Here is a 453,301-nt window from a genome sequence, read left to right as displayed (position 1 = left end):
TCGCCCTCGAAGGCCATCAGCGGCATCCGATCGATGCTCGTGCGGTTCATCGCTCCGCCGGCGTCAAGGACCAGAAGCTCACGCACCTTCAGCCAGTCCGCGGTGGTGTTTACGTCCCAGTGACCTGACCAAAGCCACAGACCATGCCGGGTGGACCCCAAAAGATGGACATTCACGAGGTCCAGAGAACGGACAATATCGCCCGACGGGGAGATATGTATGGCCGTCGATTTCATCCGCAATGGGTTCCGTCGCGGTCCATCACCTCATCCGCCGTCGCCGGCGTGTAGAGAACCCATGCTCCACTGGAAGCGGCCGCGACCCTGACACGGGGGCTGATTGTGCCCATCGGAAGATCAGCCCAGGTCACCACCCGATCCGGCGCCCCTCGACGCCGGATCACCGCGACGGGCTCGGACACGCTCACCCAGATAAGGACACCCGCGACAGCCACTTCTTGCCACCCGGCCGACTCATGCACCATGGACAAAGTGTTGCAGAGGGAAACCGCGTAGCACGGGAGGGATTCCGTTTGGCTCTACCCGTTCTCACGTCCGGGAAGCGGAGCCCCAGCGAGGAAGGCCTCATACGCGTCGCGGGCCTCCTCTTCGACGGTGGGCGGCTGGGAGCTGTACCGACCGTCAGTCCGATCACGCTTGGGTCCGGACACCCAGTACTCATCGCCCGACTCGACGTCGTAGAAGTTTGAGTCGAAGTTCGCGCGGGAAGTTCCTGTCACACGGTGCAGGGTGCACCCGTGGAAGTGCGCGGTGCGCCAGGTCTTGCTGAAACGCACGCGGGAGATCCATGACGGCCCCCGGTCCGTGCCGTAGCCCGTCTTCAGTTGGACATACATGATGCGTTCATTCACCCGCTCAGCGTAATAACACCGAACGCCCGCGCGAAGGATGCCTACCCTGACACGGTGCACGGTCTCGCCCATGGGTGATCTCGCAGTAAGTTCTACTTAGGCCCGCCATCGTGCGGAGACACGAGGGACTCCCGATGAGAAGAGCTGACGCCGCGAAGCCTGTCTCCGTCGCGGCGACGATCCTGTTGACCAGCCTTGTGGGGGCCTGGTTCTGGATCAAAATCCATCAAGGTTTCGCGCTCGAGGTCGCCGCCGGAACCCAAAACCTCAGGCTTGCCGCTGCCGCTCTCCTCTTCGCCCCCTTCCTGATCCTCTTCTACCTATGCGTGAGGCCCGAAACGGTCTCAAGAACCACTCCTCGCAGGGAAGCCTCTTCTTCGCTGGCTTGGCGTTCATATGGTCTTTCTGCGCCGTGTTCCTCTCCCTCCTCGTGGGATTCGCCCCCTTCTAAAGGGGAGCATGCCAGCGAACGGCGGCCCGAACGCTAATTTGGAGCCCTGCATGGAGCTCCCCAGGTGGACGGGTTCAAGTATCTTGGCTCCCTGATCCTGCGGATGCGTTGTAGCTGGCATTGGATTACTTACTGCTTGTCGACGGTCTAGTCAAAGGATCCAAACTGCGACGTAGTAGCGGCTGGTCATGCGTTCTCGTTGTGCCGGGCAGCCCGGGGCGACTTTGCTAGGCGTGGAATCGGGTGTCGAGCTGCTCCGTACTATTTATGGAGTTTTTGGGCTGCGTCGTTGTCACCGGTCCGGGCGCGCGACCCACCCTAGAAAAGGGTCGTCTGCTGGCGCGCCGGTCTCGAGGGTTTCTCTGAGTCCTCGAATGATCACCTCTGCCCAGGTCGTGATCTCGGGTGACAACCCTTCGACGAGGGTCTCGTCGTGGGCGAAGTCGGCCGCTTGCTCGTCAGAGGATAGCGAGAGGTAGAAGATGGCCTGCCGCCACGCAATGGCAGCGTTCTTGCGGTGGCGCAGGTTCTTTGCCCCTGCTGTCTTGCTGAGATGGTCTTTCGCGGCGTTCCAAGCTTCACGTGCCTGCGTTTCCCAATCGAGCTGGACTCCAGCACTGACCAGCACGGCCAGGTTCTGCGCCGTCAGGATTTGTGCCTGCTCAATCAGTCTTCCGTTGTCGACGACATCAGTGGCCCAACGGGCCGGGCCTACACCCGCCCGGGATCGGACAAGAGCATCAAATTCCGGCACCGCGGCGCGAGGCGTAAAGCGTGCCCGCGAGGACCTTTCCTGCACGGCCCGCATGGTCATGATTCTGTCGTAGTCGATGCCGTAGTAATTCGCGTAGAGAGTACCGCCGACGACGGGGGCGGTGTCCTGCGCGGCGCGCTGGAAAACCGGGCTGAAGGAGCCCATGAAAATGTCCGACGCCAACTCGTACGTCAGAGGAACATCCTCGGAAGCAAGTCCGAAGAGTCGGGTGAGTTCCCGGATGAGGGAGTTGGGAAGCAACGTTCCCGGGAAGTGGCGCAGGGTGAGAGCGGCGAGGTCCACCGCCTGCGCGTGAGCGAGATCCGGTTCCTGGTCATGGACGCCTGCCTGTTCCAGCAGGGCGAACCAGGGAAGCGCCTGAATCGTCACCTGGGACTGGCGGTTGAGAAGCAGCGTGCTGCGCCGATTGGCGAAGGCCAGGTGGAGGCGTTTAGCGAGCAGCCCGGCCGGCGGGTTCGCGTAGCGGGACGCCACCGTCTCGGCGGTGATCTGCGGGGCCAGCTCGGCCACCATCTCCGCGGACCGCACGATGCCGTGGCGCAGAAGAGCTGGGAGGGGGGCCTGCGTGGCCTGACGCGTCGTTGCCCGCACCGAGCGGACAGCCTCGGCAGGAGTACCCCGGAGCAGTGCGACGGGATCTTCAACGGCGCCCCTCCGACCTGTCGCCTGCAACCGGGCGGCAGCGTCATGGGCCAGGGCTGCGTGAGATGGTTCAGCGGCAGTGCGGGCCTGTGCGGCGCGTAGCCCGGCGAGAGCTGATGAGCCTGGTTCGCCGCGTTTAGCCACCATGTTCGCTGCAGCCGTGCGCACCTGCCCCATCACCCGAGGACTCGGTTCTCCGGCCACGCACGCAGAAAGGCCGGCCAACAGGATCTGCAGATTCCCCTTCGGGTTGGCATGCCGTTTCGTGAGCGTGTTCTCCGCGGCAAGACCCCGGTACTCGGTGAGCAGGTCTTTCGCTCCATCGATCCAGTCAGGCGACATAACCGACCCGAGCGTTCCCTCGGACGACCGGGTTACCCACCAATGGTTCAAGACCTTGTCCGTAAAGGGGCTCCACACGGACAAAGCCTCACGTTCGGCCTCGACATGTCGCTGGGGCCGCTTCCTGGCTAGACGGCCCGCAACGACCGGCAAGGTTGCAACGTGCATGCCCGGAGCTTCGGGCTCAGTCAGTGCGTAGGGCCAGAACCGCACTCGCCCAGCCCAGGGCTCAAGTACGCGGACCAGCTCGGAGGCATCATCGGCCCGGCCATGCTGACGCAGCCACGCCACGCTGAGAAGTGCCCCATGTTCGGGCAGGTCCAAACGGTACAACCCTGACGTCAACCACGCATCCAGCTGCCGGAGTCCTGCCTCGGACAGGAACCATGCGAACAGGTCGGCGCGTCGCGGCTTCATCCCCAGACGCTCAGTCAGTGCGAGCTCATCCGCTTCCAAAGGCCCCGCGGCCGCGGGGGCCCCCGTAGCGAAACCTCCGCGAACGATCTCCGGTGTCAGCCATGCCGGGAAGCCCTTCACCGGTGTCGGGGACCCCACTCTGACCCGACCCGTCGCCATGCCGGTCAGGACCCGCAACCACGACATGGCACGCTTCTTCGCGCGGGCCCGCTCATCGGAGTCGAAAGCCGATTCAGCAGTAGCCTGCGATCTACGAAATTGATTCCACGCGTACCCGTACACCATCGGTCCTCTCCGGCACACGAATGCGACCGCTTAGCCGACGCGGCAGGTGCTGCCCCTGCTCCCTCCGGGTCCAGAGCCCAGCGCTCTCGCTGTTGAGCTACACGTCGATGGACTCAATGTAGCGCCTGTCCCTAATCACACAAGCGCTCGGTGCCGACTAGAGTCATAAAGGGCTTCCCCACTGACCACGAAATGCCGAATGAACCGCCCTTGAGTGGCTATGGCAGCTTTATTCGTACCCACCGGGGCAATCTAAGCGGAACCCACTTCGACAGTTCCGGTTCGTCGCCGGCATTCAACCAGGGATCGCGCCGTTTCAATCATTGGCCGATACGATGACCCGGGTGAAGATGAGCTGGTTCGACGCAGGTCGCGGAAAGCGTCAGCAGTTGGCCGATCGTTTCTACGCTTTGCCATTACTACGCCGCCGGATTTTGGCCGTCGGAGTTGCAGTGCTTATCGCTGCGGGTGCGCTAGTCGTGAGCATCATCGGGGACCTCGAATTCAGACACGCCCGCGACGCCGTGCTATCCGAACCGCACCGGACCGCTGTTCTCATCGACATCGACCACTACGCCAAGGGCGAGAACGAATACCTCATTGAGGTCGCCGGGGAGGAGCGCCTCCTCGATTTCGCACACTTTTTGCCGGACGACTCCATCGGCGCACGCGTCACCTACGTCGTGGACCCAAAGGACGAGTTTCACCTCATCGCGGTCGGTGAGCCTGATGACTGGGCCGACAACGTCTGGCGCCATGCGGGCGTATCTGTCGCGCTCAGTGTGATGACGATGATCTTCATGGCAGTGGTCGCTGGGCGGATCGTGCCGGAAGACGCAGAAGCAGTCGCGGGGCGAGTGTTCGACTACGTGGAGGGCAAGCTTCCCGTTCGTGAGCCGAAGAAGAAGCGCCGGCCGCGCCGACGCAAGCGAAGGAACGGCGGCACCGGCCGACACGCCTGGTAGACAAGTGCAGCCAGGGATCTATCAGCAGTAAGACTTCACCTAATTGACGCTGAGGTGTGCCACGGGTGGAAATTCGTGGACGGGCTCATCATCGTGAGGCGCCAGCTCGAGGTAACTCAAGCGCCCCCCATCGATGAACAACAGCACCGACGCGTTGGGAGCAGCAGCGGAAAGGACGACGCGCTGACCCGTCTCCGGCGTGATGCCGTCCTGATCCTCAATCACAATCGAGGGACAATCCCCACAAGCACAGCGCTCACCGGCCCGCGCGGAATGAAGATCTTGACGCAGTCGCTGGCGGATCTGACGTGATACCGGCTCGTCACCTTCCAAAGGGACAGCGGCGTCGAGCATGTACCGCATCACGTCACGTTCGCGCTCTGTCAGCTCTCGTCCCACACCGCCCCCCATCCTTCAAATCCTCGACGTCCCAGGCGTTGCTCTCCGGTCCGCCCACGGTAATCCACTGTTACGCGCCATGTCGCACGCGTGGTATCAGGTGACCGGGCGAAGCGCGGACAGCACGACCACGACGTCGGGCCCGTACTCGGCGTCCATCAGTGCTTGGAAGGACCCATCGTCGTACACCACGGTGACGACGACGAAACCGCTCTCCACGCCCGCGCTCACTGGGTAGTCACCGAAACCGATGTAGACGGCCTGCCGGATCCGGTCAAGCTCCTGCAGGGCCGTGGATCCCTGCCGACCAGCCAATGGGTCCTCGAAGGGCATGGCGTCGTAAAGTGACAACGGGATCGGCGTCATCGTGGGCGTGAAGACCGTGCCGTCCCAGGTTCCCGTGACCGCGTACGTACCCCAGGTCACACCCGACGCCGTCTCCGCCTGCGGCGCCAGGTCCCAGTCCCACCCGACAATGTCCGGCCCGGTGCACTGCGGCGGATAGGACTCCCGGACCCCGCCAAGGCAGAACCCGGGCAGTGCATCACCTGCCTGGAGGACAGTGCCCTGGCCCATGACTGGACCCTCCGCCGCAGGAGGGACGAATTCACTAGGGTTGGTGTCGGAGTCTGCGTCAGGTGAAGCGACCGGCCCGACGGCGGGTGCTCCGCTCGGGTTCTCCACCGGCTCGCTTCCTGGATTCCCCGGACTAGCACAGGCAGCGAGAAAAGCCGCCGTGAGGACCGCGATTCCCAACCGTGCCGACCATGTCATGCACCCATGATCAGCTGGAACCTTCCAGGACACTACTGCCCGGCGGGGATCAGCACCGAACTGCAACACGCGGGTTCAGACAAGAGGACACATCCCTACGCCGCGGGCGGGTTGAAGGAGAACCGAGGCGCTGGCAATCCTTGTCACCTGAGCTTGGTCTATCGCCGAATAATCCGAGTCGAAGTTCCGGAACATCCCGCTACGGGAACCCCATCGTGGATGCTCAATCACCTGATATTTCTCGGGGCGAGTCTCGGGGCGGGTCTCCGCGCTGGCCGGGTCGGGTTGGGTATGGCTGAATCGTGATCACCGACACGGGGATTGTCGGGCACCGCAGCGCCGCCGGGTTACTAGGCTGTGGCTTGACCGCCAGTGGTGTCTCAAAGGGTTTCACCCTTCACCACCGGTCCATTCTCGTCCTGCCGCTGGGCACCAGCGCTGGAGGACGAATCACTCGCACTTCAACTGGGAGAACAATCATGACTACCGCAGATACTGCCCGCACGGGCCATCGCACGAACGTCCAGAAAGCAGCACTCGCCGTCGGCGCCGTGTTCCTGCTCGTCGGAATCCTCGGCTTCATCCCCGGCATCACATCGAACTACGACACCATGATGTTCGCCGGACACGAATCAGAGGCCAAGCTCCTCGGCCTGTTCCAGGTGTCGATCCTGCACAACATCGTCCACCTGCTCTTCGGCGTGGCCGGGATTGCTATGGCACGCACCATCGGCGGCGCCCGCTCCTACCTGCTCTACGGCGGCATCATTTACCTCGTCCTGTGGGTCTACGGTCTGGTCATCGACCACGACTCGGCCGCCAACTTCGTCCCCCTCAACAACGCCGACAACTGGCTGCACCTGGTCCTGGGCATCGGCATGATCGCCCTCGCGTTGCTGCTCACACGCGATCACAAGCGCACAACGACGCACGCATAACCGGACAAATTGGATAAATGAACCCACCGGCGATACCGGCGGTAGTGGTGCGGTCCCGGAATTATCCGGGGCCGCACCGCTATTTTGGGCAACGAGTGACACCTGCGAACGGAACATGTCATCGGCCCGAGGCGCCAGCGCTTCACAAGCTCCAGTCGTCGTGCCGGCTACCGGAACAACAGACACAGCCAGCACTTATCGCAGGCCCGTAATGAAGCTCGTCCACAGAATCCTTCCCGTGGGGTGTGCGCGCGGCGGTCTCGCAGCATGGCCGGACGCCACGTCTGTGGCGCCAGGCTGGTCCGGGTCAGCCTTTGATTCCTACCTGGATAGGAAGGTGATCAAGGCCTGGTTCCATTCGCCGGGGTGGCTGACGTTGCATCCGTGGGGTGCGCCCTTGATGACGTGCAGGTCGCTGCCGGGCAGGGCTGCGTGGGTGCGCTGCCCTGAGCCTCCGAACGGGACCGTTGCGTCGCCGTCTCCATGCAGGATTAGGGAGGGGACGGTGACGTTGGGCAGATCATCCCGGAAGTCGGTGGAACCGAAGGCCTCCATGCACGCCAGGGCTGCTTTCTTGTCCGCCTGCTTGCAGAGGGCCAGCGCTTCCTGCCGCTGGGTTTCGGTGACCTTCAGTTCGCCGTCGACGGAGAAGAATTCACGGGTGAAACCGTCGTAGAAGAAATTTTCATCCTTAGTGAGGCCGGCGGTCATGTCGGCGGCCGCTTCCTTGGTCAGCGGGCCGTCCGGGTTGTCCTCGGTCTGCATCATGCAGGGCGGGACCGCGGACGCGAACACGACGCTGCGAAGACGTTCGTCCCCGTACTTACTGAAGTAGCGCGCGACTTCTCCCCCGCCCATCGAGAACCCGACCAGGGTGACGTCGGTCAGATCGAGCTGCTCGAGCAGAGCGTGCAGGTCGTCGGTGAGCGTGTCGTAGGTGTAACCCTTCGCGGGCTTGTCGCTGCGCCCGAAACCGCGCCGATCGTAGGTGATGACTCGGTAGCCGGTAGAGCGTAGTGCCGGGACCTGCGCATCGAATGCCTCACCCGAGAGTGGCCAACCGTGAATGAGGACCACAGGGCGACCGGCGCCTCCCGTGTCGTCGACGTGCAGGTTGGTCCTTGAACAGCCCGTGGTGGGCGATGATCTCCGTCATTACGTGACCTCCAGATTGTCGGCAGCAGTACGGCATGACTGCGGGAATGACTGGTCATTCCCCTCACCGTCACTTCAACCCTAGCGATGCGTCAGCACACTGTCTTTCGGATCGTTGAATCCGAGTGGATCTGTCCTGCGCCGGGTATACCAAGCTGATGGGCCACCTGTGACGAATGCACCACAAGCAAAGTGATGTTCGATATGGCCGGAATAACTTGTTGGAACCAGTCCGGTAGCCGTGCATCACGATCATGAATGCAAGATATTGGAGGATTTCTATGGGTTCGACGCAACGACGGAGGACAGGTCGTGTCCTGTCGGTCATCCTGTGCGCCCTGGTGACTGCTGGGTGTGGTTCGGCCGATGAGAACCCATTGAATGTGAACGGAGACCGGTCCTCGTCAGCGCCCGCCGGCACCTCAGATGCCGCTGGATCGGTTGCCGGTGGATCGGATGGTGCATCCGGTGACGCCGGCTCCGGTGATGTCGAATCCAGTTCGGGCACCACCTCGGAAGACAGCTCGGCCGGCGCAGCACCGGCAGGGGATATGTGGGGCGATGACCCGTTAGGGATCGCGAAGGACGGTGCCAAGTTGTGCGGGGTGCAACCGAAGCAGAGCTTCCAGCAGTACACGCTGCTGCTGCATAACCCGACCTTGGAAACCTTCACCTTCTCTGACATTGCGCTGGGCTCCCCTGAGGGCTTGAGTGTCGTGTCGGTCGAAGTCACACCTGCCAACAAGGAAGGCCACGGCAATCATGGTGCAGCCCCCGGATCAGCACCTCACGCCGAGCACGAAGCGGCCCCCTCCCCCGCCGTAACCGAGCCTGAGCCCAGCACCTTCGAGGTCGAGCCCGTGCCGGTCGAAGGGTTCGTTTTCAAACCCGACGCACACATCGACATCGTCGTGGAGGTCGCACTGGAGGAAACAGCCGACCGGGGCACCGCGGAGAACGTGGCCGTCCACTTCAGCTCCCCGGACCGCGAGTACTCGGTCGCGCACCCGCTGAACATCACCGTGGACCGGACCTCCTGCTCCCAGTAGAGCCGGCCTCCCCACCTCTAGCGCCAAGCTTCACTTCTCGGCATGCTCACAAACAGGGGCAATGCTCATCCCCGTCGGGTTTCACACCCGGTGCGTCGCCCGCTCCTCTCCCCTCTGTGCGGGCCGTCGGTTAGCTCACTGTCTCGGCTAGCGGGGTGACTTCCGGTGAAGGGTGTAGGCGGCAAGGGCCAGGATGAGGGCGAGGCCCTCGGCGACGGCTGTGATGGTCTTGGCGGTGTACCAGACGGGCTCATACATCGACGGTATGGGCCCGATGGCCGGGATCTGGATGTACCGGTAGGCGATGACAGCGACCAGAGAGGCCAGCGCCACTCCTGCGGCCAGCAGGAAGGACGGTTGTGTCCCCCGGACCAGGACATACAGTGCGGCGAGGACAGCGACGGCGCCCTGGATCCGGAACAGGTTACCGCCTCCTATCCCGGCTGGTGCTGCCTGCTGGAATCCTGCAGCCAACTGGAAATGGATGACAGCACTCACCACCAATGAGACCGCAATGAGAATCCGCAGCACCAGCATCACCGGTCGCCGATCGGCACTGTGACGACCGTCGCTCAAGGCGGTTCCGCGGAGGGTCATCCGATGACCAGCGTCCCGGACATCTCGGGATGGTACGTGCAGATGACCTCGTACTCCCCGGCCTCCTCCGGGGCCGTGAAGCTCACCGTTTCACCTGCACCTACTTCGACATCGAACTCTCCGTCACCGCCGGCGGTGACGGTATGAGGGGCACTATCTTCATTGATGATCGTCACCTCGGCGCCCGGGGCGATGCTTTCCGGCATCTGGTACTCGAAGTCGGCGATCGTAATCACTGCTTCCTCGGCCGGTGCAGCGTCAGCGGACCCGGACATTTCAGCACCGGCCGACGCCCCCGTGCTCGGGGATGGCGCGGCGGAGCTGGCGGTACCGGCTGCCGGTGTCTCCGCTGGCGTCTCAGGTGTTGGTGAGCAGGCGACAGATCCCATCACAACACCAGCAAGCACCAGTGCGGACAAAGCATGTTTCGTGGTTTTCATCATTTTTCTCCGAGGAATTTGTGGTGCTGACAGGACATCGGCCGATCGGGCCACTCAAGACCCGTCTCCGACAACATTCTGGGACGCGCTCTGACTGACGCCGGGATCGGTGAGATGTGGAACCCGGGGAAGGGAACCTTGCGTGAGCTGCAGAACCGGATGTGATGGTCCTACTGGCTTGTGGTGCGCCGGCGTACGGCGTACGTGCCGCCGGCGAGAGCCGCGAGGACCAGCCCCCCTCCAAGGAGCAAAGCATCCGAAGAACCATCCGTCGTCTGCACGGTCCCCGTGTCGGCGCCGCCGCGCGGAACTGCTCCCATCTGATCCATGCCCTCCATGCCACCGGAGTCCCCCGTGGCCGGCTGGGCGGCAGCAGGGGTAGGCGCAGGCGCCGGTGTTGTGGGGGCGGCCGGTGCCGGGGCCGCTGCTGCGGCGACGGTGAGGGAGCCTTTCATGTTGGCGTGGAATTTGCAGAAGAAGCTGTACGTACCGGCATCTGCCGGGGCAGCGAAGGTCACCGTTTCCCCGCCGGGAATGGTGACGTCGAACGCCCCGTTATCGGCGGTCACGGTGTGAACTTCGGTGTCCGTATTGGTGACGGTGATCTGTGATCCCGGAGAAACGGTGCCGGTCCCGGAGTACGCGAAATCGGTGATGGTGATGGTTATCTGCCCCATCGTCACCGTCGGAACCGACATGGAAGAAGCGGTCATCGGAGCCACCGCAGGAGCGGCTACCGCTGGTCCCGCCGCCACCAGTCCAGCGCCACTGATCAGAACACCGGCCATAGCCGTGTTGAGCATTTTTCCTCGGGTGATCATGATCGTTCCCTCCGCCGGGGCGACTAGGGAGGCACCAAACATGGGCGGCCGATCGAAGGTGAGCCACCGATACCAGAACCCCGACACATGACCTTCGTCACACAATCGAGAAGAGATTGGCGTGAAAACCTCATGTCGGTGTCATGCGTCGAACCCGCGGAGGGGTGAAAGCCCGGTCGTCACGAAGCCGGTCGCTGTGAGGGTCGCCGACTTGAGAGCGGTAACCAGATGTGTGGGCGGACAGGTTCCTTGGGTGCCGCTGGGCAAATGAAAGAGCGCCGACGAACTCCAGGGATGGAGGCCCCTGAATGTTCGCCGACGCTCAGACCCGGCGAACCGGGTCAATCCTCACTCGCACATGAAGGTAGGACGACTGTACAGCCCAGACCTGTGAAACACCCCCCAAGAATCAACACGGGCAACAATCCGCCCCGAGTGGGAACGGGATCCTCGCCGTCACGGACGCGAAACCGGACGCTCCGTCTGGCACTATCGCTTCTGACAACGGTCCTCTGTTTCGGTCGAGTGCCTGCGGAGCTCCTGCGGGCGGTTAACGGGTGTTTCCGATCAGTTCTTGTGCCCGTGCTCGAGTCAGCTGCCACGACGGGACCAACGCTTCGTGGTTCACGAGGTAGCCGTGAGCTCTCCGGCAGGGGCAGCGTGTGTCCCACCGGGCTGCATCAATCATTCACGCACACACCTCCAGGCCCGCCTAAGCTGTCGCAGCCAAGGTGCGCAAGTGCATACGCAGACTTCCCCTTGCGGCTTGCGCGTGCTTACGGTGGGCGGGCAGGAGGGCACAACGACGCGCCGGAATGATCCGGCAGGTATTAGTTTTCTGGGGGAAGCAATCCGTGCGGCATAGTGCTACGAATCACATCCAGTGCGCGTCCGGATCCGGACCCGTTCTCATCGCACAGTGAAGGATATTGATCTTATGAACAAGAAAATGCGTCTCCTGGCCGTACCGGCCCTCGCCATCAGCGCCGTCGCCATGGCAGGCTCCCCCGCCATGGCCGCACATGACGGCACCTACTCCTCGACCCTGGGCCAGCTCAGCGGCACCACCGGTTCCGGCACGATCACCCTCGACGTCGTAGGTGACAAGGCAAAGGTCAACCTGCAGGTCTCCGGTCTCGCCGAGACCTTCATGGACGCCCCGTACCCCCACGTCCAGCACATCCACGGCGGAGCGAAGGGCCAGTGCCCCACGGTCGCTGATGACGCCAACGGCGACGGTATCCTCAGCACCACCGACGGAGCCGCGTCCTACGGTGGCATCCTCACCACCCTCAGCACCTCCGGTGCCACCACGCCCGCGGAGGGCCTGAACCTGGCCCTCGGCGGCCAGGGTGGCAGCTACACCGTCGAGCGTGAGATCACCCTCGACATGGCCACCCAGGAAGCCCTCGCCGCCGGCACCGCCGTCGTCGTCGTCCACGGCCTGGACCCCGCCACGGTCACCGCCACGCCCGAGGCCTTCAACGCTCCCAGCGACCTGGAGCCCTCACTTCCCCTCGGCGCGACCTCGCCCGCACTGTGTGGAGTCCTCGTCGAGCAGCAGATGGGTGCCATGCCTAACGGTGGCGCCGACACCGGCGTTGCCCAGGAAACCGGCTCCAACGCCGGCGTCCTCGCCTTCGGTGGCGGCCTGGTCCTGGCAGCAGCAGCCGGCGGAACCTACATGGTCCGCCGCAACAACGCCTAACCCACCAGCACCATCGATCCGCCCCGTGACGGATAACCGCACGTAATGACAGTGCCAGCAGTACGAACTGATCGGACCACGGAAAATACTTCATGATCAGCTCACCCAGCGACCGCCGCAGACACCACCTGGTATCTGCGGCGGTCGCTCTGTTACTCCTTACCGGCTGCTCACCCCCAGCCGACACCAACACCGGCGCCTCAGCGGCACCAACGACAAGACCAGCGGCCACACAGTCGACAACAGTTAGCCCGCCCACTGGGTCCTCATCCCCTGCGGTCACACCGCCGGGGAGTTCCGCACCAGCTCCCGGGACGGTCGCGCCCACTCAACCGGCAATCCTGCCAGCCTCAGCACCCATATCGTTCTCCATCCCCTCCACCGGCGCCGAGTCAGAACTCCTCAGCACCGGGCTAAGGGACAACGGGTCCCTGGAAGTACCCCCCGACGGGCCCGGCGCGCCAGCGAGCTGGTACAACCAGTCCCCCACCCCCGGGGAACGCGGCCCCGCCGTCCTCCTCGGACACGTCAACGCCACCGACGGCGGACCCGGTATCTTCGCCGACCTCCGCTCCCTCACCATTGGCGACACCATCGAGGTGCTGCGCGAAGACGGCAGCACCGCGACGTTCACCTTCGACCGCGGCGAGCAATACCCCAAGAACGAGTTCCCCACCCAGACCGTGTACGGCAACACCGCAGGATCCGAACTACGCCTCATCACCTGCGACGGATACGACCCCGACACCGGCGAGTTCGACGACAACTACGTCGTCTATGCCACCCTCATCCCCTGACCGAGCCCGCCATCCAGCTGCAGCCCACCCTAAAGAGTCCGGAAGGAACCAGCCATGCGTCTTCACGCGGCATGGTCCACACCACTCATCCTCCTGGCAATGGCGCACATCCTCCTCCTCGGATCAGCACCAGCCCTCGGAGGAACCCTCAACCCCACACCTGCGCCGATCACAACCGGTCAGAGTCCCGGCCAAGCCACACCGGATCCCTCGCATGCCGCACTGCAGGACTCCGCACCACCGACACCACCAGCTGACCCACCAGCTGACCCACCGCCTGACCCGCCGGGCACGGCACCCACAGAACTGCCAACGGCACAACCGCCATACCCGGGTGCACCCACACCCGCTCCCGAACTACCCACCCCTGCCCCCACGCCAGCACCCGTACCCGCCCCGACAACTGAGTCACCGCCTGTAGTGCCCACCCCAGTGAGTCCGACCACTGACGCCGATATGGGACCGATCCCCTCCGCCACAGCCACAAATCCTGCGTCAGCAGATCGCCCGACGTCCGCCCCCGACGCCGGGATTCCTCCGAACCCAACTCAACCTGCGCCCGCACCACCGGCAGGCCTGGACGTCACGCCTGAAGATTCCCGCGCGGTACCACCGGGCGCGGCTCAGCGCGACCCAAGCCCTGACCGGCGCTATGTCTTCACCAATCCGACCCCCTTTAACGGGTCGCCGACGGAACAGAATCCTGCACCCACTGGCGGTGCCAACCAAGCTCAGCAGCCCCTGGGCGAAACAGCCTCGCTCGAACGAAGCCCTGACACGCGCGACGTGGTCATCGCTGCTTTAAGCATTCTCGCCATCATTATCGCTATCGCCATAGCCATCGTGAGCCGGGGACGCCGCCGAACAACGACGCCTTAACCGAACGCATAAGACACGGTCGAAGCAACCATTTTCCTGCCACCCCTCTACGCACCGGCAGCTACTGCCCATCCCTCAGATATGCACTAGACCCAGATGAGGAGGTCTACCCTGCCCATCCTGCCCTCTTACAACCGGCCTCTACCCGAATGCGTGCCTCGCTCAGCGACGGATTGTCATCTACCCCACACACCGTTTATCGGACAGTCCCAAGGCGGCTCCAAGCTTCCGGGATCGGGGGAGGTCGACACCAATACCTTCGAACAGTTCGGCGGATGCGGGTGGCTTGGCTTTATATCGGGCGTTGCCATGTCGGTGCCGGCCTTCCCGTGATCCTTGACCGTAAGGCCTGTTGCTCCGGGTAACGTGGTGGCAGTTCCAGCCGCTGGTTGCTCGACTTGGAGACGTCGGGAGGCGCGGCTTTCCGCGGCCACCTAGCGCCAGAGGGAGCAACCGCACCGGCCCGGAAGCGTTGTACCCCTGCAGAGGTCCTTTCAAGTGCTTACGCTGCAGCAGATGTGATCGGGCTGCGCGTTGACAGTTGAGTCGATGCTCGGCATGAGATACGGACGTACTGATCGGATGTGAGACGGCTCCCCATTCTGCTCGCGTGCCTGTTCCTCCTTCTCACGGCTGTATTTCCTGACTACTCAGGCCTTGCCGTTGCTGGTCTCGTCCGGGGTGTCTTCTTCCGGCTCGAAATTTGATGGTTCTTCTGTTGAGCTGACCGCGATGCCGTCCTCGCTGTCAGGGATGGTCCCCTCGGGTCCAACCCCTTCTGCCTGTTCATCGTCTTCCTGGCCGTCCTGCTTGGTCATTATTGGGTCCTCCGACGTAGTCACTTACCCGCCCAGCGGGCCGCTTCAATTTTAGGCTTCGTGCACGAATCCTGCTGCACGAGCCCGGGGAACCCCGTGACTGTGGCGCAGGCATCGTCAGCCTGCGCCACCTCCGGTTCTTCTTCCGTGGCCCGTTCATGCTGATACGCCGGAGGGTAGGGCGTTACCGCGTCGTTCTCAGGCCGGGACTGTAGATTACTGCGCCGGTTGCGTTCAGGGTTCGAAGGAGCTTCAACGGCAAGTAAATGGCCCGGAAAATCATCGACGGTACCTTCAAGGCCCACCCGCTGACTTGGTGAGCCCGGTAGGTCCGGTCGAAGCGATCGACGTAGTACCGGTAGCACTCGGGGGAGTTCTCCAGGCGGCGGGCAGAGACACCGGCGACCATGGTTGACAGATACGCGATTCTCAGCCCGTTGTCACTGAGGTGCAATGACAGGTCGATATCCTCATGCATTTCATCAGATGCGTCCCGGCACGTGTGGGACTGGATCTGTTGCCACGCTGATCGGCGGATCGCCATATTGGAGCCGAACAGGAACGGGTACCGGGGTGAGGCCCACCGCATCACCACTTTCCTCACCGCATTGTCTGCCTTCAGCCCCAATCGGCGCCATGGCATGTCGTAATAGATCACAGGACCGGTAACAGCGGCGATATCGGGATCCATGAAGGCTTGTTGGACTTGTTCCACCCAGTCCGGTTCCACCAGGGAATCCGCATCGATACGGCCCAACACCTCACCCCCCGCCTCCTGGAAGCCGAAGTCCCGAGTAGGAATTATTCCTTGCTCTGCGTTCTGCTGAAGCAACATGATCCCGGTACCGGGGTGGTCTTCCTGCATCCGGGCCACTACGGCGCCCGTGCCGTCCGTGGAACCGTTATCAACCACGATGATCTGCTTCGCCGGCACCGTTTGATGAATCGCCGCCAGCAAGCAACGTCTAATGGTGGCTTGTTCGTTGAATGCCGGGATTACCAACGAGACGTTCGGCAGACCAGCTTGGCCATCGACGGACACCCCGCCAACGGTCGCAGGCCTTCAAACTCTGTCATCGGCTCTCATCCAGCCTGAACCGAACCACGCCTGAGCGGTTTCGGCGTTCGTCTGGGTCATCAGGGTCGACGTTGACACCCTTTGGGAAGGACTCAGTTCAAGGACTCGGACTGAGTCCGGATGAACTTCCAGTCCTCGTCATCGAGGAAAGGTTCTTCGGCCGAGCCGACGCGCGAAGGCGTTGTGGTCGGCAGCAGTCTCCTTGCCGTTGTAGGACGTGAGTTGCTCAGCATTGTGCCCAGCCGGTTAGAACGTTCTCTCAGCAGCCAATTTGCTGCCCCTACCGGTCGTGTCGCTTACCCGGCAGGATATGGGGCGGTGGCGAGGAGACGGGCAAGATGGACGGCGTTACGGGCCGCGCTGGCGGTTGTGGCTGCGGTTTTCTCGGGAACGCTGTTCAGGTCCTGGTAATCCACTTTGTGCATGGCTTCCCCCACCCAGTAGGTTCCGCCTTGGGCCGGAACGGTGAACCCGACGTCGTTCAGAGCCTGCTGTGTGTCGGCAATGACTTTGTGCGCGCCGTCTTCGTTGCCCACCACGGCGATGACCGCAACCTTCCCGTAGGTGAGGGGCCGGCCCTCATCATCTGTTTCGGAAAGCTCAGCATCGAGCCGTTCGATGACTCGCTGGGCGACGCTGCAGGGGTGACCCATCCAGATAGGGGTGGCGAGGACCAAAATGTCAGCCGCGAGAATTTTCTCACGGATCTTCGGCCAATCGTCCCCAGCACCCATGTCTGTCTGCACTCCCGGCATCACGTTGTAATCGACGACCCTCAAGGAGGCGGCGCTTACGCCATAGCTTTCTAGTTCATCGAGCAGGTGACGGGCCAGCAACTCGCTGCTCGACGGTGCCGGTGAGGGCGTAAGAGAACAAGTTAGGGCAAAAGCACTCAGATCAGCCATCTTTGATCCTTCTCGATCGTTGAGATTGACGCTTCCAGTTACAGAAGCGCTAGGGGTAGCTAGGGCCTGTGGCATGAACCCCGGAGCAATGACTCACGAGGGTCCAGGCCCTTCCACTCGATCATCGGCAACGTTGACCGAAGTATCTGGCCCGTCACTCAGCGGGCAGCAATTCCTTGTCCTTGTTGAAGAGGTAGTCGTTGAGGATGCCGGTCGCTGCTGCCTGCACTGCTTTGTTTGTGAGGTCAACTGCCCATCCCTGGGCGGTCCAGGTGCCGGGCTTGTACAACCCGAGGACGGTGTTGAGGAGCACATCACCGGTGTACACGGCAGGAAACACGACCGCGAAAGCTTTGACTCCCCGAAGCCCAACATGGGTGGTGATCCCATACGCTGATCCCCACAAAGTGCCCAGAGCCATGTGGGTTCCCCAGTTCAAACGCTCGCGTCCCTGCTGGGTATGAGGATGAATGGGCAGGATTCGTTCGGCGAGATCGGCGGGCGCGTAGCTGGCTTTGCGCCCCGTGATCGGCATCTCGACGAACTGTTGAAATGCCGACATCACTGCTGTTCCGGCGATACCTGCCGCCATGCCACGCGGAATGGACCTGGCGAGTGAGGGATTGCCGGTGACTACCATGCAGCCGAGTATCGTCCTACCTTCCGCATGATGCCACCCTTTCAGCTCCTCAACTACTCCACCCCACGCGGACGGGTAGCACTCATTACCTTTAGGCCGGTGCTCCCCCACGGGCACGTTCCGTCGGGTACGACCCGCCAAAGACTAGTGAGGCGAGGAGTCCTGCTCAGGTTGATCGTCTGGCGTCGCCATGGACTGCTTTTTTCCTGGCTGCAGCACGGTCGCTGAGGTATCCAAGGAAAGTGAGGGCTGCGGTACCTGCTGCCATCCAGCGGCGTGGATGCTGCACACCAACGCTCCGAAGCTTCTCCTCGAGGCGGGCATCGATGACATCCCCGACATCGGCAAAGCGAAGGGTAGCCGCGGCCGTGGCTAGTCCAACAAGTGCTCGCAGCGGTAGCCGCTTACCGCCGACCGTGATGCCGATGTACAGGCCCGTGAAAACAGCGGTTGCGACGTGAACGGCGCGGCGCTGCTGGTCGTCCAGCTTGGATGCATCGATGAGGGGAAGAGCCCCCATGATTGCCGTCGATGTGATGCCAAAAGCTGGTGATGTCGGATTGGTGAGTACGTGCTGCTTTTTGGGAGTCACAGGAGGTCCTCTGCAGATCGGGTGCGTTCCATGCCGGGCTCGTCGACTATCCCTCGCTTAAATCAGGCGCCTCGTTTACTCGCGCCGAGCAGCACGAGGCGCTTTTCCTTCGCGTCCCAGCGCCGGACGATCCCCGCATCGAGCCGCTCCGGCGGTCGGTGCCGCAGGAGGTCGAGCGCGGACGCCAGCTGGTCCGCGGTGAGGCCGTGGCCGAGGGTGATGTGCGGCGTCCACGCACCGGGCACGGTGGTGGGCACGGCGTCCGGTACGCCGTCGAGGGCATGCCAGATGCGGAGGTGAAGGTCCGTCAGGGCGGCGTCGGCCACCACCTGGCGGGCGAGCACGAACTTCCGCCGCGTCGGGAACACGAGGAAGCCCGCCGTCACCAGCTCCAGCGCGTCCCCCTCCGCGGCGGACGCGAGGTCGACGTCGTAGCGGTCGTCGATGCGCGCCGCAGCCGCGAGCGTGATGTGCGGGGCGTTGCTGAAGGACTGGTGCTGCGACTGGTTGGGCAGGCCAGCGGCCTCCAGCGCAGCCCAGTCCTCGAGCAGGAACGCCTCCGAGGCCGGTGCCAACAGGAGTTCGACGTCATCGGCCACGCCGCACGCGCCTTCCTGCTGGTAGCCGGGTCAGCGCGGCCGCCGTCGGAAGTCGCCGACGCCGGCGGAGCCGTCCACCTCGGTGACACCGGTCCGCGGATTGCGCTGCGGGCGCTGGTAGGCGAGTTCGCCACCGCTGCGGCCACCGAACGGCCGCCCGTGGTCCGCGTACTCCTCGCGGAAGAACGCGAGCGCCCACTCCCCGAACTGGATGCGCGCCCCGGTGCGGAGCACGGACGGTTCCCTGCCGTTGACGCTGCCCGTGATGACGCCGTGCGGCACCAGCACGTACTCGTCGTCCTCCGTGTGGAGCACCTCCGCATGCAGGTCGTCGAGGCCGGTGAGGGTGAGCATCGTGTCCTCGCCGCTGCCGATCGTGGTGCGCTCGGCGACCAACTCGAACTCGCGCGGCACCTGGCCGGTCCATGTCGCGGAGTTCTGCACGAAGATGAGGCGGGGACGCCCCCCTCCCCGCAGGTAGTGCGTCGTCGTGATGGTCCGTCGGATCCGGCGGTTGACCGTCGGGACGAGCGGGAACGGCGTGGAGGGTGGGATGAGCGACGGCGCATCGCCCGTCTCGAGTGCGCGCCGGCCGATCCCGAGGAGGGGCGCGAGGGCACCCGGCGAGCCGAGGCGGATATGGGGAGAGCGCGTGATGAGCCGCTGCGCCAGGGAGGACTCCACGGCACCGATGCTCACCAGCAGGCCCTTGGGCCCGGAGACCGAGACCGACAGTCCGCGCTCCGCCAGCTGCCGGGCGACGCTCCGCACCTGCCCGAGGCCGGGGAGATTGTTCCCGCGGAAGGAGCCGGGGTCGTCGACGAAGATCTCGACGGCGGAGCCGGCCGCCTTCACGGTGCCGGACAGCCGTGCTTCCGGCTTGCCGTCGAGGGCCGGCTCCCCCAGCGAGAAATCGATGTCGATGTCTAACCTGAGTGATGACGCCATGATGCGTGCGTCGGATCAGGTGGCGTGCGGGTCGGAGCCGCCGGCTGCGTTGTCGCTGGTCGTGATCCGCAGCGTGCCGTCGAACTTCCAGGTGGCGCGCGGGGCGTCGGGGCCGATATCGCGCGGGACCTCGATGGTCATGTCCTGCAGCGTGTAGTTGATCGCGGCACCGCGGCCCGTCAGATAGGACCACATTTCTTCCGCGAGGTCCGTCCAGTCACGGATGGTGTGCGACTCGCCCGCGCTGGCGCCTGAGGTGTTTTCAGTCATGTCGATTCCTTCGTCGGTGATTCAACAATGACAGACGTCCTCTAACTCCGCCTGACGTGATACTGCCCACCATAGCCGAGCGTCCGGCCGCGCGGAACCCGCCCGTGGTGCGGGCGGGTTCCCGGCCGGCGGATCACCATCGCGGGTGCACGGCGTCCCTGAAACGGCGGTCGTAGATGTCGACGACGGCGGTGTTCAACTGCGCGCCGAGGTCCGTGCACCCGGCCGCCGCCGCGTTGGTCCTGGCCTGCTCGGGGTTGCGGGCACCCGGGATGACGGTGCTCACGCCCTGCTGGGCGATGATCCAGGCGAGGGCCGCCTGGGCGGTCGTGACGCCGTCGGGCACCAGCCCCGCGAACTCGCGGGCGGCCTCGACGCCGGTCGCGTAGTCGACGCCCGAGAAGGTCTCCCCGACATCGAACGCGGCGCCGTTCCGGTTGTAGGTGCGGTGGTCGTCCTCGGCGAAGGCGGTGTCCTTCGTGTACTTGCCGGACAGGAGTCCGGAGGCCAGGGGGACCCGCGCGATGATCCCGACGCCCGCGGCCCGCGCCGCGGGCAGGACGTCGTCGAGCGGTTTGAGACGGAACGCGTTCAGGATGATCTGCACGCTGGCGGTGTTGCCTCGTGCGATGGCCTCGAGCGCCTCGTCGGTGCGTTCCACGCTGACGCCGTAGTTCCTGATGACGCCGTCACTGACGAGGGTGTCGAGCGCGTCGTAGACCTCGTCGGAGCTGTAGACGGCGGTCGGCGGGCAGTGGAGCTGCACGAGGTCCAGGGCGTCGACGCCGAGGTTGGTCCGCGACCTGTCGATCCACTGGCGGAAGTTGGCCAGCGTGTAGTTCTCCGGGGTCTGATCGACACGGCGGCCCATCTTCGTGCCGACGAGGACGTCCAGGCCCGGGTTGTCCTTGAGGAAGGCCCCGATGGTCGATTCGCTGCGCCCGTCGCCGTAGACGTCCGCGGTGTCGAAGAAGGTCACGCCGGCGTCGACGGCCGCCTCGAGGACGGCGACGGCGTCCTTGTCCTCCACCTCGCCCCAGTCCGCGCCGAGCTGCCAGGTGCCGAGGCCGACGACGGAGACGGGACGGCCGGTTCTTCCAAGGGTTCTCTGTTCCATGATTCCGACTATAGGCCGGGAAGCGTGGCCGCCGTCGCCCCACCGGCCGGCGACACGTCCGCGGGCGGCACGGCCGTCGTCGCCCCGTCGCCCGGGAGCCACCGCGCCGCCTCCTCCCGCAGGGACGCCCGCCGCTCGGGATCCATGCGGTCGAGGAGCACCACCACCATGTTCGACCGCGGGTTGCGGGCGAACAGCTCCCGGTGGTCGCCGACGAACTCCCAGTAAAGCGCGTCCCAGCTGAACCGCCAGGGGCCGTCCTTGAAGTCGCTCATCTTCTTGATGTAGTTGCTGCCGCTGACGTACGGCTTGGTGGTGATCATGGTCCCGGCCGCGAACTGGCTCATCGCGTAGACGTTGGGCACCATCACCCAGTCGTAGGCGTCGATGAACATCTCCATGAACCACGCGTAGACGGCGTCCGGCTTCGCCCGCATCAGCAGGGCCGCGTTGCCCAGCACCATGAGCCGCTCGATGTGGTGCGCATAGGCGGTGTCGAGGACGCGGGTGATGACGGAGTCCACCGGCACGAGTCCCGTGTCCCCGGTCCACCAGCCCTCGTGGAGGTCCGCCGTGAACCCGAGCGTGTTGCCGGTCCGCATCTCCCGCCCGCGGAGCACGTAGGACGCCCGGATGTACTCCCGCCATCCGATGACCTGGCGGACGAAGCCCTCGACGCTGGCGATCGGCGTGTCGTGGCGGTCGGCGAAGTCCAGGGCGAGGTCCACCACCTCGGCGGGGCTGAGGAGGCCGGTGTTCATGCTGGAGCTCAGCGCCGAGTGGAAGAGGTAGGTCTGGCCCTCCGCGATCGAGTCCTCGTACGGTCCGAACAGCTCGAAGCGCTCGGTGAGGAATGCCTCGAGGGCATCGGAGGCCTGCCGGTGCGTGACGGGCCAGTTGAAGGACTCCGCGGTGCCGGGGTTGTCCGGGAACGCGCCCTGCACCCAGCGGATGGCGTCCTCGACCTCCGGCGGCCGCTCGAACCGGGGCAGGTCCGGCAGGTCGATCTTCTTCGGCAGCTTCTTGCGGTTGTCCGCGTCGAAACTCCACTTCCCGCCCGTCGGGGAGCCGCCGGCCTCCACCATGATGCCGAGCCGCTTGCGCTGCCACTCGTAGAAGGTCTGCATGCGCCAGTTGTGTGAGGAGAAGTAGGTCCCGAGGACGTCGCGCGACGTGAGGAACTGCGGGGTCTCGAGGACCCGCGCCGCCACGCCGGCGTCCGCGAGGGTCCGCGTGAGTCGCCGGTCCAGCCAGTCGTCGACGACGTCGTAGTAGGTCACGTGCGTGGCGTCGCGGTCCGCGAGCGCGGCCGCCAGCCGCTCCTGGCTGGTGGCCTCCGCGGAGGTCTCGACGTAGTCGACGCCGTAGCCCGCGTCCCGGAGCCGCCGCGCCAGGATGGTCATGGCCGCACGGTGCAGGACGAGCTTCTGCTGGTGGAACCGCAGGCTGCGGAACATCAGGTCGTCCTCGAGGAGGACGAAGTGCGTGTCCGGGGACGCCTCGAGATGCTCCTCGAACAGCTGGTGCGGAAGGACGAGCTGAACGTGCACGGGGGTGCCTTCCTGCAGGGGACGGTCGTCGGGCAACCCTAGCGCCCGCCGCCGACAGGCCCGGACCCTTGACTGTAAGCAGGCTTAGTGGTTCGGTGGGGACCACCGACCGGATCCGGAAGGGACCACCATGAGATCGCTCTGGCTCGATACCGCTCCGCACATCCCGGCGGACACCCTGCCGGCCGGCGCCGCCTACGACTCGGTCGTCGTCGGGGCAGGACTGACAGGGCTGACGACGGCGCTCCTGCTGTCCCGGGCGGGGCACCGGGTGGCGGTCCTGGAGGCCCGGACCACCGGAGCGGTGACCACGGGCAACACCACCGCGAAGCTCTCGCTCCTGCAGGGGACGAGCATCTCGGCGATCCTGAAGCACCACGACGTCGGGCTCGCCCGGGCCTACGTCCTCGGGAACCGCGAGGGGCAGAGCTGGCTGCTGCGCTTCTGCGACGAGAACGGCATCGACTATCAGACCCGGGACGCCGTCCAGTACGCCACCACGGACACCGGGGCACGGAAGCTGACCGACGAACACGAGGCGTGCGTCGCGGCCGGCCTCGCCACCGAGCTCGGCAGCGCGGCCGCCCTGCCCTTCCCCGTGCGGAAGACCCTGCGTCTGGAGGGCCAGGCCCAGTTCCACCCGCTGGAGGTGCTGGCCGGGCTGGCCGCCGAGTTCAGGCGGCACGGCGGCACGCTGGTCGAGGGCGTCCGCGTGCAGGGCGTCGCGAAGGCCCGCGAGGGGGCGGACGGCGTGGAGCTGAGGACCAGCGCGGGCCCGGTGGCGGCGTCGACCGTCGTCCTCGCCACGGGCATCCCCATCCTCGACCGCGGTGGCTACTTCGCCGTGCTGCAGCCCATGCGCTCGTACTGCGTGGCCCTGACCGTGGACGGCGACGTCCCGGAGGACATGTACCTCAGCGCGGACTCCCCCACCCGGTCCCTGCGCACCGCCGTCGTCGACGGCACCACCTACCTGATCGTCGGGGGCAACGGCCACAAGGTGGGCCACAGCTCCAACACCCGGGCCAGGGTGGACGGCCTCACGCGGTGGGCACGGGAGTACTTCCCGACGGCACGCCCCGCCTACGCCTGGTCGGCCCAGGACTACACGCCGGCCGCGGCGGTCCCCTACGTGGGCAAGGTGCCCGCCGGAGGTGGCCACCTCTACGCGGCCACCGGCTACAACAAGTGGGGCATGACCAACGCGGTGACGGCGTCGCTGGCCCTCGCGGGCGAGATCCTCGGCGGCAACATGCCGTGGGCCGAGACGCTGTACCGGACGCGGGTCAGCCCGGCGGACGCACTCCAGACGGCCCAGGCGAACGCCGTCGTCGGCATGGAGATGGTCACCGGCTGGCTGGGCGGCCTCGCGCGATCCTCGTCCTCCACGCCCGGCGAAGGGGAGGGTCGGGTGATCCGCGAGGGTGCGCGCCCCATCGGGGTGTGCATGGTCGACGGCGTGCAGCACCGCGTGTCGGCCGTCTGCCCGCACCTGAAGGGGATCCTCTCCTGGAACGACGCCGAGCGGTCCTGGGACTGCCCGCTCCACGGGTCTCGCTTCACGGCGGACGGGAAGCTGCTCGAGGGGCCGTCGACGTCGGACCTCGCCACTACGAGGCGCTAGCGCGCCACCACCCGGACGGCCGCGCGGAGCGGCGGGGCCTGCGGGCGGAGAGTGCGAAGACCCGCAGGCGCCCCGGTCACCGTCGGGTCTCCCTGGAGGCCAGATCCTTCAGCAGGTCCCGCATCTCCGTGAGGAGTGCGGTGTCGACCGGGATCGGCGCCTCTTCGGAGTCCTCCGGCGCGGCGAGCGCACGCAGCCGCTCACGGGCGCGGTTCATGGGTACGACGAACAGGAAGTAGACCACGGCCGCCGTGATGAGGAACGTGATGACGGCCGTGAGTACGGCGCCCACGTCGACGAAGGTGGCGTCATTGCCCGGCCGGATCCGGAAGCCGAGGCCGGCCGCGTCGATCCCGCCGGCGGAGGCGATGACCGGATTGATGATGTTCGCCGTGAAGGCGCTGACGAGGGCGGTGAACGCGCTGCCGATGACGACGGCGATCGCCAGTTCGATCACGTTGCCGCGCAGAACGAAGTCCCTGAAACCCTTGATCATCCACTGTCCCCTCGCTGAGTGCCCGGGCCGCTCGGCCCGGTCGGTCCTGTCTGCAGGCCTCACTCCAGTGAGGCCTTCCTCCCTCGGAACCGCCCCGACGCCGGAGGACGGGACGGGGCTCGTCAGGGCGCGGTGGCGCCGCGTCCGCTCCGACTGACGATGAGATCCACGACGCCGAGGAGCTCGTCGATCTCCGCGCCACTGGTGCTGCCGGTCCCGGCCGAGGCGAAGAAGGCCGCGTCGTAGTAGAGGCCGTCGCCGAGGAGCTTGACGGCGTGCGCCGTGGTGCGGTCGCCGAGTTGAGCATCGAGCGCGTCGAGCCATTGTTCCTGGATGTCGGCGAGGGAGGCCTTCGCCGTCGGGTGCCCCTGCTGGGCGAGGCGCGCCATGGACACGAGCGCGCGGTCGAGCGGGCTGTCCTCGAAGACGGACGTCCGGACGTAGTAGCGGGCCGCCCCGTCCGGTGCCGCCGTCATCATCTCGCGGTCCTTGTCGGCGAGGCCGCGGAGGCGGTCGGCCAGGCCGTCGACGAGCGCCTCCTTGGAGGGGAAGTGATAGAGCAGTCCGCCCTTGGAGACGTCGGCGGCCGCGGCCACCGCTTCCATGGTGGCGGCCCTCTCGCCGTCGCGGATCAGGGCGTTCTCGAAGCTGTCGAGGATGCGCTCGCGGGAACTGGACACCTACTGATGATACCGGTCACGATTGTTGTACTGTACCGGCTGGACGGTATAGCTTAGATGGATGACCATGACACCTTCCTCCTCCGCACGTGCATCCGGGGTGAACCCGCGTGCCGTTCACACCCCCGATCCCATGGCCGGCCGCCGCGAATGGTTCGCCCTCGCCGTGCTGATGCTGCCGGTGCTGCTGGTCTCGGTGGACAACACCGTGCTGAGCTTCGCCCTGCCCGAGATCTCCCGCCACTTCGCGACGAGCGGGACCACACTGCTCTGGATCGTCGACAGCTATCCCCTGGTGCTCGCCGGCCTGCTGGTGGCGATGGGCAGCTTCGGCGATCGCTTCGGCCGCCGCCGCCTGCTCATCATCGGCGCGGTGGGGTTCGCCGTCTTCTCGGTGGTCGCGGCGTTCGCCCCGACGGCGGCATTCCTCGTCGCCGCACGCGTGGGTCTCGGCGTCTTCGGCGCCATGCTCATGCCCTCGACCCTCTCGCTCATCCGCAACATCTTCCTGGATCGGAACCAGCGTCGGATCGCCATCGCGGTCTGGGCCGCGGGCTTCTCGGCCGGCGCAGCGCTCGGCCCCCTGCTCGGCGGCGCCCTGCTCGAGCACTTCTGGTGGGGCTCCGTCTTCCTCCTGGCGGTTCCCGTGCTGGTGCTCATGCTCGCGCTGACTCCCGTCCTGGTGCCCGAATCGAAGGACTCCCATCCGGGGCTCGTGGACTACGCGAGCATCGTGCTGTCGATCGGCACCATGCTGCCGGTGGTCTACGCCATCAAGAACCTCGCGAAGGGAGGCCCGTTGCTCATCTCCGTGACGGCAGCCTTCATCGGCATCGCGGCGGGCACCGTCTTCGTCGCCCGCCAGCTGCAACGCCGCAACCCCATGCTCGATGTCCGCCTCTTCACGGTGCGCGCGTTCAGCGGCGCCGTCCTGGTGAACCTCTTCGCGATCTTCTCGCTCGTGGGCTTCCTGTTCTTCGTCTCGCAGCACCTCCAGCTGGTGCTCGGGCTCAGCCCGCTCGACGCCGGACTGGTCCTGCTGCCGGGCCTCCTCGTGACGATCATCGCCGGCCTCGCCGTCGTGCCGCTGGCCCGCCGGGGTCGGCCGCACCTCGTCGTCTCGGTCGCCCTGATGTTCTCGGCCGTCGCCTACGCGATGATCGCCCTGCTCGGCGAAGGCGGGTCCGCGGGCTTCCTCATGGCCGCCTTCGTGATCCTCGGGATCGGCGTGGGCGCATCCGAGACCGTCTCCAACGACCTCATCCTGTCCTCCGTCCCCGCGGCCAAGGCGGGCGCGGCATCCGCCGTGTCCGAGACCGCCTACGAGGTCGGTTCCGTCCTGGGGACCGCCGTCCTCGGCAGCATCCTGCTGGCGTCCTACCAGCGGAACCTGCTGCTCCCCACGGGACTCAGCAGCGGCCAGGCGGGGACGTCCACCGAGACCCTCGGCGGCGCGGTCGAGGTGGCGACCCAGCTCGGTCCGACCAGCGCGGCCCTGCTCCGGGACTCGGCGTTCCACGCCTTCGACAGCGGCGTCACGCTGACATCCGGCATCGCGGCGCTGCTCATGGTCGGGGCGTCCGTCCTGGCCGCGTGGAGTCTGCGGAACACCACGGCGGAGCGCGTCGACCACTAGGCGCCCCCGGGAACACCATGAGGGCCCATTCCGGGAGGAATGGGCCCTCATGTCATCGGGCGGCCCTACGCTGCGGGCCGGCCGGGTGCCGGAACCTAGTGTCCGGTGCGGTTCGGGTCGTTGACGCTCGAGGCGCCGTTGGCACGGTGGTCGACGTGCTCCTTCTTGTTCTTCTTCAGCAGGCCGGCCAGGCCGAGGAGGCCGAGGAGGCCCCACAGGCCGTTGTCGCCGCTGTCGTCGCTCTCCTGGGTCTGGGTGGTGGGCGCCGGCTCTTCAGAGGCGATGGAAGGGGCTGCCATTCCCGTCAGGATGGCGAGGGAGAGGGCTGCGGTAGCTGCGGTCTTGCGAATCATGGCGCTCCTTAGGTTGGGAAGGGACCCTGCTTGGGACTCCTTTCATCAGCCTACTTAGCATTTGCCGACCCGTGGCCTTGGAATGAGTCTCGAAAGGGCTTGCCAGGCGCGGGGCCCACGGGGTACGCGGGCACCCTCCCGCGGCACCGTGGCCGTTGTCCGGCCGGGGCGCAGGTGGAACAGTGGGGTCATGGTGATCGAGGTGCGCCCGGCGACGACGTTCGAGGATGTGGCGACGATGGTGGGACCCCGACGCGTGGACGCGAATGTCTGCTGGTGCCTCAGCTACCGGCTCCCGGCCAAGCAGAATGCCGCACTGACAGGGCCGGATCGCGGCGACCTCGTGCAGCGCCTGTGCCATCAGGATCCGCCGCCCGGGGTGCTCGCCTACGACGGCGACGACGTCGTAGGGTGGGCTGCGGTCCACCCGCGCGCCGACACGGCATTCGCCCGCAGCCGCACGATTCCCCGCGTCGACGACGCCGACGTGTGGTCGGTGTGGTGCATCCGGGTGCGGCCGGGCCACCGCGGCCAGGGGATCTCGCATCGGCTCCTTGCAGGCGCGGTGGACTTCGCGGTCAGTCACGGAGCGCCGGCCGTCGAAGGGTATCCCGTGGACAACGCCGGCGGGAAGGTGGACACCACCATGGCCTATGTGGGCACGCGTCGGCTCTTCGAGGCCGCGGGCTTCAGGAAGGCGGCGGACACCGCGTCGGTGGTGAACGGGTTCCCGCGGATCCTCATGCGGCTCGAGCTGCCCTGACGCCGGGAACTCCGTCGGGATCCGCCGCCACAGGCCGTCCAGGGCGCCCGCACCCATGCGGACAGCGAACAGGTGCCTCCTCCGACGAGCTTCCCGCCGGCATCGGGGACAATGGAAGGGTGGCCCTGCTAACCGAATCCCCCGTCCTCGACGCCGACGCCGTCCGCCGCGAGGCCGGCCGCCGTCGTACCTTCGCCGTCATCTCGCACCCCGACGCCGGGAAGTCGACCCTCACGGAGGCGCTGGCGCTCCTCGCCCGGGCCATCCAGGACGCCGGCGTCACGCACGGCAAGTCGAGCCGTCACGCCACCGTCTCGGACTGGATGGGCATCGAGCAGGAGCGCGGCATCTCGATCAGCTCCGCGGCCCTCCAGCTGACCTACCGTGACACCATCCTCAACGTCGTCGACACCCCGGGCCACGCGGACTTCTCGGAGGACACCTACCGCGTCCTCGCCGCCGTCGACTCCGCGGTGATGCTGATCGACGCCGCCAAGGGCTTCGAACCGCAGACCGTCAAGCTGCTCGCCGTGTGCAAGGCCCGGAACATCCCGATCATCACCGTCATCAACAAGTGGGACCGGCCGGGCCTCGACGCCCTCGGCCTGATCGACGACGTCGGGGAGCGCACCGGGATGAACCCGGTCCCGCTCACCTGGCCGGCCGGGATCGCCGGGGAGTTCAAGGGACTCATCGACCTCCGGGCCGAGCGCGCGATCGCACTGACGGCCGTGGAAGCCGGCGCCCAGGCCGCCACGGAGACCGAGGTGGACATCGACGCCCTCGATCCGCGTGACGCCGGCGCCTGGCTCGATGCGCGCGAGGAGTCGGGTCTCGTCGAATCCTCGAACGGCTCCTTCGACCGCGAGGAGTTCGAGGCGGCCCGGCAGACGCCCGTCCTCTTCGCGGCCGCGGCCAAGAACTTCGGCGTCTCCCAGCTCCTCGACATCCTGGTGGACGTGGCCCCCTCCCCCTCCCCGCGGCCCTCCAAGGAGGACGAGCCGCGCCCCATCGACGCGCCGATGTCCGGCTTCGTGTTCAAGGTGCAGGCCGGCCAGGACAGCGCCCACCGCGACCACATCGCCTACCTGCGCATCTGCTCCGGCACGTTCGAGCGCGGCATGGTCATCACCAACCAGCGCACCGGGAAGCCCTTCGCCACCAAGTACGCGCACCGCGTCCTCGGACGCAGCCGCGAGGTGGTGGACACGGCGTGGCCGGGCGACGTCGTCGGACTCGTGAACGCGACGAGCCTCCGCGTCGGCGACAGCCTGTTCGCCGAGGAGCCCGTGCAGTTCCCCGACATCCCGCGCTTCTCCCCTGAGCTGTTCGCCGTCGCCCGCGCCAAGGATCCTGGACGGTACAAGCAGTTCCGCCGCGGGATCGAACAGCTCGAGCACGAGGGCGTGGTGCAGGTGCTGCGCTCGGACCTCCGCGGCGACCAGGCGCCCGTGCTCGCCGCCGTCGGGGCACTGCAGTTCGAGGTCGCCGCCGAGCGGCTCGGCACCGAGTTCAACGCGCCGACGTCGCTGGACAATCTCTCCTACACGCTCGCGATGCGGGTGGCGCCGGAGAGCGAGGGCGTCCCGGGGACCTTCCGCGGCGGCGAGATCCTCTTCCGGTCCGACGGCGAGATCGTGGCGGTGTTCGGGGACAAGTGGAAGGTGGGGCACTTCCGGAAGGACTTCCCCGATGTCGTGCTCGAACCGATCGGCGCAGCCGTCGATCAGTAGGGGCCGGCGCGTCCCCCTGCGGTCAGTAGCTGCCCGACGCCCCGCCGCCGCTGAACCCGCCGCCTCCGTTGAAGGAGGACCCCGAGGTGTCGCCCCCGCTGCCCCCGGAGTAGAGCGCAGGGTTGGCGAGATAGAGGGGGAGCCAGAGGGCCGGGTTGCTCACGGCGTCGTCGTTCCGGTGGTTGTACCGGTATTTCCGGTAGGCGTCGCGTTGCTGCTCGGTGAGGCGGAGGTCCGGGTCGGCGTCCTCCGCTGCCCGCAGCTCCTCGTTCGCGATGGAACGACGGCGGCGGGAGTCCGCGGCGAACAGCCACATGATGCCGCCGAGGAGGACGGCGAGGCCGCCCGCGACCCAGCCGAGGAGCACCCAGTCGAACGGCTCCTTCACCGGCTCCTGGCCCTGCGCGTAGGTGTAGATCCGGCCGACGGCCTCCGTCAGCCCCGCAGCGTACTCCTCGTCGGCGAATGCCGGTTCGAGGACGTCCCCGATGACCTGCGCGGCGTCGTCGTCGGAGAACGCCTCGCGTACGCCGTCGGCGGTCTCGATACGCAGTTCCCGCTCACCGGTGTCCGCGACGACGAGCACGCCGTTGTCGGCGCCGGCGTCCCCCACGCCCCAGGCGGTCGCGACGGAGCGGGCGTAGTCCTCGATGGACCCGCCGGCGTCCTCCACCGTCAGGACGGCCACGCGCGCGGCGTCGGTCCGGCCGTTGTGCCCGTCGATGAGCGCGTCGAGCTCCTGCTCCTCGGCGGACGTCAGGACATCGGCGGCGTCGAGCACGTTGCCCTCCGCCGGCGGTTCCGGCGCGGCGGCGGGTCCGGTCCCGTCGCAGCCCGTGAGGACGAGGAGCACCAGGGACGCCGTCGCCGTGATGACGCCCGGTCGACGATTCGTCATGATCCTCCCCCCTGTCTCGACGGTGCGGCGCCCTCCGCGGGGCCGCGGGCGGAATCCCACCAGTGGAGCACCCGCGCCGCGTGGAACGTCACCCAGGGGGACGGTACCCCCGCCGGCACGTCCACGTCGAACCAGGCCTCGCCGGGGTGGCGGCGCTGCTGCAGCCAGGTGCCGTCCGGCTGCCGGGCCGTGCGGACGAGCTCGACGGCGTCCTCGAGCCGGTGATCCGGCGCCGCGCCGTCATGCTCCGCTGCACGACGGAAGTAGTCCAGGGCGCGCAGTGCGCTGTAGTAGGACCGGAACGGGTAGGCGAATGCGCCGATCCAGGCCGCCACGGGTTCGCCCGTGCCCAGCCGGTACAGCAGCCGCCGGCGCAGCAGGTACTCCTCGGCCGCATGCCGGGCGGCGGTGAGCGGTGGGCTCCCGCCGGTGAGGATCTCGTAATCGAGCACGCCGTCCAGAGCACTGAGGGTGGACGGGAAGGACGCCCTCCGTAAGCCCTCCACCCACGCGCAGTTCCAGCCGCCCTCGTCGACCTGGTGGTCCACGAACCACTCCGCCAGCGCACCCATGTCCAGGCCGAGCCACGCTCCGTTGGCGAGCGTCATACCGTTGATGCAGGCGTCCACCTCGCCACCCCAGTAGGGCAGGTCGTCGTATTCCCAGCGGCTGTTGACCCGGAGCCGCTCCGCGGTGTCCCCCAGGGCGTCGGCGTCCAGACCCCATTGCCGCAGGCTCGTGAGGGACCAGGTGGTTGCCGTCCAGGGCTGGCCGTCCGACGCGGCGGCTTCGGGACCCTCCAGGTCGAACCCGGCGGGGAAGAACGCGCCACCGGCCCACTGCCCATCGGCGTCCTGATGGGCCAGGAGCCGTGCGCCGAAGCCCTCCGTGGCGACAAGGTCCCGCGTGTGCATCCAGGCCTCCTCCGGCGCACCGGCGAGGTCCCGCTCCACCTGCCATCGGAGCGCGGGATCCGAGGTCAGGAGCCAATCGATCAGGGAGCCGTCCAGCGCCATGGACCGCAGAGTACGGCGACTCCGCACGCGCCACAAGACCCGAACCTGTCAGGGATGCACTTGTGACGCGCCTGCGGTGACGTCAGTCGCGGCGGTCGCGGCGATCCTCGCGCCGGTCCCCGCGGTCGTCCCGTCGATCCTCCCTGCGGTCTCCGCGACGGTTGATCCCGTGGGCGACGACGATGGCGCCGCCGACGGCGGCGGCGGTCCTGCGCCTGCGTCGTGCTGCGAGTGGCATGTCAGACTCCTTCCTTCATTCCTTCGGCTGACCGGGATTCGGCCTCATCGGCCTGGAAGGCGGCGATGACGGCCTGGGTCGGGATCCGGCCGCTGGCAACGAGCTGGCCGCCGGCCTTCCGGACGGCCGCACCGAACGGGGCCGCCCACTGGTTCTCCCAGACGAGTACAGCGGCGGAATGGCCGGGCTCGATCGTCTCGGCCAGGTCCAGGATGTCCTGCTCGGAGAGCACCATGGCGAGCTCTGCCTCGGCCATGCGCACCCCGCCGAGCTCTGTCTCGTCGAGGTCGGAGATCTCCGCCGTCTCGAGGGCGCCATCCGCGTTCTTCCGCAGGAACGCCATGTCGAGGACCCTGACGAGTTCACGGTTGACCAGGTCGTCCAGGAACGGGGCGATCTGGCCTCTACCGAAGTCCGGTCCGGGGAACTCCACGACGAGCCAATCCACCGGCCCTAGTTCATCCAATGTCTCAGCCATGCTGAAGACCTCCGTTTCTCAGTGTCACGGGCGGTCCGACGGGCCACCGCAGTCTCATCCTGTGCGCCGGTCACAGGCGGCGCGTCACCCGCCCGGGGTGACCTCCCGGCGGGCGCCATCACGTCCGGCGGACGGATGCCGGAGATGTGTCAGACAGCTGCGGCGACCGGAAGCGCAGGGGCGAACGGGTACAGCTCCTGCTCGCCTCCGCGAACGACGACGCAGGTGGCGTCCGGCACTTCCCGCCATGCGCCACGGAGATCGCCCAATGGCGTGGATCAGGGGGTTGTCCGGGTACTGGGCGCGGAGGGTCGCGATGTCGTTGCTGTGGAACAGTGATCGCGAGTTGCCCTCGCTCGAGTACCGGAAGGCCCAGGTGGTGTCGCCGTCGGTGGTGGCGACCGTCATCTGGATGGGGTAGTCGATGCCGTGGCGCCGCCCGGTGTCCTCGATCAGGCCCACGGCCTCCGCGACCGCTGCGCGGGGGTTCCGCTCAAGCCCGAAGGTCAGGGCGAGGTAGAAGAACAGCTCCGAGTCCGTCGACCCTTCGATCTCGGGGTAGAGGCTGGGCTCGACCGCCATGGCCAGATCGCGCTTTACCTTCGGGAAGTCCAGGAGCACCCCGTTGTGCATCCAGAGCCACCGGCCGTGACGGAACGGGTGGCAGTTCGTCTGCTGGACGGCCGTGCCGGTCGTGGCACGGATGTGGGCGAAGACGCGGCCTGCCGAGGCGTGCCCTGCGAGCTCGCGCAGGTTGCGGTCATGCCAGGCAGGCTCCGTGCTGTGGTAGACCCCGGGGGTCGGCCCGGTCCCGTACCACCCGACGCCGAACCCGTCCCCGTTGGTGGTCTCGACGCCCATCCGTGAGTGCTTGCTCTGCATGACGAGGGAGTTGACGGGTCTGTAGAGGAGGTCGTCCAATCGCACGGGGGAACCTGAGTACGCTAGCCAACGACACATGTCGTCTCCTTCGGGTCGGTCCGGATCTGCACACCGGGCCGGAGCCAGTCCGCCGGCCCTCCTGGCCGTCTCAGCCATGCTGAAGACGTCCGTACTCATCCTGCGCACCGGCGATACGCGACACGTCACCCGCGCGGGGTGACCTCGCGCCCCGAAGCGCGACGATGGGGCTCCGCGCGGTCAGGGGACGAAGTGCGTCTCGGGGAGCTGCTGGCCGATCGAGGTGACCACGGCGGCGGCGACGTCCGCCAGCTTCATGTTCCGTCCGCTGGACGCGGCCTTGAGGATGGTGATGGCCGCCTCGTGGCTGCACCGGTTCTGACCCATGATGATGCCCGCCGCCACGTCGATCGTGGTCCGCGAGTTCATCGCGGCCCGCAGGTGCTCGCCCGTATCGGTGAGGTGGGCCACCCGGACCGCCAGGCGGAGGAACTTCGAGGCCTCGGTGGCGAGTTGCACGGCCTCGGCGATGGACTCGTCGTCGAAGGCGTGGGGCTGCGGCGAGTACAGGTTCAGGCCGGCCGCCGCGAGGCCGTCCAACGGGATGGGCACGCCGACGGCGGAGCGCATCCCGTGCTCCACGATGGCTGCCGTGTAGTCGCCGAAGCGCTTCTCCTCGAGGAAGTCCTCCACGTGGTAGACCTGACCGTCCCGGGCGGCCCGGATGCACGGTCCGTCGTCGAACGCGTACTGGACCTCGTCCATGAGTTTCGCCTGCTCGCTGCTGCTGGCCACCGTCCCCGTGGACCGGCGCCGCAGGAGCGTGACTCCGGACATCACTTCCCGGTCCGGGGTCGAGAGGGTGTCCGCAGCCAGTCTGGCGAGCCCGTCGAGGAACTCGTTGATGTCCGTGCTGTCCAGGACCAGGTCCTGCAGCATCCCGGGAAGGGACAGTTCTCCGAGAATCCGGTCGTCGGTCACGACGGGCACCTTCCGATCATCAGGGGCCGCCGATGTGCAGCCCTGACTAGCCACGGTACCGAAGTGTTCATCCGGGGAGACAACGAAGGCGCCGGGGACGGCGCCACGGCGGGTGGACGACGGCGGCGCGGCAGCCCATGGCGGGTCCTGCCGCGCCGTCGTCGGGATCGCCTAGGAGGCGAGGCCCGCGGGCGTGATGCCACCGGAGCAGGCCGCACCCGGTTCACGGGTCTGCTCGCCCTGGATGTACTTGGTGAGGAAGGTGGCGAGGCGGGGGTCGTCGGCGGAGTCCACCGTGAGCTGGATGCCCCAGGCGCTGGCGGCGACGGGTGACTCGAGGTCCGGGTAGGGGCTGAGCAGCACGTAGGAGCGCTCACCCACGAGCTCGGTCAGCGTGTCGATCTCCGCCTGGCCGATGTCCGGGTTGTACGCGATCCAGACGGCACCGTGCTCCAGCGAGTGGACGGAGTTCTCGTTCGGGATGGGTTCGGTGTAGACGCCGCAGTTGGTCCAGACGGGGTTGTGATCGCCCCCGACGGGCGGCGACTGCTCGTACTCCACGGGGCCGTCCACGTGCTCGAACGTCACGTCGGGGTATTCCTGGACACCCTCGATGGGCTGGGACGCCTGGGCCTCGCGCTCCCGGTTGTCCTGCACCTGGCTGACGATGACCAGGGTCACCGCGATGATGATCGCCAGGATGACGGCGCCGATCCCGCCGAAGATGAGGGCGTTGCGCTTGCGTTCACCCGCCCGCTGCTGGGCTTGGATGGCGGCCAGGCGCGCTTGGCGGTCCTGGTTCTCCTGAGACCGTTTCTTGTTCAACGAGGTGTCCTTCGGTGCTGGGGTGGCTGCGGCGGTCGCCGCGGTTCGGTTAGCGCCGGAACCCAATGTACCGGCGGGGGCCGTCCGTCCCTGAACCGCCCCGCGGGGCGGCGGCAGGGCAGGGCGGCGCTACAGGGCGTCGAGCATGGTCTGCATGAGGGTGATCTCGGCCTGCTGGCCGGACTGGATCTTCGTGGACAGCGTGCGGACCTGCTCCGTCTCGGCGAGCTCGGCCCCGGCCGCGGCCATGTCCACGCCCGCCTCATGATGGTCGATCATGAGCGTCAGGTACAGCCGCTCGGCCTCCTCGCCGCGCGCAGCGCGCAGCTCGTCGAGCTGCGCTGCGGTCGCCATGCCGGGCATGAGCCCGTCCGGCATGAGCATGGACCTGGCATCGGCCCCCGCCCCCATGTCCATCCCTGCGTGGTCACCCGAGCTCGCCATCCATTCCATGCGTGGCTGCGCGTCGCTCTGCGGCAGCCCCCACTCCTCGAGCCAGGCGTACATCTGCCCCGCCTGCTGCTGCTGGGTCAGTGCGATGTCGTACGCGATGGCACGGAGGGTCTCGTCGTCCACGTTGTCGCGCACGATCATGGACATCTCCACGGCCTGGTTGTGGTGCACCTGCATGTCCCGGGCGAACCCCGCATCAGCGCTGCCGGCGTCGGGGTAGGAGGGACCGGCGGAGACGCGGCCGGCGGTGAAGGCGAGAGCGAACAACGCGACGACGGCGATTGCGGCGAGGATCAGGAGGACTCGCTTCTGCCAGCCCGACAGCGAGAGGGTCATGGACGTCCTTGGGTCGAGAGTGTGCCGGTTAGCCAACGTACGGCATTCCGCTGGGTGTTCCCTCCACGCAGGAATAACCGTAGGGCTTGGCGGTTATACCCCCCAAGGGTATCGTGGACCGTATGCGAGGAGCCAAGTCATGACCACCGGGACCAATGCGGAGACCACCGTGCAGCACGGCTACACGGCGGACAAGGACGCCTATCTCAAACGGTTGCGGCGGGTCGAGGGCCAGGTCCGCGGCATTGCGCGGATGGTCGAGGAGGACAAGTACTGCATCGACATCCTGACGCAGGTCGCGGCCGTCAACAAGGCACTGCACGCCGTCTCGATGGGATTGCTCGAGGAGCACATCGCGCACTGCGTCGTCGGAGCCGCACAGGACGCGCAGACCTCCGGCGACAGCGATGCCGTGCAGGAGAAGGTCCAGGAAGCCACCGCCGCGATCGGCCGCCTCCTGCGCTAGCAGCAGACCCCGTCAGCACCCAGCCCGTCCCCCATCCCCGTACTGATCCATCCACCGAGGAGACCACCATGAGCACCACCACCGTCAACATCACCGGCATGACCTGCGGCCACTGCGTCAGCGCGGTCAAGAGCGAACTGTCGGAACTTCCCGGCGTCGAGACCGTCGACGTCGAACTCGTGAACGGCGGCACCTCCACCGCCACCATCTCCTCCTCCACGCCACTGGACGCCGCCTCGATCGACGGCGCCGTCGCCGAGGCCGGCTACACCGTGGTGCCCGCCGGGTCCTGACGTGGCCACCCAGCAGGTCCCGGTCCGGAGGACCGGGCAGGAGCACCGCGTCGTCCAACTCTCGATCCAGGGCATGACCTGCGCGTCGTGCGTCGGGCGGGTCGAGCGGAAGCTCGGCAAGCTCGACGGCGTCGAGGCGAGCGTCAATCTGCCGCTGGAGAGCGCCGTCGTCCGGGTGCCGGCCACCGTCAGCGACCAGGACCTGATCGACACCGTGGTGGCCACCGGCTACGGCGCCCATGTGGTGCACCCCGAGGACGGCGGGCACGACCACGCGCCGTCGCTCCTCCGGGCGCGCCTCATCCTCGCGGCCGTCCTGTCCGTGCCGGTGCTGCTGATCTCGATGGTGCCCGGCCTCCAGTTCGCGAACTGGGGCTGGGTGGTCTTCGCGCTGTCCGTCCCGGTGGTGACGTGGTCCGCGTGGCCGTTCCACCGCGCGGCGGCCATCAATGCACGCCACCTGTCCTCCACCATGGACACGCTCGTCTCCATCGGCGTCACGGCCGCCTTCCTGTTCTCGGCCGGGCAGCTCCTCGCCGATCCCGCCCTGACCCAGCACGCCGGGATGGCCGGCATGGACATGACGGAGCACTCCCTCTACTTCGAGGTGGCCGCCGTCGTCGTCACCTTCCTCCTGCTCGGCCGCTTCCTCGAGGCGTCCGCGAAACAGCGCGCCGGCGACGCCCTGAAGTCCCTCCTGAGCCTCGGCGCGAAGGAGGCGCGTGTGCTGCGCACCGTCGACGGCGAGCGCACCGAGGTCACGCTGCCCGCCGATGCGCTGATCCCCGGGGACGCGTTCGTCGTCCGTCCGGGCGAGAAGATCGCGACCGACGGCACGGTCACCGAAGGGCACAGTGCCGTGGACACCGCCCTGCTCACGGGCGAGAGCATCCCCGTCGAGGTGGGCCCCGGCGACACCGTGACGGGTGCGACCATCAACACGTCAGGCCGCCTCGTGGTGCAGGCCACCCGCGTTGGGTCGGACACCGTACTGTCCCAGATGGGCCGCCTCGTCAGCCAGGCGCAGAGCGGGAAGGCGCGCATCGCTCGGCTCGCCGACCGCATCAGCGCCGTCTTCGTCCCGGTGGTCCTCGTGCTCGCGATCCTGACGTTCGTGCTGTGGCTCGTGCTGACGGGCGACCTCGACGCGGCCTTCACGGCATCCGTGACGGTGCTGGTGATCGCCTGCCCGTGCGCGCTCGGCCTCGCCACGCCCACCGCACTCCTGACCGGCACCGGCCGCGGCGCCCAGCTGGGCATCCTCATCCGCGGCCCCCAGGTCCTCGAGGACACCCGCACCGTGGACACCATCGTGCTGGACAAGACCGGCACCGTCACCACGGGCACCATGGCCGTGGACGACGTCGTCGCGCTCGCCGCCGTTCCGGCACCCGACCTGCTGCGCCTCGCCGGAGCCGTGGAGGCCGCGAGCGAGCACCCCATCGCGCAGGCCATCGCGCAGCACGCCGCCGCCGCCGGCCGGCTGCCCGGGGCGCACGCCTTCTCGAGCGCGCCCGGGGGCGGCGTACGCGGGGAGGTCGACGGCGTCGTGGTCACCGTGGGGCGGGCCGGCTGGCTCGAGCGCCACGGGATCCGGCCGACCGACGGACAGGCGGCCACGTTCACGGCGGCCGAGGACGCCGGGCGGACGGCCATCTGGGTGGCGGTCGGGGACGACGTCGCAGGCCTCGTCACGCTCTCCGACACCGTCAAGGACGGCTCGGCGGCCGCCGTCCGGCGGCTGCGCGGCCTCGGGCTGCGGCCCGTCCTGCTCACCGGCGACAACCGGGCCGTCGCCCTGCAGGTGGCCGCCGTCGTCGGGATCGACGCCGCCGATGTGCGCGCCGGGGTCACACCCGAGGGCAAGGTGGATGCCATCCGGGAGCTGCAGGCCGCCGGGGCGACCGTCGCCATGGCGGGCGACGGCGTCAACGACGCCGCGGCGCTCGCGCAGGCGGACCTCGGGATCGCCATGGGTTCCGGCACTGACGTCGCCATCGAGGCAGCGGACCTCACCGTGATGGGCAACAGCCTGGAGCAGGTGGCGCAGGCCATCGAGCTGTCCCGCCGCACGCTCGGCACCATCAAGGGGAACCTGTTCTGGGCGTTCTTCTACAACGCCGTCGGCATCCCCGTCGCCGCGCTCGGCCTGCTCAACCCGATGCTGGCGGGGGCGGCGATGGCCGCGAGCTCGGTGCTCGTCGTCGCGAACTCGCTGCGCCTGCGGCGCTTCGGGCGGTGACCCTCCGGGCCGGTCGCGGCTCGGCAGGGACTGCCGGTCACGGTGCTTCGGCCGCCGGCGCTTCCTCCGCAGCCGCGCGGCCATAGGACGCCGAGACCCGGCGATAGACGGGCGTCAGGAAGGCCAGGACGGCGGCCACGATGATGACGATGCCCGCCACCAGGAACACGAGGGCGATGCCACGGGAGGTGCCCTCCCCCAGCAGCGGGGCCAGCTGGGCCGCGCCCTCCACCGAGCGCGCGTACGGGATGATCCAGAACTGCGCGATCGGCGCGATGAGGAACGCGGTGATCGGCGCGGCCGCGGACTCGAACGCCATGGCGAAGCCGAAGACACGCCCCTGCCGGGGCAAGGGGACCACCCGCTGAATGACGGTCTGCTCGGCAGCCTCGACGAACGGCACCAGGACCAGGTAGAGCCAGATACCGAGGACGTACAGCCACCCCCATTCCCGGAGGGTGAATGCCGCGCCGACGACCCCCATCATGATCACCGCGATGAGCATGGTACGGAGGGGATTCGGGCCGAGGCCGAATTTGCCGATCAGGGCGCCGCCGACGATGAACCCGCTGGCGCCGAGGGCGAAGTAGGTCCCCCACAGTTCCACCGGGAACAGCTCGAGGCCGTAGGGGTCCATCAGCGCCATGTAGACGCCGCCCACGAAGTTGTTGAACGTGGAGAACAGGATGAGCGCGAACAGCCCGGAGATCGCGAGGACCGCGGCGACGGAACCGCGCAGGTCGAACCCGCCCTGCGCATCGGTTGCCGCTGCGCGCACCTCCTCGGGCATGCGCAGCGTCAGCAGGTGCGCGAAGGCGAGCGCCGTCAGCACCAGGGCGACGACGATCGTCCAGCCCATGCCGATCAACCCGATCGACAGCCCGGAGAGCACCGACGTGATGATGAACATCAGTCCCTGCACCATGCCGACCAACCCGTTGGCATTGGCTCTCCGGTCCGGCTCGATGAGGATGGTCACGGTGGTGGACAGCGCGATGTTCCGCATGTTCTCCACGACGGCACCGATCAGGATGATCAGGGTGAAGACCCAGAACCACGGCTGCTGCAGATCGAGGAGACCGGCGGCGGGCGTCACCAGGAACATGACCCCGGCCAGCACGAACATCACCAGCGTGAAACCGGCCGCGAAGCGCATGACGGAGAGCTTGCGGTAACGGTCCACGAACGTGCCGAAGCTGATGCTGGAGAGGGCGATCAACAGCATGTACGCGCCCCCGATCACGCCGGTGGCGATCACGTTGCGCGTCTGCAGGTAGGCCCAGAAGGTCAGGGCGAACCAGAGGTAGCTGGTGGTGATGTTCGCAAGCCCGGTGTTCACGAGGATGCCGAGGAAGGTGCGGTTCCGCTCGGCCGGGGTGCGGAAGGAGGTTGCCTGCGGCGAGCGGCCGGCCGAGTCCCCGGAGGGAAGTGCGCCGCCCTGGGGAGCCGTGACGGCCCCGGGTGGGGCCGGATCCTGCCCGGTCATGCGCACCAGTGTAATGGGGGTCGGCGCCCGCCTGAAGGGGTGGCCGGCCCGCGTCCCGCGGGACTGCCTGACCCTTCGTGACGGGGTTGACAGACCACTGCAGGGCGCCCGCGCACTCCGTCAGGTGCCTCCGCGCAGCACGTCGACGTGCACGTGATCGAGGTGGCGCAGGATCTCGTTGGCCGGCTCGGGCGCCTCGTAGTCGCCCCACTGCGCCCTGGAGGAGTGGGCGCTCCAGAAACGGTCGTCGAAGATGACGTACTGGACGTCGAGGTCCTCGGCGTGCGCGACGAGCCAGTGGGCCACCAGCCACCCGGCGCGTCGGTTCTCCTCCGTCACGGGGCGGAAGAAGACATCGATGCCCCGACCGTCGTAGTGCGTGGACTCCGCACCGTGTCCCTACCCTACTCCGCCCGGAGCGAACCCGCCCAGGCTCTGGTCGCCGAACACCTCTGCCATCGCCATGCGGACCTGCTCGGCGCGCGGGGTCAGGCCGGTGGCCGTCAGGTCCTCCACCGGGAGGCCGTCGGCGGCAGAACCACGGCAGGCCAGGCCGGGACCGGCATCATCGGCCGGTCCCTCCGCGAGCCGCTGCAGGACCGCGTCGTCGATCCCGGCGGTGTCCGGAGCCGGTACCCCGCGGGCCGTGAGCGCCACCGCCGTCGTGGCCTGCTTCGCCTCGCTCCGGGTGAGTCCGATCTCCCCCTCGGAGGTCCGGACGGTGCACTCCGCACCCCCGAGCACCGGACCACCTGCGGTCCGCAAGCCGCTCAGCAGGCCGGCTCCGAGGAGCACGAGCACGGACGCGAGCATGCCGATCACGAGCAGACCCAGGAGCAGACGACGACGCCGGCCCGGGCGTCCTCGCGAGTGCCCGGTGATGCTGTCCATGGTTCGCGTGCCTTCCTGTCGGGGTGGCAGGGCCCGGAAGAGACGACGCTGCTGAAGGTTCAACCGATCACGGCGGGGTGGGAGTTCCCGTCGCCGACCTCAGGGACGTGGCAGCGGCTCCACGGGGTTGGGCTGGTCGAGCGCCGCCTCGAGGTCGCCGTCGGGCGTGGACCGCAGTTCGTCCACCCGGACGCACACCACGCCGGCCACGATCAGCAGCCCGCCGAGCAGCTGCACGGGACCTGGCAACTCGCCGAGGATCAGCCACGCCGCGAGCACGGCGAACATCACCTCGGTGAGGGCCACGAAACTCGCCACCTTCGAGCCGAGGCGCTGCGCGGCGAGGATGCCCGTCATGTAGGCGGCTACCGTCGCGACCAGGACGAGGACGGCCACCGGGACGATCCAGCTGTAGGTGCCCCCGGCCAGGCGGACGTCCGAGAACACGAACCGGAACGGCATGATGTTCGTCAGGCCGAGGACCGAGATGGTCACCGCCGCCACCACCATGCCCCCGCCGGCCATGACGATCGGCGGTAGGGTCTCGTCCACCCGCGCGGACATGAGGAAGAAGACCACGAGGCAGACTGCGGCCGCGAGACCGAACAGCACGCCGACGGGATCGAGCCGGGCGTCCCCCGTCAGGTCCAGGACCAGCAGGAGCCCGAGGATCGCCGTGACGGACCCGATGATCGTCAGCGTGTGCGGGGCAGTGCGCGAGCGCAGCCAGAGGAATCCTACGAGCAGCACGGGCGCCAGGTATTCGAGCAGCAACGACACCCCCACGGACATGCGCTGCACAGCGTTGAAGTAGAAGAGCTGGCAGAGCGCGATCGCCGTCGTCCCGTAGATCACGATGGTCAGCGCGTTGCCGCGCAGGGTGGACCAGCGGCCGCGGAGGGCGATCAGCGCCGGGACGAGCAGGACGACGGCGGCGCCCCCGATGCGCAGCCCGACGGCGGCGCCGGGGCTCCAGCCGATCTCGAGCAGGGACTTCGCGAACGGGCCGGAGACGCCGAACGTCGCGGCGGAGACGAGCGCTATCCAGAGGCCGGCGGTGGGGCGCAGGGACACGACCTCTCCCTTCGGATCGATGCTTGGTGTCAGGGGTGACAAATGGTTATGGTCGTGACACTAGACCGGCGCGATGTCAGGAGTCAACATGTCTTTCACCTATGACACAGAGGTGGCACTCTCGACCGTGGCAGCGCTGATCAACACCGCGAAGGATGACCTGGACCCCCTGACGACGCCGGAGGGGCTCGACCGCTTCCTCGAGGAGCAGCGGTTCAGCGGCTCCCGCACCCGCACCGACGCCGAGCTACGATCCGTGCGCGCGTTACGCACCGAACTGGAGTGCATCTGGTTCGCGGAGGAGGACACCGCCGTCGGGCTCGTCAATGCGATCCTCCGCCGCGCGAACGCACTCCCCCAACTGGTCCGCCATGACGAGTGGGACTGGCACTTCCACGCCACCGCACCCGAGGCTCCGCTCGGGGAACGGATGGCCACGGAGGCGGCCATGGCCCTCGCCGATGTCATCCGTGGACATGAGCTGGACCGCCTCCGCTCCTGCGCGGCCGACGACTGCGACGGGGTGGTGCTCGATCTCACCCGCAACCGCTCGAAGCGCTTCTGCGATACCGGCAACTGCGCGAACCGGACGCACGTGAAGGCGTACCGTGCCCGGAAGGCCCGGAGCGCCTGACCGGCACCCGGTGTGTCGCCTCCCGTCGCTACGGCCGGCCCCCGACGCCGCCGATTCCCTCCACGCCGTCATCCGGGAAGCCGTCCTCCGAGTAGCCACCGTCGGCGAAACCGGGGCCCGGGCCCTGCGCGGGTGAGTAGCCGGCGGAGTACGCCACCGCTCCGGGGCCCCACCCGAACGATGCTGCGGGTACCGCCGGGAGGTCGGCGGGCTCGGGACCGTTGCTGCCGAGCAGGCTCCGGGTCAGGGACGCGTCGTCGGCCATCAGCTCGTCCGCGGCGCCGAGCAGATGGGCGTCCGCCACCGGGACGCCCTCCAGCGCGGCGGCGAGGACGGCCCGCCGGACCAGCTCCCGCGTGAAGGACGCCGTGGTGCCGGCGGTGCTGCCCGCGGCGGTCCCGAGGGCGTCCGCGCCGAACGGCAGGCCCCGCGCGTACAGCCGCAGCAGTTCGGCGCGTTCGTGCTCGGCCGGCAGGGGCACCTCGACGGCCAGATCCACGCGACCGGGACGCTGCGCGAGAGCCCGTTCCAGCATGTCCACGCGGTTGGTGGTCAGGACGAACGTGACGTCGGCGTCGTCGTCGAGCCCGTCCATCGCATCGAGCACCTCGAACAGCAGGGGCTGCGGCCCGTGGCCGAAGCTGCGGTCCTCGGCGATGAGGTCGCAGTCCTCGAGGACGACGATCGACGGCTGAAGGGCGCGGGCCATCCGAGCCGCCTCCGCGATGTGGGCGAGGGTGCCGCCGGACAGGATGATCGCCGTGGTGCCCTCGCTCGCACTCAGCAGGTATCGGACCGTGTGGGTCTTGCCGGTACCCGGCGGGCCGTACAGCAGGATGCCGCGCTTGAGGTGCTGGCCGGCCCGCTGGAGCGCCTCCCGGTGCGATGCGATGCCGAGCGCGTGCTCGCTGACGCGCTCCAGCAGGCCGTCGGGGAGGATGACGTCGGCAGCCTCCAGCGTGGGCCGCCGATGGAAGGTGACGCCCGCGGCGCTCGGCCCGAAATCCTCGGTGGTCAGCGAGAGGACCTGCCCCTTCATCACGCTCTCGCGCTGCATCCGCCGTCGGAACTCCGCCAGGAGACCGGCGACGGCGTCGGCATCCGCGCACAGGACCTCGAGGGATGCGACCTGCCGTCCGTAGCGCGGCTCGGCCCTGCGCTGCAGGAGGGCGACGGGGACGCCGTCCCGGTGGAACAGGTGGAGGCCGAGCGCGACCGCCTGCCGCTGCTCGTCCGGGCCGACGGGCAGGTTCGCGTAGTCCGGCTGCGACAGGGGGAAGTTCGGGTACAGCTCCGACTGCTGGATCATGTCGCCGAGGGACATGTGGTGTCGCTGGTCGCCACCGCCGACCCCCACGCACCGTCCCTCCCGGGTCAGCGATGCGAGGAGGATGTCGGCGTCCACGAAGCGGTGGGCCGGGACGTCCTCGACCACCACCGGGAGGCTGCCCGGGTCCACACCGAGGTGCGCCGCAAGGGTCTCGACGAGTTCCCTACCGCGGGCGGAGTGCGGCTGCGCTTCCTGCGCGAGGCGCACCATCGTGCCGAAGTCCCTGATGAATGCCCGTAGCTCGTCGCCCATGGGGGCAGGCTAACAGCGCCGTCAAGGAGGCGAGGGGCGCATACCCGTCAGGAATCCTGCTCCGGGAGTCGCTCCCCGTAGCGGGGCTGGGCACCGTGCTCGGAAGCGGTCGGCGACGGCGCGGACGGACCCTGCGCGGTCGGACCCGATGCGGTGGAACCCTGCGCGGCCGGTCCCTTCGGGTCCGGCTTCGCCGAGGACCGGTTGATGCCGGATCCCTTGCTGAGGTGCTCGGCGTTCGGCGTCTCCGCCATCATGAGCATCGCGCAGATCACGAGGGAGACGATGAAGGCGATCCCCGCCGCGGTCAGGCCCAGATCGATGCGCAGCACCCTGGATCCGCCGCCCGTCGCGAAGATCGACGTCGCGACCCCGGCCACCACGGCCAGGACCGCCGAGAAGACGAGGGGCGCCTTGATGCCGTAGCGGAACCGTCCCTGGGTGGGTTTCCCCGGCTGGCGCTTGGCCACGGGCACTCCTTCCGGTGATGCGAATCTTCTACGAGGCGTAGAGCCTCTAGTTTACGGGGTCCGGATCGCCCGGAGCGCCGGACCCCCAGGGTGCGCTGAGCGCTGAATCATGCCGATAGCTCAGGGCTGCGATGCCGAGCACGACGGCGGTGAGCAGCGCGCCGCCGCCCGTCACGCCGAGCAGCGCGTGGGCGCCGAGCGGCTCGACGAACGGCAGGATGGCCCCCGTGGCGATGCCGACGACGCCGACGACGACGAGGTCCCGCGCCGCCGCGTGCCCTCGCGCCGCGAACCCACGGATCAGTTCGGCGGCTCCCGCGACGACGAGCGCGACGGCACCTGCGAACGCGAACGCGGCATCGGTCCCGAAGGCGAGGCCTGCGACGCCGGCCCCGAGCAGCAGTCCACCGCCGATATCCGTGAGCGCCCTCGCCCCGGCGCTCCAATGCGTCATGCGGTGCGTCCAGAGATACGTGGCACCGACCAGCAGGAGGTACAGCCCCCCGACGATGGACAGCACGAGGGTGGAGGGCTCGCGCCAGAAGATCGTGACGAGGCCGAAGACACCGCTGACGACGGCGCGGAGCAGGAACGGCTTCCACACCGTGAACTCGGCGAGGTCGGGCCCGGCGCCGGGGGCGGACGATGCGGCAGCCATCAAGGGCCTCTCTGGAAGGGTGCGCGGCCGGGCGATCTCCGGCAGGTCCAGTTTAGTCCGGCACGGTGCCGGCCCTCGTCCCACACAGGGGCCGGGCCCCGGCACGGGCTCCCGGGCGGCGCCCCGGCACGGGCTCCCGGGCGGCGCCCGTACCAGTTTCCCCGGGCGATGGACACAGCTGATCTTCAGGGGTGTACGGGGCCATGCCGCTCGTCGGGAGCCCATACTGAGACCACCGCAGAAGATGTCCCGGATTCGTCCGCGGGCTCAGCCGGATACACCGACGAGCCTCGTGCACGAACTGGGAGTCCCTCCGGTGGTCAAGCAGCCGGCCACCGGAGGGACACCGACAGTCCGCCGGCCCCAGTCCCGAACCCGTGTCCAGTGTCAAGTACTTCATCGACTGCCCCACCGGCACCGTGGAGCACTACTTCGCCGACGACACCTACAACTGGTCGGACGAGGTGTACCGGAAACACGGCTACGAACGCGGCGACGTGGTCCCCACCCTGGAACTCGGCATGTCCCACGTCGACCCCGCGGACCGGGACGCCGTCCAGGCGTTCTGGACCAAGGTCACCACCAGCGGCGGACCATCCTCGGTGTACGCGTCCCTCAGGGACCTCCACGGCACCACCCGCAAACTCCTCATCTCCGCCGATCTGATCGTCGAGGACACCGAGCCCGTCGGGGTCTGGGCGCTGGTCATGGACCTCACCCGGTCCATCCACATCGACCGGCACCAGCTCGCCAACGAAGCCCTCGCCGCGTCCGCCCTCCGCCGGGCCGTCATCGAGCAGGCCAAAGGAATCCTCATGGGCCGCGCCGGCCTCACCGCGACGGAAGCCTTCTCCCAGCTCAGCTCCCACAGCCAGCGGGTCAACCGCAAGGTCGTCGTCATCTCCCAGGAGATCCTCGACCGGGCCCTGACACCCACCCGCCAGGACCACGAACAAGATCAGGACCTGGCCCGCGATCGGGCTCTGCAGGAACTCTTGCGGGGACTCCGACCCGCTCGCGTCACCGCTCACCCGCCTCCGGCGCTCATCGCCCGAGCCGAGGGAGCCCGTCAGTCCCCTAGACCCAGTCATCCGCTTCTGGCAACTCCTGCCGTCGGAGAGCGAGCAGGGTTGTACGGACGGCTTTTCCGGAGAAGTGTGAGAGGCGGCGGCCTGTCGCCGCCCCTTTAGGAGGCTCTATGTTCTTCCATGTCCAGCAACTCATCAACGAGATCATTCCCGACGAGCCGGATCCGGCTGCGGCCAATGCCCTGCAGGAAGGCCTCGGCGGGCAGTTCGGCGAGATGCGCACCATGATGCAGTACCTGTTCCAGAGCATGAACTTCCGCGGTGCGGCCGCCAAGCCCTACCGCGACCTGATCCAGGGCATCGGCACCGAGGAGATCAGCCACGTCGAGCTGATCGGCACCACCATCTCCCGGCTCCTCGACGGCTCGCCCCGCTACCAGGGCAAGGTCGACGATCCGCTGGACACCCCCGGCGCCGGTGGTTCGATCCCCCTCAATCTCGCCCTGTCCGAGGGCAACATCCACCACTACCTCGTGGGCGCGCAAGGAGCCCTGCCGGTCGATTCGGCCGGCAACCCTTGGAGCGGCAGCTATGTCTACAACTCCGGCAACCTCCCACTGGATCTGCTGTACAACCTCATGCTCGAAGCCACAGGCCGCCTGCAGAAGTGTCGCATGTACGAGATGACGGACAACAAGACCGCGCGCTCCACCATCTCCTACCTGATCGTCCGCGACCAGGCCCACGAGAACGGATACGCCAAGGCCCTCGAGACCCTCGGGGTGAACTGGAAGTCACTCCTGCCCATCCCGAAGACCAATGCCGAGCAGTTCCCGGAGGTCAAGAAGCTCCTCGACCTCGGGCTGCAGAGCAAGCAGTACACCTTCGATCTCAAGGGCCAGTCGGAGGCCGGCAAGATCTACCAGGGGCTGTCGCCGTCGAAGGACGGCACCACGCTCGACGCCAGTGAGCAGGCCCCCGAGGGCGTGCCGTCGGTGATCGCACCGGAACGCCTGGAGGAGTTCGCGCCCGGACTGGATCCCGAGTTGCTCGAACTGATCCAGGCCACCGCTGACATGGAGATGGCGGATATCGACGCCATGTTCGGTCCGGTCGGGAAGTAGCGTCCCCTCCCAAGATGCACAGCAAGGGCGCCCGCTGCTGCGGGCGCCCTTGCTGTCTGACAGTGGCGCGTATGCCGGAAGGCGGGTGGTCCTAGTCGGTGTCGCCGACCCAGATCTCGACTTCGAGATCCAGCGCCATGCGCTGGAGGTCCAGGGCGTCGGCGTCACTGAAGGAACGCGGGCGGTCATCGATGATGCACAGCGTCCCGATCCGCCATCCGTCGGCGGTCGTGATCGGGTAGCCGGCATAGAAGCGGATGCGGGGGCCACCGACGACGAGGGGGTGGTCGCTGTACTCGGGGTCGGTCCTGGCGTCCGTGATGACCAGCACCCGGGAGGCTTCGATCGTGCGTGAACAGAGGGCCGTGTCACGGGGGAGGTCCTGCCCGATCGGGCCCACCACCGATTTGATGACCTGCCGGTCCTCGGTGATCAGGGCGATCGAGGACGAGCTCACGCCGAAGTGCTCGCGGGCCCGCTTCGTGTAGCGGTCGAAGCGGTCCTCCGCTCCCGTGTCCAGCAGTCCGGTCTCGTAGAGGGCGTAACACCGGCGGTACTCGGCGTCCTCCTCCTGCTCCATGGCACCATCGATCTCCTGGCCGTCAGCGGCGATCCCGTAGGGCGCCGTCGCGGCGGGCCGGTCGAAGCGGTGCCCGTCGGGGTCCAGGACCAGGACGCGGAGGTTGTCCCCGAAACCGGATCCGTCCGCGACGTCGTCGGTGCTGTAGTGGGCGCCGTCCACCGGGAGCCCGCTGTCGTCGATCATCTCGTTCAGCGCGTGCGCGACGAGATCCCGATCCAGGGTAGGCAGAGTACCCCGACCCTCGAGGTAGGTGATGACCTCGCGGTCGTCGCACGTGCCACCGAGACTCGCATACGTGGCCCACACCGACGACGCATCGAAGTTCGTGATCCGAAGAGTCTGAACGGCCATCCACTGCTGCACGTCCTGACTGATCATGATGCCGCTTCCTGGAAACCCGTGTGATGCCTGAATCGGCCCGACGGATGTCAGCCCACCAATCACGTTACCTCGTGCAACCAACCCCCGCGTGTAACGCTCGTCCTCCAGCCCGGGATGGACAAATGGGGAGAGTCGGGGATGGGCAGACGGAGAATCCCTCGGTCAACCCCTCAGCCACGGGAATCGGAGTCCCAGAACCACGGGCACCACGGCGGACCTGTGTCGGCTGCGCTGATCCAGTCTCACCGCTATGCCTCCCGCACCACCGCGTTGCGCGTCGCCCCGGTCACCATCCACCGATCATCCCGGATCCGCCACCCCAGAGTTGCCGCGCGCGCCAGCATGTAACCGCCGCCGAAAGCCAGCCACAGCCAGACGATCCCCTCGCCGCCCGTCAGGTCAGCCATCCCGACAAGGCCCAGCAGCGGGAGATACACAGCCAGGTTCACCACGCCGGCGATCGCCAGGTAGCGCGCGTCGCCCGCCCCGATCAGCACGCCGTCGAGCACGAAGACGAGACCGCAGATCGGCTGGAACGCGGCCAGGACCCACAGGCCGGCCGCGAACGCCGCCTGGACCGTCGGATCCGGGGTGAAGATCCACCCGACGAAGGGCGCCACCGCGGCCAGCACGCAGCCGGTGACAACACCGAACGCCACGCCCCAGGTGATCATGCGCCGTGTGAGCGCCGCCGCGAGCGGCCGGTTCCCGGACCCGAGTTCCTTGCCGATCAGGGCCTGCGCGGCGATGGCGAGGGCGTCGAGGGCGAAGGCGAGGAACGTGAAGACCGTCATGACGAGCTGGTGCGAAGCGAGGCTGAGGGGCCCCTGCGCGGTCGCGACGAAGACGGTCGCGAGGATCGCCACTCGCAGCGACAGCGTGCGCAGCATGAGCCAGGAGCCGACGCCGGCCGTGCGCCGGATGCCGCGCAGGGACGGCCTCAGGGGAACCCGCTGGCCCCTGGACGCGCGGACGATCATCACGAGGTAGACGGCCGCCATGCCGCACTGGGCGAGGCTCGTCCCGAGCGCGGATCCGGCCACGGACATCCCGGCGCCGTAGACGAGCAGGTAGTTGAGCACGATGTTGACACCGAACCCCGCACCCGCGACGATCAGCGGCGTACGCGTGTCCTGCAGCCCGCGCAGCACGCCGGTCGCCGCGAGCACCACCAGCATCGCGGTCAGCCCCGGCATCGACCAGCGCAGGTAGTCCACCGCGAAGGCGTGCACCGCCCCCTCGGCACCCATCAGCGACGCCAGCTGCGGAGCGGTAACCCACCCCAGGACGGACAGGAGGACCCCGAGCACGACGGCGAGGCCCACGCCGTCGCGCCCTGCCGCGAGCGCCTCGGGCAGGCGACCCGCACCGAGGAGGCGCGCGACGGCCGGCGTGGTGGAGTAGGCGAGGAAGACCATGAGCCCGACGGCGGTCTGCAGCACCGTGGACGCGAGCCCCACCCCGGCGAGCTCCTCCACACCGAGGTGTCCCACGATCGCCGAGTCGGCGAGCAGGAAGAGCGGCTCCGCGATCAGGGCGCCCAGGGCCGGGACGGCGAGCCGGAGGATACTGCGGCTGAGCCGGCGGTTGCTGGGCAGTGATTCACGCACCAGTCCAGCGTAGAGGTGCGGCGCCAGGGCCTAAGCTGGGATGAACCCCGAACCGACCGCAAGGACACCCAGGGAAGTCATGAAACTCGGCGTCAAGCAGTACCTGGCAGGTCTCGCCCTGCTGTTCGTCAGCACCCTCTTCGTTCCGCAGGCGGTGTCGGACTTCGCCCGGGCCGAGTCCACGGGCACGCCGGCGCCCGCGGAGGCACCGCTCCTCCTTGCCATCGGGTTGCTGATCATCCTCACTGCCGCGGCCTGCATCGGCTGGGGGTACTGGCTCACCCACCGCACGGGCGCACCCCGCGGGCCGCACCCCGAGGACGATCCCGACGAGCCGCTGCTGCGCCCCGGCTACGGCCCGGACACCTCCGACCGCCAGGACTGGCGTGAGAATCCGCTCCGCCGACGCGACCAGGGCACCGACGGCCGCTTCTGACGCGGCACGGTGCAGAGAGGACCTCCTCATGACGCGGAACACCGGGACCCGCGCACCGCTGATCGCCCTGATGTGCACCCTCCTGCCGGCCGTCACCGGCTGCACGGATACGGGAGGGGACGCCGCCGCGCCGCCGCAGGTGCCGGGCGGCACCGGCTCTCCCTCCCCCAGCGCCGGCGTCGGCACCGGTGCGGCCGCATCGGGCGCCGAAGAGGACGTGGGCATCCCGGACATCGTCGAGGCCGTGCAGCCCTCCGTTGTCACCATCTTCACCGAGGAGGGGCTCGGCAGCGGCGTGATCTACACGGAGGACGGGCTGATCCTCACCAACGAGCACGTGATCCGCGGCAACGATGATGTCGAAGTGGCCTTCGCCGACGGCCGGCGGGTGTCCGGGACGGTCCAGGCCGCGGACACCGTGTCCGACCTCGCCCTCGTACAGGCGGACCGGCGTGACCTCCCGGCCGCGACGTTCCAGCCGGACCTGCCCCGCATCGGCGAGCTCGCCGTCGTCATCGGGTCCCCGCTCGGCTTCGAGAGCACCGCGACCTCGGGCATCGTCTCGGGCCTGCACCGGGAGATCCCCGGCTCGGCGGCCACGAGCCAGTCCCTGGTGGACCTCATCCAGACGGATGCGGCCATCAGCCCCGGCAACTCCGGCGGCGCCGTCGTGAACGGTCAGGGCGAGATCATGGGCATCAGCGAGGCCTATATCCCGCCCTCGCAGGGCGCCGTCGCCCTCGGTTTCGCCATCCCCGCCTCCATCGCCACGGAAGTGGCCGAGGAGCTCCGGGAGGACGGCACCGCGGACCACGCGTTCATGGGACTGGCTCCCGGCCCGATCCCCCCCCCCCAGATCGCCGAGCAGCTGAACCTCGAGGATGCCACGGGAGTGGTGGTCCTGTCCGTATCGCAGGGCGGGCCGGCCGACGACGCCGGCATCCGCCCCGGGGACATCATCACCAGCATCGGGGACGAGGAGATCGCCACACCGGAGGATCTCCTGTCAGCACTGCGCCGGTACGATCCGGGCGAGACGGTCCCGGTCGGGATTCGGCGGGGCTCGGAGACACGGACAGTGGACGTGACGCTCGCGGACCATCCGGTGGAGCGCTGAGGGCCTCGTCCGCGCGGCTCAGTAGAGGCTCCAGGCTTTCCAGTCCGGATAGACCTCGTGCTGCATCTCCTGCGCGAGAGCCTCGAGGTCCTGGTGATCCGAAGGGGTGAACGGGCGGGGCGAGAGGGACATGACGCAGATCGTGCCGACCAGCCAGCCGCCGGGACCGCGCAGCGGAGCGCCGGCATAGAAGCGGATGTGCGGTGCGCCGGCCACGAAGGGGTGGTCCCGGAAACGCCCGTCCTCGAGGGTGTCGGGCAGGACCAGCGGACCGGAGGACCGGATGGTCGCGTTGCAGAACACCCGCGTCCGATCGAGGTCCTGGTGCGCCTCGCCCACCGCGGACTTGATGAACTGCCGGTTCCGGGCGATCAGGGCCAACGTCGCGATCTCGCAACCGAACCGCTCCGCCGCCCGGCGGGTGATCGCATCGAACCGCTCCTCGGGGGGCGTGTCGAGGAGGTGCAGCTGCTCCAGCGAATCGAGGCGACCGCGTTCTGCCGCCTCCGCGTCGAGGAAGGCGGAGCCGGCCGCGCCCAGGAGCCGGATGAAGTCCGGGGTCACGCCGCCGGCCCGGTGATCGGCCAGGGGCGGGTCGAGGTCCACGGCCTCCCGCGCCGCCTCGGGGGCGGACAGGCCCGATCGACGCACGGCGTCGACGACGGGTTCCCGCTGGTTCCGCTCGTTCACGTTCTTCCTCCCCTACCGTTGGCCGTACCGCCTACTGGAAGTGCAACTTCACCGGCCCCTGACCCAGGGACTCCAGGACGGACGCGGCGACGTCGCGCAGCTTGATGTTCCTGGCGCTGGACGCAGCCTTGAGGATGGACATCGCGGCATCCTGGGAGCACCGGTTCTGCCCCATGATCACGCCGACGGCGAGGTCGATCGTGGTCCGGCTCTGCATCGCGGCCCGCATGTCGGCGCTGGACTCGGTCAGTTCCGCGATGCGTACCGCGAGACGGAGCGATGTCGAGACCTCCTCGGCGAAGTGGCGCGCCGCCGCCACGGAGTCCTCATCGAAGGCGTCCACCAGGGGCGAATAGAAGTTGAGCGCCGCCGTCGCCTCGCCCTCGAGCGGGATGGGCACGCCCAGCGCGGACCTGATCCCGTTCCCGGCGATCGCCCGGCTGTACTCGGGGAAGCGTTCCTCGGCGTCGAAGTCGCAGACGTACTGGACGGAGCCCTCTCGTGCGGCGCGCAGGCACGGACCGTCGTCGTACTCGTACTGGACCTCGTCCAGTTTCTGAGCGTCCGGACCGTTGCTCGCGACCGTGGTCTTGGTCCGGGCCCGCAGCAGGGTGACGCCGCACAGGACCTCGTCGTCGGCCGACAGGCTGCGACCGGCGACGGTGACGAGCTTCGTCAGGAACTCCTCGACGTCGTCGCTGTCCAGGACCATGTCCTGCAGCATGCCCAATACTCCCGGACCGTTCTCTCTCTGGTAACCAACCAACAGGCAGACCTTTGCATCAACCCCCTGCCGGTCGCCGTGCTGCGGGCAGGGGGGAGGTGAGGGGCCGCCTGCTGCTAAACGACCAAGAGAATAGTACCCACAGAAATCGTGGCCGGGCGCCTGCCGCAACCGTGGACGATGTCGAGGTACGGGAGGGGCGATCCCGGTCGACGCGGACCACGAGGAGCGCGGGCGCTCTGGAGCTACGCAGCGGACGTCGAATGCAAGTGCATGCAGGACCGGGGCGGCAACAAGGTTCCCTGACCGGCGTGGCCGAGGACCAGGAGCTGCCGTGCCCCCGGCTCCTCGAGAGGGTGGGCTTCCGGGTCTGGCCCCGCCGCGTCCATGGGATCGTCGCGACCGTCGTGGTGGGGCAGGCGCCGTCAGCGGTCCCGACGGAGGGGCGGTAGCGGCGACAGCCCCTGGGGCCGACGCCCGGCGGGCGCGGCGGGTCGGCCCGGCGTGGTGATCGGCCGTCCCCATCGACCGCGTCCCGTGACCGTGCACGACGGGTAGGCCAGGGCGCCCCGCGCCGTCGTGTCGGGGTCGACGGCGCTGTAGGGCGCTCGGCAGCAGGCATGGTGGCCCGTCGCCTCCAGGTCGTCGAGCAGCTCGTTCACGGCCTGCGTCACGTCGTTGCGATCAGCGAGCGGCAGGGCCATCAGGCCGTGGAGGTAGGCGTCGACCTCGAGACGATCGATGCCGCCTCCCAGGTTCTGGAGGTGTTCCCAGACCAGAGGCAGGGGGAGATCCGCGTGTCTCATCGCAGTATGGGTGTGCAGACCTTGCATTGGCAGATTCCTTCGGGTGGCCCGGACGGGGGCTGGAAGCCGGTCGACCGCCACCGCCGGGACGGCGATGCGACGAGGCTCCCCGACGGCCGGCTTCCTGACTGCCCGGGAAGGTGCCGACGTGCGATGCCGGCCATCCTCGATCTCCTCATGGTGGCATCGGCCGGGCGGCCCGGGGAAGCAGTTTCCTCCCGTCGGGGCGGGGTTGCGTGAAGGATCGGAGCCCTGCTACGAGCCGGCGATCTCGAGGCTCCGGAGGCGGACGATCTCCCGGACCAGGTCCTCCGGGAGCGGATGGTCGGCCGTGAAGCGGATGGTCCCCTTCGACCGGGAGAAGCCCTCGAGCCGCGGCGCCACGGCGTCGATCACCCCCGAGGAGAATGGATACAGCGACAGATGCCCCGCGGTGGCGGCCACGGCAAGCAGGGGCTTCCCGGCGAGGACAAGTGCCGGCATGCCGTAGCTCACGCCGTCGATTGCGTCGGGCCGGGCGCCCCGGGCCGTGGCGACCACGGCACGCAGGCACTCCTGGTCAGGTTCCTCCAGCGCGGCGAGTGCGTCCTCCACGGATCCCATAGGGTGATCGTAGGGGTCACGCCGGACGCCGGACAGGGCCCATGGACCGGGTCACAACGACTCGAGTTCCTGGGCCAGGTTGCTGCGCGCCCGTCCCGCCCATTCGGCCTGCGCCGTGGTCGTCCGATACAGCGGGTCGAGTCCGAGGAGGCGCTTCAGGACGGCACGCCTCCCGTCGGTGAATGCCTGCCGGGGAACATGCCGGTACTCCGCGCGGATCGCTGCCACGTAGCGGGCATAGTCCTCCGGAGCGCCGGCGAGCACCGCGAGGTCCGCGTCGCACAGGAGGTGGCCGGCCCGGTCCTCGGGTGCCGGCTCGTGCGTCGCCGTGAGAAGGACCAGGCGCTCGACGTCCCGGACGACGGCGTCGGGCACGATGCCGTGAAGGCGCTGCACGGCGAGGGACGCGGACGCGCGCTCGTCCTGGCCGGCAACGCCCTCGTACACGGCGTCGTGGAACCAGGCCGCCAGGAGCACGGCGCCCCGCACGGGCTCATCGGCCGGTTCCAGCAGCACGTCCAGCGCCTCGAGGACCGCCAGCAGATGGGCGGGATTGTGGTACTCGCGGTGCCCCTCGGCCCAGCGGTCGAGCAGTTCCCGGCCGAGGCCGGGGACTGCCGGCAGGAGAGCGTCCCAGCGGGTCATCAGCGCGGCACGGAGCTTCGGCGCCCGACGTCGGGCCGGGACCCTGAGGCCGCTGGCGATCAGGGCGCGCACCAGCTCCACCCCGGCCACCTCCTGCGCACCCTGCGCCACGAGGTCGCGGTACCGCCGTTCCGGGACGTCATAGTGGTCCTCGTCGAAGGCGCGTCGCGGGATGCCTGCGGCCGCCGCGAAGGCATGGAGTTCCTCGAGGGACGACGTCGAGACCAGATGGGAGAACACGGTGCCGTGCGCGGGCCAGGTCGGTGGATCGATCAGGACGGCCATGGCCAGCAGTCTAGGCGCGTCCGGACGTCGTCAGGGGGAGGCCGCCTCCGGTTTCGTCGCCTTCCCGTCCAGCCACAGTTCGGTGGATTCGTCGCTGTGGGATCCACCGGTCGCCACGTGCCTGTCGCTGATGGTGGGCCCGTTCTTCAGGACGTGGACCAGCGCCATCGCGTGGCCGCGGCCGAGGCCGTAGTCCTCCTTGAGCCAGGCCACGACCTGCCCGGCCTTCGTCCCGGGCCCGTCGAGACCGCGCTCTTTCGCCTGATCGACCAGTTGCCTGGGCGTCAGACCGGTCTTGGCTTCGATGGCATCGAGATATGCCTGAAACGACATAACTATCCCTTCCTAGTCGTTGCGGAGGCCGTAGGTCGCGAGGACATTGCCCTTGCTGGTGATCGTGGTGTCCTGCAGCTCCAGCCGCGTGACGGGGTCCGACGGTTCGAACAGGCGGCGACCGGCACCGGCGACCACAGGGTGGGTCATGAGCATCAGCGAGTCCAGCAGCCCCGCGAACAGGAGCTGCCGGACCAGGGAGATGCTGGCGCAGACGGCGATATCCGCGCCGTCGGTCTCCTTCAGGTCGGCAACGAACTCCTCGAGGGGCGCGGTCATGAGGGAGGCATTGGTCCATCCCAGCTCGCCCCTGAGGGTGCGCGACGCCACGAACTTCTGCACCGGGGTGATGAAGCTGCCGAACGGGTCGGTCGCCTCGGCCTGCGGCCAGTAGGCCGCCCACTCCTCGTAGCCCTGCCGTCCCAGCAGCACGGTGTCCACCCGTTCGATCATCGCCTTCATGCCGGCGCCGAGTTCCGGGTCGAAGCTGTTGAACTGCCACAGGTGGGGGGATTCGACGACGCCGTCGACGGAGGAGAAGAGGCCTGCTGTGAGTCTGCGCATGGGTGCTCCCGATCTGAGGTTCACGGTGACGTTTCCACAGAGTAGACGCTGCGACCGGCCCGGACTCATCGGTCCGCGGAAGAATCCGGGGCCGCTCCCTCCCGCCCGTGGACCAGCGTGACTAGGCTCGGGGGATGCAGCAACCCACTTCTCCTGCCTTGCAGGATGCCGCCCCCGGATCGGCCTCGTTCGAGGAGCTCCTGGAATCCTCGCGACGCGACCTGACCGGATACTGCTACCGGATGCTCGGGGCGGCGTCCGAGGCTGAGGACGCCGTGCAGGAGACGATGCTCAAGGCCTGGTCGAAGAAGGATTCCTTCGCCGGGCAGTCGGCCCTGCGCACATGGCTCTTCCGGATCGCGCACAACGTCTGCGTCGACATGCTGCGCAGCCCGCAGCGCCGAGCCCGCCCCATGGACCTCGGCCCATCCACGCGCACGGCAGACGCTGTCCTCGGTGCTCCCCTCACGGAGGGCGTGTTCGTGCAGCCGATCCCCGACGAACGGGTGATCGACACCTCGGGTGATCCCGCCGCCGTCGCCGAGCTCCGCGACACCGTGCGCCTGGCCTTCGTGGCGGCCCTGCAGCACCTTCCACCCCTCCAGCGCAGCGCCCTGATCCTGTGCGAGGTGCTGCGGTGGTCGGCGGCCGAGGTCGCGGCTCTGCTCGAGGTCACCCCCGCGTCCGTCAACAGCGCCCTGCAGCGTGCGCGCAGGACGATGGCGGCCCAGACGCCCGCCCCGCGCATGCCCCTGGAGAATCCGGATCACAAGGTGCTGCTCGCCCGGTACCTGCGGGCCTTCGAGGCATACGACATGGACCTGCTCGTCTCACTGCTGCGGGAGGACGTGGTCCTCTCCATGCCGCCGTTCGACCTGTGGCTCTCCGGACCGGCGGACGTCCGCGCCTGGTTCGTCGGAAAGGGCAGCGTCTGCGAGGGCGGTCGCCTGATCCCCGTCGATGTCAACGGCGCCGGCGGATTCGCCAACTACCACGTCGTGGAACCCGGCCTGTGGAAGCCGTGGGCCATCCAGGTCATCGAGACCGACGGCGGGCGCATCGTCGGCCACCACAACTTCCTCTACCCGGAGCTGTTCGAAGCCTTCGGACTGCCGGCGGTCATCGACGAGCGCCCGGCTGCGGAGCAGTAGCCGGGCACCGGTGGACGATCACGGCATCCTGGATCAGGCGGAGCGCCGTCGGACTCCACACCATCTCCTATTCCAGCGGGGTGATCAGCCGGTCGGCGTGCGGGGCGTGGTATCGGTCGAGAGGGTCCCGGATGCCTGCTGGAGCGAGTGCCGCTTGAGCCGCTCGTATTCCTCCTGGGTGATGGCGCCCTGTCGCAGGAGTTCGTTCGCGGAGGCGACCTGCGCCGTCGGATCGCGGGGTGCGGGAACCGCTGCGGCTCCGGCATCGGGTCCGGATCCCCGGGCCGTACGCAATGCCATGGTCTGCCCGTGGGCGAACAGGTAGGCGAGGGAGGCCAGGAAGGGGAGCAGTACCAGCAGGACCACCCAGAGGGCGCGCGACCAGCCGGAGAAGGACTCGTTCCTGAAGATGTCGATGAGAACGATGAACAGGAAGGCCAGATAGGCGGCGAACAGGGCGGCGGCGAACACCACCCACACGATCTCCCAGAGGTTGATGTCCACGGCACGTCCTGTCCTCGGCCCCCGATGTCCCAGCATGGTATGCAGGGTCTCACCCGGCGTGCCGGGTCTCCCGACGGGCTCACCCCGCAGGGGTGAGGCCGGCGGTTCCACGCGCCGACGCGCTCCGCAGGACGCGCAGCGGCGCAGGGGTGGGCGCGAGGAGTCCGAGCCTGTCGGCCGCCGCGATGGCCTCCCTCCGCGTCCCGACCCCCAGCTTGCGATAGATGCCGCGCAGGTGTGTCTTGACCGTGTTCGTGGAGATCTGCAGATCCAGGGCCAGTTCGTCGACGGTCGCGAAGGTGGGGAGGAGAGCCACCAGTTCGATCTCCCGCGGCGTGAGCGGGGGGCCGGCGATCTCCCGGACCGGCCGGCGCCGCTGGTTCACGAGCAGGTCCACCTCCCGGGTGAAGCGCGGGTAATGGTGCCGGTCCCTCTCGAGCGCGTTCCTCACGGTCTCGCCGGCGAATCCGATCCCCCGCACCGACCCCCGCTCGGCAGCCAGGGCGAGGGCGCGGTCCAGCGCTTCCCTGGCCTTGAACGGGCGGTTCTCGAGCAGCTCGAGGCGCGCGAGCATCGCAAAGGCCGTCGTCATCCCGACCTTGCTCTGGCACTTCACGTACTCGGAGGTCACCTGGGTCAGCAGCTGCCGTGAGCGGTTCAGCTGGCCGGCCAGCAGGTGCTCCCAGACCGAGATCACCTGCAGTTCCCCGCTGATGCCCCGGTACCTGCGCAGGTCCACCTTCAGCATCGTCAGGTCGTCCACCCGGCGGAGGGACAGCATCATCTCGGCCACCTGCAGCGAGCACACGGCGATATCCCGCGGCTGCGCGCCGTGCGCGAGATCGAAGCGGATCCTGTCCAGGAGCGCCCCGGCCACCTCGACCGGTCTTTCCGAGGAGGCGAAGGACAGCATGAGCCGGAGCTTCGACGCGGAGTGCGCCACCATGGGCGGGGTCGACGTCGCCCTGAACACGAACGCGTTGTGGAACCGCGCGGCGGCGTCGTCGAGCTGGTGGTAGGCGCCCCAGGCGATGACGAGGTGGGCAGGCCGGAGCCGCGGGCTGTAACGCAGCCGTTGCTGCTCCCCTACCTGGATGGCGGCCCAGGCATCGCGTGCCGCGGGCGCGAAGTCCTCCATCGCCGCGGCGAGCACCGCACGGGTGGTGAGGGCGTCGACCCGGGCACCGGGGTTGTCCCGCTCGTCGGCGGTCGCGACGCAGGCCCTCGCGGCGTCGACGGCCTCGTCGAGGCGCGCGGCTGCGATCAGCGCGGCCGAGAGGACATTGGACACGAAGAGTCCGACGTCGGGCGGCAGTTCCGCGACGCGCACGCCCCGGAGATGCTCCAGCGCTTCCTCCGGGCGGCCCCGGCCGAGCATGAGATGTGCCTCGAGCCCGCTCCGCAGAGCGCTGAAGGGCATGTCGAGGCCGCCCTGGTCCTCTCCGTGGTCGACGTGCTCGAGCCTGAGGCGGGCGCCACCCGGGTCACCGTTGGCGAGGGAGAGGAGGCTGTCGAGCAGCCCGAGCTCCGCCGACTCGACGGATGCGAGGTCGCGCAGGATCCAGTCCAGGGCGGCGAGGTCGTTACTCCACAGCAGGTGCAGTCCCGAGACGGCGGCGACGTCACGCAGCAGGCCGGCGTCGCCGGCCCTCCCGGCATGGGCGAGCGCCTCCGCGTGCCGCGCCTGGCGGAGGCGACGGCGTGCCATCCGGGCGTGCACCACAGGACGGTCGATCGCGGCGGCGCCCGATCCCCCGCCCAGAAGCCACCGGGACAGCAGGCGATGCAGCCGGAAGGACCCGGGGGTGTCCGTGGGGAGGACGAGGCCCGAGGCCCGGACCGCAGCGTCGAACACGCGCGGCGCGTCCGTGCTGGCGAGCGCCGTGCACAGATCATCCACCGTGAAGGGTTCGATCAAGGCCATGACGGCGAGGGCGGTGCGGACCTCCTCGGGGAAGGACGGGAAGAGCTGCCCGCACAGCCGGTCGAGGTAGGCCGTCCCCCCCGTCACCGCGGCGGCCGGAGCGTCCCCCTCCCCCATCGCGTGCGCGAGGACGACGGCGGCGGGCCACCCTTCGGTCACCTCGAGAAGCAGGTCCATGTCGGAGCGCACAGGAGCGAACAGTCGTGCGATCTCCCGCCGCCGCAGCATCAACTCCTCCTGCCCGACCCGCCCCAGGGCGCCGTCGAGGTCCAGCCGGTAGAACGAGGGCAGCTCCGGCAGCTGCCTGCCGCAGAAGACCACAGTGAACCCCTGCGGCGCACGCTGGACCGCGTAGTCCACCTCGAGGAGCAATCCGGCGTCACGCAGGTGCTCGCAGTTGTCGAGGACCAGCACGGAGTTCACGGTTCCCCTGCCCGCATGATCCAGAAGGGCATCGAGCCACCCGATCCGCGCCGCCGCCGCCGGCGAGGGTGAGGTCCACCGGTCCGATGGCATGCCGTCCGACGGCTCCAGCGCTTCCGTCACGAGGCCCCAGAAACGCCCCGGGGCGTTGTCCGAGGGATCCAGGGAGACCCACGCGACGTGGTCCCCGGACGCCCGCCGTCTCCGTGTCCACTGGGCGGCGAGCGTCGTCTTCCCCGAGCCGGCAGCAGCGCCGATGGTGACGGCGCGGCACCCGGCCTGCTTGAGCGCGTCGAGGCGCGCCATCAGCCGGGGCCGGTCGAGTTCGTGCGCACCGATTCCCGGAACGGTCGTTTTCGCCCTGATGATGCTGTTCATGCCTACCACCTGTCCGGCGTTGCTCTCCTGCCGCGCACCCACCCGTGCAGGAGGTGAGGCATCGTCGACCTGATGGCGCCTTCCTCCAAGAGTTCACCCCGGGATTGATTCCGGCCTGAGTCCAAAGTCCTCCGTCTGGCCGGACGGTCACCCCACGCGGGTGACGATCCGCCACCCGCCCCGGCGGACGATTGCACCGTCTGCAGCAGCGACGAGCAGGCAATAGCCGGGCGGGAGGGGAGTCATGAGGGTTGGCCCCGTGGACGTCCTGGTCTTCTCGACACCTACCCTCGACGGCGGCTCCCGGGTGGTGGACGCCCTGCATGAAGCCCTCGACAGCGGCGCAGTGGCCCTGATCGACATCGTGCTGATCGCCCGCGCGACCGACGGCACCGTGTCCTTCGCCGACGTCGACGACGGCCTGCCTGCATCCCTGCAGAACCTGCTGGCCCACCCGTCGCCGATGACTCTGCTCAGCGACCGGGACGTCGCCTTCGCCTCCGCCTCCGTCGGCAACGGGGAGGTGGGCCTCCTGCTCGTCCTCGAGCACCGCTGGGCGCGCCGATTGGCCGAGCGTATCCAGGACGAGGGTGGCGTGACCCGGCTTCACGAACGTGTACCGCACGACGCGGTGGTCCGCGCGTTCGAGGCCGACGGCGCCGCAGCCACCTGATCCGCCCGGGTGAATAGCACACCGACGTCCGGGAGCCGTAATTCGCATTCCGCATTCGCGCCGGAATGGACAATGGGGAGATTTTTTCCGCCCGCACTGCTCACCGGGATAGAGTCGTATCAATGGGGCTGATTATTCGGACTTCGGACGTTACAGGAGAAAATGATGGCCCAGCGGGTACAGGTGCAATTGGTCGACGACCTCAGCGGCGAGGAAGCACAGGAGACCGTGCGGTTCGCCCTCGACGGCACCGATTACGAGATAGATCTCACGGCGCAGAATGCGGAGTCATTGCGTACGACTTTGTCCGCCTATGTGGACAAGGGGCGCAAGGCTTCGTCCGGCAGGCAACAGTCCGCCGGCCAGAAATCGTCGTCCTCCCGCTCGAAGCGCGAGGACACGCAGCAGATCCGCAAGTGGGCCCAGGAGCACGGGTTCAATCCCAGCTCGCGTGGGCGGATCACGCAGTCCATCATCGACGCCTATAACGAGAGCCGCTGAGGTAGTTACCCGGGTGATGCCGCCGGGCGGACCCGGGATATATTCGTCCCGCTCGGACGCTATCGGCGGATGTCCGTCCTTCCTCCTGATTCAAGGAAAAGAAGCCGACTAAGGCGACATCCCCGTCGCGGGCGATATGCGACGGGCCCAGGCTTCCGCGTCGGAGGCGCTCTCGAAGTAGTGCGTCTCCGACCGCGCGTATGCCAGGAAAGCGGCGATGACCTGATCCACCGGACCGGTGCCGACGAACGCGATGCGTGAGGTCAGGGAGCCCTCGAGGATGGCCATCCGGGCGGCGGGCGCAATCCCGCCCAGGCCCTGCAGATGCACGACCAGTGGCAGGACGTAGCCGTCGGACAGACTGCGGATCCCCTCATAGGCGGCCAGGACGTCGGCGAGGGTCAGGCGCGAGCCGGGTGCCCACCACAGAACGAGCAACCCGTCGCGTACGTCGACGCAGTGCTTGCCGACGCAGTGCCGCCGTGCGCGGGGTGCATGCCCGGGACCGGGACACAACCGCGACGGCGCGGTGTTCCCGAGTTCGGTCTGACGCAACGATGCCTCCAGGTGGACGTGATGTCCGCTCCCCAGCGATCGCACCGTCCCACTCTGGCACAGCGCTCCGGCCCATTCCGGGGATGCGGACAAAAGGGGGTAGCGGGCCCTGTACAAAACGAGTGGCCGGTGGCAGGGTCCCAAGTGATATGCATCACACGCGCGGCTCCTCGGCCGCTCCCATGCACGGGGGAAGACATGCCAACTCCAGCAACGACACTCCTGGCCATCGGCACGAAGAAGGGTCTGTGGCTCGCGTCGAGCACCGATCGGCAGGAGTGGACCCTCTCCGGCCCGAAGTTCCTCATGGAGGAGATCCCGAGTGTCGGGATCGACACCCGGGGTGGGCGTACCCGCCTGTTCGCGGGCCGGATGTCGTGGCACTTCGGTCCCTGCATCGCCCACTCCGACGACCTGGGTGAGACCTGGGCGGAACCCCGGGAGGGCGGGATCCGGTTCGGCGCGGACGACGGCGCCGCGCTGGAGCGGATCTGGCAGATCCAGCCCGACGCGGAGGACCGCCCCGGTGTGGTCTGGGCCGGATGCCAGCCGATCTCCGTGTGGAGGTCCACCGACCACGGTGAGACGTTCATCCTGAACCGCGGCCTGTGGGACCACCCCCATCGCGGCGAATGGGGCGCGGGCTTCGGTGGTGCGGCCGCCCACACCGTCCTGCCGAGCCCGGCCGACGACACCGTCCACGTGGCGATGAGCACGGGCGGCGTCTACCGGTCCGACGACGGCGGGGCGTCCTGGGAACCCCGCAACAAGGGCATCAGCGCGTATTTCATGCCGGATCCGGACCCGGAGTTCGGCCAGTGCGTACACAAGGTGGCCCGCGACGCCGTGGACCCCGACCGCCTGTTCGCCCAGAACCACCATGGCGTCTACGCGAGCACCGACCGCGGTGATTCCTGGCAGTCCATCGCCGAGGGCCTTCCGGCCGACTTCGGCTTCGTCATGCTCACGCACCCGCACCGCAGCGGCACGGCGTGGGTCATCCCCCTGAAGGCCGACGGCGAGCGCATCCCGCCCGACGGGCACCTCCAGGTGCACCGGACCGACGACGGCGGTGCCACCTGGGAGGGCAGCGGCGCCGGACTCCCGCAGGCGGAGTACAACGCGGTGCTGCGCGACGCCGCCTGCGTCGACACGGCGGAGGTCCCCGGCGTCTACTTCGGGACGCGCGGCGGGTCCGTCTATGCGAGCGCGGACGAGGGGCGGACCTTCCAGGAAGTGGCAAGCCACCTGCCGGACGTGCTCTCCGTGCGTGCCGCCGTCGTGCCCGGCTGAGCAGGTGGTCACCGTGCCCGAGACCTCGCCGCTGCCCTCGGTGATCGTCCTGATCCCCACGCTCCTGCGCCAGTACGTGGACGGACGCAGCGCGATCCGCCTGAGCATCGCCGACGACGCCGACGTGGCGTCGGTGCTCGACGGGCTGGGCGAGGGACGCCCCCTGCTGGACCAGCGGATCCGCGAGGAGACCGGCGTGCTGAGGCGGTACGTGAACATCTATGTCGACGGCGAGGACGTGCGCCGGCTGGACGGCCTGGCCACGGCTGTTCCCGCGGGTGCGACGATCATGATCATGCAGTCCGTCGCCGGTGGCTAGGGGTGGGACGCGGCGTTACCCAGAGTTCATCGGACCCGCCGGGACCTGAAACCTCGCACTGCCTACCATGACTCAGCGCGGCGTGCCATCCCGGGTCGACGCACACCAGCAGTGCGATCCGGGCCCAGTCCCGTCCGGTACGCCCAGGCGCTGTCACGGAAAGGACTCCCCATGGATTCTGGAAACGTCGCTTGGATTCTCGCCAGCACCGCGCTCGTCTGCCTGATGATCCCGGCCCTGGCCCTGTTCTACGGAGGAATGGTGGGGTCCCGCCGCATCCTCAACATGATGATGATGTGCTTCGGCGGGGCGAGCCTCGTCGCCGTGCTGTGGGCCCTGTTCGGCTACTCCATGGCCTTCGGCGACTCGATCGGAGGACTGGGGCTCATCGGGGACGTCACGGAGTACGCCGGACTGGGCCAGTTGCTCGCCGAGGACCCCTCCGCGCCCATCCCCCCGATCCTGTTCGCGGCCTTCCAGCTCTTCTTCGCCTGCGTGACGACGGCGCTGGTCGCCGGTGCGGCCGCCGGCCGCATGAAGTTCGGCGCCTGGATGATCTTCGCCGGCGTGTGGGCCACGCTGGTGTACTTCCCGATCGCCCACTGGGTCTTCGCCTTCAGCTCCGAGGACGGCTCGGTCGTGGGTGGGTGGATCGCGAACGGCCTCGGCGCGATCGACTTCGCCGGCGGCCTGGCCGTGCACATGAACGCCGGGATCGCAGCCCTCGCCCTGTCGATGGTGCTGGGCCGCAGCCACGGCTGGCCGACGGTGGATCATGCCAGGCCGCACAGCCGCCCGCTCGTCCTCGTGGGCGCGGGCCTGCTGTGGGTCGGCTGGTTCGGTTTCAACGCGGGCTCCGCCCTCTCCGCCGGACAGTCCGCGTCGGTGGTCTTCCTGAATACCGCCGTCGCGGCGTCGGCCGGCCTGCTGGCCTGGGCCGCCGTCGAGCGGGTCCGCAACGGTGCGGCGACCAGCATGGGGGCCGCCTCCGGCCTGGTCTCCGCGCTGGTCGCCATCACCCCCGCGTGCGGTGCGGTCAGCCCGATGGGCGCCCTCGCCATCGGTGCGATCGCCGGCGCGGTCTGCTCCCTCGCGATCGAGCTGAAGTTCCGCCTCGGCTTCGATGATTCGCTCGACGTCGTCGGTGTGCACCTGGTGGGTGGCGTCCTGGGAACGCTGCTGATCGGCCTGTTCGCGACGGCGGATGCCCCCAACGGCGTCTCGGGCCTGTTCTACGGCGGTGGCTTCGAGCTGCTGGGCGTCCAGGCGCTCGCGACCGTGGCGGTGTTGGCCTACTCCTTCGCCGTCACGTGGGTGATCGCCCAGGTCCTGCAGCGCACCATCGGCCTGCGGATCGAGGAGGCCGACGAACTGCGCGGGATCGACCTCACCGCGCACTCCGAGTTCGCCTACCTGACGGATGAGGATCCCGTGGATCTGGGCGCACCGCGCAAGTAGCCGTCGCAGGACCGAGCAGAGGGGGTGCGCCCGACGGGCGCACCCCCTCTGCTCGGTGATCCCCCTAGGGGCGCAGAATTCCTGGCCGTGTGAGGGAGCCCTCGGGACGGACGCCGTGCTCCAGCGCCCAGGAGGCCAGTGCCTCGGTGATGGCGTAGGACACTCCTGACCAACGCGCGTACGGGAGCACGTAGAGGTGCTCGACGCCCGTGCTTCCATCAGCGCCCCGCCGCAGGCCGCCGCAGCCGACCGGCGCTCCGGTGGCCCGTTCGTAGACGATCAGGAAGACGACGACACCCGCGCCGTCGTCCTCCGTCCCTGCGGAGGAGGATGACACCCGCCCGCGGTCGGTCTCCGCGCGTAAGGCCTCCCGCAGCCCCCGACCGACGGGATTGCTCCAGGGAACCTGTCTGATCCTCAGCGTCTGCACGGCGGCCTCCTGTGGAAGTGGTGTGCGGTCCAACGCTACGGGCCGGGGGTTTCACCTGGATTTCGTTCAGCGAAACTCCATGTGCAGGGGATTCCGTCAGTGGAACCTCCGGAAGCGGACCGGGGATCCCGGAGGGAGCTGCGCAGCCCGGTCCAGGTCCTCGGGGACGACGACGGCGATCACCGGGTAGCCGCCCGTGACCGGGTGGTCGGCGAGGAACAGCACCGGCAGCCCCGACGGCGGCACCTGCAGCGCACCACGCACGGTGCCTTCGCTCGGCAGCTCCCCCCCGAGACGCCGCGTCAGCGCGGGCCCGTCGAGGCGCAGGCCTATCCTGTTGGACCGGGCCGTCACCGTCCACGACGGGGCGCACAGGCCCGCGAGGCCGGCGTCGAACCAGTCGTCCCGCGGGCCGGACACCACCCGCAGGATCTCCGGTGTGACCGATCGACGGGGAACCTCCGGATTCCCGACCGTCGACCCTGGCACGGGGGTGTCCACCGGCAACCGTGTGCCCCGCGCGAGCGCGGGCGGCCCGAGGCCCGACATCGAGTCGGTCGACCGGCTGCCGAGGACCGCCTCGGCCCCGAACCCGCCCCGCACGGCGGTGTAGGCGTACAGGCCGGTCGCGGGCGCGGACTGCCGGAGCACCTCGCCCGCCCGCAGGAGGAAGGGCGCGCACAGGGCCGGCTCGCGCTCCCGTCCGTCCGGCGAGGAGATGAGCAGGCCGACGTCGGCGCCCGTGACGGCGAGCACGTGGTCCTCCCCCGCCTCGACCGCGAGTCCCCCATGGAGCGTCTCGACCCCGGCCGCTCCCGCCGGGTTGCCCACCAGCCTGTTCGCCTGGCGGAGCGCGGCGCGGTCCAGCGCTCCGGCCCCGGCGATCCCGAGGCCCATCAGCCCGGGCCGTCCCAGGTCCTGCAGCGTGCTGGAAAGGCCGGGGTCGACGACGGTCAGCCCCGCGGGCGCCTCCGCGCGGGGACGCATGCGCTCCTCCGCCGGCACCCGACTCCCCTGACTCCTGGCTCCGCCGGCCCTGCGGACGGCGCCCAGCTCGACCACTTCCCGGACCGCCGTGAAGCGGACCCGCGTGCCCTGGTTGAGGAGTGCGGGAGGGTCCCGATGCGTGTCCCACAGCACGGCGTCCGTGCGGCCGATCAGCTGCCAGCCGCCGGGGGACTCCCGCGGATACACGGCCGAGAACGTTCCGGCGAGCGCGACCGCGCCGGCCGGCACCACCGTCCGCGGCACGTCCCGCCGGGGGACCTCCAGCCTGGGGTCGCCTCCGGTGAGGTACGCGAAGCCGGGTGCGAAGCCCCCGAACGCCGCGAACCACGGCGTCCCCGTGTGGGCGGTGATCAGCGCGTCGACGCTCAAACCCGTCAGGGCAGCGACGCCGGCGAGGTCGGCGCCGTCGTACTGGACCTCGATGGTGACGAGCCCATCCTCCCGGGTGGCCGGAACGACCGGGCCGGGCGTGCGGAGCCGGGTCGTGAGGGCGTCCAGCTGCCGGGCCTCGCGCACGGTGACGAGCACGGTGCGCGCCGCGGCGACCACGTCCACCTGGCCCTCGACCGGGTGGTCCCGCAGGTGGGCCTGCAGGCTGAGGACCTCCGGCAGGCCCGGCAGTTCGGCGAGCACGGCGCGGTCGCCCACGGGCCTCAGGGTCAGGTCGGCCGGCCATCCGGGGCCGGCGGTGTCAGGCGAACGCACCGACCGTCACGCCGGCGGCATCAAGGGCCCGCCGGACCGCTGCGGCCATACTGGCGGCGCCCGGGGTGTCCCCGTGCACGCAAATGCTCTCCACGGTGATCGCGATCCGGCTGCCGTCCACGGCCACGGCCTCGCCGTCGGTGGCCAGGCGCAGGACATGCGCGACGACGTCGGCCTCCTCGTCCAGCACCGCTCCCGGTTCGCGCCGCGGCACCAGCTTGCCGTCGGGCGTGTAGGCGCGGTCCGCGAACGCCTCGGCGACCGTGCGGAGCCCTGCCGCGCGTGCCTCGGCCTCGATCACGCTGTTCGGCAGGACCAGCAGCGGCAGGGTGTCATCGACGTCACGGACGGCCCGGACCACGGCGCGGGCCTGGGGCTCGTGGACGGCGATCGTGGTGTAGAGGGCACCGTGTGGTTTGACGTAGCGCACGCTCGTCCCGGCGGCCCGTGCGAGGGCCTGCAGGGCCCCGATCTGGTAGACGACGTCGTCGGTCAGTTCACGAGGATCGACGTCCATGAAGCGGCGGCCGAAGCCGGCGAGATCCCGGTAACCGGGGTGCGCGCCCACCGTCACCCCGGCCCCGGCCGCCGACGCGCAGGTGGCACGGATCCCGATGGGGTCCCCGGCGTGGAAACCGCAGGCCACGTTCACGCTCGAGACCGACTCGATGATGCGCGCGTCGTCGCCCGACGACCAGTTGCCGAAGGATTCTCCGACGTCGCTGTTCAGGTCGATCGCCATGCCTGGCCCCTCTCGGTGTTCCCACCAGCATGCCGCACATGTCGGGATCGTCCATCCGCGGCGGCGCGCGGGACGGACGCGCATCAGGGCTCGGAGCGGAAGCCGATCAGCTTGTGGGAGCCGTCGCAGTAGGGTTTGAGCACGGAAGCACCGCACCGGCAGAGGGCCACGGTGCGCCGGGTCCGGGGCAGTTCCTCCCCGTCGGCGCCGAGGAGCGTGAAGTCGCCGCGGACGAGCAGCGGTCCGTCGGGACACGCCACGACGGACACGGGCGCGGCGGACCCCGAGTTCAGCGGGTGGCCGGCGCGTGCTTCCTGGGCGCCCTCGGTATCCTGCTGGTCCGCGACCCTGTCCACGCCCATCAGGCGGCCACGTCCGAGGCACGCAGCGAGGATCGCCCGGCTTCCCAGGACTCCATGATGTGCACCGTCATGAGGGTGTCGATCGCGAGACCCGCGGCAGCCCCGAACAGGACGTCCTCGAGCAGGCGCGGATCGGACTCGACGAGCCCGCCGGCCATGTCCCGCCCGGCGATCTGCTCGTGGACGGCGTCGGCCTCGACGTGCTCGTCGAAGTATTCCGTGACGTCGGGGCCGTACCCGTGGCGCTTGAAGCCCCGTGAGTACAGGCGGTTGGGCTGGGACGAGGTCATCTCGTAGGCGGCGAGGTGCCCCACGATCGCACCCCGGAGGCGGCGGTGGAGGCCGAACAGGGACATCAGGTTGTTGACGGCCAGCGTAATCGCCGGGACGGCGTCGAGGTAGCCACCGTAGGCGTCGTCCATGCCGAGTTCGCGCATCGTCCGGGCGTAGAGCGCGGAGTGCATCCGGGCCGGCAGTCCGTTGCCGTACTCGTCCGCCTGGATCTCCACCATCGCGGCCTTCGAGCGTCCGGACAGCCGCGGGATCGCGAAGGTGTGCGGATCTGCTTCCCTCAGCTGGTTGACGGACTTGTGCACGAGGAACTCCCGCAGCTGGTCGTCCGTCGCGGACTTCGCGACGAAACGGGACATGCTGGGCCCACCGTCCTCGCCGGTCAGCCGGAACAGCTCCGCGCAGACCGCTTCGCTCGTGGGCTCGGGCAAGGCGGGGACGACGGTCTCGTCGCGGACCCTCTGTTCGAAGGCGGCCTCGATGCGGTGCCGGATCCGCAGGAGGTCCGGGTCCCACTCCCAGTCGTCACCCGCCCCGTCGACGCCGCTGTAGTGCAGCTCGTACAGGCAGAAGAGTGCGAGCTGGAGGTCGTCGTCGTGCAGGATGTCCGGCGTCCGGGAGATCGACTCCCCGGTGAGCGCGTCGAGTCGGGGAAGGGCATCCTGTGCGGACGCCACGGATCCTGCGATGACGGACAGGAGGAGGGCGCTGAGTTCTCCGCGCGGGGAGGGCTGCTTCATGAAGGACCTCTTCTGTGGGCGGACGCGCCCACTGATCCGGGCCGCGATACTAAGCATACTTCGCGTCTGCGGTCGGGGGCACCCGCGGCACGTGCCACCGCACGACGACGCCGGGTCGGTCGGCGCCCGTAGGCACCCGCCGATCCGGTGTCGTCGGTCATTCACTCAGCGCGTGGGGCTCCTCCCCGTGGAAGAACCCGGTCAGGCGCGGTTCGCGCTCCTCGAGGTGTCGCGGCTGAGGATCAGCCCGAGGGCGATCATGCCGATCGCGAGCACGAGGTGGAGCCAGTTGTCGGCATCGTTCACCGGAACGAAGTTCGCTGCCGACTGCTGGTCGATGATCAGTCCGTAGATCCACAGGATCGCGTAGATCACGCCACCACCCAGCAGGTAGGCGCGGGCGCCCGAGACGGTCTTCGCCATCGCCAGGCCGGCGACACCGAAGAGCAGGTGGACGATGTTGTGGAGGATCGACACCTGGAAGATGCCGAGCAGCAGCGCCTCGGACTGGTGTCCTGCGAACGCCATGCTGCTGTAGTTGGAGGTGATCCCAGGGATGAAGCCCAGGATTCCGACCAACAGGAAGACGACGCCCACCGCCTGGGCGGCGCGCTGCAGGGTGGTACGACCACCATCCACCGTGCGGTTGTTCGTGTTCGTCATGAGACTGCCCTCTCTCGGTAGCCCGCGAAAGGCTATTCGCGGTTCAGTTTGTCCTGCAGGGTGCCCGCCATCTTCTCGACGGTATTCGGGATCTCGGTGGTCCCGTAGAACCGCGCATCGGGGTGGGTGGCCGGCGGCATGGGAGCACTCGTCGTCGGGCCGTCGTGGTAGGTGAACTCACCTTTGCCGTCCGGCGTGGGGCCGGAGGCCCAGCTGCCCGTGGATGCCGCCTTGCCGTCGGAGAAATTCAGGTACTGGTAGGCGACGCTCCGCTCTTCCTTCTTGAGGGGGAAGTTGCTCGGCACGGGCAGCTCCTCCATCTTGGACTCCTGCAGTTCCCGGGCCGCAGCCAGCCACTGGTTCTGGTGCATGGTGTCGCGGGCGAGCAGGAAGGACAGCATGTCCCGGATCCCGTGGTCGTCGGTCATGTGATACAGGCGCGCCACCTGGAGCCGGCCCTGCATCTCGGCGTTCGCGTTGGCCGTGAAATCGGCGAGCAGATTGCCGCTGGCGGTCACATAGCTCCCCTGCCACGGGTTGCCCATGCTGTCCACCGGCCGTGCCCCGGCGCCTGCGACGATGGCGTGCTGCATGTCCGTGCCACCGAGAACGGCCGCGACGGCCGGGTCGGACTGAACGGCGTCCTCGGTGATTCCGAGCGGCGCCTTCTCGAGGAGCTGGGCGATCATCGTGGCGAGCATCTCGACATGACCGAACTCCTCCGCGCCGATCCCGAACAGGAGGTCCCGGTACTTGCCGGGGATGTGCGCGTTCCAGGCCTGGAAGCTGTACTGCAGGGCCACGGTGATCTCGCCGTACTGGCCCCCGAGAACCTCCTGGAGCTTGCGGGCGTAGACCGCGTCGGGCTTGTCGGGGGTGGCTTTGTACTGGAGCTCTTGCTTGTGGAAGAACACTGGTGCTTTCCTCTCCGCGTCGGGACCCCGGGGGATTCCGCTCCTTCTGGAAGCGGCCGCTGGAGATCCTGTCGTGTCGACGCTAGCGGCAGGCCTGCTCGTTCCGTAAGATGCTAAGTCTACTTGTTTTTATCTTGCAGTTTCTGGAGAAAGAGCTTGCGAGATTGAAGCTAAGCATGCTTAGCTTTGGGAACAAGTCCAGCACGAACTGCCGGACCATCGCATCGAGAACACGATGGAGCATCCGCTTTAACGGCAATATCAACGTAAGGAACAACCATGACTACGCAGAATTGGCCGCAGGATCCCCTGGTTCCCTCCACCACCGGGCCTGAGTCGTCCACCGCGGACCTCAGCACCCATGAGCTCGGCAGCACAGAATTCTCCGGTGGCACCACCGGTTCCGACGACTCCAAGAAGTCAGCGGCCAAGGACCAGGCCAAGAAGGTAGGCCAGGACGGCAAGGAAGCGGCGAAGAACGTCGCAGGCACCGCCGCGGCCGACGCCAAGGATGTCGCCGGCACCGCCGCCACCGAAGCGAAGAACGTCGCGGCCGAGGTCGGCTCGCAGGCGAAGAACCTCCTCGGTACCGTGACCTCCGAGGTCAAGTCCCAGGCCGGGACCCAGCAGCAGAAGATCACCGAGGGCATTCGCGGCGTCTCGGACGAACTGCAGTCCATGGCCGACAAGTCGGACAACCACTTCGTGTCGGACCTCGTCAAGCAGGCATCGCAGCGCACGGGATCGGCGGCGAGCTGGCTCGAGAACCGCGACGCCTCCGACATCCTCGAGGACGTCAAGGCGTTCGCACGGCGCAAGCCGGGGACCTTCCTCGCCATCGCGGCAGGCACCGGCCTCGTCGTCGGCCGTCTGACCCGCGGCGCCAAGGGCAACAGCGGTTCGGCCGGCACCTCCGGCCGGGACTCCTCGTCCGCCGGTACCGCCACGACGGGTACATACTCCGGGTACACGCAGGTCGGCTCCGACGCCTACAGCGGCACCCCCGCCTCCGCGGGCTTCGCCGAGACCACGGGCGGACAGCACGTCGCCGGCTCCAACCCGGCCTTCGTGGACCCGACGGACGACTACCCCACCATCGCGCCCGGCACCCCTCCCGTGGGCACCCGGCCGAATGACGGGGGCCTGCGCTGATGAGTGAGGCATACACCGGTGGCGCCCATCAGGCCGCCGCACCCCTGCCGACCGAGGCCGAGCAGCGCTCCGCCAGTGCGTCGGTAGGAGAGCTGCTCGGGGAGGTGACGAAGGATCTCTCCAAGCTCATGCGCCAGGAGGTGGCCCTGGCCAAGGCCGAGGCCACCGAGTCGGCCAAGAAGGCCGGCAAGGGCGCAGGCATGTTCGCCGGCGCAGCCGTCGGAGGCCACTTCGTCCTCCTGTTCCTGTCCCTCGCCCTCATGTGGGGCCTCGGTGCCTTCATGCCGCTCGGCTGGGCCGCCGTGATCGTGGCCGTCCTCTGGGGCATCGTCGCCGCGGTGCTCGCCATGAAGGGCAAGAAGGAAATGCAGCAGGTCAAGGGTCTCCCCCAGACAGCGGAGACCGTCAAAGAGATTCCGCCGACACTGAAACCAGGTGAGCACACCCCATGAGCCAGACGCCAGATGAGATCCGCGCAGATATCGAACGCACCCGCCAGGAATTGGGGACGGACGTCGACGCCATCGCCGACAAGGTGAACCCCGCGAACATCGCGCAGCGCCAGACCGACAAGGTCAAGCACAGCTTCAGCAACGTGAAGGAGACCGTCATGGGCAAGGCCGAAGACGTCAAGGATTCCGTGCTCGGCAAGGCCGAGGACGTGACGGGGGCGGTCAAGGACAAGGCCGGACACGCCAAGGACAAGACCGGCAGCGGCTTCGACAGCGGACTCGGCAGCGCCCACTCAGCAGCCGGTTCCGCCCGGGACAAGCTCCAGCACGCCGGCCACACGGTCCAGGGAGCACCCGCCCAGATCTCGAACAAGGCAGCGGGCAACCCGCTCGCTGCGGGGCTGATCGCCTTCGGCGCCGGGCTCCTCGTGGGCTCGCTCATCCCTGCCAGCCAGAAGGAGCAGCAGGCCGCCGCCCAGCTCAAGGAGCAGGTTGCACCCCTGAAGGAGAAGGTCACCGAGGCGGCTAAGCAGGTCGTCGAGGAGGTCCGGGAGCCGGCGCAGGAAGCGGTCCAGTCCGTGAAGGAATCGGCCGCCGATTCCGTGCAGACCGTCAAGGACGAGGGCCAGCACGCCGTCAAGGACGTCAAGGGTGAGGGCCAGCGGGCCGCCAGTGACGTCAAGGGCAGCGCGCAGGATGCCAAGTCGAACGTCCAGCAGCGCTGATCCACCACGCATTGACGGCGGTCACCGGAGCTTCTCCGGTGACCGCCGTCGTCGTTCCACCCCGATGCCGCAGCTCGCGCATCACGCGAACAGCGACTCCGCCTCGACTCGGCCGAGGACGGACTGACGGTACCCCACGGAGATGATCTCCAGCATCGCGTCGGCGTACTGCTCGTTCGTGCTGCCGATCGCGTCGAGGGCGTAGCTGACCTGGAAGTCGTGGGCGAAGGCGTCGGCCCCCGTCTGCGCGATGCAACTGTGCGTCGAGACACCGGCGAGGACGAGGTGGTCCACGCCCAGAACGCGGAGCCGCAGCGCAAGATCGGTGCCGAAGAAAGCGCTGTCACGGGACTTCGTCACGACCTCGAGTCCGTCCACGCGCAGCCCTGCAACGGCGTCCGCCTGATGACTGCCGCGGAAGATGAAGCCCTGACCGTCGTCGAGCATCGACCGCGTCCACGTCGAGCCGTCCCGCAGGTGTTCGGTGCGCACCACGAGCGCGGGGGCCCCTCCGCGCCGCGCGGCACCGATCAGCCCGTTGCAGGCCGCGACAAGGCCCTCCTGCTGCCTGGCGAGGGTCTCGTCCTCGAAGAAGGCGTTCTGCATGTCGATGACCAGCAGGGCGATTCTGCCCTCGCCTCTTCCGGCCCCGGGACCCGCGTCAGCTGGCGGCATCCGGCCCCCCGGCCGCGCCCGCCGTCAGGTCGATGAACGCCCGTCCGCCGTCGTGGCGCAGCCCGCGTACGAGCGACGGGTCGAGGCTGATCAGCGAGGCTTCCTGGGCCTGGGCGGACCGGGCCGAGCCGGCCACGCCTCCGAGGACGTCAGGACCGTAGCCAGGAGCCTCCGCGAGGCGCCTGACCTCCACCTCCGGCAGATTGGCCGCCAGCCCTATCTCGGCGTGCGTGAGACCGGTGGACAGAGCCTGCCGGATCGCCTCGCCGCAGGCGATCACCAGGCGGTCGCGCTCGAACTCGGCGTTCTCGAGATCCGCGGCGGCGATCATGACCTCGTGGATGTACGGGGGACGTGGTGCTGACATGAGTACCCTTTCACGGGAGCTCGGCGAGTCGGCCGGCCGCGTGGCGATGGGGGCTCCGGATTCCGCCCTGTCGTCCGGCGTCCCCGAGTGACCTACCGGCGCTCGAAGCTGACGACTGCAGCGGATCCTTCGCATCAAGCGCACGCGTGGGGCGATTCGAAGGGTTTCAGGCCGGTGGCTGGACCTTCTGCCCATCATACGGACGCGACCGGCGCCGCGAAAGTTGCTGCGCCGCGACCACCGCGGAGGAACGGCCACGGTGCGGCTCGATCCGAGGAAAACGCTAAGCCTGCTTCCCATCCGGTACTAAGTATGCTTACTCTAGAGGCCGGTGGTCTCGGGGGCTCTAGCCCCCGGTGGAACCTCCCGGTGGAACACAGCCGAGAAATCCATACCCTCACAGTGAGATTACTCAGAAGGAGAAGGAAATGATTACTCAGGACAACATCGACACCATGCTCGGCAACGGCGGCAACGTGCTCGGTTCGGATGGAGAGAAGATCGGCTCGATCGGCCAGGTCTACCTCGACGACCAGACCGGCGAGCCCAGCTGGGTCACGGCGAAGACGGGCCTGTTCGGCACCTCCGAGTCCTTCATCCCGCTCCAGGGCGCCGACGTCGAAGGTCATGACGTCCGGGTTCCCTACAGCAAGCACCAGGTGAAGGATGCCCCGCGCATCGAGTCCGACGGCAACCTCAGCCCGGAGGAAGAGGATCGCCTCTACCGCCACTACGAGATCGGCGGCGGCACCAGCAACTACACGGACACGACCCGCACGACGACCGGGACCGGCACCGCCGGCCTGAACGACCGCGATGTCGACCTCGACACGAGCGGCCGCCGCGCGGACCTGACGGACACGGACCGCGGGACCGTGGGCCACGACACCTCCGGCCCCACCACGGACGATGCGATGACCCGCTCCGAGGAGCAGCTGCGCGTCGGAACGGAAAGCCGCGAGGCCGGCCGTGCCCGCATGCGCAAGTACGTCGTCACCGAGAACGTGACGAAGACCGTCCCTGTCAGCCGCGAGGAAGTCCGCGTGGAGCGCGAGCCCATCACGGACGCCAACCGTGGCGACGCGCTCGATGGCCCAGCCATCAGCGAGGAGGAGCACGAAGTGACCCTCCACGCCGAGCGCCCGGTCGTCGAGAAGGAAGCGGTCCCCGTCGAGCGCGTGCGCCTCGACAAGGAGACCGTCACCACCAACGAGACCGTCAGCGAAGAAGTCCGCAAGGAGCAGATCGACGTCGACGGCGACGAAGGCACGCGCCGGGGCAACAACCTCTAGCATGTGCTGATCCAGGAGGACCCGGGGCATCGCCCCGGGTCCTCCTGCCGTTGGAGGGGCAGCACCTAACGCTCACCGGAAGATGTGAGCAACCTTCTTGCCCGAGTGCAGGAATTATAATAAGCCTGCTGTCTATTTCGGGTATTGTTATCTAGAGTAAGTAGCAGGAACGAGCGGATTCACCCGCTGACGACCGAGGGGAAGGACACGCTATCGTGCCTGAGTTGAACGATTGGTCGACCAGCCGCCTGTTGACGACCGCGGCCCGCATTGTCGAGCATTCCTGGAACGAGAAGCTCCTGAGCATCGGCATCACGCACGCAGGTCTCACGACGCTGGGAGTGCTCGAACGTGAAGGTACCCTCACCGGCGTGCGACTCGCCCAGCTGGTTCACGTCCAGGCGCAGACGGTGGGGCGCACGCTCGATCGCCTCGAGAAGCGGGGCCTCGTGACCCGGCTCCGTAACTCCGCCGATCGGCGCAGCCAGCGCATCACGATCACGTCGGCCGGACTGAAGGCCCTGGAGCGGGCGAAGAACATCGAGAACGACCTGATGGCCGAGGACGGCCTCGCCTCTGAGGACCTGCGCGATCGCCTCAAGACGGTCATCCTCGAGCTCGGACCCAAGAAGGACTAGTAGCCCCCGCCGTCCGCGGCCATGTTGTTGAAGCGTGAGTAGTGGCCCTGGAACCCGACGACGAGCGTCTTGGTGGGACCGTTACGGTGCTTGGCGACGATGACGTCGGCCTCACCCGCGCGCGCCGACTCCTTGTCGTACACGTCGTCGCGGTGCAGCAGGATGACCATGTCGGCATCCTGCTCGATCGACCCCGACTCGCGCAGATCCGAGACCTGCGGCCGCTTGTCCGTCCGCTGCTCGGACCCACGATTCAGCTGCGACAGCGCCACCACCGGGACATTGAGCTCCTTCGCCAGCAACTTCAGGGCACGTGAGAACTCCGAGACCTCCTGCTGGCGGGATTCCACCCGCTTCCCGGAGGACATGAGCTGCAGGTAGTCCAGCACCACGAGCTTGAGGTCGTGACGCTGCTTCAGCCGCCTGCACTTGGCCCTGATCTCCATCAGCGACATGTTCGGGCTGTCATCGATGAACAGCGGGGCGTCGTTCATGCGCCCCATGGTGGTGGCGATCTTCCCCCACTGCTCGTCCTTGATCGTGCCCTTGCGGAGATCCTGCAGCCCGATGGTGGCCTCGGCGGAGAGGAGGCGCATGGCGATCTCGTTGCGGCCCATCTCGAGGGAGAAGAAGACCGTGGTCATGTTGTGCTTGATGGCTGCCGACCGGGCCCAGTCCAGGGCGAAGGTCGACTTACCCATCGCGGGGCGGGCGGCGACGACGATCATCTGGCCGCCGTGGAGTCCCTGCGTGAGCTCGTCCAGTTCGTAGAAACCGGTGGGCACGCCCGTCATGCCCTCGCCCTTGTGGCCGGCCGACTCGATCTCGTCGACCGTGCCCTCGATGATGTCCTTGAGCGCCACGTAGTCCTCGGCGGTGCGGCGTTCCGCCACCGCATACACCTCGGCCTGGGCCGCATTCACGAGGTCGTCCACCTCGCCGTCGTTGGAGTAGCCGAGCTGCACGATCTTGGTACCCGCGTCGACCAGCCTGCGCAGGACGGCCCGCTCCCGCACGATCTCGGCGTAGAAGCCCGCATTGGCCGCCGTCGGCACGGACTGGATCAGCGTGTGGAGGTAGGCAGGGCCGCCGATGCGGGAGATCTCACCGCGCTTGGTCAGTTCGTCGGACACCGTGACGGCGTCGGCCGGCTCGCCACGGCCGTAGAGGTCGATGATGGCCTCGTAGATGCTCTCGTGGGCGGGCCGGTAGAAGTCCACGCCGCGAAGGACCTCGACGCAGTCGGCGATCGCGTCCTTGGACAGCATCATGCCGCCGAGCACGGACTGCTCCGCCACGAGGTCCTGCGGCGGCGTACGCGAGAATTCGGGGCTCCGGGTGTCCGATGATGAGTCTGTATGTGCGAGGGACACTGAGGGGCCTTTCTCCTACTGTCGAAGCGGTTGCGCCGAGGCGTCAACCGGACACCCGGGGCGGGTCCGACAGGAACAGGCCTATCACCCGACACCCTCACTTTTGGGAATCCCCCGCAACGCTAGTCCCCTCTCGGGACACCGCCAAGCGCTGTGCCAACAGGGGCTGTGGGTAAGTGTCAATAAGCTGTGGATTGCACGGCATATCTTGTGCACAGGATGGGGACAACCCTGTGGACAAGGAAACATCTCGAGCACGAATCAGCGTCTGACCTGCGACGATATTGTCCACGGCCTGTGGACCGAGATTGGTGGTGAGACATCGGTCATCCACAGGACTGCTGTTGACAGGACCGCCGCGGGCGTTGTTTCAGTGGCGTGGCCGCATATATACCTGCAGTGCCACCCTCGGAAAACTCACAGATCCGGGAAGTTCCGCGCCGGCGCAGGGCATATACCCCGGAGTGTACTTTCCGAGCCGGTCCGGACCGGGTGGGTGGAGTCGCGGGCAGGCATGGATCCGGAGCCGGAACGGGAAACATGCTCTCGTGCGAATGGCCGGAAGAGACCCGAAACGGCAAGGAGCCCCCGCCGTGATGGCGGAGGCTCCCTGATGGATCCGGTAACGCTGGTGCGGCGCTGCTAGCGCTGGGCGGCCTTCCCCGAACTCGCTTCGCTCGTCCGGGGACCCCTGGCTGCCTAGCTTGCGACGACGTCCAGGTCGATGACTGCTGCGACGTCCTCGTGGAGACGGACATTGGCCTGGTACGAGCCGACCGACTTGATGTGCGCCGGGAGTTCGACCTTGCGCTTGTCGATCTTGCCGAGGCCTGCGGCCTCGACGGCCTTCGCGACGTCGTCGGCCTTGACCGTGCCGAACAGGCGGCCGGAGCCACCCGCCTTGACGGTCAGGGTGACGGGCTTCGCCGACAGTGCGGCGGCCTGACGCTGGGCGTCCTCGAGCGATGCGTGCTCGCGGGCGGAGCGGGCAGCCTTGATGGACTCGACCTGCTTCTCGCCACCCTTGCTCCACATCAGGGCGAAGCCGCGGGGCAGAAGGTAGTTACGTGCGTAACCGTTCTTCACCTCGACGACGTCGCCTGCGGCACCGAGTCCGGTGACTTCCTGGGTCAGAATGAGCTTCGACATAGTGTGTCCCTTTCCCTAGCCGCGGCCGGCGCCGGAGTACGGCAGGAGGGCGACTTCGCGGGCGTTCTTGATTGCCTGGGCGATCTTGCGCTGCTCCTGGACGGTCACACCGGTGACGCGACGGGCACGGATCTTTCCGCGATCGGAAATGAACTTACGCAGCAGGGCTACGTCCTTGTAGTCGATGACGGTAACGTCAGCGGCCTTCAAGGGGTTGGACTTTGGTTTGGGCTTACGGAGTTCAGCCTTAGCCATCGTGGTGCTCCTTTGGATGGTGGAGCCCGCAGAACGATTCTGCGGGATGGGACGTGCCAGTCACCTGTCGGTGACCGCGGCAGCAGTTCCGGGAACGGAACTGCTGCCTGGAGGTGCCTAGAAGGGAGGCTCGGAGTCGGGGCCGTTACCCCAGCCCTGCGAGTTTCCACCCGAGGGAGCGCCCGAAGGAGCACCCCAGGGGTCATCCGCGGGCTGCTGGGCCTGCTGGCCCCCGCCCCAACCTGATCCTGAGTTCGAACCGCCGGAGTTGCCCCCGGAATTGCCGCCGGAGTTGCCCCCGAAGCCGCCGCTGTTCCCGCCGCCGGAGCGCTGGGTACGGGTGACCTTCGCGGACGCATAGCGCAGGGATGGACCGATCTCGTCCACCTCCAGCTCCATGACGGTGCGCTTCTCGCCCTCTTTGGTGTCGTACGAACGTGACTTGAGTCGGCCCTGGGCAACCACACGGGTTCCCTTGGTCAGGGTCTCGGCGACGTTCTCCGCAGCCTCACGCCACACCGATGCCCGGAGGAACAGCGTTTCGCCGTCCTTCCAGTCGTTGGTCTGGCGGTCGAACGTGCGAGGAGTGGACGCGATGGTGAAGTTGGCCACCGCTGATCCCGACGGCGTGAACCGCAGCTCGGGGTCGTTGGTGAGGTTGCCGATCACCGTGATGACTGTTTCGCCTGCCATGGTGCCTCCTTGAGTCACTTCCTGCCGGAGCGGGATGAATGGATGAGGGATCTACCGAGATTACTCGGCGGAAACCTTCTGCTCCTCGGGGCGGATGATCTTGGTGCGCATGATCGTCTCGTTGAGGCTCAGCTGGCGGTCGAGCTCGGAAGCCACGGCCGGGGTCGCGGTGAAGTTGACGACGGCGTAGATGCCTTCGGTCTTCTTCTGGATCTCGTACGCAAGGCGCCGGCGTCCCCAGATATCCACTTTGTCCACGGTGCCGCCGCCGTTGCGGACGACATTCAGGAACTTCTCGAGTGTTGGGTCGATGGAGCGTTCCTCGACGTCGGGGTCGATGATTACCATCAATTCATATGCACGCATGTGTGAACCCACCTCCTCTGGGCTGAGCGGTCGCGGTCTTTCCGCAACAGGAGGTTCTTTTGCGTTGGTCCGGCCACCGTTCTCGGTACTGACCGACGAACGGCTGTGGCACAGACGTCTCAATGCTACCGGACGGACCGGCCGGGACGAACTCGGGGGGAGTCCCCTACTGCCCGCCGCGGAAGAACGCGCCGCTGACCTGTGCCAGGTACCCGGGATCGTCGACGCCGCAGAGTTCACGCGCCGAATGCATGGACAGCAGCGGCACCCCGACGTCGACCGTGCGGATGCCGAGCCGGGTGGCGGTGAGCGGTCCGATCGTGGAGCCGCACGGCATCACGTTGTTGGACACGAACTCCTGGTACGGCACGCCGGCGGCGCGGCAGAGTGCCGCCCAGTACGCGGCGCCGGGGGCGTCGGTGGTGTACCGCTGGTTGGCGTTGATCTTCAGCAGCGGACCACCGTTGAGGACCGGCAGGTTGGCGGGGTCGTGCCGCTCCGCGTAGTTGGGGTGCACGGCATGGCCGGCGTCGGCGGAGACGCAGAAGGACACCGCGAGGGCCCGCAGCCGCTCCTCCGTCCCGGCGCCGAGCCCCAGCGAGATCCGCAGGAGCATGTCCTCGAGGAAGGGCCCGCTGGCGCCGGACCGGGAGCCGCTGCCCACCTCCTCGTGGTCGAACGCCGCGAGGACGGCGATCGGTCCGTGCGCGGGCCCGTCCGACGACGCCCCGATGAGCGCCGTGAGCCCGGCATGGACGGAGGAGAGGTTGTCGAGCCGTCCGGAGGCGAAGAACTCCCCGTGTGCGCCGAAGACGCGCGGGTCCTGCGTGTCGGCCACGACGACGTCGAAGCCGCCGACTGCGCGCGGGTCGACGCCGGCGCCGGCGGCGAGGAGTCCGAGGAGGTCGGCACCCGCGGGCTCTCCGAGGCCCCAGACCGGGTTCATGTGGCGCTGCTTGTCGAGGGCCAGGCCGTCGTTGACGGCGCGGTCGAGGTGGATCGCGAGCTGGGGGAAACGCAGCATCGGCCCGGTGGACACGAGGTGTTCAGTGCCGTCGTGGAGGGTGAGCCGGCCGGCGAGTGCGAGTTCGCGGTCCAGCCAGGAGTTCAGGAGGGGACCGCCGTACACTTCCACGCCGGCCTGCAGCCAGCCGTACTTCCCGGTGGTGGGCCTGGGCTTGAGCTTGAACGACGGCGAATCGGTGTGCGCGCCGAGGATGTGGAACCCGGTCGTCGGACCCGCCGCCGACGGCACGGTCCACGCGATCAGGGCGCCGTCGCGGATGACGAAGAAGCTCCCGGCCCCTCCCTCCCAGGGGTCCTGTTCCGCCAGCTGCCGGAATCCTGCGGCCACCAGTCGCCGGCCGGCCTCCGCCACTGCGTGGAAGCTCGACGGCGACGCCGAGACATAGGCTCCGAGGTCCTGGATGTGCGCGGGTGCTGGGCTCATCCCCCGATTCAACCAGATGCCGTGAAGGGCGTGATCCGGACCCGCGCGCAGCAGGACCCGCTCGGACGCTCTCCCTCAGTGCGCAGGACCCGGCACCACGATGGCGTTCTCGTACGCGTACACCACGGCCTGCACGCGGTCCCTGAGGTCCAGCTTCGTCAGGATCCGCCGCACGTGCGTCTTGATGGTCGCTTCCGACAGGAAGAACCGGGCTGCGAGTTCGGCGTTGGACAGGCCCTCGGCGATCGCCTCCAGCACTTCCCGTTCGCGGGGCGTCAGCTCGGCGAGGCGCCGGTCCGGTGCCGCCGTCGTCCTCTGCACCGGTGGGAGGGACCGCACGTAGGTCTCGAGGAGCCGCTGCGTGACGCGGGGCGCGACGACGGCGTCCCCGCTCGCGACGACGCGCACCGCCTGCACCAGCCCCTCGGGCGCCACGTCCTTGAGCAGGAACGCCGAGGCGCCGGCCTGCAGCCCGGCGAAGGCGTACTCGTCCAGGTCGAAGGTCGTCAGGATGATGATCCGCGCGGACGATCCCGACGATGCGATCCGGCGCGTCGCCTCGATGCCGTCCCCCTGCGGCATCCGCACGTCCATCAGCACGACGTCGGGCGACAGGTCGGCGGTGAGCCGGACGGCCTCGGCCCCGGTGGACGCCTCCCCGACGATCTCCAGGTCGGGTTCGCCCTCGAGGATGAGCCGGAAGCCCATCCGCAGGAGCGGCTGGTCGTCAGCGAGCAGAACCCTGATGGGCGTGGTCGGTGTGTCGTGCTGCGTGGTCATCTTTCTCTTTCCCCCGTTGATTGCCCGGTCCGCCGGTGGCGTCGGGAACTGTCAGCCACACCTCGACGAGCCAGCCGCCCGAAGGACGGCCGCCGCACTCGACGGTGCCGGCATAGATGGCGGCACGCTCCCGCATGCCGGCGATGCCCTGGCCGGAGCCGAGCGAGGCGACGGGCCCCATGGCACCCCGTCCGTCGTCCGCCACGCGGAGCTCCACCGCGTCCCCGGTCCGGGCGATCACGACGTCGACCAGCGTGACGCCCTTGGCGTACCGCAGGACGTTGGTCAGGGACTCCTGCAGGATCCGGTACACCGTCAGCTGGAACGCGGGATCCTCCGGCAGCATCGGCCCCGTCGTGGTCACCCTCAGCGGCAGGCCTGCGGCGCGGAAGCCGTCCAGCAGTTGCGCCAGCGAACTCGACGCCGGCAACGGTTCGAGGGACCCGCTCACGGCCTCGGTCCGCAGGACCCCGAGGACGCGACGCATGTCGGCGATGGCCGTGCGGCCCGTGCCCGACAACTCGCCGAGCACCGCCGCCGCTCGCTCGGGATCGCGCTTCATGACGACGGCGGCGCCGTCGGACAATGCCACCATGACGGTCAGCGAATGCGCGACGACGTCGTGCATCTCCCGTGCGATCCGGTTGCGCTCCCCCGCGGACGCCAGCTCGGCGTTCCGGGCGGCCCACTCGCGCAGGACGCTCTCGTGCTGGCGATCCCGACGCACCGTGACCCCCACGCCGACGGCGACGGCGAGGAACATCACGATGAATCCGCTGAGGAGCCAGATCACGCCCGGCGCGTCGCCGAAGGTGCTGACCGGGATGAGGAACAGGGCGCTCACCGACAGGACCGTCGCCACCGCGGCGGCAACGAGCGCCTGCCGCAGCGGGTACGCCACGGCCACGGTGTAGAGGGCGAACATGGTGGCGACCCCGCTGCTCCCGGCGCCCTCGGTCAGGATGCTGACCGGGACGTCGAGGACCGCGACGAGCGCAAGGACGAGCAGTGGCCGGTCACGGCGGAACGCCAGCGCGGTGGCGGCCAGCACCACACCGGCCACGCCGAGCCAGTTGTCGTCGTCGAGGACGACGAGAACGGCGTTCGGGAAGGCGAACAGGACGAACACCAGGACGACGACGGCGTCCATGGCCCGCGGATGGCTGCGGAAGAACCGCCGGAAGGGCCCCAGCCGCCGGGCGTTGAGCTCGGTGAAGGAGACCGCAGCCGTTCGTTCCGCGGTCTCCCCCACCAAGGGTCGGTCAGTCATGGCTTCGCGTCACGGGCGCCGGCTGGAAGGCGTCCTAGACATCCCGCGTCCTGGTGACCAGCAGGGAGGCCACCAGGAGCACGAGCGCCCAGGCCCCCATGACGAGACCACCCTGGAACTGGGTCAGGGCGTCACTCTCGGTCGAGATGGCGATCAGCTGGTTACCGGCGTTCGTGGGGAGGAAGCGGGCGGCATCGGGGATCCAGTCGGCCAGCCCGGACAGCAGGTTCACGATGATCACGGGAACCACGAAGAACAGGGCGACCGCCGTGACCACGCCGCCCGCTGTGTTGCGGAGCAGCGTCCCGATGCCCATCGAGATGATGGCGATGAACGCCAGGTAGCTGCCGGAGTTCAGGATGCTGGGCAGGACGCCCTCGGTCGTGATGGCGAAGTCCAGGTCCTCCCCGGCGAGGATCGGCTGGGCCACGAGATAGGAAAGGAAGGCGGACACGGCGCCGACGACGAAGGCGATGATCGCGATGATCGCGTTCTTCGCCAGCAGGGCCGGGGCGCGCTTCGGGACGGCGACCATCGTGGACCGGATCATGCCGGTGGCCCACTCGGAGGCGATGAGGACCACGGCGAGGGAGGCGATCAGCAGTTGCCCGAAGATGAGCCCGGAGGACGGGATCTCCCAGGCCTGACTGGCCGGGTCGAAATCGGCGGGCGGCCCGCCCTGGCCGCCCTGGGGGGCACCGGAGGACCCGAGGTCCTGCTGCGTGATGGAGATGGCCCAGGCCGCGAGGGCAGCGAGCCCCACCATCACGACGACGGTCGAGACGATCAGGATGACGGTCGAGGGGACGGTGGTGACCTTGATCCACTCGGACTTCAGGACGCGGCCGAAGTTCACGCCGGGACCGGGTTCGGCCTGCTTGTGCGACTGCCGGGCGGGAGCGGGGGGTGTCGAGGTGGCCATGGTCAGCGTCCTTCCACGAGCGCGGGGGCCTCGCCGGCGGCGGGCAGGGCATGCGAGTGGTACTCGACTTCGGTCTGGGTGAGCTGCATGTAGGCGTCCTCGAGGGACACCTGCAACGGCGTGAGCTCGTACACCAGGACGCGCTCCCGGAGGGCGACCTCCGCGATACGGCGGGGCTCGACCCCGGTGATCTCGACCAGTTCGGGCTCGAGCACCTGGGAACTGACGCCCTCCCCGGCGAGGCCGCCGAGCAGGTCCTGGGGGCGGTCCGCCCGCACCCTGACCCGGGCCTTGCCCTGCCCGTCGATGATGGACTGGATGGGGGCGTCGGCGATGATCCGGCCGCGGCCGATCACGATCAGGTGATCCGCCGTCAACGCCATCTCCGACATCAGGTGCGAGGACAGGAAGACCGTGCGCCCCTCGGACGCGAGCCCCTTCGCCAGGTGACGCACCCACTGCACGCCCTCCGGGTCCAGACCGTTCACGGGCTCGTCGAGGATGACCGTGTGCGGGTCCCCCAGCAGCGCGGCCGCGATCCCGAGTCGCTGGCCCATGCCCAGGGAGAACCCGCCGACCCGCTTCTTCGCCACCGGGCCGAGTCCGGTGAGCTCGATGACCTCCCTGACCCGGCTGTTCGGGATGCCGTGGGTCGCCGCCATGGCCCGGAGATGGTTGTAGGCCGAACGCTTGGTATGGACGGCCTTGGCGTCCAGGAGCGCACCCACCTCCCGCAGCGGGGCCCTGTGCTGGGCATAGGGCCGCCCATTGACGGTCACGCGCCCGCCGGAGGGGTTGTCGAGCCCGACGATCATGCGCATCGTGGTGGACTTCCCGGCACCGTTCGGGCCGAGGAAACCGGTCACCTTACCGGGCTGCACGGTGAAGGAAACAGCATCGACCGCCACCTTGGCGCCATACCGCTTCGAGAGGGCCTGAGCCTCGATCATTAGAGTGTCCTTCGTGATGGTTCCACGTCCGGGATGCCGCGGGCGCGGCTCCCCTACCAACAGTAGGCGTGGGCCCGGTGCGGGTCACCGGCCCCAGGGATGATCGCGGAGAGTGCGGCAGTACCTCTTTCGGACGACGCCGGCGACGGACGGACGCAGCGTTCGTTAGCGGCTGCTGATGGACGCGAACTTCCGCACGCTGAGTGGCACGAAGACCACGAGCATGAGAGCCGCCCCGATCAGCACGGTCAAAAGGGCGTTCTGCATGGGCCACACGTCGGGCGTCGGGACGGTCCCCGTGTTGCCGAAGAGTTCACGGACCGCCTGCACCAGCGCTGAGACCGGATTCCAGTTGGCGAAGGTCTCCAGAGGCCCCGGGAGGTTCTGGGACTGGACGAAGGCGATGGAGATGAACGTGAGCGGGAACAGGATCATGAAGGAGGCGTTGTTGATGACCTCCGGGCTCTTCACCGACATGCCCAGCAGAGCCATGACCCAGCTGAAGGCGTAGGAGAAGAGCAGCAGCAGACCGATGCCGGCGAGCACGCTGGTCAGCGGGGTGTTGACGCGCCAGCCGACCAGGAAGCCCGTGCCCATCATGATCAACACGGAGAGCGTGTTGAGCACGAGGTCGCTGTTGGTCCGTCCGACGAGGACGGCCGACGAGCTCATGGGCAGGGTGCGGAAGCGGTCGATGATGCCGTCCTTGAGGTCCTGCGCCATCGCCGAGCCGGAGAACGTGGACCCGAAGATCACCGTCTGGGCGAAGATGCCGGCCATCAGGTACTGCGTGTAGTCGCTGCCCTCCACCTGGATGGAGCCGCCGTAGATCTGGCTGAAGAGCAGCACGAACATGATGGGCTGCAGGACGGCGAACACCAGCATGTCCGGCGAGCGCTTCAGTTTGATGAGGTTCCGCTTGGTGACGGTCCACCCGTCGGAGAACCACATGGCCAGCTCGGACGACCGGTCGGAGGGCGTGCCCTGCGGCGTGGATGGACCCTGGTTCTCGGGCTGCCGGTCCTCGGGGGCAAGGACGCTCATGCTGCCGCCTCCTTCTGGGGCGCTGGCTGGTCGGTGTCCTCGGCGCGGTGACCCGTCAGCTGCAGGAACACGTCGTCGAGGCTCGGACGCCGCATGCCGGCGTCGTGCAGCTGGATGCCACCCTCCCCGAGTTCGGACAGGATGTACTGGAGGGCCCGCGGGCCCTCGGTCACGGCCACCTCGATGCTGCGGCCGTCGGCACCGACCACGGGCACGCCCTCCCCGTGGCGAGCGAGGATCCCCGCCGCGGCGCCGGCGTCGGCTGCCTCGACGAGCGACACGACCACGCGATGCCCGCCGATCTGCGCCTTCAGCTGGTCCGAGGTGCCCTCGGCGATGGTCCTGCCGCCGTCGATCACCGCGATGTCGTCCGAGAGCTGGTCCGCCTCCTCGAGGTACTGCGTGGTCAGCAGCAGCGTGGTGCCGTCCTTGACGAGGTTCTGGATGATGCCCCACAGCGAGATCCGGCTGCGGGGATCGAGCCCCGTGGTCGGTTCGTCGAGGAAGAGGATCTTGGGGTTGATGACCAGCGCTCCGGCGAGGTCGATCCGGCGCCGCATGCCGCCGGAGAAGCCCTTGACGGGGCGGTTGCCGGCCTCCGTCAGCTCGAACTGGTCGATCAGCTCCTGCGCCCGGCGGCGCGCTTCACGGCCGCCGAGATGGTACAGCCGGCCCACCATCTCGAGGTTCTCGAGTCCGGTCAGGTTCTCGTCCACGGCTGCATACTGGCCGGAGACGCCGATGATGCGGCGTGCTGCCTTCGGATTCCGGCGGACGTCGATGCCGTCGATGTGGGCCGTGCCCGCCGTCGGTTGGATGAGTGTGGTGAGGATCTTGACCACGGTGGTCTTCCCTGCACCGTTGGGCCCCAGCAGGGCCTTGACTGTTCCCTGAGGAACGGAGAGATCCATGCCGTCGAGCGCATGCACGGGCCCGCTCTTCGATGAATAGGTTTTCTTCAGACCTTCTGCCTCGATAATCGCCATGAGGAAAAGGGTAGAACTTATCCTTCAGCGTGACCTAGGGAATTCGGTCAGGACTTGTCCGCAATGCCTCGGTGGCGGCGGTCCGCTCACGGGCGGCCGGCGCGACGAGGAAGGACGCCAGCACGGCCACCCCCACGGCGAGCAGCGCCGTGCGGATCCCGACGACGTCGCCGAGGAAACCGAGGAGCGGCGGGCCGGCGAGGAACGCCGTGTACCCGATGGTGGACACCACCGAGACCCGCGCCGCGGCGTGCTCGGGCTCGTCCGCTGCGGCGGACATGCCCATCGGGAAACCGAGGGCCGCTCCCGCACCCCAGAGGATGGCGCCGACGGCGGCCAGCGGTACGGAAGGGGCGACGACGAACAGCACGAGTCCCACGAGGGAGGAGCCCAGGCCGGCCTGGAGGACCCGCACGCGGCCGAACCGGTCGATCAGGGGACCGCCGACGAAGCGCAGCGCCGTCATGGCGGCGACGAAGACGGCGAACATGACGGCGCCGGTGCTCTCCGCGGTCCCCAGTCCGTCCACCGTGGCTTTCGCCACCCAGTCGTTCGCAGCGCCCTCGGTCAGCGCGGCGCCCAGTACCACGAGACCGATCAGCAGGGTCCGGGGCTCGCCCCACGCGCCGAGGCCACTCCCCCGGGATCGCCGCGGCGCATCGGAGGCGGCCTCGCCGCTCGCGGTGTCCGGCAGGAAGTACCGCGGCGTCCACAGCGACACGGCGAGGCTGAGGACGGCGACAGCGACGAGGTGCGTGGACAGCGGTACGTCGAGCGCCGACAGTCCCGCACCGATAAGGGCGCCCACGAAGGCTCCGCCGCTGAACGCGGCGTGGAAGCGCGGCATGATGGTCCGCCCGACCCGGCGTTCCACGTCGGCCCCCTCGATGTTCTGTCCCACGTCCCAGAGGGCGATGCCGCTCCCGAACAGGAACAGCCCGACCGCGACCACCGGCACCGAGACGGTCACGAGACCGAGCGCGACCGCGACCGCCGCCAGGCCCGCCGCGGTACCCCCGAGGCGGACGGTGTTGCCGGTGCCGAAGCGGGCGGCGGCGAGGCCGGCCAGCGGCAGGGACAGCACCGAGCCGATGGCCCCGATGAGCAGCAGGGTCCCCGTCTGGCCGGCGCCCAGACCCAGGGTGCTCGAGGCGGCGGGGATCCGGGCGGCCCAGCTGGCGAATACGAGACCGTTGAGCCCGAAGATCGCATAGGTGGCGAACATGGCTGCTCGGACGGAGGGCTTCATCCTGCAACCGTAGGGGGCGCTGCCGCGCACTTCAAACGCACGCCGTCCGCGCCTCCCCCTCGCCCCGTGCCACCCCGATGCACTTCACGTCCGATCACGCCGACGGCGCCGCCACTTATCCACCGGTTGGGGATAACCCTGTGGAAAGCGTGTGGAGGACGTGTGGACGAAGGGTCCTAACGGGCGCGGACGACCCTGCTCTCATCCCACACGGGCTCCTTCGTCTCGTACACCTTGCCGTCGGAGCCGAAGACCAGGAAGCGGTCGAAGCTCCTGGCGAACCAGCGGTCGTGCGTAACGGCGATGACGGTCCCCTCGAAGGCGTCGATGGCGTGCTCCAGGGCCTCCGCCGAATGAAGGTCCAGGTTGTCCGTCGGCTCGTCGAGCAGCAGGAGGGTGGCCCCGGAGAGTTCCAGCAGCAGGATCTGCAACCTCGCCTGCTGGCCGCCGGACAGGGAGTCGTACGGCTGCTCCGCCTGCGCGGCGAGCCCGTAGCGGTCCAGCACGGCGGACGCAGCCTCCCGACCCAGCCCCGACCGGTGCTCGTCGCCGCGGTGCAGGATGTCCACGAGGGTCCGGCCGAGGAGGTCCGGGCGGGAGTGCGTCTGCGCGAAGAACCCGGGGCGGATCCGCGCACCCAGCTTCACGGAGCCCTCGTGCGGCACGGCGGCGATGTCGACGTCGGACACGGGCTGGTGCTCCTTGTCCGGGTCGGACCCGCCGGCGGCGAGCAACCGCAGGAAGTGGGACTTGCCCGAGCCGTTGGAGCCGAGCACGCCCACGCGGTCCCCGAACCAGATCTCGGTGCTGAAGGGCTTCATGAGGCCCGTCAGTTCGAGCTTCCGGGCGACGACGGCGCGCTTGGCGGTCCGCCCTCCCGCCAGCCGCATCGACACGTTCTGCTCGAGGGGGATGGCCTCGGGCGGGCCGGCTTCGAGGAACTTCGCCAGCCGTGTCTGCGCCGCGTGGTACCGGTTCGCCATGTCCGAGCGGAACGCAGCCTTGTTCTTGTACATGTTGACGAGTTCCTTGAGCTTGAGGTGCTCCTCGTCCCAGCGCTTGCGGAGTTCCTCGAACCGCGCGTTGCGGTCCTCCCGCGCCTTCAGGTAGGTCTCGAACCCCCCGCCGTGGGTCCACGACGAGGCCCCGAGGACTCCGGGTTCCAGCGTCACGATGCGCGTGGCCGCATTGGCGAGCAGCTCGCGGTCGTGGCTGACGAACAGCACCGACTTCTTCGACTCCCGCAGCTTCCCCTCGAGCCAGCGCTTGCCGGGCACGTCCAGGTAGTTGTCGGGCTCGTCCAGGAGCAGGAGCTCGTCGGGACCCGAGAACAGGGCCTCCAGCACGAGCCGCTTCTGCTCTCCGCCCGAGAGGGAGGACGCCGCACGGTACTGGGCGCGGTCGAACGGCACACCGAGGGCGGCCATCGTGACCTCGTCCCAGGTGGTCTCCAGCTCGTAGCCGCCTGCGTCACCCCAGTCGGCGATCGCCTGCGCGTACGTCATCTGCGTCGGCTCGTCGTCGGCCTCCATCATCGCGAGTTCGGCGTCCTCGATCCGCTGCGCGGCCGCCGCGAGCAGGGGCGGCGCGGCGGAGACGAGGAGGTCGCGGACCGTCGAGTCGTCACGGACCTGACCGACGAACTGCCGCATGATGCCCATCGTCCCCGACCGGCTCACCGCCCCCTCGTCGGGCGACAGGTCCCCGGACACGATGCGCAGGAGGGTGGTCTTGCCCGTGCCGTTCGGGCCGATCAGGGCCGTCTTGTGGCCGTCGCCGACCTTGAAGGCGACGCCGTTGAGCAGCTGCCTGCCGTCGGAGAGGAAGTAGTCGATACCGGATACGTCGAGATGTGCCACGTTCCAAGTGTTCCATCCGGCGACAAGTCGACATCGCTCCGGGCGTCCTGGTACCGGGAGGCCGGCTGTCGGGACATGCGCAGCCGTGGCCCCGGTCGACGCCGGCGAGGCAACCGCCGGCGTCCTCCGGACACCATCTCCCTATCTGACGAAGTGTGAGAGAGCGCTCTCTTGACGGGTGTGACAAACAGCACATACAGTGATGCGACATCCCAGAGAGCGCTCTCACGCCGCCGGCGTCGGTCGCTCCGACACACACAAAGGAGTGATCGTGGAACTCTCGCGACTCAGGAAAATCACCGCCCTCGCCGGCGTCGCATCCCTGGCCATCGTGGCATCGGGCTGCAGCGGCGGCAGTGACGAGGCCGCCAGTGCCGACAACCCCATTACCCTGACCGTCACGACCTTCGGCCAGTTCGGCTACGACGATTTGTACGCCGAGTACGAGGAGCAGAATCCCGGCGTGACCATCGAGGCCAACAACATCGACGGCAGCGCCAACGCCCGCACCGACGCCTTCACCAAGCTCGCCGCCGGCTCGGGTCTGAGCGACGTCGTCGCCGTCGAGGAAGGCTGGCTCGGTTCGATCATGGAGGTCTCGGACCAGTTCGTGGACCTCAACGAGTACGGCGTCGCGGACGTCAAGGACAACTGGGTGGACTGGAAGTTCGAGCAGGGCACCGACCCCGACGGTCGCGTGATCGGCCTCGGCACGGACATCGGCCCGCAGGCCCTGTGCTTCAACAGGGAGCTGTTCGAGGCAGCAGGCTTCCCGACGGACCGCGAGGAGGTCGCCGAACTCTTCGGTGGCGACGACGCGACGTGGGAGACCTATTTCGATCTGGGCCGCCAGTACAACGAGACGACGGGCAAGGCCTGGTACGACCAGTCGGCGTTCGTCTGGAACTCCATGGTCAACCAGATGGAGGAGGGCTACTACACCGCTGACGGTGAGCTGAACGTCGAGGACAACGAGGCGATGCGCGCCCAGTTCGACCTCCTCGCCGCCGGCACGGCCGACGGCCTGTCAGCGAACCAGAAGCAGTTCGACTGGGGCAAGGGCAAGGCCTTCGTGGATGGTTCCTTCGCCGTGCACGTCTGCCCGGCCTGGATGCTCGGAACCATCAAGGAGCAGCTGGAAGCCGCCGGTGGCGGCCCCGAGACGGGCTGGGACGTCGCCGATGTCTTCCCGGGTGGTGCGTCCAACTGGGGCGGCGCCTTCCTCTCCGTCCCCGAGAGCTCCGAGCACCCCGCTGAAGCCGCGAAGCTGGCCACCTGGCTGACAGCTCCGGAACAGCAGGTGAAGCAGTCCGCGGCCGCGAACAACTTCCCGAGCACGCTCGAGGCCCAGCAGAAGATCGTCGAGGACGCAGTGCCCAACGAGCTCTTCAACGACGCTCCGTACGGGGAGATCTTCGCATCGCGCGCCGAAGGCGTCGTGGCTCAGTTCAAGGGCCCGCAGGACTCGGAGATCCAGGAGAACGTCTTCGCTCCGGCCCTGAAGATCCTCGACTCCGGTGAAGGCACAGCCGACGAGGCCTGGGATGAAGCCGTCTCCCTCCTCAACGACCGCGTCGTGAACAACTAGCAGCACCGGCCGCGGGGCCTCCGTCAGCACCGGAGGCCCCCCTGGAGTCTGGAACCTCATGACCACGACACTGAACCGCCCGGCAGCCGGCAGCCCTGCCCCTGCGAAACCCACCCTCACCTTCCGTCAGCGACTGAACGTCTTCGACATGAAGGCCTCGCCCTACCTGTACATCTCCCCGTTCTTCATCCTCTTCGCCCTGGTAGGCCTGTTCCCTCTCGGCTACACCTTCTTCGTCTCGCTCTTCGACTGGCACCTGCTCAAGGGGCAGGGCGAATTCGTGGGCCTGCGGAACTTCCAGGAAGTCCTCCAGGACCGCTTCTTCTGGAACTCGCTGTTCAACACGATGAGCATCTTCCTGCTCTCGACCATCCCGCAGCTGATCGTCGCCACTGCGATCGCGGCGGTGCTGGACCAGCACATCCGCGCCAAGACGTTCTGGCGCATGAGCATCCTGCTTCCCTACATCGTGACCCCCGTCGCCGTCGCCCTGATCTTCTCGAATCTGTTCGGTGAGCAGTACGGGCTGATCAACAACATCCTGGAGAGCTTCGGGATCGACCGGATCCTCTGGCTGAACGAGACGTTGCCGAGCCACATCGCGATCGCCACCATGGTGAACTGGCGCTGGACCGGCTACAACGCCCTGATCCTGCTGGCAGCCATGCAGTCCGTACCCCGCGACATCTACGAATCCGCTGCGATCGACGGAGCCGGAACATTCCGCCGCTTCTTCAGCATCACGCTGCCGAGCATCCGGCCCACCATGATCTTCGTGGTGATCACCGCCACGATCGGCGGGCTGCAGATCTTCACCGAGCCCCGCCTCTTCGATCCGCGGACGTACGGGGGAACGTCGGCGCAGTTCCAGACAACGGTGCTCTACCTCTACGAGATGGCATTCCAGCGGTCGAACTTCGGCAAGGCATCCACCATCGCGTGGCTCCTGTTCCTGATCATCGTCCTGTTCGGTCTCGTGAACTACCTGATCTCACGGAGGATCGCCACCACCGGCGACGACCGTGGATCGGGCAGGAGATCCCGCCGGCGTCGTAGGCGCTCCGCACCTCCGGCGCTGGTGCTACCCGCCGTCCGTCCGCAGCCACCGGCACCCGTTGCCGAGCCTGCACCGGAATCCACTGCATCGGCCGGTACATCACAAGGCAAGGACGAGAGGACCACGCGATGACGGCCATCGACACCAGGCAGCGCACGACGACGGCAGCACCCGAGCGCCGGGGACGTGGCCTGCGGCGCGGTCTGCTCGGCAACGGCCGCAGGCCGGGGTTCCTGACCTATGGACTGCTGATGGCCTTCTTCCTGGCCTCCGCCTACCCCCTCTGGTGGTCCGTGATCATCGGCAGCCGGTCCAACGAGGCGCTCGGCCAGACGTGGCCGCCCCTGCTCCCGGGCGGTAATTTCTGGACGAACGTCGGCGAGGTCTTCGACACCGTCCCGTTCTGGCTCGCGCTCGGCAACAGTGTGCTGATCTCGGGGATCATCACGGTGTCGGTGGTCGTGTTCTCGACCCTCGCCGGATATTCATTCGCCAAGCTCCGCTTCCGCGGCCGCAACGGGCTCATGGTCGCCGTGATCGCGACCATGGCGATCCCCACCCAGCTCGGGATCATCCCACTGTTCATGCTGATGCGGACGCTCGGCTGGACCGGTGAGATCGGCGCCGTCGTCATCCCCACGCTCGTCACGGCGTTCGGCGTGTTCTTCATGCGCCAGTACCTCGTGGACGTCATCCCCGACGAGCTCATCGAATCCGCCCGCATGGACGGCGCGTCCATGATCTCCACCTTCTGGCACGTTGCACTGCCTGCAGCACGCCCGGCGATGGCGATCCTCGGCCTGTTCACCTTCATGACGGCCTGGACCGACTTCCTCTGGCCGCTGCTGGTGCTCGGTCCTGGCAACCCCACCCTGCAGACGGCGCTCAGCCAGCTGCAATCGGCCCGCTACGTGGACTACTCCATCGTCCTCGCCGGCGCCGTCATGGCCACCCTCCCGCTCCTGGTGCTCTTCGTCATCGCGGGACGTCAACTCATATCCGGAATCATGCAAGGAGCAGTGAAGGGCTAATGCCACTCGACGCAACACACCACCAGCCGGTCCCACCCAGCGCAAGGACCTGGCCCGAGGGCTTCCTCTGGGGCTCGGCCACCGCCGCAGCCCAGGTCGAAGGCGCCAGCCACGAGGGCGGCAAGGAGGACTCCGTCTGGGACGCCTTCGCTCGCCTCCCGGGCGCCATCGCCAACGGCGAGACCCTGAAGGACGGCGTGCAGCACTATCACCGCATGCCGGAAGACGTGGCGATCATGAAGGAGATGGGCCTGGGCTCCTACCGGTTCTCGACGAGCTGGTCCCGCGTCCGGCCGGGTGATCGCGGGCCGAACGCCGAGGGCCTGGACTTCTACTCACGGTTGGTCGACGAACTCCTCACCGCCGGGATCCTTCCCTGGTTGACCCTCTATCACTGGGACCTGCCCCAGGCGCTCGAGGAGAAGGGCGGCTGGGCCGATCGCGATACCGCCTACCGTTTCGTCGAGTACGCGAACGACGTGTACTCGGTGCTCGGTGACCGCGTGCAGCACTGGACCACGTTCAACGAACCGTTCTGCTCGTCCCTGCTCGGTTACGCGGCCGGCGTGCACGCCCCGGGACGTCAGGAACCCCGGGCGGCCGTCGCCGCGATCCACCACCAGCACCTCGCCCACGGGCTCGCCGTCAACGAGCTGCGGGGGCGCGGTGCCCAGCAGCTCGGGATCACCCTCAATCTCAGCAATTCGATCCCCCGGGACCCGTCCGATCCCGTCGACCTCGATGCCGCGCGCCGGTTCGACTCGCTGCAGAACAGGATCTTCCTCGATCCGATCCTCCGCGGCGCCTACCCGGAGGACACTCTCGACGACCTCGAGCAGTTCGGCCTCCGGGACGTCATCCGGCCCGGTGACCTGGACATCATCGGCGCTCCGATCGATTTCCTGGGCGTCAACCACTATCACGACGACCTCATCAGCGGTCACCCCGCGACCGAGCACGATGACGGGCACTCCGGCGGTGCGACCCGCCCGACGTCGTCGTGCTGGATCGGGTCCGAGGACATCACGTTCCCGAGCCGTGGCCTGCCGCGCACGGCCATGAACTGGGAGGTCAACCCGGATGGGCTGCGCACACTCCTGGTGCGCCTCGGCGAGGAGTATCCGACCCTCCCGCCGCTGTACATCACGGAGAACGGCGCAGCGTACGACGACGTCGTGACCCCCGACGGAGCGGTCCACGACGCCGAGCGGACGCAGTTCGTCCTCGACCACATCACAGCCGTCGGCGAGGCCATCGACCAGGGCGCCGACGTGCGCGGCTACTTCGTCTGGTCGCTCCTCGACAACTTCGAGTGGTCCTGGGGGTACGGCAAGCGCTTCGGGGTGGTCCGCGTGGACTACGACACCTTCGAGCGGACGGTGAAGGACAGTGGACTGGCGTACGCCCGAGTCATCGCAGCGGCGAAGTACCCCGACCTTGCACCGGCGAACGCCTAAAGTAGCCCTCACGGCATACTTTTCGACGTTCCGGAGATGACGATGACGCAGGACGCAGGAAGGACCCGGCCGGCAGCCACCCTCGAAATGGTGGCTGCCCTGGCCGGGGTCTCGCGGGCGACCGTATCCCGTGTCGTCAATGAGAGCCCGAGCGTGGATCCGGAGCTGGCGCAGTCCGTGAAGAGAGCCATCCTCGCCCTCGACTACACGCCGAACCGTGCGGCGCGCTCACTTGCCAAGCGCCGGGCGAACGCCGTCACGCTGATCGTCCCCGAGTCGACGTCGAAGGTCTTCGCCGATCCTTTCTTCGCGTCGGTGGTCCAGGGGATCGCCCTGTATCTGGCTGATACCGACTACACGCTGAACATGGTGATCTCCTCGGAATCCAAGCCGGGAAAGACCCGCAGCTTCCTGCTCGGCGGCAACGTCGACGGTGTCCTGGTGGTGTCGCACCACAGCGGCGACCACTCCTGGACGCACCTCTCCGATTCGCTTCCCATGGTGTTCGCCGGACGGCCCCTGATCGGCGGCATGGAGAGCTACTACGTGGAAGTCGACAACGAACAGGCGGCGTACAGCGCCACCCGGCAGCTGACCGACAGCGGCCGGAAGCACGTGGCCACCGTTGCAGGACCACAGGACATGCCTCCGGGCCTGGACCGGCTCGCCGGCTGGCGCACCGCGGTCCGGGAGGCCGGCCTCGACGACAGCCTCGTGGAGGTCGGGGACTTCACGCTCGCCTCCGGCGCCCGGGCGATGCACCGGCTGCTGGACCGCGGGATGCCCATCGATGCCGTGTTCGCGGGCAACGATCAGATGGCGGCCGGCGCATACACCGCGATCCAGGGCAGGGGCCTGCGCATCCCGGAGGACATCGCCGTCGTCGGCTTCGACGATGATTCCTTCGCGACCTCCGTGACCCCAGCCCTGACGACGGTGCATCACCCCATCGTCGAACTCGGCAAGAAGATGGCGGAGACCCTGGTGAGCCTCATCGAGGGCAGGCCCACCGACCGCGTGACAGTGTTGCCCACCTCACTCGTGATCCGCGAGTCCGTCTAGTCCTTCCGAAGCACCTCCACCGTCCTACCGTGTGCATCGCGCGTGCCGCACGTGGGCTCCTGCCTCCATCACCTCCACGCCCATCAAGCACGTCCATCAAGCCCTGAAAGGCACTCCGATGCTTCCTGCTCCCGTCAGCACGATTGCCCCGTCCACCGCGACAGGACGTCCCATCCGCTGGGGCGTCATTGCCACCGGTTCCATCGCCGCCCGGGTGGTGCAGGACCTCGCCCTCCTCGACGACGCGGTCCTCCATGGGGTCAGCTCTCGCAGCGAAGCTTCCGCCCGTGCTTTCGCCCTCCGGTTCGGGTTCACGAAGGCCTACTCGGACACCGGTGACACTTCGGGCTACGAACGCCTGCTCGCCGACCCCGCCGTCGACGTGGTCTACATCGCCACGCCCCACGCCCAGCACCACAGCATCGCCCTGGCCGCGCTGACCGCCGGGAAGCACGTTCTCTGCGAGAAGCCCATCGCCATGGATGCCACGCAGGCCCGCGAACTCGCCGACCTCGCCCGGACCCGCGGACTCTTCCTCATGGAAGCCGTGTGGACACGGTTCCTGCCGAGCTTCCGCCGGGCCGTCAAGATCCTGCGGTCGGGTGAGATCGGCGAGCCCCGCTGGTTGCAGGCCGACGTCGGCTTCGCCCCCGCCTTCGACCCGGCGTCGCGGACGTGGGATCCGGCCGCCGGCGGCGGTGCACTCCTGGACCTCGCGGTGTATCCGCTGACCTGGGCACTCGGAGCCCTCGGTGAACCCCGCACCCTGAGGGCCACGGGCGTCCTGACCTCCGACGGCATCGACCTGCAGAACGCCGTCACCCTCACCTACGACGGCGGTGCGCAGGCCCAACTCATCACGTCCATCGGCGCCGAATGCCCAAGCATCGTCACCGTGGGAGGCACGGAAGGTTGGCTTCGATCCTCCGCGCCCCTGTTCAACCCCGCCGAGCTCATCATCCAACCCCGGCAGGGCACATTGCGGACGGAGCACTTCGAGACATTCGGGAACGGGTTCGGCTATGAGCTGCGGGAAGTGACCCGTTGCCTGCAGGCCGGGATGACCGAGAGCCCCCACATGACCCCCGCGGAGTCGGTGGCCATGATGGAACTGCTGGACGAGGCACGCCGTCAGATGGGTCTGCACTATCCCAGCGACCCCGAACTGGTATCCGCGCGTTCCTAGCACCAGCCGATGAAGGACCGTCCGGCCAGGACGAACCTCGCAACACTCAACGTCGCGCGTCCCCCGGCATCATCCGGTACCCGACGCCCCGGACGGTGCGGATGAAGCGGGGGTTGCTCATGTCCTCGCCCAGTTTCTTGCGCAGGTTGCGGATATGTACCTCGACGAGGTGGTGGTCCTGGCTCCAGCCGTCCCCCCAGACGCGGTTCAGGAGCGCCTCCCGCGTCCAGACGCGCTGCGCACCGCTGAGGAGGGTCTCGAGCAGGTCGAATTCGATCCGGGTCAATGCCAGCTCCCGGCCGGCCAGGGTCACCGTGCGCCCCTCCACGTCCATGGTGAGCTCCTCGTGCTGCAGCAGGTCGTTGCCCGGCACCTCGGGTTGCTGCGGCAGCGCGGTGCGGGGGCGGCGGAACATCGCCGAGACGCGCGCCGAGAACTCCCGCGGGCTGAAGGGCTTCCCGATGAAGTCGTCCGCACCGATCTCCAGGCCGATCAGCCGGTCGATCTCGTCCTGCCGGGCGGTCACCATCACGATGTACGCGTCGCTGAGGGACCGGCTCTGGCGGCAGACCTCGACACCGTCGAGGTCCGGCAGGTTCAGGTCGAGGGTGATGAGGTCCGGCCGGTGCTCCTTCAGGGCGGCCAGGCCCTCGAGCCCCGTGGACGCTTCGATGACCCTGAATCCGTTCATGCGAAGGGTCGTCGCCAGCAGTTCCCGGATATCCGGATCATCCTCGACGATGAGCGCGGAGCGCTGCGACGTGGAAACGGACATGGGACAAGACTTTCACACAATTCCGCCCGTCGGCGCGGACGAATTGATCGTCCCGTGAACAGACCGTGAGGAAACGTTGAGACGCGGCAGTAGCGTGCCGGGATACGACCGACCACGCTCCGGACCATTCAGGTGGGACACGTCACCCTCCCGGCTGCCCGGGATCCCGTCCTGCGCCCTGATGAGCCCAGGGGCGGGCCGGGTCGCCCCCGAGATCCCCGCTTTCAGCAGGCGCAAGCCTCGCCCCCTCGACTTTCTTGCCCGAAGCTTCGGACGGGGCGACGGGAAAACTTGAAGATCGAAGCGCATAGTTGACCTAAGGCAGTCGACCCCGTTCCCCGTTCCACCGGTCGGTTGCGATGACACCGCGCCCGCCGGCACTGCTCAGCACCGGAGGGGCGTCCCCAAATCTTCGGGAGGAGATCGCATGTCTGAATTGGAAGAGTGGTCGACCAGCCGCCTGCTCACCACCGCCGCCCGCCTCGTGGATCACGCGTGGAACGAGAGGCTGCTCGACATCGGAATCACCCATGCCGGCTACACCACCCTCGGCGTCCTGTCCCGAACGGGCACCATGACGGGCGCCAAGCTTGCGCTCGCGGTCCACGTCCAGGCCCAGACGATCGGCAAGACCATCGAGAAGCTCGAGCGCCAGGGGTTCATCTCCCGTATCCGCGACAGCATCGACCGCCGCAGCCAGCGCATCACGATCACCCCGGCCGGCGTCGAGGCACTCGCCAAGGCCGAGGATATCGAGCGCACACTGATGGTCGGCGAGGGGCTCGAGTCCTTCGAACTCCGCAAGCTTCTGCGCGGCATCATCGGGGAACTCGCTCCTCAGCGTCAGAAGCCGGCCGCGGCCGCCGTCTGACGCCCCAGCCAGGAAACGCACTCGGAGCGACCGCCTGAATGGGCGGTCGCTCTTCGCGTCCTCCCGACCGGGACGGCGTGACCGGAGAGAGACAGGTCGGCCTTACGGGGACTGCTGCCGACTCGGCAGGATCTTCGTTGCTGTCGACGGGGTGGAGCCGGGCTCAGGTCGGTACGACGTCCTCGTTCCAGTTGCCGAGGGCACTACGGTGGATCCCATGACGGGTGTACCGGCCCAACGGGTTCTGTTCCATGGTGTGACCGGCAGCGGGAAGAGCTCCGCCGCCCACGCCTATTCCGCCGTTACCGGCATCCCTGAGTTCTCGGCCGACGACGACCTCGGATGGCTCCCCGGCTGGGAGAACCGCCCCATCGAGGACCAGTACCGGATCGCGGCCGGCATCGCCGCCCAGAACCGATGGGTCCTGGACAGCGCCTACTCGTCCTGGCGGGACCTCATCCTCGCCCGCACCGAACTCATCGTGTTCCTCGACTACCCCCGGTGGCTCTCCCTCGGACGCCTCATCCGCCGGACCATCCGCCGCATCGTCCGCAGAGACCCGGTGTGCAACGGCAACACCGAAACCCTCCGCCGCGCCCTCGCGAAGGACTCCATCATCGGCTGGCACTTCAGGACCTTCACCCGGAAACGGGACGCCATCGGGAAGATCAGGGCCGACCCGTCGATGCCTCCCGTCCTGTCCTTCCAGCGACCACGTGACCTCGACGCCTGGATCGCAGCAGGCGCCCACGCGCCACCGGCTGTCCGACCGACGCGCCAGGGATGAGCGCCAACCCCACGACCGATGGATACAGCGCCAGCATCACCGTCGAGCCCTAGTCACCGGACCCGGGCGCACCAGTACCGGCTCGACAGCCATCCCTGGTCTGCCCGCCAAGCCCAGCAGGACGTCCTGGCCATCTCAGACGTCACGGCCGAGGAGTACCGGACCCCGGACCCCGGACACCGCCGCCTCCATGCCCGACCACTTCCTCCTCGAACACGGCCGGCCCTGACCATCACGCCAGTGGCGCTCGTGCCATGCCCGACCGCTCAAGCCCCGCGAGGTCGTTGAAGCTGTACACGTGGAGCCCCTCGTAGCCCGCGCCGTCGAGCGCCCCCACCAGGGGCGCCGGGTCGTAGGACGCCGAAGACAGTAGCTGCCGCACCACGGACCCGGTATCGACCCCACCGGCGGAGCGCCGGAGGAACCCGATCGACGATCCCACCCCGATCGTGCCGGCCAGCCGGAGCAGGCGGCTGATGCGGACCGGTCCGGGGACGCCGGCCCAGACCGGCACCGTGATTCCGTCACGCCGCAGCCGCGGCAGGTAGGCGCGTAGGGTGTCCGGGGAGAAGCAGAGCTGGGTGACGCACCAGGACGCGAACTCCTGCTTGGCGCGCAGCGTCCTCGCCAGCTCGTCCTCGGCCGTTCCCGGGTGGCCCTCCGGGTACACCGCGATCCCCATGCGGAGGGCGCCGCCGGAGAGATCCGCGATGTCCTCCATGAGTGCGCCGCTCCAGGCGTACGGGCCCGCCGCACGGGCGGCGTCCCCGCCGACCACGAAGACGTCCCGGATCCCCGCGTCCGTGCAGCGCTGGACGTGCCCGGCCAGCTCCGATCGGCCCGCCACGGAGCGCGCGGCGAGATGCGGGACGGCGGTGTATCCGGCTGCCGCGAGCCCCACGGCGGTGTCCACGGCCTCGCCGGGACCGTGGTGCGGCAGGCAGGTCACGGTGACGACGGCGGGGGCGGGCAGGTGCGCCCGGAGCCGTTGCTCCAGGCCGTCGCCGGGGATGACCTCGATGCGGACCGGGAGTTCAGGCACGCGCGCTCAGCACTCCACGACGTTCAGGGCCAATCCGCCGCGCGCTGTCTCCTTGTACTTATCCATCATGTCGGCGCCGGTGTCGCGCATGGTCTTGATGGCGACGTCGAGCGAGACGTGGTGCTGCCCGTCCCCCCGGACGGCCATCCGCGCGGCGGTGATGGCCTTCATCGCACCGACGGCGTTCCGCTCGATGCACGGGATCTGCACGAGCCCGCCCACGGGATCGCAGGTCAGCCCGAGGTTGTGCTCGATCCCGATCTCGGCGGCGTTCTCGACCTGCTCCGGAGTCCCGCCGAGCACCTCGGCCAGCGCTCCGGCGGCCATGGCACACGCCGAGCCGACCTCGCCCTGGCAACCCACCTCGGCGCCGGAGATCGACGCGTTCTTCTTGAACAGGGAGCCGATGGCCGTCGCCGCGAGCAGGAAGCGGACCACGCCGTCGTCGTCGGCTCCCGGGACGAAGTCCGTGTAGTACTTCAGGACGGCCGGGATGATGCCCGCCGCGCCGTTGGTCGGTGCCGTGACCACGCGCCCGCCGGCCGCGTTCTCCTCATTGACGGCCAGCGCGAAGAGCGTGACCCATTCCATCGTGCCGAGGCGGTCGGTCGGATCGTCGGCCTTCTCGAGCAGCTGCCGCTGCCGCTCCGCCCTGCGCCGGACGCTCAGCCCGCCGGGCAGGATGCCGCCCGTCGTCGTGCCGCGCCGGATGGTGTCCTGCATGACCGCCCAGATCGCGAGCAGCCCCTCCCTGACCTCGGCCTCGGACCGCCAGGACAGCTCGTTCGCGAGGACGACGTCCGAGAAGGAGGACCCGGTCCGCCGGCAGAGCTCCACCAGCTGGTCGGCCGTGTCGAACGGGTGGGACACCGGAACGGGCTCCACGGCCGCCGTCTCCGAGCCGATCTCGTCCTCGTCCAGGACGAACCCGCCTCCCACCGAGAAGTATTCCCTGGACAAAATGGGCTCGTCATCGGCAATATATGCCGAGAAGCGCATGCCATTGGTGTGATAGTCGAGCCGCTGTCCGCGGTGCAGCAGCACGTCCGTCTCGGGGTCGAAGGTGATCCGGCGCTCACCCGCGAGGTTGAGGGACCGGCACTCGCCGATGTAGGCGACCCGGGCGTCCGCCGACGTCGGGTCCACGAGATGCGGCTGGTCACCCTCCAGGCCGAGCAGCACGGCCTTCACCGTGCCGTGGCCGTGGCCCGTCACGCCGAGGGAACCGAAGAGATCCACCTGCACGCGCTGCACGTCGGTCAGCAGTCCCTGGGTGCGGAGCATCTCGGTGAAGCGGTAGGCGGCGGTCATCGGTCCACCGGTGTGCGAGCTGGAGGGGCCGATGCCGATCTTGAAGAGGTCGAAGGCGCTGATGGTCACTGCGGTGTACCGGCAGGCTTCTCGCGCCGGTAGAACGGCGTGGGGATCACGGTGAACGGTTCCGGGCGGCCCCGGAGGTCCACCTGCACCTCGGTGCCGATCGCGGCGAACGCGGCGTCCACGTACGCGAGCGCGATCGGGTAGCCGAGAGTGGGGCTCGGCAGCCCGGAGGTGACGGAGCCGACGGCGGTCCCGTCGACGACGACGTCGTACCCGGCGCGGGCGGAACGGCGCCCGACGGCGCGCAGCCCCACGAGGCGGCGGGCGGGCTCCGCGGCCTTGAGAGGTTCGAGCACGGCGCGTCCCACGAAGTCGTCGGCCTTCTTGGTGCTGACCACAGGGCCGAGGCCGGCCTCGAAGGGGCTGATGTCGAGGCCGAGTTCGTTGCCGTACAACGGCATGCCGGCCTCCAGCCGGAGCGAGTCCCGGGCCGCCAGGCCGCACGGCAGGAGCCCGTGGGCGCCCCCGGCCTGCAGGACGGCGTCCCAGAGGCGCACCGCGAAGCTGGTGCCGATGAAGATCTCGAAGCCGTCCTCCCCGGTGTAGCCCGTGCGGGCCAGCAGGACCGGGAGATCCGCGAGTTCCACCTCGACGGCCGCGTAGTACTTCAGCTCGCGGATGGTCGCCGCATCGTCCGGGCGTGCCAGCTCGAGGAGGACTGCCTCGGCGGTGGGACCCTGCACGGCGATGAGGGCCGTGGTGTCGGACTGGTCCTCGACGGTCACGTCGAAGCCTGCGGCGCGGTGCCGGAGCTCCTCGGCGACGACGCCCGCGTTGGAGGCGTTCGGCACCACGAGGAAGGAGTCCTCGGCGAGCCGGTACGTGATGAGGTCGTCGATCACCCCGCCGTCGGCGGTGCAGATCAGGGAGTACTTGGCCTTCCCGACGGCGATCACCGCGAGGTTGCTGACGAGGGCGTAGTTGAGGAACGCGGCGGCCTGGGGTCCGCTGACGAGGACCTCGCCCATGTGGGACAGGTCGAAGAGACCGGCGGCCCGGCGGACCGTGTGGTGCTCCTCGAGTTCGCTCCGGTACTTCAGGGGCATCTGCCACCCGCCGAAGTCGGTGAAGGACGCCCCGTGCGCCTCGTGCTGGGTGTACAGGGCCGTGTGTTTGCTCTGCTCGCTCATGGGGATTCCTAGTCTTCGAAGGCTTCGATGGGCGGGCAGGAGCAGACGAGGTTGCGGTCGCCGTGGGCGCCGTCGATCCTGCGCACCGGCGGGAAGTACTTGTCGTGGTGCAGCGAGCGCAGCGGGTACGCGGCGAGTTCGCGCGGGTAGGCCTGCGTCCACTCGTCGCTGACGAGGACGCGCGCGGTGTGGGGTGCCTGCCGGAGCGGGCTCTCCTCGATGCTGAAGTCGCCGGCCGCCACGCGGTCGATCTCGCCCCTGATCGCGATCATGGCATCGACGAAGCGGTCCAGTTCGGCGAGGTCCTCGGATTCCGTCGGCTCCACCATCAGGGTCCCGGCCACGGGGAAGGACAGCGTGGGTGCGTGGAACCCGTAGTCGATGAGGCGCTTGGCGACATCCTCGGCGGTGACGCCGGTGGCGGCCGTCAGCGGTCGGAGGTCCAAGATGCACTCGTGGGCCACGAGCCCCTGCGCCCCGGTGTAGAGCACGGGGAAGTGCTCGGTCAGGCGCGCCGCGACGTAGTTGGCGGCGAGCAGGGCATGCGCGGTGGCGCTGGTGAGACCCTCGGAGCCCATGAGGGCGATGTACGCCCAGGAGATGGGCAGGACGCCGGCGGAGCCGTACATCGACCCGGAGACCGGTGTGCCGCCCGCCGCGCCGGGCCCGCCGTCCGTGGCGATGTCGCGGTTCGCGTCGCCGGGCAGGAACGGCGCGAGGTGCGCGGCGACGGCCACGGGACCGACGCCGGGCCCGCCGCCGCCGTGCGGGATGCAGAACGTCTTGTGCAGGTTCAGGTGGGAGACGTCGCCGCCGAACTCACCGGGCTGTGCGAGCCCCACGAGCGCGTTGAGGTTGGCGCCGTCGATGTAGACCTGGCCGCCGGCCCCGTGCACCTTCTCGCAGACCCAGCGCACGTCCTCCTCGAACACGCCGTGGGTGGAGGGGTAGGTGATCATGATGGCCGAGAGGTTCTCGGCGTGCTGCTCGATCTTCGCGAGGAGGTCGTCGTGGTCGATGTTTCCGTTCGCCGCCGTGCCCACCACCACGACCTTCATGCCCGCCAGCACGGCCGATGCCGCGTTGGTGCCGTGGGCCGAGGACGGGATGAGGCAGATGGTGCGGTTCTCGTCGCCGCGCGAGCGGTGGTAACCGCGGATGGCCAGGAGACCCGCGAGCTCGCCCTGCGAGCCGGCGTTGGGCTGGAGGGAGACCTGCGCGTACCCGGTGATCTCCGCGAGCCGCTCCTCGAGGTCCGTGATCAGCTCACGCCAGCCCTCGGTCTGGCTCTCCGGGGCGAACGGGTGGATGGACGCGAACTCGGGCCAGGAGATGGATTCCATCTCGACCGTCGCGTTGAGCTTCATGGTGCAGGAGCCCAGCGGGATCATGGTGCGGTCCAGGGCGAGGTCCCGGTCCGAGAGCCGGCGCAGGTAGCGCAGCATCGCGGTCTCCGAGCGGTGCAGCGAGAAGACCGGGTGCGTCATGAACGCGGACGTGCGGTGCAGGTCCGCGGGGATCCGCCCGTCGTGCGCCGCAGCGGCGTCGGCCATCGTTCCGCCGAAGACGGCCGCGACGGCGGCGACGTGCTCCGGCGTCGTCGTCTCGTCGCAGGAGATGCCGAGGTGGTCGGCGTCGATGCGGCGGAGGTTGTAGCCGGCGGCCTCGGCCGTGTCCGCGTACTCCGCCGCCTTGCCCGGGACCCGGATCAGGAGGGTGTCGAAGAAGGCGTGGTGCACCACGGTGGCCTCGGAGCCCTTCAGGGCGTCGGCGAGAGCGACGGCGCGGCGGTGCGTGGTGCGCGCGATGGCCTTGAGCCCCTCGGGGCCGTGGTAGACGGCGTACATCGAGGCGACGATCGCCAGCAGCGCCTGCGCCGTGCAGATGTTGCTCGTGGCCTTCTCGCGGCGGATGTGCTGCTCGCGGGTCTGCAGGGCCAGGCGGTAGGCGGGGGCGCCGTCGGCATCCTTCGAGACGCCGACGAGGCGGCCGGGGAGCATACGCTCGAGGCCCTTGCGGACCGCCATGTACGCGGCATGCGGGCCGCCGAAGAAGAGGGGGACGCCGAAGCGCTGCGCGGACCCGACGGCGATGTCGGCACCCTGCTCGCCCGGGGCGGTGATGAGCGTCAGGGCCAGGAGGTCGGCGGCGACCGTGACGAGGGCGCCCCGCTCCTTGGCCGCGCTGATGACGGCCGCGTGGTCGCGCAGGGCGCCGGAGGCTCCGGGCTGCTGCAGGACGACGCCGTTGATGTCGCCGTCGGGCAGGCCCGCCGAGAGGTCCACCACCTCGACGTCGAACCCGAGCGCCTCGGCGCGGCCCCGGACCACGGCGACGGTCTGCGGAAGGGCGTCGGCGTCGATCACCGTGCGGCCCTTGTTCTTCCCGGAACGGCGCATGAGCAGGACGGCCTCCGCGACGGCGGACGCCTCGTCGAGCAGTGAGGCGTTGGCGATGTCGAGGGCCGTGAGGTCCTGAACCATGGTCTGGAAGTTGAGGAGGGCCTCGAGGCGGCCCTGGGAGATCTCGGGCTGGTACGGCGTGTAGGCGGTGTACCAGGCGGGCGATTCGAGGACGTTGCGGCGGATGACCGGCGGCGTGACGGTGTCGAAGTAGCCCTGCCCGATCATCTGCACGGCGGTCCTGTTCCGGCCCGCGATCCGGCGGAGCTGCGCCAGGACCTCGGTCTCGCTGAGGGCAGCCGGGAGGCTCAGCGCCCTGTCGAGGCGGATACTGGCGGGGACTGCCAGGTCCACGAGCTTGTCGAGGCTCGGGTAGCCGAGGACCTCGAGCATGTGCCCGGCGTCCGAGGTGCGTGGGCCGATATGGCGGTCGGCGAAGGTCGACGCGATGTCGGGGGAGGCAGTCATGGGAACTCCGTACGTCAGATAAGGGGCGCGGGCGCGCGGGCCTGGTCGGGTTCCTCCCCGCTCTGTAGGGGACCTGAGAGTTTCCGCAGGGCTCTACGCCTGCTTGCACCGTCGGTGAGCGCCGGACGCCGTCCGGGGCTGCTTTCCAGAGTTGCCTAGCCGCAGCGGTACTTTCGCCTGAGAGATTCCTGGGGAGGATTTGCTCCTACGGCGCCTGCCGGTGTGTGGGTCAACGGCAGAACTCTCCCGCTGCAGATCGATGGCGTATTCAGTTGGGTCGTGCGGCATGTGAGCCGTCCCACAGCGTACCGCGCGCCCCGGATCGGAGGCAAAGGCCGCAGCGACGACGGAACCCTACCCTGCCGCACCGGGTCCGCGGAAGGGTGGCGCCTCGGGCACCATGCCGGGCCTCCCGCCGTGACCGACGCGGGACTAGCGTGGCCACAACAGCCCCACCCGCACCAGGAGCATCAATGACGATCCCGCGCCTCCGTTCCGCCCTCGCCTCCCTGGCCCTGCTCGCCGCCGTTCTGGTGCCCGCGCCACCCGCGGCCGCAGCACCTGCCGCGTATGTCGCCCTCGGCGATTCGTACTCGTCGGGCACCGGGACGCGCAGCTACCTGGCGGACGGGACGAACTGCCAGCGGTCCGTCCACGCGTTCCCCGTCCTCATCGCGAGCGCCAGGGGGTACGCCCTGGACTTCCGCGCGTGCTCCGGCGCCACCATCCCCGACGTCGCGGCCGGTCAGCTCGGCGCACTGACGCCTGCGACGGCGTACGTGTCCGTGAGCGTCGGCGGTAACGACGCCGCGTTCGTCGCCGTCCTGACGGAGTGTGCGAAGCCGGCCTGGATGAGCAACTGCACCGCGGCGATCGACCGGGCCCAGGGCATCATCACCGGGCAGCTCCCCGGCCGCCTCGCGTCGCTGTACGGCCAGATCCGTGCCCGGGCACCCCAGGCGTCCGTCACCGTGGCGGGCTACCCGCGGATCTTCAACGGCGAGGACTGCAACGCGGCCACCTGGTTCTCGCCCACGGAGGAGGCACGCCTCAACGCGACGGCGGAGCTGCTCAACCGGACGACGGCGGCAGCGGCCGCCGCGGCCGGCTTCACCTTCCGGGATCCGTCCGCGGTGTTCGGGGGACACGCGGTGTGCGACGACGTCGAGTGGCTGAACGGTCTCGCGAACCCCGTCTCCGACTCCTACCATCCCAACCGCTCCGGCCATGCCGTCGGCTACGCGCCCCTGATCGGCCCGGCGCTTACGGGCGCCCCGGTGGCCGTCACCGCGGCCACGCTGCAGGCCGCCGAACTGTCAGCCCCCGCACTGGCGCGGGACCAGCGCACGCATGCCGCGCAGGATGCCCGGATCACCCCGGAGCGCTTCGTCCTGCCCGACCTGAAGGCCCCGGCCGCGCGGGCTGCCGCGGCACGTGCCGGCGTCGACCTCGGGGATCCGGCGAGCATCGCCCGGGCGGACCGCGCGGCAGAGGCCCTGCAAACCGGTCGCGGCGGGTCCAAGTAGATACATATGCATGGAATAACACCGGTGAAGAGCCTGTTCTACCAGCAGGCCCAGGGCGGGCCCGCACGCTGAGCACGGGAGCATCACCATGGCACGCGAACTGGAACTCGGACTCGACACCTTCGGGGACGTCACGCGCGGCGAGGACGGCACCCCCGTCCCGTACCCGCAGGTCATCCGCGACGTGATCGCGGAGGCCGTCCTCGCCGACCAGGTCGGCGTCGACTTCATCGGTCTCGGCGAGCACCACCGGGACGACTTCGCCATCTCCGCCCCCGAGACCGTCCTCGCGGCGATCGCCGGGCAGACGGAGCGCATCCGCCTCGGTTCGGCCGTGACGGTGCTCAGCTCCGACGACCCCGTGCGCGTCTACCAGCGCTTCGCCACCCTCGACGCCGCCTCGAACGGCCGCGCGGAGGTCATCCTCGGGCGGGGCTCCTTCACCGAGTCCTTCCCGCTCTTCGGCTACGAACTCTCCGACTACGAGCGATTGTTCGAGGAGAAGCTCGACCTGTTCTCGGAGCTCATCAAGGAAGGGCCGGTCACGTGGTCCGGCAGCACCCGCCCGGGCCTGAAGGACCACGAGGTCTACCCGAAGACCGAGGGTGGGCACCTGAAGACGTGGATCGGCGTCGGCGGGAGTCCCGAGTCCGTGGTGCGGGCGGCCCGCTACGGCATGCCGCTGATGCTCGCGATCATCGGCGGAGACCCCGCGCGCTTCGCCCCCTACGTGGACCTGTACCACCGCGCCCTGAACCAGCTCGGCCGGCCTACGCTGCCCATCGGTGTCCACTCACCCGGCTACATCGCCGACTCCGACGAGCAGGCCCGCGAGGAGCTCTGGCCGGACAACCGGATCATGCGCGACCGCATCGGCCGGGAGCGCGGCTGGGGTCCGACGACGCGCGAGGAGTTCGACCACGAGGCGGACTTCGGTTCCCTGTACGTCGGGTCGCCGGAGACCGTCGCGCGGAAGATCGCCGCGACCGCGCGGACCCTCGGCATCGACCGCTTCGACATGAAGTACAGCGCCGGACCACTGCCCCACGGGAAACTCATGCACAGCATCGAGCTCTACGGCACCAAGGTGATCCCGATGGTGCGGGAGATGCTGGCGTAGGCACGGCGCGGTCGGGGCCGACCGACCTTCGCCCTTTCTTCGGTCTTCTTTCGCACTTCCGGCACGGCGTGTTTGAGCGGCGAGGGCCAGAGTGGAACGCAGGAGCACAGGTCTCCACGATCCTCCCGCCGGTTCCGGTCCGTCCACCGGAACCGGCGGGCAGCCTCGATCGGGATCCGTTCCCCACCAGGCCCGGCGGCAGCGAGAAGGAGCAGGCGTGACCACGATCCACCTCCCGTCCCTTCCGGCCGCGGTCCGGACGACGTGTGACGCCACCACCTCCCGCCCAGCCACCGACAGGAGCGACGGGCCACAGCCTCCCGCGCTCGATCGGCGGACCCTCGAGAACCTCGGGGACGAACTCTCCGACCCGGCGGGCGCCATGGAATTCGCGCAGCTGTTCACGCAGATGCTCCCGCAGCGGATCGATGCCGTGGAGGCGGCCCTCTCTGCGCGCGCCACGGACGCGGCCGTCGTCGCCCTGCTCAGCCTCAAGGCGAGCGCGTCCATGGTGGGCGCGCGCCGGCTCGCGGAGGAATCATCCACGGCCCTGGAGGTCGTCGGGGAGCCCTCCGGGCACGAAGCGGCGGTCGCGCGGCTGCGAAGCCTCGCGGCGGACTTTCAGTCCGCGCTGGGCGGCATCATCCGATAGCCGACGCCGCGTACCGTCCGGATGAACCGGGGCGCCTTGGTGTCCTCGCCCAGCTTCTTCCGCAGGTTCCGGATATGCACTTCGACGAGGTGCTGGTCGTTGACCCACCCGTCACCCCAGATCCGTGCCAGCAGGGTCTCGCGCTGCCAGACCCGGCGGGGTCCGGAGACGAGCGTGGCCAGCAGGTCGAACTCGATCCGCGTGAGCGGGACCTCGACGCCGTCGAGCAGTGCGATCCGGCCCTCGGTGTCGATGCTGAGGGGTCCGTGGGCCAGCATCCCCGCCACCGGATCCGCTGGGACCGGGAACGCCGCCGCCGTCGGCTGCGGTTCCGCGTCCGTGCCCAGCAGCGGCTGGGCGGAATTCCGCACCGTGCTCCGCGGCCGCCGGAACATCGCATTGACCCGCGCCCCGACCTCACGGGGGCTGAACGGCTTCACCACGAAGTCGTCCGCGCCGATCTCGAGCCCGATGAGGCGGTCGATCTCATCCTGCCGCGCCGTGATCATGATGACGTAGGCGTCCGTCAGCGGCCGTATCTGCCGGCACACCTCGACGCCGTCGATGTCAGGGAGATTCAAGTCCAGCGTCACGAGGTCCGGCTGACGGTCACGGACGAGCGCGACACCCTGGCGCCCGTTCTCTGCCTCGATCGTGGTGAAGCCGTTCATGCCGAGCGTCATGACCAGCAACTGCCGCACATCGGCGTCGTCTTCGATGATGAGCGCGACACGCGCGTCGGGGTCAGGTGTCATGGCTAACACATTGCCAGATGTCGGCGCCCGGACCGAGTGCATCGGAACCGTTCTGCACAGTTTCTACCGGGCGCGTCCGCCGGCCCCCGAGGACCGCAGCCATCAGCGGCCCGCCGCCACTGTGCGGGCCGCGAGCCACGGTCCGATGTCGGACCCCGGGAGGGGCATGGCGAGGTGGAAGCCCTGCCCGGAATCGCATCCGCGGTTCAGCAGCTCCTCCCGGGTCTCCTCGCTGTTGACGCCCTCGGCGACCACGCGGAGGCCCAGGCTGTGCGCCATGTCGATGATCGACCCGACCAGCGCGCCTGCCCGCGCGTCGCCCCCCATCGCGGTGACGAACGAGCGGTCGAGTTTCAGTTCGTCGACGGGAAGGTCCCGCAGGTAGGCCAGGGAGCTGTAGCCGGTGCCGAAGTCGTCGATCGAGATCTGGACGCCCACGGCCCGCAGCTCCGCGAGGAGCCCGGCGGTCCCCGCGGGCGTGGACATCAGGACGTCCTCGGTGATCTCGAGCATGAGACAGGACGCCGGCACGCCGTGCTCCTCGAGCAGGTCAAGGATCTCGTGCGGGAGGCACGGCAGGATGCAGGAACCGGACATGTTCACGGCGACGACGACGTCCAGACCTTCCGCGCGCCAGCGGGCGACGCGCTGGACGGCCCTCCGAAGGACGAGCGAGGACAGCTGCGGCATCAGGCCGGCATCCTCGGCGAGCGACAGGAACGCGCTCGGTGGCAACTGCCCGCGGGTCGGGTGGTTCCACCGGACGAGGGCCTCCACGCCGATCACCTCCTGGTCGGCCAGGCGGACCTTCGGCTGATAGTGCAGCTCCAACTGATCCTCCGCGAGCGCCGTCCGGATCTCCTGGACGGTCCGCAGCCGCAGTTCGCCGTCGTCGTCGTCCGTGGCGTCGTACACGTGGCAGCCGCTGCGCTGCGCCTTCGCCCGGAACATGGCGATATCGGCCTTCCGCATGAGCAGGCTGATGTCGGTGCCGTGCCGGGGCGTCAGGGCGATCCCGATGCTGGCGCTCACCTGAAGGGCGGTGGTACCGATCTCCACAGGGCTGGAGAGTTCGGCGCCCAGCCTCTTCGCCGCGGCCACGGCGTCGTCCTCCGTCGCGCCACTGAGGAACACGGCGAACTCGTCGCCGCCGAGCCGCGCGAGCAGGTCCCCTGGGCGCAGCTGCTGACGGAACCGTCGGCTGACCTGCACGAGGAGCGCGTCCCCGACGTCGTGCCCGAGGGCGTCGTTCACGTGCTTGAAGCGGTCGAGATCGACGATGAACAGCGCACCGGTGCGGCCGTCGGCCAGCCGGTCGGGCACATCGGTCAGCAGGGCGCGACGGTTCGGCAGCTTGGTGAGCTCGTCCGTGCGTGCCAGCGCCATGAGCATCCGGTTCCGGAAGGCGAGGGGCACGGACGCCAGGCCCAGCGAGGCAGCCGCGAAGATCACCGCGAGCAGCGGGATGTCCAGCCGGGAACCGATGACGAGCACGGCGAGCGCCGCCGCCGTGGACACCAGGGGTGCCGCGAGCTCCGGGACGCCGCGGCTCCTGCGGGCCCGCCCGGTTCCTGCTGCGCCGTCGACCCAGGCAGCCACGGCCACCACCCCGGTCACCCAGCCGGCATCGATGAGCGAACCGGCGCTGTAGTCCTCGATGCCCAGCGCATAGGCGACGTCGGCCGCGGAGAAGAGGATCATCCCGGCGATCAGGACAGGCCAGCGCGGCCCGATGTCGAGGCCCCTTGACGCGAGGACCCCTCCCACGGCGGTGATCACCAGCAAATCGAGGAGCGGGTAGGCGACGGTGATGGCCACCTCGAAGGCCGTGCCGCCGGCAGTGCCGGTCTGCAGGATCGGCGCCAGCAGCAGCGCCACGAGCGAGGCTGCCGCGAGCGCTCCGACCAGGCTGTCCAGCAGGATGGGCCACATCAGGCCGCGCAGCTTCCGCACGAGCACGACCGCGAGAGCGCCGAGCATCAGCGGATAGAAGGCGAGGTACGGAACGTCCGCCAGGGAGATGAAGCCGAGCGAGTCGCCTCCGTCCAGCGATGCCAGGTAGTAGGCGTCGCCGGCGGTGTAGGCGAGGACCGCCCCGCCGCCGAGCAGGACCTGCGGTTCGGCGAATCGGGTCCGTACCGCAGCACTGATGCACAGGCCTACGGCGGAGAGTTCGGTGAGGATGCACAGCCAGCCGTCGGAGAGAGGCTCGAACGTCGTCGGATCCCCCAGCAGGAGGCTCACGGTATAGAGGACGAGCAGGCTCACCATCACGGCGGTCAGGACCCGGGTGTGACCCCACTGCTCGCGGCGGCGCACGACGGCGGCAAAGGGCGTGTCGCGCCGCATCAAGTCCCCATCCTCTGCGCTGGCCATGGCGTTCATGGCAAGGGCCAGCATAGGCAGGCCGCCACCCCGGCCGGACTCGATCCGGTGCGTCCTCGCCGCATCCTGTGGAAATCCTTGGTTGACCCTGTTGTGCGGGGACCGTCTGTACCCTCGACCTATGCTGCGAATCATCCGCCAACTCCTGATGATCCCCGAGGTCGCGCTCCTGGCGCGGCGCACTCCCCGGGACCCGGCGAGGGCGTGGGAAGGCTACTGGCACGGAGTCCGGGCAACCGGCACACAGGGCGAGGTGCTCTGGGACACGGACATCGGCCCCGAGGCGGAGCAGTACGCGCAGTCCATGGAGGCGTCCATGGACTGCGCGCTCCCGGTCCTCGACGTCGGATGCGGGAACGGACGCTGGACGCGCTGGCTCGCCCCCCGCTTCCCGGCCGCCGTCGGCGTGGACATCGCGGAGAGTGCCGTACAGCGGGCGCGGCAGGAGACCGGGGACGGGCATGCCATCACCTTCCGAGCCCTCGACCTCACCCTTCCCGGCAGCGGCCATATGCTCCATGAGGAATACGGGGACATGAACGTGTTCGTCCGTGGTGTCTTCCATGTCCTGAGGGGCCCGCAGCGCGACCAGCTGGCGCAGAACCTGCACGCACTGGTGGGCCGGCGCGGACGCGTCCTGCTCACGGAGACGAACTATCGCGGCAGCCCGCTCTCCTACATGCAGAGCCTCGGCGCGATGCCGGGCAGGATCCCGCTTCCGCTGCGCAAGGCCATCGGCGGCATTCCCGTGCCGGGCCGTTTCGGCCCGGAGGAACGCCGCGCAGCGTTCCCCGAGGCCGCCTGGCAGGTGGTGACCGATGGACCGGTGACCATCGAGGCGGTGCCGATGGGCGGCGACGGGACCACCGGCATCCCCGGATACTTCGCTACGATGAAGACTCGCTGATCCTCGGTCTCACGGGGTGAACCCAGGGCCGGCCCGGCCCGGAAGGCATCAGCGGTCTGCTCAGGAGGCCCCCTTGCCCGCACAGCGTATCGACGGCGACAAAGCCGGCCTGGAACTCCTGCCGAACGGCATCCTCCACCTGGAGTGGGATCGGGACTGCACCATCACCGCCACGGACGCCGAGGCCGCCATGCGGGCGGTCGACTCCCTCGCCGAGGCGGAGGGCCACCCGATGCTCGTGGACATGGAGACCACGCGAACGGTGACGCGCGACGCGCGGGCCGTCTTCGCCACCCCCTGCGCGGCGTCGCGGATCGCCCTCCTGGGCTCCTCCCCCGTCGACAGGATGATCGCCAATTTCTTCCTCGGGGTGAACTCCCCGCCCTGTCCCACGCGGTTCTTCACCTCCCGCCACCTGGCGGTGGCCTGGCTGCAGAGCGGAGCCGGGGAACAGGAGCACCCGGCGAGCGCCTGACCCGGCACCGGACTGCCTTCCGGCCTGGTGCCTCGCGGGCTTCCCGGGGGTTCGTTCGAGGGTTGCCTCAGAGGGGTACGGCGATGTCGGCCCCGCCTTCGTGGGTGAGCCGCGTGCGCACCTGCACCACCGACGGAGCGGCGATGAAGCCCCCCGCGACCAGGGCCTGGCCCTTCGTGAAATGCAGGGCGTCGTCGAGGTGCCCGGGCGAGACGTAACCGAAGACGGAGGCCAGTTCGGCAAGATCCCGCGGCGATGACATCTTCATGAGGACGAGGTTGTCGCACTGGCTCAGGACGTTGACAGGGAGTTTGGACGGTCGCTGGGTCGACAGAAGAAGCCAGAGCCCGAACTTACGCCCCTCCGCGGCGATCTGGGTGATCCGTTCGGTGAGCGCGCGCTGGACGGGCGTGATCGGGTCCGGGCTGCAGAGGTTGTGGGCCTCGTCGATCACGATGAGGATCGGGCGACGTTCCTCACGGTTCTTCCACAGGTGATCGAGCACGCTGAGCGCCGCGACCTGCGGTTCGGTCGGAAACCGGAAGCCGCCCAGATCGAGGACAGTCGCGCGTGGGCGTTCGTCGATGACGTCTTCAGCGGACCGGCCGCCCCATGCCCAGAGGTCCCATTCGAGGACGCCGAGATTCTCGATGCGCATCGCGAGATTCCGCCCCGAGGCGGAGTCCTTCGCCCGCAGCTGACCGACCAGATCGGTGCGATCCTTCACGTCCACCTCGCTCTCGAGGTGGACGAGGACGTTGTACTCCTCGCGGTCCAGGACCGGATCGAGACCCAGGACGGCGGCGCGCGACTCCAGCGACTGGTCCAGGAACCGCACCCGGACGTAGTCGGACCCGCTCCCCGTGGCGCGAAGGACGCGCACATCATCGAACGCGTCCGAACTCCCGTTGAGCGGCGCCTTGAGTTCTCCCAGGCGGACGAAGTCCGCGTTCGGATCGAGGACGAGGAGCGGCAGCCGGGTGCCCAGCAGCAGCTGTTCCAGGACGACACCCAGCGCGTAGGTCTTCCCCGACCCGCTCTGCCCGCACCAGAACGTGTGGCGGTTGAACCGCCGGGCATCGAGTTCAGCAGGCGCACGGCCGCCGTCGAGGGTGCCGATTCTCAACTGATGGGACATCTTCTCTCCAACGTTCGTCGGTTCCGGACCCGCCCATCCAACGCCCCCTCACCGACTACTGTCCTCCCACGAACCGGATGATCAAGGACCTTCCTCTTGGTTCTTGACAGGCAACCTGATGGTTACCTACCTTCGCGATATGAGTGATGCATTCCGGGCGATTGCAGATCCCACCCGCCGCGCCCTGATCGAAGCCCTCCACGAACGCAACGACCAGAGCCTGTTCGAACTGTGCACACGGCTGATGTCCGGCCGGGCCACGGTCGTCACCCGCCAGGCCGTCAGCAAGCACGTCGCCGTACTGGAAGAGGCGGGCGTGGTCAGCGTCCGCAAGATCGGGCGCACCAATATCCACCATCTCGACACCGCGCGGTTGACCGAGGTCGCTGCGTGGCTCGCGACCCACATCGATGATCAGGAGCAGGAATGAGCGACAGCGAGACGCGGAACGAAGAGGATGCCTCGGGGCGCCGCACCGGCCGCTGGGAGGAGCGTGATCCTCACGGAGGCATGATCGTCGGCACCTACGTCGAGGGTGAACGAGTCGGCGAGTGGACGCACTACTTCGCGGACGGGCGGATGCGGTCGGTGAGCCAGTACGCAGCAGGAAGCCTCACCGGACCGGTGACCTGGTACCGTGCGACCGGCGGGCTGCTGCAAAGAGGTGGGTTCGTCGACGGGGAGAAGCACGGCTTCTGGCAGCGCTGGAACGCGGCAGGGACGATCATCGACGAGGGTGAGTTCGACCTGGGCCGCAAGACTGGCCAGTGGACCTACTTCAACCCGGACGGAACGGTGAAGCGCACGACGCTGCACCGCGGTCGAGCGACCTAGCGAGGATCGGTGAGCGACAAGCCGAGGGGAACGCGTCACGAGATGTCGGGTTACCCAGAGCAACGGCACGGCTCATCGATCCGATGCGTCATGTCTGGACTCGTGCGCAGACGTGATGATCAGCACGCCGAGTCTGCGCGCCCGCAACACCGAGAAGCATCCGGCCTGGATGACCGTGCTTGAACCCCTCGTCGCCGATCGGCCGACGGGCAGGGCGAGAAACTGCACTGCAGGCCCAGTGCGCCTGTCGGTAGCATGCGAAGCATGACGATCAAATTGGAGAACGTCGGGATCGCCGTCCGCGACATCGACGCGACGATCGCGTTCTTCACCGATCTGGGCCTCGAAGTCGTTGGCCGCGACACGATCAGCGGCGACTGGGCCGATACCGCCGTCGGCCTCGACGGCAACCACGCCAAGATCGCCGTACTCAGAACGCCGGATGGTCACGGTCAGCTCGAGCTTTTCGAGTACCTTCACCCCGACGCGATCGAGACGAACCCCACCCTTCCCAACGAGATCGGCATGCACCGCATCGCGTTCTCCGTGGATGACATCGACGCAGCGCTCGAGGTAGCTGCGCGGCACGGCTGCCATCCGCTTCGGGGTGTGGCGACATATCGAGACGTCTACAAGCTCACGTACGTGCGTGGCCCGAGCGGCATCCTGGTGATGCTTGCTGAGGATCTGAAGAGGGACTGACGGTCGTTCGCCCGATGTACGGGTTACCGAACCACGCCCACAGCTCGTTCCCGATGCGACGGCAGGTCTGAACCTCGTGCTCGGCTCGGATTGTTCTCCTCCTCATAGGACATAAGCGACACCGAACGGTCAGGACGGACACTCGCCGTGCAGATCATGGTGAGGTGTTCATCATGTTGTTCGTCATCAAGGAGAAGGAGTTGTTGTGCGGATACTCGTCGTAGGGGCCGGAGCCACAGGAGGCGCCTTCGGGACCCTGTTGCAGGAAGCAGGGCGGGACGTCACCTATCTCGTCCGTGAACGGAAGGCAGAAGCCTTGCGCCGCGACGGATTGCGATTCGTGTCCCCTGATGCCGACCGAACTCACCCAGTGCAGGTCCTCACAACCGCCGACACGGCGCCCGTCTTCGATCTCGTGCTCATCACGGTCAAGGCGACAGCCTTCTCCTCCGCAGTCATCGACGTCCACCCGTTCATCGACGCGAACACGCGCATCCTCCCGATCCTCAACGGCATGGCGCACATCGACCAGCTCCAGGCGGCGTACCCGGGACAGGTACTGGGCGGTCTGGCCCGCATCGTGGCGACCCTCGACGGAGACATCGTCCACCAGAAGACGCCGATGAGCTCACTCACGGTGGGCTCCCTGACAGACGCTCCGGTCGCGGACGATATCCGGGACGCCCTTGACGTCCCGGGCATCGACTTCTCGGTCGCCGATGACGTGGTGGGCGCGCTGTGGGACAAATGGGCGTTCATCGCCGCTGCCAGCGTCATCAACTGCCTGTTCCATGCTCCCGTGGGCCGCATCCTTGATGCCGGCGGCGAAGGCGCGATACGCGCGGCAATGGAAGAACTAGAGGCCGTCGCCACACGGGCCGGGCACCCGGTGTCGGATCCGGCGCACCGACAGGCAGTGGCGCTCCTGACCGAACCCGGATCGTCCTTCACCACATCGCTGTACCGGGACCTCACCGCAGGACTGCCATCAGAGGTCGACCACATCCTCGGCGACTACGCACTCCGGGCCAAGGCACTGCAGCAATCCACTCCGCTCCTCGACCTGACCCTCATCGCAATCAGGGCAAACCTCTTGAACTGATCCACGACGGCTCTCGCCCGCGCCGTTGTCCGTATCGACCCCCACCTGAGAAAGTAACGACATGACCCTGGACATCGCGGCCTTCCGCGCGCACTTCCCCGCCCTGCTCACCGGCACCGCGTACTTCGACGGCCCCGGCGGAACGCAGGCCCCCACCGTCGTGGGAGCTGCGATAGCCGACGCCATCACCGGGCCGCTGTCCAACCGCGGCTTCGGTATGGGCTCGGAGAGCAACGCCGAATCGGCGGTCGGCGCATTCCGGGCGGCGATGGCTGACCTGCTGGGGGCGCATCCTCGCGGTGTCGTCTATGGGCGAAGCGCAACGCAGCTCGCCTATGACTTCTCCCGCCACCTCGCCAAGACCTGGCAGCCCGGCGACGAGGTCGTAGTGTCACGCCTGGATCATGACTCCAATATCCGCCCCTGGCTGCAAGCAGCAGCCGCGGTCGGCGCCACTGTGCGCTGGATCGATTTCGACCCGGACACCACGGAGATCGACGAAGCGTCCGTCGCAGCCGCGATCACCGAGCGCACGAAGCTGGTAGCGATCACCGCCGCGTCGAACCTGCTCGGCACCAAACCGCCGGTGCGCCGCATCGCCGATGCCGCTCACACTGTCGGCGCGCTGGTCTATGTGGACGGAGTGCACTACACCGCTCATGCGGCGGTCGACGTAAAGGCGTTGGGAGCTGACTTCTTCGCCTGTTCGCCCTACAAATTCCTCGGGCCTCATTGCGGTGTTCTCGTGGCCGACCCGGATCTGCTGGAATCACTGCAGCCGGACAAGCTCCTGCCGTCCACGAACGAGGTTCCTGAGCGGTTCGAGTTCGGTACCCTCCCGTACGAGATCATGGCCGGAGCCACGGCGGCCGTGGATTTCCTCGCCGGGATCGCCCCCGGTGCCGCAACCGGCCGCCGTGCACGCCTTCTCGCATCCGCTCACATGGTCGATGAGTACGAGCTCGCATTGCGCTCCCGGATCGAGGCAGGGCTGGCCGAACTGGGTGACGCCGTCACGCTGCACTCAAAAGCCCAGGATCGGACACCGACACTGCTGGTGACGTTCCCGGGCCGGTCCTCCACGGACGCCTACCGGTTCCTTGTGGAACGGGACATTCTCGCGCCGGCCGGCTCGTTCTACGCGTACGAAGCCTTCCGTCGCCTCGATCTCGAGGACAGCGCCGCCCTGCGGATCGGCTTGGCGCCGTACAACAACGACGATGACGTCGACCGCCTCCTGGCCGCGCTCGGCGAGTTCGTTGCTTCATAGCGCGGGGTGAGGGGCTTCGCGTTGCACGGATTGTGCGCCGGACCGGCGACGACGAGCAGGATGCCGCCGGTCCGGCTGTGTCGTATCAGGATGCGTCGGTGATTCCCATGCTGAGGTAGCGATACACGGTCGCCCGACTGGCACCGATGATCTTCCGCCAGCCAGGCCTCCGCCCGTGTTCCACGGCCGCGGCCATGCCCGCCCTGGTCCGCTCGGCGAGCTGTCGCACTCTCACAAGAATCCTGTAACGAGGTCCTGGCGCATCCGACGGAGACCCCGTTCCGAACCATCAACGCCAGGGTTCAGGGTCCCGCCGGCTTGCAAGTCACGTTCTTCGAGGAACTCGAAACGCTCGAGCAACGGACAGGCAGAGAGGGCTTTTCTATCGACGACAAGTGCGCACGCTAAAAGGATCGTCTTGCGGGACTGAGCGCGCGTCGACGTTCCTCACTGGGCACAGCTCTCGGACACGGCCCGTGAAACACGACGCGCCGTTCTCGCCGCTCATCGCGCATCGCTTTCCATGAACGGTCGTACTTAAGACTCCTGACAGTCAGGTGTTCTGAACACGGTGAGCGACCGACTCGCGAAACGTTTCTTTCGCCCGGTATTCAGACCGGGATCACAACTCGTCGGAGAGTTGTGACGACTTGTTGGACTGCGGTCCGGTGGAGAGCTTCCGGTCGGCAGAGGATGTCGACGCGCCTGGCGAGCGGTAGATCGTGGATGGGTTTGAGGACGATGCCGCTGCCGGGTGGTGGGGAGGCGGTGTGGCGGGGCATCAGCGCGACGGCCGGGCCGGCAGCTACGATCGCGGCCGCGATGAAGAACTCGTTGATCCGGTGCGTGACCTTGAGGGGCTGGCCGGCATGAACGGCGATCGCCTGCAAAGCCGGCACGAGCGGGAACCCGTCCTGAACAGACACCCATTCTTCATCGATCAGGTCGGCGACACTGACGCTTGGTGCGTCGGCGAGCCGGTGGCGGTCCGACATGGCGACGTCCAGGGGCTCGCGCATCAGCGGCAGAGCGGTAATCGTGTCGGGCCACGGCGCACTGTGCTCCAAGCGGTGCGCGATGACCAGATCGTAGTCAGCCGTCAGGGCCGGGAAGTGCTCCTGTCCCACATCCCGGTCATGGCAGATCAGCCCCGGGCGTCCCTCACCGGATAGGGCTTGAAGCAGGGGGCCGAAGTAGGTCAGGCCGGCACTGTTGAACGCGGCGATCCTCACCGTCGCGCAAGGGTCCTGGAGGTAGTGGCTGACCGCCTGCTCGGCGGAGCTCATCGCGACACTGATATCCACTGCAGCTTTGGCCAGGGCCCGACCGGCGCCGGTGAGGACAAGGTTCCGTCCGCGTCGTTCGGTCAGGGGAACGTCGACCCGACGCTGCAACGCCGAGAGTTGCTGCGACACCGCCGACGCAGAGACGTGGAGCGCGCGAGCGACGGCGGCGAGGCTGCCCCGCTCCCCCAACTCCCGAAGCAACCGCAACTGATGAGGATCCATAAGTAGAAACTAAACTAATAGTTCACCAAGTGGCCCCTCGTCTTACAGATGCGTTGCCATGAGACTCTAGGGGTGCCCTCCCCCGTACTGACTCCCCCAGCGCACCTGCGCGGTGAACGACGAAGCCCGTTCGTCTCTTTTGTTGCTGCGCGCAGGGTGGACGCGCTCCTGCTCCTGGTCGCTATCGTGTGGGGCAGCAGCTACCTGGCAGCGAAAACCCTCACCGACACGGTCGGCGTCACCGTCATTCTTTCGCTGCGTTTTCTGATCACCACGCTGGCGCTGGCGGTGATCTGGCTGATCTGGAACCGCCGCCGGCCCGGACGCCGCGAGACCATGGTCGGCGTCATCCTGGGCCTCACCCAGGCGGCGGTACTCATCCTCGAAACCCACGGAATCGCCGGGACCAGCGCCACGAACGCCGGACTGATCATCAGCCTCGTCATCATCTTCACCCCCGTCACCGAGAGCATCGTCCTCCGGGTGAGACTGCCGCGCACAGTGTTCGTCGCCGGTGTCATCGCGGTCGTAGGCGTCTGCCTCCTCGTCTCCGGTGACGGCTTCGCCACACCCACCCTTGGGGACATGCTCATGCTCGCCGCAGCGGTCGTCCGCTCCATCCACGTCACCGCGGTCTCCGCCCTTACCCGGGGACGCGGTTACAGTGCGCTGACTCTGACCCTGATCCAAAGCGCGGTCTGCGCTCTCTTCTACACCCTCTCCGATTACCACGGCGTGCTTCAGGCAGTGCGGAGCTTCGATACCGGTGAATGGGTCGGCGTGCTCTACCTCGGACTAGCGTGCAGTGTCTTCGCTTTCCTCGTCCAGACCTGGGCCATCCAACAGACATCAGCATCCAGGGCGAGCCTCCTCATGGGAACCGAACCCATCTGGGCTGTGCTCATCGGAATCACCATCGGCCAGGACACCCTCGCACCCCTTGGCGTCGTCGGGGCCGCCCTCATCATCACCGGCACCTACCTGGGACTCAGAGCCGAAACACGCCACCGAACCCCACCCATGCCCCCGACCCGCGACACATTCAGGAGGCTTCCTGAACTCCAACCCCCCGCCAGCAGCCACACTCCAACTGACCCCTCGCTGATAGATGTGCCTGCCGACACCCGTCGGCCATACACGCTGCGGAATCCACAGCACTGACTGCGGCCACCCCATTCCCGGACTGCTATCGGGCCCCACCACCGGTCCAAGCAAAGGATTCTTCGCCGAGGCTACTCGTCGAACCGAATGACGTCTCCACCATATGGAGTACCGCCTGGGAGATGCCCGACCCATCTTCGGTTACCCGCGGGTCGCCCGCGTGTATGACCCTGACCGCAGCGACCTGAATACCCACCCGAGTCTCGTTCATGAAAACCTAGGCGCCGGCGGGACAACCAGCACGGGCGCTGCCGCCGGAGGTCTACACGAATTGATTCCGCTACGAGCGGCACTCGGTGATCTCCTCGCCCGGACCCTACGGGACAATCCCCGACCTGAAAGGATCCCGGACGAGGGCTCCGCGGGGCCGGTCGGGAGCTGGTTCGGCCCCGACCGGGCTCCGCGGGTTCGCCGATGAGAGCAGCTAGTTCGCGTAGACGTCCACCAGGCGCAGGTCCGGCGTCCACAGCCCCAGCGAGTCGCCGGTGTTGTTGAGCACGGACGCCGGGATCGCGTTGAAATAGGCGGTCGGCGTGTTCGTGCCGGGGCCGGTGTGGATGCGCAGCTCACCGCCGGGCTGCAGGACGTAGCCCTCCCCCACGCGCAGGATGTTGTTCGCGGCGTCCCGGACGAAGTAGCCGCTGACATCGAGTGCGGAACCCGAGACGTTCCGCAGCGTCACGTACTCGCCCGCGTCCGGCAGGACGTCGTCGCCCGCCGGGTTGTTCACGGCCCCGCTGATCTCCAGGGCCGCACCCGGGAACACGGGAAGCCCGCGCAGGTAGCGGCTGTTCTGGATCGGGAAGTCGGTGGTCACGACGTCGACACCGAGGTCCACCACGGCCTGCACCGCTTCCGGCGAGTTCACGGTGTAGACGCCCATCACGAGGCCGGCGTCCTTGACCCGGGCGACGTCGGCGGCGGTGAGGCCGCGGTAGTTCGCGCCGACGGAATCCACGAAGGTGGCCCACTCGGCCAGTACCTCGGACCCCGGGACCACCCCGGTGAGCTGCTGCAACTCCACCTCCGGTGCCAGCGCCGCGAACGTGCGGTTGGAGGACTCGTCGAAGCCGAGCACCTGCACCTTGTTCGCGTTGACCAGCTTCTGCCAGGCGGGATCGGTGTTCAGTTCACCGGCCACCAGTGCCTCGATGCCGGGCGAGTTCCGGGGCGACTTGATCTCGATGTATACGCCGGTGTTGCGGGTGGCCACTGTGGCGGCGTCGTCGAGGTGCGGGATCTTCTCGCCGATGAAACGCCCGTCGAAGTACGAACCGACGTCGAGCTGCTGCAGCTCGGCCCACGTGAAGGACGTGATCGGGTCGCCGGCGCGGCCCGGGAAGACGTCCTCCACATTGGTGGTGCGGGCGGGGGTGTCGTCATGGAAGAGGAACGGGACACCGTCGGCACTGAGCTGCACATCGATCTCGATGAAGTCCGCGCCGGAGGCCCGGCCGTCCTTGAAGGCTGCCACGGTGTTCTCGGGTGCCGTACCCGCGGCACCGCGGTGCCCCACGAGGATCGGGCCCACCTGGCGCTTGGCATCGTTGTTGCCCTCGGACGCCTCGGCGACGGAACCGACCGGTACGGCATGAGCGGGAACAGCGAGGAACGAGAGTCCGACGGCGACGGCGGCAGCCGAGCGGATGGAACGGACGAGACGAGGCATGGGTGGATCCCTTCGGGTGGAGGATACGCGAGCGATGACCGCTCACATCGAGCCAACCCTCCCCACCCGGCCTGCCCGTCAATGGCGGGTGAACTGCCGGCGACGGGCACCGTTACCTCAGGTAACGGCCCGAGGGGATGCGCGGATCCACAGACATCGCGCGGTACTTATTCCGAGCCGACCCGGCTGCCTCAGAGCCCAAGAGAGGGAACGGCCAGCCCGAACTCACGTTTGAGCGCCAGCTTCGCCGCGTTGAGCCCGGCCATCCCGTGGACCCCGGGGCCGGGCGGCGTGGACTGAGAGCAGAGGTAGACCCCCTTGATCGGCGTGGCCCAGGGCTGCAGGGACGGCACCGGGCGGGCGACGATCTGGCGGAGGTTCACCGCCCCGCTGCTGAAGTCACCGCCCACGTAGTTGGCGTTGTAGACCTCGAGCTCGCTCGCCGTCGTCGTATGGCTCTGCACGACGACGTCACGGAAGCCGGGCGCGAACCGCTCGATCTGCGCGGTCACCGCCTCCGCCATGTCCCGCGTGGAACCCCGCGGCACGTGGCAGTAGGTCCAGAGCGTGTGCCGGCCCTCGGGCGCGCGGGTCGGATCGAACGACGACGGCTGGGAGAGCAGCACGTACGGGCTGTCCGGGTGGTCGCCCCGGTTGACCTGCTTCTCGCCGGCGGCGATCTCCTCCCTCGTCCCGCCCAGGTGCGCGGTCCCGGCGCGGTGCAGCTCGGGATGGGTCCAGGGCACGGGACCGGACAGGATGAAGTCCACCTTGCAGGCGGCATTGCCGTAGGTGAAGGCCTTCAGCGCCGTCTCGTACGCGGCCGGGAGGCGCCCCCGGGACATGGCCCGGAAGGTCGTCGGAGCGACGTCGAGCAGCACCACCCGCGAGTCGGACACCTCCGCGAGGGTCTCGATCCTGCTGTCCGTGACGATCTCTCCACCGTGCTGCCGCACGTCGAGCGCCAGGGCGTCGGCGATGGACTGCGATCCCCCGACCGGGATGGGCCAGCCCACGGTGTGCGCCAGGAGGTTCAGCACCAGGCCTGCGCCGGCACCGGTCAGGGAGGGCAGGGTGCCCACGGGGTGCGCCATGACGCCCGTGACGAGGGCCTTCGCCTCCTCGGTGCTGAAGCGGCGGTTCCACCACGGCAGTCCCTGGTCGAGGACCGCGAGGCCGAAGCGCACGGTGGCCTCCGGGCTCTTCGGGACACGCACCACGTGGTTGAGGGTGAACGCGAGGATGTCCTGTTCGCGGTCGCTGAGCGGCTGCAGGAGCTTCCGGTACGCCTCCCCGTCCGCCCCGAGGCCCTCGACCGTCCTGTCGAGGCTGCGGTAGGCGATGCCGGCCCGTCCGTCGTCGAGCGGGTGGGCGAAGGAGACCTCGGGGACGGCGAAGCCGATGCGGCGGCTCAGCTCGAAGGCCCGGAAGAACGGCGAGGCGAGGGCCATCGGGTGGACGGCCGAACAGAAGTCGTGGAGGTGGTCCTGCTGCATGAGCTCGAGGGACCGGGACCCGCCGCCGATGGTCGGCGCTGCCTCGTGGATCCGCACGGACAGGCCCGCGCGCGCCATGACGACGGCGGCCGCGAGTCCATTGGGACCGGCGCCGACGACCTCGACATCTACCATGGCTTCCTCTCTCCCGGGCGGGGTCGATCCCCGCCGGTCAGGTCTCCGAGCTCGTCCGGCTGCGCGCGCCGACCCGACCGGCCGCCTCCCGGAGGCGGCCGACGGTCCTGCGTGCTGCCGCCGGTCCGCTCCGCCGCGCGGCCAGCAGGAACGCCACCGCCGTGTACCGGCCCGCATCGAGCGGGACGTCGTACGTCGTGGGCACCACCACCACGTTCTTCGAGAAGTTCCGCTTGAACGTCGTGACGTTGGCCAGCGAGGGGTAGTTCTCGCTCTCGATACCGGTCAGTCCGCACGCCGTGTTCCCTGCAGCCTTGAGCGTCCTGAACGCCTCCCACAGGAGCAGGTAGGGGGCGAAGGTGGTGCGTGCCGCCTGCGTGCTGCCGGCGAAGTAGTACACGGCATGGCCGCGGTACTCGGTGGTGATGAGCCAGCTCAGCGGCTGCCCGTCACGATAGGCGACGAGCAGGCGGAGATGGTCGCCGAGGACGGTCAGCAGGGTCTCGTAGTAGGACGAGTCGAAGGACTGGAAGCCGTCGCGTTCCGCGGTCTCCCGCATGATCGGGTACAGCTCGCTCGCGAAGACCTGCTTCCATTCCTCCCGCGGAATATGCCTGATCTCGATGCCGTTGCGCTGGGCCCGCCGGATGCTGTTGCGGGCGTTCGGCCGGAAGCTCTTCAGGAGGTCCGCCTCGGACGGCGTGAGGTCGACGACGATCTCGCGCTCGTACCAGCCGTGCTCGATCGGGCCGGTGGCGGGGGCCTGCAGGGTGGCGACCTGCAGGCGGACGTAGAGCGGGTGCACCGTCGGATGGTCGCTGAACTGCCGGCGCACCGTCTCCAGCAGCAGGCGTTCCGCCGCGGGCGTCCGCTCCGCGAACCAGACCGGTCCGTTCACCACGACGACGGATTCCCGGAAGCGGCGCACTACGTGCACGTAGCTGGCGGTTGCGACGAGCGTGCCCGCGGCGTCCCGGTAGGCCCAGATGCCCAGCGGCGTGCGCCCGAGGGCCCGCTCGAAGTCCACCCAGTCGGGCGTCTGCTCGAGCGGGATCAGCACCGCGGGGTGCGCGGCGGCGAGGGCGTCGAACGCCTGCCGGTCGAGCGGGCTGTAGGTCAGGAGTGCTGCGTTCACTGGGGGTCTCTCACTGGGGGTCCTGCACTGGTCGATGATCGGGCACGCTGCGGACCTGCGGGCTCGCCGGGCCCGGCCCGTCACCGCCGGACGACAGGGTGACGGTCGGGTCCGCGCGGTCCTGCAAGCCTATCGGAGCGGCACTCACGGGTCCGCCCGCCTGCAGCCCTGCGACCGCCCGGCTCCGGGGCGGGAAGACGCGAGGTCCCAGGGCTCCCAGGGTGAAGCGGTCGCGCGCCCCGTCGAACGGGCCGCCCTGGGGGTCGTCGATACCGATGCGCCGCACCACGTCGCGGCGCGGCGCGAGGATGTCCGCGACGACCACCCCCATGACATATGCCGTAGCAAGCATGTGGGCGAGGACCGCCCAGGAGTACGTGCCGACCCCCAGATTGTTCGCCGCTGGGCCACCGCTCGTCATGCCCCCCAGGTACAGCCAGACCGCCGCCCAGTGGAGGATCTCCACGAGCTGCCACACGAAGACCACCCGCCAGCGGGGAACCGCGAGTGCCATGAGCGGCACCAGCCACAGGGCGTACTGCGGCGAGTACACCTTGTTGCAGAGGACGAACGCGCCGACGATGAGCAGTGCCAGCTGGGCCAGCCGGGGCCGGCGGTCCGCGCGCAGCGCGAGGACCGCGATGCCCGCGCAGGCGAGCACGAACAGGACGGCCGCACCCGCGTTGATGGCAGCCGGGGTGAGGGTGGCGACGCCTGCCTGGCGTGCCAGGGCGTTGTAGACGTACCAGCCCGAGGAGAATCCGGCGTCGCGCGTCTCCGAGAAGGTGAGGAAGTAGCCCCAGCCCGCCGGATCACGCAGCAGGAACGGCAGGTTCACCGCGAGCCAGGCCGCGAGCGTGCCCGCCAGGGCTCCGACGAGGGGCCGGTAGCGCCCCGTCCGGATCGCCAGCACCAGCACCGCCCCGAGCATCAGGACCGGGTAGAGCTTCACCGCGGCACCGAGCCCCCAGAGGATCCCCGCCAGGACCGGCCGGTCGCGTGCGAACGCCAGCATGCCCGCGGTCGCGAGCAGCACGGCCCAGAGATCCCAGTTGATGGTGCCCGCCAGGATGATCACCGGTGCCGTGGCCACGACGGCCGCATCCCAGGGACGCCGTCCGGCGAGGCGGAGGGTCGCCAGGACCGTCAGGATCCACACCCCGGCCAGGAGCACGGCGTTGACGTCGAAGTAGAGGCGGGAGGCCACCGCCACGTCCGCCCCTCCCGCGACCACCTCCACCAGCACGGCGGTTCCCGAGGCGAGCAGCCCGAGCAGCACCGGGTACTCGAAGAGTGCGCCGGGTGTGATGAACGGCAGGACGCCCTCCCCGAGACCCCGGCTCTGGTAGAGCTCGGTCCAGTCGGAGTAGCAGGCCCGGTAGAAGTAGTCCGGTGAGGACCACCCCTCGATCCGGCACGGGTTCTTGACGACGACGGCCAGGACGGCCGAGCAGACGGTCAGGAGGATCAGCACCCGCTCCACCGTGAACCATCCCGGTGTGACACGGCCGGGATCGGCGCGGCGCCCGAGCGGGCCCCCGACGCACTCGACCAGGGGCCGCAGCGCCGGGTCGGAGCGGCTCGGGACACTGATGCGGTAGGGGCCGCGCCTGCCCGTGCCCGAGGTCATTCCCCGAGCCTAACCGCCTCGCGTCCCCGGATGGGCAGCGTTCCCGGGCCCGTGACCGGGGAGGCCGACCCGCGCGAGGAATGAGGCGGCCTCCACCCGCGTTGGAAAGGGAACGTACACTGGCATTCCCTGCCAACCGCGCCCGGGGCGATGACGGCCGGGGCATATTCATCAGGCTTTCGAGGAGAACTGTGGGACAGAACCCCATTCGCGTGGCAATTATTGGAGTCGGCAACTGTGCCGCGTCGCTGGTCCAGGGCGTGCACTACTACCGCGACGCGGATGCGGCGGGCGCCATTCCCGGCCTGATGCACGTCGAGTTCGGCAAGTACCACGTGGGGGACGTGCAGTTCGTGGCGGCATTCGACGTCGACGGCAAGAAGGTCGGCCACGACCTCGCCGAGGCCATCGGTGCGAGCGAGAACAACACGATCAAGATCGCCGACGTGCCGCCGACCGGCGTCATCGTCCAGCGTGGACACACCCTGGACGGCCTCGGCAAGTACTACCGGGAGACGATCGTCGAATCGGACGAGGAGCCCGTCGACATCGTGGCGCAGCTCAAGGCCTCCAAGGCCGACGTCCTGGTCTGCTACCTGCCCGTCGGCTCGGAGCACGCCGCGAAGTACTACGCGCAGTGCGCCATCGACGCCGGCGTCGCGTTCGTCAACGCCCTCCCCGTCTTCATCGCGGGCACCAAGGAGTGGGCGGACAAGTTCACCGAGGCCGGTGTCCCGATCATCGGGGACGACATCAAGAGCCAGATCGGCGCCACGATCACCCACCGTGTCATGGCGAAGCTGTTCGAGGACCGCGGCGTCACGCTCGATCGCACCTACCAGCTGAACGTCGGCGGCAACATGGACTTCAAGAACATGCTCGAGCGCGACCGCCTCGAGTCGAAGAAGATCTCCAAGACCCAGGCCGTCACCTCCAACGTCAAGGCCGAACTGCGGGCCGATGACGTCCACATCGGCCCCTCGGACTACGTCGCCTGGCTCGACGACCGCAAGTGGGCCTTCGTCCGCCTCGAGGGCCGCAATTTCGGTGACGCCCCCGTGTCACTCGAGTACAAGCTCGAGGTCTGGGACTCGCCGAACTCGGCAGGCGTCATCATCGACGCGATCCGCGCGGCGAAGATCGCCCTGGACCGGGGTATCGGCGGACCGATTCTCTCGGCCTCGAGCTACTTCATGAAGTCGCCGCCGGAGCAGTACGCCGACGACATCGCCCACGAGAAGGTCGAGGCCTTCATCCGCGGCGACATCGAGCGCTAGGCAGCATCACAGGAGGCCGGGACGGATCGCCGTCCCGGCCTCCTGTGTGTCCCGACCGGTCCGGGCAGGGCGGGTGCTAGAACAGTCCGACGGCGTTGCCGTCGGCATCCACGTCCATGCGGAGCGCGGCCGGCTCCTGCGGCAGTCCGGGCATCGTCATCACGGAACCCGTGAGCGCGACGACGAATCCGGCGCCGGTCTTCGGGATGAGGTCCCGGACGTGGACGGTGAAGCCCTTGGGTGCGCCGAGCAGGCTCGGGTCGTCCGAGAACGAGTACTGGGTCTTCGCCATGCACACGGGCAGTCCCGACCACCCGTTCGCCTCGATCTCCTTCAGGCGACGCAGGGCCGGGACCGAGAAGTCGACGCCGTCCGCTCCGTACATCTCCTGCACGATGATGCGGATCTTTTCCTCCACGGGGAGGTCGAGCGGGTAGAGGTGGGAGAAGGCGACGGGCCGCTCGAGGGCCGCGAGGACCTCGGCCGCGAGTTCGTCCCCGCCCGGGCCACCCCCGCCCTGGCCCCACACGTCGGCGACGGCGGCGGCGATCCCCTCGCCGGCGCACCAGGAGAGCAGCCAGTCGAGCTCCTCCTGCGTGTCGGTACTGAACCTGTTGATGGCGACGACGGGCGAGATCCCGAACTTCTCGATGTTCCGCACGTGGCGGAGGAGGTTCGCCGTCCCGCCCCGGAGCGCCTCGGCGTCGGGCCGCGCGAGGTCGGCCTTGGCGACCCCGCCGTGCATCTTCAGGGCACGGACGGTCGCGACGATCACGACGGCGTCGGGTGCCAGATCCGCGACCCTCGCCTTGATGTCCATGAACTTCTCGGCCCCGAGGTCCGCGCCGAAGCCGGCCTCCGTGACGACGATGTCCGCGAGGCGGCGGGCCGTCCGGGTGGCGATGACGGAGTTGCAGCCGTGGGCGATGTTCGCGAAGGGACCACCGTGCACGAGGGCCGGCGTGCCGGCGATGGTCTGCACGAGGTTCGGCTTGAGGGCGTCCCTGAGCAGCAGGGCCAACGCCCCCTCCACCCCCAGGTCCCGGACGGTCAGCGGCCGGCGGTCGTAGGTGTAGCCGAAGGTGATGTCCGCCAGGCGTTCCTTCAAATCCGCGGGATCGGTGGCCAGGCAGAAGACGGCCATGATCTCGGAGGCCACGGTGATGTCGAAGCCGTCCTGGCGGGGGGTTCCCTGCATGGGCCCCCCGAGGCCGATGACCACCTCGCGCAGGGCGCGGTCGTTGACGTCCAGGACCCGCTTGAACGTGATGCGCCGCGGATCGATACCGAGCTCGTTGCCCTGGTGGATGTGGTTGTCGATGAGTGCGGCCAGCGCGTTGTTCGCGGAGGTGATGGCATGGAAGTCGCCGGTGAAGTGCAGGTTGATCTCGTCCATGGGCAGCACCTGCGAGTAGCCGCCACCGGTCGCGCCGCCCTTCATCCCCAGCACGGGCCCGAGGGAGGGCTCACGCAGGGCGATCATCACGCGCTGCCCTGCCCGGGCGAGGGAGTCCGCGAGCCCCACCGTGCAGGTGGACTTCCCCTCGCCCGCGGGGGTCGGGCTCATGGCGCTGACCAGGACCACCTTGCCGGGGGTGCGGCCGTCGTCGGGCAGCAGCCGCGGGTCGATCTTCGCCTTGTATCGGCCGTGGAACTCGAGGGCCTCCCGCGGGATCCCTGCCGCGTCGGAGATGTCCTCGATGGGCCTGACCGCGGCGGCGCGGGCAATCTCAAGATCGCTCATGCAGCCAACCTACCAGCGCCCCGGATCAAGCCCGCGGGAGCCCTGCCCGCCCGAGGACGTAATCGATGAGGGGTTCGTACAGTCCCGGGGTCACGTTGTCGTCGAGCGGGACGGCGACGTCGAGCTGGCCCTGCGCCTCCGAGACGAACAGCCCGGGGTCGTTGCAGTCCGCGAAGCCGACGGTCGGCAGTCCGGCATTCGCCGCATGGCCTGCCCACCCGTGGTCGGCCACGACGAGGTCCGGGAGGTCGTGTCCGGCGCGGGTGAGGGTCTCGAGGCTCAGGCGCATGGGCTCCGGGAAGTGCGTGTGCATGAGTCCACCGTGCTGATGCCATACGAGCACCCCGAAGACCTGGCGGATGTCCCCGGCACCGAAATGGCGCCCCTCGGGGACCCGCACCACGGTGGCACCCGCGGCGGTCACCGCCTGCGCGAAGGCAGCATGGACGGGGAGCAGGCCCGCGGGGTGGCCCGTCGCGAAGAGGATCCGCTCCTTCCGGCGGGCGGACGCCCCCAGCCGGTCGGCGAACCGGTCGAGGGCCGCGATGCACTTCACGGCGTCGATGGTGTCCTGGCCCTCGGTGTGGTTCCGGTCGGGGCTCGTCCCCACGCGTTCGTGCATGAGGTCGAAGACGTCGTCGTAGGTCCACTCCCTGGTGTGTTCCACCCCGAACTCGAGGTGTTCGTTGCGCTCGAGGAAGAGCCGCATGTGCTTCAGGTTGTCCTGCCGCGGCGTGGCCACGAGCCCGGTGATGCGGACGGAATCGAGGTAGGTGGCGAGCTCGGTGGGATTCACGCTTCCATCCTAGGGTGCGCGCACGGGGCGTCAGCGGGCGGGCGCCGTGGAGAAACGCTCGACGGCGGTGCGGTAGCTCTGGGCCGTCAGCAGGGCCGTGCGCTGCCAGCCGAATGCCAGCGCATGGGTGGCGGCCCCGCGGCCCAGCGTCTCCTTCAGGCGCGCGTCGTCATGCAGCCGTTCGAGCGCGTCCGCCCAGGCGGTCGCGGAGTGACCGTCCACGAGGAGGCCGCTGCGCCCGTCGCTGACGGCCTGCGGCAGCCCGCCGACGTTGGCGACGATCACAGGGGTACCGCACGCCTGTGCTTCCAGCGCCACGAGGCCGAAGGATTCACTGAAGGACGGCATCACCACCGCATCCGCGGACCGGAACCACTGGGCGAGGTGGGAGGCCGTGACAGGCGGGTAGAGGCGCACGTCCCGGGTGAGGCCGGCGTCGTCGATGAGGGGCTGAAGGGCCAGCGCCTCGGAGCCGCTTCCCGCGCCGAGGATGCTGACGGCGAGCGGGATGTCCGGCCGCCGGCGCCGGAGGTCCGCTGCCGCGGCGACGAGGACCTGCGGACCTTTCAGCTTCTGGATCCTCCCGGCGAACACCACGTGGAACTGCTCCGGAGGGAAGGCCAGCGCAGCCCGGGCAGCGGCGTGATCACCCGGGTTGAACGTCGACAGGTCCACGCCGGGAGCCACCACGTCGACGCGGTCCGGCTCGGCGCCGTAGAGCGAGATGAGCTCGGACGCCTCGGTGCTCGTGTTCGCGATCAGACGCGCTGCCCCCTCGACGACGGCCTCCTCGCCGGCGATCCGCTCGGCCGGTTCCGGAGCACTGAGGGCCTTCATGCGCAGGTTCTTGACCTTCGCCATCGTGTGCATGGAGTGGACCAGGGGCAGGTTCATCTCCCGGCTGAGCGTGAGACCCACCATTCCGGAGACCCAGTAGTGGGAATGCAGGACGTCGAAGTGGCCGTCCGCGAGGAGGTCGGCCACGTCCGTGATCGCGTCGGCGAAGGTGTCCGTCAACCCCGGCAGGTCTTCCTTCGGGATGCGGTGGCGGGGTCCCGCGTCGAGGTGGTGGACCACGACGCCGTCGGCGAGCACCTCACGCCGCGGGCGTCCCTCGCCGGCCTCGCGTGTGAAGATCTCGACGTCGATCCCGACGCCGGCGAGCTCGAGGGCGGTGCTCCTGACATAGACGTTCATGCCGCCGGCGTCACCCGTGCCGGGCTGCTCGAGGGGGGAGGTGTGCAGGGAGAGCATGGCCACGCGCCTGACGCCGGACACACCATCTCCCTTCCGACCGGAGCGGGAAGGCCGGTCGCGTAACCTCACGACCCTATAACGCCTCGTTCACGCCCCTCATTCCGTGAAGCAGCGCACTCCTGCCCGTCGGTGACCGTCGACCGCACCCGGGATCGCTGATCTGATCGCCGGCTGCGGTCGACGCCGCGGGGCCGGCCCGCAGGTCACTTGATGAACGTGGTGTGCTGGGGCAGCGTCAACCGCTGCGATGCCTCCCACGGGTCACGGGGCCGGCTCACCCAGTTCCGTCCCCACAGGGACAGGCTGTTCCTCCATCTCCTCAGCATGCGTTGCACCTCCTTCCTGCGGTGGAAACCGGGCATCGGGTGTGCTGGGACACCCGGGAGGTCCACCCCCGGCCGGGCGTCCGGGAGCGGAGTCAGCGATCCGCCCATGATGAATTCGCCGGAGGCAGGGAATGGTGCGGAGGGATTGTCGGTGAATTGGGCAGGAATGGGCCTGGAATCGGGCATGACGGACTTTCGGCGGGACGGAATTCGGCAGGGGCGAGCCACGAATGGCATTGCCGGGAAAGGAGAGGTGGGGAAGCCGCGCACGGGCACGGGGGACGGTGCTGGATCGGCCGGCTACCGCCGGTGCGCCGACTTCCTAGTGGAGACGGAGGACGAAGGCGGGATCGGTCGGGCGGGCAAAGGCTCCGCCGAGCATGGTATTCACGATCTCCACCTCCAATACGTCGAGTGACCTGCGGTCATGCGGCCACGGCTTCCCTCGCGGTTCGGGTCGGGAACTGTTCGAGTTGGAACGGTCCGAGTTGGGAAGACCCAATGGCACGTGAATAAAGCTACCGTATGGAATATGCACAGGCATAGCCCTTCTGGTGAATTCATCGGGATAATTTCGGGGAGAGGTGGGATCGGGTGCCGGGACCGGTGGGTGGGAACTCGCGCATCGCGCAGGTCGACGCCCTGAGGGGTTTCGCCCTCTTCGGGATCCTCATGGTCAATGTGTGGTTCTTCGCCGACTCGTCCCATCTGGCGGGAGGCCAGGTTCCGTCCAGCGCACCACGGACAGAACTCGGGATCCGCTTTGCCGTGGTGATGTTCTTCGAGGGCAAGTTCTACCTGCTGTTCTCGCTGCTGTTCGGCTACGGGTCCGTCGTGCTCGCTGCAGCAGCCGGCAGGGACGGGGCGAGCATCATGGCACGGCGCCTCGTCTTCCTCGGAGTCGTCGGCGTCGTTCACGGGCTGACCCTGTTCTACGGCGACATCCTCCTGACCTATGCGGTCGCAGGCGCGGTCCTGCTCGCCGCCGGGTCCATGGCGCCGCGTGCACGCCTCGCCCTCGCGATCGGTATCACGCTGGGGATGGCCCTGCTCCTCGTCGCCGCGGCGCTCCTGCTCCTCGGTGGCGCGGCAGGTACCGAGGTCTCCGCCGCGCAGACCACGCCGACGGCGTCCCCTGCCGCCGCACTCGCCGCCAACGCGGCGACCTACGGCGTCGTCCTTCCGTCCGTCATGTCCTTCCAGGGGCCACTCGCCCTCGCGGCCTTCCTCGCGGGTTCCGCACTGGCGATGCTGGGGGTCCTCCGACCGGCGGTGCCGCCACGCGCCGTGCTGTGGCGCGTCGTCGTCCTGACCCTCCCCCTCGGTCTGGCCGGCTCGGGGTACTCGGCCCACCTCGACGTGTGGGGTGGGGACAGTGCCGTGCCGCTCCTGGCCACCGGGATCTCGGTCGTGGTGTCTCCGCTCGTGACCGTGGGCTATGCCGCGTCCCTCCTGCTGGTGCTGGAATCACGCGCCGGACGCGTCGTCACGGCAGTGCTCGCTCCGACCGGTCGCCTGTCACTGAGCAACTACCTCGCCCAGTCCGCCGTGCTGTGCCTCGTCTTCACCGGCTACGGGTTCGGTCTGATGGACCGCCTCCCGCCCACCCTCGTGGTCGTGGTCGTCGTCGTGCTCTTCGCGGGACAGGCCGCCGCCAGTCACCTCATCCTCGCGAGGTACCGGACCGGTCCGCTCGAGTGGGCCCTCCGGCGCTTCGTCCGCAGGTCAGCGCAGCCGGCGTCGGGGTCCGACGGCGCCTAGAGGTTCCAGTGCACGATGGCAGGCGTGTGCTTGTCCCAGCCCAGCGCGCAGACCGCGGCGGTGCCGAGGACGAAGCGCCGTCCCTCGATGCCACCGAACTGGAGCCAGCGGGCCGCGACGATCCGCAGGAAGTGGCCGTGGGCGACGAGCAGCGCATTCTGCACGGGCGTCGCCCCCGGGTCGTTGTCGGCGGCAGTACCGCACCCCGCCTGGACCCGGGCGATGACGCGGTCCGCCCGCTCAGCCACCTGGTCCAGCGTCTCCCCGTGCGGCGCGCCGTCGTTCCAGATGAGGTAGTCGGGGTTCTCTGCACGGACCCTGGCACTGTTGAGCCCCTCGTTGTCGCCGTAGTCCCACTCGTGGGCGTAGGGCAGCACCTCGGCGTCGGGGAAACCCGCGAGTTCGGCCGTGCGGACGGCGCGCTGCAGGGGGGAGGTCACCACGAGGTCGAACTCGACGCCCTGGAGGTGCTCGCGCGCGGCGAGCGCCTGCTCCTCCCCGTAGCCGGTCAGGGGGAGATCCGTCAGCCCCGTGTAGCGGCCGTCCCTCGACCACTCCGTCTCGCCGTGCCGGAGCAGCCAGAGGCGGGGCAGGGGTGTCCCGGACGGGGTGAGGTCCGGTGCTGCGGCGCCTGACAACGGCTTCATGGGGTGCTCTCCTGGGATTCGGGTTGCTCGCTCCACCACTGCCGGAGCTTGGTCTGTGCGTCGGCGGGGTCCTGCGGCCCGTGTTCCATCCGCTCCTCGAGGAGGAACCGGTAGGCGCGGCCCACCACGGGGCCGGGGCGGACGCCGAGCAGCGCCATGATCTGCTCGCCGTCGAGGTCGGGGCGGATCGAGGCCAGCTCCTCCTGGTCGGCGAGCGCGGCGATCCTCGCCTCGAGATCGTCGTAGGCGAACGCCAGCCGTTCGGCCTTGCGCCGGTTCCGGGTGGTGACGTCGGAACGCGTGAGGCGGTGGAGCCGCTCGAGGAGGGGTCCGGCGTCGCTCACGTAGCGTCGGACGGCCGAATCGCTCCAGCCGGCCTCCCCGTAGCCGTAGAACCGCATGTGCAGTTCCACCAGACGGGCGACGGCCTTGATGGTGTCGTTGTCGAACCTCAGCGCCCGCAGCCTCTTCGCCGCGAGCTTCGCGCCGACGGCGTCGTGGTGCCGGAAGCTGACGGCGCCTCCGGGCTCGAACTTCCGGGTCGCGGGCTTTCCGATGTCGTGCAGGAGGGCGGCGAGCCGCAGGACGACGTCGGGCCCCGGGACCGGACCGTCGCCGCCCGACTCGAGGGAGCACGCCTGGCGCAGGACGGTGAGGGAATGCTGGTAGACGTCCTTGTGACGGTGGTGCTCGTCCGTCTCCAGCCGCAGGGCGGACACCTCCGGCATCACGTGCTCCGCGAGCCCGGTCTCCACCATCAGGTCGATCCCGGCGTCGGGCGCCGCGCCCTGGATGAGCTTGACCAGTTCGTCCCGCACGCGCTCGGCCGAGATGATGGAGATCCGCTCGGACATGTGCGTCATCGCTTCCGTCACCTCCGGGGCGAGAGCCACACCCAGCTGGGAGACGAAGCGGGCGGCACGCATCATGCGCAGCGGGTCGTCGGAGAACGACGACGACGGCGTGCCGGGAGTGCGGAGGACGCCCGCGTGCAGGTCCCTGACACCGCCGAACGGGTCGACCAGTTCGAGGGACGGCAACCGGAGCGCCATCGCGTTGATCGTGAAGTCGCGGCGCTCGAGGTCGTCCTCGAGGTTCGCGCCGAAGGCGACCGTCGGGTTCCTGGACGACGGGTCGTAGGCCTCCGCGCGGTACGTGGTGATCTCGATCTGGTAGCCGTCCTTGCGGAGGCCGATCGTGCCGAAGGCCCGGCCGATCTCCCAGTAGGCGTCCGCCCAGCGCCGGACGACCGCGAGTGTCTGGTCCGGGTCGGCGTCCGTGGTGAAGTCCAGATCGGGCGACACCCTGCCGAGGAAGAGATCGCGCACCGGCCCCCCGACGAGCGAGAGCTCATGGCCCGCGGCGTCGAAGAGTTCGCCGACCTCGAGGACAACGGGAGGAAGGGGTGCGGTGAGGGTGGAAGTGTCCAGCAGGTGCGCCATAGTCCCTTAAGGGTGCCAGATCAGCCCCCGTTTCCCACACCGTGGACCGGGCCGCATGATGCCGTGACGCTGCTGTGGGAACGGGCGGGCCGCGGCCCGGGTCGTCATCGTCCCGGGCCAAAGATCGTTAGAGTGGTCTGCATGGACCGACCCGTTCCAAGTGCTCCGAAGCGCACCCCATTGACAGTGTCAATGGGAACCACGGGTATGCCTGCCGTGCAGCACCAGCTGCCCACGGTGGAGGAGGTGTCCGCGGGCGGCATCGTCGTCGACGCGTCGAAGGACACCCTCGACGTCGCCATCATCGCCCGCCTCAACCGCGGCGGACGCCTGGAGTGGTGCCTGCCCAAGGGCCACCCGGAAGGCTCGGAGAACAACGAGGAAGCGGCCGTCCGGGAGATCGCCGAGGAGACGGGCATCGAGGGCAGGATCGTCTCCGCGCTCGGCAGCATCGACTACTGGTTCACGGTCAGCGGCCACCGCGTGCACAAGACCGTCCACCACTATCTCCTGATCAGTACCGGCGGTTACCTCACCATCGAGAACGATCCCGATCATGAGGCCGTCGACGTCGCGTGGGTGCCCCTGCAGGACCTCGGGCGCCGCCTGTCCTTCCCCAACGAACGGCGGATCGCCGATCTCGCCCGTGAGGTCCTGCCCGAGCACCTCTGAGCCCGGCGCGCGACCACCGCACCCGGGCGGCGGCGCGCCGCCGTCGTCCCATCGGTGAGACGATGGGGAGCGATGTCTGACACGAACACAGCCTCGGTACCCCTGCAGGACCCCGGTCACCCGGTCCGCGATGACCCCTCGGCGCCGCGCGGCGGCTCCATGGCCCGGGCGAGTGCGATCATGGCCGCCGGCACCCTCGTCTCGCGGATCCTCGGCCTCGTCCGTGTGGCCCTGCTGGCGACGGCGATCGGCGCGACGGGTCAGGTGTCGGACCTGTTCACCTCGGCCAACAACCTCCCCAACTTCCTCTACCTGATGCTGGCCGGAGGCGTGTTCAACGCCGTCCTGGTGCCCCAGATCATCCGCGCCAGCAAGCAGCCGGACCGGGGGGCGGACTTCGTCAGCCGGCTCCTGACCCTCACTGCCGCGGCGCTCCTCGTCCTGACCGTGCTCGTCACCCTCGCCGCGCCGGTCATCGTCGGCGTGACCACGAGCTTCACGGGGGCGAACCTCGCCCTCACCACGGCGTTCGCCTTCTGGTGCCTTCCGCAGATCTTCTTCTACGGGATCTACGCGGTGACCGGTCAGATCCTCAACGCCAACGGTTCGTTCGGTCCGTACATGTGGGCGCCCGTCGTCAACAACGTGGTGTCCATCGCCTTCCTGATCGTCTTCATCGCGCTGATGGGTGGCGAGCAGGCGGAACGGCACCAGCCGGATACCTGGACCATGGAGCAGACGGTACTGCTGGCCGGGGGGACCACGCTCGGCATCGTGATCCAGGCGCTCGTGATGTTCATCCCGCTGAAGCGCCTGAACCTGGGCCTGCGGCCGAAGTTCGGGATCCGCGGCACGGGCCTCGGGAGGACGGGCAAGCTCGCGTCGGTCACGATCCTCACGATGCTCATCGGCAACGGCCTCTATCTCGTGAACCTGCGCGTCGCCACCATCGCCTCGGACGCCCGGCAGGGCTTCCTCGCCCAGGACCCTCCCGTTCAGATCCCGGGCTCCACCAACCTCGAGTTCGGCGCGATGGTGTACCAGCTGCCGCACTCCGTCATCGCGCTGTCATTGGCCACGGTCATGTTCAACCAGCTCTCGTCCGCGCATGCGGACGGCGACATGCGGACCGTACGGGCCACCCTCTCGCGGGGCCTGCGCATGATCGGCGTGGCCACGGTCTTCGGCGCGGCGGCCCTGCTCAGCTTCGCCGGACCCCTCGGCGTCCTGTTCAGCGAATCCCCCGAAAGTGCTGCCATCAACGGCGTGATCATCGCGATCCTCGCCGTGGGCGCCCCGTTCCTCAGCGCCAACTTCTTCCTCAACCGTGTCTTCTATGCCAGCGAGGACGTCAGGACACCGCTCAAGATCCAGATCGTCCTGTCCGCCGTAGGGGTCGGCCTCGCCCTCATCGCGGGCACGTTCGATCCCCAGTTGATCGTGCCGATGCTGGCCGTCGCCTACTCGCTCGGCAACGCGATCGCCGTCGTCGTCAGCCACCTGTTCCTGACCCGCAAGATCGGGCCCTACGGCGCCGGACACGTCTTCGACGTCCATGTCCGCCTCACCCTGGCCGGGATCATTGCGGCGATCGCAGGGACCGCACTGTGCTGGGCGTTCGGAGGGTACAGCGCGGACGGCTTCCTCTGGCAGTCGAAAGTGAACGCCCTCGTCGTGCTCGCGATCGGCGGTGTCCTCATGTTCGCCGTGTACGTCGTCATGCTGAAAGTGCTGCGCGTCACCGAACTCACCGAGCTCGTGGGCCCGCTCCTCGGACGATTCCGCCGCAGCCGCGCCTGACCCTCCAGCCCGGGAATGGACCGACCGACCGGTAGCATGGGTAAAAATCAGCCAGGGTTTCCGGGGAGGAACACGTGCCAGAAGCAGTAGACGTCGGTTCAGTGCTGGGTGGCCGGTACAAGGTAACCGCCTACGTCCTGGCCTCTGCTGAGAAGGACCTCGTGCTCGACGGCGTCGACCAGGTCCTCAACCGGCCCGTCAGCATCCTCGTCGCCTCGGCCGGCAACGCATCCCAGGTGGCCACGAGCGCCCGGGAACTGGCCACGGGTGACCGGGACGGCAACATCCAGGTCCTCGATCTCGGTATCACCGACTCCGGTACCTATCTGGTGACCAACCGTGCGCCCGCCGCCGACATGCTCGACCTCATCGTCCAGCAGGACGCACCGGCCCACGAGGCGCCGTACATCGAACCCTTCTTCACCGACACGCTCGGTTCCGAGATCTTCGGCCGGCCGCGCTCCACGGAACCCGAGACCTACGACGACGACGACGAGGATTACGACGACCGCCCCCAGCGCCCCTCGCGGCTGTCGGGCCTGACACAGCGTTTCGGCCGGCGCTTCGGAGGTCCACGGGAGGACGACACCTCGGACCTTGCTCCCGTTCCTGCCGAGCCGGTCGCCGCGCAGCCCCTGTCCGAGCACCGGACGTCCTCCCATCGCGTGCCGCCGCCGCCGAACCGGCGGCCGGGCGGGTCCTCGCCCGCGGGCGCCCGGGAGGAGCCCGATGGCGGATCCCGCGCAGAGAACGGTCCGGGCCGCCTGAGCCCTGCCGCCGTCGCAGCCGGCGCAGCCGGCGCAGCCGGCGCAGCAGGAGCGGCATCGGTCGTGGGAGCCACGGGAGGCCAGAAACCCGCACGGGCTGCCTCGACGTTCCCGTTGTCCGCCTACAGCGACGACGAAGACACCCGAACCTCCAGTGACGATGATCCGGACGACTACGACACGGAGCAGGCGGACCGGGACGACGACAGCGACAGCGGTGGCCGGAAATTCACCCGGATCCTCGTCGGAGCGGTGCTCACCGTCGTCCTGGTGGTCGCGGTCGTCCTGGCGACGACGCATCTCGGGTCGGTGTTCAGCGGCAGCAGGCCCGTCGCCGAGGAGGATCCGGTCCAGTCCACGACCGCACCCGCCGAGACCCCGGCACCCGTTCCGGCCACGCCTTCGGCGGAGCCCACACCTGCGACGGTCGAGGTAGCGCCCGTGATCACGGGCATCACCCGCCTCGTTCCGGACAACCCCGGGCTCGACGCCGGCAACGACGGGACGCTGCCGCTCATCATCGATGGGAACCCCGCGACCTTCTGGGGCAATCAGGTCTACGCCAGCGACACCTTCGGAGGACTCGCCACGAACCTGGCGCTCGTCGTCGAACTGGAGCAGGAGTCCACCATCACCCAGGTCACCATCGACCAGTTGAACGCGGCGGGTGGCACCTTCTCCGTCCTGGTGAACGACCAGCCCACTCTCGAGGGCGCCGAGCAGATCGCCCAGGGCGGTTTCACCGCGCCGACGGCGAACCTCCCCATCCCCTCTGGCGCGGACGGTCCCGTCACCGGCCGGTACGTCATCATCAATTTCACCCAGCTGCCCCGGCTCTCCAACATCCAGGCCCAGTTCCCGTTCGGGCTCAGGATCGCCGAGATCGAGGTCGGCTGACCCTTCGGCACGTGGCGCGCGGTCCTGTCGATCGTGTGTCCAGGTGCGCCCGGCGCCGCTCCCTCGATGGAATAACCGCACCGGCGGCTCCGTTGTGGGAGGTGTCCGCGAGAAACGCCCGGTACGGCCGAATCAGCGCAGGAAAAACAGGAAGGTCTTCCGAGAACGTGACAATTCACACCGATGTCCAACTGGAAACACCCACGGCAGATCCCGCCGGTGGGGAGCAAAAGGTCCACGACGTCATCATCGTCGGTTCCGGGCCCTCCGGTTACACCGCGGCGGTCTACACCGCGCGGGCGAACCTCAAGCCCCTCATGATTGCGAGTTCGGTCAAGGCCGGCGGTGAGCTCATGAACACCACCGACGTCGAGAACTTCCCCGGATTCCCCGAAGGTGTCATGGGCCCTGAACTCATGGAGCAGTTCGAGCAGCAGGCCCGTCGGTTCGGCACCGAGATCCTCTATGAGGATGTGGTCTCGGCAGAGCTTTCCGGAGACATCAAGAAGCTCACCATCGCCACAGGCGAAGAATTCCTCGCACGAGCGGTCATCATCTCGACCGGCTCCGAGTACCGGGAGATCGGCCTAGACGACGAGAAGCGGCTGTCAGGGCACGGTGTCAGCTGGTGCGCCACCTGCGACGGATTCTTCTTCAGGGACCAGGACATCGCCGTCGTCGGCGGCGGTGACTCGGCCATGGAGGAGGCTCTGTTCCTGACGAAATTCGCGCGCTCCGTGACGGTCATCCACCGACGCGACAGCCTCCGTGCATCGAAGATCATGCAGGACCGCGCCTTCGCCCACGAGAAGATCCGCTTCCTCTGGAACTCGGAGGTCGTCGGGATCCACGGTGCCGACAAGGTCACCGGAGTGAAGATTGCGAGCACGGTCGACGGCTCCACCTCCGACGTGGACGTCACCGGCATCTTCGTTGCCATCGGCAATGACCCGCGAGTCGATCTCGTCAAGGACCAGCTCCAGCTGACCAGCGAAGGCACCATCGCTGTCCAGGGACGCACGTCCAAGACGTCGCGGCCGGGTGTGTTCGCCGCAGGAGACGTCATCGATCCGACCTATCGCCAGGCCATCACCGCCTCGGGCAGTGGCTGCGTCGCCGCCCTCGATGTGGAGCACTATCTGGCCGACACGGTCAGTACGAGCCTCACCGCGGCCCGCGTACCCACCCCGCCGGCCGAAGCAGTTTCCGAATCAGCCACCCTCTGATCGATCACCTACGCAAGGAGCAACACAATGAGCAACGCAAAGGATGTGACGGACGCGTCTTTCGACGCTGACGTCCTTCAGGCCAGCAAGCCCGTCATCGTGGACTTCTGGGCCGAATGGTGTGGCCCCTGCCGCATGCTGTCGCCGATCCTCGACGACATCGCCGCGGAGCACAGCGAGAAGGTCGACGTCGTGAAGGTGAACGTCGACGACAATCCCGGTATCGCTGCCAAGTACGGCATCACGTCGATTCCCGCCGTGTACGTCTTCAAGGGCGGAGAAGTCGCGGCGACCTCCATCGGTGCCAAGCCGAAGCAGGTCCTCGAGCAGGAGTTCGCTGCATTCATCAACTGATTGCACTGTTGGAAGAGGGGCTCGTCGGACTGATCCGGCGGGCCCTTCTTTTCTGCGCTCTGCTTTCCATGTCATTGATCGCGGGGGCGAGGCTTGTCGATCGCCACAGACCCGACAGGCCGCATCTTCCTTCGCACCACGCCGATCGTCGTCCGGGGGCCGGAGCCTGTGCACTTCTGATAGGCGAGCCCCTTTTCCCGGATCGCTGCAATAAGCACCCTGCTCGCGCAATGGCGAGGGGTCGGTATCCGGCACGGCCCGGAATCCGTCCGACGACCGAAGTGGACTCCTGGAGCTGGCCCCCTCCCGCCGCATTTCCTCCGAAGGTGCGGTTTCACGTGAAACGCACACCACGCTGCAGGAGTGGACAAAAATCACACGTTCTCAATTGTTTTCTTGTTTGACTACCCCTCTACGCCCGTCCAAAAATGTTCGTCGAACGTTGCCCCTAACCGTCCGTACATTGCCGGTACAGCAATTGCCTACCGAGACTCCCGCATTGGAGACGCACCCGTCGTGCGCGCTGTTCCTGCGCTATTCGGTTGCTGGTTCCGACTCGAGCCCGGCTCCGGCCGCGGCCCCTCCTGATCGCCGTCCGATATCCGGGCCTGTGCCGCCCAGCCGCCGGCGGCCGGGCGGCATAGTTACCGGGCCGCGGCTGCGTTTCACGTGAAACAGCGATCGAGGGGTGCACGAGCTCGCTTCGCATGTCCTCAGTCGAATGATCGGTGCTCAGTGGAACGTGCACCGTCGAATCCATGTAAACCTCCCGGAGGCGACACGACGGCGTACCGGCAGTCGAGCGATTCGTCCGCCGACGCTCGGCCCAACAACCTACTGCAGGTCCCAGGCGGACCCGTGCATCCCCGCGACATGATGTCCGCCATACCGCCGGATCGACGGAAGACAAGAACGCGATGTTGCAGGGGAGCCCCGGCGCGCACCGACTTCGTCCTCGTACAGGCCAATTGACCAAGCCGTAGTAGTCCGGCTTCCGACCCACCTCGTAAGAGGACTATCGAAATTCTCCTCCGAGCACTCCACGCTCCGTGCCGCGCCGGTTTGCAGACTCATGTTTCACGTGGAACCATGCCCTACAATTCAGAGCCCCGAAAGCTCCCAGTACATCGGTATAGGTCGACATGCGACATTGGTCCGACACCATCACCTCGACGACTGCTAGCCACACCGCCCGGCCTGGCGCGACACCATCGCCCACGACGTCGCACAATCCACAGTGGCGGTTCCGTACGCTCAGCCGCTCCTCCAACGTCTCGGCCTCGGACACTGGACACCGGCACGGGAGGACGAAGTCGCGCATGTGGGCCCGTTGCCGATCGCGGTTCCACCCCGCGTCCCATGGCAGATGGGTCAGCGCGTGCCCCTGCACCACACGCGCGGACCGGCACCGGCCACGCTTGGACCTCAGTAAGTATCACCGTCGAGTACATCGGCACGACGCCCGGTCGCGCGTGCTTCCCGCCCGCCCGCGTCGCTCCATCACCGTAGCCAGGAGAACCTGCGACGCTCATCCGGAGAGTGTTTCACGTGGAACCTCGATGTGATTCCAAAGGAGGCCGCCCATGGCAAGCATCACCACCGTTTCGGCCTCAATACGTCGCCACCAGCGATTCAGGCGTCCGTATGTCGGCATCACAGGGGTGACGGCCTCGAACCCGCATCGATCGAACGTCGAGCCGCTGCCGATGGAGTCATCCCGGCCAAGCGGCCAGTCGGTTCGGATCACAGGGCGGACAATCGCCCATTCCGCCTCACGCAGCGGCGGCCCTCAACTCACCTGGGAGCGGGGAATGGGCACCGCACGGATCAACCTCCTCGCGCCACCGCACAGCCCCCGGCCCGAACGAGATCCAGTCCGAGGGGGGTCGGGTTCCACCTGAGACCGAGCGCGATGTTCCACGTGAAACACGACCGGAGCAGCTCAGGCGCCGCTGATCGCGCTCCATGTGGCCGGAAGCCGGACAGCAGTACGCACCTTCACGCACTGAGCGATAGCTGGTGCGGACGCCGAGGGCCAGCAACGCACTTCCGCACCTCGAAAGCGTGCGACCAGCGGTGAGTGAGCCGCATGACGCGGTTGGTTCATCAGAACACATCACGCAACGCGTAGATTCGGATCGTGCGACAGCCGCTCGCTCCACATCCGGTACCGATGCGTTTCGGTCCAATTAACGTTTGGGGATCTTGTGAGAGGCAGCCGGATGGCAGCTGCTGGAAGGGAAGGCGGGAGGGGGCGTGTTTCACGTGAAACACGCCCCCTCCGGTTCTGCTAGTCCTTCGTGGGAGACAGGACCCCGATGATCCTGTTCAGATCGTCGACACTGGCGAACTCGATACTGACGCGACCCTTCTTCGCCCCCAGCGTAATCTTCACATTGGTGTCCAGGCGGTCCGACAGAGACGTCGCCAAATAGTCCAGGCGTTCGTGCCGTGCACCGTCCTTCGGCGTGGCCGGCTTGCTGGCTCGTCGCAGCCCGCCGCTGAGTGCCACGATCTCCTCCGTGGACCTGACGGACAGTCCCTCTGCCACGATCTTCTGCGCCAGCTTCTCCATCTCGGCGGGATCGGCGAGCCCGAGCAGGGCCCGCGCATGCCCAGCGGAGAGGATTCCCGCGGCGACGCGTCGCTGGACGAGCGGGGGCAGCTTCATCAACCGGAGGGTGTTGGATATCTGCGGTCGTGAGCGGCCGAGCCGTCCGGCCAGCTCGTCGTGCGAGCAGCCGAAGTCGTCGAGCAGCTGCTGGTAGGCGGCCGCCTCCTCCAGGGGATTCAGGGCACTTCTGTGAAGATTCTCCAGCAGAGCGTCCCGGAGGAGATCGTCGTCGAGCGTCGACCGGATGATCGCGGGGATGGTCTTCATGCCGGCCTCGCGCGACGCACGCAGGCGCCGCTCACCCATGACCAGCTCGTAAGGAGCATCCCCGGCTTCCTTGGACGGGCGCACGACCACCGGCTGCAACACCCCGATCTCACGGATCGAGTGGACCAGCTCAGCGAGCTCGTCCTCGTTGAATTCGACACGAGGCTGCTTACGGTTCGGGTGGATACTGTCCAGTGACAGGTCAGCAAAGGTAGCCCCCGGCACGTCGACGAGGACACCCTCTGCTCCCGCGGAAGTCCCGAGTGAGGGCGCGACCGGCGCGACCGTTTCACGTGAAACCTCCGTCGTCGCAGTCTCCACCGACGGATCGGGTGCAGTCCCGTCACTGACACCGGCAACCGACGGGCCCGGAGAATCCGCAGTACCACTTTGGTCCTGGCCCGTGACTCCGGGAAAATCCTCCGAGACCTCGACGCGCTGCTCAGCCTCGCCTGCTACTGACGGCTCGGTCCGTGCTCCGTCGGAAGACGGAGGCTCTACGGGCGAGTCCTTATCGACAGCCGCTGCGACAGGTGAACCTTCCTCGACGCCCAGGGTCGCATCGTCCGCGGATCCGACCGCGGCGGGTGGTTCTTTGCTGGTGGACCGCGCAGCGCTCCGGACTTCTGAACCTCCGGCCGTCTTCTTCGGTCCTCCCTTGGCAACCCGTTTCGTTTGAGCATCAAGAACGTTCTTGTTGATCCCGCTCCGCAGGGCCGACGAGTACGAGCGCGGCTGCTCCGCCACGTCGTCCTCGGTGACGCGCTCGAAGAAGAGGTCCACGGGTCGTCCCCCTTGCTTCCGGGAGGCAGGGCTCGGCGACTCACGAACTTCGCGCTTCTCTTGCTCCCGCTCGGGCTCGCTCGGTCGAGGGGCCTCTTCGGCCGGGCCGCTGGGGATCAAAGCTCCTAGTCCCCGGCCGAGGCCGCGCCGCTTTTCCGCCATGTCATTCCTTCCACGATTCGGAGCTGTGCTCCGGCTCTACGTCTTATGGACCCCACGGGCCGAGGGTGGGCCGCCGTCAGGACCGTGACGCGATTTCAGCGGCAGCTTCCTGATAGGACAGGGCTCCGCTGGATGAGGGATCGTACGTCATGACGGTCTGCTGGTAGCTCGGTGCCTCGGAGATCCTGACGGAGCGCGGAACCACTGCTTTCAGTACCTGCTGGGGGAAGTGCTCCCGCACTTCCGCCGCCACCTGGGCCGCGAGGTTCGTGCGGCCGTCGTACATGGTCAGGAGGATCGTGGAGACCGAGAGATCGGCGTTGAGGTGCTTCTGGATCATCTCGATGTTCTTCAGCAGCTGGCTGAGTCCTTCGAGCGCGTAGTACTCACACTGGATGGGGATGAGCACCTCCTTCGCGGCAACGAACGCATTGACCGTCAGGAGACCCAGGCTCGGCGGGCAGTCGATGAAGACGAAGTCCAGGCGGGGCTCGCCTTTCTCCTCGCGCTGCTTGGCGTAGACCTCGATCGCACGGCGCAGGCGCTGCTCGCGTGCCACGAGCGACACCAGTTCGATCTCGGCACCGGCCAGGTGGATCGTGGCCGGAGCGCAGATCAGGTTCGGCACATCCGGGCAGGCAGCGACGACGTCTCCCAGCGGGACATCATCGATGAGGACGTCGTAGATGGAGTCGACATCGGCGTGGTGGTCGATGTTCAGGGCTGTGGACGCATTGCCCTGCGGATCGATGTCGATGACCAGCACCTGCAGACCGGCGGTAGCGAGGGCGGCTGCGATATTGACCGTCGTCGTCGTCTTGCCCACCCCGCCCTTCTGGTTGCTGATGGTCATGATGCGCGTGCTCTTCGGCTTGGGGAGTTCCTTGCCGAGGAGCTTCTCGCGGCGTCGGGTCTCGCTCGCGAGTTCCCGTCCGAGAGGCGAGGAGTCGTCCATCGCCTCCATCACGCTCTTCCCCTTGACGGGCTTCTTCGTCGTCGGGGCATTGACGGAGTCAGGAGCAGCAGTGACGGTTTCACGTGAAACGATCCCCGTATTGCCCGGGTCTGAAAACACTCCCGGTTGTATTTCACGCAGTCCAACGGCAAGAGGGTTCCCGGCAGCCATCAATGGCTCGGGCTTCTTCGCGGGGGCGTCCTTGATGGTCACTCAGTAGCTCACTCTCACATGCCAGACGTCGTTATCTACAAGGGTAACGGGATAACCCGTGCCGCACGGGACGGTGACACCGCAGGGCTCGGCACCGCCTCAGGCGGGCCGGACCGGGATCCGGACCACCGTGGTGGGCTCCTCGAGGACGTCAGCGCCGACCGTGACGATCTCGGCCGTCCCCCCGCCGAGCTTCCGGATCACCTTGCGGGCCTTGTCGATCTCCTCGCCGGCGCTGCGTCCCTTGATCGCGAGGACCTGTCCACCCGCCCGGGTCAGGGGGATGGTCCACCCGGCGAGCGTGGAGAGGGCGGACACCGCTCGCGCCGTGACGTAGTCACCGTGAAGAGTGCCTACCATCTCCTCGGCGCGCGCCCGGTGCACGGTCACATTGTCGAGCGCGAGATCGTGGACGACCTCCTTCAGCCAGATGACGCGCCGCTCGAGCGGCTCCACGAGATCGAGGTGGAGATCGGGTCGAGCGATCGCGATCGCCAGGCCGGGCAGCCCTGCACCGCTTCCGACATCGACGACCGACGCGTCGGCGTCCATGAGCTCTGCCACGACGGCGCAGTTCAGCACATGACGTCCCCAGAGGCGGGGCACTTCTCGCGGCCCCAGCAACCCTCGTTCGATACCCGACGAGGCCAGATGGGTCACGAATCCGCGCGCCAGTCCGAGCCGGTCACCGAAGACGGCAGAAGCTGCCGTCAGTTCCTCGGCCGTCGGTTCAGGGGTACCGGGATCGAGGCGGGCAGAATCAGTCATCACTGGGGGAGATCACGATGTGCCGCGCCTGTCCCTCGCCCTCGGACTCACTCACGAACCCGAGATCGGCGACGACGTCGTGCACGATCTTCCGCTCGTACGCCGACATGGGCGCCAGTGCCATGTCCTCCCCGGTCTCCCTGACCGTCTCGACGGCGTCCTGCGCGATCTTCGTCAGCTCGCGACCGCGCCGGTCACGGTAGCCGTCGACGTCCAGGACCAGTCGCGACCGTGCGTCGGTGGCGGTCAGGACGCTGAGCCGGGTCAGCTCCTGCAGTGCCTCCAGCACCTCGCCGTCCCGTCCCACGAGCGAGCTGAGCCCGGTGTCGGATGCATCCTCGGACACGATCGAGATGTACGTGCGACCGCTGCGGACCTCGATATCGATGTCTCCGTCGATGTCCGCGATGTCGAGCAGTTCCTCGAGGTAATCCGCCGCGACGTCCCCCTCTTCGTCCAGCCGGGATGCCTTGCCCGCCGAAGGAGTCTCGACGTCGTCGTCGGGCTCCGGCTCGTGGCCGGCGATCTGCTCTTCGTTGTCGACCGTCATCGCCTCTTCCTCTTCTTGCGCTGGGGCTGAACACGCTGGCCTCGGGGCTCCGGCACCGTCTCCACGGCCGGCTCGGCCTTACGCTCTCCGAGCAGTGGCGCGACGGGCAGGCCCTTCTTGGCCCGCCGGTCCGCGAGAGCCTTGGCGGCGGGAGATCCCGGAGTCGGCATCCTGCGGATGACGTAGAACTGCTGCGCCATCGTCCATACGTTGGTGGTGGTCCAGTAGACCAAGACACCGATGGGGAAGTTGATCCCGCCGATGCCGAACACGAGCGGGAGGATGTACAGCATGATCTTCTGCTGACGCATGAACGGGCTCTGCATGGCCTCTTCGGACATGTTCTTCGCCATGATCTGCTTCTGCGTGATGAACTGCGACGCCGTCATGGCGATGATCATGACCACGGAGAGGATGATGACGCTGATGTTCCCGTCGGCGCCGAAGCTGCCGAGGAACGTCGAGGAGAGCGGAGCACCGAAGATCGTCGCATCGTCGAACTGCCGGACGGACTCCGGCGACAGGGCCCCGATCCCCTCGTTGTCCTCGCTGGCCCGCGAGATCCCGTTGAGCACGGTGAAGAGGGCGAAGAAGAACGGCATCTGGATCAGGATCGGCAGGCACGCGGCGAACGGGTTCGTCCCGTGCTTCTTGTACAGGGCCATCTGTTCCTGCGTCATCGCCTGACGCGAGAGCTGATCCGTCTTCCCCTTGTACTTCTGCTGCAGCTTGCGCAGGTCGGGCTGGAGCGCCTGCATGCCTCGCTGCGCCTTGATCTGCTTCACGAAGACGGGGATGAGTGCGGCACGGATGACGACGACGAGGCCGATGATGGACAGCACCCAGGTCCATCCGGATGCGGGATTCATTCCGAGGAACGTGAAGCCCTCGTGGAACATGAACATGATCCACGACACGAGCCACCTGAACGGTGTCAGGATCGTCTCAAAAAAACCCATAATCAGTCTGCTCCTCGGGCCGCGGGGCGGCTTTCGTCATCGGCCGGAATCACCGGGTGGTTCAACACAACTATCGCTGGCTCGTTCCCCTCGCGGAAACGCCGGCCACCCGGCGGGACGTGATCCACACCGCCCGGGTTCCAGGGGTGGCATCGCATCAGCCGCCTCGAAGCGAGCCAGCCGCCGCGCAGGAACCCGTGGACGGTCACGGCTTCGAGGGCGTACGCCGAACAACTCGGGTAGAACCGGCACACCGGCCCGTACAACGGAGAGACGACCTTCCGGTACGCGATCAGGAGTCCGATCACCGTCAGACGCGGGATCCCGATGACGAAGGCGAGCACTCTCCGAGCGACGTCACTCACGATACTCCGCCCTGCCTTCCGGGTGGTTCCGAGCCCCTCAGCTTCCGGGCGACCGCAGTCGTACAGGACGTGAAGTCCTTGGTGAGGGCGGGCCAGTCGCTCTCGGCGGCCGCCGGTAGAGCGCGGACGACGACGTCGAACCCGCAGGGATTCGCGCTGACCCACTCCGCCGCCAGGTGGCGCAGCCTCCGTTTAACGAGGTTGCGCATGACTGCGTTCCCGACGTTCTTGCCGACGATGAACCCGACCCGCGAGGGGGAGGACTCCGCCGTCACTGCGCCGTATAGCACAACGTTCCGGCGCCCTGACCGGGCACCGGAACGTACGGTACGTGCAAAATCCTTTGCCGTTCTCACCCGGTGGATCATCGGGAGCATGGGGGGAACCTGTTCCTCGCAGAGGGAGGGAAGCCCATGCCGACGCGATCATCCGCAGGATGCATGGCGAGGGAGGGACCGCTTATGCCGAGAGTTCGGTACGGCCCTTGCCGCGGCGCGCCGACAGGATGGCACGACCAGCGCGGGTGCGCATGCGAAGACGGAAACCGTGCTTCTTGGCACGACGGCGGTTATTCGGCTGAAAAGTCCGCTTGCTCACTGTAGTTACTCCAGAACGATCTTGAGATGCGTCCGGCCCATTGCAACAAGGGGGAAGAACAGACTGACGCGATGAAGGTGTACATCCGACATTCGCGAGAGAGCTGTCACATCCCGAGGCCTCTTAGTACCCGGGAACACCTGTGATGGCATGCGAAATGCAGACATGTTGGACTACACAACGGTAGGGGACAGCGCCGACGGGCGTCAAACCCGCGAGGGGGACGGCCTGTGGACGAATTGTCCACCGCCCTGTGGACAACTGGTACTGAAATCACCCTACACGCACCCCTAGCGGGCCCGTCCAACACCCCCTGCAGGGCCTCCGACCCCGCGTCAGTCCGCTATCTTCTCCACTTTTCATCCTCTAGTCTTGGCTCTGGTCCGTTTATCCACGACATGTGCACAAGTCTGTGGATGACGGACATTTTCGACTGGAAGCACAGCCAAGAGGGGTGTTCGTGGGTACAGATGAGGTAAACGACGTCGGGAGCTCCTGGCGTAAGGTCATCCGCACCCTCGAACAGGACGACCGCGTCACCCCCCGCCAGCGCGGCTTCATGGTCCTCGCCCAGGCGCAGGGACTCATCGGGACGACGATGCTCATCGCCGTCCCGAACGAACTGACACGCGAGGTGCTGCAGACCCAGCTCAAGGGAGCCCTCGACGAGGCGCTGCGCGATGTGTTCCGCGAGGACATCCAGTGCGCGTTCGTGATCGATCCCGAGCTGACCCCCGTCACCGAGGAGGTCCCGGAACCGGAGCCGGCGGAGCAACCGTCCCCGGAGCCGAAGGGTGAAGCGAAACCGTCCCCGACGCCGCCCAGCAACTCACACGAGTTCGGCCGGCTCAATCCGAAGTACATCTTCGACACCTTCGTGATCGGGTCCTCCAACCGTTTCGCCCACGCTGCCGCAGTGGCAGTGGCGGAAGCCCCGGCGAAGGCCTACAACCCGCTGTTCATCTACGGCGACTCGGGACTGGGCAAGACCCACCTTTTGCACGCGATCGGCCACTATGCGAGGCACCTCTACACCGGCATCCGCGTCCGTTACGTGAACTCCGAGGAGTTCACCAACGACTTCATCAATTCGATCCGCGACGACGAGGGCTCGAGCTTCAAGCAGACCTACCGCAACGTGGACATCCTGCTGATCGACGACATCCAGTTCCTCTCCGGCAAGGACCGGACCATGGAGGAGTTCTTCCACACCTTCAATGCCCTGCACAACCACAGCAAGCAGGTCGTCATCACCTCCGACCTGCCACCCAAGCAGCTCATCGGGTTCGAGGAACGCATGCGTTCCCGCTTCGAGTGGGGCCTCCTCACCGACATCCAGCCTCCCGAGCTGGAGACGCGCATCGCCATCCTCCGGAAGAAGGCGATCAGCGACAGCCTGAGCGCGCCCGACGACGTGCTCGAGTACATCGCCTCCAAGATCGCCACGAACATCCGTGAACTCGAGGGTGCACTCATCAGGGTGACGGCCTTCGCCAGCCTGAACCGCCAGCCCGTGGACGTGAACCTGGCGGAGATCGTCCTGAAGGACCTGATTTCCGCCGACGGCGCCCAGGAAATCACCTCCACGGTGATCATGGCGCAGACCGCCGACTACTTCCAGATCAGCATGGAGGAACTGTGCAGCAAGTCGCGGACCAGGACCCTCGTGACGGCACGGCAGATCGCGATGTACCTCTGCCGTGAGCTGACCGACATGTCCCTGCCGAAGATCGGGCAGGAGCTCGGTGGCCGCGACCACACGACCGTCATCCATGCCGATCGCAAGATCCGGGAACTCATGGCGGAACGCCGTGCGATCTTCAACCAGGTCACCGAACTCACCAACCGGATCAAGCACAAGCAGCGGGAAGCCTGACCCCGAGGGACCTCCTGGGGGCGACATCCGTAATTAACAGGTGTGGACACAGCTGTGGATAACCGGGGGAACATCCCGGTCCAACCTGAGGATAACCCCCCACCCGCCTGTGGATCCGCGGAATCACAAGAATTTTTCCCACACCCCTCCCCTGTGGGCCGTCGGCCCGACACACACCTTGTCCACAGGCAAAATCCGCGCCGCCGCCCCGCCCAGCGGGGTTATCCACAGAATCCACAGCAGTTATTAACACTACGAACCTTAAACTTCAAAAGCTCGTCAAATAACATTCCACGTCCCACACGCCCCGCACCCCTGCACGCCGAAGCCCGCTGCGCCGGCTCGCTATCCGGCTAAGCTTTGACCCAGTAGGGTTGTAGTTCCCGTGCCGTGGGGACATCCGTCCAGGCATCGGGCCCGACCATCCGCCGGCGATTCGCCGGTGGCTGTTTTTTTGATCTGGCGAAAGGCGGCACTGCTCCGTGAAATTCAGAGTTGAGCGGGATGTACTTGCGGAGGCAGTGTCCTGGACCGCTCGTTCCCTGTCACCGCGCCCACCGGTGCCCGTCCTCGCCGGTCTCCTGATCAAGGCCGAAGGCGGCATGCTCAGCCTCGCGAGCTTCGACTACGAGATCTCGGCCCGCCTCGAGATCCCTGCCGACGTCCTCGAAGAAGGCACCATCCTTGTCTCGGGACGTCTCCTCGCCGACATCTGTCGGAGCCTGCCCTCCGCGCCGGTCGAGGTGGCCACCGACGGTTCCAAGGTGACGCTCACCTGCCGCAACAGCCGCTTCAACCTCGCCACCATGCCCGAAGGGGAATATCCCGAGCTGCCGAAACTTCCCGACGTGAGCGGCGTCGTCGATGGAGACGCCTTCGCCCAGGCCGTGTCGCAGGTCATCATCGCCGCAAGCCGTGACGACACCCTGCCGATCCTCACCGGCGTGCGGATGGAGATCGAGGACGACCTCATCACGCTGCTCGCCACGGACCGCTACCGCCTGGCCCTTCGCGAAGTCGCCTGGAAACCGTCGACCCCCGGCATCTCCACCAGCGCCCTCGTGAAGGCTAAGACCCTCAGCGAAGTAGCGAAGACCCTCGGCGGGGCCGGCGAGCTGAACATCGCGTTGTCGGACAACTCGGAACTGATCGGCTTCGAATCCGGGGGGCGTCGCACCACCTCGCTGCTCGTGGACGGGGACTACCCCAAGATCAGGTCGCTGTTTCCCGCCACCACTCCGATCCACGCGACCGTGCAGACCAGCGCGCTCGTGGAAGCGGTACGCCGCGTCTCGCTCGTCGCCGAACGCAACACACCCGTCCGCCTGGCTTTCTCGGAGGGTCAGGTGACCCTGGACGCCGGAACGGGGGAGGATGCCCAGGCATCCGAGGCGATCGAGGCCACGCTCGACGGCGACGACATCACCGTCGCCTTCAACCCGCACTACCTCAGCGAGGGTCTCGGAGCCTTCAACAGCCCGTACGTGCGGTTCTCCTTCACCTCGCCGCCGAAACCCGCGGTGATCTCGGCCCAGGAGGACGCTTCCGGTGAGGACAGGGAAGACTACAGGTACCTGCTGATGCCTGTGCGGCTGCCCAATCTGTAGCCCTGCCAGCTGGTCCAAAGCCCGGTCGGCGGCCGGATGAACACATCATCAGAAAGAGAGCTCATGCACATCGGTCTCGTCGGTCTCGGCAAAATGGGTTTCAACATGAGGGAGCGGCTCCGGGCGAACGGGATCGAGGTCACCGGCTTCGACCGCGCTCCCGATCGCACGGACGTATCGAGCCTCGAAGAACTCGTGTCCTCCCTGCCTGCCCCCCGGATCATCTGGGTGATGGTCCCGGCCGGCGAGATCACGCACGCCGTGGTCACCGATCTGTCACAGCTCCTGTCCGAGGGCGACCTCGTGATCGACGGCGGCAACTCCAGATTCACCGATGACCAGATCCACGCGACGCTGTTCGCCCAGAAGGGCATCCGATTCCTCGACTGTGGGGTCTCGGGCGGCGTCTGGGGCCTGGAGAACGGCTACGGCCTGATGGCCGGCGGCAGCGACGAGGACATCGCGCTGGCCCTGCCGATCTTCGATGCACTGCGTCCCGAGGGCGATCGGGCGGAGAGCTTCGTACACGTCGGCGACGTCGGAGCCGGGCACTACGCCAAGATGGTCCACAACGGCATCGAGTACGGGCTCATGCAGTCCTATGCGGAAGGCTACGAACTCCTCGAGGCCAAGGACATCGTGAAGGACGTCCACGGCACCTTCGCGGCATGGCAGAAGGGCACCGTCGTCCGGTCCTGGTTGCTGGATCTGGTGGTCAAGGCCCTGCAGGAGGACCCCGGCCTGGCGACCATCGCCGGTTACGTCGAGGATTCAGGCGAGGGTCGATGGACCGTCGAGGAGGCCATCGCGAACTCGATTCCGGCTCCCGCGATCACCGCCGCGCTGTTCGCGCGGTTCAATTCGCGGCAGGAGGACTCCCCGTCCATGAAGATGGTCGCAGCGCTCCGCAATCAGTTCGGCGGCCACGCCGTCAGGCCTGCCCAGCCGAAGCCCGAGTAAGTGCGCTCCGGTGTACGTTGAGCACCTCTCGCTCACCGGGTTCCGGAGCTATGGGCAGCTCGACATCGACATCGAGCCGGGCATCACCGTCTTCGTCGGGCCCAACGGCGTGGGGAAGACGAACATCGTCGAGGCGATCGGATACCTCGCAACGCTGTCCTCCCACCGGGTGAGCACCGACAGGCCGCTCATCGCTTTCGACGAGGACCGGGCCATCATCCGGGGCCGGCTGGTCCGGGGAGTGCAGCGCACCAGCGTGGAAGTCGAGATCAACGCCGACACCGCGAACCGGGCACGGATCAACCGGTCCAACCCGGTCCGTGCCAGGGATGCCGCGGGGATCCTGAAGACGGTGCTCTTCGCACCGGAGGACCTCACTCTCGTCAAGGGCGACCCGTCCGTGCGGCGCCGGTACCTGGACGAGGTCATGGTGTCACTGCTGCCACACCAGTCCGCATTGCGGGCGGACTACGAGCGGGTGCTCAAGCAACGCAACGCCCTGCTGAAATCGGCCCGCGCGGCGGGCAGGTTCTCGACGGCACACGAGGCCACCCTCGATGTGTGGGACCAGCACCTGGCCGAGTCCGGAGCCCGCCTGCTGTCAGCCCGGCTGGTCCTCGTCGACAAGCTCCGTCCCCATGTGCAGCGCGCCTACCGGGAGCTGACGGACGGTTCCAAGCGCGCGGACATCACCTACAGCTCGAGCGTCTCGCCGTCGTCCGACCCCCTGACGGAGGACCACGGCATGGACCCGGGGCGCAGTGAGGCGGACGACGCCCTGGGCGACCTCGACCAGGGTGCACTGACCGAGCTGTTCATCGCCGGTCTCCTCCGACACCGCAGGAAGGAACTCGAGCGCGGCATCTCCCTGGTCGGCCCGCATCGCGACGAGCTCGCGCTGTTGCTCGGCGGGGTGCCCGTCAAGGGATACGCCTCGCACGGTGAGACCTGGTCGATGGCCCTGGCGCTGCGACTGGCGTCCTACTACCTTCTGCTGGAGGAGGACCGGACGCCGGGAGGGGACCCCGTGCTCATCCTCGACGACGTCTTCGCGGAACTCGATGCGCAACGGCGCACCCGGCTCGCTGCCATCGTGGGGTCCGCCGAGCAGGTCCTCGTCACCGCGGCCGTGGGTGACGACATCCCCACGGCGCTCGACGGACGGCAGCTCCGGGTGGTGCCCGGCGCCGTCGCCGCGAGCGGCGGCCCGGGTGGAGCCGCCGGCGTCCCACTGGAGATTCCCGACCAGCCCGCGGCCGCCGATAGAGATGCCTCGGGAGGAATAGATGTCTGACGGAGCTTCCGGGGACACTCCTCCCGCGGACGGAACGGATGCGCAGGGTTCCGGCGATCGATCGGGCAGGCGCGCGGCGGAGGGCGACGAGCCGTCGCGCACGCCCTCCCCGAAGGATGAGTTCCCGGAGCAGGATGCCCCGCAGGCCCTCCTCAACCGGCTGCGGAGCGCATCGCAGGCCAGGGGCACGCCCCGGGAGGCGGTATCAAAGCGTGCGGCGAAGACGACGCGCCGCCGGTACTCGCCCGAGCCGGTCTACGGCGGCAGGGATCCCGAGGGGGTGGGCAACGTCTTCTCGCGGATGCTCGCCGAGCGGGGATGGAAGTCGCCGGTCGCGATCGGATCGGTGCTGTCGCGCTGGAGCGAGATCGTCGGGACCGACATCGCAGCGCACTGCGTACCGGAGAGCTTCGACGCGGACACAGTCCTGGTCCGGTGTGATTCGACGGCCTGGGCCACGCAGCTGCGGCTCATCACCCCGCAGGTGCTCCAGCGGTTCGAGGCCGAGCTCGGCCCGGGAGTCGTCACACGGCTGTCGGTCATCGGGCCCGCCGCTCCGAGCTGGCGCAAGGGCGGACGCTCCGTCAAGGGCCGCGGGCCGCGGGACACGTACGGGTGATCCGGGAGCCCGGTCACGCCGTCCGCTGAGCGGCCTGTAGCGCAATCGGGGTCCCGGCCGCCGTATCCGGGCTCACGGATGGTACTGCCGTCCGGTCTGATGTGGGTTTATTGGCCAGTGAAGGGGTGTTCGCGCCGGACGTCGGCCCTCCGCAGGGTAGAATAGGGGAGATTGTTTTGGTCGATCCAGCTGAGGAGCCGTCTACGCCTGTGGCACACGAGAACGAGTTGAATGCAAGCGATGTGAAGATAGGCGACGGCGAGTCCCCGATCCTGGAGGCGGCCACCGAACACGCATACGGCGCCAGTGAGATCACGGTGCTCGAAGGCCTGGAAGCTGTCCGGAAACGCCCGGGCATGTACATCGGATCGACAGGGCCCCGGGGTCTGCACCACCTCGTCTACGAAGTCGTGGACAACTCGGTCGACGAGGCGCTGGCCGGCTACTGCGACCACATCGAGATCTCGCTCCAGTCCGACGGCGGCGTCAAGGTGGTCGACAACGGCCGCGGCATCCCCGTGGACATGCACCCTACCGAGGGCCGGCCGACCGTGGAAGTGGTCATGACCATCCTCCACGCCGGCGGCAAGTTCGGCGGCGGCGGCTATGCCGTATCCGGTGGCCTGCACGGCGTCGGTATCTCCGTGGTCAACGCCCTCTCCCAGCGCGTGGAGACGGAGGTGCGGCGCCAGGGCCACGTGTGGCGGCAGTCCTTCGCGGACGGCGGCAAGCCCGTCGGCGAGCTGCGGAAGGGTGAGCAGACGTCCGAGACGGGCACCACGCAGACGTTCTACCCCGACGATTCGATCTTCGAGAGCACCGAGTTCGACTTCGAGACACTCCGCGCACGCTTCCAGCAGATGGCGTTCCTCAACAAGGGACTGCGTATCACGCTGACGGACGAGCGCGCGGATGCCGTCGAAACGGACGAGGTCACGGAGGTCCAGAGCGCGCAGGACGCCGACGGGGAGCCGAAGCATCGGTCCGTGGTGTACCTCTACGAGAACGGGCTGCTCGACTACGTCCGCCACCTCAACTCGTCCAAGCGCGTGGATGTCATCCACCCCGACGTCATCGCCTTCGAGACCGAGGACACCGACCGCAGGATGGCCGTCGAAGTGGCCCTGCAGTGGACGTCGGCGTATTCGGAGAGCGTGCACACCTACGCGAACACGATCAACACGCACGAGGGCGGGACGCACGAGGAAGGTTTCCGTGCGGCCATGACCACCCTGATCAACAAGTACGCACGCGAGAAGAACATCATTAAGGAGAAGGACGACAACCTCACGGGTGACGACATCCGCGAGGGCCTGACCGCCGTCATCTCGGTCAAGCTGTCGGAGCCGCAGTTCGAGGGCCAGACGAAGACCAAGCTCGGCAACTCCGAGGCGAAGGGATTCGTCCAGCGGGTTGTCACCGACCAGCTCGGCGATTGGCTGGAGCGCAACCCCGGGCCGGCCCGCGACGTCATCCGCAAGTCGATCCAGGCATCGCAGGCGCGCCTCGCAGCCCGCAAGGCGAGGGAATCCACCCGCCGCAAGGGCCTGCTCGAATCCGGGGGCATGCCCGGCAAGCTCAAGGACTGTCAGTCGAAGGACCCCGCGCGGTCCGAGATCTACATCGTCGAGGGCGACTCCGCCGGCGGCTCCGCGGTCCGCGGACGGAATCCCGAGACCCAGGCCATCCTGCCGCTGCGCGGCAAGATCCTGAACGTGGAGCGTGCCCGTCTCGACCGCGCCCTCGGCAACAGCGAGGTCCAGGCCATGATCACCGCCTTCGGCGCGGGGATCGGCGAGGACTTCAACGTGGACAAGGCCAGGTACCACAAGATCGTGCTGATGGCCGATGCCGACGTGGACGGCCAGCACATCACGACGCTGCTGCTGACCCTGCTGTTCCGCTACATGCGGCCGCTCATCGAGAACGGCTTCGTGTACCTCGCGCAGCCGCCGCTCTACCGGATCAAGTGGTCCAATGCGAAGCACGACTACGTGTTCAGCGACCGGGAGCGCGACGAGGTCATCAAGATGGGTATGGCCAACAACCAGCGACTGCCCAAGGACAACGGGATCCAGCGCTACAAGGGCCTCGGTGAGATGGACTACACGGAACTGTGGGACACCACCATGGATCCGGACCACCGCACCCTGCTGCAGGTGACCATGGACGACGCCGCGGCCGCCGACCAGGTGTTCTCCGTCCTGATGGGCGAGGACGTCGAATCCCGCCGCAACTTCATCCAGCAGAACGCCAAGGACGTGCGGTTCCTCGACATCTGACGGGTAGCCCCGGCATTCTGCCGGCGCAACGAAAGTAAGAGCGGACTCAGGGTCCCTGCCCGAGCTTGCGAGGGAAAGGGCGACATCCGGTCGAGCGCCTGTACAGAACGCAGGGACCACCCTTGCTCGGATTCGCCAGTACTGCGGGGCAAAAATTGACGAACGGAACTGATTCATGAGTGACGACATCACCGGCAACGGACCCGACGAGCCCATCGAGGGCGAGGTCCTGACGGACCGCGTCGAGCAGGTCGACCTGCAGACGGAGATGCAGCGGTCCTACCTGGACTACGCGATGGCGGTCATCGTGGGCAGGGCGCTGCCCGACGTCCGCGACGGACTGAAGCCGGTGCACCGCCGTGTGCTCTACGCGATGTTCGACGGCGGCTACCGGCCCGACCGGTCGTTCAACAAGTGCGCCCGCGTGGTCGGCGAAGTCATGGGCCAGTACCACCCGCACGGCGACTCGGCGATCTACGACGCCCTGGTGCGCCTCATCCAGGACTGGACGATGCGCTACCCGCTGGCGCTCGGCCAGGGGAACTTCGGATCACCGGGCAACGACGGCGCCGCCGCCCCGCGATACACCGAGACGAAGATGGCCCCGCTCGCCATGGAGATGGTGCGGGACATCGACGAGGAGACCGTCGACTTCCAGGACAACTACGACGGCAAGAACCAGGAGCCGACGATCCTCCCGTCGCGCTTCCCGAACCTGCTCGTCAACGGATCCTCCGGCATCGCCGTCGGCATGGCCACGAACATCCCGCCGCACAACCTGCGCGAAGTGGCCGACGGGGTCCAGTGGTACCTCGAGAACCCGGACGCCACGAAGGAGGAGCTCCTCGAGGCACTGATCGTGCGCATCAAGGGACCCGACTTCCCCACCGGCGCCCAGATCCTCGGCCACAAGGGGATCGAGGACGCCTACCGGACGGGGCGCGGATCCGTCACGATGCGGGCCGTCGTCAACGTCGAGGAGATCCAGAACCGCACGTGCCTCGTCGTCACGGAACTGCCCTACCAGGCCAACCCTGACAACCTCGCGATCAAGATCGCGGAACTCGTCAAGGACGGCAAGGTCAGCGGCATCGCCGACCTCCGCGACGAGACGTCCGGCCGCACCGGCCAGCGCCTGGTGATCGTGCTGAAGCGCGACGCCGTCGCGAAGGTGGTTCTCAACAACCTGTACAAGCACACGCAGCTGCAGGACAACTTCAGTGCCAACATGCTGGCCATCGTCGACGACGTGCCCCGCACGCTCAGCCTCGACGCGTTCATCCGCCACTGGGTGACCCACCAGCTCGAGGTCATCGTGCGCCGCACGCGGTACCGGCTGCGCAAGGCGGAGGAGGAGGCCCACATCCTCCGCGGACTGCTGAAGGCCCTCGACGCCCTGGATGAGGTCATCGCGCTGATCCGCGCCTCGTCCACGACGGAGCAGGCCCGGGACGGTCTGATGGAGCTGCTCTCCATCGACGAGCTGCAGGCCACGGCCATCCTGAACATGCAGCTCCGGCGCCTCGCGGCCCTCGAGCGGCAGAAGATCCAGGACCGCCATGCCGAACTCGAGTCGATGATCACGGAGTTCAACCGGATCCTCGCCTCCGAGGACGTGCAGCGCGGCATCGTCAGCACCGAACTGGCGGAGATCGTCGCCAAGTTCGGCGACGACCGCCGCACCGAGATCCTCATGGGCTACGACGGCGACATGAGCATGGAGGACCTGATCCCCGAGGAGGAAATGGTCGTCACCATCACCCGCGGCGGATACGTCAAGCGCACGCGCAGTGACAACTACCGTCAGCAGGCGCGTGGCGGCAAGGGCATCCGGGGTGCGCAGCTGCGCGGCGACGACGTCGTCGAGCACTTCTTCGTCACCACCACCCACCACTGGCTCCTGTTCTTCACCAACCTGGGTCGGGTCTACCGCGCGAAGGCGTACGAACTCGTCGAGGCCGCGCGGGACGCCAAGGGCCAGCACGTGGCGAATCTCCTGGCCTTCCAACCCGACGAGACGATCGCCCAGGTCCTCGACCTGCGTGACTACCAGCAGTCGCCCTACCTGGTCCTCGCGACCAAGCGCGGCCTGGTGAAGAAGACCCGCCTCGAGGACTACGACACCAACCGCACCGCCGGCGTGATCGCGATCAACCTGCGCGACACCGACGAGCTCGTCTCCGCGCAGCTGGTGTCCGGCGACGACGACATCATGCTCGTCTCCCGCAAGGGCCAGTCGCTGCGGTTCACGGCCGACGACGACGCCCTGCGGCCCATGGGGCGCGCCACCTCGGGTGTGACCGGCATGAAGTTCCGCCCGGACGACGAGCTGCTGGCCGCCAACGTGGTCACGGACGCCTCCTACGTCTTCATCGTCACCGAGGGCGGCTTCGCGAAGCGCACCAAGGTGGACGACTACCGCGTGCAGGGCCGCGGAGGGCTCGGCATCAAGGTCGCGAAGCTGGCCGAGGAACGCGGGGACCTCGTCGGAGCGCTCGTGGTCCAGGAGGAGGACGAGGTCCTCGTGGTCATGGGCGGCGGGAAAGTGGTGCGCTCGGCGGTGGCGGGAGTCCCCGCCAAGGGTCGCGACACCATGGGCGTCATCTTCGCGAAGCCCGACAAGACCGACCGCATCATCGCCGTCGCCCGGAACAGTGAGCGCAGCGTCGCCGTCGAGGAGGGCCTCATCGATGATCCGACCGAAGCCAGCCCGGATGTCGACGTGATCGGCACGATCACCCCGCAGGAGGATCCTGCGGAGTTCACAGCCGATGAAGTACGGTTGTCGACAGAGGAAACGGCTGAGCCCGACGCTGAGTCGCCCGAACACGGAGGTAACGAGTGAGCTCGGCCAACACCAACCCGCGGTCGTCCAGCGGACAAGTGCGATCGTCCGGGGCAGCGCCGCGCGTGAATGCTCCTGCCCGGCCGCCGCAGCGGCCCGCGGCCGGTGGGCAGGCCGCCCGTCCGGGGCAGCGCCCCGGTCTCGTGAAGCCGGCGCCGAAGGCCAAGGCCCGCAAGGCGCGGCTGCTCGTCAGCAAGGTGGATCCCTGGTCGGTCCTGAAGATGTCGTTCCTGCTGTCCGTCGCGCTCGGGATCGTCACCGTCGTCGCGTCCTTCGTCATCTGGACCGTCCTCGACCTGACGGGCATCTTCGACGGAGTGAACGAACTGCTCCGCGAGATCGCAGGGTCCGAGAGCGGCGGGTTCGACCTTCGCCAGTTCGCCTCCCTGCCGCAGGTCCTCTCCTTCGCGACGATCATCGCCGTCGTGAACGTGGTGCTCCTGACCGCCCTGGCCATGCTCTCGGCCGTGCTGTACAACATCTCGTCCACCCTCGTCGGCGGTATCGGCGTCACGCTGACCGACGACTAGGAGACCGGCCCCTTCGGCGCCCCCGGGCGATTTGAAGAATGCCGAGACACTACTGTAAAGTCGTGTCTCGGCCCGAAGAGGTATCGGGGCGTATAGCTCAGGCGGTTAGAGCGCTTCGCTGATAACGAAGAGGTCCCAGGTTCAAGTCCTGGTACGCCCACGGATCCACCACTCGCAGGGAACTGCAAGGAGACTGTCGTGAAGAAGTTGCTCGTCGCAGCAGCGGCTGCCGCAAGTGTCCTCGTGTACAAGCGGTGGAAGGATTCCGAGAAGAGCAAGAGCGTCTGGAGCAGTGCGACGGACGAAGTAGTGTAGCTTCACGGAACGGCGTCCGGGACTCACCGGACAAGGTTCCTTTCGGGGGCATGGCGCAATTGGTAGCGCACCTGCTTTGCAAGCAGGGGGTTCGGGGTTCGAGTCCCCGTGCCTCCACCGAAGGAAAGCCCCGGCTACCGGCCGGGGCTTTTCGCGTTCATGGAGTGGATGATGGGCCGCCTGTGCCGTGCCCTACAGTTGCCGGGTGACTATCTTCCTCTCGATCCTCGGCGTCATCGGGGTATCGGCGTCCGGACCGATCATGGCGGCAACCGCCGCGCCGGTCCTGGCCATCGCTTTCTGGCGCAATCTGCTCGGGGCTGCCCTGATGGGAGGGCCAGCGCTCGTGTCCAAGAGGGCCGAGTTCGCCGCCCTGACGCGTGCAGAGTACCGGCGGCTCGGTATTGCCGCCGTGGCGCTCGCCCTCCACTTCGCATGCTTCATCACCGCGTTGAAACTGACGTCCGTTGCGGCTGCCACGGCTCTGGTGTGCCTCCAGGTCGCATGGATCGCACTCTTCAACGCCCTGCTGGGATCGCGACCGCAGGCGGCCGTGGTCGCGGGCCTCGGAGTCGCCTTCGTGGGAGTCGTCATCATCACCGGGTTCGATCTCTCGCTGTCGCGGGAGGCGCTCCTCGGCGACCTGCTGGCCCTCGCCGGCGGAGCCCTGGCCGCGGTCTACCAGATGGCCGGAGCTGCCGCCCGGCGGACCCTGTCCACGGGGACCTACACCACGCTCTGCTACGGCGCCTGTGCACTGATCCTGGTGGTCCTGTGTGCCGCTACCGGGCAGCCGATCGTCGGCTTCAGCCCTGCTGCCTGGGCGGGCATCCTCGCCGTGACACTGCTGGCGCAGATCATGGGACACTCCGTCTTCAACCACCTCCTGGCGGTCATGAGCCCGCTTGTCGTCTCCATGATCATCCTGCTCGAGATCCCGGGGGCTGCGATCCTTGCGGCAGTGTTCCTCGGCGAGCAGCTCCCGCTCGGGACCTACGGTGGGCTGATCCTCATCCTCGTCGGCCTCGCCGTCGTCATCCGCGGCCAGCAGCGGCGGAAGGCGCGCCTTTCCCCGGTCGACCCCGGGACCGCGACAGCGCCACCGCCCGGACTGGGTGGTCGGTAATAGTCCGTGGTGGTTATATGCGGTGCGCGTGATAGACGTTAAGTGAGGAAACCCCGGCCCATGGGCCGGGGTTTCCTCCGTGCGGTGCTGCGCTGTCAGGCTTTCGAGTCGCCGTCCGACGGCTTGGCGTGCTTGGCTGCCTCCGTGGCGTCCTTCGCCTTGTCGGCAACGGTCTGAGCCGCATCCGCTGCCGTGTTCTTGCTGTCATCCTTGGCACCGCTCACGGGGGTACTCTTGGTGGTGCCTTCCGAGGCGGCGGCACGATCAGCCGCTTCCTTGACGGACGTGACGACGTCCTTGGCCTCCTGGGTCTTGGCGCTCGATGCCGGAGCAGGAGCTGCCTTGATCGGAGCCGGCGTCTTCCAGGGGTCCTCGACGGGCTTCGATGCCCGCCAGACGGCGACGCCGGCCACGAGTGCGCTCAGGACGATGCCGACGATGAGCCAGCCCTTGCCCTTGCTGCGTCGCTGGCTCTTCTTCAGGTCCTTGGAGGCCTGCAGCGTGGCAGCTACCAGTCGCTTCTGGGCCTTCTTGACCGCCTTCTTGTCACCCGTGATCCGAATGACGGCCTTCTCGACCGCGGGCGGCACATGTGCGGAGGCGAGCGAGCGGGACGCGGTGTCCGCTGCCTCGCCCAACCTGATGGACAGCGTCGGCAGGTAGTCGTCGACCACCTTGACCTTCGCCGAGTTCAGTGCCGGCGCCGCCTTGTCGAGGGTGCCCTGGATTTTCGGCGTGGTGTCGTCGATGACCTGCGAGATGCGCGGACCGACCTTGTCGATACCGTCCTGGATCTTCGGCGCGACGACAGCGATACCACCGGCGATACCACCGGAGATTCCCTCCGTGGCCTTGCGGACTGTGACCTGCAGTGCGGGTCCGGCGGTCTCCCTGCCCTTCTCCCATCGTGGCTTCGCCCACTCGTACGCGGCGTCGACGCGTGGTGTGGCCCATTCGCGTGCGGCGGCCAGTCCGGCAGCTGCTGCCAGTCCGAGTGCGACGCCTTCTTCGAGTTCGTGGGTAGCGCGTACGTTCTTCTTCACAAAAACCTCCAAGGGGGGTGGTTACTCGTTTTGATCAGCCTACGTTGCATGGGCAGACGGTGCTATCCGGCCGGTAGGTCAGTGCTCGGCGACGGTGCCGTTTCACTGTGCGCGGAATGGCCCTGCTCCAGCTTATTGTCAGATGCCGCGTGGAAGAATGGCCTGATGACTGCTATTCCGACAGCAAAAGCGACCATCCACACCAACCAGGGCGACATCGAGGTGAACCTCTTCGGCAACCACGCGCCGAAGACGGTCAAGAACTTCGTGGGCCTCGCGACCGGTGAGATCGCCTGGACCCACCCGCAGACCGGCGAGGAGAGCACTGCTCCCCTCTACGACGGGACGATCTTCCACCGCATCATCAGGGACTTCATGATCCAGGGCGGGGATCCCCTGGGCCAGGGCACAGGCGGCCCCGGCTACAAGTTCGACGACGAGATCAACCCGGATCTCTCCTTCAAGGAGCCCTACAAGCTGGCGATGGCGAACGCCGGCACCCAGGGTGGGCGCGGTACCAACGGCTCGCAGTTCTTCATCACCTCCGTCCCCACCACATGGCTGCAGGGCAAGCACACCATCTTCGGCGACGTCACCGACGAGGGATCGCGTGCGGTGGTCGACAAGCTGAACTCGATCGCCACCGACATGAGGGACAAGCCCCTGGAGGACGTCGTCATCAAGAGCATCACCGTGGAACAGCTCTAACCCAGATGTCCTATGGTGTCCCCGCGCCCGACGCCGGAAGCCGGCAGGCCCCGGTCTGTCCACGCCACCCTGACCGCGTCAGCTATGTGAGATGCCAGAGGTGCGACCGGCCTGCGTGCGCAGAGTGCCAGAGGCCGGCGGCGGTCGGTTTCCAGTGCGTGGAGTGCGTACGGGAGCAGGCCGCCGGCGCCCCGGTCCACCGCAATGCTTTCGGTGGGGTCGTGCGCGGGGACACCAGCATCGTGACCTACACGCTGATCGGCATCTGCGTGGTGGTCTTCCTGCTGCAGCTGGTGCTGCCCGGGGTGACCAACGCTTTCATCTACGCGCCGTTCTTCACGGCCGGCGTCGAGGGGGCCGTGCCGGCCCAGCCCTGGCGCATGCTGACGGCTGCGTTCCTCCATTCACCGGGCTCGTTCCTCCACATCGCCTTCAACATGTACGCGCTCTACATCCTGGGGAAGGTCCTGGAGCCGGCGCTGGGACGGGCGAGGTTCCTCGCGCTGTACCTGATCTCCGCCCTGGGCGGATCCGTCGGCGTCCTGCTGTTGTCCGGGAACCCCGGACAGGGCGTCGTCGGCGCCTCCGGCGCGGTGTTCGGACTGTTCGGAGCGCTCTTCATCGTCCAGCGGAAGCGGGGCGGCGACGTACGGCAGATCGTCGTCCTGATCGCCATCAACGCCGCGCTGGGATTCCTGGTGCCATCGATCGCATGGCAGGCCCATCTGGGCGGGCTCGTTGCCGGCGCTGCGTGCGCCGCGGTGATCGCGTACGTCCCACGCGGTCCCCGCCAGGCACGGCTCCAGTGGCTGGGGCTGGGAGGCGTCGTCGTGCTCCTGCTCCTGCTGACCCTGCTGGGAGTCTCCCTCCTCCCGTTCTAGGGACGCACATCCAGGGGAACGAATTCGGGGAGGGTCGGCGCACATCGCGCCGGCCCTCCCCTAGTTGTCCACACCCTTTATCCACACGGGGGATAACTTACACACATGTAATTCCACAGCTGTGGATAAGCCTTGGACCGGATTTTCGGGCCCTTCCCCGGATCATCAACATTTCTGTGCACATCTGTGGATAACTTTCTACACACCATGTGTACAGAGCGTGGAGGGCGTTCCGCCGCCCATCGCCGACGTGCGTCTACCGCCAGCGCGTCGTCATGAGGAACCCGACGATCGCGATGCCGAATCCGGCAAGGATGTTCCACGACCCCCAGGCCTCGACCGGGAAGCGGGCTTCCGAGATGTAGAACGTGATGATCCAGAGCAGGCCGATGATCATGAGACCGAACATGACGGGCTTGTACCAGACAGGGTTCGGCTTCGGCTGTGAGGACTTCACGGCGGGAGCGGCGGACCTGGCTCTCTTACGGGGCTTCGACTCGGGCACGGTTTCTCCTCGGCAGGGCACGGCTGCGGTCAGCTGCGCCGGTGGTCGTACCGGCCGCCATTCCATGCCCGGACCCGCAGGCTATCCTGAAGGAGAACAACGTCGGGCGGCCCGGTTATCCCCACGATTCTAGCCAAGAACCGCCCGATACCCGTGCAACCGGAGGCAGGAGCGGCAGTGGTCAGGTCGGCCGTCGATGCTGCGTTGCGCAACCCGGCGGCCAGGGAGCGTCCGGAGCGCCGCCGTCGGTCCCCGCGGAGCCCGGAGCAGAGCGGTGGACCGGATCCTCACCCTGACGAGCTGCAATCCGAGGTTCGGCACGCAGGAGCGTAGTATTGCTTACTCGGTGCTGGAATCCTCGCGTCCCTCGGACGCTGTGCCCCCACCCGAGATCACCGAGCAGGTAGCCCGCGCGGCAGGACAGGGATAGTCACGATGTACGGATGGATCTTCCGGACCCTCCCCGGACCGCGATGGCTGCGCATCATCCTCTCCATGGTCCTGGCCCTCGTGGGCGTCGCGATGCTGATGCTCTTCGTGTTCCCCCGGGTCTCCCAGTTCACCCCGCTCACAGACTCAACGATTGGTTCCCCCTAGCTCATGGCTGACACCACCCGAATCCTCGTCGTCGACAACTACGACAGCTTCGTCTATACGCTGGTCGGCTATCTGCAGGAACTCGGCGCGGAGACGACAGTGGTCCGCAACGACGACCTCACACTCGCCGAAGTGCAGGAGATGGCAGCCTCCCGCGATGGGGTCCTGATCTCACCCGGCCCGGGGACACCCGCCGATGCGGGGGTGTGCGTCGACCTCATCAGGTGGTGCGGCGAGAACGCCAAGCCCATGCTCGGGGTCTGCCTCGGTCATCAGGCGCTCGCGGAGGCGTACGGCGGAACGGTCACCCATGCGCCCGAGCTGATGCACGGCAAGACCTCCCTGGTGGAACACGATGCCACCAGTGTGTTCGCAGGGCTCCCCTCACCGGTCACGGCGACGCGTTACCACTCGCTCGCGGCCGTCAGTGACGACGTCCCGGACGAGCTCTCGGTCACGGCCCGCACGGCCAGTGGCATCATCATGGGCCTGGAACACCGCAGCGCGCCGCTGTGCGGTGTCCAGTTCCATCCGGAATCGGTCCTGACCGAGGGCGGGTACCGAATGCTCGGCAACTGGCTCGAATCCCTGGGCCTCGAGGGTGCAGCCACCCTGTCGGCAGGACTCAGCCCGCTGATCGCCCGCTAGTCGCCGTCCTCCGTCGGCCGCGGTTCCGACTGCTCTCCCGTCGGCCGACCCTGCGGCTGGTCGGTCGGCGGGTCGGCGGGCACCGGGGTGGGTTCCTGGGTGGGTTCCGGGGTGGGTTCCTGGGTGGGTTCGGCCGGGGCTTTCGCGACGGTGAGGACGATCTCCGTGCCCTGCGGGACCTGGGACCGTGCGGGCTCCGACTGTGCCGTGATGACACCGGGCTGTACCACGCTGTTCTCGATCTCACGGACGCTGAAGGGCAGCTGTACCGCCGGGTCCTCGAGCAGGGCCTGTGCCTGCGCGATCGAGAGGTCGGTGAGCAGGGGAACCGTCACCCTGCCGCTGGAGAGTACGAGGTCCACCGCGCTGCCGACCGGCACGGACTGTCCGGGCTGTGGATTCGTGGTGATGACACGCCCCTGCGCGACGGTGGCACTGGTCTCCTCGGTGACGTTGCCACCCTTCAGGCGCAGGCCTTCGAGCGCATCGCGTGCAGAGGACTCCGTGAGGCCGGGGAGGGAATCGGGCAGCACCACATTCGCGGGGCCGAGGGACACCGTGATGTTCACGCGGGAGTCCGGCTCGACCGACGCCCCCGCCGCCGGGTCGGAGGCGACGACGTCCCCTGCGTCGACCGAGGCGTTGAACTCCTCGTCCGAGGACGGAACAAGGCCCGCATCCACGATGGCGTCCCGGGCGTCGCCCTCCGGCATACCGATCAGTTCGGGCACACTGACCGTCGCCACGTCCTCGACGGGCCGGTTGTTCATGGAGGTGATGACGAAGAAGCCGGCTGTCAGCACGAGCAACACCGCCACGAAGAACACGGTGCTCCAGGCAGCTCGGGAGGCCCGGCGCCGTCGATCCTTCCGCTCGTCCGCCTCGTCCCTGTCCCGCAGGATATCGAGCCGGTCGTCGGGGTCCTCGTCCGGGTGGTGATCCAGTGCCGCCGGTGGCTGGTCGCCCGGGACCCTGTCCATGGCGCGCGTACTCGGTCCGCCGGATGCGGACGCACCCAGGGTTGCAGGGTAGGTCCGCGACGCCGTGACGTCCATCATCTCCGTTGCGTCCGTCGCAGCAGCAGCGAGGACCACGCCGCGTCCGGCGTCGAGCAGTGCGCCCCGGAATGCGGCCGCGTCCCGGAACCGGTGGTCACGGTCCTTCTGGAGCGCCCTGGCGAGCACGGAGTCGAGCGCCGGGGTCACCTCGGGGTTCAGGCTGCTCGCGAGAGGTGGTGCCTCCCGCACGTGCTGGTAGGCGACGGAGACGGGACTGTCGCCGATGAACGGTGGTCGTCCGGTGAGCAGCTCGAACAGCAGGCAGCCGGTCGAGTACAGGTCGCTCCGCGCATCGACGGTCTCACCGCGCGCCTGTTCGGGCGAGAGGTACTGCGCCGTCCCCAGCACGGCCTGCGTCTGGGTCATGGTGGCCTGTGAATCAGCGATGGCGCGGGCGATCCCGAAATCCATGACCTTGACGGCGCCGGCGGGCGTGATCATCACGTTGGCGGGCTTGATGTCACGGTGGACGATGCCCGCCCGGTGGCTGTACTCGAGCGCGCGGAGGACGCCCGCCACATAGGTGACGGCGTTCTCCGGGGTGAGGTTGCCGGCCTTGACGTGATCGCGCAGGGTGAGCCCCTCCACGTACTCCATGACGATGAACGGGACCCGCACCTCGTGCTGCGGCCGATCGGGGATCTCCTCCTCACCCGTGTCGTACACCGCCACGATGCTCGGATTGTTCAGCCCGGCCACGGCCTGGGCCTCCCGCCTGAACCTCGCCTGGAAGAGCGGATCCCTCGCGAGGTCCTCGCGCAGCACCTTGATGGCGACCGACCGGCCGAGGCGCAGGTCGACGCCCCTGTACACATCGGCCATGCCGCCGCGGCCGATCAGCTCACGGACCTCGTAGCGCCCGTTCAGGATGCGCTCGGTGGTTGTCACGTCGCCTCCTTCCGGCGCCGTCTCGGGTCGCAGGTCACGGACCGGAACTGGCTGTCGGTGTCGGTGTGGGCGACGGGGTCACCGGCTGCTGGGCCGCGGCCGTCGCCGACGGCGTCGTCGGAGCCACCGGTGGCGGGGTCGGCGCAGGCGCCTGGGTCGGCGGAGGGCCGGACGAGACGACGTAGCTCACCTCGCTGTCGACCGGCACCTCGGCGCCGGGTCCCGGGTTCGTCCGCAGGACCGTTCCCTCGGGCTGCGTCGATTCCTCACTGCCCGCATTCACGGGCCGCAGTCCGAGTTCCACGAGGGCGGCCTCGACCTCCGCCACGGTCCGTCCCTGAAGTCCCGCCGGGACCGTGGCCTGCTCCGGTCCGGTCGACACGGTGAGGGTGACGGTCTCCCCCGGGCTCAGTGCTCCGACGGGGGCGACGCCGATCACCAACCCCTCGGCGTACTCGGCGGACGACTCCCGCTGCGCTTCCACGCGGAACCCGAGGCCTCCCAGTTCCGCCGAGACCTCTGCCTCGGGCCGGCCCAGGTACTGGCTCGGGGTGATGACCACCTGGTCGGCCTCCGTGGTGCTCGGAGACGGGGACGGTGACGCCGAGGTGGGCGACGGTGTTGACGAGGGCGTGCGGGACGTCGCCGGCGCCGCGGAGGTGCTCGTCTCCACCGGCGCGGGGTCCTCGCCCCCTGCCAGCAGGGGCTGCAGGACCAGGAAGGCGATGGCGCCGAGGGCCAGCAGGAGAAGCACGATCAGCGGGATCAGCCACGGGCTCCGGCGGTTCTCGTCCTCGTCGCGGTCCGGCGGTGCGGGCACCGCGTCGAGATCGTCCTCCGACCAGCCGCGCGAGGCAGCGAGGCCGGCCGCCGCACCGGCTGCGGCAGGTGCGGCGACCGTGGGCAGTGCCGACGTCGTCGGTGCCGGTACCGCCGTGGTCGCCTGCGTGTCCTGGCGGGGAATCGCCGCGGTCGCGCTGTCGTAGTCCGCCGCGAAGGACAGCAGCCCCGGGACGGCCGCCTCCGCCGCACGGATGTCACCGGCGCGGATGGCATCGACGGCGCGCGCGAGGGATTCGGCGTCGCGGGGTCGATCGGCAGGGTCCTTGGCCAGCATGGATCCGATGAGCGCCCGGACCGGACGTGGGATGGATTGCGGGAGCGGCGGCGGGGCGTCGTTGACCTGCGCGAGGGCGATCGCGATCTGCGACTCGCCGGAGAACGGGCGTCGTCCGGCCAGCAGTTCGTACCCGATCACGCCGAGTGCGTAGATGTCGGAGGAGCCCGTTGCCGGCTGGCCGGTCGCCTGCTCGGGCGCGAGGTACTGCGCCGTCCCCATGACCTGCCCCGTCGCGGTCAGCGGTACCTGATCAGCCAGCCGGGCGATACCGAAGTCGGTGATCTTGACGCGGCTGTCCGGCATCACGAGGATGTTGCCCGGCTTCACATCACGGTGCACCAGGCCCTGCCGGTGCGCGACGGCGAGAGCCGTGGCAGTCTGTCCGACGATGGAGAGCGTGCGGTCCGGGGAGAGCACCTGTTCCTTCTCGATGACGGCCGAGAGCGGCTGCCCGGGAACGAGCTCCATCACGAGGTACGCGGATCCGCCTTCCTCGCCGTAGTCGAAGACGTTCGCGATGCCCTCGTGGTTCAGCAGCGCCGTGTGGCGGGCCTCGGCCCGGAAGCGGTTGAGGAACGCGGGATCGCCGGAGTACTCCTCCTTGAGGATCTTGATCGCAACGACGCGGCCGAGGATCTGGTCCCGGGCCTTCCACACCTCGCCCATCCCGCCGATGGCGATCCGCTCGGTCAGTTCGAACCTGCCGCCCAGGGTGATGCCTGATGTGGGCCTCATCTGTTCAACACCGCCTCTATGAGTCTCTTGGCACTGGGTGAGGTCAATTGCTGACCAGTGGGGATGTCCACGTTCTCCATCACGATCGAAAGGGCCACCTGGGGATCGTCCGCGGGAGCGAAGCCCGTGAACCATGCGTTGTCACCGGTCGCGGAGACCTCCGCGGTCCCCGTCTTGCCGGCCACCCGGACACCCGGAACCTGTGCGCCTGTCGCCGTGCCGTTGTCCACCACGTTGACCATCCACTCCGTGAGCTGGTCCGCGGTGTCCCCGCTGACCGACTGGCGCAACGACTCCGGCTGGGGCGAGTCGATCAGCTCCAGATCCGCGGCCCGCACCGACTTCACGAGCTGCGGTTTCATCTGCTGGCCGTCGTTCGCGATGGCCGCGGACACCATCGCCATCTGGAGGGGTGTCACCCGCGTGTCGAACTGCCCGATGGCGGACTGCGCCAACTCGGGGTCCGTCAGGTCCGACGGGAAGATGCTCGCGACGACGTCGGTGGGGATGTCCATCGTCTCGCCGAAGCCGAATTTCGCGGCCTGCTCCTGGATGGCCTCCTCGCCGAGGTCCAGTGCGATCTGCGCGAAGGGCGTGTTGCACGACTGTTCCAGCGCGAACTCCAGGTCCGCCGTGGTCCTGCTCGCGCAGCCGCCCGAGACGAAGTTCGGCAGGGTGTACTCGATCCCGGGGAATTCCAGTGCCGGAGGGTTCGGGATCTGCGATTCGGCGTCGTACTCCCCGGACTCGAGGGCGGCGGCGGCGTCGATGAGTTTGAAGACGGATCCCGGCGAGACGAGGGACTCCGTGGCCGGGTTCGAGTAGATCGAGAGTCCCGGCTGCTCGGAGAGCATCGCCGCGCTCTGCTCGATGATCGCCGTGTCATGGCCCGACAGGAGATTGGGATCGTAGGAGGGTTTCGAGACCATCGCCAGGATGTTGCCGGTGGAGGGCTCCATCACGACGATCGAGCCGCGCTGACCGTCGGGGATGAGGTCGGAGGCGAGCTGCTGGATCTGCGGGTCGATCGTGAGCTCCACGGATGCGCCCTGCGGATCGACGCCGGAGAAGAGGGTGACCACGCGGTCGTAGAACAGGGAACTGCTGGTGCCCGCGAGGATGTCCGACTCCGTCTTCTCGAGCTGCGACGACCCGAGGGACAGGGAGTAGTACCCGGTGAGGTGCGCATACAGCTCCGGTTCGTTGTACACGCGCTGGTAGTTGAACTGGTCGTTCGAGGGCACGGACTCGGCGATGGCACGGCCGTCGACCAGGATCGCCCCACGCTGCCGGCCGAAGTCCTGGTACAGCTGGCGGCTGTTCCACGGGTTGTTCTTGAGCTCCTGCGCCTGGAAGAACTGCACGTAGGTGAGGGAGCCGAGGACGAGGGCGAACATGCTGATCGCCACGACCCATGCCCTGCGGATGGCCTGGTTCATCGGGTGGCCACCTTCGCGGTCCGCTTCTTCACGGGTTTGCCGCTGACCCCGAGCGCTTCGGGGAAGGAGTCCTTCATGGGTGCCGTCGGCACAGGACGGCGCGCGGTCTCGGAGATGAGCAGGATCAGGGCCACGATGAGCCAGTTTGCCAGCAGGGAGGAGCCACCGGCGGACATGAACGGCGTGGTGAGTCCGGTGAGGGGGATCAGGCGCGTGATGCCGCCGATCACCACGAAGCACTGGAGGGCGATCGTGAAGGAGAGCCCGCAGGCGAGGAGCTTGCCGAACCCGTCCTTCGTGCCGAGGGCCGCCCGGATCCCCCGGGAGACCAGGAGCACGTAGAGCATCACGATGGCGACGACGCCGATGAGCCCGAGCTCCTCTCCCAGCGCCGCGATGATCATGTCGCTGTTGGCGTACGTGACGAGATCGGGACGCCCGGCCCCGAAACCGGTGCCGGCCAGTCCGCCGTTGGCCAGACCGAACAGGCCCTGCACCACCTGGTGGCTGCCGCCCGGCGCGCGGTCGTAGACCTCCGGGGCGAAGGCGTTGATCCACGAATCGAACCGCAGCGCGACGTGGCTGAACAGTTCCAGGGCCACGAAGACGCCCACGCCGATCATGGCGAGCCCGATGAGCACCCAGCTGACACGGCTCGTCGCGACGTAGATCATGACCATGAACAGGCCGAAGAAGAGGATCGAGGACCCGAGGTCCCGCTGGAAGATCAGGACACCGATGCTCACGAGCCAGGCGGCCGCCATGGGCGCGAGGTCCCTGAAGCGGGGGAGCTGGAGCGGGCCGATCTTCTTGCCCGCCAGCAGGATGAGGTCGCGGTTCGTCGAGAGATACCCGGCGAAGAATATGGCGAGGGTGATCTTCGCGATCTCACCCGGCTGGAAGGTCCCGAATCCTACGGAGATCCAGATCCTCGCCCCGTTGATCTCCAGGCCGATCGGCGCCGGCGCGAGTGGCAGCAGGAGAAGGACGGCGCTGACGATCAGCGAGATGTACGTGAACCGGCGCAGCAGCCGGTGGTCCCTCAGCAGGATCAGGAGGGCGGCGGCGGCACCCATCGCGACAGCCGTCCACATCACCTGCTGCGACGCGACGGGATCGATGTCCGGATTGGACTGCATCGCCGAGAGGTCCAGCCGGTGGATCATGGCCAGGCCGATCCCGTTGAGTGCCACCACGATCGGAAGAATGAGCGGATCGGCATACTTTGCCCGGAGGCGCAGGACGATATGCAGGAAGAGGCTCATGAAGGTGAGCGTCAGTCCCTGGGTCCAGAAGAACTCACTGAACGCCTCCTCGCGATCGACGCCCGCCAGGTAGCTGGCGGTGATGGCGACGGCCAGCGCGAGGAGGAGCAGGAGCAGCTCGACGTTGCGCCGCGACCGGGGCGCGGTCAGGACATCACTCATCTGCTGCACCTTCACATTCGACGGCTGGGGATGACACGGCGGGGGAGGACTCCGTCGCCTGCGGTGATGCGGACGCAGCGGCAGGACCCGGCGAGGACGACGCGGACGCGGATGCGGACGCGGACGCGGATGAAGAGGGAGCGGCGGTCGGGGGCGACGGGGACCCGGACGGGCGGGGAGTGGCCGTCCCCGAGGGCGCGGGTCCGCCGGTGCCGGTGGTCGGGCCCGGTGATGCGGAGGCCGTCGAGGACGGCGCCGGGTCGCAGCTGACGGCCCGCAGTTCACTGCGCAGGTCCTTGACGATCCGTTCTGCTTCCTCCAGGCTCGCCGCCGGAAGCGTGTTCGAGAGCTGGGACCGCTGGTACTCGGGCAGGTTGGAGACGGGGATGTCGGTCATCTCGTACAGCTCGCTGAGGCTGATCGGCCCGATCCGCTGGGGAACCCCGGTGTAGATCGCGACGCGGTTCTCGGAGTCCGCCACGTAGTAGCGCGTCTGGGTCCACGTGTAGCCCAGACCGACGACGGCGATGAGGATGAGGGCCATGAGGGCGAGGATGGCGGGGAGGAACCAGCGCTTCTTCCTCGGCGAGGCCTCGTCCTCCGTGTCTTCCGCGATCTCCGGCTCCGCCTTGTGCGTCAGCATCATCGCGGCGCGGCGTTCCGTGGACCGCTGGGTCACGATCGGGATCTGGCCCGTCTCGGTCGCGAGGGCCGCGGAGCCCACGAGCACATGCGGTCTCGTGAGCAGGTCCTGGCGGATGACGTCGGCGCGGATCGCCGCACCGGGCAGGTCGCCGTTCCTGTCGATCTCGTGGGAGGCCGCATCGGGCTCGCCCGGCGTGTCGCGTTCACCCGCCGCCTGCCGGGCAGGGGGGATGAAGGCCGGCGGAGATGCGTCGTCGTCGTCCGCTTCGATGACCTCGACGACGGCGATGGTGATGTTGTCCGGGGAGCCGCCCGCGAGGGTCAGGTCGACGAGGGTGTCGACGCACTCGCGGACGCCCGTCGACTCGCGCATCACCCGCTCGACCGCGCGGTCCTGCAGGACGGCGTTCAGGCCGTCCGAGCACAGCAGCCAGCGTTCGCCGGGTTCGACGTCGAACTGGGCGAGGTCCAGTTCCGGGCTCGCGTCGACGTCGCCGAGGACCCTCATCAGGACGTTCTTGTGGGGGTGGGTCTCCGCTTCCTCGGGCCTGAGCCGTCCTTCCTCGATGAGGCGCTGGACGAACGTGTGATCCGTGGTGATCTGCTCGAAGACGCCGTCCTTGAGGCGGTAGGCGCGTGAGTCGCCGATATGGGCGAGCTGCAGCGTGCTGCCCTCGAGCAGGAGCGCCGTGACCGTGGTCCCCATGCCGGCGAGCTGGGGATTGGTGGCGACGAGTTCGGACAGGAGCGAGTTCGCGGTCTGGATCTCGTCGGCGAGGTGGGTCCCGGCGTCGCCGTCGTGCGCGCCGTGATCGAGGTGGACCAGGTCCAGGACGGTGGAGGCCGAGGCGACGTTGCCACCGGCGTGACCGCCCATGCCGTCGGCGACGACGGCGAGATAGCGGCCCACGTATGCGGAGTCGTCGTTCTTCGCCCGCACCATGCCCACGTCGGAGCGGGCAGCGAACCTCAGGGCGAGCCGCACGCCTATGGCCTCAATTCGATGACCGTCTTACCGATCCTGATGGGGACATTCGGTTCGACGGGCAGCGCGCGCGTCAGCTGGGTTCCCGCCAGGTAGGTGCCGTTGGTGGACCCGAGATCCTCGATGAACCAACGGCTGCCCTGCGGGAAGAGGCGGGCGTGACGGCCCGAGGCGTAGTCGTCCTCGAGCACCAGCGTGGCCTCCTGGGCGCGGCCCAGGAGGATGGGGCTCGCTGCGAGGTCGAGGCTGGTGCCGGTGAGAGGGCCCTCCGTGACGACCAGCCGGCGGGCGGCTGCGCGTGCGGGGGGTGGCTCCTCCATGAGCTCGGGATTCCTGCGGATCTCGCGCGCGCTGGGTGCGCCCACCCTGTTGCGACGTCCCACCGCGAGGTCGCGGCGCAGGGCACCGACCGTGCTGAGGACGAGGACCCACAGCAGGATCAGGAACCCGAAGCGGAACAGGGTGACGGTGAGTTCTCCGGCCTCGCTCATCGGTGGCTGGTCCCGTCCTGGGTCGGGACGAGGTGGAACGTCATGCGTGAGCGTCCCATGGTGATCGTGGAACCGTCGGTGAGTTCCGCCTGGCCGACCACCCGCTGCCCGTTGACGTAGCTGCCGTTGGTGGATCCCAGATCGACGGCGTAGATCCGGCCGCCCTGCGCCCGGATCTCCAGATGGCGCCGGGAGACCCCGGTGTCGTCGACGAGGATATCCGCCTCCGAGGAACGACCGAGGACGATGGAACCGGAATTGATCGAATAGCGCTGTCCGTCCATCTCGAGGATCGGCTGGAAGCGTGTGGGCTGGCGGCGGGGAGCCGTGGGAGCCAGCGGGCCCGGGGAGCGCCGCGCGGCGCTCTGCTTCTCGATGGAGGAATCGATCTCGAAGACCCCGGCCCTGAGTTCCGGATCGTGTTCGAAGGAGACGCGGACGGGCCCCTGGAGGCTGTACTGCTGACTGTTCACATGGGCGATGACGACGTCGCAGAGTTCTTCGGCGAGGGCCGAGCCCCACTGCTGCGCGAGGTCGAAATCGGAGTCGGACAACCGGGCGGTGAACACGTTGGGGGCGAGGGTGCGGCCCTGCGCCAGGACGAGGGAACGGTTGTCCAGTTCCTTGCGGAGGGCGCTGGCGATCTCGAGGGGCTGCACCTGGGAGCGTGCCCCCGTGGTGAAGGCTCCACGGACCAGCTTTTCGAGTCCCCGCTCCACGTTGTCGAGAATGCCCATCGTCCGCCTCCTCCCCTGTCGCACAGGTGTTCAGGGCCCGGTCAGCAGGGTGCTGAGGGGCATGGCCCGGTTCTGGTCATGGCAAGGTCCAGCCGGGCAGGTTCCCTCCGATACTACTGGGAGCCTCTGGTAATGGGCTCCAAGCCGTCGCGCCGAGGATTACTTTGTCCTAACGATCATCCGCAGTCGCGGCCCGTATCGGCCCTCCGCCGGGCCCGACCGGGGGCGGTTTAGGTAATTGCCGCCGGGCTCCGTTATGCTTGTCTCTGCTGTTCACAACACCTGCCGGGTGCAGATGTTGGAATCTCGAAATTGCGCGAGTGGCGGAACGGCAGACGCGCTGGCTTCAGGTGCCAGTATCCGAAAGGGTGTGGGGGTTCAAATCCCCCCTCGCGCACAAGGACGACTGCAGGACACGAAGGGCCTCCGCTCAGCGGGGGCCCTTCGTCGTTCCCCGACCCGTCAGCGGAAGTCGCGGGACTTCGTGGTCGCCCTGAGCTGCAGGACCTCGATGCGGTCCGCCACGACATTGACGATCCCCTCCGCAGACCGCTCGAGGACGCCCCTGACGATCACGCTGCTGGCCTCCCGGGCGACCCGGCGGTAGCGCTGCCACACCCCCACCGAGCAGATGACGTTCACCAGTCCTGTCTCGTCCTCCAGGTTCATGAAGGTGATCCCGCTCGCCGTCGCCGGCCGTTGCCGGTGTGTCACGACTCCCGCCACCTCGATCCGCCGGCCGGACTCGGACGTCCTGAGCTCCTGCGCGGTCAGGGCGCCGCGGCGCTTCAGCCTCGCCCGGGCGTGGCGCACGGGGTGATCATCGGGGGTGATGCCCGTGGACCACAGGTCGGAGCCCACCTTGTCGATGTCCGAGAGTTCGGGCATCAGGGGAGGCTGGATATAGACGGCCGTGCCCCTGATCTGGCCCTCGCGTTCGGTGGACGCCGGCCCGGCGTTCCAGAGTGCCTCGCGGCGGCTCAGACCCATCGAGTCGAACGCGCCGGAGGCGGCGAGGGCCTCGAGCTGGCCCGCGTTGGCCCCCGTGCGGCGCGCGAGGTCCGGCATGTCCTCGTAGGGCCCGTTGCGATCCCGGTCGGTGACGATCCTCTCGGCGAGTCCCACCCCGACGGACTCGACACTGGCCAGCCCGAGCCGCACGGCATAGTTGCCGTCGCGGCGGTGGGGTGTGGAGTCGAACGGCGTGCCCTGGTCGAAGTAACCGACCGGCGGCTGCTCGTCCTCCGTGCAGCAGTCCCTGCCGGTGGTGCGTTCCGCCGGATCGTCGGCAGGCTCGTAGCCCTCGAGCGGCTCGAGATCGGCGTGCACCCCGGAGTGCAGGATGTCGGGCCGCAGGACCACGGCTCCGTGCCGCCGGGCGTCGGCCACCAGCGTCTGGGGTGAGTAGAACCCCATGGGCTGTGCCCGCAGGAGCGCGGCGAGGAACGCCCCGGGATAGTGCAGGCGCAACCAGGCGCTGACGTAGACCAGCAGGGCGAAGCTGATCGAGTGGCTCTCCGCGAACCCGAAGTTCGCGAAGGCGTGGATCTTGTCGTAGATGGTGTCCGCGACGTCACCGGTGATCCCGTTGGCGGCCATGCCCTCGTACAGCGTGGCCTTGAGGGAGTCGATCCGCTCCTCGCCCCGCTTGGACCCCATGGCGCGGCGCAGGAGGTCGGCGTCCGCTCCCGAGCAACCGCCCACCACCATCGCCATCTGCATGAGCTGTTCCTGGAAGAGCGGGACGCCGAGGGTCCGCTCGAGGACCGGTTCGAGGTCGGGGTGGATGTACCGGACCTCCTCCTCGCCCATCTTCCGTTTGATGTAGGGGTGCACGGCCCCGCCCTGGATCGGTCCGGGCCGTACGAGGGCCACCTCGATGACGAGGTCGTAGAACTGCCGGGGCTGCAGCCGGGGGAGCATGCCCATCTGGGCGCGGCTCTCCACCTGGAAGACACCCACCGAGTCGGCGAAGCACAGCATGTCGTAGACGCCCTGCTCCTCCTTGGGGATGGTGTGCAGTTCCCACTTCTCCCCGAGATGCCGTTCCACGAGGTCGAAGTTGTACTGGATGGCTGCGAGGATGCCGAGGCCCAGCAGGTCGAACTTCACCAGCCCCATCCAGGCGCAGTCGTCCTTGTCCCACTGCAGGACCGTCCGCCCCTCCATCCTTCCATGCTCGATCGGGCATACCTCTCCCACGGGGCGATCGGTGAGCACCATGCCGCCGGAGTGGATCCCCATATGGCGGGGGAACGTCAGGACCTCCTGCGCCAGGCCGACCACGGACTCGGGGATGTCGTGGTCACTGCTGGAGACGAGCCCGCCCCACCGCTCGATCTGCCGGGACCAGGCGTCCTGCTGGCCGGGACTGTGGCCGAGGGCCTTCGCCATGTCCCGGACGGCGAACTTGGGACGGTAGGTGATGACATTGGCCACCTGGGCAGCGTTGAAGCGACCGTACTTCCGGTAGACGTACTGGATGACCTCCTCACGGCGGTCCGAATCGAAATCCACGTCGATGTCGGGCTCCTCGTCGCGCATGCTCGAGAGGAAGCGCTCGAAGGGAAGCCGGTACTTGATGGAATCGACGGCGGTGATCTCCAGCAGGTAGCACACCGCCGAATTGGCGGCCGATCCCCGCCCCTGGCACAGGATGCCGTTCCGGCGCGCATAGTGCACGAGGTCATGGACGATCAGGAAGTAGCCCGGGAAGTTCTTGCTCTCGATGACGTCCAGTTCGCGTTCGATGCGGTCGTGGACGTCGGTCCGGCCCCTGTAGAGCTTGTCCGCCCCCTGCCGGACGAGCTCGCGGAGATAGCTCATCTGGGTGTGTCCCTCGGGCAGGTCGATGGCCGGCAGCCCGGGCCTGACGCTGCGCAGGGTGAAGGAGAGATCCGCGGCGATATCCACCGTGCGCTCCACCGCCCCGGGATAGTCCAGGAACCGCCGCGCCATCTCCGCACCGCTGCGCAGGTGGGCGGCGCCGGCCGCGGGAAGCCAGCCGTCCATCTGGTCCAGGCTCCGGCGGGCCCTGACCGCGGCCAGGGCGGAGGCGAGCCGGTGCTGCTTCGGCGTCGCGTAGTGCACGTTGTTGGTGGCCACGGTGGGCAGCCCCACGCGGGCCGCGACGGCGCTCAGGGCGTCGTTGTGGGCCGTGTCCAGGGGGTTGCCCTGGTCGATGAGCTCGACGACGACCGACTCCCGGCCGAACAGGTCGACGAGCCTCCGGAGTTCGGCCTCGGCCGCGGATTGGCCCGTGGCGACGAGCGCGGAGCGGACGGCACCCTTCCGGCACCCCGTGAGGATCATCCACTGACCGGCGGCATGCCCTGCCAGGCGTTCGAGGTCGTAGCGGGGCTTCCCCTTCTCGGCGTCCGCGGCGAGCTGGGCCTCGGTGATGGCCGTGGCCAGGCGGTGGTAGCCGGCCGATCCACGGGCGAGGACCAGCAGGTGCTGCCCTTCCGGATCGGCCTCCCCGTTCTGCGGCCTGGACAGGCCGAGCGAGAGTTCGGTGCCGTACATGGTCGAGATCCCCGGGTACTTCTCGGCGGCCTCCGCGAAGCGCACCGCACCGTACAGCCCGTCATGGTCGGTGAGGGCCATGCCGGTGAGCCCGAGCCGCTGGGCTTCCTCGGCGAGGTGCTCGGGGCTGGAGGCGCCGTCGAGGAAACTGAAATTGGAGTGGGCATGCAGCTCCGCATACGGCACCACGGGTCCTTCGGGGACAGGGGCCTCGGCCGGGACGGTGTAGGGCTGCCGCTTGCGGGACCAGGCGGGGCTGTCGCCGCCGTCGGCGCCGACGGGCGGCGCGCCGGGCCGGGTGCCCGAGAGATTCCGTTCGAAGTCCGACCACGGGATGGGGGGATTGTTCCAGCCCATCAGTCGTAGCTCGCCTCGACCCACCACGCGTGGTCCTCGAGCAGCAGCAGCCAGGCCGATCCCGAGTGGTCCACCAGCTGGAAGCGGTTGAGCACGCGCCCCTCCGGGTCCCACCAGCGTTCGTTGATCGGCCACGGGCCGGCCCAGGAGTGCACGGGCCGCCGGTCGTCATGGGGGCCGGCGCTGAAGAAGGAGGGATCGGCGGTCAGGAGGCCCCGGGGATCGACGTCGACCGGGTTGCCCCGGGCATCGACGACGACGGCGGGCAGGGGGGCGGCGAACACCGTGGCCGGTGCCGGGCCGGGCAGGCGTCCGGGCCAGGGCTGCGTGCGGTCCCTGACCCGTGCTGTCGGGGCTTGCGCCGGCGTGTCCCCCCACGGGATGAGGACCCGGCGGTCCGCGAGGAGCCGGCCCCCGGCGATGATCCCGGTCAGCACGGCGCCGTGGCCCAGCATGCTCTGCACGCGGGCCAGTCCGTGGTGGATCCCCTCGTCCGGTCCCGTGCCCCACAGTCCGTCCGCATGGTCGGCGAGGTCCTCGACGATCTCGGGCACGAGGTGGACCCGCGTGATGCCGGAGGTCAGGCCGTGGTCCGAGGCGTTGGTCCCCTGGAGCTGCCAGCGCACGCGGTCCACGACGTCGTCGGCGTCGAACCAGCGCGGATGCCGCCACTGGCGCTCGGACACCTCTCCCGACTCCGTGTGCAGACGGACCTGCAGCGCCGTGCACACCAGTCCGGCCTCCCGCAGTTCGTCGACGAACTCGCCGGCCCGGGTGCGGAACGCGAAGGCCAGCTGGTCGATGCGCGCGAGGGACGGCTCGAAATCTGCGGTGGCGTCGAGGTGCGGCGGAGGTCTCCGGGCGACGACGTCCCGGTGGTCGAGTCCTCTCGCCCGGCGGTGTGCGAGGGCGCCCTCGACGCCGAAGCGGTTGCGGACGTCGGAGGCATCGAGGGCCGCGAAGTCGGCGAGGGAGCGGATGCCGAGACGCTTGAGCAGCACGGTGAGCTTCGGCTGTTCGAGGACTTCCAGGGGGTAGCTGCCGAGGAACCAGGGCGAGCCGCCCTCCGGGATGACGACCAGCTGCTCGACGTCGTCCTCCAGCTCGTCGGTGGCCCTGGCGGCCTGCTCGGCTGCGAACGGGCCGTCCGCGATGCCGATCCGCAGGTCGGTGAGGCCGATGGCCGCGAGGGTCCGGAAGACCACGCCCGCGGCTCCGCGCTCGCCGCCGTAGTAGCGCGCGGGGCCCTTGATCCTGATGGCGCACAGCCCGGGGCGGATGACCTGGACGCCGGGCATGATGGTCTCCACGGCCGCGGTGACCGGTTCGAACGTGCGCTCGTCCAGCGACGGGTCGTACGGGAGTGACACGAGTCCGGTGCTGCGGGCCTGGGCCTCCCGGATGCGCAACCCCCTCCTCACGCCGTCCTGCCGTGCTGCGGGTGAGCACGCGAAGACCTCCCCCCGGTCCACGAGGACGAGTGCCGTGTCGGCGGGCAACGCGTGCTCGCGCAGGGCCGCCGTGATGGGCCAGTCGGGGCACCAGAGCATCATGGTCCGGGTGGCGGGCGCGGTCCCCGCAGCTGCTTCGGTCGGCGGGGACGCTGCCGGCGGCGGAGTCGTCATGAGGACTTCATCAGCCGTGGTTCGAACAGGGTGGACGCCGGGCCGAAGGAGGTCTGTGCGAGGGCGGTGGACGCCGATGCCTCCGGAGAGGCGTCCTGCAGGTCCGCCAGTCCCACGTAGGCGTGGCGGAGCCGTCCGGAGGGCTGGGTCGCGGTGATCTTCAGGCGCCGGGCCCTCAGGTGGCCCGATCCCGAACCGAGGCCCTCCCAGGCGCTCTCCGCCACGCCGAGCGTGGAGTCGCTCTGCTTCCAGTTGCCGAGGGTGATGAGCGCCGTTCCGCGCTGCCGGAGGCGTGCCTTGAGCCGGGCCCATTCCGTGGGTGCCAGGTGGTCCGGGGCCCGGGTCAGGATGATGGAGACGACGTCCACGAGGGCCGCGGTGACCGTGAGCCACTGGGAGCCGGGATCGGGGACCAGGATGAGGCGGTCGAGGTTGATGCCGAAGCCCTGGGCCGCCTCCACGCTGAAGTCCGGCATCCCGATGACGCTGCACCACGCGCCGGTCGAGGAGGGGCCGGCGAGCAGGGCCATGGCCAGGGTGGTGGAGTTGCGGACGGTGTAGGAGCCCCCCGACTGGAGGCCGCCGCCCGGCAGGATGTGCGCCAGGGCCGGAACCGTGGGCAGGCGTCGGGAGTCCAGCGTGCCGGCCTGCATGCTGTTGATACGGGCCTGGAGGTCGAGGGTGGTGTCCGGGATTCCCCGACCGCCTGCCACCCCCGGACGCGTCGTCCCGGCATCGGGGGAGGGCTCCTCCCTGTCGGGGGCAGAGCCGGCAGCTGGAGGCGTCACTCGTCAATATTCGAACAGGCGTTCGAATAAGTCAATCGTCGCGTCTCAGCCCCGACCTGGGTCCTGTGTGACGGATGGGACTCTGTTCCGTGCAGTGTTCAGGCGTCGGACGCCTTGCGTGCGGCATCGCGTTCCTTCACCCGTGCCGCCTCCGCGCGGACGGCCGCCTGCGTGGCCCGCTCCGCGACCAGCCATGCGGGCGGGTCCTGCAGCAGGGCGGTGATCTGCTCGCTCGTCAGGGGATCCGTGAGGCCGCCCCGGGCCAGCCCGCCGTTGGAGATGCCGAGCTTCTGCGCGACGACGGGACGCGGGTGCGGGCCGGTGCGGCGCAGCTCTGCGAGCCACTCCGGCGGGGTCTGCTGCAGTTCGTTGAACTCCGCGCGCGTCAGCTCGGTCTCCTGGAAGTCCTGGGGGGCGGCGGGCAGGTAGATTCCCAGTTTCTTGGCCGCCGTGGCGGGCTTCAGGGTCTGGGGGGTTTTCGCGGGAGTCATGATCCCAGCTTAACCGTCCGCCTCGCCGTCGCCGGTAGGCGCTACTGTGATCAGATGCCCGCAGACCCGCCCAGAACCCTGTCCGTCGGCTTCGTGCCGGGCGTGACGCCGGGGAAGTGGGTGGCCCGCTGGCGTGAACGGCACCCCGACGTGAACCTCGCACTCCACCAGCACGACGACGCCCTGACGGCGCTGCTCGACGGATCCGACGACGTCGTCTTCGTCCGTCTGCCGGTGGAACGTACCGGGATCCACCTGATCCCCCTCTACGAGGAACAGCCCGTCGCGGTCATGTCACGCGACAACGAACTGTCCCTCTACGACGACGTGCCGCTCGGGGAACTCGAGGGCGAGCTCCTGCTCGACATCGAGGAGTGCGGGGGGCCGAAGACGGCCGTGGAGGTCGCCGCGACCGGCGCCGGCGTCGTCGTCCTGCCGATGTCCCTCGCCCGCCTGTACGCCCGCAAGGACGCCGTCCACCGCCCCGTCCCGGGGCTTCCCGTGACGACCATCGGGATCGCCTGGCGTGTGGAGGACGAGTCCGACGACGTCGAGGAGTTTATCGGCATCGTGCGCGGACGCACGGCCCGGAGTTCACGGCAGCCCTCGCAGCGTGAGGCCCCGAAGAAGACCGCGTCCCAGAAGGCCGCCGCGAAGAAGGCAGCGGCCGGCGGGAACACCAGGGAGCAGAAGGGGGGCGGGAAGGCGCAGCCGGGGAAGCCGGCGCGTCCCCCCGGGTCCCGCGGGAGACGGCGCTGACCTCCCCGTAGCAGCCGACCTCCCCGCGGCGGGGGCCTGCTCGGTGCGCGGCTGGAGCGCCAGGACCCGCCCTGCCCACGCAACGAAGCCCGGGAGGGAGGCGCCGACATCGTCAGGGCCGGCTCAGGCCTGTGCGGGCTGACCGTTGCTGGCCATGGTGCCGCCGTCCACCGGGAGGACCACCCCGGTGATGAAGCGTGCGTCGTCGCTCGCGAGGAAGGTGATCGCGGCCGCGACCTCGTCCGGCAGGCCTCCGCGTCCGAGCGCGATGCGCGCCGCGAACTCGTCGGAGAGTTCGTGCGGCTCGCCGTCCTCGCTCGTGAGGTCCGTCCAGATGAAGCCGGGCGCGACGGCGTTCACCCGCACGCCGTCCTTGCCGTGGTCCAGCGCGACGGCACGCGTGAAGTTGCTGACCCCGCCCTTGGCCGCGTTGTAGGCGCTCATGCGCCAGTCCGCCGCGACACCGGAGACGGAGGAGACGTTGACGATGCACCCCCTGCTCTCCAGCAAATACTCCAGGGCCGCCTTCGTCCCGTAGAACACCCCGGACAGATCGGTCTCGATGACGCGGTGCCACTCCTCGACGCTCGTGTCCTGGACGGTGCCCTTGGAGATGGTGCCCGCGTTGTTGACGAGGACGTCCAGGCGCCCGTACCGCTGCACGGTCTCCTGCACCATGAGGGCCACCTGCCCGGCGTCGGACGAGTCCGCGGTCACCGCCGTCGCGCGGTCCCCGGGCAGGGAGGCGACGACGGCGTCGATCTTGTCCGCGACGGAATCCGTCAGGACCACCCTCGCCCCTTCGGCGACGAAGCGCCGGGCCGTCGCCTCACCGATCCCCGAGCCGGCGCCCGTCACGATCACGACTTTGCCGTCGAACCTCTGCTCCATGCCGTGCTCCTCCTGGTCAGCCGGGCCGGCCCGTCGATTCGTCCGGGCCGTCCGATCCACCGTGTCACCGGGCGTCCCCGGCCGCAACGGCCGGATCCGGTACGCCGCCCGGCCCCCCACCTGCTACCGGGGACACCCAGAGGCCCGCCCCGCACGATGCGGGACGGGCCTCTGGGTGGTGCTGCCGCGCTGTCAGGCCGCGGAGGCGAGGGCGAAGACGGCGGTCGCGATGGCGAAGCCCATGACGCCGATCGTCGTCTCCATGACGGTCCACGTCTTCAGGGTGGTCTTGACGTCCATGTTGAAGAAGCGGCCCACGAGCCAGAACCCGGAGTCGTTGACATGGCTCGCCACCACGGAACCGCCGGCGACGGCCACCACGAGGGCCGCCAGCTGCAGGCCGTTGTAGTCACCGGCCAGGATCGCGGGGGAGATGAGGCCGGCGGCGGTGGTCAGTGCCACGGTCGCCGAGCCCTGGGCGATGCGCAGGATCGCGGCGATCAGGAAGCCGGCCAGGATGATGGGGATACCGAGATCGCCGAGGACCGCGGCGAGTGCGTCGCCGATGCCGCTCGCCCGGAGGACGCCGCCGAACATGCCGCCGGCGCCGGTGATGAGGATGACGGAGCAGACCGGGCCGAGCGCCGATTCCAGCGTGCTCTCCAGTGCGGTCTTCTCGATCCCGCGGCGGCGGCCGAGCACATAGGACGCCACGAGGAGGGTGATCAGCAGGGCCACGGGGGTCTCCCCGAGCATGCGCAGGAACTGGAACCACCCCTGCTCGGTCACGCTCTCGTCCACGGCACCCGAGCGGGCCAGGGTGTTCAGGCCCGTGTTGAGGAAGATCAGCGCGAGGGGCAGCAGCAGGATCCCGACGACGGTGCCGAACTTGGGCGGGTTCGCCTCGGCGTGCTCGTCGGCCGTGCCGAGCAGTTCGGGGACGGGCAGGACGTACTTCCTGCCGGCCCAGAGCCCGTACAGGTAGGAGGTCACGTACCAGGTGGGGATCGCGGCGAGGAGGCCGACCATGATGACGAGGCCGACGTTCGCGCCGAAGAACTCGGAGGCGGCAACCGGGCCCGGGTGCGGGGGCACGAAGATGTGCATGACGGAGAAGGCACCCGCGGCGGGGAGGCCGTAGCGCAGCACGCCGCCGCCGAGGCGGCGGGCGACGGAGAAGACGATGGGCAGCATGACCACGAGGCCGGCGTCGAAGAAGATGGGGAAGCCGAAGATCAGCGAGGCGACGCCGAGCGCGAAGGGCGCCCGGTTCTCGCCGAAGACCCGGATGAGGTAGTCCGCGAGTACCTTCGCGCCGCCGCTGGTCTCGACCAGGCGGCCGAGCATCGCGCCGAGGCCCACCAGCAGCGCCACGGCGCCGAGCGTCGATCCGAAACTGCTGACCATCACGGGGACGATCTGCGACGTGGGGATCCCGGTGGCGAAAGCGGTGGCGAGGCTGACGAGGATCAGCGAGACGAACGCGTGGACGCGGAGCTTGATGATCAGGAACAGCAGCGCGAGGATGGCGGCTGCGGCGATCAGGAGGAGCGGACCGGCGGTGAGGCTCTGGGTCCATCCTTCGATGGGCATGTTTTCTCCGTTGAAAGTAGTGCGGATCGGGGGTGGGGGGTCAGTTGCTGGGCAGGTCGAGCCGGTCGATGACGTCGGTCGTGACGTCGTCGGGCGTGCCGGTGTTCTGGATCCGGATGCCCAGCTCGTCGGGTTCCAGGGGTTCGAGCGTGCTGATCTGCGAGGGCAGGAGCGATTCCGGCATGAAGTGGCCGCTGCGGGTCTTCATGCGCTCGAGGATGAGATCGGTGTCGCCGAGCAGGTGCACGAACCGCACCCGGCCCTCTGCCCCGGTGAGGAGGTCCCGGTAGGAACGCTTCAGCGCCGAGCAGGTGACGACGGTGCTGCGGCCCGCCCGCGCCTGGAGGGTCATCCAGTCACGCATGGCCTCCAGCCAGGGCCAGCGGTCCTCGTCGGTGAGCGCGGTGCCGGCGGTCATCTTCGCGATGTTCGCGGCGGGGTGGAAGTCGTCCGCCTCGGCGAACACCCACCCGAGCCGTTCCGTGAGTCGGGTGGCGATGGTGGTCTTGCCGGATCCGGAGATACCCATGACGACCACATGGTGTGGCTGTGCATCCATGCTGACTCCCTTGTCGGTGCTGTGGAACGGTTCGCGATGTGAGTAAAGGTAACACCTTTCAGATCAAAGGTAGTACCTTTTCGGGTGTGCGTGATCGCTCTATCGTTAGGGAATCGGTCAAGTGGCCGCCGGCGCCTGGAGGAGGACGATGACGTCGCAGTCAGTACCCGCGGGATCACCGCCGGGAGCAGCCGCGGTGTTCCCCACGCGGATCATCGACGCGCTGGGCCAGGACATCGCGGACGGCGTGCTGCCCGAGGGTGCACGCCTGACGATCGAAGGCCTGCAGCAGCAGTTCGGGGTCTCGCGCACCGTGGTGCGGGACTGCATGCGCGTCCTGGAATCGATGAACCTGATCGTGCCCAAGCGCCGCATCGGGCTCGTGGTGCAGGGCCCCGAGCGGTGGAACGTCTACGATCCCCGCGTGATCAGGTGGCGGCTCCACGGCCCGGGGCGGGCGGACCAGTTCCGTTCCCTCACGCACCTGCGCCGCGCCGTCGAACCGGTCGCGGCGGCGCTCGCGGCCCGGCACGCCTCCGGGGCACAGCGCCTGCGGATCGCGGCGCTCGGCGAGGACCTGCGGCGGCTGGGCGAGGCCGGACTGCTCGAGGAGTTCCTGGACGTGGACATCGAGTTCCATACGCTCGTCCTCGAGGCGAGTGGCAACGAGATGTTCCTGGCCCTGCGCGAGGTCATCGCCGAGGTGCTCGCGGGCAGGACGCAGCAGGGACTCATGCCGCACAATCCGAAGGAACATGCGCTGCAGGCACACGAGCAGGTGGCGTTCGCCATCAGGGACGGCGACGCGGCGGCCGCCGAGGCATGCATGGAATCGCTCCTCGCCGAGGTCAGCGAGGCCATCGACTAGTAGGGCGAGCAGAGGCCCGAGGGTGCGGCAGTTCCACGCTTCCCGATCTATTCGAGGCAATACCACTCGGAGGAAAAGGTTCTCGTGATCTGGCTGCACAGGCGACATACGTGGGCACACAAGGGTCATGCCCAGCCTTCCCGCGGGATCCTGACCGCCGTACGCGTGTACGCAGTTGCGTGTGCCTGCTTACGGATGGCCTTCGAGGGGTAGCGGACCCACGCATGCACTCGGCGTGGCTCGGGGAAGTCGCTGGGCCGGCAGTTCTCTACGTCGAGCTCGGCCGCGGTGCGCGTGTACGCAGTCGCAGGACGAACTCCTCGATTCGCTCGTCCATCAGCCTGGCGTAATGCTTGCCGTACCTTTCGAGCCGCTCACAACCGCGTCACGCCCCGATCGTTGCCTGCCGCGGGTTCAGAACCCGTCGACGCCGATGACGCGGCGCAGCTGCCAATCCGTCGAGCGCGTGTCCGCGCTCATTTCGAACTCCAGCACCGGGGATGCGGGTCCGGTCTGCGCCTGAAACCGCCAGAACCGGGTGCCAGCCGTGCCACGAGCCTCGTAAAGGGGAGTAGGGGTAGAGGCGGGTCCTGGTCGGTTGTCCGGGCTGAACCCGGAGACGGGGGATCCGATGACCTGCCAAAGCCCGCCCCGCCAGCGCAACGCCAACGGGAGTCCCGAGGGGAGGAACCGGACGGCAGCAGTCTCATCGAGCACCAGATCGACGCCCTGCGCACCCTTCGTTGCACCCTTGGTTCCACTCTTTGCCCCATTACCCGTCCTGCCGCCGGCCTTGCCGCCCTGTGCGGGGGTGTGCTGGTGGGTCGTGTTCCTGCGGTGGGTGGCCGTGGTCGCCATGGGCTGTTTCTCCTGATCCTGCCTGCCGTTCTTCGGACAGGTTCCTTAAAATAGAACACAGGTTCGATTATTTGGAAAGCTGAACCCGACAGCCGAACTCGGTTGCTGACACATGGGGGTGTGGGGCATCCCCGTGGGGTCGGGTGGAGCCCGTGAGGGGCTCACTGCCGTCCACAGCGGGGGGGGTGCGCCGCACCCCCCCCCGCTCCGCGGGTCCTCTGGTCGCCCTCGACACCATGAACCGCACGAACAGTCCGGACCGTACAGGCCGGACGAGTCAAATAGTCCAGACGGACCAGCTGGACCGGATCGATGGACCGGGATCCGGCGGTCAGGAAGATGCGATGGATGAGCTTGCCGCGTTCATCCTGGCGCGGGTCGAGGATGATCTGGAGGTCCTCGCCGGGGTGGGGGTGGTGCCGGCTTTGGTGGGGGAGCGGCTGCTGGTGGAGTGTGAGGTCAAGCGCCGCCTGGTCGGACACGTCCAGAGCATCGATTGGGCGTATGAGCCGGCCGGGGATCAGGACTACATGCAGACAGTCCTCGAGCTGCTCGCCCTGCCCTGGGCCGCACACCCCACCTACAATCCGGACTGGGCGACCTGACACCCATGCAAACCCCCATCCAGGCCCCTGCTGACCCGAGGGAGACGTCGTCGGAACGCCGAGACGACGTGACCAAGGATCCTGTGCGCGTGGATGAGCCGACCTCGTCCGAAAACGAGGACCTGTGGGGGGCGTGTGAGAGCAGGCAGGAGTGGCTGCTCATGTACTCCCGCGGCGTACCCGTCCCGGTGATCGCCGCCTGGTGCAGGGTCAGCGTGAAGCGGGTGATCCGTGCCGTCGACCGGCAAATCGAACGGGACCCGGCGTGGTTTGATGCGTGCTGGCTGATCCATGACCAGCCGGCGTGGCCGTCCAACAAGCGCCACCGCCGGCGGACCCGGGAGCAGTCGTGGTGGGAACACTACGCCCGCCTCACAGCGCACGTGCGCGAGCACGGGAGAATCCCGGCGCAGAACGACAGCCAGGAGGCCCGGGTGCTGTATCGGTGGTTGGAGAACCAGCGCAGGAACCACGACGCCGGCACCCTCACCCCCGACAGGACCCAAGCCCTCAACACGTTGGGGGAGTGGGTCGGCACCAGGAGAGGTAACGCCGATGTGCTGTGGGATCGGCGCCTTGAGCAGACCCGACAGTTTCGGGCTGATACAGGCCGGTTCCCGATCTACGACCGCGACCGGCATCCGGACGAGACGGTCCTCGCCGTGTGGCTGGGTCGGCCACGCACCTGGCACCGCAAAAGCCGGCTCCGCCCCGACCGCCTCGAGCGACTCAATCAGATACTGCCTGGCTGGTGATTGTTCAACGACTCACGGGTCTTGGCTCTCCGAAGCTTGGGGTTGGTGCGGTGTCTGGAGGGGGTTTGCTCGTGTAACGGAGGTTCAGGACAATCAGTACCTGAGGGGCTAGAGAGGGTGTTCCGTAGCGTGTCGGACCAGGCGTTGCACTCAGTTGCCTGGTCGCTGTGGGGGATTGATTGGCTCCTGTCCCGGAAGTTGGCGGATAATTGAGTCACCGGAAGCGTTCGCATCGGTTGGAGCAACTACCTCTGCCCAACGGGTGCAGTGACGCCCGGTGCTCTTGATTGTGTGGCCCTTGTTGGGCACATATGTCCCTTGGGACGTGCGTAGCCGGTTGCTCTGGGCTGGATTGGGTTGTGTCCGGGAAGTTGAGCGGATAATTGAAACATCGGCTGCATTCGCTGTCCGGGGTGACTACCTTTGCCCCGACCAGTGCAGTAAGCCCTTCGATCTTGATTGTGTCCCGCTTAGTGGGCATATATATCCCTTAGAACGTGAGTAGCTAATAGAAGACCGCAGGGCCCCTCCGGGGGTCCTTTTTTGTACCCAAAATTAGGAAGGAACCATCATGACCATCGTCCTCACCTCCACCGCCAGTTGCACAAACCGTAGGATCACGACCCACCCAACGTCCGGATCTGCGGGCAGTGCCCGCCATAGGCGGCCGTGGGAGGTTGCCATGGACGCGGTGGCAGCACTGTTGGCTGACCCTCGAGCGCGATTGTCCTCACCGCAGGCGATCAGGGTTCTGCGGGAGCAGATCCGCCGGGTGGACGGATCCGTGGATGGCTCAGATGTCCGCTCCTGCCTCACGGACACCTGGAAGGCCCTGCTCGCGGTGGCCGAGGCGGGGGAGAGGGACGATGAGCTCCTGACCGCGGGTCGGCGTCTGGTGGTGGTACTGGCGGAAATGCTGCGCAGCCCGATCCAGCTGCCCCCTCGTCACCGCCAGTTCTACTGGGAGCTCCTGCAGGCTCACCTGCGGATACTCAGTCGCACGATCGACCATGAGGCGTCGCTGCAACGCATCGATCGCCGGTTCCCGGAGTAGATGGAGAGCCTCAACACGGTCGTATGGTGCGGCAGGATCCGCCCGGTTGTCGCTGCTTCGAAATTCCCGAGCCGTAATGTGCGCCGCAGCGCCGACGAGGAACTCGCCTACGCCTCACGCAATGCCACGCAGCGTGCTTCATGCTCGGCGCCGAACGAGGCGCAGTACCTCGGGAACCACGCGGACCACTGGCGGATGCACACCTCCCACCGGTAACAACCACCACCCCAGCACAACCCCAGCGTCCCGCCTCTTCGAAGGTGAGGGGCGCTTCCTTGTTTAAGCCTCCCGAAAGGACGATCCCCGTGCATCAACCATCGCCGTATCAGCCATCGCCGCCCTCGGACCCTGCCCTGTTCCTCTGGGCAGCACACCTCGGACGCACCACCCACACCACGAGTTCTTCCCCGTTCGACCGGCGGCTGGCCGAGGTCGGCCCCCTGATCGAGCAGTACCTCCGTGGCGGCTACCGGAGCGGTGAGGTCCTGCCGGTAATGACCACGCTCGGGATTCTGGAGCTTTCCCTGACCGCGGGATCAGCGCTGTCCCCGTCGGACGGGCGCAGGGCGTTGCTGCAGGTGTGGGAGAGTCTGGGTGACCTGTACGGGGTCCGCCACCACCCGCGTGTGATCGTGGTGTCCCGGGCTGCGTTGATCCTCGCCCTCAACGCGCTGCTGTTAACCGATGAGCCGCCGCCCGCGGTGGAGGCGTACGTTCCTGTCCTTGACGTGGAGTTGACTGTCCTGGACTGGAGGCTCCTTGGGCAGGTATCCCCTGAGCGTGCCTTACAGATCGAGCAGATCGAGGAAGATTGGCGCGCCTGCGAAGCCAACGAGGTGGAGGAGCCGGAAGGATCAATCAGTGATGCATTGGAGGAATGGCAGACGTGACGGACGGAACAGAGGAGTGCTGGTCGGCTCAGCTGGAGTCTCGCTGCACCGTCTGTCCTTTCGAAGACCAGATTCACGTTGATCACGGTTTGACCGTTACCGGTCGGGACGACCAGGCCTGCGCGAAGTACCGCCAGCTTGTCGGGCGGGATCACCTCGCCGTCTCTGTACCCATCGCGCTCGGCAGGGAACAGCCCAAACACTCCAAGCCCAGAGTGCCTCGGATTGGTGTACTCATCCTGTGGCCAGTAAGGTCGATCATGCGCCGCGGGGTGGAGCAGTTCGGTAGCTCGCTGGGCTCATAACCCAGAGGTCACAGGTTCGAATCTTGTCCCCGCAACACCAGGGCACCTACTGGCAATCTTGTTTTGTAGGCGCCGGAACTCAATAAGCCGGGTCTAGAGCGACACACGATCAGCGCTGTGCCACCCGCCGCACAGCCAATCAGGTCCTCCTCGAACCAACGCCGATAACAGCGCATATGTCACTTTTGGCGGTGCGGCGAGTTTCTTAGTGTGAGAGAGCAGTGAAGCTGAGGGACGGGCGGTGCCCTACCAGCGTGGCTTGCGCCCCAAGGGATACAAGATGCGGTAACTGATTTGCGCAGTCGTCAATCCTGCGCATGGAAACGACCTACAGTTTCCCGCTACGAACTCTTCGTGGTTGGCGGCGTGATGCTTGTTCTGGCGCGCGTGGGGACAGTACGAGGCGGCGCCGACAATCGGGTATCGACAGCTTCTTCTGTTTTAGTCCCTGCCCGCGCCCATGGAGGCTGTGCACGGCCACTGCTCGCTCGAGGTGAGCTACCCGTGTCGGTAACGCAGGTGGTTGTGTGCAGGCGGGCCGTTGGTCCCTGCTGTCCCCCTGTGTGCGGGACAAGCAGCGGAGCGTGGGGGAGCTTGTGCCGTGCACCTAGGGACAGGAGGCGCACCCGCCGAATCTGCACTGTCCAGTCCGTGTTGGAGCACTAAGGCACAATCAAGTCCATGTGTGGACGCTTCGTAATTGCCGGAAGAACAGGCATTATTACCGGCGCTACCAAGCCTTACCTGGGCCACCCGCGACTATATCCACGAACGGATGTCAGCTGACTTAGTGGACGTCGATGCCACGATTTCTAACCCGGATACGTACGAGTTCTGGCCCGACCCCACTAAGGCTGAGGACACCGAGGATAAGTGGCTTGTGACCGCGACGATCCTCACCCGGGCCGCGCATGACGCGCTTGGGCGCATTCACGATCGGACGCCGGTCATCATCCCGAAGGATCTGCAGGATCTGCAGGATCTGCAGGATCAGTGGCTGGACCCGACAATGACGGAGCGGGACCGGGTGCAGCACTTCAGCGACACCACCCCCGAACCCAAACTCTCGCCGCGCATCGTCGGCAAAGAGGTGGGATCAGTCTGCAACAACGGACCCAGCTCGTTCTCCCTGTCGACTAGCTTGCGGTGTCAGCCTGCCCAACTGTGGAGTAGTGTCTCGGCGTCAAGTAGCAGCGCGCTCGAGGCTGCTGTAATGGCAGCTACGACTGCAGCTGAGCCCCCGTCTTTCACGCACTCGACTACCCAGTCGTAAAACCTCCGGACACCTTCAGCAGTGGGCTCGCTACTCGTGATGTCCGCAATGGCTTCTTGTTCAACATCGTGGAGGTCGGCGTCTCGCCCTTCGGCCAGATTGAGTTCACGGAGTAGTTCACTAATACCTCGGATTACGAGCACGAGCTGGTCCGCGGTCTGGCCAACGTTCATCGTTTGCCGTGACCTATTGCCGGTGGCAAGCTGCACGTTGGTCGCGTGAACGTTGAAGACGTCGCCCTCACGAGTGTGCGATGTTTGGCGAGATGCAGGTTCGAACGTTGCCTCCGTGTGATCAAGGCGGCCACCGAAGGGACTCTGAAACACTGTGACGTCGGTTATGACGTAGGTAGCTGTCTTTCCATTGGGGAGACGCCTTTCGACGATGTCTCCCTCCTCGATGTCAGCATCGACCGGAACAGTGAGGCTTTCACGGTTGACCACGGCAAGGAGCTCATGGCGTTGTTCCTCGTTGCCTGTCTTTCTTACAAGGACGATCGGGACGTTGTAACGGATCATGGGGCGATCGTATCCCCGTCGGCTTGTCACTCCCGGCCCTGTGAGTACTTCCTCGGAACCAGGTGATCGGGGTGAACGAAGACTGTGTACGGTTCGACTCGAACCCCTGCTTCATTGATGTAGGAGACAGTGAGCGCCGCTCCGTCCCTTTTGCCTGTAGGGGACACATGGACGGGCACAGCTCCCATGGCGCCCTTTTCCCATCGCTCTTTGTCAGGGTCTGGTCCAGCATCAGGCTTGAGGCGTGGCACTCTGTTGCAAACGGTGATCTTGTCTGGTTCCAGTGAGTCGACAATCACTTCTGTTGTGGTTCCCCTGCCGTCGTTGTGAAGTACGAGATGATCCTCATGTTCAAGGTCGTGTCCCCATTTCTGCATACGGAAGCGCCAGGCAGGGCTATATGCAGCAGCTTGTTGAGCCCTGATGCGATCCTCAACCTCATCCCGGCCTTCTTGGCGGTACTGTTCTCGGCGCTCCGCCGATGTCCACCTTCCGTTCGCAACGAACTTGGGAAACCTCACCCAGATTGCTGTTCGCCAGACAGTGAGTGCTAGAACGATGACGACGAGGATCACGACGGCAACGATGGTAGGAGCAAAAATATGCGCCAGCTGAATGGCAGTTTTTCCTTGTAAGGGCGCTCCCTCGGCAAGAACTGTGTACTCGAAACCAAGTGAGATGCCGTCTTTCACCAAGTCGACAACGCCTAGGAGGAGAATGCCACCGATGGTCCGAACGGTGATACTGGCCTTTTTTTGGCGTCCCTCGTTACCTTCATCCAGACCTGCGCTCTCTGTATCCACTTGGCGATAGTACCGATGTATGCCGTCCCGAGGGTGCCTCCTGGGTTGTCCGCCGCCGCCGTGCGAGAAGGACCTTTTGAGCACGGGATAGTTTTGCATCCGGAGTGGCTGAGGAACCCTGGAGCGGCGGCGTTCGGCCAGCACTGGGGGAACGTGGTGGACGGGTTTTTCTCCATCCCCTCTGGTTGTCCCGTATGCGGATCGTCGCAAGGACTGCAACCACGAGGAAAGCTGTACTCATTGCCACACGATTTACCGCATTTTTTGACGCGAGACGCGCCCGTAAGCCGGTCCTTGAACGCGACTACCTCTCCAAAGAGTTCCTCTCCGGTGGGAACAAAACCGAGCTTGAGGTAGAAGCCTTCGGGACCATGATTGCCACGTTCCCACAGCACAGAGATCCTCTTTACGCCGCGAACACGCGCTCCGAAACTGCCATGCGGCCGACTCCGGCCGGGCCAGTTACAAGTTGCTGCTGTATCCGCTGGTCTCCCACAAGGTGAACCAGAGCCCAGAGAGGGTCATCGCAGACTGCGTCGCGAAGCAGCGCCTGGTCGCTCACGTGCAGAGTATCGACTGGGGCTACGAACCGGCCGGGGGGTCGGACTACATGCGCACGATTCTCGAGCTGCTGGCCCCTCTTGGCATGAGCACGTTGCCTACTCGCCTCACAAGGCTTGTTCGAGCATGCGTGCGGTGTTAGCCGGAACGAACCGAATGTCGGTTTGAGTTGCGGTTACATTGATGGCTTCGCTGAATTGAGCCAGTCATTTGGTCCTCTATAGCGCAACTGCACGGATCCGTAAGTACCGCTTACGGCGTGAAGAACGCCCTCGCGATGTATGTTCAAATCAACCTGGAGTGATCCGAGCCTGTCGAAGCCGGGCGACCACAGGGTTGCTGTGCCTGACCCGTTGTCACTCACGCGAAGCCACTCGCCGTCAGCTGGGGTCTCGTCGTCCCACTCGACTTTTTCCACGTTCACCACGTGTTGGCCCCATCGTCGTCGTCCACGAACTTGAAGGCGTCGGGTGAACTCGATCCATGCGGCTCTGCTGGACTCTGTCGGCCAGGTTGGGTCATCGGCGAAGGACGGGTCCAGGTTTTTGATCCAGTTGCGCATCTCGGCGGTGTCGTTGAAAACTGCTTCCGTGTCTTTGACCGCCTTGATGGCGGCCGACCGGTGATCGAACCCCGACCGGAGCAGAATCGCGGACGGAAAGCTCAATGTGCCGGCCTCTAATGCGGCTGAAGCTGTACCGGCCACTAGATCCGCGGCGAGATTCCCCTGCGCCTGCTCATACACGCGTGCTGCCTCGATGCCCCATACGAGCCGGTAGATGATGTCGGATTCGATGAACTGTGCCACGTCCATTTGCTTCTCATCCATCTCGCTCAGTAGGTCCCCGGCAATCCACTGCGCGAGGATTGCACGCCAGTCCTGTACTTGCACAGTCGGGGCGAACGTCGAGATGGTGAATACATGCTCCGCGAGCTGCGATAGCGTGAGGGCGGCGTCCTCGAGATCGCCGTCGGCAAGTGAGGCCTCAGCAGCGTTTGTTAGATCCACGATTGTGGGGGCGGCCGCCGCGAGCTCACCGCCTGCGTCTGCACCAAGCCCAGCCCGGTACCAACCTTGCCGCTGAGCTGGTGTTGAAGTGTTCCACAGGAACTGGGCACGCTGCTCGACCACGGTCCGGATGCGTGTCGCCTCGGTCTCGTTCAGACGGCGCAGTTGTCTCTCCCATAGGGAGTCGCGCATCGCGTCAGCGAGGATCTCGATGATGTCGGACGGTTCTGCTGCCTCGTTGCCAATGACGCTGAGGATCGCGGTGTCGAGCATCGCTACGGACGAACGCCAGCTGATGGCGGCAGCGTCACGATCCTTGGCTGCTTCGTCAGTCACGATTGGAAATGACCAGTCGGTGGTGCCGGTTAGGTACTGCACGAAGGGGGTGACGCTCGTCGGCCCTACGGCTTCAGTCATGCGTTCCAGCAGCATCTTCCCGATGATGATGAGTCCTGACTCGAGCGCACGTGAGCGTGCGCCATTAGTCAGTTGGGTCCAGTTGGTGCGCTTGTAGTGGGTTGGCTCGAACAGCGGGTACAGCACGAGCCCTTCGGTGTCGACGAAAGCTCGTCCTGCCCGCCCAATCACGTTCGCGAACTCCGACCCCTTCAGTAGGTTCTTGTAGCGGTGCAATGAGGAGAACAGCACCACCGACGCCGCCAAATTCAACCCTTGGGCCAGCGTGGGCGACGCGACGGTGACCTTCAGGATCCGCTGGTGCAGCAAAGCTTCGATTTCTCGGCGGAATGGTCCGGGCATCGCACCGTGATGGATCGCGACGCCGAGTCGCAGACACTTCAGGATGTCGTCATCGGCGCCGAACCACTCGGTCCCGACAGCTACGGCGTTCGAAATGTCCACTTCCTCAGGCATCACCGATTCGAGGAGCCCTTGCCCGTGAAGCTTGACGATCAGCGCCGCCAGGGCCGAGACCGATACCCTCAACGGGCAGAAGATTAGGACTGTCTCTCCTTCTTCGACCAGACGCCAGGCGGTCGCCAGCGTCATCTCGTTCTGGTCGGCCGGAAACTTCTTCCTCCGTGGTCTCATCGGCGTGATGGCCTCGAAGTATCGCGGGATAAACGTCGGTTCCTCGCCGACGGTAACGCTCAGACGTGCGTACCCGTTGCGCCATTCGACGAGTCCGAACTGTTGGCGCGTTGGACGCCAGTCTTCCTTATGAAGGCCGTCGCCAGTGTCGTCCGTGATCCAGGCGACGAAGTCGTCGAGCTCATTATTTTCGGGGAATACCGCGGATAGGCATATTATGCGGCGTGTATCTGCGTCGGTTCGTCTCAGTAGGCGCTGGATCTGGGCTTCATACCGGACTTCGCGCTCTCCAGCGCCGATCATATGGCCCTCGTCGAGAACAATGACGCCAATGTCATCTAGGACGGTCGGATCAGATCTTAGTGCGAAGTCCAGCTTCTCTGGTGTGGCGACTACTATGTCGCTTGCTCGAAGCGCATCACTGTCCAGGTCATTAGCGCCCATGCTTCCGTACAACGACGACACAGTCGCTCCTAGTGGCGCGAACGTCTCCTCTAGGATTCGTTCGGTCTGCGCGGACAGGGCACGCAGAGGGGTGACGTATACGGCACGGCGCTTTTGGGCCAGGCATCGCAAGATGCACAACTCAGCAATTCGTGTCTTCCCTGCGCTGGTGGGCAGGGCGACAACGAGGTCGTCGGTGTTACGGAAGATACGTTCGACGACGTGGAGCTGGGAGGGCCATAGGTCAATCTCGGACCGGTCCCGTGCCATGAGTGACGCGACGTAGGTGCGTCGTAGTCGCTGCCACAGGCTCTCGGCGCCAACTGCCGTATTTGCTGCCGAAGAGGACTCGACCCAGTCGCCAAGTATATCTTCCTTACCGTCAGACTCGTCCGGCGCGTGCAGGTCCACACTTGTGTCATCGGCATCATTGTTGCCAGGCGGAGTGGATGGGAGGTTAGCCCGGATGCTGGTCTGTTCGAGGTCAGAAATTATGTGTCGTGTTAGCCGGAAAACCCACCACGGACCCGACGCGGCGATGTCGTTGCTTGCGTCCTCACCGAGCTGCAGATCAGCGATCGACGCTCCAAGCAGCGCGGTGCGGTTGAATGCGATCGCGAACATCGCCGCCGAAACCGACGACAGGTAGTGCTCGCTCAATAGAAGCGTAATAGGGCCCAATTCGTTCAAGGCCTCTGGATCCTGCTCAGAGTTAAACGCCGAGTTGCTGTCGTTTAGCGCCGGGGCGTCATCTCCGCCATCTTCTACCCGCGAGAGGGAAGCGATTAGAGCGTCGTCAGTCAGTTCGGGCGAAGATCGAAGGCGCCTGGTTCGTTCCTCGATACTATCCAGGTCGCGCATAACTAGATCAGCGAGGGTAAGCTCCATCGGCGAGAGCCGACCGCTCGTCCGGCTAGCTTCGACAAGGGAAAATGCTCGGGCGGCGTAGCCAGCCATATGGCTGGCGGCCCCGGCGATGAGACGATGGAACGCGAGTTCAGGTGTGTCCGGGTCGGCGTTGCGGGTTGCTGCTTCCAGTGCGTAGGAGGCTTGAAGGAACGCGTCGCGGCTTGTCTCGAGTTGATCGACGATCGAGTCGTCGCCCGGGTCGCTCGTAATCGTCGCAGTAATACGATCAGGCCTCGTCAAGTCGCTAAGAATGTTCCCCTGACCGCGGGCAGCAGCAGCCTGACTGTAGGCCTCGAGGATCTGTAATGCGGTGGTCATCAGCGAGTAGCCGTAGTTGAGCAGATCTTGGTCGAGGTAAGTGCTGAAGTTCTGGGAGTCGTCGGGGAGCGCTCCGTCGCGGCGGATCATCGACTGTGCTTGGCCCCGGGCAAGAAGTCTAGTTCGGAACCCGACTTCGGTGGCTCGCGCCAGATGGGCTGCCAGGGCTGAGGCATCACGTGGCATGCTTCACGACCTTGTCATAGCTGTCGGCGATGAAGGCCTTATGAGCTTCGACGCGAACGGTTACGGTTGTCTGCTTCACTTTGCCCGAGTAAGCCCTGAGGTCGTCGCGGATGATGTCGCCTATTTTGCTGTCATTCTCGGTGAGAATGAACATGACATGAGAGAGGTGCCCGGCTCGCAGCCCGTCATCCAGGAGGACGATGTTGATCGCTCGGCCGAGATCTTCCTCCGTTTCGAGGAGGCGTTCGGCGAACTGTGCCAACGAATGTGGAGAGGCTAAGTCGTCATTTCGTAGAAGGCCACTTCGAGCCTGCTCGATCAAGGACTTCGGTGCATTGATAGCGCTCTTGGCTTCGACCTTAACGAGCTCAACCTTCTTGCCCCGCACGCGCCCGCCCAGAACATCGTCACCTCGGAGCGCCCACTCTTGGTGGTCGCGTTGAATTAGGCGACTTGGACCGGTGCTGTACCCAAGCGTTGACTTCACATACTCCGTACCGAGGATCTCGCCCATGTCGCCGGATCGGCCAGTCTTGGTCTTGGGTACCTTCATGCTAAGCAGCTTTGCGACGCCCTTCTTTTTGCGAAGCTCGGCGACCAGTTCGAGATTCTTCGTGGTGGCGTACGCCTGAGGAAGGATCGCTGCAACTGCAGCGACACCGATCGCGTCATCATTCGAGGCGAACACGCGGGCTGTGTGATCGCCGACTGCTTCGTCAGTCGGCGCGTTGCACCACGTGCTAAAGAAGTCAGTCATTGTGGAAGTTCCTTGCACTAGAACGGCAGTGACTGGTCAGCGGATGATCGGCACATTAGCGTCGGTCGCAGCCGCCTGGCTCACTTTTAAAACTCTAGTTGAAGGGATGGCTGACCTGCAGATCCTATGAAATCAGCTTTGCTGGTGCGAGGGGACCGTGTCGCCGGGGTATTTGACCCAGGCAGTGAATATGTACGTGCGGAGGCCCTATCCGTACATTCGGCCCACGTGGAAGGCGTTGTGTTGGGATGCACCTCAACGCCACGGCGCAGGGCCTACGCGTCGCTACCCCGCTTCTGCTGCTGCTGATCGGCCTCGGACTGGGCTTCATCCCGGATCTGCAGCCCGCTGGTGTGCGCTGGATGATCCATCGATAATCGTCCGCGTCCGTAGGAAGAGCTTTACTTCGACGGTCTCGATCATCAGACGTGATCAGGGAACGTTCCTGCGGAGCGCCATCCTTCACCGGTATCAATGACGGCGAGACCACAATTCTTGAGCCTGCCGATGAGGGTTCGTCTGCTCGAGATGTCGTCGGTCATCCAGACGTAGTTGAGTCCGTCAATATCGCTTAGAGGACGAACATCACCAACCCTCACAAGAATTACGCGTTCTTGATTGAGTGCCATCGCCCAGCCGGCTTCGAAGACTACGTTCTGGCGAGCCTGGCCACTGAGCTGTGCTTCCGCTGCTGTATCCCGGATGTCGTTAAACTCTGGTTTCACCTTGCCGAGATCATCTGGTGTCATCAGCACCACCACAGCGTCAGACATATCGATGCCAGCGCGAACTACGTCCAACGTGTGAGGGCTGCCGTGTCCGGTGCCGCGAACTGCGTCGTCCCATGTGACTATCCGAAGATCGAGAGAGGTGAGGAAGGCCTCGAGCGCGTTGTACGCATCTGCATCTCTTCCTCTGACGACAAACACATATCGATTGCCACCACCAACGGCAGGGTTGGGCGTAAAGCTCGTTGAGGCGGAGGTCCCTGGTCGTGTGAACTGACGCGGGGGCGTTCGATGAGTAGACGGGCGCGTTGGGGTCGGTGAGCTAGCTGCGAGATCTCGATCGTAGTTGCGGTACAAGTCATCCGATGCAGCAATGCCGCGGTGAAACTGCGGCATGTTCGCATGGGGCGAACCAACGTAAGTAATCAGATCCTGCAAGGCAGAACCGTCCCCACGTTCACTAAGAGTCTGCACGAGTGCCGTTGCTTTGCGGAGCTTGTTCGCTCCGGTTTCGGTAATTGGGTCGACTTCGAAGCGAAGGAACAAGTTTTCGATAATTGAGTGGGTGGCAGCTGCATCTAGTAGCTGCACCAAGGCCTGTTTTGTTGGCCCGCTGAAGGTTGGCATCGTTCTCCCCGGTAGGACACCTGAACACTAGCAAAAGCTTGGTGCGCAAAGAGCCGCAGACTGGGTCCGTGCTGCATCAGTCGTGTTCGAGTCGGTCTGTCGGCGACCGCCGCCATACTGGACGCATGCGCGAAGATCGTGGGCTGCTCGAGGAGATAGAGGACGATTTGCTGGCTGGGAAGCCACTGGCTGATCTGCTGCGGAAGACAATACTGTTTGGTGGTCGCACAGACTCCACAGAGCTGCGAGATTGGGCGGCCCGGGAGTTAAAGGGCTTCATCGGTACCAGCCAAGAGCATATGCCTCGCCATCGACTGATTCAGGCACCGTTACTCATGGACTCCATTAATGCTCGGGCGCAAGCAACTCACCAACCACTTCCGATACGTCTGCTACCCGAGTTCGCAAGAGAGATCACCCAGGAGTTTCCGGTGAGGCAAGGGATCGGCGAGTTAGAAGCCTGGGCCCAGAGGGGAGGGGAGATACGAATTTCGGTTCCCGGAGGTGATGTGATCGGTGCTGAGCTGGCTCGACGATCGGATGATCGCACTCTTCAGATTTACGCCGTGTATTGGTCGATCGATCCTCTGACCATCGCGGGCTTGCTGGATCAGGTGCGCACAAGCCTCACCGAACTTATCGGAGAACTACGGACGGTCACGCTAAGTGGTAACTCGCCCTCGTCGGAGCAGGTGTCTCAGGCCCTCACCTTCGTCATAAACGGCGCCAACCATCGACTCTCGGTAACCACCTCCCAGACTTCCGAGGGAGGTTCTACGACGATCACTTCCGGCAACGCGGAGGAGCAAGGTTGGTGGAATCGCAGTCGACGCATCGGTGCAACTCTTGCGGGGGCCGCAAGTATTGTCAGCGCTGTCGTTGCTGTAATCGTGTTGTGACTCTTGGTGAAGTCCGGTGAGTTGTGACATTCCCCGGACAGGGGGCATCCTCAGGACTAGCTGGAACCTTAAGGGCCGGTCGGCCCGCTATACGGGGGAGTGGGCGTTTAGCCGGGACGATTGCGACGGGCGCAAAGGTACCTCAAGCGGGACGCTCGTCTGGGCTGGGCGATTGTCGCGGCGTCTCGAAAATCTACAGGTTTACGAGAGATGGGACACGAGGAGCCAGTACTTAGAAGCTCCCCCGAGATTCCAGGGCTGTGACTGTCTTGAAAAGTCGTCTCACCATGAAGTGTCTTAGCACTAGTGTCGCCGGTACTTTGTGCGACATGGCATCCACGTCGGCGACCGGGACTGGTGCCAGGCTGGACCCGCTTCCCGCCGAGGGTTTCGAGCCCAGGTCAGGCTGCACGACCCGCGGCTCGGAGCTGCCCAACCGCCGAGCGGTGCGCACCGCCAGCCGCCGACGCGCTCACCGACAGCGGAGTGGAACAGGCGGATCCACACCCCTGCAGAGGCAGCATCGGCGCAGGACGAGGCCCACCTGATGCGAGCCGATCAGGGGGTAGTCGGAAAGTCCCCGGACACGCGGGAGGGGGAGGCGCCGATGCGCGTCCCCCTCCCGAACATCAGGGAATCAGGTCACATCGTCAGACGGTGGCCTTCTCGGTGCCAGCGGGGGTGACGACCTCCGCCGTGGGCTCCATGTTCTCGGCGTCCACCATCCACGCGTACTGCTCCAGCTTTGCGATGAAGCCGTGCAGCAGGTCCGCGGTGGTCGGGTCCTCCTCGTCGATCTGGTCGTGGACGTCCCGCATGGTCTTGACGGTGGCGTTCAGCATCCGGACCACGAGGCCCACTGTGTCCTTGGTCGAGACGAGGCCGGCCGGGAACGGATCGATCTTGGTGCCCTCGGCCACGGCCACGCTGCGGCCGTCGGGCACGGCGTGCAGTGCGCGCATCCGCTCCGCCATCTCGTCCGCGAAGGCGCGGGCGTCCTCGATGATCTCGTCCAGCTGCAGGTGAAGGTCACGGAAGTTTTTGCCGACCACGTTCCAGTGGGCCTGCTTTCCCTGCAGGTGCAGTTCGATGAGGTCGACGAGAACAGCCTGCATGTTGTCTGTGAGGGTGGGTGATGCCTTCATGGATCCTCCAGTGCTAGAGAGATTTTCTCCTCCCGGGCGGGCGCCGGAGGCGCTGATTCCTTCCGGAAGGACTTCTTTCACCCTAGCCCTGCGCGTTGGCCAATTCCAGCCGCTCTGCCTACGCTAAGGGGACTTACGGTTTCGTCGTGTCGCATGCCCTGCGAAGGGGTTCGGACGGCGCCGGAGTCCGACCAAGGAGGAACCGTTTTGGCTTCAGTGCAGGAATCCATCGACGTATCAGTACCGGTCAGCACCGCCTACAACCAGTGGACGCAGTTCGAGAGCTTCCCCCGGTTCATGGGTGGCGTGGAGTCGGTCACGCAGACCTCGGACACCTCCACGCACTGGGTGACCAGCATCGGGGGCGTGCATCGCGAGTTCGATGCCGAGATCACCGAGCAGCACCCCGACGAGCGTGTGGCCTGGACGAGCACCGACGGGAAATCCCATGCCGGAGTGGTCACCTTCCACCGCCTGGACGAGAACACCACGCGGCTCATGGTGCAGATCGACTGGCACCCGGAGACGTTCATCGAGAAGGTCGGGGCCGTCGTCAACGCCGATGCCTCACAGGTGAAGGGTGACCTCAAGCGGTTCAAGGCATTCATCGAGAAGAGCGGCGGGGAGACCGGCGCCTGGCGCGGCGACGTCGCGGCACCGCCCTCGGGTGTCACGTCCGAGGGGGAGCCGGCCAACGGCACCTGGCCCGACACCTCGGCGGACGATCCCGAGTCGGGCGGCCCGCGCGTCGGCTGACGGGCCCGGTGCGGCAGGAGGCGGATCCCCTGGGGGTCCGCCTCGTCTGCGTCTCAGGGATGCCCCTGACTCGATGGGCGGGTCAGGCGTGACGGAGGCGGTAGCCGTCCGCCCGATGGACGAGCCGCCGGCCGCCGCCGTCGTTCAGCAGGATCCACACCACGGAGGCGTCGTCGGTCCTCATGTCCAGGACACCGCCGAGCTGGGGGCCCGTGGCGTGGTGGAGGGTGACGTGCTGGCCGCGCTTGAAGCCCGACCAGTCCTGGACCTCGGAATCGGGGAGTGGAGGAAGAGCGTTCATGGTGGGCCTTTCGGAAGGTTCCGGGACTCCAACGCTAGCCACGCTTCCTGAACGGCGCGTGAATGGCTGCTGAAGGTTGAGGCCGCTTTCGTCGCGGCGAGGTCACAGGGTCCGCCAGTCCCCGCTCGTCAGGTGCGACCCCGCCTGGGGGCCCATGAGGAGCATGCCGCCGTCGACCACGAACGAGGCCCCGTTGACGTAGCTGGAGGCACCGGAGGCGAGGAATGCGACGACGTCCGCGACCTCCTCGGGCGCGCCGGGGCGTCCGAGCGGGATGCCGGGACGGTCCATGGAGTGGGGGTCCTGTTCCTCGGAGTCGTTCATGGGGGTGTTGATCTCGCCGGGCAGCACGGCGTTGGCGGTGATGCCCCGGTCCGCCAGTTCGAGGGCGATGGTCCGGATGAGACCGCCGAGGCCGTGCTTGGAGGCGTCGTACGCCGCCGATCCCACGCGGGGCTGCTCCTGGTGGACGCTGGTGACCGCGATGATGCGTCCACCGCGGCCGCCGTCGATCATGTGCCGTGCCGCGCGCTGGAGACAGACGAACGCACCGTCGAGGTTCGCGCCCATGGTGCCGCGCCACGTGTCCCAGTCCGTCTCCATGAACATGGTGCCGCCGTTGACGCCGGCGTTGTTGACGAAGACGTCGAGCCCGCCGAGTTCGTGAGCGAGCTGGTCGACGACGTCGCCGCAGGCCGGCGCGTCCGTGGTGTCGAGCCGCGCGACGGCGGCCCGCGCGCCCTTCTCCCGTACGAGCCGCGCGGTCTCCTCGGCTCCCTCCCGGTCGGAGTGCCAGGTGACGCCGACGTCGCAGCCCGCCGCGGCGAGGGCGATGGCCGTCGCGCGACCGATGCCGGAATCGGAACCCGTGACGATTGCTTTGCTCGGTGTGAAGTCCATGCCCCCATCCTTCGCACCCGGCCGCGCAGCATGCAAGGGGAACATGGGGAACGACGCCGAGTACCCCCGGGCGGTTGTCCGGGGGTACTCGGGTGGGCGGTCCTACGCGTCGACGGCGCCCTGGGGGGCCGAATCGGAGGCGGAGGACCGTACCGGCTCGGCGGATTCCCCGCTGACCACCTCGATCTTGCGGGGCCTCGCGCGCTCGATGACGGGGATTGTCACGCTGAGGACGCCGTTCTCGTAGCGGGCGGCGATACCCTCCGTGTCGACGCCCTGGCCGAGGTTGAGCTGGCGCAGGAACGAACCGCTCTCACGCTCGCGGGTCAGCCACTTGACGCCCTCGGCACTGCGCAGCGTGCGTTCGGCGCGGATCGTCAGGAGCTGGCCGTCGACGTCGATGTCGACCGATCCCGGGTCGATGCCCGGGAGGTCCGCGGAGAGGACGTAGTGGTCCTTCTCCCGGTAGAGGTCCATCGGCATGAGGCGCAGTCCGGGGCGGCCCTCCAACAGGGCGCCGGTCACGCGGTCCAGCTCGCGGAAAGGATCGAATTTCATGGCCACGGGAAACAACTCCTTCGCTGATGCCACCGGCAGGTGGTTGGTTCTTCAGGGTTGAGCGCCCTTCGCTCAACTACGAAAAATGTTAGCACTCGGACCCGGCGAGTGCTAAGAGGTGGTGTTCGCCCAGGACGAAAACCCCGGGACGCAGAGAAGGTCCGTACCAACGTATCGGTACGGACCTTCTCCGTGGTGCTGTCTCCAGCCGATCCTCGTGCCTGCGCGGGGCCTCGATCCCCGGGCCTTCCGCGTGTGAAGCGGATGCTCTACCAGACTGAGCTACACAGGCAACTGGTTCTCCCATAGCTTAGGCCATCCGGGCGCCGCGCCAAATTCCCCCGGTACGGCAGTGCGGGTGTGGCCGCGCCCGGATTCCCGCCGGTAACCGTACTGGTCATCGCTGTGCTGCCTCAGTAGCCTGAAGGAAAGCCTGCTGAGCGTTTTGGGCGCCTGCCGGGCACCACCGCACGAAGGGACAGCACCATGGACAACCAGGACATCCTGCAGCGCATCCAGACACTCGTCCAGGAAGAGCACGACCTCCGGGAGCAGCCCCAGGACGCCGGCGCGGGAGCGGAACAGCAGGACCACGCCACCCGCCTCAAGCGCGTCGAGGAGGATCTCGACCAGTGCTGGGACCTGCTGCGCCAGCGCCGGGCAAAGGCCGACGCCGGAGAGAACCCGGCCGATGCCGGCACCCGTCCCGTCAGCCAGGTGGAGGGGTACCGCCAGTAATGGCCCTGCCCCTCGTGCTGTTCGACGTCAACGAGACCCTCTCGGACATGGGGCGGATGTCCCAGCACTTCGAGGAGATCGGCGCTCCCCCGCAGCTGGCCGCGCTATGGTTCGCCTCGGTGCTCCGTGACGGGTTCGCCCTCACGGCCGCCGGGTACAACGTGCCCTTCGGCGAGGTCGCCGAGGATGCCCTCCGCACGGTCCTCGCGGGGCAGCCGCTCAACCGGGACGTCGAGGATGCGCTCGCGCACGTGATGACGAGCCTGCAGGGGCTGCCCCTCCACCCGGACGTCGTCGAGGGGTTCCGGGCCCTGACCGGCCGGGGCTTCGAGCTGGCAGCGCTCACCAACGGCGCTGCCGCGACCGCGGAGGCGCTCCTCGAGCGGGGAGGCGTCCGCGCCGACGTCGGCCCCGTCCTGTCCGTCGAGGACGCACCGCGATGGAAGCCGGCCCCGGAGTCCTATGCCTACGCCCTCCGGGCGGTACAGCGGGCGGCGGACGACGTCGTGCTCGTCGCGGTCCACCCGTGGGACATCGACGGGGCCGCGCGCGCGGGGCTCCGCACGGTCTGGCTCAACCGCTCCGGGGGACCCTACCCGGCCGTCATGACACGCCCGGACCACGAGGTGCCGACGATCGCCGATCTGCCGGACCTCCTCGTCCGGGCCTGACGCGCAGCCCGTCAGAGAGGAAACCACGGGCAGCGCAAGGTCCATGCTGCGGCGTCCTTTTTCACGGTCCGCTCCGCCCGCGCGCTACGCTGGAGGTCTTGGTGAGCCGGGAAGTCTGGTCGGCGCTCATCCGAGCGAGCCCGATCCCAGGAACCCATGACCTCCAGTCACGCACCGTCCAGTCCGCCCGGACCACCCCGCGGCGCCACCGTCTTCAGCCGCAGCAGCTACCCGGAACACCTGCGCATCTCCGGCATCCTGCGCAAGGAGACCGTCGGTGGAGGCCTGCTCCTCCTCGCCACCGTCCTGGCGCTCGTCCTCGCGAACACCGCCGCGGCGGACACCTACTTCGCGGTCCGTGACTTCAGGTTCGGCTACGAGCCCTGGCACCTCGAGCTGAGTATCGGGGCCTGGGCCGCGGACGGCCTGCTCGCCATCTTCTTCTTCCTCGCGGGCCTGGAGCTGAAGCGCGAGTTCGTCGCCGGTGACCTGCGCAAGTTCGACCGCGCGGTCGTGCCCGTCGCAGCGGCGATCGGCGGAGTCGTCGTGCCCGCACTGGTATATGTCGCGATCACGCTGAGTGCCGGACCCGAGGCATTGCGCGGCTGGGCGATCCCGACCGCGACCGACATCGCCTTCGCGGTGGCCGTCCTCGCCGTCGTCGGCTCGTCACTCCCCAGCGCACTGCGCATCTTCCTGCTGACGCTCGCCGTGGTGGACGACCTCCTGGCGATCAGCATCATCGCGTTCTTCTACTCGGAGGACATCTCCGTCCCGCCACTGCTGATCGCGATCGTCCCGCTGGCGGTCTACGCCTTCCTCGCGCAGCGCTTCCCGACCTTCTTCCAGCGCCGGGCCTGGGCCCCCTGGCTGATCCTGCTCCCGCTCGGGTTCGTGGTGTGGGCCCTGGTCCACGAATCCGGGGTGCACGCCACCGTCGCCGGCGTCCTGCTCGGGTTTGCCATCCCCGTCCTCCCGCATGGCGTGAAGGCGTCCGACCTCGACGACCCGGCGCAGCCCGTCGACACCGAGCCGGCCGACGGGCCGGCCAAGGCGCACGACGTGCAGCCCGACGGCCTGGCCGACACCCTCGAGCACCGCATCCGCCCGCTGTCCGCGGGCTTCGCCGTCCCCGTCTTCGCCTTCTTCTCCGCCGGTGTGGCCATCGGTGGCCTGGAGGGACTCGTGAGCGCCATCACCGATCCCATCGCCGTCGGCATCATGGTGGCCCTCGTCATCGGCAAGCCCGTGGGCATCCTGCTGGCCACCCTCGCCGTCACGAAGACCACCAAGGCGAGCCTGGACCCCGACCTCACCTGGGTGGACATCGTCGGCGTCGCCCTGCTGGCGGGCGTCGGCTTCACGGTGTCGCTGCTCATCAGCGAACTCGGCTTCGGTCAGGGGACGCCCGAGGACGACCACGCGAAGGTCGCCATCCTCGCCGGATCCCTGATCGCCGCGCTGGCCGCAGCCGTGGTGCTGCGCCGGCGGAACAAGCGGTACCGCGAGATCGAGGAACAGGAGAAGATCGACGCGGACAACGACGGCGTCCCCGACGTCTTCGAGCAGCGCTAGGTCAGGCGTTCACACGCCGCCAGAGCCAGGACAGGGTCAGTGCGCCTGCACTGCGACGGAAACCGCTCCGCCCGGAGACGACCTCGAGGGCGGCCCAGACGGCCAGGCACACGGCGCTGGCCCGGCGCAGGCGCTCGCGGTTGTCCTCGTCGAGGGCCAGGAAGGAGGCCGCGCCGAGCACCGCCCACCCCAGGATCGGGGCGTTCGGCTTCTGGGCGACCGTCTGGCGGCCGAGGCTGTCGGTGAAGAAACCCATCACGCACCCTTCTTCCTGGACGAGCCGGACTCCTTCGCGGACCCGGCCTTCTTCTCGCGGTTCTTCTCGACGCTGCGCCGCAGGGCCTCCATGAGGTCCAGCACGGTGGCGTCGTCGTCCTCGTCCTTGGCGCCGCCGAATGTCTCCTCGGTGTCGAGGGTGTCGCCCTTTTCGATCTTCGCGTCGATCAGGGTGCGCAGCTGCACCTGGTACTCGTCGGTGAAGTTCTCCGGATCGAAGTCGGTGGAGAAGGAGTCCACGAGGGCGGCCGACATCTCCTTCTCCTTGGCCGAGATCCGCACCTTCTCCTCGAGGGCCGGGAAGGACGCCTCACGCACCTCGTCGTCCCAGAGGAGCGTCTGGAGCATGAGGACGTCACCCCGGACGCGCAGGGCGGCGAGGCGGCTCTTCTGGCGGAGGGAGAACTGCACGATCGCCGTGCGGTCCGTCTCCTCGAGCGTGCGTCGCAGCAGGACGTAGGCCTTGGTCGAGGTGCTGTCGGGCTCCAGGAAGTATGCGCGGTCCAGCATGATGGGGTCGATCTGGTCGCTCGGGACGAACTCGACCACCTCGATCTCCCGGCTCCTCTCGACCGGCAGGGCGGAGAGGTCCTCGTCCGTCAGCACCACCGTGTGCTCGCCGTCGTCGAACGCCTTATCGATGTGCTTGAAGTCGACCACCTCCCCGCACACCTCGCAGCGCCGCTGGTAGCGGATGCGGCCGCCGTCCTTGTCGTGCACCTGGTGCAGGGAGATGTCGTGATCCTCCGTGGCGCTGTAGACCTTGACCGGCACGTTGACCAGGCCGAACGCGACGGCACCCTTCCAGATGGCTCTCATGGCACAAGTGAACACCAAGCAGGCTTACCGGGCCAGAGGATGCCCTCCGCCCACCCCTAGACTTGGGGTGTGACTTCCGAGACCGTAGAGCCCATCGTCAGCAAGACCACCAGCGACGACGGCGGGACCGTGCTGCGCCTGGAGTTCCAGTTCGCGTTCCCGCCGACCGTGCTGTGGAAGCAACTCACCGAGGTCGACAAGCTGAAGTACTGGTTCCCGTGCGAGATGGAGTTCGAGCCGCGCAAGGACGAGGAGATCCTGTTCCGCTTCGCCGACCAGAAGCCCCTGCGCGGGACGGTACTGGAGGCCGAGAGGCCGTCGGTGCTCGCCTACACCTGGGAACGGGACACCCTCCGCTGGGAGCTCGCGCGGACCGCGGAGAACGGCACGCAGCTGGTGCTGTTCCTGACCCCCGGCAGCCCCCGCCATTCGGCCACCATGGCGGCCGGGTGGCACCTCACCATCGCGGGCCTCGACGACTTCCTGAACAAGCGCAGCCTCGGGCAGGATCCCGCGGTCTGGGACACCTACGTGGCCCGGTACCGCCGGCAGTTCGGGGACTGAGCCTCCGCGGGGACCCTCCGGGGACTCCCCGGGGCCGGAGCGCCGATTGGGACTGGAATACCGCGGGCATCCGGTCAAGACTGGGGGAATGGCCCCTCCCCGCTCCGCAGGGCAGCAGACCGTCACCGTCGACGGGCGCACGCTGCGCCTCTCCAGCCTGGACAAGGTGCTGTATCCCGCCACCGGCACCACCAAGGCCGACGTCCTCGCCTACTACGCGGCCGTGGCGCCCCACCTGATCCGCCATGCAGCGCACCGTCCGGTGACGCGCAAGCGCTGGGTGCACGGGGTCGGCACGCCCGAGGACCAGGGCCAGGTGTTCTTCCAGAAGAACATCGACGAGAACGCCCCCGCCTGGGTCCCGCGGAACGCGATCAAGCACAAGGACCACACCAACGTCTATCCGATGGTCGACGACCTCGCCACGCTCACCTGGCTGGGGCAGATCTCGGCACTCGAGCTGCACGTGCCCCAGTGGCGCTTCGCGGCGGACGGCACCCCGGCGAACCCCGACCGCCTCGTCCTCGACCTCGACCCCGGCGACGGCGCGGGACTGGCGGACTGCGCCGCCGTGGCCCAACTCGCCCGGCCCATCCTGCAGGGCATGGGGCTCGAGCCGTTCCCCGTCACCAGCGGCTCCAAGGGGATCCATCTCTACTGCGCCCTCGACGGCCGGCAGACCTCCGGACAGGTGTCCGCCGTCGCCCACGAACTCGCGCGCGCCCTCGAGGCCGACCACCCGGACCTCGCGGTCAGCGACATGAAAAGGGCCCTCCGCCCCGGCAAGGTGCTCGTGGACTGGAGCCAGAACAACGCGAACAAGACGACGGTGAGCCCCTACTCGCTGCGCGGGCGGTTCGAGCCGACCGTCGCCGCCCCGCGCACCTGGGAGGAAATCGGCTCCGCGGGGCTCCGCCACCTCGACTACCGCGACGTCCTGCAGCGGGTCGAGGCACTGGGGGATGTCCTGGCTCCCGCGACGCACCCTCCCTCGTCGGCGGAGGACGGCGGAGCTGCCGCCTCGGACCGGCTCTCGACGTACCGGTCGATGCGCGATGCGTCGAAGACACCCGAACCGATCCCCGACACCGTGGGGTCGGCGGGCGGCAACAGCTTCGTGATCCAGGAGCACCACGCGCGGCGGCTGCACTACGACTTCCGGCTGGAGCGCGAGGGCGTACTCGTCTCCTGGGCCGTCCCCAAGGGCCCTCCCCTGGCGCCGGACAGGAATCACCTGGCCGTGCAGACCGAGGACCACCCCCTCGACTACGGCTCCTTCGAAGGAACTATTCCCAAGGGGGAATACGGTGCGGGAGACGTGACCATCTGGGATGCGGGGACCTACGAGCTGGAGAAGTGGAGGGACGGCAAGGAAGTCATCTGCACGCTCCACGGGAGGCCGGACGGCGGCCTCGCGCGGGGTGGCGCCGCGATCCGCCGCTACGCACTCATCAACACGGGCGGCGCGCCGGGCGCCAGGAGCAACTGGCTGATCCACCTGATGAAGGAGCAGCCCGCCACGGCGCAGCAGGACCCGGGCACGGACGCGGAGCAGGGTCCGCAGGACGCGGATACCTCTACGGACGCCGGCATGGATGCCACCCCTGCCCCGCCCGGGGATGCCACCCCCGTGCGGCCCATGCTGGCGACCCTCGGCTCCGAGCAGGCCATCCCCGATCCGGAGGACTGGGCGTACGAGATGAAGTGGGACGGTGTGCGCTGCATCGCCGTCGTCCGGGACGGCGGGGTCCGCCTGATCAGCCGCAACGGGGTGGACACCACGCCCATCTACCCGGAGCTCGGGGACCTCGGCGGGCTCCTCAGCGCGGACAGTGCGGTGCTCGACGGCGAGATCGTCGCGTTGAACGCCAGGGGCCGCCCCGACTTCGGGCTCCTGCAGACGCGCATGAAGCTGACCTATCGTGCCGAGATCGAGGCCGCGCAGGCCATCACGCCGGTGCGCCTCATGCTCTTCGACCTCCTGGAGCTCGACGGCAACGACCTCACGGGCCTCGAGTACCGCCAGCGCCGGGAACTGCTCGGGAAAGCCGTCGACGACGCCGAGGACGGGCACGTGCAGGTCCCGCCGGTACTCGACGCCACGCTCCGGGAGGCGGTCGAGGCGAGCCGGCAGCTGGGACTGGAGGGCATCATGGCCAAACGCCTCACGAGCGACTACCAGCCCGGCGCGCGTTCGGCGTCGTGGGTGAAGATCAAGCACCTGCAGACGCAGGAGGTCGTCGTCGTCGGCTGGCGCCCCGGGCGGGGCAACCGCGCGGCGAAGGTGGGGTCCCTGCTCGTCGCCGTGCCCGACGGCGTGGACCTCCGCTACGTGGGCCGTGTGGGATCAGGGCTGACGGACCGCGATCTCGCGGAGGTGGGCGCCCGCCTGAAGAAGCTGGCCCGCAAGACCGCCCCGCTCGGCGACGTCCCGGGCGCCGACGCATCCGACGCCCACTGGGTCCGGCCGGCCCTGGTGGGCGAGGTCCAGTACAGCGAGCAGACCGGCTCCGGGCGGCTCCGGCATCCCGTCTGGCGCGGCTGGCGTCCCGACAAGTCACCGTCCGACGTCGTCGTCGAACTCTGAACGGACCCGAATCCACAGCGCATCACCCAAGGAGCAGATATGAGCACTCTCGATGTCCGGGGACTGGACGCCTGGTGGCGGGCGGCCAACTACATCTCGGTCGGCCAGATCTACCTGCGGGACAACGCCCTGCTGACCCGTCCGCTGGCCGCGGAGGACGTCAAGGCCCGGCTGCTCGGACACTGGGGCACCACGCCCGGGCTCAACTTCGTCTACACGCACCTGAACCGCGTGATTTCGGAGCGACGGCAGGAGATGCTCTTCGTCACGGGTCCCGGCCACGGCGGGCCCGCGAACGTGGCCAACGCCTGGCTCGAGGGGACGTACTCCGAGGTGTACAGCACCATCGGCAGGGACGGGGCGGGCCTCGACGCCCTCTTCAGGCAGTTCAGCTACCCCGGCGGCATCCCGTCCCATGCGGCGCCGGAGACCCCGGGATCCATCCACGAGGGCGGGGAGCTGGGCTACGCGCTGGCCCACGCCTACGGTGCCGTCTTCGACAACCCCGACCTCATCGCCGCCACGGTGGTGGGCGACGGCGAGGCCGAGACCGGCCCGCTCGCCGCGAGCTGGCACTCGACCAGCTTCGTGGACCCCGTGGTCGACGGCGCCGTCCTGCCGATCCTGCACCTGAACGGCTACAAGATCGCCAATCCCACCGTGCTCTCCCGCATGCCCGAGGAGCAGCTGCGGCAGCTCATGTACGGCTACGGCTACGACCCGCACTTCGTCACGGTGTCCGACCCCTCGGCCACGGAGGCCGCGCACCGGGACTTCGCCGCCGTCCTGGACACCTGCATCGACGACATCCACGCCATCCAGGCGGCGGCCCGCACCGCACCGGCGCCCCCGGAGGCGCCCGCCCCCCGGTGGCCCATGATCGTGCTGCGCTCGCCGAAGGGCTGGACCGGGCCGGCCGTGGTCGACGGCCTGCCCTCGGAGGGCACGTGGCGCGCGCACCAGGTGCCGCTGTCCGGGATCCACGAGAACGAGGAGCACCTGCACCAGCTCGAGGAGTGGATGCGGTCCTACGATCCGGGCTCGCTCTTCACGGACACCGGGGAACTCCGGCCCGCGATCGCCGCGCTCGCCCCGGAGGGCCCCCTCCGCATGAGTGCGACGCCCTACGCCAACGGCGGCTGGCTCCTCCGCGACCTCGTGCTGCCCTCCTACGCCGAGCACGCCGTCGAGGTCCCCCGGCCGGGCGTCGGGAAGGCCAGCCCGATGATGACCGTCGGCGGCTACCTCCGGGACGTCATCGAGCAGAACCCGCACAACTTCCGCCTGTTCGGGCCCGACGAGACCGCGTCGAACCGGCTGTCGACCGTGTACGAGGTGACGGACAAGGCGTGGCAGCCGCGCATCGAGGACGTCGACGAGCACCTCGCCCGCTCCGGCCGCGTGATGGAGGTGCTCAGCGAGCACCTGTGCCAGGGCTGGCTGGAGGGCTACCTCCTCACCGGCCGGCACGGCGTGTTCAACTGCTACGAGGCGTTCGTGCACATCGTCGACTCCATGTTCAACCAGTTCGCGAAGTGGCTCAAGGTGCACCGCGCGCTGTCCTGGCGCCAGCCCATCGCCTCCTTCAACTACATGCTCTCCAGCCACGTCTGGCAGCAGGACCACAACGGGTTCTCCCACCAGGACCCGGGCTTCATCGACCACGTGGTCAACAAGAAGGCGGACATCATCCGGGTTTACCTGCCGCCGGACGCGAACACGATGCTCGCGGTCACCGAGCACTGCCTGCGGACCCGCGACACCATCAACGTGATCGTCACCGGCAAGCAGCCCGCGCCCACCTGGTTCGGACCGGAGGACGCGCACCTGCACGTGAAGCGGGGCATCGGCATCCTGGACTTCGCGGGATCCGAGGAGCCGGGCGTGGAGCCCGACGTCGTCCTCGGCTGTGCCGGTGACGTGCCGACCCTCGAGGTCGTGGCTGCGGCCGGGCTGCTCAAGGCGGCGATCCCGGGGCTCAGGATCCGCGTGGTCAACGTCGTGGACCTCATGCGCCTGCAGGACAGTTCGGAGCACCCCCACGGATTGTCCGCACGCGACTTCGACACGCTGTTCACGACCGGGAAGCCCGTGGTCTTCGCGTATCACGGCTACCCCTGGCTCATCCACCGCCTGACCTACCGGCGGACCAACCACGCGAACCTGCACGTACGCGGGTATAAAGAGGAAGGCACTACGACGACGCCGTTCGACATGGCGATGCTCAACCAGATCGACCGGTTCCAGCTGGCCATGGACGTGATCGACCGCGTGCCGACCCTCGGTGCCACCCAGGCCCGCTTCCGGCAGGATCTCCAGGACCAGCGGCAGCGCGCCTGGCAGTACACGCGTGACGCCGGGAAGGACCTCGAGACCATCACCGGCTGGACGCTCGACGAATCTTCGCCGGACGACGCGAAGTAAAACCCGTCGTCCACGACCAGAAGGAGAACTCCGTATGACCGAGTCCCGCATTACCGCGACCCGCACCATCGACGCACCCGCCGGTGCGATCTTCGACCTGCTGTCCAACCCCGCGCACCACGCCGCCCTCGACGGCTCGGGCATGGTGCAGTCGGACAGCAAGTCGGACCGCATCACGGGCGTCGGGCAGACGTTCACCATGAACCAGAAATGGGACAAGATGGGCGGTGACTACCAGACCGACAACCACGTGGTGGGCTACGACCCGAACAAGCTGCTGGCCTGGAAGACGGCGCCCGCCGGTGAAGTGCCCCCGGGGTGGGAGTGGGTGTGGGAACTGCAGCCCGCGGGCCCGGACTCCACCGAGGTCTCCGTGACCTACGACTGGTCGGCGGTCACGGACAAGGCCATCCTCAAGCAGCTCAGTTTCCCCGAGGTCTCGCAGGAGGCCCTGGACTCGACGCTGGCGAACCTCGCGGCGCAGGTGTCCGAGGCCTGATCCCCGGAGCCGCAGAGCCGCGTACGGCGGCGGCCGGTCCCGAGGGCCGGCCGCCACCGTACGTCCCGGCCCGGTACGGCTAGTCCAGCAGGGCGACGTCCGAGACGAGTTCGATGTGGCGCTGCATGGCGTCCGCCGCCGCGACCGGGTCCTGCGCCCGGACGGCCTCGGTGATGCTCCGGTGCGATGCCAGGGACTGCTCCGGCCGGCCGGGCTGGGTCAGGGATTCGAGGCGGGTCTCGAGCACCATCTCGCCGATGAAGGCCATGAGCTGTGCCAGCACCGGGGAGTGCGCGGCCGCCGTGACGGCCTGGTGGAAGAGCTCGTCGCCGCGCGCCCCGCGCCCGCCGTCGTCGATCTCCGCGCGCATCTCCTCGAGGGCCCGGTCGATCGCCGCGAGGTCCTCGTCCGTCCGGCGCTCCGCCGCGAGGGCGGCGAGCCTGACCTCGAGCGTGCTGCGGGCCTCGACGATATCGGGGAGGCGGCTCCGATGCTCGCGCAGGCCCTTGATGACGCTGGCCACGCTGGCGCGGTGACGCAGCACCGCTCCGGTCCCGTGCTGCACGTCGATCACGCCGAGGACCTCGAGTGCCACGAGTGCCTGGGCCAGCGTCGCCCGGGAGACGCCGAGCCGTTCGGCGAGATCACGTTCGGCGGGCAGGAGATCGCCGGGGCGGAGCTTCGCCGACTCGATGTAGCCGAGGAGTTGCTCGACGAGCTGTTCGTAGAGCCGCGGGCGCGCAAGGCGGCCGAGCGGTGGTGGGCTGGCGTCGTCGGTCATCCTGGGCTCCCCCTGTCGTGGTGGGGCTCATGCTATCGCTCGTCGATTGACAGGGACACCCACTCTCCTACAGGCTAGGCCAGTGAGCCTGTAACACACGTCACAGCTCAGCCCCCTGTCCATCGCCCGCTGGAGGATAACGATGTCCGCTCCACTCCTATCGATCATCATCCTCGCGGCGATGTTCCTGATAGCCACCCTGCTGCCCATCAACATGGGGGCGCTCGCCTTCGTCGGCGCCTTCCTGCTGGGAGCCGTCGTCCTCGGCATGGACACCGACGACATCATCGCCGAATTCCCCGGCGGATTGTTCCTCACCCTGGTCGGGGTGACCTATCTCTTCGCCATCGCCCAGAACAACGGGACGATCGACCTGCTCGTGCAGGGTGCCGTGAAACTCGTGCGCAACCGGGTGGCACTCATCCCCTGGGTGATGTTCCTGATCACCGCGGTCATCACCGCCGTCGGCGCGCTCGGCCCCGCCGCCGTCGCCATCATGGCCCCCGTGGCGCTCGGCTTCGCGGCCCGCCACAAGATCTCCCCGCTGCTCATGGGCATGATGGTGGTCCACGGCGCGCAGGCCGGCGGCTTCTCGCCGATCGCGGTCTACGGCGTGATCGTCAATGACATCGTGGGGGAGTCCGGGTTCGAGTACAGCCCGCTCGCCGTCTTCCTGGCGAGCTTCATCTTCAACCTGCTCATCGCCGTCGTGCTGTTCGTGGTCCTCGGCGGCCGCACCCTCATGTCCTCGCGCGTCTCCCACTTCGTGGAGGAGGCCGCCGAGGCACGCCTGAACGTGAGCCCCGGGGTCCGCCGGGCCGACGTCGCCTACAAGGGGACCGGCAGCGGCACCTACGGTCCGCGCGACCCGGCGGGCGACGGCGTCGTCGCCACCAGGACCCGCGAGGACCGCGTGTCCCAGGGCGCCACCATCCTCGGCCTGATCGCCCTCGCGGTCGTCGCCCTCGGGTTCAGCGTCGACGTCGGCTTCGTCGCCATCACGGTCGCCGTCGTCCTCGCCCTGATCTCCCCCAAGGCGCAGAGCGGAGCCGTCAACAAGATCGCCTGGTCCACCGTCCTGCTCATCTGCGGCATGCTCACCTTCGTGGGCGTCCTCGAGGCCGCCGGCACCATCGACTACGTGTCCGACGGCGTCGCCAGCCTCGGCATGCCGCTCCTCGCAGCGCTGCTGATCTGCTACATCGGTGCCGTGGTGTCGGCGTTCGCGTCCTCGACGGCCATCCTCGCGGCGCTGATCCCCCTGGCCATCCCGTTCCTGGAGACCGGGGCCGTGGGCGCCGTCGGCGTGGTCTGCGCGCTCGCCGTGTCCTCCACGATCGTGGACGTCTCGCCGTTCTCCACCAACGGCGCTCTCGTCCTCGCGAACGCCCCGGAGGGCACGGACAAGGACCGCTTCTACAAGCAGATCCTCGGCTACGGCGCGATCGTCGTCGTCGCCGGTCCGCTCATCGCCTGGCTCGTCCTCGTGGTCCCCGGCTGGCTCTGAGCCGGCCCACCCGACCACCCCGCCCGACAGCACGACCACCGGAGGAACCATGACCGCCGAGACCACCGCACCGCACCCGACCGCCGGCGGGGAGCGCGGCGGACCGCTCGCCGGCCGCCTCGTCGTCGACCTCAGCAGGGCCCTCGCCGGACCGCACGCCGGGATGATGCTGGGCGACCTCGGCGCGCGCGTCATCAAGGTGGAGACCCCGGGCACCGGGGACGACACCCGCGGGTGGGGTCCGCCCTTCGTCGGCCCGGAGGAGGACCGCCAGTCCACCTACTTCCTGTCCTGCAACAGGAACAAGGAATCGATCGCCCTCGACCTCAAGAGCGAGGACGGACGGGCGGTCCTCACCGAACTGCTCCGCCGCGCGGACGTCGTCGTCGAGAACTTCAGGCCGGGGGTCCTGGACCGGCTCGGCTTCTCCACGGACGCGATGCTGGAGCTGAACCCCGGGCTGGTCATCCTCTCCATCACCGGGTTCGGGCACGACGGCCCCGAGGCGAAGCGCAGCGGCTACGACCAGATCGTGCAGGGCGAGGCGGGCCTCATGTCCGTCACCGGGCCGGACCCCGACAACCCGCAGCGCGTCGGCGTCCCCATCGCCGACCTCCTGTCCGGGATGTACGGGGCCTACGGGGCGGTCGCCGCGCTGCTGGAGCGGGAACGGACGGGCAAGGGCCAGGTGGTACGCACCTCGCTGCTCGCCGCGATCATCGGCGTCCACGCGTTCCAGGGCACCCGGACCACCGTGGCGGGCGAGGTGCCGCAGGCGCAGGGCAACCACCATCCCTCGATCGCGCCCTACGGACTGTTCAACTGCCGGGGCGGCAAGGTGCAGATCAGTGTGGGCAGCGAGAAGCTGTGGGCCGCCTTCACCGCGGCGTTCGGGCTCGACGCCGACAGGCCCGAGTTCGCCTCGAACGCGGACCGGGTGCGGAACCGGGACCTGCTGATCCGGACCGTCGAGGACGCGTTCTCCGCCTACGAGTCCGAGCCGCTCCTCGCGAAGCTCAACGAGGCGGGGATCCCCGCCGGCAAGGTGCGGACGCTCGACGAGGTGTACGCCTGGGACCAGGTGCACGCCCAGGGCCTGCTCCTGGACGTCGACCACCCCGTGCTCGGCACCATCGCACTGCCCGGCCCACCCCTGCGTTTCTTCGACGGCGCCTCCGAGACGACCACCCGCAGCCACAGCGCGCCGCCGCTGCTCGACGGCGACGGCGCGGCGATCCGTGCGTGGCTCGCCGCGTCGGGCAGCGACGGCTCGTGAGCGGTGAGGCCCGCGCCCGGCACCTGACCGCACGCGAACTCATCGACGCCGTCCTCGACGCCGGGTCCTTCACCTCATGGGACGGTCCCGTCCCCTCGCCCTACGCCGGTGCGAGTGCAGCGTACGAGGAGGAGCTGCGGCGGGCACGGGAGAAGAGCGGGGCGGACGAATCGGTGCTGACCGGCGAGGGACTCATCCACGGCCGACGGGTGGCCGTCATCGTCTCGGAGTTCACCTTCCTCGCGGGTTCGATCGGCCGTGCGGCCGCGCACCGGATCACGGCCGCGGTCCGCAGGGCTACGGCGGAGGGGCTGCCCCTCCTGGCCGGTCCGGCATCGGGCGGCACGCGCATGCAGGAAGGCACGCCCGCGTTCCTCTCCATGGTGGACATCACCGGCGCCGTGCGGGCCCACCGGCAGGCCGGGCTGCCCTACCTCGTCTATCTCCGGCACCCCACCACCGGCGGCGTCATGGCGTCCTGGGGGTCCCTCGGCCACGTCACGGTCGCTGAACCCGGCGCGCTGCTCGGCTTCCTGGGGCCGCGCGTCTACGAGGCGCTCTACGGGGAAGCCTTCCCGTCCGGTGTCCAGACGGCCGAGAACCTGTTCGACAAGGGACTCATCGACGCCGTCGTCCCGCCCGGCCAGCTGGCGGCGATCGTCGACACGGCACTCTCCGTGCTGCTCGCGGACCCGGCCCGCCTGCCCCCGCCGCCCCCGACCACCGCCGTCACCCCCGGCGACGGCGACGCCTGGACGTCCATCCTCGTCTCGCGCAACCGGCGGCGCCCCGACCTCCGGCGCCTGCTCGCCGCCGGAGCCCGCGACGTCCTGCCGCTCAACGGGACCGGGCAGGGCGAGAAGGACCCCGGGCTGCTGCTCGCCCTGGCCCGGTTCGGGGAGCAACCGTGCATCGTGCTCGGCCACCAGCGGCCGCGGCGCCCCGAGGACGCGGTGATGGGCCCGGCGTCGCTCCGGGAGGCGCGGCGCGGCATGAAGCTCGCCGAGGAACTGGGCCTCCCGCTGTTGACCGTCATCGACACCGCCGGCGCGGACCTGTCCCGGGAGGCCGAGGAGGGCGGACTCGCCGGGGAGATCGCCCGGTCCCTGCACGACCTCATCGGGCTCGCCTCGCCGTCGGTCTCCGTGCTGCTGGGCCAGGGGGCGGGGGGAGGCGCGCTCGCCCTGCTCCCCGCGGACAGCACCATCGCCGCCCAGCACGCCTGGCTCTCGCCGCTCCCGCCCGAGGGGGCCAGCGCGATCGTCCACCGCACGGTGGACAGGGCGCCCGGGATGGCGGAGGCCCAGGGGGTGAAGGTCGCCGCGCTCGTGGACCGGGGCGTCGTGGACCACGTGGTGGACGAGCGGCCCGACGCCGCCGAGGAGGGACGGGCGTTCTGCGAGCGGATGGCCTCGGCCATCGAGTACGAACTGGCACGCGTCAAGCGCCTGCCGGCCGATGACCGGCTGGAGCGCCGGGCCGGGAAGTACCGGGCGGGCACACCCTGACCGGAGCGCGCTCGCCGGGACGGTGAGGTGCGGAGCCTGCGATGTCAGGAGCCGGGGTGCTGCGCCCGATAGATCTCCATCTGGCGGTGCCGGCGCTGCAGGCTGTCCCGGCGGGACGTGCTTCCGGCATCCGGCGCCTCGGCCGTCAGGTCGATGTGGCGCTCGCCGTAGTGCCACAGCAGCATGTCGTCGAGGAGCCGGTCCGGGCCGGGGGAGTACCGGTGGTCGAGGGCCTTGCGGACCGTGGTGATGGTGTCCGCCTGCAGCAGGTCGACGAGTTCCAGCGTGGTCTTCCGCCCGTGCGCTGCGAGGAGCTCGGCGGCCCACCCCCAGTTGTCGTCCGATTTCCGGTCCACGTGGGGCAGGAGCGTCTGCCAGACGTCGCGGATGCGGTTGGGCGTCAGTGGGGCGCTGCCCTCGCCGTCCTCGTCCCAGAACCCGGTGACGGTCTCGTACCGCTCGTGCAGTTCGGCGAAGGCCGATTCCACGGTTTCCAGCATGGCCGCCGTGCCCGTGAACTGGCGGTCGAAGTAGGGGCTCCAGGCCTTCGGGTTGGACGCCTTGAAGCGGATGTCGTGCTCGATCTCCGACCAGGCGTGCGCCAGCACGGTGCGCACCTGCACCTCGAAGAGATAGCTCCCCGCAGCTCTCGTCTCCGGGTCCACGGCCTGCTGGAAGCCGCGCACCACGTCGTTGTGGATGGTGCGCATGATGAGGTGGCGGCTCGAATAGCCGTACGTGCCGGACTCGATGGACCCGATGTCCTTCTCCCGGTCACCCCGGCAGTCGAACTCCTGGCGTTGCCGCTTGAGGAGGTTCGCCGCGAGGTCCACCTCGTGGGGCAGCGTGGTGATGATGCGGACCCCCACCAGATCCGTCAGGTTCCGCATCGGGTCCGGGAAGACGAGGGCGGGCGGGTCCGCAGGGTCCACGGCCGGCAGCGTACGGGACGCCTTGTCGCGGAAGGACTCGACGGTCTTGGTGCGTGCCGTGACGAACAGGGGCCTCAGGTCCGCACCCTCGAAGATGGCGGCGATGCTGGACCGCATGGCCTCGGTGACGCGGTCCAGGGCGGGCCGGACCCGGGCGAACTCCCGCGTATGCGCCTCGACGGCAGGGCGCAGCCGCTCGTCGAGATCGTCCCACGCGCCCATGCATCCAGCCTTTCCGAGGAGAGTCTTCATCGTATCCAACCCCGGCGACCGTTACGCTTCCCCTGTGCATCGCGAGAAGGCCGTGCGTCCGCCGGGACGCCGCTCCGTCCTGGCCCTGCCGGCCGCCGCCGGGGCTGCCCTCCTCGCCGCCTGCGGGATCCGCCAGGAGACCGGGTCCGGCGCCGCGGCGCCGCAGCGCTACCGCTACGGCGACGATCCGAGCCAGTTCGCGGATCTCTACCTGCCCGGCGGGGAGACCGCGGTGCGCGGCGTCGTGGTGATCATCCACGGCGGCTACTGGCGCTCCACCTACGGCGCGGAGCTCGGCGAACCCCTCGCACAGGACCTCGCCCCGCGCGGCTACGCGTGCTGGAACCTCGAGTACCGGCGGGCGGGTAACGGGGGCGGCTGGCCCGCCACGTTCGACGACGTCGCCGCGGGCATCGACCACCTCGCCGTCGCGGCCGACGACCACGGACTGGACCTGCGCTCGACGACGGCGCTCGGCCACTCCGCGGGCGGCCACCTCGCGGTGTGGGCGGCGGGGCGGTTCGCGCTCCCATCGGGTGCCCCGGGCGCCGGCACGCCGGTGGTGCCGCTCACCGCCGTCGTCAGCCAGGCCGGGGTGCTGGACCTCGTGGAGGCCCGGGCGCTCGGCCTGAGCGGCAACGCCGTGGAGAACCTGCTCGGCGCGCCCGGGGACCCGGAGCGCTATGCGCTCGCCGACCCGATGACCGTGCTTCCCCTCGAGGTCCCCGTGTACGCGGTGCACGGCACCGAGGACACCACGGTGCCGCCCAGCCAGTCGGAGGCGTACGTGGCCGCGGCCACGGCGGCGGGTGCGACGGCGGAACTCGTCCGCGTCCCGGGCGACCACTTCGCCGTCATCACGCCCGGGTCGCCGGCGTGGGAGGCGATCCTCGACCGCCTCGAGGAGGCAGCCGGCCTGCCCGCCTCGGGCTGACCGGGGCCGGGTCCCTAGTTCAGGGGGAGCGTCCCTTCGGGCAGGGCCCCGCCGGCGAGGAGCTCGCGCGCCGAGTCCGCCAGCGCGGTCAGGGCGACGCGCTGCGTCCACGGGCCGTAGGAGATCCGGGCGACGCCGAGTTCCTGCAGGCGTGCGGGCGCCAGGCTGCCGGGCACGTTGATCACGCTGAGCCGCTGCGGACCGAAGGCTTCCACGAGGGCGGTCACGGCGTGCTCGTCGAGCAGGCCGGGGACGAACACGTTGGTCGCGCCGACGGCGAGGAACGCCTTGCCGCGCTCGACGGCCTCGGCCAGGACGTCCGCCGGATCGCGGTCGCCCGCCTTCACGAAGGCGTCCGTGCGGGCGTTCAGCACGAAGTCGATGCCCTCGGCCTGCCCGGCCTTCACGGCTGCCTCCATCTGCGCCACGGCGTCGGCGAGCGGGCGCATCCGGTCCTCGATGTTCGCCCCGACGATCCCCACGCCGATCGCCCGGCGCACGGTGTCCCCGGGATTCCCGTAACCGGATTCGAGGTCGGCGGACACGGGGAGCGTGGTGGCCGCGGCGATCCGCCCGACCGCCGCGATCATCTCCTCCAGGGGGATGTTCTCGCCGTCCTCGTACCCGAGCGACGCGGCGATCGAGTGGCTCGCCGTGGCGAGGGCCGTGGTGCCGGGGATGTCGGCGATGGTCCTGGCGCTGATGACGTCCCAGACGTTGACGACCTGCAGGATCTCGGGGGCGGCGTGGAGCCGGGAGAGGGTGGTGGCCCGTGCTGCGAGCCCGGTGGTGGGTGATTCAGTCATGGGGGACCTTCCGGGTACGGGAGGCGATCCAGGCGGCGGCGCCGTCGACCTCCGTGGGGTGGATTCCGTGCCCGCCCTCGCGGACGTTCCGCTGTACTTCGGCGCCGCGGCTCTCCAGGATCGCACCGAGGCGGGTCACGCTGTCGATGGGGGCCATAACGTCGGACGTCCCGTTGAACAGGGCGACGTGCGTCCCGGTCAGGTCCGCGTCGATGGTGCGCCCGTCGAGGGGGTACATCCCCGAGAAGGCGACCGCGGAGGAGACGGCGTCCGGGTGGAGCAGCACGGCGGCGAGGGCGATGTTCGCCCCGTTCGAGAACCCGACGGCGACGAGCGGGCGGTCGGCGATGCCGTAGTGGTCCCGCGCCCAGCCGAGGAACGCGGCGAGCTCGCCCGCGCGGCGGACGACGTCGTCGACGTCGAACACGCCCTCGCCGAACCGGCGGAACCACCGGTTGAGGCCGTGCTCCTGCACCGGGCCCCGCGGCGCGAGATAGCCCGCCCCGGGCGCCAGGCGGGCGGCGAGCGGCAGGAGGTCCTGTTCGGTGCCGCCGGTGCCGTGCAGGAGCAGCAGGACGGGGGCGTCCGCTGCTCCTGCCTCGAACAGGTGCGGCCACGTCTGCGGGGTGGTCATGAGCCCGCCTTCCTGAAGAAGGCCTGGACGGCGGGGTTGTTCTCCTCCGGCAGGTCGATCGTCGCGACCGCGTGGGAGATGGCCTCGCGGTTCGGCTCGAGCCACGGCGGCAGCTTGAGGGAGCGGCCCAGTTCCAGCAGGGGTTCGTCGATGTCGAAGCCGGGGGTGTCCGTCGCGATCTCCAGCAGGGTTCCGCCGGGTTCGCGGAAATAGATCGAGGTGAAGTACTGGCGATCGAGGATGGCCGTCACCGCGTACCCGCCCTCGGCGAGTTCCTGGCGCCACACCTCCTGGGTCTGCCGGTCGGGAACGCGGAAGGCGATGTGGTGCACCGTCCCCCCGGCCACGAGACCGCGCTCGCCGCGGGGGTCGGTGACGACGTCGACGACGGTACCGGGCTCCCCGGCATGGGTGCTGAGACGGTAGCGGCCGTCCTTCTCGGCGAGGACCGTCATGCCGAGATCACGCGTGAAGGTCTCGAGCGTACGGGCGGGATCCTGGACCGTGAGGACCGAGGAGTGCTGGCCTCGCACGGCGTACTCGGCCGGGACGGAGGCGGAGTCCCACGGGTCGCGGGGGTCGGAGACGGACGAGGCCACGAGGTCGATCTGCAGGCCGTCGGGGTCGCGGAGGGACAGGCGCTCCTCCTCGGACGAGGCGCGCGCGATGGTCGACTCGACGCCGATCGCCTTGAAGTGTTCCTGCCACCAGCCGAGGGTGCCCTGCGGCACGGAGAACGCGGTGGTGGTGGACTGCCCGCTGCCCACGCGGCCGCTGCGGATGCCCTGCCACGGGAAGAAGGTGAGGAGGGAGCCGGGGCGGCCGGCCTCGTCGCCGTAGTAGAGGTGGTACGTCCCCGGATCGTCGAAGTTCACCGTCTTCTTGACCAGGCGCAGTCCCAGGCCCCTGATGTAGAAGTCGATGTTCTTCTGCGGGTCACCCGCGATCGCGGTGACGTGGTGGAGACCTTCGGTTCGTGCGGTCACGCTGTCCTCCTGGGTTCGGACCGGCCTTCCATCCACCGGCTTGTCCATGCAAACACATGTATCCCGGTATTTGTTCCGGCCCTCGTGGTCCCCGCCCGGGCCCCCGGTCCCCCTGCCGGGCGTCGTGCGCACTCGGGAGGCTGTGGCATCCTGTGAGCATGGCAGCGAAAGAGCGGTTCCCGGGGTGGGTTCACCGTACCGCCGCCGAGGTGATCGGGTGGACCCTCGTGGTGGTGGGGATCGCCGCCCTCGTCCTGCCCGGCCCCGGGCTCCTGATGCTCGCCGCGGGCCTCGCCGTCCTCTCACGGCACTACCACTGGGCACGGCGGTACCTGAAGCCGCTGAAGGAGAACGCCTTCCATGCCGCAGCCCTCGGGGTGAAGACGATTCCGCGGATCACGGCGAGCTGCATGAGCTCGTTCGTGATCATGACCCTCGGCGTGGTCTGGATCGTGGAACCCACCACGCCCGGCTGGTGGTTCCTCGCGGACAAGTGGTGGCTCTTCGGCGGCACGGGCACGGGGATCAGCCTGATCCTCTCGTCGATGATCGCGCTCGCCCTGATCGTCTACAGCGTGCGGCGCTTCAGGGGCCGGCCGATACCGCCGCGGCCGTCGATCCTCCCCTGGCACTCGAGGTAGGACGACGGGAGAGCCCCGGCCCTCCGCGACCGCGGCTGGTACGTTGAACGGGTGCTCACCGTAATCGGGGAAACCCTCATCGACGAAGTCGTCAGCGACACCGCGTCCATGCGCGCGCACGTGGGAGGCAGTCCCATGAACGTGGCCGTGGGCCTCGCGCGCCTCGGCCACCCCGCCCAGTTCGTCGGCCGGTACGGCGACGACGACTACGGGCGGATGATCCAGCAGCACCTCCGCGACAACGCGGTGCCGTTCCCCGTCCGGCCGGACACCGCTCCCACGAGCGTCGCGACCGCGCGCCTGGACCCCGCGGGGGGTGCGTCCTACGACTTCCAGCTGGTCTGGGACCTCCCGGGACTGGCCCGGCAGAAGGACACGCTCCTCGACGGGTCCACCCTGCTGCACACCGGGTCCATCGCGACCATGCTCGCCCCGGGGGCGGACGACGTCCTGGCCCTCGTGACGAGCGCCCATCCCCTGGTGACCGTCACCTACGATCCCAACTGCCGGCCGACCATCATCCGCGACGCGGTGTTCGCCCGGCAGCAGGCCGAGAAGTTCGTGGCGCTCGCCGACGTCGTCAAGGCCTCCGACGAGGACCTCCAGTGGCTCTACCCCGACCGCACGCCCGAGGAGTCGGCGCGTGCCTGGCTGGACGCCGGTCCGGCCGTCGTCGTCGTGACACGCGGCTCGAAGGGCCCGTGGGGCGTCTGCCGTGCGGGCGAGGTGTCCGTCCCCGCGCCGCCCACGTCCGTGGTGGACACCGTCGGCGCCGGGGACTCGTTCATGGCGGCCCTCCTGGGCTCGCTCGTGGATTCCGGGCTCGACGGCGCCCATCACCGCGACGCGCTGCTCCGAATCACCCGTGAGCAGCTGACCGGGATGCTGCAGTACGCGGCACGCGCCGCGGCCATCACGGTGTCCCGCCCGGGAGCGAACCCGCCCACGCGGGACGAGATGGTCCACGCCGCGTGAGGACCCCGACCGACGACCAGAGGAGCACGCGATGACCCGCGATCCGTACGCAGACCTTCCGCAGGTCCCCGAGTTCGACCTCACCAGCGAGACCGTCACCGACGGCGCTCCCCTCGACGCCGCGCAGGCGTCCGGGATGATGGGGGCGGGCGGCAAGGACGAGTCGCCGCAGCTCGCCTGGAGCGGCTTCCCCGAGGGCACCCGGAGCTTCGCGGTCACGGTCTACGACCCGGACGCGCCGACCGCGAGCGGCTTCTGGCACTGGGCGGTCGCGAACCTGCCCATGAGCACCACGTGGCTGCCCGCCGGCGCGGGAACGGAGGGTTCCGGCCTGCTGCCGGAGGGTGCCGTGCAGCTGCGGAACGACGGCGGGTTCCCCGGTTTCGTGGGCGCCGCGCCACCCGAGGGGCACGGGCCGCACCACTACCACGTGGTGGTCCACGCCGTGGATGTCGAGTCGCTGGACCTCTCCGCCGACGCCAGCCCCGCCTACCTCGGTTTCAACCTGTTCTCCCACACCATCGGCCGCGCCCGCCTGACCGGCACGTACGAGCAGTAGCGGCCCCGCCGACAAGCCCCTGCAGGTGACTGCCCGGCGCCGGTAGGGTGGAGGTCCCGAACCTGAAGGAGTGGACGATGCGCCTCGTGGCGAGCGACATGGACGGCACCGTCGTCGGGCATGACGGCAGGATGAGCGAGCGCACAATCCGTGCGTTCCGTGCCTGCGTGGAGGCCGGGGTGGACGTCGTCTTCGTCACGGGCCGTCCGCCACGCTGGCTCCAGCCCCTCCGTGACCAGCTCGGGCATACGGGGACGGTCATCTGCTCCAACGGCGCCCTGACGTACGACCTCGAGTCGGAGCGCGTGCTCGACGCGAAGCTCCTCGCACCCGAGAACATCTATGCCGCCCGCGACATCATCCGGAAGCTCTTCCCGGCGGCCACCTTCGCGGCCGAGACCGTGTCGGGATTCAAGGTGGAGTCGGGTTTTGCCGACCCCTCCACGGCCGAACTGCTCGGTGGCCTCACGGCCCAGGCCTTCGAGGAGTCCCTGCCCGGCGAGGACATCGTGAAGTTCCTCGCACGGGAGAGGGCCGTCTCGCCCGACCACTTCCTGGCCGTCGTCCGGCCCGCCGTCGCACACCTGGTCTCCACGACCCACTCCGCACCCACGATGGCCCTGCTCGAGATGGCCCTGCCGGAGATCAACAAGTCCGTCACCCTCGCGCAGTACGCGGCGGCACGCGGGATCGACGCCGCCGACGTCGTCGCCTTCGGGGACATGCCCAACGACGTCCAGATGCTCGACTGGGCGGGCCACGGGTACGCGATGGCCTCCGGGCACCCCGACGCGCTCGCCGCCGCGAACCTCGTGGCCCCCGCGTTCGACGAGGACGGCGTGGCGCAGATCCTGGAGCAACGGCTTGCGGCGCTCCGCACGGCCTGACACGGGCCGCTACCCCTATCTCGACAACGCGGCGGGATCCCCTCCCCGGCCGCGGCCGATCGCGCTGTCCCACCGGGGCTTCGCCCCCGACGGCGGGGAGAACACGCTGGCCGCCTTCGAACACGCCGTCGCCCTGGGCTTCCGGTACCTCGAGATCGACGTCCATGCCTCGAGCGACGGCGTCGTCATGGTCTTCCACGACGACGTCCTCGACCGCGTCACCGGGGACCGCGGCCCGGTCGCGGCGCGGACCGCGCAGGAACTGGGCCGGCTGTCGGTCGGTGGGGGCGGGGGGATCCCGACGCTCGAGGCCGTCCTGCTGCGCTGGCCGGAGGTGCGCCTCAACGTCGACGTGAAGAGCGACACCTGCGTGCGGCCCTTCGCGGACCTCATCAACCGCCACGCCGCCCACGACCGCGTGCTCGTCGCGTCCTTCTCCGACCGGCGGAGGCGGGCGGTCCTGCGCCTGCTCGACCGGCCGACGGCGTCGTCGGCGGGGATGGCGGTCAACGCGCTCCTGAGGATCGCCGCGCCGCTGGGCCTGGCCGGACCGGTCGCCCGGGCGGCCCGGGTCCACGCGCTGCAGGTCCCCGAGACGTACCGCGGCGTGCGGGTCGTGACGCGGGGCTTCGTCCGGCGCTGCGAGGAAGCGGGCCTGCAGGTGCACGTCTGGACGGTCAACGAGCGGGCCGGGATGGACCGGTTGCTGGACCTCGGCGTCCACGGGATCGTGTCCGATGCCGCGGACGTCCTCGCCGAGTGCATGGGCGAGAGGGCCGTCTGGCCGCAGGGGCGCCCGCCGGACTGAGCCGGTCGGCGTCGAATGCCGCGGGACCCGGTCGTCGGCGCGCGGGTGCGCAGCTGTGGTGGTGGGTGGCGCATCGACGGCACCCGCCGTACATGCGCATCGACGGCACCCGCCGTACATGCGCATCGACGGCGGCAGTGCGGGTGCACGGCTAGAGCTCGAGGACCGGGTCCGTCAGCGTCTTCAGGTAGTGCAGTGCGGCGGGGGCGTACGCGCGCATGGCGTCGTCGTCGGCATGGACCAGCAGGCGCAGCCAGGAGCCGTACCGGTGGATGCCCGCCAGCGTCAGGGCGGGTCCGACGGCGGCCCGCAGCTCCGGCAGCGCCGCGTGGTCGGTCCAGCGTTCGAGGTAGGCCGTGACGACGGACCGGATCCGCGGGTCCTCCGGCGTGGTGTTCCACTGCTCCCGCATCTGCGTGATGGGCACGAGCAGGGCGCTGAACGGGTGTGCCCAGTAGGCGTCCGCGAAGTCGAAGAACCGCAGCGGCTCGGCGTTCGTGCCGGGCAGGAAGCAGTTCCGCGCGTGCAGGTCGTTGTGGTCGAGGGACAGCGGCACCGGGACGGCGCGCAGCGCGTCGACGGCGCGGTGGACGGCCGGCAGGCGGCGCACGACGTCGTCGGCCTCCTCCGCGGACAGGTACATGGGGTGCCCGGCCTGCAGCCCCGTGTGCAGGAGCAGCTGGTTCTCGACGAAGTTCGCCGCAACCTCGGGATTCATGGTGACGAGGCCTGCCTCGGCGAGCCGCTCGCCGTGCGGGGCGGCGATCCGCTGCAGGTCCGCGAAGTCGGTGGTGATGCGGACCCATGCCGCGGCGTCGTCCGATCCGAGGCTGTCGAGCGTCGCGCCGTGGTCCGCCGTCAGCATCCACCCGCGGGAGGGTTCGATCGCGAGCGGGGCCATGACGTGGTCCGGCGCCAGTTCGCCGAGCAGGGACAGGATCGAGGCCTCCGCGAGCTGGCCCAGGTTGTTCTCCTTGAACCAGAGCGTGCCGTGGTCCGTGGGGACCGTGAGCTGCGTCGACCAGAAGCGCAGGCGCGGCTGGTCGGTGGGACCCGTGCGGGTCACGCCGAACGATTCCAGCACCAGGTCGATCCACTGTTCGGCCTGCTGCCGCCATGCGGGGGAGGCCCACACCTCGCGCGGAGTGTTCATCGGGTGCCGGAGGCGGTGGAGGGGCGCATGGATCCCATCTTCGCACCGGTCACGGGTCAGCCCAGCTTCGAGGGCCGTGTTCCGTGGTCGCTCGATTCGAGCTCTTCCGGCCCGGCGACGTGCTCGCTCCCGCGCGCCCGCGCGATCGCCGTCATGCCGTGGAAGATGATGAGCGCGGCGGCCGTACCGAGGGCGATCCCCGCGAAGGTCAGGTCACCGATCACCCAGGTGAAGTCCGCGATGCCGATGACCAGGGCCACCCCGGCCGTCGACAGGTTGATGGGGTTGGAGAAGTTGACCTGATTCTGGACCCAGATACGGACGCCGAGGATACCGATCATGCCGTAGAGGACCACGCCGGCTCCGCCGAGCACCCCGGCGGGGACGGTCGCGATGAGCGCGCCGAACTTCGGGAACAGGCTCAGGAGGATCGCGACGATGCCGGCCACCCAGTACGCGGCCGTCGAGTAGACGCGGGACGCCGCCATCACGCCGATGTTCTCGGCGTAGGTCGTGGTTCCCGACCCGCCACCGGACCCGGCGACCATGGTCGCGAGGCCGTCCGCCATGAGGGCCCGTCCGGTGTACGGGTCGAGGTCCCGCCCCGTCATCGCGGCCACCGACTTCACGTGGCCGATGTTCTCGGCGACCAGCACGAGGACCACGGGGATGAAGAGCCCGACGACGGAGAGGTGGAACTCCGGGGCGGCGAACTCCGGGAGGCCGATCCATGCGGCGCTCCCGATCGCGGCGAAGTCCACCTCGCCGCGGACCATCGCGACGGCGTACCCGGCGAGCACGCCGACGAGGATCGACAGGCGCCCGAGGATGCCCTTGAACAGCACCGTGACGAGCAGGATCGAGATCACCGTGACCAGTGCGGTCAGGGGCGCCTGCTCGAAGCTCGCCTTCGCGGTCGGCGCGAGGTTGAGCCCGATCAGCGCCACGATGGCACCCGTGACGACGGGCGGCATGGCCACCTGGATCCACCGGGTACCCGCCGTGTGGACGATCAGGCCGATCAGCGCGAGGGCCGCACCGGCCATGATGATGCCGCCGAGCGCGCCCGCTGCCCCGTGCTGGGACTGGGCCGCCGCGATCGGGGCGATGAACGCGAAGCTCGACCCCAGGTAGCTCGGCACCCGCCCGGCGGTGATCACCAGGAACAGGATGGTCCCGATCCCCGAGAAGAGCAGGGTGGTCGACGGCGGGAACCCGGTGATGAGCGGGACGAGGAAGGTCGCGCCGAACATCGCGACGACGTGCTGGGCGCCGATGCCGATGGTCCTGGGCCAGGTCAGGCGTTCCTCCGGAGCGACGAATCCGCCCGGCCGGACGTTCTTCCCGTCACCGTGGAGGGTCCAGCCGATGCCTCGTGCACTCATGGGTATGCCTTCCAAAGCGGGTCGGGGTTCCGGGAAAGTTTACCGGGAGCGTGGGGCCGGGATGTTACGTTGCTTGTTCCGGAGGAAGAGGCACGCATGGGATTCACGGTTCGGGGGCGCATCGTCCTGGTCACGGGTGCCGGCATGGGCATGGGCAGGTTGTACGCCGAACGCGCGGCGAGGGAGGGTGCGGCCGCCGTCGTGCTGTGGGACGTGGACGGCCGCGCCCTCGAGGACGTGGTCGCGGGCCTCGCCTCGAGCGCTGCCTCCGTGCACAGCTATGTGGTCGACGTGGCGTCCGTGGAGTCCGTCCAGGCGGCCGCGGGCGCCGTCCTCGACGAGGTCGGCGTGCCGGACGTCCTGGTGAACAACGCCGGGATCGTGCGCGGGAAGTACTTCTGGGAGCACGACCACCACGCCGACATCGATCTCACGCTGCGCATCAACACCGGCGGGCCCATGCACGTGACGCGCGCGTTCCTGCCCGCGATGATGGAACGCGGCACGCCCGCGCGGATCCTCAACGTCGCCTCCGCCTCCGGCACGCTGGCCGTGCCCCGCATGAGCGTCTACGCGGCCTCGAAGTGGGCGGTCATCGGCTGGAGCGACTCGCTGCGCCTGGAACTGGTGTCCACGGGCCACCCCATCGGCGTCACCACGCTCATCCCGAGCTACATCAGGACCGGCATGTTCGACGGCGCCCGCGGCCCGCTCATGACACCCCTGATGGAGCCGGAGTACGTCGTCGACAAGGCATGGCGCGCCATGCTGGCCGGCCGGGCCCGCGTCCAGCTGCCCTGGACGGTGCAGCTCGCCGGGATCCTCCGCAATATCCTGCCGCAGCCGGTCTGGGACGTCGTGGCGGGCCGGGTCTTCAGGGTGTACAGCTCCATGGACGGATTCACCGGGCGCCCGAGCACCGCCCCCGATCAGGAGGGCGCCCGATGAGCACCGACACGCACGTGACGGACGCCGCGGGACTGCTGGCGGACCGGCGACGATACTTCGACACGGGCGTCACGCGCCCCGCGGCGTGGCGCCGTGGACAGCTGAGCGCCCTGCGCCGGCTGCTCTCCGAGCGGGCGGACGACCTCACGACGGCCCTCGAGGAGGACCTCGGCAAGAGCCGCACGGAGGCGTTCCTCGCCGAGGTCGCCTCCGTGCGAGCCGAGGTCGACTTCGCCCTGAAGCATCTGGACCGATGGATGGTGCCCGAGAAGGTCGGCGTGCCCGCCGGGCTGCTCCCGGCCCGGGCATGGACGCAGGCCCGACCGCTCGGCGTCGTGCTGATCATCGGGCCGTGGAACTACCCGGCCCAGCTCGTGCTGGCGCCCCTCGTCGGGGCGCTCGCCGCAGGCAACGCCGCCGTGCTCAAGCCCAGCGAACTCGCCGGCGCGACGTCCCGGACGCTCGCCCGGCTCGTGCCGGAGTACCTGGACCCGGAGGCCGTCACGGTCGTCGAGGGCGGCGTCGAGGCCAGCACGGCGCTGCTCGGACAGCCGTTCGACCACATCTTCTACACCGGGGGTGAGCGCGTCGGCAGGATCGTCATGAGGGCCGCGGCCGAACACCTGACGCCGGTGACCCTGGAGCTGGGCGGGAAGTCGCCCGCCGTCGTCGTGGGCGGGGACCTCCGCGCCGCGGCCCGAAGGATCGCACTCGGCAAGTTCATGAACGCGGGGCAGACGTGCGTGGCCCCCGACTACATCCTGACGACGCCGGACGCCGCGCCGGAACTGGCCGCAGCGCTGGCGGACACCGTCCGGGACTTCTACGGGAGCGACCCGCTGACGTCCCGCGACTACGGGCGGATCATCAATGAGCACCACTTCGACCGCCTCGTGGGCCTGCTGGCGGACGGCACCGTGGTCTCGGGCGGACGGCACGAGCGCGCCGAGCGGTACATCGAGCCGACCATCCTGCGCGACGTCGACCCCTCGTCCGCCCTCATGCAGGAGGAGATCTTCGGGCCGCTGCTGCCGATCCTCGAGGTCGAGGACCTGGACGAGGCGATCCGCTTCATCGGCGCCCGCCCGCACCCGCTCGCCGCCTACCTGTTCAGCGACCGCGACGAGCACCTGCGCGGGTTCAGGGAGCGCGTCCAGGCCGGGGGGATCGCCCACAACGTCTGCACCATCCAGGTCGCGGTCCCCGGCCTGCCGTTCGGTGGCGTCGGCGCGAGCGGGACCGGCAGCTACCACGGGCGGCAGTCGTTCCTGACCTTCAGCCACCTGCAGCCCGTGATCTCCAAGCCCACCGGGGTGGATACGCTGCGGCTCGCGTACCCACCCTTCGGGCCGATCAAACGGAAGCTGCTGAGGAGGCTCCTGTAGCACCAGGGTCAGCTGATCACGCCGTCCACCAGGGCCTTCGCCTCGGCCTGCACCTGCTTCAGGTGCTCCTCGCCCCTGAAGGACTCGGCGTAGATCTTGTAGACGTCCTCGGTGCCCGACGGCCGTGCCGCGAACCACGCGTTCTCGGTGGTCACCTTCAGGCCGCCCACGGACGCGCCGTTGCCCGGGGCCTCCGTGAGGCGGGCCGTGATCTCCTCGCCGGCGAGGCTCGTCGCGGTGACGTCCGACGGCGAGAGCTTGCCGAGCGCCGCCTTCTGCTCGCGCGTGGCCGCGGCGTCGATCCGCGCGTAGACCGGTGCGCCGAAGCGGTCGGTCAGCCCGGCATAGTGCTGGGACGGGGTACTGCCGGTCACCGCGGTGATCTCCGAGGCGAGCAGGGCCAGCAGGAGGCCGTCCTTGTCGGTGCTCCACGGCGTGCCGTCGAGGCGCAGGAAGGACGCACCGGCGGACTCCTCACCGCCGAAGGCCAGGTCGCCGCTCAGCAGGCCGGGCACGAACCACTTGAAGCCCACGGGGACCTCGTGCAGCACGCGTCCGAGGTCCGCCGCGACGCGGTCGATGATCGACGACGAGACGAGGGTCTTGCCGATCACGGCGTCCGCGCGCCAGTCGGGCCGGTTCGCGTACAGGTACTGGATGGCGACGGCGAGGTAGTGGTTCGGGTTCATGAGGCCGCCGTCGGGTGTGACGATCCCGTGGCGGTCCGCGTCGGCGTCGTTGCCGGTGGCGATGTCGAACTCCGTGGCCCGCTTGATCAGGGAGGCCATCGCGAACGGGGAGGAGCAGTCCATCCGGATCTTCTCGTCCCAGTCCAGCGTCATGAACGCCCACTGCGGGTCCACGGTCGGGTTCACGACCGTTAGGTTCAGGTTGTGGCGCTCCCCGATCGCGCCCCAGTAGTCCACGGAGGCGCCACCCATGGGGTCCGCACCGATGTGCACGTCGGCCGAGCGGATGGCGTCGAGGTTCAGCACGGACGGGAGGTCGTCCACGTAGTGCTGCAGGAAGTCGTAGCTGCCGATCCCGTCCGCCGTGCGGGCCTGGGCGATCGGCAGGCGCTTCACCCCGCGCAGGCCGTCCTCGAGCAGGGCGTTGGCGCGGTCGGCGATCCAGTTGGTGGCATCGGAGTCGGCGGGGCCGCCGTGCGGAGGGTTGTACTTGAAGCCGCCGTCACCCGGAGGGTTGTGCGAGGGCGTGATGACGATGCCGTCGGCCTGCTCGGTGCGCGACGCGTTGTGGGCGAGGATCGCGTGGGACACGGCCGGGGTGGGGGTGTAGGCGCCGCGGGCGTCGACCAGGACGGTCACCCGGTTGGCCGCGAGGACCTCCAGGGCGGTGTTCTGCGCCGGCTCGGACAGGGCGTGGGTGTCCTTGCCCATGAACAGGGGGCCCGTGATGCCCTGACCGGCGCGGTACTCGACGATCGCCTGCGTGATCGCCGCGATGTGCCCCTCGTTGAAGGAGGACTTCAGGGACGAGCCACGGTGGCCGGACGTGCCGAACGCCACCCGCTGGGCGGGATCGGAGAGATCGGGCTCGACGTCGAAGTACGCGTCGAGCAGTTTGGTCACGTCGATGAGGTCGCTGGGGAGGGCCACTGTGCCCGCTCGGTTAGCCATGGCCCCAGCATGTCAAAGAACGGCCCCGATTACACCAGTGCAGCGCGGGTTACGCGGGAGTTCCGTGGGCGCGATGGCGGGTTGCCCGCGGACCGATCATCAGTAAGCTGAGTATCAGCGCCCGGCCAGGGAGCAGACGCATCAGGAAGGCAGCACCATGAGCGAGAATCCCGACGACACCCCCACCGCCGATCCCGAGGAGCAGGGCGCCGACCAGGCCGGCACACCGGAGGAGCAGGACGCCGGCGGCTACGGCGGACCCGGCATCGAGGAAGAGGTGGCCCCCGGCTTCGAGGCGGACAACGGCGGCGAGACCGGCGCCTGACCGGCGCCTGACCGTCCGGGGCGCGCCCGTTAGGGTGGACGCGTGACCACGTCCGCGCCTCGCCGCCCGCTCAGGATCGTCCTCGCACCCGACTCCCTCAAGGGGAGCCTTCCGGCAGCGGGGGCTGCCCTCGCCATGTCCGCGGGTGTGACGGCGGCCGCCGCCCGCCTGGGCCATCCGGCGCCCGACGTCGTCCTGGTACCCCTTGCCGACGGTGGTGAGGGGACGCTGGACGCCCTTCTCGCGGCCTGGCGCGTCGAGGCGCGGACCACCTCCTGCCACGACGCCGCCGGCCGGGTGCGGACCGCGCGTTACGGCATCTCCGAGGACCACGGCGCGCCCGGCTCCCGGGTCCGGGGGGTCCTCGAGGCGGCTGAGGCCAACGGCCTGCCCCTGGTCGCCGACCGTCCCCTCGACGCCCTCGCCGCCACCAGCTACGGCGTGGGCGAGATCGCGGCCCGCCTCCTCGACGACGGCGCGGACGAGATCCTGCTGTGCATCGGCGGGTCGGCGACGACCGACGGCGGTGCCGGCCTCCTGGCAGCCCTCGGGGCCCGCTTCCTCGACGCCGACGGCGACCCGCTCACCCCGGGCGGCGGCGCGCTGGGCGCCCTCGCGACCATCGACGTGTCGCAGCTCCACCCCCGGGCCCGTGACGTCCGCTGGCGCATCGCCGTGGACGTCGACAACCCCCTGTGCGGACCGCGCGGCGCCGCGACGGTCTTCGGGCCGCAGAAGGGCGCGACGCCGGACGACGTCGTCGTCCTCGAAGCAGGGCTCTCCCGCCTGGCGCGGGTGGTCGCCGGGTCGACGGGCGTGGACATGCTCGAGGTGCCGGGGGCGGGCGCGGCCGGTGGACTCCCCGCCGTCCTCGTCCCGTTCCTCGGCGCCGAGATCGTGCCCGGCTCCGCCCTCGTGGCCGACGCCGTCGGACTCGCCGGCGCGCTCGCCGACGCGGATCTCGTGCTCACCGGCGAGGGCTCCTTCGACGCCCAGTCGCTCGGCGGGAAGGTGGTCCACGCCGTCGTGGCGAACGCCCCCGCGGCGTGCGCCGTCGTGGTGATCGCCGGGCGCGTCCAGCTCCCGGCCGCCCGGGTGCACGACGCCGGGCTGGCGGCGGCATTCTCCCTCGCGACCGGACCGATGGCCCTCGACGAACTGATCGAGGGGGCCGGGGCCCTGATGGAGGATGCCGCCGCGCAGGTCTACGGCGTCTTCAGCGCGGGCCGGGTCTAGACCGTGATCTCGCGCTTGAGGATCTTGCCCGTGGGTCCCTTGGGCAGCGCCTCGACGAGCACTACGCGGCGCGGGTACTTGTAGGCGGCCACGCGCTCCTTCGCGAAGGCGATGATCTCCGCCGCGAGGGCCTCGCGGGCGGCGTCATCGGCGGGTGCGTGCTCGGCCCGGACGCCGACGACCGCGACGATCTCCTCCCCGTGCAGGTCGTCCGGCACGCCGATCACCGCGGCTTCCGCCACCGCGGGGTGCTCGTACAGGACCTCCTCGACCTCCCGCGGGTACACGTTGTAACCCCCGCGGAGGATCACGTCCTTCTTGCGGTCCACGATGAAGAGGAGGCCGTCCTCGTCCACGCGCGCGAGGTCCCCCGTGCGGAACCAGCCGTCGGGGATGGCGGCCTCGGTGGCGTCCGCGTTCTCCCAGTAGCCCTTCATCACGCAGTGGCCGCGCACGGCGAGTTCTCCCACCTCGCCCTGGGGCACCTCGGTGCCCTGCGGGTCGAGCATCCTCACCTCGACGCCGTCCACCGGGGTGCCGATGGAACCGGGCTTGCGGAGTTGTCCCACGCGGTTGAAGCTCACGATCGGCGAGGTCTCGGACAGGCCGTAGCCCTCCAGCAGGTCCGCCCCGAACACACGCTCGAACTCGTGCAGCACCTCGACCGGCAGCGCGGACCCGCCGGACACGGCCACGCGGACGGAGGAGAGGTCCGTGCCGGTGACGCCCGGGTGGCGCAGCATCGCGACGTACATGGTGGGGACGCCCTCGAAGATCGTCACGCGGTCCCGCTGGATGATCTCGAGCGCCTTGCCGGGCTCGAAGCGGGGGAGCAGGGTCACGGTGGCGCCCGTGAGCACCGCGGCGTTCAGCGCGCAGGTCTGCCCGAAGATGTGGAAGAACGGGAGCCCCCCGAAGAGGACCTCGCCCTCCTTCGTGCCCATGAGGTCGCGGGAGATCTCCGTGTTCCGGGAGAGGTTGGCGTGGGAGAGCGTGGCGCCCTTGGGCCGCCCAGTGGTCCCGGAGGTGTACAGCACCACGGCGGTGTCCTCGCCGTCGAGTTCGACGACGCCCGGGGTCGGCTCGGCCGCGGAGACGCGCTGCATGAAGGCGCCGCCGTCGACCGTCACGACGGCGACGTCCCCGCCCGTCCCGGCACCGGAGCCCTCGGCGCCGGCCTGCGCCTCGGCGATGATGCCCTCCCATGCGAACACGAGCTTCGCGCCCGAGTCGGTGAGGTGGTAGGCGACCTCGCGCCCCTTGAGGAGAGGGTTCAGCGGGACGACGACGGCGCCGGCCCGGAGGACCCCGTAGTAGACGAATGCCATCTGAGGAATATTCGGCATGATCAGGGCCACGCGGTCGCCGCGCTGCACCCCGTGCTCCGCGAGGAGCGTGGCGACCTTCTGGCTGAGCGCCTCGAGGGCGCCGAAGGTGACCTCGACGTCGTCGAGCTTGATGGCCACCGCCGCGGGGCTCCTCGTCGCAGTGGCCACGAGGTTGTTGGCGAGGTTCGACACGCGATCTCCTTTGATCTCTCAACGCTTCCCTGCAGGGATCCTGCATCTGCCGGTACGGATGTTACCGGTGGGTAGAAGTCTGTGGGATCGGGGGCATCCACGCAACAGGACCCCCCCCGGCGGCCGGAGAGGGTCCTGTCGCGGAGGGGCCGGAGCTACCGGACGCCGCTCATGGCCTTCCGGATCGCGGGGGCTCCCGCGAGCAGTGCCGCGCCCAGGATGATCGCCGTGACACCGCTGAACGCGAAGTACGGCACCTCCGTCTCCTCGGAGTAGAGGCCGGCGAGCAGGCCGGACACCGTGGTGCCGAGCGAGATGGAGAGGAAGAACAGGGCGAGCATCTGGGTGCGGAACGCCTCGGGCGCCAGCTTGGTGGTCACGGACAGGCCGATGGGGGAGATGAACAGCTCCGCGAAGGTGAACAGCAGCAGGATCGCGGCAAGGCCCATCAGCGGCGTGCTGTTGGGCCCGCCACCGGCGAAGGGGATGAAGGCGAGGAAGGCGATACCCATGACGATGAGGCCGAGGGAGAACTTCACGGGCGAGGACGGCTGGCGGCTGCCGAGCCGCGTCCACAGGGTGGCGAAGACCCCGGCGAAGATGATGATGAACACGGGGTTGATGGACTGCACCATGCCGGGGGGCATCTCCCACCCGAACAGGTTCCGGTCCAGGCGGCTCTCGGAGTAGAGCGCCACCACGGTGAACTGCTGCTGGAACAGGGACCAGAATGCGGCGCTGGCCACGAAGAGCGGCATGAAGGAGTACACCCGGCGCCGCTCGACGCCGGAGACCTTGCTGCTCGAGAGGATCACCGCGAAGTAGGCGATGGTCGCGGCGATCGCCGTGTACGCCATGACGTCGGCCAGATTGCCGGCGTTGAGCAGCCCGGTGGCCAGGACCACGACGAGGAGCGCGACGGCGGCGGCGGCGATGCCGATCCAGCGCCGGTACTCGGTGCGGGGCAGGGGATTCTCGACCTCGTGCGCTGCCGCCGGGAGATTCCTGCGGGCGAGGGAGTACTGGATCAGCCCTGCGGCCATGCCGACCGCGGCCAGTCCGAAGCCCACATGGAAGCCGTAGGCGTCCCAGGCCAGGTTCGTCAGCAGCGGGCCCACGAGGGCGCCGATGTTGATGCCCATGTAGAAGATGGAGAAGCCGGCATCGCGTCGATCGTCACCGGACCGGTAGAGCGTGCCGACGAGCGAGGAGGCGTTCGCCTTGAGCCCGCCGGAGCCGACACCGACCAGCACGAGGCCGGCCGCGAGGCCCGTCACGCCGGGCAGCAGGGCGAGGGCGACGTGCCCGCACATGATGACGATCGCCGAGGAGAACAGCACCCGCTCCGAGCCGAACACGCGGTCGGCGAGCCACGCGCCGAGGATCGTCGAGAGGTAGACGCCGCCGCCGTACGCGCCCACGAGTCCGGCCGCCAGTCCCGGGTCGAACCCGAGGCCGCCCTCGGCCAGGGAGTACGTCATGTAGTAGAGGAGCAGCGCCTGCATCCCGTAGAACGAGAACCGCTCCCACAGTTCGACGCTGAAGAGGTTGGCGAGCATGCGGGGGTGGCCGAGGAATGTCTTCTCGCCGGTGTCGACGGCGGGCAGCGTGGTACTCATTCTTTCCATGGTGCCGCGCGGCACCGGGGGATGCAAAGTCGCGGAACTACTGCCGATGTGCCTCGATGTGCGCCGCCGCGGCGAGCAGTTGCGCCTCCTCCCCGGGCCTGCCGATGAGCTGCACGCTCATCGACAGGCCGTCGGGCAGGCGCAGGGTCGGGACGGTGACGGCGGGCAGGCCGCAGACGTTCACCATCGAGGTGTAGGGCGAGTACTGGCACTGCCGCACGTAGTCGGTGTCGCCGTCGGCGTCGGTGTACCAGCCGATCGGTCGCGGGGTCATGGCGAGCGCCGGTGTGAGGATCATGTCGTAGCGGGAGTACTGCTCGATGGTGTCGTGCTCGAACAGCCGCAGCACGTCGACGGCGCCTGCGAGGTCGGCCGCGCTGCGTCCGAGGGCCCGGCGCCGCAGCACCCGCGTGATGTCCGTCAGGCGGTCCTCGCGGTCGTCGGGGATCGGGGCCGTGGCCAGTCCGGCCGTCCAGACGAGCTGGAAGGCGTCGTGGTAGCGCGGGTCGTAGGTGAGGTCGGCCTCCACGAGGTCGTGGCCGGCGCGCTGCAGCGTCCCGATGCCGGCGGTGAACGCGTCCGTGGCGGCGCTGTCGAGGCCGATCTCCATGGCCCGGGCGAAGGGCGACGCCGTGCTGACGCCGATCCGGAAGCGCCCCTCGGCCCGCAGGGCCGCGTCCGTGAAGGAGCCCGGGTAGCGGGACGCCGCGCTCGTGGGCCGGTAGTTCGGTTCCTGCACCAGTGCATCGAGCAGCAGCCCGGCGTCCACCGCGGAGTGGGCGAGGGGGCCGGCGACGACGAACTGGCCGAGATCGGCCTGCCCGGATCCCGACGGCACCCGGCCCCGGTTCGGCTTGAGGCCCACCAGGCCGGTGGCGGCCGCGGGGATGCGGATGGATCCGCCGCCGTCCGTCCCGGGCGCGAACGGGATCAACCGCGCCGCCACCGCCGCGGCGCTGCCGCCGGAGGAGCCGCCCGGGCTGAGCCGGCGGTCGAGGGGGTTGCGGGCCGGCGGGGCGATGCGGTTCTCGCTGTAGCAGCTCAGCCCGAACTCGGGCACCTGGGTCTTGCCGAGGCTGACGGCCCCGGCCCGGCGCAGCACCGCGGCGAGCGGGGCGTCCTGCCCGGCGACGGCGTGGTCGAGGGCGGCCGTACCCAGCGTGGTCCGCACGCCGGCGACGTCGGTGAGGTCCTTGTGGGCGAGGGGCATGCCGTGCAGGGGGCCGAGGGCCGCACCCGAGGCGCGGACGCGATCGGCGTTGTCGGCGGCGCGGAGGGCGTCGTCGTGCGTGACCGTGACGAACGAGCCGAGCTCGGGGTCCAGGGCGTCGATCCGGCGGAGGAAGTGCTCGGTGACCTCCCGGGCGCCGGCGGCGCCGCGCGCCAGGGCGTCCCGGAGGGTGAGTGCGGAGAGTTCGTGGAGTTCGCTCATCAGGGACCACTATAGGAGCCGCCGCAGGGCGGGGCGGACCGTAGCAATAGCGACGCCCCGCCGCCCCGTGAAAAGGTGGGTGCATGAGCGAAATCGAGAACGTACCGGTGACGGCAGTACCCGACGACGCGCGCATCCTCGACGTCCGCGAGCAGTACGAATGGGAGGCCGGGCACGTGGCCGGCGCGCTGCACGTCCCCCTCGGGGAGCTGCCCGCCCGGCTCGGGGAACTGGATCCGGACGAGGACCTGCACGTGATCTGCCGCAGCGGGGGCAGGTCGCAGCGCGCCGCCGAATGGCTGGAGGGGAACGGCTACACGGCCGTCAACGTGAGCGGGGGCATGGGCGCCTGGCTCGAGGCCGGGAAGCCGATGGTGTCCGAGGTGGGCGGCGAGCCCACGGTCCTGTGAGCGGCCCCGCCCGGACGGACGGTCCCTCCTACGCCTACCTGGGGCCCGAGGGGACCTTCACCGAGGCCGCCCTGCTCCAGGTGCCGGGCGCCGACGCCGCGCGCCGCGTCCCTGCCGTGACGGTGGGGGCGGCGCTCGACGCCGTCCGCGCGCGTTCCGTCGACGCTGCGATGGTGCCCATCGAGAACTCGGTCGAGGGCGGGGTGAGCGCGACCCTGGACGCCATCGCGGTGGGGGAGCCGCTGCGCATCCTGCGCGAGGAGCTCGTGCCCATCACCTTCGTCCTCGCCGCCCGGCCGGGCACCGCGCTGGACGCGGTCCGGCGCATCGCGACGCACGGGCACGCCTGGGCGCAGTGCAGGAACTGGGTCGACGCGCACGTGCGGGAGGCCGAGTACTTCCCGTCGTCGTCGACCGCGGCGGCCGCCTTCGGGCTCGCCGGCGACGATCACGGCTACGACGCGGCGATCTGCTCGCCCCTCGTCGCCGAACGCCTCGGCCTCGCCGTGCTCGCCACGGACATCGGGGACGTCACCGACGCCGTCACCCGCTTCATCCTGGTGGGCAGGCCGGACGCCCTGCCCCCGCGCACGGGAGCCGACAAGACCACTCTCGTGATCCCGCTGCCGGAGGACCACCCCGGCGCCCTCATGCAGATCCTCGACCAGTTCGCGGCCCGGGGCGTGAATCTGAGCCGTATCGAGTCGCGGCCCACGGGGCAGTTCCTCGGCGACTACTTCTTCAGCGTGGACGCCGACGGCCACGTCGAGGACGCCCGGGTGGCCGACGCCCTCAAGGGCCTGCACCGCATCAGCCCCGACCTGCGGTTCCTCGGCTCGTACGCCCGCGCCGACCGGCGCTCCCCGGCCGTGGAGCGCCACACCTCCGACGACGCCTTCGGGGCTGCCGACGCCTGGCTGGAGGACATCGTCCGGGGCCGGGAGGGCGCCGAGCGAGGAGGAGCTGAAACACAGTAGGCTTAGTATCGAAGGTCCTCCTCCCACCGAAGGCTGGTTCCACGATGGCTCGTTTGCGGCGCAGCAATACGCGCAGGCCCGGTATCACCCGCCGCCGGCACGGCAAGGGCTTCAGCTACCGTGCGCCGGACGGCGCGCCGCTCCGGGACCCCGACGAGGTGCAGCGCATCAGGGACCTGGTGATCCCGCCGGCGTGGAAGGACGTGTGGATCGCGCCCTACCCCAACGGCCACGTCCAGGCCATCGGGACGGACGACGCCGGCCGGCGGCAGTACATGTACCACCCGGCGTGGCGGGAGCAGAAGGACCGCGAGAAGTTCGACCGCGCCCTGGACTTCGGCGCGAAACTGCCGAGTGCCCGCCGTGCCATCACCCAGCACCTGCGCAGCGACGGGGTGTCCAGGGAGCGCGCCTTCGCGGCCGCGCTCCGGATCGTCGACGCCGGTGCCCTGAGGATCGGGTCGGCCCAGTACGCGGAGGCCAACGGGTCCTTCGGCGTCACGACGCTGCTGGTGGAGCACTGCACCGTCCAGGGGGACGTCATCCTGTTCGACTTCCCCGGCAAGAGCGGCCAGCAGTGGGACACCCGCCTGGAGGACGAGGACCTCGCCGAGGCGCTGCGTCCGATGCTGGAGCGCGAGGACCCCGACACCGTCCTCGCCCACCGGACCGAGGACGGCGTATGGCACCACGTGGACGGCTCCCAGCTCAACGAGTTCCTGCGGCAGGTCACGGGCGGGCCGTTCACCGCCAAGGACTTCCGGACGTGGCAGGCCACCGTCGTCGCCGCCATGGCCCTCGCCAGGGAGGATCTCGCTGCCACGACCCGCACGGCCCGCCAGAAGGCGGTCAGTGCCACCATGCGGGCCGTCGCCGACCACCTCGGCAACACGCCCACGGTGGCCAGGAGCTCCTACGTGGACCCGCGGCTCGTCGATCGTTTCATGAGCGGCGAGGTCATCCCCATCACCTCCTACTCGGCCTCGGAGAAGGCCGTGCAGGAACTGCTGCGCGACTGACACCGAGCATTTCCAACCATCCCGTTCCTCAGTACGCTGGCAGCGGGCGCCCAACGAGGAGCGCATCCTCCGATGAAAGGCAGCATCATGACCGAGAACTCGCACGAAGGACACATCGTGAACCCCAACAAGGGTGACGGCTCGACGTCGGATCCCAACTGGCACGGCGACGCCGGCGACCAGGGCAACGATCTCCGCTTCGCGGAGGAGCAGGCGCTGATCAACGAGCAGGCCGAGGGCGGGTCGGCCGGGGACGCCGTCGAGGACGAGGGCCACTACACCAGTGCCGAACCCGCAGGCGGGTCGGGCGGGTACACCTCCGCCGAGAACCCGGCCGAGGAGGGCGAGTACACCGACAAGGACAAGCCGCTCGTCGATACGCCCGAGGGCGAGGGCGGATACACCGACCGCGACCGCTAGGAGCGGCCGCGGGACTCCTGTCCTGCGGGGAGCGGCGGTCGCCGCCAGGACGGGAGCGACAGGGCCGGAGCGGACCCCGGTGGTCCGGGCACCGGAGGCGGCACCCGCACCATCAGGGCACCCGGATCCGCGCGGGCCGTCATCGACGTGACCGTCCCCGAGGCGTCGCCGTCGAGCTGCGTGGCGATCGGTTCCCCGGACCACACGGTGACCTCCCGGGCGCGGTAGTAGCTGATGACGGGGATGCCGCCGCGGTGCCGGAGGAGGATCTTCGCGGCCATGAAGGTCCAGCCGAGCAGGCTCCGCGGACTGAGCACCACGACGTCGAGGTAGCCGTCGTCGATCCGCGCGTCGGGCACGAAGTCCACGCCGGCCGGCAGCTTCCCGCAGTTGGCCACGAGGAGGCTGCGCACCTTCCGGGTCTGCGGGGGCTGGCCGTCCAGGCTGATCGAGATGCGCCGCCGCCTGCCGGGCAGGTGCCGCATGCCGGCCTCGCTGTAGGCGAGCCAGCCGTACTTCTCCTTGAGGTCGTCCTTGGTGGCCGCCATGACGCTCGCGTCGAAGCCGATCCCGCCCATCACGAGGAAGGGATACTCCGACACCGTCATCGTGTGCTCGTTGCGGAGCGTGATCCGTCCCATGTCGATCCGCCGTTCGAAGCCGTGCAGCGCGAGGCGGAGGCACCCGGCGACGTCGTTGTACGGCAGGCCGAGATTACGCACCAGCAGGTTGCCGGTCCCGAGCGGCAGCAGGCCGAGGGCCGCGGGCTGGTGCGCGAGGGCCCGGGCGACGGCGCGCACCGTCCCGTCCCCGCCCGCGGCGATCACGAGGTCCGCCCCGGCCGCCAGGGCCTGCTCCGCCTGGCCCGTGCCCGGGTCCGCGATCGTGGTCTCGAGGATGAGCGGAGGGGTCCAGCCGGCATCGGAGCACGCCTGTTCCACGAGCGCCCGCGCGGCGTGGGCCTGCAGCTTGGTGGGATTCAGGACGAGGGCCACACGCTGTGGCCCGCTGCCCACCGGTACGGGTTCATGGACGGACGCCGTGGGCGTCCGGGTCTGCTGGAGGCGTCGCACGGACCAGTAGGACTGGATGGATGCGACGGCGGCGGACGCCGCAGCGGTCCCGGCGAGCAGTTTGCGGCGCATGATCACCCACAATAGCGGCCCGTCCCGCCGGGCCGGGCGGGGACCGGAGGTTGGGTAGTCTTAGCGGGTGATCGACGTCAACGACCTCCGCCTGAATCCCGAGCAGTTCCGAGCATCACAGCGTGCCCGCCGGGCGGACGAGTCGCTGGTCGACGCCGTCCTCGCCGCCGACACGCGCCGCCGTGAGGCCGTGACGGCCTACGAGACGCTCCGCGCCGAGCAGAACGCCTTCGGCAAGAGGGTCGCCCAGGCCAGGGGTGAGGAGAAGCAGGCGCTGCTCGCCGAGGTCAAGGAGCTCGCCGGTGCCGTGAAGGCCGCTGCAGCGGCATCCGAGGAGGCCAAGGCGGACCAGGAGACCCTGCTGCGGAAGCTCCCCAACCTCGTGCAGGAGGGCGTGCCGGAGGGTGGCGAGGACGACTACGCGGTCGTCAGGAAGGTCGGGACCCCCCGCGACTTCGCGGCCGAGGGTTTCGAGCCCCGTGACCACCTCGAGATCGGCGAGCTGATCGGGGCGATCGACATGGAGCGGGGCGCCAAGGTCTCCGGATCGCGCTTCTACTTCCTGAAGGGCGTGGGGGCGCGCCTGGAGCTGGCCCTGCTGCGGATGGCGCTGGACCAGGCGATGGAGGCCGGGTTCACGCCCATGATCACCCCCACCCTCGTCCGCCCCGAGACCATGCAGGGCACCGGCTTCGACATCGCCCACGACGCCGAGATCTACCGGCTCGAGGCGGACGACCTCTACCTGGTGGGCACCTCCGAGGTCGCCCTCGCCGGATACCACTCCGACGAGATCCTCGACCTCGGCGCGGGTCCCCTCCGCTATGCGGGCTGGTCGTCCTGCTACCGCCGTGAGGCGGGCTCGCACGGCAAGGACACCCGCGGGATCATCCGCGTGCACCAGTTCAACAAGGTGGAGATGTTCACCTACACCACGGTGGAGGACGCCCCCGCGGAGCACGAGCGCATGCTGGCCTGGGAAGAGGAGATGCTCGCGAAGGTGGAGCTGCCCTACCGCGTCATCGACACCGCGGCCGGCGACCTCGGCATGTCCGCCGCCCGCAAGTTCGACTGCGAGGCGTGGGTCCCCACGCAGGGCGACTACCGCGAGCTGACCTCGACGTCGAACTGCACCACCTTCCAGTCCCGCCGGCTGAACATCCGCGAACGCCGGGACGGGGACGGGCAGAAGGGCACGCGCGCCGTCGCGACCCTCAACGGGACCCTCGCCACCACGCGCTGGATCGTCGCGATCCTCGAGCACCACCAGAACCCGGACGGCTCGGTGACGGTTCCCGCCGCCCTGCGTCCGTACCTGAACGGACTGGAGATCCTTCCCGTACTGGCGCCACGCTAGCCGCGTCTCGGGGGCGTCTGCTTCACTAAGGGGTATGACTACTCTGACCAACGCCGGCATCGATGACCGGCAGGACAACCGCACACAGCATCTGGTCGCCCTCGACGTCGACGGCACCCTCGTGGACCACGAGGGTGCCATGACGGACGAGGTCCGCGACGCCGCCCGGGCCGTCATCGAAGCCGGGCACGACGTCATCATCGCCACGGGGCGCTCCCTCGGGGCCACGCTGCCCGTGATCGGGCTCCTCGGCATCACGCGGGGCTATGCCGTGTGCTCCAACGGGGGCGTCACGCTGAGGATCGACGCGGCCCTCCCCGGGGGGTTCGAGGTCATCGACCGCGTGACCTTCGACCCCAGGCCGGCCCTCAGCGCGCTGCGGGACCGCCTGCCGTCCGCCAAGTACGCCCTGGAGGACGACCGCGGCAGGTTCCTCTCGACCGAGAGCTTCCAGGATGCGAGCTTCGGCTCGGAAGCGGAGAGCGTCGGATTCGAGGAGATGCTCGAGTCCCGCGCCGTGCGCGTCGTGGTCTTCAGCACCGACAGTTCGGCCGAGGAGTTCGGCGAGGCCGTCGCAGCCATCGGCCTGCACGGCGTCACCTACTCGGTGGGCTGGACCGCGTGGCTCGACATCGCCGCAGCGGGCGTCACGAAGGCCAGCGCCCTGGAGGTCCTCAGGGACCGCCTCGGCACCTCCCGGGCGCACACGGTCGCCGTGGGCGACGGCCGCAACGACATCGAGATGCTCCAGTGGGCGGGGCGCGGCGTCGCCATGGGGCAGGCGCCGGACGAGGTCCGCTCGGTCGCCTCCGAGGTCACCGGCAGCGTGTACGACGACGGCGCGGCGAAGGTCCTCCGCTCCCTCGTCTGACCCCCCTCGTCCGACCCCCGGGAACCAGCGGCCGCTCCTGCGGATCAGTAGGCCAGGGCCGCCGGGGGGAGGGACGCGGGACCGTGCGCGAGGTCCAGCAGCCGTGCCGCGGCGGGCCGCGTGGCCCACTCCTCCGTCCAGTGGGACCGGACGACGGCCCGGCTGACCGCCTGCGTGGTGATCCCGAGTTCCTGCGCCACGTACTTCTGCTGCCCCCGCGCCCCGGGCGTCATGAGGTCCACGACGGCCCACTCGGCGTCCGTCCGTGTGGCGACGATCTGGCCGAGCAGCCGCAGCACGGCCTCCGCCTCGGCCGCGATGTCGCCGTCCGGCCCCTCGACCGCGAGCGGAATCCGTTCTCCGGTCCTCCGGGCCCTGTCCACCGCGCGGCGGGCGTACACGAGGCCGTAGCCCTCCGCTTCCACGAGGCGTTCGGGCACGGGGGGCGTGAGGCCGCCGACGCCGACGCCCACGTACCAGCGCCGGTGGCGGAGGGCGCGGAGCGCCGCCTCGACGGCCGCCGTCGCCGAGTCCGTCACGCCCTGCACCTCGTCGCCGACGGACCGCTGGAACGGCACCGCGGCGGGCACGTGGCGCAGCGACCTCAGCAGGTCGGCGGTGAGGTCCCCGGCCTCACGCGAGTCTCGCTGGTTGATCGTCAGGACGTAGTGCATTGCATCAGTATGGAGTCCCGAGGATGCGAATCAACGCAAGTGCGTTGATTTCGCGTGCGTTCGGGCCCTGGACGCACGGGAGCCCCGGCCGTCCTCCCGATGGGACGACGGCAGGGGCTCCCGTGCGGCTCCCCGGCTAGCGTCCCTCGGGCGTCTCCGTGGCGTTCTTCGCCTCGACGTCGACCGAGCGGCCCTGCGGCTCGTCCTCCGCGCTCACGTCGCCGAGATCCTTGAAGCGCTGCAGGGATGCCTCGACCTCGGCCTCGGCCTCCTCGCGCCCGGCCCAGTCCGCGGCCTCGACCCACTTGCCCGGCTCGAGGTCCTTGTACTTCGTGAAGAAGTGCTTGATCTCGTCGAGCAGGAAGTCCGAGACGTCGGACAGGTCCTGGATGTGGTCGAAGCGCGGGTCCACGGGGACGCAGAGCACCTTGGCGTCCCCGCCGCCGTCGTCGACCATGTTGAAGACGCCGATGGGACGCGATTCCACGAGGACGCCCGGGATGAGGTCGAAGTCCTGCAGCATGACCAGGGCGTCCAGCGGATCGCCGTCCTCGCCGAGCGTGTTCTCGAAGTAGCCGTAGTGCGTGGGGTACTGCATGGCCGTGAACAGGACGCGGTCGAGGCGCAGCCGGTGGGTGTCGTGGTCGATCTCGTACTTGACGCGCGAGCCCTTCGGGATCTCGATGGTGACGTCGAGCTTCATGGCAACTCCTGGGGTAGGTCGGTGGTGTCGTCCCGCGGCCGCGCCCTCGGGAAAAGGGGGCTCCGCGGTCTACTGTTTGATCGTCAGCCCTAACATATCGGTCGTCCGCCGGTACCCGGGCATTCTCCGTACCTGCAGTGCTCCTCCCGGCACTGCGCGAAAGGACACCCCGTGCGCCCGCTCCGCCTGCTGGCCGGCCTCCTCCTGGTCCTGGCCATGGCAGCGATCGCAGTGCCCGTGGCCACCCACCTCACGCCGGGCGTGCTGGCCGCGGTGGCCCCGCCGACGCCGGTGGCACCGCCGGTCACGCCGGCGGCCCAGGTCCCGCCGACGGCCGTGGCCGTGCCCGACGTCGTCACCCCCCTCTCGCCGTCGGCCCCGGCCCCCGACCCGGCCGTGCTGGGGCCGGAGCTCGACGCGGCCCTCCGGATCCCGGGCACGGGCACCCTCGCCGGGACCGTCCTCGACTCCACGGACGGGAGCGTCCTCTACGCCCGGGACGCCGCGCGCCTCCAGGCGCCGGCCTCCAACATCAAGCTCCTCACCGCGGTGGCCGTCATGACGTTCGGGCAGCCGGGGCAGGTCCTGACGACGTCGGTCCTCGCCGCGGAGTCGACGCCCGGGGCCCTCTATCTCCGCGGCGGCGGTGACGTCCTCCTCGGTTCCGGGACGTCGGATCCGGACGCCGTCGTCGGGCGGGCGGGCCTCGGGACCCTCGCCGCCGAGGCGGCCGCCGCCCTGCCCGGTCCGGGGACCTACACCGTGTACCTCGACGACACCCTGTTCGTCGGGGCGACCCTCAACCCCACCTGGGCGGAGGGGGACGTGGCGGCCGGCGAGATCGCCCCGGTCCACTCCCTGGCCGTCGATTCCGCCTGGCTCGAGGAGGGGCGCAGCGGAGGGCCGCGCTCGCAGGACGCAGCACTCGACGCGGCCCGCGTGTTCTCCGCGGCCCTCGTGGCGGCGGCCGCGGACCGCGGGATCGTCGTGGTCCCGGACGTGCAGCGCCGGGTGGCGCCCGAGGACGCCGAACCGCTCGCGGCCGTCGACTCGGCACCCCTGCAGGACCAGGTCCGGCGCATGCTGGAGATCTCCGACAACTACCTCGCGGAGGCCCTGGCCCGCGTCGCCGCACGCGAGAGCGGACGCCCGGCCTCGTCCGGTGGGGCCACGGAGGCCATCGCGGCCGCCGCCGTGAGGACCGGCGTCCCCGGCGAGGGACTGCTGGTCGGGGACGCAGCCGGCCTGTCCACCCGGAACGCCCTCTCACCCGGCCAGCTCGCCGCACTGATGCGCGGGATCACCACGTCGGAACGGCCGGGCGTCGCGGCCATCGCCGGATCACTGCCCATCGCAGGCCTCACCGGGACCCTCTCCACCCGGTTCACGGCGGAGGACGGGCCGGCCGCCGCCGGAGCGGGCACCGTCCGCGCCAAGACGGGGACGCTGAACGCGGTCACCGGGCTCACGGGACACGTGGTCACCGCCGACGGGCGCCTCCTCGTGTTCTCCTTCCTCGCGGCCGGGCTCGACGGCACCACGGTCGAGGCACGGGCGGCCGCCGACCGTGCGGCCGCGATCCTCGCCGGGTGCGGCTGCCGCTAGCGGTAGCCGAGCCGGGTCGGGGCGCCGATCCGTCCCTGGGAGCCGCGGTCGGCGGGATGTGATCGAATAGGCGCATGTCCAGGAACGAGTCAGCCACGCCCCGCCCGCAGCTGGTCAACTGGGATGTCGCAGCCTCCACGGCCGCGTCCCTGACCCCCGCCGGACCCACCATGACACCGGCCGACATCAACCGTGCCGTGGAGAACATGCGCCACCTCGCGGGCGCGTCCGTGAACCACGTCCACACGATCTCGCGGCTCGACGCCGCCCGCGACCTGCGGGACTCCGAACTGCTGATCGTGGACCGCGCATCCTGGTCCCGGGCCAATTCCCAGAGCTTCCGCGCCCTCATGGAACCCGCACTGGACCACCTCGCCGCAACCCGCCCCGAGGTCCTGAAGTCCGCATCGCTGACCCTGGGCGGGACCGTGACGGGGGCGCAGCTCGGAGCGATCCTCGCGTTCCTCTCCAGCAAGGTCCTCGGCCAGTACGATCCGTTCGTCCCCCCGCGCACCGGGCTCGGCGGCCGGCTCATGCTCGTGGCGCCGAACATCATCTCGGTGGAGCGGGAGCTGAACGTGGACCCGTCCGACTTCCGGCTCTGGGTCTGCCTCCACGAGCAGACGCACCGGGTGCAGTTCGCGGCAGCGCCCTGGCTCAAGGACCACATGACCGGCAACATCGGGCAGCTGACCTCGGGCCTGATGGAACAGGCGGACACGCTCTCCGAACGGCTCGGCGCCGCCGTCAGGAACATCGCCGCGGCCAAGGCGCGCTCCCGCGGCGAGGCCGTGCCGAGCGATGAGGGTGCAGCGACCGAGGGTGTGCCGCCACGGCCCGCGGGCGTGCTCTCCCTCCTGCAGGCCCCGGAGGACAAGGCGCTCCTGTCCCACCTCACCGCCGTCATGAGCCTGCTCGAGGGCCACGCGAACGTCGTCATGGACGGTGTGGACGGCAGCATCGTCCCGTCCGTCAAGACCATCCGCCGGCGCTTCAACGCCCGCGGCAAGTCCCGCGGCCCCCTCGAGAAGATCATCCGGCAGCTGATGGGGCTGGACGCGAAGATGCGCCAGTACAGCGACGGCTCGAAGTTCGTGCGGAGGGTCGTCAGCCAGACCGGGATGGACGGCTTCAACGCGGTATGGGAAGCGGCGTCGCACCTCCCCACCGAGCGGGAGATCCACGCGCCCGACGAGTGGATCGACAGGATGAGCCTGCGCCGTCATGGCTAGGCGCCCGCGCCTGCTCCCGGCGGTCGGCACCGCACGCAACCTGCTCGCCGCGAGCCTCCAGGGACTCCTGGCGGAGCCCGTCCGGCCGGCAGGGGACGGGACGCCGCCGGAGCCCGCGCACCTGCCGCTCGTCCTCGTGGCCTGCAGCGGCGGCCCCGATTCGCTGGCCCTCGCCGCCGTCGCGGCGCACTTCGCGCACACCGGGCGGTGCCGCGTGGGCGCCGTCGTCGTCGACCACGGACTGCAGGCCGGGAGCGCCGGCACGGCCGAGCAGGCCGCCGCCGCGGCCCGGGGCCTCGGACTCGACCCGGTCGAGGTGCGTCGCGTCACCGTGGAGCGCGACGGCATGGGCCCGGAGGCCGCCGCGCGCGGTGCCCGCTACGCCGCGCTCGACGACGCCGCCTCCCGGCTCGGGGCCGACGCCGTGCTGCTCGGTCACACCCTCGACGACCAGGCGGAGCAGGTGCTGCTGGGCCTCGCCCGCGGTTCCGGCACCCGGTCCCTGGCCGGCATGCCGGAGCGCCGCGGACCCTACCTCCGGCCGTTCCTCGAGCTGCGCCGGGCCGACACCGAGGCGATCTGCGACTTCTACGGCCTCGACCCGTGGCACGACCCCACCAACCTCGACCCCTCCTACGCGCGCTCCCGCGTCCGCGGCGAGGTGCTGCCGTTCCTCGAGGACCAGCTGGGGCCGGGTATCGCCCGGGCGCTGGCGCGGACGGCGCGCATCCTCGGGCAGGACGCCGACCTCCTCGAGCAGCTGAGCGCCGAGGCGTACGCGTCCCTGCGCACCGGGGGCGACGACGGTGCGGTGCTCCTGCCGGAGGAGGGCCTGCGCGCGCTGCCCGCAGCGCTCCGGCAGCGCGTCCTCGCGCTCGCGGCCCTCGACCTCGGCGCGTACCAGCCGAGCTTCGAGCGCCTCCGCGCCGCCGAGTCGCTGCTGGACAGGAAGGGCTCCGCGGGTCCGGTGCAGCTGGGCGGGAAGGTCAGCGTGCACCGCCAGGTGCGGGGACGATCGGTTCTCCGGGGAGAACCAAGCTATGGCAGTCTTGTTCTACGGAACAATGGCAGCAACAACGGTCCCGGCGGGAAGCAGTTCCGCCGGCCAATCCAGGAGTAATCGGTGGATTCGAACGACGTCCAGGCAGACCTCAAGCACGTCCTCTATACCCGGGAGGAGATCCAGCAGCGGATCAACGAGCTCGCGGCCCAGATCGACGCCGACTACCAGGGCCGGGACATCCTCCTCGTGGGCGTGCTCAAGGGTGCGGTGATGGTGATGGCGGACCTCGCGCGGGCCCTGAACTCCCACATCACGATGGACTGGATGGCCGTGTCCTCCTACGGGTCGGGCACGCAGTCCTCCGGCGTCGTGCGGATCCTCAAGGACCTCGAGACCGACCTCATGGGCAAGCACGTCCTGATCGCGGAGGACATCATCGACTCCGGCCTGACGCTCTCCTGGCTCAAGGCCAACCTCCTGTCCCGCGGTCCCGCCTCGGTCGAGATCTGCACCCTCCTGCGGAAGCCCGAGGCCGCGAAGGTCGAGATCGACGTCAAGTACGTCGGCTACGACATCCCCAACGAGTTCGTCGTCGGCTACGGCCTCGACTTCGCGGAGAAGTACCGCAACCTCGATTTCATCGGCACCCTGGCGCCGCACGTCTACGAGTAGGACCCCCGCCCGCCGCGTGCCGCCGATACGCCAAGAGGGAACTATTGGCCTGATCCGCGCGTGGTCAATCTCGGACGGTGTATATGTTGAGGTGCTCAGGGGGCACCTGCATGGCAGCGCGCCCGCACATTTTTACTTGCATCAGCAGGAGGGACAGGGCTTGCCGCCCTGAGACGAATGAAATTCAAGAACATCTTCAAGGGGCCCATCTTCTGGATCGTCCTGGCCGTCGTGGCGCTCCTGCTGGTCCTGCCCAGCCTGTTCGGGACGGGCAGCTCGCGCGTCGACACGAACATCGGGCTCCAGCTCCTCGAAGATGACCAGGTCTCCCAGGCCAAGATCTACGACGGCGAGCAGCGCGTGGACCTCACCCTGCGCGAGGACTACGAGGACATGGGCAAGAGCGTCCAGTTCTTCTACAGCACCGCGCGGGCGGAGGGCGTGGTCGCCGCGATCGACGACTCCGCCACGGACGGCTTCACCGACCAGCCGGCGGAGAGCAACTGGCTCCTCAGCCTCGCCGGCCTGATCTTCCCGATCCTCATCCTCGGCGTCATCTTCTGGTTCCTCCTCAGCCGCATGCAGGGCGGCGGCTCCAAGGTCATGCAGTTCGGCAAGTCCAAGGCCAAGCTCATCACCAAGGACATGCCCCAGGTCACGTTCAACGACGTCGCCGGTGCGGACGAGGCGGTCGAGGAACTGCTCGAGATCAAGGAATTCCTCCAGGAGCCCGCGAAGTTCCAGGCCCTCGGAGCCAAGATCCCCAAGGGCGTGCTCCTCTACGGACCTCCCGGGACCGGCAAGACCCTCCTCGCCCGCGCGGTCGCCGGCGAGGCCGGCGTGCCGTTCTACTCGATCTCGGGCTCCGACTTCGTGGAGATGTTCGTCGGCGTCGGCGCATCCCGCGTCAGGGACCTGTTCGAGCAGGCCAAGAACAACGCACCCGCCATCATCTTCGTCGACGAGATCGACGCCGTCGGCCGCCACCGCGGTGCCGGCGTGGGCGGCGGCAACGACGAGCGGGAGCAGACCCTCAACCAGCTGCTGGTCGAGATGGACGGCTTCGACGCCACCACCAACGTGATCCTGATCGCCGCGACCAACCGCCCCGACGTCCTGGACCCCGCCCTCCTGCGCCCGGGCCGCTTCGACCGCCAGATCGGCGTCGAGGCCCCGGACATGAGGGGACGCGAGCACATCCTCAGCGTGCACTCCAAGGGCAAGCCGATGGCCCGCGGCGTCGACCTCAAGGGCGTCGCCAAGAAGACCCCGGGCTTCACGGGTGCCGACCTCGCGAACGTCCTCAACGAGGCGGCGCTCCTCACGGCACGCTCCAACGCGCAGCTGATCGACGACCGTGCCCTCGACGAGGCGATCGACCGCGTCATCGCCGGACCGCAGAAGCGCAGCCGGCTGATGAAGGAGCTCGAGCGGAAGATCACGGCCTACCACGAGGGGGGCCACGCCCTCGTGGCCGCGGCCCTCCGCAACACGGACCCGGTCACCAAGGTGACCATCCTGCCGCGCGGACGCGCCCTCGGATACACCATGGTGATGCCGAGCGACGACAAGTACTCCGTGACGCGCAACGAACTCCTCGATCAGCTCGCCTACGCGATGGGCGGCCGGGTCGCCGAGGAGATCGTGTTCCACGACCCCTCCACGGGTGCCTCGAACGACATCGAGAAGGCCACGGGGACGGCGCGCAAGATGGTCACCCAGTACGGGATGAGCGAGCGCATCGGCGCGGTGAAGCTGGGCCAGGGCGCGGGCGAGCCGTTCCTCGGACGCGACATGGGCAGCGACCGCGACTACTCCGACCAGCTCGCCCTCGTGGTCGACGAGGAGGTGCGCCGCCTCATCGACAACGCGCACGACGAGGCCTACCAGATCCTCACCGAGAACCGTGACGTGCTCGACCGCCTCGCCCTGGAGCTGCTCGAGCGCGAGACGCTCAACCAGGCCGAGATCGCCGAGGTCTTCACCCACGTCCGCAAGCGCGAGCTGCGGGAGGTCTGGCTGTCCAAGCAGACCCGTCCCGTGCACTCGCTGCCGCCGGTCACCTCGCGCAAGGAACGCGCCGAGGCCCTCGAGGGGGGTCAGCCCGCCCCGGAGACCGTGGCACCGCAGGACCAGATCGCCCACGCCAACCTCCCGAACGACTTCGACGTCCACGAGTCGGAGCTGCCCTCGCCCGAGGCGTCGGAGAACGGGTCACGAAGCAGCACGGACAGCACCGACCGGTAGGACGGCCGGTCCTGCAGAGGACGCCCTCGGCCATGAGGCCGACGGCGACGAGTGCCACACCTGAGGGGAGAACCCGTGACAGATTTCGACGACGAAGTGGTGGATGCAGCCCTGGCCGCCACCGGTTCACCCGTCGACCAGCTCCGCATCCAGCGGGCGGTCCGGGAGATCCTGGCGGCCATCGGGGAGGACCCCGAGCGCGACGGACTGCTCGAGACCCCCAAGCGCGTGGCGAAGGCCTACGCGGAGATGTTCTCGGGGCTGCACCAGGACGCCGGCGAGGTCCTCTCGACGTCCTTCGACATCGACCACCAGGAGCTCGTGCTGGTGAAGGACATCCCCTTCTACTCCACCTGCGAACACCACCTGGTGCCGTTCCACGGGACGGCGCACATCGGCTACATCCCCTCGGCGGACGGGCGCGTCACGGGCCTGAGCAAGCTCGCGCGGCTCGTCGAGGTCTACGCCCGGCGCCCGCAGATCCAGGAGAGGCTGACCAGCCAGATCGTTGATGCGATGATGGAACACCTGAAACCCAAGGGCGCCATCGTCGTCATCGAGTGCGAGCACATGTGCATGTCGATGCGCGGGGTGCGGAAGCCCGGCGCCAAGACCGTCACGTCGGCCGTCCGCGGCCAGCTCCGTGAGACGGCGACGCGCGCCGAGGCCATGAGCCTCATACTCGGAAGGTAGGACCGACCCGATGGATTCACTCGCCGCCACGCCCGGAACCGGACCGGCGACCTCGCCGCTGCCCGTCATCCGGCCCGTCCGCGTCGCCAGGACGGTCCAGGACCTCCCCGGGGACCGCGCCGCCGTCCTCGGCATCCTGAACGTCACGCCCGACTCCTTCAGCGACGGCGGCCTGTACGCCTCGACGGACGACGCCATCGGCCACGGGCTGCGGATGCACTACGGGGGAGCGGACATCATCGACGTCGGCGGCGAGTCCACGCGCCCCAACGCCCGCGAGGTGCCGGTCGAGGAGGAGCTGGCGCGCGTCCTGCCCGTCATCACGGCGCTCGTGAAGGCGGGAGCCCTGGTGAGCATCGACACCATGCACGCGGAGACCGCCCGGCAGGCCCTCGACGCAGGCGCCTCGATCGTGAACGACATCTCCGGCGCCGGCTACGAGGACGCGATGCCCGCGCTGGTCGCCGAGCGCAACGTCCCCTACATCCTCACGCACCGCCGCGGGACCGCCGCGACGATGGGCGGCCTGGCGGAGTACGACGACGTCGTCGCCGACGTGGTGCGCGAGCTCACCGCGCTGCGCGACCGCTTCGTCGCAGCGGGGGTCGCCGCCGAACAGATCATCCTCGACCCCGGGCTGGGCTTCGCGAAGACCGACGAGCAGAACTGGGCCATCCTGCAGAACCTGGACGCCTTCACCGGGCTCGGGCACCGCGTCCTCGTGGGTGCGTCCCGGAAGCGGTTCCTCGGAACCCTGCTCACCGCCGCGGGGAAGACGGCCGCACCCGTGGAGCGCGACCACGCCTCGCTCGCCGTCGCGACCCTGGCCGCCGCGGGCGGCGCGTGGGGCGTCCGCGTGCACGACCCCGCCGCGACGCTCGACGCCGTCAAGGTCGCCGCCGCCGGCCGCCGACCATGACCGTGCAGCCCGCCCCCGGCCGGTCGGGCTCGCCCTCCGGGGACCTCGACACGGTCCAGCTCACGGGCATCACGGCCACGGGCCACCACGGCGTCTTCGAGCACGAGCGCCGGGACGGCCAGCCCTTCGCCGTGGACCTCACGCTCCACCTCGACCTGCAGCCCGCGGGTACCAGCGACGACCTCGCCCGGACCGCGCACTACGGCGAGGTCGCGGAACTGGTGCACGGCATCATCCAAGGGGATCCGTTCGACCTCATCGAGGCCCTCGCGGAGACGATCGCCGCGGCGATCCTCGCGGCGTTCCCCGTGGCGGCCGTCGACGTCACCGTCCACAAACCGAAGGCCCCCATCGCCGTACCGTTCGGCGATGTGGCCGTGACACTGCGCAGGAGCCGGGCGTGAGCAGCACCGTGCGGTCCGTGCTGGCCCTCGGCAGCAACCTCGGGGCGAGCAGCGACACCCTGGTGCGCGCCGTCGCCGACCTCGTGGGGTCGGACGACGTCCGCCTGCACGCGGTGTCGCCCGTGGTGCGCACCAAGCCCGTCGGCGGGCCGGAGCAGCCCGACTACCTCAACATGGTGATCGAGATCGAGACGGACCTGGGCCCGTACGAGCTGCTCGCCCACTGCCAGGCCGTCGAGGAACGGCATCACCGCACGCGCACCGTCCGCTGGGGTCCGAGGACGCTCGACGTGGACATCATCACCTACGGGACCTGGGTCTCCGACGACGAGACCCTGACCGTCCCGCACCCCCGCGCAGCGACCCGCGCCTTCGTCCTGCAGCCCTGGGCGTGGATGGATGCGGGCGCCCGGCTCGGGGGACGGCCCGTGGCCGAACTCGCCGCGGAAGCCGGGGACCTTGCGGGCCTGGTGCCGTTCGAGGGAGTCTAGGACCCCGTGAGCACTCTTCGGTTCCGCTGGCTGGCCCTCGTGGGGCTGGCGGCCGGACTCGCCGGCTGGCTGGTCAACTGGTTCGCCACCCGCAACGGCTACGGCACGCCGGCCCTCCCGCTGACGTCCCTCGTCACCACGGCGGCGATCATCGCGATCACCCTGGTGTTCGGCCGGCGCGTGCTGCGCTGGCGCAGCGGCAAGCGTGACCGGCCGCTCGACCCGATCCTCGCCACCCGCACCCTCGTCCTCGCCCAGGCCTGCGCCTACGCCGGCGCCGTGAGCCTCGGCTGGCATGCGGGGATCTTCGTCGACCAGGTGGCGCTCCTGTCCGTCCGTTCCACCCTGGCGCCCCTCTGGGGGTCGGTGGCCCTCATGGCGGGCGGAATCGTGATGATTATGGTGGGATTGGTGGTCGAGGACTTCTGCAGGCTCCCGTCCGACGACGACGACGGCACAGGTGCACCGGGCGGGGAGAGCGAGGGGGAGTATGCGTAGGGAACCGATCGACCCGTCGGGGCTCGAATGGTCCAGGGTGTCGCCGAAGTACCTGCGGGTCCGGGTGTTCGGCTGGCTCATCGGATCACTGGTGTGGCTCGTGCTGGCCTGCGTCCCGCTCGTCCTGCGCCTCACCGGCGTCTGGGAGACCTTCCCTCCCCTCTGGCTGGCCTGGGGGCTGCCCGCCGCCGTCCTCGTCGGCGCGGCGTGGCGGGGGCTGCTCCTTCCGCGCCAGGTGGCGGCCATCGGCTACGCCGAACGCGACGACGACCTCCTCGTCCGCCAGGGCGTGATCTTCCAGCGCACCATGGTGGTGCCGTACGGCCGGATGCAGTACGTCGACGTCGCCGTCGGTCCCCTCGAGCGGGCCTTCGGGATCTGCACCCTCAAGCTCCATACCGCGTCTCCCGCCACGAACGCCGAGATCCCCGGGCTGCCGACGGACGAGGGCGCCAGGCTGCGCGAGCAGCTCTCGGCGCGCGGACAAGCCCGGCTGGCAGGGCTGTGACGCACCCGCAGCAACCGCCGCTCGAGCCGCGGCCCGCGGTGGGCGACACCGGCACGCAGGCCGACCCCGCCGAGCGGTGGCTGCGCGTGCACGTCATCTCGCCCCTCGTGCGCGGCTGGATCGCCCTCGTCGCCATCCTGTTCATCGTGGGCCGGGACTGGTTCGAGGGGCTGTTCGGCCCGGGGCCGCGCGGGCGCTCCCCGCTCCCCGAGGGGGTCGGGGTCCTCGCGGCCGTCGGGATCCTGCTCGGCGTCGTCGTCATCATCGCCGCCGCGTTCCTGCTGTCCTGGTACTGCACCCGTTACCAGGTCACGCGTGACCACGTCCGCGTGCACTCCGGCGTCGTCTTCCGTCAGCAGCGGCAGGCGAGGCTCGACAGGGTCCAAGCCATCGACATCGTGCAGCCCTTCCTCGCCCGCATCTTCGGACTCGCCGAACTCAAGTTCGAGGTGGCCGACGCCGGGGAGTCGGCGGTCCGGCTCGCCTTCCTGAAGCTCGACGACGCCCGCCGGCTGCGCGCCATGATCCTCGCCCGGGCCGCGGGGGTGGACCCCGATCCGGAGCATCCCGAGGAGATCGTCGAGGCGCCCGAGCGCGAGGTGGTGGTGGTCCCGGCCGGCCGGGTCGTCGGATCGGCGGTCCTGTCCGGGACGAGCATCGCCCTCCTGGTGGCGACCATCGTCATCGTCACCCTGGGCGTGGTGTTCAGGACCCCGATCGTCGCGACGTCCTTCATCCCGATCCTGATCGGCGTGGCCGGATCCTACTGGTCGGCCCTGAGCACGGGGTACAACTTCCGGGCGGCCACCTCCCCCGACGGCCTCCGGATCAGGTACGGACTGCTGGACACCCGCGCACAGACCGTGCCTCCCGGGCGCGTGCAGGCGCTGGGGATCGTGCAGTCGCCGCTGTGGCGGCTCAAGGGGTGGTACCGCGTGACCGCGAACGTGGCAGGGTACGGTGCGTCGGCGTCGAACGAGGGGCAGGCGCGCGCCACCCTCCTGCCCGTCGGCACGCGCGACGAGGTGCTGCAGATCCTCGCCCTCGTCCTGCCCGACCCCGGCACGGACCGGCCCGTCGAGCTCTTCGCCGCCGGGATGGCGGGCCGCGACGGCGGGGAGGGGTTCGTCACCACGCCCCGCCGCGCACGGTGGCTCGCGCCGCTGGCCTGGCGGCGCACCGGGTTCGCCGTGACCGGGACCGCCCTGCTCCTGCGCTCCGGCGTCCTGTGGCGGCGGCTCGCCGTGGTCCCGCACGAGCGGACCCAGTCGCTGGCGATCGAGCAGGGCCCCGTGGACCGCCGCTTCCGCGTGGCACAGCTGATCCTGCATACGACGCCCGGACCGGTCAGCCCGCGCGTGAGCCTCGCCGACGCCCCGACGGCGTGGGCGCTGTTCCACGGCCAGGCGGCGCGTGCCGCCGAGGCGCGGCGCCGCAGCGGCCCCGAACAGTGGATGCGGCCCGACGCCGTCGAGCCGGCCGCGGTGCCGCTCACGGAGGACGGCTCTGCCGTCGACGGCGCCCCGCAGCAGCCCGGACAGGCGCCCGTGGCTCCCCGCCAGGTGATGCCCGTCGCTCCGCGCTACACGCCGGTGTCCCGGGACCCCGAGGAGGTTCCCGATGGTCGGCGCTGACGCATCACGGCGCCCGGGGCGGCTCGGCGTCGGCATCGTGGGCGCGGGCAGGGTCGGCTCCGTGCTGGGTGCCGCCCTGCGCTCGGCCGGTCACGCCGTCGTCGGGGTCTCCGCCGTCTCCGAGGCGAGCCGCGAGCGGGCCGAGAACCTCCTGCCCGGGGTACCGGTGCTCGAGATCCCGGACATCATCGAGCGGGCCGAGCTCGTGCTGCTCGCGGTGCCCGACGACGCCCTGCCGGAGCTGGTCGAGGGACTCGCCAGGCTCGGCGCCTGGCAGGCCGGGCAGCTCGTGGTCCACACCTCCGGGCGCTACGGCACCTCCGTGCTGGGCCCGGCCCGCGCGGCCGGTGCCATCCCGCTGGCGATCCACCCGGCGATGACCTTCACCGGGCTGTCGCTCGATCTCGGGCGCCTCCCGGACAGCATGTTCGGCGTCACGGCCCCGTCCGCCGTGCTGCCGATCGCCCAGGCGCTCGTCGTCGAGATGGGTGCCGAGCCGGTGGTCATCGAGGAGGAGTCGCGTGCGCTGTACCACGCGGCCCTGGCCCACGCCTCGAACCACCTCGTCACGATCGCCGCCCAGTCCGCGCAGCTCCTCGCGGACCTCGGCGTCCAGCAGCCGGACCGCCTGCTCGGCCCGCTCATGAAGGCCTCCCTCGAGAACGCGCTGTCCTCGGGTGAGGGCGCCCTCACGGGCCCGGTGGCGCGCGGCGACGCGGGGACGGTCCGGGCCCACCGGGCGGCGCTCGAGGCGCACGACGCGGCGGACACCCGCCAGGCCTACCTCGGCATGGCACGTGCCACGGCCCTGCGCGCCCTCGAACGGGGAGTCCTCTCGCCCGCCCGGGGCGAGGCGATCCTCGCGATCCTCGCGGACGGCCCCGGCGAGGACGAACCGTCCTCACCCGACGCTCCCGGCCCCGACGCTCCCGACGGCCGTCCTTCCTGACTCCTCCCGCACCGGCGGACCGCAACCGTGCGTCGGCCACCCCACCTCCCGAAGGACCCCCCGTGATCCCGACCGGCCTCGACAGCCCGTCCCTCCCCCTCCTGGTCTCCACTCCCGCGGATCTCCGTGCGGCCACGGCCACCCTGCTGGACGCCGCCCGGTCCCGGGCGGCGGACGGCCGGCCCTCGCTCGGTCTCGTCCCCACCATGGGGGGCCTGCACGCCGGCCACGCCGCGCTCGCCCGCGCCGCGCGCACGGCCGACGACGTCGTCGTCGTGTCCGTCTTCGTGAATCCCCTGCAGTTCGGCGACCAGGCCGACCTCGAGCGATATCCGCGCACGCTCGACGAGGACCTGCGGCTGCTCGGGGCCCAGGGTGCCGACCTCGTGTTCGCCCCGGCCGTCGAGGACATGTACCCCGGCGGGGAGCCGCTGGTCCGGGTGAGTGCCGGCCCGACGGGCGAGGTCTTCGAGGGGGCCGCGCGGCCGGGCCACTTCGACGGCATGCTGACGGTCGTCGCGAAGCTGCTCAACCTGGCGCAGCCCGCCACCCGCGCCCGGTACCGGGCGTACTTCGGCGAGAAGGACGCCCAGCAGCTGGCCCTCATCCGCCGCATGGTCCTCGACCTCAACCTGCCGGTGCACATCGAGGGCGTGCCGATCGTGCGCGACGCCGACGGCCTGGCGCTGTCGAGCCGCAACCGGTTCCTGACCGACGACGAGCGCTCCGCCGCCCTCGTCCTGTCCCGGACGCTGGCCGCGCTGCGCGAACGGGCAGCGCGCGGGGAACCGCTCGACCTCGCCGCCGCCCGCGCACGGATCACCGCCGAGGAGGGCGTGGACCTGGACTACCTCGACGTCGTCGACCCCGCCTCGTTCGTCCCGAGGGCGGACCCCGGCCCGGAGCCGCACACGGCCCTCGCCGTCGTCGCCGCCCGGGTGGGCGCCGTCCGGCTGATCGACAACATGGCCCTGCCGGCCCCGCACTGACCCGCCCCGGCACCGGACGCCCGGACGGGAGCCGTAAACTTGTCTACCGTGACCCACGACGACACCCTCCCCGCGGACGACCTCAACGAGCAGATGCGCTTCCGGCTGCAGAAGCGTGCAGCCCTGCTCGACGCCGGCACGCAGCCCTACCCGGTCCGGCCGGAGCGCACGCATTCCCTGGGGGAGGTCCGGGAGCAGTTCGCCGGACTCGACACGGGGGAGTCGAGCGGGAAGCACGCCGCCGTCGTCGGCCGCGTGGTGTTCATCCGGAACTCGGGCAAGCTGTGCTTCGCGACCCTCCAGGAGGGCGACGGCACGCGACTCCAGGTCATGCTGAGCCTCGCCGAGATCGGCGCCGACAGCCTCGCCGAGTGGAAGGCCCTCGTGGACCTCGGCGACCACGTGCAGGTGCACGGCGAGGTCATCAGCTCCCGCCGCGGTGAACTGTCCGTCATGGCCGATTCGTGGACCATGGCCTCGAAGGCCCTCCGCCCGTTGCCCACGCTGCACGCCGGCGTCAACGAGGAGACGCGCGTGCGTCAGCGCTACGTGGACCTCATGGTGCGCGAGGAAGCCCGCCAGATGGTGCGCACGCGTGCCGCCATCACGCGGACCGTCCGGGAGACCCTCCACCGCCACGACTACATCGAGGTGGAGACGCCCGTCCTCCAGCTCGTCCACGGCGGCGCCACGGCCCGCCCCTTCGACACACACCTCAACGCGTTCGACCAGAAGATGACGCTGCGGATCGCCCTCGAGCTGTACCTGAAGCGCGCGGTCGTCGGCGGCATCGACCGCGTCTACGAGATCGGACGCATCTTCCGCAACGAGGGCGTGGACTCCACGCACAGCCCGGAATTCACCATGCTCGAATGCTACGAGGCCTACGCGGACCAGTTCGTCATGGCGGACCGCATGAAGGAGATGGTCCTCGCCTGCGCCGACCTGCTCGGGTCGCGCACCATCGAGACGGCGAAGGGCACGATCGACCTGGACGGTGAGTGGGCCTGGCTCGGCGTCTACCCGGGCCTGTCCTCGGCCGTGGGCCGGGAACTCACGCCGGACACCCCGGTGGAGGACCTGCGCGCGATCGCCGAGCGGCACGCGGTCTCCCTCGACCCGGCGTGGGGCGCCGAGAAGGTGGTGCTCGAGCTGTTCTCGGAGATCGTGGAGCCCACCCTCATCCAGCCCACCTTCGTCTACGACTACCCGCCGTCGGCCCAGCCGCTCGCCCGCACCCACCGCGACGACCCGCGGCTGATCGAGGCGTGGGACCTGATCATCGGCGGGATGGAACGTGGAACGGCCTTCTCCGAGCTCATCGACCCGGTCGTCCAGCGGGAACGACTCACGGAGCAGTCCCGTCAGGCCGCGGCCGGCGACGACGAGGCCATGCAGCTCGACGAGGACTTCCTCCGGGCGCTCGAATACGGCGCCCCGCCCATGGGCGGCATCGGACTCGGAATCGACCGGCTCGTGATGCTTTTCACGAACGTCGGAATTCGCGAGTCGATCCTCTTCCCCATTCTCAAGCCGGAAGGCGGCCACTAGTCATGGAATATGTGGCGGTCCTCCTGCCCTCGGCCTGCTTGGCAGTACTTTTCTACTTCGTGATCAAGGCCATATTCAACGCCGACCGCGCCGAACGCGAGGCCATGGCGCGCGCGGAGGAATTGCAGGACGCCGAGGACGCGCGGAACCGGGAGACGGCAGCAGAGGAAAAGGGCGAACAGGAAAGCTGATCCACATAGGAATGCTATTTTTTGACCTCGATCTGACGGTGCAGCATAATTGTTTATGAGACATTCGCATCGAGGAATTCCAGGAGATCACCGTGGCGCAGAAGGTAAAGATTATTCTCATCGATGACATCGACGGCGGAGAAGCCGACGAAACCGTGCGATTCGGGCTCGACGGCGTGGCGTACGAGATCGACCTCTCCGAGGCGCATGCCTCGGAACTGAGGACGGCATTGTCCGACTACGTCGGTGCTGCCCGCCGCGGGAGCCAGTCCAAGCAGCGCTCGAGCACCCCGGGCGCGTCGTCGTCCTCCCGCAACCAGGAGGCCGCCCGGATCCGTGAGTGGGCGAAGGAGAACGGCTACAACGTCTCCGCCCGCGGCCGTGTGAACGGCGAGATCGTCGAGGCGTACCGGGCGGCCCAGCACTGACCCACCCCCAGGAGGCGCCGGAGCGGTGGTCCTCTGGCGTTATCTCGCCTGTGGCGAACACGCACCCAAAGCACACCCCGTACCCGTAGCATCGAATTACGCGTTAGCTAGGAGTGTGTGTCTGATGTTTGAGAGATTTACAGATCGTGCCCGTCGTGTTGTTGTGCTGGCCCAGGAAGAGGCCCGCATGCTCAACCACAATTACATCGGCACCGAGCACATCCTGCTTGGCCTGATCCACGAGGGTGAGGGTGTCGCCGCCAAGGCGCTGGAGTCGCTCAGCATCTCGCTGGGCGCCGTGCGGGAGCAGGTCCAGGAGATCATTGGCCAGGGCCAGCAGGCCCCGTCCGGTCACATCCCCTTCACCCCCCGTGCCAAGAAGGTCCTGGAGCTCTCCCTGCGGGAGGCCCTCCAGCTCGGCCACAACTACATCGGCACCGAGCACATCCTGCTCGGTCTCATCCGCGAGGGTGAGGGTGTCGCCGCACAGGTCCTCGTCAAGCTCGGGGCGGACCTGAACCGTGTCCGTCAGCAGGTCATCCAGCTGCTGTCCGGATACCAGGGCAAGGAACCCGCAGCGGCGGGCGGCCCCCAGCAGGAGGGAACCCCTGCCGGATCGGTGGTGCTGGACCAGTTCGGCCGAAACCTGACCCAGGCGGCCCGCGAATCCAAACTCGACCCCGTGATCGGGCGCGAGCAGGAGATGGAACGCGTCATGCAGGTCCTCTCCCGCCGCACCAAGAACAACCCCGTCCTGATCGGCGAGCCGGGTGTCGGCAAGACCGCCGTCGTCGAAGGCCTCGCCCAGGCGATCGTGCGCGGCGACGTCCCGGAGACCATCAAGGACAAGCAGCTGTACACGCTCGACCTCGGGTCCCTCGTGGCCGGGTCGCGGTACCGCGGTGACTTCGAGGAGCGCCTGAAGAAGGTCCTCAAGGAGATCCGCACCCGCGGCGACATCATCCTGTTCATCGACGAGATCCACACCCTCGTCGGGGCAGGAGCGGCGGAGGGCGCCATCGACGCCGCATCGATCCTGAAGCCCATGCTCGCGCGTGGGGAGCTCCAGACGATCGGCGCGACCACCCTCGACGAGTACCGCAAGCACATCGAGAAGGACGCCGCCCTCGAGCGCCGCTTCCAGCCCATCCAGGTCGCCGAGCCCTCCGTGGCGCACGCGATCGAGATCCTCAAGGGCCTCCGCGACCGCTACGAGGCGCATCACCGCGTCTCGATCACCGACGGCGCGCTGACCAGCGCGGCGACGCTGGCCGAGCGCTACATCTCGGACCGTTTCCTGCCGGACAAGGCGATCGACCTCATCGACGAGGCGGGGGCGCGCCTGCGCATCCGCCGGATGACCGCGCCGCCCGAGCTCAAGGAGATCGACGAGCGCATCGCGAACGTCAAGCGGGAGAAGGAATCGGCCATCGATTCCCAGGACTTCGAGGGCGCTGCGGCGCTGCGCGACAAGGAGCAGAAGCTCCACGACGAGCGCAGCGACAAGGAGCGTCGCTGGAAGTCCGGCGGACTGGACGACATCGCCGAGGTGGACGAGGAACTCATCGCCGAGGTGCTCGCCAACTCCACCGGCATCCCCGTGTTCAAGCTGACCGAGGCCGAATCCTCGCGACTGCTGAACATGGAGGCCGAGCTGCACAAGCGGGTCATCGGGCAGAACGAGGCCATCAAGGCCATCTCCCAGGCCATCCGCCGCACGCGGGCTGGCCTGAAGGACCCGAAGCGTCCGGGCGGTTCCTTCATCTTCGCCGGTCCCACCGGTGTGGGTAAGACGGAGCTCGCCAAGGCGCTCGCCGAGTTCCTCTTCGGCGAGGAGGACGCCCTCATCACGCTGGACATGTCCGAGTACTCCGAGAAGCACACCGTCTCCCGCCTCTTCGGTGCCCCTCCGGGTTACGTGGGCTACGAGGAGGGCGGCCAGCTGACCGAGAAGGTCCGCCGGAAGCCGTTCTCCGTGGTGCTCTTCGACGAGGTGGAGAAGGCGCACGCCGACCTCTTCAACTCGCTCCTCCAGATCCTCGAGGACGGCCGCCTGACGGACAGCCAGGGCCGCATGGTGGACTTCAAGAACACGGTGATCATCATGACCACCAACCTCGGTACGCGGGACATCTCGAAGGGCGTCATGACGGGCTTCCAGTCCGGCACCGACACCAGCACGAGCTACAACCGGATGAAGGCGAAGGTCACGGAGGAGCTCAAGCAGCACTTCCGTCCGGAGTTCCTCAACCGGGTCGACGACACCGTGGTGTTCCCGCAGCTCACCCAGGACGAGATCGTCCAGATCGTCGACCTGTTCCTCGAGCGCCTGAGCGGCCGTATGGCCGACAAGGGCATGACGATCGAACTCACCCCCGCGGCGAAGGTGCTCCTCGCCACCCGCGGCTACGACCCCGCGATGGGTGCCCGGCCGCTGCGCCGCACCATCCAGCGCGAGATCGAGGACCAGCTCTCCGAGAAGATCCTCTTCGGTGAGATCAAGTCGGGCGAGCGGATCGACATCGACGTGGAGGGCGAGGGTGCGGACGCACGCTTCACCTTCATCGGGCACGGCGCTCCCAAGGAGATCGAGGACGCACCGGCAGCCCTCGAGGCGACCGTCCCCGAGTAGGACCGGCGCCCCGACGCCAGCATCCGAACCCGCCCTGGTCCGCCAGGGCGGGTTCGCTGCGTCTCGGGGCCCTTCCGCCTGGGATGAGTGCCCCCAGCAACGGAATTCGTCCCTGAGTGAACGCCTGTGACCGCGACCACAGGCGGTGGTAGAGATGGATCATGACCACCCCCTTCTCATCACTCGACGACTTCGTCGCCCTGCCCCGCCTGAGCGGGCTCGTCCTCAACCGGGAGGGCACGCGGCTCGTGACCTCCGTGGCTACCCTCGACCCCAAGAAGACCGCCTACCAGACGGCGCTCTGGGAGGTCGATCCCACCGGGGAGCAGCCTGCGCGGCGGCTCACCCGCAGTTCCGCCGGAGAATCCGGGGCGGCGTTCCTCGCGGGCGGCGACCTCCTGTTCACCTCGTCGCGGCCGGACCCGGACGACGCCGACGGCGAGGAGCGCCCGGCACTGTGGCGCCTGCCGGCCACGGGCGGCGAGGCGTCGCTGGTGCTGACCCGTGCGGGCGGGGTGGCAGGGGTGGCGACGGCGGAGTCCGCCGACGTCGTCGTCCTGACGGGCAGTGCGCTCGCGGGATCGGCGAACGAGGAGGACGACGCCGCGCGCCGGAAGTCCCGCAAGGAGGCGGGCGTCGCCGCCATCCTGCATTCCGGGTACCCCGTCCGCTACTGGGACGCCGACCTCGGACCCGACGAGCCCCGCTACTTCGGGCTGAAGGACCTCGACGGCGAGGGATCGCCCGACGACCTCGTCCCGTCCGCGCGCGGCGGTCTCAGGGACGCCCATCCCGTCCTGAACCCCGACGGGACCGCCCTGTTCTCCTCCCTCACCCTGCCCGAGGAGCGTGGATCCCAGCGCTCCGTGCTCGTCCGCGTGGAGCTGGCCACGAAGGAACTGAGCGTCCTGCTCGACGACCGCGACAACGACTACACGCCGGGGCCCGTCAGCCCCGACGGACGCTTCCTCGTGGTCGTCAGGGACCGCCGCACCACCGCGGATGTCGCGCCGCGGACCACGCTGCTGCTGCTCCCGCTGGACGGCGGGGAGCCGACGGCGCTGGCGGAGGACTGGGACCGCTGGCCGTCCCCCGCGGGCTGGCTGCCCGACGGTTCGGCCGTCGTCGTCACGGCCGACGACGACGGCGGTGCGCCGGTCTTCATCATCGACGTCGCCTCCGGCGCGGTGCGCCGGGTGACGGAGGACGCCGCCGCCTACACGGACGTCCGCGTGTCCCCGGACGGTGCCACGGCCTATGCCCTGCGCAGCTCCTACCTGTTCCCGGCGGAAGCGGTCCGCATCGACCTCGCGACCGGTCGCACGGAGCGCCTGAACAACCCGGCGGAGCGCCCCGAGCTGCCCGGCTCGCTGGAGCGGATCGAGTCCGTGGGCGAGGACGGCCAGCCCGTCAGGTCCTGGCTGGTGCTTCCGGACGGAGCCTCCGCCGACCGTCCCGCGCCGGCCCTGCTGTGGATCCACGGCGGGCCGATCGGCTCGTGGAACGCCTGGACCTGGCGCTGGTCGCCCTGGATCATGGCGGCCCGCGGCTATGCCGTCCTGCTGCCCGATCCCGCGCTCTCCACGGGGTACGGCCAGCACATGGTGGACCGGGGGTGGGGGCAGTGGGGCCGTGCTCCCTACACGGACCTGATGGCCGCCACGGACACCCTCGTGGCGCGCGACGACATCGACGAGACACGGGTCGCCGCGATGGGCGGCAGCTTCGGCGGCTACATGGCGAACTGGGTGGCCGGTCACACCGACCGGTTCGCGGCGATCGTCACGCATGCGAGCCTCTGGGCCCTCGACCAGTTCGGTCCCACCACGGATGCCGCCTTCTACTGGGAGCGGGAGATGACGCCGGAGGCCCGGGAGGAGAACTCCCCGCACCACCACGTGGGGAACATCGGCACGCCGATGCTGGTCATCCACGGGGACAAGGACTACCGCGTCCCCATCGGCGAGGGCCTCCGGCTCTGGTACGAGCTGCTGTCGAAGTCCAAGCTGGCGGCCGGCGAGGGCGGCGAGACGCCCCATCGATTCCTCTACTTCCCCGACGAGAACCACTGGATCCTCAAACCCCAGCACGCCAGGATCTGGTACGGGGTCGTCGAGTCGTTCCTCGCCACCCATCTCCTCGGCGAGGAGCGCGACCTGCCGCCGGAACTCGGACTGTAGGAGCCGCGCGGTCGGGGAGGAGCCCGGGCTCTCCCCGACCGCGCGGCCGGGGTCGTGGAATCGTGACGCGCTGCCTCTGGACAAGTTTTCTACAGAGCGTAGAATTCTTGCACGCCCGGAGGGGAACAGGCCATCGTCCTGACGCCACCGGCGTGCAGGGTTCGATGCCACTGATTCCGTCCGAAGGAGCATGTCCATGATTCCTGACGCCCTGACGCAGGGCCAATACGATACGGTCTACAACTTCCTGTCGCTCGTCATCGCAGCACAGTTGTTCACCGCACTCTTCCTGGTACTCGCGCTCCAGCGGGTGCTTCCCCGGTACCGGCAGGCGCTGATCATCGCAGCGGTGGTCTGCGGTATCGCGGCCTACCACTACTTCCGTATCTTCGACTCGTTCAGGGAGGCCTTCGTCACCGAGGCCATCGGCGGCCGTGGGACCTATTCCCAGGCAGCGGGATCCTCGTTCAACGAGGGGTACCGCTACGTCGACTGGCTGCTGACGGTGCCGCTCCTGCTCGTGGAACTCATCGCCGTGCTCGCCCTGGCCCGCGCGGTGCAGGCACGGCTGCTGCGGCAGCTCATCCCCGCGGCGACCCTGATGATCCTCCTCGGGTACCCCGGGGAGATCAGTTCGACCGACGGCGCCCGCGTGCTGTGGGGTGTGCTGTCGACCATCCCGTTCCTGTTCATCCTGTACGTGCTGTTCGTCGAGCTGACGAAGTCCCTCGACCGGCAGCCCCCGGGCGTGAAGTCCCTGATCAGCCGGCTGCGGATGCTGCTCCTGGTCAGCTGGCTGGTCTACCCGGTGGCCTACGCCCTGCCCCTGCTGGGGATCTCCGGCGCGGACGCCTGGGTCCTCAAGCAGGGCGGCTACTCCCTCGCCGACATCGCTGCGAAGGCGGTCTACGGACTCATCATCTACCGCCTCGCGAAGCTGAAGTCCTACGCGGACGATCCCGTCTTCGCCGCGATCGAAGGAGGAGACGACGGAGACGGGGACCACGGCGTACGGCCAGGGCGCCGCAGCGCTGCAGCAGAATCGGCGCAGGGTCCGCGCCGCAATGCGGAGGAGGCAGCCTGACCGCAGCATCCATCGGCTCGACGGCCCGACCGGGAGTTCCCGGTCGGGTCTGCTCCGTGACGGTCACTCAGTAGAATGGGGTCGATGACCGCGCCCTTCACCATCCGCCCCGCCCGCACCTCGGACGTCCCCGCCATCAAGGCGCTCGTCGAGCCGCTCGCCGAGGAGCGCATCCTGATGGCGAAGGAGACGGTGGCGTACTACGAGGGTCTGCCCGAATTCCGGATCGCGGAATCCCACGACGGCGAGGTGCTCGGGTGCGGCGCGTTGCACATCATGTGGGAGGACCTGGCGGAGGTGCGCACGCTGGCGACCTCACCCGCCGCCCGCGGCCGCGGCGTGGGGCACGCCCTGGTGGAGCAGCTGCTGGAGGAGGCCCGGGCTTTCGGCGTCGGCCGGGTCTTCTGCCTGACGTTCGAGGTCGGTTTCTTCCGTCGCCACGGGTTCGAGGTCATGGCCGACCAGTCCGCCGTGGACCCCCGCGTCTACTCCGAACTCCTCAGGTCGCACGACGAGGGCGTCGCCGAGTTCCTCGACCTCGCACGGGTCAAGCCGAACACCCTCGGCAACACCCGCATGATCCGGGAGTTGTGACCCGCCGGGCGCTGCGCTGGCCCTCCACCCGGGCTCAAGGATATGGTAAGACTGCTTAGCGTTCCTCAGGGGATGCCGGCAGGCCACCGGAACCGGTGGCCGTACACCGAGTTGAAGGAGGTCCGAATCATGGGACTGGATGACAAGATCGGGAACAAGGGCCAGGATCTCGGCGGCAAGGTCAAGGAAGGCCTGGGCAAGGCCACCGGCAACGAGAACATGGAAGCCGAAGGCCACAAGGACCAGGCCACTTCGAGCCTCAAGGATGCCGGCGAGAACGTCAAGGACGCGTTCAAGCGCGACTGATGCATCACGGTCCGCCCCCACGGGGCGGACCGGCCACCTGAGGGAGGGCGCCCGTCCGGGCCCCTCCCTCAGCTGTGTGACGGGCCTATAGGCAGGGGCCCCGGACGGGCGGTAACGTTCACGGTGGCCAGGGTGGTCCATGTGAGGCGGGCTGCAGGCTGTCAAATGTCCGTTCGCAGTCAAGGAGCAGCGCCATGAAGAAGCTCATCAATGACCCCAAGGCCGTGGTCAACGAGTCGGTCGAAGGATTCGGCATCGCGCACGCCGACCTCGTGACCGTCCACCCCGAGCCCCTGTTCATCACCCGCAAGGATGCCCCCGTCCAGGGCAAGGTCGGCCTCGTCTCCGGGGGTGGCAGCGGCCACGAACCGCTCCACGCGGGATTCGTGGGCCGCGGGATGCTCGACGCCGCCGTCCCGGGTGCCGTCTTCACCTCTCCCACACCGGACCAGATCATCCCGGCGACCACGGCGGTCGACGGCGGTGCGGGCGTCCTGCACATCGTGAAGAACTACACCGGGGACGTCCTGAACTTCGAGACCGCGGCCGAGATGGCCGAAGCGGAGGGCGTCACCGTGCGGTCCGTCCTCGTGAACGACGACGTCGCCGTCGAGGATTCGCTGTACACGGCGGGCCGGCGCGGCGTCGGAGGGACGGTCCTCGTGGAGCGGATCGCCGGTGCGGCCGCGGAGCGCGGGGACGATCTCGACGGCGTGACCGCGGTGGCGCAGCGCGTCGTCGACAACGTCCGTTCCATGGGTGTGGCCCTCGCGGCCTGCACCGTGCCGCACGCCGGCGTGCCGAGCTTCGACCTCTCCGACGAGGAGATCGAGATCGGGATCGGCATCCACGGGGAGCCGGGGCGGCACAAGATCGCCATGGAGAACGCCGACGGCATCACGCAGCGGCTCCTGGATCCCATCGTCGCGGACCTGTCGCTCGCGTCCGGGGACCGCACGATCGTGATGGTGAACGGCATGGGCGGGACACCCGCCAGCGAGCTGTACATCGTGTTCCGGAAGGTCGCGCAGCTGCTCGAAGGGCTCGGCGTGACCATCGACCGCTCCCTGGTCGGCAACTACATCACGGCGCTCGAGATGCAGGGGGCGTCCCTGACCATCCTGCGGGCCGACGACGAGATGCTCGGACTCTGGGACGCACCCGTCCATACTGCCGCACTGCGCTGGGGGGCGTGAGGATGACCAAGCCCCTGGACCCCCGGTGGGCCGTCCTGTGGATCCATGAGGCCGCGCGCGTCGTCGCCGAGAACCGCACACTCCTGATCGAACTCGACAGGGCCATCGGTGACGCCGACCACGGGGAGAACATGGACCGGGGATTCAGCGCCGTCGTCGCCAAGCTCGATGCGGGGGAGGTTCCCGGCACGCCGGCGGCGGTGCTCAAGCAGGTCGCCATGACGCTGATGTCCACTGTCGGCGGAGCCGCCGGGCCCCTGTACGGGACGGCGTTCCTGCGAGCCGCGACCTCCCTGGGTGACGCCGAGGAGATCGACGCCGCGGCGGCCGCCGCGATGATCCGGGCCGCACGCGACGGCATCGTCGCGCGCGGGAAGGCGGAGGTCGGGGACAAGACCATGGTGGACGCCTGGACCCCCGCCGCCGATGCGGCCCGGACCGCGGCCGAGGGAGGGGCGGGTGCGTCCGACGTCCTGGCGGAGGCGGCTGCGGCTGCACACGCCGGAGCCATCGCGACCGAACCGCTGATCGCCCGGAAGGGCAGGGCCAGCTACCTCGGCGAACGCAGTGCGGGGCATCGGGACCCCGGAGCGGTCTCGACGGCCCTCATCCTGCAGGTCGCTGCGGAGACGGCCGGAGGGCAGACCGCATGAGCGTAGGCCTCGTCATCGTGTCGCACAGCGAGAAGATCGCGGAGGGGGTCGTCGACCTCGCGGCGCAGATGGCGCCCGACGTCGTCCTCGCGGCCGCGGGGGGCACGGGCGACGGCGCCGGGCCGGCGCGGATCGGCACGAGTTTCGACCGGGTGCAGGCCGCGATCGAGCAGGCGGACGGCGGTGACGGCGTCGTCATCCTCACCGATCTCGGGTCCGCCGTCATGACGGCCGAGATGGTGCTCGAGTTCCTCGACCCCACGGCGCGGGAGAAGGTCCGTCTCGCACACGCGGCCCTCGTGGAGGGGGCCGTCGCCGCCGCGGTGCAGGCGCAGGGCGGATCCCCGGTGGACGACGTGCTGCGGGCAGCCGAGGGCGCAGTCGTCTCCATCCGGCCGGAGGAGTTCGAGCCTTTCGTGTCCCATGCCGCGGCGGCGCCGGGGGTAGGGCCGTCCGCCCCGCCGCCGTCGGACGGTCCGCCACCGGAGGGGGAGCGGACCGCCCGCGGCTCGTGGACGCTGCCGAACCAGATGGGCCTGCATGCCCGCCCGGCGGCCACGCTCGCCACCGGGCTCACGGACCTCGACGCGGAGATCACCGTGAACGGTGTCGACGGCAAGTCGGTGATGCTCCTCATGAGCCTCGGGCTCGGCCAGGGCCGGACGGTCTCGGTCGAGGCCGTCGGCCCCGACGCCCAGGCAGCGGTGGACTTCGTGGGACGGGAGGTCGAGGCGGGCTTCGGCGAGCCGACCTGAGACAGTCGCCTGCGCCTCCGGCCCGTCCCGCGCGTCCCGGTGCCGGCCTGGAGCTCGAGGGAGGACACGCCTAGCCCGGCAGCCGGACCCCTTCGCCCAGTTCCTCGGCGAGACCGTCCGCGAGGAGACCGGCGAGGGCGCGCTCGAGCTGCTCGGCCGGCGCCCGCAGGCCATGCAGGGCTGCCAGGGCCTCCGGCAGAACGACGCCCGCGGTGGCGCCGTCGGACGAGCCCATGCCGAGGTCGGCAGGTGCTTCCAGGAGGAGGGAGCGCGGGATCGGTGCGTCGGTGTGGCGCAGCACCGCGACCATGGCGCCCCGCACCTGCCGGTCCGTCCCGGCCCAGGCCTGGCCCTTCGGGACGTAGTCCGGCGCGGGCCGTCCCGCGGCCACCCACGCGCAGGCGTCCAGCACGGGACAGGCGTGGCACTGCGGGGCCCGGGCCGTACAGATGACGGCACCGAGTTCCATCACCGCGGCGTTCCACCGGACGGACAGCGCGTCGTCGTGCGGCAGGAGTGCCGCGGCGCGCTTCGTCTCGGCGGCCGTCAGCGCCGGGGCGGGTAGCGCGCTGCCCCCGAAGAGGCGCGCATGGACCCGGCGGATGTTCGTGTCGACGACGGTCTCGCGCCGTCCGAAGGCGAACGCCGCGACGGCGGCCGCGGTGTAGGTGCCCACCCCGGGTAGAGCCAGGAGGCCGTCGTAGGTCGAGGGGACGGAGCCGCCGTGGCGCTCGACCATGGCGGTGGCGGCCCCGTGGAGGCGCAGGGCGCGCCGGGGATAGCCGAGGCGTCCCCAGTGCCGGACGGCGCTGCCGGAGGGTTCCGCGGCGAGGTCCGCGGGGGTGGGCCAGCGGTCGAGCCACTCCTGCCAGACCGGGAGCACCCGGACCACGGGCGTCTGCTGCAGCATCACCTCGCTGACGAGGATGCCCCAGGGCGGGCAGCGGGCGTCCCGCCACGGGAGGTCACGGGCCGAGCCGGCGAACCAGTCGGTAAGCCGGCCGTGCAGTGCGGGCAGGGGGGCTGCGGCGCCGACCGCGTCCGTCGGTCGGGCGGGACCGGTGGACGCCGCGGTACCGGGGTTCATGGGTGCTCCTGGATTCTTGTCCCCACTACTCTATCGACCGGTGCGGTGCCCGGAGGAACGGGGGACCCCCTAGCCTTGATGGATGGCATCCACGGATCACGGCACGGGCGGACCGGCAGGCGGTGGCGGTCGCCGCCCCGGCCCCGGCGTGTATCGGCGGCGCCGCCTGGCGGTGGCCATCCTGGTGGTCCTCGTCGTGGTGGCGCTCGCCGTCGGGGGTGCTGCCCTGGCAGGGCTCTTCGGGCGGCAGGACGATCCGGGCGATCCGTCCTCCGCGCCCGGGTCGACGTCCGCCCCGACAGGCCCTGCCTATTCGGCGAGCCGGACGCCTCCGAGTGCAGCGCCGAGCGCGGGCTCGTCGTCGGCGCCCGCTTCTCCCGGTGCCACTCCGAGCGGGAGTCCGTCGGCGGGCCGGTGCGATCCCGCCGCCGTGGTGGTCGGTGCCGAGACCGACGAGCGCACCTACTCCCCGGAGGAGAAACCGGTCCTGTCCCTGGTCATCCGCAACGGGGGGACCACTGCGTGCGCAGTGAACGTGGGTACGTCGCAGATGGAGTTCGTCCTCACCCGAGGCGCCGAACGTGTGTTCTCGTCGATCGACTGCCAGGAGTCCTCGGAGGATCTCGACCGCGTCATCGAACCGGGCGGCGAGGAGCGGGCGACGTTCGAGTGGGCGCGCAACCGCACGGTACCCGGGTGCACCGTGGTGGAGGAGGAGCTGGCGGAGGGCAGTTACACCCTGACCACGCGGCTGGGCGCGAGGAGCAGCGCCCCGGTGACGTTCACGCTGCAGTAGGCCGGCAGGCCGCCGCGTCGAGGGGCGCGGCAGGCCTACATGAACCGGTCGAGGAGGCTCGTCTCGGCGATGCGCGACAACCCCTCGCGGACCGTCCGTGCGCGCTGTTCGCCGATGCCGTCGACCGCCATGAGGTCCTCGATGTTGGCGGCCATGAGATTCTGCAGTCCGTCGAAGTGCTCCACCAGGCGGTTCGCCACGGCGGGCGGCATGGCCTTGATGCCGGACAGCAGCCGGTAGCCCTTCGGCTGGATGACCGCCTCCAGCGAGTCGAGGGAGGGGTTGAAGCCCAGCACGCTGGCGATGGTGCCCAGGTCGATGAGGTCCGTCGAACTGAAGCCCTGCAGCGTCGCCACGCGCTCCTCGACCGGGGCCGTGCTGCTGCCGAGGTCCATGTAGTCGCGCAGCACCATCTCGCTGCCGGGACCCAGGCCCGTGGTGAGCTCCTCCACCTGCAGGGAGAGCAGGCGCCCGTCGACGCCGAGTTCCAGCACGTACTGCGAGATCTCCTCGGAGATCCTGCGCACCATCTCCTGGCGCTGCAGGGTGACGGCGACGTCGCGCACCGTGACCATCGCCTCGATCTCGAGGGCGGACAGCGAGTTGGTGACCTGGTCGAGCCGTGCGCGGTACCGCTCGAGGGTTGCCAGCGCCTGGTTGGCTCGGGCGAGCACCGGCTCGGAGCCCTCGAGGACGTGGCGGAGGCCGTCGATGTACAGGGCGATGATCTGCATGGACTGGCTGACGCTGATCACGGGAAGTCCGGTCTGCTTCGCGACGCGCTCGGCGGTGCGGTGGCGCGTCCCGGACTCCTGCGTCTCGATGGTGTGGTCGGGTACCAGTTGCACCGCGGCGCGGAGGATCTTGCTCGCGTCCTTGTCGCAGACGATCGCGCCGTCCATCTTCGCGAGTTCCCGAAGTCGCGTGGGAGAGAACTCGATCCCGATGTCGAACCCGCCGGAACAGATGGAATCGACCGTGCGGTCGAAGCCGAGAACGATCAGCGCACCGGTCCGCCCCCTCAGGATTCGCTCAAGACCGTCGCGCAGATGCGTGCCCGGGGCTACTCTGGCGAGGGTGGCTTTGAGCGCGTCCTCCGGACTCCGAACCATGGCCCCATCCTTTCACCGCCCGCGCTCTTGAAGGCCCGGCGCAGTCGGGCGGCCGCCGTCGAACCCCGGACGGCGGGCAGCGGCCCCGGCGTAACGCCAGGGCCGCACCTAATACTACTGGCGCGCACAAATTCCTCCGTACCCGCAGGGGTCGCAGAACCGTCATGTGCCTCCCCGTCCCGCGGCCGGGCCCGGGGCGGTGCCGTCAGAACAGCAGTGCAAGAGCCTCCGCGAGCGTGGAGACCTCCCGTACGGAGAAGCCCTTGGGCACCGGCCCCGTTCCGGCGGGCGAGGCGGGAACGATCGCATGCGTGAACCCGAGGCGCTGCGCCTCCTGGATGCGCCGGCCGATGCCCGGGACCGGGCGCACCTCGCCGGCGAGGCCCACTTCCCCGAACGCCACGAGCCGCGCGGCCAGTGGCTGGTCCGTCTTCGCGGAGGCGATCGCCAGCGCGACGGCGAGATCGGTGGCGGGCTCGGTCAGGCGGACCCCGCCGACCGTCGCGACATAACTGTCGTCCTTGTGCAGGCTGACAGACGCGCGGCTCTGCAGTACGGCCAGCAGCATCGCGACGCGGGAACTGTCGAGTCCGCTGGTGGCGCGCCGCGGCTGGGAGTTGGGTGACTCCGCGAGCAGGGCCTGGACTTCCGCGAGAAGGGGGCGCCGGCCTTCGAGCGTCACGGTGATGCATGTCCCCGACACCGGGTCCTTGGTGCGGGACACGAAGAGGCCGCTGGGGTCGGCCAAGCCCTCGATGCCGCTGTCCGTGAGGTCGAAGCATCCCACCTCGTCCGTGGGCCCGTACCGGTTCTTGACCGCGCGCAGGAGGCGCAGACGGGAATGGCGCTCGCCCTCGAACTGGCACACGACGTCGACGAGGTGCTCGAGGAGCCTCGGTCCGGCGATGGAGCCGTCCTTGGTGACGTGCCCGACGAGCAGCGTGGTCATTCCCCTCGCCTTCGCCGCCCCGATGAGTGACGCCGCGACTTCCCGCACCTGCGTCACCCCGCCGGCGCTGCCGTCCACCGCGGCGCTGCTGAGCGTCTGCACGGAGTCGACGATGAGCAGTGCGGGGTCCACCTTCTCGACCTGGCCGAGGGCCTGGCCCAGATCCGTCTCCGCACTCAGGTAGAGGGAATCGGCGACGGCGTCGATCCGGTCGGCCCGCAGCTTCACCTGGGCCGCCGATTCCTCCCCCGTCACGTAGAGGACGTTCTTGCCGAGCCGTGCGACCCGCGCGGCGACGTCGAGGAGGAGGGTCGACTTGCCGACGCCCGGTTCACCGGCGAGGAGGATCACGGCGCCGGGCACCAGCCCCCCGCCGAGGACGCGGTCGAGCTCGTCGATCCGGGTGGGCTGGTATCCGGAGAGTGTCGCGTCGACGTCGGCGATCCGCCGGGCCGGCGTCGTGACCGCCGTGGCGGCAGTGGTGCGCGCGACGACCTGCCCGGTCTCCTCGACGGTGCCCCACGCCTGGCACTCCCCGCAGCGACCCACCCACTTCGCGGTGGTCCACCCGCATTCGGCGCAGCGGTAACCCGGGGTGTTGTTGCGGCCCGCGCGTGCGGCGGGGGAGGTCTTCGTGGCCATGCTTTCAGGCTACCGGCGGCCACCGACAGCCACGGCCACGCCGTGGCCCTCAGAGCCGCGGCAGGTAGTCGGCGGCGTCCTCGTGCGAGAGGCCCGTGGCGCTGAGCAGGTCCACGATGAGCGGCCGGAGGAGCAGGACGAGGCCCTCACCCTCGAGCCGGCTGATGTGGAGGGTCTTGGGGTGGAGGTCCGTGGCAATGGCCGCCAGTTCGTTGCGTGCCTGCCGCAGGTTGAGGCGCCGCTCGGCGGAATCGCTGACCGACAGGGCACGGCTCAGCACGTCGACGGCGTCGGCCGTGTCCTCGAGGGACTGGCTCAGGGCCTCGATCGCCTCGTCGGTGAGCGCCGCGTGGTTGATGACGGAGGTCAGGCGGCGGGAGAACACGCGGCTGTTGCGGATGGCGAGGTCGATCGAGTCGATCGCGTCCCCCAGCGAGCCGAGTTCCTCGCGGTGACGGCGGTACGCGGGGGAGATGCGTGCCACCTCCTGGGCGGCCTTCATGCTGCCCGTCAGGCTGTCCAACTGGGACTGGCAGTTCCGCGCACGGACCAGCGCGTGCCAGGCCAGCGTCGAATCGCTCTTCCGGAGGGCCGAGGCGCCCTCGCGGAGCACGCCGGAGAGCTCGTCCAGGAGTCCGCGCACGTTCGTCTTGGGTTCGCGGCGCGGGTCGCGGGGCAGGAACACGGTGATCACCAGCGCGAACAGGCCACCCACGATCGCATCGGCACTCCGCGTGAACGGCCCTCCCTCGGGCGCCGGGAGCAGCACCACCAGCAGCGACTGCAGCCCGAGCTGCGTCGTGAAGATCGTCCCGCTGTCCAGGAACCGGGCCAGCAGGATCGAGACGAACAGCACGAGGGCGGCCTGCCACAGGCCGGTGCCGAACAGGGCGAGCAGGAGGTCACCCACCGCGATCCCGAGGGTGCAGCCGATCGCCACCTCCAGGACGCGCCGCACCCGGGGGTCTCGGGAGAAGCCCAGCGAGATCATCGAGGACGTCGCCGCGAACAGCGGTCCGTTGTGGCCCAGGACCTGCTCCGCGAAGGCATAGGCGCCCACCGCGCACACGGTCATCTGCAGGGCGGTGACCACGGAGTTGGCACTGCGCCTGAACCCGATCCGGGAGCGCTTGCGCAGGAAGGCCAGTGTGGCGGACATTCCCTGGCGCGGCGGCATGGACCCAGTCTAGGAGGTGCGTCCTGGGCCGGATGCCGCACCTTCATCCAGCATGCGGCGGCCTCACAGGACAATGGACCAGCGCTGTTAACCTTCCGTTAAGGTTCCTTGGTCAGTCTCTTCATCTGCGCTGCCTAGCTTCGATGGAGTACAGGAACGCGTACATCTCTCGAGCGCCGTCCGCGCATCGATGAATTGATCCCTGGAAGGGGCAAAATCTAGTGAAGGTTCTTCGCTTTGGCCGCGCTGCGGCAGTCATCTCGGTAGCCGCGTTGGCGCTGACCGCATGTGGTTCCGACAACGCCACGGGCGAGACCCCCGCATCCGAGGGTGGCAACGCGTCCGAAGGCGCAGCTGCAGTCAGCGGCACCCTGACGGGTGCAGGTTCTTCAGCCCAGAACGCGGCGATGACGGCCTGGCAGGAAGGGTTCTCCGCTGCCAACAGCGGTGCCACCGTGCAGTACTCTCCCGACGGTTCCGGCGCGGGCCGTGAGGCCTTCCTCGGGCAGGCTGTCCAGTTCGCGGGCTCCGATGCCTTCCTGGACGATGAGGAGTACGAGGCCTCGAAGGAGTTCTGCGGTCCGGACGGCGCGATCAACATCCCCGTCTACGTCTCCCCGATCGCCGTCGCCTTCAACCTCGAGGGCATCGACTCCCTCAACCTCGACGCCGCCACCATCGCGGCGATCTTCCGCGGCGAGGTCGCCACCTGGGACGCCGAGGCCATCGCCTCGCAGAACCCGGACGCCGAGCTTCCCAGCACGCCGATCACCGTCGTGCACCGCTCCGACGACTCGGGCACCACCGAGAACTTCACCGAGTACCTCGCCGCCGCCGCTCCCGACGTCTGGACCGACGAGGCCGACGGCGCCTGGCCGGCCGCCTACGTCGCAGAGAACGCCCAGGGCACCAATGGCGTCGTCTCGACGACCACCGGCACCGACGGCGCCATCACCTATGCCGATGCGTCGGCCGTCGGCGATCTGGGCCAGGTCAGCGTGAAGGTGGGCGAGGAGTACGTGCCGTTCAGCCCCGAGGCCGCCGCTCTGGCCGTCGAATCCGCCACGCCCGTCGAAGGCCGTTCGGACGTCGACATGTCCCTCGAGCTCGAGCGCGACACCACCGAGTCGGGCGCCTACCCGGTCGTCCTCGTCTCGTACCACATCGTCTGCAGCACCTACGAGGATCAGGAGACCGCCGACCTCGTCAAGGCCTTCGAGTCCTACGTGGTCAGCGAGGAGGGTCAGCAGACCGCCGAGGGTTCCGCAGGGAGCGCTCCGATCTCCGACAACATCCGCATGGATGCCGAGGCCGCTATCGAATCCATCACGGTAGCCTCCTAGCTGATGCCGATGCCCCGTCCGGTTTCCCCTGGGAACCGGACGGGGCTGTCCACTGTCCGGGGTCCTGCTCGAAGGGGACGCGTGCTCGAGACTCCCGTACCGTGAAACTGTTCTGAGCGCGCAGCGCCCACCACCACTCGCCATGAAGGATTCCCCGTGTCGACCAACACCCTGACCAGAAGTGAAGTGGGAGGGAAATCCGGAGACAAGATCTTCTCCGGCGCCACCCTCGCTGCAGGATGCCTCATTCTGGCAGTCCTTTTCGGCGTTGCCGCCTTCCTCGTCATCCAGGCCCTCCCGATCTTCAGCGCGGATCCTACTGACATCACCGGGGGTGAGGGCTTCGGGTCCTACATCTTCCCGATCGTCATCGGGACGATCATCGCCGCCTCGATCGCGCTGCTGATCGCGACCCCTCTCGGGATCGGCGTCGCGCTCTTCATCTCGCACTACGCGCCGCGGCGCCTCGCCCAGGGCTTCGGCTACCTCGTCGACCTCCTCGCGGCGATCCCGTCCGTCGTCTACGGGGCCTGGGGATACGCGGTCCTCGCACCGCAGCTTGCCGTCGGTTACGGCTGGCTGGCGGAGAACCTCGGCTGGCTTCCCATCTTCGAAGGTCCGGCGAGCCAGACCGGGCGTACCATCCTCACGGCCGGCATCGTCCTGGCGGTCATGGTTCTGCCCATCATCACCTCCCTCAGCCGGGAGATCTTCCTGCAGACGCCGACACTCCACGAGGAGGCGGCGCTGGCCATGGGGGCTACGAGGCTCGAGATGATCCGCATGGCCGTCCTTCCCTTCGCGCGGGCGGGCATCGTCAGCGCGGCGATGCTGGGCCTCGGGCGGGCACTCGGAGAGACGATGGCCGTCGCGCTCGTCCTGTCCGGAGGGGCGCTCACGGCAAGCCTCATCCAGTCGGGCAACCAGACGATCGCGGCCGAGATCGCGCTCAACTTCCCCGAAGCGTTCGGGTTGAGGCTGAGTGAGCTCATCGCTGCAGGCCTGGTGCTCTTCGTCATCACCTTGGCAGTCAATATCATCGCGCGCTGGATCATCAGCCGCCACAAGGAATTCTCAGGGGCAAACTGACATGAGCAGCTCAACACTCGAGAAGCGGCGCTCGCAGCTGACGAAGGGCAGGATGCCCGGGTACGTCGTCTGGGTGGTACTGGCCGCGGCGGTCGTCCTGGGCGCAGCAGTCTCCGCCCTCATCGGATTCAACATCATCGTCTGGGCCATCCTGACCGCGGTCTTCTTCGTCGCCGGAGCCACCATGATCACGGCGGCCTTCGGCGGCACCCGCAAAGCCTCAGACTCCCTGATGACGTACCTCGTCTACGGCTGCTTCATCATCGCCCTGCTCCCTCTCCTGTCGGTCATCTGGACCGTCCTCGAACGGGGCCTGCCGGGGTTGTCCTACGACTTCTTCTTCACGTCGATGAACGGCGTCACGGGAGCCACCGACAACGCCTCGGCGGAGAACGGGTCGCCCGTCCTGGGTGGCGCGTACCACGCCATCGTCGGGACCCTCCAGATCACACTCTGGGCCACGCTCATCTCCGTCCCGATCGGGCTGATGGCGGCCGTGTACCTGGTCGAATACGGGACCGGCGGACGGCTCGACCGCGCCATCACGTTCTTCGTCGATGTCATGACCGGCATTCCGTCGATCGTCGCTGGCCTGTTTGCTGCGGCCCTCTTCGGACTGCTGTTCGGCCCGGGGACCCGGACAGGTTTCGTGGCGGCCGTAGCGCTGTCCGTCCTGATGATCCCCGTGGTGGTCCGCTCCACCGAGGAGATGCTGAAGATCGTCCCGAACGAACTCCGTGAAGCCGCCTATGCGTTGGGTGTCCGCAAGTGGCGGACGATCGTGAAGGTCGTGGTACCGACCGCCATCTCGGGCATCGCCTCCGGAGTGACGCTCGCCATCGCGCGGGTCATCGGCGAGACCGCGCCCATCCTCGTCACGGCCGGCTTCGTGAGTTCGATCAACACGAACGTGTTCAGTGGCTGGATGAGCACCCTCCCGACGTTCATCTACTATCAGATCCTCACGCCGACGTCCCCCACCAACATCGATGCCAGTACCCAGCGCGCCTGGGCGGCGGCCTTGACGCTGATCGTGATGGTCATGCTCCTCAATCTGGCCGCCCGTCTCATCGCCCGTGCCTTCGCTCCGAAGACCAGTCGATGACCCGGCACTGCGGCTCGAACACCCACCTCTCCCACGACCGGCTGCTGTCAGCACGCGGTTACTACCGATAAGGAAGCAATGTCCAATCGCATCGACGTCAAGGACTTGAACGTCTACTACAGCAAGTTCCTTGCCGTGGAGGACGTCAACATCAACATCGAGGCCCGTTCGGTGACGGCGTTTATCGGCCCCTCGGGCTGCGGCAAGTCCACCTTCCTCCGCACCCTCAACCGCATGCACGAGGTCATCCCCGGCGCCCGCGTCGAAGGTGAGGTGCTGCTCGACGGGGACAACCTGTACGACTCCGCGGTGGACCCGGTGACCGTGCGCGGACGGATCGGCATGGTCTTCCAGCGGCCCAATCCGTTCCCCACGATGTCCATCCGCGACAACGTGTTGGCGGGCGTGAAACTCAACAACAAGCGCATCAGCAAGTCCGACGCCGACTCCCTCGTCGAGAAGTCGCTGCGCGGCGCCAACCTGTGGAACGAGGTCAAGGACCGCCTGGCGCGTCCCGGGTCGGGCCTCTCCGGCGGACAGCAGCAGCGCCTGTGCATCGCCCGGGCCATCGCGGTCTCACCCCAGGTGATCCTGATGGACGAGCCCTGCTCGGCACTGGACCCCATTTCCACGCTCGCCATCGAGGACCTCATCAACGAGCTCAAGGCCGAGTACACCGTGGTGATCGTCACGCACAACATGCAGCAGGCCGCGCGCGTGTCCGACAAGACGGCGTTCTTTAACATCGCCGGAACGGGCAAGCCGGGCAAGCTCATCGAGTACGGGGAGACCACCACGATCTTCAACAACCCTGCCGTGAAGGCCACCGAGGACTACGTCTCCGGCCGCTTCGGGTAGGCGTATCCCGCGAGGGATACGACGACGGCGGCTCCCAGGGGGGCCGCCGTCGTCGTATCCGGTGATCGCACGCGGCAGGCCTTCGTCGGGCCTGAGGGCTGGCTCGGGTGCGGCGGCCCGCCCCCGGGAGGGGGTGGAGGTGCGGCCCGCCTCACAGGAGCGGGCTGAGCGCCAGGAAGAAGACGGCCCCCAGGAGCGCGGTGGCCGGGGCCGTCGCGAGCCAGACACCGAGGATCCTGATCACCCGGGGGCGCTGGACGGAGGCGAATCGCTGGTTCGCGCCGCCACCGACGATCGCGGCCGCCATGGTGTGCGTGCTGGACAGCGGCATGTGCAGGGAGATGGCGCCGATGAACAGCATCGCCGAGCTCACGCCCTGCGCCGTCATACCGCGCAGCGGATCGATGTGCACCAGGCGGTTGCCGAGGGTATGGGTGATGCGCCACCCGCCGAAGAGCGAGCCCGTGGCCAGGAGTGCGGCGGCGAAGAGCTGGACCCACAGGGGCATCTCGGAGCCCGCCGCGTAGCCCGAGCCGACCAGGGCCAGCAGGATCACCGCCATGGTCCGTTGCCCGTCCTGGAGCCCGTGGCCCAACGCGAACGTGCCGGCCAGGACGGATTGCGCCATGCGGTTCCCGCGGTTCACCTTCGCCGGGGACCCGTGGCGCAGCAGCCACGTAGCGGGGAAGACCGCCGCATAGGCGAGGAGGTAGGCGACGATCGGCGAGAGCACGAGGGGCACCGCGATCTGCAGCAGCAGTGTCTCGCCCGCACCGCTCATCGAGAGCCCGTTCGCCAGTTGCGATGCGCCTCCCGCGCCCAGGATGCCCCCGAGGAGCGCATGGGTCGACGACGACGGGATGCCTCGATACCAGGTGATCACGCCCCAGATGCACGCGGCGAGCAGCGCGGCCATGAGGACTCCGAGCCCGGTGGGCCCGGAAGGGAGGCCGATGGCGGCTTCGGCGAAGAACAGCGCCAGCGTGGTGCTGAGCAGCGCTCCGATGAAGTTGAAGAGGGCCGCGAGCAGGACGGCGACCGTGGGCGTGAGCGCGCGGGTGCGCACGGCGGCGGCCACGGAGTTGGACACGTCGTGGAAGCCGTTGAGGAAAGCGAATCCGCCTGCGGCCGTGACCACCGCGCCGAGGAGGAGCGGCTCCACCTACGATTCCTTGACGAGGATGCTGCCCACCTGGGTCGCCACCCGCCGGATGTCCCTCGTGACGTCGACGAGCTGGTTGGCAACGTCGCGGTGCCGGGCATAGACGAGCGGCTTGTGGTCGTTGAGCAGTTCGGCGCACCAGCTGCGGTGCGTCCGTTCGGCCCGCCGGGCCAACCGCAGGATCTCGATCCAGTATTCCTCGAGCTCGTCCATCGAATTCAGGTGCTGCATGGCCACCGCGGTCAGTTCGGCCTGCCGGTTGATCACCTCGAGCTGATCGGCGGCCCGGTGGCTGAGCTTGCTCAGCTTGTACAGGGCGATCAGCTCCCCGGCGCCGTCGAGCTTCTCGATCGCCTCGTTGAGCAGGCGGGACAGGGCGTACAGGTCCTCGCGGGGCAGCGGGTTGATGAAGGAGGTCCGCATGGAGGTCAGGAGGGCGAAGTGCAGGTCCGTCGAGGCGGACTCGTGCTGGTGGAGCTCCTCCGACAGGCGGTCGTACTCCTGCGTCGAGGCCCCGAGGATGGCCGACATGGTCCCCACGCCAAGCACGAGTTGCCGGGCCATGCGGGACAGGAGTTCCAGCCCGGTGTTCTCCTGCGGGAAGAGGCGTAGTTTCACGGAGTCTTCCTCAAAGGGACAGGGACTGCCAGCACGCCGACGGTGGCCACGCTGGATGCTGGAGGGCAGAGTAGTGGCGTCGAACCGGGAGCGCCTCTCGGCGGAAGGCCGCTCGAAGCGGCTGAGTGTTGAAGCCCGGGGGTTCCACGGTCCGACGCCGACTTAAGTCTTGCCCTCGCCGGAGCCCCTGTCAACATCGGCCCCGGCGAGGGGTTCAGTCGAGCTCCCCGCGCCGCCAGGATGCCGCTGCGTGCTCGAGATCCTCGGCCGTCTTGATGAGCTGATGCGAATTGCGGGTGAGTTTCGTGGCGTGGGGGCCGTTGGCGACCTCGGCGTCGTCGGCGTGGTGGGCCTGCCCGAGCGCGACCACGCGGCAGAACGCGGCGAAGCGTTCGAGTGCGACGTCGAACTCCCCCTCGAACGCTCCGGACAGGATGGTGTCGGCCATCGCCTCCATCTCCGCGGCGCCCGGTGGTTCGGCGACGCCGGCGACGACCTTCGAGACCTGGGCGGCTTCCTTGCCCGAGGCGAAGTACGCGGCCATGCGATCGGGGTTCTGCTGGGTGGCCGAGCGGAGCGCGTAGAGGCGCCACAGGGCGCCGGGCAGGGACCGCGGCGGGCTTGCGGCCCACATCTCCGCGATGGCGTCGAGGCCCTGCTGGTCGGCGAGTTCGACGAGCCGGCGCGTCACGTCCGGATCGTCGGAGTCTCGCCCGTGATGGACGAGGGCATGGGCGGCCATGTGGGCCGCCTCCGACACCCTCGACGGGTCGATTCCCCCCGCGAATACCTCGAAGTCCGCGGGGGCGAATGGCTTCGGCTTGTGGGGCCGCGGGCTGTTGTTCGTATATTCGCCGTCCATGAAATGAGGATACTCCTGGGCGATTTCAGGCAGGAAGGCGGGAGTCCTGGGGCAGTCCTCGCGGCGAGGGCGATTGCGATAAAGTAGGCGGGTCGGCGCCCGACGACGATCTCCATGATGCGACGTCCGGGTGCATGGCGCGGGCCCTTAGCTCAGTTGGCTAGAGCAACGGACTTTTAATCCGTGGGTCGTGGGTTCGAGCCCCACAGGGCCCACCAGCAACACGAGGGTCCCGGCCTGGCCGGGGCCCTTTCTGCTGCCCGGTCGGAGGAGGCGCCGTCCCCTCCCCGCCATGCCGGGAGCGACGAGAAGCGCCCCCGATCGACGGAAGACCCTCCGCGATCGGGGATTGACTGGAGACCCCTGCTCGTTTGAACTGGTAGGAACTGGTAGGAACTGGTGTACGGCGGGTGCGCCGAGAGGCCCCCGAGCCGCAGCGGAGAGGGAATTCATGGACGCCGTCGCCCTGATGGGTAGTCTGGCCGCCTGTGCCGCCATGGTCGGTGCCGCGGCACTGACCGCATGGCGCGTCGACGCCGCCTCCCGGCGCGGTGGTGATGCGGACGACTCCTTCTGGCTGGCGTTCGGCGGGGTGGTGGTCGTCGTCGGTGCCGGCGTCGTCGCCGGAGCCCTGGGCGCGGCATGGCTGGCGCTCGCGGTGGGCATCACCTCCTCCGCGGCCGCCGTCGCCTGGACCGTGGGCCGCCATGAGCAGCGGCGCCGCCGTGCCGAGGAGGCGTCGCGGGCAGCGGTGAGGGAGGATCTGCAGCGCCGCCACGACGACGTGCTGCGGCGTTGGGCGGACTATGAGGTCGATCCGGGCAAGGCCATCCATTACCCGGGCATGCACGAACCCGGGAACCCCGCCGTACGCCCGGTGGTGCAAGCCGTCCGTGCTGCGGGCTCGGCTCGCGACGCCGTCACGGCCTCCCCGGACGACGAGACCGGGAAGGCGAGGTACGCCGTTGCAGTGGCCCGCCTCGAGCAGACCTTCGAAGCAGCCGAGCGGGACCTCGGAGCCCTCGAGGCGCGACGCCCGGGACGGCATCGGGCCACCCCGGGTCGACCTTGAATCGTTACCTTCGCGCCGGCTGCGGGACGCCTTTCGCCGTTAGGCTCAAGTTACCCGAGCGAGCTGCTTGGGCAGGGCGCGGCCATGGGGCGGCGTCATCTCCATGACCCGAGGAGGGAAGCAATGCGAGTCCTAGCGCGCTGCGTCACCGGCCTGCTGGCCGTCTCGCTCCTCGTGGTACCCGCTCCCCTCGCCGTCGCCAAGCCTGCGGACGAGACGCGGGCAGTGCTTCCGCACAGCAACCAGGGCGCCCGGCAGGAGGTCCGCTTCGCCTCGTACAACGCGAGCTTGAACCGGTCCTCGGCGGGTGAGCTGGTCCGGGACCTGGGCACGCCGGGCAACGCGCAGGCGAGGGCGATCGCCGAGGTCCTCCAGACCAACCGCCCCGACGTGGTGCTCCTCAACGAGTTCGACTACGTCCCGGGAGGCCGGGCTGCAGACCTGTTCCACCAGAACTACCTGTCGATCGGTCAGAACGGCAAAGCCCCGCTCGACTACCCCTACGTGTACACGGCGCCGTCGAACACCGGTGTTCCCAGCCGGTTCGATCTCAACAACGACGGTTCGGTGGGTGGTGCGGACGATGCGCTGGGCTTCGGCGCGTTCGAGGGCCAGTACGGCATGGTCATCTACTCCAGGTACCCGATCCTCACGGAGTCCGTGCGGACCTTCCAGGACTTCCTGTGGAAGGACATGCCCGGCGCGCTCCTTCCCGACAACCCCGTCACGGATACCCCGGGGGACTGGTATTCCGCGAGTGAGCTCGCCGTGCTCCCGTTGTCCAGCAAGTCCCACTGGGACGTGCCGGTGAGCGTGGGCGGGAAGACCGTCCATGTCCTGGCAAGCCACCCCACGCCTCCCGTCTTCGACGGCGTGGAGGACCGCAACGGCAGGCGCAACAGCGACGAGATCCGCTTCTGGTCGGATTACGTCACCGGTGGATCCGGTGCCTCCTACATCTACGACGACGCCGGGACGTCCGGGGGCCTGCAGCGCGGTGAACGCTTCGTCGTGATGGGGGACCAGAACAGTGACCCGCTCGACGGCGACTCACTGGACGGGTCGATCGGTCAGCTTCTGGGCAACAAGCTGGTGCAGGACCCACTGCCGTCGTCGAGCGGAGCCACCGAAGCCTCCGCGTTCCAGGGCGGCGCGAATGCCGACCATCGAAGTGATCCCCGTTACGACACCGCGGATTTCGAGGATCTCACCGCCGGCAACATCCGGGCCGACTACGTACTCCCGTCCCGCACGCTGCGGGTCGCGGCGGCAGGGGTCTTCTGGCCGCGGGCGGGTACGCCGGGCTCGGAACTGACCGGGATCTTCCCCTTTCCCACCAGTGACCACCGCCTGGTCTTCGTCGATGTCACGCTGCACGGGGTCCGTGAGCGCTAGGACCGCCGTACCCCGGCGCTCTTGTCCCGCCGCTCCGGCCGGGTGTACGGTCATGGGCATGAGGACACTTCTTTTCCAGTAGGTGAGCCGGCTTCGGCCGCGTTCCACGCCACTTGTCGATGACACCCTCCAAGGGCGCTCACTGAATCTGTCCGGTCCTCCCAGCACGCGCGACGCGGGTTGCTCGCGCCCCGCGCTGACCCGCCCAGACACGTTCCGCGGGCGTCCGTAGCCGAAAGGAACACCATGACCAGCACGCCCCAGAACCAACAGCCCCAGGACGACGCGTCAGCAACCGATACCGGCGGGACCCCTGTGGGGGCCGGCGCCCGGAAGCTGCAGGACGACCCCAGGGCGCAGCTCGCACTGGCGAAGAAGAACCATGCCGCCAGTCCCGCCGCTGCGACCGGCGCCGGCCACGCCAAGGCCGCGCACGAGAGCAGCAAGCAGGGGAAGAAGGAGAAGAAGGTCCGCTGGTAGGCACCGTGCGGCGGCCTGTGCCGTCCTGACGAGGCAGGCCGCTTAATTGGAGCTGGCTCCGAGTTCTGCGTATGGGGGAATCGCAGAACTCGGAGCCAGCGATCTCAGTATACTTCGACGGGATACCGGAAAGTCCAATCGAAAGGTGATGATGGCCGTCACAGCCAAGGCGTTCCAGCTGTGGCGTTCCCGGATTGCACCCGAGGACACGGTGACCGACCTCTGCAGGGTCGCGGGCATCAAGCGCTCCACCCTTGCCCAGCAGCTCGTCCGGGGCAAGGTCTCGGTGCCGACCATCGTGGCCATCGCCCGCGGCTACGGGCTCCCGCCCGTGGAGGCCCTCGCCGAGTTCGAGGGCTACGGCGACCTCCAGGTCGGCATCCGGATGCCGACCGACGCGGAACTCGTCAGCCAGGTCTCGCACATCGACATCCTTCGGTTGCTCGTGGCCCGCAGCGAGGACCGGGAGTGCACGGGGACCGACCTGCAACTGAATCTTGCACCCTTCCCGCATCGGAACTCGGTCAGGGCCTGGATCGAGGCGATCGACCCCGGTGACATCCGCCAGCAGTTGGCGGCCAGCACCGGTGTGGCCCGCCAGAACCTGTCCGCTCAGCTCACGGCAGGTCGGCTCGCGCCCGAGATCGCCGTCGAGGCCGCCCGGATCGCCGGGGTCTCCCTCACGAGCGGGCTCGTGGTCACCGGGCTGCTGACACCCGACGAGGGAGGCTGGCCGGCGGACGGGCGGGCCCGTGCCCTCTGTGCCCTGGGTGACCTCGAGCTCGTTTTCCTCGCCCGCGACCGCCTCGACGTCCTCGGCAAGCAGATCCGTCGGGCCGAGCTCGACGACGGCAAGGACCGGGCCATGTGGGAGAACCTCGGATGAACGCGATGACGATCCAATGGGCGGCACTCGGCCTGTGCGCCGCCGGCTCCGCGATCCGCATCCCGGGCCTGCGGGACGCTCGTGGGCGCACCATGTTCCTGGCGCTCGTGCTCCTCACCTTTGCCGTCGGTCTATCGATCGATCCGCTCTACCGGGCGATGGACGCGGTCCTCGGCGGTGTCAACGTCGCGAACCTCCTGCTGCGGATGGCCCTGTACGCCGTCTTCCTGCTGTTCGGGATCCGGATGGCGGCCGCCTTCGGTTCCATGCGCGCCCGGCGTCTGATCGCAGGACCCTTCGGCCTGTCCATCCTGGCCCTGACGGTCGCGGCGACACTCCACTTCTTCGTGTCCAGTGAGCTCGAGGGGAGCTCGACCGGCCTGCACGCCTTCGCGGGCCAGGACACGGTGCAGCAGTACGCCGCGGTCGGTCGGCTCTATCCGGGGTATGTCGCAGCCTGCCTCGTGATCCCGGCGGCGCTGGCGGCCTTCGACCGGCATGCGCGGATCATCCACCGCGTCGCGTGCGCCCTCGTGGCCTCCGGCTACTCGCTCGTGGTGGTGTTCGTGCTGCTGAGGCTGACGGCCCTGGACCTGATGTACTGGGACGTCCTCCTGCCGTTCTCGGCCATCCTGCTGACCGTCCTGGGCCTCTGCCTGATCCGGGCGAGCCACGTCATCGGCAGGAGAAGCGCCTCCGCCGCGAACAGGCTCGCCTAGACGGCCGGGCGGATCGACGCCGACTGCACGGCGTGCAGGAATAGTGACGCGTTTGTGTCCTCCTGCTGTTCACGTTTCCATCATGGTGTGCGAAAATTATGATTATGTAACTGCCGCTTTCCGTGGGGGGTCAGCGGATCGTTACCCGGCAGGCAGGTACGCCCGTCACAACGGGTGGACTCACCTGTTGGTCTCATGCTGGGGACGCACGAAGGGCACCACTCGCCACGTATGCACGGCGGATGGTGCCCTCTGTGTCGGTGCGGACTACGCGGCGTCGTGGTCCGTCTCGATGATGCGGGCCAGGGCCTCGAGCGCGCTCTCGGCGCCGTCACCCTCGGCGCGCAGGACGACGACGTCGCCGTGCGAGGCTCCGAGGCTCATGAGCGACAGGATGCTCGACGCGTCCATGGCTTCCTCGGCGGGCTCGCCGTCCATCGCGATCGTGATCTCGAGGGGAAGCTCTCCCGCAGCCTCTGCGAAGATCGATGCCGGGCGGGCGTGCAGCCCCACGCGGCTCGCGACGGTTGCCTTGCGTTCTGCCATGATGTGCTCCTTTGTCGTGAATGGGTTCCAGTACAGCCAAGCCGACTGGAGGTCAGGCTGCAACCGGCTCGGACGCGGGCGTCTCCGTCTTGCGGGTCGCATAGCGCTTCAGGGCGATCACCGCGAGTGCCGAGATGACCATTCCGACCAGGATCGCGACCACGAACATCGCGAAATTCCCGATCGCGAAGAAGACGAACAGGCCGCCGTGCGGGGCCTGCGAGGTGACGCCGGTGCCCATGATGATGGCGCCGGTGACCGCGGAACCCAGCAGGGATGCAGGGATCACGCGCAGCGGATCGGCGGCCGCGAACGGGATGGCGCCCTCGGAGATGAAGCTGGCACCCAGCAGCCAGGCGGCCTTCCCGTTCTCCCGCTCCGGCTCGGTGAAGCGGTTGCGGTCGATCAGGGTGGCCAGGGCCATGGCGAGCGGCGGGACCATGCCGGCGGCCATGACGGCCGCCATGATCTGCAGGGGTGCCACGTTGTCGAGCGACGCGGCCCCGAGGCCGGCGACGGCGAAGGAGTAGGCGACCTTATTGACCGGGCCGCCGAGGTCGATGGCCATCATGAGGCCGAGGATGACGCCGAGCCCGATGGCGGCCGTACCGGTCAGCCCGGACAGCCAGTTGTTGAGGCCCACGGTGAGTGCGGCGATCGGTCCGCCGAGCAGGAGGAACATCAGGCCGGACGCCACGATGGACGCCACGAGCGGGATGATCACCACCGGCATGAGGCTCCGCAGCCAGCGGGGCACGGACAGGCGGCCGATCATCATGGCCGCGTACCCGGCGAGCAGGCCGCCGACGATCCCTCCGAGGAAGCCTGCGCCCATGAAGCCGGCCACCGCACCGGCGACGAAGCCGGGAGCGATGCCGGGACGGTCCGCCAGTGCGTACGCGATGTAGCCGGCGAGGGCGGGGACGAGGAATCCGAGCGACAACTGGCCGATCTTGAAGGCCACGGCCCCGAGGTACTCGCCGAGCCCTCCGGCCGGCAGATCCACCAGGCTGTTCTCGAGGACCACGGCGTCCGCAGTCTCCGTGATGAGGTACCCGCCCAGGAGGAAGCCGAGGGCGATGAGCAGGCCACCGCCCGCCACGAACGGGATCATGTAGCTGACGCCGGTGAGCAGTGCGCGCTTGAGCGTGCTGCCCACGCTGTCCCGGCCACCGTCGTCATCCGCCTGCTGGTCACCGGCGGTGCCGGCGACCCTGCGCGCATTGGGGTTCCCGGCCGCGGCGAGGGCTTCCTCCACCATCTCGCCCGGCTCGTCGATGCCACGCTTGACGGGCGAGCTGATGACAGGGAGGCCTGCGAAGCGCTGCTTGTCGCGAACGTCGACGTCGACGGCGAAGATCACGGCATCGGCCGCGGCGATGACCGACGGGTCCAGCGGCGTGGCGCCGGAAGAGCCCTGTGTCTCGACCTGGAGGTCGATCCCGCGCTCCTTGGCCGCCGCGACCAGGGAGTCGGCCGCCATGTAGGTGTGGGCGATGCCGGTGGGGCACGCGGTCACGGCTACGAGGCGTCGCGCCCGGGTGTCGGTCGACCGGGTCCGGTCGACGGCGGGTCCCGTGGTGTCGGTCCCGGCGGGCGAGGTGCCGAGCGTGGCTGCGGCCTCACTCGTGCGGGACCCGGCGGCGGACCCGGCGGAATGGGCTCCGGCGGCCGGGGCAGCTGACGGCGCGTCGCCGAGGCCGAGTGCACCGTTGACGAGGGCGACGACGTCGGCCGGGGACTGCGCGGCGCGCAGCGAGGCGGTGAAGTCCTTCTTGATCAGCGACCGGGCGAGCTTGGACAGCAGTTTCAGATGCTCCTGGTCCGCCCCGTCGGGGGCGGCGATGAAGAACACGAGGTCCGCCGGGCCGTCCTTGGCCCCGAAGTCCACGGGTGGGGACAGGCGTGCCATGACGAGGGTCGCTTCCGAGACGGCCGTGGACCGGCAGTGCGGGATCGCGATGCCGCCGGGGATGCCGGTCGAGGTCTTCTCCTCCCGGGCGAGTGCGTCGGCATACAGGCCGTCCACCTCCGTGGAGCGGCCCTGGGCGGCAACCCGTTCCGCGAGGTGGCGGATGACCGAGGGACGATCGTTCCCCAGGTCCATGTCCAGAGCCACGAGCTCCGGAGTGATGATGTCGGACATCAGAATTCCTCCTGTTGGGGCCCTGCGGTGGACCCGATTGCGCTTGGTTCGATCACGGGCAGCGTGACCTCGAGGGGTGTGACCACGACGACGTCCGGCGTGGTCTGGTCGAGCGATGGAACTGTGGAACCGGGAAGGGCAGCGGCCGCCGATCCGTGGGCGACGGCCTGGCGCAGGCAGTTCTCCGGACGTTCTCCTGCAGAGTGCGCCAGCAGGTAGCCGGCCAGCGCGGAATCGCCGGCGCCGACCGTGGAGCGTGCCGTGACGGGTGGGTGCACGGCATGCCATGCCCCTGCGCCCGTCACGAGCAGGGCGCCCTTGGATCCAAGGGTCGCCAGTACCGCTCCGACCCCCGCGGCGATGAGCACCGCGCAGGCCCTCGCGGCCAGTTCATGGTCCTGCTCGAGCTCGTCACCCGTGCCGATACCGCTCAATTCGCTGAGCTCCTCGGCGTTGGGCTTCAGCAGGTCCGGAGCCGGGATGCCGGCGGCGGCCGCGATGAGCGGCCCGCCGCTGGAATCGATCGCGACGAGGGGCGCCTCCGGTCCGTACGCCTTCCGCACGGCAGCGGTGACCGTCGTGTAGAAGGTGGACGGGACCCCCGGGGGCAGTGACCCGGCGAGGACCAGCCAGTCCGCGCCGTCGCTCTCGGCGACCACGACCGCGAGGAGTTCCTCGAGGCCGGCGGGGGAGAGTTCGGGGCCGGGCTCGTTGATCTTCGTCGTCGTGCCGTCCGGCTCGGTGATGGCCGTGTTGATACGGAGCCCGGCGCCGATCGGCAGGTTGCGGAACGGGAGGGAGATGCTCCGCAGCCCCGCGAGGACGGCGTCGTCGTCGTCGCCGGGCACGATCGCGAGGGTTTGGATGCCGGACATCGCGAGGGCGCGGCTCACGTTCACGCCCTTGCCGCCCGCCTCCTGCACCACGCGGACGGCACGCTGCACGGCTCCGCGTACCAGGGGCGTGTTCAGCTCCACGGTGCGGTCGATACTCGGATTGGCGGTGAGGGTGACGATCACGCGACGATCACCTCCACGTCGGCGTCGGTGAGGGCCTCCGCGAGGGGGCCCCGGGGTGCTCGGTCGGTGATGAGGGCATCGATATCCTCCAGGTAGGCGAAGCTGGTCAGGGTTTCCTCGTCGAACTTCGACGAGTCCGCCAGGAGCACCACGCGCCGGGCGGAGCGGACGAGGGCGGTCTTCACGGCCGCCTCGTCGACGTCGGGCGTGCTGAGGCCGAAGCCGGCCGCGAGCCCGTTGGCGCCGATGAAGGCGATGTCCGCGCGAAGGCGGGAGAAATGGGTCACGGTGCTGCTGCCGACGGCGGCACTCGTCAGTGCCCGGACCCGGCCGCCCACGAGTTCCACGCTCAGCCCGGCACCCGAGATCAGCGCGGCGATCGGGACGGAATGGGTGATCACGGACAGGCCCGTGCGGCCCTCCTCGACGAGCAGGTCGGCGAGGGCTCCGGTGGTACTCCCGGCATCGAGCACGACGGCGCCGGTCACGGGGGTGAGCGCGAGGGCTGCCTCTGCGATGCGCCGCTTCTCCGGGGAGCGCTGCGCAGATCGGCTGGTCAGGCTCGGTTCATTCGTCGTCGCGCCGCTTCCGGCGACGGCGCCGCCGTGGACACGCCGCAGGACGCCGTCGTTCTCGAGGAGGGCGAGGTCCCTCCTGACGGTCTCCTTGGTGATGCCGAAGCGCGAGGAGAGCCCAGCGACGGTGACGCGGCCGTCGGCGGAGACCAGGCTGCTGATCTGGCGGTACCGCTCTTCCGCGAACATGGGGACTCCATCGTCATGGCCGTCGGTCGGGGCCGACGGCATGTGGCTTCATCTGTGTTTGAGTGACCCTATCTTTGCTTTGGGTGTGACGTCAAGCACTTTCGTGCCCTGAAATCGGAAGGAGGCGACACATCCGGCCGTAAACGCAGACAAAGAAAGGCCGGGACATGGTCCCGGCCTTTCTGGTGCTACTGGAGGTCAGAGCCCCGAATCGCGGGTCTCGTTGCGCGTGATGGTCTCGCCGGTGTGGGGATCGACGACGGATCGCGACTCCGACACGCGGTTCTGCCTGCGCGGAGCCGCGAGGAGGAGGGAGGCGATCAGGCCGATCACTCCCACCGCCATGAGGATGTAGCCGACCAGGTTGATGTCGACGATGCTGACGACGTCTGCCTGAATGGCAAAAGCAAGAATTGCACCGAGTGCAATAAGGAAGATCGAAGAACCGATTCGCATTAGCAATACTCCTTCAGTGAGGGCTCGATGGGAGTTTTATAACAATTCCCCAGCGGTTTCGCTTCCAGTGCCACCCACTCCCGAGGCGGGCCCGCCTGCCGTCATCATACGGCGTGTCGCGCTTCTTGGAGGCGTGTCGGCGCGCCGAACCTGCGCACCGTAACACTTCGGGAAGTATTCGCCCCAGGCACTGCTGAACGATATTCGCAGGGTGCTACGATTGCACCCTAAGCAGGCTGATGAAGTACACTTGAGGTGAGTTGCGCTCAGGTGCATCGAACTAACAGGTAGTGCGCTTCCCTCGGGCGGGGCACTGGATATCACTCAAGGAGCATCATTATGGGAATTATTGGTTGGCTTGTTCTGGGCCTTCTCGCCGGCGCGATCGCAAAGCTGATCCTCCCGGGTCGCCAGGGCGGCGGATGGGTCATCACGCTCGTCCTCGGCGTCGTCGGAGCCCTGCTGGGCGGATTCATCGGTAGCGCGATCTTCGGCGTCGGTGTCGACAGCTTCTTCGACCTGTCGACGTGGCTGCTGGCCATCGGCGGCGCACTGATCGTGCTCGTCATCTACGGCGCCGTCACCGGCCGCAAGGGCTCGCGCGTCTAATCAGCAGTACCGGCTGCACCGTGGGGGAGCAGTTATCGAGAGGGCGTCACCGGCTACCGGGGGCGCCCTCTCCTGTTGCCGGAGCCTGACGGGCGGCCCTCTGCCGGCAGCAGAACCCCGGCCCGGCAGCACACGCCCCACCTAGAATCATCAGCAGCAGCACATCGATCACCGGCGGAAGGACCACGATGTTTGGCCGTAACAAGGAGAACCCAGCCGCGAAGGCTGCGAACAAGACACTGTTCGACAAGGACGGCAACCCGAAACCCGCCATCCTCCGGGGGATCGAGCGCGCCCTGGACATCCAGCGGCCCCTGATCATCGCCAACATCGACCGCCTCCGTGGCCGCAACCCGGAGGCGTCTCCCGCGGAGCTGACGCTACTGCTGGAACGCGACTACCTGCGCGCCACGACGGTCGCCGGAGCGGCGGTCGGCGCGACTGCCGCCCTCCCCGCCGTCGGCACACTCGCCGCGCTCGGACTGTCCGGCGCTGCGACGGTCGGGTTCCTCGAGGCGACCGCGCTCTACGCCGAGTCGGTCGCCGAACTGCACGGCGTCCGCACGGATGACCCCGAGCGGTCGCGCGCCATGGTGATGGCCATCCTCATGGGCGAGGAGGGCACCGCGCTCGTCCGCTCCATCCTGGGTTCCTCCGCCGGGCAGGGAGCACCCCAGTACTGGGGCCAGCTGGTCGACAAGTCCGCTCCGGCGTCACTGGTGAAGACCCTGACCGGGTCCATCCAGAAACGGTTCCTGAAGAAGTTCCTCGCCAAGCAGGGCGGCTTCATGCTCGGGCGCGCACTGCCGTTCGGGGTGGGCGCCGTGATCGGCGGAACCGGTAACCACCTCATGGGCAAGGCCGTCATCCGCACCACGCGCGAGGCCTTCGGTCCGCTGCCGCGGACCATCCCCGGCGAGCTGGCCGAGGTGCTGCAGCTTCCCGATCCGGACTCGCGGAAGAAGCGGGCCTAACCGAAGATCGCGTGGGCGACGGCGAAGATCAGCAGGCCGGCCAGCGAGCCGACCACGGTGCCGTTGATGCGGATGAACTGCAGGTCCTTGCCGACCTGCAGTTCGATCTTGCGTGACGTCTCCTCGGCGTCCCAGCGGCCCACCGTCTCGGAGATGACCCCGGCGATCTCGCTGCGGTAGGTGCGTACGGCGTAGGAGGCGCCGTCGGCGATCCACAGGTTCACGCGGTGGGCGAGGTCGGCGTCGCTCGTCAGGCGTGAGCCGAAGTCGCGGATGGCCGCCTTGAACTTCGAGGTCAGTTCGCTGTCCGGGTCATTCACGGCCTCCAGGAGGGCGTTCTTGATGGTCGACCAGGTGCGCGCGGTGAGGTCGCGGACCCGGGGGTCGTCGAGCAGCTGTCCCTTGATCTCCTCGGCCTTGGCGATCGTCTCGGGCTTGTGCTGCAGGTCCCGCGCCAGGTCCCTGAGGTACTTGTCGATGGCGATCCGGACGTCGTGCTGCTGATCGTCCTGGATCGCGCGGATGAATTTCGACAGTTCCGCGTGCACGCGGTCACCGACGACGCCGTCGACGAGGCGGGGAACCCAGGTGGGGGACCGCTGCGCGACGACCCGCGTCACAACGGCGTAATTGGCGTCCACCCAGTCGGCGGCGCGGTCCACCAGCAGGTCCACGAGCCGGTGGTGGTGTCCGTCCGCGAAGACGCGCTCGGCGATACTGCCGATCGGCGGGCCCCAGGGTGGATCCAGCAGGTGCTTCCGGACCATCGATTCGATCACGGCCTGCACGGCGTCGTCGTTCAGGACCGTGAACATCCCCCGGATCAGCGCTGCTCCCTCCGCTGCCACCCGGTCGGCGCTCTCCGGCTTCGAGAGCCAGGCCCCGGCCTTCTGGGCGATGCGCGCCGAGTCCAGCTTGGCCCGCACCACGTCCTCGGAGAGGAAGTTCTCCTCCACGAACTGGCCGAGCGACTCCCCGATCTGGTCCTTCTTGCGGGGGATGATGGCGGTGTGCGGGATGTTGAGGCCCATCGGATGCTTGAAGAGGGCCGTGACGGCGAACCAGTCGGCGAGCGCGCCGACCATGCCGCCCTCTGCGGCCGCCCGGACGTACTGGAGCCAGGGATAGGTGTCCTGCAGGGCGAAAGCCACCACGAAGATCACCGCCATGAGGGCCAGCAGCCCGGTCGCGAGCATCTTCATGCGGCCCAAGGCGGCTGCCCGCTCGGCGTCGGTGTCGGTCATCTGCGCGTTCACCCTCCCGAGTCTACGAGGGTGGCCTCACGCCCGGGGCGGACCGGCCGCCCGTGGTGCCCGGATCGGCCGGTCGCGTACCGTGGGAGGGACATCAATCACCACGTGAGGGGATGCCCCGTGCCTCCTGTGATCTTCGCCCATCGCGGCAGCAGCGGCACCTACGCCGAGCACACCCGCGCCGCCTACCTCCAGGCCCTCGCGGACGGCGCCGACGGCGTCGAGTGCGACGTCCACCTGACCCGGGACGAACAGCTCGTGTGCATCCACGACACCACCGTGGACCGCACCACCAGCGGGTCGGGCCGGGTGGCCGACCACACGCTGGAGGAGCTGCGTGGGCTCGACGTCTGTTCCTGGAAGGGCGCGAGCATCCCGGCCGACTACGGCGGTCCGTCCGAGCAGTTCCTCACCCTCGCGGACCTGATCCTGCTGCTGCGCCGCGCGGGGCGCCCGGTCCGGCTGGCGATCGAGCTGAAGCACCCGAGCCCGTTCGGCCTGCGGCTGGAGGACGCGCTCATCGCCTTCCTCATGGACGAGGGATGGGACCCGGAGTCCTCGATGCTCGGCACCATCGAGGTGAGTTTCATGAGCTTCAATCCTGATTCGATGCGGCAGCTGGCCGAATCGGCGCCGTCCCACATGCTGTGCCAGCTGGTGTCGGACATGAAGCCGCAGGAGGTGCGCGCCGCGCTGCGCTTCGGCCCGCTCACCGAGGGCGCCCTGATCACGGTCATGCGACGCGCCCTGAAGGAGGGCGAGCAGCTCGTGAACCGCCATCAGGTGGGCATGGTGGGCCCGGGCATGCGGTACACCCGCACCCATCGTGGCCGTGTGCGACGCTGGGTCCGCGACGGGGTGCGGGTCCGCGTGTGGACCGTGAACTCGGTCGAGGATGCGCTGTACCTCGCGGAGCTCGGGGTGCAGGAGATGACGACGGACTACCCGGCGCGGATCCGGGCCGCCCTGGAGGGAGAGCGCGGCTGACCGGGCTCTCCTGCGGAGCATGTGGTTGAGTTGCAGGATGCAATCCCCGATCGAGGACTACGCGCTCCTGTCCGACCTGCACACCGGTGCGCTCGTCTCCCGGAGCGGCAGCGTCGACTGGCTCAGCTTCCCCCGGTTCGACTCCGAGTCGGTCTTCGCCGCGATGCTCGGTACGCCGGAGCACGGCCGCTGGCTCGTGGAGCCGTCGTCGGACGCCGACGTGGTGGAGCGGAGCTACATCGACTCCACCTTCGTGCTCCAGACCCGCTGGAGGACCAGCGAGGGTGAGGTGCTGGTCACCGACTTCATGCCGGTGACGGACCGTCGCGCCAACGTGGTGCGGCGCGTCCAGGGGCTCCGGGGCGCCGTCACCATGCGGCAGGAGCTGGAGATACGTTTCGGCTACGGCGACATCACGCCGTGGGTCACGCAGGGCACACACGACGGCGGTCCGGTACTCCTCGCCATCGCCGGACCCGATGCGCTGCTCCTGCGGGGGCCGCGTCTGAAGGCGACGGACCATCGCCACGAGGGGACGTTCGTGGTGGCCGAAGGCGACGTCGTCGACCTGGAACTCGTGTGGTATCCCTCGCACCGTGAGAAGCCGGATGCGCTCGACGTCGACGAGGCGCTCGACGGCGCCATCAGCTACTGGCGGGCATGGGGCGCCAGCTGCCGGATCGAGGGCGACTACTCCGACGCCGTCCGGCGCTCCCTGCTCGTCCTGCGCGCCCTGACGCACGAGGACACGGGCGGGATCGTCGCCGCCCCCACGACGTCGCTGCCCGAGCAGTTCGGCGGCTCCCGCAACTGGGACTACCGCTTCTGCTGGCTCCGCGACGCCGCCCTGACGCTCGAGGCCATGATGACGCACGGCTTCTCCGAGGAGGCGCTGGAGTGGCGCAACTGGCTGCTGCGGGCGGTCGCCGGCGATCCCGAGGACCTGCAGATCATGTACGGGCTGGCCGGGGAACGGCACCTGCCCGAACGTGAGCTCGGGCACCTGCCCGGCTACGCCGGCTCGACGCCCGTGCGCGTGGGCAACGGCGCCGTCGACCAGTACCAGGCCGACGTCGTGGGCGAGGTAATGGTGGCGCTCGAGAAGCTGCGCATCCACGGCGTCACCGAGGACAGTTTCTCGTGGCCGCTCCAGCGGGCCCTCCTGGGGTTCGCGGAGAAGCACCTCCATGACCGGGACCACGGGATCTGGGAGATGCGCGGGGACCCCCAGCACTTCACCCATTCACGCGTGATGATGTGGGCGGCCTTCGACTGCGCGGTCCGCGCGGTGCGGGATCACGGACTGCCCGGGCCGCAGCAGCGCTGGACGGAGATCCGGGACGGCCTGCGGGAGGAGATCCTGGAACACGGCTTCAACCCCGACCTGGGTTCGTTCACCCAGGTGTACGGCGGGACCGAGGTGGATGCCTCCCTGCTCCAGCTGCCGCAGGTCGGCTTCCTCGACTTCGACGATCCGCTGATGCTGGGCACCGTGGAGCGGATCGAACAGGATCTCCTGGACGCCCACGGGCTGCTGCTGCGCTACCGCACCGGCAACTCGGACGACGGCCTCGAGCCCGGGGAGCACCCGTTCCTCGCGTGCTCCTTCTGGCTCGTGGAGCAGTACGCGCACGGCGGCAGGTCCGACGACGCCGTACGGCTCATGGATCAGCTCGTGGGCTACTCGAACGAACTCGGCCTGCTGGCCGAGGAGTACGACCCCGTCGGCGGACGCATGGCGGGCAACTTCCCGCAGGCGTTCTCGCACCTCGCCCTGGTCCGCGCCGCGGACGCGTTGCAGATGGCGGACGGGAAGGCCGGGCCCTACGAGGCGATGGCCCGGGACCAGCTGCAGTAGACAGCGACGGCGGGAGCCAGGCCACCCGGCCCGGCTCCCGCCGTCGTCCTGTCGCCGCTGCTAGAGCGTGACGCCCTGCGGCTTCAGGACCACCTTGATCGTGCCGTCCGTCTTCTTCTGGAAGTTCTTGTAGGCGGCCGGCGCCTCGTCGATCGAGACCTCATGGGTCATGAGGTCCGTGACGCCCAGCGGGTCCGAGGGATCCTCGACGATCGGGAGGAGCTCGTCCGTCCAGCGGCGCACGTTGCACTGGCCCATGCGGAACTGGACCTGCTTGTCGAACATGGTCAGCAGCGGCATGGGGGTGGCCGTGCCGCCGTAGACGCCGCTGAGGGACACGGTCCCGCCGCGGCGGACGGCGTCCATCGCCGAGTGCAGGACGCTCGTGCGGTCGCTGCCGCCGGTCTCCATGACCTTCTGCGCCAGCTTGTCCGGCAGGATGCCCACGGCGTTCTGCGCGAAGGCGCCCACGGGTGACCCGTGGGCCTCCATGCCGACGGCGTCGACGATCGCGTCCGGGCCGCGCCCGTCCGTCATGCTGCGCAGTTCCTCCGCGGTGTCCTTCGTGAAGTCGATGGTCTCGATGCCGTGGCGCTTGGCCATCTCACGGCGTTCGGGGACCGGCTCGACGGCGATCACGCGGTGGCCCAGGTGCCTGCCGATGCGTGCGGCGAACTGTCCGACCGGGCCGAGGCCGTACACCGTGAGGACGCCGTCCTTGGGTACGTCCGCGTACTGCACGCCCTGCCAGGCGGTGGGCAGGATGTCCGAGAGGTAGAGGTAGCGCTCATCGGGCAGCTCGAAGCCGACCTTGACCGCACCGTAGTCGGCGAAGGGGACGCGCAGGAACTCCGCCTGGCCGCCGGGGACGGAGCCGTACAGCTCGGAGAAGCCGAACAGGGAAGCGCCCGAGCCCTTCGCGTGCACCTGGGTGGTCTCGCACTGCGACTGCAGGCCGCGCGTGCACATGAAGCAGTAGCCGCAGGAGATGTTGAACGGGATGACGACGCGGTCGCCGACCTTGAGGTTGGTGATACCGGCACCGACCTCCTCGACGATGCCCATCGGCTCGTGGCCGAGGATGTCACCCTTGTGCATGTAGGGGCCGAGGACCTCGTACAGGTGCAGGTCCGAGCCGCAGATGGCGGTCGAGGTGATGCGGACGATGGCGTCCGTGGGTTCCTGGATCGTGGGGTCGGGTACGTTCTCCACGCTGACGTTGCGCTTGCCCTGCCATGTCACTGCCTTCATGTGGTGCTCCTCCGGGTAGTAAGTAGGCTTTCCTTTCCCACTATTCACCCCTTCGCCGCGAATGGGAAGTCGAAGCTCGCCGTCGCCTAGCCTTGTCGGGTGGTGCTTCTTCGATCTCCGGCCGTCCGCGTGGCCCTGTCCGTCGCGATCGCGACCGGTCTGTACGGGCTGTCCTTCGGTGCCCTCTCCGTGGCTGCCGGGCTGACCCTGCTCCAGACGATGGCGCTCAGCCTCCTGCTGTTCAGCGGTGGTTCGCAGTTCGCGTTCATCGGCGTCATCGCCGGGGGAGGGAGTGGCGTCTCCGCGATGTCCGCCGCGGCGCTCCTGGGGATCCGCAACGGCGTCTACGGCATGCAGGTCAACGTGCTGCTCCGGCCGTCCCGCTGGCGGAAACTGCCGGCCGCGCACCTCACGATCGACGAGTCGGTGGCCACGGCGACGGGCCAGACCGATCCGGACGAGCAGCGCCGCGGGTTCTGGGCCGCCGGGATCGGCGTCTTCGTCCTGTGGAACCTCTTCACGCTCGTCGGGGCGCTCGCAGGGAACGCGATGGGCGACCCGGCCCGGTGGGGGCTCGACGGCGCTGCCGTCGCCGCGTTCCTCGGTCTGCTCTGGCCGCGCATCCGCTCGCGCGAGCCCGCGGCGATCGCCGTCGTCTGTGCCGTCGTCACGCTCATCGCCGTGCCCCTCGTGCCGCCGGGCGTGCCGATCCTGCTCGCGGCCGTCGTGGCGGCCGTCCTCGGTCTTTCGGGCCTCGGGCCGGCGACGGAGGGCCTCGAGCCCGACGTCGAGCCCTACCCCTCCAGCCCTGCCGGAGGCACTCGATGAGCCTCTGGGGCTGGGTCCTGCTCGCGTGCGCGGTGTCGATCGCCACGAAGTTCCTCGGCTTCCTCGTGCCCGCGCGGCTGCTCGACAACCCGCGGATGCTGCGGGTCGCGGGATCGCTGACGATCGGCCTGCTCGCCGCCCTGACGGCGACGAACACCTTCGCATCCGGTCAGGCGCTCGTCGTCGACGCGCGGGTCGTGGCGCTGGTGGCGGCCGCCGTCACGCTCTGGCTGCGCGCGCCGTTCCTCGTGGTGGTCGCGGTCGGGGCGCTCGCCGCGGGCCTGGCGCGGCTGCTGGGGGCCGCGTAGGCGCGTTCAGGGTCCATGGGCGGGCGGTCCGTGCGGTCGGCTGGACCGAGGGGACGGCAACCTTCGTCCCGCTGGTGCTCGGATCGCTGCCGGCTAGGGCGTCGGGCGCGGCATGAACATGATCAGCGCCACGCCGACCAGGCACACCGCCGAGCCGAGGACGTCCCACCGGTCGGGCCGGAAGCCGTCCACGAGCATGCCCCACGTGAGCGACCCGGCCACGAACACACCGCCGTACGCGGCGAGGACCCGCCCGAAGTTCGCGTCCGGCTGCAGGGTCGCCACGAAGCCGTAGGCGCCGAGCGCCATGACGCCGAGTCCGGCCCACCACCACGGCCTGCCCTCGCGCACCGCCTGCCAGACGAGCCACGCCCCGCCGATCTCCGCGAGGGCGGCCAGCACGAACAGGAAGGTGATGCGCAGGGTCGTCATGGCTCCAGTCTGCCGGAGCGGCGGACCGCTTCTAGGACCCGCTGACGACGGCGGCCGTCGCCTCCGCGATCGCCGCCTCCTCGTCGGTCGGCACCACGAGCACGGGGAACGCCGACGCCTCGGTGCTGATGATGCGCGCGTCCCTGCTGCGCTCGCCGTTCTTCTCCTCGTCGAGTTCCAGTCCGAGGGCACCCAGCCGGGCGACGACGGCGGCGCGGAACGCGGACGCGTTCTCGCCGATGCCCGCGGTGAACACGAGTGCCTGCGCCCCGCCGACGGCCACGTGGTATCCGCCCACGTACTTCGCGAGCCGGTAGGAGGCCACCTCGATCGCCACCCTGGCCCGGTGGTCGCCGGCGTCCGCGGCCTCCGCCACGGAGCGCATGTCGTTCGTGCCCGCGAGGCCCTTGAGCCCGCTGTCGCGGTTCAGGAGGGTGTCGAGGTCCTGTTCGGTGTATCCCTCGCGCAGGAGGAACAGCAGGATGGACGGGTCGATGTCGCCCGACCGCGTCCCCATCACCAGACCCTCGAGGGGGGTGAAGCCCATCGACGTGTCGACGCTCTCGCTGTCGCGCACGGCGGTGACGGAGGCGCCGTTGCCGAGGTGTGCGATCACGCCCGTGAACGTGTCCGTGCCGAGCAGCTCCGCGGCACCGCGCGCCACGAAGGCGTGCGAGGTGCCGTGGAAGCCGTACCGCCGGATGCCGAACCTCCGGTACAGCTCGTCCGGGACCGCGTAGCGCCAGGCGTGCTCCGGGAGCGTGCGGTGGAAGGCGGTGTCGAACACCGCGACCTGCGGCATGTCCGGCCACTTGTGGGTGATGGCGCGGATGCCGGTGACGGCTGCGGGATTGTGCAGGGGAGCCAGCGGGTTGAGCCGCTCGATGGCCCGGGTGATCTCGTTGTCGATGAGCACCGGCTCGCTGAAACGCTCGCCGCCGTGGACCACGCGGTGCCCGACGGCGTCGATCCCGCGGTCGCCGAGGGCCGCGGACACCTCCCCGTCCACGCGGTCGAGCGCCGCCGCGTGGTCGGGGACCTCGGCCTCGCCGATCCGCTCGACGAGGCCTTCCGCGAGGACGTCCTCGCCCTCCCGGACCTGGTACTTGAGCGAGGACGAGCCGGAGTTGATGACGAGGATGATCATGGGGTCCTGTTCTGTGGGGTGCAGGCGGAAGGGGTGCAGGCGGACGGGGTCAGGAGGCGGCGGGCTGCTGGGCCTGCACCGCGGTGATGGCCACGGTGTTGACGATGTCCTCCACGGTGCAGCCGCGGGAGAGATCGTTGACCGGCTTGCGCAGGCCCTGCAGGACCGGCCCGACGGCGACGGCGCCGGCCGACTGCTGGACGGCCTTGTAGGTGTTGTTGCCCGTGTTCAGGTCCGGGAAGATGAACACCGTGGCCTGGCCGGCCACGGAGGATTCGGGGAGCTTGGAGGCCGCGACCGAGGCGTCGACGGCGGCGTCGTACTGGATGGGCCCCTCGACGGCGAGGTCGGGGCGCTGCGTGCGGACGAGTTCCGTGGCGCGCCGGACCTCGTCCACCGCACCGCCGGAGCCCGACTCGCCCGTCGAGTAGGAGAGCATCGCGATGCGGGGCTCCACACCGAACTGCTCGGCCGTCTCCGCCGAGGCCACGGCGATGTCCGCGAGCTGCTCCTCGTTGGGCTCCGGGTTGACCGCGCAGTCGCCGTACACCAGCACGCGGTCCTGCAGCAGCATCAGGAATACCGAGGAGACGATCTTCACGCCGTCCTTGGTCTTCACGAACTCGAGTGCCGGCCGGATGGTGTTCGCCGTGGTGTGCGCCGCCCCGGACACCATGCCGTCCACCCTGCCGAGCTGCACCATCATCGTCCCGAAGTATGCGCCTTCGAGCATGCGCTCGCGGGCTTCCTTCATCGAGACGTTCTTGTGGGCGCGGAGACGCACGTACTCGGCCGCGAACTCCTCCCGCAGGTCCGACGTCGCAGGGTCGATGAGCGTGAGGCCGCTGAGGTCGATGCCCTGGCCGGCGGCGAGCTCCCGGACCTGCGCCTCGGGCCCGAGGATCGTGAGGTCGCAGACGTCCCGGCGGTGCAGGATCTCGGCGGCCTTCAGGACGCGCAGGTCCTCGCCCTCGGGGAGGACGATGCGCTTGCGCTCCGCCCTGGCGCGCTGGATCAGTTCGTGCAGGAAGCGCAGCGGCGTCATGCTGACGGGGCGGGGCAGTTCGAGGCGTTCCAGCAGTTCGTTCTCGTCCACCTGCCGGGACCAGGCACCCAGCGCGGACGCGGCCTTGCGGCGCAGTCCGCTCGCGATCTCGCCGCGCACCTCGCTGACGTGGCGCGCCACGGTGTAGGTGTCGTCGTCGAGCGCGAAGACGGGGAACGGCGCCTGCGCGAGGAGGGCCAGGATGTTCGGATCGGGGGCGAGACCGCCGGTCAGGAACAGGGCCGACGGCACCGGGAACTCGGGCGAGAACGAGGACGCCAGGGTCGCCACGAGGACGTCCGCGCGGTCCCCCGGCACGATCACGAGGGCGCCGTCCGTGAGCAGGTGCAGGAAGTTGCCGACGTTCATCGCGGCGACGCGGACGCTCGTGACGTCCCGCTCGAGGTTCGAGTTCCCGGCGATCTGGCGGGCGCCGAGGTCCGTGGCCACCTCGGAGACGGTGGGCTGGGAGATCTCGGCCAGTTCCGGGACCACGTAGACGGGCCGGCCCGAGCGGCCGGGGCGGACCTGCTCGCTGATCGCGGTGACGGCGTCGTCGGCTGCGCGGTTGACCATCATCGCGAGGAGGGACACCTTGGCGGCGTCGAGTTCACGGCGCGCGACGTCGACGGCGTCGGCCGCCTCCTCGACGGACATGTCCTTGGCGCTGACCACCGCGAGGACCATGGCGCCGAGATTGTTGGCCAGGCGCGCGTTGAGGTCGAACTCCACGGCGGCGTCGTTCCCGGAGAGATCGGTGCCCTCGACGATGACGACGTCGCACTCGGCGGCGATCTCGCTGTAGATGGCCACGCAGCGGGCGTCGATCTCCGCGCGGTCCCCGGTCACGAGCAGGGCACGGGCCTCGGCGCGGGTGAGGCCGCCGCGGGCGCGGCTCTCGGGGAGGTCGAACGAGCGCTGCATGAGGCGGACCATGGGATCCGCGGTGGGATCGCCTCCCTCGACGATGGGCCGGAAGAAGCCCACGCGGTCGGCGTGCCGGTGCAGCATGTCGGCGAGGCCCAGGGAGATCAGGGACTTGCCGGAGCCGTTGGTCATGGCGCTCACATAAATTCCGCGGGTCATCCGGTCAGTCTTGCAGGCTCCCCGGGTGCCCGCCATAACGGGTGTCACGTCGGCGACGGCAGCAGCGGGTCCGCAACCCTTGACCGGACCGGTTCCAGCGACTAACGTACAACCACATGGTTGTAGAAACGTCGAGGCAGGACGCGGTGGACCGCCTGTTCCAGGCACTCGCCGACGCGACACGGAGGGACATCGTGGCGCGCGTCCTGGTGGCCGAGTATTCGGTATCCGGTTTGGCCGAGCAGTACGACATGAGCTTCGCGGCAGTACAGAAGCACGTGGCGGTGCTCGAGAGGGCCTCACTCGTCTCCAAGGAGAAGCGCGGACGGGAGCAGATCGTGCGCGGAGAGCTCGACGGCGTGCAGGAGGCGCGGCGCCTGCTCGACGAGTACGAGAGGATCTGGCGGCAGCGCGTGAGCAGGATCGAGGACATCCTCGCCGAAGACGAGGATCGAACCTAGGAAGGCAGCATCATGACGGTCATCAGCGCAGAGAAGGACACGCAGGAACTCAACTTCCGGCTCGTCGCCGAGTTCGACGCGGACGTGAAGCGGGTCTGGCGCATCTGGGAGGACCCCCGGCAACTCGAGCGGTGGTGGGGTCCGCCCACATGGCCCGCGACGTTCGACACCTACGACTTCGCGGTCGGCGGTCGCGCGGAGTACTTCATGACGGGGCCGGACGGCGAAAAGGCACACGGCTGGTGGATCATCACCGGCATCGCCGCACCCACGCGCCTCACGTTCGACGACGGCTTCGCGAACGAGCAGCGCGAGCCCATGGACGAGCTCGGCCGGACCCACGCCGTCGTCACGCTCGAGGACCTCGGTGGCCGCACGCGCATGACGCTGGTCACGGGGTTCGAGTCGCTCGAGCAGCTTGACCAGATGGTGGAGATGGGCATGGAGGAGGGGCTGAAGGGCGCCCTCGGGCAGGTGGACGCCCTCCTCGCGGAGGAGGACGCCGCGGTCTGACCCGAGTTGCAGACGACACGCGAAAGCGCCGCCGCCCCGCAAGGGGCGACGGCGCTTGTGTGCCTCGTGCGCGCTACGCCGTTGCTGCCTTCGCCTTGCGCGGCGGCAGGGCGAGCTTGAAGATCTTCGCCCACGTGGAACCGACCTGCTTGGGCAGCGGACCCGTGGTGTAGGGCAGCCCGTAGCGATTGCAGATCTCGCGGACCTTCACGGCCACCTCGGCGTACCGGTTGGACGGCAGGTCGGGGAAGCAGTGGTGCTCGATCTGGTGGGAGAGGTTGCCCGTCATGAAGTGCATGAGCTTCGAGCCGGAGATGTTCGCCGAGCCGATCATCTGGCGGACGTACCAGTCGCCGCGGGTCTCGCCGTCCACCTCCTCCTCCGTGAACGTGTCCGTGCCGTCGGGGAAGTGGCCGCAGAAGATGACGGCGTGCGCCCAGAAGTTGCGGATGGCATTGGCGGCGAGCGTCCCGTAGAGGGCCTGCTTGCCGGAACCGGTCAGCATGGCGACGGCGGGGGTGGCGGCGTAGTCCTTGGAGAACTGCTTGACCACCTTGACGCCCACGGCCTTCAGGTCCCGGTTCATGTCCTCCTTGGACTTGAGCCCTTCCTTGTACTCCGGGATCTCGAGGTCGTACAGGGCGATGCCCCACTCGAAGACCGGCGCCAGGATGGCGTTGTACAGCGGGTTGCCCAGGTTGAACGGCTTCCACGGCTGGTCCGGGTCCATGCGGAGGAGGTTGTATCCGATGTCCCTGTCCTTGCCGATGACGTTGGTCCAGCGGTGGTGCAGGTCATTGTGGGTGTGCTGCCAGGAGCGCGCCGGGGTGACGAAGTCCCACTCCCAGGTGGTGGAGTGGATGTCCGGATCGCGCATCCAGTCCCACTGGCCGTGCAGCACGTTGTGCCCGATCTCCATGTTCTCCATGATCTTGGCGAGGCTCAGCATGGCCGTGCCGGCGAAGAAGGCGGGCTTGTACTTGGCGAACAGGAGGGTGCCGCGGCCGGCGAACTCGAGGGATCGCTGGAGCTTGATGACGCGGCGGATGTAGGCCGCGTCGGTGGCCCCGCGCTTGGCGAGGACCTCGTCGCGGACGGCGTCGAGTTCGCGGCCGAGCTCCTCGACCTGCTCATCGGTCAGGTGCTTGGCGGCATCGGGGCGGACCAGGGGGTGGCCGGACGCCGCGAGGGCGCCCGGGCGGGTCGCTGTGGTGGTCATGAGGACTCCTCCGTTGGGGGTTACAGGTCGAGGTTCACGGGCCCGGCGGCTGCCGAGACGCAGGTCTGGATGAGCTGGCCGGGGGTGTTGTGCAGTTCACCGGAGCGCAGGTCGCGCACCTGGCCGGCACGGAGCGGGATGAGGCAGCTGTGGCAGATGCCCATCCGGCAGCCGCTCGGCATGAGGACGCCGGCATCCTCGCCGATGTCCAGCAGCGGGGTGTCGCCGTCGGCCTGCACCTCGCGGTCGGACTGCTCGAAGGTGACGAGGCCGCCGTCGTGCCCGTCGCCGGCCGTGAGGTCGGTGCTGAACCGCTCGATCGTCAGCGTGCCGGTCCGCACGCCCTGTGTCTCGGCTCCGGTGGTGACGTCCGGGACGGTCCGGGACTGCTCGAGGGCCGCCTCCCGCTCCCAGAGCTCCTCGGCATCGTCGAGGAACCCTTCGGGCCCGCAGGCATAGGCCGCCCGGGTACGCCAGTCCGGGCAGAGGTCGGCGATGGTCTGGGCGGTGAACTGCAGTCGGCCGCGGGCGCTGGTGAACCAGTGCCGGACCGTGAGGTTCGGGAACTGGTCCGCCAGCTCGTCCAGCTCCTCGCGGAACAGGCTCTTCTCCGGGGTGCTGTTGGAGTTGATGAGCACCACGTTGGCGTCCGGCCGGCGCGGGACGAGCGTCCGGATCATCGACATGACCGGCGTGATGCCGCTGCCCGCCGTGAGCATGAGCAGGGAGCGGGGGTGCTCGGGGAGGACGAAGTCGCCCTGCGGCGGGGCCAGGAACAGGACGTCGCCCGGCTTGGTGTCGCGCACCAGGACGTGGGACACCGAGCCCGCGTCCGTGACGGTGATGGCGGGATCATGGCCCGCGGCGTTGCTCAGGGAGTAGGAGCGCCACTGGCGCACCCCGTTCAGCTCGACGCCGATGCGCGCCCACTGGCCGGCCTGGTGCGCATGCCAGCCGTGCCCGGGGCGGAAGTAGATGGTGGCGGAGTCCTCGGTCTCGTGCTCCACACGCGTCACGATGCCACGGAGCTGGCGCGAGGAGTAGACGGGGTTGAAGAGCGCCAGGAAGTCTTCAGCCGTGAGGGGGGTGGTCAGCGCGGCCGTTGCCCGCGCCAACTTACGAAACCGGATCATTGAACCAACAATATAGCCTCGCCCGCTAAACCTCTGCACTCGTGGCATAGAGTTGAGGGAGAAGAATTGTCTTGACGAAACAGATCGGAGTTGTTCCTTGAGTTCTGACACGCTGGAGACCGCTCCTCCGGCGCCGCCCTGGCTCGGTCTCCCGCCGGAGGTCAGTGACCGCCTGAGGCCTCTCACGCCGGACCTCGTCGAGGCCATCATCCAGGCGGTCCCGCAGCTGGTCCCGGCGTATGCCCGGCCCATCGAGGGGAACTTCGGTCGCGGCCTGCGCAGGGGCGTGGCCGCGGCGCTCGAGCGGTTCCTCGAACTGCCGGGCACCGGGCTGCCCGCGCTGTCCGATCAGAGCCGTCAGCTGGTGGCGGGTCTGGGCCGCGGCGAGTTCCGGCAGGGTCGCAGCATGGATTCGTTGCTCGGCGCCTACCGGATGGGCGCCCGCGTCACGTTCCGGGAGATGTCGCGCCGCTCCATGGAGGAGGGCCTCGGCCCCGCCGTGGTGGTGGACCTCGGGGAATCGATCATGGCGTACATCGACGAACTCTCCGCCGTGAGCGCGGAGGCCTACGCCTTCGAGCAGTCGGAGCGGGCGGGGGCCGTGGACCGACGCCGGGCCGAACTGCTGGAGCTGCTGCTGCTCGGGCAGGCGGACGAGACCGCGCTCCGGCAGGCGGCGTCCCTCGCGGACTGGGCCGTTCCCGCGCAGGTGGCCGTGGTGACGCTGCCGCTGGATCGTGCCCGGGGGATCCGGCAGCGGCTCGGGACGGGGGCGATCGTCGTCGAACGCGAGACCGACGCCGTCGCCCTGGTGCCCGAACGGGGGGTGTGGCAGCGGGCCGAGCTGAACCGCGTGCTCACCGGGCGGAGCGCGGCCATCGGGCCCGCGGGAGGCCTCGACCAGGTGGCGCAGTCGCTGCGGCTGGCCGTGCTGGCGGCCTCCATGCTGCCACCGCGCGAGGGCGCGGAGGAGCCGCCCGTCTGGGCGGACGAACACATGACCGAGGTGGTTCTCGCAGCCGAACCCTCGGCCGTCGGGGAGCTGGCCCGCAGGAGGCTCGCCCCGCTGGCCGTCCTGCCGGACGTCCAGCGCATCAAGCTCGAGGAGACCCTGCTGGCCTGGCTGCGGCACTGGGGGCAGCGTGCGCCGATCGCCGAGGAGCTGGGCATCCACGGGCAGACGGTCGGCTACCGCGTGCAGCAGCTGCGGGAGCTGTTCGGCGACGACCTGAAGGACCCGAAGGTGCGCTTCGAACTGGAGATCGCGCTGCGCAGCGACCGGAAGGCCCCGGCCCAGTACTCCTAGGGTCCGCTGTAGGTGGCGGCCGTCCAGAGATGGAACAGGGCGTACGCGCGGTAGGGGCGCCAGGCCTCCGACAGCCTCTCGGCGTCGCGGATGCTCGGGTTCCCCAGTGCGCGGCGTGCCACGAGGTCGCCGGGCGTGAACGCGTCCGGATCGCGGAGGACCCGCACCGCGAGGTAGTCGGCGGACCAGGGGCCGATCCCGGGGATGGCGAGCAGCTCCCTGCGCTGCAGCGCGTGATCGGCGTCGGGATCGAGCGTCAGGCCGCCGACGACGGCGCGCGCCACGTTCTGGACGGTCGCGGCGCGCGTGCGGGTGACGCCCACCGCGGCGCGCAACTCCTCGTGCGGTGCGGCGGCGATGGACCGGGCTGTCGGGAACAGGGTCAGGCCCGACGCCGACGGCTCCCCGTAGGCCGCCGCGAGCCTGCCGCCGAAGGTGCCGCCCGCAGCGACCGAGACCTGCTGGCCGAGGACCGTCATGACGGCGGCCTCGAAGGCGTCCGGGTAGCCGACGGCGCGCAGCCCGGGACGTCGGCGGACCAGCGGGCCGAGGAGGGGGTCGGCGTCGAACGCGCGCTCGACGGCGGTGGTGTCCGTGTCGAGGTCCAGCCAGCGGCGCGTGGTGCGCGTGAGGTGCGCGAACTCGGCGTCGTCGTCCGTGTCCGCGGTGAGCTCGACGGCGTCGGGCCGGATGGTGACCGCGATGCGGCGCGGGCCGCCCGGCGTCGGCAGCAGCCTGATGTGGGAGCGGCCGCTGGTGCCCGTACCGGTGACCTCACACCCCGGGATGGCGTGGTTCGCGAGGAGCGCTGCCATCGGACCCGCCGCGAGGGCCCCGTTCGGGGTGAGGACCGCGGTTCGGCTCACGGGAGGATGGCGTCCGGCATGTCCCTGCGGCCGGCGTCCGGGGCGCGCGCGATGCTGCGGGTGCTGCGACCGTCGACCCCCAGGGGCGCACCCGTGGCTGCGGGGCCCGTCCTGCCGCTGAGATCGGGTGCCGATGCCATAAGAGCTCCTGGAGGGTTCGGGAAGGGGTCCGGGTCCCACCCTACGACGGCCGACGGTCAGGATCGGGGCGTACCATCCCCGGCATGACCGAGCAGCAGCCCTACACCCTGATCGACACCTATCCGGGGTTCGAACTGCGGGCCTACCCGGCGCACGTCGTCGCCGAGGTGGACGTCGAGGCCGCGTTCGACGACGCCGGCACCGCGGCGTTCCGGATGCTCGCCTCGTACATCTTCGGTGCGAACACCGCAGGGCGGCAGCTCGCCATGACGGCGCCCGTGACGCAGCAGGCGGCCGGTCCGCACGGGGAGGGGAGATCCGAGCAGCCGGCGACGACGGCCCCGGTGACCCGGCAGAGGGCGCCGACCGGTCACACCGTGGCGTTCGTGCTGCCCACCGACGTCTCCCTCGCCACCGCGCCGGTCCCCGACGACCCTCGCATCCGCGTGGTGGAGAAGCCGGCAGCCACCGCCGCCGTCGTGTCCTTCTCCGGTCGCGGAGGCCGGGCGTCCTTCGAACGGCACCTCGAGGGACTGCTGGCGGCCGCGGAGAAGGCAGCCTTCGTGCCGCGGGGTGAACCCCGGTACGCGCGCTTCGATCCGCCTATCACGCCCGGGGTCTTCCGTCACAACGAAGTTCAGATCGACGTGGTGGGGATGCATGGAGAAAAGTCCCATCCGTAACCGGTATATTGCAGCCGGTATATGGAATACTTCCGCCTCTGCCGAGGTTGAGAGTGGCATCTGGGCGTCATTCCCGCCCATAGAAGGAGATCAACCGTAATGGCAACCGACTACGACGAGCCGCGCGTTCGTCCGGAAGACCAGCCGGCCAACGAGTCGTTGGAGGCAATTCAGGCTCAGCGCAGCGCAACCACGCAGACCGCGCTGATCGACGTCGAGGACGGTGAGACCGCCGAGGGCATCGACCTTCCGGGCGCCGACCTCTCGCACGAGGAACTCCTGATCCAGGTCATCCCCCAGCAGGAGGACGAGTTCACCTGCATGTCCTGTTTCCTGGTGCACCACCGCAGCCAGCTGGCGCGCGAGAAGAACGGCGACAAGTACTGCGCCGAGTGTGAGGGCTGACAGCTCCTCCGGATGCGCGTCGAGCCCCTGGCCCTCCGGCCGGGGGCTCCCTTCATTAACCGGTTAGGTGACCGGTCGCGCCCCACTGGCCGCAGCCGCAGTACGGTAAGGGCATGAAGTCTTCCCACGTCATCGTCCTGCCCGGAGGCGGCTACACCATGCTGTCCGACAACGAGGGTGAAGTGGTCGCCGAACGGCTGCGCTCCTTCGGCCTGTCCGCGGACGTCTTCGCCTACCCCGTCCAGACCCGCCATCCCGGACCGCTCGACGCCGTCCGTGCCGAGATCCGCCGGGTCCGCGCCGCCGGCGTCGACCGCGTGGCGCTGCTCGGCTTCTCCGCCGGCGGGCATCTCGCCGGACACACGGCGCTCGCCCCGGGGGCGCGCGACGACGAATGCGTGGATGCCGCCGTGCTCGGCTATCCGGTGGTGTCCATGGAACTCGCGACGCACCGCGGATCGCAGGACGAACTGCTCGGGTCCGAGGCGGACGGGACGCTCCGCGCCGCGACCTCACTGGACCGACTGGTCACCGGGGACGCGCCGCCGTTCTTCGTCTGGCACACAGCCGCGGACGAGGCCGTCCCCGTGGAGCATGCCTACCGGCTCGGCCTGGCACTCACCACCCAGGCCGTGCCGCACGCCCTCCACGTCTTCGAGGAGGGTGAGCACGGCCTGGGACTCGCGGAGGGACAGGGTACCGCCGAGCAGTGGAGCGGCCTGGCCGCCGCATGGCTCCAGGCGCGGGGCTGGTGACCGCCCCGGCCCGGTGATCGCCCAGACCCTCACTGCGCTCGGCCCCGTGATCGGCCTGATCGCCCTCGGTTACGGCCTGCGGGCCCGCGCCTTCCTCGCACCCGCATTCTGGCCACCCGCCGAACGGCTCTGCTACTTCGTCCTGCTGCCCGCGCTGTTCATCAACGGCACCGCGACGGCGGATCTCGCCGGGCTGCCGATCGCCCTGATGGCGCCGATCCTCGCCGGGTCGGTGCTCCTCACGGCGCTCGGACTGGTCCTCGCGCAGCGCCGCCTCGACCTCGACGGCCCCGCCTTCACCTCCGTGCTCCAGGGCAGCATCCGGTTCAACAACTACCTGGGGCTCTCCATCGCCCTCGCCCTGTTCGGGGCCGACGGCGTGGCGCTCGCCGCCATCGCCAACACCGTCCTCGTACCGCTCGTGAACATCCTCTGCACGCTTGCCTTCGCACGCTACGGAGCCGAGCGGCTGACCGTCGGCGGCACTGGCCGCAGCATCGCCACGAACCCGCTGATCCTCGGCTGCCTCATCGGGATCCTGCTGAACGTCACCGGCGTCGGCCTGCCGCCCGGCCTCGACGATTTCGTGCGGGCCCTCGGCACGGCGTCGCTGCCGCTCGGCCTGCTCTGCGTCGGCGCGGCGCTCGAGCTCCGCAGCATGGGCAGGAACCTCGGCGCGGTTGCGCTCTCCACCTTCGTCAAGTTCGCGGTGCTCCCGGGACTCGGTGTCGCCGGCTGCCTGCTGCTCGGGCTGACGGGAGAGCCGGCCGCCACGGTGATCCTCTTCCTGTCCTTGCCCACGGCGTCCTCCGCCTACGTGATGGCCCGGGCACTCGGTGGGGACTCGCGCCTCATGGCCTCGACGATCACCCTGCAGACCCTCGCCGGCGTGGCCTATCTACCGGTGGTGTTCCTCGTCATCCGGGGCGTCACCGGCTGAGGACCCGCCCGCCGAACTCCTCCTCGAGTTCGTGCAGGTCGAGGTCGCAGCCCTTGTCGGATCCCCGGAAGGTGCGGCGGTACGCGGCGGGGCTGACGCCCAGGGCCTTCTGGAAGTGGTGGCGCAGCAGTACCGCCTGGCCGAAGCCTGCCGCGCGGGCGACGGCGTCGACGGTCAGGCGCGTCTCCTCCAGCAGCGACTGGGCGCGCAGCAGGCGCTGCCCGGTGAGCCACGCTGCCGGCGTCGTGCCCGTCTCCGCGCGGAAGCGCCGGGCGAAGGTCCGCTCGCTCATGTGCAGGCGTTGGGCGAGGGTCGCCACGGAGACGTCCTGGTCCAGGTGGTCCCCGAGCCACACCAGCAGTTCCTCCATGGAGGCGCCGCATTCGGCGGGGATGGGCCGCTCGATGAACTGGGCCTGGCCGCCGTCGCGGTGCGGGGGCACCACCATGCCGCGGGCGATCGCCGTCGCCGCCTTCGGGCCGAACTCCTTCCGGATGAGATGCAGGCTCGCGTCGATCCCCGAGGCCGTGCCGGCGCTCGTGAGGAGGTTGCCGTCCTCGACGTAGAGCACGTTCTCGTCCACGTGGGTGCCCGGGTAGGCCTGCGCCAGGCTCCTCGTGTACTTCCAGTGCGTCGTCGCCGACCGGCCCTCCAGGAGCCCGGCCTCGGCGAGGGCGAACGCCCCCGAGCAGACCGAGAAGATGCGAGCACCCCGGCGGTCCGCTGACCGGAGGGTGTCCAGGACGGCGCCGGGCACTGCTGTGCCGTCCGGGAAGGGAGCCATGATGACGAGGTCGGCGTCGTCGGCGCGGGTGAGGTCGTCGTCGACCTGCAGGGACACGCCCGACGCCGTCCGGATCAACCCGGGTACGGGCGTGCAGACACGGAGGTCGAAGGCGGGAAGGCCTACGCCGAGGGCCGAACGGTCCACGCCGAACACCTCGCAGACCACGCCGAACTCGAAGACGGCGAGGCCCGGCAGAACGATGACGGCGACCCTGGTGAGCATGCTTCAAGTTTGGCAGCTTTTGAGCGTTATGGGTCGTTTCTGCCACTCTTTTTCTTCCGCCGACGGGATCACCATCGATGCATGAACATCTTGCTGATTCTCCTGGTCATCGTCCTCACCGCACTCCTGGTGCGCCACCTCCTGCGGACCGTCGGCGCGGATGTGCCGTCGGATCATCCGGCGTCACACGCCGACTGGAGCGTCGGCTCCCTGCCGAGCTCCGCCTACGGTCTGCGGCACGACGCCTAGAAGCGCCGCCCCGGCTCAGTGCTCGCCGTCCGCGTGCTGCTCCCTGATCCTCCCCCTCGCGCCGGCGTCCAGCACGCTCTCCGCACCCACCAGCGCGGCGGCCATCACGGACGCCAGGGCGAGGGCCGCGAGCGGCGCGAGCGGGGCGGCGACGGGGATGAGCAGGAGCAGGCCTGCGGTGCCGACGAGCCGCAGCTTCTTCCAGGAGCCGGCCATGCGGCGCCAGAAGGCGGAGCTGCCGAGGAGGAACAGGGCGGCCCCGCCGAAGAGCGCGAAGGAGCCGAGCAGGCCGAAGTCCTCCGTGGCGTAGACGTGCGCCAGAACGTCCTCCACCCCGAACGCGGAGAGGATGATCCCCGCCACGAGGGGCAGGTGCAGGTAGCTGTAGGCATCGACGGCGGCCGAGATGCGTTCAGAGCCGCGTAGCGCCGCGAACCGGTGCTCGGCGGCGATCGCGGTGACGTCGAAGTGCAGCCACCACAGGCACACGGAGAGGGCGATCCCGAATACCGCGCCGAGGAGGATCGGGATGCTCACGGGCTCGCGTGACGCGCCGACGCCGATGGCCACGATCGACTCGCCGAGCGCGAGGATGACCACCAGGCCATGACGCTCGGTCCAGTGTGCCGCCGACGGCAGCCGCCAGTTCCCGCCCGTGGAGGTGAGGTAGGTCAGGGTGATGTCCAGCGCCAGCCCGGCCGCCCACAACCAGGTCTGCGCCGTCCCGCCGATCAGTGCGCCCACGAGGATGAGGGCAGAGCCCGGGAGCATCGCCACGGACAGGGTGAGGACCTGGCGCTGGAGCGGTTTGTCGTCCATCGCCGCATACAGGTAGAGCAGCAGGTGCATCACGCGCACCACGAAGTAGGCGAGCGCGAGGACGAGGGGGCCGCTGAGGCCGCCCTCGAGGTCGTGGAACGCCTCGGGGATGGCGAGTGCTGCGATGAACATGGCGACCATGACGACGGCCAGGCCGAGGCGCATGATGCCCTCGTCCACGTGCGTCTGGTTGCCGAGCCAGGAGAAGGCCACCCAGGACCACCAGAGCAGGCTCAGGATGATCATGCCCTGCAGCACTCCGAGGAACGAGTGCTCGTGGGCCATGAAGCCGGTGACCTGCGTGAAGGCGAACACGAAGACCAGGTCGAAGAAGAGCTCGAAGGTGGTGACGCGGTGCGACTCGTCCGAGACGCGCGCCGCCCGAAGGGGTCTCCGCCTCAGGTGCATGCGGCACAGTCTAGGACTGCGTGCGCCGGTCACCGAGGGGTCCGGGGATTATGAAGTACACCTCGAGTGCTAAGCATGCTTGCTATCACCTCGGGTGGGACCTACGGTGAAGGGAAGCAACCGCTCGAAAGGATCATGATGATCACGCTTGAACAGATGAAGGATGCCATGAATGCCGGCGCGAACGTGCTGAGCGAGGATGGAGCCGTCCTGGGCCGCATGGGCCAGCTCTACGTCGACGACGCGACCGGGGACCCCAGCTGGGTCACCGTCGCCACCCACACGGCGGGCAACCCGGAATCCTTCGCGCCCCTCCGCGACGCCACCCTCGACGGCCAGGACGTGCGCCTGCCGTACCCGCACAGCACGGTCTACGACTCCCCCAAGATGTCGCAGGACGGTCACCTCAGCCCCGAGGAGGAGCAGCACCTGCTCCGCTACTACGGTCTCATGGCGGCGGCAACGGACGACGACGGCATGGCAACCGCGCCGTCCGGTGACCGCTCCTCGCGTGCCGACGCCTTCGCCGACCGCTCCGATCGGTCCGGCCACTCCGACGGCTTCGACGGCTCCGATCGTTCCGCCGGCTTCGTGGGCGGCGCGGCCGATGACGACGAGGTGTCCATGACGCGCTCCGAGGAGCAGCTCCGCGTCGGCACCGAACTCCGGGAGACGGAGCGCGTGCGCCTCGTCAAGCGCGTGGTCACGGAGGACGTCACCATGACCGTGCAGATCCGGCGGGAGGAGCTCGTCGTCGAGCGCGTGCCGGTCCAGAATGGTGCGCCGCTGTACGACGACGGTGCAGGCACGTTCAGCAAGGCCGAGCGTGAGCGCCTGTACTCGGCGGTGGAGACTGCCTTCAACGGCGACGTGGTCGAGATGGTCCTCTACGAGGAGAAGCCGCGCATCGAGGTGGACGTGGTGCCCATCGAGCGCGTCCGGATCAGCCGCGAGGCCCACACGCATGACGAGGTCGTCAGCGGCCAGGTGCGGAAGGAAGTCATCGAGACGGAGCGCATCGAGCTGTAGGCCCGCCGCCCTCCCGCAACGCCGGGAACGACCGCCGAAACCAGCTTTCGGCGGTCGTTCCTGTCCTCTCGGCGTTCGTCCTAGTGCTCCCGTGAGGACAGCACGCAGAACTCGTTGCCGTCCGGGTCCGCCAGGACCTCCCACGTGACGTCGGGCCCCTGGCCGATGTCGACGCGACGTGCCCCGAGGGTGATCAGACGCTCGATCTCGGCGTCGCGGTCCTCGCCGGCATGGGGCGCGAAGTCGAGGTGCAGGCGGTTCTTCCCCTGCTTCTCGTGCTCCACGGGGACGAACACGAGGCCGGGAGGGACCTGCTCGAAGGACAGCGTGGGCTCCAGTTCGCGGGCCCACGGCGGTACCACCGCGGCCTCGTCGTCGTCCTCGAAGATCACCTCCCAGCCCAGTGCGGCGGACCACCAGTGCGCCAGGGCGCGATGATCGGTGGATTCGATGACGGTGGAGTACCAGCGAAGAGTCATGTGCTGATTGTGCCGCGAGGGCGGCGCCGGGTCGCCCGGAGCCGGACAGATCCGGTCCGCATTGCCGTCGGTCAGCGGCTGAGCCGGCTCCTGAACAGCAGGTAGGCGAAGTAGGGGGTGCCGAGCAGTGCCGTGAGCAGGCCCGCCGGGAGCTGGGCCGGGGCGATCGCCGCCCGTCCGATGAGGTCGCCGAGGCAGACGAGGACGGCCCCCAGCAGCATGGCGGCGGGCAGGATGAGCCGATGTGACGCGCCCACGAGGGCCCGTGCGGCGTGGGGCGCCACGAGACCCACGAAGCCGACGACACCGATGCCCGCGACGGAGGATGCCGTGAGCAGGACCGCGGCCGTGAGCAGGACGAGCCGTGCGCGTGGAACCCGGATGCCGAGCAGGCGGGGCGTGTCCTCGTCCAGGGCCAGGAGGTCCTGCGTCCGGTGGAGGGACGCGACGACCGGCACGGTCACGAGCAGGGCGACGGTCATGGGTACGAGGTGCTGCAGCGACCTGCCGTAGGTCGAGCCCGACAGCCAGGTCAGGGCCTTCGATTCGTTCCACGGATCGGTGAGGACGATCAGCAGCGTGATCACGGCGGTCGCCGCCGCAGAGACGCCGATCCCGATCAGGACCAGCCGGTCCGTCTGCATCCCGCCGCGGAAGAACAGCCCGAACACCACGAGCGAGACCACGGCGGCGCCGGCGCCGGCCGCCGCGCTGACGGTCCAGAAACCGGCGAGCGGCACGATCGTGATGACGATGACCGCCCCCACGCCCGCGCCCCCGGAGACCCCGATGATCGCGGGTTCGGCGAGGGGATTCCGGGTCACGGCCTGGATGGCGGTCCCGGCCAGCCCGAGCGATGCGCCGGCGAGCAGGGCCGCTCCGACGCGCGGAGCCCTGGCGTCCAGCACGCTCGAGACCACGGGTCCGGCCTGGCCTGACACCCAGTTGGCCAGATCCCCGAGGAGGAGCTTCGCGTCGCCGAGCAGCAGGCCGGCGACGGTCGCTGCGGCGAGCAGTACGGTCAGGGCCACGAGCACGGCGGTGCTCCGGGTGGCGCCGACCCTGCGCAGCGAGACGGGCGCGGCGTCCCGGGTGGGGCCGTCCGAGCGCATCCGGTGCGCGAGCGCCACGAGGAAGACGGCCCCGAACACCGTGGTGACGACGCCCGTCGGTACCTCGACCGCGCTCTCGGCGCCGATCGCACCCCGCAGCAGGACGTCCGCGCCGAGCACGAGGAACACGCCCATCAGCGCGGCGGCGGGAATCAGCGCGAGATGGCGGTGCAGGCCGGCGATGCGGGGCGCGGCGAGGCGCACGACGGCGGGCGCCGCGAGCCCGACGAAGCCGATGGGCCCGGCGACGGTGACGGCCGCGGCGGACAGGAGCACGGCGAGCACGATGGCGAGGACCTGGGTCCCGCGGACGTTGATCCCGAGGACACGCGCCTGATCGTCACCGAGGGTGAGCAGGTCCAGGGACCGCGACTTCACGAGCAGGATGAGCAGTGTCGCGCCGACCAGCGGCGCCAGCAGCGTGACCTTCTCCAGTCCGCTCTGCCCGAGGGAGCCGGCCCCCCACGCGAACAGCCCCCGGGTCTCCTGCGAGAACAGCAGCAGGAGGGCGCTGGTGAGGGCGCCGAACGCCAGCGCGATGGCCGAGCCGGCGAGGACCAGGCGCACGCTCGAGGACTGCCCGGCTCCGGAGAGCGAGAGGACGAGGACTGCCGCGGCGAGGCCGCCGAGGAACGCCACTCCCACCGCGCCGAGCAGTGGCACCTGCAGGCCGAGGGCCGCGACGGCGACGACGGCGAGATGGGCGCCCGCGTTCACCGCCAGGGTGTCGGGGGATGCGAGGGCGTTCCGCGACACCGACTGCATGACGGCGCCGGCCGCCCCCAGGGCGGTGCCGACGAGGATCCCTGCAGCCAGCCGGGGGATGCGGCTCGCGGCGACGACGGCACCGGTGGTGCCGTCGTCGTTCCCGGCCAGCAGGCCGAGGATATCCGCGGCGTCGACGCTGGAGGTGCCCTGGGTGAGGTGGACGAGGGCGAGGACCGCGGTGGCTGCCGCGAGGACGCCGCCGGCAAGGGCCAGTCGCGCTGCCGGACGGGGGGCGGGGGCCCCGGCCCGTGCGGGAGCGGACCGGGTGAGGGTTGCCGGCGGCACGGCCGCTACTGTCCGGCCTGCGCGGCCTCGACGGCCGCGTCCACGATCTGTCCGATGGAACTGGGTCCGCCGAACGTCCACAGGGCGTCGGGGAAGCGCGTCACATCGCCGGACTCGACGAACGGCAGTCCCTTCCACACGGCGTTGTCCTCGAGTTGGGCCTGGTACGGATCGCCGAAGGCGTCGTTGGCGATGTACCAGAAGCGGGTGTCCTCGGGCAGCGCGGTGAGGCCCTCGACGTCGGTCTGGCCGAGGCCGTAGGCGGGATCGCCCTCGACCTCCCAGGCGTCGGTGAGGCCCAGCTGGGCGAGGACGTTCCCGACGAGCGAGCCTTCGGTGAACGGGCGGATCGACACACTGCCGGCGTCGACATAGGCGTCGGAGAACGCGACCGGGGCGCCCGCGGCGCCCGCCGCCTCGATGGCGGCCTTGCCCTCGGTGATCTGCGCCTCGAGACCGGACCTGAGGTCCGCGGCCTGGTCCTCGGTGCCCGTGAGGGTGGCGATCAGGTCGAGGTTCTCGTACATCTGGCCGAGGTTGTCCGTCGCGTCGCCGCCGGGGACGACGACAACGGGCACGGTCTTCTCGATCTGCTCGATCGCACCCTCGACGAGCTGGTCGGTGACGATGACGACGTCGGGCGTGAGGGACACGAGGGTGTCGATGCTCGGCTCGCCCCGCACGCCGACGTCGGTGACGGAGTCGTCGAGCGGCTCGGCGCTCACCCACTGGGCGTAGCCCTCCACGTCGGCGGCGCCCACCGGCATCACGCCGAGGGCCACGAGGTTCTCGACGGCGTTCCACTCGGTGGCCACCACGCGGTCGGCGGGTCCGTCCAGCGTGACCTCCTTGCCGCGTGCATCGGTGACGGTGATGCTCTCGCCGGCCGTGGTCTCCTCGGGCGAGGGGCTCCCGGCGGCCTCCTCCGTGGTGCCGCACGCGGTGAGGGAGAGCAGGGTCGCCGCGGCGAGGGCAGCGAGGATCTTCGGTTGTGTCATCGGGTTCGTTTCTGTTCGTGCGCGGACGGCGCGGGGATGGAGCGGATCAGGGGGCCGGGACGGCTTCGCGGGGTGCATTGTGGCGCCCGACGGCGCGGGTGTGGACGGTGCCGTCCGTGACGGTGACGTCGACGCGGACGCCGTAGGCGCGGGACAGGTTCTCGGAGGTCAGGACCTCCAGGGGTGCGCCCTGGGCCATGACGGCGCCGTCCTCCAGCAGGACCACGTGGTCGGCGATGGCGGCGGCCTGGTCGAGGTCATGCAGGACGACGCCGACGGTCACGCCGTGGTGGGTGGCGAGATCGCGGACGACGTCGAGGATCTCCACCTGGTAGCGGAGGTCGAGGTACGTGGTGGGTTCGTCGAGGAGCAGCACGCCGGTGTCCTGCGCCAGACAGCTGGCGAGCCAGACGCGCTGCACCTGTCCGCCGGAGAGTGCGGCGACCGGGCGATCGGCGAGGTCGGTGGTGCGCGTCAGCTCCAGGGCACGTCCGACGGCAGCGGGGCCCTCCCCGTCCTGGCCCGTCCAGCGGCTGCGGTGCGGGTGGCGGCCGAAGGTGACGACCTCGCGGACGGTGAGGCCGCCGGGGACCGGCCGGCTCTGCGCCAGGAGGGTGATCGCACGGGCGAAGTCCCTGGGGGAGAGGCCGAGGACGTCCACGCCGCCGTCGAGCGTGACCGATCCGGCGTCGGGTGCGTGGAGGCGCGCGATGCTGCGCAGGAGCGTGGACTTGCCGCTGCCGTTGGGGCCGATGAGCGCAGTGATCGTGCCCGGCGCGAGGCCGAAGGAGGCGGACTCGATGACCTGCCGGCTGCCGTAGGAGACGCCGAGGCCCGCGACGGCGAGGGACGGGGGAACGGCGGACTCGTTGAGGGGCACGAGCTTAGGTTAGGTTGTCCTAACGTCAAAGTGCAAGAAATAACGTCACATCAGCATGCGCTAATGCGTGGCCGGCTCACTCCGGCGGCAGGTGACCGACGCGGCGGTGGCGTTGCAGCGGCGCTTCTGATCAGGTCTCCGGCAGCGCGGCGAAGGCCTTCTTGGTGTCGTTGTACCAGCCCAGACCCTTGATCGGGTTCTTCCACCGGCCCTTCATCGCGTCGTGGGCCGCCTGGTGCTGCGTGTCACCGGCCGCGGTGGCGTCCTTCAGGTGCTGGTCCTGGGCCTTGATGACGTCGTCCGCGGAGTCGCCGTGGAGCGCCAGGTCGCAGGGGCCGCCGAGCTGCCTGCAGGTCATGGTTTTCATGGGAGTTCCCTTTCGCTGGGTGCGGTGTACGAGATCGGCGTCCGCCGCCCTCGTACTGATGACGAATCAGGCATCGGAAGTGTGACCGGTGAGCTCATGTGCGTTCCGCAGCCGCGCGCCGGACGAGGGCGCTCAGGACGTCCGGCCGTGCGCGGAACGTGATCGCGCTGACGACGCCGTCGGTGATCGTGAAGTCGAACGCCACCCGAGCCTCGCCGCGGTGGAACCATGCGGCGCCAGGCCGCCCGTCGACGAAGACCGGGAAGGCGGTGGTCGCGGCGCCGTCGAACATCGCCGCCACCGTCGCGCGACCCTCCAGCCGTCCCGGGGTGCCGGCCTCGATCGCCTCGGTATCGGCGCTGACGACGACATCGGGTGCGAGCAGGTGTACCAGGCGCGCGAAGCTGCCGCCCCGGGACGCAGCGAGGAAGGCGTCGACGACCTCCCAGTCGGCGGGTGTCCCGTCCGGGGCGAGGGCCGAGACCCGGGACCGGGCCCTCGACGCCAGCTTGCGGGCGGCCTCCGGTGAGACCGCGAGGACGGTTGCGATGGTGCGGAAGTCCACGCCGAAGGTGTCATGCAGGATGAACGCCACCCGTTCGGACGGTGACAGGCGTTGCAGCACCACCTGGAGGGCGACGCCCACGCCGGCGGCCTCGATCAGCTGTTCGGCCGGGTCGGTGACGGCGCCGGCGTCGGTTTCCGGCACGGTGTCCGTCGGTTCCGGCACCCTGGACCGCAGGCGATCGAGGCAGAGGCGCGTCGTCACCACCGTCAGCCAGCCCGGCAGGTTCTCGATCACGGTGTCGGTGGCGTGGAGGCGCAGCCAGGCCTGCTGCACCATGTCCTCGCCCTCGGCCCGGTCATCGAGGACGCCGGCCGCGATGCGCATAAGGCGTGGGCGTTCGGCTTCGAACTGTTCCGTCAGGTCCATCCGCACACCCTAAACCGTCCCGGGAAGGGCGGCAGGAGGACTCTGGCCGACAGTTGCCCGCGGGCGTACAGTCCGCCCATGGCACTTGATCCGGTTCAGACCAATCCTCGGCATCATCGGGTGGTGTTCGAGAACCACCGCGTTCGCGTCCTCGAGTACACGGACGAGCCCGGCGATATCAGCACAGAGCACCACCACCCCGACAGCGTCATGATCACCGCCGGTTCGTTCCGTCGGCGGTTGCATGCCCATGGGAGGAGCATCGACGTGGAACTCCAGGACGGGGAGGTCCGTTGGCTGCCCGCCCAGGACCACTACGGCGAGAACTCGGGGACGACGCCGTCGCACGCTTTCTTCGTGGAACTGAAGGAGGCGGATCCGAATCCCGACACGGATGGCCTGCATCTGGGACCGATCAAGCTCTGATCCGCCCGATGTCGATAGATACCAAGCAGGCTGATGATTCGCGTAGGCTGGAAGGACGACGTCGAACACCCCACCGTGGCGGTCCTACCCCGCACCCTCGCAGCGCGTCGCACGGCCAGCAGGATCCCATCGGAAGGACTCCCCATGAGCACCCAGAACCAGCAGCCCCAGCACGACGAGTCGGCCGACGAAGAGCTGTCCGAGTCCCTCGAGGGGCACGACAAGCTGTCGAAGGACGACGACGAGGACTCGCCCCTCGAGGAGATCGAGGACAGCCCCGTCCGCACCAAGAACAGCTGACTCCGCCAACCGTTCGCCAGGGGGAGTTGCTACTGATCGTCCGTGGACGCCGGGGATTGACTCGGCAGGGCATCGGGGTGATCCTGTACACCCACACCGCTTCGGTGGGAGAAGTGTCCTGTTGGGAGGCATTCTGATGCAGACTCTGGACCGGGATGAATTGAGTATCCACATCGAGGCTCCGCTCGAGGACGTCTACGAGATCGTGGCCGACGTGACCAGGACGCCTGAATACAGCCCCGAGGTTGCATCCTGCGTGTGGCTCGGTGGTGCTGCCGGGCCCGCGCTGGGTGCCCGCTTCAAAGCACAGAACAGGATCGGGAAGTCCCGATGGAGCAACAAGCCGATCATCACGGCGGTGCTGCAGGGTCGGGAGTTCGCCTTCGCCCGCACCGAACCCCTCTGTGGCACCGTGCACTGGCGTTACAGGTTCGAACCCGAGCACGGGGGAACCCGCGTCACCGAATCGTACGAAGTAGTGCGGCCCATCACCCGAGCCGGATGGATCATCGTAAGCGGCTTCGGGCGTGATAGGAACCGCCGCAAGACCCTGCACGACGGCATCGAGGAGAGTCTTCACCGGCTCCGCACCATCGCAGAACAGGCACAGACCGGAGCACCCACCCTCTGACGGCCGCTCTCGTGTGATCCTGCAGCCTGATCGACTGCGATGCCGTGGCTTCGTGGATCGTCACTGCTCTCATCGGCGTCCTCCTCAGGCGTGGTGAGCTGATGGGGGCAGCACATGTGCCAGGACGTCGGACAGGGTGATCACGCCGACGAGGCGCTCGTCCTCCATGACCACGGCCAGCTGTTCTCTCGCGCCCCGCAGCTGGGTGAGCGCCTCGTACACCGGGGTGCCGGCGTCGAGCTGGAAAGCGGGTCGGCTGAGGTCGCTGACGGGCCGATCAGCAGGTTCGAGGAGGGTATCGCGTACGTGGACCACCCCCGGGCCCGCTGTCGTCGTCTCGTCGACCAGGATCCGCAGATGCTCGGTGCGCGCGGCCGCGGCCTGGACGTCGGCGATCGTCGCAGTGGATGGCACGGAAGTCGGTAGGCCGGGGGAGACCAGTTCCCGGACGGTCAGCTTCTCGAGGTGCAGGACCCCGGAGAGCTGGGCCTGGAAAGAGGCATCGAGCGCGCCGACGGACGCGGAGTGTTCCACGAGGTGGCGGATGGTGTCGGCATCCTGACCGCCGACGGCGGCTCGTTCCACGGGGGTGACACCGCTGGCGGCGACCAAACGGTTCGCCACGGCGTTGACCCACTTCAGCAGGGGGCGCAGAGGCCATATGTAGATCCTCGACGGGATGCCGACGAGTTTCGCCGACCGTTCGGGATGAGCGATGGCCCAGGACTTCGGGGCCATCTCACCGACGACGAGGTGCAGGAAGGTCACGAACAGCAGCGACAAGCCGAATGCTGCTCCACCTGCAATACCTTCGGGCACGCCCCAGGAGGTGAGGACAGGGCCGAGCCACGCATCGACCGCGGGCTTGGTGATTGCACCGAGGGCGAACGTGCACGCTGTGATGCCCAGCTGCGCTCCTGCGAGCATGAGGGTCAGCTCGTTGATGCCACGCAGCGCCGCGCGGGCGGAGCGGTTGGTCGCAGCCTCCGGTTCGAGACGGTGGCTGCGGGCACCGAGCAGCGCGAACTCGATCACCACGAAGAACGCGCTGAGGACGATCAACAGGGTCGTGACAACGGTGACGATCAGCGGATCCGTCATCGGTCCTCCTCCTGCTGCGGTGCGACCTGCTTGTGGTCGGCTGCTTCGGCTCCGCCGTCAGTACCTACGGCGGCGTCTCCGGGGCGCCCGGTGTCGACTTCGTCGCGGGTGAGCTGCCGCAACCGAACGTCGAGCACGCTGGGCACATGGCGTTCGATCCCGAGCACCTGGACCTCGAGGATCCGGCGGACGGGCTCGTCCAGGACGTAATCCCGCGCGTCGTCGGGAAGTTCCACCGAGACGCTCTCGCCTATCGCGGGCAGTTCGCCTCGCGTGGCGATGAGGAGCCCGGCGCGAGTTTCGTAGTCACCGTCGGGAAGGCTGTGCCCCACGGCCCGTTCCACCTCGTCGGCGTGGATGCTGCCGCTCATGCGCCAGGACGCTCCGTCCCCTGTTTCGATGAAGGGTGGCGTGTCGTCGTCGTGCTCGTCGATGAGTTCGCCGAGGAGTTCTTCTGCGAGGTCTTCGACGGTGATGACACCGGTGAAGCCGCCGTATTCATCGATGACGCAGGCGAGCTGGTTCCGGGACTGCATCAGACGGTCCAGCGCGTCGGGCAGGGACATCAGGGCGGGGAGGACCACGGCCGGGCGCATGATGGTGGTGACCGCAGCGTTCCCGTCGACGTCCGGACCCAGGAGATCTGACAGGTGGGCCACGCCAAGGGGTTCCTCGGTATCGGAGACCACCGGATACCGGGTGTGCGCTTCGGCCATCCGGGTGCGCACCTCATCGATGGAAGAAGCCGGCGTAACGGTGCCGACCTGCGACCGGGGAATCATCGCGTGCTCGATGTCGCGGTCCGGGAAGTCGAGGATGCGGTCGATGAGCATCGACAGGTCCTCGGGCAAGTCGCCGCTCTCCCGTGAGTCAGCGACGATCCGGTCGAGATCCTTCGCAGTCGCCGTGGTATCGACGTCGTGGACGGGCTCGACCTTCAGCAGGCGCAGCAGCGCGTTCGCGGCGTGGTCGAAGACGGTGATCAGCCACCCGAAGACCGTGAGGTAGATGGTGGTGGAGCGTGCGAGCCCACGGGCCAGTGGTTCGGGGTTCGCGATCGCGAGGTTCTTCGGATACAGCTCGCCGAAGATCATCTGCACCACGGTGGCGAGGACCAGTGCCAGGATGGTGCCGATCGAGATGCTCAGGGCAGCAGGAATGCCGGCGCCTCCGAGCAGTACTCCCAAGGATTCCCCGACCAGCGGCTCGGCGACGTAACCGATCATCAGGCCGGTGACGGTGATGCCCAGTTGTGCTCCGGAGAGCATGAACGAGGTACGGCGTGTCACTTTCAAGGCGCGTTTCGCGGCGACGTCACCGGCTTGGGCGCGTGCGGCAAGTCGCGTGCGGTCCACGGACATGTAGGCGAACTCCTGTGCCACGAAGTATCCGTTGGCGGCGATGATCGCCAGGATCACGACGATGCCGAGGAGAAGTGTGAGGACGGCTGCAATCACCGGCGTGGTCCTCGGCGCGAAGCCTGTGTCGCTCCACCAGGCACGCCTTCGGCGTCAGATCCCAAACAGGAAGTACACCCATGATCGGGGTCGTCGATGGACCCGTGCCGCGCGCTCAGTAGAACCAGCATCCCTCAATAGGCAACAAATGACTGACCACAACGATACTGAAGCAAGATGAGAGCGGCTCTCATCTTCATAGGCAATGGACCTCTTGCGGCAACGTCCGCCGCGTGTCTGCCCCCTCCTGCCCACACTGCGGTTTCCTGATAAAGATGTGGCCCGCATCCGGCTGTCATGGCAGTGGTATGCCGGGGGCAGAGGCGAAAAGCACAGAGAAAGGGAGTGCACCCTGTTGAGGTGCACTCCCCTTCGCCTCTTCTATCTCGCTGCCCGGAGTCCCGGCGCGGTGCAGGACGGCAGGAGCGTCAGTTCTTCTTGAAGGCGTCCTTGACCTTCTCGCCGGCCTGCTTCAGATCACCCTTGGCCTGATCGCCCTTGCCTTCGGCTTTGAGGCTGTCGTCGCCCGTGGCGTCACCGGCAGCTTCCTTGCCCTTACCGCCGAGCTTGTCCGCGGTGTTGCCGATCTTGTCGTCCAGTCCCATGATGTTCTCCCTACGGTTGACGTCATTGGTGGTACCACCGGCTTCTTGCACCGGCCGTTCCAGTCTATGCACAGTCGCCCCGGGTCGTGGGGACGCTGCACACGCCCCCCCTGCCGCCGACCCGACCGCATTTACCTGCCATTGCAGGATTTCGGCTCTCTTGTTGCCGTCAGAATCCGACAGCGTGGTCACGACGCGCGGCGGGCAGAATCGTGTTCGACACCGGCACCCGGCAGAGCTACCGAAAGGCCACACCCCATGAGCTCCTCCACCTCACCACGAGCGCTTCCACGCCAGACCGATCACCAGGACCCCTGGGCCGGGCCGCTCGGCCGTGCGGCGCACAGAGCAACTCAGGTCCTGCTCCTGCTGGCACTGTTCACCGTGGTCGTCTATGCCCTGATCCAGGTACGCCTGGTGATCATCCCGCTCCTGCTGGCCCTGATCCTCGCCTCGGCGATCGGACCCTTCGTGTCCTGGCTGCGACGCCGAGGATGGTCGAGTTCCCTCGCGACCGCAGCGTCCTTCGCCATCCTTCTCGCGCTCATCGGCGGCCTGCTCGCGGGAGTCGTGTTCGCGATCATGGGCCAGACCGACACCCTCACCAGCAGCGCCGTTCAGGGCGTCGATCAACTGATCGATTTCGTGGAGAACGGGCCCATACCCGTCGATGACGGGCAACTCCAGGCGGCCCGCGACGCTGCCGCGGACTTCGCCACCAGTAGCGCCGCCGGCACCACGGCCCTGGCGGGACTGAGCGCTGCGACGAACTTCCTCACAGGATTGGTGCTGATGATCGTCATCCTCTTCTTCTTCCTCAAGGACGGCGAGAAGATCTGGGCCTTCACCCTGAGGGCCTTCAAAGGCACCCGCCTGGTCAGAGCCCGGAACGTCGGAGACCAGAGCGTCGCCGTGCTCGGTGGATACGTCCGCGGGACCGCGATCGTCGCGGCCGTCGACGCGTTCTTCATCGGACTGGCCCTGGTCATCCTGGGGGTGCCCCTCGCCCTGCCGCTGGCCGCGATCGTCTTCATCGGAGCGTTCATCCCACTGGTCGGCGCGACCCTGGCGGGCGCCGTGGCGACCCTCGTCGCACTGGTCACCAACGGGCCCGTCACTGCACTGATCGTGCTCGGCGTCGTCGTCCTCGTCAACCAGCTCGAAGGCAACTTCCTGCAACCGGTCGTCATGGGCCATACCCTCAGCGTCCACCCACTCGTGATCCTGGTCGCCCTCACCGCGGGGACCGTCCTGGCAGGGATCATCGGCGCGATCCTCTCCGTCCCCCTCACCGCCGTCGCCTGGGCCGGCATCAAAGCATGGAACGCCGACCGCGACGAAGACATCACCGACAAGGCCATCACCCAGGCCGAGACACACACCCTCATGGACGAACAGGGCCACGGACCCCGCAACACCCCTACCAGCAATCCGGCCGAAGAAAATCCCCGCCAGGATTCCCGACGGCGTTCAGGGCAGGCCTCCGGCAAGGACGAGCAGCAGGACGACGGGAAGGGCCAGGCGGAGCATGCCCGGGTCAGCGCGCACACCTCCGACCTCGGGGACAGGATCCCCGTCGATTCTCGCCAGGAGACATTGGATGCCGCAGACGCAGACACCGACCGTGACTCCGATCCAGGCGCCGAGCCGGGCCGGTGACCTCGCACACGGCCCGTCGGACGCCTTGGCGGCAGTCCGGGAACAGCCCCACAGAAGCCTCGAAGAAGTGGAACGACCGGGTGTGCGGCGGCGTCGTGGTGAAGGGCTTCCAGTGTTACGAGCTGGTGGAAGGGCTCTGATCCAGTGCGTCCCGCAGCAGGGGCAGGAGTTCGTCCCCGCCGGCGCCGCGCAGCACCGGAACACCGTTGATCAGGTTCGCGTCCGGTTCGGCCCCGGCTGACGCGCCGTCACGCCGAGATGGGCCGATCAGTGGAAAGGATCAGCAGCGACCCGGGAGGCGACGCAGGGGTGTTGCAGAAGGAGCCTCGTCGTCGTGGAAGGTCGTCAAGCATGGTGGGTGCCGGGAGGCTGGTACCCGATCTGCTCCGCATTGCGCAGGGCTTCCATCGTTTCGTCGACGGTCAGGAGCACTGTCGTTTCGAGCGAGTTCATGGCGCCGCCTCCGCTGATCGCCAACGCAACCGCGGCCATCGAGACGTTGTCGGGTGCCTCCCACAAGGTGTAGCCGTCGTGTGCGCCGAACGCGTACCAGAACCCATGAAGTCTCCCTCCGACGGATTCGATGTACGCTCGGGCGGCTTTCCCGCGGTCCTCGGGAGTGTGGATCAGCCTTGCCCAGGTCTCTGATGTATAGCTGAACTTCGACAGATAGAGCGGCATCGTCTTTTCCCTTCGTTCACTGTCAGAAGTGCGGGTCCACCAAGAATGGCAGCTTGCACAGGGGGCAGCAACGAGTGCGCTGTAGCGGATGCCCCTTCAGAACAGCGGCCAGGGCACCGCCGACATCTCACCGCTCGGAGCCGGAAACCGCCCCGCCGAGCGCAACGCAGCGCAGCGTGCAGCGAGCGCAGCCATCTCCTCGGCGGTGAGCAGATCCGTCAGCTCCCGCCCCAGCTCACCGTCCAGTCCGTCGCTGACACGATCGATACCGTCGAGTTCCTCGGCGGTCAGCTCGTCGCCCAGCCACCCCCACAGCACCGTGCGCAGCTTGTGGTCACTGTGGAACGTGAGCCCGTGGTCCACACCGAACCGGTGTCCGTCCACCATCTCGAGGATGTGGTCGCCCTTGCGGTCGGCATTGTTGACGACCGCGTCGAACACCGCCATACGGCGCAGCGCAGGCGTGTCCTCATGAATCAGGGCGACCATCCGCCCCTTCTCGTCTTGACCCTCGAGGACCTGCTTCCACCCGGTCTCCGGCACGCGGGCCGCCGCAACGAGGTCGACGGCGCTCCGGTCGGGGTCCGTCTCCTGCCAGAGCTGCACCATGCCCTCGCCGAACGGGCCGTCGCGCAGCCAGGTGCGGGGCACGATGTTCCAGCCGAGGAGCTCCGAGACCAGGTACGCGGCCACCTCCCTGTAGGCCAGGAAGCCGTCGGGGAAATCCCACAGCGGCTTCTCGCCCCGGATCGGTTTGTACACGACCGCCGTGTCGCCGATGCTGCCCAGGAACGTGGCGTTCGACGCCGTCGTGATGCGCCCGGTGAGCGTCAGCTCGGCGGTCACGAGGTCGGGCGCCGGCATCAGACCTCGGGTACGGCGCAGATGTGTCCGTCGGCGTCGATGGGCTGGCCGCAGATCACGCAGATCGGACGCCCTGCGCCCACGACCTCCCGCGTGCGCTTGGTGAAGGCGCGGGCGGTCCCGACCGGCATGCGCACCAGCAGCATCTCGGCCGCCTCGACCTCGTCGTCGAGCAACGCGGCGTCGTCGTCGGTATCGGGCAGCGGGTAGGCCTCGATGACCACCTGCGCCGTCGCGGGATCCCACCCCAGGCTCATCGCGCCGGTGCGGAACTGCTCCTCGACGGTCTCGAGCTGGTCGTTGTCGACGAGTTCGATGGGCGTACTCGTGGGAACGCTGAAGGGGTTGCCGTCGAGGGTGCTGAGCTCGTCGAGGATCTCGTCGATCTTCTCGGCGAGCAGGGCCGACTGCTGCTTCTCCAGCGCGATACTCACGAGCTGGGACCCCGAGCGCACCTGCAGGTAGAACGTACGCGCCCCCGGGAGGCCGATGGTGCCGACGACAACCCGGTCAGGCCAGGCGAACTCGTGAACAGTTGTAGGCATAGAAGTATTTTAGGCCGACGAGGTGCGTGTCGCCGTCGGCCCTGCACCGCCGCCCACCGCCGCATCGTCGGACAGGGCGCTCTTCGCCAACCACGACAGATCCCCGGCGTCGGTGTTGGTCGCGTAGACGCTCGGCCGGCTGGTGCCGTACTGCACGATCGACACCGAGGCGGGGCCGACGTTGATGCGCTGGAACAGGTCGAGGTGCATGCCGAGCGCGTCCGCGAGGATGGACTTGATGATGTCTCCGTGGCTCACCGCCACCCATACGGCGCCGGGCCCGAATTCGGCTTCGAAGGCCGCATCATGGCGTCGGATCGCCGCCACCGACCGCGCCTGCATCGCGGCCATGGATTCGCCGCCGGGAAAGGTGACGGCGGACGGCTGCGACTGCACCACCGGCCACAGGGGTTCCGTCGCGAGGTCACTGAGCAGGCGGCCCTGCCACTGGCCGTAATCGCACTCGGTGAGATCGGGATCGATCGGCGCATGCGGGGTGCCGGTCTGGCGATCGAGGATGAACCGGGCGGTCTGCCGACACCGCTCGAGGGGGCTCGAGACCACGCCGACGACGGGCACGGCGGCGAGCCGGTCACCGGCCAGGGCCGCCTGGTCCCGCCCGATCTCGTCCAGGCCGACGCCGACGGTCCGACCGGCCAGCAGCCCGGTGGCATTCGCTGTGGTGCGGCCGTGCCGCACGAGGATCACTGTCGCCATCCACCCAGCCTAGCCACCCGGTCGACGGCGTCGCCCGCTCGCGCCACAGGAATCGGGACGGGCAGGTGTGCGTTAGGCTTTTCCTATCAAGGGGAGTACTCCCGTCTGTGATCGGCCCGTCAATACGGATGCACTGAAGCATCCCGGGCCCATCGGTTCCGGTTCCGGCCGGGCGGAGGAGACCTTGGCGCCTATGTCCGACGCCTACCCTTTGGAGTACCCCTGATGCAGGTCACCCCCACCATCTGGTTGATCACGATCGCCGTGACGATCCTCTTCTTCGTCTACGAATTCTTCGCGCACGTGCGCACACCCCACGAGCCGACCATCGGCGAATCGGCGCGCTGGTCGGCGTTCTACATCGGCCTGGCCCTGCTGTTCGGTGTCGGGATCGGCGTGGTGTCGGGCTGGACGTTCGGCGGCGAGTACTTCGCCGGCTATCTCACGGAGAAGGCCCTGTCGATCGACAACCTCTTCGTCTTCCTCATCGTGATGACGGGCTTCGCGGTCCCGAAGAAGTACCAGCAGAAGGTGCTGATGATCGGCATCATCATCGCCCTGATCCTCCGCGGCGGGTTCATCGCCATCGGCGCCGGACTGATCGAGAACTTCTCCTGGATCTTCTACATCTTCGGCGCCCTGCTGCTCTTCCTGGCCTACAAGCAGGCGTTCGGCAGCCACGACACCAACCCGGCGGACGGTAAGTTCATGCAGCTCGTCCGCCGCGTCCTGCCCGTCACCGACGAGTACCACGGGGACAAACTGACCGTGAAGAAGGACGGCACGCGCTTCGTCACCCCGATGCTGCTCACCATCATCGCGATCGGCTTCGTGGACCTCATCTTCGCCGTCGACTCCATCCCCGCGATCTACGGCCTGACCAACGAGGCGTACATCGTCTTCACCGCCAACGCCTTCGCCCTGATGGGCCTGCGCCAGCTGTTCTTCCTCATCGGGGGACTGCTCGAGCGCCTGGTCTACCTCGCCCAGGGACTCGCCGTCATCCTCGCCTTCATCGGCGTGAAGCTCGTGTTCCACGCCCTGCACGTCAACGAGCTGTCCTTCATCAACGGCGGGCAGCCGCTCCTCTGGGTCCCCGAGATCCCCATCTGGTTCTCGCTGCTGTTCATCGGTGCCACCATCACCGTCGCGACGGTCGCGAGCCTGCTCAAGACCCGGGGCGACGACGCCAGGAACGACCGCGACCGGGTGCGGGACGAGCCGGTGGTCACCGCCGCTTCGGACGACAACGACACGGATCCCCAGTCCGACGACGACGCCAGCACCGCCGCGGGCGCGAGGAAGTAACCACCGCACGGACGACGGCCACCGGCTCCGTGAAGGCGGGAACCGGTGGCCGTCGGTGTGTCAGGCAGGAGCGACGATCAGCGCTGTTCGTAGCCGCTGATGGCATCCACCTTCGCGGCGGACGCGCTCGAGGGATCGAACACGTAGCCGAGCCACTCCTTGGCCAGGCGCCGTGCCAGCTCCACGCCGATCACCCGCTGGCCCATGCAGAGCACCTGGGCGTTGTTGCTCAGGACCGAGCGTTCCACCGAATAGGAGTCATGGGCGGTGACGGCCCGGATGCCGGAGACCTTGTTGGCCGAAATCGCCACACCCAGACCGGTACCGCAGATCAGCAGGGCGCGGTCCGCCTCGCCGCTTTCCACCTTGCGGGCTGCATCCACCGCGACATGTGGGTAGTCGACATTCTCGGAGCGGGAGATTCCGACATCCACCACGCTCTCGACGCGGTCATCGGCCTCGAGGTCCTTGCGCAGGACCTCCTTGTAGTCCAGTCCGGCCTCGTCGCTTCCGATGACGATGCGTAGTTTCTGACTCATAGTTGGTTCCTCTTCCTGTAGATCATGGAACTGGTGGTCGCGGACGTGGCCGTCACCGTCCCGCAGCGATGTCGATCAGGCGTAGGTAACCCTTCAGGTCCCATGCCGTGCGGCCGACGAACAGCCCGTCCACGTGCTGGATGCCCAGGAGGGCCGCAGCATTGTCGAGCCCGACCGAACCGCCGTAGAGCAGGCCGGCGATGCGGCCTCCGTACTCCTGCCCGAGTGCGGCGAACGGTTTCTCGAGTTCGTCGACCGTGGCGGGACGTCCATGTTCGCCGATCGCCCAGATCGGCTCATAAGCAATCATGACGCGTGCCAGCTGCTCTTCGCCGAGCCCGTCGAGCGCCCGGGCAGCTTGCTCGAGGATGAAGTCTGTGGATCCACCGGCGTCCTTCACGCCCGTGGGCTCGCCGATGCAGAGCAGCGGGATCAGATCGTGCCGGAGGGTCGCAGCCACCTTCCGGCGGGCGGTCTCGTCGGTTTCACCGAAGTGCTCACGCCGCTCCGAGTGACCGATCTCGACCATCCGTGCCCCGGCATCGGCGACCTGCGGCACGGAGAGCTCACCGGTCCAGGCCCCGGAGTCCTCCCAGTGCGCGTTCTGCGCACCGAGCAGGACGCGGCCGTCCTCTGCGAGGATCTCCGCCACGGCGGCGATCGCCGTCGCGGGAGGGATCACGAAGGGCTGCACCATGCCTGCTTCCCGCGTCGCCAGACCCGCGAGCAGGCCTCTCGCATAGTCCCGGGACTCGGCGAGGGACTTGTTCATCTTCCAGCTCGTGCCGACCCATACCGTCACGGCCGGTTCTCCACGGTGGCCGATCCGAAGAGCTCCGCGAGGGCGTCCATGAGGATGGAGAAGGAGATGGCGCCGGGATCCGGGGTGCCCACGCTCTTCTCCCCGAGGACGCGTGACCGTCCGCGGCGGGCGGCGATACCCGAGGTGGCGTCGGCTGCCTCCCGGGCGACGGCGGCTGCCTTCCTGGTCGAGGCCGCCAGATCGGCCGACGCCTCGAACTCGGCGGCCAGCGATTCCCGGAACGGGACGATGGCGTCGACCATCGTCTTGTCTCCGGGCTCCGCCCCGCCGAGGCGGCTGATGGCGTCGCTCCCGGTCATCAGGGCCCGGACGACGTGGGCGGGCGTGGCGCCCTCCGCGTCGTCGAACACGCTTCCCGCTGCGATCAGCGCCGCGCCCCACAGGGCCCCCGATGTGCCGCCGGCTTCCTCGGCCCAGGCGTCGCCCGCGTGGAGCAGGACGGTCCGGGCGCCGGCGCCCTTCTCGACGGCGGCCCGTCCGGCCTCTGCCGCGCCCCGCGAGCCGTAGGCCATGCCCTGGCCGTGGTCGCCGTCGCCGGCGACGGCGTCGAGCCGGCCGAAGTACTCCTGGTGCTCGGACGCGGTGGCGCGCAGCACCTCCAGGGCCTTCACGATCGACGCCGCGACCTCACGTGACTCGGGGGAGGCCTCGGGGATTGCTTCCTCGCCGGGGGTGTGGACCCGGGTCCGTCCCGCCCTGGCGGACGAGTCCGGCGCGCCCCTGCGGAAGGCGGGGGTGTCGGCCGGGGCCAGCCAGTACTCCTCGAGTTCGTCGTCGAGGAAGACGACCGTCAGGGACAGCCCGGCCATGTCGAGGCTGGTGACGTGCTCGCCCACTTCCGGGGCCACGACGGTGAGTCCCTTCTCGGCGAACCGCTCGGCCAGGCGCCCGTAGACGGTGAAGAGTTCCTCGTACTTCACGCTTCCGAGGCCATTGAGGACGACGGCGACGCGCCCCTGGTAGCCGCCGGCGGAGCGCTCCGGCTCCTCCTCCAGGACACCGTCGAGAAGGAGGTCGGCGACTTCCGCGGCAGTGCCCAGGGGGACCTCCCGGATGCCGGGTTCTCCGTGGATGCCGAGACCGATCGCCATCTCGCCCTCGGGCACGTGGAACAGTGCGCCGTCGGCCCCGGGGAGGGTGCAGCCCTCGAACGCCACGCCGAAGGACCGCGTTGCGTCGTTGGCCTTCCAGGCGACCCGCTCGGCCTCGTCGATGTCGGCCCCGGACTCGATGGCCGCACCGGCGATCTTGAAGACCACGAGGTCGCCCGCGATGCCGCGGCGGTCCCGGTGCTCCGCGGCCGGCCCGGACGCGATGTCGTCGGACACCCGGATGATCCGCACGTCCACGCCCTCGGCGCGCAGCTTCTCCGCGGCCTGCCCGAAGTGCAGGACGTCGCCGGCGTAGTTGCCGAAGCCGAGGATGACGCCGCCTCCGTTCTCGGCCGACCGCGACACCGAGTACACCTGGGACGCGGACGGCGAGGAGAAGATGTTGCCGCACGGCGCGCCGTGGCCCATGCCCGGTCCGATCCAGCCTGCGAAGGCGGGGTAGTGCCCCGACCCCCCACCGATGACCAGTGCCGGCTGGCCCTGGGGAGTCTCGGTCGAGCGGACCACCCCGCCGTGCGCCAGCATTACGTGCTGAGGATGTGCCGCCGCGTAACCGCGCAGGGCGTCGGCAGCGAAGTGTTCGGGATCGTTCACAAGGTACGTCATTGTTCAACCTCGGTTGTCTCGAAAGGCCGTCGGCGGCGCCACGCATTGCGTCGCGCCGCCGATGGCCCGGGGTGGGCAGGGTTCCGCTGCGCTGCTACTTCGCGGACTCTTCGGCAGGGCTCGGGCCGAGCTCGTTCAGCAGTCCGGCCATGGCCACGTAGGCCTTGTTGCGGTACGCGACCAGGTCGTCCGTCCGTTCGGCCGGGATGTCCAGGAACCCGGCGCCGGACTTCGTCCCGAGCTTTCCCGCGTCCACGAGGTCCTGGAGGATCGCGGGTGTGGCGAAGCGCTCGGGGAAGGAGGTCTGCAGGGAGGCGTAGCAGAAGGAGTAGACGTCGAGGCCGGCCATGTCGGCGATGGCGAAGGGGCCGAAGAACGGCAACCGGAACCCGAACGTGGTCCGGACGAGGGTGTCCACGTCCTCCGCCGATGCGATGCCCTGCTCCACCACCTGGGCAGCCTCATGGAACAGCGCGTACTGGAGGCGGTTGAGGACGAAACCGGTCACGTCCTTCACGACGGCCGCCTTCTTGCCGGTCAGTGCGACGATCTCCCGGGCGACCTCGACCGTCTCCGGCGTCGTCCCCGCGTGGGGGATGACCTCGACGCCCGGGATGAAGGGTGCCGGGTTCGAGAAATGGACGCCGAGGAACCGGCCGGGGTTCTCGACCGCCTCGGCGAGCTTGGCGATCAGGATGGTGGACGTGTTCGAGCCGATCACCGCGTCCGCGGGTGCGGCGTCGCTGATCCGGCGGAGGGTGCCGTGTTTGATGTCGAGGATCTCCGGGACGGCCTCCTCGATGTAGGAGGCATCCGCGACGGCCTCCTCGATGCTCGGGGCGGCCCACAGCTGGTCCCGCAGGCGCTGGACGGCGTCGGCGGGGAAGAGGCCGTCCGTGACGAACCGTTCGGCTTCACCGATCAGGCGTTCGAGGTTCTTCTCGGCGATCTCCTGGGATACGTCGGCGAGCGCCACCTTCGCCCCGCCGAGAGCCAGGACCTGCGCGATGCCTCCGCCCATATAACCCGAACCGACAACTGCCACTGAACGTTGAGCCATGAGCCGCATCTCCTCTGATGTGCACGGTACTGCGCGTTGACGCGCCACCACACCGGCCGTGTCCCGGCGAGGAATCAGGGCCGATGGGGGCGCGGATCGTGTTCCTATAGGATCCACGCGGTCCCGGATGGTGTCAACCGTCACGCCCGGGGGTGCAGCCCTACGCGGACCTGTCCGGCGTGGTCTCGTCCGAGGCCTCGTACTCGTGGATCGCGCGCTCGCTCACGCCGTAGATGTGGCTGGCCATGGCGACGCGCGCGGCCCCCGCATCGCCCCGCCGCATCGCGGTGAGGATCCTCGTGTGCTCGTCGATGGCGCTTTCGGCATCACGCACGCCGACACCGCTGAACAACCGGAACCGGTGCACGTGTCCGCCGAGGGAGTCGTAGGCGCTCAGCAGGAATTTGTTGGCGGTCTGCTCCACGATCAGTCGGTGGAAGCGCTCATCCGCCTCCCAGTAGGACCGGTAGTCGGAGAAGTGCGGGCCGTTCGGAGCCACCCGCAGATCATCGATCGATTGCCGGAGGGCTTCCAGGAAGGCTGTATCCGCGCGGTGGCACGCCACTTCGGCGTTGTGCGGCTCCAGCAGCAGGCGCGCGTCCATCAGGTCGGACAGTTCCACGTGGCTGAGCATGGGGGCCACCCGGTATCCCCGCAGGGCGGCGCGGGTCACCAGCCCCGTCGACTCGAGGCGGGCCAGCGCCTCCCGCACCGGGGTCGGCGACACCCCGAGCTCGCGCGCCGTGCCGTCGATGCTGAGCGGGTCCCCGGAGGAGAGCTTGCCGTCCATCAGGCGGGAGAGGACCTGCTTGTACACCTGGTCGGCGAGGACGCTGCGCTCCACCCAGGATCCACCCGCACGGCCCTCACTCACGGCTCTGTCCTGCTTCCTGCTGTCATGTCCTGAATTCTCCCACGAGCCCCGCGGCGGGGAGCCGCTCACCTCGACGGCAGCTGACACTGCGGTGAGCGGATTCGGGACGAACCATCAGGTGCGCCTGATCTGAAAATATCCTATAGGGTGGTGCCCAATCAGAGTCGGGGTGTGCTCCAGCACACATGTGATCCCGACGGCTCAACCGATGCGATCAAAGGTGCTCCCGTCATGCCAATCCTCCTTCCAGCCGCCGTCGACGACGCCCTGGTCCTGGCCGAGAGGCCCTCCTGGACGCTCATGGTCATCGCCGTCGCGGCCATCGTGGCCCTCCTGCTACTCATCATCAAGGTGCGCCTCCATGCCTTCTTCGCACTGATCATCATCAGTGTGCTCACCGCGCTGGCGGCCGGTATCGGTGTCGCCGATGTCATGACCGTGGTGATCGCCGGGTTCAGCACCACCGTCGGCACTGTCGCCCTGCTCGTGGGCTTCGGCGCGGTCCTCGGCCGGCTGGTCGAGATCTCGGGTGGTGCGCAGGTGCTCGCCGACGCGATGCTCCGCCGGTTCGGCGAGAAGAGGGCACCCCTGGCCCTCGCGGTCGCTTCGCTCTTCTACGCCTTCCCGATCTTCCTCGATGCCGGCTTCATCGTGATGCTGCCCATCATCTACACGGTCGCCCGCCGGCTCGGCGGCTCGTTCATGCTGTACGTCCTGCCCTCCATCGGCGCCTTCCTGATGATGCACGCCTTGACTCCGCCGCATCCCGGCCCCACCGCCGCTGCCACCGTCATGGGAGCGGACGTGGGCATGGTGGTGCTGATCGCCCTCCTGGTGGGCCTGCCCACCTGGTATCTCGCCGGGTACAGGCTGAGCCTCATCATCGCCAGGCGTTACCCGAACATGCCCGTCCCCAACCTGCTGGGGGAGGCGGACCTCGACGACGACATCCCCCGCCCGGGCTTCTGGACCATCATCTTCGTGCTCCTGCTGCCCCTGGTGCTGATCTTCTTCAACACCCTGTTCTCGACCCTCGAGGCGAGTGGCGCGGTCGGCGAGGACAACACGCTCTTCCAGCTCTCGAGGCTGATCGGCAACACGCCCGTGGCCCTGCTCATCGCCGCCCTGTCCGCGATGTACCTGCTCTACATGCGGCCGCGCCGCGGCCGTGGACGCGTGGGCGGCGCCCTCGAGGACCTCGTCGACAACGCCCTGGCCCCCGTATGCTCGATCATCCTCATCACCGGCGCCGGTGGCGCCTTCGGCCGTGTGCTCACGGAGACCGGCATCGGCACCACCATCGCCGACGGCCTCGATGCCATGGGCCTCCCGGTGATCCTCGCGGGATTCCTCGTCGCGGTGGCCTTCCGCGTGGCACAGGGATCGGCCACCGTCGCCGCCACCACGGCCGGTTCCATCATGGCTCCCGCAGTCGCGGAACTGGGGTTGTCCGGCGTTGCGCTGGCCGCGATCGTGGTGGCGATCTGCGCCGGGTCGATCACGTTCTCCCACGTCAACGACTCCGGCTTCTGGCTGATCGGCAAGTTCTGCGGCTTCGACACGGTCACCACCCTGAAGACCTGGACCGTCGTCGGCACCGCGATCGGCTTCATGGCCTTCGCCCTCGCCTGCGTCGTCTACGTCATCGCCGCCTGAGGCAGGGTGCCCGTCGTCGGACGTCCAGCCCCGTCCCATGCGTCCACCCGTCCGTCCGCCCATCCCCGAAACCAAGGAGAACACCATGACCCCCACGCCCGAGACCTGGCCGATCGGCGCTGCCCTGCTCAACTTCACCGGAACCACCGCGGACGGCCGTGACCGCACCGCGGCGGGGCCGGAGGCGTGGCGGCAGACGCTCCGTGAGGTCCGCGCCGCCGGCTTCGACCACGTGGACCTCACCGACTCCTGGGTCCGCCCGGGCGACCTCGATACCGAGGGCAGGAGGCAGCTGCTGAAGACGGCCCGCGCCTACGATCTGGCCTTCAGCGACATCGCGGTGACGCGCAAGAGCGTGATCACGCCCGACGAGGACCAGGCGCAACAGAACATCGCCTACGTGAAGCGGACCATCGACGCTGCCGCGGACCTGGAGGTACCCATGGTGTGCCTGGGCCTGCACGACCCGTTCACGGAGGCCCAGAAGGCAGCGACCTGGTTCTGGCTGGCGCCCGGGGTCGAGGACGAGGACACGCAGGACAACCGGGACAAGGCGGCGGCGCGGTTCCGGGAACTCGGCGAGTACGGCGCCGCGCGGGGTGTCAGCATCTCCCTCGAGATGTACGAGGGGACCTTCCTCGGCACGGCCGACAGTTCGGTCCAGCTGGTCACCGCCGTGGACCTGCCCACCGTGGGGCTCTGCCCCGACATCGGGAACATCGTGCGCCTGCACCGCGAGGTGGAGGACTGGCGGGAGATGCTGACCAAGATGCTGCCGTACACCAACTACTGGCAGCTCAAGAACTACTTCCGGGACTACGACCCCGCCACGGGCGCCTATGCCTCCGCGCCGGCGCCGCTGGCCCTCGGGTTCATCAACTATCGCGAAGCCATCGGGATGGCTCTCGAGGCCGGCTTCGACGGACCGATGTGCGTGGAGCACTACGGTGGCGACGGCCTCAGCGTCACGGCCATGAACCGGGACTACATCCGGGACATCCTGAAGGCGAAGCTGCCCGAGGGCTGATGCGGCGGCCGGGGACAGGACCCGGGTCAGGAGGGTGGCGGAGCCGTCGAGGACCGGACGATGAGCTGGGTCGCCAGCTCGACCCGCGTCAGATCGGGTTTCTCGCCCTCCATCTCCCGGATCAGGGCGCGGACGGCGGTCCTTCCCATCTCCCGCAGGGGCTGGGCGACGGTGGTGAGTTGGGGAGAGGTCTGTTCGCTGAGATAGGTCCCGTCGAAGCCGATGACGCTCAACTCTCCCGGTACGGAGACATCTCGGGCATGGGCTTCGGTGAGCACGCCCAGGGCGATGCTGTCCGACGCGGCGAAGATGGCCTGCGGCGGCTCGTCGAGGGCGAGGAGGCGGGCAGCACTGCGGCGTCCTGTCGCCGGGTCGAAGGTCCCCGCCAGCACGTAGTCCTCGGAGAGGGGGATCCCGCGCTCGAGCAGGGCAGCGGCATAGCCGTGCTCGCGGTCCTGGCTGCACTCCGCGCTCGTCGGTCCGCCGATGAAGGCGATGCGGGTATGGCCGAGACCGAGGAGATGCTCGGTGGCCGCCTTGCCTCCTGCCCAGTTCGTCGCTCCGACGCTGGCCACGCCCGTGCCCGGTGGGTTGATGGGGTCGATGACCACGACGGCGATCCCCCGCTTCTTCACCTCCCTGATCTCCTTCGGAGACCATCGGGATGTCACGAGGACCAGGCCGCGGCGGCCCTGGGACTGCATGTTCTCGGCCAGGTCGCGGGGTTCGCGATGCGGTCGGCCCGTCGTCGACAGCACGATCTCGAGGCCGTGGCTCTCGGCGCATTCCAGGATCCCGTCCATCACCTCCGCGTAGTACGCCGTCGTCACGCTGTCCACCGCGACGTCGATGAGCGTCGACGTCGGCGGAGCCAGCGCATGGCGCTGCCCGGGTGGTCGGTACTCGGCGGTGCGGAGGGCCTCCAGGACCCGCTTCCTCGTGGCCGGGGCGACGTCCTCCCGGGCGTTGATGACCTTGGACACGGTAGGGATCGACACTCCCGCGAGTGCCGCGACCGACCCCAGCGTGGCTCTCGTCCTGACTTCGAGTTCCGACAATGTTTCGACTTTCTCCTCGTATGCGACGTCACGGGCAAGGCTTCCACACTGCTGCGCCCCTGTGAAGCGCTGGTGGGACCCGCCGAAAAACGCCGACTGGAAGGCCATTGACCTCACCGATGTGATGTGAGTTACTTTACCTTGTAAGTTTGTTGTTATCGAAAACATTTCGAATTCCGTTCCGCAGCGTGGCGGTCAGCGACCGCGTCCCCGTGGAACTGACCTGCCTATTCCCGCCAGACGTCACCCATGACGCCGAGTCGACTACGGAAGAACTGATGAACATGCGAACTACCAAGACCCTGACCGCCACGGCCTCGGCCCTCGCGCTCGCCCTCGGCCTCACCGCCTGCGGATCCAGCGGCCCGGCGGATCCTGCCGCTGATTCCAGTTCTCCCACCATGTGGGCCCTCACGGGTAGCAGTGAGGACATCTTCCGCTCGTCGGTCGAGCGCTGGAACGAGGAGAACCCGGACAAGTCGATCAACCAGGAATTCTTCGCCAACGACGCCTACAAGACCAAGGTGCGCACGGCGGTGGGAGCGGGTGAGGGGCCCAGTTTCATCTACGGCTGGGGCGGAGGCGTCCTCAAGTCCTACGTGGACGCCGGGCACGTCGACGAACTCGACGAGTTCCTCGCCGAGAACCCCGACGTCAAGGATCGCTACATCCCCTCCGTCCTCGAGAACGGGGTGATCGACGGCAAGACGTACGCCCTGCCCAACAACAACATGCAGCCCGTCGTCCTCTACTACAACAAGCAGGTGTTCGAGCAGATCGGCGCCGAGCCCCCCGAGACGTGGGACGAGCTGATGGCGCTGGTCCCCAAGTTCAACGACGCGGGAATCGCCCCCTTCGCCCTGGCCGGCCAGTCCAAGTGGCCGAACCTCATGTGGCTGTCCTATCTGGTGGACCGGATCGGTGGGCCCGAGGTCTTCCAGTCCATCCTGGACGGTGAAGAGGACGCCTGGTCCGACCCCGCGGTCATCGAAGCGCTGACCAAGATCCAGGAACTGGTCGACGCGGACGGTTTCGTCAACGGCTTCTCCTCCATCGCGGCTGACGCCGGAGCGGACAGCGCCCTCCTCTACACGGACCGCGCCGCCATGATGGTGCACGGCGGCTGGGTCTACCAGAACCTGAAGAACGATGCTCCGGAGTTCGTCGAATCGGGTGAGGTCGGTTTCGTCCCCTTCCCCGCGGTCGAGGGCGGAGCGGGCGATCCGGCCAACGTGGTCGGGAATCCTGCCAACATGTGGTCCCTCTCGTCCACGGCGTCGGACGAGCAGAAGGACGACGCGCTGGCCTACCTCAAGGACGAGCTGTTCAGCGAGGAGTACACCCAGGCGATGATCGATTCCGGCGCGGTTCCCGCCGTCAACGGCATCGAGGACCAGCTGGCACAGTCCGAGGACAAGGACTTCGTCGAGTTCGTCTATGGTCTCGCGCAGGACGCGCCGAGCTTCCAGCTCTCGTGGGACCAGGCGCTCAGCCCTGCCCAGGGAGACGCCATGCTCGCGAATCTGGACCAGATCTTCATCGGTCAGATCACGCCGGAGCAGTTCGCCGAGAACATGAACGCAACGCTCGGTAAATGAGCACCATCCTGAAGCCCAAGCCCGGGATGGCGGTCCGGGGTCCCCGGACCGAGGGTCCCTCGGCGTGGATGGTGGTCCCGGCGCTGGTCTTCTTCCTGACCTTCGCCGTCGTCCCCCTGCTCGGGGTGGTGTTCCTCAGCTTCACCAGCTGGAACGGACTCGGTGCGATCTCGTGGGCGGGACTGGACAGCTGGCAGACGGCCCTCACGGATTCGGTGACCCTCAACGCTCTCGTCGTCACGGCGAAGATCATGGTCTACTCCCTCGTGGTGCAGGTTCCCATCAGTCTCCTCCTGGGCGTGTTCACCGCCGGCAACCAGCGGTACAGGGCGCTGCTGGCCGTCCTGTACTTCGTCCCGCTCCTGCTGTCATCGGCAGCGGTGGCCATCGCCTTCAAGGCACTGCTGGATCCGAACTTCGGGATGGGGCCGGGACTGGGGATACCTGCGCTGGCGCAGAACTGGCTCGGCAACGAAGATCTGGTGCTCTTCGTGGTCATCTTCGTCATCGCGTGGCAGTTCGTGCCCTTCCACACCCTGATCTACCAGGGTGGGGTGCGGCAGATCCCGGCCTCCTTCTACGAGGCCGCCCAGATCGACGGGGCGGGCCGCGTGCAGCAGTTCATCCACATCACGCTGCCGCAGCTGAAGTACACCATCATCACCTCGTCCACCCTGATGGTGCTGGGATCGCTGGCCTACTTCGATCTCATCTTCATCCTGACGGCCGGCGGCCCGGGGTACGCAACACGTCTCCTCCCGCTGCACATGTACCTCACCGGGTTCAGGGCGAACGACATGGGCGCGGCCAGCGCCCTGGGTGTGATCCTCGTCGTCGTCGGCCTGGTCCTCGCGCTCGTCCTGCAGCGGATCGGCGGCAAAAACCGCAGCGCAAGCCAATTGGAAGGAGCGTAGGCCATGGCAATAGTCACCGATGCGGCACCTGGTGCCCCGGCGCAATCGGATGAGCGCGGTCAGCGGAAGCGGCTGGGCCGGCGTACGCCCAATTTCCTCGGAGGCCTCGGGGGGTGGGTATGGCTCGCGCTGATCATCCTGCCCATCTACTACGTGGTCATCACGAGCCTCAAGAACCAGGCAGGCTTCTTCGGATCGAATCCCCTGGCGCCGCCCACCGAGCCGACACTGGCCAACTACCGGACGGTTCTGGAGGCCGACTTCGTCCGATACTTCGCCAACAGCGTGATCGTGACGCTGGGAAGTGTCATCCCGGCCACCGCGGTCTCCTTCATGGCCGCCTACGCGATGGTGAGGGGACACGGGCGCATCATCGCGTCCGCGAACACGCTCTTCCTGATGGGGCTGGCCATCCCGCTGCAGGCGACGATCATCCCGATCTACTTCATGATCACGAGGGCGAACCTCTACGACACCCTGCTTGCCCTGATCCTGCCGTCGATCGCCTTCGCCATCCCGATCTCCGTGCTGATCCTCTCGAACTTCCTCCGGGACGTACCCCGCGAGCTCTTCGAGTCCATGCGGCTCGACGGGTGCTCGGAGTTCACCATGATGTGGCGCCTCGCCCTACCGCTGGTCCGCCCCGCGGTGGTCACGATCGCCATCTACAACGCCCTGCACGTGTGGAACGGCTTCCTCTTCCCGCTGATCCTCACGCAGAGCCCCGACAAGCGGGTCCTGCCGCTCTCCCTCTGGGCCTTCCAGGACGAGTTCACGGTGAACATCCCTGCGGTGCTCGCGGCCGTCGTGCTCTCCACCCTTCCTCTGGTGGTCCTCTACGCGCTGGCCCGCCGCCAGCTCGTCAGCGGACTGACCGCCGGTTTCAACAAGTAGAAAGGAACCGCAGCCCTATGGCACCCACACTGAGACCTGACCTGAGGGTCGGTATGGTCGGCTACGCCTTCATGGGAGCGATGCATTCCCACGCCTGGCGAACGGCGCCGCGCTTCTTCGACCTCCCCCTCCACCCCGAACTCGCGGTCCTCGCCGGGCGTGACGCGACGGCCGTCAAAGCCGCCGCCGACACGATGGGGTGGCAGGACACGGAAACGGACTGGCGGTCGCTCGTGGAACGGGACGACGTCGACCTGATCGACATCTGCACGCCGGGCGACACGCACGCCGAGATCGCGATCGCAGCGCTCGAGGCGGGAAAGCACGTGCTCTGCGAGAAGCCCCTCGCCAACTCCGTGCAGGAAGCCGAGCGGATGGCGGTCGCGGCACGGGACGCCGCGGAGAAGGGCGTCTTCGCGATGTGCGGATTCTCCTACCGCCGGACGCCCGCGCTGACCCTTGCCCGCCGGCTCGTCGAGCAGGGGAGGCTGGGAACGGTCCGGCACGTCCGGGCGCAATACCTCCAGGACTGGCTGTCGGACGCGAAGGCGCCGATGACGTGGCGCCTGGACAGGACCAAGTCGGGGTCGGGGGCCCTCGGCGACATCGGAGCGCACAGCATCGATGCTGCCCAGTACGTGACCGGGCTGGAGATCTCGGGCGTCTCGGCGCTCCTGAACACCTTCGTGCACGAGCGCCCCCTCAGCGGGACGCGCGTGGGCCTCGGTGGATCGGGTGCGGACGACGGCGGGACCGGCCAGGTCACCGTGGACGACGCGGCGATCTTCAGTGCGCGCTTCGACGGGGGAGCGATCGGCGTCTTCGAGGCCACCCGCTTCGCGCTCGGCCGGAAGAACTCGATGCGACTGGAGGTGAACGGAACCCTCGGCTCGTTGGCCTTCGACTTCGAGAACATGAACTCCCTCGAGTTCTACGACGGAACGGTGCCGGCGGAGACCGCAGGCTTCAGCACCATCAACGTCACGGAGCCCGACCACCCGTACACCGGCAACTGGTGGCCCGCCGGGCACGGCCTCGGGTACGAGCACGGGTTCACCCACCAGGTGGTGGACCTCGTGCAGGCCATCGCGGACGGTCGGACGCCGTCACCGTCGTTCGACGAGGCGCTGCGGGTGCAGAGGGTCCTGCACGCCGTCGAGCAGTCCGCCTCGAGCGATTCGGGGTGGCAGCATGTCTGACGCCGTCCCGGCCGCGAGCACGCCGCCGCGCCCCGTGACGCTGTTCACGGGGCAATGGGCGGACCTGCCGTTCGAGGAGGTGGCGCGTCTCGCCGGCGAGTGGGGGTTCGACGGCCTGGAGATCGCCTGCTGGGGAGACCACCTCGACCCCGTGCGGGCAGCGCACGACGACGCCTACGTCCAGTCCAAGCTCCGCGTCCTGGAGAAGAACAACCTCACCGTCCATGCGATCGCGAACCACCTCACCGGGCAGGCCGTCTGCGACGACCCGATCGATGAACGCCACCGCGCCATCCTCGCCCCCGACGTCTGGGGAGACGGGGACGCCGAGGGCGTCCGGCAGCGGGCCGCGGGTGTCCTGCAGGACACCGCACGAGCAGCAGCACGCCTCGGAGCGTCCCTGGTGACCGGTTTCACCGGCTCGTCGATCTGGAAGTACGTGGCGATGTTCCCGCCCGCATCCGAACAGATGATCACCCGGGGCTACGAGGACTTCGCCGCCCGATGGAACCCCATCATGGACGTGTTCGACGCCGAAGGGGTCCGTTTCGCCCTCGAGGTCCACCCGTCCGAGATCGCCTACGACTACTGGACCGCCCGGCGGACCCTGGACATCATGAGCGACAGGCCCGGATTCGGTCTCAACTTCGACCCCTCGCACTTCATCTGGCAGGACCTCGACCCGGTGATGTTCCTCCAGGACTTCGCGCCGCACATCTTCCACGTCCACGTGAAGGAATCCGTCCGACAGTTGAACGGTCGCAACGGCCGGCTCGGCTCGCATCTGGCGTGGGGCGACCCGCGCAGGGGGTGGGACTTCGTCACGGCAGGCCACGGCGACGTCCCATGGAATCCGATCTTCCGCATGCTCAACTCGATCGGCTACCAGGGGCCGACCAGCATCGAATGGGAGGACGCCGGCATGGACCGGCTCGTCGGCGCCCCGCAGGCACTCGCCCTCGTGCGGGACCTGGCGACGATAGCCCCGTCGGCCGCGTCCTTCGACGCAGCATTCTCAGCTCCGGCGCAGGGCCGTGAGCGTCCGATCACGAAAGAGGCACCATGACCAGCAAGGAAGCTCTCGTCGTCCGCGGGGGATGGGACGGGCACCAGCCCGTCGAAGCCACGGATCGATTCATCCCGTTCCTCCGGGAGCATGGTTTCGCCGTGCGGATCGAGGAGTCCCCGAAGATCTACGCCGACGCGGACTACATGTCGACAGTGGACCTGATCCTGCAGTGCAACACGATGAACACCATCGAGAAGGACGAGTTCGCCGGTCTCCGGACGGCGGTCGAAGCGGGAACGGGACTGGCGGGCTGGCACGGCGGGATCGCCGACTCGTACCGCAACGAGTCCGACTACCTCCACCTGATCGGCGGGCAGTTCGCGTGCCACCCCGGCAAGCACCCGGAGGAGAGGATCGGCGAGCAGTCCGACAACTACGTGCCGTACCGGGTCACCATGCTCCCGGCCGCCGCGGACCACCCCATCACCCGCGGGATCGGGGACTTCGACCTCGTCACGGAGCAGTACTGGGTGCTGGCCGACGACTACATCGACGTGCTCGCGACGACGACCCAGGCCGTCCGCGAATGGGACCCCTGGCACCGCCCGGTGACGTCTCCCGCCATCTGGACCCGCCAGTGGGGCAAGGGCCGCATCTTCGTCTCGACCCCCGGCCACCGCGTCGAGATCCTCGACGACCCGAACGTCCGCACCATCATCGAAAGGGGTTTGCTGTGGGCGAGCCGCTGAACGTCGGAATCATCGGCTGCGGAGCGATCGTAGCCCAGTACCTGAAGACCCTGCCATCGCTTCCATCCGTGAACCTCCTGGCCGTCGCCGATCTGGACTTCGGCCGCGCCGAGGCCGTGGCGGCGTCGCAGGACGGGGTGCGGGCGCTGACCGTGGACGAGCTGCTGGCCGACCCCCGGATCGACACCGTCCTGAACCTCACGATCCCCGCAGCGCACGCGGAGATCGCCACGCGTGCGATCGCCGCCGGGAAGCATGTGTACGGCGAGAAACCCCTGGCAGCGAACACGGACGAGGCCAGGAAGGTCCTCGCGCTCGCCGCGGAGGCAGGCGTCCGGGTGGGGTGCGCGCCGGACACGGTCCTCGGGACCGGCATCCAGACAGCCCGCCATGCCATCGACAGCGGCCTGATCGGCCGGCCCATCTCCGCGACCGCCACCATGGTCACCCCCGGCCACGAGCGGTGGCACCCCAATCCGGACTTCTACTACGTGCCCGGGGGAGGTCCCCTGCTGGACATGGGCCCGTACTACGTCACCGCGCTGGTCACCCTGCTGGGTCCGGTCACCTCCGTGATCGGCGCCGCCAGCCACACCCGCTCGGAGCGGACCATCGGAGGCGGCCCCCGGGCGGGCCAGACGGTGCCCGTGTCCATCGACACGCATGTGACCGGTGTGCTCGTGCACGAATCGGGGGCCCTCTCCACCCTCGTGATGAGTTTCGACGCCGTGCAGACGCGGTCCTCCAACATCGAGATCCACGGCGAACAGGCCAGCATGACGGTCCCCGACCCGAACTACTTCGACGGGGAAGTGTCAGTCTGCGATCTCGCGAACAGGGAGAACGACAGGGAGATCGGGTGGAACGTCCTTCCCGTCAGCGCAGGCTACCTCGACGCCGGCAGGGGCTACGGACTCGCCGACATGGCACTGACGCCGGCCGGCGAGCAGCACCGCGCCAACGGTGAGCTTGCCTACCACGTCCTCGATGTCATGGAGTCGCTCCTGAAATCGGCGGCGGACGGCGCCTCGGTTCCGGTCCGGAGTACCGCGGACCGGCCGGCCGAGGTCCCCCTGGCATCGCTGACGGAGCCGGCGGAGGTCTCCGTCACCGCCTGACCTCCAGGCGCCCGTCGTCACCCGCCGTGCCCGAGGGCATCATCCTGTCCTCGGGCACGGCGGCTGACGGACCCCGTTCCGGGCCGCCGGTCGGGAGTTGATTCGTCACGGACCGTGTGACGATCCCGACCGGGACATCGACTGGTTGCATCGCCGGTAGAGCGCCGGCACTACGAAGGGAACCTTATGACGACCTGGCTGATCACCGGCTGCTCCACAGGACTCGGACGCGCCCTCGCGGAGGCCGCGCTCCAGCGCGGCGACAACGTGGTGGCCACGGCCCGCGATGCCTCGAAGGTCGAGGACCTCACGGCGGACTACCCTGACACGGCGCTCGCCCTTCCCCTCGACGTGACGGACAGCGGCCAGGTACAGGCGGCCGTCACGCGGGGCACCGAGACGTTCGGCGGGATCGACGTGCTGGTCAACAACGCCGGCTACGGATACCGCGCCGCCGTGGAGGAGGGCGACGACGACGATGTGCGCACCCTGTTCGACACGCACTTCTTCGGCGCCGTGGACATGATCAAAGCCGTCCTGCCCCAGATGCGGTCCCGCCGCGAGGGCACCATCGTGAACCTGTCCTCGATCGGCGCGAGGATCACCCCGGCGGGTTCCGGCTACTACGCCGCCGTGAAATCCGCGATCGAAGGGCTCACCGGGTCGCTGCGCAAGGAACTGCAACCCCTGGGTATCACGGCGATGGTCGTCGAACCCGGCGGATTCAGGACGGACTTCTCCGGCCGGTCCCTCCAGCAGTCCGCGGGAGCGATCGACGACTACGCCGACACCGCGGGCAAGCGCCGCAAGGAGAACGACACCACCCACGGAACGCAGCCCGGGGACCCTGTCAAAGCGGCAGCGGCCATCATCACCGCCGTGGGTTCAGCCGACCCTCCCGAAGTGCTCGTCCTCGGGGCCGATGCGACCACCGCCCACGCCGACGTCCTCCGGGCCCAGCTCGCCTCGCTCGAGACCTGGCGGGACGTCAGCGAGAGCACCGGGGTCGACGAGTAGCCGGCCCCGTCCGGACATCCCGACCGACCCGACCGACCCGATCGACATGCATCAACCCGAGGAGACACCATGAAAGTCCTGATCACCGGCGCCCATGGAAAGGTCGGTCGCGCCACGACGCAGGCGATGATCGACGCCGGACACGAAGTACACGCCACCGACCTCACGCGGCCCGGCTTCGAACGGAAGGCCGACGACGCACCCCGGTACACGATGGCGGACCTCACCGACGCCGGGCAGGCCTATGCCGTCGTCCACGGCGCGGACGCCGTCGTGCACATCGCCGCGATCCCCGAGCCGACCGGCAACCCGCCCCACGTCGTGTTCCAGACCAACCTGATGGCAACGTTCAACGTCCTCGAAGCGGCCATCCGTTTCGGCGTCGAACGCTTCGTCTACATCTCGAGCGAGACCGTGCCCGGGTTCTTCTTCCCCGAGCGTGACTTCCTGCCCGACTACGCACCCGTGGACGAAGAGCACCCGATCCGCCCGCAGGACCCCTACGCCCTGTCCAAGCATTTCGGCGAGCAGCTCATGGACGCCGCGGTGGCCCGGGCGGACATCCGGTGCATCTCCATCCGACCGAGCTGGGTCCAGTTCGAGGGCAACTACGAGCACAACCTCGGGCCGCAGATCCGCGACGCCTCGAACCTGAGCCCCAACCTGTGGAGCTACATCGACGTCTACGACCTGGCCGACGCGATCGTCCTCGCCACCGGGTCGGACCTGCCGGGGCACGAGGTCTTCTACATCGCATCCCCCGACAACGTGGGCGGCTACGACTTCGCCGAGATCCTCTCGAAGTACTACGGCGACCAGATCGAACTGCGCGCACTGGACCGTACGGACGCTTCGGGCATCTCCAGCAGGAAGGCCCACCAGCTGCTCGGGTGGGCACCCAGGCGATCCTGGCGCGATTACCTCGATGCCGACGGGAGAAGCCTCCCGAAGTAGACCCCGACGGCGCTGATGCTGTCCGCCATCACGGCCGCGACGCGGGAGGAGCCGACGTCGACGCCGCCGACACCCGCCCGTACAGTGCGGCCAGCGGCGCGGCGCTGAGCCCGTGCGCCAGGACGCTGAGAAGGATGGTGACGGCGATGACCGCCACGGCGTCGTCGGCCTCGTGGCCGAGCGCCTCCAGCGCGAGCAGGGCGAACACGATGGACGCCAGCCCGCGTGGACCGAACCAGCCCACGAACAGCACGGTGGGGCGGTCGAGGCCGGTGCCGATCAGGGACAGGGCCACGGGGACCATGCGCACCACCGTCAGGCTGAGCACCGCGTAGACGACGGTCAGCACGGTGATGCGTTCCAGGACGACGGAGACGGCGACGGCCCCGAAGACCGACCACACGAGCATCGACACCAGGCTGCCCGTCTGGTCGAGGAAGGCCAGTTCGCCCTCCGCGCGGGGGCCGGCGAACATGCCGAACGCCAACCCGGCGCAGAAGGCCGCGACGAATCCGTTGCCGCCCACCTCGACGGCACCGGCGTACGCCAGCAGGGCCAGGGCCAGGACGCCGATGCCCGCGAACTCCTCCGCGGCACTCCCGTGCTGCCGGGCCCGCCGCAGCAGCCATCCGCCGGTGCCTCCGATCACCGCACCCACCACCACACCGATGAGCAGCGTGATCACCGCCGGCCCGGCACCCTCGGCGTCCTCCACGCCGGCGGCGGCGGCCGCTCCTGCGATGGCCAGCAGGACGACGGGAGTGGTGATGCCGTCATTCAGGCCGCTCTCCACGGTGAGCAGCCTGCGGATCCGCGACGGCACGGCCGGGTTCGTCACCACGGGAAGCCCCAATGCAGCATCCGTCGGGGCCAGCGCGGCAGCCACCACGAAGGCCAGCCACAGTCCCTGCTGCGGGAACAGCCAGGCGGCCAGCGCCCACCCGACCACGATGGTCAGCGGCAGACCGAGGCCCAGGAGCCGCAGGAGCAGGCCCGCGTCACCGCGCAGCTGCTGCGCCCGGAGGCGGGCGGCGTCGGAGAAGAGCACCCACACCAGGGTGACCTCGACGAGGGGGGCGAACCTCTCCGGAGTCGCGGAGCCGTCGACCAGGCCGAGCCCCGCCAGGGCTCCTCCGAGGGCGAGGAACACGATCGGCGGTGTCAGATCGGCCCGTTGGAGGCGCGCCGAGACCAACGCCCATCCGAAGAGGGCCGCGGTGACGAGGACGATGGTCAGCTCGTTCATGGGGGCCTCCTGGCTCCTCGGTGCACTTGCGTCCGGTGCCCGGGAAGACCACCGGCCCTCATCGGGTCAGCCGACCCCGGGGTCCACGGCGTCCGCCGTGGTCCCGTTCCTGTTGAAGGCGTGAGTGACCTCCAGGGCATCGGTGACCACGTCCGCCAGGCGGCCGGTGCGGTGCAGGACGGCGCGCTGCCGGTCGGCGCCGGTGCCCCGATCGATCAGTCGGACGAACCCGTCCATCACGGCCTCGGTGTCCCCGGCGTCGGTCAGGGCCGGAAGGACATGATTCAGCAGGGATGCCACCACATCCCACGCCGGTGCCGGGCGTCCCGTCAGCGGATGCACGAGGTCCGCGCCCAGCCCGGACAGCCTCGCCTGCCAGCCGGCGAGGCGCAGCGCGGGCGAGGAGATCTTCGTCGGAGGCACGCCGGCGCGCCAGTCCTGCGCCGCTGTCTCCACGAGACCGCGGGCCAGGGCGGCGATCAATCCGGCGTCCTCGGCGAACAGGCACACGTCGGCCACCCGGATCTCCACGGTCGGATACGTCTGGGACAGCCGTGCATCGAAGTAGAGCATCTTGCGGTCCAGGAGGACCCCGGTGGCCATCAGCTCCTCTTCCCGGGCGCGGTAGGCGCCCACCGACCCGTACACCGGTGAGGGCCCGGCCGAGGGCCACCCCTGCCAGACCTGCGAGCGGTAGCTGGCGAAACCGGTGTCCTGTCCGTTGACGAAGGGGGAGTTCGCGCTCAGGGCCACCAGCACCGGCAGCCAGTTGCGGATGCGGTCGAGGACCCCCACGCCCTCCTGGGGGGACGTCACGAAGACGTGGACGTGCATGCCGCACGTCAGGTTCTCCCGGGCGAGGACGCCGTACCGGTCGACCATCCTGCCGAACCGCTCGGTCGGGTGGACGTGCGGGCGCCCGGGCAGGGGGGACGTGGCCAGGGCGGCCGCCCGTGCCCCGACCACACGGGCCGCCCGGTCCGCGACGGCACGGCCGAGGACGACGTCGGACACCAGCTGCACCAGCGTGCGGGGCGCGGAGGAGACCACCTCGATCATCTCCTGCTGCAGCTCGGCCTCGAGCTTCGGCCCGGTGCCGTCCTCGGCGTCCGCGTACTCCTCGAGCAGAGCCCAGGACGCCGGGAGCGGCAGGCCGCTGCCGCCGTCGACGAGAAGGAGTTCCTCCTCCACGCCGAACGTCCGCACTCCTTCGGCGTTCATGGTGCGCCCTTCACCGGTCAGCCGCACCCGAGCTCAGCCACGTACTCGTCGCGCGTGAGATCGACTTTGGCGGCCTCCTCCCGCAGGGCGGTGACGCCCTCGGACAGGGTTGCGCCATCGGGGACCTCGTCGACCGCCGTCTGGAACTCCCCGACCGCCTCGTTCAGGGCCTCCCTCTTGTCCTCGACCACGTCCCCGCCCTCCTCCATCAGATCGTCGAAGGTCCGCCGGACCTCCGCCCGCGCCGCCTGGACCTCATCGGCGGTCGCGCCCGGACGGAGCGTGTCCGTGAAATCGTTCACCGCGGTCCTGAAGGCGTCGGCGGAAGTGCAGGCCTGGTCCGTGTTCTCGCTCGGGGTGGCCGCACTGCAGCCGACCATCAGGGCGGCGGCCGTCCCACACATGATCAATCCGGCCAGAAGGTGTTTCGTCGTCGACATGGAGGGTTCCTCTCTGGAGCGCGGCGGTGGTGCGGCTGTGCCGGTCGCCGTTGGTCCCGCCATTGTTGGCCGCCACAGCCGTTCATGTCCTCACCCGCAAAGGATGTTGCTCGCTCCGAGGGAGGTCCTTCGCCGCGGTCCCGACGGCGTGGCCGGCCCGACGTGCCGACGTCCGCCGGGGCAGGATCACCCCGGGCGGTGCCGATGCGCGAACTCGCGTGAGCGCTGACTCGACAGGGCGATGATGAGCAGGATGTCGAGCGAGAGCCCCAGGAGCGTGGTCTCGAACGTCACCGGCGCACCGGTCCCGAAAGCGACCACGGCCTGGCTCGTGATGGCGACCGCACTGAGGATCATCGCGGTGATGCGGGCCCTGTTCCCGCCACGCAGCACGAAGCGGGCGAGGATCAGTTCGAAGAACCCGAACGCGTGGAGGACGACGGCGACGGCGGGGAGCACGCGGGCGTTCGATCCGGCAGCGACGAGGGCGTCCGCCGACCCGCCCAGGAGGGCCAGGCCGAGCGCCAGGGCGGCCAGCCCGCGCAACCCGACGAGGATCGCGCCGACCACGGTGGGGGCCGGCGTCGTTCGTCGCTGGTCCACCGGCGGCAGGGGTGCCTCCGGGTCCGGTTCCACGCCCGTGAGGTCCACGACGGGCAGGTTGCCGTCCGTCGAGATGGTGTCCCCGCCCCCGTTGCGGGAGTGGTATCCGGTGGAGAAGTCCTCGATGACCCTCACGCCGATGCCGGGGTCCGATGCCTGGAGCGACGCCAGGACGAAGTCCCGCTCCCGGTCCGTGTCCGCCTCGATCTTGTGCGTGATCTGGAGGGTGAACAGCGACAGCCCGACGGAGCGGTCGTACGTGCCCGCCGCCAGCCAGTCGACAGCCGTCCCGCCCGGCAGCACCCAGCCGGGCGGGCACGGCCAGAACCGGATGTGGTGCCGCTTGCCGGGACTGTTGTCCACCTCCTGCTGGTAGGCGAGGTCCTGCTGGCGCCCGAAGAGGAACAGGGGACTGACCGGAGCCTGGTCGTAGCTGCGGCGGCGGAGCGTGGCGGTGACGATCCGCCGGCTGCTGCGGAGATCGACGGCGTCCGCGAGGATCCATCCGGCTCGGCGCATCGCCGTGTGGAGCTGCTGGGCGGTGCCGAGCAGTGCGACGTTGACCGGGTCCCCGAGCAGCCCGTCGCTCGTCCGCGCGCGGCCGATGAAGTAGTCGGGAAGGTAGATGCGCGTCAGGATGCGGTGCACCCGGGGGAGGACCAGGTAGGCCAGGACCACCCAGAAGACGAAGCCGAACCACAGCTGCCCCCACTGCAGCGTCTCCTCGAGGAGGATGACGGCGAACCAGACAGCGGCAAGGCCGCTGAACGCGAACAGGGCACGATCGATGACGGTGTCACGGGCGCCGGCACCATCCTGGGCCGGCAGAACAACACCGGGCTGGGCGGTCATGCGGAGAACAGTACCGCCCCGTTCCCGGCTGTAGAAGGGCGGGGGCACGGCCCGCCCGGTTCGTCCGTGGGTCCCGCCGATCACCCGAACGGGAGGATTCCCGTCGGATGATCGGCGGCCTACGGTCTCGTTGAACACCTTTGCACCGGCGGACCTGTCCGGAGGCGTCGACCATGGCGGAATCCAACACCTCATCCGCTGCCCTCTAGCGCTCTCCCCGGATCAGACCGTCCACAGGGCCGGCGCTGCTGATGGTCGTGGCGTATGCCGCGGTCTTCAGCATCACCGCGGTGACGTCGGGCATCCCCTCCACGGAGTGGTTCGACACCTCTGCGAACGTCTGGCTACCGCGGTCCTGCCCTTGGTGGTCGCAACGATCGTCCTCGTCGCCTTCGTGTGGTGGTCCCGCTGGGACAGCATCTTCCGCGACAAGGAACGGCTGCAGGTCCCGGTCATGCTCCGGATCGCGGTCGCCGCCTTCGTCATCGTCATCGTCCTCCACCTCGTCTTCGTGGACTGGTCCGGCCTGGGCATGGACCTCCTGATCCCGATCGTCATCGTCGGGCTCCTGGTGGGTTTCGCCGAGGAGACCCTGTTCCGCGGCATCCTCCTCAGGGGCCTGAGGACCGACCGGCGCACCGAGCTGACGGTCGCCGTCGGTACATCGGTGGCCTTCGGCGTCTTCCACCTGACCAACCTGGTCACCGGCTCGCCCGTCCCCGCGGTCCTGAACCAGGTGCTCCTCGCGACGCTGACCGGGGCCATCCTCTACTCGTTCCGGAGGATCGGCGGTCTCCTGCTTCCGGCGATGATCGCCCATGGACTGTGGGACATCTCGCTCTTCCTGCCCCCGGCGAACCCCACTAGGTCGTCGTCGTTGATCGGCCTCGCCCTGGTGGTCGCCATCCCGGTGCTCGGCCTCGTCGCCCTCGTCGCGGTCGCCGTCACGGACCGCCGCGCCCCGTCGGAGGCCTGAGGTCGGGCGATCCGCTCCGAGGCTCGTCAGCCCCGGTGCACGGGCCAGCAGATCTCGGTCCGCCACCCCGCGGGATCCGGCTCCTCCTCCGGATCGCTGAGGTAGGTCTCCCACATCACCGGGCCCGGCGTCAGTGACGCGTCCGCGAAATAGCGCTCCAGCTCGGAATACGTGTCGGTCATCGTGTCGTAGGAGCCGACGTGGGTCGCTGCGACCACGCGCCCGGCCGGCAGGGACCCGGGCACCACGTTCCCCGCCGGAGCGATGACCGCGGAGACCGGGAAGCCCGCTTCGACATCGACGACGGCACCGGGCGGGCCGTAGTACTTCCCGAAGGGGGCCCCGGTGGGATGCACGCCCTGGGCCTGCAGCGCCGCCATCGTGTCCGTGAAGGCGCGGGGGAAGAACTCGGTGAGCTCCGTCATCGGCACCTTCTCCCGGACACCCGCCGTGAGTTGCTCGTCGTGCTCGCTGACCTGGATCGTCGCCATGGGAGCAACCCTCGTTGTGCCGGCGTCCACCGCACAGTGCCGAAGGTCCCCGACACCTCAGGACGTCGCGGGTTCCTCCAGGATCTTCAGGAGGGTGGCGTCGTCGAGCTTCTGCCAGGGTGAGGCGTCCGAGCCCTGCACTGCGGCCTCGGGGCTGTCGCTCTGGCTCCACCACTTCGCCTCGTACACGCGCCCGTCGACGAGGATCCGGTCGCCGCGCTCGTACACCTGCTTCGGATCCCACTCCGGGTAGAGATCGGCCGGGGCCGTGACGGCGGGCACGGGCCGTTCGTCGGGCAGCACCGGGCCGAGCAGCGTCCAGGGGGTCTCCTCCGCCTGCAGTACCGGATCGTTCGGGAGGTCGCCCTGCGTCCAGTACTTCGCCACGTACACGTTGCCCTGCCAGACCACGCGGTCGTCCTCGCGGTAGGTGCCGACGTCGGACCAGATGGGGTACGGGCTCGTCTCGGGATCGTCCTCGACCAGAGCCTCGGGGCTCTCCTCGGTGACTGGCTCATCCGCGAGCGTGGCGGCGCGGCCCTCGAAGTCCGCTCCGAGGATCGGTGCGAACAGGAGCCCCTGCTGGTCGATGCCGCTGCAGGAATCCGAGACCACCGTGGTGTCGGCGTAGTTCTCGCTGCAGGTGGCGTCGCGGTTCAGGGACCACATCGACATGCGGCCCACGCCGCGTTCGGCGGCGAACGCATTGAAGGCCTTGGCGTCGTCGAGCGTGAAGATCTCGCCCTTGACGTCGTTCTGCCCGATCATCGGCGTCAGCCCGATCTTCCGCCAGGCGGCCTGCGGGCCGATCTCGATGCCCGCCCGCTCGTAGAGCACCTGGAGCTGGCGGTGCGTGGCGTCCGCGGCGTTCTGCGAGGCGGTGAGCATGCTCGTGCCCGCGGGCCGGCTGCCGCCGTAGTCCATGGTCATGACATTCACCCCGGCGAGGTCGACGCCGGCCTCCAGGAACTGCGCGACGGCGGCCGTGCCGTCCGCGGTCAGCCCGGTCGGGGCGACCGGCAGGGTCAGCCACACGTTGAGCGGCGTGTCCGTGCCGGCCCGCTCGGCCTGGAGCGCGGCCATGGCTTCGGCGCGGCGCTCGCCGGCAGCGACATCCTTGAGGTTCTCGCCCTCGATGTCCAGGTCCACGGTCGCCAGCGTGTAGCGATCGATGACGGCGGCGTAGGCGTCCACCAGGTCCTCGGGATCCGTGCAGGCGGTCGCGAGCTCGTCGTTCAGGAGTCCGCCGAAGGACACGATGACCTCACCGCCGTCCTGCACGAGCCTGGCCACGCGGCGGTCGAGGTCGAGTGCCGCCTCGGCCTCGTCCAGGCCGTAGTAGGTGCCCCAGGACGGGGTGCACGGATCCTCCTCCGACGCCACGACGAAGGACAGCACCGCGCTGCCGCCGTTCTCCCCGGCGGGGTCCTCGAACGCGTAGGAGGGCGTCGCCGTCACGTCGACGTAACCGGCGAAGAAGGCGCCCGCACTCTCGGCGGCCTTGGCGTCCTCCCAACGGTTCCACCCCGTGAGGCCACCCACGGTCACGGCGGCGACGACGACGGACAGGATCAGCATGCGGAGGAAAGACAGCCTCCGGCCAGGAAAACGTGCAGACACAGGAACCCCAGATGACGGCCTCGACAGGAGGCGGGAGTGCGCACCCGAGGTGCGCGAGACGCTTGAAGCGTATGGGAAATTTCGGCCCCCGTCATTGTTTCGGCTAACGCGCACGGCGGACGGGCCGATGGTGGAGAGTGACGCTGCATGTCGCGGGGCGACGTCGTGCATCCCCCTGCCCGCCAACTGCCGAGGTAGCCATGTCCAAATCCAGCGATGCCACCGAGTCACCGGTTCCCCGAGTGCGCGCCGATGCCGCACCCGACGGGATGGCGGGCGTGACGGCCGTCCCGTCGCCGGGCGCAGCCTCCGCCTCGGTCCTCGAGAAGGCGCCCCCGCCCGTCGCCGGGCGACGCCGGCAGTGGGGCTCGGAGCGGCGCTCGGAGCCGCTGTCCATCGTGCACCCGACGCCGTCCTCGCGGAAGATCGCCCTGGGTCGCCTCGGCATCGTGGTCACCGTGCTGGCGTGGCTGACGTACGTCGTCACGACGATCCTGCGGCAGTTCGCCAACAACCCCGACGCAGGCTTCCGGTTCCAGGTCGAGGCGACGTCGTACCTGATCGTCGTCACATTCCTGACCTTCTCGGCGCTCATGTACCTGCTGGCCCGTCAGGGTGCGCTGTACCGGTTCCGCGATCACCGGCGCGTGCCGCGGGGCGAGCTGGACCGCCACTTCGCCGACCACCAGGAGGGCATCACCGTCCTCGTGCCCTCCTACGCGGAGGAACCCGCCGTCGTCAGGGCCACCCTGTGGTCCGCAGCCCTGCAGGAGTTCCCCAACATCCGCGTGGTCCTGCTCCTCGACGACCCGCCGCACCCCACCGACCCGGCGATCCGGCAGCGCCTCGATGCCACACGGGCGCTCACGTTCGAGATCGAGTCCGCGCTCCTCGAGCCCTCCACGCGGGCCGGTTCCGCGCTGGCCGCGTTCGAGGCCGCCCTGGCCGCCCGCGACGCGGACGCGCCGTCGTCGTTCGATGACCTGCCCCCGCTCATCAGGGCGTACGAGGACGCCGCCGTGTGGCTCGAGGACATGGCCGACGCCGAGACGGTGGAGGACCACGTGGACGAGTTCTTCGTGGATCTCGTGGTCATGGGCCTTGCCCGCGAGCTGCGGCTGACCGTGTACGCCCTCAACGCCGCGCTGGCGCAGGAGCAGTGCCCTGAGCCGGTCCGCATCCGCGAGCTGTACGTGCGCCTCGTGCGGATCTTCAACACACGGCTGGAGACCTTCGAACGCAAGGCCTACGCCTCGCTGTCCCACGAGGCGAACAAGGCCATGAACCTCAACGCCTACATCTCCCTGATGGGCCAGCGCTGGCGCAAGGAGCACGTCGCCACCGGCACGGTGCTGCGCCCGCTGGTGGAGGGGGAGGGAGCGGAGGACGACGACGTCCTGGACGTCCCGGATTCCACCTACCTGCTGACCCTCGACGCCGATTCCCTCCTGCTGCGCGACTACTGCGTGCGGCTCGTCCACCTGCTCGAGTCCCCCGGCAATGAGCGCATCGCCGTCACCCAGACGCCGTACTCCTCCTTCCGGGGTGCGCCGACGCGGATCGAGCGGGTGGCCGGCGCGTCGACGGACATCCAGCACATCCTGCATCAGGGCATGTCCTACTACGGGGCGACGTTCTGGGTGGGCGCGAACGCCGTGATCCGCAAGCGCGCGGTCGAGGACATCGTCGAGGTCGAGAACGTCGGTGGCTTCGAGATCAAGACCTACATCCAGGACCGCACCGTCATCGAGGACACCGAGTCCAGCGTGGACCTCGGCAGCCACGGGTGGACGCTGATGAACTACCCCGAGCGTCTCAGCTACAGCGCCACGCCGCCGGACTTCGGCTCGCTCGTGGTGCAGCGGCGCCGGTGGGCCAACGGCGGGCTGCTGATCCTGCCGAAGCTGTGGGACCAGCTGCGACGGCGCCGGCACCTCCGCGAGCAGGTCCTCTTCCGGGAGGTGCTGCTGCGGGTCAACTACATGGCGTCGATCGCGTGGGCGAGCTTCGGGCTGCTGTTCCTCCTCGCCTACCCGTACGACAGCCGGCTCCTGAGTCCCGTCGTGTTCCTCGCCGCCGCCCCGTACTTCCTCGCGATGGGCAGCGACCTCCGCGACTGCGGGCACCGCTTCTCGGACATCTTCCGGATCTACGGGTTCAACCTGGTGCTGCTGCCGGTCAACCTCGCCGGCGTCCTGAAGTCCATCCAGCAGGCCTTCACGGGGGAGAAGATCCCCTTCGTCCGCACCCCGAAGGTCAAGGACCGCACCGCGGCGCCCGGCCTGTACGTCATCATCCCGTATGCGATCGTGGCCTTCTCCCTGCTGACCCTCGCCCGGGACGTCCTGGAGCAGAACTGGGGCAATGCGCTGTTCGCCGGGCTGAACGCCGTGCTGGCGGCCGGTGCCATCCGCGCCTATATCGGGATCAAGAACTCCGCCGTGGACATGGGGCTGGGCGTCCTGAACTGGCTGTACGTGGCACCCCGGGTGAAGAAGGTCGAGGAGTCGAAGGTCATCGAGAAGGCGCCGGAGGAGGCGGACTGGGAGTCCATCCTCTACCACGGCGACCGCCGGCTCAACCGGGACCTGCGTTCGGGCAACGACCGCCGTCGTCGGGCCGGGGTGCGGTAGGGTCCCTGGAACGGCAGTGGACACGAGGAAGCCCTGGGACGTCCGGTCCCGGGGCTTCCTCGGTTCGGTGTCCTTGCCGTCAGGCGATGCAGCCGCCGAGCAGGATCCGACCGTCGATGGCGTTGATCTGGCCCTGGACGGTGCCTAGCTTGCCCTGGAGGGTCATGACCGTGGCCTTCTGCGCCGTGATGGCGTCCTTGTTCGCCTTCTTCTGCGCCTCGAGCCCACGGAGGACCGCCTGTGCGTCGGTGACCTGCCTGTCGAGGGTGGTCAGCTGGCCCTGGAGGGTCTTGAGCCGGGCCTCGGTGGCGCTGACCTCGCCGTTCAGCCCGTTGAGCTGTGTGAGGAGCGGGGCCACCCTGCCCTGGAGGGCGAGCACCTCCGATTCCCTGGTGGCGATGCGGCCGTTCAGTCCGGCCAGCGCGGTGACCAGACCGTCGATCTCGGCGTTCAGGGCGCCGATCTCCGCCTGCTTGTCCGCGAGGGCCTTCGCGGAACTGTCCGCCGCGGCCTGGAGCGTGGGCAGGCGGTCCTGCAGCCCGGTGAGCTCGGCGGTCCTGACCGCGACCGCTGCGGTGGCCGCTGCGAGTTGCGCCTCGGCGTCCGTGAGCTCACCTCGCAGCCCCTCGAGCACGTCCCCCTGGGCAGTGATTGCCGCCTCGGCCGCTTCCACGCCCTGGGTCAGGCCCGGCAGGTCCGCCTCGAGATCCGCAACGACCTTCTCCTGTGCTGCCACGGCGTCGCGCGCCGCTGTGGCTGCTGCCGTGACCGCCGGCAGTTGGTCCTGCAGGCGGGTGACGTCGTCCTGCTGGGCGGCGACCGCGGTCTTGGCCTCCGTCAGCGCCGTATGCAGCGCTGGAAGCTGACCCTGCAGTGTCCTGACCTCCGACTCCCTGGTCATTACGGACGCGTTCGCTGTTGCCAGGGCGGCCTGCAGGGGCGCGGCCTGCTGCTGCAGGGTGTTGCTCTCGGCCTGCTTCGCGAGCAGCTGCGCGTCGAGGGTGTCCACCTGGCCCTGCAGCGTGCGGAGATCGCCCTGCAGGCCCGCAATCTGGGCGCTCTTGTCCGTGATCTGCGTGTTCAGGGTGTTGAGTAGGTCCTGCTTCGTCTTGCGCTGATCCTCCAGATCACGCTTGGTGGAAGAGTTGCCTTTGATCGCGTCGATCCGGCCGGTGAGCGAAGCGATCTCGGTCTCGAGGGTCGTCTTCCGGTCCTGCAGGGTGGCCAATTCACCCTGGGCGGTGGTGATGGCGCCCTGCTTGGCCGTGATCTCGCTGTTCTTGGCGGTGATGTCCTTCTCCAGCTTCGAGATCTCGGCGGACACGGTGGCGATGCGGGTGCTGTTGGTGGTGACGGCGTCGGCGGCCTTGGTGGCGGCTGCGCGGAGGGTGACGAGCTCGCTCTGGGCGCCGGCGACGGCCGTCTGCCGCGCCGTGACGGCGTCCGCAGCCTGCGTCGCGGCGGCTTCGAGCGTGAGCAGGTCAGCCTGGGCTGCGGTGATGGCGGTGTTCTTCGACGTGACGGCCTCGGCTGCGGCCTTCGCCTCTGTCTGCAATGCCGCGAGTGACTGCGCGGCGGCCTCGACCGCAGCCTGCTGGGCATCGAGGGCGGACTGCGCCGTGGTCCCGGCGCCGACGAGCTGCGCGAGAACGTCTTCGGCGTCGGTCACGGCCTGCTGTGCTGTGCCGGCCGCGACGGCTGCGTCCTGCGCCGTCGTCGTGAGGGACGCCAGTTCGCCCTGTGCCGCTGCGATGGCCTCGTTCTGCCGCACCGCATCGGCTGCCGTCCGGGTTGCGGTGGCTTCGAGGCCGACGAGTTCATCGGTGGCGGCGCGAAGCGCCTCCTGCGCGCCGTCGACCTCGGCAGTCGCCGTGAGTGCCTGCTTCTTGAGGTCCTCCGCATCGGCCTGGGCCGCCGTCAGGTCGGCTTCGAGCGGGGCCAGTGCTGCGGTGGCAGTTGCGTGCTGTGTCTGCAGACCGGCGAGGTACGAGGTTGCGGATTCGATGGTTTTCGCCGTGCGTGCCTGCTGCTCGATGAGCGCGGCGAGATCGGTGCTTGCGCCCGTCACCGCGGCATCCAGCTGGGTGCTTTCGGCGTCGAGCGCGGCGAGCGCCGCCGTGGCGTCGTCGACCTGGGCCTTGAGGGTGGCGGCGTTCGCCTGGAATGCCGACCGCTCGGTCTGCAGTGTGGCGATGAGCTCGGCGTTCTTGCGTGCTGCGGCCTTGAGGAGGTTCTCCTGCACGGTTCCCCGGTGTGCCAGCTGATTCGCCACTCCGTTGCACACCCCCGAGTTCGGCCCTGGCTGCGCGGATGCCTGCGGCGCGAAGACCAGGGCTGCCCCGAGGATGCCCGGCAGGAGGACCGCGCCGGCCAGGCGGCGGGTAAGGACGGATGAGGTGTTACTGGTGCGCACGTAGGCTCCTGAAAGGGTGGGGACGGCGTCATCGCCTCCCACAAGCTACGAGGGATAGTTCACAGGGGAAACAGTGTTTCCTACGTACGCAGGCACGGCAACTACTTGGTGCCAACCTTTCAATTACGCATCGGCAAGCACATAGGCAGGCGCAGGAGTCCCTGGTCCGGACGGGACCGTCAGGCCCCCGGAAGCGTCTTCAGGGAACCGGCCCGTGCGGCGGTGCGCTGCTCCAGCGCGTCGAGGGCAGCCAGCGGGGACAGATCGGCGAGGATCGCCACCGTCATCAGGGGTTCGCCGCTGATCAGGGCGTCCGCTACGGCGTCCTGGAGGTCCGTCCTCGTGTCAAGGCCCTCCGGAAGCATGGAACTGATGGAGCCCGCGCCCTGGCGTCCTGCGGCCTGGACCCGGTCGAGATGTCGAGAACTCATGCGGACCTCCTGTGCGATGGGTGGTACGTCCAAGAGTGGGCCGCGGCCGTCTCCTCCGGAAGTCCGAGCAGTCGGACGAAAGAACGTGCGCTGCGGAGCGGGATGTGGTGTCCTCTGCTGACGCCGGTCACCGGCTGTCCGATCCGCGGCGCACCCAGGCCCTATGCCTCCGGCGCCGAGGGCCCTTCCGCGAGGAGTCGCCGGATCTGCTCGGGGGCGTCGTCGTAGGTCGCCAGGATGTCCTCGAGGTCGATCATCGGAGGGAAGTCGATGACCGACTGGTGGCGGGACAGGAACTGCGCGGTCGCCTCGACGACCGCCACCTCCTCGGCGTCCTCGGTCCCGAGACGGCCCTGCAGATCGGGGTTCATCCGGAACAGCGATTCCACGGACTGTCCTTCCGCCTCGGTCCGCACTCGATATTCGTGGTCGCTGACCCGGGTGATGTCGAAGGATGCACTCATGGTCGTAACGCTACGCGGTCCGACCGGCGGCACCGGGGAACCACTTTCCGGTGGACAAGCCGCTCCTCACCGGCTCGCCGAGCGGCCATCGGATGCCTCGCGCCCGTCACGTACCGCAGTACGTCGTGTACGCGCCGAAATCGTCAGGTGCCCCGGCGGCGTAGCGTTCCAGGCCGGGCCGCTCCTCGAAGGGCTTCGTGAGGGCCTCGAGCAGCCGGCCGAGCGGGTCCAGGTCGCCGGCGGTCGCGGCGTCCAGGGCCTCTTCGACGAGGTGGTTCCGCGGGATGTACACGGGGTTCACGCGGTCCATCGCGTCCGCGTCGGGCGCGACGGCGAGCCAGCGGGCGGCCCAGGCGTCGAAGGCGGCGACGTCGAGCACCTTGTCCCGCGCCGGCCGGGCGTCGCCGCGGACCACGGAGCCGAGACCCCGGAAGAAGGAGGTGTAGTCCACATGGTTGTCCTGCAGCAGGGTGAGGACGTCGTTGGCCAGTGCCGACGCGACGTCGTCGTCGGCGTCGGCGGGCAGTCCCAGCTTGGCCTTCATCCCGGTCAGCCAGGCGGCGCTGTACCGGGGGCGGAACGCCTCGAGTGCGGCCACGGCCAGGGGGACCGCCTGCTCCTGATCGTCGTCGATGAGCGGGAGCAGGGTCTCGGCGAGCCGCGCGAGGTTCCACTCGGCGATGAGCGGCTGGTTCGCGTAGGCGTAGCGACCGTCGCGGTCGATGGAGCTGTAGAGGGCGGCATAGTCGAAGACGTCCATGAAGGCGCACGGTCCGTAATCGATGGTCTCGCCCGAGATGGTCATGTTGTCCGTGTTCATGACGCCGTGCACGAATCCGGCGAGCATCCATCGCGCCACGAGCGAGGCCTGCGCGGACACGACGGCCTCGAACAGTGCCAGGTAAGGGCGTTCGGCTGCCGCGGCGGCCGGGTGGTGACGGCTGATCGCGTGGTCGGCGAGGCGCTTGAGGAGGTCGGGGTTGCCCGTGGCGGCGGCGTACTGGAAGCTGCCCACCCGCAGGTGGCTGCTCGCCACGCGAGCCAGGACGGCGCCGGGCAGCATCGTCTCCCGTCGCACGTCGCGGCCCGTGGCGACGACGGCGAGGGAGCGCGTCGTCGGGATACCGAGCCCCTGCATGGCCTCGCTCACGATGAACTCGCGCAGCATGGGCCCGACGGCGGCGAAACCGTCACCGCCGCGCGCGAAGGGTGTGCGCCCGGACCCCTTGAGATGGACGTCGAGGAGGCGGCCGTCGACGGCGGTGACCTCTCCCAGCAGCAGGGCACGGCCGTCACCGAGCCCCGGGTTGAAGCTGCCGAACTGGTGGCCCGCGTAGGCCTGGGCCACCGGCGTCGCACCGTCAGGCGCGGCCGTGCCGACCAGCAGTGACAGCCCCTCGGGGGAGCGGAGGAACGCGGGATCCAGCCCGAGTTCCGCGGCGACCGGCTCGTTCAGGACGAGGAGGGCGGGCTGTGGTGCGGCCGCCGCCTGCCACGCGACCGCCATCTCGGGCAGGTCCCGCGCGAAGCGCCCATCGAAGGTGACCCTGGAATCCGTCGGCACGCTCATCCCTCCACCGTACGCCGGGGTCCTGGGGTGCCGCGCCCCGGTGGAGGGGTTGCAGAACGAGGGTTCATCGGTCATACCGGGCTGGTCGGCCCGCGCCGGACCGCGACGGGACGCGCGACGACGGAGAACCGCCGTGTGGCCGACGGGATTCCGATGCCCCACAAGTGGGGAGCGCGGGATAAACTCATAAGCCACCTGATGTTCTTGGGTGCAGACGCGCAACCGAAGGAGATCATCTTGGGAATCAGCAACACGCTCAAAAACGCTGCGGGCCGTTACCTCGGCAACAAGGGCACCCGCACCACCGGCAAGCCCGCCGGTGGAGTTGCCGGCAAGCGCGGCACGCCCGTCCCCGCGGGCAAGGCCGGCGGAATCCTCCGCGGCCTGCTGAACCGCCGCTAGCAGCCCGAACCGCTGCTGACAGCGAGGCCCGGGCCCTGGTCCTTCGGGACCGGGGCCCGGGCGTTCGGTCGTCAGGAACGCCCCTGCGCCATCCTCCTCAGCTCCTCCTGCACGCGTGCCAGTTCGCGTCGGCGCTGGGCCTGGAGATCGTCCGCACCAGGACCATGGTCCCGCTCGGGTTCCGGTGCATCAACACCCGCCTCCGTATCGAGGGGGTCGAAGAACAAGTGGTCGCCGTGCATGCGATCCTTTCGCCGGTCGGGTCTGCCCCGACCCTAGTGCGCCCATGTTTCGAACATCTTTCGCGCCACTGCTCATCCGCCGCCGGAGAGGCGCGCGACCACCATTCCGCCGTCGTCGATGTTCATGATGGCCCAGCCGATCCCGCCGAGAGCGTAGAGGGAGACGGGCACGAGCAGGCACCACTCGCGCAGCGATCCGGCGTTACCGAGGACGGGCACGGCGATGTTGCCGTTGGGTCGCCAGACCTGCGCGATGACGGGCGTCCTCGCCAGGCTGCGCGGTCTCCTGAGGCGGAACGGATACACCGGGTTGCAGCCGCCGGTGGTCAGCATGTCGCCGAGGATGTGCACGACCACGCCGATGCCCACGGCGAGCGGGAACCAGAACTGCTCCTCGGGCGCGAACGCGGTGATGAACGCGCCGGCGGTGAGGCCCACCGCCCACGGTGATTTCCGCATGCGGTCCGGGATGATCTTCAGGGCCTTCGCCGCGAAGGAGACCAGCAGCACCGTCAGCAGTCCCGCGCCGGGATAGACGGTCCCGAAATCGACGGTCTCGACGGTCCACAGCCCGGCGACGAAGGCGACGGCGACGAACGCCGCGACCCCGAGCAGCGAATGCGTGCCGCGCCGGTGGCCGCCCGCGATGGCCCCGACGCCGGCGCAGAACAGATTGGACAACGGCGGCAGGGAATGCGCGATCGTGGCGCTGTGGTGATCGGCGTCCGGCAGGAGCGCCGCCCCCGCCGTCACCAGGGCCCCGGTGACGACGCCGACGGGGCTGACGTCGAGGAGCCCCAGGCCGAGGGTGACCGATTCGGGCAGGACGGGCAGCCATCGGCCCGCCTGCACCTCGACCTGGGTGGTGGCGGCGACCCAGGCGGCAGCGCCGCAGGCAGCATGGTGGGCGCCCATCATGGCGGGGAGTCCTTCCGGTTGAGACCACGCCGCGCTGCAGGGGCGGCCGGCGATGAGAGCCCATCCTGACGCGTGCCACCCCCATTTCCCGAAACCGGTCCCGCACGCGGAATGACACCGGCGGGCCACGGGTTCCCTCCATATGCCCCTTCCCTTCGCCGGTGTCTCGATCCTCGACCGCGCCCAGTCCCGGACCGGCTCCTCCGAGGCCGAGGCCCTGCAGCACGTGATCGCGCGGGCGCAGCGGGCGGAACTGCTCGGTTACCGGAGGTTCTGGGTCGCGGAGCACCACGGAGTACCCGGTATCGCGGGGTCCGTTCCCGCCGTCCTCGCGGCTGCGGTGGCCTCCGCGACGACGTCGATCAGGATCGGGACGGGGGGCATCATGCTGCCGAACCACCAGCCCCTGGTGGTCGCCGAGCAGGCCGCGACGCTGAACGCGCTGACGGGCGGCCGGTTCGATCTCGGCGTCGGCCGGTCCCTCGGATTCACCTCCGCGGTGCGGGCCGCGCTCCGGGCGGACGGGGAGGACGCCGGCCGCTTCGCGCAGGACGTCACGGATCTCCTCGCCTTCCTCGGCGGCACCGCTCCGATCACCGCCCGTCCCGCGGACGGTGGTCGGACGCCCGTCTTCGTCCTGGCCACGGGCCAGGGCATCGACATCGCGGCGCGAGCGGGCCTCGCCGTCGTTCTCGGCGGACCGGCCCTGTCCCGCGCCGCCGACCCCGGGCTCGAGCGCTACCGGGAGTCCTTCCGCCCGTCGCGGTGGTGGGACGCCCCGCACGTCACGGTCTCGCTCAACGTGGCGGTGGCAGGCACGACGGCGGCGGCGCGGCAGCTGCTCCTGCCCGAGGCCCGCGCGCTCGCCGCCTCCCGGACGAAAGGATCCTTCCCGCCCCTGGACGACGACACCGCTCCGCTGACGGAACGGCAGGAGGGGCTGGTGCGGGAGTCCCTCGCCGCGGCCGTGTACGGCACGGCGGACGAGGTGGAACAGCAGCTCGTCGAACTGCACGCACGCACGGGTGCCGACGAGCTGATGGTCAGCGGTGGCGCGTACGACCTCCACGCGCAGGCGATCTCCGACGAGCTGCTGGGCGCGCTCGCCCGGCCCCGACTCCTGCCCACGGCGGCCACTGCCGGCTGACGGGCCCACCGGGCCGAGATAGTAAGCGTGCTTGTTATCTGGGGTCGGAACGCCTTATTCTGTCGTCAATGCGCCCCTTCACGCGGGTGCCACCGACGACAGGAACACCATGCTCACGATGCACGATCTCGATCCCCTTCTCGGCCACCGCACGGCGGTCGTCACGGACCAGGGGGACAGGGTGGGTTCGATCGGCCAGGTGTACCTGAACGACGCCACCGAGATGCCGACCTGGGTCACCGTCCATACGGGCCTGTTCGGCACGAAGGAGTCCTTCGTGCCGCTCGCAGGTGCGACCGTGCAGGACGACCGGCTCGTCGTCGCATATCCGCGGGACCTCATCCGGCACGCGCCGTCGATCGAGCGGGACGGCCACCTGAGCCCGGAGGACAAGAGCGTGCTGTACGCGCACTACGGCCTGGACGAGACGACGGCGACGGCGACAGCCGGCGGCGACGCGGCAGGTGAGGGAGCGGCGGATGAGGGGGCGGCGGGTGAGGGCGCCATCACCCGTGAGCGGCGCGACGGCGACCGCGGACCCTGGATGATCCGCTCGGAGGAGCGACTCCGTGTCGGGACCGAAGCGCATGAGGCTGCCCGCGTCCGGCTGCGGAAATATGTGGTCACGGAGGAGGCCAGCCGGACGGTGCCGCTGCTGAAGGAGGAGCTGCGGGTCGAGCGGGAGCCGATCACCGCGCGCAACGCGCCGGGGAACGAGTCGCTCTTCCGCGAGGAGGTCGTCGAACTCGTGGGCCACGAGGAGCAGGCCGTGATCCTGGGCCGGGAGACCGTGCCCGTCGAGCGCGTCCGGTTGGCCAGGACCACCGTCGCGGGCAGGGCCACGGTGAGGGAACAGGTGCGGAAGGAGCGCATCGTCATGAGCGTCGACGGCGTGACGATGGCCGGTTCCGATGCCGGTCTCGACACCGACACCGACGCCCGCTCCCGCCGATCCGGCGGCCGCACCCGCGGCAGGGCCGTGGGTGCCGCAGGCCGCGGCACGACCGCACAGGCCGATGACCAGTCGGGCAGGATCGTCACCAACAGCCCCAACCCGCTGCTCAAGGGCAAGAACAAGCGGCGCTGAGGGGCGGCCTCAGCCGCATGCCGCCTTCGGGCTGATAGCTTGCGATCGGGGCGGCGCGAGCCCGGCCCGGGCCGACAGCGAGGAAGACCATGAGCAGTCCTGCGCAGCACGACGACGCCGCGTTCGCGTCCTACCGGGCGTCCTTCACGGAGGCGTGCGGGTTCCTCGACTTCGCGAGTTACGGGCCGCCGTCGCGGGCGGTCCGTGAGCGGGTGGTGCACCTCCTGGAGCTCGCCGGCGACGGCGGGCCCGGGATAGACGGCACCCTGTCGGGGGAGGACCTCCGCGCGCGGCAATCCTTCGCGCGGCTCAGCGGCTTCCCCCTCGAGAACGTGGGGCTGACCGGCAGTACCTCGCTCGGCCTGTTCCAGGTGGCGTTCGGACTGACCGGCGGTTCGGTGCTCGTCAGCGCCGGCGAGTTCCCCGCCAACAGGTACCCGTGGCTCCGTACCAGCGCCGCGGGACGGGCGCGCGTCGAGCTCATCGGCGGCCCCGGCACCCGCATGACGCCCGACGTCGTCGCCCACGCCCTGACCTCGGACACCGTCGCGGTGAGTGTCAGCGCCGTCGACTTCCGCACCGGCTATCGCGCCGACCTCGCGGGCCTCCGCGCGGTGATCGGTCCAGATCGGCTGCTCGTGGTCGACGGCATCCAGGCGTTCGGCGTCGCGGATCTCGAGTGGACGCAGGCCGACGTCCTGATCGCCGGTGCGCAGAAGTGGATCCGCGCCGGGTGGGGGGCGGCCGCCCTCGCGCTGTCGCCGCAGGGCCTGGAGCGGATCGAGCCGCTGCTGACCGGGTGGACGGGCGTCCTCGACTCCCGCAGGTACGACGGCGACGAGCACCTTCCACTGCCCGGAGCGCAGCGCTTCTCCGTCTCGAACCTCTCGCCCTATGCGACCGGCGCCTTCGCCGAGGCCCTCGCCCTGATCGAGACGGTGGGGGTGCCGGCGATCGAGGGTATCGTGGCCGCCCACGCCCAGGCGCTCATCGCGCAACTCGACGCCGCCGGGGTGCCCGTGCTCTCGCCGCGGGACCGATCGGGTGCAGGGATCGTGGTGGCCGGCGTTGCCGGGCGCGCGGCCCGAGCCCACGCGGCCCTCGCGGCCGCCGGCGTCACTGCCACACTCCACGGGGAGGATCGCATCCGCTTCTCCGTGCACGCGACCACCCGTTCCGCGGTGTTCGGCGAGGCCGCGGCGGTTCTGGCGCCGTTCGTCTGAGGTCACCCGCCTGGCGGCGCTGCACTATACGACCGCCTACCCGTCAGCGCCAGAGTGCGGGAGGAAAGTGGTTCACACCCCGCAACCAATCGTCGAAGTGTCCGACGCCGGTGCTACGGTCCCTCCAGAACGTGTGACTCAGGCAACATGTTCATCACCGCAGGCACCGGCTTCATCGGTGTTCTGCACCAGCTGGGACATTTCACTTAGGAGAACCCTTGATTTCCATCACCCGTACCCGGGGACTGCGGTACGCGTTGGCGCTCGCCGTGACCGGCGCCGTCGTCCTTGCCCCCGTGACCGCGCAGGCCGCACCCGGTCCCGCGGCCGACTCACCGACCCCGCCGTCGTCCTTCACGTCCTCACCCGGCGCCGACGGCGCAGCAGAGAGGCTCGACGACCGCTCGGACCCCGCGGACGAAGCGCGTCGCGACCTCAACCAGCAGGCCCTCGGCAGGGTCCTCGCCGGAGAAGCGACGGTCGAGGACCGGAACGGGTCGAAGGCCGTCAGGATGGCTCCCGGCCAGTGGGCGCAGTACGGCCTGCAGGACAGCGACCAGATCCTGTCCTTCCTCGTCGACTTCGGCACCAAGGTGGATCCCCGCTTCCCCGCATCGACCCCCGGACCCGCGAGCGGCGCCATCAAGGAACCGGACCGCGCCGTGGACAACTCCACCTACTGGACCGATTCCTTCGACCGCCAGCACTACCTCGACATGTTCTTCAGCGAGGAGGGCGAGTCCCTCAAGAGCGTCTACGGGGAGTTGTCCAGCGGCCGGTACACGGTCGACGGCGACGTGAGCGACTGGGTGACCGTCCCCTACAACTCGGCAAGCTACGGCGAGACCGAGAGCCAGGCGGACATGACCCGCTTCGTGCAGGACACCGCGAACGCCTGGTACGACGCGCAGATCTCGGCGGGGAAGACCCCCGCCGAGATCGACGCGTACCTCGCGACGTTCGACCAGTGGGACCGTTACGACTTCGACAAGGACGGCGATTTCAACGAGGCCGACGGCTACATCGACCACTTCCAGGCCATCCACGCCGGAGAGGGCGAGGAGGCCGGGGCGGCGTCGTCGGCCATCTGGTCCCACCGCTGGGCCGTCGGCCAGGCGGGCCGCGGGACCACCGGCCCGTCCGCGAACCCCTTCGGCGGCATCAAGATCGGCAAGTCCGACGTCTGGATCCGCGACTACACCACGGAGCCCGAGAACGGCGGCCTGGGTGTCTTCGCCCACGAGTACGCCCACGACCTCGGCCTGCCGGACCTGTACGACACCAGCGGCGGCGAGAACGGCACCGGCTTCTGGAGCCTCATGAGCTCCGGCTCGTGGCTCGGACACGGCGACGGTTCGATCGGCACCACCCCGAACCACATGGGTGCGTGGGAGAAGCTGCAGCTCGGGTGGCTCGACTACGACGTCGCCACGGCGGGTGAGAAGTCCACCCATAAGATCGGCCCCTCGTTCCACGCCACGAAGGCCCCGCAGGCCGTCGTCGTGAACCTGCCGAAGGACGCCGCCGGCAAGAACCGCTTCTACATCGCCGAGAACCGTGTCTACGCGGGCTACGACGCGACGCTCGCCACCGGTCCGTACAACTTCGGCTGGGGCGTCACCGCGCCGGACACCGTGGAGCACTACGCCTACCAGGACGGTCTGAGCATCACCTACTGGAACACCGCGCAGAGCAACAACAACACACGCCAGCACCCGGGCGCAGGTCTCGCCCTGCCCGTGGACGCCCACCCGAAGGCGCTGAGGTGGTCCGACGGCACGATCGTCCGCAACCGCATCCAGAGCTTCGACGCCACGTTCGGCAAGCAGGCCACTGATGCGCTCAGCCTGCACCGCGAGACGGCGGCGGGCATGACCACGCTCACCGCTCCGTCGCAGCCCGGTGTCGCCGTCTTCGACGACACCGACCCGAACGCCTACTACGACGCCACGAACCCCCAGGGGTCCGTCGTCGTCGCCGGCACGGGGACGAAGATCGAGGTCGTCCAGTCCAACTCGACGGGCATGCTGACCCTCCAGGTCCGCTAGTCCCGAGGGATGCAGGACAGCAGGAGCCGGGAGGTCACTCCCGGCTCCTGCTGTATGTGGCCCCGGAGGTGCGCAGAGGAATCGACGGGCACGGGGGCCGGGGTTCAGCGGCGCCGGCGGGTCAGTGCCGGCTCAGGACTGCCGTTCGGTTCAGTGGGTGCCGCGCGGCCGCCGCGGGTGCGCCACGAAGGCGATCGCGAGGGCGAGGAGCAGGGCGACGATGCTCAGGATCCCGGCGACCGTGTACCGGAGCGACGTGCCTTCGACGGGCGGCTGGAAGCCTTCGGCCTGTTCCGCCTGTTCCACCTTGTCGATCCGCACCTCCTCGACCGGGGTCGGCACCCGGGAGGGCGCCGCGCCGTTCCCGGCGGGCACGGGCTGCGGCGCTCGTGGCGCCGACCGGTCGACGACGACGGCTTCGCCCGCGCCCGGCCGCTGCCCATCTCCCGGAAGGACCGGGGTTTCGTCCGCTTCCACGGCCGGGTCCGTCTCCTCGGGCGTCGCTTCGGCGGCGGGGGACGAGGGCGGCGTCGGAGCATCCGAGGTGGGAGGGACCGACGACGCGTCCGGGGCCGGTTCTGGACCTGTCGAGGGAGTCTCGACGGCGGGCTCGGGATCCGAGGTGCCGGGAGCGGTGGCGATCACATCCTCGACGGGAGGTGGCGCGTCCGTTGGAGGGCCGGTGGGCGGAACCGCCGGCCCGCTCGGGGACTGCTCGATCGGCGGCACAGCCGGCGTCGTGCCGGTCATGGCCGGCAGGGGTGAAGCGGACGGTGCAGGCGGTGCGGACGGAGACACCTGATCGGAGGGCTGGGGTGCCGGAGCCGGGGATGCGTCGGCGGCCGCGGGCCCGGACAGCAGCAGTCCGATGCTGATGGCCAGGGTGGGGAGGATCGAGGGGGCGCGCATGGCGGGGACTTCCAAGAACGGTGGTGCATGGTGGCGGGACGGCCCGTCAGCTTTGCAAGCAGGCTGACTACACCTTCAACATTACGCGGCGGGCGTCGGCCATCCCACCGGAATCTTCCGTTGGACAGGTGGCGTCGGACTCATTCCGGGCCGTTGCCCGGAGCCCGGTCCACCCCACCCGACCAGCCGGCGGAGACACGGTGCGGGGGCTGGAACACCACGAAGCGGTACGCGAGGTAGCGGAACACGTTGCCGAGGAGGACGCCGATGACGTTCCCTGAGACGTTGTCCGCCAGCGGGCTCTTGAAGCCCAGGAGGTAGTGCGAGACGAAGAGGCAGGCCGTCGCGATACCGAGGCCCACCAGGTTGGTCAGCCCGAAGAGCAGTGCCTCCTGGCGTTTCGCACGGCCCCTGAACTCGCGGAACGTGAAGTGCCTGCTGCCCAACCAGGAGACGCCGGTCGCCAGGGCGACCGAGGAGACCTTCGACGAGATGGGGCCCACCCCCAGCCCTGAGGAGAGGATGTTGAACACCGAGATGTCGACGATGAAGGCAACGGCCCCGACGGCGGTGAAGGACCCCAGCCGTTTCCAGGCGTCGCGCACGAACCGGTCCCCTCTGTCGATGACGGTTCATTCTAGGCTTTCGATCGCAGAGGCAACCAATGGCTCGCCGAGGGTCCGCCGGCGGCCGGCCCAGACCGCTCAGTACAGCAGTGAGTGGTCGCCCAGCCGGTGGTAGGAGCGGTTGTGGTAGACCAGCGGCGCCCCGGCGGCGCCGTCGTCGCCCTGCTCGATGGCCACGACCTCCGCGGCGAGGATCATCGACCCCCCGACGGGCAGGCGGTGCAGGATGCGACACCGCAGGGCCCATGGCGCCTCCGTCAGGAGCGGCTCGCCCGTGGGGAGCGGCCGCCAGTCCACCGCGCCGCCGAAGCGGTCGGCGCCGCGGGTCGCGAAGAGCTGCGCGATGCCGACCTGATCGGTGCCGAGCAGGTGGACCACCAGCGTCTCCGCCGCGATGAGGGCGGCCGCCGACGACGACGCCGTCGAGACCGAGAAGGCGAGGACGGGCGGCTCGGCGGAGACGGAGGACACGGACGACGCCGTCAGGCCGACCGGCCCGTCCACCCCCTGAGCGGTGATGACGGCGATGCCGGCCGGGTGCGCGCGGAACGCGTCCTTGAAGAGCTCGGCCGTGGCGATCGCGTGGCCGGTGGGAGTCGTCATGCCGTCAACGCTAGAACCTCAACAGAGGTTGAGGTCAAATCGGCGGGTCGGCGTCCAGCAGGGTGGACCGGATGCCCCTGGAACCGGCGGCGTCGTCGGGGTTGACGAAGCCGCAGGCGGCGAGGGACAGGCAGCCGCAGCCGATGCAGCCGTCCAACCGGTCCCGCAGGTGCTCGAGCTGGGAGATCCGCTTGTCGATCTCCTGCTGCCAGGCGGCGGAGAGCCGCTGCCAGTCCGCCTGGTCCGGGACGTCGTCGGTCGGTAGCTCGGCGAAGGCGCGGGCTACGGTGGCGAGGGGGATTCCCGCGCGCTGGGCGGCGCCGATGACGGCGACCCGGCGGAGGACCGAGCGGTCGTACCGACGCTGGTTGCCGCTGGTGCGCCGGCTGGTGATCAGGCCCCGGCGTTCGTAGAAGTGCAGCGCGGAGACGCTCATGCCGCTGCGTGCGGCGAGCTGGCCGACGGAGAGGTCCTGGTCGGTGGTCACGCGCGGCTCCTTCCCGGTGCGGCGGCGGGCGTCGAACCAGCGTAACCGTGCCGGCGGGCGGCTACCGGTCCCATGGACAGCGCCCACGGCGAGACGGTAGGACTGCTGGAGGGGCTCGCCACGCAGCCGCCGCACCCGACAGCAAAGGACAGCCTCCTTGGACGAGCACGCACCGCACGGACGACGCCTGAGAGTAGGTGTGGTCGGCATCGGCTGGGCTCATGGTCGACGCCGCACGCCGGGCAGGGCGGGTGCTCGATGTCGCCTTCAACCACCGGCGACGCGGCGACATCGCGGCCCTGAAGCGCGTGATCGACGACGGCGGAATCGGGCGCCCCTATTACGCGAAAGCGGTTTGGCTGCGCCGCTCGGGCATCCCGTCGCTGGGCAGCTGGTTCACCAACCGGGAGATGGCCGGAGGCGGCCCGCTCTCGGACATCGGCGTCCATGTGATCGACTACGCGCTGCACCTGCTCGGTGAGCCGAAGGTGCTCTCGGTCTCGGCGTCCACCTACTCGGAACTCGGCCCGCAGGGTCGCGGCAGCGGAGCCTATGGCGCGCAGGCCGCCGGTTCCGCGTTCGAGGTGGAAGATTTCGCGACCGCGTTCCTCCGGCTCGAGGGCGGGGTGACCCTCCTGGTCGAGGCGGGATGGGCGGCGTACCGACCGACGGCGGACCTCATGGACTTCCGGATCTACGGGACCGACGGCGGCGCCGAACTGAGCCGCGTCGGCTCGCCGTCCGACGCCGTCGAGAGCCTGCACGTGTTCCGCGAGGACGGCGACTACGAGCCCGAGGTCGGCTCCTCGGCCGGGCACCAGGGCGTCATCGACGACTTCCTCGCCGCGATCCGCGCGGGCCAGACCGGGTGGGGGCGGCACGACGGGTCCCTGGCGCTCACGCGGGCCCGCATCATCGACGCGTGCTACGCATCCGCGGCCGGGCGTCGCGAGGTGGAGCTCTGATGGTCTTCGACAGCAAGCCCACGATCGTCGTCTGGAACGAGGGCGTCCACGAGGCCCGCAACGAGCCCGCGACCATCGGCGAGATGTACCCGCGGGGCATCCACGGCGCCGTCGCGGAATCCCTCGCCGCTTACTTCCCCGGCTCGGACATCACGACGGCGACCCTCGCCGACCCCGAGCACGGCCTCAGCGAGGAGGTCCTCGCCGGCACCGACGTCCTGCTGTGGTGGGGGCACATCGCACACGGCGAGGTGGCGGACGACGTCGTCGATCGCGTGCACCGGCATGTCCTCGCCGGCATGGGACTGGTGGTGCTGCATTCCGGCCACTTCTCGAAGATCCTCACGCGGCTCCTCGGCACCACGTGCTCGTTGAAGTGGCGCAACGACGGCGAGCGCGAACTGGTCTGGACGGTCAAGCCCTCGCACCCGATCGCCGCCGGCATCGAGAGCCCGATCGTGATCCCCGAGCAGGAGATGTACGGCGAACTCTTCGACATCCCCGAACCGGACGACCTCATCTTCATCAGCTCCTTCGAGGGTGGCGAGGTGTTCCGCTCCGGTGTGACGTTCTCTCGCGGCAAGGGGCGCATCTTCTACTTCAGCCCCGGCGACCAGGAGTACCCGGTCTACCACCACCCGCAGATCCGGCGTGTGCTCGCCAACAGTGTCGACTGGGTGGCGCAGCCGGGGGTCGGCCGCACCCCGCCGGAGGTGGCGAATCCGGCGCGCGACTGGGTTCCTGACGGACTGAGGCGCCTGGGTCAGCCGACGCGCCACTCGGACAGGTCGAGGACGCGGTCGGCCCTGTCCCGGGTGGCGGCCACGCGCGCCGCGTTGGGTTCGTCCACCCGGCGGGCCCAGTCCTCGGCTTCCGCGGGTGTCTTGCCGAAGTGGATGTGCCGCGCGATGAGGCGGCGCCGGCGCAGCCCGGGCTCGACGTCGACGAACCACACCTGGTCGAGGTGGCTCCTGGCGTCCCGCCAGCCCGGTGCGTCGAGGAGCAGGTAGTTGCCGTCGGTGATGAGCAGGGAGCACGAGGGTGTTACCGGCAGGGCGTTGGCGAGCGGCTGCTCGAGCCGACGCTCGAACGCCGGCGCGTACACGGTATGGCAGGGATGGCCCGCCAGACGTGCCAGCAGAGCGGCATAACCGTGGGCGTCGAAGGTCTCGGGGGCGCCCTTGCGGTCCAGCAGGCCGAGGGTGGCCAGGGCCTGATCCGCCAGATGGAATCCGTCCATGGGGACCAGGGCAAGGTGCTCGGGGTCGGCCGCGGCGATGGCCGCGGCGACGGTGGACTTGCCTGCACCCGGCGGTCCCGCGATTCCGAGCAAGGTCCTCCTGCCGGGGACGGGGGAGGGCAGGAGGGCCTCGAGTTCCTCGATGGTACGAACACTCCTCATCGCCGCGGATCCTCCTCCTGCGTCGGCCGCTCGGCCGGCTCACGTCCCCGCGTCCATCATGCCGCTCCTGTGCCCGCCCGGGCTCTCTCCTAACCGGCGGGGCGCAGGGACGTGAGCATCGTCCTGATCTGCTGGTACTCCTCCGTCTCCATGTAGGCCTGCGGTGTGTCGATGTGCATCGGCTTACCGGGGTAGATCTCGTACGGGTCGTAAATGCCGCCGAACGCCGCCCCGGAAGGTGGCCATGTGAAGAAATGGGCGATGGGGCAGGCGGTCGTCCCCTCCGGAAGGGGCCCGGAGGTGATGCCGTAGGCGAGGATGGACGCCGCGACCGGGTCGGCCACCGAGGGGTCCGTACGGCCTTCGAAGACGAACATCGGGATGCCCGGATCCTGGGTCAGGGCCGGCAGCGGCTCGGAGTCGAGGAGCGAGTACGGCACCTCCGCCGGGCACACGGCTCCCGTGACCAGGTTCGTCTGCAGGGACGCGAGCCGTCGGCCGGCGTCATCCTCGACGGCGACGGCCACGCCCTCCGGCGGGGCCGGGGTGGACGCGACGACGGTCCAGTCCCCGGGGTGGTCGAAGGACAGGTCTCCGTCCGGGGTCGTGTAGGTGGCCCATCCCGAGTCGCTGTCGCCGTCGCCGTCGCCGGTCGGGGCCTCGGACGGCGGGGCCTCGGACGGGGGATCCGACGCCGGGGTGCCGGCGGGTGGGGTGCCGGTCACTGACGGGACGTCCTGGGCCTCCCGGGTCTGCGCGGTATCGGCACCGGCGTCGGCCTCGGGAGGAGCGCAGGAGGTGAGAAGAAGAGCGAGGCACACAGCCCCGGAGGACAGCAGCACGGTACCTGGGCGACCCATGGTTACTCCTTCGTAGCGCGGGTGGATCGCTCCATGATGGTGCTGTCAGGGATACCCGGTCAGCGCCCTGCCCGGATCGTTATGAGGTCTGCGGGATCGTTGCCGATCCGTATGCGTATCGTGATGCGGCGGCGGCCGGGGAATTCACGGGATCGCCTCGAGCAAGCACTGGACCGGCCGCACCGCCGGTGCCATGGTTGGTCCATGGTCAGCGAAGACGATGTGCGATCAGCCTGCCTCGCCCTGCCCGGGACCTCGGAGCGGATGAGCTGGAACCGACCCGCCTGGTTCGCCCGGACGCTTTTCGCCCGCATGTGGGATGACACCGTCCTCACGATCAAGACCGAGGAACGGGATGCGCTGCTCGCGACCCAGCCGGGCGCCTTCTTCATCCATCCCCACCACGACCAGTACGAGTCACTGGTGCTCGTGCGGCTCGGCCGGATCGATCACGAGGAGCTGACCGAACTCATCGAGGAGTCCTACCGGATCGCCAACAGCACCGCGGCGAGGCACTAGGGCCGTCGCCCTCTCGGGGGCAGTGTGTGCTTGGTCACCACCTGGTCCGCCGGTTGCTGCCCGGCCGCCGCTCCAGGGAGCGCAACTGAGTAGTTTTCGGCACGTTCTACAAGTAGTACGCCAGCAGTACAGCGTAAGTAGAAAGGGTATCTCCGAGGGTTGAGTGAGTAAGTGCCACTCGTGCCTCCGGCGGACCCCGGCCGATAGGTTCACGACAGGCGCTCGCTGGCAGAGCTGGCGAGGACGCCCCCATCACTTCTCGTGTGGGACGACTCCCGGACCCCTGCCGTGCCGGCACCGACCTGTCCTACTCACGTCTCACACGAGGTCGCCCATCCGCGCTGCGGTAGGGAGCGGCCCAGGGGAAATCATGACTTCGCTGCAGTCCCTGCTCCAGGACTCCCATGCCCGGCACCGAACGGTGATCATCATCGTCGCGCTCATCCTCACGGCCCTCGTGCCGCTCGCCGACACTCTGCTGCCCCCCGGCTGGTCCTATGTCCTGCTGGCCACCGGCGCGGTGCTCGTCATGGCGACCCTGTTCATGCTCGCGCGACCCGGTGCGTCCAGCCCCGGAGGTGACCGGGCGAGGTCCGACGGTCGAGCGCGGCCCGGCGCCGGACTCCTGCTGTATCTTTCGCCGGTCATCCTCCTGAACCTCGTATACCCGCTCGTCAGCCCGGCCATGGCAGGGGTGGACGTCGGGGGAGTGCAGCTCACTCTCGTGGTCCTGGCATCCTCGATCACCGTCCCGTGGCTCGCGCAGGCCGCCTGCCTCCCCGCCTACCGCGCTATCGGGGACCTCATGGTCGAGCGGGACATGGCAGCCATCACCCGCCGCTTCTGCACCACCTGGCCTGCGATGTTCGTCCAGGCTCTTCCCCTCGTCGTGGCCTTCGCCATCCCGCTGTGGCTCGCCACGCGCTGGTCCTTCACGGCCCTGGCCACCTATGCCGCACTCTGCGCCCTCCACCTCCTCTTCGTCCAGTCCCTCATCCTCGCCAATGTGGGAAGCCGCCGCGGGCTGTGGGCGGTTGCGTGGGTGGCCTATGCCGCTGCCCTCTTCGCGGCTCCTACTCTGTGGTGGCTGCCGCCGCTGCTCGGCGCACTCACGCAGATCGTCCCCATGGGGCGCGGTCTGGCCGCCCTGAGCCTCACCCGCCTCGGGGCCCGCGACTTCTCGACCGACCTCGTGCGGGGGCTCCTCCTCGGCGCGGTGCTGTGGGCGGACAAGTTCGTGCTGTTCCTCGTCACCGACGGCGACTTCCAGGTGGTCATCGTGTTCCTCGCGATGCTGCCCGCGGTCATCGCGTACAACTACTACTTCGTGAACCTCGCCCCGAAGGTGGACAGGGCGGTCACCGACCTGCACCGCACCATCTCGGACGAGCCGTTCACGGTCCTCGCCGCGCGGTCCAGGCGCCTCAGCCGCACCGTGGACCGCGCCATCCTCAGCACGGGTGCCGTCGGCATGGTCCTGACACTCGTGATCTCCCTGCTCCTCGACGGGTTCCAGCCCGCGAATGTGCTCCTGGCTGTCTCGGTGGGCATCGCATCCTGGGCCTTCATGATCCTCACGCTCCTCAGCTACGAACTGGACTACATCGGCGAGAAGGCGCTGCCGCAGGTCCTGGGCGGCATCCACCTGGTGCTCTGTGCAGCGGCCTTCCTGCTGATCGGCGCCACCCAGAGCTCCACCGGGGCCGCGCTCGCGTACGGTGCGCTCGTCCTGGCAGACCTGGCACTCGTCGTCGTCGCCTGGGTGCTCTACAAGCGCCACTGGCGCCAGCCCGAATACACCCTGTTCTGGCGCCACGCCACGTCCTGGTAGCGGACACCGCACTCCGCCCCCGCCCGACCCACCGCTGTTGATCGTAGAAGGAAGAAGCATGTACGTGTTCAAGACCCCGAAGGCGCGCCGAGCCGCGCTCACACCGACCGGCGCCGTCGTTCCTGCGGCCCGGGCCGCAGCGGAGCGGCAGTACGAGGACGTCGACGTGGCGATCGTCATGGAGTCCACCTACCCCTACCTCAAGGGCGGCGTCTCCGCCGTGGTGCATGACATCGTCACGCACAACCCCGATCTCACCTACGGCATCATCCACATCTCCTGGGATTCCGATTCGCCCCAGGAGGACCTCTACGGCATGCCGGACAACGTGGCCTGGGTGCGGCCGGTCTTCCTGAGCCTGCAGGAGCACCGGCACGACTACATGGCGGCGACCTCCAGGGATCTCGGCATGACCCCGGCGGAGCGTGCCGGACTGGTGGACCGCCTCTTCGACGCGCTGTACGCGCTGTCCGAGCGGCGCGAGGTGGAACCGCTCTGGCAGCTGATCGACGAGGGGTTCAACGAGCGCACCCGGAGGTATCCGCTCTGGGCCGTGCTCGGGACGAGGGAATTCATGGAGGCCCTCGCGGTGAGGATGCCCCAGCTCGACCTGTCCCTCGCCGATTCCTTCTGGACGCTGCGCAACTTCTTCTCGCTCGCCTACGCCATCCTCGGGGAGACGATGCCGAAGGCGCGCGTCTACCACGCGCACACCACGGGGTACGCCTCGCTGCTCGGCGCCGCAGCGGCCCGTGACCACGACACCTCCTTCCTGCTGACCGAGCACAACCTCTACGTCCGCGACACCGTGAACACCCTGCTGGACCGCAACATGGCGCTGTCCATCACCTCCGAGGACTACCGGACGTTCGACGTGACGCCGGAGCAGCGCGCGTGGATGGCATGGTGGACCGAGATGGGCCACTTCTGCTACCCGAGCGCCGCCCTGATCACCTACCTGTATCCGACGGCGATCACCGAGGCAGCGCGCCTCGGTACGGATATCGACAAGGCCGTCGTGGTGCCCAACGCCATGGTCATCGAGGAGTTCGAGGACAAGTACCGTGCCCGGCTGGAGGCGCAGGAACACCTCAGGAAGCACGGCGACGACCACGTGTGGAAGCTGGTCTTCATCGCCCGCATCGTGCCCATCAAGGGGCTGCTCGACCTCCTGTCCAGCATGGACATCCTGCGCCGCCAGGGGTTCCCCAATGTCCATCTCGATGTCCTCGGCCCCACCGAGCACGTGCCCGAGTACTACGAGGCGTGCCTGGCCAAGATCGCGAGCCTGGGGTTGCAGGACCACGTGACGATCCACGGCACGGTCAACGTCCGGGACATGCTCGACCGGTTCGACCTCCTCGTGATGCCGAGCTACAACGAGGGCCAGCCCATCGTGGTCCTCGAAGCGATGGCAGCCGGGATCCCTACGGTCGGCACGGATGTCGGAGGCATGCGGCAGCTGATCGGCGATGAGCTGCACACCCGGGACGGCCGGACCGTCGGTCCCTGTGGCGGGCTCGTGGTCGCCGGCGACGTACAGCAGATGGCGGACAGTCTGCGAACCGTGCTCGGCGACAGGGAGCTCTACGCCGACTATGCGGCCAATGCCCGGGTCAGGGTGCAGGAGTTCTTCCAGATGCACGAGATCATGTCCTCCTACAACGAGATCTACCGGACCGTCGGGGACATCGCCGATCTCCGGGGCCTCTCGACGGCTGACCTCGAGGACCTCGCCCGGGCGGGCTCATGACCGGGGTCGGTGCCTGGATCCGCTACGGAGGGCCACTGCTTCCGGGGCAGCTCGAGTTCGCCGCTGAGCACTACCGGGTTGCCATCCTGCAGCCGTGGGAGACCGCCGCCGCACGGGAACTCAAGCGCCGCCGTCCGGACATGACCGTGCTCTGCTACAAATGCCTGTCCTCGGTGCGCAGCTACGAGCCCGGGCCCGTCTACACCTCCGGGGTCTCCTTCGCGGAGGCCGAATCCTCGGCGGACGGCGCCTGGTTCGCCCGGCGGCTCGACGGCACCCGGATCGAGTGGGCGCGTTATGCGGGCCACTGGCAGATGCGGGTGTGGGATCCCGCATATCAGCGCCGGTGGGTGGAGAACGTGGTGGGCGAGCTGCGGGACTCGCCCTTCGACGGCGTGATGGCGGACAACGACGTCTTCGACGACTACTACGGTCTCCACCTCCCCATCGAAGGGGCAACGGAGATGCTCGATCTCCGCTCGGCGCTCGGCGATCTGGTGCAGGCCGCCGGGACGGCGCTGAACGGCGTGGGGAAGCTCCTGGTGCCGAACATCGCGGAATCCCGCCGTGAACCGGGCAGGTGGCAGGCGCATGCCGCGTACGGCGGAGGGTTCGAGGAGGTCTGGCTCGGCTACGGCGCGGAGCATCTGTTCGACCCGCTGACCGCGGAGGCTCAGCTTCCGCAGGCCGCCGGACCCGGGCTCTCCATCCTCCGCGTACCCACCGACGGCGACGACCGGCACCCCAATGTCGCCTATGGGCTGTCGGCGTTCTGGATCTTCGGAGCGGGCAGGGGGGCTTACTCGGCCACGGCGCATGACGACTACAGCCGCACGCAGCACGCCCCCGAACTCGACTGGCAGCTCGGCCGGCCGGTGACGGAGCCGACGGGCAGGAACCATGCCTGGTGGCGAGAGTTCGAGGGCGGCTTCGCGGCCGTCAATTTCAACGCGGACGGCAGGCGCCGGTGCCGGGTGCGGGTCCCCGCGGGGCTCGTGGACGGCGCCGGCGTGCCGGCCCCGTCATGGGTGGTCCTGCCGGCCCAGCGGGGCATCCTCTTTCGCCGCGCTGCCTGAGTCGGCCGACGCGGGACGCCCCGACCGTCAGGTTCTCCGCAGGATTCGCCTTGATCCGGGTTCGAGGGTGGTCGGCACGCCCACCATGCACCACCATGTGGACATGAGACCGAATGCCGCTGGGGCAACTCTTGTTTCGGCGGCACTCGCTGTCGCCTTCGCCGTCTGCTCGCTCGCGGCTCCCGCGCAGGCCGGCAACCTGACCTCGAGTACGGGCCAACAACTGCCTGCCTACCTCCAGGGTTACCGGCAGGGCCAGCTGCTCTGCCCGGGGGCGGCCCTCACCGGCAAGGTCTCCGTGGCCATCGTCGATCCGATGATGGCCACCACGGACGCCCCGGGGGACTGCACGCTCCGGGACATGAAAGCCGCCAACCCGGGCACCACCTTCCTCGCCTACCTGAACATCGGCGCCATGAGGGACTTCGAGTCCTGGAACGGCGTCTTCCAGAACTCCTGCGCGGACACCGCCACCGACGCCGGCAGGCGGTTCGGCGTGACCACGACGAATCCGAGGGTCGCCCGCACGGACGACGGCCTCGCGGGCTACCCGGGGTACTCCTACCTGACGGTCGCCGATCTCTCCCCTGCCTACGCGGACGCCTGCGCGGCGACGGCGCGGACCATGCTCAGCACCGACGCCCAGCGGGGGATCACGAACGCCCCGCCCGCCCGCTTCGACGGCATCTTCCTCGATGACGCCTCGATGTCGCCCGCACACGGCCAGGACATGGTCGACGTCGGACAATGGGGTCCCTGGGCCGACGACGACGCCTACGGTCGGGCGCTGATCGCGGCCGTCAAGCGGTTCGATGCGACACTCACCCGCACCATGGGTCGTGACATTCCCGTCGCCGTCAACCTCGGCGTCTACCCGGCCTGGGGCAACCAGGTCGGCCTCGCCAGGACCCTCGCGGCGACGCGCTCCGTGGACTTCGCGCTCCGGGAACACGTCGTGGCCACCGGGACCGGCAAACCCCTTCCCGTCCTCGACCTGGAGCAGGCGAGCTCCGCCTACCGGACCATCACCGCGGCGGGGATGCCCGTGGTGGAGCACGACTACTCGGTTCCCCTGCGGGAACTCCCGACGACGGCCTACCGGCAGGGCGGCGATATCGGGAGTTCGGCCCCGTGCCTGCGTGATGGCTTCGGCAACCGCTCGGCGGTCGTGGCGGTGGCGAAGGCCCGGCGCACCCTCGACCACCGCATGACCCTCGGGCACCTCCTGCAGACGCGGACCGCGACGGCCCGGCAGATGACGGCTACCGTCTCCCAGGCCGAGCCCACCTGCCAGGACAACGCCTGGGATGACGGCGCGAACTTCGAGGCGGTCACGACGGCCTCGGTCGATGCGCTCGACGCCCAGGTCGCCGCCCTCACGAAGGCGGTGACGTCCGGTGCCTATGCGACCGCGGCACCGCTGAAGTACTCCGGCGTCAGCGTGGTGCGGCTCTCCAACGGCAGCGTCGTCGCCGTCAACAGCACCGCCGTCACGCGATCCGTGACGGCCTACGGCAAGACCCTCAGCATCCCGGCGCGGTCGGCGACGATCCGCTGACGACCCTCAGCCGGCCTGCTGCAGATGCGTCGGCAGGACGCTGCCCGGGGCACGGCTGCGGATCAGCAGCAGGTTCCGGGCGTGGTCGTGGAGCCGTCGGTCCTCCTCCGACCTCGGCACCCAGGGCGGCACCGGCACCGCCGTCCCTTCCTCGTCGCGTGCCACCATGACCGTGAGGCACGTGGTGGTGAGCTCCATGTCGCGGGACCTCGGGCTCCCGGAGCGGACGTGCACTGCGATGTGCATGCCCTTGTTGCCCGTATAGACGAGTCGCGCCTCCACCTCGACGACGTCACCGATGTGCAGGGGCTTCAGGAAGCGGACGCCGCCGGAGAACACGGCCACGGTGTCCAGCCCGCAGTACCGCGTGGAGCAGACGTAGGCGGCCTCGTCGATCCAGTCCATCACCGTGCCGCCGTGCACCTTCCCACCCCAGTTGACGTCGGTGGGTGCGGCGAGGAACCGGAGGACCGTCCGCTCCGCGGTGCTGCCGTCGGTGTATTCCTGCCGGCGCATCTCTTCGACGATCTCCTTGCGGACCTCGATGCGCGCGATCGCATGATCACTCTCCATGCGCTCGGCCTCCGTCCGCGGTTCGAAGGGCGGCACCGCGACGGGTTTGCCGTCCGGCCCCACCGCAACGAAGATGACGAGGCACTCGCTGCGCTTCCCGCCGTCGTCCCCGGTCACGGATCCGGAGGAGACGATGGTGCGGATGTGCATGGAGGACGTGCCGGTGTGGACGATCGTGGCCTCCACCTCCACGAGGTCGCCGACCATCACGGGATCCGCGAAGTGGATGTTCCCGACGTACGCGGTCACGCAGTAGGTCTTCGCCCAGCCGACGGCGGCCGCGTAGGCGGCCTTGTCCACCCACTCGAGCACGGTGCCGGCGTCCACCGAGCCGCTGTGCCCGAGATCGGTGGGCGAGGCGAGGAATCGGAGGGTGACCGCATTCGACGGCGGATCAGCGGGGCGCGGCATGGGTTCCATGCCCCAGTATCTCCGTATGCGAAGCGCCACCGGTAGCGCGTTCCGCGTCACACTCCGAGGTCGACGACGGTCACCCCGCCCGCGGACGTGTCGCCGGCCATCGCGACCAGGGCGTCGGGCACGGCATCGAGGGCGATCCTGCGTTCGATGAGGTCCTGCGGGCGCAGCCGGCCGGCGGCCACGAGGTCCAGCAGCCCCGGGTAGTCGTGCGCGGGCATGCCGTGGCTGCCGAGGACGGCGAGCTCCTTCCCGATGACGGCGCCCATCGGGATCACCGGGTCCGCGGGGAACAGGCCGATCTGCACGTGCCGGCCCCTCGGCCGGAGGGACAGGATGCCGATCGCGGCGGTCTCCTCGCGGCCCAGCGCATCGACGGACACGTCGATGCCCGAGGGTGCGGCGTCCCGCACGGCGTCGAGCACGGCAGCGCGGGAGAGTCCGGCCGACTGGACGGTGTCCGCGGCGCCGAAGCGGGCGGCGCGCGCCAGGGCGTCCCCGTCGACGTCGACGCCGATCACGCGGGCCCCCAGCGCCACGCCGATCATGACGGCGCTCAGCCCCACCCCGCCGCAACCGACCACGAGGAGGGTGTCGCCGGCAGCCAGCCGCGCCTGGTGCACGAGGCCGCGGTACGACGTCGCGAAGCGGCAGCCGAGGAGGGCGGCGGCGCCGGCGTCGAGGGACTCGGGGACGGCGATGAGGTTCGTGTCGGCGTCGTGCAGGGCCACGAGGTCCGCGAAGGAGCCCCAGTGCGTGAAGCCCGGCTGCGTCTGGTTACGGCACACCTGGCCGTTGCCGGACATGCATTCGGGGCAGTGACCGCAGGCGCAGACGAACGGCGTCGTGACGCGCTCGCCGACCGAGAAGCGCCGGACGTCCTCGCCCACCGCCGCGATGGTGCCCACGAGTTCGTGGCCCGGCACGTGCGGGAGGGTGATGCCGTCGTCGTGCCCCAGCCAGCCGTGCACGTCGCTGCGGCACAGCCCGGTGGCCTCGACGCGGACGACGACGCCGCGCGGCGACGGCACGGGTTCGGGCACGTCCCGGAGGACGGGACGGGCGGAGAACTCATCGAAGCAGACGGCGCGCATCGCACCATTCTGCCCCGCGTGGTCTCCGCCCGGCGCATCACCCCCGGGCGCGTCAGGCCTGTGGGGTGGTGATCCTCCGCGCGGCCCGCGAGCCGGTGCGGCGGGCGCCGGTGATGAGCGGGTCCTTCGACAGATCCATCATGAGAGCCACGCACAGCCCGATCATGACGAGCAGGAACGGGGCGGCGGCGATGATGGTCAGCGTCTGCAGCGCCTCGAGGCTTCCGACCGAGAGCAGGACGGCGGCGACCGCGCCGGTCAGTGTGCCCCACAGGATGGTCAGCCACTTGCGGGGGACCGCTGCGCCGAAGGAGGAGAGTGACCCGAGCACGATCGAGGAGGCGTCCGCACCCGAGATGAAGAAGACGGCCACGAGGATCACCACGAGGATCGAGGTCACCGCAGCCAGCGGGTACTGGGCGAGGAGCGCGAACATCGCGGACTCCTGGCTCTCGGCGGTGGCGGCCGCGATGTCGACCCCGTTGTCCTGCAGGTTGAGCGCCGAGCCGCCCCAGACACCGAACCAGATCACGCTGATGACGCTGGGGACGGCGACGACGCCGATCACGAACTCCCGGATGGTGCGTCCGCGCGAGATCTTCGCCAGGAAGGAACCGACGAAGGGCGTCCACGAGACCCACCACGCCCAGTAGAAGATAGTCCATGCGGCGAGCCACTCGTGGCCGCCGAACGCGCCCGTGCGGGACGCCATCTGCGGCAGGCTGACGAGGTAGCTGCCTGCCGAGGCCGGGATCAGTTCGAGGATGAAGACCGTGGGGCCCACGACGAACAGGAAGAACAGCAGGGCCAGGGCCAGGATCATGTTGCCGTTGGAGAGCCACTTGATGCCGCGGCTCACGCCGCTGACGGCGGAGATGACGAAGCAGACGGTGAGCACGGCGATGATGCCGATCTGCAGGGCCAGGCTGCTGCCCGTGCCGAAGACCTCCGAGAGACCGCCGTTGATCTGCAGGACGCCGAGGCCCAGGGAGGTGGCCGATCCGAAGAGGGTCGCGAAGATCGCGAACACGTCGATGGCGCGCAGGGCCCGGGGTGCGGGGCGGCCACGGAACAGGGCCGTGAATGCGCCACTGAAGCCGACGCCGCGACCCCTCCGGAAGGCCGAGTAGGCGAGGGCCAGGCCGACGACGGCGTAGATGGCCCAGGGGTGGATGGCCCAGTGGAAGAGCGTGTAGTTCATGGCCTGCCGGGCGGCTTCCGAACTGCCGGGCTCGATACCCTCGACGGGCGGCGCGGTGTAATGGGAGATGGGCTCGGTGACGCCGTAGAACATGAGCCCGATGCCCATGCCGGCGCTGAACATCATGGCGATCCAGGACAGCCGCGAATGCTCGGGCTTCTCGCCGTCCTGCCCGAGGGGGATCCGGCCGTACTTGCTGAACGCCAGGAACAGGGCGAACACCACGAAGCCGGTGGCAGTGAGGACGAAGGCCCACCCGAAGTTCGCCACGAGTCCGGTGAGGACGGAGGTGGTGAAGTCCGAGAAACGGGTGGGGAAGAGGACTGCCGCGAGCATCAGCAGGATGACGATCGAGAGGGAGACGAAGAGGACGGGCTTGTCCAGCGCAGCCTTCATGGGAGCCTGTCCGGGAGGGACCTCGAAGGGTGTGTCCTCGCTGGGCGGTGATCCTTGGATGGGCTGGGTGGAATTAGACATACTCCCGACCGTACGCGTGCGGTGGCGGCCTGCTCCGGGCGGATCCTGCGCGAGAACCCGCTTGCAGGAGCCCGTCGGCGGTGGATGATGCCCGGGGATCGGCCCGCCGGAACCTGCTCCGCCGTTGACCGGATGAGCCCTGCTTCCCTGTGGCTGCGGCGATCCTCGACGGCGGGTCGCGGACCGTCCGGGCGACGGGCCATCCCGTACGCCGGCTACGGACGGCGCCCGGGAAGGGCCTCCTCGAGGAGTTGCGGAAACCCCCGACTGTGATGAATGCCCTATTCCCGGCGCCCGTCCGCGCGCAGGAATCCGCCGTCCCTGGTCAGTCGGCGCGGAGCCGGCGCCGTTCCCGCCGGTCCTTGACGGTGTCGGTCGCGAGGCTCAGGGCAAGGCCGGCGGCGACGATCGCGATCATCGTGAACGGGAGGATGTCGAGGCCGATGCCGTCGAGCAGGAGCCCGCCGAGGAGGGCGCCGCCGCCGATGCCGATGTTGAACGCCGTCGTCTGCAGGGCAGCCGAGAGGTCACGCGTGCGGAAGGAGGCGGTGCGGAGCATGCGGGTCTGCAGCAGGGCCGGGATCCCGCCGAACGCGGCACCCCAGACGATGACGCCGACGAGCACCACCACGGTGTTGGAGGTCGCGAGGGCGAGGGTGAGGACGGCGGCCATGACCATCAGGACCACACCGACGAACGCCTTCCGGGGGAAGCGGTCCGCGGCGTAGCCGGCGCCGACAAGGCCGATGATGCCCGCGCCGCCGTAGAGGAACAGGACGAGGGCGACGGACCCGGGTTCGAAGGCCGAGACGTCGGTCAACCATGCCGCGATGTACGTGTAGAAGGTGTTCTGGCCGGTCAGCAGGATCAGGATGACGGTGCACAGCAGGATGACCGCGCGGAAGCTCGGGTCGCGGCGCAGCGGGACGCGCGCCTCGCCCGCCTTCCGCTCCACGTGGTGGTCGACGGGCGGCAGGAACTTCACGATCACCAGGGCGAGCAGGGCGACGACCACGCCGATGATCGTGAACGCTGCACGCCAGCCGAGCGCGTTCCCGATCGCGGTGCCCACGGGGACACCCAGCACGAATGCGGCCGTGCCGCCGCCCGCGGTGATGGCAACCGCCTTGCCGAGCTGGTGCGCCGGGACGAGGTGCGCGGAGTAGGCGGCGACCACGGCCCAGAACAGGCCGTGCGCCAGTCCGCCGAGGATGCGCGCGGCCACGAGCACACCGTAGGTGGGGGCGATCGCCGCGAGCACGTTCGAGACCGCGATCACCAGGAGGACGACGACGATCAGGGACTTGCGGGAGAACCGCTGCGTCACGGCGGCCAGGGGCGTGGTGGCGACGACGACGGTCCCGGCAAAGATGGTCACGAGATAGCCGGCGGTCGAGATGCCGACGCCGAGGTCCCGTGCCATGGCCGGCAGGAGGCCGGTGGGCAGGAATTCGCTCGTGACGGAGACGAAGATCGCTCCGGCAAGGGACAGCAGCCCGATATAGGGGAACGGCGCGGTGGTGGTCACCTTCGCGGAGGAAACAGACAAGGGGTACCAATCGTGGGATGTCCGGCGGTCGTCGCCCCGGTCGCACCGTTGAAGACCGGGAGGCTTACAGAGGTCGGGCCCTCTGAGTGGCGCGACTCCTGCGGCAACGCACATGCCGCACGGAGCATTCCCGGAAGTGCTCCCGTGACGTCAGGCCGGTGTGCGGCAGTTCCGCCTAGCGCCCGCCGTCGGCCCGGACGGCGTTGCCCTCGTCCTCGTCGTCCTCGTCGTCCTCGTCGTGCCGGGGCACCAGTCTGAGGCCGGGGCCGGCGTCCCGGTCGTCGAGCTCACCTGCGACTTCATCCCTGCGTGCCGCCGTCTCGGGGTCGACCTCCCCCTCCGTCGCGAACTCGTGGTCGACCTCCCGGTGGACCTTGCTGTTGAGGACTTCGACGTCCTGGTCCTTCAAATCACCCAGGTCCTCGGGGAACGGCTCATCGGGGGAGATCCTGCTCTTCATGGCATCCAATCTGCTGGCCGTGGACCGCACGGCGACCGTCTGAATCTTAACGGCCGGCAGAGGGTGGCAACAAGCAGTTGGCTTAGCGATCACCGGGGCCCGGAGCGAGTCGCGGTGGGGCGGGCCGCCGCGCCGGGTGCCCGGACCCGCAGCGCCGCCGGCGCACCAGGTCCGGGGCCGGCGCACCCTCGGCGCCTTGACCGACTGGGGCTGACCCTGGGGACGGTGGCGTGCCAGACTGGGACCATGCTCGTAGCCTTCAGTGTCGCCCCGTCCGGAACCTCCGCCCTCTCCGGCGACGATCCCGACGGCTCGGTGCACGACGCCGTCGCCGCCGCGGTCGCCGTCGTCCGGGAATCGGGCCTCCCGAACTCCACCGATTCGATGTTCACCACCATCGAGGGCGAGTGGGACGAGGTGATGGCCGTGGTCAAGCACGCCACGGAGGCCGCTGGCCGCTACGGGAGCCGCGTGTCCCTCGTGCTGAAGGCGGACATCCGCCCCGGCAGGACGGGGGAGCTGACCGGCAAGGTCGAGCGGCTCGAGGCGGCGCTCGCCGAACAGGAACAGTTCGAGGGCCACTCCTAGGACCGCCCGGACCGGGGCGGTAGCCCCGGGCCACTAAGCTGACACGGTGACACAGCCCCTGCTGACACTGCCCTACGTGATCCGGCCGGCCACCGCCGACGACGCGGAGGCGTACGTCCGCACCCACGTCGCCGGCCTGCACGAGACGTACGAGCACATCATGCCCCCGGAGTACCACGCGTACTACGACGCCGAGCTGCCCCACCTGATCGCGCGCCGTCGTGCGGCGTTCGAGGAGGCGGCGCGGACCCCCGGCAGCGCACGGAGCTGGCTGGCGTTCGACGACGACGGCGGGCCGGTCGCCATCGCGACCTCCGGCCCGGGCCGGGACGAGGACCGCCCCGACTTCGAGCTGCACCACATCTACACGCTGCGGTCCACGCACGGCTCGGGTCTCGGACAGCGCCTGCTGGACACGGCGATCGGCGCCCGGGCAGCGTACCTCTGGATCCTGAACGGCAATCCGCGGGCCGAGCGCTTCTACGTCCGCAACGGCTTCGCACCGGACGGCACGTCCATGCTCTGCGGACCCACCTGGCACCACCGGCCCATGTTCCGCATGCACCGCCTCGACCGAGAATGAGAAGGCTTCCGACGATGGTGAAACCGGCAGGGCCCCGCCCCGAGATCGGCGAGTTCCCGATCGACACCGGGACGTGCGAGCTCGAGCCCGATCCGTACAGCCCGAACGGCTGGGTGCTGCGCGTCAACGGCGTCCCCAGCTCCCATATCGACCTGGACGATCCGCTGCACCTGGACTTCGAGTACATGCACTGGATCGCCTCCCTCGTCGACTCCCGGTGGGCGCCGTCGGAGCGGCTGCGGGTGCTGCATCTCGGGGGAGGGGCGTGCTCGCTCGCGCGCCGCTTCGCCGCGAGCCACCCCCAGGCCCGCCAGGTCGTCGTCGAACTCGACGGGCGGCTCGCGGAGCTGGTCCGCACGTGGTTCGACCTGCCGCGCGCACCCCTCGTGCGCATCCGGGTCGGGGAGGCCCGCGCCGTGACGGAGTCCCTCAGCGAGGACAGCCGCGACCTCGTCATCCGGGACGTCTTCGCCGGGGCGGTCACGCCCGCATCCCTGACGACGACGGAGTTCACCCGGGCGGCCAGGCGCGTGCTCGCGGCCGACGGCGTCTACCTCGTCAACTGCGGCGACACCCCGAACCTGGCGATGGCACGGCGGGAGGCCGCGACCATCGCCGCGGAGTTCGCGCACACCGCGATCGTCGCCGACCCCGCGATGCTGAAGGGCCGGCGCTACGGCAACGTGATCATCGCCGGCAGCGACGCCCCCCTCGGCGAGGATCCGGGACTGGCGCGCGAACTGCTCGGCGGGGGAGTGCCGGCACACCTCTGGCAGGACGCCCGGGTCCGGACGTTCGCCGCGAACGCCCGGCTCCTCGCGGACTGAGGGAGCGCACCGGCCGGCGCCCGCTCCCGGACCGTCAGCCGAGGCCCAGGAGCTGCGGCTCCATGGCCGCGGTCGAGTGCCTCAGGGCGTCGACGACGGCGGCGATCGCCGGCTGGCGCAGCGCGTCCGCCCGCACCACGAGCCAGTAGTCGAGTTCCTCGGCGACGTCGTCGGGGAGGAGCCGGACGAGGTCGGCGTGCCGATCGGCCATGAAGCAGGGCAGCAGGCCGAGCCCGGCGCCCGCCCGGGTGGCTTCGACGTGGACGAAGACGTTGGTCGAACTCAGGGCGTCGCGCATGGCGGGAAGGAGCCGCCGGGGGGCATCGAGGCTGTCCACCTGCAGCATCGCGTCGATGAAGTACACGAGCTGATGATCCATGGCCTCCGCAAGCGTCGCCGGCGCCCCGTGTGCCGCGAGGTACTCCTCGGACGCGTACAGCCCGAGGACGTAGGAGCCCAGCCGCTCCGCCTCCGCTCGGTGCACCTGCGGTTCGCCGACCACCACCTCGAAGTCGAGGCCCGTCCGGGTCTGCGAGGCCCGGCGGGTCGTACTGACGATCTCGATGCGCAGCAGGGGGTTCGCGGCCCGGAGCCGGGCGAAGGCGGGGGCCGCAATGAAGGCGCTGAAGCCGTCGGTGGCACTCATCCGCACCACGCCCGAGAGTGCGCCGTCACCATCACCCAGCCGGGCGACCGCCTCCGCGACGACGGCTGCCGCGTCCACCGCCCGTCGGCCCAGGTCCGTCAGCTCCCACCCGCCGCTGCCACGGGAGAGGACCCGCCCGCCGAGCGCCTTCTCCAGGGCCGCGATCCGCCGGGACACCGTGGTGTGGTTCAGCCCCAGCGACTCACCGGCCGTGGTGAATCGCCCGCTCTGTGCGACGGCGAGCAGCACCACGAGATCCTGGGCATTGGGCACGGACATATCTGCAGTATTGCAGAGCGCTGGTGCCGATCTGGTCATTGGCGGACCGGAGGGTCGCAGGGATACTCGAACAGAACCAGCCGCGGCCCCTGCGGGCCGGCACCCCTGTCAGCGTCGACCAAGGAGATCCCATGAGCGTCAATCAGCGGGCGAGTACCCCCGGTAGCCGGAAGGGCGGTGACGCGCCGGAAGAGACATCGGGCCTCAAGCGGATCGTCGGAGCCGCCATGGTCGGGACGATCGTCGAGTGGTACGAGTTCTTCCTGTACGCCACGGCGGCGAGCCTGGTCTTCGGGACGTTGTTCTTCCCCAACGCAGGTTCCGAACTCGACGGCATCATCGCGGCCTTCCTCACGTACGCCGTCGGCTTCGTGGCCCGGCCGCTCGGCGGGATCGTCTTCGGGCAGATCGGCGACAAGCTCGGACGGAAGCACACGCTCCAGATCACGATCATCCTCGTGGGCGTCGCCACCTTCCTCATGGGATGCCTCCCCGGCTTCAACTCGATCGGCTACTGGGCTCCGGCGCTGCTGGTGGTCCTGCGCTTCGTCCAGGGCTTCGCCGTCGGCGGGGAGTGGGGCGGCGCCGTGCTCCTCGTCGCCGAGCACAGCCCCAACCGGTCCCGCGGGTTCTGGTCCAGCTGGCCGCAGGCGGCCGTCCCGGTGGGCAACCTCCTGGCGACGCTCGTCCTGCTGGGCATGAGCTGGATCCTGCCGCAGGACGAATTCCTCAGCTGGGGCTGGCGCGTGGCCTTCTGGGCCTCCGCGATCATCGTGGTGATCGGCTACTACATCCGGACCCACGTCAGCGAGGCGCCGATCTTCCTCGAGGCACGCGAGAAGATCGAATCCGAGAAGGCTGTCAGCTACGGCGTCTTCGAAGTGGTCAAGCGGTACCCCAAGGGGGTCCTCGGGGCCATGGGCCTGCGGTTCGCCGAGAACATCCTCTACTACATCATCGTCAGCTTCACGATCGTCTACCTCAAGACCGTGCACCAGTACGACACCTCGCAGCTCCTCCTGGCCCTGCTGATCGCCCACGTCGTCCACTTCCTCGTGATCCCGCAGGTGGGCAGGCTCTCGGACGCCTTCGGCCGCAAGCCGGTCTATCTCGCCGGAGTGGTCCTCGGTGCCACGTGGGCGTTCTTCGCCTTCCCGATGTTCGACACCCTGAACCCCTTCCTGATCATCCTGGCGGTCACCATCGGCCTCGTCTTCCACGCCCTCATGTACGCGGGCCAGCCGGCCATCATGTCGGAGATGTTCCCCACGCGCATGCGCTACTCCGGCGTCTCCCTGGGCTATCAGGTGACCTCGATCCTCGCGGGATCCCTCGCGCCGATCATCGCGACGGCCCTCCTGCAGGAATACAGCAGCTGGGTGCCCGTGGCCATCTATCTCGTGATCGCCTGCGGGATCACCCTCGTCGCGGTGCTGACCCTGAAGGAGACCCGCGGAGCCTCCCTGCGCGAGGTCGACGCCGAGGATGCGCGCCGCCACGGACTGGACGAGCCGGTCGCAGGACAGGCCAAGCCATGAGCACGACGGCGTCCCAACCGGTGACCGCTCCGACCGCCGGGCCCCTATCCGGCCGGCGGGCACTGGTCACGGGCGGTGCGAGCGGCATCGGAGCAGCCTGCGCCCGAGCGCTCGCCGGACGCGGAGCGCACGTCGTGGTCGCGGACCGGGACGAAGCCGGCGCCGGAGACCTGGCGGCCGACCTCGGCGGCGACGCGTGGGCGGTGGACCTCCTCGACACGCGGGCGCTCGAGACGCTGACACTCGAGACGGACATCCTCGTGAACAACGCCGGGATCCAGACCGTCAGCCCCCTCGAGGAGTTCGACCCCGAGGACTTCCGCCGCATCCAGCGGCTGATGGTCGAGGCGCCGTTCCTCCTCATCCGCGCCGCACTCCCGGGCATGTACGCGCGGGGCTTCGGCCGGATCATCAACATCTCGTCGGTCCACGGGCTGCGTGCCTCGCCGTTCAAGGCCGCCTACGTCGCGGCCAAGCACGGCCTCGAGGGTCTCTCCAAGGTCACGGCCCTCGAGGGCGGCGCCCACGGCGTCACGAGCAACTGCGTCAACCCGGGCTACGTCCGGACGCCGCTGGTGGAGCACCAGCTGGCCGATCAGGCCCGCGTGCACGGGATCAGCGAGAAGGAGGTCCTCGGACAGATCATGCTCACCGAGGCCGCCATCAAGCGGCTCGTGGAACCGGAGGAGGTCGCCTCGCTCGTCGCATGGCTGGCGGGCGACGACGCCGGGATGGTCACCGGCTCCTCCTACGTCATGGACGGCGGCTGGTCCGCCCGCTGATGCCGGACGCCGGAGAGGCGACGGCGGTCCCCGGACCGCCGTCGTCGGCCGCCGGATCAGACGCCGAGGATCTCCTCGATCGGCCCGATGCCGAAGAACACCACGAATGCGGCGGCCACGGCCCACATCAGCGGGTGCACCTCGCGGCCGCGGCCCTGGATGGCGCGGATCAGGACGAAGGCGATGAAGCCCGCGCCGAGGCCGTTCGCGATCGAGTAGGTGAACGGCATGAGGGTGAAGGTGAGGAACGCCGGGATGGCGATGCCCCAGTCGTCGAAGTCGATGCGCCCCACCTGCGCCACCATCATGAAGCCCACCACCACGAGGGCCGGAGCTACGGCCTCGAACGGCACCAGGCTGATGAGCGGTGTGAAGAACATCGCCAGGAGGAACAGCATGCCCGTCACCACGTTGGCGAGGCCCGTCCGGGCTCCCTCGCCGATGCCCGCCCCGGACTCGACGTAGATCTGGTTGGACGAGACGGATCCCGCGCCGCCTGCCACGGCTCCGAGGGCGTCGATCACGAGGACGCGGTTCACGCCGGGGATGTTGCCCTTGGCGTCGACGAGCTTCGCCTCGTTCGCGAGGCCCACCATGGTGCCCATGGCGTCGAAGAAGATGCTCAGCAGGATCGTGAAGGTCAGCAGCACCGCCGCGGTCCCGCCGAGATGCCCGAAGGCCCCGAAGAAGCTCACGTTGCCGATGAGGCTGAGGTCGGGGACGCCGACCCACGAGCCGGACGGGAGCTCCGGGACCACGAGCGACCACCCTGCCGGGTTCGGCTCCTCGCCCGGCGTGAAGCTGGCACCGATATCGAAGACGGCCTCGAGGACGACGGCGAGCACCGTCGCGGCGAGTACGCCGATGAGGATCGCCCCGCGCACCCTGCGGACCACCAGGGCGATCGTCAGGATCAGGCCGAAGACGAACACCAGGGTGGGCCACCCGATGAGGACGCCGCCGAAGCCGAGGCCCACGGGCACGGTGGTGTTGGCGACGTCGGGGATGCGGCGCACGAAGCCCGCATTGACCAGGCCGATCAGCGCGATGAACAGGCCGATGCCCACCACGATCGCGGTCTTCAGGCTCTCGGGGACGGCGTTGAAGACGGCCGTACGGAACCCGGTCAGGACCAGCACCAGCATGGTGAGGCCCGCGAGCATGACCAGGCCCATGATGTCCGGCCAGGTCAGGCCGGGGTTCGTCGCGACGGTGATCGCCACGAACGCGTTGACGCCGAGTCCGGTGGCGAGGGCGAAGGGGTACTTGGCCCAGGCGCCCATGACGATGGTCAGGATGCCGGCCACGAGCGCGGTCACCGCGGCGACGCGTTCGAACCCGAGCTCGGTGCCCGAGGAATCGGCGCCGGCAAGGATGAGCGGGTTGAGCACCACGATGTAGCTCATGGCGAAGAAGGTGGCGAGTCCGCCCCGGATCTCGCGGGAGACGGACGACCCCCGCTGGGTGATGTGGAAGTAGCGATCCAGCGCGGAACCGGTTTTGAGCATGGGAGGTCCTAGGGGGAAGGGGCGGGTCGGGGAAATTCTATCCCGGTGGTCCGCTGTGGCCCCGTTCGTGACGGACCTCGGCGGGAGCCCGGTGTCCCAGCAGCCCATCAGGGACGCCACGTAGGGTGGGAGCATGGATGCCTTCCTCCTGCCCTCCCGGTCCGCGACATTCGACCGCCCGCGCCGCCGTCGTGCCGACCGGGTCCTCGCGGCGCTCCTCCCCGCCGTCCTGCTCGCGTTCGCGGTCCTCCTGGGCGCCGGTGGGGCCGCGACCGCCCACGACGAGCTGACCGGGAGCAATCCTGCAGAGGGCGCCGTGGTGGACGTGCTGCCGCCGAGCCTGGAACTGAGCTTCTCCAGCGTCCCGTCCGGGATCGGAGCGCAGATCCAGGTCCTGGACGCATCCGGGGCGGACTGGGCGGACGGCCCCGCGGCGATCGTCGACCGCTCGGCCACCCAGCCCCTGCGCCCGGGCGCTCCCGCGGGCGAGTATACCGTCAACTGGCGTGTGGTCAGCGCCGACTCCCACCCGATCGAGGGTTCCTTCGCCTTCACCACGCAGGAGGGCGGGACGACGGCGCCGGACACCGCGAGCACGCCCGGTCCCATGGACGTCCAGGACGATCAGGCGGAGGAGACCCAGCAGGCCGGCGTCGGCGACTTCCCCTGGAGCATCGTCCTCATGATCGCGGCACTCGTGGCCATCGCCGTCGTGCTCGCGGTCACGGCACGGAAGCGGCTCGGCGCCGGCAGGTAGGCGCCGGCACGTAGGCGCGGATGGACAGGCGCCCGCAGCACCCCGCCTACAGGGGCGAGATCGCCGCGCGGGGTGGCACGATGCGGTTCAGGGCGGAGGGCCCCTGCTCCACGATGGCGTCGCTGACCAGCTTCGCCTGGCGGATGATCTCGCGCGTGGTGGGCGTCAGGAGTTCGCCGACGCCCACGAGGTAGAGCCCGATCGCGCGCAGGGTGTCCTTGACGTCGCGGCCGATCGCGATGTCCATCGAGCGGAGGAACCTGCGCAGCTCGTTCTGCGGGAACTTCGTGAGGACCACGTGGTCGGCGAGGAGCACCCCGTCCGCCGTCTGGACCGCCCACTTCTTGCGCTCCACCGGAGCCTTGATGAGTTGGGGGTGGCCGATGATGCAGAGCTGTTCGGCCACGGTGGTCTGGCGGACGTCGATCTGGTGGGCGGTCGCGTAGCCGCGCAGGAGCCGCATCAGTTCGGTGCGTTCCGAGAGGGAGACGGAGTCCGTCATGACGGTGCGCAGGGGCCCGGAGTCGAAGCACTCGACGCTCTCGACGACGATCGCGTCGATGCCGCGGCGGCTGAGCTCGCTGGCGACGGCGAGGCCCGACAGCCCGGAGCCGATGACCACGGTGCTCGTCTGCTCGGCCGCGGCGGGCGCAGACGCAGACGCAGAACGGACGGGATCAAGCGGCAAGGAATCCACCGGGTTACCTCCACACGAAGCATGAATTCCGTACGGCCCGGCGCCTCTTCCGGGCCGTACGGACTCCTGGGTGCGAACGGTCGACCAGGAGCACTGCGTGCGGGGTTCTCCACCTGCCAGGCAGGGCCCCGCGACGGGTTCCTGCAGCCTATATAACATTTGGGACCGTGGATAGACCGATCATCCCCGGTGCGCTACAAATGGTGGACCGGCCGCTTTCGGCGGTCCGGGGTACCACCGAGGGAGGCCTGCCGTGAGCAGCGAGAACACCGAGGGCTTGCCGCAGGGGCTGGTTCAGCACGGGATAGTCGTCGGCGTGGACGGTTCCGACCAGAGCATCTGCGCGCTGCTGTGGGCCGCGCGTGAGGCCGGGCGCCGCAGCGCTCCGCTCTACGTGGTGACCGCCTACACGGTGCCGGTCTTCGCGGCGTCGAGCATGGACGCCGGCTACGCCACCGTGGACGACGAGGTCATCCGGGAGAGCGCACAGGCCGTCCTCGACGAGGCCGTGTCCCGTCTGGAGGGCATGGCGCTGGAGATCCATCCGCGGATCGAGACGGGCGACGCCGCCGGGGTGCTCCTCGATCTCTCCGAGGAAGCCGAGCTGATGGTGGTGGGATCGCGTGGTCGGGGCGGGTTCGTCGGCCGGCTGCTCGGCTCCGTGAGCAGCGCCCTGCCCGCCCATGCCAAGTGCCCGACGGCGGTCATCCCCGTCTGCACCGGTGTCCGGCTCGGCCACCCGGAGCTCGGCAGGAAGCAGGGGAAGGACAGGGACAGGGACGCGCCCGTGGAGCCCGTCGTGGTGGTCGGTGTCGACGGGTCGGAGCAGGCCCGCACGGCCTCGCTCGCCGCAGCCGAGGAAGCCCGCTCCAGAGGATTGCCCCTGCGTGTCATCTGTTCCGTGGCGCCGTTCAACGGCTCGCTCGCCTGGGTTCCGGCGCCGGTGGACCGGAAGGCGCTGCACGCGGACCTCGCGGTCCAGCTGGCCGCCGGCCGCGACTGGCTGCAGAGCCACTACCCCGACGTCGACATCACGGTGGACCTCGTGGACGGACCGCCCGCCGAGGTGCTCATCGAGGCCTCGGCCACGTCGGAGCTGCTGGTCGTGGGGACGCGCGGGCGCGGGGGGTTCGCCGGCATGCTCCTGGGATCGACGAGCCAGGGCGTCCTGCACCACGCCCGCGGACCGGTGCTGATCGTCCCCGACCGGGCGGACCCGCGGCTCGAGGACCGGAGTTCGTTCGGCCCGATGGTTCCCCAGGCCGGCTGACCGGCCCGTCACCGCGGGCCGCGTCAGCCCCACCCGAGCTGGTGGAGCCGCTCGTCGTCGATGCCGAAGTGGTGTGCGATTTCGTGGACCACGGTCACCAGGATCTCCTCGACGAGCTCCTCGCGGGAGTCGCACAGGCGCATGAGGGGTCCCCGGAAGATGCTGATGCGATCGGGCAGCGACCCCGCGTCCCACCAGGAATCCCGTTCGGTGAGGGGCGTGCCCTCGTACAGGCCGAGCAGTTCCGTGTCCGCGGCTTCGCCCGGGGGTGGCTCGTACTCCTCCACCACGAAGATCGCCACGTTGGTCATGGCGCGCGCGAGATCGTCGGGGATGCGGTCGATCGCGTCGTCGACGGCGTCCTCGAATTCCTCACGCGAGATCTCGAACGGCACGCCCCGATCGTATCCACTCCGGCCGTGGACGGTGATTTTGTGTAAACGGCGATGTGCCTCTATAGTTCTATAGGTCCACGACAGGGAATGATCCGCCGGAAATGCTCGTCCTCCGGAAGGTCGCAGGAGCCCGGACTGTGGTTCTGGCCCCCATCGTCTAGTGGCCTAGGACACCGCCCTTTCACGGCGGCGACACGGGTTCGAATCCCGTTGGGGGTACGCACGAGGCGCCCTCACGGGCGGTCAACCGGAGCGAAAAGTGCTGGTAGGCTGGAACTCTTGCAAAAACAGCAAGTGAAGTTAGCAAGGCCCTGTAGCGCAGTTGGTTAGCGCGCCGCCCTGTCACGGCGGAGGTCGCGGGTTCAAGTCCCGTCAGGGTCGCTCAGGCGGCCGGATCCCCCCGGGGAAGCCGGCCGGGCTGGATACGGTGATCATCCGCAAGATGGTTGCAAGGCTCTGTAGCTCAGTTGGTAGAGCGTTCGACTGAAAATCGAAAGGTCACCGGATCGACGCCGGTCGGAGCCACCGCTGAAACCCCGCAGTTCCCCACGGAACGCGGGGTTTTCTCGTCTGCCCTCCTCCCAGCCAACCCCGGGGTTCCGCCCGTAGCATTGCAGCGGGGCCGCGCCCGTCGTGCAGGGTCCGCAGCGTGCTGTCGTCCTCGCCGTACCAGGTCGCCGCGGGGAACTTCCCGGGATAGTTCCACGGTCACCGCGCGTTGGACCCCCGGCACCGCACCGAGACGAAAGGGCACCAGTGAGACTCCTGCCTTCCGCTACAGGGTTGTGCATCCTCGCGCTCTCCCTGGCCGGATGCGGGCAGGGGGACTCGGCGCCCGCCGAGACGATGCTGACGATGCCGGCCAGCCCGTCCCCGCAGCCCAGCACGGCGGCGCCATCACCGGACAGCATGGCCGGGGCGGAGAGCCCGACGGCGGCCCCCGAGACCTCCGACCACTGTGTCATCGTCGCCGGCGGCATGACCACCGCCATGCTCGCGCCCCTGACACTGCTCTCCGGCTCGGACCCCGACGAGTTGCTGGCCCTGCAGCAGCAGATCCTCGACCTCCGTGAGAAGGTGCCGGAAGACCTGCACGACGACTTCACCACACTCGCGCTCTCCGTCGAAGCACCACCCGAGGGATCGGGCACCTTCGACGAGGAGGCGTTCCGGCACGCCATGGTCCCGGTCCAGGACTGGCTCGGGCGGCACTGCACGGAGTCCTGACACGGCGCCCGCGGCAGGCCGGACGGGCCGTGGCTTACGCTTGGGCACAAGCGAAAGGGGCGTTATCCGATGATCGACCAACCCACGGGCCGGCAGCTGCCCGTTCCCCGGAATGCGGCGGACGGAAGGACCGTGATCGGTGACGCCGCGGCGGTGAAGATCGCCGCCATCGCGGCCCGGGCCGTCCCGGGCGTCCACGCGCTGGGCCCCGGCAGCGGGCGCGCCCTGGGTGCCATCCGCGACGCCGTCGGTGCCAACGACCTCTCCCACGGCGTCAAGGTCGAAGTCGGTCAGACCCAGCTCGCCGTGGACATCAGCCTCGTCGCCTCCTACGGGTTCGCGCTGAACGCGCTCGCCGACGCCGTCCGCGCGGCCGTGTACGAGGCCCTGACGGAGCTCGTCGGCCTCGAGGTCGTCGAGGTGAATGTCGAGATCCTCGACGTCCACCTCCCGCCTCCGGCCGAACCGAGAACCGCGGAGCGTGCCCCTGCGACGGGCTCCACCCAGCTCCAGCGACAGATCGAGTGAGGCACCCATGAACCCCACCATCGTCGGCATGGCCGCCGGAGCGGTCCTCGCCTTCGCGGCGCTCATCTTCGGCTTCTGGGGCTTTCTCCTGACGTTCCTCCTGGTGCTCTGCGGGGCCGTCGTGGGGCGCATCATCGAGGGCAAGCTCGACCTGCGCGGCGTCTTCGACGCCCTGTCCGGCCGCCGCTCGTCGTCGTGACCACCGAGCCCGTCCCGGCGCGCCTCCCGCAGCACATCCAGCCGATGGCGGCTGTCCCCGGGCGTCCTCCCGGACCGTCCCTCGCCGGCCACAACCGCATCACCACGCAGGCGCTCTCCAGCACCGCGCGGGCGGTTGCCGCGGACGTGCTCGGCGTTCCGCCCGACCAGGTCCGTGCGGCTTTTTCCGACGACCACGGTCTCCTCGCGCTCCTGCTCTCGCTGCCACTGCCCGTGCCGCCGCTGGCCCGTGTGGTGCGGGAACCCGACGTCGTCGGGACGTTCGGCGGCCCGTTGTGGGCTCGGGCGGACGCTGCGCGGTCCCCGATCCTCGAGCGGGTCGAGGAGCTCACGGGGGCGCGGCTCAGCCGGGTCGACATCCGCATCATCGGCAGCACCGTCACCAGGGGGGTGAGGGTCCGATGACTACGGATCTGCCCGATCGGTCGACGCCGTCCAGTACCGCGCGCCTCGTGCGCCGCGAACTGCACTCCTCCCGCGCCGCGGCCTCCGTGGTGACCGCGGCACTGCTGATCGTGGGTTGCCTCGTCCTGCTGTTCGAGGCCGTCCTGCAGGCCGTGGGGGACGAGCCGTTCCTGCTCGACCTGGACGCCGCGGCGGCGTGGCTCGGCGCCCTGCCCGACGGCGTGCCCGCGTCCCTGCTCGGAGCGGGTTCCGTCCTGCTGCTCGTCATCGGTTTGCTGCTGGTCCTGCTCGCCGTCCTCCCGGGCAGGCAGGCCCGCTACGCCATCCCGAACGGGCGTGCGGCGGTCGTCGTCGACGCCGAGGTCGTGGCGTCGTCGCTCGCCCGCAGGGCGCGGATCGCCGCAGGGGTGGGGCCGGAGCAGGTCCTCGTCACGGTGGGACGCACCCTGGTCAGGGTGCAGGTCCGGCCGACGTCCGGGATCCCGGTCGACGCGGAGGCCGTCCGGGCGGCGGTCGCGGACGACCTCCGCCGATCGAGTGTCGACCCCGAACCGCGGATCGCCGTCGTCGTGGCGGACTCGGGGGTGATCGGCCAGTGAACACGACACCACGGGGACTCAACCGGTGGGTGCTCGCCGTCGTCGGGCTCCTCGCGCTGGCGGCGGGGGCCGCGGGACTCGCGCTCCTGACCGTGCCGGCCGTCGCCTCCTGGTGGGCCGCCGCGGCGCCGCGGGTCGGCGAGGCCCTCGACGGCGCCCGGACGCGGACCACCCCCGACGGCCAGGAGGACACCTGGTTGTGGCTGGCGCTGGCGGCGGTCCTGCTGCTGCTGATCGTGCTGCTCGTCCTCTGGATCACGGCACAGGGGAGGGGGAGGACGGGCATCTTCGCGTCCACGGAGGACCCCCGCACCCCCGCCGTCGGTGATCCGGGTGGTCCCGGCGGCACCGATGCCGTCGGGACGGTGACGATCACGGCCGCCGCCGCCGAGCAGGCGCTCAAGGCCGCGCTCCTGGAACGGCCCGATCTCGCCGCCGCCTCCGTCAGCACCTGGCGGGTCCGGGGCGTGCCGGGCCTGCGTGTCCAGGTGTTCCCCCGCAAGGGCGTGCCCGCGTACGCGGTCGCCGCTGACGTCTCGCGTCTCGTCGAGGCACTGGACCGGGTCACCGGCTACCGTACGCCGGTGCTGATCAGTATCAGATCTGGGGCGCGGGTCCGGTTCTCGCGGGCCGACCGCGTCGCCTGAGTAGTGCAGTGGATCACATTTCGGTATCGAAAGCGCTCAGGCGTCCGGGATGCTTGTGACGCATTATGTAAGCGCTTACTGTTGCGATACCAATCAGTGAGGCGGAACTTCCCCGGGTCCTGGCGCGTCCAGGCGCACGCCCGTACGTAGACGTACCGCCAGACAAAGGAGTCTGTTTCAATGGCGAATATTCGCTCACGGAAATTCGTGCTGCCCGTTGCAGCACTCAGTGTTTCCCTTCTCGCACTTGCCGGCTGTGGTTCGGAAGGCTCGGACAGCGCGGGAGGATCGGGTGACGCGGACTGCGCCGCCTACGAGTCCTACGGCACCTTCGACGGCGCCGAGGTCAGCGTCTACTCGACGATCGTCGACATCGAGGCCGAGCGGCTCGAGAACTCCTGGGCGGACTTCTCCGAGTGCACCGGCATCGAGGTGGCCTACGAGGGCTCCAAGGAGTTCGAGACGCAGATCGGTGTCCGGGCCCAGGGCGGCACGGCGCCGGACCTCGCGATCTTCCCGCAGCCCGGACTGCTCGCAGCCCAGGCGCAGGCCGGGTTCCTCAAGCCGGCACCCCAGGAGGTTTCCGATCTCGTGGACGAGGGGTGGTCGGAGGACTGGAAGAACTACGGCACCGTCGACGGAACGTTCTACGCAGCCCCGATGCTCGCCAACGTGAAGGGCTACGTCTGGTACGTGCCGGCCACGTTCGAGGAGAAGGGCTGGGACGTCCCCACCACCTGGGACGAGATGACCGAGCTGACCGAGAAGATCGCCGGCGAGGGCGACATGAAGCCCTGGTGCGCCGGCTTCGAGTCGGGTGAAGCCACCGGATGGCCGGGCACCGACTGGGTGGAGGACGCCGTCCTGCGCGAGCACGGCCCCGAGGTGTACGACCAGTGGGTCACGCACGAGATCCCGTTCGACGATCCCAGGATCGTCGACTCCTTCGACCGCGTCGGCGACATCCTGAAGAACGACGAGTTCGTCAACGGCGGCTTCGGCGACGTCCGGTCGATCCTCTCGACGCCGTTCGCGGAGGCCGGCCAGCCCGTCCTGGACAGCCAGTGCGCCATGCACCACCAGGCGTCCTTCCAGGCCGTGAACTGGCCCGAGGGCACCAACGTCGCCGAGGACGGCGACGTCTGGGCCTTCATGACCCCGCCGATCGACGCGGCCCAGGGCACGGCGATCACCGGCGGCGGGGAACTGATCGGTGCGTACGCGGACCGTCCCGAGGTCCAGGCGCTGCAGGCGTACCTGGCGACCGCCGAGTTCGCCAACGCCCGCGTCTCCCAGGGTGGTGCGATCAGCGCGAACAAGGGACTGGACCCCGAGCTCGCGGAGTCCGACCTGGACCGCCAGTCCATCGAGTTGCTGCAGGACCCGAACACGGTCTTCCGTTTCGACGGATCCGACCTGATGCCGGGTGCCGTCGGCGCGAACTCCTTCTGGAGCGGCATCGTCAACTGGATCAACGGCTCCTCGACCGAGGAAGTCACCCAGAGCGTCGAGGACAGCTGGCCCGCGTCCTAGCCCGGTAGCAGCGGGCACCCCCGCCGGGGTGCCCGCGGACCTTCGGTGGAGCGGGGAGGACCGTGCTCGCGGCCCTCCCCGCTCCGCCGCCTCCCCATTCACGTTCCAAGAGCACGCCAGGAGGCTGGGCTGTGGAAGAAATTGCAGACAAAGGTTTACAGGTGGTGGTGGGGCTCGCCGTCTTCGCCGCCATCATCGGGCTCATCATGCTGGTGGTGGACCGGGCCCCCAAGACCGGGCGGGAGAAGGTCCAGATCGCGGGCTTCCTCGCGCCGGCCCTGATCCTCCTCGCCGTCGGGCTCGTGTTCCCCGCGCTGCAGACCTCGTACCTCTCCCTGACCGGCCGCAACGGCGAATTCGTGGGGCTCGACAACTTCGTCTGGATGTTCACGCAGCCCGAGGCGCTGGTCACCCTGCGCAACACCGTGATCTGGGTCGTCATCGTCCCGCTGCTGGCGTCCTCGATCGGTCTGGCCTACGCGGTCTTCATCGACCGGGCGCGCGGGGAGAAGGTGCTCAAGTCGCTGGTGTTCATGCCCATGGCGATCTCCTTCGTCGGCGCCGGTGTCATCTGGCGCTTCATGTACGCCTACAAGGGCCCCGAACAGGACCAGATCGGCCTGATGAACCAGGTCCTCGTCTGGTTCGGCCAGGAACCCAAGCAGTTCCTCCTCGACGCCCCCGAGAACACGTTCTTCCTGATCGCCGTCATGATCTGGATCCAGACCGGCTTCGCCATGGTGGTGCTCTCGGCCGCCATCAAGGGCATCCCGACCGAGATCGTGGAAGCCGCACGGCTCGACGGCGCCAGTGCGTGGCAGCAGTTCCGCAACGTCACCATCCCCACCATCCGCGGCTCGCTGATCGTCGTCGTCACGACCATCACGATCGGGACGCTGAAGGTCTTCGACATCGTCCGGACCATGACCGCAGGACAGTACGAGACGTCCGTGGTCGCCAACGAGATGTACACGCAGGCCTTCCGGGCAGGTGAGCCGGGCCGCGGCGCAGCGCTGGCCCTGGTCCTCTTCCTGATGGTGATGCCGGTGGTCGTGTACAACGCCCGGCTTCTCCGCAAGCAGAAGGAAATCCGATGAGCACCGTCCCCCTCGAGAACAAGGACCTCCTGCCGGACGTCGAGGACGACGCCACGCGGGGCCGCCCTACCCTGCAGAAGCGCGTCAGGCAGAGGCTGACGTCCCGGGGTGCCACGGCCGCTGCCATCTTCGTCGCCGTCCTCTGGACCATCCCGACCTTCGGCATGTTCATCTCGTCCTTCCGGCCCGAGGACAACATCAAGGGCAACGGCTGGTGGAACGTGTTCACCGACCGCGAGCTGACGCTGGAGAACTACGCGGACGTCCTCAGCCCCGGCGGCAGCCAGTCGGCGAACCTGCTGTCCTACTTCGTCAACTCCCTGGCGATCGTGATCCCCGGGACCATCTTCACGCTGGTCCTCGGCGCGATGGCGGCCTACATGTTCGCGTGGGGGCGCTTCCGCGGCAAGGACGGGCTTTTCATCTTCGTCTTCGCCCTGCAGATCGTGCCCCTGCAGATGGCGCTCATCCCGCTCCTGCAGCTCTTCACGAAGGTCCTGACGATCGGCGAGTTCCAGCTCCTGCCCAGCGGCACCTACGCCCAGCTCTGGGTCGCGCACACGATCTTCGGGCTGCCCCTGGTGATCTTCCTCCTGCACAATTTCATCTCCGAGATCCCGGGAGAGGTGATCGAGGCGGCGCGGGTGGACGGGGCCGGCCACAGCACCATCTTCTGGCGCATCGTCGTCCCGCTCGCCACGCCCGCCCTGGCCTCGGTCGGGATCTTCCAGTTCCTGTGGCTGTGGAACGACCTGCTGGTGGCCCTCGTGTTCTCGGGCGGCGGAGCCGACGTCGCGCCCATCACCCAGCGGCTCGCCGAGCTCCAGGGCTCACGCGGCGGTGAGTGGCAGCGGTTGACCGCGGGGGCCTTCGTCTCCATGGTCATCCCGCTCGCCGTGTTCTTCGGGCTCCAGCGGTACTTCGTGCGGGGCCTGCTGGCCGGTGGCCTGAAGGGCTGACCGGTGACGAGCATCGACGACGTCGCGGCGTCCCTCGGGGTATCGACGGCCACGGTGTCCCGCGCGCTGCGCGGGCTGCCGGGCGTCGCCGAGGACACGCGGGCGCGGGTCACCGCGGAGGCGAAGAGGCTCGGCTATGTCCCGTCGTCGGCTGCCTCCGGCCTCGCATCGGGCCGCACCATGGCCATGGGCGTGCTCGTCCCGGTGATCGACCGCTGGTACTTCTCCGCCGTGCTGGAGGGCGTGGATCGCCAGTTGCGCGCGGCCGGGTACGACCTCATCCTGTTCAGCCTCGGGGGCGCGGGCGTGAACCGCGACCGGGTGTTCCATCGTTCCATCCTCCGCAAGCGGATCGACGCGCTGCTGGTCATGTGCATGCACCTCACCGAGGAGGAGCGGACAGCCGTCCAGCAGCTGGACTACCCGAACATCATGGTGGGCGGTGCGGTCGAGGGGGTCCGGCACGTCGGGATCGACGACGCCCGCGCGGTACGGGACGCGGTGGAGTACCTGATCGGGCTCGGCCATACGCGGATCGCGCACATGCGGGGCGGCGGGTCCTTCGACATCGACTTCGAAGTGCCGCGCCTCCGGGAGCAGGCCTTCCAGCAGACCATGACGGACCACGGGCTGACGGTGCGCGAGGACTGGTCCGCGTTCGGGGACTTCCGCTTCGCCACCTCCCGCCGGTCGGCACTGGAACTGCTCGCCGATCCGGCGGACCGGCCGACGGCGGTGTTCTGCTCGTCGGACGAGATGGCATTCGGCGTGCTGAAGGCCGCCGCGGAGCTCGGCGTCGCCGTCCCGGGTGAGCTGTCCGTGATCGGCATCGACGACCACGAGTTCTCCGAGCCCATGGGCCTGACGACCATCCGGCAGGATCCCGAGGACCAGGGCGCCTACGCGGCGGACCTCCTGCTCGGGGAGCTGCTGCGCAACGAGCCGGCGGACTACCCGCCGTCGCGACCCCACACGCTCGTGGAGCGGAAGACGACCGGGCCGGTCAGTGCCTGAGGACCGCCGTCGCCCGCCTGCGGGCCGGGTGCCGCGATCCCGTGCGGATCACGAGGCGCGGGCCAGCTGGCGGATCGGGATCCACCGGGACGCGAGGCGCCGGTAGGAGGCGGCCGCACCCATCATGTCGGCCTCGGCCAGGCTCTCGATCCCGAGGCGCACATCCATCGGTGAGTCGTCCGGGAAGACACGGTCCGCGACGGGCCCGTAGTCCACCTCGACGACGGCGTCCCGCCGGAAGATCTCCAGCCACTCGACGATCTCCGTGAGTTCGTCCAGCAGGTCCATCTCCGGGGCGCCGACGGCCAACTGGGCGATCGAGCGGCGCCCGCGGTCGATGCAGTCACCGATGCGTGCCGTGATCCGGACGGTGCTGACCCGCCCGTCGTCCTCGACGACCTCCGTGAGATCGTCCTCGTGGATCAGGGCGAACCAGGCGAAGGGCACCCCCCAGGTCGCCGACCGCGTGTAGAGCTTCGCGACCGAGTCGGCGAAGGTGTCCGGGTCCAGCCGGGCCTGGTGCGCCTCACGGGCGATCTCCGGCACGAGGACGTCGATCAGGGGTCCGCGCAGGCTCTGGTCCAGGGACTCGGCCGCGAGCGTGGTGCGGACGGCGAGCTGGTTGGGGCAGTAGTAGGGCGTCGTCGTGCCGTTCAGGCTGGGGAAGTGGGTGACCCGCACGAGGTCGGATTCGTGGTGCGGGAAGGGGTCCGAGACGGTGCGCAGGATGCGGCGCAGCGACTGCTCGTGCTCCATCTCCTCGGTCAGTTCCCGTTCGCGGGCACGCTGTTCGAGGATCGCCAGCTGCTGGGCGTCGGAGAAGGCGTCGAGGGGCTCGTAGACGCGGAGGTAGGAGACGTACGGGAACGGTCGGATGACGCCGCCCATCCGACTCACGGCCCGCTGAGTTCCACGACGACGGGGGCGTGGTCCGAGGCGCCCTTGCCCTTGCGCTCCTCCCGGTCCACGAAGGCGTCGGTCGCGCGGGCGGCCAGGGCGGGGGAGCCGAGGACGAAGTCGATGCGCATGCCCTCCTTCTTCGGGAAGCGGAGCTGTTTGTAGTCCCAGTAGGTGTACAGGCCGGGGCCGGGGGTGAAGGGGCGCGCGAGATCCGCGAAGCCGGCGTCGAGGAAGGCCTGGAACGCCGCACGCTCGGCCGGGCTGACATGCGTGTAGCCGCCGTCCACGAACAGGTCGATGTCCCAGACGTCGTCGTCCTGCGGTGCGATGTTCCAGTCGCCCATCAGGGCGATCTGCGCCTCCGGGTCGTCGGTGATCCACTGCCGGGCGTGACCGCGGAGGGTGTCCAGCCAGTTGATCTTGTACGGCATGTGCGGGTCGTCGAGCGCCCGCCCGTTCGGGACGTACAGGCTCCAGACCCGCACCCCGCCGCACGTCGCCGCGATGGCCCGCGCCTCCTGCACCTCGTCCGCGCCCGGCTTGCCGAAGGGGGGCTGGCCGGGGAAGGTCCGCTCGACGTCGTCGAGCCCCACGCGTGAGGCGATGGCGACGCCGTTCCACTGGCTGAGGCCGAAGTGCGCCACCTCGAAGCCGCTGTTCTCGAACAGTTCCCAGGGGAAATTGTCGTCCTTGCACTTCGTCTCCTGGATGGCCAGGACATCGACGTCGGACCTGTTCAGCCAGGCTTCGACGCGGTCGGCGCGGGCACGGAGGGAATTGACGTTCCAGGTGGCGATCTTCACGCCCCCTACGTTACCAACGGAGCTGTTTACTCCCGCCACCACGAGTCGAACATGCTGACCGGCACCGCGCGCTTGTGCCGTGTGGTCCAGTACCGGTGCTCGATCGCCTTCGCGGCATCGGCGTCGACCTCGCGGCCCTCGAGGTAGTCGTCGATCTGCTCGTACGTGAGACCGAGCTCGTGCTCGTCGGCGCGGCCTGGCACCTCGTCCAGCAGGTCCGCCGTCGGGATCTTGTCGTAGAGCGCGGCCGGTGCTCCGAGCTCCTTCAGGAGGGCGCGGTTCTGGCGCTTGTTGAGCCCGAAGAGCGGCAGCACGTCGGCTCCGCCGTCCCCGAACTTGGTGAAGAATCCCGTGACCGATTCGGCGCCGTGGTCCGTGCCGATCACGAGCAGGTTGTGCTGCCCGGCCACGGCGTACTGCGCCATCATGCGGGCACGGGCCTTGGTGTTGCCCTTGGTGAAGTCCGCGATACGCTCGCCCGTGGACTCCGCGTACTCCTGCTGGATGCCGTCTACCGCGGGAGCCACGTTGAACACCCTCGAGGTGCGCGGCTGGATGAAGGCGAGGGCCGCCTGGGCGTCCTCCTCGTCCTGCTGGACGTTGTAGGGCAGGCGCATGGCGATGAAATCGGTATCGGCCCCCTCGGATCGCAGTTCGTCGACGGCGAGCTGGGCGAGCTTGCCGGCCAGCGTGGAGTCCAGCCCGCCGCTGATGCCGAGGACGAATCCGCGTGTGCCCGTGGACCTGGCGTAGTCCTTCAGGAAGCTGACCCTGCTGCGGACTTCCGCCGCCGGGTCGATGACGGGCTTGACGCCCATTTCCTCGATGATCCGTGCCTGGAGTTCATGCATGGCTCCAAGGCTACTCCGCCTGCATTTCTACGAGGTTACGAAATGAGCGGAATCACACCGCGGGGCGGCGCGCCCGGTGTCCGGGCGGGCCGGCGTGGGCCGGCCGGCGCCGCGTGGGACCCGGTGAGGAGGGGCGCCGTGGGACTCCTACTGGCTGAACGCCGCATCGAAGGACGTCTCCGACGGCGCGAAGTCGAAGCGCTTGAGGAAGGCGAGGGCCTCGGGCGCCCCCTGCAGCCGGTCCATGCCGGCGTCCTCCCACTCCACGGAGATGGGACCGGTGTAGCCGATGGCCGTCAGCGCCCGGAAGCTGTCCTCCCAGGGCACGTCGCCGCGACCCGTGGAGACGAAGTCCCCGCCGCGCCGCGGGTCTCCCCAGGGCAGGTGGGAGGACAGGATGCCGTTCCGGCCCCCGCCCATGCGCATCTTCGTGTCCTTGCAGTCCACGTGGTAGATGCGGTCCTTGAAGTCCGAGATGAAGGCCACCGGGTCGATCTGCTGCCACATGAAGTGGCTCGGGTCCCAGTTGAGGCCGAAGGCCGGGCGGTGGCCGATGGCCTCGAGGGTGCGCTGCGTGGACCAGTGGTCATAGGCGATCTCCGAGGGGTGGACCTCGTGCGCGAAGCGGACCCCGCACTCGTCGAAGACGTCCAGGATGGGGTTCCAGCGGTCCGCGAAGTCCTGGTACCCGGCGTCGATCACGTCGGCGGGTACCGGTGGGAACATGGCCACGTACTGCCAGATGGAGGAACCGGTGAAGCCGACGACGGTGTCCACGCCGAGCTTCTTCGCGAGGCGCGCGGTCAGCTTCATCTCCTCCGCCGCACGCCGGCGCACGCCCTCGGGGTCGCCGTCGCCCCAGACCTTCGGGCCGACGATCGCCTGGTGGCGGAAGTCGATCGGGTTGTCGCAGACGGCCTGGCCCTTGAGGTGGTTCGAGATGGTCCACACCTTGAGGCCGTTGCGCTCGAGGATGTCGAGCCGGTCCTGGATGTAGGCGTCGTCGTCCCATCGCCACGCGTCGAGGTGGTCGCCGGAGACGGCGATCTCGAGGCCGTCGTAGCCCCACTGGCCGGCGAGCTCGGCGACCTTCTCGAAGGGGAGGTCGGCCCACTGGCCGGTGTACAGGGTGTAGTTGCGGGTCATGCGGTCTCCTCGGGTGGGGTGGCCGGTCTGCAGTTCTCGGGCCCGGCGGCGCGCCCTGCGAACGGGCGCGCGGCCGGGCGGCGGGGCTAGATCGTCTTGGTCCAGATGCTGTCCGCGGCGGCGCTGCGCTCGACGCCGTCGAGTACCTTCTGGACCTGCAGGCCGTCGGCGAAGGAGGGCTCGGGCTGGCGTTCTTCCATGACGGCTTCGACGAAGTCCTTCGCCTGATGCACGAAGCCGTGTTCGTAGCCGAGGGAATGGCCGGGCGGCCACCACGCGGACAGGTAGGGGTGGGCGGGTTCGGTCACCATGATGTCGGTGAAGCCCCGGCGGGTGTCCGGGGCCGTCGCATCGTAGAAGCCGAGGGAGTTCATCTTCTCGAGATCGAAGGAGACCGCCCCCGCGGAACCCGACACCTCGACGCGGAGCGCGTTCTTGCGACCGGTGGACATGCGGGTCGCCTCGAAGGAACCGATGGCCCCGCCGTCGAAACGGCTGGTGAACAGGGAGACATCGTCCACCGTCACGAGGCCCCTCTCCTGGGTGGCGGTACCCGCCAGCCCGGCCGCTTCTCCGAGCAGGGGGCGCTCGTGGACGAAGGTGTTCAGCAATCCACTCACGCCGGTCACTCTCTGGCCGGTGATGAACTGGGCGAGATCGACCGCGTGGGCGCCGAGGTCGCCGAGCGCACCGGATCCGGCGAGGTCCTTCTGCAGGCGCCAGGTCAAGGGTGCGTCGGAATCGACGAGCCAGTCCTGCAGGTAGGTTGCCCGGACCTGGCGCACCTCGCCGATGGCCCCGGACAGGACGAGGTCACGGGCGAGAGCGGCCGCAGGGACACGGCGGTAGGTGAAGCCGACCATTGCGAAGACGTCCTTGCCGGCGCGTCCAGCCGCCTCGGCCATCGCGACGGCCTCGTCGAGGGTATTGGCCAGCGGCTTCTCGCACAGGACGTGCTTGCCCGCTTCCAGCGCAGCGATGGCGATCTCGGCGTGCGAACCCCCGGGCGTGACGATGTCGACGACGTCGATGTCGTCGCGGTCCACTGCGGCCCGCCAGTCGGTCGCGGTGTCCTGCCAGCCCCACTTCCGGGCTGCGGCCTCGACCCCGGTCGAGTTACGCCCCACGAGCAGGGCCATCTCCGGTCGTGCGGGCAGATCGAAGAACCGCGGTGCAACCCGCCATCCTTGGGAGTGGGCGGCGCCCATGAAGCCATGGCCGACCATGGCGATCTTCAGGGGTGGTACGTCGTTGGGCATGTTTCCTCTTGTTCCGGCGGCAGTGGGGGAAGACTGGCGGATCCGTGGGTGCCGCGTCCACGACGGGCACCCACCTCCGTCCCTGCTAGGACTCGAAAGCCGACGGCAGGTACTGATCGACGTTGTCTGCGGTCACGACCGGCGCATTCAGGACGATGCGCGTGGGAACCTCCACCTCGACGAGGTCGCTCATGGCCTTGTCTTGGACGATGAGGCGAGCGAGCCGGATGCCGTCGGCCGCCTGGGTCGACGGGTAGATGACCGTCGCCTTGAGGACGCTTTCGCCGGACTCGATCTCACGCATGGCATTGGCCGACCCGGCCCCGCCGACCATGAAGAACTCGTCGCGTCCCGCATTGTCGATGGCGGCCAGGACGCCGACGCCCTGGTCGTCGTCGTGGTTCCACACGGCGTCGATCTCGGGGGCGGCCGACAGGAGCTGGGACGTCGCTGCCTCGCCGCCCTGAACGGTGAAGTCGGCAGCGACCCGATTATCGACGTCGAGTCCGCACGTCTCCAGCGCATCGGCGAAGCCACGGCTCCGGTCCTGGGTCAGCGGCAGGGAATCGATGCCGGCGATCTCGGCCACGACCGCGCTCTCGTCACCGGCGAGTTCCTCGCAGATGTAGTTGCCGGCGCTGACGCCCATCCCGTAGTTGTCACCCAGGACGGTGGCGCGCGCCGCGGCGGGGCTGGAGAATTCGCGGTCCACATTGATGACCGGGATGCCGGCCTCCATGGCCTGGATGGCGACGGGTGTCAGGGCCGCGCCGTCGGTGGGCAGCAGGACGATGGCGTCGACCCGGTCGTTGATGAACTGCTCGACCTGGCTGATCTGGAGGTTCGCGTCGTTGGTGCCCTCCGCGACGCGGAGGTCGATATCGCCGTACTTCTCCGCCTCCGCAGTGGCGGCGGAGTTGATGGCACCGAGCCAGCCGTGGTCGGCTGCCGGCCCGGAGAAGCCGATGACGACGGTGTCCCCCTCGGCCTGATTGCCCTCGACGGAAGCGTTGGTCGGCTGGGCGTTGGAGTTCTCCGCTTCCGGTGTACACCCGGTAGCGAGGGCTCCGACAGCAAGAAAGGCACCGACGGTAACGAGCGTTTTCCGGCCCGTTCGAACTGTAAGCATGGGATCTCCTCATTGAGTTGGTGCGTCTCCGCGTGGTGCAGCATGCTCTTCTCGTGCCAGCTACGGTGCGTGACATGAGTCACAGTAACAGAAGTGACCGGAAAATCGACGGCTTTATATCGAACAACGACATAATGTGTTACGTTCGTCACATGTTCGAGGATGATCATGCAGAGCCGTTGCTCGAGGTGCGCGGAATCACCAAGCAGTTCGCCGGTGTGCAGGCGCTGAAGGGGGTCGACCTGCACGTCGTCCCGGGGGAAGTCCACTGCGTCATGGGGCAGAACGGCGCCGGGAAATCGACGCTCATCAAGACGCTCTCCGGCGTCCATCAGCCCGACAGCGGAACCATCCGCTGGGAGGGCAGGGAGATCACGATCAGCAGCCCCACGGCTGCCCTCGATCTCGGCATCGCGACCATGTACCAGGAGCTCGACGTCGTCGACGGGCTGTCCGTGGCCGAGAACATCTTCCTCGGACATGAGCGCTCGACGGGTGGTGTGCTCCACGTGAAGAAATCCAACGCCGTGGCCCGTACGCTCCTCGAGCGGCTCGGACACGGCAAGCTGTCGCCGACGACCGAGGTGGGCTCGCTCTCCGCGGCCAACAAGCAGATCGTCAGCATGGCCCGCGCGTTGTCGCGGGACACCAAGCTCATCATCATGGATGAGCCGAGCGCCATCCTCGACTCGGGAGAAGTCTCCAACCTCTTCCGGGTGGTGCGTGAACTCACGGCGCAGGGCATCGCGGTCGTGTACATCTCCCACCGGCTCGAAGAGATCCGACAGATCGGCGACCGGATCTCGGTGATCAAGGACGGCCGCAGTACGGCCAGCGGATTGAGTGCGATGGACACCCCGAAGGCGGAGATCATCCGGCTCATGACGGGCAGGGACATCGAGAACGTCTTCCCGGAGCGCACGCCCATACCCGCTGATTCCCCCGTCGTCCTCCAGGTCGAGGATCTGGAGCTGTACGGGCACTTCGAGAAGGTGAACTTCACCGTTCGAGCGGGGGAGATCCTCGGCTTCGCCGGGCTCGTGGGGTCAAAGCGGTCCGAGATCCTGGAGACCATCTACGGGGCGCGGAAGGCATCCTCCGGAACGGTCTCGGTCCATGGCAGTCCCCTCAGGGCGGGATCCGTCAGCTCTGCCGTCGATGCGGGGATCGGCCTCTCCCCGGAGGAGCGCAAGGCCCAGGGGCTCATCCTCGACGAACCGATCTTCAAGAACGTGACCCTCTCGACCTTCGAACGGTTCGCCCGTGCCGGGTACCTCGACGAGCGGGCCGAACGTGACGCCGCCCGGCAGCAGATCGCCGCGCTCGAGCTTCGTCCGGCTGACCCGGACCGTGCGGCCAGGACCCTTTCCGGCGGGAACCAGCAGAAGATCCTGCTGGCCCGCTGGCTGGTCCACGGCACCCCCGTGCTGTTGCTGGACGAACCCACGCGCGGCGTCGACGTCGGCGCGCGGTCGGAGATCTACGCGCTCATCCGTCGACTCGCTGCGGACGGCACGGCCATCATCGTGGTCTCGAGCGAGATCGAGGAGGTCCTCGGCCTCGCCGACACCGTGCTCGTGATCGACGACGGCAGGGTACTCACTCAATCCATAGCAAGCGATCTCGACGAGCACGCCGTGCTCGATCTCGTCATGAAGGGAAGTGCCGCGTGAGCGAGCAGAACACGAAGGAGGCGGCACAGCGTCCTGCAGCGGCAGACGACGGCGGTGCGCCCAAGGGAAGCGCCGTCCGGAACTTCCTGCGGGGCTCTGCGGGCCGGAATCTGGGGCTGGTCATCGCGCTCGCACTGCTCCTGGTCGTAGGGGCGGTCACCAGCGGGGAGCGGTTCCTCAACGTCGAGAACATGCTCACGATCCTCCGCTACGCCTCGATCATCGGTGTGGTGAGCATCGGCGTCACCTTCGTCATCACGGCGGGCGGCATCGACCTCTCCGTCGGTTCGGTCCTCGGCCTGACGACGGTGGTCGCCAGTCTCACCAGCGTGCAACTGGCAGCGACCCAGTCGTCCTGGATCCTCATCGTGCTCGTGGCGCTCGCAGTCGGAGCCGGCGCCGGACTGATCAACGGAGTGATCATCGCCTACGGGAATGTGGTCGCCTTCATCGCCACCCTCGCCATGCTCGTCGGCGCGCGCGGTCTTGCGGAACTCATCTCCGGCCGCAGCACCCAGATCGTCAGCAACCGCGAATTCCTGCAGGTCATGCGCTCTGATTTCCTGGGGGTCCCCACCCTCATCTGGATCTTCGTCGTTGTCGCTGCCGCCGGATGGTTCCTCCTGAACCGCACCACGTTCGGCCGCCGGACCGTTGCCATCGGCGGAAACCTCGAGGCATCGCGACTGGCAGGCATCAAGGTGAAGCGGCACCTCGTCTACCTGTACGTCCTGACCGGCCTCACGGCGGGCATCGGCGGCATCATGTTCCTCGGTCGCACCACGGCCGGTACCTCCACCCATGGGCTGCTCCTCGAACTGGACGTGATCGCCGCCGTCGTCGTCGGTGGAACCCTGCTCGTCGGCGGGCGCGGCACCATCATGGGTACCGTCCTCGGCGTGCTGATCTTCAGCACCCTGACCAACGTGTTCACCCAGAACAACCTGGACACCTCCGTGCAGGCGCTGGCCAGGGGCCTGATCCTCGTCATCGCAGTCCTGCTGCAGCAGCGCTTCGCCGCTCGCGATGTCCGTGGAGCGAAGCCGGTCAAGGTGTGACCGGGTCCCCGAGGGCGGGCCATTCTTCCGTCGACTACATGCTGTAATTGATCGATGAGCGACATAACCAGCTTCGGGGGCCTTGCGGCGTCGGGCGCGAGCGAACTCTTCCAGGTCCTGCGCGACGGGCGTCCCCGGACGCGGACCGAGCTCGCGGACCTGCTGGGTCTGGCTCGGTCGACGGTGACGCTGCGGATCGAGGCCCTCAGGGAACTGGGTCTCGTGGGTTTCGTGGACGAAGTGGTCTCCACCGGAGGGCGGCCTTCATCGAGGATCGCCCTGAAGTCCGGCAGCAAAGTGGTGCTCGGTGTCGATATCGGGGCATCCCACCTCAGGGTCGCGGTCACCGATCTCACGGGCCACGGACTTCACCGCTCGACGCGAGCCATCGAGATCACCCGGGGTCCGGCGGCGGTGCTGAGCGCGGTCGTCGAACTCGGGACCGAGCTTCTGCGGGAATCCGGCCGCTCGGCGACCGACCTGCTGGCCATCGGGGTCGGGGTGCCGGGCCCCGTGGAGCACCGGACCGGCAGGCCGATCAACCCACCGATCATGCCGGGCTGGAACGGGTACGACGTCCCCGGCCACCTGGAGGGACACTTCAATGTTCCCGTCCTGGTGGACAACGACGTCAACATCATGGCCCTCGGCGAGCGGAATGCCGCCTGGCAGCACGTGGACGATCTCATCTTCGTCAAGGTGGCGACCGGGATCGGCGCGGGGATCGTATCGAGTGGACGGCTGCAGCGAGGCGCGGACGGCGTCGCCGGCGACATCGGCCACATCCGCGTCCACAGCGGCGCCCAGACGCCCTGCCGCTGCGGCAACTTCGACTGCCTGGAAGCTGTTGCGTCGGGACCGGCCGTCGCCGCCAAGCTCCGCACTCGCGGGCTCGACGCGAGTAACGGCGAGGACGTGGTCCGGCTGGTCGAATCGGGCAACAGGGATGCCATTCACGCCGTACGCCAGGCGGGCCGTGACGTGGGCGAGGTGCTCTCCGCCTGCATCAGCCTCGTCAATCCCTCGGTGATCGTCATCGGCGGCTCCATGGCGCTGACCGGAGAGCACTTCATCGCCGGTATCCGTGAGGTGGTGTACTCGCGGACCATCCCGCTCGCCACCCAGCATCTCCAAATCGCTCAGTCCAGTTCGGGGCTCGACGCCGGGGTTCTCGGCGCCAGCATCCTGGCGATCCATCACGCGATGTCTCCCCAGCGAATCGACGCGATGGTCCTGGGTCTGACCGAATCGGTGGCCGGCTAGGCGCCTTCCGCGCGGCGCGGGCTCCTGCCGACCGGCGGGATCGTCCGGCGTCGATAGACTTGGCCCATGACCGCCGAGACCACCCCGACCGCCGACCGCTCCCGCCTCCTGGAGCTCATCAGGGAACTCGCCGTGGTCCACGAGCGCGTCACGCTCTCGAGCGGGGTCGAGGCCGACTACTACATCGACCTCCGCCGTATCACGCTGCACCATGAGGCCTCCGTGCTCGTGGGCCGGGTCATGCTGCAGCTGCTCGACGACGCCGGCATCGCGTTCGAGGCGGCCGGCGGCCTGACGATGGGCGCCGATCCGGTCGGCACCGCCGTGATGCACGCCGCCGCCCGGGCGGGCCGCCCGATCGACGCCTTCGTGGTCCGCAAGACCCAGAAGACCCACGGGATGGCCCGGCAGGTGGAGGGGCCCGACGTGTCCGGTCGCCCCGTCGTCGTGCTCGAGGACACCTCGACCACCGGCGGATCCGCCCTCACCGCAGTGGAAGGCGTCCGCCGGGCGAAGGGCGACGTGCGCGCCGTCGCCGTGATCGTGGACCGTGACACCGGGTCGAAGGAGCGCATCGAGTCCGAGGCCGGGGTTCCGTACCTCTTCGCCTTCGGCAAGGACGAGCTGGGTCTCGCCTGACCGGGACGCCCGTGCACGAGCACGATCCGGTGATCCACGAGCAGGACGACGACGGCAGGGCGCTCCGGCAGGCGCGTGATTTCCGTGAGTCCTCGCGCCGCTCCTTCCTCATCGGATCCGCCGCGGCCACCGTGGTGGCGGCCGACCTCGTCGCCACGCGCGTCATCCAGTCCCAGCGGGACCAGACGCGCATCCTCCCGCTCGACGACGAGGACGCCCGGGCGCGCTTCCCCAACGACCGCTGGGTGCTGTTCCCCGGCTACAAGACGAGCTGGGAGGAGGGGCTCTGGATCCTCAACTCGCTGCGCCCGGCCCTGTCCCGGCGGGCGCAGATGGCCGTCATGGGCTACTCCAACCGCGGCCTGGACATCAACAACGTCGTGGCCACCATGAACCGCTACGTGGACAACTTCCGGCTCGAGAAGCTCTACTTCTACGGCCACAGCTTCGGGGGCATGGTGGCGGTGGAGGTCGCGGCGCGTCTGCGTGACCGCGGCATCCCGGTGGAGCTGATCTTCCTCGACTCGTCGCCGTCCAGCCGCTACGACGTCCGCGACGCCCGCATGTTCGACGGCGTCGTGCGCCTCTACGAGGCCGGGGTGCGCGTGCCGATCAGCCTGCGCGGCACGTACGAGCTCGGGGAGCGGATCGTCCACAAGAACGAGCGCACCTGGAGCCAGATCGTGAACCAGACGCTCGAGCAGCTCTCACCGCTCGCACCCAGCAGCGAGCTGATCCAGACCGAGTCCTCGTACATCTACCACTTCGACGTCTCGCGGTTCCGGCTCTCCCTCGGCGACACGAAGGTGGTCTTCGCCGGCAACCCGAAGGACGGCGTCGTCGACTACACGACGGCCCGCGCCGGCTGGGCGCGCTCGCTGCCGGACAACGTGGTCTCGGTCGACCACCGGACGGACGGCGCCCTCCCCGCGCACGCCAGCCCGCAGTGGAACCCCGTGATCTACCAGGACGTCCTCTCGGCCGTGCAGCGCGAGTACGTGCCGGTGCCGCGGGGCGGCGGCTGGAAGAGCTTCTTCTGAGCCGGGACTAGACCTGGTCGATCAGGTCGGCCACCGAGCTGCAGATCTGCGCCGGCCGGAAGGGGTAGGCGTCGATGTCCGCCGGCTGGGTGATGCCGCTGAGCACCAGGACCGTGTGCAGTCCCGCCTCCATGCCGGCGATGATGTCGGTGTCCATGCGGTCGCCGATCATCGCCGTCGTCTCGGAGTGGGCGTCGATCCGGTTCATCGCGGAGCGGAACATCATCGGGTTGGGCTTGCCCACGATGTACGGGTCGCGGCTCGTCGCGGCCGTGATCATGGCCGCGATGGCGCCCGTCGCAGGCAGCGGGCCCTCCTTCGACGGGCCGGTGACGTCCGGGTTGGTGGCGATGAACCGCGCGCCGTCGAGGATGAGGCGGACGGCCTTGGTGATCGCCTCGAACGAGTAGGTGCGGGTCTCGCCGAGCACCACGTAGTCGGGATTCGTGTCGGTGAGGACGAAGCCGGCCTCGTGCAGCGCCGTCGTCAGCCCCGCCTCGCCGATCACGTAGGCACGCCCGCCCGGTAGCTGGTCCCGCAGGAACTGGGCCGTCGCCAGCGCCGACGTCCACAGGTTCTCCTCCGGGATCTCGAGCCCGGACGCCTTGAGGCGCGCGGCGAGGTCACGCGGCGTGTAGATCGAGTTGTTCGTCAGGACGAGGAAGCGCCTCGAGGTGGCCACCCACCGTTCGATCAACTCGGCCGCGCCGGGGATGGCCTGGTTCTCGTGCACCAGGACGCCGTCCATGTCCGTGAGCCAGCACTCGATGTGTTCGTTCTCGCGCATGGGACTTCCTTTCCAGGGTGTACGGGGAGCTGCCGCTGCCAGTCTCCCACCTCCGGTGCCGTCTACGCTTGAACGGTGAATGAACCCCTGCCGGAGACTCCCGACCGCATCGACGATCCTGCGCACGAGACCCCCGGCCCGGCCGTCGGCGTGGGCCCGTGGGAGGGCGCGGCGCCCGACGGCGACCACTGGGACCGCGACCTGCTGGCCGCCGGCGACACCCGCAACGTCGTCGACGCCTACCGGTACTGGACCCACGAGGCGATCGTGGCGGACCTCGACGAGCGGCGGCACGGCTTCCACGTGGCCATCGAGAACTGGCAGCACGACCTCAACATCGGCTCCGTGGTGCGGACCGCGAACGCCTTCCTCGCCCGGGAGGTCCACATCATCGGACGACGCCGGTGGAACCGGCGCGGCGCGATGGTCACCGACCGCTACCAGCACGTCCGCCACCACCCCACGGTCGCGGATTTCACAGCCTGGGCGGCGTCCGAGGGGCTGGCCGTGATCGGCATCGACAACTTCCCGGACTCCGTGCCCCTGGAGACCTACGATCTCCCCGAGAAGTGCGTGCTCGTGTTCGGGCAGGAGGGCCCGGGCCTCACCCCCGAGGTCCACGAGGCGGCCGAGGCGACCCTCTCGATCGCCCAGTTCGGGTCCACCCGGTCCATCAACGCGTCAGCGGCCGCCGCGATCGCCATGCACGGCTGGGTGCGCCGTCACGTGTTCGGCCAGCCCGTCTGACCTGACGTCGTCCGTGGCGTCATCCTGCCTGCGGCCGCAGCGCCCGGCAGGTCCGCTCGCTAGGATGAGGCGAAGCACTCACCACCACGAAGGAGTCCTCAGCATGCCTATTGCAACCCCTGACGTCTACGCCGAGATGATCGACCGCGCCAAGACGGGCGGCTTCGCGTTCCCGGCCGTGAACGTGACCTCCTCGCAGACCCTCAACGCAGCGATGCGCGGTTTCGCCGAGGCGGGTTCCGACGGCATCGTGCAGGTCTCCACGGGCGGTGCGGCGTACTGGTCCGGCGCGAGCGTCAAGGACATGGTCGCCGGTTCGCTCGGCTTCGCCGCCTTCGCCAAGGAGGTCGCCAGGAACTACGACGTCAACATCGCCCTCCACACCGACCACTGCCCGAAGGACAAGCTCGACGACTTCGTGCTGCCCCTGCTCGCCGCGTCCGAGGAGGCCGTGAAGAACGGCCGCGACCCCGTCTTCAACTCGCACATGTGGGACGGCTCGGCGGAGACCCTCGAGGAGAACCTCAGGATCGCCCGCGAGATCCTGCCCCGCGCCGCGGCCGCGAAGATCATCCTCGAGGTCGAGATCGGCACCGTCGGCGGGGAGGAGGACGGCGTCGAGAACGCCATCAACGACAAGCTCTACACCACGGTCGAGGACGCCCTCGCGACCATCGACGCCCTCGGCGCCGGGGAGCACGGCCGCTACATCACCGCCCTGACCTTCGGGAACGTGCACGGCGTGTACAAGCCCGGCGGCGTGAAGCTGCGCCCCGAGATCCTCAAGGAGATCCAGGACAAGGTGGGCCAGAAGCTCGGCAAGGACAAGCCGTTCGACCTCGTCTTCCACGGCGGCTCCGGCTCCTCGGACCAGGAGATCGCTGACGCCGTCTCCTACGGCGTCATCAAGATGAACATCGACACGGACACCCAGTACGCGTTCACGCGTCCGGTCGCTGACCACATGCTCCGCAACTACGACGGCGTCCTGAAGGTCGACGGCGAGGTCGGTAACAAGAAGACCTACGACCCCCGCGTCTGGGGTGCCGCGGCCGAGGCGGGCCTCGCCGCGCGCGTCGTCGAAGCCGCCGCCGCCCTCGGCTCGGCCGGCAAGAAGCTCTAGCGCCATGTCGGACGAGTTCCGCAAGAACCTGTTGGGCCCGGAGCCCACCCTCCTGCCCGAGGAGCCCGACGTCGTCGGACGCCTCGCCGCGGGCGACGAGGCCGTGGACCTGGCCGCCGCGCACCCGACGTCGTCGCTGGTGTGGGCCATCCTCGCCGACGAGGCGTACGCGGAGGGGCGGACCATCGAGTCCTACGCCTACGCGCGCACCGGCTACCACCGCGGCCTCGACGCGCTCCGGCGCAGCGGCTGGCGCGGGGCGGGGCCCATCCCGTACTCGCACGAGCCGAACCGGGGCTTCCTCCGGGCCCTCTTCGCCCTGGGCAGGGCCGCCGCCTCCATCGGCGAGATCGAGGAGGCCGAGCGGATCGCGGTGTTCCTCAGGGAATCGGACCCGGAGGCCAGCGCGCAGCTCGCCGGCTGACACCCCGGACGGGATGGCTCGGAAGACGGGCTCCGCTGCGGCGGGCCCGTCTTCTCCGCCGTCCCGGGCCGGCAGGCAGCGTAGCCCTACTCGGACCCGCGAGCTATAAACGAGTAGTGCTGATCCTTGTGCCGCTGTTACCAACGCGACCACTGTTAAAAGCTCCACGGAACGTGGTGAGGCGGACGGGAGCAGTGGTGAGCATGGCTACGAATGTGAGTACCAGTGAGCTGTACACGGTGGCGGAGGTCGCTGCCATGATGCGGGTGTCGAAGATGACCGTCTACCGCCTGGTGCAGGCCGGGACGATCCACAGCATCAGGTTCGGGCGTTCCTACCGGGTACCGCAGAGTGCGGTGCGGGAGTACATCGCCTCGACGAACTCCGGGTCCGACTACTCCATTTGATCCGCTCCATCGGGTTCGCGGCGGACGGACCGGAGTGAGGGGCCCGGCCCGGTTCTTCCCTCCCGCGCCCGCTCCCGGGATTGCCGGAGACGCAGGTCTCTTCGACCCGGGCTCGACGGTGTGGCGCCTCGCGCGCGAGCGGCTGATCATGGCGGGCGGGCCGGCGGCGCTCCTGCTGCAGGTGGCGCACCCGCTGGTCGGCGAGGGCGTGCGGGCCCACAGCGACTTCGCCACCGATCCCCTCCGGCGACTGCGTGGAACGCTCGACGCCGTCCTCGCGGTGACGTTCGGGGATCGGGCGCAGGTCCGCGCGGCCGCCGGACATGTGGCGCGGAAGCACCGCCCGGTCACGGGGACGTTGCCCCGACCCAGTGCGTCGGTGCCCGCCGGAACCCCCTACAGCGCCACCGACCCCGGGCTGGCCCTCTGGGTGTTCGCGACGCTCGTCTGGACGGCGCTCCAGGTCACGGACCGCTTCCTGCGCCCGACGTCGGCGGAGGAACGCGACGCCTATTACCGGGACATGAGGCAGCTGCCCCCCTCTTCGGGGTGACGGACGCCGTGCTGCCACAGGACTACCGCGGCCTCGAACGCTACGTCGCCGAGCAGTTCCGGGGAACGCTCGACGCCGGTCCCACGGCGCGCCTGATCGCCCGCCGGATCCTCGCGCCGGACCCGCCGATCATCCCGCGGCCGCTCCGCCCGCTGCCCGCCATCCTGGCGGCGGGCATCCTGCCCGCGCGGCTGCGGGAGCAGTACGGTCTCCCGTGGCGGCGTCGTGAGCGGCTGGTGTTCGCCGTCCTCCGGCGCACCACCCGGCTGGTGGTGCCTCTGCTCCCCGGGAGGGCACGCTACTGGCCGCACTACCGGGTGGCACGGGATCGGATGCGCCCGGAGCGCTGAACCGGACCGGTCACCCCTCGGGCCGGCGGATCGTCGTCGTCACCGTCACCACCTGGGGGCGGGGTGGCGCCGAGCTGAAGCCGAACCGGACGGGCGGGCTCAGGGTGGTCAGGGCGCCGAGGTCCGCGCCGTTCCAGGTCGCGGTCGCGGCGCGGACGGCCCGCGCCGAGGTGGCGCCGTAGTACTCGGTGCGGCCCTGCCCCGCGGAGCCCGCCGTTGCGACGCCCTTCACGAGCAGCGAGGCCACCGGGTTGATCAGCGCCAGCCACCGCGGGTGCGTGGCCAGGCGCCGTGGGACCAGGCCGAGGAGCCGCCCGAGCAGTGTCACGCCGCCGAGCTCGGCGTGGACCCGCAGGTCCCCGGCCTCGACGACGAGCCGGCCGCCCGCGAGGGCCGAGGAGATGGGGATGATCACGACGTCGTCGAACGTGTACGTCGCACCGACGTAGTCCGCGATCGCGGCGGTGGGCGCGAGCAGCGTCCGCCGGCCCGCAGCGTCCTCCATCATGACGTCGGTGAAGGAGCCGAAGGGCGAGGTGTCCCACCGGCCGACCACGAGGCGCGTCCCCGAGGTGGTGCCGATACCGGCGATGTGTCCTTCGAAGCGGTCCATGCCCCCATTGTGCCCGCGTGTGCCCGCGTGGGTCCGGGACGTCCCGACGGCACCGGGAGGGGCAGCCGCAACGGAACCGCAACCATCACGGACGAGGCTTTTGCGGCGTTCCCCGGGCCCCTCGGCTAAACTCGGACGGTAAGAGCCCCAGTGGCCGCACCCTGCGTGCGACCGGTTGGGGCGTTCTGATGCACGGCGTACTTTCCGCGGTCGCGCGGGGGGACCCGTACCGAATGGGGGAGGATCCCATGCCAGCAATCGTCATCGTCGGAGCCCAGTGGGGCGACGAGGGTAAGGGCAAGGCCACCGACCTGCTGGGTGGCCGGGTCGACTACGTCGTGAAGCCGAACGGCGGCAACAACGCCGGGCACACCGTGGTCGTCAACGGCGAGAAGTACGAGCTGAAGCTCCTTCCCGCCGGCATCCTCAGCCCGAACGCCGTGCCGATCATCGGCAACGGCTGCGTCATCAACCTCGAGGCGCTCTTCGAGGAGATCGACGGGCTCGAGGCCCGCGGCGCGGACACCTCGAAGCTGCGTGTCTCCGCCAACGCCCACCTCGTGGCGCCCTACCACCAGGTCCTCGACAAGGTCACCGAGCGCTTCCTCGGCAAGCGTGCGATCGGCACCACGGGCCGCGGCATCGGCCCGGCCTACATGGACAAGGTGGCCCGTCTGGGCCTCCGCGTCCAGGACGTCTTCGACGAGTCGATCCTGCGGCAGAAGGTCGAGGGCTCCCTCAAGCAGAAGAACGAACTGCTGGTCAAGGTCTACAACCGCCGCGACGTCGAGGTGGAGGAGGTCGTCTCCTACTTCCTGTCCTTCGCCGAACGGCTGCGGCCCCTCGTCATCGACTCCACGTTCGTGCTCAACGAGGCGCTCGACGCCGGCAAGGTGGTCCTCATGGAGGGCGGCCAGGCGACCTTCCTCGACGTGGACCACGGCACCTACCCGTTCGTGACGTCGTCGAACCCCACCGCCGGCGGCGCGTCCGTCGGCTCGGGCATCGGCCCCACGCGCATCTCCCGCTCGATCGGCATCATCAAGGCGTACACCACCCGTGTGGGCGCGGGCCCCTTCCCCACGGAACTCTTCGACGAGATGGGCCTGTACCTCCAGAAGACGGGCGGCGAGTTCGGCGTCAACACCGGCCGGCCGCGCCGGTGCGGCTGGTACGACGCCGTCCTGGCGCGCCACGCCTCGCGCGTCAACGGCTTCACGGACTACTTCGTGACGAAGCTCGATGTCCTCACGGGGATCGAGAGCATCCCGGTGTGCGTCGCGTACGACGTCGACGGCGTGCGGCACGACGAGATGCCCATGACGCAGACCGAGTTCCACCACGCCAAGCCGGTCTTCGAGTACTTCGACGGCTGGACCGAGGACATCACGGGCGCCCGGACCATCGAGGACCTGCCCGACAACGCGCAGAACTACGTGCGGGCCCTCGAGAAGCTCTCCGGCACCCGGTTCTCGGCCATCGGCGTCGGTCCGGACCGGGACCAGACCATCGTGGTCAACGACCTCATCAACTAGGCGGTCGACCACGCGACAGCGGCCCCCTTCGTCCTGCGAAGGGGGCCGCCGTCGTCCGGGCTCGTGCCGGTCCGGGGTTACAGGTTGACGGTGATGTCCGCGCCCTCGCGCAGCTGCGCGATGAGGGCCTGGGCGGCCTCGGACGTCTTGCCGCCCTTGAGCTGCTCCTCGATCTCGCCCCGCACCTCGTCGATCGGGGGCAGCGGCGTCGCGGTGGCACCGCTGGCCTCCTGCTGGGCTGCTGCGGCGTCGTAGGCGTCCTGGACCTCCTGGTCGCTGGGCGTCGTGTCGCCGGCCTCCTCGGCGAGCAGCGCGTCGAGCTTCACCTGGTCGGTGAGCTGGGAGTCGAACTCGGCGTCGTCGAGCCCCTGCTCGGAGAAAGCGGCACGCAGCTCCTCCTCGGAGCCCAGTCCGCTGGTCTCCAGCAGGTTCTCGATCGCGGCGGCCCGGGCCTCGGGCGTGGCCTCGATGCCGCGTTCGTCCGCCTCCTGGCGCAGCAGCTCGGTGCTCACGAGATTGTCCGCGACGGTCGTCTTCAGCAGGTCCTGGTCCACGTCCTGGCCGCCGGCCTGCGCCTGGGCGGCCGCCTGCGGGAACTGGCCCTCGTAGGCCGCGGTGAACTCCTCCCGCGTGATCTCGGTGCCATTGACCACCGCGACGACATCGGGGAGACCCTCGAGGTCCGGCTCCGGCTGGGCGGCGTCCCCGGCGGCGGCCGACTCGTCCGGTGCGGGCGCCGTGCTCGATGCCGCTGCGCCCTCGGGCTCGTCACCCGCGGCACCGCAGCCACCGAGGACCGCGATGGAGCCGACGAACGCGGCTGCGATCAGGCGCCGGCCCAGGATTGTTCCCTTGATGGTCATGCTGAGCCTGTCCTTGCGTCGCGTGCGATGGTCAGCCTGCGACGATAGCGGTGCCACCTGAACGTCCGCTGGACGTGCCCTCCGAGCCGGGCTGCTACCAGCCCCAGGTCCCCGCGCCGCCCTTGAACGGGCCGACGATCGCCGAGGTGATCCAGCCGCCGTAGAAATCGCCCTCCTGGGCCTGCACCCGCTCGCCGTCCACGGTGCACTCGTCCATCCGCGAGGGGTAGAGCGCCGCGCGCGTGGCCAGGTCCTCGTACCCGCGCACCGGAGCGGGGTAGGTCCAGGCGCCGCGCGGGCTGCGGGCGGTCCCGGCGACGACGTCGAAATAGCTCGCGGCACCCTTGAACTCGCAGTGCGTGGTGCCGTCGACGGGCACCAGGACCCCGGGTGCGAACGCATCGATCGGAAGGTAGTAGACCGGCGGATGGCTCGTCTCCAGGACCCGGACGGCGTTGTCCGTGCTGATGACGAGCCGGCCGCCGAACCGCACGTCGATCCTCGCCGTCGTCGGCTCCACCCGCGGCGGCCTCGGGTAGTCCCACACGGATTCCTGGCCGGGGCCGGGTTGCACACGCTGTCTCGTCACCGGGTTCCTCATGGGACGAAGGCTACTCCGGCGCGCTGGACGGGGTCTGTACGCTGGACGGGAGGTGTCATCCACACGTGAGGGCGGGAACATGTTGGTCAGCGTTGGTCAGTTCAGGCCCGGCGGGGACGCCGCGGCGAATCTCGCCGTGATGCGGGACCTCGCGGGGGAGGCCGCCGCCGAGGGCTCGGAACTCATCGTCTTCCCCGAGGAGTCCATGTTCACGGTCGGCCGGGTGGAGGGCTCCCTCCGGCAGGCCGTCGAGGCCACCTGGACCTCCTTCGTCCAGCAGCTGTCGTTCATCGCAGCCGCGCATTCCATCGCCGTCGTCGCCGGGGGCTACGAGCCCAGCGGCGAGGAGAGGCCCTTCAACACGCTTGTCCTCGTGGACGGGACCGGCCGGATCATGGACACGTACCGGAAGCTGCACCTCTACGACGCCTTCAGCTACCAGGAGTCCACGCGCATCAAACCGGGCGACGGCGGCATCACGGTGGCCCGGCTGGGCGGCCTCGGGGTGGGGCTCATGACCTGCTACGACCTCCGGTTCCCCGAGCAGGCGCGGGCGCTCGCCGACGCCGGGGCGGACCTCATCTGCGTGCCGGCCGCGTGGTTCAGGGGTGAGCACAAGATCGAGCACTGGGAGACCCTGCTGAAGGCGCGGGCCATCGAGAACACCGTGTGGGTGGCGGCGGCCGGGACCTCCAGCAGCCATACGATCGGCCACTCCGCCATGATCGACCCCATGGGGGTGCCGCAGGCGCACCTCGGGGACGAGGAGCGCGGCGTGGTCACCACCGAGGTGACACGGCGCAGGGTCGACGACGTCCGCGAGTTCCTGCCCGTCCTGCGGAACAGGCGCTTCGCGCGGAACGAGTCCATTGTCGACGCCCACTGACGCGGAGTCCTCCCGTCCGGCCGAGCCGTCCCGCCTCGCGGAGGGGGTGCGGCCCCCGGAGGGACGTGCCGCCAACATCCGGGACGTGGCCCGGCGGGCAGGGGTCTCGCACCAGACCGTGTCCCGGGTGATCAACGGCCATCCGAGCCTCCGCCCGGAGACGCGTGACCGCGTCCTGGTCGCCATGGACGAGCTAAGCTTCCGGCCCAACCGTGCGGCCCGCGCGCTCGTGACCAGCCGGTCCACCACCATCGGCGTGCTCGTCGGCAAGGGCTTCGAGTACGGGCCCGCGGCGAGCCTGCAGGCCATCGACAGCGCAGCACGCCGCGCCGGGTACGCCGTGGACGTCGCGCACCTCGACGAGGTCGACGGCGGTTCGATCCGCTCGGCCCTGGACCGGTTGCTGGCCCACGGCGTGGACGGGCTCATCATCCTGGCGCCGCAGGCGCAGACGCTCGAGGAGATCGAGCGGCTGTCCATCACCCTGCCCTTCGTGACGGTGCACTCCGCCCGGGCCCACGACGACCACCGGCTGTCCGTGGACCAGTCCGGCGGGGCCGTCCTCGCGACCCGCCACCTGCTCGAGCTGGGCCATCGGCGCATCGCGCACGTGGCCGGTCCGGAGGGCTGGTTCGAGACGGACGCCCGCATCCGCGGGTACCGCGGTGAGATGGAGGCGTGGGGCCTGGCACCCGAGCCCCTCCTCTCCGGGACGTGGACGGCGGACTCCGGGTACCGGGCCGGGCTCGCACTGATCCAGGACCCCGGGATCACTGCTGTCTTCTCCTCGAACGACCAGATGGCGCTCGGCCTGATGCACGCCTTCCGCGAGCACGGGTTGCGGGTGCCCGAGGACATCAGCGTGGTGGGCTTCGACGACGTCCCCGAGGCCGCCCACTACTGGCCCCCGCTCACCACGGTGCGGCAGGACTTCCCGGAACTCGGCCGGCGTTGCGTCGCACGGCTGCTCGGGCTGATCGGCGCGCCGGCATCTGCTGCCGTCACCGCACCGGTGGGATCGACCGCCGATGTGCGTCCCGAGTTCATCCTGCGCGAGTCCACGGCCCGCCTCCCGGGCTGACGCTTCTGCGCCCCGGGCCTCCCCACGCATTGACACAGCCCGCGGGCAGGGCACACACTGGTGACCGCGGATGTGAACGGTCACATTAACCGGATGCACCGCCACCACGATCCACCAGGGCACTGCCTGCAGTCCCGAGAAGAACAAAGAGGTCCTTCCCTTGAGTGACTCCACCCTGGGCGCATCCGCGCCGACCGAGGACGCCGGCAGGCCCGCCTACGTCATCGGCGTCGACTACGGCACCCTGTCCGGGCGCGCCGTCGTCGTCCGTGTCGCCGACGGCGCAGAGCTCGGTGCCTCGACGCTCGAGTACCCGCACGCCGTCATGGACTCGACACTCGCCGCGACCGGCGAGCCGCTCCCGCCCGAATGGGCCCTGCAGGTACCCTCCGACTACGTCGACGTCCTCCGCACGGCCGTCCCGGCCGCCGTGCGCGAGGCGGGCATCGACCCGCAGGACGTCATCGGGATCGCCACGGATTTCACGGCGTGCACCATGGTGCCCACGCTCGCCGACGGCACACCCCTCAACGAGGTCCACGGCTACGAGGACCGCCCCCACGCCTACGTGAAGCTCTGGAAGCACCACGCCGCCCAGGGTCAGGCCAACCGCATCAACGACCTCGCGGCAGAACGCGGCGAGGCCTGGCTGCCGCGGTACGGCGGACTGATCTCGAGCGAGTGGGAGTTCGCGAAGGGCCTGCAGTTGCTCGAGGAGGACCCCGAGCTGTACGGCCTCATGGACCACTGGGTGGAGGCCGCCGACTGGATCGTCTGGCAGCTCACCGGCGAGTACGTGCGCAACGCCTGCACCGCCGGGTACAAGGGCATCTACCAGGACGGCGCCTACCCCTCCGAGGAGTTCCTCGCGGCGCTCAACCCGGACTTCGCCGGATTCGCCCGCGACAAGGTGGAGCACACCATCGGCGCCCTCGCGTCGAGGGCCGGTTCCCTGTCGGAGGAGGCCGCTGGCTGGACAGGCCTCCCCGCGGGCATCGCCGTCGCCGTCGGGAACGTGGACGCGCACGTCACGTCTCCCGCCGCGCAGGCCACCGACCCGGGCCAGATGGTCGCCATCATGGGCACCTCGACGTGCCACGTCATGAACTCCGACCGCCTCGCCGAGGTGCCCGGCATGTGCGGCGTGGTGGACGGCGGGATCGTCGAGGGCTTCTACGGCTACGAGGCCGGGCAGTCCGGCGTCGGCGACATCTTCGCGTGGTTCGTCGCGAACCAGGTGCCCGGCGAGATCCGCGACGCCGCGACGGCCCAGGGGCTCAGCGTGCACGAGTACCTCACCGAGCAGGCCCGGGCGGAGCCTGTCGGGGCGCACGGGCTCGTGGCCCTCGACTGGCACTCCGGCAACCGCTCCGTGCTCGTGGACCACGAACTGTCCGGCACCATCGTGGGGCTGACGCTCGCCACGAAGCCGCACGAGGTCTACCGCGCACTCCTGGAGTCGACGGCGTTCGGCACCCGGACGATCGTGGAGACCTTCAACGCCTCGGGCGTCCCCGTGACCGAGTTCGTGGCCGCTGGCGGGCTCATCCGCAACCCGTTCCTCATGCAGGTCTATGCCGACGTGCTGAACATGCCCATCTCCGTGATCGGCAGCTCCCAGGGGCCGGCCCTCGGGTCGGCGATCCACGCCGCCGTCGCCGCCGGAGCGTACGAGGACATCCATGCAGCGGCCGCCGCGATGGGCCATTCGGACCGCGCCGCGTACACCCCCGACGCGGAACGCGCCGCGGCGTACGACGCCCTGTACCGCGAGTACACCGAGCTCCATGACTACTTCGGGCGCGGCACCAACGATGTCATGCACCGGCTCAAGGCCCTCCGCCGCGCGGCCCGCACGCAGCAGGCGGTGACCGCATGAGCCGGTTCACCCCCGACGTCGAGGCCGCCGTCGCGGCGGTCCGCCAGGACGTCGCCGCCCTGCACGCCGAACTCGTCCGCTACGGACTCGTGGTCTGGACCGGCGGCAACGTCTCGGGCCGCGTGCCCGGCGCAGATCTGTTCGTCATCAAGCCCTCCGGGGTCGGCTACGACGACCTGACGCCGGAGAACCAGATCCTCTGCGATCTCGACGGCAACGTCATAGCGGGCACCCCCGGGTCCGAGCGCTCCCCGTCGAGCGACACCGCGGCCCACGCCTACGTCTACCGGCACATGCCCGACGTCGGCGGCGTGGTGCACACGCACTCCACCTACGCCGTCGCCTGGGCCGCGCGCGGCGAACCGATCCCGTGCGTGATCACCGCGATGGCGGACGAGTTCGGCGGCGAGATCCCCGTCGGTCCGTTCGCGGTCATCGGTGACGACTCGATCGGCCGCGGCATCGTGGAGACCCTCACCGGCCACCGCTCGCGCGGCGTGCTCATGAAGAACCACGGGCCCTTCACCATCGGCAGGGACGCGAAGGACGCCGTCAAGGCCGCCGTCATGCTCGAGGACGTCGCCCGGACCGTCCACATCTCCCGCCAGCTCGGCGCCCCCGTGCCCATCGAGCCCGAACACGTCGACTCCCTTTTCGACCGGTACCAGAACGTGTACGGTCAGTCATCGACCCCAGGAGCCCTTGCATGAGCCGCCTCAGCACTACCCTCGACGCCTACGAAGTCTGGTTCCTCACCGGCAGCCAGGAGCTTTACGGCGAGGAGACACTGCAGCAGGTCGCCGAGCAGTCGCAGGAGATCGTCCGCCTGCTCGAGGAGTCCGGCCTGCCCGTGAAGGTGGTCTGGAAGCCCACGCTGAAGGATTCCGCCTCGATCCGGCGCATGGCGCTGGAGGCCAACGCCGCGGACCACGCGATCGGGGTGATCGCCTGGATGCACACCTTCAGCCCCGCGAAGATGTGGATCGCGGGGCTCGACGCCCTCCGCAAGCCGCTGCTGCACCTGCACACGCAGATCAACGTGGCACTGCCGTGGGGCGAGATCGACTTCGACTTCATGAACCTCAACCAGGCCGCGCACGGCGACCGCGAGTTCGGCTACATCCAGTCGCGCCTCGGGGTGCCGCGCAAGACCGTCGTCGGGCACGTGTCCAGTCCCGACGTCTGCGCGAGGATCGCATCCTGGCAGCGGGCCGCCGCCGGCTGGGCCGCCGTCCACGACCTCAGGGTGGCCCGCTTCGGCGACAACATGCGGAACGTCGCCGTCACCGAGGGGGACAAGACCGAGGCCGAGCTGCGGTTCGGCGTCTCGATCAACACCTGGGGCGTCAACGACCTCGTCGTCGCCGTCGAGGGGCAGTCGGAATCCGACGTCGACGCGCTCGTCGCCGAGTACGAGGAGACGTACGACGTGGTCCCGGAGCTCCGCCGCGGCGGGGACCGGCACGAGTCGCTGCGCTACGGCGCCCGGCAGGAGCTCGGTCTGCTCTCCTTCCTCGAGGAGGGCGGCTTCGGGGCCTTCACCACCAGCTTCGAGGACCTCGGCGCACTCCGCCAGCTGCCCGGCCTCGCCGTCCAGCGCCTCATGGCCCGCGGCTACGGTTTCGGCGCCGAGGGCGACTGGAAGACCGCCGTCCTCGTCCGGGCCGCCAAGGTCATGGGCGCGGGGCTCCCGGGCGGCGCCTCCCTCATGGAGGACTACACGTACCACCTGGTGCCGGGGGAGGAGAAGATCCTCGGCGCGCACATGCTCGAGATCTGCCCCACCCTGACCACCGCGAAGCCGTCCCTCGAGGTGCACCCGCTGGGGATCGGCGGCAAGGAGGACCCCGTGCGCCTCGTGTTCGACACCGACCCCGGCGCGGGCGTCGTCGTCGCGATGTCGGACATGCGGGACCGCTTCCGCCTCACCGCGAACGCCGTCGAGGTGGTGCTGCCCGATGCCCCGCTGCCCAACCTGCCGGTGGCCCGCGCGGTGTGGAAGCCGGAGCCGAGCCTGGCGACCTCCGCCGCGGCGTGGCTCAGTGCCGGTGCCGCCCACCACACCGTCCTCAGCACCGCGGTGGGCCTCGAGGTGTTCGAGGACTTCGCGGACATCGCCGAGGTGGAACTGCTGCGGATCGACGCCGACACCACCCTGCGGGACTTCCAGCGTGAACTGCGCTGGAACGCCGCCTACTACCGGCTGGCGCAGAAACTCTAGGACCCTCCACCACAAGCCGGCAACGCCGCCGGAAACCACTCACAAGAAAGATCCACCATGAATCGGAAATACCTGGCCGGCATCGCGGCCGCCAGCATCCTGACGCTCAGCCTCACCGCGTGCGGTGGCAGCAGGGGCGGCGGCGACGCCGCTGCTGAGGGCGAGGGCGGGTCCAACGAGGGCGCCAAGATCGGCGTCGCCATGCCCACGCAGCAGTCCGAGCGCTGGATCGCCGACGGCGAGAACGTCAAGAGCCAGCTCGAGGAACTGGGCTACGAGGTGGACCTCCAGTTCGCCAACGACGACATCCCCACGCAGGTCTCGCAGATCGAGAACATGATCAACGGCGGCGTGAAGGCCCTCGTCATCGCCTCGATCGACGGCACCACCCTCACGAGCGTCCTCGACCAGGCCGAGTCCCAGGACATCCCGGTCATCGCCTACGACCGGCTCATCAACGAATCCGAAACCGTGGACTACTACACGACCTTCGACAACGAGGAGGTCGGCGTCCAGCAGGCCACGTCACTGCTCACCGGCCTCGGCGTCCTCGACGCCGAGGGCAACGAGACGGGCGAGGAGGGCCCCTTCGACGTCGAGCTCTTCGCCGGGAGCCCGGACGACAACAACGCCACGTTCTTCTGGAACGGCGCCATGAAGACCCTGCAGCCCTACCTGGACAGCGGCGTGCTGCGCGTGCCCAGCGGCCAGACCGACTTCGAGCAGGCGGCGATCCTCCGCTGGCTCCCCGACACGGCGCAGGACCGCATGGAGGACCTCCTCACGGTCGGCGGCGGCGAGCGCCTCGAGGGCGTCCTGTCGCCGTACGACGGCCTGTCGATCGGCATCATCTCGGCCCTGACCTCCGGCGGTTACTCGGCCGACGAGCTGCCCGTCGTCACCGGCCAGGACGCCGAGGTCGGCTCGATGAAGTCCATCATCGCCGGCGAGCAGTACTCGACGATCTTCAAGGACGTCCGCGAGCTCGGCAAGCAGGCCGTGACGATGGTGGACGCCCTCATGAAGGGTGAGGAGCCCGAGGTGAACGACACCGAGACGTACGACAACGGCGTCAAGGTGGTCCCCTCCTACCTGCTCGAGTCCGAGATCGTCACGGTGGACAACTACGAGGCCGCCCTCGTGGAGACCGGCTACTACACCGAGGACGAGCTCAAGTAGGCGTCCCGCAGTATGCCTGACCCCGTGGCTCCGGACCGTCCTGGTCCGGAGCCACGGGTTCCTCGCCCGGCCGTTGCCGGGACTTCCATACGAGTGAGTGAGGCCCGACCATGGCGGAGAACATCCTTCGGATGCACCGCATCACCAAGACCTTCCCGGGCGTGAAGGCACTGCAGGACGTCAGCCTGGACGTCGCGCGCGGAGAAGTCCACGCGATCTGCGGGGAGAACGGGGCCGGGAAATCGACCCTCATGAAAGTACTGTCCGGGGTCTACCCGCACGGCACGTACGACGGCGACATCGAGTTCGAGGACACCGTCGTGGAGTTCAAGGACATCCGCGACAGCGAACGCGCCGGCGTCGTCATCATCCACCAGGAACTCGCCCTCTCCCCCTTCCTGTCCGTCGCGGAGAACATCTTCCTGGGCAACGAGCGCGAGAAGCGCGGATTCATCAACTGGAACGAGACCAACGTGGAGGCGGCCAAGCTCATGCGCCGCGTGGGCCTGAACCTCAGCCCGGTGGTTCGCGCCGGTGACATCGGTGTCGGCAAGCAGCAGCTCGTGGAGATCGCGAAGGCACTCTCGAAGAACGTGAAGCTACTGATCCTCGACGAGCCCACAGCCGCCCTGAACGACGAGGACTCCGCGCACCTCCTCGGTCTCGTGAAGGGCCTCCGGGAGGAGGGCATCACCTGCATCATCATCAGCCACAAGCTCAACGAGATCCGCGAGATCGCCGACTCCGTCACGATCCTGCGCGACGGCCGCACCATCGAGACGCTCAGCCTCCACGACGGTTCGGTCACGGAGGAGCGCATCATCAAGGGCATGGTGGGGCGCGACATGGAGAGCCGTTACCCGGACCGCACGCCGGTCATCGGCGAGGAGGTGCTCCGCGTCGAGGACTGGACGGTGCGCCACCCCCAGGAGAGCTCCCGCGTGATGGTCGACGCAGTGAACCTCTCCGTCCGGGCGGGCGAGGTGGTCGGCATCGCCGGACTCATGGGTGCCGGGCGCACAGAGCTCGCCATGAGCATCTTCGGCCGCAGCTACGGCTCCCACATCACGGGCACGCTCTACAAGAACGGTTCGCCGATCACCGCGCGCACGGTCGGGGAGGCGATCCGGCACGGCATCGCGTATGCGACGGAGGACCGGAAGCGCTACGGCTTGAACCTGATCGACGACATCAAGCGCAACATCTCCGGCGCCGCCCTCGGCAAGCTCGCGAAGCGCGGGTGGGTGGACAGCGGCCGGGAGGCCGTCGTCGCCGGCGACTACCGGAAGTCCATGAACATCAAGGCGCCGTCCGTCACAGCCATCACCGGCAAGCTCTCCGGCGGCAATCAGCAGAAGGTGGTGCTCTCCAAGTGGATGTTCTCGGACCCCGACGTCCTCATCCTCGACGAGCCCACCCGCGGGATCGACGTCGGCGCGAAGTACGAGATCTACACGCTCATCAACCGCCTGGCCGCCGAGGGGAAGGCGATCATCGTCATCTCCTCCGAGCTCCCCGAGCTCCTCGGCATCTGCGACCGCATCTACACCCTGGCCGAGGGCCGCATCACCGCCGAGGTGCCCATTGCACAGGCCACCCCGGAACTCCTCATGCAACACATGACCAAGGAAAAGGACTGACTCCATGGCTACCACCGTCAAGGACACCGCCGTCGCGGCGCCACCGCCTCCCGTCAAGCACGGGATCTCCTTCCTGACGAGCAGGCTGCGGCAGATCGGCATCTTCGTCGCCCTGCTGGTGATCGTCACCCTCTTCCAGGTGCTGACCGGCGGCGCCCTCCTGCAGCCGGACAACGTCTCGAACATCATCGTGCAGAACAGCTACATCCTCCTGCTGGCCATCGGCATGGTCATGATCATCGTCGCCGGGCACATCGACCTGTCCGTCGGCTCCGTGGCGGCCTTCGTCGGCGCGATGTCCGGCATCATGGTGCAGGACTGGAGCTTCCCCTGGTGGGCCGCCTTCCTCGCATCGCTGATCATCGGCGGTCTCGTGGGCGCCTGGCAGGGCTTCTGGGTGGCCTACGTCGGGATCCCGGCGTTCATCGTCACCCTCGCCGGCATGCTCATGTTCCGCGGGCTCACGCAGATCGTCCTCGGGAACCAGCGCATCACCGGCTTCCCTGAGGAGTACCGCCAGCTGGGCGGCGGCTTCCTGTTCCCGGGACTGTTCCCGCCGGAAACCAACCTCCTGGACTGGACGACCGTCGGCCTCGGCCTCATCGCCACGATGCTCCTCGTCGTCACGCAGCTGCGCGGCCGGGCCACCCGTGCCCGGCTCAAGCTCGAGGACGAGCCGGCGGCGTGGTTCTTCACCAAGCTCGCGTTCATCGCGGTCATGATCCTCGGACTGACCTACCTGCTGGCCGGTTCGCGCAGCGGGACGCCGATCGTCCTCGTGGTGCTCGGCGTGCTGATCGTCGCGTACAGCGCCGTGATGAACAACAGTGTCTTCGGCCGCCACATCTACGCCCGGGGCGGCAACCTCCAGGCCGCGCAGTTGTCCGGTGTCGACACCAAGCGGATCGATCTCATGCTGTTCGTCAACATGGGCGTGCTGGCTGCACTGGCCGGGCTCATCTTCACCGGCCGCCTCAACTCGGCCGGCCCGGGTGCGGGCAACCTGTTCGAGCTCGACGCCATCGCGGCGGCGTTCATCGGCGGCGCAGCGGTGACGGGCGGCGTCGGAACGGTCATCGGGGCCATCACCGGCGGCCTGATCATGGGTGTGCTGAACAACGGCATGTCCCTGCTCGGGGTGGGGATCGACGTCCAGCAGTTCATCAAGGGCATGGTGCTCCTGCTCGCCGTCGGGTTCGACGTGTTCAACAAGCGGCGCGCCTCGAACGCCCTGAAATAGAGCCCGGACAGGGATCCGGGAAAAGAACGGGACGGGCGTAACTTTCCCCGCCCCCCGGTCGATTACCCCAATGGAAGTGCCGCACCGAGGCTTATCCCCCAACGGGCCTCGGTGCGGCCTTTTGTGCACGTGGACGAAGGGGCTCCGCCCCGGCCGGGAGGCGACGGTTACCATGGTGACGCCGTCCCACCCGAACAAGGACTCGATGAAACGTGGTCTCAACGCTGCCTGATGATGCGCTGAGCCGCGCGCAGGCGGGGGAGCCGGCGGCGCTGTCGCTGATCTATCAGGCGCTGGGCCCAGCTGTCCTGGGGTACTTCGTGGGGCGCAGGTCGGAGGACCCGGAGGCCCTCACCCAGGAAGTCTTCCTCGCGGTCTTCTCCCGGCTGGACTCGGTCACCGGAGGGCTGCCGGGGCTGCGCACGTTCACCTTCTCCGTCGCCCATGCGCGCCATGTGGACGAGGTGCGGAAGAGGACACGGGCGCCGGTCCTGGTGGGTTACGAGGCCGACGGCGACACCCGGACCACCGACTCCGCGGAGGCGGTGGTGCTCGGCACCCTCGACGCCGGCGGTGCAGGGGAATTGCTCGAGCAGCTCAGCGCCGAACAGCGCGACGTCATCCTCCTGCGCATCGTCGCCGAGCTGCCGATCGACCAGGTCGCGGAAATCCTCGGGAGGTCGACAGGATCGGTCAAGCAGCTGCAGCGGCGGGGGCTGCTCAAGCTGAAGGAACTTGTTCGACCCAATGAATCGGAAGCGCTATGACTGGACGTGAGACGCCGTCGCCGGACGTCGTGCTGCATCTCCTCGACGAGGCCGGCATCGCCGAGGAGCCCGCCCTCGTGCGTGCCCTGGAGGCCATCGGGGAGCTCGGCGCGGGCCCCGCGCCGGAGGTCACCGCCGAGCTCGCCCAGCTGATGGCCGACGGCGGCAAGGCTCCGTCCGACCGCCGCACCAAGCGGCGCATCACCTTCATCGGCGGTGCGCTGGCCGTGTCCATGGGCGTCGGCATGTCCGGCGTCGCGGCCGGCACCTTCCGCCTCACGGACGGCCTCACCGAGGCCGTGGAGTCGGTGGCGCGCTTCAGCGTCCGGGAGAGTGCCGACCGGGCGGACCCCCTTCCCGACGCACGGGCGGGGCAGGACGACGGCGGGGGTCACGGCGTCGTCGCCCCGTCCACGGGCACCCCGGCCCGCTCGCTCGTGGAGCCGGTCCCAGCGCCGTCGGCTGCAGGAGAGGCGGACAGGGCGGCCGATACCGGTCCCTCCGCGGCAGGCGCCGGTCCGTCCGTGGCGGAGGCCGCGCCGCTCGTTCCGGTGGACACGGCGCCGTCCGTCCCGGTGGGGGCCGCGCCGTCCGTTCCCGTACGGGCTGTGCCGGCTGCTGCCGTTCCGACACCTGCCGTTCCGACACCTGCCGTTCCGACACCTGCCGTTCCGACACCTGCCGCGGTCGCACCCGCGGCAGTCCCTCCTGCCCGTCAGGCGCCCCCCGGTGCGGCTCCCCCTGCCGCTGTCCCACCCCCTGCGGCGTCACCCGTGGCACCGACCGGATCCGCGCCCGGGCCCGAGCGCCGCGCGGTGCCCCGAAGTCACGGTGGGGGAGGCCACGGTCCAGGGACCCCGGTCCTCGGGAACGGGAGGTCGGGCGATCCGGTGCCCGGGACCGGGACGGCGGACGGCCAGGTCTCCGGGAATGGAACGGCGAACGGTCAGGGTCACGAGATCCGGCAGCCGCGGCAGGCGCGGGTGGAGACTCCGGTCGGTCCTGGGGCCGATCCGCAGGCTGAGGGCAGCTCGTCCGCAGAGGCACGGGCGATCTCCGCGCCGCCCAGCAGGGCCTGGCTCCTCGCGCCCGGCGGCGGTCCTGGGCATGTCCCGTCCGCGGGGACCTCCGGAGCGGCGGTGGAACCCGTCGCGGAGCCGTGGGCGTCCGAGTCCGAGTCCGCCACGGATGTGGCCGCAGCAGTACACCCCGCAGTGCACCCCGCCGCGGATGGGCCCGCTGCCGGGCAACCCGACCGGACGGATCCGCCGGAGGTCCCGGCCCTCCGCTAGGAGGTGATCTGCCGCTTCGAGGAGATGACGCCGGTGTTGAAGCCGGCGAGGTTGAGCCCGCCGTGGAAGCGCGCGTGCTCGATCTTGAGGCACCGGTCCATCACCACGTCCAGGCCGGCCGCTTCGGCCTCGCGTGCGACGTCCTCGTGCCACGATCCCAGCTGCAGCCAGAGCGTCTTCGCGCCGACGTCGAGCGTCTCCTGCAGCACCGAGGGCAGGTCGTCGTGCTTGCGGAACACATCGACGACGTCGGGCACCTCGGGCAGGTCCTTCAGCGATGCATAGGCCGGCCGGCCGAGGATCTCCTTCGCCACCGGGTTGACGAAGTACAGGCGGTAGGGGGAGGAGGACTGCAGGTAGGTCGCCACGAAGTAGGACGCCCGCGAGGGCTTGTCCGAGGCCCCGACGATCGCGACCGACCGAGCGTGCCTCAGCAGGTTCAGCCGTTCGGGCGCCGTCGGCCCTTCCCAGGTCCGTCCAGGTGTCGCGTTGCCGGTGCCGCCGCTCATGCTCCCACTCCCACTGCCCGCGTCGCCGATGCGTCGTCGTCGTTCTCTCCGGCCGCTTCCTGCGGCAGGTCCTCGAAGGAGGCGTCGGCGGCGTTCACCGCGATGTCCAGGGCCTGGTCCAGGTCCCAGAGGATGTCCTCGAGGTCCTCCAGGCCCACGGAGATGCGCACGAGGTCCTCGGGGACGCCCGCCGCTGCGAGCTGCTCGGCCGAGAGCTGCTGGTGCGTCGTCGAGCCCGGATGGATCACGAGGGTGCGGGAGTCGCCCACGTTCGCGAGGTGCGAGGCGAGCTGCAGGGACTCGATGAACTTCTGTCCCGCCTTGCGCCCGCCCCTGATGCCGAAGCTGAACACGGAGCCGGGGCCCTGCGGAAGGTAGGTCTTCGCCCGCTCATGATGCGCGTGGGTGGGGAGCCCGGCGTAGTTGACGTACTCCACCCGCGGGTCGGCCTGCAGCCACTCCGCGACGGCCAGGGCGTTCTCGAGGTGTTCGTCCAGGCGCTGCGCGAGGGTCTCGACCCCCTGGAGGAGCTGGAACGCGGACATCGGCGAGAGGGAGGGCCCGATGTCGCGGAGCTGCTCGGTGCGCAGCTTGGTCAGGAACCCGTATTCCCCGAAGTTCGCCCACCACTGGATGTTGCCATAGGAGGGCACGGGTTCGGTCATCATGGGGAATTTGCCGTTGCCCCAGTCGAAGCGGCCGCTCTCCACGATCACGCCGCCGAGCGTGGTGCCGTGCCCGCCGATGAATTTGGTGGCCGAATGGATGACGATGTCCGCGCCGTGCTCGATGGGGCGCACCAGGTAGGGCGTGCTCAGCGTGGAGTCGACGATGAACGGGATGCCGGCGTCGTGGGCGACCTTCGCGAGGCCTGCGAGGTCGGCGATCTCGCCGGAGGGGTTCGCGATCACCTCGGCGTAGACCGCCTTGGTGTTGTCCCGGAGGGCGGCCGCGTAGTCCGCGGGGTCCGTCCCGGGGACGAAGGTGGTCTCGATGCCGAACCGGCGTAGGGTGACGTCGAGCTGGGTAACCGTGCCGCCGTACAGCTGGGAGGCGGCGACGATGTGGTCCCCGGCCTGGCAGAGCGCCGCGAAGGTGATGAACTCCGCGCTCATGCCCGACGCCGTCGCCACGGCCCCGATCCCGCCCTCGAGGGAGGCGATGCGCTCCTCGAACGCCGCGACCGTCGGATTGCCGATCCGCGAGTAGATGTTGCCGTACTTCTGCAGGGCGAAGAGGTTCGCGGCGTCGTTGGTGTCCTTGAACACGAACGAGGTCGTCTGGTAGATGGGGACGGCCCGGGCCCCGTGGGTGGCGTCGGGAGTGCCGCCGGCGTGGAGTGCACGCGTGCGGAAACCGAAGGAACGTTCTGCCATCAGGCACCTGCCTTGCTGGGTTCGGATGCTGCGAGGGGAATTTCGGGGGCGACGTCGATGCCGAAGGCTGCTGTGGCTGCACTCATGGGTTCCTCCATCGTTCTGGCAGTAGCACCCTCATGCCGCCGCGCTACGCGGAGGCCAGGGTTGCTGCGGCGTCAGTGAGCCAGATCTCTCAGCCGCTCGGGATGGTCGGATCGAGTCTGACACCGGGCCGGTGCAGAACCAAACCATGTGTCCCCGTGTGAGGCAGGGGTTGCGGCGACCTAGGCTGGAGGGATGGAGGAATGGAGATCGGCAAGCCGGGCGCAGGACCGCAAGCTGTGGCAGACGCTCTGGTACGTCGGAGCCGCGCTGACGCTCACGCTGGCCAGCAGCATCCTGGTGGCCCTCGGCGGCCTTGGAACGGCGGCCACGGACTGGTTCTACATCCAGCAGGCGGTGCTGCTCTCGCTCAGTGCAGCCGGGACGGTCTTCGCCCTCCGTCGCTGGCGGGCACTGCGCGGCTGAGGAGCACTTCACCCCCCGTTACTCTAATGTGACAGAAGTGACTGCTGTTGGGTATGGTCAACATGTGCTTCCGCGACCGTGGGGCGCTCCTGGACGGAATGCCGAGCCCTGCCGTCGTCCCGGACTCGTTCGCAACCACGAAAGGCAGGGACGGGGGAACCACTAGTTCCACCGGGCGCGCAGGAGACCCTGCAGGCGCCCTCGGGGTTAAGTCGCACCACATCACCCATGGGTGATGTTCGCGGCCGGGTGACTCCCATCCGAGCCCGACAGCTCACCCCGCAGGCATGGGAGAGGTATAGAACCATGTCACGAAACATTTCTTCAGCGCGCCACCGTGCCGACGTCGACGGCAGTCTCGCGCTGCAGGGCCTGTCCCGCGCCGCCAGGGCCCACACCACCGCCGTAGGCCGCCCCGTCGCCATCGCCGCCGTCACCTCGGGCCTCGCGCTCGGCGCCGTGGGCACCGCCCATGCCGGTGAGTACACCGAGCAGGGCGCGACGACGACCCCCGCGGTCGTTGCAGCCCCCGCAGCACAGGCTGCCCCCGCCGCGCAGACAGCGGTCGCCTCCCCGACGACGCACACCGTCGTCCCGGGTGACACGCTGGGCGCCGTCTCGGCACGCTACGGCGTGGACCTGACCGCGGTCCTCACGGCGAACGGCCTGTCCGTCGCATCGATCATCTTCCCGGGCGACACCATCACCATCCCGACGGGCGGCGCCGCTGCGGCCCCGGCCCCGGCCCGGACGGTCTCGGTGCCCGTGGCCGCTCCCCAGGCTGCGCCAGCGGCCGTCGTGGCTCCTGCTGCGCCTGTCCAGCAGGCCGCGGCGCCGGTTCAGCAGACCGCGGCCGTCGCCCCTGCTCCCGCCTCCACGGCTCCCGGCTCCGGCGTGTACCTGGCCTCCGCCAAGATCACCCCGGTCGCAGCCTCCGGTGGTACCGCGGGCACCCTCCTGGCCTCCGCCCGGTCCCAGCTCGCATCCGGTGCCGTCCAGGACTGCACCATCCTCGCGGAGAAGGCACTGCGCGCCGCAGGGATCCCCGTCGGCGATCTCGGCCCCTCGCAGTTCCTGCAGTTCGGCTCCACGGTGGCATCTCCCGCCCCGGGTGACCTCGTCGTCACCGGCGGCCACGTCGCGATCTACGCCGGCGGCGGCCAGGTCATCA

At 68.9% G+C, this 453,301-nt stretch carries 444 protein-coding genes, 10 tRNA genes, 6 pseudogenes and 3 riboswitches (2 of these 463 running past the window's edge); of the genes and pseudogenes, 234 read left to right on the top strand and 226 right to left on the bottom strand.

Features of this window, described 5'->3' with window-relative positions; all coding sequences use genetic code 11:
• The 4 genes from CXQ92_RS10505 to CXQ92_RS18165 form a co-directional block, all read right to left on the bottom strand.
• Positions 1–236: the 5' end (the start) of a hypothetical protein gene (locus tag CXQ92_RS10505; protein WP_104167684.1), read on the bottom strand. The gene continues 595 nt to the left of window position 1, outside the view; 236 of the gene's 831 nt are visible here — the first part of the coding sequence; the start codon lies at positions 234–236; its stop codon lies beyond the left edge, outside the window.
• 302 nt (positions 237–538) lie between these two features.
• Positions 539–871, bottom strand: a complete 333-nt coding sequence (locus CXQ92_RS10500; RefSeq protein WP_258069854.1) for a hypothetical protein — start codon at positions 869–871, stop codon at positions 539–541.
• Between the two features lie 743 nt (positions 872–1,614).
• Positions 1,615–3,498, bottom strand: a complete 1,884-nt coding sequence (locus CXQ92_RS10495) for a hypothetical protein (protein WP_146067443.1) — start codon at positions 3,496–3,498, stop codon at positions 1,615–1,617.
• 319 nt (positions 3,499–3,817) lie between these two features.
• Positions 3,818–3,890: transfer RNA gene (locus CXQ92_RS18165), tRNA-Gln, on the bottom strand.
• Between the two features lie 243 nt (positions 3,891–4,133).
• On the opposite strand from CXQ92_RS18165, the gene CXQ92_RS10490 reads away from it, so the two are divergent.
• On the top strand, positions 4,134–4,748 hold the full coding sequence (locus tag CXQ92_RS10490) for a hypothetical protein (protein ID WP_146067442.1): 615 nt from the start codon (positions 4,134–4,136) through the stop codon (positions 4,746–4,748).
• Positions 4,749–4,787: 39 nt separating this feature from the next.
• On the opposite strand, the gene CXQ92_RS17840 is transcribed toward CXQ92_RS10490, so the two are convergent.
• Both CXQ92_RS17840 and CXQ92_RS10480 read right to left on the bottom strand, forming a co-directional pair.
• On the bottom strand, positions 4,788–5,147 hold the full coding sequence (locus CXQ92_RS17840; protein WP_146067441.1) for a hypothetical protein: 360 nt from the start codon (positions 5,145–5,147) through the stop codon (positions 4,788–4,790).
• A 96-nt stretch (positions 5,148–5,243) separates the two neighbouring features.
• The gene (locus tag CXQ92_RS10480; RefSeq protein WP_104167679.1) at positions 5,244–5,723 is read right to left on the bottom strand and encodes a hypothetical protein; all 480 of its coding nucleotides are present in this window, start codon (positions 5,721–5,723) and stop codon (positions 5,244–5,246) included.
• A gap of 677 nt (positions 5,724–6,400) precedes the next feature.
• Between CXQ92_RS10480 and CXQ92_RS10475 the strand changes: the two genes are divergently transcribed.
• Positions 6,401–6,859, top strand: a complete 459-nt coding sequence (locus CXQ92_RS10475; protein WP_104167678.1) for a DUF4383 domain-containing protein — start codon at positions 6,401–6,403, stop codon at positions 6,857–6,859.
• 321 nt (positions 6,860–7,180) lie between these two features.
• Here CXQ92_RS10475 and CXQ92_RS10470 read toward each other — a convergent pair.
• A pseudogene (locus CXQ92_RS10470) lies at positions 7,181–8,015 on the bottom strand (alpha/beta fold hydrolase).
• A gap of 280 nt (positions 8,016–8,295) precedes the next feature.
• On the opposite strand from CXQ92_RS10470, the gene CXQ92_RS17835 reads away from it, so the two are divergent.
• A complete protein-coding gene (locus CXQ92_RS17835) occupies positions 8,296–9,063 on the top strand; it encodes a hypothetical protein (protein ID WP_146067440.1) in 768 nt (255 codons plus the stop codon).
• Positions 9,064–9,210: 147 nt separating this feature from the next.
• Here CXQ92_RS17835 and CXQ92_RS10460 read toward each other — a convergent pair whose 3' ends face one another.
• The 3 genes from CXQ92_RS10460 to CXQ92_RS18400 form a co-directional block, all read right to left on the bottom strand.
• Positions 9,211–9,561 (bottom strand): hypothetical protein, encoded by a 351-nt coding sequence (locus tag CXQ92_RS10460; RefSeq protein ID WP_258069852.1) that lies wholly within the window; start codon positions 9,559–9,561, stop codon positions 9,211–9,213.
• Positions 9,562–9,656: 95 nt separating this feature from the next.
• Entirely contained in the window at positions 9,657–9,935 is a 279-nt protein-coding gene (locus CXQ92_RS18405; protein ID WP_258069925.1) for a cupredoxin domain-containing protein, read from the bottom strand.
• 335 nt (positions 9,936–10,270) lie between these two features.
• On the bottom strand, positions 10,271–10,921 hold the full coding sequence (locus CXQ92_RS18400; RefSeq protein ID WP_219815705.1) for a cupredoxin domain-containing protein: 651 nt from the start codon (positions 10,919–10,921) through the stop codon (positions 10,271–10,273).
• Between the two features lie 937 nt (positions 10,922–11,858).
• Between CXQ92_RS18400 and CXQ92_RS10445 the strand changes: the two genes are divergently transcribed.
• Together CXQ92_RS10445 and CXQ92_RS10440 are read left to right on the top strand one after the other, a co-directional pair.
• Positions 11,859–12,629, top strand: a complete 771-nt coding sequence (locus tag CXQ92_RS10445) for a CHRD domain-containing protein (RefSeq protein WP_104167673.1) — start codon at positions 11,859–11,861, stop codon at positions 12,627–12,629.
• Positions 12,630–12,721: 92 nt separating this feature from the next.
• Positions 12,722–13,426 (top strand): class F sortase, encoded by a 705-nt coding sequence (locus CXQ92_RS10440; protein ID WP_104167672.1) that lies wholly within the window; start codon positions 12,722–12,724, stop codon positions 13,424–13,426.
• 1,529 nt (positions 13,427–14,955) lie between these two features.
• On the opposite strand, the gene CXQ92_RS18160 is transcribed toward CXQ92_RS10440, so the two are convergent.
• The 10 genes from CXQ92_RS18160 to CXQ92_RS10400 form a co-directional block, all read right to left on the bottom strand.
• Positions 14,956–15,123: a hypothetical protein gene (locus CXQ92_RS18160; RefSeq protein ID WP_181033620.1), complete on the bottom strand. Its 168-nt coding sequence runs from the start codon at positions 15,121–15,123 to the stop codon at positions 14,956–14,958.
• A gap of 184 nt (positions 15,124–15,307) precedes the next feature.
• Positions 15,308–16,165, bottom strand: a complete 858-nt coding sequence (locus tag CXQ92_RS10435) for a glycosyltransferase family 2 protein (protein WP_104167671.1) — start codon at positions 16,163–16,165, stop codon at positions 15,308–15,310.
• A gap of 332 nt (positions 16,166–16,497) precedes the next feature.
• Complete coding sequence (locus CXQ92_RS10430) at positions 16,498–17,106, bottom strand: flavodoxin family protein (protein ID WP_104167670.1); 609 nt, start codon at positions 17,104–17,106, stop codon at positions 16,498–16,500.
• Between the two features lie 154 nt (positions 17,107–17,260).
• The gene (locus CXQ92_RS10425; protein WP_104167669.1) at positions 17,261–17,746 is read right to left on the bottom strand and encodes a hypothetical protein; all 486 of its coding nucleotides are present in this window, start codon (positions 17,744–17,746) and stop codon (positions 17,261–17,263) included.
• A gap of 166 nt (positions 17,747–17,912) precedes the next feature.
• Positions 17,913–18,338 carry a hypothetical protein gene (locus tag CXQ92_RS17830; protein WP_146067439.1) on the bottom strand — a complete coding sequence of 142 codons (426 nt, stop codon included), beginning with the start codon at positions 18,336–18,338 and terminating at the stop codon, positions 17,913–17,915.
• A gap of 62 nt (positions 18,339–18,400) precedes the next feature.
• On the bottom strand, positions 18,401–18,937 hold the full coding sequence (locus CXQ92_RS10420; protein WP_104167668.1) for a 2'-5' RNA ligase family protein: 537 nt from the start codon (positions 18,935–18,937) through the stop codon (positions 18,401–18,403).
• A 30-nt stretch (positions 18,938–18,967) separates the two neighbouring features.
• Positions 18,968–19,885, bottom strand: coding sequence for an FHA domain-containing protein (locus CXQ92_RS10415; RefSeq protein ID WP_104167667.1), 918 nt, complete (start codon positions 19,883–19,885; stop codon positions 18,968–18,970).
• A 15-nt stretch (positions 19,886–19,900) separates the two neighbouring features.
• Positions 19,901–20,155 carry a hypothetical protein gene (locus CXQ92_RS10410; protein ID WP_181033619.1) on the bottom strand — a complete coding sequence of 85 codons (255 nt, stop codon included), beginning with the start codon at positions 20,153–20,155 and terminating at the stop codon, positions 19,901–19,903.
• Positions 20,156–20,288: 133 nt separating this feature from the next.
• Entirely contained in the window at positions 20,289–21,272 is a 984-nt protein-coding gene (locus CXQ92_RS10405) for an aldo/keto reductase (protein WP_104168196.1), read from the bottom strand.
• Positions 21,273–21,280: 8 nt separating this feature from the next.
• Positions 21,281–22,822: a cryptochrome/photolyase family protein gene (locus CXQ92_RS10400; protein ID WP_104167665.1), complete on the bottom strand. Its 1,542-nt coding sequence runs from the start codon at positions 22,820–22,822 to the stop codon at positions 21,281–21,283.
• A 130-nt stretch (positions 22,823–22,952) separates the two neighbouring features.
• Between CXQ92_RS10400 and CXQ92_RS10395 the strand changes: the two genes are divergently transcribed.
• The gene (locus tag CXQ92_RS10395; protein WP_104167664.1) at positions 22,953–24,446 is read left to right on the top strand and encodes an FAD-dependent oxidoreductase; all 1,494 of its coding nucleotides are present in this window, start codon (positions 22,953–22,955) and stop codon (positions 24,444–24,446) included.
• Between the two features lie 76 nt (positions 24,447–24,522).
• Here the strand turns inward: CXQ92_RS10395 and mscL are convergent, their stop codons facing one another.
• Both mscL and CXQ92_RS10385 read right to left on the bottom strand, forming a co-directional pair.
• Positions 24,523–24,942 carry a large conductance mechanosensitive channel protein MscL gene (gene mscL, locus CXQ92_RS10390; protein WP_104167663.1) on the bottom strand — a complete coding sequence of 140 codons (420 nt, stop codon included), beginning with the start codon at positions 24,940–24,942 and terminating at the stop codon, positions 24,523–24,525.
• A 122-nt stretch (positions 24,943–25,064) separates the two neighbouring features.
• Positions 25,065–25,622 carry a TetR/AcrR family transcriptional regulator gene (locus CXQ92_RS10385; RefSeq protein WP_104167662.1) on the bottom strand — a complete coding sequence of 186 codons (558 nt, stop codon included), beginning with the start codon at positions 25,620–25,622 and terminating at the stop codon, positions 25,065–25,067.
• A gap of 133 nt (positions 25,623–25,755) precedes the next feature.
• Here CXQ92_RS10385 and CXQ92_RS10380 point away from each other — a divergent pair, with 133 nt between their 5' ends.
• Positions 25,756–27,258 (top strand): MFS transporter, encoded by a 1,503-nt coding sequence (locus tag CXQ92_RS10380; protein ID WP_258069924.1) that lies wholly within the window; start codon positions 25,756–25,758, stop codon positions 27,256–27,258.
• 95 nt (positions 27,259–27,353) lie between these two features.
• On the opposite strand, the gene CXQ92_RS10375 is transcribed toward CXQ92_RS10380, so the two are convergent.
• Entirely contained in the window at positions 27,354–27,611 is a 258-nt protein-coding gene (locus CXQ92_RS10375) for a WGxxGxxG family protein (RefSeq protein WP_104167660.1), read from the bottom strand.
• A 190-nt stretch (positions 27,612–27,801) separates the two neighbouring features.
• Between CXQ92_RS10375 and CXQ92_RS10370 the strand changes: the two genes are divergently transcribed.
• Together CXQ92_RS10370 and CXQ92_RS10365 are read left to right on the top strand one after the other, a co-directional pair.
• On the top strand, positions 27,802–28,374 hold the full coding sequence (locus CXQ92_RS10370) for a GNAT family N-acetyltransferase (RefSeq protein ID WP_104167659.1): 573 nt from the start codon (positions 27,802–27,804) through the stop codon (positions 28,372–28,374).
• A 119-nt stretch (positions 28,375–28,493) separates the two neighbouring features.
• A complete protein-coding gene (locus CXQ92_RS10365) occupies positions 28,494–30,107 on the top strand; it encodes a peptide chain release factor 3 (RefSeq protein ID WP_258069851.1) in 1,614 nt (537 codons plus the stop codon).
• Positions 30,108–30,129: 22 nt separating this feature from the next.
• Here CXQ92_RS10365 and CXQ92_RS10360 read toward each other — a convergent pair whose 3' ends face one another.
• The 8 genes from CXQ92_RS10360 to CXQ92_RS10330 form a co-directional block, all read right to left on the bottom strand.
• Entirely contained in the window at positions 30,130–31,005 is an 876-nt protein-coding gene (locus CXQ92_RS10360; RefSeq protein WP_104167658.1) for a YgcG family protein, read from the bottom strand.
• Positions 31,002–32,021 (bottom strand): squalene cyclase, encoded by a 1,020-nt coding sequence (locus tag CXQ92_RS10355; RefSeq protein WP_104167657.1) that lies wholly within the window; start codon positions 32,019–32,021, stop codon positions 31,002–31,004. The genes CXQ92_RS10360 and CXQ92_RS10355 overlap by 4 nt, the downstream gene beginning before the upstream one ends.
• Positions 32,022–32,103: 82 nt before the next feature.
• On the bottom strand, positions 32,104–32,259 hold the full coding sequence (locus tag CXQ92_RS18155; protein ID WP_156135027.1) for a hypothetical protein: 156 nt from the start codon (positions 32,257–32,259) through the stop codon (positions 32,104–32,106).
• 1 nt (position 32,260) lies between these two features.
• Positions 32,261–32,737 carry a DUF6325 family protein gene (locus CXQ92_RS10350; protein ID WP_104167656.1) on the bottom strand — a complete coding sequence of 159 codons (477 nt, stop codon included), beginning with the start codon at positions 32,735–32,737 and terminating at the stop codon, positions 32,261–32,263.
• An 84-nt stretch (positions 32,738–32,821) separates the two neighbouring features.
• Positions 32,822–33,664, bottom strand: a complete 843-nt coding sequence (locus CXQ92_RS10345) for a class II glutamine amidotransferase (RefSeq protein WP_306738540.1) — start codon at positions 33,662–33,664, stop codon at positions 32,822–32,824.
• A 213-nt stretch (positions 33,665–33,877) separates the two neighbouring features.
• Complete coding sequence (locus tag CXQ92_RS10340; RefSeq protein WP_258069850.1) at positions 33,878–34,618, bottom strand: GAF and ANTAR domain-containing protein; 741 nt, start codon at positions 34,616–34,618, stop codon at positions 33,878–33,880.
• Positions 34,619–34,789: 171 nt separating this feature from the next.
• Positions 34,790–35,443, bottom strand: coding sequence for a DUF3105 domain-containing protein (locus CXQ92_RS10335; protein ID WP_104167655.1), 654 nt, complete (start codon positions 35,441–35,443; stop codon positions 34,790–34,792).
• Between the two features lie 129 nt (positions 35,444–35,572).
• Positions 35,573–36,232 (bottom strand): DUF305 domain-containing protein, encoded by a 660-nt coding sequence (locus CXQ92_RS10330; protein ID WP_104167654.1) that lies wholly within the window; start codon positions 36,230–36,232, stop codon positions 35,573–35,575.
• Between the two features lie 139 nt (positions 36,233–36,371).
• Between CXQ92_RS10330 and CXQ92_RS10325 the strand changes: the two genes are divergently transcribed.
• From CXQ92_RS10325 to CXQ92_RS10315, 3 genes are all read left to right on the top strand, one after another.
• Positions 36,372–36,698 (top strand): metal-sensitive transcriptional regulator, encoded by a 327-nt coding sequence (locus CXQ92_RS10325; RefSeq protein ID WP_104167653.1) that lies wholly within the window; start codon positions 36,372–36,374, stop codon positions 36,696–36,698.
• 68 nt (positions 36,699–36,766) lie between these two features.
• Positions 36,767–36,991 (top strand): heavy-metal-associated domain-containing protein, encoded by a 225-nt coding sequence (locus tag CXQ92_RS10320; protein ID WP_104167652.1) that lies wholly within the window; start codon positions 36,767–36,769, stop codon positions 36,989–36,991.
• A gap of 1 nt (position 36,992) precedes the next feature.
• The gene (locus CXQ92_RS10315) at positions 36,993–39,233 is read left to right on the top strand and encodes a cation-translocating P-type ATPase (protein ID WP_258069849.1); all 2,241 of its coding nucleotides are present in this window, start codon (positions 36,993–36,995) and stop codon (positions 39,231–39,233) included.
• 37 nt (positions 39,234–39,270) lie between these two features.
• Here the strand turns inward: CXQ92_RS10315 and CXQ92_RS10310 are convergent, their stop codons facing one another.
• The 4 genes from CXQ92_RS10310 to CXQ92_RS10300 form a co-directional block, all read right to left on the bottom strand.
• A complete protein-coding gene (locus CXQ92_RS10310) occupies positions 39,271–40,719 on the bottom strand; it encodes an MFS transporter (RefSeq protein ID WP_104167651.1) in 1,449 nt (482 codons plus the stop codon).
• A 120-nt stretch (positions 40,720–40,839) separates the two neighbouring features.
• On the bottom strand, positions 40,840–41,058 hold the full coding sequence (locus CXQ92_RS18665; RefSeq protein ID WP_258069848.1) for a hypothetical protein: 219 nt from the start codon (positions 41,056–41,058) through the stop codon (positions 40,840–40,842).
• A gap of 60 nt (positions 41,059–41,118) precedes the next feature.
• Positions 41,119–41,610: a hypothetical protein gene (locus tag CXQ92_RS18660; RefSeq protein WP_258069847.1), complete on the bottom strand. Its 492-nt coding sequence runs from the start codon at positions 41,608–41,610 to the stop codon at positions 41,119–41,121.
• Positions 41,611–41,709: 99 nt separating this feature from the next.
• The gene (locus CXQ92_RS10300; protein ID WP_104167650.1) at positions 41,710–42,684 is read right to left on the bottom strand and encodes a DMT family transporter; all 975 of its coding nucleotides are present in this window, start codon (positions 42,682–42,684) and stop codon (positions 41,710–41,712) included.
• Positions 42,685–42,772: 88 nt separating this feature from the next.
• On the opposite strand from CXQ92_RS10300, the gene CXQ92_RS10295 reads away from it, so the two are divergent.
• Positions 42,773–43,318, top strand: a complete 546-nt coding sequence (locus CXQ92_RS10295; RefSeq protein WP_104167649.1) for a CGNR zinc finger domain-containing protein — start codon at positions 42,773–42,775, stop codon at positions 43,316–43,318.
• 28 nt (positions 43,319–43,346) lie between these two features.
• Here the strand turns inward: CXQ92_RS10295 and CXQ92_RS10290 are convergent, their stop codons facing one another.
• Genes CXQ92_RS10290 through CXQ92_RS10280 form a run of 3 tightly spaced genes read right to left on the bottom strand, consistent with a single transcriptional unit; the run spans position 43,347 to position 46,028 of the window.
• Positions 43,347–44,900: an AAA family ATPase gene (locus CXQ92_RS10290; RefSeq protein ID WP_104167648.1), complete on the bottom strand. Its 1,554-nt coding sequence runs from the start codon at positions 44,898–44,900 to the stop codon at positions 43,347–43,349.
• A gap of 47 nt (positions 44,901–44,947) precedes the next feature.
• Entirely contained in the window at positions 44,948–45,370 is a 423-nt protein-coding gene (locus CXQ92_RS10285; RefSeq protein WP_258069846.1) for a hypothetical protein, read from the bottom strand.
• Between the two features lie 46 nt (positions 45,371–45,416).
• Complete coding sequence (locus CXQ92_RS10280; RefSeq protein WP_104167646.1) at positions 45,417–46,028, bottom strand: hypothetical protein; 612 nt, start codon at positions 46,026–46,028, stop codon at positions 45,417–45,419.
• 377 nt (positions 46,029–46,405) lie between these two features.
• Between CXQ92_RS10280 and CXQ92_RS10275 the strand changes: the two genes are divergently transcribed.
• Together CXQ92_RS10275 and CXQ92_RS10270 are read left to right on the top strand one after the other, a co-directional pair.
• Positions 46,406–47,218 carry an ANTAR domain-containing protein gene (locus CXQ92_RS10275; RefSeq protein WP_104167645.1) on the top strand — a complete coding sequence of 271 codons (813 nt, stop codon included), beginning with the start codon at positions 46,406–46,408 and terminating at the stop codon, positions 47,216–47,218.
• 8 nt (positions 47,219–47,226) lie between these two features.
• The gene (locus tag CXQ92_RS10270; RefSeq protein WP_104167644.1) at positions 47,227–48,180 is read left to right on the top strand and encodes a manganese catalase family protein; all 954 of its coding nucleotides are present in this window, start codon (positions 47,227–47,229) and stop codon (positions 48,178–48,180) included.
• A 91-nt stretch (positions 48,181–48,271) separates the two neighbouring features.
• Here CXQ92_RS10270 and CXQ92_RS10265 read toward each other — a convergent pair whose 3' ends face one another.
• The gene (locus CXQ92_RS10265; protein WP_104167643.1) at positions 48,272–49,141 is read right to left on the bottom strand and encodes a GAF domain-containing protein; all 870 of its coding nucleotides are present in this window, start codon (positions 49,139–49,141) and stop codon (positions 48,272–48,274) included.
• 251 nt (positions 49,142–49,392) lie between these two features.
• Positions 49,393–50,754 carry an MATE family efflux transporter gene (locus CXQ92_RS10260; RefSeq protein ID WP_104167642.1) on the bottom strand — a complete coding sequence of 454 codons (1,362 nt, stop codon included), beginning with the start codon at positions 50,752–50,754 and terminating at the stop codon, positions 49,393–49,395.
• A gap of 79 nt (positions 50,755–50,833) precedes the next feature.
• Here CXQ92_RS10260 and CXQ92_RS10255 point away from each other — a divergent pair, with 79 nt between their 5' ends.
• The gene (locus CXQ92_RS10255) at positions 50,834–51,190 is read left to right on the top strand and encodes a hypothetical protein (RefSeq protein WP_104167641.1); all 357 of its coding nucleotides are present in this window, start codon (positions 50,834–50,836) and stop codon (positions 51,188–51,190) included.
• Positions 51,191–51,218: 28 nt separating this feature from the next.
• A complete protein-coding gene (locus CXQ92_RS10250; protein ID WP_104167640.1) occupies positions 51,219–52,307 on the top strand; it encodes a S1C family serine protease in 1,089 nt (362 codons plus the stop codon).
• Between the two features lie 18 nt (positions 52,308–52,325).
• Here CXQ92_RS10250 and CXQ92_RS10245 read toward each other — a convergent pair whose 3' ends face one another.
• Both CXQ92_RS10245 and CXQ92_RS10240 read right to left on the bottom strand, forming a co-directional pair.
• Positions 52,326–52,997: a GAF domain-containing protein gene (locus tag CXQ92_RS10245; protein WP_104167639.1), complete on the bottom strand. Its 672-nt coding sequence runs from the start codon at positions 52,995–52,997 to the stop codon at positions 52,326–52,328.
• Positions 52,998–53,028: 31 nt separating this feature from the next.
• On the bottom strand, positions 53,029–53,721 hold the full coding sequence (locus tag CXQ92_RS10240; RefSeq protein WP_104167638.1) for a GAF and ANTAR domain-containing protein: 693 nt from the start codon (positions 53,719–53,721) through the stop codon (positions 53,029–53,031).
• 311 nt (positions 53,722–54,032) lie between these two features.
• Here CXQ92_RS10240 and CXQ92_RS18150 point away from each other — a divergent pair, with 311 nt between their 5' ends.
• Positions 54,033–54,173, top strand: a complete 141-nt coding sequence (locus CXQ92_RS18150; protein WP_181033618.1) for a hypothetical protein — start codon at positions 54,033–54,035, stop codon at positions 54,171–54,173.
• Here the strand turns inward: CXQ92_RS18150 and CXQ92_RS10235 are convergent.
• The 5 genes from CXQ92_RS10235 to CXQ92_RS10215 form a co-directional block, all read right to left on the bottom strand.
• Positions 54,147–54,527 (bottom strand): hypothetical protein, encoded by a 381-nt coding sequence (locus tag CXQ92_RS10235; protein ID WP_104167637.1) that lies wholly within the window; start codon positions 54,525–54,527, stop codon positions 54,147–54,149. The genes CXQ92_RS18150 and CXQ92_RS10235 overlap by 27 nt on opposite strands.
• Before the next feature lie 255 nt (positions 54,528–54,782).
• Positions 54,783–55,130, bottom strand: coding sequence for an iron chaperone (locus CXQ92_RS10230; RefSeq protein WP_104167636.1), 348 nt, complete (start codon positions 55,128–55,130; stop codon positions 54,783–54,785).
• A 51-nt stretch (positions 55,131–55,181) separates the two neighbouring features.
• The gene (locus tag CXQ92_RS10225) at positions 55,182–56,060 is read right to left on the bottom strand and encodes a DUF4031 domain-containing protein (RefSeq protein WP_104167635.1); all 879 of its coding nucleotides are present in this window, start codon (positions 56,058–56,060) and stop codon (positions 55,182–55,184) included.
• A 30-nt stretch (positions 56,061–56,090) separates the two neighbouring features.
• Positions 56,091–56,393, bottom strand: a complete 303-nt coding sequence (locus CXQ92_RS10220) for a DUF4287 domain-containing protein (RefSeq protein ID WP_104167634.1) — start codon at positions 56,391–56,393, stop codon at positions 56,091–56,093.
• A 12-nt stretch (positions 56,394–56,405) separates the two neighbouring features.
• The gene (locus tag CXQ92_RS10215) at positions 56,406–56,957 is read right to left on the bottom strand and encodes a dihydrofolate reductase family protein (protein WP_104167633.1); all 552 of its coding nucleotides are present in this window, start codon (positions 56,955–56,957) and stop codon (positions 56,406–56,408) included.
• Between the two features lie 134 nt (positions 56,958–57,091).
• Here CXQ92_RS10215 and CXQ92_RS10210 point away from each other — a divergent pair, with 134 nt between their 5' ends.
• Positions 57,092–58,108 (top strand): sigma-70 family RNA polymerase sigma factor, encoded by a 1,017-nt coding sequence (locus tag CXQ92_RS10210; protein ID WP_104167632.1) that lies wholly within the window; start codon positions 57,092–57,094, stop codon positions 58,106–58,108.
• Positions 58,109–58,192: 84 nt separating this feature from the next.
• On the opposite strand, the gene CXQ92_RS10205 is transcribed toward CXQ92_RS10210, so the two are convergent.
• Complete coding sequence (locus CXQ92_RS10205; protein ID WP_104167631.1) at positions 58,193–58,612, bottom strand: SHOCT domain-containing protein; 420 nt, start codon at positions 58,610–58,612, stop codon at positions 58,193–58,195.
• 79 nt (positions 58,613–58,691) lie between these two features.
• Positions 58,692–61,337, bottom strand: coding sequence for a LuxR C-terminal-related transcriptional regulator (locus CXQ92_RS10200; protein WP_104167630.1), 2,646 nt, complete (start codon positions 61,335–61,337; stop codon positions 58,692–58,694).
• A gap of 244 nt (positions 61,338–61,581) precedes the next feature.
• Here CXQ92_RS10200 and CXQ92_RS10195 point away from each other — a divergent pair, with 244 nt between their 5' ends.
• Positions 61,582–62,010, top strand: coding sequence for a DUF6325 family protein (locus tag CXQ92_RS10195; protein ID WP_146067437.1), 429 nt, complete (start codon positions 61,582–61,584; stop codon positions 62,008–62,010).
• Positions 62,011–62,175: 165 nt separating this feature from the next.
• Positions 62,176–62,511, top strand: coding sequence for an Lsr2 family protein (locus CXQ92_RS10190; protein ID WP_104168192.1), 336 nt, complete (start codon positions 62,176–62,178; stop codon positions 62,509–62,511).
• A 108-nt stretch (positions 62,512–62,619) separates the two neighbouring features.
• On the opposite strand, the gene CXQ92_RS10185 is transcribed toward CXQ92_RS10190, so the two are convergent.
• The gene (locus CXQ92_RS10185) at positions 62,620–63,066 is read right to left on the bottom strand and encodes a hypothetical protein (RefSeq protein WP_146067436.1); all 447 of its coding nucleotides are present in this window, start codon (positions 63,064–63,066) and stop codon (positions 62,620–62,622) included.
• Positions 63,067–63,264: 198 nt separating this feature from the next.
• On the opposite strand from CXQ92_RS10185, the gene CXQ92_RS10180 reads away from it, so the two are divergent.
• The 3 genes from CXQ92_RS10180 (at position 63,265) to CXQ92_RS10170 (ending at position 66,136) form a co-directional block, all read left to right on the top strand.
• Positions 63,265–64,359 (top strand): glycosyl hydrolase, encoded by a 1,095-nt coding sequence (locus tag CXQ92_RS10180; protein WP_104167627.1) that lies wholly within the window; start codon positions 63,265–63,267, stop codon positions 64,357–64,359.
• A 13-nt stretch (positions 64,360–64,372) separates the two neighbouring features.
• Positions 64,373–64,678 carry a MoaD/ThiS family protein gene (locus CXQ92_RS10175; RefSeq protein ID WP_258069845.1) on the top strand — a complete coding sequence of 102 codons (306 nt, stop codon included), beginning with the start codon at positions 64,373–64,375 and terminating at the stop codon, positions 64,676–64,678.
• Between the two features lie 171 nt (positions 64,679–64,849).
• Positions 64,850–66,136, top strand: a complete 1,287-nt coding sequence (locus tag CXQ92_RS10170) for an ammonium transporter (RefSeq protein ID WP_104167625.1) — start codon at positions 64,850–64,852, stop codon at positions 66,134–66,136.
• 64 nt (positions 66,137–66,200) lie between these two features.
• Here the strand turns inward: CXQ92_RS10170 and CXQ92_RS10165 are convergent, their stop codons facing one another.
• The 7 genes from CXQ92_RS10165 to CXQ92_RS10135 all read right to left on the bottom strand — a co-directional run bounded on the left by CXQ92_RS10165 (position 66,201) and on the right by CXQ92_RS10135 (position 71,991).
• On the bottom strand, positions 66,201–66,566 hold the full coding sequence (locus CXQ92_RS10165; protein ID WP_104167624.1) for a hypothetical protein: 366 nt from the start codon (positions 66,564–66,566) through the stop codon (positions 66,201–66,203).
• A 96-nt stretch (positions 66,567–66,662) separates the two neighbouring features.
• Entirely contained in the window at positions 66,663–68,279 is a 1,617-nt protein-coding gene (locus tag CXQ92_RS10160) for a carboxyltransferase domain-containing protein (RefSeq protein ID WP_258069844.1), read from the bottom strand.
• Positions 68,266–69,021 carry a LamB/YcsF family protein gene (locus CXQ92_RS10155; RefSeq protein ID WP_104167623.1) on the bottom strand — a complete coding sequence of 252 codons (756 nt, stop codon included), beginning with the start codon at positions 69,019–69,021 and terminating at the stop codon, positions 68,266–68,268. Before CXQ92_RS10155 ends, CXQ92_RS10160 begins: the two co-directional genes overlap by 14 nt.
• Positions 69,022–69,104: 83 nt before the next feature.
• Positions 69,105–69,383 carry a CDGSH iron-sulfur domain-containing protein gene (locus CXQ92_RS10150; protein WP_104167622.1) on the bottom strand — a complete coding sequence of 93 codons (279 nt, stop codon included), beginning with the start codon at positions 69,381–69,383 and terminating at the stop codon, positions 69,105–69,107.
• The gene (locus CXQ92_RS10145) at positions 69,383–70,414 is read right to left on the bottom strand and encodes an iron-containing redox enzyme family protein (protein WP_104167621.1); all 1,032 of its coding nucleotides are present in this window, start codon (positions 70,412–70,414) and stop codon (positions 69,383–69,385) included. The genes CXQ92_RS10150 and CXQ92_RS10145 overlap by 1 nt, the downstream gene beginning before the upstream one ends.
• Positions 70,415–70,615: 201 nt before the next feature.
• Positions 70,616–71,077, bottom strand: a complete 462-nt coding sequence (locus CXQ92_RS10140) for a DUF4383 domain-containing protein (protein WP_104167620.1) — start codon at positions 71,075–71,077, stop codon at positions 70,616–70,618.
• Between the two features lie 32 nt (positions 71,078–71,109).
• The gene (locus CXQ92_RS10135; RefSeq protein WP_104167619.1) at positions 71,110–71,991 is read right to left on the bottom strand and encodes a manganese catalase family protein; all 882 of its coding nucleotides are present in this window, start codon (positions 71,989–71,991) and stop codon (positions 71,110–71,112) included.
• A 279-nt stretch (positions 71,992–72,270) separates the two neighbouring features.
• Between CXQ92_RS10135 and CXQ92_RS10130 the strand changes: the two genes are divergently transcribed.
• The 3 genes from CXQ92_RS10130 to CXQ92_RS10120 are packed head-to-tail and all read left to right on the top strand — an operon-like array spanning position 72,271 to position 74,320.
• On the top strand, positions 72,271–73,143 hold the full coding sequence (locus CXQ92_RS10130; RefSeq protein WP_104167618.1) for a hypothetical protein: 873 nt from the start codon (positions 72,271–72,273) through the stop codon (positions 73,141–73,143).
• A complete protein-coding gene (locus CXQ92_RS10125; RefSeq protein WP_104167617.1) occupies positions 73,143–73,595 on the top strand; it encodes a phage holin family protein in 453 nt (150 codons plus the stop codon). The genes CXQ92_RS10130 and CXQ92_RS10125 overlap by 1 nt, the downstream gene beginning before the upstream one ends.
• Positions 73,592–74,320: a DUF3618 domain-containing protein gene (locus tag CXQ92_RS10120; protein ID WP_104167616.1), complete on the top strand. Its 729-nt coding sequence runs from the start codon at positions 73,592–73,594 to the stop codon at positions 74,318–74,320. The genes CXQ92_RS10125 and CXQ92_RS10120 overlap by 4 nt, the downstream gene beginning before the upstream one ends.
• Positions 74,321–74,401: 81 nt before the next feature.
• Here CXQ92_RS10120 and CXQ92_RS10115 read toward each other — a convergent pair whose 3' ends face one another.
• Positions 74,402–74,995 (bottom strand): cysteine hydrolase family protein, encoded by a 594-nt coding sequence (locus tag CXQ92_RS10115; RefSeq protein WP_104167615.1) that lies wholly within the window; start codon positions 74,993–74,995, stop codon positions 74,402–74,404.
• Positions 74,982–75,362 (bottom strand): hypothetical protein, encoded by a 381-nt coding sequence (locus tag CXQ92_RS10110; RefSeq protein WP_146067435.1) that lies wholly within the window; start codon positions 75,360–75,362, stop codon positions 74,982–74,984. Before CXQ92_RS10110 ends, CXQ92_RS10115 begins: the two co-directional genes overlap by 14 nt.
• A gap of 428 nt (positions 75,363–75,790) precedes the next feature.
• Here CXQ92_RS10110 and CXQ92_RS10105 point away from each other — a divergent pair, with 428 nt between their 5' ends.
• Both CXQ92_RS10105 and CXQ92_RS10100 read left to right on the top strand, forming a co-directional pair.
• The gene (locus CXQ92_RS10105; RefSeq protein ID WP_104167613.1) at positions 75,791–76,654 is read left to right on the top strand and encodes a DUF2382 domain-containing protein; all 864 of its coding nucleotides are present in this window, start codon (positions 75,791–75,793) and stop codon (positions 76,652–76,654) included.
• A gap of 215 nt (positions 76,655–76,869) precedes the next feature.
• Positions 76,870–77,292 carry a MarR family winged helix-turn-helix transcriptional regulator gene (locus tag CXQ92_RS10100; protein ID WP_181033617.1) on the top strand — a complete coding sequence of 141 codons (423 nt, stop codon included), beginning with the start codon at positions 76,870–76,872 and terminating at the stop codon, positions 77,290–77,292.
• Here the strand turns inward: CXQ92_RS10100 and dnaB are convergent.
• The 14 genes from dnaB to CXQ92_RS10030 form a co-directional block, all read right to left on the bottom strand.
• Entirely contained in the window at positions 77,289–78,665 is a 1,377-nt protein-coding gene (gene dnaB, locus CXQ92_RS10095; RefSeq protein WP_104167611.1) for a replicative DNA helicase, read from the bottom strand. The genes CXQ92_RS10100 and dnaB overlap by 4 nt on opposite strands.
• 699 nt (positions 78,666–79,364) lie before the next feature.
• Positions 79,365–79,814: a 50S ribosomal protein L9 gene (gene rplI / locus CXQ92_RS10090; protein ID WP_043442543.1), complete on the bottom strand. Its 450-nt coding sequence runs from the start codon at positions 79,812–79,814 to the stop codon at positions 79,365–79,367.
• 15 nt (positions 79,815–79,829) lie between these two features.
• Complete coding sequence (rpsR, locus tag CXQ92_RS10085) at positions 79,830–80,069, bottom strand: 30S ribosomal protein S18 (RefSeq protein WP_005273147.1); 240 nt, start codon at positions 80,067–80,069, stop codon at positions 79,830–79,832.
• 117 nt (positions 80,070–80,186) lie between these two features.
• On the bottom strand, positions 80,187–80,762 hold the full coding sequence (locus tag CXQ92_RS10080) for a single-stranded DNA-binding protein (protein WP_104167610.1): 576 nt from the start codon (positions 80,760–80,762) through the stop codon (positions 80,187–80,189).
• A 60-nt stretch (positions 80,763–80,822) separates the two neighbouring features.
• Complete coding sequence (rpsF, locus tag CXQ92_RS10075) at positions 80,823–81,128, bottom strand: 30S ribosomal protein S6 (protein WP_043442549.1); 306 nt, start codon at positions 81,126–81,128, stop codon at positions 80,823–80,825.
• A 166-nt stretch (positions 81,129–81,294) separates the two neighbouring features.
• Positions 81,295–82,578, bottom strand: a complete 1,284-nt coding sequence (locus tag CXQ92_RS10070; RefSeq protein ID WP_104167609.1) for a M18 family aminopeptidase — start codon at positions 82,576–82,578, stop codon at positions 81,295–81,297.
• Between the two features lie 75 nt (positions 82,579–82,653).
• Positions 82,654–83,358, bottom strand: coding sequence for a response regulator transcription factor (locus tag CXQ92_RS10065; RefSeq protein ID WP_104167608.1), 705 nt, complete (start codon positions 83,356–83,358; stop codon positions 82,654–82,656).
• On the bottom strand, positions 83,306–84,628 hold the full coding sequence (locus CXQ92_RS10060) for a sensor histidine kinase (protein ID WP_104167607.1): 1,323 nt from the start codon (positions 84,626–84,628) through the stop codon (positions 83,306–83,308). Before CXQ92_RS10060 ends, CXQ92_RS10065 begins: the two co-directional genes overlap by 53 nt.
• Before the next feature lie 34 nt (positions 84,629–84,662).
• The gene (locus tag CXQ92_RS10055) at positions 84,663–85,550 is read right to left on the bottom strand and encodes an ABC transporter permease subunit (protein WP_104167606.1); all 888 of its coding nucleotides are present in this window, start codon (positions 85,548–85,550) and stop codon (positions 84,663–84,665) included.
• Between the two features lie 2 nt (positions 85,551–85,552).
• Positions 85,553–86,500, bottom strand: coding sequence for an ABC transporter ATP-binding protein (locus CXQ92_RS10050; protein ID WP_104167605.1), 948 nt, complete (start codon positions 86,498–86,500; stop codon positions 85,553–85,555).
• Positions 86,501–86,665: 165 nt separating this feature from the next.
• On the bottom strand, positions 86,666–87,451 hold the full coding sequence (locus CXQ92_RS10045) for an ABC transporter permease (RefSeq protein ID WP_181033661.1): 786 nt from the start codon (positions 87,449–87,451) through the stop codon (positions 86,666–86,668).
• An 89-nt stretch (positions 87,452–87,540) separates the two neighbouring features.
• Positions 87,541–88,530, bottom strand: coding sequence for an ATP-binding cassette domain-containing protein (locus CXQ92_RS10040; RefSeq protein ID WP_104167603.1), 990 nt, complete (start codon positions 88,528–88,530; stop codon positions 87,541–87,543).
• A gap of 34 nt (positions 88,531–88,564) precedes the next feature.
• On the bottom strand, positions 88,565–89,779 hold the full coding sequence (locus CXQ92_RS10035; protein WP_258069843.1) for an MFS transporter: 1,215 nt from the start codon (positions 89,777–89,779) through the stop codon (positions 88,565–88,567).
• A 176-nt stretch (positions 89,780–89,955) separates the two neighbouring features.
• Positions 89,956–91,638, bottom strand: a complete 1,683-nt coding sequence (locus CXQ92_RS10030; protein ID WP_104167601.1) for an ABC-F family ATP-binding cassette domain-containing protein — start codon at positions 91,636–91,638, stop codon at positions 89,956–89,958.
• Positions 91,639–91,909: 271 nt separating this feature from the next.
• On the opposite strand from CXQ92_RS10030, the gene CXQ92_RS10025 reads away from it, so the two are divergent.
• The 6 genes from CXQ92_RS10025 to CXQ92_RS10000 all read left to right on the top strand — a co-directional run bounded on the left by CXQ92_RS10025 (position 91,910) and on the right by CXQ92_RS10000 (position 99,019).
• Entirely contained in the window at positions 91,910–93,226 is a 1,317-nt protein-coding gene (locus tag CXQ92_RS10025) for an ABC transporter substrate-binding protein (RefSeq protein WP_104167600.1), read from the top strand.
• Between the two features lie 58 nt (positions 93,227–93,284).
• Positions 93,285–94,415, top strand: coding sequence for a carbohydrate ABC transporter permease (locus CXQ92_RS10020; protein ID WP_104167599.1), 1,131 nt, complete (start codon positions 93,285–93,287; stop codon positions 94,413–94,415).
• Entirely contained in the window at positions 94,412–95,314 is a 903-nt protein-coding gene (locus CXQ92_RS10015) for a carbohydrate ABC transporter permease (protein WP_104167598.1), read from the top strand. The genes CXQ92_RS10020 and CXQ92_RS10015 overlap by 4 nt, the downstream gene beginning before the upstream one ends.
• Complete coding sequence (locus tag CXQ92_RS10010; RefSeq protein ID WP_104167597.1) at positions 95,314–96,771, top strand: GH1 family beta-glucosidase; 1,458 nt, start codon at positions 95,314–95,316, stop codon at positions 96,769–96,771. Before CXQ92_RS10015 ends, CXQ92_RS10010 begins: the two co-directional genes overlap by 1 nt.
• 42 nt (positions 96,772–96,813) lie before the next feature.
• Positions 96,814–97,833: a LacI family DNA-binding transcriptional regulator gene (locus CXQ92_RS10005; protein WP_104167596.1), complete on the top strand. Its 1,020-nt coding sequence runs from the start codon at positions 96,814–96,816 to the stop codon at positions 97,831–97,833.
• Between the two features lie 118 nt (positions 97,834–97,951).
• The gene (locus tag CXQ92_RS10000; protein WP_104167595.1) at positions 97,952–99,019 is read left to right on the top strand and encodes a Gfo/Idh/MocA family protein; all 1,068 of its coding nucleotides are present in this window, start codon (positions 97,952–97,954) and stop codon (positions 99,017–99,019) included.
• A gap of 46 nt (positions 99,020–99,065) precedes the next feature.
• Here CXQ92_RS10000 and CXQ92_RS09995 read toward each other — a convergent pair whose 3' ends face one another.
• A complete protein-coding gene (locus CXQ92_RS09995; protein WP_104167594.1) occupies positions 99,066–99,794 on the bottom strand; it encodes a response regulator transcription factor in 729 nt (242 codons plus the stop codon).
• Positions 99,795–100,221: 427 nt separating this feature from the next.
• Here CXQ92_RS09995 and CXQ92_RS09990 point away from each other — a divergent pair, with 427 nt between their 5' ends.
• On the top strand, positions 100,222–100,665 hold the full coding sequence (locus CXQ92_RS09990) for a MarR family winged helix-turn-helix transcriptional regulator (RefSeq protein ID WP_104167593.1): 444 nt from the start codon (positions 100,222–100,224) through the stop codon (positions 100,663–100,665).
• A 217-nt stretch (positions 100,666–100,882) separates the two neighbouring features.
• On the top strand, positions 100,883–101,452 hold the full coding sequence (locus tag CXQ92_RS09985) for an adenylate kinase (RefSeq protein WP_104167592.1): 570 nt from the start codon (positions 100,883–100,885) through the stop codon (positions 101,450–101,452).
• Between the two features lie 232 nt (positions 101,453–101,684).
• On the opposite strand, the gene CXQ92_RS09980 is transcribed toward CXQ92_RS09985, so the two are convergent.
• Genes CXQ92_RS09980 through gcvP form a run of 4 tightly spaced genes read right to left on the bottom strand, consistent with a single transcriptional unit; the run spans position 101,685 to position 107,874 of the window.
• Positions 101,685–102,494 (bottom strand): methylenetetrahydrofolate reductase, encoded by an 810-nt coding sequence (locus CXQ92_RS09980; protein WP_104167591.1) that lies wholly within the window; start codon positions 102,492–102,494, stop codon positions 101,685–101,687.
• 6 nt (positions 102,495–102,500) lie between these two features.
• On the bottom strand, positions 102,501–103,874 hold the full coding sequence (locus CXQ92_RS09975; RefSeq protein ID WP_104167590.1) for an L-serine ammonia-lyase: 1,374 nt from the start codon (positions 103,872–103,874) through the stop codon (positions 102,501–102,503).
• Entirely contained in the window at positions 103,871–105,004 is a 1,134-nt protein-coding gene (gene gcvT / locus CXQ92_RS09970) for a glycine cleavage system aminomethyltransferase GcvT (RefSeq protein WP_104167589.1), read from the bottom strand. The genes CXQ92_RS09975 and gcvT overlap by 4 nt, the downstream gene beginning before the upstream one ends.
• Positions 105,005–105,012: 8 nt before the next feature.
• Positions 105,013–107,874 carry an aminomethyl-transferring glycine dehydrogenase gene (gene gcvP, locus CXQ92_RS09965; protein ID WP_104167588.1) on the bottom strand — a complete coding sequence of 954 codons (2,862 nt, stop codon included), beginning with the start codon at positions 107,872–107,874 and terminating at the stop codon, positions 105,013–105,015.
• 155 nt (positions 107,875–108,029) lie between these two features.
• Positions 108,030–108,133, bottom strand: a riboswitch (glycine riboswitch).
• Between the two features lie 214 nt (positions 108,134–108,347).
• Here gcvP and CXQ92_RS09960 point away from each other — a divergent pair.
• The 3 genes from CXQ92_RS09960 (at position 108,348) to CXQ92_RS09950 (ending at position 111,172) form a co-directional block, all read left to right on the top strand.
• Positions 108,348–109,400: an SGNH/GDSL hydrolase family protein gene (locus CXQ92_RS09960; RefSeq protein ID WP_104167587.1), complete on the top strand. Its 1,053-nt coding sequence runs from the start codon at positions 108,348–108,350 to the stop codon at positions 109,398–109,400.
• A gap of 88 nt (positions 109,401–109,488) precedes the next feature.
• The gene (locus tag CXQ92_RS09955; protein ID WP_104167586.1) at positions 109,489–110,520 is read left to right on the top strand and encodes an LLM class flavin-dependent oxidoreductase; all 1,032 of its coding nucleotides are present in this window, start codon (positions 109,489–109,491) and stop codon (positions 110,518–110,520) included.
• 217 nt (positions 110,521–110,737) lie between these two features.
• Positions 110,738–111,172, top strand: a complete 435-nt coding sequence (locus tag CXQ92_RS09950; protein ID WP_104167585.1) for an Hpt domain-containing protein — start codon at positions 110,738–110,740, stop codon at positions 111,170–111,172.
• Here CXQ92_RS09950 and CXQ92_RS09945 read toward each other — a convergent pair.
• Together CXQ92_RS09945 and CXQ92_RS09940 are read right to left on the bottom strand one after the other, a co-directional pair.
• Positions 111,142–111,927, bottom strand: coding sequence for a response regulator transcription factor (locus CXQ92_RS09945; protein ID WP_104167584.1), 786 nt, complete (start codon positions 111,925–111,927; stop codon positions 111,142–111,144). The genes CXQ92_RS09950 and CXQ92_RS09945 overlap by 31 nt on opposite strands.
• A gap of 102 nt (positions 111,928–112,029) precedes the next feature.
• Positions 112,030–114,276, bottom strand: a complete 2,247-nt coding sequence (locus CXQ92_RS09940; protein ID WP_181033616.1) for a bifunctional diguanylate cyclase/phosphodiesterase — start codon at positions 114,274–114,276, stop codon at positions 112,030–112,032.
• 157 nt (positions 114,277–114,433) lie between these two features.
• Here CXQ92_RS09940 and CXQ92_RS09935 point away from each other — a divergent pair, with 157 nt between their 5' ends.
• Together CXQ92_RS09935 and CXQ92_RS09930 are read left to right on the top strand one after the other, a co-directional pair.
• Positions 114,434–115,219 (top strand): class I SAM-dependent methyltransferase, encoded by a 786-nt coding sequence (locus CXQ92_RS09935; RefSeq protein WP_104167582.1) that lies wholly within the window; start codon positions 114,434–114,436, stop codon positions 115,217–115,219.
• A gap of 73 nt (positions 115,220–115,292) precedes the next feature.
• Complete coding sequence (locus CXQ92_RS09930) at positions 115,293–115,694, top strand: STAS/SEC14 domain-containing protein (RefSeq protein WP_104167581.1); 402 nt, start codon at positions 115,293–115,295, stop codon at positions 115,692–115,694.
• A gap of 67 nt (positions 115,695–115,761) precedes the next feature.
• Here CXQ92_RS09930 and CXQ92_RS09925 read toward each other — a convergent pair whose 3' ends face one another.
• Entirely contained in the window at positions 115,762–116,832 is a 1,071-nt protein-coding gene (locus CXQ92_RS09925) for an ATP-binding protein (RefSeq protein ID WP_104167580.1), read from the bottom strand.
• Positions 116,833–116,935: 103 nt separating this feature from the next.
• On the opposite strand from CXQ92_RS09925, the gene CXQ92_RS09920 reads away from it, so the two are divergent.
• The 5 genes from CXQ92_RS09920 to CXQ92_RS09900 all read left to right on the top strand — a co-directional run bounded on the left by CXQ92_RS09920 (position 116,936) and on the right by CXQ92_RS09900 (position 120,740).
• Positions 116,936–117,262 carry a helix-turn-helix transcriptional regulator gene (locus CXQ92_RS09920; RefSeq protein WP_258069842.1) on the top strand — a complete coding sequence of 109 codons (327 nt, stop codon included), beginning with the start codon at positions 116,936–116,938 and terminating at the stop codon, positions 117,260–117,262.
• Positions 117,259–117,666: a toxin-antitoxin system YwqK family antitoxin gene (locus CXQ92_RS09915; RefSeq protein ID WP_104167578.1), complete on the top strand. Its 408-nt coding sequence runs from the start codon at positions 117,259–117,261 to the stop codon at positions 117,664–117,666. Before CXQ92_RS09920 ends, CXQ92_RS09915 begins: the two co-directional genes overlap by 4 nt.
• Positions 117,667–117,930: 264 nt before the next feature.
• A complete protein-coding gene (locus CXQ92_RS09910) occupies positions 117,931–118,368 on the top strand; it encodes a VOC family protein (protein ID WP_104167577.1) in 438 nt (145 codons plus the stop codon).
• A 205-nt stretch (positions 118,369–118,573) separates the two neighbouring features.
• Positions 118,574–119,470, top strand: a complete 897-nt coding sequence (locus CXQ92_RS09905) for a ketopantoate reductase family protein (RefSeq protein WP_104167576.1) — start codon at positions 118,574–118,576, stop codon at positions 119,468–119,470.
• Positions 119,471–119,531: 61 nt separating this feature from the next.
• Positions 119,532–120,740, top strand: coding sequence for a cysteine desulfurase-like protein (locus tag CXQ92_RS09900; RefSeq protein WP_104167575.1), 1,209 nt, complete (start codon positions 119,532–119,534; stop codon positions 120,738–120,740).
• A 611-nt stretch (positions 120,741–121,351) separates the two neighbouring features.
• Here the strand turns inward: CXQ92_RS09900 and CXQ92_RS09890 are convergent.
• On the bottom strand, positions 121,352–122,248 hold the full coding sequence (locus tag CXQ92_RS09890; protein ID WP_104167574.1) for a LysR family transcriptional regulator: 897 nt from the start codon (positions 122,246–122,248) through the stop codon (positions 121,352–121,354).
• A gap of 72 nt (positions 122,249–122,320) precedes the next feature.
• Between CXQ92_RS09890 and CXQ92_RS09885 the strand changes: the two genes are divergently transcribed.
• Entirely contained in the window at positions 122,321–123,409 is a 1,089-nt protein-coding gene (locus CXQ92_RS09885) for a DMT family transporter (RefSeq protein WP_181033615.1), read from the top strand.
• A 424-nt stretch (positions 123,410–123,833) separates the two neighbouring features.
• Here the strand turns inward: CXQ92_RS09885 and CXQ92_RS09880 are convergent, their stop codons facing one another.
• The 4 genes from CXQ92_RS09880 to CXQ92_RS09865 all read right to left on the bottom strand — a co-directional run bounded on the left by CXQ92_RS09880 (position 123,834) and on the right by CXQ92_RS09865 (position 129,474).
• Positions 123,834–125,078, bottom strand: coding sequence for a glycerophosphodiester phosphodiesterase family protein (locus CXQ92_RS09880; RefSeq protein WP_104167572.1), 1,245 nt, complete (start codon positions 125,076–125,078; stop codon positions 123,834–123,836).
• A 191-nt stretch (positions 125,079–125,269) separates the two neighbouring features.
• Positions 125,270–126,709, bottom strand: coding sequence for an NAD(P)/FAD-dependent oxidoreductase (locus CXQ92_RS09875; RefSeq protein WP_104167571.1), 1,440 nt, complete (start codon positions 126,707–126,709; stop codon positions 125,270–125,272).
• Positions 126,710–126,746: 37 nt separating this feature from the next.
• The gene (locus tag CXQ92_RS09870; RefSeq protein ID WP_104167570.1) at positions 126,747–127,844 is read right to left on the bottom strand and encodes a peptidoglycan bridge formation glycyltransferase FemA/FemB family protein; all 1,098 of its coding nucleotides are present in this window, start codon (positions 127,842–127,844) and stop codon (positions 126,747–126,749) included.
• Between the two features lie 10 nt (positions 127,845–127,854).
• A complete protein-coding gene (locus CXQ92_RS09865; RefSeq protein ID WP_104167569.1) occupies positions 127,855–129,474 on the bottom strand; it encodes a glycosyltransferase family 87 protein in 1,620 nt (539 codons plus the stop codon).
• A gap of 191 nt (positions 129,475–129,665) precedes the next feature.
• Between CXQ92_RS09865 and CXQ92_RS09860 the strand changes: the two genes are divergently transcribed.
• Positions 129,666–130,751 (top strand): inositol-3-phosphate synthase, encoded by a 1,086-nt coding sequence (locus tag CXQ92_RS09860; RefSeq protein ID WP_104167568.1) that lies wholly within the window; start codon positions 129,666–129,668, stop codon positions 130,749–130,751.
• Between the two features lie 76 nt (positions 130,752–130,827).
• Here the strand turns inward: CXQ92_RS09860 and CXQ92_RS09855 are convergent, their stop codons facing one another.
• From CXQ92_RS09855 to CXQ92_RS18655, 4 genes are all read right to left on the bottom strand, one after another.
• Entirely contained in the window at positions 130,828–132,495 is a 1,668-nt protein-coding gene (locus tag CXQ92_RS09855) for a formate--tetrahydrofolate ligase (protein WP_104167567.1), read from the bottom strand.
• 25 nt (positions 132,496–132,520) lie between these two features.
• Complete coding sequence (locus CXQ92_RS09850; RefSeq protein WP_104167566.1) at positions 132,521–133,291, bottom strand: phosphatase; 771 nt, start codon at positions 133,289–133,291, stop codon at positions 132,521–132,523.
• Between the two features lie 30 nt (positions 133,292–133,321).
• Positions 133,322–134,569, bottom strand: a complete 1,248-nt coding sequence (gene mshA / locus CXQ92_RS09845) for a D-inositol-3-phosphate glycosyltransferase (protein WP_104167565.1) — start codon at positions 134,567–134,569, stop codon at positions 133,322–133,324.
• Between the two features lie 182 nt (positions 134,570–134,751).
• Positions 134,752–134,874 (bottom strand): hypothetical protein, encoded by a 123-nt coding sequence (locus CXQ92_RS18655; RefSeq protein WP_258069841.1) that lies wholly within the window; start codon positions 134,872–134,874, stop codon positions 134,752–134,754.
• A 594-nt stretch (positions 134,875–135,468) separates the two neighbouring features.
• Between CXQ92_RS18655 and CXQ92_RS09835 the strand changes: the two genes are divergently transcribed.
• The gene (locus tag CXQ92_RS09835) at positions 135,469–136,635 is read left to right on the top strand and encodes a DUF418 domain-containing protein (RefSeq protein ID WP_104167563.1); all 1,167 of its coding nucleotides are present in this window, start codon (positions 135,469–135,471) and stop codon (positions 136,633–136,635) included.
• Here the strand turns inward: CXQ92_RS09835 and CXQ92_RS09830 are convergent.
• A complete protein-coding gene (locus tag CXQ92_RS09830) occupies positions 136,632–137,282 on the bottom strand; it encodes a histidine phosphatase family protein (protein WP_104167562.1) in 651 nt (216 codons plus the stop codon). The genes CXQ92_RS09835 and CXQ92_RS09830 overlap by 4 nt on opposite strands.
• Positions 137,279–138,724, bottom strand: a complete 1,446-nt coding sequence (locus CXQ92_RS09825) for a CCA tRNA nucleotidyltransferase (RefSeq protein ID WP_104167561.1) — start codon at positions 138,722–138,724, stop codon at positions 137,279–137,281. The genes CXQ92_RS09830 and CXQ92_RS09825 overlap by 4 nt, the downstream gene beginning before the upstream one ends.
• 192 nt (positions 138,725–138,916) lie before the next feature.
• On the opposite strand from CXQ92_RS09825, the gene CXQ92_RS09820 reads away from it, so the two are divergent.
• The 5 genes from CXQ92_RS09820 to trxA all read left to right on the top strand — a co-directional run bounded on the left by CXQ92_RS09820 (position 138,917) and on the right by trxA (position 144,440).
• On the top strand, positions 138,917–139,396 hold the full coding sequence (locus CXQ92_RS09820) for an NUDIX hydrolase (RefSeq protein WP_258069840.1): 480 nt from the start codon (positions 138,917–138,919) through the stop codon (positions 139,394–139,396).
• Positions 139,397–139,468: 72 nt separating this feature from the next.
• On the top strand, positions 139,469–141,196 hold the full coding sequence (murJ, locus tag CXQ92_RS09815; RefSeq protein ID WP_104167560.1) for a murein biosynthesis integral membrane protein MurJ: 1,728 nt from the start codon (positions 139,469–139,471) through the stop codon (positions 141,194–141,196).
• A 74-nt stretch (positions 141,197–141,270) separates the two neighbouring features.
• Positions 141,271–142,860, top strand: coding sequence for an ABC transporter substrate-binding protein (locus tag CXQ92_RS09810; protein WP_146067434.1), 1,590 nt, complete (start codon positions 141,271–141,273; stop codon positions 142,858–142,860).
• 191 nt (positions 142,861–143,051) lie between these two features.
• On the top strand, positions 143,052–144,086 hold the full coding sequence (gene trxB, locus CXQ92_RS09805) for a thioredoxin-disulfide reductase (protein ID WP_104168189.1): 1,035 nt from the start codon (positions 143,052–143,054) through the stop codon (positions 144,084–144,086).
• A 27-nt stretch (positions 144,087–144,113) separates the two neighbouring features.
• Entirely contained in the window at positions 144,114–144,440 is a 327-nt protein-coding gene (trxA, locus tag CXQ92_RS09800) for a thioredoxin (protein WP_104167558.1), read from the top strand.
• A 1,528-nt stretch (positions 144,441–145,968) separates the two neighbouring features.
• Here trxA and CXQ92_RS17825 read toward each other — a convergent pair.
• From CXQ92_RS17825 to rpmH, 9 genes are all read right to left on the bottom strand, one after another.
• Entirely contained in the window at positions 145,969–146,187 is a 219-nt protein-coding gene (locus tag CXQ92_RS17825) for a hypothetical protein (protein ID WP_146067433.1), read from the bottom strand.
• Between the two features lie 543 nt (positions 146,188–146,730).
• Positions 146,731–147,876 carry a ParB/RepB/Spo0J family partition protein gene (locus CXQ92_RS09795; protein WP_258069922.1) on the bottom strand — a complete coding sequence of 382 codons (1,146 nt, stop codon included), beginning with the start codon at positions 147,874–147,876 and terminating at the stop codon, positions 146,731–146,733.
• A gap of 466 nt (positions 147,877–148,342) precedes the next feature.
• Entirely contained in the window at positions 148,343–149,341 is a 999-nt protein-coding gene (locus CXQ92_RS09790; RefSeq protein WP_306738530.1) for a ParA family protein, read from the bottom strand.
• A 192-nt stretch (positions 149,342–149,533) separates the two neighbouring features.
• Positions 149,534–150,202, bottom strand: coding sequence for a 16S rRNA (guanine(527)-N(7))-methyltransferase RsmG (gene rsmG, locus CXQ92_RS09785; protein WP_104167555.1), 669 nt, complete (start codon positions 150,200–150,202; stop codon positions 149,534–149,536).
• Entirely contained in the window at positions 150,195–150,752 is a 558-nt protein-coding gene (locus CXQ92_RS09780; protein WP_104167554.1) for a R3H domain-containing nucleic acid-binding protein, read from the bottom strand. Before CXQ92_RS09780 ends, rsmG begins: the two co-directional genes overlap by 8 nt.
• Positions 150,749–151,711 (bottom strand): membrane protein insertase YidC, encoded by a 963-nt coding sequence (yidC, locus tag CXQ92_RS09775; protein WP_104167553.1) that lies wholly within the window; start codon positions 151,709–151,711, stop codon positions 150,749–150,751. Before yidC ends, CXQ92_RS09780 begins: the two co-directional genes overlap by 4 nt.
• Before the next feature lie 2 nt (positions 151,712–151,713).
• Positions 151,714–152,079, bottom strand: coding sequence for a membrane protein insertion efficiency factor YidD (gene yidD, locus CXQ92_RS09770; protein WP_104168188.1), 366 nt, complete (start codon positions 152,077–152,079; stop codon positions 151,714–151,716).
• Positions 152,073–152,453: a ribonuclease P protein component gene (gene rnpA / locus CXQ92_RS09765; protein ID WP_104167552.1), complete on the bottom strand. Its 381-nt coding sequence runs from the start codon at positions 152,451–152,453 to the stop codon at positions 152,073–152,075. The genes yidD and rnpA overlap by 7 nt, the downstream gene beginning before the upstream one ends.
• A gap of 82 nt (positions 152,454–152,535) precedes the next feature.
• Complete coding sequence (gene rpmH / locus CXQ92_RS09760; RefSeq protein WP_022892375.1) at positions 152,536–152,673, bottom strand: 50S ribosomal protein L34; 138 nt, start codon at positions 152,671–152,673, stop codon at positions 152,536–152,538.
• 460 nt (positions 152,674–153,133) lie between these two features.
• On the opposite strand from rpmH, the gene dnaA reads away from it, so the two are divergent.
• The 12 genes from dnaA (at position 153,134) to CXQ92_RS09705 (ending at position 166,127) form a co-directional block, all read left to right on the top strand.
• Positions 153,134–154,549, top strand: a complete 1,416-nt coding sequence (dnaA, locus tag CXQ92_RS09755; protein ID WP_181033614.1) for a chromosomal replication initiator protein DnaA — start codon at positions 153,134–153,136, stop codon at positions 154,547–154,549.
• A gap of 482 nt (positions 154,550–155,031) precedes the next feature.
• Positions 155,032–156,156, top strand: coding sequence for a DNA polymerase III subunit beta (gene dnaN / locus CXQ92_RS09750; protein WP_104167550.1), 1,125 nt, complete (start codon positions 155,032–155,034; stop codon positions 156,154–156,156).
• A gap of 63 nt (positions 156,157–156,219) precedes the next feature.
• On the top strand, positions 156,220–157,116 hold the full coding sequence (gnd, locus tag CXQ92_RS09745; protein WP_104167549.1) for a phosphogluconate dehydrogenase (NAD(+)-dependent, decarboxylating): 897 nt from the start codon (positions 156,220–156,222) through the stop codon (positions 157,114–157,116).
• Positions 157,117–157,126: 10 nt separating this feature from the next.
• A complete protein-coding gene (gene recF / locus CXQ92_RS09740; RefSeq protein WP_104167548.1) occupies positions 157,127–158,410 on the top strand; it encodes a DNA replication/repair protein RecF in 1,284 nt (427 codons plus the stop codon).
• The gene (locus CXQ92_RS09735) at positions 158,403–159,029 is read left to right on the top strand and encodes a DUF721 domain-containing protein (protein WP_104167547.1); all 627 of its coding nucleotides are present in this window, start codon (positions 158,403–158,405) and stop codon (positions 159,027–159,029) included. Before recF ends, CXQ92_RS09735 begins: the two co-directional genes overlap by 8 nt.
• A 242-nt stretch (positions 159,030–159,271) precedes the next feature.
• The gene (gyrB, locus tag CXQ92_RS09730) at positions 159,272–161,311 is read left to right on the top strand and encodes a DNA topoisomerase (ATP-hydrolyzing) subunit B (RefSeq protein ID WP_306738522.1); all 2,040 of its coding nucleotides are present in this window, start codon (positions 159,272–159,274) and stop codon (positions 161,309–161,311) included.
• Positions 161,312–161,486: 175 nt separating this feature from the next.
• Entirely contained in the window at positions 161,487–164,156 is a 2,670-nt protein-coding gene (gene gyrA / locus CXQ92_RS09725) for a DNA gyrase subunit A (protein WP_104167545.1), read from the top strand.
• Entirely contained in the window at positions 164,153–164,686 is a 534-nt protein-coding gene (locus CXQ92_RS09720; protein ID WP_104167544.1) for a DUF3566 domain-containing protein, read from the top strand. The genes gyrA and CXQ92_RS09720 overlap by 4 nt, the downstream gene beginning before the upstream one ends.
• 86 nt (positions 164,687–164,772) lie before the next feature.
• Positions 164,773–164,846: transfer RNA gene (locus tag CXQ92_RS09715), tRNA-Ile, on the top strand.
• 38 nt (positions 164,847–164,884) lie between these two features.
• Entirely contained in the window at positions 164,885–165,001 is a 117-nt protein-coding gene (locus CXQ92_RS18395) for a DLW-39 family protein (protein ID WP_219815704.1), read from the top strand.
• A gap of 44 nt (positions 165,002–165,045) precedes the next feature.
• Positions 165,046–165,118, top strand: a tRNA-Ala gene (locus CXQ92_RS09710).
• A gap of 88 nt (positions 165,119–165,206) precedes the next feature.
• The gene (locus CXQ92_RS09705; RefSeq protein WP_104167543.1) at positions 165,207–166,127 is read left to right on the top strand and encodes a DMT family transporter; all 921 of its coding nucleotides are present in this window, start codon (positions 165,207–165,209) and stop codon (positions 166,125–166,127) included.
• A 95-nt stretch (positions 166,128–166,222) separates the two neighbouring features.
• Here CXQ92_RS09705 and CXQ92_RS09700 read toward each other — a convergent pair whose 3' ends face one another.
• On the bottom strand, positions 166,223–167,170 hold the full coding sequence (locus tag CXQ92_RS09700; protein ID WP_104167542.1) for a hypothetical protein: 948 nt from the start codon (positions 167,168–167,170) through the stop codon (positions 166,223–166,225).
• A 165-nt stretch (positions 167,171–167,335) separates the two neighbouring features.
• On the opposite strand from CXQ92_RS09700, the gene CXQ92_RS09695 reads away from it, so the two are divergent.
• Positions 167,336–167,878, top strand: a complete 543-nt coding sequence (locus tag CXQ92_RS09695; protein WP_104167541.1) for a peptidylprolyl isomerase — start codon at positions 167,336–167,338, stop codon at positions 167,876–167,878.
• A gap of 221 nt (positions 167,879–168,099) precedes the next feature.
• Positions 168,100–168,759, top strand: coding sequence for a rhomboid family intramembrane serine protease (locus CXQ92_RS09690; RefSeq protein ID WP_306738519.1), 660 nt, complete (start codon positions 168,100–168,102; stop codon positions 168,757–168,759).
• Between the two features lie 256 nt (positions 168,760–169,015).
• Here the strand turns inward: CXQ92_RS09690 and CXQ92_RS09685 are convergent, their stop codons facing one another.
• The gene (locus tag CXQ92_RS09685; RefSeq protein WP_104167539.1) at positions 169,016–169,264 is read right to left on the bottom strand and encodes a cell division protein CrgA; all 249 of its coding nucleotides are present in this window, start codon (positions 169,262–169,264) and stop codon (positions 169,016–169,018) included.
• Between the two features lie 277 nt (positions 169,265–169,541).
• On the opposite strand from CXQ92_RS09685, the pseudogene CXQ92_RS18650 reads away from it, so the two are divergent.
• From CXQ92_RS18650 to CXQ92_RS09680, 3 genes and pseudogenes are all read left to right on the top strand, one after another.
• Positions 169,542–169,694: pseudogene (locus CXQ92_RS18650) on the top strand (class E sortase); the annotation flags it as partial.
• Between the two features lie 5 nt (positions 169,695–169,699).
• Positions 169,700–169,861, top strand: coding sequence for a hypothetical protein (locus CXQ92_RS18145; RefSeq protein ID WP_181033613.1), 162 nt, complete (start codon positions 169,700–169,702; stop codon positions 169,859–169,861).
• A 3-nt stretch (positions 169,862–169,864) separates the two neighbouring features.
• Complete coding sequence (locus CXQ92_RS09680) at positions 169,865–170,509, top strand: aminodeoxychorismate/anthranilate synthase component II (protein WP_104167538.1); 645 nt, start codon at positions 169,865–169,867, stop codon at positions 170,507–170,509.
• On the opposite strand, the gene pknB is transcribed toward CXQ92_RS09680, so the two are convergent.
• From pknB to CXQ92_RS09645, 7 genes are read right to left on the bottom strand one after another with little or no spacing between them, the layout of a single operon-like run.
• Positions 170,506–172,455, bottom strand: a complete 1,950-nt coding sequence (gene pknB, locus CXQ92_RS09675) for a Stk1 family PASTA domain-containing Ser/Thr kinase (RefSeq protein ID WP_181033612.1) — start codon at positions 172,453–172,455, stop codon at positions 170,506–170,508. The two genes, CXQ92_RS09680 and pknB, sit on opposite strands and share 4 nt — an antisense overlap.
• 34 nt (positions 172,456–172,489) lie before the next feature.
• Positions 172,490–174,310: a protein kinase gene (locus CXQ92_RS09670; RefSeq protein ID WP_104167536.1), complete on the bottom strand. Its 1,821-nt coding sequence runs from the start codon at positions 174,308–174,310 to the stop codon at positions 172,490–172,492.
• On the bottom strand, positions 174,307–175,749 hold the full coding sequence (locus CXQ92_RS09665; RefSeq protein ID WP_104167535.1) for a penicillin-binding protein 2: 1,443 nt from the start codon (positions 175,747–175,749) through the stop codon (positions 174,307–174,309). Before CXQ92_RS09665 ends, CXQ92_RS09670 begins: the two co-directional genes overlap by 4 nt.
• Positions 175,746–177,176, bottom strand: a complete 1,431-nt coding sequence (locus tag CXQ92_RS09660) for an FtsW/RodA/SpoVE family cell cycle protein (protein ID WP_104168187.1) — start codon at positions 177,174–177,176, stop codon at positions 175,746–175,748. The genes CXQ92_RS09665 and CXQ92_RS09660 overlap by 4 nt, the downstream gene beginning before the upstream one ends.
• Complete coding sequence (locus CXQ92_RS09655; RefSeq protein WP_104168186.1) at positions 177,169–178,764, bottom strand: PP2C family serine/threonine-protein phosphatase; 1,596 nt, start codon at positions 178,762–178,764, stop codon at positions 177,169–177,171. Before CXQ92_RS09655 ends, CXQ92_RS09660 begins: the two co-directional genes overlap by 8 nt.
• Before the next feature lie 44 nt (positions 178,765–178,808).
• Positions 178,809–179,297 carry an FHA domain-containing protein gene (locus tag CXQ92_RS09650; RefSeq protein ID WP_104167534.1) on the bottom strand — a complete coding sequence of 163 codons (489 nt, stop codon included), beginning with the start codon at positions 179,295–179,297 and terminating at the stop codon, positions 178,809–178,811.
• The gene (locus tag CXQ92_RS09645; protein ID WP_104167533.1) at positions 179,294–180,034 is read right to left on the bottom strand and encodes a DUF3662 and FHA domain-containing protein; all 741 of its coding nucleotides are present in this window, start codon (positions 180,032–180,034) and stop codon (positions 179,294–179,296) included. The genes CXQ92_RS09650 and CXQ92_RS09645 overlap by 4 nt, the downstream gene beginning before the upstream one ends.
• 314 nt (positions 180,035–180,348) lie before the next feature.
• On the opposite strand from CXQ92_RS09645, the gene CXQ92_RS09640 reads away from it, so the two are divergent.
• Positions 180,349–180,431: transfer RNA gene (locus tag CXQ92_RS09640), tRNA-Leu, on the top strand.
• 65 nt (positions 180,432–180,496) lie between these two features.
• Here the strand turns inward: CXQ92_RS09640 and CXQ92_RS09635 are convergent.
• The 4 genes from CXQ92_RS09635 to CXQ92_RS09620 form a co-directional block, all read right to left on the bottom strand.
• Positions 180,497–183,916: an error-prone DNA polymerase gene (locus CXQ92_RS09635; RefSeq protein ID WP_104167532.1), complete on the bottom strand. Its 3,420-nt coding sequence runs from the start codon at positions 183,914–183,916 to the stop codon at positions 180,497–180,499.
• A complete protein-coding gene (locus tag CXQ92_RS09630) occupies positions 183,916–185,541 on the bottom strand; it encodes a DNA polymerase Y family protein (protein WP_146067432.1) in 1,626 nt (541 codons plus the stop codon). Before CXQ92_RS09630 ends, CXQ92_RS09635 begins: the two co-directional genes overlap by 1 nt.
• The gene (locus CXQ92_RS09625) at positions 185,538–186,329 is read right to left on the bottom strand and encodes a hypothetical protein (protein ID WP_146067431.1); all 792 of its coding nucleotides are present in this window, start codon (positions 186,327–186,329) and stop codon (positions 185,538–185,540) included. The genes CXQ92_RS09630 and CXQ92_RS09625 overlap by 4 nt, the downstream gene beginning before the upstream one ends.
• Positions 186,330–186,427: 98 nt before the next feature.
• Positions 186,428–186,820 carry a DUF5997 family protein gene (locus CXQ92_RS09620; protein ID WP_104167530.1) on the bottom strand — a complete coding sequence of 131 codons (393 nt, stop codon included), beginning with the start codon at positions 186,818–186,820 and terminating at the stop codon, positions 186,428–186,430.
• 54 nt (positions 186,821–186,874) lie between these two features.
• Between CXQ92_RS09620 and CXQ92_RS09615 the strand changes: the two genes are divergently transcribed.
• Positions 186,875–187,579 carry a LysR family transcriptional regulator gene (locus tag CXQ92_RS09615; RefSeq protein WP_104167529.1) on the top strand — a complete coding sequence of 235 codons (705 nt, stop codon included), beginning with the start codon at positions 186,875–186,877 and terminating at the stop codon, positions 187,577–187,579.
• A gap of 123 nt (positions 187,580–187,702) precedes the next feature.
• Here the strand turns inward: CXQ92_RS09615 and CXQ92_RS09610 are convergent, their stop codons facing one another.
• The 3 genes from CXQ92_RS09610 to CXQ92_RS09600 all read right to left on the bottom strand — a co-directional run bounded on the left by CXQ92_RS09610 (position 187,703) and on the right by CXQ92_RS09600 (position 190,622).
• Positions 187,703–188,470: an SDR family NAD(P)-dependent oxidoreductase gene (locus tag CXQ92_RS09610; RefSeq protein WP_104167528.1), complete on the bottom strand. Its 768-nt coding sequence runs from the start codon at positions 188,468–188,470 to the stop codon at positions 187,703–187,705.
• Positions 188,471–188,662: 192 nt separating this feature from the next.
• Positions 188,663–190,063: a GntP family permease gene (locus tag CXQ92_RS09605; protein ID WP_104167527.1), complete on the bottom strand. Its 1,401-nt coding sequence runs from the start codon at positions 190,061–190,063 to the stop codon at positions 188,663–188,665.
• Between the two features lie 40 nt (positions 190,064–190,103).
• Positions 190,104–190,622: a gluconokinase gene (locus tag CXQ92_RS09600; protein WP_104167526.1), complete on the bottom strand. Its 519-nt coding sequence runs from the start codon at positions 190,620–190,622 to the stop codon at positions 190,104–190,106.
• Positions 190,623–190,770: 148 nt separating this feature from the next.
• On the opposite strand from CXQ92_RS09600, the gene CXQ92_RS09595 reads away from it, so the two are divergent.
• Positions 190,771–191,490 carry a FadR/GntR family transcriptional regulator gene (locus tag CXQ92_RS09595; protein WP_104167525.1) on the top strand — a complete coding sequence of 240 codons (720 nt, stop codon included), beginning with the start codon at positions 190,771–190,773 and terminating at the stop codon, positions 191,488–191,490.
• A 414-nt stretch (positions 191,491–191,904) separates the two neighbouring features.
• Here the strand turns inward: CXQ92_RS09595 and CXQ92_RS09590 are convergent, their stop codons facing one another.
• Positions 191,905–192,348 carry a hypothetical protein gene (locus tag CXQ92_RS09590; RefSeq protein WP_104167524.1) on the bottom strand — a complete coding sequence of 148 codons (444 nt, stop codon included), beginning with the start codon at positions 192,346–192,348 and terminating at the stop codon, positions 191,905–191,907.
• A 344-nt stretch (positions 192,349–192,692) separates the two neighbouring features.
• Here CXQ92_RS09590 and CXQ92_RS09585 point away from each other — a divergent pair, with 344 nt between their 5' ends.
• The 6 genes and pseudogenes from CXQ92_RS09585 to CXQ92_RS18860 form a co-directional block, all read left to right on the top strand.
• The gene (locus tag CXQ92_RS09585) at positions 192,693–192,953 is read left to right on the top strand and encodes a DUF6221 family protein (RefSeq protein ID WP_104167523.1); all 261 of its coding nucleotides are present in this window, start codon (positions 192,693–192,695) and stop codon (positions 192,951–192,953) included.
• A gap of 89 nt (positions 192,954–193,042) precedes the next feature.
• Positions 193,043–193,708 (top strand): helicase associated domain-containing protein, encoded by a 666-nt coding sequence (locus tag CXQ92_RS09580; RefSeq protein ID WP_181033611.1) that lies wholly within the window; start codon positions 193,043–193,045, stop codon positions 193,706–193,708.
• Positions 193,709–194,390: 682 nt separating this feature from the next.
• Positions 194,391–194,762, top strand: coding sequence for a hypothetical protein (locus CXQ92_RS09575; protein WP_146067430.1), 372 nt, complete (start codon positions 194,391–194,393; stop codon positions 194,760–194,762).
• Between the two features lie 305 nt (positions 194,763–195,067).
• Entirely contained in the window at positions 195,068–195,652 is a 585-nt protein-coding gene (locus CXQ92_RS09570) for a hypothetical protein (RefSeq protein ID WP_104167520.1), read from the top strand.
• A 266-nt stretch (positions 195,653–195,918) separates the two neighbouring features.
• Positions 195,919–195,992 (top strand) — tRNA-Met (locus tag CXQ92_RS09565).
• 740 nt (positions 195,993–196,732) lie between these two features.
• Positions 196,733–197,047: pseudogene (locus CXQ92_RS18860) on the top strand (SOS response-associated peptidase family protein); the annotation flags it as partial.
• A 59-nt stretch (positions 197,048–197,106) separates the two neighbouring features.
• On the opposite strand, the gene CXQ92_RS18645 reads toward CXQ92_RS18860, so the two are convergent.
• The 4 genes from CXQ92_RS18645 to CXQ92_RS09540 form a co-directional block, all read right to left on the bottom strand.
• A complete protein-coding gene (locus CXQ92_RS18645) occupies positions 197,107–197,748 on the bottom strand; it encodes a hypothetical protein (RefSeq protein ID WP_258069839.1) in 642 nt (213 codons plus the stop codon).
• Between the two features lie 26 nt (positions 197,749–197,774).
• A complete protein-coding gene (locus CXQ92_RS17820) occupies positions 197,775–198,551 on the bottom strand; it encodes a hypothetical protein (RefSeq protein WP_146067428.1) in 777 nt (258 codons plus the stop codon).
• A gap of 736 nt (positions 198,552–199,287) precedes the next feature.
• Positions 199,288–202,932, bottom strand: a complete 3,645-nt coding sequence (locus tag CXQ92_RS09545; protein ID WP_219815702.1) for a DEAD/DEAH box helicase — start codon at positions 202,930–202,932, stop codon at positions 199,288–199,290.
• A gap of 85 nt (positions 202,933–203,017) precedes the next feature.
• A complete protein-coding gene (locus CXQ92_RS09540; protein ID WP_104167516.1) occupies positions 203,018–203,785 on the bottom strand; it encodes a hypothetical protein in 768 nt (255 codons plus the stop codon).
• 248 nt (positions 203,786–204,033) lie between these two features.
• Between CXQ92_RS09540 and CXQ92_RS18640 the strand changes: the two genes are divergently transcribed.
• On the top strand, positions 204,034–204,162 hold the full coding sequence (locus CXQ92_RS18640) for a hypothetical protein (protein ID WP_258069838.1): 129 nt from the start codon (positions 204,034–204,036) through the stop codon (positions 204,160–204,162).
• A 45-nt stretch (positions 204,163–204,207) separates the two neighbouring features.
• Here CXQ92_RS18640 and CXQ92_RS09535 read toward each other — a convergent pair whose 3' ends face one another.
• On the bottom strand, positions 204,208–205,140 hold the full coding sequence (locus CXQ92_RS09535; protein ID WP_104167515.1) for a TIR domain-containing protein: 933 nt from the start codon (positions 205,138–205,140) through the stop codon (positions 204,208–204,210).
• Positions 205,141–205,265: 125 nt separating this feature from the next.
• Here CXQ92_RS09535 and CXQ92_RS17815 point away from each other — a divergent pair, with 125 nt between their 5' ends.
• Complete coding sequence (locus CXQ92_RS17815) at positions 205,266–206,039, top strand: hypothetical protein (RefSeq protein WP_146067427.1); 774 nt, start codon at positions 205,266–205,268, stop codon at positions 206,037–206,039.
• Between the two features lie 650 nt (positions 206,040–206,689).
• Here the strand turns inward: CXQ92_RS17815 and CXQ92_RS09530 are convergent.
• Positions 206,690–207,184 (bottom strand): Dps family protein, encoded by a 495-nt coding sequence (locus tag CXQ92_RS09530; RefSeq protein WP_104167514.1) that lies wholly within the window; start codon positions 207,182–207,184, stop codon positions 206,690–206,692.
• A gap of 216 nt (positions 207,185–207,400) precedes the next feature.
• On the opposite strand from CXQ92_RS09530, the gene CXQ92_RS09525 reads away from it, so the two are divergent.
• Positions 207,401–207,940 (top strand): SRPBCC family protein, encoded by a 540-nt coding sequence (locus CXQ92_RS09525; protein ID WP_306738616.1) that lies wholly within the window; start codon positions 207,401–207,403, stop codon positions 207,938–207,940.
• Positions 207,941–208,022: 82 nt separating this feature from the next.
• On the opposite strand, the gene CXQ92_RS09520 is transcribed toward CXQ92_RS09525, so the two are convergent.
• The 4 genes from CXQ92_RS09520 to CXQ92_RS09505 form a co-directional block, all read right to left on the bottom strand.
• Positions 208,023–208,241 (bottom strand): hypothetical protein, encoded by a 219-nt coding sequence (locus CXQ92_RS09520; protein WP_104167512.1) that lies wholly within the window; start codon positions 208,239–208,241, stop codon positions 208,023–208,025.
• A gap of 102 nt (positions 208,242–208,343) precedes the next feature.
• Positions 208,344–209,141, bottom strand: coding sequence for an SDR family oxidoreductase (locus CXQ92_RS09515; RefSeq protein ID WP_104167511.1), 798 nt, complete (start codon positions 209,139–209,141; stop codon positions 208,344–208,346).
• Between the two features lie 102 nt (positions 209,142–209,243).
• Entirely contained in the window at positions 209,244–209,699 is a 456-nt protein-coding gene (locus CXQ92_RS09510; RefSeq protein WP_104168184.1) for an Hsp20/alpha crystallin family protein, read from the bottom strand.
• A gap of 218 nt (positions 209,700–209,917) precedes the next feature.
• Positions 209,918–209,991 (bottom strand) — tRNA-Val (locus CXQ92_RS09505).
• 194 nt (positions 209,992–210,185) lie between these two features.
• Here CXQ92_RS09505 and CXQ92_RS09500 point away from each other — a divergent pair.
• The 3 genes from CXQ92_RS09500 to nhaA all read left to right on the top strand — a co-directional run bounded on the left by CXQ92_RS09500 (position 210,186) and on the right by nhaA (position 212,683).
• Entirely contained in the window at positions 210,186–210,437 is a 252-nt protein-coding gene (locus CXQ92_RS09500) for a DUF2630 family protein (RefSeq protein WP_104167510.1), read from the top strand.
• On the top strand, positions 210,437–211,108 hold the full coding sequence (locus CXQ92_RS09495; protein WP_104167509.1) for a haloacid dehalogenase type II: 672 nt from the start codon (positions 210,437–210,439) through the stop codon (positions 211,106–211,108). The genes CXQ92_RS09500 and CXQ92_RS09495 overlap by 1 nt, the downstream gene beginning before the upstream one ends.
• Positions 211,109–211,264: 156 nt before the next feature.
• Entirely contained in the window at positions 211,265–212,683 is a 1,419-nt protein-coding gene (gene nhaA / locus CXQ92_RS09490; protein WP_104167508.1) for a Na+/H+ antiporter NhaA, read from the top strand.
• Between the two features lies 1 nt (position 212,684).
• On the opposite strand, the gene CXQ92_RS09485 is transcribed toward nhaA, so the two are convergent.
• Together CXQ92_RS09485 and CXQ92_RS09480 are read right to left on the bottom strand one after the other, a co-directional pair.
• Entirely contained in the window at positions 212,685–212,939 is a 255-nt protein-coding gene (locus tag CXQ92_RS09485; protein ID WP_104167507.1) for a hypothetical protein, read from the bottom strand.
• Positions 212,939–213,778 (bottom strand): Ku protein, encoded by an 840-nt coding sequence (locus CXQ92_RS09480; protein WP_104167506.1) that lies wholly within the window; start codon positions 213,776–213,778, stop codon positions 212,939–212,941. The genes CXQ92_RS09485 and CXQ92_RS09480 overlap by 1 nt, the downstream gene beginning before the upstream one ends.
• A 69-nt stretch (positions 213,779–213,847) precedes the next feature.
• Between CXQ92_RS09480 and CXQ92_RS09475 the strand changes: the two genes are divergently transcribed.
• The 4 genes from CXQ92_RS09475 to CXQ92_RS09460 all read left to right on the top strand — a co-directional run bounded on the left by CXQ92_RS09475 (position 213,848) and on the right by CXQ92_RS09460 (position 219,852).
• Positions 213,848–214,342 carry an SRPBCC domain-containing protein gene (locus tag CXQ92_RS09475; RefSeq protein ID WP_104167505.1) on the top strand — a complete coding sequence of 165 codons (495 nt, stop codon included), beginning with the start codon at positions 213,848–213,850 and terminating at the stop codon, positions 214,340–214,342.
• Positions 214,343–214,430: 88 nt separating this feature from the next.
• Entirely contained in the window at positions 214,431–216,929 is a 2,499-nt protein-coding gene (locus CXQ92_RS09470) for an ATP-dependent DNA ligase (RefSeq protein ID WP_104167504.1), read from the top strand.
• Between the two features lie 39 nt (positions 216,930–216,968).
• Positions 216,969–219,353 (top strand): phosphoketolase, encoded by a 2,385-nt coding sequence (locus tag CXQ92_RS09465; protein ID WP_104167503.1) that lies wholly within the window; start codon positions 216,969–216,971, stop codon positions 219,351–219,353.
• 34 nt (positions 219,354–219,387) lie between these two features.
• Positions 219,388–219,852, top strand: coding sequence for an SRPBCC family protein (locus tag CXQ92_RS09460; protein ID WP_104167502.1), 465 nt, complete (start codon positions 219,388–219,390; stop codon positions 219,850–219,852).
• A gap of 79 nt (positions 219,853–219,931) precedes the next feature.
• Here the strand turns inward: CXQ92_RS09460 and CXQ92_RS09455 are convergent, their stop codons facing one another.
• On the bottom strand, positions 219,932–220,633 hold the full coding sequence (locus tag CXQ92_RS09455; RefSeq protein ID WP_104167501.1) for a FadR/GntR family transcriptional regulator: 702 nt from the start codon (positions 220,631–220,633) through the stop codon (positions 219,932–219,934).
• A gap of 142 nt (positions 220,634–220,775) precedes the next feature.
• Here CXQ92_RS09455 and CXQ92_RS09450 point away from each other — a divergent pair, with 142 nt between their 5' ends.
• Genes CXQ92_RS09450 through CXQ92_RS09440 form a run of 3 tightly spaced genes read left to right on the top strand, consistent with a single transcriptional unit; the run spans position 220,776 to position 224,924 of the window.
• Positions 220,776–222,140, top strand: a complete 1,365-nt coding sequence (locus CXQ92_RS09450; RefSeq protein WP_104167500.1) for an SLC13 family permease — start codon at positions 220,776–220,778, stop codon at positions 222,138–222,140.
• A 49-nt stretch (positions 222,141–222,189) separates the two neighbouring features.
• The gene (locus CXQ92_RS09445; protein ID WP_104167499.1) at positions 222,190–223,416 is read left to right on the top strand and encodes a CaiB/BaiF CoA-transferase family protein; all 1,227 of its coding nucleotides are present in this window, start codon (positions 222,190–222,192) and stop codon (positions 223,414–223,416) included.
• Complete coding sequence (locus CXQ92_RS09440; protein WP_104168183.1) at positions 223,413–224,924, top strand: carboxyl transferase domain-containing protein; 1,512 nt, start codon at positions 223,413–223,415, stop codon at positions 224,922–224,924. Before CXQ92_RS09445 ends, CXQ92_RS09440 begins: the two co-directional genes overlap by 4 nt.
• 44 nt (positions 224,925–224,968) lie before the next feature.
• On the opposite strand, the gene CXQ92_RS09435 is transcribed toward CXQ92_RS09440, so the two are convergent.
• On the bottom strand, positions 224,969–226,078 hold the full coding sequence (locus CXQ92_RS09435; RefSeq protein ID WP_104167498.1) for a GTP pyrophosphokinase family protein: 1,110 nt from the start codon (positions 226,076–226,078) through the stop codon (positions 224,969–224,971).
• 157 nt (positions 226,079–226,235) lie between these two features.
• Here CXQ92_RS09435 and CXQ92_RS09430 point away from each other — a divergent pair, with 157 nt between their 5' ends.
• Positions 226,236–227,042: an alpha/beta hydrolase gene (locus tag CXQ92_RS09430; protein ID WP_258069919.1), complete on the top strand. Its 807-nt coding sequence runs from the start codon at positions 226,236–226,238 to the stop codon at positions 227,040–227,042.
• Positions 227,043–227,056: 14 nt separating this feature from the next.
• Here CXQ92_RS09430 and CXQ92_RS09425 read toward each other — a convergent pair whose 3' ends face one another.
• From CXQ92_RS09425 to CXQ92_RS09415, 3 genes are read right to left on the bottom strand one after another with little or no spacing between them, the layout of a single operon-like run.
• Positions 227,057–227,848, bottom strand: a complete 792-nt coding sequence (locus CXQ92_RS09425; RefSeq protein ID WP_104167496.1) for an isocitrate lyase/phosphoenolpyruvate mutase family protein — start codon at positions 227,846–227,848, stop codon at positions 227,057–227,059.
• Positions 227,841–228,482: an alpha/beta hydrolase gene (locus tag CXQ92_RS09420; RefSeq protein WP_104167495.1), complete on the bottom strand. Its 642-nt coding sequence runs from the start codon at positions 228,480–228,482 to the stop codon at positions 227,841–227,843. Before CXQ92_RS09420 ends, CXQ92_RS09425 begins: the two co-directional genes overlap by 8 nt.
• A complete protein-coding gene (locus tag CXQ92_RS09415) occupies positions 228,479–229,468 on the bottom strand; it encodes a ring-cleaving dioxygenase (RefSeq protein WP_104167494.1) in 990 nt (329 codons plus the stop codon). The genes CXQ92_RS09420 and CXQ92_RS09415 overlap by 4 nt, the downstream gene beginning before the upstream one ends.
• A 158-nt stretch (positions 229,469–229,626) precedes the next feature.
• Between CXQ92_RS09415 and CXQ92_RS09410 the strand changes: the two genes are divergently transcribed.
• From CXQ92_RS09410 to CXQ92_RS09390, 5 genes are all read left to right on the top strand, one after another.
• Positions 229,627–230,109, top strand: coding sequence for a PGPGW domain-containing protein (locus CXQ92_RS09410; RefSeq protein WP_104167493.1), 483 nt, complete (start codon positions 229,627–229,629; stop codon positions 230,107–230,109).
• A gap of 51 nt (positions 230,110–230,160) precedes the next feature.
• On the top strand, positions 230,161–231,084 hold the full coding sequence (locus tag CXQ92_RS09405) for a carbohydrate kinase (RefSeq protein WP_104167492.1): 924 nt from the start codon (positions 230,161–230,163) through the stop codon (positions 231,082–231,084).
• Between the two features lie 31 nt (positions 231,085–231,115).
• Positions 231,116–231,643, top strand: a complete 528-nt coding sequence (locus CXQ92_RS09400; protein WP_104167491.1) for a YbhB/YbcL family Raf kinase inhibitor-like protein — start codon at positions 231,116–231,118, stop codon at positions 231,641–231,643.
• Between the two features lie 77 nt (positions 231,644–231,720).
• Positions 231,721–232,530, top strand: a complete 810-nt coding sequence (locus CXQ92_RS09395) for an HAD family hydrolase (protein ID WP_104168182.1) — start codon at positions 231,721–231,723, stop codon at positions 232,528–232,530.
• The gene (locus CXQ92_RS09390) at positions 232,508–233,338 is read left to right on the top strand and encodes a glycerophosphodiester phosphodiesterase family protein (protein WP_258069837.1); all 831 of its coding nucleotides are present in this window, start codon (positions 232,508–232,510) and stop codon (positions 233,336–233,338) included. The genes CXQ92_RS09395 and CXQ92_RS09390 overlap by 23 nt, the downstream gene beginning before the upstream one ends.
• Before the next feature lie 151 nt (positions 233,339–233,489).
• Here CXQ92_RS09390 and CXQ92_RS09385 read toward each other — a convergent pair whose 3' ends face one another.
• Positions 233,490–234,491, bottom strand: a complete 1,002-nt coding sequence (locus CXQ92_RS09385) for a hypothetical protein (RefSeq protein WP_146067426.1) — start codon at positions 234,489–234,491, stop codon at positions 233,490–233,492.
• A 56-nt stretch (positions 234,492–234,547) separates the two neighbouring features.
• A complete protein-coding gene (locus CXQ92_RS09380; RefSeq protein WP_104167489.1) occupies positions 234,548–235,876 on the bottom strand; it encodes a uracil-xanthine permease family protein in 1,329 nt (442 codons plus the stop codon).
• A 96-nt stretch (positions 235,877–235,972) separates the two neighbouring features.
• Between CXQ92_RS09380 and CXQ92_RS09375 the strand changes: the two genes are divergently transcribed.
• Both CXQ92_RS09375 and CXQ92_RS09370 read left to right on the top strand, forming a co-directional pair.
• Positions 235,973–236,824, top strand: a complete 852-nt coding sequence (locus CXQ92_RS09375; protein WP_104167488.1) for an SDR family NAD(P)-dependent oxidoreductase — start codon at positions 235,973–235,975, stop codon at positions 236,822–236,824.
• Positions 236,821–238,209, top strand: a complete 1,389-nt coding sequence (locus CXQ92_RS09370) for an aldehyde dehydrogenase family protein (protein ID WP_104167487.1) — start codon at positions 236,821–236,823, stop codon at positions 238,207–238,209. The genes CXQ92_RS09375 and CXQ92_RS09370 overlap by 4 nt, the downstream gene beginning before the upstream one ends.
• Before the next feature lie 8 nt (positions 238,210–238,217).
• Here CXQ92_RS09370 and pgm read toward each other — a convergent pair whose 3' ends face one another.
• On the bottom strand, positions 238,218–239,849 hold the full coding sequence (gene pgm, locus CXQ92_RS09365) for a phosphoglucomutase (alpha-D-glucose-1,6-bisphosphate-dependent) (protein ID WP_104167486.1): 1,632 nt from the start codon (positions 239,847–239,849) through the stop codon (positions 238,218–238,220).
• 157 nt (positions 239,850–240,006) lie between these two features.
• On the opposite strand from pgm, the gene CXQ92_RS18140 reads away from it, so the two are divergent.
• Both CXQ92_RS18140 and CXQ92_RS09360 read left to right on the top strand, forming a co-directional pair.
• Positions 240,007–240,174 carry a hypothetical protein gene (locus CXQ92_RS18140; protein ID WP_181033610.1) on the top strand — a complete coding sequence of 56 codons (168 nt, stop codon included), beginning with the start codon at positions 240,007–240,009 and terminating at the stop codon, positions 240,172–240,174.
• Between the two features lie 42 nt (positions 240,175–240,216).
• Positions 240,217–241,410 carry a glycerate kinase gene (locus CXQ92_RS09360; RefSeq protein WP_104167485.1) on the top strand — a complete coding sequence of 398 codons (1,194 nt, stop codon included), beginning with the start codon at positions 240,217–240,219 and terminating at the stop codon, positions 241,408–241,410.
• Here the strand turns inward: CXQ92_RS09360 and CXQ92_RS09355 are convergent.
• From CXQ92_RS09355 to CXQ92_RS09345, 3 genes are all read right to left on the bottom strand, one after another.
• On the bottom strand, positions 241,407–242,930 hold the full coding sequence (locus CXQ92_RS09355; RefSeq protein WP_104167484.1) for a long-chain fatty acid--CoA ligase: 1,524 nt from the start codon (positions 242,928–242,930) through the stop codon (positions 241,407–241,409). The two genes, CXQ92_RS09360 and CXQ92_RS09355, sit on opposite strands and share 4 nt — an antisense overlap.
• A gap of 155 nt (positions 242,931–243,085) precedes the next feature.
• Complete coding sequence (locus CXQ92_RS09350; protein WP_104167483.1) at positions 243,086–244,549, bottom strand: peptide MFS transporter; 1,464 nt, start codon at positions 244,547–244,549, stop codon at positions 243,086–243,088.
• A 46-nt stretch (positions 244,550–244,595) separates the two neighbouring features.
• On the bottom strand, positions 244,596–245,990 hold the full coding sequence (locus CXQ92_RS09345) for an amidase (protein ID WP_104167482.1): 1,395 nt from the start codon (positions 245,988–245,990) through the stop codon (positions 244,596–244,598).
• An 83-nt stretch (positions 245,991–246,073) separates the two neighbouring features.
• On the opposite strand from CXQ92_RS09345, the gene CXQ92_RS09340 reads away from it, so the two are divergent.
• From CXQ92_RS09340 to CXQ92_RS09325, 4 genes are all read left to right on the top strand, one after another.
• Positions 246,074–246,400, top strand: a complete 327-nt coding sequence (locus CXQ92_RS09340) for a rhodanese-like domain-containing protein (protein WP_104167481.1) — start codon at positions 246,074–246,076, stop codon at positions 246,398–246,400.
• Complete coding sequence (pheA, locus tag CXQ92_RS09335; RefSeq protein ID WP_258069836.1) at positions 246,397–247,377, top strand: prephenate dehydratase; 981 nt, start codon at positions 246,397–246,399, stop codon at positions 247,375–247,377. Before CXQ92_RS09340 ends, pheA begins: the two co-directional genes overlap by 4 nt.
• A gap of 44 nt (positions 247,378–247,421) precedes the next feature.
• The gene (locus tag CXQ92_RS09330; protein ID WP_104167479.1) at positions 247,422–248,396 is read left to right on the top strand and encodes a DNA topoisomerase IB; all 975 of its coding nucleotides are present in this window, start codon (positions 247,422–247,424) and stop codon (positions 248,394–248,396) included.
• 87 nt (positions 248,397–248,483) lie between these two features.
• On the top strand, positions 248,484–248,816 hold the full coding sequence (locus tag CXQ92_RS09325; RefSeq protein WP_146067425.1) for a hypothetical protein: 333 nt from the start codon (positions 248,484–248,486) through the stop codon (positions 248,814–248,816).
• On the opposite strand, the gene CXQ92_RS09320 is transcribed toward CXQ92_RS09325, so the two are convergent.
• Positions 248,813–249,961 (bottom strand): diacylglycerol kinase family protein, encoded by a 1,149-nt coding sequence (locus CXQ92_RS09320; RefSeq protein ID WP_104168180.1) that lies wholly within the window; start codon positions 249,959–249,961, stop codon positions 248,813–248,815. The genes CXQ92_RS09325 and CXQ92_RS09320 overlap by 4 nt on opposite strands.
• A 67-nt stretch (positions 249,962–250,028) precedes the next feature.
• Between CXQ92_RS09320 and serS the strand changes: the two genes are divergently transcribed.
• Both serS and CXQ92_RS09310 read left to right on the top strand, forming a co-directional pair.
• Positions 250,029–251,318 carry a serine--tRNA ligase gene (gene serS / locus CXQ92_RS09315; protein WP_104167477.1) on the top strand — a complete coding sequence of 430 codons (1,290 nt, stop codon included), beginning with the start codon at positions 250,029–250,031 and terminating at the stop codon, positions 251,316–251,318.
• Positions 251,319–251,352: 34 nt separating this feature from the next.
• Complete coding sequence (locus CXQ92_RS09310) at positions 251,353–252,189, top strand: HAD family hydrolase (protein WP_104167476.1); 837 nt, start codon at positions 251,353–251,355, stop codon at positions 252,187–252,189.
• Between the two features lie 44 nt (positions 252,190–252,233).
• Here CXQ92_RS09310 and CXQ92_RS09305 read toward each other — a convergent pair whose 3' ends face one another.
• Both CXQ92_RS09305 and CXQ92_RS09300 read right to left on the bottom strand, forming a co-directional pair.
• Positions 252,234–252,863, bottom strand: a complete 630-nt coding sequence (locus CXQ92_RS09305) for a hypothetical protein (protein WP_104167475.1) — start codon at positions 252,861–252,863, stop codon at positions 252,234–252,236.
• Positions 252,864–252,999: 136 nt separating this feature from the next.
• The gene (locus CXQ92_RS09300; RefSeq protein ID WP_104167473.1) at positions 253,000–253,566 is read right to left on the bottom strand and encodes an inorganic diphosphatase; all 567 of its coding nucleotides are present in this window, start codon (positions 253,564–253,566) and stop codon (positions 253,000–253,002) included.
• A 171-nt stretch (positions 253,567–253,737) separates the two neighbouring features.
• On the opposite strand from CXQ92_RS09300, the gene dacB reads away from it, so the two are divergent.
• The 25 genes from dacB (at position 253,738) to dhaM (ending at position 278,980) form a co-directional block, all read left to right on the top strand.
• Positions 253,738–255,171, top strand: a complete 1,434-nt coding sequence (dacB, locus tag CXQ92_RS09295; protein ID WP_104167471.1) for a D-alanyl-D-alanine carboxypeptidase/D-alanyl-D-alanine-endopeptidase — start codon at positions 253,738–253,740, stop codon at positions 255,169–255,171.
• Between the two features lie 74 nt (positions 255,172–255,245).
• Entirely contained in the window at positions 255,246–256,403 is a 1,158-nt protein-coding gene (locus CXQ92_RS09290) for a zinc-dependent metalloprotease (protein ID WP_104167469.1), read from the top strand.
• The gene (tilS, locus tag CXQ92_RS09285; protein ID WP_104167467.1) at positions 256,396–257,523 is read left to right on the top strand and encodes a tRNA lysidine(34) synthetase TilS; all 1,128 of its coding nucleotides are present in this window, start codon (positions 256,396–256,398) and stop codon (positions 257,521–257,523) included. Before CXQ92_RS09290 ends, tilS begins: the two co-directional genes overlap by 8 nt.
• Before the next feature lie 3 nt (positions 257,524–257,526).
• A complete protein-coding gene (hpt, locus tag CXQ92_RS09280; RefSeq protein ID WP_104167465.1) occupies positions 257,527–258,078 on the top strand; it encodes a hypoxanthine phosphoribosyltransferase in 552 nt (183 codons plus the stop codon).
• A gap of 177 nt (positions 258,079–258,255) precedes the next feature.
• Positions 258,256–260,325: an ATP-dependent zinc metalloprotease FtsH gene (gene ftsH, locus CXQ92_RS09275; RefSeq protein ID WP_104167463.1), complete on the top strand. Its 2,070-nt coding sequence runs from the start codon at positions 258,256–258,258 to the stop codon at positions 260,323–260,325.
• 75 nt (positions 260,326–260,400) lie between these two features.
• Positions 260,401–261,018, top strand: coding sequence for a GTP cyclohydrolase I FolE (gene folE, locus CXQ92_RS09270; protein ID WP_052274024.1), 618 nt, complete (start codon positions 260,401–260,403; stop codon positions 261,016–261,018).
• A 10-nt stretch (positions 261,019–261,028) separates the two neighbouring features.
• The gene (folP, locus tag CXQ92_RS09265) at positions 261,029–261,937 is read left to right on the top strand and encodes a dihydropteroate synthase (protein ID WP_104167461.1); all 909 of its coding nucleotides are present in this window, start codon (positions 261,029–261,031) and stop codon (positions 261,935–261,937) included.
• Positions 261,934–262,341, top strand: coding sequence for a dihydroneopterin aldolase (gene folB, locus CXQ92_RS09260; RefSeq protein ID WP_104167459.1), 408 nt, complete (start codon positions 261,934–261,936; stop codon positions 262,339–262,341). The genes folP and folB overlap by 4 nt, the downstream gene beginning before the upstream one ends.
• Entirely contained in the window at positions 262,338–262,832 is a 495-nt protein-coding gene (gene folK / locus CXQ92_RS09255; protein ID WP_104167457.1) for a 2-amino-4-hydroxy-6-hydroxymethyldihydropteridine diphosphokinase, read from the top strand. The genes folB and folK overlap by 4 nt, the downstream gene beginning before the upstream one ends.
• A 6-nt stretch (positions 262,833–262,838) precedes the next feature.
• A complete protein-coding gene (locus tag CXQ92_RS09250) occupies positions 262,839–263,330 on the top strand; it encodes a DUF3180 domain-containing protein (RefSeq protein WP_104167455.1) in 492 nt (163 codons plus the stop codon).
• The gene (locus CXQ92_RS09245; RefSeq protein ID WP_104167453.1) at positions 263,323–263,838 is read left to right on the top strand and encodes a PH domain-containing protein; all 516 of its coding nucleotides are present in this window, start codon (positions 263,323–263,325) and stop codon (positions 263,836–263,838) included. Before CXQ92_RS09250 ends, CXQ92_RS09245 begins: the two co-directional genes overlap by 8 nt.
• Positions 263,835–265,472: a PH domain-containing protein gene (locus tag CXQ92_RS09240; RefSeq protein ID WP_104167451.1), complete on the top strand. Its 1,638-nt coding sequence runs from the start codon at positions 263,835–263,837 to the stop codon at positions 265,470–265,472. Before CXQ92_RS09245 ends, CXQ92_RS09240 begins: the two co-directional genes overlap by 4 nt.
• Positions 265,459–266,421 carry a Rossmann-like and DUF2520 domain-containing protein gene (locus tag CXQ92_RS09235; protein ID WP_104167449.1) on the top strand — a complete coding sequence of 321 codons (963 nt, stop codon included), beginning with the start codon at positions 265,459–265,461 and terminating at the stop codon, positions 266,419–266,421. Before CXQ92_RS09240 ends, CXQ92_RS09235 begins: the two co-directional genes overlap by 14 nt.
• Before the next feature lie 62 nt (positions 266,422–266,483).
• Entirely contained in the window at positions 266,484–267,410 is a 927-nt protein-coding gene (gene panC / locus CXQ92_RS09230) for a pantoate--beta-alanine ligase (protein WP_258069835.1), read from the top strand.
• A gap of 48 nt (positions 267,411–267,458) precedes the next feature.
• Positions 267,459–268,961 carry a lysine--tRNA ligase gene (gene lysS, locus CXQ92_RS09225; protein ID WP_258069834.1) on the top strand — a complete coding sequence of 501 codons (1,503 nt, stop codon included), beginning with the start codon at positions 267,459–267,461 and terminating at the stop codon, positions 268,959–268,961.
• 2 nt (positions 268,962–268,963) lie between these two features.
• On the top strand, positions 268,964–269,152 hold the full coding sequence (locus CXQ92_RS09220; protein WP_104167447.1) for a hypothetical protein: 189 nt from the start codon (positions 268,964–268,966) through the stop codon (positions 269,150–269,152).
• Positions 269,153–269,244: 92 nt separating this feature from the next.
• A complete protein-coding gene (locus tag CXQ92_RS09215) occupies positions 269,245–269,580 on the top strand; it encodes an Lsr2 family protein (protein WP_104167445.1) in 336 nt (111 codons plus the stop codon).
• A gap of 124 nt (positions 269,581–269,704) precedes the next feature.
• Positions 269,705–272,212, top strand: a complete 2,508-nt coding sequence (locus tag CXQ92_RS09210) for an ATP-dependent Clp protease ATP-binding subunit (RefSeq protein ID WP_104167443.1) — start codon at positions 269,705–269,707, stop codon at positions 272,210–272,212.
• Between the two features lie 161 nt (positions 272,213–272,373).
• The gene (locus tag CXQ92_RS09205; RefSeq protein WP_104167441.1) at positions 272,374–274,392 is read left to right on the top strand and encodes an alpha/beta fold hydrolase; all 2,019 of its coding nucleotides are present in this window, start codon (positions 272,374–272,376) and stop codon (positions 274,390–274,392) included.
• Positions 274,393–274,588: 196 nt separating this feature from the next.
• Positions 274,589–275,476, top strand: coding sequence for a bacteriorhodopsin-like (locus CXQ92_RS09200; protein ID WP_104167439.1), 888 nt, complete (start codon positions 274,589–274,591; stop codon positions 275,474–275,476).
• Positions 275,477–275,560: 84 nt separating this feature from the next.
• The gene (locus tag CXQ92_RS09195; protein WP_104167437.1) at positions 275,561–276,070 is read left to right on the top strand and encodes an amino-acid N-acetyltransferase; all 510 of its coding nucleotides are present in this window, start codon (positions 275,561–275,563) and stop codon (positions 276,068–276,070) included.
• A gap of 129 nt (positions 276,071–276,199) precedes the next feature.
• Complete coding sequence (locus CXQ92_RS09190) at positions 276,200–276,376, top strand: CsbD family protein (RefSeq protein WP_104168177.1); 177 nt, start codon at positions 276,200–276,202, stop codon at positions 276,374–276,376.
• Between the two features lie 194 nt (positions 276,377–276,570).
• Positions 276,571–277,572 carry a dihydroxyacetone kinase subunit DhaK gene (dhaK, locus tag CXQ92_RS09185; protein ID WP_104167435.1) on the top strand — a complete coding sequence of 334 codons (1,002 nt, stop codon included), beginning with the start codon at positions 276,571–276,573 and terminating at the stop codon, positions 277,570–277,572.
• Positions 277,573–277,574: 2 nt separating this feature from the next.
• Entirely contained in the window at positions 277,575–278,225 is a 651-nt protein-coding gene (gene dhaL, locus CXQ92_RS09180; protein ID WP_104167433.1) for a dihydroxyacetone kinase subunit DhaL, read from the top strand.
• On the top strand, positions 278,222–278,980 hold the full coding sequence (gene dhaM / locus CXQ92_RS09175; RefSeq protein WP_104167431.1) for a dihydroxyacetone kinase phosphoryl donor subunit DhaM: 759 nt from the start codon (positions 278,222–278,224) through the stop codon (positions 278,978–278,980). Before dhaL ends, dhaM begins: the two co-directional genes overlap by 4 nt.
• Positions 278,981–279,050: 70 nt before the next feature.
• On the opposite strand, the gene CXQ92_RS09170 is transcribed toward dhaM, so the two are convergent.
• Complete coding sequence (locus CXQ92_RS09170) at positions 279,051–280,067, bottom strand: A/G-specific adenine glycosylase (protein WP_104167429.1); 1,017 nt, start codon at positions 280,065–280,067, stop codon at positions 279,051–279,053.
• 82 nt (positions 280,068–280,149) lie between these two features.
• Here CXQ92_RS09170 and CXQ92_RS09165 point away from each other — a divergent pair, with 82 nt between their 5' ends.
• A complete protein-coding gene (locus tag CXQ92_RS09165) occupies positions 280,150–280,863 on the top strand; it encodes a hypothetical protein (protein WP_104167427.1) in 714 nt (237 codons plus the stop codon).
• 35 nt (positions 280,864–280,898) lie between these two features.
• Here the strand turns inward: CXQ92_RS09165 and disA are convergent, their stop codons facing one another.
• The 3 genes from disA to CXQ92_RS09150 form a co-directional block, all read right to left on the bottom strand.
• On the bottom strand, positions 280,899–281,975 hold the full coding sequence (gene disA, locus CXQ92_RS09160) for a DNA integrity scanning diadenylate cyclase DisA (protein ID WP_104167425.1): 1,077 nt from the start codon (positions 281,973–281,975) through the stop codon (positions 280,899–280,901).
• Between the two features lie 205 nt (positions 281,976–282,180).
• Positions 282,181–283,566, bottom strand: coding sequence for a DNA repair protein RadA (gene radA / locus CXQ92_RS09155; protein WP_104167423.1), 1,386 nt, complete (start codon positions 283,564–283,566; stop codon positions 282,181–282,183).
• Between the two features lie 49 nt (positions 283,567–283,615).
• Entirely contained in the window at positions 283,616–284,743 is a 1,128-nt protein-coding gene (locus tag CXQ92_RS09150; protein ID WP_104167421.1) for an aromatic acid exporter family protein, read from the bottom strand.
• 221 nt (positions 284,744–284,964) lie between these two features.
• On the opposite strand from CXQ92_RS09150, the gene pstS reads away from it, so the two are divergent.
• The 4 genes from pstS to pstB all read left to right on the top strand — a co-directional run bounded on the left by pstS (position 284,965) and on the right by pstB (position 289,138).
• A complete protein-coding gene (gene pstS, locus CXQ92_RS09145; protein ID WP_104167419.1) occupies positions 284,965–286,086 on the top strand; it encodes a phosphate ABC transporter substrate-binding protein PstS in 1,122 nt (373 codons plus the stop codon).
• A gap of 156 nt (positions 286,087–286,242) precedes the next feature.
• Complete coding sequence (gene pstC, locus CXQ92_RS09140) at positions 286,243–287,175, top strand: phosphate ABC transporter permease subunit PstC (protein WP_104167417.1); 933 nt, start codon at positions 286,243–286,245, stop codon at positions 287,173–287,175.
• Between the two features lies 1 nt (position 287,176).
• Positions 287,177–288,280, top strand: a complete 1,104-nt coding sequence (pstA, locus tag CXQ92_RS09135; protein ID WP_104167415.1) for a phosphate ABC transporter permease PstA — start codon at positions 287,177–287,179, stop codon at positions 288,278–288,280.
• A gap of 78 nt (positions 288,281–288,358) precedes the next feature.
• Positions 288,359–289,138 (top strand): phosphate ABC transporter ATP-binding protein PstB, encoded by a 780-nt coding sequence (gene pstB, locus CXQ92_RS09130; protein ID WP_104167413.1) that lies wholly within the window; start codon positions 288,359–288,361, stop codon positions 289,136–289,138.
• A gap of 151 nt (positions 289,139–289,289) precedes the next feature.
• On the opposite strand, the gene CXQ92_RS09125 is transcribed toward pstB, so the two are convergent.
• The 3 genes from CXQ92_RS09125 to CXQ92_RS09115 form a co-directional block, all read right to left on the bottom strand.
• The gene (locus CXQ92_RS09125) at positions 289,290–290,300 is read right to left on the bottom strand and encodes an inorganic phosphate transporter (RefSeq protein WP_104167411.1); all 1,011 of its coding nucleotides are present in this window, start codon (positions 290,298–290,300) and stop codon (positions 289,290–289,292) included.
• Positions 290,301–290,918, bottom strand: a complete 618-nt coding sequence (locus tag CXQ92_RS09120; RefSeq protein WP_104167409.1) for a DUF47 domain-containing protein — start codon at positions 290,916–290,918, stop codon at positions 290,301–290,303.
• Positions 290,919–291,132: 214 nt separating this feature from the next.
• Positions 291,133–291,780, bottom strand: a complete 648-nt coding sequence (locus CXQ92_RS09115; protein ID WP_104167407.1) for a hypothetical protein — start codon at positions 291,778–291,780, stop codon at positions 291,133–291,135.
• 141 nt (positions 291,781–291,921) lie between these two features.
• Here CXQ92_RS09115 and CXQ92_RS09110 point away from each other — a divergent pair.
• The 6 genes from CXQ92_RS09110 to CXQ92_RS09085 all read left to right on the top strand — a co-directional run bounded on the left by CXQ92_RS09110 (position 291,922) and on the right by CXQ92_RS09085 (position 296,332).
• Positions 291,922–291,998, top strand: a tRNA-Lys gene (locus CXQ92_RS09110).
• Positions 291,999–292,231: 233 nt separating this feature from the next.
• Entirely contained in the window at positions 292,232–292,852 is a 621-nt protein-coding gene (locus tag CXQ92_RS09105; RefSeq protein WP_104167405.1) for a hypothetical protein, read from the top strand.
• A 123-nt stretch (positions 292,853–292,975) separates the two neighbouring features.
• A complete protein-coding gene (locus CXQ92_RS09100; RefSeq protein ID WP_104167403.1) occupies positions 292,976–294,247 on the top strand; it encodes an endonuclease/exonuclease/phosphatase family protein in 1,272 nt (423 codons plus the stop codon).
• Between the two features lie 246 nt (positions 294,248–294,493).
• Positions 294,494–294,727 (top strand): hypothetical protein, encoded by a 234-nt coding sequence (locus CXQ92_RS09095; protein ID WP_104167401.1) that lies wholly within the window; start codon positions 294,494–294,496, stop codon positions 294,725–294,727.
• Between the two features lie 148 nt (positions 294,728–294,875).
• Positions 294,876–295,613 carry a hypothetical protein gene (locus CXQ92_RS09090; protein ID WP_306738510.1) on the top strand — a complete coding sequence of 246 codons (738 nt, stop codon included), beginning with the start codon at positions 294,876–294,878 and terminating at the stop codon, positions 295,611–295,613.
• Positions 295,614–295,618: 5 nt separating this feature from the next.
• Positions 295,619–296,332, top strand: coding sequence for a hypothetical protein (locus CXQ92_RS09085; RefSeq protein ID WP_146067424.1), 714 nt, complete (start codon positions 295,619–295,621; stop codon positions 296,330–296,332).
• A 267-nt stretch (positions 296,333–296,599) separates the two neighbouring features.
• Here the strand turns inward: CXQ92_RS09085 and CXQ92_RS09080 are convergent, their stop codons facing one another.
• From CXQ92_RS09080 to CXQ92_RS09060, 5 genes are all read right to left on the bottom strand, one after another.
• Positions 296,600–296,878, bottom strand: a complete 279-nt coding sequence (locus CXQ92_RS09080) for an HPr family phosphocarrier protein (RefSeq protein ID WP_104167397.1) — start codon at positions 296,876–296,878, stop codon at positions 296,600–296,602.
• Between the two features lie 52 nt (positions 296,879–296,930).
• Complete coding sequence (locus CXQ92_RS09075; RefSeq protein ID WP_104167395.1) at positions 296,931–299,024, bottom strand: fructose-specific PTS transporter subunit EIIC; 2,094 nt, start codon at positions 299,022–299,024, stop codon at positions 296,931–296,933.
• Positions 299,024–300,043: a 1-phosphofructokinase family hexose kinase gene (locus tag CXQ92_RS09070; protein ID WP_104167393.1), complete on the bottom strand. Its 1,020-nt coding sequence runs from the start codon at positions 300,041–300,043 to the stop codon at positions 299,024–299,026. The genes CXQ92_RS09075 and CXQ92_RS09070 overlap by 1 nt, the downstream gene beginning before the upstream one ends.
• Entirely contained in the window at positions 300,040–300,807 is a 768-nt protein-coding gene (locus CXQ92_RS09065; RefSeq protein WP_104167391.1) for a DeoR/GlpR family DNA-binding transcription regulator, read from the bottom strand. Before CXQ92_RS09065 ends, CXQ92_RS09070 begins: the two co-directional genes overlap by 4 nt.
• A 198-nt stretch (positions 300,808–301,005) precedes the next feature.
• Positions 301,006–301,263: a DUF6458 family protein gene (locus CXQ92_RS09060; RefSeq protein ID WP_104167389.1), complete on the bottom strand. Its 258-nt coding sequence runs from the start codon at positions 301,261–301,263 to the stop codon at positions 301,006–301,008.
• A 339-nt stretch (positions 301,264–301,602) separates the two neighbouring features.
• Here CXQ92_RS09060 and CXQ92_RS09055 point away from each other — a divergent pair, with 339 nt between their 5' ends.
• Together CXQ92_RS09055 and CXQ92_RS09050 are read left to right on the top strand one after the other, a co-directional pair.
• Positions 301,603–301,872: a GlsB/YeaQ/YmgE family stress response membrane protein gene (locus CXQ92_RS09055; protein WP_104167387.1), complete on the top strand. Its 270-nt coding sequence runs from the start codon at positions 301,603–301,605 to the stop codon at positions 301,870–301,872.
• A gap of 188 nt (positions 301,873–302,060) precedes the next feature.
• Entirely contained in the window at positions 302,061–302,846 is a 786-nt protein-coding gene (locus tag CXQ92_RS09050) for a hypothetical protein (protein ID WP_104167385.1), read from the top strand.
• Here CXQ92_RS09050 and CXQ92_RS09045 read toward each other — a convergent pair.
• A complete protein-coding gene (locus CXQ92_RS09045) occupies positions 302,843–304,090 on the bottom strand; it encodes a DUF445 domain-containing protein (protein ID WP_104167384.1) in 1,248 nt (415 codons plus the stop codon). The two genes, CXQ92_RS09050 and CXQ92_RS09045, sit on opposite strands and share 4 nt — an antisense overlap.
• Positions 304,091–304,219: 129 nt before the next feature.
• Here CXQ92_RS09045 and CXQ92_RS09040 point away from each other — a divergent pair, with 129 nt between their 5' ends.
• Positions 304,220–305,086 (top strand): glycerophosphodiester phosphodiesterase family protein, encoded by an 867-nt coding sequence (locus CXQ92_RS09040; RefSeq protein ID WP_104167382.1) that lies wholly within the window; start codon positions 304,220–304,222, stop codon positions 305,084–305,086.
• 19 nt (positions 305,087–305,105) lie between these two features.
• A complete protein-coding gene (locus tag CXQ92_RS09035; RefSeq protein ID WP_219815701.1) occupies positions 305,106–306,944 on the top strand; it encodes a glycoside hydrolase family 15 protein in 1,839 nt (612 codons plus the stop codon).
• 60 nt (positions 306,945–307,004) lie between these two features.
• Here CXQ92_RS09035 and CXQ92_RS09030 read toward each other — a convergent pair whose 3' ends face one another.
• Entirely contained in the window at positions 307,005–308,195 is a 1,191-nt protein-coding gene (locus CXQ92_RS09030; RefSeq protein ID WP_104167378.1) for a zinc-dependent alcohol dehydrogenase, read from the bottom strand.
• Between the two features lie 99 nt (positions 308,196–308,294).
• Here CXQ92_RS09030 and CXQ92_RS09025 point away from each other — a divergent pair, with 99 nt between their 5' ends.
• Both CXQ92_RS09025 and CXQ92_RS09020 read left to right on the top strand, forming a co-directional pair.
• On the top strand, positions 308,295–309,023 hold the full coding sequence (locus CXQ92_RS09025) for an AzlC family ABC transporter permease (protein WP_104167376.1): 729 nt from the start codon (positions 308,295–308,297) through the stop codon (positions 309,021–309,023).
• A complete protein-coding gene (locus CXQ92_RS09020; RefSeq protein ID WP_104167375.1) occupies positions 309,020–309,331 on the top strand; it encodes an AzlD domain-containing protein in 312 nt (103 codons plus the stop codon). The genes CXQ92_RS09025 and CXQ92_RS09020 overlap by 4 nt, the downstream gene beginning before the upstream one ends.
• A gap of 93 nt (positions 309,332–309,424) precedes the next feature.
• Here the strand turns inward: CXQ92_RS09020 and CXQ92_RS09015 are convergent, their stop codons facing one another.
• Genes CXQ92_RS09015 through pta form a run of 3 tightly spaced genes read right to left on the bottom strand, consistent with a single transcriptional unit; the run spans position 309,425 to position 313,041 of the window.
• Entirely contained in the window at positions 309,425–309,763 is a 339-nt protein-coding gene (locus CXQ92_RS09015) for a YnfA family protein (RefSeq protein ID WP_104167373.1), read from the bottom strand.
• 31 nt (positions 309,764–309,794) lie between these two features.
• Entirely contained in the window at positions 309,795–310,910 is a 1,116-nt protein-coding gene (locus tag CXQ92_RS09010) for an acetate/propionate family kinase (protein WP_104167371.1), read from the bottom strand.
• A gap of 49 nt (positions 310,911–310,959) precedes the next feature.
• Positions 310,960–313,041, bottom strand: coding sequence for a phosphate acetyltransferase (gene pta / locus CXQ92_RS09005; RefSeq protein ID WP_104167369.1), 2,082 nt, complete (start codon positions 313,039–313,041; stop codon positions 310,960–310,962).
• Positions 313,042–313,157: 116 nt separating this feature from the next.
• Here pta and CXQ92_RS09000 point away from each other — a divergent pair, with 116 nt between their 5' ends.
• Together CXQ92_RS09000 and CXQ92_RS08995 are read left to right on the top strand one after the other, a co-directional pair.
• Entirely contained in the window at positions 313,158–313,502 is a 345-nt protein-coding gene (locus tag CXQ92_RS09000) for a helix-turn-helix transcriptional regulator (RefSeq protein WP_104167367.1), read from the top strand.
• 12 nt (positions 313,503–313,514) lie between these two features.
• A complete protein-coding gene (locus CXQ92_RS08995; RefSeq protein WP_104167365.1) occupies positions 313,515–314,015 on the top strand; it encodes an SRPBCC domain-containing protein in 501 nt (166 codons plus the stop codon).
• Between the two features lie 73 nt (positions 314,016–314,088).
• Here CXQ92_RS08995 and CXQ92_RS08990 read toward each other — a convergent pair whose 3' ends face one another.
• The gene (locus CXQ92_RS08990; protein WP_104167363.1) at positions 314,089–315,234 is read right to left on the bottom strand and encodes an acyl-CoA desaturase; all 1,146 of its coding nucleotides are present in this window, start codon (positions 315,232–315,234) and stop codon (positions 314,089–314,091) included.
• 20 nt (positions 315,235–315,254) lie between these two features.
• Positions 315,255–316,367 carry a ferredoxin reductase gene (locus tag CXQ92_RS08985; protein WP_104167362.1) on the bottom strand — a complete coding sequence of 371 codons (1,113 nt, stop codon included), beginning with the start codon at positions 316,365–316,367 and terminating at the stop codon, positions 315,255–315,257.
• Between the two features lie 97 nt (positions 316,368–316,464).
• Here CXQ92_RS08985 and CXQ92_RS08980 point away from each other — a divergent pair, with 97 nt between their 5' ends.
• Positions 316,465–317,673, top strand: coding sequence for a CdaR family transcriptional regulator (locus tag CXQ92_RS08980; protein ID WP_104167360.1), 1,209 nt, complete (start codon positions 316,465–316,467; stop codon positions 317,671–317,673).
• On the opposite strand, the gene CXQ92_RS08975 is transcribed toward CXQ92_RS08980, so the two are convergent.
• Complete coding sequence (locus CXQ92_RS08975; RefSeq protein WP_258069833.1) at positions 317,670–318,539, bottom strand: AlkA N-terminal domain-containing protein; 870 nt, start codon at positions 318,537–318,539, stop codon at positions 317,670–317,672. The two genes, CXQ92_RS08980 and CXQ92_RS08975, sit on opposite strands and share 4 nt — an antisense overlap.
• The gene (locus CXQ92_RS18135) at positions 318,536–318,679 is read right to left on the bottom strand and encodes a hypothetical protein (RefSeq protein WP_181033609.1); all 144 of its coding nucleotides are present in this window, start codon (positions 318,677–318,679) and stop codon (positions 318,536–318,538) included. The genes CXQ92_RS08975 and CXQ92_RS18135 overlap by 4 nt, the downstream gene beginning before the upstream one ends.
• A gap of 84 nt (positions 318,680–318,763) precedes the next feature.
• On the opposite strand from CXQ92_RS18135, the gene CXQ92_RS08970 reads away from it, so the two are divergent.
• The 4 genes from CXQ92_RS08970 to CXQ92_RS08955 all read left to right on the top strand — a co-directional run bounded on the left by CXQ92_RS08970 (position 318,764) and on the right by CXQ92_RS08955 (position 321,463).
• A complete protein-coding gene (locus CXQ92_RS08970; protein WP_104167358.1) occupies positions 318,764–319,363 on the top strand; it encodes a heme-binding protein in 600 nt (199 codons plus the stop codon).
• 99 nt (positions 319,364–319,462) lie between these two features.
• On the top strand, positions 319,463–319,768 hold the full coding sequence (locus CXQ92_RS08965; RefSeq protein ID WP_043442948.1) for a DUF4193 domain-containing protein: 306 nt from the start codon (positions 319,463–319,465) through the stop codon (positions 319,766–319,768).
• Positions 319,769–319,881: 113 nt separating this feature from the next.
• Positions 319,882–320,523 carry an alpha/beta hydrolase gene (locus CXQ92_RS08960; RefSeq protein ID WP_104167356.1) on the top strand — a complete coding sequence of 214 codons (642 nt, stop codon included), beginning with the start codon at positions 319,882–319,884 and terminating at the stop codon, positions 320,521–320,523.
• Positions 320,524–320,536: 13 nt separating this feature from the next.
• Positions 320,537–321,463, top strand: coding sequence for an AEC family transporter (locus tag CXQ92_RS08955; protein WP_104167354.1), 927 nt, complete (start codon positions 320,537–320,539; stop codon positions 321,461–321,463).
• Here the strand turns inward: CXQ92_RS08955 and CXQ92_RS08950 are convergent.
• Entirely contained in the window at positions 321,453–322,472 is a 1,020-nt protein-coding gene (locus CXQ92_RS08950; RefSeq protein WP_104167352.1) for a GlxA family transcriptional regulator, read from the bottom strand. The two genes, CXQ92_RS08955 and CXQ92_RS08950, sit on opposite strands and share 11 nt — an antisense overlap.
• Before the next feature lie 81 nt (positions 322,473–322,553).
• Between CXQ92_RS08950 and CXQ92_RS18130 the strand changes: the two genes are divergently transcribed.
• Complete coding sequence (locus CXQ92_RS18130; protein ID WP_181033608.1) at positions 322,554–322,721, top strand: hypothetical protein; 168 nt, start codon at positions 322,554–322,556, stop codon at positions 322,719–322,721.
• A gap of 15 nt (positions 322,722–322,736) precedes the next feature.
• On the opposite strand, the gene CXQ92_RS08945 is transcribed toward CXQ92_RS18130, so the two are convergent.
• A complete protein-coding gene (locus CXQ92_RS08945; RefSeq protein ID WP_104167350.1) occupies positions 322,737–323,948 on the bottom strand; it encodes a low temperature requirement protein A in 1,212 nt (403 codons plus the stop codon).
• A 135-nt stretch (positions 323,949–324,083) separates the two neighbouring features.
• Here CXQ92_RS08945 and CXQ92_RS08940 point away from each other — a divergent pair, with 135 nt between their 5' ends.
• A complete protein-coding gene (locus tag CXQ92_RS08940) occupies positions 324,084–324,977 on the top strand; it encodes a YsnF/AvaK domain-containing protein (RefSeq protein ID WP_181033607.1) in 894 nt (297 codons plus the stop codon).
• An 80-nt stretch (positions 324,978–325,057) separates the two neighbouring features.
• Here the strand turns inward: CXQ92_RS08940 and CXQ92_RS08935 are convergent, their stop codons facing one another.
• From CXQ92_RS08935 to CXQ92_RS08910, 6 genes are all read right to left on the bottom strand, one after another.
• Positions 325,058–325,456, bottom strand: coding sequence for a VOC family protein (locus CXQ92_RS08935; RefSeq protein WP_104167346.1), 399 nt, complete (start codon positions 325,454–325,456; stop codon positions 325,058–325,060).
• 71 nt (positions 325,457–325,527) lie between these two features.
• Positions 325,528–327,621 (bottom strand): iron ABC transporter permease, encoded by a 2,094-nt coding sequence (locus tag CXQ92_RS08930; RefSeq protein WP_104167344.1) that lies wholly within the window; start codon positions 327,619–327,621, stop codon positions 325,528–325,530.
• A gap of 5 nt (positions 327,622–327,626) precedes the next feature.
• Entirely contained in the window at positions 327,627–328,619 is a 993-nt protein-coding gene (locus CXQ92_RS08925) for an ABC transporter substrate-binding protein (RefSeq protein ID WP_104167342.1), read from the bottom strand.
• A 46-nt stretch (positions 328,620–328,665) separates the two neighbouring features.
• Positions 328,666–329,499, bottom strand: a complete 834-nt coding sequence (locus tag CXQ92_RS08920) for an ABC transporter ATP-binding protein (protein WP_104167340.1) — start codon at positions 329,497–329,499, stop codon at positions 328,666–328,668.
• Between the two features lie 130 nt (positions 329,500–329,629).
• On the bottom strand, positions 329,630–329,866 hold the full coding sequence (locus CXQ92_RS08915) for a DUF1059 domain-containing protein (protein WP_104167338.1): 237 nt from the start codon (positions 329,864–329,866) through the stop codon (positions 329,630–329,632).
• A gap of 94 nt (positions 329,867–329,960) precedes the next feature.
• A complete protein-coding gene (locus CXQ92_RS08910) occupies positions 329,961–330,800 on the bottom strand; it encodes a sigma factor (RefSeq protein ID WP_104167336.1) in 840 nt (279 codons plus the stop codon).
• A 78-nt stretch (positions 330,801–330,878) separates the two neighbouring features.
• Between CXQ92_RS08910 and CXQ92_RS08905 the strand changes: the two genes are divergently transcribed.
• From CXQ92_RS08905 to CXQ92_RS08900, 3 genes are all read left to right on the top strand, one after another.
• Positions 330,879–331,226: a cytoplasmic protein gene (locus CXQ92_RS08905; RefSeq protein WP_104167334.1), complete on the top strand. Its 348-nt coding sequence runs from the start codon at positions 330,879–330,881 to the stop codon at positions 331,224–331,226.
• Positions 331,227–331,370: 144 nt separating this feature from the next.
• On the top strand, positions 331,371–331,526 hold the full coding sequence (locus CXQ92_RS18125) for a hypothetical protein (protein ID WP_181033606.1): 156 nt from the start codon (positions 331,371–331,373) through the stop codon (positions 331,524–331,526).
• Positions 331,527–331,662: 136 nt separating this feature from the next.
• A complete protein-coding gene (locus CXQ92_RS08900; RefSeq protein ID WP_104167332.1) occupies positions 331,663–332,157 on the top strand; it encodes an SRPBCC family protein in 495 nt (164 codons plus the stop codon).
• An 84-nt stretch (positions 332,158–332,241) separates the two neighbouring features.
• Here CXQ92_RS08900 and CXQ92_RS08895 read toward each other — a convergent pair whose 3' ends face one another.
• From CXQ92_RS08895 to CXQ92_RS08885, 3 genes are all read right to left on the bottom strand, one after another.
• The gene (locus CXQ92_RS08895; protein ID WP_104167330.1) at positions 332,242–333,258 is read right to left on the bottom strand and encodes a CNNM domain-containing protein; all 1,017 of its coding nucleotides are present in this window, start codon (positions 333,256–333,258) and stop codon (positions 332,242–332,244) included.
• Positions 333,255–334,715 carry a hemolysin family protein gene (locus CXQ92_RS08890; protein WP_104167328.1) on the bottom strand — a complete coding sequence of 487 codons (1,461 nt, stop codon included), beginning with the start codon at positions 334,713–334,715 and terminating at the stop codon, positions 333,255–333,257. Before CXQ92_RS08890 ends, CXQ92_RS08895 begins: the two co-directional genes overlap by 4 nt.
• Before the next feature lie 428 nt (positions 334,716–335,143).
• Positions 335,144–335,320 carry a CsbD family protein gene (locus CXQ92_RS08885; protein ID WP_104167326.1) on the bottom strand — a complete coding sequence of 59 codons (177 nt, stop codon included), beginning with the start codon at positions 335,318–335,320 and terminating at the stop codon, positions 335,144–335,146.
• A gap of 258 nt (positions 335,321–335,578) precedes the next feature.
• Between CXQ92_RS08885 and CXQ92_RS08880 the strand changes: the two genes are divergently transcribed.
• Entirely contained in the window at positions 335,579–336,979 is a 1,401-nt protein-coding gene (locus CXQ92_RS08880; protein ID WP_104167324.1) for an AI-2E family transporter, read from the top strand.
• Between the two features lie 345 nt (positions 336,980–337,324).
• On the opposite strand, the gene CXQ92_RS08875 is transcribed toward CXQ92_RS08880, so the two are convergent.
• The 4 genes from CXQ92_RS08875 to CXQ92_RS08860 form a co-directional block, all read right to left on the bottom strand.
• On the bottom strand, positions 337,325–337,660 hold the full coding sequence (locus tag CXQ92_RS08875; RefSeq protein WP_104167322.1) for a GYD domain-containing protein: 336 nt from the start codon (positions 337,658–337,660) through the stop codon (positions 337,325–337,327).
• Between the two features lie 96 nt (positions 337,661–337,756).
• Complete coding sequence (locus CXQ92_RS08870; RefSeq protein ID WP_104167320.1) at positions 337,757–338,524, bottom strand: SCO1664 family protein; 768 nt, start codon at positions 338,522–338,524, stop codon at positions 337,757–337,759.
• Positions 338,524–339,069, bottom strand: coding sequence for a DUF3090 domain-containing protein (locus tag CXQ92_RS08865; RefSeq protein WP_104167319.1), 546 nt, complete (start codon positions 339,067–339,069; stop codon positions 338,524–338,526). The genes CXQ92_RS08870 and CXQ92_RS08865 overlap by 1 nt, the downstream gene beginning before the upstream one ends.
• A gap of 9 nt (positions 339,070–339,078) precedes the next feature.
• Positions 339,079–339,786 (bottom strand): histidine phosphatase family protein, encoded by a 708-nt coding sequence (locus CXQ92_RS08860; RefSeq protein ID WP_104167317.1) that lies wholly within the window; start codon positions 339,784–339,786, stop codon positions 339,079–339,081.
• 225 nt (positions 339,787–340,011) lie between these two features.
• Here CXQ92_RS08860 and CXQ92_RS08855 point away from each other — a divergent pair, with 225 nt between their 5' ends.
• Positions 340,012–341,094: a TerC family protein gene (locus CXQ92_RS08855; protein WP_104167315.1), complete on the top strand. Its 1,083-nt coding sequence runs from the start codon at positions 340,012–340,014 to the stop codon at positions 341,092–341,094.
• A 77-nt stretch (positions 341,095–341,171) separates the two neighbouring features.
• On the opposite strand, the gene CXQ92_RS08850 is transcribed toward CXQ92_RS08855, so the two are convergent.
• The 5 genes from CXQ92_RS08850 to CXQ92_RS08830 all read right to left on the bottom strand — a co-directional run bounded on the left by CXQ92_RS08850 (position 341,172) and on the right by CXQ92_RS08830 (position 346,108).
• Entirely contained in the window at positions 341,172–341,633 is a 462-nt protein-coding gene (locus CXQ92_RS08850; RefSeq protein ID WP_104167313.1) for a ribose-5-phosphate isomerase, read from the bottom strand.
• 52 nt (positions 341,634–341,685) lie between these two features.
• Positions 341,686–342,435, bottom strand: a complete 750-nt coding sequence (locus tag CXQ92_RS08845; RefSeq protein WP_104167311.1) for a triose-phosphate isomerase — start codon at positions 342,433–342,435, stop codon at positions 341,686–341,688.
• Positions 342,432–344,174, bottom strand: coding sequence for a dihydroxyacetone kinase family protein (locus CXQ92_RS08840; RefSeq protein ID WP_104167309.1), 1,743 nt, complete (start codon positions 344,172–344,174; stop codon positions 342,432–342,434). Before CXQ92_RS08840 ends, CXQ92_RS08845 begins: the two co-directional genes overlap by 4 nt.
• 94 nt (positions 344,175–344,268) lie before the next feature.
• Complete coding sequence (locus CXQ92_RS08835; protein WP_104168174.1) at positions 344,269–345,234, bottom strand: 3-hydroxyacyl-CoA dehydrogenase family protein; 966 nt, start codon at positions 345,232–345,234, stop codon at positions 344,269–344,271.
• Positions 345,235–345,394: 160 nt separating this feature from the next.
• Positions 345,395–346,108, bottom strand: a complete 714-nt coding sequence (locus tag CXQ92_RS08830) for a GntR family transcriptional regulator (RefSeq protein WP_258069832.1) — start codon at positions 346,106–346,108, stop codon at positions 345,395–345,397.
• 231 nt (positions 346,109–346,339) lie between these two features.
• On the opposite strand from CXQ92_RS08830, the gene CXQ92_RS08825 reads away from it, so the two are divergent.
• A complete protein-coding gene (locus tag CXQ92_RS08825; protein WP_104167307.1) occupies positions 346,340–347,764 on the top strand; it encodes a GntP family permease in 1,425 nt (474 codons plus the stop codon).
• Between the two features lie 85 nt (positions 347,765–347,849).
• Entirely contained in the window at positions 347,850–348,791 is a 942-nt protein-coding gene (locus CXQ92_RS08820) for a sugar phosphate isomerase/epimerase (protein WP_104167305.1), read from the top strand.
• A 26-nt stretch (positions 348,792–348,817) separates the two neighbouring features.
• On the opposite strand, the gene CXQ92_RS08815 is transcribed toward CXQ92_RS08820, so the two are convergent.
• On the bottom strand, positions 348,818–349,849 hold the full coding sequence (locus CXQ92_RS08815) for a LacI family DNA-binding transcriptional regulator (RefSeq protein WP_258069831.1): 1,032 nt from the start codon (positions 349,847–349,849) through the stop codon (positions 348,818–348,820).
• A 278-nt stretch (positions 349,850–350,127) separates the two neighbouring features.
• On the opposite strand from CXQ92_RS08815, the gene CXQ92_RS08810 reads away from it, so the two are divergent.
• From CXQ92_RS08810 to CXQ92_RS08770, 9 genes are all read left to right on the top strand, one after another.
• Positions 350,128–351,447: an extracellular solute-binding protein gene (locus CXQ92_RS08810; protein ID WP_104167301.1), complete on the top strand. Its 1,320-nt coding sequence runs from the start codon at positions 350,128–350,130 to the stop codon at positions 351,445–351,447.
• Between the two features lie 26 nt (positions 351,448–351,473).
• On the top strand, positions 351,474–352,361 hold the full coding sequence (locus tag CXQ92_RS08805; RefSeq protein WP_104168172.1) for a carbohydrate ABC transporter permease: 888 nt from the start codon (positions 351,474–351,476) through the stop codon (positions 352,359–352,361).
• A 3-nt stretch (positions 352,362–352,364) separates the two neighbouring features.
• Positions 352,365–353,255: a carbohydrate ABC transporter permease gene (locus CXQ92_RS08800; RefSeq protein WP_104167299.1), complete on the top strand. Its 891-nt coding sequence runs from the start codon at positions 352,365–352,367 to the stop codon at positions 353,253–353,255.
• Positions 353,256–353,272: 17 nt separating this feature from the next.
• Positions 353,273–354,454 carry a Gfo/Idh/MocA family protein gene (locus CXQ92_RS08795; protein ID WP_104167297.1) on the top strand — a complete coding sequence of 394 codons (1,182 nt, stop codon included), beginning with the start codon at positions 353,273–353,275 and terminating at the stop codon, positions 354,452–354,454.
• Entirely contained in the window at positions 354,447–355,520 is a 1,074-nt protein-coding gene (locus CXQ92_RS08790; RefSeq protein ID WP_104167295.1) for a sugar phosphate isomerase/epimerase, read from the top strand. The genes CXQ92_RS08795 and CXQ92_RS08790 overlap by 8 nt, the downstream gene beginning before the upstream one ends.
• Positions 355,517–356,212, top strand: coding sequence for a ThuA domain-containing protein (locus tag CXQ92_RS18635; RefSeq protein ID WP_104167293.1), 696 nt, complete (start codon positions 355,517–355,519; stop codon positions 356,210–356,212). The genes CXQ92_RS08790 and CXQ92_RS18635 overlap by 4 nt, the downstream gene beginning before the upstream one ends.
• The gene (locus CXQ92_RS08780) at positions 356,197–357,330 is read left to right on the top strand and encodes a Gfo/Idh/MocA family protein (RefSeq protein WP_104167291.1); all 1,134 of its coding nucleotides are present in this window, start codon (positions 356,197–356,199) and stop codon (positions 357,328–357,330) included. Before CXQ92_RS18635 ends, CXQ92_RS08780 begins: the two co-directional genes overlap by 16 nt.
• Positions 357,331–357,516: 186 nt before the next feature.
• Positions 357,517–358,347 carry an oxidoreductase gene (locus tag CXQ92_RS08775; protein ID WP_104167289.1) on the top strand — a complete coding sequence of 277 codons (831 nt, stop codon included), beginning with the start codon at positions 357,517–357,519 and terminating at the stop codon, positions 358,345–358,347.
• 69 nt (positions 358,348–358,416) lie between these two features.
• A complete protein-coding gene (locus tag CXQ92_RS08770; RefSeq protein WP_104167287.1) occupies positions 358,417–359,301 on the top strand; it encodes an NAD(P)-dependent oxidoreductase in 885 nt (294 codons plus the stop codon).
• A gap of 28 nt (positions 359,302–359,329) precedes the next feature.
• Here the strand turns inward: CXQ92_RS08770 and CXQ92_RS08765 are convergent, their stop codons facing one another.
• From CXQ92_RS08765 to CXQ92_RS18630, 5 genes are all read right to left on the bottom strand, one after another.
• A complete protein-coding gene (locus CXQ92_RS08765; RefSeq protein ID WP_104167285.1) occupies positions 359,330–360,547 on the bottom strand; it encodes a cation:proton antiporter in 1,218 nt (405 codons plus the stop codon).
• A gap of 66 nt (positions 360,548–360,613) precedes the next feature.
• Complete coding sequence (locus CXQ92_RS08760) at positions 360,614–361,768, bottom strand: glutamate--cysteine ligase (protein WP_104168171.1); 1,155 nt, start codon at positions 361,766–361,768, stop codon at positions 360,614–360,616.
• A 17-nt stretch (positions 361,769–361,785) separates the two neighbouring features.
• On the bottom strand, positions 361,786–362,208 hold the full coding sequence (locus CXQ92_RS08755) for a hypothetical protein (protein ID WP_104167283.1): 423 nt from the start codon (positions 362,206–362,208) through the stop codon (positions 361,786–361,788).
• A 186-nt stretch (positions 362,209–362,394) separates the two neighbouring features.
• On the bottom strand, positions 362,395–363,663 hold the full coding sequence (locus CXQ92_RS08750) for an LssY C-terminal domain-containing protein (RefSeq protein WP_104167281.1): 1,269 nt from the start codon (positions 363,661–363,663) through the stop codon (positions 362,395–362,397).
• A gap of 205 nt (positions 363,664–363,868) precedes the next feature.
• Positions 363,869–363,991: a hypothetical protein gene (locus CXQ92_RS18630; protein WP_258069830.1), complete on the bottom strand. Its 123-nt coding sequence runs from the start codon at positions 363,989–363,991 to the stop codon at positions 363,869–363,871.
• Positions 363,992–364,027: 36 nt separating this feature from the next.
• Between CXQ92_RS18630 and CXQ92_RS08745 the strand changes: the two genes are divergently transcribed.
• Positions 364,028–364,639: a CPBP family intramembrane glutamic endopeptidase gene (locus CXQ92_RS08745; protein WP_104167279.1), complete on the top strand. Its 612-nt coding sequence runs from the start codon at positions 364,028–364,030 to the stop codon at positions 364,637–364,639.
• A 26-nt stretch (positions 364,640–364,665) separates the two neighbouring features.
• Here CXQ92_RS08745 and CXQ92_RS08740 read toward each other — a convergent pair whose 3' ends face one another.
• Positions 364,666–365,130: a GyrI-like domain-containing protein gene (locus CXQ92_RS08740; protein WP_104167277.1), complete on the bottom strand. Its 465-nt coding sequence runs from the start codon at positions 365,128–365,130 to the stop codon at positions 364,666–364,668.
• Between the two features lie 57 nt (positions 365,131–365,187).
• Entirely contained in the window at positions 365,188–366,708 is a 1,521-nt protein-coding gene (locus tag CXQ92_RS08735) for a chitinase (protein WP_104167275.1), read from the bottom strand.
• A gap of 242 nt (positions 366,709–366,950) precedes the next feature.
• Between CXQ92_RS08735 and CXQ92_RS08730 the strand changes: the two genes are divergently transcribed.
• Positions 366,951–369,383 (top strand): glycosyltransferase family 2 protein, encoded by a 2,433-nt coding sequence (locus CXQ92_RS08730; RefSeq protein ID WP_258069829.1) that lies wholly within the window; start codon positions 366,951–366,953, stop codon positions 369,381–369,383.
• A gap of 79 nt (positions 369,384–369,462) precedes the next feature.
• Here the strand turns inward: CXQ92_RS08730 and CXQ92_RS08725 are convergent, their stop codons facing one another.
• The 4 genes from CXQ92_RS08725 to CXQ92_RS08710 all read right to left on the bottom strand — a co-directional run bounded on the left by CXQ92_RS08725 (position 369,463) and on the right by CXQ92_RS08710 (position 374,261).
• Positions 369,463–371,796, bottom strand: a complete 2,334-nt coding sequence (locus tag CXQ92_RS08725; RefSeq protein WP_104167273.1) for a chromosome segregation ATPase — start codon at positions 371,794–371,796, stop codon at positions 369,463–369,465.
• A gap of 179 nt (positions 371,797–371,975) precedes the next feature.
• The gene (locus CXQ92_RS08720) at positions 371,976–372,227 is read right to left on the bottom strand and encodes a hypothetical protein (protein ID WP_104167271.1); all 252 of its coding nucleotides are present in this window, start codon (positions 372,225–372,227) and stop codon (positions 371,976–371,978) included.
• Positions 372,228–372,388: 161 nt separating this feature from the next.
• Positions 372,389–372,691, bottom strand: a complete 303-nt coding sequence (locus CXQ92_RS08715) for a hypothetical protein (protein WP_146067422.1) — start codon at positions 372,689–372,691, stop codon at positions 372,389–372,391.
• 106 nt (positions 372,692–372,797) lie between these two features.
• The gene (locus CXQ92_RS08710) at positions 372,798–374,261 is read right to left on the bottom strand and encodes a YdiU family protein (protein WP_104167267.1); all 1,464 of its coding nucleotides are present in this window, start codon (positions 374,259–374,261) and stop codon (positions 372,798–372,800) included.
• 237 nt (positions 374,262–374,498) lie between these two features.
• On the opposite strand from CXQ92_RS08710, the gene CXQ92_RS18120 reads away from it, so the two are divergent.
• Positions 374,499–374,663: a hypothetical protein gene (locus CXQ92_RS18120; RefSeq protein WP_181033603.1), complete on the top strand. Its 165-nt coding sequence runs from the start codon at positions 374,499–374,501 to the stop codon at positions 374,661–374,663.
• A 71-nt stretch (positions 374,664–374,734) separates the two neighbouring features.
• Here the strand turns inward: CXQ92_RS18120 and CXQ92_RS18115 are convergent, their stop codons facing one another.
• Positions 374,735–374,905, bottom strand: coding sequence for a hypothetical protein (locus CXQ92_RS18115; protein ID WP_181033602.1), 171 nt, complete (start codon positions 374,903–374,905; stop codon positions 374,735–374,737).
• 72 nt (positions 374,906–374,977) lie between these two features.
• Positions 374,978–375,823, bottom strand: a complete 846-nt coding sequence (locus tag CXQ92_RS08705) for a metal-dependent hydrolase (protein WP_104167265.1) — start codon at positions 375,821–375,823, stop codon at positions 374,978–374,980.
• 142 nt (positions 375,824–375,965) lie between these two features.
• Between CXQ92_RS08705 and CXQ92_RS08700 the strand changes: the two genes are divergently transcribed.
• From CXQ92_RS08700 to CXQ92_RS08685, 4 genes are all read left to right on the top strand, one after another.
• Positions 375,966–376,970 carry an MsnO8 family LLM class oxidoreductase gene (locus CXQ92_RS08700; protein WP_104167263.1) on the top strand — a complete coding sequence of 335 codons (1,005 nt, stop codon included), beginning with the start codon at positions 375,966–375,968 and terminating at the stop codon, positions 376,968–376,970.
• 109 nt (positions 376,971–377,079) lie between these two features.
• On the top strand, positions 377,080–378,057 hold the full coding sequence (locus tag CXQ92_RS08695; RefSeq protein ID WP_104167261.1) for a PRC and DUF2382 domain-containing protein: 978 nt from the start codon (positions 377,080–377,082) through the stop codon (positions 378,055–378,057).
• A gap of 89 nt (positions 378,058–378,146) precedes the next feature.
• Positions 378,147–379,280, top strand: coding sequence for an aminotransferase class V-fold PLP-dependent enzyme (locus tag CXQ92_RS08690; RefSeq protein ID WP_104167259.1), 1,134 nt, complete (start codon positions 378,147–378,149; stop codon positions 379,278–379,280).
• A 218-nt stretch (positions 379,281–379,498) separates the two neighbouring features.
• Complete coding sequence (locus CXQ92_RS08685) at positions 379,499–381,328, top strand: immune inhibitor A domain-containing protein (protein WP_306738504.1); 1,830 nt, start codon at positions 379,499–379,501, stop codon at positions 381,326–381,328.
• Between the two features lie 150 nt (positions 381,329–381,478).
• On the opposite strand, the gene CXQ92_RS08680 is transcribed toward CXQ92_RS08685, so the two are convergent.
• The 4 genes from CXQ92_RS08680 to soxR all read right to left on the bottom strand — a co-directional run bounded on the left by CXQ92_RS08680 (position 381,479) and on the right by soxR (position 383,953).
• Positions 381,479–382,237 carry a hypothetical protein gene (locus tag CXQ92_RS08680; RefSeq protein WP_104167257.1) on the bottom strand — a complete coding sequence of 253 codons (759 nt, stop codon included), beginning with the start codon at positions 382,235–382,237 and terminating at the stop codon, positions 381,479–381,481.
• Positions 382,238–382,377: 140 nt separating this feature from the next.
• A complete protein-coding gene (locus tag CXQ92_RS08675) occupies positions 382,378–382,842 on the bottom strand; it encodes a GtrA family protein (RefSeq protein ID WP_258069828.1) in 465 nt (154 codons plus the stop codon).
• A gap of 99 nt (positions 382,843–382,941) precedes the next feature.
• Entirely contained in the window at positions 382,942–383,466 is a 525-nt protein-coding gene (locus CXQ92_RS08670; protein WP_104167253.1) for a flavin reductase family protein, read from the bottom strand.
• Between the two features lie 34 nt (positions 383,467–383,500).
• Positions 383,501–383,953, bottom strand: a complete 453-nt coding sequence (gene soxR / locus CXQ92_RS08665) for a redox-sensitive transcriptional activator SoxR (protein WP_258069827.1) — start codon at positions 383,951–383,953, stop codon at positions 383,501–383,503.
• A gap of 221 nt (positions 383,954–384,174) precedes the next feature.
• Here soxR and CXQ92_RS08660 point away from each other — a divergent pair.
• Both CXQ92_RS08660 and CXQ92_RS08655 read left to right on the top strand, forming a co-directional pair.
• Positions 384,175–384,918, top strand: a pseudogene (locus CXQ92_RS08660) (Gfo/Idh/MocA family protein); the annotation flags it as partial.
• Positions 384,918–385,655: pseudogene (locus CXQ92_RS08655) on the top strand (ThuA domain-containing protein); the annotation flags it as partial. The pseudogenes CXQ92_RS08660 and CXQ92_RS08655, both read left to right, overlap by 1 nt.
• A gap of 26 nt (positions 385,656–385,681) precedes the next feature.
• Here the strand turns inward: CXQ92_RS08655 and CXQ92_RS08650 are convergent.
• Both CXQ92_RS08650 and CXQ92_RS08645 read right to left on the bottom strand, forming a co-directional pair.
• A complete protein-coding gene (locus CXQ92_RS08650) occupies positions 385,682–386,320 on the bottom strand; it encodes a nucleoside/nucleotide kinase family protein (RefSeq protein ID WP_104167247.1) in 639 nt (212 codons plus the stop codon).
• A gap of 89 nt (positions 386,321–386,409) precedes the next feature.
• A complete protein-coding gene (locus CXQ92_RS08645) occupies positions 386,410–387,180 on the bottom strand; it encodes a hypothetical protein (RefSeq protein ID WP_146067421.1) in 771 nt (256 codons plus the stop codon).
• A 204-nt stretch (positions 387,181–387,384) separates the two neighbouring features.
• On the opposite strand from CXQ92_RS08645, the gene CXQ92_RS08640 reads away from it, so the two are divergent.
• From CXQ92_RS08640 to CXQ92_RS08620, 5 genes are all read left to right on the top strand, one after another.
• Positions 387,385–387,699, top strand: a complete 315-nt coding sequence (locus CXQ92_RS08640) for an MmcQ/YjbR family DNA-binding protein (RefSeq protein ID WP_104167243.1) — start codon at positions 387,385–387,387, stop codon at positions 387,697–387,699.
• Between the two features lie 370 nt (positions 387,700–388,069).
• Complete coding sequence (locus CXQ92_RS08635; protein ID WP_104167241.1) at positions 388,070–389,530, top strand: hypothetical protein; 1,461 nt, start codon at positions 388,070–388,072, stop codon at positions 389,528–389,530.
• A gap of 58 nt (positions 389,531–389,588) precedes the next feature.
• On the top strand, positions 389,589–391,283 hold the full coding sequence (gene pelF / locus CXQ92_RS08630) for a GT4 family glycosyltransferase PelF (RefSeq protein WP_104167239.1): 1,695 nt from the start codon (positions 389,589–389,591) through the stop codon (positions 391,281–391,283).
• Positions 391,280–392,359: a putative glycoside hydrolase gene (locus CXQ92_RS08625; RefSeq protein WP_104167237.1), complete on the top strand. Its 1,080-nt coding sequence runs from the start codon at positions 391,280–391,282 to the stop codon at positions 392,357–392,359. The genes pelF and CXQ92_RS08625 overlap by 4 nt, the downstream gene beginning before the upstream one ends.
• 103 nt (positions 392,360–392,462) lie before the next feature.
• Positions 392,463–393,917 carry a hypothetical protein gene (locus CXQ92_RS08620; RefSeq protein WP_146067420.1) on the top strand — a complete coding sequence of 485 codons (1,455 nt, stop codon included), beginning with the start codon at positions 392,463–392,465 and terminating at the stop codon, positions 393,915–393,917.
• Positions 393,918–393,923: 6 nt separating this feature from the next.
• Here the strand turns inward: CXQ92_RS08620 and CXQ92_RS08615 are convergent, their stop codons facing one another.
• The 5 genes from CXQ92_RS08615 to CXQ92_RS08595 all read right to left on the bottom strand — a co-directional run bounded on the left by CXQ92_RS08615 (position 393,924) and on the right by CXQ92_RS08595 (position 399,688).
• Positions 393,924–394,901, bottom strand: a complete 978-nt coding sequence (locus CXQ92_RS08615; protein ID WP_104168168.1) for an acyl-CoA thioesterase — start codon at positions 394,899–394,901, stop codon at positions 393,924–393,926.
• 56 nt (positions 394,902–394,957) lie between these two features.
• On the bottom strand, positions 394,958–396,001 hold the full coding sequence (locus tag CXQ92_RS08610) for a zinc-dependent alcohol dehydrogenase family protein (protein WP_104167233.1): 1,044 nt from the start codon (positions 395,999–396,001) through the stop codon (positions 394,958–394,960).
• A 52-nt stretch (positions 396,002–396,053) separates the two neighbouring features.
• On the bottom strand, positions 396,054–397,679 hold the full coding sequence (locus CXQ92_RS08605; RefSeq protein WP_104167231.1) for a BCCT family transporter: 1,626 nt from the start codon (positions 397,677–397,679) through the stop codon (positions 396,054–396,056).
• Positions 397,680–398,004: 325 nt separating this feature from the next.
• Entirely contained in the window at positions 398,005–399,228 is a 1,224-nt protein-coding gene (locus CXQ92_RS08600) for an MFS transporter (RefSeq protein WP_181033601.1), read from the bottom strand.
• Positions 399,229–399,403: 175 nt separating this feature from the next.
• A complete protein-coding gene (locus CXQ92_RS08595) occupies positions 399,404–399,688 on the bottom strand; it encodes a hypothetical protein (protein WP_104167227.1) in 285 nt (94 codons plus the stop codon).
• 246 nt (positions 399,689–399,934) lie between these two features.
• Here CXQ92_RS08595 and CXQ92_RS08590 point away from each other — a divergent pair, with 246 nt between their 5' ends.
• From CXQ92_RS08590 to CXQ92_RS08580, 3 genes are read left to right on the top strand one after another with little or no spacing between them, the layout of a single operon-like run.
• Positions 399,935–400,276, top strand: a complete 342-nt coding sequence (locus tag CXQ92_RS08590) for a thiamine-binding protein (protein ID WP_104167225.1) — start codon at positions 399,935–399,937, stop codon at positions 400,274–400,276.
• 46 nt (positions 400,277–400,322) lie between these two features.
• Positions 400,323–400,859, top strand: coding sequence for a GNAT family N-acetyltransferase (locus tag CXQ92_RS08585; protein WP_258069826.1), 537 nt, complete (start codon positions 400,323–400,325; stop codon positions 400,857–400,859).
• 14 nt (positions 400,860–400,873) lie between these two features.
• Positions 400,874–401,686 carry a spermidine synthase gene (locus CXQ92_RS08580; RefSeq protein ID WP_258069825.1) on the top strand — a complete coding sequence of 271 codons (813 nt, stop codon included), beginning with the start codon at positions 400,874–400,876 and terminating at the stop codon, positions 401,684–401,686.
• A gap of 34 nt (positions 401,687–401,720) precedes the next feature.
• Here CXQ92_RS08580 and CXQ92_RS08575 read toward each other — a convergent pair whose 3' ends face one another.
• Positions 401,721–402,611 (bottom strand): LysR family transcriptional regulator, encoded by an 891-nt coding sequence (locus tag CXQ92_RS08575; protein ID WP_258069824.1) that lies wholly within the window; start codon positions 402,609–402,611, stop codon positions 401,721–401,723.
• 131 nt (positions 402,612–402,742) lie between these two features.
• Between CXQ92_RS08575 and CXQ92_RS08570 the strand changes: the two genes are divergently transcribed.
• A complete protein-coding gene (locus tag CXQ92_RS08570; protein ID WP_104167219.1) occupies positions 402,743–404,149 on the top strand; it encodes an MFS transporter in 1,407 nt (468 codons plus the stop codon).
• Positions 404,146–404,931 carry a 3-hydroxybutyrate dehydrogenase gene (locus CXQ92_RS08565; protein ID WP_104167217.1) on the top strand — a complete coding sequence of 262 codons (786 nt, stop codon included), beginning with the start codon at positions 404,146–404,148 and terminating at the stop codon, positions 404,929–404,931. The genes CXQ92_RS08570 and CXQ92_RS08565 overlap by 4 nt, the downstream gene beginning before the upstream one ends.
• A 56-nt stretch (positions 404,932–404,987) precedes the next feature.
• On the opposite strand, the gene CXQ92_RS08560 is transcribed toward CXQ92_RS08565, so the two are convergent.
• Entirely contained in the window at positions 404,988–406,439 is a 1,452-nt protein-coding gene (locus CXQ92_RS08560) for an NCS2 family permease (RefSeq protein ID WP_104167215.1), read from the bottom strand.
• A gap of 133 nt (positions 406,440–406,572) precedes the next feature.
• Here CXQ92_RS08560 and CXQ92_RS08555 point away from each other — a divergent pair, with 133 nt between their 5' ends.
• Complete coding sequence (locus CXQ92_RS08555) at positions 406,573–407,196, top strand: copper resistance CopC family protein (RefSeq protein ID WP_104167213.1); 624 nt, start codon at positions 406,573–406,575, stop codon at positions 407,194–407,196.
• A gap of 46 nt (positions 407,197–407,242) precedes the next feature.
• Here the strand turns inward: CXQ92_RS08555 and CXQ92_RS08550 are convergent, their stop codons facing one another.
• Positions 407,243–407,893 (bottom strand): FAD-dependent monooxygenase, encoded by a 651-nt coding sequence (locus CXQ92_RS08550; protein ID WP_258069823.1) that lies wholly within the window; start codon positions 407,891–407,893, stop codon positions 407,243–407,245.
• Between the two features lie 253 nt (positions 407,894–408,146).
• Here CXQ92_RS08550 and CXQ92_RS08545 point away from each other — a divergent pair, with 253 nt between their 5' ends.
• A complete protein-coding gene (locus tag CXQ92_RS08545; protein ID WP_104167211.1) occupies positions 408,147–409,163 on the top strand; it encodes a universal stress protein in 1,017 nt (338 codons plus the stop codon).
• A 23-nt stretch (positions 409,164–409,186) separates the two neighbouring features.
• On the opposite strand, the gene CXQ92_RS08540 is transcribed toward CXQ92_RS08545, so the two are convergent.
• On the bottom strand, positions 409,187–409,558 hold the full coding sequence (locus tag CXQ92_RS08540) for a metallopeptidase family protein (RefSeq protein ID WP_306738501.1): 372 nt from the start codon (positions 409,556–409,558) through the stop codon (positions 409,187–409,189).
• A 146-nt stretch (positions 409,559–409,704) separates the two neighbouring features.
• Between CXQ92_RS08540 and CXQ92_RS08535 the strand changes: the two genes are divergently transcribed.
• From CXQ92_RS08535 to CXQ92_RS08475, 13 genes are all read left to right on the top strand, one after another.
• Positions 409,705–409,777: transfer RNA gene (locus CXQ92_RS08535), tRNA-Glu, on the top strand.
• Between the two features lie 88 nt (positions 409,778–409,865).
• Positions 409,866–409,939: transfer RNA gene (locus tag CXQ92_RS08530), tRNA-Asp, on the top strand.
• 71 nt (positions 409,940–410,010) lie between these two features.
• Positions 410,011–410,083: transfer RNA gene (locus CXQ92_RS08525), tRNA-Phe, on the top strand.
• 231 nt (positions 410,084–410,314) lie between these two features.
• Positions 410,315–410,785, top strand: coding sequence for a hypothetical protein (locus CXQ92_RS08520; protein ID WP_146067418.1), 471 nt, complete (start codon positions 410,315–410,317; stop codon positions 410,783–410,785).
• A gap of 69 nt (positions 410,786–410,854) precedes the next feature.
• Complete coding sequence (locus tag CXQ92_RS08515; RefSeq protein ID WP_104167207.1) at positions 410,855–411,313, top strand: Asp23/Gls24 family envelope stress response protein; 459 nt, start codon at positions 410,855–410,857, stop codon at positions 411,311–411,313.
• A gap of 7 nt (positions 411,314–411,320) precedes the next feature.
• The gene (locus CXQ92_RS08510; protein WP_104167205.1) at positions 411,321–411,512 is read left to right on the top strand and encodes a DUF2273 domain-containing protein; all 192 of its coding nucleotides are present in this window, start codon (positions 411,321–411,323) and stop codon (positions 411,510–411,512) included.
• Positions 411,513–411,556: 44 nt separating this feature from the next.
• Positions 411,557–411,937, top strand: coding sequence for a hypothetical protein (locus CXQ92_RS08505; RefSeq protein WP_104168165.1), 381 nt, complete (start codon positions 411,557–411,559; stop codon positions 411,935–411,937).
• On the top strand, positions 411,934–412,536 hold the full coding sequence (locus CXQ92_RS08500; RefSeq protein ID WP_104167203.1) for a DUF6286 domain-containing protein: 603 nt from the start codon (positions 411,934–411,936) through the stop codon (positions 412,534–412,536). Before CXQ92_RS08505 ends, CXQ92_RS08500 begins: the two co-directional genes overlap by 4 nt.
• Positions 412,533–413,183 (top strand): hypothetical protein, encoded by a 651-nt coding sequence (locus tag CXQ92_RS08495; RefSeq protein WP_104167201.1) that lies wholly within the window; start codon positions 412,533–412,535, stop codon positions 413,181–413,183. Before CXQ92_RS08500 ends, CXQ92_RS08495 begins: the two co-directional genes overlap by 4 nt.
• A gap of 180 nt (positions 413,184–413,363) precedes the next feature.
• Positions 413,364–414,716 carry an ABC transporter substrate-binding protein gene (locus CXQ92_RS08490; protein WP_181033600.1) on the top strand — a complete coding sequence of 451 codons (1,353 nt, stop codon included), beginning with the start codon at positions 413,364–413,366 and terminating at the stop codon, positions 414,714–414,716.
• A gap of 131 nt (positions 414,717–414,847) precedes the next feature.
• Positions 414,848–415,813 (top strand): carbohydrate ABC transporter permease, encoded by a 966-nt coding sequence (locus CXQ92_RS08485; RefSeq protein ID WP_258069822.1) that lies wholly within the window; start codon positions 414,848–414,850, stop codon positions 415,811–415,813.
• A complete protein-coding gene (locus CXQ92_RS08480) occupies positions 415,810–416,772 on the top strand; it encodes a carbohydrate ABC transporter permease (protein ID WP_104167199.1) in 963 nt (320 codons plus the stop codon). The genes CXQ92_RS08485 and CXQ92_RS08480 overlap by 4 nt, the downstream gene beginning before the upstream one ends.
• A gap of 3 nt (positions 416,773–416,775) precedes the next feature.
• Positions 416,776–417,786 (top strand): LacI family DNA-binding transcriptional regulator, encoded by a 1,011-nt coding sequence (locus CXQ92_RS08475; RefSeq protein ID WP_104167197.1) that lies wholly within the window; start codon positions 416,776–416,778, stop codon positions 417,784–417,786.
• A gap of 48 nt (positions 417,787–417,834) precedes the next feature.
• On the opposite strand, the gene CXQ92_RS08470 is transcribed toward CXQ92_RS08475, so the two are convergent.
• The 6 genes from CXQ92_RS08470 to CXQ92_RS08445 all read right to left on the bottom strand — a co-directional run bounded on the left by CXQ92_RS08470 (position 417,835) and on the right by CXQ92_RS08445 (position 423,874).
• Positions 417,835–418,674 carry a hypothetical protein gene (locus CXQ92_RS08470; protein ID WP_104167195.1) on the bottom strand — a complete coding sequence of 280 codons (840 nt, stop codon included), beginning with the start codon at positions 418,672–418,674 and terminating at the stop codon, positions 417,835–417,837.
• A 5-nt stretch (positions 418,675–418,679) separates the two neighbouring features.
• Positions 418,680–419,489 carry an exodeoxyribonuclease III gene (locus CXQ92_RS08465; RefSeq protein WP_104167193.1) on the bottom strand — a complete coding sequence of 270 codons (810 nt, stop codon included), beginning with the start codon at positions 419,487–419,489 and terminating at the stop codon, positions 418,680–418,682.
• Positions 419,490–419,515: 26 nt separating this feature from the next.
• On the bottom strand, positions 419,516–420,340 hold the full coding sequence (gene nadE / locus CXQ92_RS08460; RefSeq protein WP_104167191.1) for an ammonia-dependent NAD(+) synthetase: 825 nt from the start codon (positions 420,338–420,340) through the stop codon (positions 419,516–419,518).
• A 147-nt stretch (positions 420,341–420,487) separates the two neighbouring features.
• Positions 420,488–421,486 carry a sugar phosphate isomerase/epimerase gene (locus tag CXQ92_RS08455; RefSeq protein ID WP_104167189.1) on the bottom strand — a complete coding sequence of 333 codons (999 nt, stop codon included), beginning with the start codon at positions 421,484–421,486 and terminating at the stop codon, positions 420,488–420,490.
• Positions 421,487–421,572: 86 nt separating this feature from the next.
• Positions 421,573–422,745 carry a Gfo/Idh/MocA family protein gene (locus CXQ92_RS08450; RefSeq protein WP_258069821.1) on the bottom strand — a complete coding sequence of 391 codons (1,173 nt, stop codon included), beginning with the start codon at positions 422,743–422,745 and terminating at the stop codon, positions 421,573–421,575.
• A gap of 85 nt (positions 422,746–422,830) precedes the next feature.
• Positions 422,831–423,874 (bottom strand): substrate-binding domain-containing protein, encoded by a 1,044-nt coding sequence (locus CXQ92_RS08445; RefSeq protein ID WP_104167187.1) that lies wholly within the window; start codon positions 423,872–423,874, stop codon positions 422,831–422,833.
• A gap of 152 nt (positions 423,875–424,026) precedes the next feature.
• Between CXQ92_RS08445 and CXQ92_RS08440 the strand changes: the two genes are divergently transcribed.
• From CXQ92_RS08440 to CXQ92_RS08420, 5 genes are all read left to right on the top strand, one after another.
• Positions 424,027–425,547, top strand: a complete 1,521-nt coding sequence (locus tag CXQ92_RS08440) for a sugar ABC transporter ATP-binding protein (protein WP_104167185.1) — start codon at positions 424,027–424,029, stop codon at positions 425,545–425,547.
• An 86-nt stretch (positions 425,548–425,633) separates the two neighbouring features.
• Entirely contained in the window at positions 425,634–426,605 is a 972-nt protein-coding gene (locus CXQ92_RS08435) for an ABC transporter permease (protein WP_258069914.1), read from the top strand.
• A gap of 54 nt (positions 426,606–426,659) precedes the next feature.
• Positions 426,660–427,868, top strand: coding sequence for an ROK family transcriptional regulator (locus tag CXQ92_RS08430; protein WP_104167181.1), 1,209 nt, complete (start codon positions 426,660–426,662; stop codon positions 427,866–427,868).
• A gap of 66 nt (positions 427,869–427,934) precedes the next feature.
• Positions 427,935–428,507, top strand: coding sequence for an orotate phosphoribosyltransferase (pyrE, locus tag CXQ92_RS08425; RefSeq protein ID WP_104167179.1), 573 nt, complete (start codon positions 427,935–427,937; stop codon positions 428,505–428,507).
• 11 nt (positions 428,508–428,518) lie between these two features.
• On the top strand, positions 428,519–429,547 hold the full coding sequence (locus CXQ92_RS08420; protein WP_258069820.1) for a thioesterase domain-containing protein: 1,029 nt from the start codon (positions 428,519–428,521) through the stop codon (positions 429,545–429,547).
• 7 nt (positions 429,548–429,554) lie between these two features.
• Here the strand turns inward: CXQ92_RS08420 and CXQ92_RS08415 are convergent, their stop codons facing one another.
• A complete protein-coding gene (locus tag CXQ92_RS08415) occupies positions 429,555–430,334 on the bottom strand; it encodes an HAD-IIA family hydrolase (protein ID WP_104167177.1) in 780 nt (259 codons plus the stop codon).
• Between the two features lie 87 nt (positions 430,335–430,421).
• On the opposite strand from CXQ92_RS08415, the gene CXQ92_RS08410 reads away from it, so the two are divergent.
• The 5 genes and pseudogenes from CXQ92_RS08410 to CXQ92_RS18855 all read left to right on the top strand — a co-directional run bounded on the left by CXQ92_RS08410 (position 430,422) and on the right by CXQ92_RS18855 (position 433,938).
• Positions 430,422–431,081 carry a TrmH family RNA methyltransferase gene (locus CXQ92_RS08410; RefSeq protein ID WP_104168160.1) on the top strand — a complete coding sequence of 220 codons (660 nt, stop codon included), beginning with the start codon at positions 430,422–430,424 and terminating at the stop codon, positions 431,079–431,081.
• 103 nt (positions 431,082–431,184) lie between these two features.
• Positions 431,185–432,204: a class II fructose-bisphosphate aldolase gene (gene fbaA, locus CXQ92_RS08405; RefSeq protein WP_104167175.1), complete on the top strand. Its 1,020-nt coding sequence runs from the start codon at positions 431,185–431,187 to the stop codon at positions 432,202–432,204.
• Between the two features lie 4 nt (positions 432,205–432,208).
• Positions 432,209–432,628: a DUF3151 domain-containing protein gene (locus CXQ92_RS08400; protein ID WP_104122407.1), complete on the top strand. Its 420-nt coding sequence runs from the start codon at positions 432,209–432,211 to the stop codon at positions 432,626–432,628.
• Between the two features lie 197 nt (positions 432,629–432,825).
• Entirely contained in the window at positions 432,826–433,035 is a 210-nt protein-coding gene (locus tag CXQ92_RS08395) for a helix-turn-helix domain-containing protein (RefSeq protein ID WP_104168159.1), read from the top strand.
• 148 nt (positions 433,036–433,183) lie between these two features.
• Positions 433,184–433,938, top strand: a pseudogene (locus tag CXQ92_RS18855) (oxygenase MpaB family protein).
• A gap of 10 nt (positions 433,939–433,948) precedes the next feature.
• On the opposite strand, the gene CXQ92_RS08380 reads toward CXQ92_RS18855, so the two are convergent.
• On the bottom strand, positions 433,949–434,551 hold the full coding sequence (locus CXQ92_RS08380) for a hypothetical protein (protein WP_104167171.1): 603 nt from the start codon (positions 434,549–434,551) through the stop codon (positions 433,949–433,951).
• A 248-nt stretch (positions 434,552–434,799) separates the two neighbouring features.
• On the opposite strand from CXQ92_RS08380, the gene CXQ92_RS08375 reads away from it, so the two are divergent.
• Entirely contained in the window at positions 434,800–436,086 is a 1,287-nt protein-coding gene (locus CXQ92_RS08375) for an adenylosuccinate synthase (protein WP_104167169.1), read from the top strand.
• Between the two features lie 77 nt (positions 436,087–436,163).
• On the opposite strand, the gene CXQ92_RS08370 is transcribed toward CXQ92_RS08375, so the two are convergent.
• Positions 436,164–436,949, bottom strand: a complete 786-nt coding sequence (locus CXQ92_RS08370) for a SurA N-terminal domain-containing protein (protein WP_104167167.1) — start codon at positions 436,947–436,949, stop codon at positions 436,164–436,166.
• Between the two features lie 94 nt (positions 436,950–437,043).
• Positions 437,044–437,550 (bottom strand): DUF427 domain-containing protein, encoded by a 507-nt coding sequence (locus CXQ92_RS08365; protein WP_181033598.1) that lies wholly within the window; start codon positions 437,548–437,550, stop codon positions 437,044–437,046.
• 79 nt (positions 437,551–437,629) lie between these two features.
• Between CXQ92_RS08365 and CXQ92_RS08360 the strand changes: the two genes are divergently transcribed.
• The 10 genes from CXQ92_RS08360 to CXQ92_RS08315 all read left to right on the top strand — a co-directional run bounded on the left by CXQ92_RS08360 (position 437,630) and on the right by CXQ92_RS08315 (position 449,735).
• Positions 437,630–438,436 (top strand): carbon-nitrogen hydrolase family protein, encoded by an 807-nt coding sequence (locus CXQ92_RS08360; RefSeq protein WP_104167163.1) that lies wholly within the window; start codon positions 437,630–437,632, stop codon positions 438,434–438,436.
• Positions 438,420–439,517, top strand: a complete 1,098-nt coding sequence (locus CXQ92_RS08355; protein ID WP_258069819.1) for a LacI family DNA-binding transcriptional regulator — start codon at positions 438,420–438,422, stop codon at positions 439,515–439,517. The genes CXQ92_RS08360 and CXQ92_RS08355 overlap by 17 nt, the downstream gene beginning before the upstream one ends.
• A 160-nt stretch (positions 439,518–439,677) precedes the next feature.
• Positions 439,678–441,396 (top strand): ribulokinase, encoded by a 1,719-nt coding sequence (gene araB / locus CXQ92_RS08350; RefSeq protein WP_104167161.1) that lies wholly within the window; start codon positions 439,678–439,680, stop codon positions 441,394–441,396.
• The gene (locus CXQ92_RS08345; RefSeq protein ID WP_104167159.1) at positions 441,393–442,106 is read left to right on the top strand and encodes an L-ribulose-5-phosphate 4-epimerase; all 714 of its coding nucleotides are present in this window, start codon (positions 441,393–441,395) and stop codon (positions 442,104–442,106) included. The genes araB and CXQ92_RS08345 overlap by 4 nt, the downstream gene beginning before the upstream one ends.
• The gene (araA, locus tag CXQ92_RS08340) at positions 442,103–443,617 is read left to right on the top strand and encodes an L-arabinose isomerase (protein ID WP_104167157.1); all 1,515 of its coding nucleotides are present in this window, start codon (positions 442,103–442,105) and stop codon (positions 443,615–443,617) included. The genes CXQ92_RS08345 and araA overlap by 4 nt, the downstream gene beginning before the upstream one ends.
• A 57-nt stretch (positions 443,618–443,674) precedes the next feature.
• A complete protein-coding gene (chvE, locus tag CXQ92_RS08335) occupies positions 443,675–444,796 on the top strand; it encodes a multiple monosaccharide ABC transporter substrate-binding protein (protein WP_104167155.1) in 1,122 nt (373 codons plus the stop codon).
• A gap of 110 nt (positions 444,797–444,906) precedes the next feature.
• A complete protein-coding gene (mmsA, locus tag CXQ92_RS08330; RefSeq protein ID WP_104167153.1) occupies positions 444,907–446,436 on the top strand; it encodes a multiple monosaccharide ABC transporter ATP-binding protein in 1,530 nt (509 codons plus the stop codon).
• Positions 446,437–446,440: 4 nt separating this feature from the next.
• Complete coding sequence (gene mmsB, locus CXQ92_RS08325) at positions 446,441–447,676, top strand: multiple monosaccharide ABC transporter permease (RefSeq protein ID WP_104167151.1); 1,236 nt, start codon at positions 446,441–446,443, stop codon at positions 447,674–447,676.
• Positions 447,677–447,888: 212 nt separating this feature from the next.
• Positions 447,889–448,443: an RNA polymerase sigma factor gene (locus CXQ92_RS08320; protein ID WP_104167149.1), complete on the top strand. Its 555-nt coding sequence runs from the start codon at positions 447,889–447,891 to the stop codon at positions 448,441–448,443.
• Positions 448,440–449,735: a hypothetical protein gene (locus CXQ92_RS08315; protein WP_104167147.1), complete on the top strand. Its 1,296-nt coding sequence runs from the start codon at positions 448,440–448,442 to the stop codon at positions 449,733–449,735. Before CXQ92_RS08320 ends, CXQ92_RS08315 begins: the two co-directional genes overlap by 4 nt.
• Here CXQ92_RS08315 and CXQ92_RS08310 read toward each other — a convergent pair.
• Together CXQ92_RS08310 and CXQ92_RS08305 are read right to left on the bottom strand one after the other, a co-directional pair.
• Positions 449,732–450,244, bottom strand: coding sequence for a CoA-binding protein (locus CXQ92_RS08310; RefSeq protein ID WP_104167145.1), 513 nt, complete (start codon positions 450,242–450,244; stop codon positions 449,732–449,734). The genes CXQ92_RS08315 and CXQ92_RS08310 overlap by 4 nt on opposite strands.
• Positions 450,241–451,620: an O-acetylhomoserine aminocarboxypropyltransferase/cysteine synthase family protein gene (locus CXQ92_RS08305; RefSeq protein WP_104167143.1), complete on the bottom strand. Its 1,380-nt coding sequence runs from the start codon at positions 451,618–451,620 to the stop codon at positions 450,241–450,243. The genes CXQ92_RS08310 and CXQ92_RS08305 overlap by 4 nt, the downstream gene beginning before the upstream one ends.
• A 91-nt stretch (positions 451,621–451,711) precedes the next feature.
• Positions 451,712–451,815, bottom strand: a riboswitch (SAM riboswitch).
• 84 nt (positions 451,816–451,899) lie between these two features.
• On the opposite strand from CXQ92_RS08305, the gene CXQ92_RS08300 reads away from it, so the two are divergent.
• Both CXQ92_RS08300 and CXQ92_RS08295 read left to right on the top strand, forming a co-directional pair.
• Entirely contained in the window at positions 451,900–452,130 is a 231-nt protein-coding gene (locus CXQ92_RS08300; protein WP_104167141.1) for a hypothetical protein, read from the top strand.
• A 107-nt stretch (positions 452,131–452,237) separates the two neighbouring features.
• A riboswitch (cyclic di-AMP (ydaO/yuaA leader) is annotated at positions 452,238–452,433 on the top strand.
• 3 nt (positions 452,434–452,436) lie between these two features.
• Positions 452,437–453,301, top strand: partial view of a LysM domain-containing protein gene (locus CXQ92_RS08295; RefSeq protein ID WP_104167139.1) — the 5' portion only. It continues 86 nt past the right edge of the window; the window shows 865 of its 951 coding nt (coding positions 1–865); it begins with the start codon at positions 452,437–452,439; its stop codon lies off the right edge, out of view.

Origin of the sequence: Arthrobacter sp. SX1312, from assembly GCF_002929295.1 — a bacterium.
Taxonomy (GTDB): Bacteria; Actinomycetota; Actinomycetes; order Actinomycetales; family Micrococcaceae; genus Arthrobacter_D.
Note: the sequence above shows the minus strand (reverse complement) of the source record. Positions and strands in the feature narration are given on the sequence as shown.

Coding starts and splice junctions, on each gene's coding strand:
- CXQ92_RS08880 (WP_104167324.1), top strand. CDS start 335,579: ATGAGCTCCTCCACCTCACCACGAGCGCTTCCACGCCAGACCGATCAC.
- CXQ92_RS10060 (WP_104167607.1), bottom strand. CDS start 84,628: ATGACTGACCGACCCTTGGTGGGGGAGACCGCGGAACGAACGGCTGCG.
- CXQ92_RS10180 (WP_104167627.1), top strand. CDS start 63,265: ATGCCAACTCCAGCAACGACACTCCTGGCCATCGGCACGAAGAAGGGT.
- CXQ92_RS10020 (WP_104167599.1), top strand. CDS start 93,285: ATGACCACGACACTGAACCGCCCGGCAGCCGGCAGCCCTGCCCCTGCG.
- CXQ92_RS08855 (WP_104167315.1), top strand. CDS start 340,012: ATGCAGGTCACCCCCACCATCTGGTTGATCACGATCGCCGTGACGATC.
- CXQ92_RS08810 (WP_104167301.1), top strand. CDS start 350,128: ATGAACATGCGAACTACCAAGACCCTGACCGCCACGGCCTCGGCCCTC.
- chvE (WP_104167155.1), top strand. CDS start 443,675: ATGAATCGGAAATACCTGGCCGGCATCGCGGCCGCCAGCATCCTGACG.
- CXQ92_RS09150 (WP_104167421.1), bottom strand. CDS start 284,743: ATGCCGCCGCGCCAGGGAATGTCCGCCACACTGGCCTTCCTGCGCAAG.
- CXQ92_RS10495 (WP_146067443.1), bottom strand. CDS start 3,498: ATGAAGCCGCGACGCGCCGACCTGTTCGCATGGTTCCTGTCCGAGGCA.
- CXQ92_RS10230 (WP_104167636.1), bottom strand. CDS start 55,130: ATGGGATCCGTGGAGGACGCACTCGCCGCGCTGGAGGAACCTGACCAG.
- CXQ92_RS09055 (WP_104167387.1), top strand. CDS start 301,603: ATGGGAATTATTGGTTGGCTTGTTCTGGGCCTTCTCGCCGGCGCGATC.
- CXQ92_RS09075 (WP_104167395.1), bottom strand. CDS start 299,024: ATGTCCGACATCATCACTCCGGAGCTCGTGGCTCTGGACATGGACCTG.
- CXQ92_RS09900 (WP_104167575.1), top strand. CDS start 119,532: ATGACCCTGGACATCGCGGCCTTCCGCGCGCACTTCCCCGCCCTGCTC.
- CXQ92_RS10110 (WP_146067435.1), bottom strand. CDS start 75,362: ATGTCAGCACCACGTCCCCCGTACATCCACGAGGTCATGATCGCCGCC.
- CXQ92_RS09995 (WP_104167594.1), bottom strand. CDS start 99,794: ATGTCCGTTTCCACGTCGCAGCGCTCCGCGCTCATCGTCGAGGATGAT.
- CXQ92_RS09050 (WP_104167385.1), top strand. CDS start 302,061: ATGTTTGGCCGTAACAAGGAGAACCCAGCCGCGAAGGCTGCGAACAAG.
- CXQ92_RS08965 (WP_043442948.1), top strand. CDS start 319,463: ATGGCAACCGACTACGACGAGCCGCGCGTTCGTCCGGAAGACCAGCCG.
- tilS (WP_104167467.1), top strand. CDS start 256,396: ATGGCTAGGCGCCCGCGCCTGCTCCCGGCGGTCGGCACCGCACGCAAC.
- CXQ92_RS10425 (WP_104167669.1), bottom strand. CDS start 17,746: ATGGTAGTCACCGGCAATCCCTCACTCGCCAGGTCCATTCCGCGTGGC.
- CXQ92_RS08380 (WP_104167171.1), bottom strand. CDS start 434,551: ATGGACCGCTTCGAAGGACACATCGCCGGTATCGGCACCACCTCGGGG.
- CXQ92_RS10080 (WP_104167610.1), bottom strand. CDS start 80,762: ATGGCAGGCGAAACAGTCATCACGGTGATCGGCAACCTCACCAACGAC.
- trxA (WP_104167558.1), top strand. CDS start 144,114: ATGAGCAACGCAAAGGATGTGACGGACGCGTCTTTCGACGCTGACGTC.
- CXQ92_RS08990 (WP_104167363.1), bottom strand. CDS start 315,234: ATGACCACCACAGCGACCCGCCCGGGCGCCCTCGCGGCGTCCGGCCAC.
- CXQ92_RS08950 (WP_104167352.1), bottom strand. CDS start 322,472: ATGCTCACCAGGGTCGCCGTCATCGTTCTGCCGGGCCTCGCCGTCTTC.
- CXQ92_RS08875 (WP_104167322.1), bottom strand. CDS start 337,660: ATGCCGCTCTATCTGTCGAAGTTCAGCTATACATCAGAGACCTGGGCA.
- CXQ92_RS08820 (WP_104167305.1), top strand. CDS start 347,850: ATGACCCCCACGCCCGAGACCTGGCCGATCGGCGCTGCCCTGCTCAAC.
- CXQ92_RS08735 (WP_104167275.1), bottom strand. CDS start 366,708: ATGCTGATCCTGTCCGTCGTCGTCGCCGCCGTGACCGTGGGTGGCCTC.
- CXQ92_RS10195 (WP_146067437.1), top strand. CDS start 61,582: ATGAGGGTTGGCCCCGTGGACGTCCTGGTCTTCTCGACACCTACCCTC.
- CXQ92_RS08790 (WP_104167295.1), top strand. CDS start 354,447: ATGTCTGACGCCGTCCCGGCCGCGAGCACGCCGCCGCGCCCCGTGACG.
- CXQ92_RS08415 (WP_104167177.1), bottom strand. CDS start 430,334: ATGCGCGAGAACGAACACATCGAGTGCTGGCTCACGGACATGGACGGC.
- CXQ92_RS09820 (WP_258069840.1), top strand. CDS start 138,917: ATGGGAACCACGGGTATGCCTGCCGTGCAGCACCAGCTGCCCACGGTG.
- CXQ92_RS08365 (WP_181033598.1), bottom strand. CDS start 437,550: ATGAGGAACCCGGTGACGAGACAGCGTGTGCAACCCGGCCCCGGCCAG.
- CXQ92_RS10405 (WP_104168196.1), bottom strand. CDS start 21,272: ATGGAACAGAGAACCCTTGGAAGAACCGGCCGTCCCGTCTCCGTCGTC.
- CXQ92_RS08865 (WP_104167319.1), bottom strand. CDS start 339,069: ATGCCTACAACTGTTCACGAGTTCGCCTGGCCTGACCGGGTTGTCGTC.
- CXQ92_RS18635 (WP_104167293.1), top strand. CDS start 355,517: ATGACCAGCAAGGAAGCTCTCGTCGTCCGCGGGGGATGGGACGGGCAC.
- CXQ92_RS08570 (WP_104167219.1), top strand. CDS start 402,743: ATGAGCGTCAATCAGCGGGCGAGTACCCCCGGTAGCCGGAAGGGCGGT.
- CXQ92_RS10220 (WP_104167634.1), bottom strand. CDS start 56,393: ATGTCGTTTCAGGCATATCTCGATGCCATCGAAGCCAAGACCGGTCTG.
- CXQ92_RS09170 (WP_104167429.1), bottom strand. CDS start 280,067: ATGAACCCCGGTACCGCGGCGTCCACCGGTCCCGCCCGACCGACGGAC.
- CXQ92_RS09630 (WP_146067432.1), bottom strand. CDS start 185,541: ATGACGACTCCGCCGCCGGCAGCGTCCCCGCCGACCGAAGCAGCTGCG.
- CXQ92_RS08860 (WP_104167317.1), bottom strand. CDS start 339,786: ATGGCGACAGTGATCCTCGTGCGGCACGGCCGCACCACAGCGAATGCC.
- pta (WP_104167369.1), bottom strand. CDS start 313,041: ATGACCCGCGGAATTTATGTGAGCGCCATGACCAACGGCTCCGGCAAG.
- CXQ92_RS08560 (WP_104167215.1), bottom strand. CDS start 406,439: ATGCTCAAAACCGGTTCCGCGCTGGATCGCTACTTCCACATCACCCAG.
- CXQ92_RS09575 (WP_146067430.1), top strand. CDS start 194,391: ATGGACGCGGTGGCAGCACTGTTGGCTGACCCTCGAGCGCGATTGTCC.
- CXQ92_RS09100 (WP_104167403.1), top strand. CDS start 292,976: ATGCGAGTCCTAGCGCGCTGCGTCACCGGCCTGCTGGCCGTCTCGCTC.
- CXQ92_RS10440 (WP_104167672.1), top strand. CDS start 12,722: ATGATCAGCTCACCCAGCGACCGCCGCAGACACCACCTGGTATCTGCG.
- CXQ92_RS09480 (WP_104167506.1), bottom strand. CDS start 213,778: ATGAGAGCCATCTGGAAGGGTGCCGTCGCGTTCGGCCTGGTCAACGTG.
- CXQ92_RS10115 (WP_104167615.1), bottom strand. CDS start 74,995: ATGCCGCCAGCTGACGCGGGTCCCGGGGCCGGAAGAGGCGAGGGCAGA.
- CXQ92_RS09615 (WP_104167529.1), top strand. CDS start 186,875: ATGCCCGCAGACCCGCCCAGAACCCTGTCCGTCGGCTTCGTGCCGGGC.
- CXQ92_RS09585 (WP_104167523.1), top strand. CDS start 192,693: ATGGATGAGCTTGCCGCGTTCATCCTGGCGCGGGTCGAGGATGATCTG.
- CXQ92_RS09340 (WP_104167481.1), top strand. CDS start 246,074: ATGAGCGAAATCGAGAACGTACCGGTGACGGCAGTACCCGACGACGCG.
- CXQ92_RS18400 (WP_219815705.1), bottom strand. CDS start 10,921: ATGATCACCCGAGGAAAAATGCTCAACACGGCTATGGCCGGTGTTCTG.
- CXQ92_RS09925 (WP_104167580.1), bottom strand. CDS start 116,832: ATGTCCCATCAGTTGAGAATCGGCACCCTCGACGGCGGCCGTGCGCCT.
- CXQ92_RS09085 (WP_146067424.1), top strand. CDS start 295,619: ATGACGATCCAATGGGCGGCACTCGGCCTGTGCGCCGCCGGCTCCGCG.
- CXQ92_RS10170 (WP_104167625.1), top strand. CDS start 64,850: ATGGATTCTGGAAACGTCGCTTGGATTCTCGCCAGCACCGCGCTCGTC.
- CXQ92_RS09915 (WP_104167578.1), top strand. CDS start 117,259: ATGAGCGACAGCGAGACGCGGAACGAAGAGGATGCCTCGGGGCGCCGC.
- CXQ92_RS10320 (WP_104167652.1), top strand. CDS start 36,767: ATGAGCACCACCACCGTCAACATCACCGGCATGACCTGCGGCCACTGC.
- CXQ92_RS10040 (WP_104167603.1), bottom strand. CDS start 88,530: ATGGCGATTATCGAGGCAGAAGGTCTGAAGAAAACCTATTCATCGAAG.
- CXQ92_RS09545 (WP_219815702.1), bottom strand. CDS start 202,932: ATGATCCGCCGCGACGGAGCGCTCCCCGACGACTCCCAGAACTTCAGC.
- CXQ92_RS10310 (WP_104167651.1), bottom strand. CDS start 40,719: ATGACCGGGCAGGATCCGGCCCCACCCGGGGCCGTCACGGCTCCCCAG.
- CXQ92_RS08470 (WP_104167195.1), bottom strand. CDS start 418,674: ATGGGCGGCGTCATCCGACCGTTCCCGTACGTCTCCTACCTCCGCGTC.
- CXQ92_RS08300 (WP_104167141.1), top strand. CDS start 451,900: ATGGAGGAATGGAGATCGGCAAGCCGGGCGCAGGACCGCAAGCTGTGG.
- CXQ92_RS08940 (WP_181033607.1), top strand. CDS start 324,084: ATGATGATCACGCTTGAACAGATGAAGGATGCCATGAATGCCGGCGCG.
- CXQ92_RS09465 (WP_104167503.1), top strand. CDS start 216,969: ATGAGCACTCTCGATGTCCGGGGACTGGACGCCTGGTGGCGGGCGGCC.
- CXQ92_RS08730 (WP_258069829.1), top strand. CDS start 366,951: ATGTCCAAATCCAGCGATGCCACCGAGTCACCGGTTCCCCGAGTGCGC.
- CXQ92_RS09515 (WP_104167511.1), bottom strand. CDS start 209,141: ATGGACTTCACACCGAGCAAAGCAATCGTCACGGGTTCCGATTCCGGC.
- CXQ92_RS10295 (WP_104167649.1), top strand. CDS start 42,773: ATGTCTTTCACCTATGACACAGAGGTGGCACTCTCGACCGTGGCAGCG.
- CXQ92_RS09210 (WP_104167443.1), top strand. CDS start 269,705: ATGTTTGAGAGATTTACAGATCGTGCCCGTCGTGTTGTTGTGCTGGCC.
- araA (WP_104167157.1), top strand. CDS start 442,103: ATGAGCCGCCTCAGCACTACCCTCGACGCCTACGAAGTCTGGTTCCTC.
- CXQ92_RS08715 (WP_146067422.1), bottom strand. CDS start 372,691: ATGAGTGCATCCTTCGACATCACCCGGGTCAGCGACCACGAATATCGA.
- CXQ92_RS09530 (WP_104167514.1), bottom strand. CDS start 207,184: ATGAAGGCATCACCCACCCTCACAGACAACATGCAGGCTGTTCTCGTC.
- mscL (WP_104167663.1), bottom strand. CDS start 24,942: ATGATCAAGGGTTTCAGGGACTTCGTTCTGCGCGGCAACGTGATCGAA.
- CXQ92_RS09680 (WP_104167538.1), top strand. CDS start 169,865: ATGGCTGACACCACCCGAATCCTCGTCGTCGACAACTACGACAGCTTC.
- CXQ92_RS09935 (WP_104167582.1), top strand. CDS start 114,434: ATGCTGCGAATCATCCGCCAACTCCTGATGATCCCCGAGGTCGCGCTC.
- CXQ92_RS09590 (WP_104167524.1), bottom strand. CDS start 192,348: ATGGCGACCACGGCCACCCACCGCAGGAACACGACCCACCAGCACACC.
- disA (WP_104167425.1), bottom strand. CDS start 281,975: ATGGTTCGGAGTCCGGAGGACGCGCTCAAAGCCACCCTCGCCAGAGTA.
- CXQ92_RS10325 (WP_104167653.1), top strand. CDS start 36,372: ATGACCACCGGGACCAATGCGGAGACCACCGTGCAGCACGGCTACACG.
- CXQ92_RS08905 (WP_104167334.1), top strand. CDS start 330,879: ATGGCACTTGATCCGGTTCAGACCAATCCTCGGCATCATCGGGTGGTG.
- CXQ92_RS18405 (WP_258069925.1), bottom strand. CDS start 9,935: ATGTCCGGGTCCGCTGACGCTGCACCGGCCGAGGAAGCAGTGATTACG.
- CXQ92_RS09205 (WP_104167441.1), top strand. CDS start 272,374: ATGACCACCCCCTTCTCATCACTCGACGACTTCGTCGCCCTGCCCCGC.
- CXQ92_RS08650 (WP_104167247.1), bottom strand. CDS start 386,320: ATGAGGAGTGTTCGTACCATCGAGGAACTCGAGGCCCTCCTGCCCTCC.
- CXQ92_RS10190 (WP_104168192.1), top strand. CDS start 62,176: ATGGCCCAGCGGGTACAGGTGCAATTGGTCGACGACCTCAGCGGCGAG.
- CXQ92_RS08515 (WP_104167207.1), top strand. CDS start 410,855: ATGATCGACCAACCCACGGGCCGGCAGCTGCCCGTTCCCCGGAATGCG.
- CXQ92_RS08710 (WP_104167267.1), bottom strand. CDS start 374,261: ATGAGCGTGCCGACGGATTCCAGGGTCACCTTCGATGGGCGCTTCGCG.
- CXQ92_RS08510 (WP_104167205.1), top strand. CDS start 411,321: ATGAACCCCACCATCGTCGGCATGGCCGCCGGAGCGGTCCTCGCCTTC.
- CXQ92_RS10265 (WP_104167643.1), bottom strand. CDS start 49,141: ATGATCAGTCAGGACGTGCAGCAGTGGATGGCCGTTCAGACTCTTCGG.
- CXQ92_RS10360 (WP_104167658.1), bottom strand. CDS start 31,005: ATGACGAATCGTCGACCGGGCGTCATCACGGCGACGGCGTCCCTGGTG.
- CXQ92_RS08690 (WP_104167259.1), top strand. CDS start 378,147: ATGAGCAGTCCTGCGCAGCACGACGACGCCGCGTTCGCGTCCTACCGG.
- CXQ92_RS09635 (WP_104167532.1), bottom strand. CDS start 183,916: ATGGGCTGGAACAATCCCCCCATCCCGTGGTCGGACTTCGAACGGAAT.
- CXQ92_RS09880 (WP_104167572.1), bottom strand. CDS start 125,078: ATGCCTCGTCTCGTCCGTTCCATCCGCTCGGCTGCCGCCGTCGCCGTC.
- CXQ92_RS09865 (WP_104167569.1), bottom strand. CDS start 129,474: ATGACCTCGGGCACGGGCAGGCGCGGCCCCTACCGCATCAGTGTCCCG.
- CXQ92_RS09020 (WP_104167375.1), top strand. CDS start 309,020: ATGAGCCTCTGGGGCTGGGTCCTGCTCGCGTGCGCGGTGTCGATCGCC.
- CXQ92_RS09035 (WP_219815701.1), top strand. CDS start 305,106: ATGTGGTTGAGTTGCAGGATGCAATCCCCGATCGAGGACTACGCGCTC.
- CXQ92_RS09195 (WP_104167437.1), top strand. CDS start 275,561: ATGACCGCGCCCTTCACCATCCGCCCCGCCCGCACCTCGGACGTCCCC.
- CXQ92_RS09425 (WP_104167496.1), bottom strand. CDS start 227,848: ATGACTGAATCACCCACCACCGGGCTCGCAGCACGGGCCACCACCCTC.
- CXQ92_RS10330 (WP_104167654.1), bottom strand. CDS start 36,232: ATGACCCTCTCGCTGTCGGGCTGGCAGAAGCGAGTCCTCCTGATCCTC.
- murJ (WP_104167560.1), top strand. CDS start 139,469: ATGTCTGACACGAACACAGCCTCGGTACCCCTGCAGGACCCCGGTCAC.
- CXQ92_RS08575 (WP_258069824.1), bottom strand. CDS start 402,611: ATGTCCGTGCCCAATGCCCAGGATCTCGTGGTGCTGCTCGCCGTCGCA.
- CXQ92_RS08720 (WP_104167271.1), bottom strand. CDS start 372,227: ATGAGTTCTCGACATCTCGACCGGGTCCAGGCCGCAGGACGCCAGGGC.
- CXQ92_RS18160 (WP_181033620.1), bottom strand. CDS start 15,123: ATGACCAAGCAGGACGGCCAGGAAGACGATGAACAGGCAGAAGGGGTT.
- CXQ92_RS09985 (WP_104167592.1), top strand. CDS start 100,883: ATGACGGGTGTACCGGCCCAACGGGTTCTGTTCCATGGTGTGACCGGC.
- CXQ92_RS08795 (WP_104167297.1), top strand. CDS start 353,273: ATGGCACCCACACTGAGACCTGACCTGAGGGTCGGTATGGTCGGCTAC.
- CXQ92_RS09825 (WP_104167561.1), bottom strand. CDS start 138,724: ATGGCGCACCTGCTGGACACTTCCACCCTCACCGCACCCCTTCCTCCC.
- CXQ92_RS10210 (WP_104167632.1), top strand. CDS start 57,092: ATGCAGCAACCCACTTCTCCTGCCTTGCAGGATGCCGCCCCCGGATCG.
- CXQ92_RS09670 (WP_104167536.1), bottom strand. CDS start 174,310: ATGAGGCCCACATCAGGCATCACCCTGGGCGGCAGGTTCGAACTGACC.
- CXQ92_RS09540 (WP_104167516.1), bottom strand. CDS start 203,785: ATGACTGACTTCTTTAGCACGTGGTGCAACGCGCCGACTGACGAAGCA.
- CXQ92_RS09320 (WP_104168180.1), bottom strand. CDS start 249,961: ATGCGCCGCAAACTGCTCGCCGGGACCGCTGCGGCGTCCGCCGCCGTC.
- CXQ92_RS09875 (WP_104167571.1), bottom strand. CDS start 126,709: ATGGTAGATGTCGAGGTCGTCGGCGCCGGTCCCAATGGACTCGCGGCC.
- CXQ92_RS08670 (WP_104167253.1), bottom strand. CDS start 383,466: ATGACGACTCCCACCGGCCACGCGATCGCCACGGCCGAGCTCTTCAAG.
- CXQ92_RS10120 (WP_104167616.1), top strand. CDS start 73,592: ATGAGCCAGACGCCAGATGAGATCCGCGCAGATATCGAACGCACCCGC.
- pstB (WP_104167413.1), top strand. CDS start 288,359: ATGTCCAATCGCATCGACGTCAAGGACTTGAACGTCTACTACAGCAAG.
- CXQ92_RS08825 (WP_104167307.1), top strand. CDS start 346,340: ATGCCAATCCTCCTTCCAGCCGCCGTCGACGACGCCCTGGTCCTGGCC.
- CXQ92_RS08640 (WP_104167243.1), top strand. CDS start 387,385: ATGGTCAGCGAAGACGATGTGCGATCAGCCTGCCTCGCCCTGCCCGGG.
- CXQ92_RS08450 (WP_258069821.1), bottom strand. CDS start 422,745: ATGCCCAACGACGTACCACCCCTGAAGATCGCCATGGTCGGCCATGGC.
- CXQ92_RS09065 (WP_104167391.1), bottom strand. CDS start 300,807: ATGTTCGCGGAAGAGCGGTACCGCCAGATCAGCAGCCTGGTCTCCGCC.
- CXQ92_RS08805 (WP_104168172.1), top strand. CDS start 351,474: ATGGCGGTCCGGGGTCCCCGGACCGAGGGTCCCTCGGCGTGGATGGTG.
- CXQ92_RS08755 (WP_104167283.1), bottom strand. CDS start 362,208: ATGTCGACGACGAAACACCTTCTGGCCGGATTGATCATGTGTGGGACG.
- CXQ92_RS10150 (WP_104167622.1), bottom strand. CDS start 69,383: ATGGGCGTGGACAGGGTCGCGGACCAGCAGGATACCGAGGGCGCCCAG.
- dhaL (WP_104167433.1), top strand. CDS start 277,575: ATGACCAAGCCCCTGGACCCCCGGTGGGCCGTCCTGTGGATCCATGAG.
- CXQ92_RS10045 (WP_181033661.1), bottom strand. CDS start 87,451: ATGTGGTTCTCCGACGGGTGGACCGTCACCAAGCGGAACCTCATCAAA.
- CXQ92_RS18130 (WP_181033608.1), top strand. CDS start 322,554: ATGAACATCTTGCTGATTCTCCTGGTCATCGTCCTCACCGCACTCCTG.
- mmsB (WP_104167151.1), top strand. CDS start 446,441: ATGGCTACCACCGTCAAGGACACCGCCGTCGCGGCGCCACCGCCTCCC.
- CXQ92_RS10125 (WP_104167617.1), top strand. CDS start 73,143: ATGAGTGAGGCATACACCGGTGGCGCCCATCAGGCCGCCGCACCCCTG.
- CXQ92_RS10105 (WP_104167613.1), top strand. CDS start 75,791: ATGATTACTCAGGACAACATCGACACCATGCTCGGCAACGGCGGCAAC.
- CXQ92_RS08305 (WP_104167143.1), bottom strand. CDS start 451,620: ATGGCAGAACGTTCCTTCGGTTTCCGCACGCGTGCACTCCACGCCGGC.
- CXQ92_RS09200 (WP_104167439.1), top strand. CDS start 274,589: ATGATTCCTGACGCCCTGACGCAGGGCCAATACGATACGGTCTACAAC.
- CXQ92_RS08695 (WP_104167261.1), top strand. CDS start 377,080: ATGCTCACGATGCACGATCTCGATCCCCTTCTCGGCCACCGCACGGCG.
- CXQ92_RS09410 (WP_104167493.1), top strand. CDS start 229,627: ATGGCAGCGAAAGAGCGGTTCCCGGGGTGGGTTCACCGTACCGCCGCC.
- CXQ92_RS09595 (WP_104167525.1), top strand. CDS start 190,771: ATGACGTCGCAGTCAGTACCCGCGGGATCACCGCCGGGAGCAGCCGCG.
- CXQ92_RS10240 (WP_104167638.1), bottom strand. CDS start 53,721: ATGCTGCAGGACATGGTCCTGGACAGCGACGACGTCGAGGAGTTCCTG.
- CXQ92_RS09010 (WP_104167371.1), bottom strand. CDS start 310,910: ATGATCATCCTCGTCATCAACTCCGGCTCGTCCTCGCTCAAGTACCAG.
- CXQ92_RS10005 (WP_104167596.1), top strand. CDS start 96,814: ATGACGCAGGACGCAGGAAGGACCCGGCCGGCAGCCACCCTCGAAATG.
- pyrE (WP_104167179.1), top strand. CDS start 427,935: ATGACCGCCGAGACCACCCCGACCGCCGACCGCTCCCGCCTCCTGGAG.
- CXQ92_RS10270 (WP_104167644.1), top strand. CDS start 47,227: ATGTTCTTCCATGTCCAGCAACTCATCAACGAGATCATTCCCGACGAG.
- CXQ92_RS09945 (WP_104167584.1), bottom strand. CDS start 111,927: ATGACACCTGACCCCGACGCGCGTGTCGCGCTCATCATCGAAGACGAC.
- CXQ92_RS10070 (WP_104167609.1), bottom strand. CDS start 82,578: ATGAGCCCAGCACCCGCGCACATCCAGGACCTCGGAGCCTATGTCTCG.
- CXQ92_RS08590 (WP_104167225.1), top strand. CDS start 399,935: ATGCTCGTAGCCTTCAGTGTCGCCCCGTCCGGAACCTCCGCCCTCTCC.
- CXQ92_RS09350 (WP_104167483.1), bottom strand. CDS start 244,549: ATGAGTACCACGCTGCCCGCCGTCGACACCGGCGAGAAGACATTCCTC.
- CXQ92_RS09910 (WP_104167577.1), top strand. CDS start 117,931: ATGACGATCAAATTGGAGAACGTCGGGATCGCCGTCCGCGACATCGAC.
- CXQ92_RS09470 (WP_104167504.1), top strand. CDS start 214,431: ATGGCCCCTCCCCGCTCCGCAGGGCAGCAGACCGTCACCGTCGACGGG.
- CXQ92_RS09645 (WP_104167533.1), bottom strand. CDS start 180,034: ATGGGCATTCTCGACAACGTGGAGCGGGGACTCGAAAAGCTGGTCCGT.
- CXQ92_RS09955 (WP_104167586.1), top strand. CDS start 109,489: ATGGCACGCGAACTGGAACTCGGACTCGACACCTTCGGGGACGTCACG.
- gnd (WP_104167549.1), top strand. CDS start 156,220: ATGCACATCGGTCTCGTCGGTCTCGGCAAAATGGGTTTCAACATGAGG.
- CXQ92_RS18640 (WP_258069838.1), top strand. CDS start 204,034: ATGCACCTCAACGCCACGGCGCAGGGCCTACGCGTCGCTACCCCGCTT.
- CXQ92_RS09660 (WP_104168187.1), bottom strand. CDS start 177,176: ATGAGTGATGTCCTGACCGCGCCCCGGTCGCGGCGCAACGTCGAGCTG.
- CXQ92_RS09345 (WP_104167482.1), bottom strand. CDS start 245,990: ATGAGCGAACTCCACGAACTCTCCGCACTCACCCTCCGGGACGCCCTG.
- CXQ92_RS08705 (WP_104167265.1), bottom strand. CDS start 375,823: ATGATGGGCGCCCACCATGCTGCCTGCGGCGCTGCCGCCTGGGTCGCC.
- CXQ92_RS09605 (WP_104167527.1), bottom strand. CDS start 190,063: ATGCCCATCGAAGGATGGACCCAGAGCCTCACCGCCGGTCCGCTCCTC.
- CXQ92_RS09940 (WP_181033616.1), bottom strand. CDS start 114,276: ATGCGGCGCGACACGCCCTTTGCCGCCGTCGTGCGCCGCCGCGAGCAG.
- nhaA (WP_104167508.1), top strand. CDS start 211,265: ATGACCTCCAGTCACGCACCGTCCAGTCCGCCCGGACCACCCCGCGGC.
- dhaM (WP_104167431.1), top strand. CDS start 278,222: ATGAGCGTAGGCCTCGTCATCGTGTCGCACAGCGAGAAGATCGCGGAG.
- CXQ92_RS08910 (WP_104167336.1), bottom strand. CDS start 330,800: ATGGACCTGACGGAACAGTTCGAAGCCGAACGCCCACGCCTTATGCGC.
- CXQ92_RS09300 (WP_104167473.1), bottom strand. CDS start 253,566: ATGAAGCTCGACGTCACCATCGAGATCCCGAAGGGCTCGCGCGTCAAG.
- CXQ92_RS08315 (WP_104167147.1), top strand. CDS start 448,440: ATGACTGGACGTGAGACGCCGTCGCCGGACGTCGTGCTGCATCTCCTC.
- fbaA (WP_104167175.1), top strand. CDS start 431,185: ATGCCTATTGCAACCCCTGACGTCTACGCCGAGATGATCGACCGCGCC.
- CXQ92_RS08995 (WP_104167365.1), top strand. CDS start 313,515: ATGACGGTCATCAGCGCAGAGAAGGACACGCAGGAACTCAACTTCCGG.
- CXQ92_RS08580 (WP_258069825.1), top strand. CDS start 400,874: ATGGTGAAACCGGCAGGGCCCCGCCCCGAGATCGGCGAGTTCCCGATC.
- CXQ92_RS18655 (WP_258069841.1), bottom strand. CDS start 134,874: ATGCTGAGGAGATGGAGGAACAGCCTGTCCCTGTGGGGACGGAACTGG.
- CXQ92_RS09290 (WP_104167469.1), top strand. CDS start 255,246: ATGTCCAGGAACGAGTCAGCCACGCCCCGCCCGCAGCTGGTCAACTGG.
- CXQ92_RS08625 (WP_104167237.1), top strand. CDS start 391,280: ATGACCGGGGTCGGTGCCTGGATCCGCTACGGAGGGCCACTGCTTCCG.
- CXQ92_RS09620 (WP_104167530.1), bottom strand. CDS start 186,820: ATGACTCCCGCGAAAACCCCCCAGACCCTGAAGCCCGCCACGGCGGCC.
- CXQ92_RS18140 (WP_181033610.1), top strand. CDS start 240,007: ATGAGCGAGAATCCCGACGACACCCCCACCGCCGATCCCGAGGAGCAG.
- CXQ92_RS10215 (WP_104167633.1), bottom strand. CDS start 56,957: ATGCGCAGACTCACAGCAGGCCTCTTCTCCTCCGTCGACGGCGTCGTC.
- CXQ92_RS08835 (WP_104168174.1), bottom strand. CDS start 345,234: ATGGCTCAACGTTCAGTGGCAGTTGTCGGTTCGGGTTATATGGGCGGA.
- CXQ92_RS09510 (WP_104168184.1), bottom strand. CDS start 209,699: ATGAAATTCGATCCTTTCCGCGAGCTGGACCGCGTGACCGGCGCCCTG.
- CXQ92_RS09400 (WP_104167491.1), top strand. CDS start 231,116: ATGACCCGCGATCCGTACGCAGACCTTCCGCAGGTCCCCGAGTTCGAC.
- CXQ92_RS08775 (WP_104167289.1), top strand. CDS start 357,517: ATGACGACCTGGCTGATCACCGGCTGCTCCACAGGACTCGGACGCGCC.
- CXQ92_RS09105 (WP_104167405.1), top strand. CDS start 292,232: ATGGACGCCGTCGCCCTGATGGGTAGTCTGGCCGCCTGTGCCGCCATG.
- CXQ92_RS10380 (WP_258069924.1), top strand. CDS start 25,756: ATGGCCGGCCGCCGCGAATGGTTCGCCCTCGCCGTGCTGATGCTGCCG.
- CXQ92_RS08605 (WP_104167231.1), bottom strand. CDS start 397,679: ATGTCTAATTCCACCCAGCCCATCCAAGGATCACCGCCCAGCGAGGAC.
- yidC (WP_104167553.1), bottom strand. CDS start 151,711: ATGGGTTTTTTTGAGACGATCCTGACACCGTTCAGGTGGCTCGTGTCG.
- pgm (WP_104167486.1), bottom strand. CDS start 239,849: ATGGCTAACCGAGCGGGCACAGTGGCCCTCCCCAGCGACCTCATCGAC.
- CXQ92_RS09095 (WP_104167401.1), top strand. CDS start 294,494: ATGACCAGCACGCCCCAGAACCAACAGCCCCAGGACGACGCGTCAGCA.
- CXQ92_RS09375 (WP_104167488.1), top strand. CDS start 235,973: ATGGGATTCACGGTTCGGGGGCGCATCGTCCTGGTCACGGGTGCCGGC.
- nadE (WP_104167191.1), bottom strand. CDS start 420,340: ATGCATGAACTCCAGGCACGGATCATCGAGGAAATGGGCGTCAAGCCC.
- CXQ92_RS08765 (WP_104167285.1), bottom strand. CDS start 360,547: ATGAACGAGCTGACCATCGTCCTCGTCACCGCGGCCCTCTTCGGATGG.
- rpsR (WP_005273147.1), bottom strand. CDS start 80,069: ATGGCTAAGGCTGAACTCCGTAAGCCCAAACCAAAGTCCAACCCCTTG.
- CXQ92_RS09990 (WP_104167593.1), top strand. CDS start 100,222: ATGTCTGAATTGGAAGAGTGGTCGACCAGCCGCCTGCTCACCACCGCC.
- CXQ92_RS18145 (WP_181033613.1), top strand. CDS start 169,700: ATGTACGGATGGATCTTCCGGACCCTCCCCGGACCGCGATGGCTGCGC.
- CXQ92_RS10480 (WP_104167679.1), bottom strand. CDS start 5,723: ATGGGCCAGGGCACTGTCCTCCAGGCAGGTGATGCACTGCCCGGGTTC.
- rnpA (WP_104167552.1), bottom strand. CDS start 152,453: ATGCTCCCGATGATCCACCGGGTGAGAACGGCAAAGGATTTTGCACGT.
- gyrA (WP_104167545.1), top strand. CDS start 161,487: ATGAGTGACGACATCACCGGCAACGGACCCGACGAGCCCATCGAGGGC.
- CXQ92_RS09420 (WP_104167495.1), bottom strand. CDS start 228,482: ATGACCACCCCGCAGACGTGGCCGCACCTGTTCGAGGCAGGAGCAGCG.
- CXQ92_RS10035 (WP_258069843.1), bottom strand. CDS start 89,779: ATGAAGCCCTCCGTCCGAGCAGCCATGTTCGCCACCTATGCGATCTTC.
- CXQ92_RS10355 (WP_104167657.1), bottom strand. CDS start 32,021: ATGGCGCTGGACGGCTCCCTGATCGATTGGCTCCTGACCTCGGATCCC.
- CXQ92_RS08680 (WP_104167257.1), bottom strand. CDS start 382,237: ATGCGCGCCCCCTCGATCCTCCCCACCCTGGCCATCAGCATCGGACTG.
- CXQ92_RS08500 (WP_104167203.1), top strand. CDS start 411,934: ATGACTACGGATCTGCCCGATCGGTCGACGCCGTCCAGTACCGCGCGC.
- CXQ92_RS09030 (WP_104167378.1), bottom strand. CDS start 308,195: ATGAAGGCAGTGACATGGCAGGGCAAGCGCAACGTCAGCGTGGAGAAC.
- CXQ92_RS09330 (WP_104167479.1), top strand. CDS start 247,422: ATGGCTCGTTTGCGGCGCAGCAATACGCGCAGGCCCGGTATCACCCGC.
- CXQ92_RS10255 (WP_104167641.1), top strand. CDS start 50,834: ATGAAACTCGGCGTCAAGCAGTACCTGGCAGGTCTCGCCCTGCTGTTC.
- gcvT (WP_104167589.1), bottom strand. CDS start 105,004: ATGAGCGAGCAGAGCAAACACACGGCCCTGTACACCCAGCACGAGGCG.
- CXQ92_RS09090 (WP_306738510.1), top strand. CDS start 294,876: ATGATGGCCGTCACAGCCAAGGCGTTCCAGCTGTGGCGTTCCCGGATT.
- CXQ92_RS08700 (WP_104167263.1), top strand. CDS start 375,966: ATGCCCCTTCCCTTCGCCGGTGTCTCGATCCTCGACCGCGCCCAGTCC.
- rpsF (WP_043442549.1), bottom strand. CDS start 81,128: ATGCGTGCATATGAATTGATGGTAATCATCGACCCCGACGTCGAGGAA.
- CXQ92_RS08610 (WP_104167233.1), bottom strand. CDS start 396,001: ATGCGCGCCGTCTGCTTCGATGAGTTCTCCGCCCGTCCCGTCCTCCGG.
- CXQ92_RS09535 (WP_104167515.1), bottom strand. CDS start 205,140: ATGCCAACCTTCAGCGGGCCAACAAAACAGGCCTTGGTGCAGCTACTA.
- CXQ92_RS10055 (WP_104167606.1), bottom strand. CDS start 85,550: ATGGCCACCTCGACACCCCCCGCTCCCGCCCGGCAGTCGCACAAGCAG.
- CXQ92_RS10280 (WP_104167646.1), bottom strand. CDS start 46,028: ATGGCTGCCGCATCGTCCGCCCCCGGCGCCGGGCCCGACCTCGCCGAG.
- CXQ92_RS09435 (WP_104167498.1), bottom strand. CDS start 226,078: ATGGGCGCGTGGGACGATCTCGACGAGCGGCTGCGCCCTGCCGTCGAG.
- CXQ92_RS10235 (WP_104167637.1), bottom strand. CDS start 54,527: ATGAGACACGCGGATCTCCCCCTGCCTCTGGTCTGGGAACACCTCCAG.
- CXQ92_RS10350 (WP_104167656.1), bottom strand. CDS start 32,737: ATGGCTGAGACATTGGATGAACTAGGGCCGGTGGATTGGCTCGTCGTG.
- CXQ92_RS09460 (WP_104167502.1), top strand. CDS start 219,388: ATGACCGAGTCCCGCATTACCGCGACCCGCACCATCGACGCACCCGCC.
- CXQ92_RS08620 (WP_146067420.1), top strand. CDS start 392,463: ATGAGACCGAATGCCGCTGGGGCAACTCTTGTTTCGGCGGCACTCGCT.
- CXQ92_RS08480 (WP_104167199.1), top strand. CDS start 415,810: ATGAGCACCGTCCCCCTCGAGAACAAGGACCTCCTGCCGGACGTCGAG.
- rsmG (WP_104167555.1), bottom strand. CDS start 150,202: ATGACTGATTCTGCCCGCCTCGATCCCGGTACCCCTGAACCGACGGCC.
- CXQ92_RS10395 (WP_104167664.1), top strand. CDS start 22,953: ATGAGATCGCTCTGGCTCGATACCGCTCCGCACATCCCGGCGGACACC.
- CXQ92_RS10370 (WP_104167659.1), top strand. CDS start 27,802: ATGGTGATCGAGGTGCGCCCGGCGACGACGTTCGAGGATGTGGCGACG.
- CXQ92_RS10490 (WP_146067442.1), top strand. CDS start 4,134: ATGAGCTGGTTCGACGCAGGTCGCGGAAAGCGTCAGCAGTTGGCCGAT.
- CXQ92_RS10290 (WP_104167648.1), bottom strand. CDS start 44,900: ATGGGCGACGAGCTACGGGCATTCATCAGGGACTTCGGCACGATGGTG.
- CXQ92_RS08445 (WP_104167187.1), bottom strand. CDS start 423,874: ATGCTTACAGTTCGAACGGGCCGGAAAACGCTCGTTACCGTCGGTGCC.
- CXQ92_RS09600 (WP_104167526.1), bottom strand. CDS start 190,622: ATGGATGCACAGCCACACCATGTGGTCGTCATGGGTATCTCCGGATCC.
- CXQ92_RS10250 (WP_104167640.1), top strand. CDS start 51,219: ATGACGCGGAACACCGGGACCCGCGCACCGCTGATCGCCCTGATGTGC.
- CXQ92_RS09235 (WP_104167449.1), top strand. CDS start 265,459: ATGGTCGGCGCTGACGCATCACGGCGCCCGGGGCGGCTCGGCGTCGGC.
- CXQ92_RS08400 (WP_104122407.1), top strand. CDS start 432,209: ATGTCGGACGAGTTCCGCAAGAACCTGTTGGGCCCGGAGCCCACCCTC.
- CXQ92_RS08770 (WP_104167287.1), top strand. CDS start 358,417: ATGAAAGTCCTGATCACCGGCGCCCATGGAAAGGTCGGTCGCGCCACG.
- CXQ92_RS10200 (WP_104167630.1), bottom strand. CDS start 61,337: ATGAACAGCATCATCAGGGCGAAAACGACCGTTCCGGGAATCGGTGCG.
- CXQ92_RS10445 (WP_104167673.1), top strand. CDS start 11,859: ATGAACAAGAAAATGCGTCTCCTGGCCGTACCGGCCCTCGCCATCAGC.
- CXQ92_RS17815 (WP_146067427.1), top strand. CDS start 205,266: ATGCGCGAAGATCGTGGGCTGCTCGAGGAGATAGAGGACGATTTGCTG.
- CXQ92_RS09000 (WP_104167367.1), top strand. CDS start 313,158: ATGGTTGTAGAAACGTCGAGGCAGGACGCGGTGGACCGCCTGTTCCAG.
- CXQ92_RS09485 (WP_104167507.1), bottom strand. CDS start 212,939: ATGGGTTTCTTCACCGACAGCCTCGGCCGCCAGACGGTCGCCCAGAAG.
- CXQ92_RS10375 (WP_104167660.1), bottom strand. CDS start 27,611: ATGATTCGCAAGACCGCAGCTACCGCAGCCCTCTCCCTCGCCATCCTG.
- CXQ92_RS08645 (WP_146067421.1), bottom strand. CDS start 387,180: ATGGGTCGCCCAGGTACCGTGCTGCTGTCCTCCGGGGCTGTGTGCCTC.
- CXQ92_RS09520 (WP_104167512.1), bottom strand. CDS start 208,241: ATGAACGCTCTTCCTCCACTCCCCGATTCCGAGGTCCAGGACTGGTCG.
- CXQ92_RS08310 (WP_104167145.1), bottom strand. CDS start 450,244: ATGAGCGGCGGCACCGGCAACGCGACACCTGGACGGACCTGGGAAGGG.
- CXQ92_RS10145 (WP_104167621.1), bottom strand. CDS start 70,414: ATGAAGCAGCCCTCCCCGCGCGGAGAACTCAGCGCCCTCCTCCTGTCC.
- CXQ92_RS08615 (WP_104168168.1), bottom strand. CDS start 394,901: ATGCCGCGCCCCGCTGATCCGCCGTCGAATGCGGTCACCCTCCGATTC.
- CXQ92_RS09220 (WP_104167447.1), top strand. CDS start 268,964: ATGGAATATGTGGCGGTCCTCCTGCCCTCGGCCTGCTTGGCAGTACTT.
- CXQ92_RS08370 (WP_104167167.1), bottom strand. CDS start 436,949: ATGACCATCAAGGGAACAATCCTGGGCCGGCGCCTGATCGCAGCCGCG.
- gcvP (WP_104167588.1), bottom strand. CDS start 107,874: ATGACTGCCTCCCCCGACATCGCGTCGACCTTCGCCGACCGCCATATC.
- CXQ92_RS08985 (WP_104167362.1), bottom strand. CDS start 316,367: ATGATCCGGTTTCGTAAGTTGGCGCGGGCAACGGCCGCGCTGACCACC.
- CXQ92_RS09830 (WP_104167562.1), bottom strand. CDS start 137,282: ATGAAGCCGTTGTCAGGCGCCGCAGCACCGGACCTCACCCCGTCCGGG.
- folB (WP_104167459.1), top strand. CDS start 261,934: ATGACCGTGCAGCCCGCCCCCGGCCGGTCGGGCTCGCCCTCCGGGGAC.
- CXQ92_RS09650 (WP_104167534.1), bottom strand. CDS start 179,297: ATGAGCGAGGCCGGAGAACTCACCGTCACCCTGTTCCGCTTCGGGTTC.
- CXQ92_RS09500 (WP_104167510.1), top strand. CDS start 210,186: ATGGACAACCAGGACATCCTGCAGCGCATCCAGACACTCGTCCAGGAA.
- CXQ92_RS08800 (WP_104167299.1), top strand. CDS start 352,365: ATGGCAATAGTCACCGATGCGGCACCTGGTGCCCCGGCGCAATCGGAT.
- CXQ92_RS10010 (WP_104167597.1), top strand. CDS start 95,314: ATGCCACTCGACGCAACACACCACCAGCCGGTCCCACCCAGCGCAAGG.
- rplI (WP_043442543.1), bottom strand. CDS start 79,814: ATGTCGAAGCTCATTCTGACCCAGGAAGTCACCGGACTCGGTGCCGCA.
- ftsH (WP_104167463.1), top strand. CDS start 258,256: ATGAAATTCAAGAACATCTTCAAGGGGCCCATCTTCTGGATCGTCCTG.
- radA (WP_104167423.1), bottom strand. CDS start 283,566: ATGGCCACGAAGACCTCCCCCGCCGCACGCGCGGGCCGCAACAACACC.
- CXQ92_RS18115 (WP_181033602.1), bottom strand. CDS start 374,905: ATGCACGGCGACCACTTGTTCTTCGACCCCCTCGATACGGAGGCGGGT.
- CXQ92_RS10065 (WP_104167608.1), bottom strand. CDS start 83,358: ATGACCACGCAGCACGACACACCGACCACGCCCATCAGGGTTCTGCTC.
- CXQ92_RS08375 (WP_104167169.1), top strand. CDS start 434,800: ATGCCAGCAATCGTCATCGTCGGAGCCCAGTGGGGCGACGAGGGTAAG.
- CXQ92_RS10155 (WP_104167623.1), bottom strand. CDS start 69,021: ATGGCGATCGACCTGAACAGCGACGTCGGAGAATCCTTCGGCAACTGG.
- CXQ92_RS17835 (WP_146067440.1), top strand. CDS start 8,296: ATGGGTTCGACGCAACGACGGAGGACAGGTCGTGTCCTGTCGGTCATC.
- CXQ92_RS09855 (WP_104167567.1), bottom strand. CDS start 132,495: ATGAGCGATCTTGAGATTGCCCGCGCCGCCGCGGTCAGGCCCATCGAG.
- CXQ92_RS09380 (WP_104167489.1), bottom strand. CDS start 235,876: ATGAGTGCACGAGGCATCGGCTGGACCCTCCACGGTGACGGGAAGAAC.
- CXQ92_RS08635 (WP_104167241.1), top strand. CDS start 388,070: ATGACTTCGCTGCAGTCCCTGCTCCAGGACTCCCATGCCCGGCACCGA.
- CXQ92_RS08935 (WP_104167346.1), bottom strand. CDS start 325,456: ATGACTCTTCGCTGGTACTCCACCGTCATCGAATCCACCGATCATCGC.
- dhaK (WP_104167435.1), top strand. CDS start 276,571: ATGAAGAAGCTCATCAATGACCCCAAGGCCGTGGTCAACGAGTCGGTC.
- CXQ92_RS09780 (WP_104167554.1), bottom strand. CDS start 150,752: ATGACGGTCGACAACGAAGAGCAGATCGCCGGCCACGAGCCGGAGCCC.
- CXQ92_RS08490 (WP_181033600.1), top strand. CDS start 413,364: ATGGCGAATATTCGCTCACGGAAATTCGTGCTGCCCGTTGCAGCACTC.
- CXQ92_RS08455 (WP_104167189.1), bottom strand. CDS start 421,486: ATGACCCGCAACTACACCCTGTACACCGGCCAGTGGGCCGACCTCCCC.
- CXQ92_RS10130 (WP_104167618.1), top strand. CDS start 72,271: ATGACTACGCAGAATTGGCCGCAGGATCCCCTGGTTCCCTCCACCACC.
- CXQ92_RS09080 (WP_104167397.1), bottom strand. CDS start 296,878: ATGGCAGAACGCAAGGCAACCGTCGCGAGCCGCGTGGGGCTGCACGCC.
- CXQ92_RS09190 (WP_104168177.1), top strand. CDS start 276,200: ATGGGACTGGATGACAAGATCGGGAACAAGGGCCAGGATCTCGGCGGC.
- CXQ92_RS09890 (WP_104167574.1), bottom strand. CDS start 122,248: ATGGATCCTCATCAGTTGCGGTTGCTTCGGGAGTTGGGGGAGCGGGGC.
- CXQ92_RS10475 (WP_104167678.1), top strand. CDS start 6,401: ATGACTACCGCAGATACTGCCCGCACGGGCCATCGCACGAACGTCCAG.
- CXQ92_RS09450 (WP_104167500.1), top strand. CDS start 220,776: ATGTCCGCTCCACTCCTATCGATCATCATCCTCGCGGCGATGTTCCTG.
- CXQ92_RS08360 (WP_104167163.1), top strand. CDS start 437,630: ATGTTGGTCAGCGTTGGTCAGTTCAGGCCCGGCGGGGACGCCGCGGCG.
- CXQ92_RS09960 (WP_104167587.1), top strand. CDS start 108,348: ATGACGATCCCGCGCCTCCGTTCCGCCCTCGCCTCCCTGGCCCTGCTC.
- CXQ92_RS08750 (WP_104167281.1), bottom strand. CDS start 363,663: ATGACCGCCCAGCCCGGTGTTGTTCTGCCGGCCCAGGATGGTGCCGGC.
- CXQ92_RS18135 (WP_181033609.1), bottom strand. CDS start 318,679: ATGGCATCGGCACCCGATCTCAGCGGCAGGACGGGCCCCGCAGCCACG.
- CXQ92_RS18125 (WP_181033606.1), top strand. CDS start 331,371: ATGAGCACCCAGAACCAGCAGCCCCAGCACGACGAGTCGGCCGACGAA.
- folP (WP_104167461.1), top strand. CDS start 261,029: ATGGATTCACTCGCCGCCACGCCCGGAACCGGACCGGCGACCTCGCCG.
- CXQ92_RS09655 (WP_104168186.1), bottom strand. CDS start 178,764: ATGGTGCGGGCGAAGAACGACGACTCCGCATACGTGGGCCGCTATCTC.
- CXQ92_RS08960 (WP_104167356.1), top strand. CDS start 319,882: ATGAAGTCTTCCCACGTCATCGTCCTGCCCGGAGGCGGCTACACCATG.
- CXQ92_RS09665 (WP_104167535.1), bottom strand. CDS start 175,749: ATGAACCAGGCCATCCGCAGGGCATGGGTCGTGGCGATCAGCATGTTC.
- CXQ92_RS09370 (WP_104167487.1), top strand. CDS start 236,821: ATGAGCACCGACACGCACGTGACGGACGCCGCGGGACTGCTGGCGGAC.
- CXQ92_RS09165 (WP_104167427.1), top strand. CDS start 280,150: ATGGCATCCACGGATCACGGCACGGGCGGACCGGCAGGCGGTGGCGGT.
- CXQ92_RS09395 (WP_104168182.1), top strand. CDS start 231,721: ATGCGCCTCGTGGCGAGCGACATGGACGGCACCGTCGTCGGGCATGAC.
- CXQ92_RS10015 (WP_104167598.1), top strand. CDS start 94,412: ATGACGGCCATCGACACCAGGCAGCGCACGACGACGGCAGCACCCGAG.
- CXQ92_RS08970 (WP_104167358.1), top strand. CDS start 318,764: ATGACCGAGCAGCAGCCCTACACCCTGATCGACACCTATCCGGGGTTC.
- CXQ92_RS08915 (WP_104167338.1), bottom strand. CDS start 329,866: ATGAAAACCATGACCTGCAGGCAGCTCGGCGGCCCCTGCGACCTGGCG.
- CXQ92_RS18660 (WP_258069847.1), bottom strand. CDS start 41,610: ATGGACAGCATCACCGGGCACTCGCGAGGACGCCCGGGCCGGCGTCGT.
- pelF (WP_104167239.1), top strand. CDS start 389,589: ATGTACGTGTTCAAGACCCCGAAGGCGCGCCGAGCCGCGCTCACACCG.
- CXQ92_RS09115 (WP_104167407.1), bottom strand. CDS start 291,780: ATGGACGGCGAATATACGAACAACAGCCCGCGGCCCCACAAGCCGAAG.
- CXQ92_RS08565 (WP_104167217.1), top strand. CDS start 404,146: ATGAGCACGACGGCGTCCCAACCGGTGACCGCTCCGACCGCCGGGCCC.
- CXQ92_RS08555 (WP_104167213.1), top strand. CDS start 406,573: ATGGATGCCTTCCTCCTGCCCTCCCGGTCCGCGACATTCGACCGCCCG.
- CXQ92_RS08505 (WP_104168165.1), top strand. CDS start 411,557: ATGGCGGCTGTCCCCGGGCGTCCTCCCGGACCGTCCCTCGCCGGCCAC.
- CXQ92_RS10000 (WP_104167595.1), top strand. CDS start 97,952: ATGCTTCCTGCTCCCGTCAGCACGATTGCCCCGTCCACCGCGACAGGA.
- CXQ92_RS09310 (WP_104167476.1), top strand. CDS start 251,353: ATGACTACTCTGACCAACGCCGGCATCGATGACCGGCAGGACAACCGC.
- CXQ92_RS08850 (WP_104167313.1), bottom strand. CDS start 341,633: ATGAGTCAGAAACTACGCATCGTCATCGGAAGCGACGAGGCCGGACTG.
- CXQ92_RS09445 (WP_104167499.1), top strand. CDS start 222,190: ATGACCGCCGAGACCACCGCACCGCACCCGACCGCCGGCGGGGAGCGC.
- CXQ92_RS10410 (WP_181033619.1), bottom strand. CDS start 20,155: ATGACTGAAAACACCTCAGGCGCCAGCGCGGGCGAGTCGCACACCATC.
- CXQ92_RS09015 (WP_104167373.1), bottom strand. CDS start 309,763: ATGACGACCCTGCGCATCACCTTCCTGTTCGTGCTGGCCGCCCTCGCG.
- mmsA (WP_104167153.1), top strand. CDS start 444,907: ATGGCGGAGAACATCCTTCGGATGCACCGCATCACCAAGACCTTCCCG.
- CXQ92_RS08900 (WP_104167332.1), top strand. CDS start 331,663: ATGCAGACTCTGGACCGGGATGAATTGAGTATCCACATCGAGGCTCCG.
- CXQ92_RS09305 (WP_104167475.1), bottom strand. CDS start 252,863: ATGCACTACGTCCTGACGATCAACCAGCGAGACTCGCGTGAGGCCGGG.
- CXQ92_RS08895 (WP_104167330.1), bottom strand. CDS start 333,258: ATGACGGATCCGCTGATCGTCACCGTTGTCACGACCCTGTTGATCGTC.
- CXQ92_RS08740 (WP_104167277.1), bottom strand. CDS start 365,130: ATGGCGACGATCCAGGTCAGCGAGCACGACGAGCAACTCACGGCGGGT.
- CXQ92_RS09245 (WP_104167453.1), top strand. CDS start 263,323: ATGCGTAGGGAACCGATCGACCCGTCGGGGCTCGAATGGTCCAGGGTG.
- CXQ92_RS10225 (WP_104167635.1), bottom strand. CDS start 56,060: ATGGCCGTCCTGATCGATCCACCGACCTGGCCCGCGCACGGCACCGTG.
- CXQ92_RS09735 (WP_104167547.1), top strand. CDS start 158,403: ATGTCTGACGGAGCTTCCGGGGACACTCCTCCCGCGGACGGAACGGAT.
- CXQ92_RS09695 (WP_104167541.1), top strand. CDS start 167,336: ATGACTGCTATTCCGACAGCAAAAGCGACCATCCACACCAACCAGGGC.
- CXQ92_RS08440 (WP_104167185.1), top strand. CDS start 424,027: ATGTTCGAGGATGATCATGCAGAGCCGTTGCTCGAGGTGCGCGGAATC.
- CXQ92_RS10050 (WP_104167605.1), bottom strand. CDS start 86,500: ATGATCGAGGCTCAGGCCCTCTCGAAGCGGTATGGCGCCAAGGTGGCG.
- CXQ92_RS09325 (WP_146067425.1), top strand. CDS start 248,484: ATGACCGAGAACTCGCACGAAGGACACATCGTGAACCCCAACAAGGGT.
- CXQ92_RS10430 (WP_104167670.1), bottom strand. CDS start 17,106: ATGGCTGATCTGAGTGCTTTTGCCCTAACTTGTTCTCTTACGCCCTCA.
- CXQ92_RS08760 (WP_104168171.1), bottom strand. CDS start 361,768: ATGAACGCCGAAGGAGTGCGGACGTTCGGCGTGGAGGAGGAACTCCTT.
- pstA (WP_104167415.1), top strand. CDS start 287,177: ATGAGCAGCTCAACACTCGAGAAGCGGCGCTCGCAGCTGACGAAGGGC.
- CXQ92_RS08595 (WP_104167227.1), bottom strand. CDS start 399,688: ATGAAGAGCAGGATCTCCCCCGATGAGCCGTTCCCCGAGGACCTGGGT.
- CXQ92_RS18155 (WP_156135027.1), bottom strand. CDS start 32,259: ATGCCACTCGCAGCACGACGCAGGCGCAGGACCGCCGCCGCCGTCGGC.
- CXQ92_RS09060 (WP_104167389.1), bottom strand. CDS start 301,263: ATGCGAATCGGTTCTTCGATCTTCCTTATTGCACTCGGTGCAATTCTT.
- CXQ92_RS10140 (WP_104167620.1), bottom strand. CDS start 71,077: ATGACGAACACGAACAACCGCACGGTGGATGGTGGTCGTACCACCCTG.
- CXQ92_RS08430 (WP_104167181.1), top strand. CDS start 426,660: ATGAGCGACATAACCAGCTTCGGGGGCCTTGCGGCGTCGGGCGCGAGC.
- CXQ92_RS08870 (WP_104167320.1), bottom strand. CDS start 338,524: ATGCCGGCGCCCGACCTCGTGACCGCCGAGCTGACGCTCACCGGGCGC.
- CXQ92_RS09045 (WP_104167384.1), bottom strand. CDS start 304,090: ATGACCGACACCGACGCCGAGCGGGCAGCCGCCTTGGGCCGCATGAAG.
- CXQ92_RS08345 (WP_104167159.1), top strand. CDS start 441,393: ATGAGCCGGTTCACCCCCGACGTCGAGGCCGCCGTCGCGGCGGTCCGC.
- CXQ92_RS08925 (WP_104167342.1), bottom strand. CDS start 328,619: ATGACACAACCGAAGATCCTCGCTGCCCTCGCCGCGGCGACCCTGCTC.
- CXQ92_RS18645 (WP_258069839.1), bottom strand. CDS start 197,748: ATGATCCGTTACAACGTCCCGATCGTCCTTGTAAGAAAGACAGGCAAC.
- CXQ92_RS08840 (WP_104167309.1), bottom strand. CDS start 344,174: ATGACGTACCTTGTGAACGATCCCGAACACTTCGCTGCCGACGCCCTG.
- CXQ92_RS09455 (WP_104167501.1), bottom strand. CDS start 220,633: ATGACCGACGACGCCAGCCCACCACCGCTCGGCCGCCTTGCGCGCCCG.
- CXQ92_RS10415 (WP_104167667.1), bottom strand. CDS start 19,885: ATGGCGTCATCACTCAGGTTAGACATCGACATCGATTTCTCGCTGGGG.
- CXQ92_RS09610 (WP_104167528.1), bottom strand. CDS start 188,470: ATGGAGCAGAGGTTCGACGGCAAAGTCGTGATCGTGACGGGCGCCGGC.
- CXQ92_RS08945 (WP_104167350.1), bottom strand. CDS start 323,948: ATGCACCTGAGGCGGAGACCCCTTCGGGCGGCGCGCGTCTCGGACGAG.
- CXQ92_RS09385 (WP_146067426.1), bottom strand. CDS start 234,491: ATGAACACTCCGCGCGAGGTGTGGGCCTCCCCCGCATGGCGGCAGCAG.
- CXQ92_RS08885 (WP_104167326.1), bottom strand. CDS start 335,320: ATGGGACTGGACGACAAGATCGGCAACACCGCGGACAAGCTCGGCGGT.
- CXQ92_RS09495 (WP_104167509.1), top strand. CDS start 210,437: ATGGCCCTGCCCCTCGTGCTGTTCGACGTCAACGAGACCCTCTCGGAC.